At 65.5% G+C, this 447,246-nt stretch carries 434 protein-coding genes, 10 tRNA genes, 2 other RNA genes, 2 pseudogenes and 1 riboswitch (2 of these 449 only partly in view); of the genes and pseudogenes, 247 read left to right on the top strand and 201 right to left on the bottom strand.

The features are described 5' to 3' along the window. The 5 genes from NNY25_RS09115 to NNY25_RS09095 all read left to right on the top strand — a co-directional run. A protein-coding gene (locus NNY25_RS09115) for a spermidine synthase family protein (protein ID WP_265571043.1) crosses the window boundary here: on the top strand, window positions 1-644 show its 3' portion. Its footprint begins 37 nt before the window's first position; the window shows 644 of its 681 coding nt (coding positions 38-681); the start codon falls outside the window, past its left edge; it ends in the stop codon at window positions 642-644. 212 nt (window positions 645-856) lie between these two features. After that, the gene (locus tag NNY25_RS09110) at window positions 857-2,284 is read left to right on the top strand and encodes a TolC family protein (protein WP_265571042.1); all 1,428 of its coding nucleotides are present in this window, start codon (window positions 857-859) and stop codon (window positions 2,282-2,284) included. Then, window positions 2,281-3,282 (top strand): HlyD family secretion protein, encoded by a 1,002-nt coding sequence (locus NNY25_RS09105; RefSeq protein ID WP_265571041.1) that lies wholly within the window; start codon window positions 2,281-2,283, stop codon window positions 3,280-3,282. The genes NNY25_RS09110 and NNY25_RS09105 overlap by 4 nt, the downstream gene beginning before the upstream one ends. Continuing rightward, on the top strand, window positions 3,279-4,382 hold the full coding sequence (locus NNY25_RS09100; RefSeq protein WP_265571040.1) for an ABC transporter permease: 1,104 nt from the start codon (window positions 3,279-3,281) through the stop codon (window positions 4,380-4,382). Before NNY25_RS09105 ends, NNY25_RS09100 begins: the two co-directional genes overlap by 4 nt. Next, a complete protein-coding gene (locus NNY25_RS09095) occupies window positions 4,379-5,455 on the top strand; it encodes an ABC transporter permease (protein ID WP_265571039.1) in 1,077 nt (358 codons plus the stop codon). Before NNY25_RS09100 ends, NNY25_RS09095 begins: the two co-directional genes overlap by 4 nt. Window positions 5,456-5,513: 58 nt before the next feature. Here NNY25_RS09095 and NNY25_RS09090 read toward each other — a convergent pair whose 3' ends face one another. After that, the gene (locus tag NNY25_RS09090) at window positions 5,514-7,964 is read right to left on the bottom strand and encodes a TonB-dependent receptor (protein WP_338112487.1); all 2,451 of its coding nucleotides are present in this window, start codon (window positions 7,962-7,964) and stop codon (window positions 5,514-5,516) included. 302 nt (window positions 7,965-8,266) lie between these two features. Beyond that, window positions 8,267-8,554, bottom strand: coding sequence for a GNAT family N-acetyltransferase (locus NNY25_RS09085; RefSeq protein WP_265571038.1), 288 nt, complete (start codon window positions 8,552-8,554; stop codon window positions 8,267-8,269). A gap of 88 nt (window positions 8,555-8,642) precedes the next feature. On the opposite strand from NNY25_RS09085, the gene NNY25_RS09080 reads away from it, so the two are divergent. Beyond that, on the top strand, window positions 8,643-9,392 hold the full coding sequence (locus NNY25_RS09080) for an SIMPL domain-containing protein (protein WP_265571037.1): 750 nt from the start codon (window positions 8,643-8,645) through the stop codon (window positions 9,390-9,392). Here the strand turns inward: NNY25_RS09080 and NNY25_RS09075 are convergent. Next, window positions 9,389-10,033 carry a queuosine precursor transporter gene (locus NNY25_RS09075; RefSeq protein ID WP_265571036.1) on the bottom strand — a complete coding sequence of 215 codons (645 nt, stop codon included), beginning with the start codon at window positions 10,031-10,033 and terminating at the stop codon, window positions 9,389-9,391. The two genes, NNY25_RS09080 and NNY25_RS09075, sit on opposite strands and share 4 nt — an antisense overlap. 119 nt (window positions 10,034-10,152) lie before the next feature. Here NNY25_RS09075 and NNY25_RS09070 point away from each other — a divergent pair, with 119 nt between their 5' ends. The 9 genes from NNY25_RS09070 to NNY25_RS09030 all read left to right on the top strand — a co-directional run bounded on the left by NNY25_RS09070 (window position 10,153) and on the right by NNY25_RS09030 (window position 18,399). Further along, the gene (locus tag NNY25_RS09070; protein WP_265571035.1) at window positions 10,153-11,139 is read left to right on the top strand and encodes an adenosine kinase; all 987 of its coding nucleotides are present in this window, start codon (window positions 10,153-10,155) and stop codon (window positions 11,137-11,139) included. Window positions 11,140-11,141: 2 nt separating this feature from the next. Further along, window positions 11,142-11,711: an LOG family protein gene (locus tag NNY25_RS09065; RefSeq protein ID WP_420854356.1), complete on the top strand. Its 570-nt coding sequence runs from the start codon at window positions 11,142-11,144 to the stop codon at window positions 11,709-11,711. Window positions 11,712-11,742: 31 nt separating this feature from the next. Continuing rightward, entirely contained in the window at window positions 11,743-13,068 is a 1,326-nt protein-coding gene (locus NNY25_RS09060) for a NupC/NupG family nucleoside CNT transporter (RefSeq protein ID WP_265571033.1), read from the top strand. Between the two features lie 60 nt (window positions 13,069-13,128). Continuing rightward, window positions 13,129-15,018: a M48 family metallopeptidase gene (locus tag NNY25_RS09055; RefSeq protein WP_265571032.1), complete on the top strand. Its 1,890-nt coding sequence runs from the start codon at window positions 13,129-13,131 to the stop codon at window positions 15,016-15,018. Window positions 15,019-15,075: 57 nt separating this feature from the next. Beyond that, window positions 15,076-16,029: an isopenicillin N synthase family dioxygenase gene (locus NNY25_RS09050; protein ID WP_265571031.1), complete on the top strand. Its 954-nt coding sequence runs from the start codon at window positions 15,076-15,078 to the stop codon at window positions 16,027-16,029. A gap of 41 nt (window positions 16,030-16,070) precedes the next feature. After that, a complete protein-coding gene (locus tag NNY25_RS09045) occupies window positions 16,071-16,337 on the top strand; it encodes an alkylphosphonate utilization protein (RefSeq protein WP_265571522.1) in 267 nt (88 codons plus the stop codon). A 539-nt stretch (window positions 16,338-16,876) separates the two neighbouring features. After that, window positions 16,877-17,113 carry a cold-shock protein gene (locus tag NNY25_RS09040; RefSeq protein ID WP_265571030.1) on the top strand — a complete coding sequence of 79 codons (237 nt, stop codon included), beginning with the start codon at window positions 16,877-16,879 and terminating at the stop codon, window positions 17,111-17,113. Between the two features lie 252 nt (window positions 17,114-17,365). Continuing rightward, window positions 17,366-17,602, top strand: coding sequence for a hypothetical protein (locus NNY25_RS09035; RefSeq protein WP_265571029.1), 237 nt, complete (start codon window positions 17,366-17,368; stop codon window positions 17,600-17,602). A 629-nt stretch (window positions 17,603-18,231) separates the two neighbouring features. Continuing rightward, complete coding sequence (locus NNY25_RS09030) at window positions 18,232-18,399, top strand: hypothetical protein (protein ID WP_265571028.1); 168 nt, start codon at window positions 18,232-18,234, stop codon at window positions 18,397-18,399. A 163-nt stretch (window positions 18,400-18,562) separates the two neighbouring features. On the opposite strand, the gene NNY25_RS09025 is transcribed toward NNY25_RS09030, so the two are convergent. From NNY25_RS09025 to NNY25_RS09005, 5 genes and pseudogenes are all read right to left on the bottom strand, one after another. Then, complete coding sequence (locus NNY25_RS09025; protein WP_265571027.1) at window positions 18,563-18,802, bottom strand: hypothetical protein; 240 nt, start codon at window positions 18,800-18,802, stop codon at window positions 18,563-18,565. A 184-nt stretch (window positions 18,803-18,986) separates the two neighbouring features. Beyond that, window positions 18,987-19,193 carry a cold-shock protein gene (locus tag NNY25_RS09020; RefSeq protein WP_265571026.1) on the bottom strand — a complete coding sequence of 69 codons (207 nt, stop codon included), beginning with the start codon at window positions 19,191-19,193 and terminating at the stop codon, window positions 18,987-18,989. Between the two features lie 204 nt (window positions 19,194-19,397). Beyond that, window positions 19,398-19,757, bottom strand: a pseudogene (locus tag NNY25_RS09015) (cytidine deaminase family protein); the annotation flags it as partial. Between the two features lie 49 nt (window positions 19,758-19,806). Next, a complete protein-coding gene (locus tag NNY25_RS09010) occupies window positions 19,807-20,538 on the bottom strand; it encodes a CPBP family intramembrane glutamic endopeptidase (RefSeq protein WP_265571025.1) in 732 nt (243 codons plus the stop codon). 140 nt (window positions 20,539-20,678) lie between these two features. Next, window positions 20,679-21,125 (bottom strand): cytidine deaminase, encoded by a 447-nt coding sequence (locus tag NNY25_RS09005; protein WP_265571024.1) that lies wholly within the window; start codon window positions 21,123-21,125, stop codon window positions 20,679-20,681. A gap of 46 nt (window positions 21,126-21,171) precedes the next feature. Between NNY25_RS09005 and NNY25_RS09000 the strand changes: the two genes are divergently transcribed. Further along, window positions 21,172-22,902 (top strand): bifunctional metallophosphatase/5'-nucleotidase, encoded by a 1,731-nt coding sequence (locus NNY25_RS09000; protein WP_265571023.1) that lies wholly within the window; start codon window positions 21,172-21,174, stop codon window positions 22,900-22,902. Here the strand turns inward: NNY25_RS09000 and NNY25_RS08995 are convergent. Further along, window positions 22,899-24,350 carry an AMP nucleosidase gene (locus NNY25_RS08995; protein ID WP_265571022.1) on the bottom strand — a complete coding sequence of 484 codons (1,452 nt, stop codon included), beginning with the start codon at window positions 24,348-24,350 and terminating at the stop codon, window positions 22,899-22,901. The genes NNY25_RS09000 and NNY25_RS08995 overlap by 4 nt on opposite strands. Before the next feature lie 48 nt (window positions 24,351-24,398). Here NNY25_RS08995 and NNY25_RS08990 point away from each other — a divergent pair, with 48 nt between their 5' ends. Continuing rightward, window positions 24,399-24,677: a DUF167 domain-containing protein gene (locus tag NNY25_RS08990; RefSeq protein ID WP_265571021.1), complete on the top strand. Its 279-nt coding sequence runs from the start codon at window positions 24,399-24,401 to the stop codon at window positions 24,675-24,677. On the opposite strand, the gene NNY25_RS08985 is transcribed toward NNY25_RS08990, so the two are convergent. From NNY25_RS08985 to NNY25_RS08960, 6 genes are all read right to left on the bottom strand, one after another. Beyond that, complete coding sequence (locus NNY25_RS08985; protein WP_265571020.1) at window positions 24,674-25,735, bottom strand: winged helix-turn-helix domain-containing protein; 1,062 nt, start codon at window positions 25,733-25,735, stop codon at window positions 24,674-24,676. The genes NNY25_RS08990 and NNY25_RS08985 overlap by 4 nt on opposite strands. Then, window positions 25,711-26,919, bottom strand: a complete 1,209-nt coding sequence (locus NNY25_RS08980) for an NAD(P)/FAD-dependent oxidoreductase (protein WP_265571019.1) — start codon at window positions 26,917-26,919, stop codon at window positions 25,711-25,713. Before NNY25_RS08980 ends, NNY25_RS08985 begins: the two co-directional genes overlap by 25 nt. A 105-nt stretch (window positions 26,920-27,024) precedes the next feature. Next, window positions 27,025-27,618, bottom strand: coding sequence for a 30S ribosomal protein S9 (gene rpsI, locus NNY25_RS08975; RefSeq protein ID WP_265571018.1), 594 nt, complete (start codon window positions 27,616-27,618; stop codon window positions 27,025-27,027). Between the two features lies 1 nt (window position 27,619). Beyond that, complete coding sequence (gene rplM / locus NNY25_RS08970) at window positions 27,620-28,099, bottom strand: 50S ribosomal protein L13 (RefSeq protein ID WP_265571017.1); 480 nt, start codon at window positions 28,097-28,099, stop codon at window positions 27,620-27,622. Between the two features lie 144 nt (window positions 28,100-28,243). Beyond that, the gene (cutA, locus tag NNY25_RS08965; RefSeq protein WP_265571016.1) at window positions 28,244-28,579 is read right to left on the bottom strand and encodes a divalent-cation tolerance protein CutA; all 336 of its coding nucleotides are present in this window, start codon (window positions 28,577-28,579) and stop codon (window positions 28,244-28,246) included. Between the two features lie 4 nt (window positions 28,580-28,583). Further along, window positions 28,584-29,621, bottom strand: coding sequence for a COX15/CtaA family protein (locus NNY25_RS08960; protein ID WP_265571015.1), 1,038 nt, complete (start codon window positions 29,619-29,621; stop codon window positions 28,584-28,586). A 131-nt stretch (window positions 29,622-29,752) separates the two neighbouring features. Here NNY25_RS08960 and NNY25_RS08955 point away from each other — a divergent pair, with 131 nt between their 5' ends. The 15 genes from NNY25_RS08955 (at window position 29,753) to NNY25_RS08885 (ending at window position 43,118) form a co-directional block, all read left to right on the top strand. Continuing rightward, the gene (locus NNY25_RS08955) at window positions 29,753-30,121 is read left to right on the top strand and encodes a MerC domain-containing protein (RefSeq protein WP_265571014.1); all 369 of its coding nucleotides are present in this window, start codon (window positions 29,753-29,755) and stop codon (window positions 30,119-30,121) included. 38 nt (window positions 30,122-30,159) lie between these two features. Beyond that, window positions 30,160-30,621 (top strand): Fur family transcriptional regulator, encoded by a 462-nt coding sequence (locus NNY25_RS08950; protein WP_265571013.1) that lies wholly within the window; start codon window positions 30,160-30,162, stop codon window positions 30,619-30,621. 71 nt (window positions 30,622-30,692) lie between these two features. Then, on the top strand, window positions 30,693-32,615 hold the full coding sequence (gene dxs, locus NNY25_RS08945; RefSeq protein WP_265571012.1) for a 1-deoxy-D-xylulose-5-phosphate synthase: 1,923 nt from the start codon (window positions 30,693-30,695) through the stop codon (window positions 32,613-32,615). After that, window positions 32,612-32,995, top strand: coding sequence for a diacylglycerol kinase (locus NNY25_RS08940; protein WP_265571011.1), 384 nt, complete (start codon window positions 32,612-32,614; stop codon window positions 32,993-32,995). Before dxs ends, NNY25_RS08940 begins: the two co-directional genes overlap by 4 nt. 3 nt (window positions 32,996-32,998) lie before the next feature. Beyond that, the gene (locus tag NNY25_RS08935) at window positions 32,999-34,099 is read left to right on the top strand and encodes an endonuclease/exonuclease/phosphatase family protein (protein WP_265571010.1); all 1,101 of its coding nucleotides are present in this window, start codon (window positions 32,999-33,001) and stop codon (window positions 34,097-34,099) included. Continuing rightward, complete coding sequence (locus NNY25_RS08930) at window positions 34,099-34,839, top strand: TlyA family RNA methyltransferase (protein WP_265571009.1); 741 nt, start codon at window positions 34,099-34,101, stop codon at window positions 34,837-34,839. The genes NNY25_RS08935 and NNY25_RS08930 overlap by 1 nt, the downstream gene beginning before the upstream one ends. Further along, window positions 34,836-35,366 (top strand): TspO/MBR family protein, encoded by a 531-nt coding sequence (locus NNY25_RS08925; RefSeq protein ID WP_265571008.1) that lies wholly within the window; start codon window positions 34,836-34,838, stop codon window positions 35,364-35,366. Before NNY25_RS08930 ends, NNY25_RS08925 begins: the two co-directional genes overlap by 4 nt. Before the next feature lie 17 nt (window positions 35,367-35,383). Next, window positions 35,384-35,659, top strand: coding sequence for an accessory factor UbiK family protein (locus NNY25_RS08920; RefSeq protein WP_265571007.1), 276 nt, complete (start codon window positions 35,384-35,386; stop codon window positions 35,657-35,659). A gap of 60 nt (window positions 35,660-35,719) precedes the next feature. Continuing rightward, window positions 35,720-36,169, top strand: coding sequence for a type III secretion system chaperone family protein (locus NNY25_RS08915; RefSeq protein ID WP_265571006.1), 450 nt, complete (start codon window positions 35,720-35,722; stop codon window positions 36,167-36,169). A gap of 1 nt (window position 36,170) precedes the next feature. Further along, complete coding sequence (locus tag NNY25_RS08910; RefSeq protein ID WP_265571005.1) at window positions 36,171-36,974, top strand: pyrroline-5-carboxylate reductase family protein; 804 nt, start codon at window positions 36,171-36,173, stop codon at window positions 36,972-36,974. Window positions 36,975-37,054: 80 nt separating this feature from the next. Continuing rightward, window positions 37,055-37,939, top strand: coding sequence for a branched-chain amino acid aminotransferase (locus NNY25_RS08905; protein ID WP_265571004.1), 885 nt, complete (start codon window positions 37,055-37,057; stop codon window positions 37,937-37,939). A 127-nt stretch (window positions 37,940-38,066) separates the two neighbouring features. Continuing rightward, entirely contained in the window at window positions 38,067-40,433 is a 2,367-nt protein-coding gene (locus NNY25_RS08900; RefSeq protein WP_265571003.1) for a putative bifunctional diguanylate cyclase/phosphodiesterase, read from the top strand. 46 nt (window positions 40,434-40,479) lie between these two features. Continuing rightward, window positions 40,480-40,554, top strand: a tRNA-Gln gene (locus NNY25_RS08895). A gap of 279 nt (window positions 40,555-40,833) precedes the next feature. Next, window positions 40,834-42,585, top strand: coding sequence for a site-specific integrase (locus tag NNY25_RS08890; protein WP_265571002.1), 1,752 nt, complete (start codon window positions 40,834-40,836; stop codon window positions 42,583-42,585). 197 nt (window positions 42,586-42,782) lie between these two features. Then, on the top strand, window positions 42,783-43,118 hold the full coding sequence (locus NNY25_RS08885) for a site-specific integrase (protein ID WP_420854338.1): 336 nt from the start codon (window positions 42,783-42,785) through the stop codon (window positions 43,116-43,118). Here NNY25_RS08885 and NNY25_RS08880 read toward each other — a convergent pair. Beyond that, a complete protein-coding gene (locus NNY25_RS08880; protein WP_265571001.1) occupies window positions 43,115-44,599 on the bottom strand; it encodes an amidohydrolase family protein in 1,485 nt (494 codons plus the stop codon). The two genes, NNY25_RS08885 and NNY25_RS08880, sit on opposite strands and share 4 nt — an antisense overlap. 145 nt (window positions 44,600-44,744) lie before the next feature. Here NNY25_RS08880 and NNY25_RS08875 point away from each other — a divergent pair, with 145 nt between their 5' ends. Both NNY25_RS08875 and NNY25_RS08870 read left to right on the top strand, forming a co-directional pair. After that, window positions 44,745-44,915 carry a hypothetical protein gene (locus tag NNY25_RS08875; RefSeq protein ID WP_265571000.1) on the top strand — a complete coding sequence of 57 codons (171 nt, stop codon included), beginning with the start codon at window positions 44,745-44,747 and terminating at the stop codon, window positions 44,913-44,915. A 284-nt stretch (window positions 44,916-45,199) separates the two neighbouring features. Then, window positions 45,200-45,880 carry a Crp/Fnr family transcriptional regulator gene (locus NNY25_RS08870; RefSeq protein WP_265570999.1) on the top strand — a complete coding sequence of 227 codons (681 nt, stop codon included), beginning with the start codon at window positions 45,200-45,202 and terminating at the stop codon, window positions 45,878-45,880. Here NNY25_RS08870 and NNY25_RS08865 read toward each other — a convergent pair. Continuing rightward, the gene (locus NNY25_RS08865) at window positions 45,862-46,296 is read right to left on the bottom strand and encodes a hypothetical protein (protein WP_265570998.1); all 435 of its coding nucleotides are present in this window, start codon (window positions 46,294-46,296) and stop codon (window positions 45,862-45,864) included. The two genes, NNY25_RS08870 and NNY25_RS08865, sit on opposite strands and share 19 nt — an antisense overlap. Before the next feature lie 423 nt (window positions 46,297-46,719). Between NNY25_RS08865 and NNY25_RS08860 the strand changes: the two genes are divergently transcribed. The 11 genes from NNY25_RS08860 to NNY25_RS08805 all read left to right on the top strand — a co-directional run bounded on the left by NNY25_RS08860 (window position 46,720) and on the right by NNY25_RS08805 (window position 62,254). Beyond that, window positions 46,720-47,943 (top strand): NnrS family protein, encoded by a 1,224-nt coding sequence (locus NNY25_RS08860; protein WP_265570997.1) that lies wholly within the window; start codon window positions 46,720-46,722, stop codon window positions 47,941-47,943. A gap of 66 nt (window positions 47,944-48,009) precedes the next feature. Beyond that, window positions 48,010-50,217, top strand: a complete 2,208-nt coding sequence (locus NNY25_RS08855) for an adenosylcobalamin-dependent ribonucleoside-diphosphate reductase (protein ID WP_265570996.1) — start codon at window positions 48,010-48,012, stop codon at window positions 50,215-50,217. Window positions 50,218-50,296: 79 nt separating this feature from the next. Continuing rightward, entirely contained in the window at window positions 50,297-51,310 is a 1,014-nt protein-coding gene (moaA, locus tag NNY25_RS08850) for a GTP 3',8-cyclase MoaA (RefSeq protein WP_265570995.1), read from the top strand. A gap of 103 nt (window positions 51,311-51,413) precedes the next feature. Beyond that, window positions 51,414-54,164, top strand: a complete 2,751-nt coding sequence (locus NNY25_RS08840; protein ID WP_276591667.1) for a nitrate/nitrite transporter — start codon at window positions 51,414-51,416, stop codon at window positions 54,162-54,164. A gap of 17 nt (window positions 54,165-54,181) precedes the next feature. Then, on the top strand, window positions 54,182-57,934 hold the full coding sequence (locus NNY25_RS08835; protein ID WP_265570994.1) for a nitrate reductase subunit alpha: 3,753 nt from the start codon (window positions 54,182-54,184) through the stop codon (window positions 57,932-57,934). Further along, window positions 57,931-59,454 (top strand): nitrate reductase subunit beta, encoded by a 1,524-nt coding sequence (gene narH / locus NNY25_RS08830; RefSeq protein ID WP_265570993.1) that lies wholly within the window; start codon window positions 57,931-57,933, stop codon window positions 59,452-59,454. Before NNY25_RS08835 ends, narH begins: the two co-directional genes overlap by 4 nt. After that, window positions 59,451-60,161, top strand: a complete 711-nt coding sequence (gene narJ / locus NNY25_RS08825; RefSeq protein WP_265570992.1) for a nitrate reductase molybdenum cofactor assembly chaperone — start codon at window positions 59,451-59,453, stop codon at window positions 60,159-60,161. The genes narH and narJ overlap by 4 nt, the downstream gene beginning before the upstream one ends. After that, entirely contained in the window at window positions 60,158-60,892 is a 735-nt protein-coding gene (narI, locus tag NNY25_RS08820) for a respiratory nitrate reductase subunit gamma (protein WP_265570991.1), read from the top strand. Before narJ ends, narI begins: the two co-directional genes overlap by 4 nt. Beyond that, complete coding sequence (locus NNY25_RS08815) at window positions 60,889-61,752, top strand: peptidylprolyl isomerase (protein WP_265570990.1); 864 nt, start codon at window positions 60,889-60,891, stop codon at window positions 61,750-61,752. Before narI ends, NNY25_RS08815 begins: the two co-directional genes overlap by 4 nt. Further along, window positions 61,752-62,051: a hypothetical protein gene (locus tag NNY25_RS08810; RefSeq protein ID WP_265570989.1), complete on the top strand. Its 300-nt coding sequence runs from the start codon at window positions 61,752-61,754 to the stop codon at window positions 62,049-62,051. Before NNY25_RS08815 ends, NNY25_RS08810 begins: the two co-directional genes overlap by 1 nt. Beyond that, window positions 62,048-62,254, top strand: coding sequence for a hypothetical protein (locus NNY25_RS08805; RefSeq protein WP_265570988.1), 207 nt, complete (start codon window positions 62,048-62,050; stop codon window positions 62,252-62,254). The genes NNY25_RS08810 and NNY25_RS08805 overlap by 4 nt, the downstream gene beginning before the upstream one ends. On the opposite strand, the gene NNY25_RS08800 is transcribed toward NNY25_RS08805, so the two are convergent. Next, a complete protein-coding gene (locus NNY25_RS08800) occupies window positions 62,239-62,718 on the bottom strand; it encodes a hypothetical protein (protein ID WP_265570987.1) in 480 nt (159 codons plus the stop codon). The genes NNY25_RS08805 and NNY25_RS08800 overlap by 16 nt on opposite strands. A 167-nt stretch (window positions 62,719-62,885) precedes the next feature. On the opposite strand from NNY25_RS08800, the gene NNY25_RS08795 reads away from it, so the two are divergent. Then, entirely contained in the window at window positions 62,886-63,560 is a 675-nt protein-coding gene (locus tag NNY25_RS08795; RefSeq protein ID WP_265570986.1) for a helix-turn-helix domain-containing protein, read from the top strand. Between the two features lie 40 nt (window positions 63,561-63,600). On the opposite strand, the gene NNY25_RS08790 is transcribed toward NNY25_RS08795, so the two are convergent. Further along, the gene (locus tag NNY25_RS08790) at window positions 63,601-64,812 is read right to left on the bottom strand and encodes an alginate export family protein (protein WP_265570985.1); all 1,212 of its coding nucleotides are present in this window, start codon (window positions 64,810-64,812) and stop codon (window positions 63,601-63,603) included. A gap of 138 nt (window positions 64,813-64,950) precedes the next feature. Here NNY25_RS08790 and NNY25_RS08785 point away from each other — a divergent pair, with 138 nt between their 5' ends. Both NNY25_RS08785 and mobA read left to right on the top strand, forming a co-directional pair. After that, entirely contained in the window at window positions 64,951-65,691 is a 741-nt protein-coding gene (locus NNY25_RS08785; protein WP_265570984.1) for a sulfite exporter TauE/SafE family protein, read from the top strand. 8 nt (window positions 65,692-65,699) lie between these two features. Then, entirely contained in the window at window positions 65,700-66,278 is a 579-nt protein-coding gene (mobA, locus tag NNY25_RS08780) for a molybdenum cofactor guanylyltransferase (protein ID WP_265570983.1), read from the top strand. On the opposite strand, the gene NNY25_RS08775 is transcribed toward mobA, so the two are convergent. From NNY25_RS08775 to ubiM, 7 genes are all read right to left on the bottom strand, one after another. Further along, the gene (locus tag NNY25_RS08775) at window positions 66,275-67,465 is read right to left on the bottom strand and encodes a molybdopterin molybdotransferase MoeA (RefSeq protein WP_265570982.1); all 1,191 of its coding nucleotides are present in this window, start codon (window positions 67,463-67,465) and stop codon (window positions 66,275-66,277) included. The genes mobA and NNY25_RS08775 overlap by 4 nt on opposite strands. Then, complete coding sequence (gene moaC, locus NNY25_RS08770; protein WP_265570981.1) at window positions 67,462-67,938, bottom strand: cyclic pyranopterin monophosphate synthase MoaC; 477 nt, start codon at window positions 67,936-67,938, stop codon at window positions 67,462-67,464. The genes NNY25_RS08775 and moaC overlap by 4 nt, the downstream gene beginning before the upstream one ends. Beyond that, window positions 67,935-68,471: a molybdenum cofactor biosynthesis protein B gene (gene moaB / locus NNY25_RS08765; protein ID WP_265570980.1), complete on the bottom strand. Its 537-nt coding sequence runs from the start codon at window positions 68,469-68,471 to the stop codon at window positions 67,935-67,937. The genes moaC and moaB overlap by 4 nt, the downstream gene beginning before the upstream one ends. Next, window positions 68,471-68,932, bottom strand: coding sequence for a molybdenum cofactor biosynthesis protein MoaE (locus tag NNY25_RS08760; RefSeq protein WP_265570979.1), 462 nt, complete (start codon window positions 68,930-68,932; stop codon window positions 68,471-68,473). The genes moaB and NNY25_RS08760 overlap by 1 nt, the downstream gene beginning before the upstream one ends. 4 nt (window positions 68,933-68,936) lie before the next feature. Continuing rightward, the gene (locus tag NNY25_RS08755; protein ID WP_265570978.1) at window positions 68,937-69,149 is read right to left on the bottom strand and encodes a MoaD/ThiS family protein; all 213 of its coding nucleotides are present in this window, start codon (window positions 69,147-69,149) and stop codon (window positions 68,937-68,939) included. Between the two features lie 88 nt (window positions 69,150-69,237). Beyond that, entirely contained in the window at window positions 69,238-69,915 is a 678-nt protein-coding gene (locus tag NNY25_RS08750) for a carbonic anhydrase (protein ID WP_265570977.1), read from the bottom strand. 4 nt (window positions 69,916-69,919) lie between these two features. Continuing rightward, window positions 69,920-71,152 carry a 5-demethoxyubiquinol-8 5-hydroxylase UbiM gene (gene ubiM, locus NNY25_RS08745; RefSeq protein ID WP_265570976.1) on the bottom strand — a complete coding sequence of 411 codons (1,233 nt, stop codon included), beginning with the start codon at window positions 71,150-71,152 and terminating at the stop codon, window positions 69,920-69,922. 323 nt (window positions 71,153-71,475) lie between these two features. Between ubiM and NNY25_RS08740 the strand changes: the two genes are divergently transcribed. The 3 genes from NNY25_RS08740 to NNY25_RS08730 all read left to right on the top strand — a co-directional run bounded on the left by NNY25_RS08740 (window position 71,476) and on the right by NNY25_RS08730 (window position 75,571). Then, complete coding sequence (locus tag NNY25_RS08740) at window positions 71,476-74,304, top strand: MobA/MobL family protein (RefSeq protein ID WP_265570975.1); 2,829 nt, start codon at window positions 71,476-71,478, stop codon at window positions 74,302-74,304. A gap of 131 nt (window positions 74,305-74,435) precedes the next feature. Further along, complete coding sequence (locus NNY25_RS08735; RefSeq protein WP_265570974.1) at window positions 74,436-74,972, top strand: hypothetical protein; 537 nt, start codon at window positions 74,436-74,438, stop codon at window positions 74,970-74,972. After that, the gene (locus NNY25_RS08730) at window positions 74,972-75,571 is read left to right on the top strand and encodes a hypothetical protein (RefSeq protein ID WP_265570973.1); all 600 of its coding nucleotides are present in this window, start codon (window positions 74,972-74,974) and stop codon (window positions 75,569-75,571) included. The genes NNY25_RS08735 and NNY25_RS08730 overlap by 1 nt, the downstream gene beginning before the upstream one ends. Before the next feature lie 160 nt (window positions 75,572-75,731). Here NNY25_RS08730 and NNY25_RS08725 read toward each other — a convergent pair whose 3' ends face one another. Then, window positions 75,732-76,640, bottom strand: coding sequence for a HupA family protein (locus tag NNY25_RS08725; RefSeq protein ID WP_265570972.1), 909 nt, complete (start codon window positions 76,638-76,640; stop codon window positions 75,732-75,734). A gap of 109 nt (window positions 76,641-76,749) precedes the next feature. On the opposite strand from NNY25_RS08725, the gene NNY25_RS08720 reads away from it, so the two are divergent. Further along, window positions 76,750-78,249 carry a winged helix-turn-helix domain-containing protein gene (locus NNY25_RS08720; RefSeq protein ID WP_265570971.1) on the top strand — a complete coding sequence of 500 codons (1,500 nt, stop codon included), beginning with the start codon at window positions 76,750-76,752 and terminating at the stop codon, window positions 78,247-78,249. Next, complete coding sequence (ctlX, locus tag NNY25_RS08715; RefSeq protein ID WP_265570970.1) at window positions 78,242-79,144, top strand: citrulline utilization hydrolase CtlX; 903 nt, start codon at window positions 78,242-78,244, stop codon at window positions 79,142-79,144. Before NNY25_RS08720 ends, ctlX begins: the two co-directional genes overlap by 8 nt. A 270-nt stretch (window positions 79,145-79,414) precedes the next feature. Here ctlX and NNY25_RS08710 read toward each other — a convergent pair whose 3' ends face one another. Then, the gene (locus NNY25_RS08710; protein WP_265570969.1) at window positions 79,415-80,098 is read right to left on the bottom strand and encodes a LuxR C-terminal-related transcriptional regulator; all 684 of its coding nucleotides are present in this window, start codon (window positions 80,096-80,098) and stop codon (window positions 79,415-79,417) included. Between the two features lie 99 nt (window positions 80,099-80,197). On the opposite strand from NNY25_RS08710, the gene NNY25_RS08705 reads away from it, so the two are divergent. Both NNY25_RS08705 and NNY25_RS08700 read left to right on the top strand, forming a co-directional pair. Continuing rightward, complete coding sequence (locus tag NNY25_RS08705; RefSeq protein WP_265570968.1) at window positions 80,198-81,334, top strand: CaiB/BaiF CoA transferase family protein; 1,137 nt, start codon at window positions 80,198-80,200, stop codon at window positions 81,332-81,334. Next, window positions 81,331-82,482, top strand: coding sequence for an aminotransferase (locus tag NNY25_RS08700; RefSeq protein WP_265570967.1), 1,152 nt, complete (start codon window positions 81,331-81,333; stop codon window positions 82,480-82,482). Before NNY25_RS08705 ends, NNY25_RS08700 begins: the two co-directional genes overlap by 4 nt. Here NNY25_RS08700 and NNY25_RS08695 read toward each other — a convergent pair. After that, window positions 82,479-83,279, bottom strand: coding sequence for an EAL domain-containing protein (locus NNY25_RS08695; protein WP_265570966.1), 801 nt, complete (start codon window positions 83,277-83,279; stop codon window positions 82,479-82,481). The two genes, NNY25_RS08700 and NNY25_RS08695, sit on opposite strands and share 4 nt — an antisense overlap. Beyond that, window positions 83,276-83,668 (bottom strand): response regulator, encoded by a 393-nt coding sequence (locus NNY25_RS08690; RefSeq protein ID WP_265570965.1) that lies wholly within the window; start codon window positions 83,666-83,668, stop codon window positions 83,276-83,278. The genes NNY25_RS08695 and NNY25_RS08690 overlap by 4 nt, the downstream gene beginning before the upstream one ends. A 149-nt stretch (window positions 83,669-83,817) precedes the next feature. Between NNY25_RS08690 and NNY25_RS08685 the strand changes: the two genes are divergently transcribed. Further along, window positions 83,818-84,531 (top strand): PilZ domain-containing protein, encoded by a 714-nt coding sequence (locus tag NNY25_RS08685; RefSeq protein WP_265570964.1) that lies wholly within the window; start codon window positions 83,818-83,820, stop codon window positions 84,529-84,531. Window positions 84,532-84,595: 64 nt separating this feature from the next. Next, complete coding sequence (gene msrA / locus NNY25_RS08680; RefSeq protein ID WP_265570963.1) at window positions 84,596-85,147, top strand: peptide-methionine (S)-S-oxide reductase MsrA; 552 nt, start codon at window positions 84,596-84,598, stop codon at window positions 85,145-85,147. On the opposite strand, the gene NNY25_RS08675 is transcribed toward msrA (NNY25_RS08680), so the two are convergent. Beyond that, complete coding sequence (locus NNY25_RS08675) at window positions 85,119-86,042, bottom strand: L-threonylcarbamoyladenylate synthase (protein WP_420854355.1); 924 nt, start codon at window positions 86,040-86,042, stop codon at window positions 85,119-85,121. The genes msrA (NNY25_RS08680) and NNY25_RS08675 overlap by 29 nt on opposite strands. A gap of 48 nt (window positions 86,043-86,090) precedes the next feature. Here NNY25_RS08675 and NNY25_RS08670 point away from each other — a divergent pair, with 48 nt between their 5' ends. Continuing rightward, entirely contained in the window at window positions 86,091-87,764 is a 1,674-nt protein-coding gene (locus NNY25_RS08670; RefSeq protein ID WP_265570961.1) for an acyl-CoA dehydrogenase family protein, read from the top strand. Here the strand turns inward: NNY25_RS08670 and NNY25_RS08665 are convergent. Both NNY25_RS08665 and NNY25_RS08660 read right to left on the bottom strand, forming a co-directional pair. Next, the gene (locus NNY25_RS08665) at window positions 87,761-88,117 is read right to left on the bottom strand and encodes a GntR family transcriptional regulator (RefSeq protein ID WP_265570960.1); all 357 of its coding nucleotides are present in this window, start codon (window positions 88,115-88,117) and stop codon (window positions 87,761-87,763) included. The genes NNY25_RS08670 and NNY25_RS08665 overlap by 4 nt on opposite strands. A 45-nt stretch (window positions 88,118-88,162) precedes the next feature. Beyond that, window positions 88,163-88,729 carry a nitroreductase family protein gene (locus NNY25_RS08660; RefSeq protein ID WP_265570959.1) on the bottom strand — a complete coding sequence of 189 codons (567 nt, stop codon included), beginning with the start codon at window positions 88,727-88,729 and terminating at the stop codon, window positions 88,163-88,165. A gap of 131 nt (window positions 88,730-88,860) precedes the next feature. Between NNY25_RS08660 and NNY25_RS08655 the strand changes: the two genes are divergently transcribed. The 4 genes from NNY25_RS08655 to NNY25_RS08640 all read left to right on the top strand — a co-directional run bounded on the left by NNY25_RS08655 (window position 88,861) and on the right by NNY25_RS08640 (window position 93,990). Then, window positions 88,861-90,483, top strand: coding sequence for a peptide MFS transporter (locus NNY25_RS08655; RefSeq protein WP_265570958.1), 1,623 nt, complete (start codon window positions 88,861-88,863; stop codon window positions 90,481-90,483). A gap of 128 nt (window positions 90,484-90,611) precedes the next feature. Next, window positions 90,612-92,012, top strand: coding sequence for an amidohydrolase (locus NNY25_RS08650; protein ID WP_265570957.1), 1,401 nt, complete (start codon window positions 90,612-90,614; stop codon window positions 92,010-92,012). Then, complete coding sequence (locus NNY25_RS08645) at window positions 92,009-93,310, top strand: amidohydrolase family protein (RefSeq protein WP_265570956.1); 1,302 nt, start codon at window positions 92,009-92,011, stop codon at window positions 93,308-93,310. Before NNY25_RS08650 ends, NNY25_RS08645 begins: the two co-directional genes overlap by 4 nt. Beyond that, the gene (locus tag NNY25_RS08640) at window positions 93,307-93,990 is read left to right on the top strand and encodes an NnrU family protein (RefSeq protein ID WP_265570955.1); all 684 of its coding nucleotides are present in this window, start codon (window positions 93,307-93,309) and stop codon (window positions 93,988-93,990) included. Before NNY25_RS08645 ends, NNY25_RS08640 begins: the two co-directional genes overlap by 4 nt. Here the strand turns inward: NNY25_RS08640 and NNY25_RS08635 are convergent. Then, window positions 93,916-95,370, bottom strand: a complete 1,455-nt coding sequence (locus NNY25_RS08635) for an alanine/glycine:cation symporter family protein (protein ID WP_420854354.1) — start codon at window positions 95,368-95,370, stop codon at window positions 93,916-93,918. The two genes, NNY25_RS08640 and NNY25_RS08635, sit on opposite strands and share 75 nt — an antisense overlap. Window positions 95,371-95,488: 118 nt before the next feature. Between NNY25_RS08635 and glmM the strand changes: the two genes are divergently transcribed. From glmM to folP, 6 genes are all read left to right on the top strand, one after another. After that, window positions 95,489-96,829 carry a phosphoglucosamine mutase gene (gene glmM, locus NNY25_RS08630; RefSeq protein WP_265570953.1) on the top strand — a complete coding sequence of 447 codons (1,341 nt, stop codon included), beginning with the start codon at window positions 95,489-95,491 and terminating at the stop codon, window positions 96,827-96,829. Beyond that, window positions 96,826-98,022, top strand: a complete 1,197-nt coding sequence (thiD, locus tag NNY25_RS08625) for a bifunctional hydroxymethylpyrimidine kinase/phosphomethylpyrimidine kinase (protein ID WP_265570952.1) — start codon at window positions 96,826-96,828, stop codon at window positions 98,020-98,022. The genes glmM and thiD overlap by 4 nt, the downstream gene beginning before the upstream one ends. Then, window positions 98,019-98,315 carry an antibiotic biosynthesis monooxygenase gene (locus NNY25_RS08620; protein WP_265570951.1) on the top strand — a complete coding sequence of 99 codons (297 nt, stop codon included), beginning with the start codon at window positions 98,019-98,021 and terminating at the stop codon, window positions 98,313-98,315. The genes thiD and NNY25_RS08620 overlap by 4 nt, the downstream gene beginning before the upstream one ends. A gap of 4 nt (window positions 98,316-98,319) precedes the next feature. Then, window positions 98,320-98,901 carry a ribonuclease HII gene (locus NNY25_RS08615; RefSeq protein ID WP_265570950.1) on the top strand — a complete coding sequence of 194 codons (582 nt, stop codon included), beginning with the start codon at window positions 98,320-98,322 and terminating at the stop codon, window positions 98,899-98,901. 195 nt (window positions 98,902-99,096) lie between these two features. Next, window positions 99,097-100,248: a site-specific DNA-methyltransferase gene (locus NNY25_RS08610; RefSeq protein WP_276591666.1), complete on the top strand. Its 1,152-nt coding sequence runs from the start codon at window positions 99,097-99,099 to the stop codon at window positions 100,246-100,248. A 6-nt stretch (window positions 100,249-100,254) separates the two neighbouring features. Beyond that, window positions 100,255-101,331, top strand: a complete 1,077-nt coding sequence (folP, locus tag NNY25_RS08605) for a dihydropteroate synthase (RefSeq protein WP_265570949.1) — start codon at window positions 100,255-100,257, stop codon at window positions 101,329-101,331. On the opposite strand, the gene NNY25_RS08600 is transcribed toward folP, so the two are convergent. Both NNY25_RS08600 and NNY25_RS08595 read right to left on the bottom strand, forming a co-directional pair. Continuing rightward, the gene (locus NNY25_RS08600; RefSeq protein WP_265570948.1) at window positions 101,328-102,044 is read right to left on the bottom strand and encodes an SDR family NAD(P)-dependent oxidoreductase; all 717 of its coding nucleotides are present in this window, start codon (window positions 102,042-102,044) and stop codon (window positions 101,328-101,330) included. The genes folP and NNY25_RS08600 overlap by 4 nt on opposite strands. Window positions 102,045-102,084: 40 nt before the next feature. Further along, complete coding sequence (locus tag NNY25_RS08595; RefSeq protein WP_265570947.1) at window positions 102,085-103,545, bottom strand: sigma-54-dependent transcriptional regulator; 1,461 nt, start codon at window positions 103,543-103,545, stop codon at window positions 102,085-102,087. A 155-nt stretch (window positions 103,546-103,700) separates the two neighbouring features. Here NNY25_RS08595 and NNY25_RS08590 point away from each other — a divergent pair, with 155 nt between their 5' ends. Continuing rightward, window positions 103,701-103,850: an aa3-type cytochrome c oxidase subunit IV gene (locus tag NNY25_RS08590; protein WP_265570946.1), complete on the top strand. Its 150-nt coding sequence runs from the start codon at window positions 103,701-103,703 to the stop codon at window positions 103,848-103,850. A 2-nt stretch (window positions 103,851-103,852) separates the two neighbouring features. Then, window positions 103,853-104,986 (top strand): NAD(P) transhydrogenase subunit alpha, encoded by a 1,134-nt coding sequence (locus NNY25_RS08585; RefSeq protein WP_265570945.1) that lies wholly within the window; start codon window positions 103,853-103,855, stop codon window positions 104,984-104,986. A 396-nt stretch (window positions 104,987-105,382) separates the two neighbouring features. On the opposite strand, the gene NNY25_RS08580 is transcribed toward NNY25_RS08585, so the two are convergent. Next, window positions 105,383-107,686: an EAL domain-containing protein gene (locus tag NNY25_RS08580; RefSeq protein WP_265570944.1), complete on the bottom strand. Its 2,304-nt coding sequence runs from the start codon at window positions 107,684-107,686 to the stop codon at window positions 105,383-105,385. A 151-nt stretch (window positions 107,687-107,837) separates the two neighbouring features. Between NNY25_RS08580 and NNY25_RS08575 the strand changes: the two genes are divergently transcribed. From NNY25_RS08575 to apaG, 9 genes are all read left to right on the top strand, one after another. Next, the gene (locus NNY25_RS08575; protein WP_265570943.1) at window positions 107,838-108,122 is read left to right on the top strand and encodes an NAD(P) transhydrogenase subunit alpha part 2; all 285 of its coding nucleotides are present in this window, start codon (window positions 107,838-107,840) and stop codon (window positions 108,120-108,122) included. Next, window positions 108,122-109,570, top strand: a complete 1,449-nt coding sequence (locus tag NNY25_RS08570) for an NAD(P)(+) transhydrogenase (Re/Si-specific) subunit beta (RefSeq protein WP_265570942.1) — start codon at window positions 108,122-108,124, stop codon at window positions 109,568-109,570. The genes NNY25_RS08575 and NNY25_RS08570 overlap by 1 nt, the downstream gene beginning before the upstream one ends. 73 nt (window positions 109,571-109,643) lie before the next feature. Further along, window positions 109,644-110,360, top strand: coding sequence for an aspartate/glutamate racemase family protein (locus tag NNY25_RS08565; RefSeq protein WP_265570941.1), 717 nt, complete (start codon window positions 109,644-109,646; stop codon window positions 110,358-110,360). A gap of 56 nt (window positions 110,361-110,416) precedes the next feature. Next, window positions 110,417-111,871 carry a tetratricopeptide repeat protein gene (locus NNY25_RS08560; RefSeq protein WP_265570940.1) on the top strand — a complete coding sequence of 485 codons (1,455 nt, stop codon included), beginning with the start codon at window positions 110,417-110,419 and terminating at the stop codon, window positions 111,869-111,871. Window positions 111,872-111,880: 9 nt separating this feature from the next. Further along, window positions 111,881-112,888 carry an alpha/beta fold hydrolase gene (locus tag NNY25_RS08555; RefSeq protein ID WP_265570939.1) on the top strand — a complete coding sequence of 336 codons (1,008 nt, stop codon included), beginning with the start codon at window positions 111,881-111,883 and terminating at the stop codon, window positions 112,886-112,888. A 40-nt stretch (window positions 112,889-112,928) separates the two neighbouring features. Beyond that, window positions 112,929-114,863: an excinuclease ABC subunit UvrC gene (gene uvrC, locus NNY25_RS08550; RefSeq protein WP_265570938.1), complete on the top strand. Its 1,935-nt coding sequence runs from the start codon at window positions 112,929-112,931 to the stop codon at window positions 114,861-114,863. Beyond that, complete coding sequence (gene recO / locus NNY25_RS08545) at window positions 114,863-115,600, top strand: DNA repair protein RecO (protein ID WP_265570937.1); 738 nt, start codon at window positions 114,863-114,865, stop codon at window positions 115,598-115,600. Before uvrC ends, recO begins: the two co-directional genes overlap by 1 nt. Window positions 115,601-115,744: 144 nt before the next feature. Further along, window positions 115,745-115,969 carry a hypothetical protein gene (locus tag NNY25_RS08540; RefSeq protein WP_265570936.1) on the top strand — a complete coding sequence of 75 codons (225 nt, stop codon included), beginning with the start codon at window positions 115,745-115,747 and terminating at the stop codon, window positions 115,967-115,969. A gap of 55 nt (window positions 115,970-116,024) precedes the next feature. After that, window positions 116,025-116,444: a Co2+/Mg2+ efflux protein ApaG gene (gene apaG / locus NNY25_RS08535; RefSeq protein ID WP_265570935.1), complete on the top strand. Its 420-nt coding sequence runs from the start codon at window positions 116,025-116,027 to the stop codon at window positions 116,442-116,444. Here the strand turns inward: apaG and NNY25_RS08530 are convergent. Together NNY25_RS08530 and surE are read right to left on the bottom strand one after the other, a co-directional pair. After that, window positions 116,441-117,742 carry a UDP-glucose dehydrogenase family protein gene (locus tag NNY25_RS08530; RefSeq protein WP_265570934.1) on the bottom strand — a complete coding sequence of 434 codons (1,302 nt, stop codon included), beginning with the start codon at window positions 117,740-117,742 and terminating at the stop codon, window positions 116,441-116,443. The genes apaG and NNY25_RS08530 overlap by 4 nt on opposite strands. Window positions 117,743-117,814: 72 nt before the next feature. Continuing rightward, window positions 117,815-118,582, bottom strand: coding sequence for a 5'/3'-nucleotidase SurE (surE, locus tag NNY25_RS08525; RefSeq protein ID WP_265570933.1), 768 nt, complete (start codon window positions 118,580-118,582; stop codon window positions 117,815-117,817). 278 nt (window positions 118,583-118,860) lie between these two features. On the opposite strand from surE, the gene dksA reads away from it, so the two are divergent. Continuing rightward, the gene (gene dksA, locus NNY25_RS08520) at window positions 118,861-119,328 is read left to right on the top strand and encodes an RNA polymerase-binding protein DksA (RefSeq protein WP_420854337.1); all 468 of its coding nucleotides are present in this window, start codon (window positions 118,861-118,863) and stop codon (window positions 119,326-119,328) included. Between the two features lie 78 nt (window positions 119,329-119,406). On the opposite strand, the gene NNY25_RS08515 is transcribed toward dksA, so the two are convergent. After that, a complete protein-coding gene (locus tag NNY25_RS08515) occupies window positions 119,407-119,562 on the bottom strand; it encodes a YdcH family protein (RefSeq protein WP_265570932.1) in 156 nt (51 codons plus the stop codon). Between the two features lie 167 nt (window positions 119,563-119,729). Between NNY25_RS08515 and NNY25_RS08510 the strand changes: the two genes are divergently transcribed. After that, on the top strand, window positions 119,730-119,927 hold the full coding sequence (locus tag NNY25_RS08510; RefSeq protein ID WP_265570931.1) for a YdcH family protein: 198 nt from the start codon (window positions 119,730-119,732) through the stop codon (window positions 119,925-119,927). 97 nt (window positions 119,928-120,024) lie between these two features. After that, window positions 120,025-120,510, top strand: coding sequence for a DUF1465 family protein (locus tag NNY25_RS08505; protein ID WP_265570930.1), 486 nt, complete (start codon window positions 120,025-120,027; stop codon window positions 120,508-120,510). Window positions 120,511-120,513: 3 nt separating this feature from the next. Here the strand turns inward: NNY25_RS08505 and NNY25_RS08500 are convergent, their stop codons facing one another. Next, a complete protein-coding gene (locus NNY25_RS08500; RefSeq protein WP_265570929.1) occupies window positions 120,514-121,458 on the bottom strand; it encodes an NAD(P)H-dependent flavin oxidoreductase in 945 nt (314 codons plus the stop codon). 173 nt (window positions 121,459-121,631) lie between these two features. Between NNY25_RS08500 and NNY25_RS08495 the strand changes: the two genes are divergently transcribed. Genes NNY25_RS08495 through NNY25_RS08485 form a run of 3 tightly spaced genes read left to right on the top strand, consistent with a single transcriptional unit; the run spans window position 121,632 to window position 127,167 of the window. Then, entirely contained in the window at window positions 121,632-122,507 is an 876-nt protein-coding gene (locus NNY25_RS08495) for an ABC transporter ATP-binding protein (protein ID WP_265570928.1), read from the top strand. 14 nt (window positions 122,508-122,521) lie between these two features. Then, complete coding sequence (locus tag NNY25_RS08490; RefSeq protein ID WP_265570927.1) at window positions 122,522-126,118, top strand: ABC transporter permease/M1 family aminopeptidase; 3,597 nt, start codon at window positions 122,522-122,524, stop codon at window positions 126,116-126,118. A 59-nt stretch (window positions 126,119-126,177) separates the two neighbouring features. After that, window positions 126,178-127,167: a mechanosensitive ion channel family protein gene (locus NNY25_RS08485; protein WP_265570926.1), complete on the top strand. Its 990-nt coding sequence runs from the start codon at window positions 126,178-126,180 to the stop codon at window positions 127,165-127,167. Here NNY25_RS08485 and NNY25_RS08480 read toward each other — a convergent pair. The 4 genes from NNY25_RS08480 to NNY25_RS08465 are packed head-to-tail and all read right to left on the bottom strand — an operon-like array spanning window position 127,164 to window position 129,729. Next, window positions 127,164-127,943 carry a sulfite exporter TauE/SafE family protein gene (locus tag NNY25_RS08480; protein WP_265570925.1) on the bottom strand — a complete coding sequence of 260 codons (780 nt, stop codon included), beginning with the start codon at window positions 127,941-127,943 and terminating at the stop codon, window positions 127,164-127,166. The genes NNY25_RS08485 and NNY25_RS08480 overlap by 4 nt on opposite strands. Before the next feature lie 9 nt (window positions 127,944-127,952). Further along, a complete protein-coding gene (locus NNY25_RS08475; protein ID WP_265570924.1) occupies window positions 127,953-128,369 on the bottom strand; it encodes a DUF6691 family protein in 417 nt (138 codons plus the stop codon). Beyond that, entirely contained in the window at window positions 128,366-128,806 is a 441-nt protein-coding gene (locus NNY25_RS08470) for a YeeE/YedE family protein (RefSeq protein WP_265570923.1), read from the bottom strand. Before NNY25_RS08470 ends, NNY25_RS08475 begins: the two co-directional genes overlap by 4 nt. After that, window positions 128,803-129,729, bottom strand: coding sequence for an MBL fold metallo-hydrolase (locus NNY25_RS08465; protein ID WP_265570922.1), 927 nt, complete (start codon window positions 129,727-129,729; stop codon window positions 128,803-128,805). Before NNY25_RS08465 ends, NNY25_RS08470 begins: the two co-directional genes overlap by 4 nt. Window positions 129,730-130,006: 277 nt before the next feature. Between NNY25_RS08465 and galE the strand changes: the two genes are divergently transcribed. Then, window positions 130,007-130,999 (top strand): UDP-glucose 4-epimerase GalE, encoded by a 993-nt coding sequence (gene galE / locus NNY25_RS08460; protein ID WP_265570921.1) that lies wholly within the window; start codon window positions 130,007-130,009, stop codon window positions 130,997-130,999. Window positions 131,000-131,475: 476 nt separating this feature from the next. Here galE and NNY25_RS08455 read toward each other — a convergent pair whose 3' ends face one another. From NNY25_RS08455 to NNY25_RS08440, 4 genes are all read right to left on the bottom strand, one after another. After that, the gene (locus NNY25_RS08455; protein WP_265570920.1) at window positions 131,476-132,177 is read right to left on the bottom strand and encodes a fimbria/pilus periplasmic chaperone; all 702 of its coding nucleotides are present in this window, start codon (window positions 132,175-132,177) and stop codon (window positions 131,476-131,478) included. Further along, window positions 132,174-134,582 carry a TcfC E-set like domain-containing protein gene (locus tag NNY25_RS08450; RefSeq protein ID WP_265570919.1) on the bottom strand — a complete coding sequence of 803 codons (2,409 nt, stop codon included), beginning with the start codon at window positions 134,580-134,582 and terminating at the stop codon, window positions 132,174-132,176. Before NNY25_RS08450 ends, NNY25_RS08455 begins: the two co-directional genes overlap by 4 nt. Before the next feature lie 543 nt (window positions 134,583-135,125). Further along, window positions 135,126-135,671 (bottom strand): hypothetical protein, encoded by a 546-nt coding sequence (locus tag NNY25_RS08445; protein WP_265570918.1) that lies wholly within the window; start codon window positions 135,669-135,671, stop codon window positions 135,126-135,128. 143 nt (window positions 135,672-135,814) lie between these two features. Further along, on the bottom strand, window positions 135,815-135,943 hold the full coding sequence (locus NNY25_RS08440) for a hypothetical protein (RefSeq protein WP_265570917.1): 129 nt from the start codon (window positions 135,941-135,943) through the stop codon (window positions 135,815-135,817). A 274-nt stretch (window positions 135,944-136,217) separates the two neighbouring features. Between NNY25_RS08440 and NNY25_RS08435 the strand changes: the two genes are divergently transcribed. Then, the gene (locus tag NNY25_RS08435) at window positions 136,218-136,853 is read left to right on the top strand and encodes a response regulator transcription factor (protein ID WP_265570916.1); all 636 of its coding nucleotides are present in this window, start codon (window positions 136,218-136,220) and stop codon (window positions 136,851-136,853) included. A 3-nt stretch (window positions 136,854-136,856) separates the two neighbouring features. On the opposite strand, the gene NNY25_RS08430 is transcribed toward NNY25_RS08435, so the two are convergent. Beyond that, window positions 136,857-137,201: a MarR family winged helix-turn-helix transcriptional regulator gene (locus NNY25_RS08430; protein ID WP_265570915.1), complete on the bottom strand. Its 345-nt coding sequence runs from the start codon at window positions 137,199-137,201 to the stop codon at window positions 136,857-136,859. A gap of 638 nt (window positions 137,202-137,839) precedes the next feature. Between NNY25_RS08430 and NNY25_RS11650 the strand changes: the two genes are divergently transcribed. The 3 genes from NNY25_RS11650 (at window position 137,840) to NNY25_RS08420 (ending at window position 141,595) form a co-directional block, all read left to right on the top strand. Further along, the gene (locus NNY25_RS11650; protein WP_420854336.1) at window positions 137,840-138,322 is read left to right on the top strand and encodes a PilZ domain-containing protein; all 483 of its coding nucleotides are present in this window, start codon (window positions 137,840-137,842) and stop codon (window positions 138,320-138,322) included. A gap of 544 nt (window positions 138,323-138,866) precedes the next feature. Further along, window positions 138,867-139,385, top strand: a complete 519-nt coding sequence (locus NNY25_RS08425; RefSeq protein ID WP_265570914.1) for a hypothetical protein — start codon at window positions 138,867-138,869, stop codon at window positions 139,383-139,385. Window positions 139,386-139,570: 185 nt separating this feature from the next. Then, window positions 139,571-141,595 (top strand): ATP-binding protein, encoded by a 2,025-nt coding sequence (locus NNY25_RS08420; RefSeq protein WP_265570913.1) that lies wholly within the window; start codon window positions 139,571-139,573, stop codon window positions 141,593-141,595. 184 nt (window positions 141,596-141,779) lie between these two features. Here NNY25_RS08420 and NNY25_RS08415 read toward each other — a convergent pair whose 3' ends face one another. Beyond that, on the bottom strand, window positions 141,780-142,133 hold the full coding sequence (locus NNY25_RS08415; RefSeq protein ID WP_265570912.1) for a response regulator: 354 nt from the start codon (window positions 142,131-142,133) through the stop codon (window positions 141,780-141,782). Window positions 142,134-142,349: 216 nt separating this feature from the next. On the opposite strand from NNY25_RS08415, the gene NNY25_RS08410 reads away from it, so the two are divergent. Further along, window positions 142,350-143,129 carry a metallophosphoesterase family protein gene (locus tag NNY25_RS08410; RefSeq protein WP_265570911.1) on the top strand — a complete coding sequence of 260 codons (780 nt, stop codon included), beginning with the start codon at window positions 142,350-142,352 and terminating at the stop codon, window positions 143,127-143,129. Between the two features lie 46 nt (window positions 143,130-143,175). On the opposite strand, the gene NNY25_RS08405 is transcribed toward NNY25_RS08410, so the two are convergent. The 6 genes from NNY25_RS08405 to NNY25_RS08380 form a co-directional block, all read right to left on the bottom strand. Then, a tRNA-Lys gene (locus NNY25_RS08405) sits at window positions 143,176-143,251 on the bottom strand. Window positions 143,252-143,341: 90 nt separating this feature from the next. Then, window positions 143,342-144,466 carry a rod shape-determining protein RodA gene (rodA, locus tag NNY25_RS08400; RefSeq protein ID WP_265570910.1) on the bottom strand — a complete coding sequence of 375 codons (1,125 nt, stop codon included), beginning with the start codon at window positions 144,464-144,466 and terminating at the stop codon, window positions 143,342-143,344. Next, window positions 144,466-146,367 (bottom strand): penicillin-binding protein 2, encoded by a 1,902-nt coding sequence (mrdA, locus tag NNY25_RS08395; RefSeq protein WP_265570909.1) that lies wholly within the window; start codon window positions 146,365-146,367, stop codon window positions 144,466-144,468. Before mrdA ends, rodA begins: the two co-directional genes overlap by 1 nt. Next, entirely contained in the window at window positions 146,364-146,885 is a 522-nt protein-coding gene (mreD, locus tag NNY25_RS08390; RefSeq protein WP_265570908.1) for a rod shape-determining protein MreD, read from the bottom strand. Before mreD ends, mrdA begins: the two co-directional genes overlap by 4 nt. Continuing rightward, a complete protein-coding gene (mreC, locus tag NNY25_RS08385; RefSeq protein ID WP_265570907.1) occupies window positions 146,885-147,766 on the bottom strand; it encodes a rod shape-determining protein MreC in 882 nt (293 codons plus the stop codon). The genes mreD and mreC overlap by 1 nt, the downstream gene beginning before the upstream one ends. 10 nt (window positions 147,767-147,776) lie before the next feature. Further along, a complete protein-coding gene (locus tag NNY25_RS08380) occupies window positions 147,777-148,820 on the bottom strand; it encodes a rod shape-determining protein (RefSeq protein WP_265570906.1) in 1,044 nt (347 codons plus the stop codon). Window positions 148,821-148,971: 151 nt separating this feature from the next. Here NNY25_RS08380 and mutL point away from each other — a divergent pair, with 151 nt between their 5' ends. The 3 genes from mutL (at window position 148,972) to NNY25_RS08365 (ending at window position 151,526) form a co-directional block, all read left to right on the top strand. Then, window positions 148,972-150,765, top strand: a complete 1,794-nt coding sequence (mutL, locus tag NNY25_RS08375) for a DNA mismatch repair endonuclease MutL (RefSeq protein WP_265570905.1) — start codon at window positions 148,972-148,974, stop codon at window positions 150,763-150,765. Window positions 150,766-150,855: 90 nt separating this feature from the next. Further along, a complete protein-coding gene (locus NNY25_RS08370; protein ID WP_265570904.1) occupies window positions 150,856-151,275 on the top strand; it encodes a BLUF domain-containing protein in 420 nt (139 codons plus the stop codon). Between the two features lie 77 nt (window positions 151,276-151,352). After that, entirely contained in the window at window positions 151,353-151,526 is a 174-nt protein-coding gene (locus tag NNY25_RS08365; RefSeq protein WP_265570903.1) for a hypothetical protein, read from the top strand. Between the two features lie 4 nt (window positions 151,527-151,530). Here NNY25_RS08365 and ilvC read toward each other — a convergent pair whose 3' ends face one another. Together ilvC and miaA are read right to left on the bottom strand one after the other, a co-directional pair. After that, window positions 151,531-152,511, bottom strand: coding sequence for a ketol-acid reductoisomerase (gene ilvC / locus NNY25_RS08360; RefSeq protein WP_265570902.1), 981 nt, complete (start codon window positions 152,509-152,511; stop codon window positions 151,531-151,533). A gap of 11 nt (window positions 152,512-152,522) precedes the next feature. After that, window positions 152,523-153,455, bottom strand: a complete 933-nt coding sequence (gene miaA, locus NNY25_RS08355; protein ID WP_265570901.1) for a tRNA (adenosine(37)-N6)-dimethylallyltransferase MiaA — start codon at window positions 153,453-153,455, stop codon at window positions 152,523-152,525. Here miaA and serB point away from each other — a divergent pair. Then, a complete protein-coding gene (serB, locus tag NNY25_RS08350; RefSeq protein ID WP_265570900.1) occupies window positions 153,448-154,296 on the top strand; it encodes a phosphoserine phosphatase SerB in 849 nt (282 codons plus the stop codon). The two genes, miaA and serB, sit on opposite strands and share 8 nt — an antisense overlap. On the opposite strand, the gene NNY25_RS08345 is transcribed toward serB, so the two are convergent. Further along, window positions 154,293-155,264 carry an SPOR domain-containing protein gene (locus NNY25_RS08345; RefSeq protein WP_265570899.1) on the bottom strand — a complete coding sequence of 324 codons (972 nt, stop codon included), beginning with the start codon at window positions 155,262-155,264 and terminating at the stop codon, window positions 154,293-154,295. The two genes, serB and NNY25_RS08345, sit on opposite strands and share 4 nt — an antisense overlap. A 157-nt stretch (window positions 155,265-155,421) precedes the next feature. Here NNY25_RS08345 and NNY25_RS08340 point away from each other — a divergent pair, with 157 nt between their 5' ends. The 3 genes from NNY25_RS08340 to NNY25_RS08330 are packed head-to-tail and all read left to right on the top strand — an operon-like array spanning window position 155,422 to window position 158,486. Beyond that, the gene (locus tag NNY25_RS08340) at window positions 155,422-156,135 is read left to right on the top strand and encodes a ParA family protein (protein WP_265570898.1); all 714 of its coding nucleotides are present in this window, start codon (window positions 155,422-155,424) and stop codon (window positions 156,133-156,135) included. A gap of 15 nt (window positions 156,136-156,150) precedes the next feature. Then, window positions 156,151-156,981 (top strand): hypothetical protein, encoded by an 831-nt coding sequence (locus NNY25_RS08335; RefSeq protein WP_265571542.1) that lies wholly within the window; start codon window positions 156,151-156,153, stop codon window positions 156,979-156,981. A gap of 44 nt (window positions 156,982-157,025) precedes the next feature. Then, window positions 157,026-158,486 carry an SPOR domain-containing protein gene (locus tag NNY25_RS08330; protein WP_265570897.1) on the top strand — a complete coding sequence of 487 codons (1,461 nt, stop codon included), beginning with the start codon at window positions 157,026-157,028 and terminating at the stop codon, window positions 158,484-158,486. A gap of 53 nt (window positions 158,487-158,539) precedes the next feature. Here NNY25_RS08330 and NNY25_RS08325 read toward each other — a convergent pair whose 3' ends face one another. From NNY25_RS08325 to NNY25_RS08315, 3 genes are read right to left on the bottom strand one after another with little or no spacing between them, the layout of a single operon-like run. Next, the gene (locus NNY25_RS08325; RefSeq protein WP_265570896.1) at window positions 158,540-159,433 is read right to left on the bottom strand and encodes an aspartate carbamoyltransferase catalytic subunit; all 894 of its coding nucleotides are present in this window, start codon (window positions 159,431-159,433) and stop codon (window positions 158,540-158,542) included. Then, on the bottom strand, window positions 159,433-159,924 hold the full coding sequence (ruvX, locus tag NNY25_RS08320) for a Holliday junction resolvase RuvX (RefSeq protein WP_420854333.1): 492 nt from the start codon (window positions 159,922-159,924) through the stop codon (window positions 159,433-159,435). The genes NNY25_RS08325 and ruvX overlap by 1 nt, the downstream gene beginning before the upstream one ends. Next, the gene (locus tag NNY25_RS08315; protein ID WP_265570895.1) at window positions 159,909-161,033 is read right to left on the bottom strand and encodes a DUF3089 domain-containing protein; all 1,125 of its coding nucleotides are present in this window, start codon (window positions 161,031-161,033) and stop codon (window positions 159,909-159,911) included. The genes ruvX and NNY25_RS08315 overlap by 16 nt, the downstream gene beginning before the upstream one ends. 78 nt (window positions 161,034-161,111) lie before the next feature. Here NNY25_RS08315 and gatC point away from each other — a divergent pair, with 78 nt between their 5' ends. From gatC to NNY25_RS08235, 16 genes are all read left to right on the top strand, one after another. Beyond that, window positions 161,112-161,399 carry an Asp-tRNA(Asn)/Glu-tRNA(Gln) amidotransferase subunit GatC gene (gatC, locus tag NNY25_RS08310; RefSeq protein WP_265570894.1) on the top strand — a complete coding sequence of 96 codons (288 nt, stop codon included), beginning with the start codon at window positions 161,112-161,114 and terminating at the stop codon, window positions 161,397-161,399. Beyond that, window positions 161,399-162,877: an Asp-tRNA(Asn)/Glu-tRNA(Gln) amidotransferase subunit GatA gene (gene gatA, locus NNY25_RS08305; RefSeq protein WP_265570893.1), complete on the top strand. Its 1,479-nt coding sequence runs from the start codon at window positions 161,399-161,401 to the stop codon at window positions 162,875-162,877. Before gatC ends, gatA begins: the two co-directional genes overlap by 1 nt. Then, entirely contained in the window at window positions 162,874-164,340 is a 1,467-nt protein-coding gene (gene gatB / locus NNY25_RS08300) for an Asp-tRNA(Asn)/Glu-tRNA(Gln) amidotransferase subunit GatB (protein ID WP_420854332.1), read from the top strand. Before gatA ends, gatB begins: the two co-directional genes overlap by 4 nt. 31 nt (window positions 164,341-164,371) lie before the next feature. After that, on the top strand, window positions 164,372-165,970 hold the full coding sequence (locus NNY25_RS08295; RefSeq protein WP_265570891.1) for an alkaline phosphatase family protein: 1,599 nt from the start codon (window positions 164,372-164,374) through the stop codon (window positions 165,968-165,970). Window positions 165,971-166,036: 66 nt separating this feature from the next. Beyond that, entirely contained in the window at window positions 166,037-166,777 is a 741-nt protein-coding gene (locus NNY25_RS08290) for a hypothetical protein (RefSeq protein WP_265570890.1), read from the top strand. Beyond that, the gene (locus NNY25_RS08285) at window positions 166,774-168,033 is read left to right on the top strand and encodes a M48 family metallopeptidase (RefSeq protein ID WP_265570889.1); all 1,260 of its coding nucleotides are present in this window, start codon (window positions 166,774-166,776) and stop codon (window positions 168,031-168,033) included. Before NNY25_RS08290 ends, NNY25_RS08285 begins: the two co-directional genes overlap by 4 nt. Beyond that, the gene (locus NNY25_RS08280) at window positions 168,030-168,647 is read left to right on the top strand and encodes a hypothetical protein (RefSeq protein WP_265570888.1); all 618 of its coding nucleotides are present in this window, start codon (window positions 168,030-168,032) and stop codon (window positions 168,645-168,647) included. Before NNY25_RS08285 ends, NNY25_RS08280 begins: the two co-directional genes overlap by 4 nt. Window positions 168,648-168,900: 253 nt before the next feature. Continuing rightward, a tRNA-Leu gene (locus NNY25_RS08275) sits at window positions 168,901-168,985 on the top strand. A gap of 60 nt (window positions 168,986-169,045) precedes the next feature. Continuing rightward, entirely contained in the window at window positions 169,046-170,617 is a 1,572-nt protein-coding gene (gene tig / locus NNY25_RS08270; protein WP_265570887.1) for a trigger factor, read from the top strand. 2 nt (window positions 170,618-170,619) lie between these two features. Further along, window positions 170,620-171,567 (top strand): glycosyltransferase, encoded by a 948-nt coding sequence (locus NNY25_RS08265; RefSeq protein WP_265570886.1) that lies wholly within the window; start codon window positions 170,620-170,622, stop codon window positions 171,565-171,567. A gap of 75 nt (window positions 171,568-171,642) precedes the next feature. Then, window positions 171,643-172,296 (top strand): ATP-dependent Clp endopeptidase proteolytic subunit ClpP, encoded by a 654-nt coding sequence (clpP, locus tag NNY25_RS08260; protein WP_265570885.1) that lies wholly within the window; start codon window positions 171,643-171,645, stop codon window positions 172,294-172,296. A gap of 215 nt (window positions 172,297-172,511) precedes the next feature. Continuing rightward, window positions 172,512-173,795 (top strand): ATP-dependent Clp protease ATP-binding subunit ClpX, encoded by a 1,284-nt coding sequence (clpX, locus tag NNY25_RS08255; protein WP_265570884.1) that lies wholly within the window; start codon window positions 172,512-172,514, stop codon window positions 173,793-173,795. A gap of 10 nt (window positions 173,796-173,805) precedes the next feature. Next, the gene (locus NNY25_RS11600) at window positions 173,806-174,324 is read left to right on the top strand and encodes a CPBP family glutamic-type intramembrane protease (RefSeq protein ID WP_265570883.1); all 519 of its coding nucleotides are present in this window, start codon (window positions 173,806-173,808) and stop codon (window positions 174,322-174,324) included. Window positions 174,325-174,372: 48 nt separating this feature from the next. Next, window positions 174,373-176,772, top strand: a complete 2,400-nt coding sequence (lon, locus tag NNY25_RS08245) for an endopeptidase La (RefSeq protein ID WP_265570882.1) — start codon at window positions 174,373-174,375, stop codon at window positions 176,770-176,772. Window positions 176,773-176,926: 154 nt separating this feature from the next. Then, window positions 176,927-177,202, top strand: coding sequence for an HU family DNA-binding protein (locus NNY25_RS08240; RefSeq protein WP_265570881.1), 276 nt, complete (start codon window positions 176,927-176,929; stop codon window positions 177,200-177,202). 97 nt (window positions 177,203-177,299) lie between these two features. Further along, a tRNA-Val gene (locus NNY25_RS08235) sits at window positions 177,300-177,374 on the top strand. A gap of 142 nt (window positions 177,375-177,516) precedes the next feature. Here the strand turns inward: NNY25_RS08235 and NNY25_RS08230 are convergent. Then, window positions 177,517-178,197 (bottom strand): Crp/Fnr family transcriptional regulator, encoded by a 681-nt coding sequence (locus NNY25_RS08230; protein WP_265570880.1) that lies wholly within the window; start codon window positions 178,195-178,197, stop codon window positions 177,517-177,519. 339 nt (window positions 178,198-178,536) lie between these two features. Here NNY25_RS08230 and NNY25_RS08225 point away from each other — a divergent pair. The 9 genes from NNY25_RS08225 to NNY25_RS08185 all read left to right on the top strand — a co-directional run bounded on the left by NNY25_RS08225 (window position 178,537) and on the right by NNY25_RS08185 (window position 184,553). Then, window positions 178,537-178,613, top strand: a tRNA-His gene (locus NNY25_RS08225). A 29-nt stretch (window positions 178,614-178,642) separates the two neighbouring features. Continuing rightward, entirely contained in the window at window positions 178,643-179,695 is a 1,053-nt protein-coding gene (locus NNY25_RS08220; protein ID WP_265570879.1) for a Glu/Leu/Phe/Val family dehydrogenase, read from the top strand. A 67-nt stretch (window positions 179,696-179,762) separates the two neighbouring features. Further along, a complete protein-coding gene (ccmC, locus tag NNY25_RS08215; RefSeq protein WP_265570878.1) occupies window positions 179,763-180,497 on the top strand; it encodes a heme ABC transporter permease CcmC in 735 nt (244 codons plus the stop codon). Continuing rightward, window positions 180,494-180,622, top strand: a complete 129-nt coding sequence (gene ccmD / locus NNY25_RS08210) for a heme exporter protein CcmD (protein WP_265570877.1) — start codon at window positions 180,494-180,496, stop codon at window positions 180,620-180,622. The genes ccmC and ccmD overlap by 4 nt, the downstream gene beginning before the upstream one ends. Continuing rightward, entirely contained in the window at window positions 180,619-181,059 is a 441-nt protein-coding gene (gene ccmE, locus NNY25_RS08205) for a cytochrome c maturation protein CcmE (protein WP_265570876.1), read from the top strand. Before ccmD ends, ccmE begins: the two co-directional genes overlap by 4 nt. Next, the gene (locus NNY25_RS08200; RefSeq protein WP_265570875.1) at window positions 181,056-182,987 is read left to right on the top strand and encodes a heme lyase CcmF/NrfE family subunit; all 1,932 of its coding nucleotides are present in this window, start codon (window positions 181,056-181,058) and stop codon (window positions 182,985-182,987) included. The genes ccmE and NNY25_RS08200 overlap by 4 nt, the downstream gene beginning before the upstream one ends. Beyond that, on the top strand, window positions 182,981-183,502 hold the full coding sequence (locus NNY25_RS08195; RefSeq protein WP_265570874.1) for a DsbE family thiol:disulfide interchange protein: 522 nt from the start codon (window positions 182,981-182,983) through the stop codon (window positions 183,500-183,502). The genes NNY25_RS08200 and NNY25_RS08195 overlap by 7 nt, the downstream gene beginning before the upstream one ends. Then, window positions 183,499-183,915: a cytochrome c-type biogenesis protein gene (locus tag NNY25_RS08190; RefSeq protein WP_265570873.1), complete on the top strand. Its 417-nt coding sequence runs from the start codon at window positions 183,499-183,501 to the stop codon at window positions 183,913-183,915. Before NNY25_RS08195 ends, NNY25_RS08190 begins: the two co-directional genes overlap by 4 nt. Next, the gene (locus NNY25_RS08185; protein WP_265570872.1) at window positions 183,912-184,553 is read left to right on the top strand and encodes a tetratricopeptide repeat protein; all 642 of its coding nucleotides are present in this window, start codon (window positions 183,912-183,914) and stop codon (window positions 184,551-184,553) included. Before NNY25_RS08190 ends, NNY25_RS08185 begins: the two co-directional genes overlap by 4 nt. A gap of 4 nt (window positions 184,554-184,557) precedes the next feature. On the opposite strand, the gene ald is transcribed toward NNY25_RS08185, so the two are convergent. Beyond that, the gene (gene ald, locus NNY25_RS08180) at window positions 184,558-185,661 is read right to left on the bottom strand and encodes an alanine dehydrogenase (RefSeq protein WP_265570871.1); all 1,104 of its coding nucleotides are present in this window, start codon (window positions 185,659-185,661) and stop codon (window positions 184,558-184,560) included. Window positions 185,662-185,810: 149 nt separating this feature from the next. On the opposite strand from ald, the gene NNY25_RS08175 reads away from it, so the two are divergent. Both NNY25_RS08175 and NNY25_RS08170 read left to right on the top strand, forming a co-directional pair. Further along, window positions 185,811-187,721 (top strand): potassium transporter Kup, encoded by a 1,911-nt coding sequence (locus NNY25_RS08175; protein WP_265570870.1) that lies wholly within the window; start codon window positions 185,811-185,813, stop codon window positions 187,719-187,721. A gap of 72 nt (window positions 187,722-187,793) precedes the next feature. Next, window positions 187,794-188,312, top strand: a complete 519-nt coding sequence (locus NNY25_RS08170) for a 2'-5' RNA ligase family protein (RefSeq protein WP_265570869.1) — start codon at window positions 187,794-187,796, stop codon at window positions 188,310-188,312. Here NNY25_RS08170 and NNY25_RS08165 read toward each other — a convergent pair. Then, window positions 188,305-188,718: a DUF3775 domain-containing protein gene (locus NNY25_RS08165; protein WP_265570868.1), complete on the bottom strand. Its 414-nt coding sequence runs from the start codon at window positions 188,716-188,718 to the stop codon at window positions 188,305-188,307. The genes NNY25_RS08170 and NNY25_RS08165 overlap by 8 nt on opposite strands. A 141-nt stretch (window positions 188,719-188,859) precedes the next feature. On the opposite strand from NNY25_RS08165, the gene NNY25_RS08160 reads away from it, so the two are divergent. Both NNY25_RS08160 and NNY25_RS08155 read left to right on the top strand, forming a co-directional pair. Further along, window positions 188,860-188,936 (top strand) — tRNA-Met (locus NNY25_RS08160). A 289-nt stretch (window positions 188,937-189,225) separates the two neighbouring features. Continuing rightward, window positions 189,226-189,996: a hypothetical protein gene (locus NNY25_RS08155; RefSeq protein ID WP_265570867.1), complete on the top strand. Its 771-nt coding sequence runs from the start codon at window positions 189,226-189,228 to the stop codon at window positions 189,994-189,996. A gap of 169 nt (window positions 189,997-190,165) precedes the next feature. Here the strand turns inward: NNY25_RS08155 and NNY25_RS08150 are convergent, their stop codons facing one another. Next, entirely contained in the window at window positions 190,166-190,432 is a 267-nt protein-coding gene (locus NNY25_RS08150; protein ID WP_265570866.1) for a metal-sensitive transcriptional regulator, read from the bottom strand. Window positions 190,433-190,501: 69 nt separating this feature from the next. Here NNY25_RS08150 and NNY25_RS08145 point away from each other — a divergent pair, with 69 nt between their 5' ends. The 5 genes from NNY25_RS08145 to NNY25_RS08125 all read left to right on the top strand — a co-directional run bounded on the left by NNY25_RS08145 (window position 190,502) and on the right by NNY25_RS08125 (window position 197,935). After that, window positions 190,502-192,247 carry a copper resistance system multicopper oxidase gene (locus tag NNY25_RS08145; protein ID WP_265570865.1) on the top strand — a complete coding sequence of 582 codons (1,746 nt, stop codon included), beginning with the start codon at window positions 190,502-190,504 and terminating at the stop codon, window positions 192,245-192,247. Next, window positions 192,244-193,365, top strand: coding sequence for a copper resistance protein B (locus tag NNY25_RS08140; protein WP_265570864.1), 1,122 nt, complete (start codon window positions 192,244-192,246; stop codon window positions 193,363-193,365). The genes NNY25_RS08145 and NNY25_RS08140 overlap by 4 nt, the downstream gene beginning before the upstream one ends. 30 nt (window positions 193,366-193,395) lie before the next feature. Beyond that, the gene (locus tag NNY25_RS08135) at window positions 193,396-195,741 is read left to right on the top strand and encodes a heavy metal translocating P-type ATPase (RefSeq protein WP_265570863.1); all 2,346 of its coding nucleotides are present in this window, start codon (window positions 193,396-193,398) and stop codon (window positions 195,739-195,741) included. A gap of 43 nt (window positions 195,742-195,784) precedes the next feature. Next, on the top strand, window positions 195,785-196,396 hold the full coding sequence (locus NNY25_RS08130; RefSeq protein ID WP_265570862.1) for a DUF305 domain-containing protein: 612 nt from the start codon (window positions 195,785-195,787) through the stop codon (window positions 196,394-196,396). A gap of 234 nt (window positions 196,397-196,630) precedes the next feature. Further along, window positions 196,631-197,935: a dicarboxylate/amino acid:cation symporter gene (locus tag NNY25_RS08125; protein ID WP_265570861.1), complete on the top strand. Its 1,305-nt coding sequence runs from the start codon at window positions 196,631-196,633 to the stop codon at window positions 197,933-197,935. Window positions 197,936-198,024: 89 nt separating this feature from the next. Here NNY25_RS08125 and NNY25_RS11645 read toward each other — a convergent pair whose 3' ends face one another. The 4 genes from NNY25_RS11645 to NNY25_RS08110 form a co-directional block, all read right to left on the bottom strand. After that, window positions 198,025-198,231, bottom strand: coding sequence for an HGGxSTG domain-containing protein (locus tag NNY25_RS11645; protein ID WP_420854353.1), 207 nt, complete (start codon window positions 198,229-198,231; stop codon window positions 198,025-198,027). Between the two features lie 23 nt (window positions 198,232-198,254). Then, window positions 198,255-199,088 (bottom strand): hypothetical protein, encoded by an 834-nt coding sequence (locus tag NNY25_RS08120; RefSeq protein ID WP_265570860.1) that lies wholly within the window; start codon window positions 199,086-199,088, stop codon window positions 198,255-198,257. Window positions 199,089-199,221: 133 nt separating this feature from the next. After that, window positions 199,222-199,530 (bottom strand): HNH endonuclease, encoded by a 309-nt coding sequence (locus tag NNY25_RS08115; protein ID WP_265570859.1) that lies wholly within the window; start codon window positions 199,528-199,530, stop codon window positions 199,222-199,224. 109 nt (window positions 199,531-199,639) lie between these two features. Then, window positions 199,640-199,840: a hypothetical protein gene (locus NNY25_RS08110; protein WP_265570858.1), complete on the bottom strand. Its 201-nt coding sequence runs from the start codon at window positions 199,838-199,840 to the stop codon at window positions 199,640-199,642. Window positions 199,841-199,865: 25 nt separating this feature from the next. On the opposite strand from NNY25_RS08110, the gene NNY25_RS08105 reads away from it, so the two are divergent. Beyond that, window positions 199,866-200,150, top strand: a complete 285-nt coding sequence (locus NNY25_RS08105; RefSeq protein WP_265570857.1) for a hypothetical protein — start codon at window positions 199,866-199,868, stop codon at window positions 200,148-200,150. A 95-nt stretch (window positions 200,151-200,245) separates the two neighbouring features. On the opposite strand, the gene NNY25_RS08100 is transcribed toward NNY25_RS08105, so the two are convergent. From NNY25_RS08100 to NNY25_RS08085, 4 genes are all read right to left on the bottom strand, one after another. Then, the gene (locus NNY25_RS08100; RefSeq protein WP_265570856.1) at window positions 200,246-201,238 is read right to left on the bottom strand and encodes a bifunctional DNA primase/polymerase; all 993 of its coding nucleotides are present in this window, start codon (window positions 201,236-201,238) and stop codon (window positions 200,246-200,248) included. Between the two features lie 4 nt (window positions 201,239-201,242). Beyond that, on the bottom strand, window positions 201,243-201,455 hold the full coding sequence (locus NNY25_RS08095; protein WP_265570855.1) for a hypothetical protein: 213 nt from the start codon (window positions 201,453-201,455) through the stop codon (window positions 201,243-201,245). Next, complete coding sequence (locus NNY25_RS08090; protein WP_265570854.1) at window positions 201,456-201,827, bottom strand: hypothetical protein; 372 nt, start codon at window positions 201,825-201,827, stop codon at window positions 201,456-201,458. Between the two features lie 102 nt (window positions 201,828-201,929). Then, complete coding sequence (locus NNY25_RS08085; RefSeq protein WP_265570853.1) at window positions 201,930-202,115, bottom strand: helix-turn-helix domain-containing protein; 186 nt, start codon at window positions 202,113-202,115, stop codon at window positions 201,930-201,932. Window positions 202,116-202,165: 50 nt separating this feature from the next. Here NNY25_RS08085 and NNY25_RS08080 point away from each other — a divergent pair, with 50 nt between their 5' ends. The 3 genes from NNY25_RS08080 to NNY25_RS08070 are packed head-to-tail and all read left to right on the top strand — an operon-like array spanning window position 202,166 to window position 204,451. Beyond that, a complete protein-coding gene (locus NNY25_RS08080; RefSeq protein WP_265570852.1) occupies window positions 202,166-202,807 on the top strand; it encodes a hypothetical protein in 642 nt (213 codons plus the stop codon). A gap of 14 nt (window positions 202,808-202,821) precedes the next feature. Then, complete coding sequence (locus NNY25_RS08075) at window positions 202,822-203,886, top strand: tyrosine-type recombinase/integrase (RefSeq protein WP_265570851.1); 1,065 nt, start codon at window positions 202,822-202,824, stop codon at window positions 203,884-203,886. Window positions 203,887-203,920: 34 nt separating this feature from the next. Continuing rightward, a complete protein-coding gene (locus NNY25_RS08070) occupies window positions 203,921-204,451 on the top strand; it encodes a hypothetical protein (RefSeq protein ID WP_265570850.1) in 531 nt (176 codons plus the stop codon). A 74-nt stretch (window positions 204,452-204,525) separates the two neighbouring features. Here NNY25_RS08070 and NNY25_RS08065 read toward each other — a convergent pair whose 3' ends face one another. Both NNY25_RS08065 and NNY25_RS08060 read right to left on the bottom strand, forming a co-directional pair. Then, the gene (locus tag NNY25_RS08065) at window positions 204,526-204,894 is read right to left on the bottom strand and encodes a DUF1622 domain-containing protein (protein ID WP_265570849.1); all 369 of its coding nucleotides are present in this window, start codon (window positions 204,892-204,894) and stop codon (window positions 204,526-204,528) included. Further along, window positions 204,891-205,397, bottom strand: a complete 507-nt coding sequence (locus NNY25_RS08060) for a DUF421 domain-containing protein (protein ID WP_265570848.1) — start codon at window positions 205,395-205,397, stop codon at window positions 204,891-204,893. Before NNY25_RS08060 ends, NNY25_RS08065 begins: the two co-directional genes overlap by 4 nt. A gap of 109 nt (window positions 205,398-205,506) precedes the next feature. Here NNY25_RS08060 and NNY25_RS08055 point away from each other — a divergent pair, with 109 nt between their 5' ends. From NNY25_RS08055 to dnaE, 6 genes are all read left to right on the top strand, one after another. Further along, on the top strand, window positions 205,507-207,168 hold the full coding sequence (locus NNY25_RS08055; RefSeq protein ID WP_265570847.1) for a serine hydrolase domain-containing protein: 1,662 nt from the start codon (window positions 205,507-205,509) through the stop codon (window positions 207,166-207,168). Between the two features lie 298 nt (window positions 207,169-207,466). Then, window positions 207,467-208,786 carry a proline--tRNA ligase gene (gene proS / locus NNY25_RS08050; protein ID WP_265570846.1) on the top strand — a complete coding sequence of 440 codons (1,320 nt, stop codon included), beginning with the start codon at window positions 207,467-207,469 and terminating at the stop codon, window positions 208,784-208,786. Beyond that, entirely contained in the window at window positions 208,783-210,033 is a 1,251-nt protein-coding gene (locus NNY25_RS08045) for a lipoprotein-releasing ABC transporter permease subunit (protein WP_265570845.1), read from the top strand. The genes proS and NNY25_RS08045 overlap by 4 nt, the downstream gene beginning before the upstream one ends. After that, window positions 210,026-210,706: an ABC transporter ATP-binding protein gene (locus tag NNY25_RS08040; protein ID WP_265570844.1), complete on the top strand. Its 681-nt coding sequence runs from the start codon at window positions 210,026-210,028 to the stop codon at window positions 210,704-210,706. Before NNY25_RS08045 ends, NNY25_RS08040 begins: the two co-directional genes overlap by 8 nt. A gap of 20 nt (window positions 210,707-210,726) precedes the next feature. Then, window positions 210,727-211,242: a hypothetical protein gene (locus NNY25_RS08035; protein ID WP_265570842.1), complete on the top strand. Its 516-nt coding sequence runs from the start codon at window positions 210,727-210,729 to the stop codon at window positions 211,240-211,242. 71 nt (window positions 211,243-211,313) lie between these two features. Further along, complete coding sequence (dnaE, locus tag NNY25_RS08030) at window positions 211,314-214,754, top strand: DNA polymerase III subunit alpha (RefSeq protein WP_265570841.1); 3,441 nt, start codon at window positions 211,314-211,316, stop codon at window positions 214,752-214,754. 208 nt (window positions 214,755-214,962) lie between these two features. Here dnaE and mtgA read toward each other — a convergent pair. Then, window positions 214,963-215,610 (bottom strand): annotated as a pseudogene (mtgA, locus tag NNY25_RS08025) (monofunctional biosynthetic peptidoglycan transglycosylase); the annotation flags it as partial. 122 nt (window positions 215,611-215,732) lie between these two features. Here mtgA and alaS point away from each other — a divergent pair. Then, the gene (gene alaS, locus NNY25_RS08020) at window positions 215,733-218,390 is read left to right on the top strand and encodes an alanine--tRNA ligase (protein WP_265570840.1); all 2,658 of its coding nucleotides are present in this window, start codon (window positions 215,733-215,735) and stop codon (window positions 218,388-218,390) included. After that, the gene (locus NNY25_RS08015) at window positions 218,387-218,824 is read left to right on the top strand and encodes a GFA family protein (RefSeq protein WP_265570838.1); all 438 of its coding nucleotides are present in this window, start codon (window positions 218,387-218,389) and stop codon (window positions 218,822-218,824) included. Before alaS ends, NNY25_RS08015 begins: the two co-directional genes overlap by 4 nt. Here the strand turns inward: NNY25_RS08015 and NNY25_RS08010 are convergent. Next, window positions 218,821-220,581: a cation:proton antiporter domain-containing protein gene (locus NNY25_RS08010; protein WP_265570836.1), complete on the bottom strand. Its 1,761-nt coding sequence runs from the start codon at window positions 220,579-220,581 to the stop codon at window positions 218,821-218,823. The two genes, NNY25_RS08015 and NNY25_RS08010, sit on opposite strands and share 4 nt — an antisense overlap. A gap of 83 nt (window positions 220,582-220,664) precedes the next feature. Between NNY25_RS08010 and NNY25_RS08005 the strand changes: the two genes are divergently transcribed. Both NNY25_RS08005 and NNY25_RS08000 read left to right on the top strand, forming a co-directional pair. Beyond that, window positions 220,665-220,892 carry a hypervirulence associated TUDOR domain-containing protein gene (locus tag NNY25_RS08005; protein ID WP_265570834.1) on the top strand — a complete coding sequence of 76 codons (228 nt, stop codon included), beginning with the start codon at window positions 220,665-220,667 and terminating at the stop codon, window positions 220,890-220,892. A 27-nt stretch (window positions 220,893-220,919) separates the two neighbouring features. Then, window positions 220,920-222,122, top strand: coding sequence for an FAD-dependent oxidoreductase (locus NNY25_RS08000; protein ID WP_265570832.1), 1,203 nt, complete (start codon window positions 220,920-220,922; stop codon window positions 222,120-222,122). On the opposite strand, the gene NNY25_RS07995 is transcribed toward NNY25_RS08000, so the two are convergent. Both NNY25_RS07995 and NNY25_RS07990 read right to left on the bottom strand, forming a co-directional pair. Next, the gene (locus tag NNY25_RS07995; protein ID WP_265570830.1) at window positions 222,119-223,729 is read right to left on the bottom strand and encodes a bifunctional GNAT family N-acetyltransferase/carbon-nitrogen hydrolase family protein; all 1,611 of its coding nucleotides are present in this window, start codon (window positions 223,727-223,729) and stop codon (window positions 222,119-222,121) included. The genes NNY25_RS08000 and NNY25_RS07995 overlap by 4 nt on opposite strands. Window positions 223,730-223,747: 18 nt before the next feature. Then, complete coding sequence (locus NNY25_RS07990; RefSeq protein WP_265570828.1) at window positions 223,748-224,968, bottom strand: NADP-dependent isocitrate dehydrogenase; 1,221 nt, start codon at window positions 224,966-224,968, stop codon at window positions 223,748-223,750. 134 nt (window positions 224,969-225,102) lie between these two features. Here NNY25_RS07990 and NNY25_RS07985 point away from each other — a divergent pair, with 134 nt between their 5' ends. Beyond that, the gene (locus NNY25_RS07985) at window positions 225,103-225,837 is read left to right on the top strand and encodes a phosphatidylserine decarboxylase (RefSeq protein ID WP_265570827.1); all 735 of its coding nucleotides are present in this window, start codon (window positions 225,103-225,105) and stop codon (window positions 225,835-225,837) included. Continuing rightward, window positions 225,834-226,631, top strand: coding sequence for a CDP-alcohol phosphatidyltransferase family protein (locus NNY25_RS07980; RefSeq protein WP_265570826.1), 798 nt, complete (start codon window positions 225,834-225,836; stop codon window positions 226,629-226,631). Before NNY25_RS07985 ends, NNY25_RS07980 begins: the two co-directional genes overlap by 4 nt. Here NNY25_RS07980 and NNY25_RS07975 read toward each other — a convergent pair. Then, window positions 226,603-226,839 carry a hypothetical protein gene (locus NNY25_RS07975; protein WP_265570825.1) on the bottom strand — a complete coding sequence of 79 codons (237 nt, stop codon included), beginning with the start codon at window positions 226,837-226,839 and terminating at the stop codon, window positions 226,603-226,605. The genes NNY25_RS07980 and NNY25_RS07975 overlap by 29 nt on opposite strands. Before the next feature lie 253 nt (window positions 226,840-227,092). Here NNY25_RS07975 and rpsB point away from each other — a divergent pair, with 253 nt between their 5' ends. Beyond that, window positions 227,093-227,845, top strand: coding sequence for a 30S ribosomal protein S2 (gene rpsB / locus NNY25_RS07970; RefSeq protein ID WP_265570824.1), 753 nt, complete (start codon window positions 227,093-227,095; stop codon window positions 227,843-227,845). Window positions 227,846-227,969: 124 nt separating this feature from the next. Next, window positions 227,970-228,896 carry a translation elongation factor Ts gene (tsf, locus tag NNY25_RS07965; protein ID WP_265570823.1) on the top strand — a complete coding sequence of 309 codons (927 nt, stop codon included), beginning with the start codon at window positions 227,970-227,972 and terminating at the stop codon, window positions 228,894-228,896. Between the two features lie 78 nt (window positions 228,897-228,974). Here tsf and NNY25_RS07960 read toward each other — a convergent pair whose 3' ends face one another. Further along, on the bottom strand, window positions 228,975-230,288 hold the full coding sequence (locus NNY25_RS07960; protein WP_265570821.1) for an MBL fold metallo-hydrolase: 1,314 nt from the start codon (window positions 230,286-230,288) through the stop codon (window positions 228,975-228,977). A gap of 249 nt (window positions 230,289-230,537) precedes the next feature. Between NNY25_RS07960 and pyrH the strand changes: the two genes are divergently transcribed. From pyrH to fabZ, 9 genes are all read left to right on the top strand, one after another. Continuing rightward, window positions 230,538-231,260, top strand: coding sequence for a UMP kinase (pyrH, locus tag NNY25_RS07955; protein WP_265570820.1), 723 nt, complete (start codon window positions 230,538-230,540; stop codon window positions 231,258-231,260). 4 nt (window positions 231,261-231,264) lie between these two features. Continuing rightward, window positions 231,265-231,822: a ribosome recycling factor gene (frr, locus tag NNY25_RS07950; RefSeq protein ID WP_265570819.1), complete on the top strand. Its 558-nt coding sequence runs from the start codon at window positions 231,265-231,267 to the stop codon at window positions 231,820-231,822. 14 nt (window positions 231,823-231,836) lie between these two features. After that, window positions 231,837-232,589, top strand: a complete 753-nt coding sequence (gene uppS / locus NNY25_RS07945) for a polyprenyl diphosphate synthase (RefSeq protein ID WP_420854329.1) — start codon at window positions 231,837-231,839, stop codon at window positions 232,587-232,589. Beyond that, complete coding sequence (locus NNY25_RS07940; RefSeq protein WP_265570817.1) at window positions 232,586-233,215, top strand: phosphatidate cytidylyltransferase; 630 nt, start codon at window positions 232,586-232,588, stop codon at window positions 233,213-233,215. The genes uppS and NNY25_RS07940 overlap by 4 nt, the downstream gene beginning before the upstream one ends. After that, window positions 233,212-234,387, top strand: coding sequence for a 1-deoxy-D-xylulose-5-phosphate reductoisomerase (locus tag NNY25_RS07935; RefSeq protein ID WP_265570816.1), 1,176 nt, complete (start codon window positions 233,212-233,214; stop codon window positions 234,385-234,387). The genes NNY25_RS07940 and NNY25_RS07935 overlap by 4 nt, the downstream gene beginning before the upstream one ends. Further along, on the top strand, window positions 234,384-235,502 hold the full coding sequence (locus NNY25_RS07930) for a M50 family metallopeptidase (RefSeq protein ID WP_420854327.1): 1,119 nt from the start codon (window positions 234,384-234,386) through the stop codon (window positions 235,500-235,502). The genes NNY25_RS07935 and NNY25_RS07930 overlap by 4 nt, the downstream gene beginning before the upstream one ends. Window positions 235,503-235,587: 85 nt before the next feature. After that, window positions 235,588-238,251 carry an outer membrane protein assembly factor BamA gene (gene bamA, locus NNY25_RS07925; RefSeq protein WP_265570815.1) on the top strand — a complete coding sequence of 888 codons (2,664 nt, stop codon included), beginning with the start codon at window positions 235,588-235,590 and terminating at the stop codon, window positions 238,249-238,251. Further along, window positions 238,251-238,853 (top strand): OmpH/Skp family outer membrane protein, encoded by a 603-nt coding sequence (locus NNY25_RS07920; protein WP_265570813.1) that lies wholly within the window; start codon window positions 238,251-238,253, stop codon window positions 238,851-238,853. Before bamA ends, NNY25_RS07920 begins: the two co-directional genes overlap by 1 nt. A gap of 7 nt (window positions 238,854-238,860) precedes the next feature. After that, window positions 238,861-239,334 carry a 3-hydroxyacyl-ACP dehydratase FabZ gene (fabZ, locus tag NNY25_RS07915; protein ID WP_265570812.1) on the top strand — a complete coding sequence of 158 codons (474 nt, stop codon included), beginning with the start codon at window positions 238,861-238,863 and terminating at the stop codon, window positions 239,332-239,334. Here the strand turns inward: fabZ and NNY25_RS07910 are convergent. From NNY25_RS07910 to NNY25_RS07895, 4 genes are read right to left on the bottom strand one after another with little or no spacing between them, the layout of a single operon-like run. After that, complete coding sequence (locus NNY25_RS07910) at window positions 239,331-240,026, bottom strand: ATP-binding cassette domain-containing protein (protein ID WP_265570810.1); 696 nt, start codon at window positions 240,024-240,026, stop codon at window positions 239,331-239,333. The genes fabZ and NNY25_RS07910 overlap by 4 nt on opposite strands. Then, the gene (locus NNY25_RS07905; protein ID WP_265570808.1) at window positions 240,023-240,979 is read right to left on the bottom strand and encodes a FecCD family ABC transporter permease; all 957 of its coding nucleotides are present in this window, start codon (window positions 240,977-240,979) and stop codon (window positions 240,023-240,025) included. Before NNY25_RS07905 ends, NNY25_RS07910 begins: the two co-directional genes overlap by 4 nt. Continuing rightward, complete coding sequence (locus NNY25_RS07900) at window positions 240,976-241,716, bottom strand: ABC transporter substrate-binding protein (RefSeq protein ID WP_265570807.1); 741 nt, start codon at window positions 241,714-241,716, stop codon at window positions 240,976-240,978. Before NNY25_RS07900 ends, NNY25_RS07905 begins: the two co-directional genes overlap by 4 nt. After that, entirely contained in the window at window positions 241,691-243,499 is a 1,809-nt protein-coding gene (locus tag NNY25_RS07895) for a TonB-dependent receptor plug domain-containing protein (RefSeq protein WP_265570806.1), read from the bottom strand. Before NNY25_RS07895 ends, NNY25_RS07900 begins: the two co-directional genes overlap by 26 nt. A gap of 92 nt (window positions 243,500-243,591) precedes the next feature. Continuing rightward, window positions 243,592-243,736, bottom strand: a riboswitch (cobalamin riboswitch). 103 nt (window positions 243,737-243,839) lie between these two features. On the opposite strand from NNY25_RS07895, the gene rpmE reads away from it, so the two are divergent. Continuing rightward, window positions 243,840-244,067, top strand: a complete 228-nt coding sequence (rpmE, locus tag NNY25_RS07890) for a 50S ribosomal protein L31 (protein WP_265570804.1) — start codon at window positions 243,840-243,842, stop codon at window positions 244,065-244,067. 4 nt (window positions 244,068-244,071) lie between these two features. Next, window positions 244,072-244,611 carry a GNAT family N-acetyltransferase gene (locus NNY25_RS07885; RefSeq protein ID WP_265570803.1) on the top strand — a complete coding sequence of 180 codons (540 nt, stop codon included), beginning with the start codon at window positions 244,072-244,074 and terminating at the stop codon, window positions 244,609-244,611. A 3-nt stretch (window positions 244,612-244,614) separates the two neighbouring features. Here NNY25_RS07885 and NNY25_RS07880 read toward each other — a convergent pair whose 3' ends face one another. From NNY25_RS07880 to NNY25_RS07870, 3 genes are read right to left on the bottom strand one after another with little or no spacing between them, the layout of a single operon-like run. After that, window positions 244,615-246,537: a DUF2207 domain-containing protein gene (locus tag NNY25_RS07880; RefSeq protein WP_265570801.1), complete on the bottom strand. Its 1,923-nt coding sequence runs from the start codon at window positions 246,535-246,537 to the stop codon at window positions 244,615-244,617. 4 nt (window positions 246,538-246,541) lie between these two features. After that, entirely contained in the window at window positions 246,542-247,099 is a 558-nt protein-coding gene (locus NNY25_RS07875; RefSeq protein WP_265570800.1) for a LemA family protein, read from the bottom strand. A gap of 52 nt (window positions 247,100-247,151) precedes the next feature. Then, window positions 247,152-248,348 carry an acyl-CoA dehydrogenase gene (locus NNY25_RS07870; protein ID WP_265570799.1) on the bottom strand — a complete coding sequence of 399 codons (1,197 nt, stop codon included), beginning with the start codon at window positions 248,346-248,348 and terminating at the stop codon, window positions 247,152-247,154. A gap of 73 nt (window positions 248,349-248,421) precedes the next feature. Between NNY25_RS07870 and msrA (NNY25_RS07865) the strand changes: the two genes are divergently transcribed. From msrA (NNY25_RS07865) to NNY25_RS07855, 3 genes are all read left to right on the top strand, one after another. Then, complete coding sequence (gene msrA, locus NNY25_RS07865; RefSeq protein ID WP_265570798.1) at window positions 248,422-249,084, top strand: peptide-methionine (S)-S-oxide reductase MsrA; 663 nt, start codon at window positions 248,422-248,424, stop codon at window positions 249,082-249,084. Window positions 249,085-249,157: 73 nt separating this feature from the next. Then, a complete protein-coding gene (locus NNY25_RS07860; protein ID WP_265570796.1) occupies window positions 249,158-250,972 on the top strand; it encodes a M61 family metallopeptidase in 1,815 nt (604 codons plus the stop codon). After that, complete coding sequence (locus NNY25_RS07855) at window positions 250,972-252,456, top strand: FMN-binding glutamate synthase family protein (protein WP_265570795.1); 1,485 nt, start codon at window positions 250,972-250,974, stop codon at window positions 252,454-252,456. Before NNY25_RS07860 ends, NNY25_RS07855 begins: the two co-directional genes overlap by 1 nt. Before the next feature lie 2 nt (window positions 252,457-252,458). On the opposite strand, the gene rimK is transcribed toward NNY25_RS07855, so the two are convergent. The 9 genes from rimK to NNY25_RS07810 all read right to left on the bottom strand — a co-directional run bounded on the left by rimK (window position 252,459) and on the right by NNY25_RS07810 (window position 263,619). Then, window positions 252,459-253,364, bottom strand: a complete 906-nt coding sequence (rimK, locus tag NNY25_RS07850; protein ID WP_265570794.1) for a 30S ribosomal protein S6--L-glutamate ligase — start codon at window positions 253,362-253,364, stop codon at window positions 252,459-252,461. Then, window positions 253,361-253,828, bottom strand: a complete 468-nt coding sequence (locus tag NNY25_RS07845; RefSeq protein ID WP_265570793.1) for an ATP-dependent zinc protease family protein — start codon at window positions 253,826-253,828, stop codon at window positions 253,361-253,363. Before NNY25_RS07845 ends, rimK begins: the two co-directional genes overlap by 4 nt. 62 nt (window positions 253,829-253,890) lie before the next feature. Next, on the bottom strand, window positions 253,891-254,865 hold the full coding sequence (glk, locus tag NNY25_RS07840; protein ID WP_265570792.1) for a glucokinase: 975 nt from the start codon (window positions 254,863-254,865) through the stop codon (window positions 253,891-253,893). Between the two features lie 28 nt (window positions 254,866-254,893). After that, window positions 254,894-256,111 carry an MFS transporter gene (locus NNY25_RS07835; RefSeq protein WP_265570790.1) on the bottom strand — a complete coding sequence of 406 codons (1,218 nt, stop codon included), beginning with the start codon at window positions 256,109-256,111 and terminating at the stop codon, window positions 254,894-254,896. A 2-nt stretch (window positions 256,112-256,113) separates the two neighbouring features. Continuing rightward, window positions 256,114-257,598: a tryptophan halogenase family protein gene (locus NNY25_RS07830; RefSeq protein WP_265570788.1), complete on the bottom strand. Its 1,485-nt coding sequence runs from the start codon at window positions 257,596-257,598 to the stop codon at window positions 256,114-256,116. Continuing rightward, entirely contained in the window at window positions 257,595-258,629 is a 1,035-nt protein-coding gene (locus NNY25_RS07825) for a cupin-like domain-containing protein (protein WP_265570787.1), read from the bottom strand. The genes NNY25_RS07830 and NNY25_RS07825 overlap by 4 nt, the downstream gene beginning before the upstream one ends. Further along, window positions 258,613-259,323, bottom strand: coding sequence for a SapC family protein (locus NNY25_RS07820; protein WP_265570786.1), 711 nt, complete (start codon window positions 259,321-259,323; stop codon window positions 258,613-258,615). Before NNY25_RS07820 ends, NNY25_RS07825 begins: the two co-directional genes overlap by 17 nt. 130 nt (window positions 259,324-259,453) lie before the next feature. Continuing rightward, complete coding sequence (locus NNY25_RS07815; RefSeq protein WP_265570785.1) at window positions 259,454-262,453, bottom strand: TonB-dependent receptor; 3,000 nt, start codon at window positions 262,451-262,453, stop codon at window positions 259,454-259,456. Between the two features lie 164 nt (window positions 262,454-262,617). Next, window positions 262,618-263,619 (bottom strand): LacI family DNA-binding transcriptional regulator, encoded by a 1,002-nt coding sequence (locus NNY25_RS07810; RefSeq protein ID WP_265570783.1) that lies wholly within the window; start codon window positions 263,617-263,619, stop codon window positions 262,618-262,620. Between the two features lie 254 nt (window positions 263,620-263,873). Here NNY25_RS07810 and NNY25_RS07805 point away from each other — a divergent pair, with 254 nt between their 5' ends. The 4 genes from NNY25_RS07805 (at window position 263,874) to NNY25_RS07790 (ending at window position 270,565) form a co-directional block, all read left to right on the top strand. Further along, complete coding sequence (locus NNY25_RS07805) at window positions 263,874-265,154, top strand: sugar MFS transporter (protein ID WP_265570782.1); 1,281 nt, start codon at window positions 263,874-263,876, stop codon at window positions 265,152-265,154. Continuing rightward, window positions 265,151-267,601 carry a glycoside hydrolase family 3 protein gene (locus NNY25_RS07800; protein ID WP_265570781.1) on the top strand — a complete coding sequence of 817 codons (2,451 nt, stop codon included), beginning with the start codon at window positions 265,151-265,153 and terminating at the stop codon, window positions 267,599-267,601. The genes NNY25_RS07805 and NNY25_RS07800 overlap by 4 nt, the downstream gene beginning before the upstream one ends. 142 nt (window positions 267,602-267,743) lie before the next feature. Beyond that, window positions 267,744-268,781: a TIR domain-containing protein gene (locus NNY25_RS07795; protein WP_265570780.1), complete on the top strand. Its 1,038-nt coding sequence runs from the start codon at window positions 267,744-267,746 to the stop codon at window positions 268,779-268,781. A gap of 68 nt (window positions 268,782-268,849) precedes the next feature. Further along, on the top strand, window positions 268,850-270,565 hold the full coding sequence (locus tag NNY25_RS07790; protein WP_265570779.1) for a hypothetical protein: 1,716 nt from the start codon (window positions 268,850-268,852) through the stop codon (window positions 270,563-270,565). On the opposite strand, the gene NNY25_RS07785 is transcribed toward NNY25_RS07790, so the two are convergent. Both NNY25_RS07785 and NNY25_RS07780 read right to left on the bottom strand, forming a co-directional pair. Next, complete coding sequence (locus tag NNY25_RS07785) at window positions 270,566-271,012, bottom strand: ion channel (RefSeq protein ID WP_265570778.1); 447 nt, start codon at window positions 271,010-271,012, stop codon at window positions 270,566-270,568. It abuts the gene before it with no gap. A 10-nt stretch (window positions 271,013-271,022) separates the two neighbouring features. Then, entirely contained in the window at window positions 271,023-273,308 is a 2,286-nt protein-coding gene (locus NNY25_RS07780) for a serine/threonine protein kinase (RefSeq protein ID WP_265570777.1), read from the bottom strand. Between the two features lie 133 nt (window positions 273,309-273,441). Between NNY25_RS07780 and NNY25_RS07775 the strand changes: the two genes are divergently transcribed. Next, window positions 273,442-274,125, top strand: a complete 684-nt coding sequence (locus NNY25_RS07775) for a PP2C family protein-serine/threonine phosphatase (RefSeq protein WP_265570776.1) — start codon at window positions 273,442-273,444, stop codon at window positions 274,123-274,125. Here the strand turns inward: NNY25_RS07775 and NNY25_RS07770 are convergent. From NNY25_RS07770 to NNY25_RS07755, 4 genes are all read right to left on the bottom strand, one after another. Continuing rightward, window positions 274,122-275,582: a M61 family metallopeptidase gene (locus tag NNY25_RS07770; protein ID WP_265570774.1), complete on the bottom strand. Its 1,461-nt coding sequence runs from the start codon at window positions 275,580-275,582 to the stop codon at window positions 274,122-274,124. The genes NNY25_RS07775 and NNY25_RS07770 overlap by 4 nt on opposite strands. Window positions 275,583-275,626: 44 nt before the next feature. Further along, window positions 275,627-276,154, bottom strand: coding sequence for a nuclear transport factor 2 family protein (locus tag NNY25_RS07765; protein ID WP_265570773.1), 528 nt, complete (start codon window positions 276,152-276,154; stop codon window positions 275,627-275,629). 262 nt (window positions 276,155-276,416) lie between these two features. Next, window positions 276,417-276,506: transfer RNA gene (locus NNY25_RS07760), tRNA-Ser, on the bottom strand. A 62-nt stretch (window positions 276,507-276,568) separates the two neighbouring features. After that, window positions 276,569-277,276 (bottom strand): hypothetical protein, encoded by a 708-nt coding sequence (locus NNY25_RS07755; RefSeq protein ID WP_265570772.1) that lies wholly within the window; start codon window positions 277,274-277,276, stop codon window positions 276,569-276,571. 215 nt (window positions 277,277-277,491) lie between these two features. Between NNY25_RS07755 and NNY25_RS07750 the strand changes: the two genes are divergently transcribed. From NNY25_RS07750 to mazG, 10 genes are all read left to right on the top strand, one after another. Further along, window positions 277,492-278,571, top strand: coding sequence for a lytic murein transglycosylase (locus NNY25_RS07750; RefSeq protein ID WP_265570771.1), 1,080 nt, complete (start codon window positions 277,492-277,494; stop codon window positions 278,569-278,571). An 84-nt stretch (window positions 278,572-278,655) separates the two neighbouring features. After that, complete coding sequence (locus tag NNY25_RS07745) at window positions 278,656-279,813, top strand: D-alanyl-D-alanine carboxypeptidase family protein (RefSeq protein WP_265570770.1); 1,158 nt, start codon at window positions 278,656-278,658, stop codon at window positions 279,811-279,813. A 4-nt stretch (window positions 279,814-279,817) separates the two neighbouring features. Continuing rightward, window positions 279,818-280,447, top strand: a complete 630-nt coding sequence (gene tmk, locus NNY25_RS07740; protein WP_265570769.1) for a dTMP kinase — start codon at window positions 279,818-279,820, stop codon at window positions 280,445-280,447. Then, window positions 280,444-281,424, top strand: coding sequence for a DNA polymerase III subunit delta' (locus tag NNY25_RS07735; protein ID WP_265570768.1), 981 nt, complete (start codon window positions 280,444-280,446; stop codon window positions 281,422-281,424). Before tmk ends, NNY25_RS07735 begins: the two co-directional genes overlap by 4 nt. Before the next feature lie 32 nt (window positions 281,425-281,456). Next, entirely contained in the window at window positions 281,457-282,968 is a 1,512-nt protein-coding gene (metG, locus tag NNY25_RS07730; protein WP_265570767.1) for a methionine--tRNA ligase, read from the top strand. Continuing rightward, the gene (locus NNY25_RS07725; protein ID WP_265570766.1) at window positions 282,965-283,750 is read left to right on the top strand and encodes a TatD family hydrolase; all 786 of its coding nucleotides are present in this window, start codon (window positions 282,965-282,967) and stop codon (window positions 283,748-283,750) included. Before metG ends, NNY25_RS07725 begins: the two co-directional genes overlap by 4 nt. Further along, window positions 283,747-284,511, top strand: a complete 765-nt coding sequence (locus NNY25_RS07720; protein ID WP_265570765.1) for an MBL fold metallo-hydrolase — start codon at window positions 283,747-283,749, stop codon at window positions 284,509-284,511. The genes NNY25_RS07725 and NNY25_RS07720 overlap by 4 nt, the downstream gene beginning before the upstream one ends. Beyond that, the gene (locus tag NNY25_RS07715) at window positions 284,508-285,095 is read left to right on the top strand and encodes a retropepsin-like aspartic protease family protein (RefSeq protein WP_265570764.1); all 588 of its coding nucleotides are present in this window, start codon (window positions 284,508-284,510) and stop codon (window positions 285,093-285,095) included. Before NNY25_RS07720 ends, NNY25_RS07715 begins: the two co-directional genes overlap by 4 nt. A 234-nt stretch (window positions 285,096-285,329) precedes the next feature. Then, window positions 285,330-285,587: a hypothetical protein gene (locus NNY25_RS07710; RefSeq protein ID WP_265570763.1), complete on the top strand. Its 258-nt coding sequence runs from the start codon at window positions 285,330-285,332 to the stop codon at window positions 285,585-285,587. A gap of 47 nt (window positions 285,588-285,634) precedes the next feature. Then, window positions 285,635-286,390, top strand: coding sequence for a nucleoside triphosphate pyrophosphohydrolase (mazG, locus tag NNY25_RS07705; protein WP_420854325.1), 756 nt, complete (start codon window positions 285,635-285,637; stop codon window positions 286,388-286,390). Here mazG and hflX read toward each other — a convergent pair. The 5 genes from hflX to dusB form a co-directional block, all read right to left on the bottom strand. Further along, window positions 286,378-287,670, bottom strand: a complete 1,293-nt coding sequence (hflX, locus tag NNY25_RS07700) for a GTPase HflX (protein ID WP_265570761.1) — start codon at window positions 287,668-287,670, stop codon at window positions 286,378-286,380. The two genes, mazG and hflX, sit on opposite strands and share 13 nt — an antisense overlap. A gap of 4 nt (window positions 287,671-287,674) precedes the next feature. Next, on the bottom strand, window positions 287,675-288,100 hold the full coding sequence (hfq, locus tag NNY25_RS07695) for an RNA chaperone Hfq (RefSeq protein WP_265570760.1): 426 nt from the start codon (window positions 288,098-288,100) through the stop codon (window positions 287,675-287,677). Between the two features lie 12 nt (window positions 288,101-288,112). Further along, a complete protein-coding gene (gene ntrX, locus NNY25_RS07690) occupies window positions 288,113-289,492 on the bottom strand; it encodes a nitrogen assimilation response regulator NtrX (RefSeq protein ID WP_265570759.1) in 1,380 nt (459 codons plus the stop codon). Beyond that, complete coding sequence (locus NNY25_RS07685; RefSeq protein WP_265570758.1) at window positions 289,492-291,681, bottom strand: sensor histidine kinase NtrY-like; 2,190 nt, start codon at window positions 291,679-291,681, stop codon at window positions 289,492-289,494. The genes ntrX and NNY25_RS07685 overlap by 1 nt, the downstream gene beginning before the upstream one ends. A 146-nt stretch (window positions 291,682-291,827) precedes the next feature. Continuing rightward, a complete protein-coding gene (gene dusB / locus NNY25_RS07680; protein WP_265570757.1) occupies window positions 291,828-292,826 on the bottom strand; it encodes a tRNA dihydrouridine synthase DusB in 999 nt (332 codons plus the stop codon). A 64-nt stretch (window positions 292,827-292,890) separates the two neighbouring features. On the opposite strand from dusB, the gene NNY25_RS07675 reads away from it, so the two are divergent. After that, entirely contained in the window at window positions 292,891-294,036 is a 1,146-nt protein-coding gene (locus NNY25_RS07675; protein WP_265570756.1) for a bifunctional 2-C-methyl-D-erythritol 4-phosphate cytidylyltransferase/2-C-methyl-D-erythritol 2,4-cyclodiphosphate synthase, read from the top strand. Then, window positions 294,033-294,524, top strand: a complete 492-nt coding sequence (locus NNY25_RS07670; protein WP_265570755.1) for a CinA family protein — start codon at window positions 294,033-294,035, stop codon at window positions 294,522-294,524. The genes NNY25_RS07675 and NNY25_RS07670 overlap by 4 nt, the downstream gene beginning before the upstream one ends. Here NNY25_RS07670 and NNY25_RS07665 read toward each other — a convergent pair. Genes NNY25_RS07665 through NNY25_RS07655 form a run of 3 tightly spaced genes read right to left on the bottom strand, consistent with a single transcriptional unit; the run spans window position 294,485 to window position 296,371 of the window. Then, window positions 294,485-294,943 carry a type II toxin-antitoxin system RatA family toxin gene (locus NNY25_RS07665; RefSeq protein ID WP_265570754.1) on the bottom strand — a complete coding sequence of 153 codons (459 nt, stop codon included), beginning with the start codon at window positions 294,941-294,943 and terminating at the stop codon, window positions 294,485-294,487. The genes NNY25_RS07670 and NNY25_RS07665 overlap by 40 nt on opposite strands. Further along, window positions 294,943-295,878 carry a lipoyl synthase gene (lipA, locus tag NNY25_RS07660; RefSeq protein WP_265570753.1) on the bottom strand — a complete coding sequence of 312 codons (936 nt, stop codon included), beginning with the start codon at window positions 295,876-295,878 and terminating at the stop codon, window positions 294,943-294,945. Before lipA ends, NNY25_RS07665 begins: the two co-directional genes overlap by 1 nt. A 52-nt stretch (window positions 295,879-295,930) precedes the next feature. After that, on the bottom strand, window positions 295,931-296,371 hold the full coding sequence (locus NNY25_RS07655; RefSeq protein ID WP_265570752.1) for a hypothetical protein: 441 nt from the start codon (window positions 296,369-296,371) through the stop codon (window positions 295,931-295,933). A gap of 138 nt (window positions 296,372-296,509) precedes the next feature. On the opposite strand from NNY25_RS07655, the gene NNY25_RS07650 reads away from it, so the two are divergent. Continuing rightward, complete coding sequence (locus tag NNY25_RS07650; RefSeq protein WP_265570751.1) at window positions 296,510-297,142, top strand: carbonic anhydrase; 633 nt, start codon at window positions 296,510-296,512, stop codon at window positions 297,140-297,142. 15 nt (window positions 297,143-297,157) lie between these two features. On the opposite strand, the gene NNY25_RS07645 is transcribed toward NNY25_RS07650, so the two are convergent. Further along, on the bottom strand, window positions 297,158-297,487 hold the full coding sequence (locus NNY25_RS07645; protein WP_265570750.1) for a YMGG-like glycine zipper-containing protein: 330 nt from the start codon (window positions 297,485-297,487) through the stop codon (window positions 297,158-297,160). Between the two features lie 108 nt (window positions 297,488-297,595). Between NNY25_RS07645 and NNY25_RS07640 the strand changes: the two genes are divergently transcribed. From NNY25_RS07640 to NNY25_RS07625, 4 genes are all read left to right on the top strand, one after another. After that, window positions 297,596-298,312 (top strand): NYN domain-containing protein, encoded by a 717-nt coding sequence (locus NNY25_RS07640; RefSeq protein WP_265570749.1) that lies wholly within the window; start codon window positions 297,596-297,598, stop codon window positions 298,310-298,312. Between the two features lie 80 nt (window positions 298,313-298,392). Then, a complete protein-coding gene (locus tag NNY25_RS07635) occupies window positions 298,393-298,920 on the top strand; it encodes a pyridoxamine 5'-phosphate oxidase family protein (RefSeq protein ID WP_265570748.1) in 528 nt (175 codons plus the stop codon). A gap of 162 nt (window positions 298,921-299,082) precedes the next feature. Then, window positions 299,083-299,235, top strand: a complete 153-nt coding sequence (locus NNY25_RS07630; protein ID WP_265570747.1) for a hypothetical protein — start codon at window positions 299,083-299,085, stop codon at window positions 299,233-299,235. A 76-nt stretch (window positions 299,236-299,311) separates the two neighbouring features. Next, entirely contained in the window at window positions 299,312-299,791 is a 480-nt protein-coding gene (locus tag NNY25_RS07625) for a hypothetical protein (RefSeq protein WP_265570746.1), read from the top strand. Here NNY25_RS07625 and NNY25_RS07620 read toward each other — a convergent pair. After that, window positions 299,788-300,075 (bottom strand): DUF1905 domain-containing protein, encoded by a 288-nt coding sequence (locus NNY25_RS07620; RefSeq protein WP_265570745.1) that lies wholly within the window; start codon window positions 300,073-300,075, stop codon window positions 299,788-299,790. The two genes, NNY25_RS07625 and NNY25_RS07620, sit on opposite strands and share 4 nt — an antisense overlap. A gap of 106 nt (window positions 300,076-300,181) precedes the next feature. Here NNY25_RS07620 and NNY25_RS07615 point away from each other — a divergent pair, with 106 nt between their 5' ends. Together NNY25_RS07615 and NNY25_RS07610 are read left to right on the top strand one after the other, a co-directional pair. Then, complete coding sequence (locus NNY25_RS07615) at window positions 300,182-300,556, top strand: hypothetical protein (RefSeq protein WP_265570744.1); 375 nt, start codon at window positions 300,182-300,184, stop codon at window positions 300,554-300,556. Beyond that, the gene (locus NNY25_RS07610) at window positions 300,556-301,092 is read left to right on the top strand and encodes a hypothetical protein (RefSeq protein ID WP_265570743.1); all 537 of its coding nucleotides are present in this window, start codon (window positions 300,556-300,558) and stop codon (window positions 301,090-301,092) included. The genes NNY25_RS07615 and NNY25_RS07610 overlap by 1 nt, the downstream gene beginning before the upstream one ends. A 37-nt stretch (window positions 301,093-301,129) precedes the next feature. Here the strand turns inward: NNY25_RS07610 and ettA are convergent, their stop codons facing one another. The 8 genes from ettA to NNY25_RS07570 form a co-directional block, all read right to left on the bottom strand. Then, window positions 301,130-302,809 (bottom strand): energy-dependent translational throttle protein EttA, encoded by a 1,680-nt coding sequence (ettA, locus tag NNY25_RS07605; protein ID WP_265570742.1) that lies wholly within the window; start codon window positions 302,807-302,809, stop codon window positions 301,130-301,132. Window positions 302,810-302,891: 82 nt separating this feature from the next. Next, a complete protein-coding gene (locus tag NNY25_RS07600; protein ID WP_265570741.1) occupies window positions 302,892-304,523 on the bottom strand; it encodes a long-chain fatty acid--CoA ligase in 1,632 nt (543 codons plus the stop codon). Between the two features lie 29 nt (window positions 304,524-304,552). Further along, window positions 304,553-304,882 (bottom strand): YbaB/EbfC family nucleoid-associated protein, encoded by a 330-nt coding sequence (locus tag NNY25_RS07595; protein WP_265570740.1) that lies wholly within the window; start codon window positions 304,880-304,882, stop codon window positions 304,553-304,555. Next, a complete protein-coding gene (locus tag NNY25_RS07590) occupies window positions 304,882-306,690 on the bottom strand; it encodes a DNA polymerase III subunit gamma/tau (protein WP_265570739.1) in 1,809 nt (602 codons plus the stop codon). The genes NNY25_RS07595 and NNY25_RS07590 overlap by 1 nt, the downstream gene beginning before the upstream one ends. Before the next feature lie 176 nt (window positions 306,691-306,866). After that, window positions 306,867-306,960, bottom strand: an RNA gene (gene ffs / locus NNY25_RS07585) — signal recognition particle sRNA small type. A 42-nt stretch (window positions 306,961-307,002) separates the two neighbouring features. Continuing rightward, on the bottom strand, window positions 307,003-307,335 hold the full coding sequence (locus tag NNY25_RS07580; RefSeq protein ID WP_265570738.1) for a 2Fe-2S iron-sulfur cluster-binding protein: 333 nt from the start codon (window positions 307,333-307,335) through the stop codon (window positions 307,003-307,005). Continuing rightward, window positions 307,332-308,435, bottom strand: a complete 1,104-nt coding sequence (locus tag NNY25_RS07575; protein ID WP_265570737.1) for a cysteine desulfurase family protein — start codon at window positions 308,433-308,435, stop codon at window positions 307,332-307,334. The genes NNY25_RS07580 and NNY25_RS07575 overlap by 4 nt, the downstream gene beginning before the upstream one ends. After that, window positions 308,432-309,511, bottom strand: coding sequence for a cysteine desulfurase family protein (locus tag NNY25_RS07570; protein WP_265570736.1), 1,080 nt, complete (start codon window positions 309,509-309,511; stop codon window positions 308,432-308,434). Before NNY25_RS07570 ends, NNY25_RS07575 begins: the two co-directional genes overlap by 4 nt. Window positions 309,512-309,628: 117 nt before the next feature. On the opposite strand from NNY25_RS07570, the gene NNY25_RS07565 reads away from it, so the two are divergent. Next, window positions 309,629-310,285 carry an alpha/beta hydrolase gene (locus tag NNY25_RS07565; protein WP_265570735.1) on the top strand — a complete coding sequence of 219 codons (657 nt, stop codon included), beginning with the start codon at window positions 309,629-309,631 and terminating at the stop codon, window positions 310,283-310,285. Between the two features lie 4 nt (window positions 310,286-310,289). Here the strand turns inward: NNY25_RS07565 and NNY25_RS07560 are convergent, their stop codons facing one another. Continuing rightward, complete coding sequence (locus NNY25_RS07560) at window positions 310,290-310,466, bottom strand: hypothetical protein (protein WP_265570734.1); 177 nt, start codon at window positions 310,464-310,466, stop codon at window positions 310,290-310,292. Window positions 310,467-310,518: 52 nt separating this feature from the next. On the opposite strand from NNY25_RS07560, the gene NNY25_RS07555 reads away from it, so the two are divergent. Continuing rightward, window positions 310,519-310,776, top strand: a complete 258-nt coding sequence (locus NNY25_RS07555) for a hypothetical protein (protein WP_265570733.1) — start codon at window positions 310,519-310,521, stop codon at window positions 310,774-310,776. On the opposite strand, the gene NNY25_RS07550 is transcribed toward NNY25_RS07555, so the two are convergent. Beyond that, a complete protein-coding gene (locus NNY25_RS07550; RefSeq protein ID WP_265570732.1) occupies window positions 310,773-311,720 on the bottom strand; it encodes a threonine ammonia-lyase in 948 nt (315 codons plus the stop codon). The two genes, NNY25_RS07555 and NNY25_RS07550, sit on opposite strands and share 4 nt — an antisense overlap. Window positions 311,721-311,908: 188 nt before the next feature. Here NNY25_RS07550 and NNY25_RS07545 point away from each other — a divergent pair, with 188 nt between their 5' ends. The 4 genes from NNY25_RS07545 (at window position 311,909) to NNY25_RS07530 (ending at window position 315,190) form a co-directional block, all read left to right on the top strand. Continuing rightward, window positions 311,909-313,096, top strand: a complete 1,188-nt coding sequence (locus NNY25_RS07545; protein ID WP_265570731.1) for a type III PLP-dependent enzyme — start codon at window positions 311,909-311,911, stop codon at window positions 313,094-313,096. Window positions 313,097-313,174: 78 nt separating this feature from the next. Beyond that, window positions 313,175-314,251: a 1,9-bis(guanidino)-5-aza-nonane synthase gene (locus NNY25_RS07540; protein WP_265570730.1), complete on the top strand. Its 1,077-nt coding sequence runs from the start codon at window positions 313,175-313,177 to the stop codon at window positions 314,249-314,251. 63 nt (window positions 314,252-314,314) lie between these two features. Continuing rightward, the gene (locus NNY25_RS07535) at window positions 314,315-314,743 is read left to right on the top strand and encodes an MAPEG family protein (protein ID WP_265570729.1); all 429 of its coding nucleotides are present in this window, start codon (window positions 314,315-314,317) and stop codon (window positions 314,741-314,743) included. 15 nt (window positions 314,744-314,758) lie between these two features. Next, the gene (locus tag NNY25_RS07530; RefSeq protein WP_265570728.1) at window positions 314,759-315,190 is read left to right on the top strand and encodes an MAPEG family protein; all 432 of its coding nucleotides are present in this window, start codon (window positions 314,759-314,761) and stop codon (window positions 315,188-315,190) included. Here the strand turns inward: NNY25_RS07530 and NNY25_RS07525 are convergent. The 5 genes from NNY25_RS07525 to NNY25_RS07505 are packed head-to-tail and all read right to left on the bottom strand — an operon-like array spanning window position 315,187 to window position 321,831. Then, the gene (locus NNY25_RS07525) at window positions 315,187-316,380 is read right to left on the bottom strand and encodes a class I SAM-dependent RNA methyltransferase (RefSeq protein ID WP_265570727.1); all 1,194 of its coding nucleotides are present in this window, start codon (window positions 316,378-316,380) and stop codon (window positions 315,187-315,189) included. The two genes, NNY25_RS07530 and NNY25_RS07525, sit on opposite strands and share 4 nt — an antisense overlap. Then, window positions 316,377-317,726, bottom strand: a complete 1,350-nt coding sequence (locus NNY25_RS07520) for an NAD(P)H-hydrate dehydratase (protein WP_265570726.1) — start codon at window positions 317,724-317,726, stop codon at window positions 316,377-316,379. The genes NNY25_RS07525 and NNY25_RS07520 overlap by 4 nt, the downstream gene beginning before the upstream one ends. A gap of 11 nt (window positions 317,727-317,737) precedes the next feature. Further along, window positions 317,738-318,559 (bottom strand): 4-(cytidine 5'-diphospho)-2-C-methyl-D-erythritol kinase, encoded by an 822-nt coding sequence (locus NNY25_RS07515; protein WP_265570725.1) that lies wholly within the window; start codon window positions 318,557-318,559, stop codon window positions 317,738-317,740. Next, entirely contained in the window at window positions 318,546-320,144 is a 1,599-nt protein-coding gene (locus tag NNY25_RS11595) for a tetratricopeptide repeat protein (RefSeq protein ID WP_265570724.1), read from the bottom strand. Before NNY25_RS11595 ends, NNY25_RS07515 begins: the two co-directional genes overlap by 14 nt. 37 nt (window positions 320,145-320,181) lie before the next feature. Then, window positions 320,182-321,831, bottom strand: a complete 1,650-nt coding sequence (locus tag NNY25_RS07505; RefSeq protein WP_265570723.1) for an electron transfer flavoprotein-ubiquinone oxidoreductase — start codon at window positions 321,829-321,831, stop codon at window positions 320,182-320,184. Window positions 321,832-321,953: 122 nt separating this feature from the next. Here NNY25_RS07505 and NNY25_RS07500 point away from each other — a divergent pair, with 122 nt between their 5' ends. From NNY25_RS07500 to NNY25_RS07480, 5 genes are all read left to right on the top strand, one after another. Further along, window positions 321,954-322,685: a uracil-DNA glycosylase family protein gene (locus NNY25_RS07500; RefSeq protein WP_265570722.1), complete on the top strand. Its 732-nt coding sequence runs from the start codon at window positions 321,954-321,956 to the stop codon at window positions 322,683-322,685. After that, window positions 322,682-324,400, top strand: a complete 1,719-nt coding sequence (locus NNY25_RS07495; protein ID WP_265570721.1) for a lytic transglycosylase domain-containing protein — start codon at window positions 322,682-322,684, stop codon at window positions 324,398-324,400. The genes NNY25_RS07500 and NNY25_RS07495 overlap by 4 nt, the downstream gene beginning before the upstream one ends. A gap of 40 nt (window positions 324,401-324,440) precedes the next feature. Then, window positions 324,441-325,514 carry a PA0069 family radical SAM protein gene (locus tag NNY25_RS07490; RefSeq protein WP_265570720.1) on the top strand — a complete coding sequence of 358 codons (1,074 nt, stop codon included), beginning with the start codon at window positions 324,441-324,443 and terminating at the stop codon, window positions 325,512-325,514. A 68-nt stretch (window positions 325,515-325,582) separates the two neighbouring features. Continuing rightward, the gene (locus NNY25_RS07485) at window positions 325,583-326,944 is read left to right on the top strand and encodes a M20/M25/M40 family metallo-hydrolase (protein ID WP_265570719.1); all 1,362 of its coding nucleotides are present in this window, start codon (window positions 325,583-325,585) and stop codon (window positions 326,942-326,944) included. A 42-nt stretch (window positions 326,945-326,986) separates the two neighbouring features. Continuing rightward, window positions 326,987-327,063, top strand: a tRNA-Pro gene (locus NNY25_RS07480). A 39-nt stretch (window positions 327,064-327,102) separates the two neighbouring features. Here NNY25_RS07480 and NNY25_RS07475 read toward each other — a convergent pair. The 3 genes from NNY25_RS07475 to NNY25_RS07465 form a co-directional block, all read right to left on the bottom strand. Beyond that, window positions 327,103-327,179: transfer RNA gene (locus tag NNY25_RS07475), tRNA-Ile, on the bottom strand. A gap of 46 nt (window positions 327,180-327,225) precedes the next feature. Then, window positions 327,226-328,821, bottom strand: coding sequence for a sensor histidine kinase (locus NNY25_RS07470; protein WP_265570718.1), 1,596 nt, complete (start codon window positions 328,819-328,821; stop codon window positions 327,226-327,228). 157 nt (window positions 328,822-328,978) lie between these two features. Beyond that, window positions 328,979-330,217, bottom strand: a complete 1,239-nt coding sequence (locus NNY25_RS07465; RefSeq protein WP_265570717.1) for a tetratricopeptide repeat protein — start codon at window positions 330,215-330,217, stop codon at window positions 328,979-328,981. A gap of 164 nt (window positions 330,218-330,381) precedes the next feature. Between NNY25_RS07465 and NNY25_RS07460 the strand changes: the two genes are divergently transcribed. From NNY25_RS07460 to trmFO, 4 genes are all read left to right on the top strand, one after another. Further along, window positions 330,382-331,146 carry a YaaA family protein gene (locus tag NNY25_RS07460; RefSeq protein ID WP_265570716.1) on the top strand — a complete coding sequence of 255 codons (765 nt, stop codon included), beginning with the start codon at window positions 330,382-330,384 and terminating at the stop codon, window positions 331,144-331,146. A gap of 144 nt (window positions 331,147-331,290) precedes the next feature. Then, the gene (gyrA, locus tag NNY25_RS07455; protein ID WP_265570715.1) at window positions 331,291-334,083 is read left to right on the top strand and encodes a DNA gyrase subunit A; all 2,793 of its coding nucleotides are present in this window, start codon (window positions 331,291-331,293) and stop codon (window positions 334,081-334,083) included. A gap of 160 nt (window positions 334,084-334,243) precedes the next feature. Then, the gene (locus NNY25_RS07450; protein ID WP_265570714.1) at window positions 334,244-334,717 is read left to right on the top strand and encodes a host attachment family protein; all 474 of its coding nucleotides are present in this window, start codon (window positions 334,244-334,246) and stop codon (window positions 334,715-334,717) included. Window positions 334,718-334,810: 93 nt separating this feature from the next. After that, window positions 334,811-336,154 (top strand): methylenetetrahydrofolate--tRNA-(uracil(54)-C(5))-methyltransferase (FADH(2)-oxidizing) TrmFO, encoded by a 1,344-nt coding sequence (gene trmFO / locus NNY25_RS07445; protein WP_265570713.1) that lies wholly within the window; start codon window positions 334,811-334,813, stop codon window positions 336,152-336,154. Here the strand turns inward: trmFO and NNY25_RS07440 are convergent. The 6 genes from NNY25_RS07440 to eno form a co-directional block, all read right to left on the bottom strand. Beyond that, a complete protein-coding gene (locus NNY25_RS07440; RefSeq protein WP_265570712.1) occupies window positions 336,151-336,606 on the bottom strand; it encodes an EF-hand domain-containing protein in 456 nt (151 codons plus the stop codon). The two genes, trmFO and NNY25_RS07440, sit on opposite strands and share 4 nt — an antisense overlap. A 56-nt stretch (window positions 336,607-336,662) precedes the next feature. Then, the gene (locus tag NNY25_RS07435; protein WP_420854352.1) at window positions 336,663-337,280 is read right to left on the bottom strand and encodes a squalene/phytoene synthase family protein; all 618 of its coding nucleotides are present in this window, start codon (window positions 337,278-337,280) and stop codon (window positions 336,663-336,665) included. Window positions 337,281-337,305: 25 nt separating this feature from the next. Further along, window positions 337,306-338,697 (bottom strand): pyruvate dehydrogenase complex E1 component subunit beta, encoded by a 1,392-nt coding sequence (locus NNY25_RS07430; protein WP_265570711.1) that lies wholly within the window; start codon window positions 338,695-338,697, stop codon window positions 337,306-337,308. Then, a complete protein-coding gene (pdhA, locus tag NNY25_RS07425) occupies window positions 338,697-339,752 on the bottom strand; it encodes a pyruvate dehydrogenase (acetyl-transferring) E1 component subunit alpha (RefSeq protein ID WP_265570710.1) in 1,056 nt (351 codons plus the stop codon). The genes NNY25_RS07430 and pdhA overlap by 1 nt, the downstream gene beginning before the upstream one ends. 95 nt (window positions 339,753-339,847) lie before the next feature. Continuing rightward, complete coding sequence (locus NNY25_RS07420; protein ID WP_420854323.1) at window positions 339,848-340,159, bottom strand: FtsB family cell division protein; 312 nt, start codon at window positions 340,157-340,159, stop codon at window positions 339,848-339,850. 49 nt (window positions 340,160-340,208) lie between these two features. Further along, window positions 340,209-341,498, bottom strand: a complete 1,290-nt coding sequence (gene eno, locus NNY25_RS07415) for a phosphopyruvate hydratase (protein WP_265570708.1) — start codon at window positions 341,496-341,498, stop codon at window positions 340,209-340,211. A gap of 142 nt (window positions 341,499-341,640) precedes the next feature. Between eno and NNY25_RS07410 the strand changes: the two genes are divergently transcribed. The 5 genes from NNY25_RS07410 to NNY25_RS07390 all read left to right on the top strand — a co-directional run bounded on the left by NNY25_RS07410 (window position 341,641) and on the right by NNY25_RS07390 (window position 343,731). Then, on the top strand, window positions 341,641-342,192 hold the full coding sequence (locus NNY25_RS07410) for a hypothetical protein (protein WP_265570707.1): 552 nt from the start codon (window positions 341,641-341,643) through the stop codon (window positions 342,190-342,192). A 16-nt stretch (window positions 342,193-342,208) separates the two neighbouring features. Next, entirely contained in the window at window positions 342,209-342,553 is a 345-nt protein-coding gene (locus NNY25_RS07405) for a phage holin family protein (RefSeq protein WP_265570706.1), read from the top strand. Between the two features lie 14 nt (window positions 342,554-342,567). Further along, complete coding sequence (locus NNY25_RS07400) at window positions 342,568-342,975, top strand: hypothetical protein (protein ID WP_265570705.1); 408 nt, start codon at window positions 342,568-342,570, stop codon at window positions 342,973-342,975. After that, the gene (locus tag NNY25_RS07395; RefSeq protein WP_265570704.1) at window positions 342,972-343,439 is read left to right on the top strand and encodes a hypothetical protein; all 468 of its coding nucleotides are present in this window, start codon (window positions 342,972-342,974) and stop codon (window positions 343,437-343,439) included. Before NNY25_RS07400 ends, NNY25_RS07395 begins: the two co-directional genes overlap by 4 nt. A 61-nt stretch (window positions 343,440-343,500) precedes the next feature. Beyond that, entirely contained in the window at window positions 343,501-343,731 is a 231-nt protein-coding gene (locus NNY25_RS07390; RefSeq protein WP_265570703.1) for a DUF4170 domain-containing protein, read from the top strand. Here the strand turns inward: NNY25_RS07390 and NNY25_RS07385 are convergent. The 5 genes from NNY25_RS07385 to carA all read right to left on the bottom strand — a co-directional run bounded on the left by NNY25_RS07385 (window position 343,728) and on the right by carA (window position 350,255). Next, window positions 343,728-344,534, bottom strand: coding sequence for an alpha/beta fold hydrolase (locus NNY25_RS07385; protein ID WP_265570702.1), 807 nt, complete (start codon window positions 344,532-344,534; stop codon window positions 343,728-343,730). The two genes, NNY25_RS07390 and NNY25_RS07385, sit on opposite strands and share 4 nt — an antisense overlap. Further along, on the bottom strand, window positions 344,531-345,172 hold the full coding sequence (locus NNY25_RS07380; RefSeq protein ID WP_265570701.1) for a rhomboid family intramembrane serine protease: 642 nt from the start codon (window positions 345,170-345,172) through the stop codon (window positions 344,531-344,533). The genes NNY25_RS07385 and NNY25_RS07380 overlap by 4 nt, the downstream gene beginning before the upstream one ends. 4 nt (window positions 345,173-345,176) lie before the next feature. Then, complete coding sequence (gene greA / locus NNY25_RS07375) at window positions 345,177-345,653, bottom strand: transcription elongation factor GreA (protein WP_265570700.1); 477 nt, start codon at window positions 345,651-345,653, stop codon at window positions 345,177-345,179. A 78-nt stretch (window positions 345,654-345,731) separates the two neighbouring features. Further along, a complete protein-coding gene (gene carB / locus NNY25_RS07370; RefSeq protein WP_265570699.1) occupies window positions 345,732-349,088 on the bottom strand; it encodes a carbamoyl-phosphate synthase large subunit in 3,357 nt (1,118 codons plus the stop codon). Further along, the gene (gene carA / locus NNY25_RS07365) at window positions 349,089-350,255 is read right to left on the bottom strand and encodes a glutamine-hydrolyzing carbamoyl-phosphate synthase small subunit (RefSeq protein WP_265570698.1); all 1,167 of its coding nucleotides are present in this window, start codon (window positions 350,253-350,255) and stop codon (window positions 349,089-349,091) included. Between the two features lie 139 nt (window positions 350,256-350,394). Here carA and NNY25_RS07360 point away from each other — a divergent pair, with 139 nt between their 5' ends. The 6 genes from NNY25_RS07360 to NNY25_RS07335 all read left to right on the top strand — a co-directional run bounded on the left by NNY25_RS07360 (window position 350,395) and on the right by NNY25_RS07335 (window position 357,084). Beyond that, the gene (locus NNY25_RS07360; RefSeq protein ID WP_265570697.1) at window positions 350,395-350,853 is read left to right on the top strand and encodes a GatB/YqeY domain-containing protein; all 459 of its coding nucleotides are present in this window, start codon (window positions 350,395-350,397) and stop codon (window positions 350,851-350,853) included. 6 nt (window positions 350,854-350,859) lie between these two features. Next, window positions 350,860-352,674, top strand: coding sequence for a DNA primase (gene dnaG / locus NNY25_RS07355; protein ID WP_265570696.1), 1,815 nt, complete (start codon window positions 350,860-350,862; stop codon window positions 352,672-352,674). A 15-nt stretch (window positions 352,675-352,689) separates the two neighbouring features. After that, on the top strand, window positions 352,690-354,714 hold the full coding sequence (rpoD, locus tag NNY25_RS07350) for an RNA polymerase sigma factor RpoD (RefSeq protein ID WP_265570695.1): 2,025 nt from the start codon (window positions 352,690-352,692) through the stop codon (window positions 354,712-354,714). A 252-nt stretch (window positions 354,715-354,966) separates the two neighbouring features. Then, window positions 354,967-355,260 carry a PspC domain-containing protein gene (locus tag NNY25_RS07345; protein WP_265570694.1) on the top strand — a complete coding sequence of 98 codons (294 nt, stop codon included), beginning with the start codon at window positions 354,967-354,969 and terminating at the stop codon, window positions 355,258-355,260. Window positions 355,261-355,516: 256 nt separating this feature from the next. Beyond that, the gene (locus NNY25_RS07340; protein ID WP_265570693.1) at window positions 355,517-356,191 is read left to right on the top strand and encodes a DUF6975 family protein; all 675 of its coding nucleotides are present in this window, start codon (window positions 355,517-355,519) and stop codon (window positions 356,189-356,191) included. 47 nt (window positions 356,192-356,238) lie between these two features. Beyond that, window positions 356,239-357,084, top strand: coding sequence for an AAA family ATPase (locus NNY25_RS07335; protein WP_265570692.1), 846 nt, complete (start codon window positions 356,239-356,241; stop codon window positions 357,082-357,084). On the opposite strand, the gene NNY25_RS07330 is transcribed toward NNY25_RS07335, so the two are convergent. Continuing rightward, on the bottom strand, window positions 357,081-357,302 hold the full coding sequence (locus NNY25_RS07330; RefSeq protein ID WP_265570691.1) for a helix-turn-helix domain-containing protein: 222 nt from the start codon (window positions 357,300-357,302) through the stop codon (window positions 357,081-357,083). The genes NNY25_RS07335 and NNY25_RS07330 overlap by 4 nt on opposite strands. Further along, window positions 357,302-357,745 (bottom strand): hypothetical protein, encoded by a 444-nt coding sequence (locus NNY25_RS07325; protein ID WP_265570690.1) that lies wholly within the window; start codon window positions 357,743-357,745, stop codon window positions 357,302-357,304. The genes NNY25_RS07330 and NNY25_RS07325 overlap by 1 nt, the downstream gene beginning before the upstream one ends. Window positions 357,746-357,831: 86 nt before the next feature. Here NNY25_RS07325 and NNY25_RS07320 point away from each other — a divergent pair, with 86 nt between their 5' ends. Further along, window positions 357,832-358,716: an ABC transporter ATP-binding protein gene (locus NNY25_RS07320; protein ID WP_265570689.1), complete on the top strand. Its 885-nt coding sequence runs from the start codon at window positions 357,832-357,834 to the stop codon at window positions 358,714-358,716. Further along, window positions 358,694-359,446 carry an ABC transporter permease gene (locus tag NNY25_RS07315; RefSeq protein ID WP_265570688.1) on the top strand — a complete coding sequence of 251 codons (753 nt, stop codon included), beginning with the start codon at window positions 358,694-358,696 and terminating at the stop codon, window positions 359,444-359,446. The genes NNY25_RS07320 and NNY25_RS07315 overlap by 23 nt, the downstream gene beginning before the upstream one ends. A 67-nt stretch (window positions 359,447-359,513) precedes the next feature. Here the strand turns inward: NNY25_RS07315 and NNY25_RS07310 are convergent, their stop codons facing one another. Beyond that, complete coding sequence (locus NNY25_RS07310; RefSeq protein ID WP_265570687.1) at window positions 359,514-360,911, bottom strand: methyl-accepting chemotaxis protein; 1,398 nt, start codon at window positions 360,909-360,911, stop codon at window positions 359,514-359,516. Window positions 360,912-361,037: 126 nt separating this feature from the next. Between NNY25_RS07310 and NNY25_RS07305 the strand changes: the two genes are divergently transcribed. Continuing rightward, window positions 361,038-362,219, top strand: a complete 1,182-nt coding sequence (locus NNY25_RS07305; RefSeq protein ID WP_265570686.1) for a vWA domain-containing protein — start codon at window positions 361,038-361,040, stop codon at window positions 362,217-362,219. On the opposite strand, the gene NNY25_RS07300 is transcribed toward NNY25_RS07305, so the two are convergent. Continuing rightward, entirely contained in the window at window positions 362,216-362,569 is a 354-nt protein-coding gene (locus NNY25_RS07300; protein WP_265570685.1) for a nuclear transport factor 2 family protein, read from the bottom strand. The two genes, NNY25_RS07305 and NNY25_RS07300, sit on opposite strands and share 4 nt — an antisense overlap. Before the next feature lie 128 nt (window positions 362,570-362,697). Between NNY25_RS07300 and NNY25_RS07295 the strand changes: the two genes are divergently transcribed. After that, window positions 362,698-363,690: a phosphatase PAP2 family protein gene (locus NNY25_RS07295; protein ID WP_265570684.1), complete on the top strand. Its 993-nt coding sequence runs from the start codon at window positions 362,698-362,700 to the stop codon at window positions 363,688-363,690. On the opposite strand, the gene NNY25_RS07290 is transcribed toward NNY25_RS07295, so the two are convergent. Both NNY25_RS07290 and NNY25_RS07285 read right to left on the bottom strand, forming a co-directional pair. Continuing rightward, on the bottom strand, window positions 363,684-364,889 hold the full coding sequence (locus NNY25_RS07290; RefSeq protein WP_265571511.1) for an exo-beta-N-acetylmuramidase NamZ family protein: 1,206 nt from the start codon (window positions 364,887-364,889) through the stop codon (window positions 363,684-363,686). The two genes, NNY25_RS07295 and NNY25_RS07290, sit on opposite strands and share 7 nt — an antisense overlap. Beyond that, on the bottom strand, window positions 364,889-365,404 hold the full coding sequence (locus tag NNY25_RS07285) for a DOMON-like domain-containing protein (protein ID WP_265570683.1): 516 nt from the start codon (window positions 365,402-365,404) through the stop codon (window positions 364,889-364,891). Before NNY25_RS07285 ends, NNY25_RS07290 begins: the two co-directional genes overlap by 1 nt. Before the next feature lie 69 nt (window positions 365,405-365,473). On the opposite strand from NNY25_RS07285, the gene tyrS reads away from it, so the two are divergent. Further along, entirely contained in the window at window positions 365,474-366,694 is a 1,221-nt protein-coding gene (gene tyrS / locus NNY25_RS07280; protein ID WP_265570682.1) for a tyrosine--tRNA ligase, read from the top strand. Here tyrS and recG read toward each other — a convergent pair. Then, window positions 366,691-368,748: an ATP-dependent DNA helicase RecG gene (gene recG / locus NNY25_RS07275; protein WP_265570681.1), complete on the bottom strand. Its 2,058-nt coding sequence runs from the start codon at window positions 368,746-368,748 to the stop codon at window positions 366,691-366,693. The genes tyrS and recG overlap by 4 nt on opposite strands. 107 nt (window positions 368,749-368,855) lie before the next feature. Between recG and NNY25_RS07270 the strand changes: the two genes are divergently transcribed. After that, complete coding sequence (locus NNY25_RS07270; RefSeq protein ID WP_265570680.1) at window positions 368,856-369,116, top strand: succinate dehydrogenase assembly factor 2; 261 nt, start codon at window positions 368,856-368,858, stop codon at window positions 369,114-369,116. Beyond that, on the top strand, window positions 369,113-372,601 hold the full coding sequence (mfd, locus tag NNY25_RS07265) for a transcription-repair coupling factor (RefSeq protein ID WP_265570679.1): 3,489 nt from the start codon (window positions 369,113-369,115) through the stop codon (window positions 372,599-372,601). Before NNY25_RS07270 ends, mfd begins: the two co-directional genes overlap by 4 nt. On the opposite strand, the gene NNY25_RS07260 is transcribed toward mfd, so the two are convergent. Then, complete coding sequence (locus NNY25_RS07260; RefSeq protein WP_265570678.1) at window positions 372,598-373,392, bottom strand: EAL domain-containing protein; 795 nt, start codon at window positions 373,390-373,392, stop codon at window positions 372,598-372,600. The two genes, mfd and NNY25_RS07260, sit on opposite strands and share 4 nt — an antisense overlap. A 169-nt stretch (window positions 373,393-373,561) precedes the next feature. On the opposite strand from NNY25_RS07260, the gene NNY25_RS07255 reads away from it, so the two are divergent. Next, a complete protein-coding gene (locus NNY25_RS07255) occupies window positions 373,562-374,338 on the top strand; it encodes an NAD kinase (RefSeq protein WP_265570677.1) in 777 nt (258 codons plus the stop codon). A gap of 58 nt (window positions 374,339-374,396) precedes the next feature. Further along, window positions 374,397-374,471 (top strand) — tRNA-Asn (locus NNY25_RS07250). 49 nt (window positions 374,472-374,520) lie between these two features. On the opposite strand, the gene NNY25_RS07245 is transcribed toward NNY25_RS07250, so the two are convergent. The 7 genes from NNY25_RS07245 to addA all read right to left on the bottom strand — a co-directional run bounded on the left by NNY25_RS07245 (window position 374,521) and on the right by addA (window position 387,178). Further along, window positions 374,521-375,645 (bottom strand): hypothetical protein, encoded by a 1,125-nt coding sequence (locus tag NNY25_RS07245; RefSeq protein ID WP_265570676.1) that lies wholly within the window; start codon window positions 375,643-375,645, stop codon window positions 374,521-374,523. Between the two features lie 8 nt (window positions 375,646-375,653). Beyond that, a complete protein-coding gene (locus NNY25_RS07240) occupies window positions 375,654-376,277 on the bottom strand; it encodes an MDR/zinc-dependent alcohol dehydrogenase-like family protein (RefSeq protein WP_265570675.1) in 624 nt (207 codons plus the stop codon). Continuing rightward, window positions 376,274-377,386 carry a hypothetical protein gene (locus tag NNY25_RS07235; protein ID WP_265570674.1) on the bottom strand — a complete coding sequence of 371 codons (1,113 nt, stop codon included), beginning with the start codon at window positions 377,384-377,386 and terminating at the stop codon, window positions 376,274-376,276. Before NNY25_RS07235 ends, NNY25_RS07240 begins: the two co-directional genes overlap by 4 nt. Window position 377,387: 1 nt before the next feature. Further along, a complete protein-coding gene (gene putA, locus NNY25_RS07230) occupies window positions 377,388-380,528 on the bottom strand; it encodes a bifunctional proline dehydrogenase/L-glutamate gamma-semialdehyde dehydrogenase PutA (protein WP_265570673.1) in 3,141 nt (1,046 codons plus the stop codon). 11 nt (window positions 380,529-380,539) lie between these two features. Beyond that, window positions 380,540-383,284: a preprotein translocase subunit SecA gene (gene secA, locus NNY25_RS07225; RefSeq protein ID WP_265570672.1), complete on the bottom strand. Its 2,745-nt coding sequence runs from the start codon at window positions 383,282-383,284 to the stop codon at window positions 380,540-380,542. A 133-nt stretch (window positions 383,285-383,417) separates the two neighbouring features. After that, window positions 383,418-383,738, bottom strand: coding sequence for a thioredoxin TrxA (trxA, locus tag NNY25_RS07220; RefSeq protein WP_265570671.1), 321 nt, complete (start codon window positions 383,736-383,738; stop codon window positions 383,418-383,420). Window positions 383,739-383,797: 59 nt separating this feature from the next. Beyond that, window positions 383,798-387,178, bottom strand: a complete 3,381-nt coding sequence (gene addA / locus NNY25_RS07215) for a double-strand break repair helicase AddA (RefSeq protein WP_265570670.1) — start codon at window positions 387,176-387,178, stop codon at window positions 383,798-383,800. 83 nt (window positions 387,179-387,261) lie between these two features. On the opposite strand from addA, the gene NNY25_RS07210 reads away from it, so the two are divergent. Then, window positions 387,262-387,402, top strand: coding sequence for a hypothetical protein (locus NNY25_RS07210; RefSeq protein WP_265570669.1), 141 nt, complete (start codon window positions 387,262-387,264; stop codon window positions 387,400-387,402). 5 nt (window positions 387,403-387,407) lie between these two features. On the opposite strand, the gene addB is transcribed toward NNY25_RS07210, so the two are convergent. From addB to NNY25_RS07175, 7 genes are all read right to left on the bottom strand, one after another. Continuing rightward, the gene (addB, locus tag NNY25_RS07205; protein WP_265570668.1) at window positions 387,408-390,281 is read right to left on the bottom strand and encodes a double-strand break repair protein AddB; all 2,874 of its coding nucleotides are present in this window, start codon (window positions 390,279-390,281) and stop codon (window positions 387,408-387,410) included. Then, window positions 390,274-391,038 carry a nucleotidyltransferase family protein gene (locus tag NNY25_RS07200; RefSeq protein WP_265570667.1) on the bottom strand — a complete coding sequence of 255 codons (765 nt, stop codon included), beginning with the start codon at window positions 391,036-391,038 and terminating at the stop codon, window positions 390,274-390,276. The genes addB and NNY25_RS07200 overlap by 8 nt, the downstream gene beginning before the upstream one ends. Continuing rightward, window positions 391,035-392,024, bottom strand: coding sequence for an aminoglycoside phosphotransferase family protein (locus tag NNY25_RS07195; protein ID WP_265571509.1), 990 nt, complete (start codon window positions 392,022-392,024; stop codon window positions 391,035-391,037). The genes NNY25_RS07200 and NNY25_RS07195 overlap by 4 nt, the downstream gene beginning before the upstream one ends. Further along, on the bottom strand, window positions 392,021-392,452 hold the full coding sequence (gene tsaE, locus NNY25_RS07190) for a tRNA (adenosine(37)-N6)-threonylcarbamoyltransferase complex ATPase subunit type 1 TsaE (RefSeq protein WP_265570666.1): 432 nt from the start codon (window positions 392,450-392,452) through the stop codon (window positions 392,021-392,023). The genes NNY25_RS07195 and tsaE overlap by 4 nt, the downstream gene beginning before the upstream one ends. Then, complete coding sequence (locus NNY25_RS07185; RefSeq protein ID WP_265571508.1) at window positions 392,449-394,800, bottom strand: sensor histidine kinase; 2,352 nt, start codon at window positions 394,798-394,800, stop codon at window positions 392,449-392,451. The genes tsaE and NNY25_RS07185 overlap by 4 nt, the downstream gene beginning before the upstream one ends. Before the next feature lie 111 nt (window positions 394,801-394,911). Next, complete coding sequence (ahcY, locus tag NNY25_RS07180) at window positions 394,912-396,297, bottom strand: adenosylhomocysteinase (RefSeq protein WP_265570665.1); 1,386 nt, start codon at window positions 396,295-396,297, stop codon at window positions 394,912-394,914. Window positions 396,298-396,389: 92 nt separating this feature from the next. Further along, window positions 396,390-396,950, bottom strand: a complete 561-nt coding sequence (locus tag NNY25_RS07175; protein ID WP_265570664.1) for a YqgE/AlgH family protein — start codon at window positions 396,948-396,950, stop codon at window positions 396,390-396,392. Window positions 396,951-397,048: 98 nt separating this feature from the next. Here NNY25_RS07175 and NNY25_RS07170 point away from each other — a divergent pair, with 98 nt between their 5' ends. From NNY25_RS07170 to NNY25_RS07160, 3 genes are all read left to right on the top strand, one after another. Beyond that, window positions 397,049-397,528: a peroxiredoxin gene (locus tag NNY25_RS07170; protein ID WP_265570663.1), complete on the top strand. Its 480-nt coding sequence runs from the start codon at window positions 397,049-397,051 to the stop codon at window positions 397,526-397,528. 102 nt (window positions 397,529-397,630) lie between these two features. Beyond that, a complete protein-coding gene (locus NNY25_RS07165) occupies window positions 397,631-397,891 on the top strand; it encodes a hypothetical protein (RefSeq protein WP_265570662.1) in 261 nt (86 codons plus the stop codon). Between the two features lie 113 nt (window positions 397,892-398,004). Next, window positions 398,005-398,241, top strand: coding sequence for a hypothetical protein (locus NNY25_RS07160; RefSeq protein ID WP_265570661.1), 237 nt, complete (start codon window positions 398,005-398,007; stop codon window positions 398,239-398,241). 70 nt (window positions 398,242-398,311) lie between these two features. Here the strand turns inward: NNY25_RS07160 and NNY25_RS07155 are convergent, their stop codons facing one another. From NNY25_RS07155 to trmD, 9 genes are all read right to left on the bottom strand, one after another. Continuing rightward, on the bottom strand, window positions 398,312-400,099 hold the full coding sequence (locus tag NNY25_RS07155) for a M2 family metallopeptidase (protein ID WP_276591775.1): 1,788 nt from the start codon (window positions 400,097-400,099) through the stop codon (window positions 398,312-398,314). Window positions 400,100-400,251: 152 nt separating this feature from the next. Further along, window positions 400,252-401,016, bottom strand: a complete 765-nt coding sequence (locus NNY25_RS07150) for an alpha/beta fold hydrolase (protein WP_265570659.1) — start codon at window positions 401,014-401,016, stop codon at window positions 400,252-400,254. Beyond that, the gene (locus NNY25_RS07145; RefSeq protein ID WP_338112483.1) at window positions 401,013-401,459 is read right to left on the bottom strand and encodes a GFA family protein; all 447 of its coding nucleotides are present in this window, start codon (window positions 401,457-401,459) and stop codon (window positions 401,013-401,015) included. Before NNY25_RS07145 ends, NNY25_RS07150 begins: the two co-directional genes overlap by 4 nt. A 6-nt stretch (window positions 401,460-401,465) precedes the next feature. After that, window positions 401,466-401,651, bottom strand: a complete 186-nt coding sequence (locus NNY25_RS07140; protein ID WP_265570658.1) for a hypothetical protein — start codon at window positions 401,649-401,651, stop codon at window positions 401,466-401,468. A gap of 10 nt (window positions 401,652-401,661) precedes the next feature. Continuing rightward, on the bottom strand, window positions 401,662-402,687 hold the full coding sequence (locus NNY25_RS07135) for an aspartate-semialdehyde dehydrogenase (protein WP_265570657.1): 1,026 nt from the start codon (window positions 402,685-402,687) through the stop codon (window positions 401,662-401,664). A gap of 59 nt (window positions 402,688-402,746) precedes the next feature. Next, window positions 402,747-403,469, bottom strand: coding sequence for a polysaccharide deacetylase family protein (locus tag NNY25_RS07130; RefSeq protein WP_265570656.1), 723 nt, complete (start codon window positions 403,467-403,469; stop codon window positions 402,747-402,749). Continuing rightward, window positions 403,456-405,681: a S9 family peptidase gene (locus NNY25_RS07125; RefSeq protein WP_265570655.1), complete on the bottom strand. Its 2,226-nt coding sequence runs from the start codon at window positions 405,679-405,681 to the stop codon at window positions 403,456-403,458. Before NNY25_RS07125 ends, NNY25_RS07130 begins: the two co-directional genes overlap by 14 nt. Before the next feature lie 92 nt (window positions 405,682-405,773). Next, window positions 405,774-406,163: a 50S ribosomal protein L19 gene (rplS, locus tag NNY25_RS07120; RefSeq protein WP_265570654.1), complete on the bottom strand. Its 390-nt coding sequence runs from the start codon at window positions 406,161-406,163 to the stop codon at window positions 405,774-405,776. A gap of 6 nt (window positions 406,164-406,169) precedes the next feature. Continuing rightward, a complete protein-coding gene (gene trmD, locus NNY25_RS07115; RefSeq protein WP_265570653.1) occupies window positions 406,170-406,898 on the bottom strand; it encodes a tRNA (guanosine(37)-N1)-methyltransferase TrmD in 729 nt (242 codons plus the stop codon). 55 nt (window positions 406,899-406,953) lie between these two features. On the opposite strand from trmD, the gene NNY25_RS07110 reads away from it, so the two are divergent. Then, entirely contained in the window at window positions 406,954-407,883 is a 930-nt protein-coding gene (locus NNY25_RS07110; protein WP_265570652.1) for an NAD(P)/FAD-dependent oxidoreductase, read from the top strand. On the opposite strand, the gene rimM is transcribed toward NNY25_RS07110, so the two are convergent. The 4 genes from rimM to NNY25_RS07090 all read right to left on the bottom strand — a co-directional run bounded on the left by rimM (window position 407,880) and on the right by NNY25_RS07090 (window position 411,122). After that, window positions 407,880-408,389 (bottom strand): ribosome maturation factor RimM, encoded by a 510-nt coding sequence (gene rimM / locus NNY25_RS07105; protein WP_265570651.1) that lies wholly within the window; start codon window positions 408,387-408,389, stop codon window positions 407,880-407,882. The genes NNY25_RS07110 and rimM overlap by 4 nt on opposite strands. Before the next feature lie 6 nt (window positions 408,390-408,395). Further along, window positions 408,396-408,953: a 30S ribosomal protein S16 gene (rpsP, locus tag NNY25_RS07100; protein ID WP_265570650.1), complete on the bottom strand. Its 558-nt coding sequence runs from the start codon at window positions 408,951-408,953 to the stop codon at window positions 408,396-408,398. Between the two features lie 27 nt (window positions 408,954-408,980). Continuing rightward, complete coding sequence (ffh, locus tag NNY25_RS07095; RefSeq protein WP_265570649.1) at window positions 408,981-410,405, bottom strand: signal recognition particle protein; 1,425 nt, start codon at window positions 410,403-410,405, stop codon at window positions 408,981-408,983. A 168-nt stretch (window positions 410,406-410,573) separates the two neighbouring features. Continuing rightward, window positions 410,574-411,122 carry a DUF924 family protein gene (locus tag NNY25_RS07090; protein ID WP_265570648.1) on the bottom strand — a complete coding sequence of 183 codons (549 nt, stop codon included), beginning with the start codon at window positions 411,120-411,122 and terminating at the stop codon, window positions 410,574-410,576. A 62-nt stretch (window positions 411,123-411,184) separates the two neighbouring features. Here NNY25_RS07090 and dapF point away from each other — a divergent pair, with 62 nt between their 5' ends. The 6 genes from dapF to NNY25_RS07060 are packed head-to-tail and all read left to right on the top strand — an operon-like array spanning window position 411,185 to window position 416,402. Further along, complete coding sequence (gene dapF / locus NNY25_RS07085) at window positions 411,185-411,982, top strand: diaminopimelate epimerase (RefSeq protein WP_265570647.1); 798 nt, start codon at window positions 411,185-411,187, stop codon at window positions 411,980-411,982. Continuing rightward, a complete protein-coding gene (gene mtaB / locus NNY25_RS07080; RefSeq protein WP_265570646.1) occupies window positions 411,979-413,199 on the top strand; it encodes a tRNA (N(6)-L-threonylcarbamoyladenosine(37)-C(2))-methylthiotransferase MtaB in 1,221 nt (406 codons plus the stop codon). The genes dapF and mtaB overlap by 4 nt, the downstream gene beginning before the upstream one ends. Then, the gene (gene ftsY, locus NNY25_RS07075) at window positions 413,196-414,113 is read left to right on the top strand and encodes a signal recognition particle-docking protein FtsY (RefSeq protein WP_265570645.1); all 918 of its coding nucleotides are present in this window, start codon (window positions 413,196-413,198) and stop codon (window positions 414,111-414,113) included. Before mtaB ends, ftsY begins: the two co-directional genes overlap by 4 nt. Beyond that, complete coding sequence (locus NNY25_RS07070) at window positions 414,110-414,712, top strand: septation protein A (protein WP_265570644.1); 603 nt, start codon at window positions 414,110-414,112, stop codon at window positions 414,710-414,712. The genes ftsY and NNY25_RS07070 overlap by 4 nt, the downstream gene beginning before the upstream one ends. After that, entirely contained in the window at window positions 414,709-415,644 is a 936-nt protein-coding gene (locus NNY25_RS07065) for an ABC transporter ATP-binding protein (protein WP_265570643.1), read from the top strand. Before NNY25_RS07070 ends, NNY25_RS07065 begins: the two co-directional genes overlap by 4 nt. After that, window positions 415,641-416,402, top strand: coding sequence for an ABC transporter permease (locus NNY25_RS07060; protein ID WP_265570642.1), 762 nt, complete (start codon window positions 415,641-415,643; stop codon window positions 416,400-416,402). Before NNY25_RS07065 ends, NNY25_RS07060 begins: the two co-directional genes overlap by 4 nt. 51 nt (window positions 416,403-416,453) lie before the next feature. Here NNY25_RS07060 and NNY25_RS07055 read toward each other — a convergent pair whose 3' ends face one another. Together NNY25_RS07055 and pspF are read right to left on the bottom strand one after the other, a co-directional pair. After that, window positions 416,454-417,083, bottom strand: a complete 630-nt coding sequence (locus NNY25_RS07055; protein ID WP_265570641.1) for a superoxide dismutase — start codon at window positions 417,081-417,083, stop codon at window positions 416,454-416,456. 97 nt (window positions 417,084-417,180) lie between these two features. Next, a complete protein-coding gene (pspF, locus tag NNY25_RS07050; RefSeq protein ID WP_265570640.1) occupies window positions 417,181-418,221 on the bottom strand; it encodes a phage shock protein operon transcriptional activator in 1,041 nt (346 codons plus the stop codon). 154 nt (window positions 418,222-418,375) lie between these two features. Here pspF and pspA point away from each other — a divergent pair, with 154 nt between their 5' ends. Genes pspA through NNY25_RS07010 form a run of 8 tightly spaced genes read left to right on the top strand, consistent with a single transcriptional unit; the run spans window position 418,376 to window position 421,624 of the window. Further along, entirely contained in the window at window positions 418,376-419,047 is a 672-nt protein-coding gene (pspA, locus tag NNY25_RS07045; RefSeq protein WP_265570639.1) for a phage shock protein PspA, read from the top strand. A gap of 32 nt (window positions 419,048-419,079) precedes the next feature. After that, window positions 419,080-419,406, top strand: a complete 327-nt coding sequence (pspB, locus tag NNY25_RS07040) for an envelope stress response membrane protein PspB (RefSeq protein WP_265570638.1) — start codon at window positions 419,080-419,082, stop codon at window positions 419,404-419,406. A gap of 4 nt (window positions 419,407-419,410) precedes the next feature. After that, window positions 419,411-419,794 (top strand): envelope stress response membrane protein PspC, encoded by a 384-nt coding sequence (gene pspC / locus NNY25_RS07035; protein ID WP_265570637.1) that lies wholly within the window; start codon window positions 419,411-419,413, stop codon window positions 419,792-419,794. Between the two features lie 29 nt (window positions 419,795-419,823). Further along, window positions 419,824-420,144, top strand: coding sequence for a hypothetical protein (locus NNY25_RS07030; protein ID WP_265570636.1), 321 nt, complete (start codon window positions 419,824-419,826; stop codon window positions 420,142-420,144). Window positions 420,145-420,152: 8 nt separating this feature from the next. After that, window positions 420,153-420,458, top strand: a complete 306-nt coding sequence (locus NNY25_RS07025; protein ID WP_265570635.1) for a hypothetical protein — start codon at window positions 420,153-420,155, stop codon at window positions 420,456-420,458. Further along, window positions 420,458-420,799 carry a hypothetical protein gene (locus NNY25_RS07020; RefSeq protein WP_265570634.1) on the top strand — a complete coding sequence of 114 codons (342 nt, stop codon included), beginning with the start codon at window positions 420,458-420,460 and terminating at the stop codon, window positions 420,797-420,799. Before NNY25_RS07025 ends, NNY25_RS07020 begins: the two co-directional genes overlap by 1 nt. Then, the gene (locus NNY25_RS07015) at window positions 420,756-421,172 is read left to right on the top strand and encodes a SufE family protein (RefSeq protein ID WP_265570633.1); all 417 of its coding nucleotides are present in this window, start codon (window positions 420,756-420,758) and stop codon (window positions 421,170-421,172) included. Before NNY25_RS07020 ends, NNY25_RS07015 begins: the two co-directional genes overlap by 44 nt. After that, window positions 421,169-421,624, top strand: a complete 456-nt coding sequence (locus NNY25_RS07010) for a PaaI family thioesterase (protein ID WP_265570632.1) — start codon at window positions 421,169-421,171, stop codon at window positions 421,622-421,624. The genes NNY25_RS07015 and NNY25_RS07010 overlap by 4 nt, the downstream gene beginning before the upstream one ends. Here NNY25_RS07010 and NNY25_RS07005 read toward each other — a convergent pair. The 9 genes from NNY25_RS07005 to NNY25_RS06965 form a co-directional block, all read right to left on the bottom strand. Then, on the bottom strand, window positions 421,621-422,178 hold the full coding sequence (locus tag NNY25_RS07005) for a J domain-containing protein (protein WP_265570631.1): 558 nt from the start codon (window positions 422,176-422,178) through the stop codon (window positions 421,621-421,623). The genes NNY25_RS07010 and NNY25_RS07005 overlap by 4 nt on opposite strands. A gap of 52 nt (window positions 422,179-422,230) precedes the next feature. Further along, window positions 422,231-422,604: RNase P RNA component class A (gene rnpB / locus NNY25_RS07000), an RNA gene on the bottom strand. 15 nt (window positions 422,605-422,619) lie between these two features. Then, window positions 422,620-423,300 carry an N-acetylmuramoyl-L-alanine amidase gene (locus NNY25_RS06995; RefSeq protein ID WP_265570630.1) on the bottom strand — a complete coding sequence of 227 codons (681 nt, stop codon included), beginning with the start codon at window positions 423,298-423,300 and terminating at the stop codon, window positions 422,620-422,622. 34 nt (window positions 423,301-423,334) lie between these two features. Further along, window positions 423,335-424,183 carry a CheR family methyltransferase gene (locus NNY25_RS06990; protein ID WP_265570629.1) on the bottom strand — a complete coding sequence of 283 codons (849 nt, stop codon included), beginning with the start codon at window positions 424,181-424,183 and terminating at the stop codon, window positions 423,335-423,337. Continuing rightward, complete coding sequence (gene cheB / locus NNY25_RS06985; protein WP_265570628.1) at window positions 424,183-425,274, bottom strand: chemotaxis-specific protein-glutamate methyltransferase CheB; 1,092 nt, start codon at window positions 425,272-425,274, stop codon at window positions 424,183-424,185. Before cheB ends, NNY25_RS06990 begins: the two co-directional genes overlap by 1 nt. 11 nt (window positions 425,275-425,285) lie before the next feature. After that, entirely contained in the window at window positions 425,286-425,651 is a 366-nt protein-coding gene (locus tag NNY25_RS06980) for a response regulator (protein ID WP_265570627.1), read from the bottom strand. Window positions 425,652-425,710: 59 nt separating this feature from the next. After that, window positions 425,711-426,154: a chemotaxis protein CheW gene (locus tag NNY25_RS06975; RefSeq protein ID WP_265570626.1), complete on the bottom strand. Its 444-nt coding sequence runs from the start codon at window positions 426,152-426,154 to the stop codon at window positions 425,711-425,713. Further along, window positions 426,151-428,523: a chemotaxis protein CheA gene (locus NNY25_RS06970; protein ID WP_265570625.1), complete on the bottom strand. Its 2,373-nt coding sequence runs from the start codon at window positions 428,521-428,523 to the stop codon at window positions 426,151-426,153. Before NNY25_RS06970 ends, NNY25_RS06975 begins: the two co-directional genes overlap by 4 nt. A gap of 88 nt (window positions 428,524-428,611) precedes the next feature. Then, entirely contained in the window at window positions 428,612-429,265 is a 654-nt protein-coding gene (locus NNY25_RS06965; RefSeq protein ID WP_265570624.1) for a histidine phosphotransferase family protein, read from the bottom strand. Between the two features lie 81 nt (window positions 429,266-429,346). On the opposite strand from NNY25_RS06965, the gene NNY25_RS06960 reads away from it, so the two are divergent. The 3 genes from NNY25_RS06960 (at window position 429,347) to NNY25_RS06950 (ending at window position 433,451) form a co-directional block, all read left to right on the top strand. Beyond that, a complete protein-coding gene (locus NNY25_RS06960; protein WP_265570623.1) occupies window positions 429,347-430,303 on the top strand; it encodes an RluA family pseudouridine synthase in 957 nt (318 codons plus the stop codon). 60 nt (window positions 430,304-430,363) lie between these two features. Then, the gene (rpoH, locus tag NNY25_RS06955) at window positions 430,364-431,278 is read left to right on the top strand and encodes an RNA polymerase sigma factor RpoH (RefSeq protein WP_265570622.1); all 915 of its coding nucleotides are present in this window, start codon (window positions 430,364-430,366) and stop codon (window positions 431,276-431,278) included. Between the two features lie 133 nt (window positions 431,279-431,411). Continuing rightward, window positions 431,412-433,451 carry an elongation factor G gene (locus tag NNY25_RS06950; RefSeq protein ID WP_265570621.1) on the top strand — a complete coding sequence of 680 codons (2,040 nt, stop codon included), beginning with the start codon at window positions 431,412-431,414 and terminating at the stop codon, window positions 433,449-433,451. On the opposite strand, the gene NNY25_RS06945 is transcribed toward NNY25_RS06950, so the two are convergent. Genes NNY25_RS06945 through NNY25_RS06930 form a run of 4 tightly spaced genes read right to left on the bottom strand, consistent with a single transcriptional unit; the run spans window position 433,448 to window position 437,493 of the window. Continuing rightward, complete coding sequence (locus NNY25_RS06945) at window positions 433,448-434,239, bottom strand: TIGR01459 family HAD-type hydrolase (RefSeq protein ID WP_265570620.1); 792 nt, start codon at window positions 434,237-434,239, stop codon at window positions 433,448-433,450. The genes NNY25_RS06950 and NNY25_RS06945 overlap by 4 nt on opposite strands. After that, on the bottom strand, window positions 434,236-435,558 hold the full coding sequence (locus tag NNY25_RS06940; protein ID WP_265570619.1) for a dicarboxylate/amino acid:cation symporter: 1,323 nt from the start codon (window positions 435,556-435,558) through the stop codon (window positions 434,236-434,238). Before NNY25_RS06940 ends, NNY25_RS06945 begins: the two co-directional genes overlap by 4 nt. A gap of 58 nt (window positions 435,559-435,616) precedes the next feature. Next, window positions 435,617-436,237 (bottom strand): glutathione S-transferase family protein, encoded by a 621-nt coding sequence (locus tag NNY25_RS06935; RefSeq protein WP_265570618.1) that lies wholly within the window; start codon window positions 436,235-436,237, stop codon window positions 435,617-435,619. Next, a complete protein-coding gene (locus tag NNY25_RS06930; RefSeq protein WP_265570617.1) occupies window positions 436,234-437,493 on the bottom strand; it encodes a M24 family metallopeptidase in 1,260 nt (419 codons plus the stop codon). The genes NNY25_RS06935 and NNY25_RS06930 overlap by 4 nt, the downstream gene beginning before the upstream one ends. A gap of 117 nt (window positions 437,494-437,610) precedes the next feature. On the opposite strand from NNY25_RS06930, the gene NNY25_RS06925 reads away from it, so the two are divergent. Then, window positions 437,611-438,834: a multidrug effflux MFS transporter gene (locus NNY25_RS06925; protein ID WP_265570616.1), complete on the top strand. Its 1,224-nt coding sequence runs from the start codon at window positions 437,611-437,613 to the stop codon at window positions 438,832-438,834. Window positions 438,835-438,850: 16 nt separating this feature from the next. Here the strand turns inward: NNY25_RS06925 and recA are convergent, their stop codons facing one another. The 7 genes from recA to dapA all read right to left on the bottom strand — a co-directional run bounded on the left by recA (window position 438,851) and on the right by dapA (window position 446,823). Beyond that, window positions 438,851-439,924 (bottom strand): recombinase RecA, encoded by a 1,074-nt coding sequence (gene recA, locus NNY25_RS06920; RefSeq protein ID WP_265570615.1) that lies wholly within the window; start codon window positions 439,922-439,924, stop codon window positions 438,851-438,853. A 102-nt stretch (window positions 439,925-440,026) separates the two neighbouring features. Continuing rightward, window positions 440,027-440,380, bottom strand: a complete 354-nt coding sequence (locus tag NNY25_RS06915) for a response regulator (RefSeq protein WP_265570614.1) — start codon at window positions 440,378-440,380, stop codon at window positions 440,027-440,029. 38 nt (window positions 440,381-440,418) lie between these two features. Next, window positions 440,419-442,824: a hybrid sensor histidine kinase/response regulator gene (locus tag NNY25_RS06910; protein WP_420854322.1), complete on the bottom strand. Its 2,406-nt coding sequence runs from the start codon at window positions 442,822-442,824 to the stop codon at window positions 440,419-440,421. A 7-nt stretch (window positions 442,825-442,831) separates the two neighbouring features. Further along, the gene (locus NNY25_RS06905; protein WP_265570613.1) at window positions 442,832-444,901 is read right to left on the bottom strand and encodes a M13 family metallopeptidase; all 2,070 of its coding nucleotides are present in this window, start codon (window positions 444,899-444,901) and stop codon (window positions 442,832-442,834) included. A 29-nt stretch (window positions 444,902-444,930) separates the two neighbouring features. Then, entirely contained in the window at window positions 444,931-445,488 is a 558-nt protein-coding gene (locus tag NNY25_RS06900) for a DUF2062 domain-containing protein (protein WP_265570612.1), read from the bottom strand. Next, window positions 445,481-445,951, bottom strand: coding sequence for an SsrA-binding protein SmpB (gene smpB, locus NNY25_RS06895; protein ID WP_265570611.1), 471 nt, complete (start codon window positions 445,949-445,951; stop codon window positions 445,481-445,483). Before smpB ends, NNY25_RS06900 begins: the two co-directional genes overlap by 8 nt. Next, window positions 445,948-446,823 carry a 4-hydroxy-tetrahydrodipicolinate synthase gene (gene dapA / locus NNY25_RS06890; RefSeq protein ID WP_265570610.1) on the bottom strand — a complete coding sequence of 292 codons (876 nt, stop codon included), beginning with the start codon at window positions 446,821-446,823 and terminating at the stop codon, window positions 445,948-445,950. Before dapA ends, smpB begins: the two co-directional genes overlap by 4 nt. Before the next feature lie 89 nt (window positions 446,824-446,912). Between dapA and NNY25_RS06885 the strand changes: the two genes are divergently transcribed. Then, window positions 446,913-447,246, top strand: partial view of a lytic transglycosylase domain-containing protein gene (locus NNY25_RS06885; protein ID WP_265570609.1) — the 5' end (the start) only. It continues 1,685 nt past the right edge of the window; 334 of the gene's 2,019 nt are visible here — the first part of the coding sequence; its start codon is at window positions 446,913-446,915; its stop codon lies off the right edge, out of view.

Raw genomic sequence — 447,246 nt, 5'->3', positions numbered from 1 at the left:
CCGGCGGAGACGAGCTGACGCTTGTTCGTCACGGGCAGGATTTCAGCGTCATGCTCGGGGCCGACGAGTTGATGGGCACCCGCAAGCAGTTCTCCGAAGAGCAGCTCGCCGTCCTGACGATCGAGCGTCTCGACGCCCCGCGCCCGCGTCTCCTCATCGGCGGCTACGGCCTCGGGTTCACCTATCGCGCCGCCCTGGACCGGCTGCCCGAGGGCGGGCACGTGACGGTGGCCGAGCTCGTGCCGGAAATCCTCGACTGGGCACGCGGCCCGATGGCGCATCTCACCGGCGACAGCCTTGAGGATCCGCGCGGCGAGGTGGTCATCGCCGATGTCGCGGCGCCGATCGACGAGGCGGCGTGCGGCGCCGGCCCGCGCTGGGACGCGATCCTCCTCGACGTCGACAACGGCCCCGACGGCATCGTGCGCGACGAGAATGACCGCCTCTATTCGCGCGACGGCCTCGACAGGGCGAAGCGGGCGCTCAATCCCGGCGGCATCCTCGCCGTCTGGTCCGCTGCCCCCGACCCCGCCTTCACGCGCCGACTGCGCGATGCCGGCATGGCGGTCGACACCCGGACCGTCCGGGCCCGCCCCAACAACAAGGGCGCGCAGCACACGATCTGGTTCGCGGCGAAGCGGTAGCGCCCGCGCACGATCGATCCGGAAAGCCCTCGAAAAACTCGTCATTCGCGCCATTTTTCGGCGGAACGCTTCACGCGCATGCGTGTTGAAGGCGCGGGGAGCCCCGTGATCGTATCGCCAGGCTGACGGTTCCTGCCGCCACTGAGAAGGACCCGACGGGCTCGATGACGACGTCATTGCCATTGAAATGCATCGCCTTTTGCACCGCGGTCATGCTCGCGGCCCCCGCAGGTGCGCAGGAGGCAATCAGCTGGGCGCAGGCCGAGCGGCTCCAGGCGGCATCGGCGCCGCTCGCCGCCGCCGCCGACCACGAGGCCAATGCCGCCGAGCTGACCGCGCGCTCGCTCGACACGCTGCGCCGTCCCAGCGTGACGCTTTCGGCGCAGGCGGTCGCGTACGAGAAGACGTTGTCGGTCGACCTTTCCGGCGTTCGCGAGCGGACGGCCGACCGCTTCGGCCCCTATCTCGACGGACTGCCGGGCCAGTTTCCGAGCGACCTCCAGGGAATCGCAGCGCAGGTCGCAAGCCGCATCGACGCGGCGCTGCCCGGCCTCCTGGGGGCCATCCCCGACACGCTCGACTACGAGGCGAATGGCACGCTCTTTCGTCCCTCGGTAAGCGCGTTCATGCCGCTCTACATGGGCGGCGCAATCCCGGCGCTGCAGGACGGGGCAGGGGCCGCCGCGCGTGCCGCGCGGGCCCGCGCCGATGCCGCGCGCAACCTCGGGAGGGTTGATCTCGCACGTATCTATTTCGGGCAGAGCCTCGCCGAAGGGCTCGAAGCGGCGGCGCGCGACCAGCTCGAGGCGATGGAAAAACACCTCTCCGACACCGAGGCTTTCTATCGCGCGGGCGTGCTGCCGCGCCGCCGGGTGCTCGAGGTGACGGTCGTGCGCGATGCCGCCGCGCGCAATCTAGAGCGCGCCAGCCTCGACCGCACGCGGGCCGAGGCAGCGCTCGCGCGGGTGCTCGGCACCGAGGGCGGGATCGAGGCGAGCACGCCCCTGTTCGTCCACAGCAGTCCGCTGGCGAGCGCCGAGACCTATGCGAGTGCCGCGACTGCACACCATCCGCGCGTGCGCGAAGCCGAGGCGCTGCGCGGCGTGGCGGAGGCGGGCGTCCGGCTGGCGCGCGCGCGATCTCTCCCGCAGGCCTATGCGTTCGGCAATTACGGGATCGACGGGACCGACAGCGGTCCGACCGAGCCGGATTGGATCGCGGGCGTGGGCGTGCGCTGGTCGCTGCTCTCCCCCGTGTCGCGCTCCAAGACCGAGGCGGCAGCGCGCGAGCGCGAGGCGGCGGCGATCGCGGGCGAAGAGGCCGCAAGGCGCGCGATCGAGACCGAAATCGCGGATGCCTGGGCACTGGCCGAGGCGGCGCGGCGCAGCTTCCTGTCGCTCGAGAGCTCGCTCGCCGCTGCCGAGGAGAATGCGCGCGTCGCCGCGATCGCCTACCGCGAGGGCGAGGGGACCGCGAGCGACCTGCTCGATGCGCGCGCCGCGCTGACCACCGCGCGCACGCAGCGGCTCGCGGCGGCCTACGAATATGACGTCGCGCTCGCCGTGCTGATGGCCGCGAGTGGAACGATGGACCAATATGGCGACGCGATCGCGCGCGCCGACAAGAGGATCGCACCGTGAGCGAAGAGATTTCCCTATCGCCCGAGAAACGGCGCCTCGCGCTGATCGCGTTCGGGCTGGTCGCGCTTGTGCTGGCGGTCGGTCTGTGGCTCGCCGGGCGACCGTCCGACCCGCCGCTCCAGGGCGAAGTCGAGGTGCGCGAGGTCAATGTCGCCGCCAAGATCGCGGGCACTGCGGGCGCGCCGCAAGTCGAGGAAGGCGACGCGGTGAAGAAGGGCCAGCTGCTGCTGGTGATCGAGGCCCCGCTGGTGGGCGCGGCGCAACAGCAGAGCGCGGCGCTGCTCGAGACGGCCGAAGCGCTCCAGGCGATGGCGCGCGAGGGGCTGCGGCCCGAGGACATCGCCTCGTTGCGCGCGGTGGCCGAGGCGGCGGACGCGCAGGCGGAACTGGCGCGCGTGTCGGCGCGGCGTGCCGAAACGCTTTATGCGCAAGGGGTGATCGCCGCGCAGCGCCGCGACGAGGCGCGCGCCTTCGCCACCAGCACGAGCGCCAACGCGCGCGCCGCCAATCTCCAGTATCGCAAGGCCCTCCAGGGCGCACGCGAGGAGACTCGCCGCGCCGCCGATGCGCAGGTCGCGCTGGCGGGCGGGGGCGAGCAGGCGACCGACGCCCTCGCGCGGGACCGCGAGATCGCCTCGCCGATCGACGGGCAGGTCGCGCGGCGACTGGTCGAGGACGGCGAGGTCGTAGCGCCCGCCATCCCGCTGTTCCAGATCGTCGACCTCGACCATCCGTGGGTGCGCCTGTCGGTACGCGAGAGCCGCTTGCCGGCGCTGGAGGCGGGGTCGGTGCTTCGCGGAGACATTCCCGCGCTCGGGCTCGAGGGCGTGCCGTTCAGGATCAAGAGCGTGTCGGCGCTGGGCGAGTTCGCGACGAGCCGCGCAACGCGCCAGTCATCGGGCTTCGACGAGCGCAGCTTCGAGGTGCATCTCGAACCGGGCAAGCCGATCAAGGGGCTGCGGCCCGGGATGAGCGTGTTGTTCGACCCCGAGGGATGAGCGCCTTCTCCACCGCGTTTGATCGTGAGGTCGCGCATATTGCGCGCGACCGGTGGGACCGCGCGTTGCTGCTCGTGATGCCGCTCGTGCTCTTGGGGCTGATGGCGGCGATGCTGCTGGCAGGGTCGCCGCGCGAATTGCCGGTGGCAGTGGTTGCCCCCGACGAACCGGCAGCGCGCGCGATGGTGCGGGCGATCGACGAGACCGACGCGGTGCGCGTCGTCGCGCGTCCCGCCAGCGAGGCGGAGGCACTGGCGCTGGTGCGCGAGGGACGGATCGTCGCCTTCCTCGAATGGCCGGCGCGTGCGGGCTCGCCGCCGCGGATCAGCTACAACGCGTCCTATCTCTCTGCCGGGGGCATCGCCGAGCGTGGGATCGCGTCGGCGGTGTCGCAGGTCGCGCTGGAACGCGCGCTCGAGGGCGGCGGGGTCGAGGGGCTGGGCGCGCTGCGCGCCAACCCGCCGCGCGTGTCGGTCGCGCTGCTCGGTAATCCGGGCGCGAGCTTCGAATGGTATCTCCAGGCGCTGGTCGACCCGGCGATCCTCCACCTGCTCGTCGCCTGCGCCACCGCGATGGCGATGGGGCGCGAGCTGAAAAACGGGCGGCTGGGCGAGTGGGCGCGCGGCTCGGGGCATCCGGCGGCCACCCTGACCGGCAAGCTGCTGCCCTACGTGCTGATCGTCAGCGCGTGGGGAGCGGCGTGGATGATCTGGATTTCGGGCGTGCGCGGCTGGGCACCGGCGGGAAGCCTCATGCTCGTGTTCGCGGGTCAGGTGCTGCTCTACGCGGCGACCGCGGCGATCTCGGCGCTGCTGGTCGCCGCGACGCGCGAGACCAGCACCGCGCTGGCCGCGAGCGCGGTCTATGCAGGGTCCGCGCTCGCTTATTCGGGCGGCAGCCTGCCGGTCGGCGGCGCGTCTCTGCTCGCGCGCGGGTGGAGCGCGGCCCTGCCCTTCACCCATTATCTCGACCTCCAGATGGATCAGTGGCTCGGGGCGCCGGCCTCGTTGGCGATGGGGCAACTCGGACTGCTGGGCCTTTACGTGCTGGTGCCGGGCGCGCTCGCGGTGGTGCTCCTCAAGCGAAAGCGCGCAGCATGAAGCGGGCGATCGCGGCGATGGCGGATACGCTGCGCGAGATCGCGGGAACACGCGCCTTGTGGTCGACCATGCTGGTCGCGGTCTTGTTCTACGCATTCTACTACCCGGCGCCCTACCGCCACCAGGCGGTGACCGACCTTCCGGTCGCGGTGGTCGACGAGGAAGGCAGCGAGGCGACCCGGCGGATCGTTGCGCGGCTCGACGACACGCGCGAGCTGGCGGTGGTGGCGCGGGTCGCCAACGAGGCGGAAGGGCTGCGGCTGGTGCGCGAGCGCGAGGTCGACGGGGTGCTGCGCCTGTCGAGCGGGCTGACCGACCGGATCGTCACCGGCAGCGGGCAGGGGGGCATCTCGCTCCAGGTCAACGGGGCCTATCTCCTGCGCGCGCAGGCGGTGGCGGGCGCGCTGGAGGCCGTGATCCGCGCCGAAGCGCGCGAGGCGGCCGGGCGGCTGGGCGGTGATTTCGACCTCGAGATCGCGGTGCGTCCGCTGTTCAACACGACGCGCGGCTATGCCGATTATATCTTTCCTGCAGTGTCGGTCGTCATCCTCCAGCAGACGCTGCTGTTCGGGGCGGCGATGCTGGCGGCGCGGCGGCGCGCGGGCGGGCGCGAGGACCGCGATCCCGCCGCGTTCGCGGGGACGCTGGCGGCGCTGACGCTGATCGGGATCGTCGGCGCCCTGTTCTACTTCGGACCGGTCTTCTGGCTGCTCGACATGCCGCGCGGGGGCAATATTCCCGCGCTCCTCGTCGCGGTGCCGCTCTTCTCGTTGTGCGTGGCGGCGCTGGGGCTGGCAATCGGCGGCTGGCTCGACGAGGGCGACCGGGCGATGGAATTGCTGGTGCCGACCTCGCTCCTCGTCTTCTTCCTGAGCGGAGCGGCGTGGCCGGTCGAGATGATGCCGGCCTGGGTGCGCGCGGTCGCCTTCGTCTCGCCTGCGAGCCATGGCGTGCCGCTATTCCTGGGATTGAACCAGATGGGGGCGAGCCTCGTGGAGATGTCGCGGCCGCTCGGCGCGCTGGCGCTGCTCGCGGGCGGAGCGGTGCTGCTGGCGGCACCCAGGCGCAGCTAAAAGGAAAGGGCGCCGCGCTCTCGCGCGACGCCCTTCCTGTTGGTCTGTGACCTGTGGGTTAGATACCCATGCTCAGCGTCAGCGAGACGGTACGCGGGGTACCGATCTGTGCGAACGGCGAACTGTCGGCCGGCGACAGACGCGCGCCGAAGCTGCCGACGTACAGCTTGTCGAACATGTTGACGACGTTCAGCTGAAGGAAGCTGTCCTTCATGCCGTCGACGACGTTGTCGAGGTTGTAACGCACGTGGGCGTCGACCGTGGTGTAGGCCTGGGTCTTCGCCGGGTGACGGCCGGGGTACGGCTCGTTGGTGTCGTAGAGGTAACGACCACCCGTGCGCTTGCCGGTGATGCCGGCCTGCCAGTCACCGAACTTGGTGACGACCGAACCACCGACCATGTGGGTCGGCGCGCCACCCTCGGTCTTGCCCGCGGTCGGGGCGAAGATCGGGTTGCCGAGCTTGTCCTCACCGGTCTGCACGTCGTCCTTGATCTCCGATTCGTACAGCGAACCGAAGGCGTAGAAGGTCAGCTCCTTGATCGGCGCGTAGGCGACCGAGGCATCGACGCCCCACTTGTCGACGCGGCCGAGGTTACGGAAGATACGCTCGTCCAGCTCCGGATCGTACGACACGGCGAAGCGGTTCGAGAACTTGGTGTACCAGCCCGCGAGCTGCGCCTGCACCTTCGACGAGCGGTAACGCATGCCGAGGTCGAACGTGTCGGTGATTTCCGGATCCGGCTTGGCTTCCGCGGTGTCGGCCGGGAAGTAGAAGGCCGAGTAGAGGCTGTCCGTGCTCGGAACCGAGATCGAACGCGCGTAGCTGACGAAGCCCGACAGATTGTTGGTGAAGTCGTAGACCGCACCGACGTTCGGCAGGATGTCGTCATACTTCAGGACGCGACGCTGCGGGCCCTGCGTGTCCGGGTTGAGGGCGGCATATTCCGCCTCGAGAGCCGTGTCGCCCGAGAAGCAGTCAACGTCACCGCTGGCCGATTCCGCGAAGCAGTAGTTCTCGAGATCGCGCTTGAAGAAGGGAGCGCGGGCGCCGACGTTGACCGTCAGGTCGCCGAACTCGCCGCGCCATTCCGCCGCGATCTGGGTGAGGACCGAGTAGCTCTGGCGGTCGCGCTTGCGCAGCGCGTTGCCATAGACGTCGGTCAGGCCGCCGCCGAGGTCGACCGGGAAGACGTTGGTCGGCTCGCCGTTCGCCTCGAGCGTGCCGAATTCGCCGGTCTGGCGGTGGTCGGCATGGTCGTAGGTGAAGCTGACGCGCACGGTGTGGAAGTCGTTGACGTCGTAGCGCAGGCCCGAGATGACCGCGTAGCGGTTGGTGCGGGTCTGCGACGGGGTCAGCAGGTTGACTTCGTCGAGCGTGTCGCCGTCACCGTTGAGGTCGACGCCGAAGTAGGCGGTTTCGTCGAAGCTGCCGGTGAGACCGTCCGAGTTGAGATACTCGTAGGCGCGACGCGTGCCGCCGCCATTGGCCTTCACGAACTGGTAGGACGGGTCGACCGTGAGGACGAGGCCTTCCGCCAGGGTGAAGCGCATGGCGCCACGGATGTTGCCGGTGTCGGCCGGGTTGTAACGACGATCGAACTCGGTGCCGCAGCTGTTCGACTTGTCGGCAACGCCGGCTTCGGCGAAGTCGGTGAGGCACGGATAGTTAATGTCGTACTCGCGCTCGTCGCGGGTCTTCGGGAAACCGCCCGTGACGTCACGATCGTAACGCAGGCCGACCGAACCGAAGAAGTTGTTGCGGATCGAGTTGTAGTTACCCGACACCGAAACGAAATCGCCGTTCATGCCGATCGGCTGGAAGATCTTGGCGTTGTACTGCTCGCGATCGACCTTGCCGTAATTGTTGTACGGGTTGTCGTAGTTGGTCATCGAAGCCGCCGCGTAGGCGCGGGTGCCGAACGAGGTGAACTCGCCCGAATCGACGACCACGAAACCGCGGTAGAAGTTGTCCTCGCCGACCGACTGGACGGTGCGCAGCGAGAATTCCTTGAACGGATCGCGCGAACGGTAGTTGACGGTGCCGCCGACGGCCGAGGCGGTCGGGCTGTCGACGTCGGTGGTGCCGAGGTTGACGTTGACCTGCTCGATCAGTTCGCCGTCGAGCTGCTGCGAGGTGTACACCTCGTAGTTGCCGCTGTCGTTGGTCGGGATACCGTCGAAGGTCACCGAGACGCGGCTGTCCGAGAAGCCGCGGATGATGACTTCACCACCCGAACCGCCATAGGCGTCGTTCGAGGTGAAGCTGACGCCCGGGACGAGGTTCGCGGCGTCGAGCGGGGTCTGGCCCGGCTGCTGACGGGCGAGGACTTCCTGCTCGAGGACCTGCTTCGGCTTGGTGGTGTCGGGAATCTTGAAACCGTCGACGTCCTGCGAACGCGCGCCGGTGACGACGATGGTTTCTTCGAAGTCGACCGAACCGGTCGACTGGGCGAAGGCGGCGGACGGCATGATGACGGCCGTCGAAGCCAGAAGGATGATTTTCTTCACTGTAAACCCCAATTGGTGAAAGGTAACCCGCTCTCATTCAGGCACCGGGCCAGCTATCGGGGGTTTGAGACAAGGCCATGACAGGGCCGTGGCGGCCTGCCATCACGCTGCTCGACTGTGAGAAAATTCCCACCCACCCGATCGCTAACTGGCGACCACGCGGGGCCCTTTAAAGGGAAATGTGGCAAAGACAAGGCCGCGCGGGACCAAAGTGGCTGACGGGCCTAGGAAATCCGCTGACACCGATGTCAATTTTTCGCGCACGTTGCGGATGCGCATCACGCTTGCGGGGGCGCAACAACCTAGTCGGCGATCACGTCGCTCCACGCCTCGTGACTGTCCGCGAGCGCCTTGACGAACGGGCAGACCGGAATGACCTTCCATCCTTCCCGGCGCGCATGGGCGATGGCATTTTCGGCGAGTTCGGCACCGACGCCGTGACCGCGCGCCTCGTCGGGGACGAAGGTATGATCGATCATGATCGTGTTCTCGCCCGAGCGCGAATAGGTCATCTCGGCTTCGCGCTCGCTGCCCTCGACATTGGCGTACCAGCGGCCGCGATCGCCGCGCTCTTCGAACCGTATATCCATGGCCTCGACAATGCATGGGCGGCGCGTTGGTGCCGGAACCGGCGCATTTTCGGCGGGTTCATGCAGTTCACGTGAGTAGGAGTTCGCCATGATTTCCCGCAGCCTTGCCGTCCTTGCCGCGCTTGCGGTGTCTTCACCCGCCTTCGCGCAGGTAGAAGCCAGTCTAGCCGAGGCGCGCGAGACGCCTGTCCTGACGCTCCAGGTGTCCGAGGAAGTGACGCGCGAACCCGATATCGTGCGCTTCCAGGTCGGGATCAGCGAGGAGAAGTCGACCGCGCGCGAGGCGCTCAACGCGGCGACGCAGCGCCTGTCGGAACTGGTCGCGACGCTCGAGGCGGCGGGGATCGAGAAGGACGACCTCACCACCAGCAACATCTCGCTGGGCCAGCGTTACGACTATGGCGGGCGTCGTCCGGTCTTCGTCGGCTACACGGGCTCGGCCAGCATGAGCTTCGAGACGACCCTCGACGCGGACATTCCCGCGCTGCTCGACCGGCTGGGCGAGGCCAACGTGTCGTCGGTCAACGGGCCGAGTTTCGACCTCGAGGACCGTCTGTCGCTGCGCGCGGTGGCGAGGAAGCGCGCGCTCGAGCGGGCCGATGCCGAGGCGGCCGAATATGCGCAGCTTCGCGGATTTGCGCGCGCGCGGCTGGTCAGCATTGAGGAAGGCCAGTCGTTCCACAGCGGCGAGGCGATCATCGTCACCGGCTCGCGCGTGATGAACGGTGCACCGCCGCCCCCGCCGCCGCCGGTGCCCGAACGGGGTGGCGGCGCGCTGCTGGGCGCGGAAATCGGCGAACAGGTGACCGTGCGCGTGCTCTACACGCTCGAACGTTAGGCGGCGGGTGCGTCGAGTTTCTTCGCCAGCGCGACCATCAGCGTGATGAGCGGAGGGAAGGCGATCGCGGACAGCACCACCTTGGCGAGCATCTGGCCGAGCATGAGCTCCATGATCGGGAACACGCCGTAGAAGGCGATCGAGATGAAGATGAGGGTGTCGAGCGCCTGACTGATCATGCCGGCGACCGCGGCGCGCAGCCACACGAGCTTGCCTTCCCCGCGCTTCATCTTGTCGAAAATCCACACGTTGAGCATCGTCGAAATGCCGTAGGCGATGATGCCGCCGATCCAGATGCGCGGGGTCGAGGAGAGGATCAGCTCGTAGGCCGACAGGCGCGCGGGATCCATCTCGGCCGCGGCGGGCAGCTGGAGGATGAAGAGCGTCAGCAGCGAGGAGATGACGAGCGGCACGAAGCCGTAGAGGACGAGGCGACGACCGGTGGCGGCACCGAACAGTTCGGTCACCGCCGACGAGGTGACGACCAGCATCAGGAAGGCGAAGATGCCGGCTTCGACCGCGAGCGGGCCGAGCGCGACCTGCTTGTTGGCGAGCACGCCCGCGATGCAGACCATGCCGCCATAGAAAACCGAAAAAGCGAAAAGCGAGCGCGGGATGGCGCGCGAAGTGTCCTCTGCCATGCGCATGGCCTAGCGATTGGGAACGAAAAGCCAAGGCTTTTGATTGACCGCATGGCGAGCAGTGGATAGGGCACCGCGACTTTATCCAGCCAATCCAGTGAGTTTGACCGACAGGGGCCATGGCCGAGACCCGTTTTGATATCGTCGCGATGGGCGACGCCATCGTCGATGTGATCGCGTCGTGCGACGATGCATTCCTCGACACGCACGGCCTGCCGCGCGGCTCGATGCAGCTGATGACGCCCGAGGCGGCGGACCGGCTGTACGACGCGATGGGCATGGCGCGCGAGATGTCGGGCGGGTCGGCCGCCAACTCTATGGCGGGCATAGCCGCGATGGGCGGCAGGAGCGCCTTCATCGGGCAAGTGGCCGAGGACCAGCTGGGCATGATCTTCGAGCATGACATGCACGCGCTCGGCGTCCATTTCGACACGCCGCCGCTGGTGGATGGGCCGCCGACCGGGCGCTGCCTGATCCTCGTCACCCCCGACGGCCAGCGCACGATGAATACCGCGCCCGGCGCGAGCCACGAGCTGACCGCCGACGCGATCTCGCCCGCGCTCATCCGCGACAGCGCGATCCTCTATCTCGAAGGCTATCTGTTCGGCCCCGAGAAGCCGCGCGCGGCGATGATGAAGGCGATCGACTACGCGCACGAGGCGAGCCGCGAGGTCGCGTTCACCCTGTCTGAAAGCGTGTGCATCGCCGGGCGCCGCGGCGCGTTCCAGGACATGATCGACAACAAGGGCGTCGACCTGCTGTTCGCCAACGAGGACGAGCTTCGCCAGCTGACCGGCCACGACGATCTCGACGTCGCGCTGGCGCTGATGGCGGGCAAGGTGCCGACGCTGGTCATCACTAAGGGCGCACAAGGCGCGATGGCGCTCCAGGACGGACATCGCACCGAGATTTCCGCCGCGCCGGTCGAGAAGGTCGTCGACACGACGGGCGCGGGCGACATGTTCGCCGCCGGCTTCCTCGCCGCGCGCGCCAAGGGCAAGCCGGTGCGCCAGTGCCTAGAGACGGGCGCGAAGGCGGCGGCCGAGGTCATCTCGCATTTCGGCGCGCGTCCCGAAGCGAACATGAAGGAGCTGGTCGCGCTATGAGCATTGCCAAGCTGGCCGTCTATTGCGGCTCCAAGCCCGGGGTCGATCCCGCCTACGCCGACGCCGCGGTGCGGCTCGCCGACCTGATGGTCGAACGCGGCATCGACCTCGTCTACGGGGGCGGCAAGCTCGGGCTCATGGGGATCGTTGCCGATCGCATGCTCGAGAAGGGCGGCAAGGTGTTCGGGGTGATCCCGCAGGCGCTGGTCGATGTCGAGGTCGCGCATACCGGCTGCACCGAGCTCTATCCGGTCGCCGACATGCACGAGCGCAAGGCCAAGATGACCGAACTGGCCGACGCCTTCGTCTGCCTGCCGGGCGGGATCGGGACGCTCGACGAGCTGTTCGAGGCGTGGACCTGGAACGCGCTCGGCTATCATTCCAAGCCGTTCTGCCTGTTGAACGTCGGTGCGTTCTGGGACGGGCTCGACGGGTTCATGGACACGGTCATGCGGCAGGGTTTCCTCTCCGAAGACCGGCGCAAGCAGCTGATGCTGGCGGCCAGTCCGGAGGAAGCGTTGAAAAAGCTGGACGAAGCCGCGGCCAACGCGTCAGAAGGCATGGTCTGGTAAGAAGCGCCACCGGGGAGGGGACGCAAATCGCATGAATATCCTGATGAGCCTTGCGGGCATCGCCCTCATCCTTCTTCTCGCATTCCTGCTTTCCACCGACCGCCGGGCGATCCGCCTGCGCGTGGTCGGCGCGGCGTTCGCGCTGCAGGCGTCGATCGCGGCGCTGGTGCTCTACGTGCCGTGGGGCAAGGACGCGCTGCAATGGGCGGCAGGGGGCGTTTCGAACCTGCTCGGCTATGCCGCCGCGGGTACCGCCTTCATCTTCGGCCCGATCGCGACCCCCGAACATGGCGCCAACAGCTTCGCGATCGCCGCGCTGCCGGTAATCGTCTTCTTCGCCGCGCTCATCTCGATCCTCTATTATCTCGGCATCATGCAGCTGATCATCAAATGGATCGGCGGCGGCCTCCAGAAGATCACGGGCATCACCAAGGTCGAGAGCCTGGCCGCGGCGGCCAACATCTTCGTCGGCCAGTCGGAAAGCCCGCTAGTCATCAAGCCCTATCTCGCAAGCCTTGCGCCGAGCCAGCTGTTCACCATCATGAGCGTCGGCATGGCGGGAGTCGCGGGGACGATCCTCGCGGCCTATGCGGCGATGGGGATCGACATCGAGTTCCTGCTCGCGGCCGCCTTCATGTCGGCGCCGGGCGGCATCGTGATGGCCAAGATCATCATGCCCGATCCCAAGTCCGTGCCGATTGAGGAAGGCAGCGCCGCGGCGGTCGCCAAGGAACCAGCAGGTGCGGCCGCGGCAGCCTACAACCGCCAGGACGTCAACAGTCTGCCGGGCGTGCGCGACGTCGAGGAAGTCGACCTGTCCGACCATGGCGACGAGGAAAAACCGGCAAACATCATCATGGCTGCGGCCCAGGGCGCGCAGACCGGCGTCAAGCTGGCGGTCGCGGTGGCGGCGATGGTGCTGGCGTTCGTCGCGCTCGTCGCGCTCGCCAACGGCATCCTCGGCGGGATCGGCGGCTGGTTCGGGATGGAAGACCTCACCTTCCAGAAGATCGTCGGCCTGATCTTCCAGCCGATCATGTGGCTGATCGGCGTGCCGTGGAACGAGGCGCAGGTCGCGGGCGGCCTGTTCGGGACCAAGGTGGTGCTGAACGAATTCGTCGCCTTCATCGACCTCGGCGCGATGGACGGCCTGTCGACGCGCACGGTGGCGATCGTCACCTTCGCGCTGTGCGGCTTCGCCAACTTCTCCTCGATCGCGATTCAGATGGCGGTGACGGGCGGGCTCGCGCCAAACCAGCGCCCGGTGATTGCGAAGCTGGGGCTGCGCGCGCTGGCCGCAGGTTCGCTCGCCAACCTCATGTCGGCGGCGCTCGCGGGACTGCTGCTGAGCTTTTAGCATTTTCTTGAAAGTTTCGGGGCGACACTCGCGCGAGTTCGAACCGGAGTGAGTATCGAGATGGCGTCTATCAGGCTCGATCGCGCGGGCGCGTGGGGCGAAACGCTTGGGATTCTGCCTCGCTACCAGCCCCTCGTCGAGCGGATGGAGCGGCAGGCCGAAACCGGAAGTCGCTCGCACGCGAGGCGCGTGCTGGCCGCGGGGCTGCTCGGCTACGTCTTCATCGGGGCGATCCTCGTCCTGCTGATCGGGACGGGCATAGCGATCGTGATGACCCTGATGAGCGGCGGGTCGCGCGGTGGTGCAGCCTTGATCAAGCTGCTGATCGTCGTCGGGCTGGCCGCCTTTGGGGTGATCAGGGCACTCAACCTGCCGAAATTGCCCGTTGACGGGGTCAGGCTCGAGCGTGCCGATGCGCCGCGCCTGTTCGATTTTCTCGATACGCTGGAGCGCGAAACGGGCGGACCGAGGCTCGACGAAGTCATCCTCAACGACGAACTCAACGCGGCCGTGTCGCAGCAGCCGCGCTTCGGGCCGTTCGGAAATGTCAGCCGCCTCTACTTGGGCCTCGACCTGCTTCACGCACTTCCGCCACGCGAGGTGCAAGCCGTGATCGCGCACGAATTCGGTCATTTCGCCGGCGATCACGGGCGCAGCGCGAGCTTCGTCTACCGGGTACGGATGCGCTGGTTCCGCCTGTCGCAGGAACTGCCGGACGGGATCGTCGCGGCCGGCCTGCGCAAGTTCTTCAACTGGTATTCGCCGTGGTTCGCCGCCTACAGCTTCACGCTTGCGCGGCGTCAGGAATATGAGGCGGACGCGGTCGCGGCGCGGTTGGTCGGGCCGAGCGAAGTCGCCAATGCCCTCAAGCGGCTCGACATGCAGGGCGCGCGCGCCGGGTTCCGCTGGGCAGAAGTATGGAATGGAGCGCCGCTCGGAGAGCCCATGCCCGAAAGCGCCTCGTCGCTGTCGGCACGCCATTTCCTCGAGCCGGGCGACACGGCCTGCGAGGACGTTGCGCGCAAGGCGCTCGAGGCCTCGCTCGCCGAGCACCCGGGACTCGACGACACGCATCCGACCCTGACGCAGCGCCTTGCGGCGCTCGGCGAGCCCGCTACCCCTCCGCCGCCTTACGAGCGGAGCGGCGCACGCGACCTCATCGCTCCGGCAGCGCTGGTCCGGTTGGAGGCGGAGTTCGACGCGCGCTGGCGCGAGCGGTGCGGCGAGAACTGGCTGGCACAGAAGGACATTCGCGAGGCGCTGCTTGACGAGATGGAGGCGCTCGAGGCGAAAGGCGTGGACGCATTGTCGAAAACGCAGCATCGGCGCCTTGCCGAATTGACTGGCGAGATCCGCGGCGACGAGGCGCGGGCCCAAGCCTATTCCGGCGTGGTGACGCGGTTCCCCGACGATCCGATCGTGTGCATGGAAGCGGGGCTGGCGTTAGCCGCGACGGACGACCGCGCGGCCGTCGTCCTGTTCGAACATGCTGCCGAGCTCGACCACGAAATGGGGCCAAACGCGCTCGCGATGGCACTCGACCTGCTCGAGCGGCTCGGCGACGAGGCCGGGTCGGAGCGCGTAGGGGCGAAGGTCGATCTCGCCGCTCAGCGTGCGGCGGATGCGCAGGACGAAAGCGCTCGACTTGACGGCAAGTGCGACTTTCGCGCCATCGATCCCGAGCTGCGCGAGGAAATTCTGGAGTGGATCGGCGACGTTGCCGGGCTCGAGCGCGTGCGCGTCGCGCATCGCATGCGCTCATTTTCGGTCTCGCCGCAGCTGGTCGTACTGTTCAAGTGTCGGAAAGGCTATGACGGGATGCAGATGGCCGCATTCCTGGTGGATGCGCTCGAGCGGTTCGGTGATGTCGTGGCGATCGAGGAAGCGTTCGCGCATGGCTGGCTCGCCCGCCGCTTGAAGAAACTCGAGGGCGCTCTGCTGATCGGCTGATTATCGTTTGACGACAATCAATTGCTTGGAAGGGAATGGGGCGCTAGAGCGCGCTCCATGAGCACCGATGTGATTACCAGCGACAAGGTCGCCACCGTTTCGCTTGCCGATGCCGAGAGCAATCCGGACAAGCTCGCCCAGGACCTCGGCAACAGCTTCGTCAATTACGGCTTTGCCATCGTGAAGGACCACGGCGTCCCGCAGGAACTCATCGACCGCGCCTACGAAAAGGCCGCGGCCTTCTTCGCGCTGCCCGAGGACGTCAAGCGTCGCTATCACATCGAGGGCGGGGGCGGCGCGCGCGGCTATACGCCGTTCGGGGTCGAGACCGCCAAGGGCCACAAGGCCTACGATCTGAAGGAATTCTACCATGTCGGGCGCGACCTGCCCGAAGGCCATCGCTTTCGCGACCACATGGGCGACAATGTCTGGCCCAAGGAAGTCGCCGAATTCGAGGAGACCTTCAAGGCGCTCTACGCCGAATTCGACAAGGCCGGCGCCAAGCTGCTGCGTGCGGTCGCGCGCTTCCTCGGCATCGACGAGGAATTTTTCGACGACGCGATCCGCGACGGCAACTCGGTGATGCGCATGCTGCATTACCCGCCGATCCCCGCGCAGCCGGGCGAGCATATCCGCGCGGGCGCGCATGGCGACATCAACGCGATCACGTTGCTGCTGGGCGCGGAAGAGGCGGGCCTCCAGCTGCTGACCAAGGATGGCGGCTGGATGGACGTGAAGCCCGGGCCGGGCGAACTGGCGATCAATATCGGCGATATGCTCGACCGGCTGACCAACGGCTATCTGCCCTCGACCCAGCACCGCGTGATCAACCCGGCGCCCGAGCGCGCCTCGTCGTCGCGCTACTCGATGCCCTTCTTCCTGCACTTCCGCAGCGACTTCCTGATCGAGGCGCTGCCCGGCTGCGTGCCCGAGGGCGAAGAGCCCAAGATGCCGCCGATCACGGCGGACGAATTCCTCCAGCAGCGCCTTCGCGAGATCAAGCTCAAGTGAGCGAGGAAGAATGGGTCTATGACGAGGTCTCGGGCGACTGGATGCCAGCGTCCGAACTCGCCGAAAAGCAGGCGGAACGTGCGTCCGCGGACCAGGTCGAGGTGCGCGATGCGGTGGGAAACCTTCTTGCCGATGGCGACCAGGTTACGCTGATCAAGGATCTCGACGTCAAGGGCGCGGGGCAGACGCTCAAGCGCGGCACGCTGATCAAGTCCATCCGGCTGACCGGCGATGCGCAGGAAATCGACTGCAAGTTCGACGGCATCAAGGGCCTCGTCCTGCGCGCGGAGTTCGTCCGCAAGCGCTAGGCGCAATGTCCATTAACGACCCAATTGCGGACGAAAGCGAGCGATTTCGTTGGGTTCAAAAAAAAACTGACGGCCGGCCTTACGAGGTCTTCAGTCCTTATGCCGATGGGGGGTATTTCTGCCGCCCTTTGGCTGTCTTATTTGTTTCGCATGTTTTCGAGGCCAGGGATTATCCCGGGCTTCTGGCTGGGCTGACTGGCATTGGTCTTCGGTCCCTTGTCGGTCTTAGGTTTGCGCGCCTCGCGCCCCCTTTTGTTGCGACGCTTCACCATGATGTATTCCTAACGGAACAGGATGTCCCACATCGTCTTGCGCCTAATCACAAAATAAAGCGATAAAAATGAGACCAGTGGAGTGAAATCGTTTCGGATTCACCATTGAATAATTGCAAATAGTGACTATTTATAAGTTAAGCTACCAAGCGCGATCGAACGTCCTGAGAGCGGCTTTATTGCTCTCCTCTCTTTCTTTTTCGTTTTCTTAGCCCGCGCATAGGCGGTCGATTTCGGCCGCACGCGCCGAAAAGAAAGACGCATGTTATGACCAATTATGGCAAGATCGCCTCCTATGACGCTACCAAGGGCACCGGCACGATTACCCCCGAAAAGGGCGGCGATGCGCTGATGTTCGCCAAGGCCGACCTCAAGCAGTCCGACAAGGAACCCCGCGTCGACCAGCGTTTCGGTTATGAAACCAAGACGGTCGACGGCGGCAAACGCCAAGCGGTGAACCTGCAGATGAGCCAGCCAGGCAACGACCAGAGTCGCGGTCACTAAACTTTCGCGGCCAAGAGCCCGGCTTCAGTAGCGAACCGTTCGGCGGCATGGCCTTGCCGGACGGGTCGCTGCTTCCTCCAGAAAGGTCCACGAGATGGATGTAAATCGCCTTCTCTATAATCACCAGCTTGCGAAGTTGAATGCGCAAGTGGCTCGTTCACACAGCGACCGAGAATTGTATCTCGATCTCGTCGACCTCTATGCTGGCCGCATTGCCGCTTGGCGGCACGCGAAAGGACTAGTTGAACGCGGTTGGCCAAGCCTTGGCGCTATCGAAAAAGAAGCTGCTTCAGCGTGAAGTCTATTCAAAAATCGAGCGAGCAAAAGAAGCGAGTCAACGCGTGGGAAAATGAAGGTGGCACAATTGTGCCTGAAGCCCGCACAGCGCTCCCTAAAGGCATCGAACGCATTGTTGTCACGCGATATCGGGTGGGGCCCTACACGTATGACAATTTGAGCGACGCCATTGCAGAAAGTCGTCGAAAATGACCCTGGTTGTAGCGAAGCAATAAGCATACGGAGATGGTGTCGTGTCCGCTTTCCACCCCGAAACCGACCATGCCGCGATCGACCCAAAAGCCGACAATGACAAGAGCTCCAAAAAGGCTTATGAGTTGAATATCGTAGGTCCTGCAGTCGGCCAATCTACGACTGAGAGACGACCGTCGCGCTCCCGTCGAATAGCGAGGAAGCGTTATCCCTCACGAGCAACTTTTGAGACTTCGAAAGCGGTCCATCGAACACCGTCGATTGGCTGAGAGGGCAACAAACCCAGTAGTCGCAAACATTCATCGGGCATTGGCCGCTCGGTATAATAGAAGGCTGCTCAATCAACTGTCGACAATCCTGCCAAGCGAACGGCCTCGTGAGCTTGCGCACTTGATTGGAGTCAGGTCGACTGTGAAGGTGGGCGCCCAGCGTCCCTAGAGAATAGTCAGAGCTTAAGCTGGACGACGGTTTCGACCACATCCTTTGCTCTTAATGACCCGATGCGGCATGCCTCTTTGGTCAATGCTCGGAATATCTGCTACAAGAGCCCATCACACGAAATTTGTCACCCAAGCATCCTGTGACCGTCGAGGACTAAGCATCGACGCTTGATTGCCAGGATGAGTAACATGGCCGACATCGACATTTTCAAAGCGCGTGAGAGACGTTGTCGCGTCCTGTCGCGCACCACCCAGAACCCAGATCTCAAATGGCTCTACTTGGAGACGGCGCGCCACTATCGCAAACTGATCGAATTTGGTGCGTACGACGCCAATGTGCGCGTGAGCTCGCGATGACTAGAGAAATAGATCACGATAAACTCGAACGTGAGGCCACCGATCGCTCCCGGGCAGCGAGTTCATCATACCTCCGTGCAATTTATCGCAGAATTGCGAAACGCCATTCCCAATTTGCCAAGCCAATCGACGGCGCCGTGGACGAGACTGAGCCGAAAAAAGCTTAGTCGCGTCCGCCTGGCATGGCGTCGGCAGCTTGCCGTGCCTGCTCAACGGCAAGGTCGGCCTTGCGCTGAGCATCCTTCGCCCGAAGTTCATCGCCGCGCGCCGATCGCTCAGCCAATTGCAGCCACGCGGCCTCCGCCCGCAAATGCCCATTGCGCACGTTCGCAAGGCTTTCCGCTTTTGCTCGCGTCGCTTCATGAGCAGCGCGTTCCAGAAAGAAGTCGGTTTGAATGGACATAATCAATCTCCTCGATTGCATGATGCTAGAAGAGACCAATGGGCCGGTCGCACCCTGAGGGCGCGTGACCACGAGCGACCGATAGCACCCTCACCTTAGAGCAAACATTGGCAACTGGCCATCGCATGAAAAAAAGGGCCTTCCGTCACCGGCAGGCCCTTTTCGTTTAATCGTCAATCGACGCTTAGAGCGCGACGAGATTGCAAGCGCTCTGCTTGCCCTTGTTATCGTCCTGAAGCTCGTAGCCGATACGCTGCCCCTCGTTCAGCACACCAAGGCCGGCAGCTTCCACGGCAGTGATGTGGACGAATGCGTCGCCACCGCCATTATCGGGGGTGATGAAGCCAAAGCCCTTCTGGGCGTTGAAAAATTTAACGGTACCTTCGGTCATGGGATATCTTCCTCATGGACCGGACCAATACGATCCGGCTTCAGGCTATAAGCAGCGATGTGAGGAAGAGAGGGCCCTAAGGCCAAATAGTCCGTGGTCGGCAACTGGTAGCTCGATCTTGATAAAGGAGCATTGGGGCGCTCGTAAGGCATGAAACAATGAAACCACCAATGTCCGCTTTCCACCCCCTTCCGGACGTTGCGATTATTCCGCGTCCTTGAGGTTTGCGGGGCCGAAGCCGTTGGGGATGAATTCGGAAATTTTCAGCCGCTCTAGCGCGGTGCCGTCGCCGTTGGAGGCGAGGATCTCGATGTCGCGGTTCGACAGATGCGCGGCCTCGAGGATCGCCTGCCGACAGCCGCCGCACGGGGTGACGGGCGCGCCGCCCTTGAGCGCTCCGCCCGACCCGTCGCCGCCTGCGACCGCGATGCGCGCGACCCTGTCCAATCCGAAAGCGTGCTGGGCGGTGGTGAGCGCGCTCTGCTCGGCGCACAGGCCGAGGCGATAGCAGGCGTTTTCCATGTTGGCGCCGGTGACGACCTCGCCATCCACGCTCTCGATCGCGCAGCCGACCGAAAAGCCCGAATAGGGCGCATAGGCCTTGAGCGCCGCGTTACGCGTGCGTCTGCGGTCGAGCGTCGCGCGGGCGGGCCAGCATTGTCACGACGCCAAGCGCGAGCGCGATCCGTAGAGCGCTAAACACCAGCTCGCCTTGCACGTCGAGGCCGAGCGGGTAGGCCATGTTCGCCATCAGGTGCAGCAGGATCGCGGCCAGGATACTGCCGCCGGTGCGCCGGTGGACCAGCGTCATGACGAGCGAAAGGGACAGGATTTGGACGATCCACGACAGGGTTGCGAAGCTCATGCCCTTGGCGTGCTGCGAAGTGCCTTCGACGAGGAAGAGGGGAAAGTGCCACGCGGCCCATACGAGCCCGAGCATAACGCTGGCGCGAACAGCACTGCCTTTCGCAATTAGCCCGTCGAGTGCGTATCCACGCCAGCCGGGTTCTTCGCTCAGTGGTCCGCCAATCAGCATCAGCCCGAGCAGTCCCGCGCCGCCCGATAATGTGGCGAAACCGCCGAGATAGTCGCTCGCTTTCGCCGGATCACCGCCCAGCGCTGCGTGGACCCAAAGGCCCGTGACGAGGAGCGCGGGAAACACCAGCAGGATGAACGGAAGCCAGCGTAGTAACGCCCCGTCGACCCGCACGAAACGGAGGAGGAAGTCGGCCAGCCCGCGCCCCCCCTCGCGCGCCACGATAAGAACGAGCGCAGCGATGGCCGGACCGAACGATCCCGCGAACAGCACCGGGACGAAGAGCGCGTCGTCTAGAGGAGCGAACAACAGCAGGCTCCAGACCAGCCAAGAGAAACCGAAGGAGATCGCGAAGAATGCACCAAGCGCGCGAGGACGAGGGACGGCAGTAGACATGGAACGCAACACTCCAGGGGTCGATAGTCTATGAAGTAGGAGGCGGAAGGCCGTTAGCGGTCCGCGTCCTTGAGGTTTTCCGGCCCAAAGCCGTGCGGGATAAGCGACCGGATGCGCAACGTCTCGTGGACGCTGCCGTCGCCGCTCGCCGCGTAGATCTCGATATCGCGGCCCGACAGATGCGAGGCCTCGAGGATCGCCTGGCGGCAGCCGCCGCACGGCGTGACCGACTGTTCGCCCTGCAATTCCTCACCCGACCCGTCGCCGCCCGCGACCGCGATGCGTGCGACACGCGCGAGCCCGAAAGCATGCTGGGCGGTGGTCAGCGCGCTCTGCTCGGCGCACAGGCCGAGGCGGTAGCAGGCATTTTCCATGTTGGCGCCGGTGACGATTTCGCCATCCACGCTCTCGATCGCGCAGCCGACCGAAAAGCCCGAATAGGGCGCATAGGCCTTGAGCGCGGCGGAACGGGCGAGGGCGATCAGCTCTTTTTCGGTCATGACAGGAGCTTTAGGGGGCGCTAGCGCGTCCCGCAAAGGAGAAATCATGCGCCTCGTTCCGACCCTGCTTGCCGCCTCCCTGCTCGCCGCCTGCGCGCCGACGCCCGACGTGCGCACGGCCCAGACGCCGCCGCCGATGCTCGAGGAAGTGCAGGTGCTGGCGATCAACGACTTCCACGGCCGGCTCGAAGCGCCGGGCCGCGCGATCCCGGTGCGACTGGCCGACGGCACGCGCGCGCTGGTGCCCAGCGGAGGCGCGGCCTATCTCGCGGGCGCGCTCGATGCGCTCGACGCCAAGGTGCCGGGCGAGGCGCTGCGCGTGGCGGCGGGCGACATGATCGGGGCGAGCCCGCTGGCGAGCGCATTGTTCCTCGACGAGCCGACCATCGACGTGCTCGAGATGATGGAGCTCGATTACAGCGCGCTCGGCAATCACGAGTTCGACAAGGGCATCGCCGAACTGCTGCGGCTGACCAAGGGCGGGTGCGAGATGTTCACCAAGGTGACGCCGTGCGCGCTCGACGGAAGCTATGACGGGGCCGATTTCACCTATCTCGCGGCCAACGTGTTCCTCGAGGATGGAAATACGCTGTTCCCCGACGCGGCGGTCGAACAGGTCGGCGGGCACACGATCGGGATCATCGGGCTGCCGCTCGCCGGCGTGCCGGGGCTGGTCGCGCCCAATCTCGTCGACGGGCTTCGCTTTGCCGACGAGGTCGAGACCGCCAACGCGCTGGTGCCGCACCTGAAGGAAATGGGCGCCGAGACGATCGTCCTCCTGATCCACGAAGGCGGGCAGGTCGGCGGGGAATGGGACGATCCCGCCTGTCCCGAGTTGTCGGGCGCAGTGGTCGACATGCTGGATGGGCTCGACCCCGCGATTGGCGTGATCGCGTCGGGCCACACGCACAACGCCTATAGCTGCCAGGTGCCGATGCCTAACGGGATGCCGGGAACGCGCCTTCTGACGAGCGCGGGGGCCTATGGCGCGCTGGTGACCGACATCCGCTTGCACTTCGCCAAGGACGGCGGCCAGTTCGTCGGCGCGACCGGCCAGAATGTCGCGGTGCAGGGCGATGCCTTTCGCGATCGCGACGGGGCGCTGGTGCTGCCCAATGACGGTTATGCACGCTTTGCGCCCGATCCCGAGGTGGCCGCGCTGGTGGCGCGCGTCGTCGAGAAAGCGCGCCCGCTCGCCGAGCGGGTGGTCGGGAGCCTCGAAGGCTCGGTCTCGAAGGACGATGCGACCGCGGGCTACCTGATCGCCGATGCGCAGTGGGCTGCGACCGCCGATCCGGCCAATGGCGGGGCACAGCTGGCGCTGATGAACGCGGGCGGGGTGCGCACCGACCTCGCCGCCGGGACGGTGACCTACGGCCAGATTTTCGCGCTACAACCCTTCCAGAACTCGCTGATGACGTTGAGCCTGACGGGCGCGCAGCTGAAAGCCGTGCTCGAACAGGGCGTTGCGGGCGAGGGAATGCCGCGCTTCATCCGCCCGAGCCGCCAACTCGCCTACAGTTTCGACCGTTCTCGCCCGGAAGGCGCGCGCATCGTCGAGCTGACGTTCGAAGGTGCGCCGGTCGACCCGGCGGCGACCTACCGCGTTACCGCCAACAATTTCATCGCCTATGGCGGCGATGGCTACACGGTGCTGCGCGAAGGCACCGATGCGACCGGTGCGGGCACCGACGTCGAGGCTTTGGCGGCGTGGCTCGCGGACGGACGCGCCGCGCCCGAGGCCGGACGCGTGCGCGACGTGACGCCCGCCAACTAGCGCAGCGGAGGTTCGTCGAAGCTCCTGAGCTTGCGGCTGTGTAGCCCGTCGCCCTCGTGGCGCAGGATGTCGAGCGCCTTGATGCCGGTGCGAAGGTGCTGGCCGATCGCCTTTTCGTAGAAGGCGTTGGCCTGGCCCGGCAGCTTCAATTCGCCGTGGAGCGGCTTGTCCGAGACGCATAGCAGCGTGCCGTAGGGGACGCGGAAGCGGTAGCCCTGCGCGGCGATGGTCGCCGATTCCATGTCGATCCCGACCGCGCGGCTCTGGTTGAAGCGCAAGGCGGACAGCGTGTAGCGCAGCTCCCAGTTGCGGTCGTCGGTGGTGACCACGGTGCCGGTGCGCAGCCGCTTCTTGAGGTCGTCCTCGCTCTCCCCGGTGACTTCGCGCGCGGCGTCGAACAGGGCGGTCTGGACCTCGGCGATGGCGGGGATCGGGATTTCGACCGGCAGCACCTCGTCGAGCACATGATCGTCGCGCAAGTAAGCGTGGGCGAGGACATAGTCGCCGATCGTCTGGCTGGGGCGCAGGCCGCCGCAATGGCCGATCATCAGCCACGCCTCGGGGCGGAGCACCGCGATATGATCGCAGATCGTCTTGGCGTTGGACGGGCCGACGCCGATGTTGACGAGGGTCACGCCGGTGCCGTTCGCGGCCATCAGATGGTAGGCCGGCATCTGGTGGCGGCGCCAGACGCCCGCGGCGATCTCGGCCTCGGCATTTTCGAGCTGGCCGGGTTCGTAATAGCCGCCCGGGACCGAAAAACCGGTGAAGCGGCTGTCGTCCGAGCGCAATTCCTCGACCGCGAAGCGCACGAACTCGTCGACGTAGCGGACATAGTTGGTGAACAGCACATAATGCTGGAAATGCTCGGCCGGGGTGCCGGTATAATGCTTGAGACGCGCGAGGCTGAAGTCGGTGCGCGGGCCGTCGAACAGGGCGAGCGGGCGCGTGGGGGCGAGGGTGAAGTCCCAGTCGCCGTCGGCCACCTCGTCGCCGATGTGGAACAGGTCGGTCGAGGGCAGCCAGCGCGACAGTTCGGCGGTCGAGATGCCTTCGAGGTCGAGGTTCGAGCCGTCGAGCACGTAGGGGTAGGGGATCTCGCTTGCCGACTTCCCGACGCTGACCTTGACCGGATAGTCGCGCATCAGGTGGTCGAGCTGTTCCTTGAGATAGGCGCGGAACAGGGCGGGGCGCGCGATCGAGGCGGTATAGATGCCGGGCGTGTTGAGGCGCGCAAAGGCGCGGGCCGGGGTCGGCGGCGGCATCGCGGGGTCGTATTCGATCCGCAGCTCGGGATAGGAGAAGGCGCCGGCGTCGCGGTCCTTCAGGGAGGGGCGGGTTCCGTCTTTCGCGTAGGCCTCAAGCGCGTCGCGGAGGTTGGAAACGGACCTGGCGTAAATGGCTTCCAGTTCGTCGAGGAAGCCTTCGATCTTCTTTTCGTTCTTCATGAGGCGCCCGCTTGGGCCAAAAGCCAAAATCTGGCAAGCCCTCCAGTCATGGAAGCGTCATCGATCATCGCCGTGCGGGTGACGCCGCGCAGCGCCAGGCCCGGGGTGGGCGGCTGGCGTCCGACCGCGGACGGGCGCGAGGCGCTCGAGGTGCGCGTCGCCGCCGCGCCCGCCGACGGGGCGGCCAATGCGGAACTGGTGAAACTGCTCGCCAAGGCGCTGAGCGTGCCCAAGTCGGCGATCGACATCGTCTCGGGCGAGACGAGCCGGTTGAAGCGCGTGTCGGTGCCGCTGGCGACCGACGAGATCCACATGCGGCTGGGCTAGGCGCGCTGCCGCAAGGCAAAGAGCAGCGCGGCGGCGATGCAGCCGCCGAACAACAGGCCTTCGAGCGCCGCGGTCAGCGCGGTCGAAAGCGGGCCGAACTGCGCTTCGCCGACGAGGTGCGCGAGCCGGTCAAGGTCGAGGCGCGAACCGTCGAAATTGCGCGACAAGGCGGCGAGGCTGCCGGCCATCAACGTGCCGCCGAACAAGGCGATGGCAAGTCCTGCGAAGGCGCCGCTGGCCGCGCCGAGGCCGATCGCGCGGCGCGGAGAAGCGAGGCCGTCCGGGCGCAGCGCGGCCCACGCGCCGACCCCGACGGCAAGGCCGAGGAGCGAGCCCTCGAACCCGCCCGTCATGCGCGCGGGCGCCTGGCCGAAGAGAAGTGTGAAGGCGTCGATGCCGAGCAGGCGGGCGAAGGTGCCGACGAGCAGCCCGCCGATCGCGCCGCCCGCCATCAGGAAGGGAAGCGCGGCGCCCTTGAGGCGATGGGCCAGCGCGATGCCCGCCGAAACCCCTGCGCCGCCCGCAAGGCCGACGAGGATGTTGAGCGAGACGAGCACGACGAGCACCGAGGCGGCGCCCATGCCGGGGGCGAGCGGCTGGCTAGTCCCGCCGAGGCCGTAGAGAAGACCGCCCAGAAGGCCCGCCATGCCGCCGCCGATCGTGCCCGAGGCGGCGAGGCCGAGCCAGTCGGTCGCCGGGCGGGAAGCAGCTGGCGCGGGCGTGTCGGCGCTCTCAACGGGGGCGATGAAGCGGTAGCCGTGCTTGGGGACGGTCTCGATGTAGCGCGGGGCATTGGCGTCGTCGCCCAAGGCCTGGCGCAGCTTGCGGATGGCTTGGGTGAGCGCCTCGTCGGTGACGGGAACGCCGTTCCAGGCGGTGTCGAGAAATTCGTCCTTGGTGACGAGATCGCCCGGGCGCTGCGCCATCAGCGCGAGCGCGTCGAGATAGCGAGCGTTCAAGTCGACCGGCGCGCCCTTGTCGAGCAGGCGGCGGTTGGCGATGTCGAGGGTGAAGTCGCCGAAGCGCAAGGGGCTCACGCCCCCGGATGGACCAGCCATTCGCGCCCCTTCAGCATCGCGTTCCAATAGACCCACGGCAGCACGTCCGCCTTCAGCTTCCACGACAGGCTGCTCGGTTTCGTGCCCTCGATCAGCCAGGACGGGAAGGTCGGCAAGAGCTTACCGCCATAGCCGAACTCGGCGAGGACGATCTTGCCGTGTTCGACCGTGAGCGGGCAGCTGCCATAGCCGTCATACTTGGCCGACGGCTCCTTGCCGTCGAGCACGGCGAGCGCGTTGACGGCGGCGATCGGCGCCTGCTTGCGCGCGGCGGCAGCGGTCTTGGCGTTGGGCATCGAGCCGCAATCGCCCAGCGCGAAGATGTCGAGATAGCGCTTGTGGCGCAGCGTCGCGTCGTCGACCTCGACATAGCCGCTTTCCGCCGCGAGCGGGCTCTGCGCGATGAAGTCGGGGGCCTTCTGGAAGGGCGTGACGTGGAGCATGTCGAAGTCGCGCACGACCTCGCCCGCTTCGGTCTTGAAGGTCGCCTTTTGCGCCGGCCCGTCGACCGCCACGAGGGTCGAGCCGAACTTGAGGCCGATGCCGTAGCGCTCGACATATTCCATCAGCGCGGGGACGTAGGCCTCGACCCCGAACAGGACCGGGCCGGCATTGTGGAATTCAACCTTCATGTCCTTGAGGACGCCGCGCTGTTCGAAGCGGCTGCACGAGAGATACATCGCCTTTTGCGGCGCGCCGGCGCACTTGATCGGCATCGGCGGCTGGGTGAACAGCGCGGTGCCGCGCTCGAGCCGGTTGACCAGCTCCCACGTGTAGGGGGCAAGGTCGTAGCGATAGTTGGAGGTGACGCCGTTCTGGCCGAGCGTCGCTTCGAGCCCGTCGATGCGGCCCCAGTCGAGGGTCAGGCCCGCCGCCACGATCAAGAGCTTGTAGGAGACGGTCGAGCCATCCTCGAGCGTGACCTGGTGGGCGTCGGGCTGGAAGGAGGCGCAGCGGGCTTTGATCCAGGTGACGCCTGCGGGCATCACGTCGGCTTCGCGGCGGTGCGTGTCTTCCTTGTTGAAAATTCCCCCGCCGACCATCGTCCAGCCGGGCTGGTAGTAATGATCCTCGGACGGTTCGACGATGGCGATGTCGAGGCCCGCGCGGCGCTGGAGCAGCGAGGCCGCGGTCGCGATCCCTGCCGCGCCGCCGCCGATAATGAGAATGTCGTGTGATGCCATCGATGCGCCTCCCGTGGTTGGTCGGGAGATTGCGCCAGCTCAGGACAAAAGAAAAGGGCGCCCCCGCGAAGGGACGCCCCGATCTTGTCGCCAGTGGCGAAGCGCTTAGCGCTTCGAGAACTGGAACGAACGGCGGGCCTTGGCCTTGCCGTATTTCTTACGCTCGACCACGCGGCTGTCGCGGGTGAGGAACCCGGCGCGCTTGACGGTGGTGCGCAGCGCCGGCTCGTAGCGGCTCAGCGCCTGGGCGATGCCGTGCAGCACCGCGCCGGCCTGACCCGACAGGCCGCCGCCCTTGACGGTGGCGACGACGTCATACTGGCCAACGCGATCGGTGATACCGAACGGCTGGTTGATGACGAGACGCTGCGTCGGACGCGCGAAGTAGACCGCCTGGTCGCGGCCGTTGACGGTAATCTTGCCCGAGCCCCGCTTGAGCCAGACGCGCGCAACGGCGTCCTTGCGGCGGCCGGTCGCATAGGCGCGGCCATGCTCGTCAAGCTCCTGCTCGCGCAGGGGGGCTTCGACGACCGGGGTCTCGACGACGGTTTCTTCCGCCGCGGTCTCGGCCGGGGCGTCTGCCGCCTGCTCTTCGGTCTGGGTTTCGGCCTTGGTGTCGGCCTTCTTGGTCGCCTTCTTTTCGGCTTCCTGATCCTTGGTCAGGTCGCCCAGGTCAGCGAGAGACTTCTTGTCGGCCATGTTATGCGCCCACCTTGTTCTTGCGGTTCATCGACGCGACGTCGAGGACTTCGGGGTTCTGACCGGCATGCGGATGCTCGGTCCCGTTGTAGAGGTGCAGGTTCTTCATGACCGCACGGCCGAGGGGACCGCGGGGAACCATGTTCTTGACCGCCGCCTCAAGCACGCGCTCGGGGAACTTGCCCTCCATGATCTTGGCAGGCGTGGTTTCCTTGATGCCGCCGGCATAGCCGGTGTGCTTGTAATACTTCTTGGTCTGCGCCTTGTTCGAGGTGAAGCGGACCTTGTCGGCATTGATGACGACGACATGGTCGCCATTGTCGACGTGCGGCGTGAAGCTGGCTTTGTGCTTGCCGCGGATGAGGTTGGCGATGATCACGGCAACGCGGCCGACGACCAGCCCCTCGGCATCGATCAGATGCCACTTCTTTTCGACCTCGGCCGGTTTCGCCGGCTTGGTGGTCTTCATGAGGGCCTTCATGGCAATTCCTTCGTGGAATTTTGGTGAAACGAAACATAGCGCCTCCCACCGGGAAGCGCCGTTGGGCGCGCTATTGGCGCCGGGACGCGAATAAGTCAAGCATTTCAGCGGGGTTGCTGACGGGTATTTAAATACCAGAACGGGTCAGGCGGTCGCCTGCGGGCCGGTATTTTCCTCGATCCAGCGGGCATAGTCGTCGGGCAATTTGGCGATCGGCCAGAGCGTGATGGCCGGCACCGAATAGCCGTGCAGTTCCTTGACGCGCGCGATCAGTGCATCGGCCGCCTCGAGCGTGGTCTTGGCGATGATCGGCACTTCGCTGGCGGTCTCGATCGCGCCTTCCCAGCGGTAGATGGAGCGGGCCGGCTGGAGGATGTTGACGCAGGCGGCAAGCCGCTCCTCGACCAGCGCGCGCCCGATCGCCTGCGCCTCGGCAAGGTCGGTGCACAGGATGAAGGCGGATGCGGCGGTCTGCGTCATGAAGCTACTCCCGGGGCCTGCCGTTGACATGCGCCCCGTAGGCGGTGGCCGCAACCACCAATGCGCCGACCGCCTGGTGGAGCACGGCCAGCACGATGTTCATGCCGCTCATCACGGTGGCGATGCCGAGGAGGATCTGGACGCCGAACGCGCTGTGGATCGCGATCGAGGCACGACGCTCGGCCGGTTTGACAGCGCGCGCGAGGAGGACGAGCGCGGCGACCGCGAGCCATGCCCACCAGCGGTGCAGCCAGTGGATCAGGAAAGGGTCGTGGGTAAAGGCGTGCAGTGCGCCCATCTCCCAGTCGATCCCACGCGGGACGACGTCGCCCTGCATCAGCGGCCAGTCGGAGGCGACGTAGCCCGCATCGAGCCCCGCGACCCACGCGCCGAGCAGCAGCTGGACGAACAGGACTAGGGAGACCTTGATCGAGAGCGGGGTGAGGCGGCTGCGTGCCACGCCCTTCGCGAGCGCGCGCAGGTCGAACGCGGTCCACAGCAAGCCGGCGAGGATGAAGAGCGCGGTGAGCAGGTGCGCCGAGAGGCGGAAGTGCGACACGTCGGTGCGCTCGACGAGGCCCGACTGGACCATGAACCAGCCGAGCGCGCCCTGGCTGGCGCCCAATGCGAGGAGGGCGAGGAGGCGCGGCTTGTAGCCTTGGGGCACCTGCTTCCTGATCCAGAACCACAGGAGCGGGAGGGCGAAAGCGAGCCCGACGAGGCGGCCGAGCAGGCGGTGGAACCACTCCCAGAAGAAGATGAACTTGTATTGGGCAAGGTCCATCCCCGCCGGGCCGTTGATCTCGAGATATTCCGGGGTCTGGCGGTAGAGGTCGAACTGCTCCTGCCAGGCCGCCTCGCTCATCGGCGGCAGCGCGCCCGTGACGAGGTCCCAGCGGGTGATCGACAGGCCGCTTTCGGTCAGCCGCGTTATCCCGCCCACGACGACCATGGTGAAGACCAAAGCGGCGACTGCCAGCAGCCAGTTGGCCAGGGCGATCGGGCGGGCGGTTTCGGGCATCAGGGCAGGGCGTGTCGTCATGGAGCGCGCTATTGCCGCCTTGGCGCGCGAAAGGAAAGCCTGTCCGATGGGCCACACCTTCACCGAAATCGATAAAAAATGCGCGATGTGATGTTGTCACGTCACATGGGTGGGCCTATATGCGTGCCATCATGTTCGCAGCGTCCCTTTCGACTCACCGGCTCGACCGGATGGCGATCGGCCTTTCGGGGCTGTGCCTCGTCCATTGCCTCGCCTCGAGCGTGATCGTGGCGGTGCTGGCGAGTGGCGGCGCGCTGCTCGGCAACGAGATGATCCACGAAGGCGGCCTGCTCGTCGCGATGCTGCTCGGCGGCCTGTCGCTGGTGATGGGCGCGCGCCAGCATGGGTTCATGATGCCCGGCGCGATCGGCGGGCTCGGGATCGGCGTGATGGGCGGCGCGCTCGCTCTGCCTCACAATGGCGAGGAAGTGATCGCCACCATGTGCGGCGTCGGGATCGTCGCCCTGGCGCACAAGCTCAACCTCATCGCGGGCGACTGACGCTTGGAATCGGGGCGCGGGGAGCCTATCTTCCCGGCATGACCCGCCACACTCACGAAGCGCATCATGGTGCCGACCTCAAGGAGGCCGCGCGCGACCAGCTCGTCGCATCGGGCGAACAATGGACCGAAATGCGCGAGGCGGTGTTCGCAGCGCTCTCGACCTTCAAGCAGCCGGCCAGCGCCTACGACATCGCCGCCAAGGTCTCCGAGGCGCGCGGGCGCAAGGTCGCCGCCAACAGCGTCTATCGCATTCTCGACCTGTTCGTGACCTCGAACCTCGCGCGGCGGCTCGAGAGCGCCAACGGCTATGTCGCCAACGAGCATCCCGGCTGCCTCCACGACTGCATCTTCCTCATCTGCGACGATTGCGGGAAGGCGACCCATCTCGACGATGACGGGCTCGCGGGCGGGGTACGCAAGGCGGCCGAGGGCGCGGGCTTTTCGGCCCAGCGGCCGGTGATCGAGGTGCGCGGACGCTGCGGCGACTGCGCCGACTGAATTTCCGTCTGCGAAACGTTCGGCTAAAGGCCCTTATCGACAGAGGGGAGAGACGCGGTTAGGGAAGCTCTATGACGACGCGCCCCGACACTCCGCTTCTCGACACGGTCCACTACCCCGCCGATCTCCGCCAGCTCGACAAGAGCCAGCTGCGCCAGCTTTCCGACGAATTGCGCGCCGAGATGATCGACGCGGTGTCGGTCACCGGCGGGCACCTCGGTGCGGGGCTCGGCGTGGTCGAGCTGACGGTCGCGATCCACTACGTGTTCGACACGCCCCACGACCGGCTGATCTGGGACGTCGGCCACCAATGCTATCCGCACAAGATCATAACCGGGCGGCGCGATCGCATCCGCACCATCCGCCAGGGCGGCGGGCTCAGCGGCTTCACCAAGCGTGCGGAGAGCGAATACGACCCGTTCGGCGCAGCGCACTCGTCGACCTCGATCTCGGCGGCGCTGGGCTTTGCGATCAGCCGCAAGCTATCGGACGAGCCGGGCCGCGCGATCGCGGTGATCGGCGACGGCGCGATGAGCGCGGGCATGGCCTACGAGGCGATGAACAACGCCGAAGCCGCGGGCAACCGGCTGATCGTCATTCTCAACGACAACGACATGTCGATCGCGCCGCCCGTGGGCGGGCTGTCGAACTATCTGTCGCGGCTGGTCTCGTCGGGGGCCTACCTGAAGACGCGCGGACTCGCCAAGAAGGTCATCCAGAAGCTGCCCAAGGGCTTCGAGAACCTCGCGCGCAAGGCCGAGGAATATACGCGCGGCATGGTCACCGGCGGCACGCTCTTCGAGGAGCTTGGCTTCTATTATGTCGGCCCGGTTGACGGGCACGACGTCGAGGCGCTGGTCGAGGTGCTCGAGAATGTGCGCGACGCCGAGGACGGGCCGATCCTGATCCATGCCGTCACCCAGAAAGGCAAGGGTTACAGCTACGCCGAAAAGGCAGCGGACAAGTATCACGGTGTCGCCAAGTTCGACGTCGTGTCGGGCGAGCAGAAGAAGTCCGCGGGCGGTCCGCCGAGCTATACCGGCGTCTATGCCAAGGCGCTGATCGACGAGGCGAGGCGCGACGAGAAGATCTGCGCGATCACCGCGGCAATGCCCTCGGGCACCGGGCTCGACAAGTTCGGCGCCGAATTCCCGAACCGCAGCTTCGATGTCGGCATCGCCGAGCAGCACGCGGTGACGTTCGCGGCGGGGCTCGCGGCCCAGGGGCATCGTCCCTTCTGCACCATCTATTCGACCTTCCTCCAGCGCGCCTACGACCAGGTCGTCCACGATGTCGCGATCCAGAACCTGCCGGTACGGTTCGCGATGGACCGCGCGGGCCTGGTCGGCGCCGACGGCTGCACCCATGCGGGCAGCTTCGATCTCGCCTACCTGTGCACGCTGCCCAACATGGTGGTGATGGCCGCGGCCGACGAGGCCGAGCTGGTCAACATGGTGCACACGATGGCGCTCCACGACGCGGGACCCAGCGCGGTACGCTATCCGCGTGGCAGCGGCGTCGGTGTCCCGTTGCCCGAAACGCCCCAGAAACTCGAGATCGGCAAGGGCCGGATCGTCAAGGAAGGCAAGACGGTCGCGCTGATGAGCCTCGGCGCGCGGCTCGAGGAATGCCGCAAGGCGGCCGAGAGCCTCGAGGCCAAGGGGCTTTCGGTGACGATCGCCGACATGCGCTTCGCCAAGCCGCTCGACGAGGACCTGATCCGCAAACTGCTTTCAACCCACGAGGTCGCGGTGACGATCGAGGAAGCCGCGGTCGGAGGGTTCGGCGCGCACGTGCTGACGATGGCCTCGGACGAGGGGCTGACCGATGCGGGCGCCAAGATCCGCACCATGCGCCTGCCCGACCGTTTCCAGGACCAGGATGCGCCCGACAAGCAGTACGAGGAAGCCGGGCTGACCGCGCCGCACATCGTCGAGATGGTCCTCAAGGCATTGCGGCGCAACGATGTCGGGCTCGAGGGCGCGCGGGCTTGAGCGATGACCGCTTCACGCTCAAGGGTCGCCTGACCGCATTCGGTTTCGCCCTCAAGGGGCTCCAGTTCCTGTGGGCGGGCGAGCCGACCACGCGATTCCACGCCGCCGGCAGCGTCCTGGCGATCGTCGCCGCCTGGGCGCTCGGACTGGCATCCTGGGAATGGGCGCTCGTCATCCTCATGATCGGACTGGTGTGGTTTGCCGAGGCGGTCAACAGCGCGCTCGAACGCGCGTGCGACGCGATCACGCTCGACCGGCACCCGATGATCGGCAAGGCCAAGGACCTCGCGGCCGCGTCGGTGCTGATCATGGCGCTGACCGCGCTCGGCGTCGCGGTGGTGATCTTCGGACCGCACGTGCTGGCCCTGGTAGGAGCGTAGACGATGACCATTCCAACCAAGGTCGGCTGGCGGGGCTGGTTCTACCGCATCATGCTCGTGCTGGCAGTGCTGCTCGCCATCGCCGCCTTCCTGCCGCTCTGGTCGACCGACATCTGGTGGGTGCGGATGCTCGACTATCCGCGCCTGCAACTGGCCGGCATCGGCATCGTGCTGATCGTGTTCCTGGTGGCGGGGGCGGACGACTATCGCCGCAAGCGGTTCGGGTTCGCGGTCGGCCTGCTGATGCTCGCGACGCTGTGGCAGCTACTCCACACGGCGCGCTACCTGCGGGTCTTTCCCACCCAAATGGCGTCGGCCGCGCAATGTCCCGCAGAGCGCAGCCTGTCGATCCTCAATGCCAACGTGCTGCTCGGCAACGACGATTATGGCGGGGTTATCGATCTCGTGCGCGAGACCGACCCCGACGTGGTCGTGCTGCTCGAGGCGGGGATGAGCTGGCAGGAGGCGATGAAGACCCTGTCGATGCGCTATCCGCACCATCTCGCCGCCGCGATCCCCAACAGTTACGGCATGCTGTTCTGGTCGAAACTGCCGTTTGACGGCGAGGTCGGTTACCGCATCGCGGAAGGGCTGCCTTCGATCGACGGGACGATCACGCTGGGCGACGGCAGCAAGGTCGCGCTCCACGTCGTCCATCCCGAACCGCCGCTGCCGGGCGACGATACGGGCGAGCGCGACGCCGAACTGGTGATGGTCGGGCGCGAGGTGCGCGACGACGGGCGCGCGGCGGTCGTGTTCGGCGACCTCAACGACGTCGCCTGGTCGCAGACGAGCCGCCTGTTCCTCGATGTCTCGGGCATGAAGGATCCGCGCGTCGGGCGCGGCCTCTATCCCACCTTCAACGCCAAGTGGCCGCTGATGCGCTGGCCGCTTGACCACCTGTTCGCGAGCCCTCATTTCCAGCTCAACGAGCTGCGCCGAGAGCGCGATATCGGCTCCGATCATTTCCCGATCTATTTCTCGCTGTGCCTCGTCGAGGATGCCGACCAGCGGATGGTGTCGCGTGAGGCCGACCCCGAGGACGAGGCCGAGGCGCAGGAGCAGCTCGAGGAAGGGCGCAAGGAGCGCATCGAGGAACGCTGATGGCCAAGACGCGCGCCGACGTGCTGCTGGTCGAACGCGGTCTCGCCGAGACGCGCTCGAAAGCGCAGGCGCTGATCCTGTCGGGCAACGTCTTTTCGAACGAGCGGCGGATCGACAAGGCAGGCGAGCAGATGAAGCCCGATGCGCCGCTCGAAGTGCGCGGCAAGGAGCATCCGTGGGTCAGCCGCGGCGGCATGAAGCTCGACCATGGCCTTGCGCATTTTGGATTCGACGTGACGGGCATGACCGCGCTCGACGTGGGGTCTTCGACGGGCGGGTTTACCGACGTGCTGCTGACAAGGGGCGCGGCCAAGGTGTTCGCGGTCGATGTCGGGACCAACCAGCTGGCGTGGAAGTTGCGCAACGACGAGCGGGTGGTGGTGCACGAGCAGACCAATGCGCGCAGCCTGACCGACGAGATCGTGACCGAGCCGCCTGAGGTCGTGGTGTGCGATGCCAGCTTCATCGCGCTGCACAAGGTGCTCGATGCCGCGCTCGACCTCGCCGCGCCGGGCGCGAGGCTGGTCGCCCTGGTCAAGCCGCAGTTCGAGGCGGGACGCGAGGAGGTCGGCAAGGGCGGGGTGGTGCGCGATCCCGCGGTCCACGACCGCGTGTGCCGCGAGGCGGCCGAATGGGTCGAAACCAAGGGTTGGCGCGTATTGGGGATCGAGAAGAGCCCGATCACGGGCCCCGAAGGCAATGTCGAGTTCCTGCTCGGCGCGATCAAGGAGGACACATGACGCTTCGAACGGCGGACGTTCCGCGCAACGACAAGGGCATCTGGAAGCGCGCTTTGTGGCTGGTGCCGCTGATCGTGATCCTCGGCAGCCTGTCGGGCATTCTTTCCAACTCGGCCGAGGGCGAGTGGTATCGCGGGCTCGAAAAGCCCAGTTTCCAGCCGCCGGGCTGGGCGTTCGGGGCGGCATGGACGACGCTCTACACGATGATGGCGCTGGCGCTCGCGACGGTGCTCAACGAACCGCGCACGGCAAAGCGCGATGCGGCGGTCGCGATCTTCGTCGTGCAGCTGGTGCTCAACTATGCCTGGTCGTTCGTGTTCTTCTCGCTGGAAGCGATCGAGGCGGCCAAATGGTGGATCCTCGCCATCCTCGTGCTGGCGGCGATCGCGGCGGGCCGCTTCTGGCGCATCCGCCCCCTAGCCGGGGCCTTGATGCTGCCCTATCTTCTGTGGCTCATCTTCGCCTATACGCTCAACAGCGCGATCGTGCGCCTCAACCCGGGAGCGGGTAGCCCGCTATTCGGCTGATACATCAAGGAGTTTCGATGCAATCGCAGAACCGCTTCTTCGACGATCTCGTCAAGATGGTGAACGGCGCCGCCGGCACGATGGCCGGGATGGGCCGCGAGGCCGAGGGCCAGATGCGCGAAAAAGTGCGCGAATGGGTCGGCGGGATGGACTTTGTCAGCCGCGAGGAATTCGAGGCGGTCAAGGCGATGGCCGTTGCCGCGCGCGAGGAGAACGATGCGCTGAAGGCGCGTCTCGATGCGATGCAGGCTGGCAAGCCTGCCGCCAAGAAACCGGCCGCGAAGAAGAAATAGGAGCCGATCCTGACCGACAGGGGCCAAGACGATCCGCGCGAGGAAGATGCGCCGATCGAGATGTTCGAGCAATATTTCGAGGCACGCGGCTGGCCTGCCGAACGCGTCGCGGAAGGCGAATTGCTGGGTTCGGCCGGGGGCAGCTGGGCGCAATACGAGCTGCGCGCGGTTTGGCGTCCCGACGATCAGGTGCTGCAGTTCCTCGCCTTTCCCGACGTCAAGGTCGCCGAAGGAAAGCGCGCCGCGGTCTACGAGGCACTGGGGCTGATCAACGAGCAATTGTGGCTCGGCCATTTCGAATTGTGGTCGGGCGCGGGCCTTATCGTGTTCCGTCACGCGACCTTGGTCGAGAACGGGTCGATCGGGCTCGAACATGCCGAGACGATCGCCGAAGCCGCGCTGGAAGAATGCGAGCGCTTCTACCCTGTCTTCCAGTTCGTGCTGTGGGGCGGCAAGTCGCCGGCCGAGGCAATCTCGGCAGCGCTCATCGACACGCACGGCGAGGCCTGACATGACTGCGACCTTGCCCGCGGGCAGCTGGTTCGTCGGCTGCGGCGCGATGGGCGGCGCGATGGTCGCGGGCTGGCGCAAGGCGGGACTCGATCTGTCGGGCCTGACCGCGGTGAGCCCGTCGGGGCGCCGCATCGAGGGCGTCAAGGTCGTGACCGAGCTTCCCGCGGTCACCCCGCGCTGGTGCTGGCTCGGGTTCAAGCCGCAAATGCTGGGCGATGTCGCGCCGGGGCTCGAGCCGCATGTCGGCGAGGAGACGGTCGTGCTGTCGATCCTCGCGGGAGTCGAGGCGGCGAGCCTGCGGCGCGTGTTCCCACGTGCCAAAGCGATCGTGCGGCTGATGCCCAACCTCCCCGTCAGCGAGGGCGAGGGCGTGACTGCGCTCTACAGCGAGGACGCGGACGCGGCGTTGCGCGGCGAAGTCGAAGCGATGGCTGGCGCCTTGGGGCTGGCGGCTTGGTGCAAAGACGAGGCGGACTTCGGGCTGGTCGGCGCGATCGCGGGATCGGGTCCGGCCTATGTCGCGCGGTTCGTCGATGCGCTGGCGACGGCGGCACGCGAAGAGGGGCTCGACGGCGAACTGGCCGATGCGATCGCGCTGCAGGTGGTCGCCGGGAGCGGGCTGATGGCGCGCGCCACCGGCGAGACGATGGTCGCGCTTGCCAGGCGGGTCGCGAGCCCCGGAGGAACCACCGAGGCCGGCCTCAAGGTGATCGACGAGGGCGAACGGCTGACCGGCCTCATACGCGACGTGGTCGAGGCGTGGCGGCGCCGATCCGAGGAGATGGCGGCGGCGGCGCGCTAGGGTGCCCCCATTGACCGCCTGCCGCTCCATCGCCTAACCGCAGCGGCAACGACGGTTTTACAAATCAACAGAGGGATTTGATGGTTCAGCCTTACGACGATCGCGACGGGTTCATCTGGAAGGATGGCGCGCTCGTCCCTTGGCGCGAGGCCAACGTCCATATCCTGACCCATGCGATGCATTACGGCTCGAGCGTGTTCGAGGGACAGCGCGCCTATGGCGGCAAGATCTTCAAGCTGTCGGAGCATAGCGAGCGGCTGCGCAAGTCCGCGTCGATACTCGGCTTCGATCTGCCGTGGAGCGTCGAGGAGATCGATAATGCCTGCATGGAGGTGCTCGAGGCCAACGGGCTGACCGATGCCTATGTCCGCCCGGTCGCCTGGCGCGGGTCCGAGCAGATGGGCGTGAGCGCGCAGAAGACGTTGCCGCACCTCGCCATCGCGGCGTGGAACTGGGGCAAGTATTTCGACGAGGAAAAGGCCCGCAAGGGGATCCGCCTCGACATCGCGCCGTTCCGCCGTCCCGCGCCGCACACGGCGCCGGTCCACGCCAAGGCGTCGGGCCTGTACATGATCTGCACCATTTCCAAGCACCATGCCGAATCGCGCGGCTATGACGACGCGCTGATGTTCGACTGGGAAGGGCGCGTGGCCGAGGCTACCGGCGCGAACGCCTTCTTCGTGCGCGAGGGCAAGCTCTACACGCCGATCGCGGACATCTTCCTCAACGGGATCACCCGTCGCACGGTCATCGACCTCGCGCGGGACCGCGGCATCGAGGTGATCGAAAAGCGCATCTGGCCCGAGGAACTGGCGAGTTTCGAGGAGTTCTTCCTGACCGGGTCGGCCGCCGAGGTGACGTTCGTGTCCGAAGCCGGGCCGTGGACCTTCTCCCCGGGCGAGATCAGTCGCCAGTTGCAGGCCGATTACATGAATCTGGTCAATGGGCGACCCGTTAAAAACTGAATAAAAACCAACAACTTGCATCTTCACGCTTTTTTGGTAAATGGCGTGCCATCCACGGGGATGGAATTGAAACTGTTGAAGAGCGGGTTGTCGGGGGTTGCGTAAGTCGCACCACATCAGTGACGAAATGACCGTCCGGAAATCGCTGGCCGACGAGGCCTTCGATCCGGCGCCCGTCCCGCTGCGCGACATCTATTCGGTCGGCAAGCCGTCCGATCCCCTGCTCGCCTCTATCCGCTCCGTCCAGCTCGAAAACCTCGTCAAGCTGGTGCCGGCGACGGTGTTCACGCAGGGCGTCGGCGCGATGGTACTGGTCGCGGCGCTCTCCGACAGTGTCCCGCATCTCTGGCTCATCGCCTGGGCGGCGACGGCCATCACCATCTGCCTGTGGCGCGGAGTGCGCTCGACCCGGCTGCGCATCGACCGCGACTACCGTTCGCGCAAGCCGACGACCTTCGCCAAGGTCACCAAGGCGATCGGTTCGTTCGCGCTGTTGTGGTTGATCCCGCCGATTTTCTGGTTCGACGGGGCAAGCCCCGACGCCAAGCTTTTCATGAGCGTGCTGATGGCCGTGCTGCTGAGCGCGGGCAGCATCACCATGCTCGCGGTGCCACCGGCGGCACTGACCTATCTCTGCGTGATGCTCGTGGGCGCGTTCGCGATCACCTGGCAGCTCGGCAACTTGCCGATGATGCTGCTCGGCCTGATGTATGCCTTCGCGCTGATTTTTGCGATGACGATGAATGCGCGGCAGTTCATCGCGCACGCCAGGGCACGCCTCGAGCTCGAGGAGAAGGGCGAGATCATCGAATTGCTGCGCGAATTCGAGGCGTCGGGGTCGGGCGGGCTGTGGGAGCTCGATGCCGATCTGCGCCTCGTCAACATGTCGGCCGAGATCGCCGAGGCGATCGACGTCGATCTCGACCGCCTGCGCGGCGTCCACGTGCGCAAGCTGCTCGATCCCAACGACCGCATCGTCCACCTCTCGAGCGGCATGCGCTCGCTGTTCCATCACCTCGAGACGGGCGAAGCATTCAAGGATCTCGCCATCCCGGGTTATGACGGCCAGCGCTGGTGGTCGCTTTCGGCCAAGCCGGTGGAAGGCCCCGATGGCAAGCTGTTGGGCTGGCGCGGGGTCGGTTCGGACATCACCGGACTGCGCCTGGGCGGCGAGGACGCGGTGCGTGCCGCGCGCTCCGACCCCCTGACGGGGATCGCCAATCGCCTGCTCGTTCGCGAACTGCTCGAGGAAGCGATGCTCGGACAGGTCGAAGGCCAGAACGAATGCGCGCTGCTGTTGGTCGACCTCGACCGCTTCAAGCTCGTCAACGACACGCTGGGCCACGCGATCGGCGACCAGCTGCTGTGCGAGGTCGCGCGCCGGCTCGAGGAAGCGGTCGGCGAGGGCGGCAAGGTCGGACGCCTGGGCGGCGACGAATTCGCGGTCATCTGGACCGGCGCGTCCGATCGGTCGAGCCTTGCCCGGCTGTCGCTCGAGATCATCGCCGACCTCTCGCGCACGGTGCAGGTGGGCGCTGCCGACATCCATATCGGCGCGACCGTCGGCATCGCGGTGGCACCGTCCGACGGCAAGCGCGAGGAGGGGCTGATGCGCTCGGCCGACCTTGCGCTCTACAAGGCCAAGGAAAACGGGCGCGGAAGCTACGCCTTCTACGATCACTGGATGTTCGAAGAGGCCGAGGACAATCGCCTGCTCGAGAACGACGTGCGCCAGGCGCTGGCCGAGGACGGGCTGGCGCTCGCCTACCAGCCGATCGTCGATGCGACGTCGGGCGAGCTGGTCGGACGCGAGGCACTGCTGCGCTGGAACCACCCGCTGCGGGGCCCGATCAGCCCCGAGACCTTCATCCCGATCATCGAGGATGCGGGCCTCATCCACCGCATCGGCGACTGGGTCATTCGCGAAGCCTGTGCGGAAGCGGCCGGATGGACCGACAAGGCGCGCGTGGCAGTCAACATCTCCGCCGCGCAGTTGACCGGGGCAGGGCTCGCCAAGACGGTCGTGTCCGCGCTCGCCGCCTCGGGACTGGCGCCCGGCCGCCTCGAACTCGAGGTGACCGAGAGCATCTTCCTGGGCGACGATGCCGAAACCCTGTCGTCGCTCGAGCGCCTGCGTGCGCTCGGGGTGCGGCTGGTGATCGACGATTTCGGCAAGGGCTATTCGAGCTTCGGCTACCTGGCGCGCGCCCATTTCTCGAAGATCAAGATCGACAGCGCGTTCGCGCGCGGCGCCGCCGAGGGCGAGAAGAACTGCCGCGCGATCGTCAAGGCGATCCTCGCGCTCGCCGAAGGGCTCAAGGTCGAGACGACCGCGGAAGGCATCGAGACCGAGGAACAGGCCGCCGCGATGCGCGCGCTGGGCGTGACCCAGCTTCAGGGCTATCACTTCGGGCGTCCCGAAATCCGCACCTCGGGGTCGAACGAAATCCGTCGTTCCGCGGTCGCCGACTTCGACCAGCGCCGCAGCGCCTGACCCCCTTTTCATGCGCGCGCGCCGCGCTATAAGCGCCCGCGGATGCTGGGGTGTAGCCAAGCGGTAAGGCACCGGTTTTTGGTACCGGCATGCGCAGGTTCGAATCCTGCCGCCCCAGCCATAACTTTTCTAATCCATTGAAATCGCTGGCTAATTCCACAAGGCCAGCGGCGAGTGTGCCCCCTCAGTGTGCACCCTCGCTGTGGCCCCTGTTCGGGCCAGTTCAATGTCGAATCCTCCCAACATCTATCGCCGCGGTCAGGTTTTCTGGTGGCGGAAGAAAATTTCAATCTCCGCTTTTCGAGGTCTCAGGGCGCGTGTATCCTTGAGAACATATCAAAAACAGGAGGCGGTCTGCCGGGGGGCATTTCTGACCGCATCCACGGGGGAAGTGTTGCGTATGCTGGAGAAGAAAATCCGCGCCGCCGACGCGCGGCCGACCGAGAGTGAGATCCGGGCCATGGCCCGCCAGGCCTATGACGAGCTCGTGGGCCGTTACTGTGAGCAGCAGCGATGTTCGCCGCAGCTAAGCGATACTCACTCCGTCGCAAACAGGGCGTTCGGAGACTACTATCAACGCTGTTTCGAGCATGGAGGCGACGCTCCCTTCACAGGCGCCGAGCGCGAAGTGTTGGCCCGGAAGTGGGGACTGAAGCGCGTTCAGGAGCTTGAGCAGGTCATTGCCCTCGCTGAGAAAGGGCATGTCTTCATCAAGCCACGCTTTGTCGATGCTCGTTTGCGCGAAATGGGCTTCGAGCCACACGACGGCATCCGCCGGCAGGTGACGGCCGCTATGTATGAGCCATACCGAGACGCGTGCTGGGATGCGGACCTCATCATGCGCGGCTTGCCGGCCCAGTCTCGATTTGCCGCCGACGAGGCGACGAGAAGCGCGCCCTCAGCTCAGTCGTCGCCCGAACCCATGCCTGCCGAAGCCGTGGCTGAGCCGGCGGCTTCCCCGGTCGACACGTCACCTGACCTGTATGAGATCAGCATTCGCGCAGCTGCAGCCAAGGAAGGCGATGGGGTTTGGTCGGCGAAAACTGCACGACAGCGTATGTCCCTCGGTCGCCTCTTTACCCTACTTATGGGCGAAATTCCGGTCAGTTCAATCACGCAGCGCGATCTCGCGACGTTCATGACGAAGCGCCGGCTTATCAATCAGAAGCTCAGCCCTCTGTGCGATAAGGAAGCGCAGATGATCCTGGATCTCGTCGCGAAGAACGAAGCGATGAGCGGGAAGATCGATGGCGGACCTTCCTCTACTACAATCAATCGCGATGTCACTGGCCTCAATAGATTGCTCGATTGGGCAGAGGGGCAGGGCTACGCGATGAACAACTTTACGACCGACAAGCTTCGCGTGAGCAAAAATGGTCGCTCTCGACGCGCTCGTGACGAGCGGGCGCCCACGAGCGAGGAAGACATGCGGAAGGTTTTCGCGCTGCCGACCTTCACGGGCAGCCAGCCTCATGGTGGAGGCAAAGGGCAGGCGACCCTCAATCGCCGTTTCAAGGCTGGCAAGGCGATCATTCATGACTTCTTCTACTGGGTTCCGCTGCTGGTCTACTATCTCGGTTGCCGTCGGGAAGAAATCTGCAAGCTGTGCGCCTGTGACTTTGTCCTCAACGCCCCTGTCCCGTTCGTGAGGATCAGGAAGAACCATAACGGCGACATCAAGACCGCTGCGTCCGCCAGAAGCCTGCCGCTCCACCCCGAACTGATCCGTCTCGGGCTCATCGATTATGTCAGGGAGATTGAGAAACGACGTTACAAGGCGCTGTTTCCCGAACTCCGGCCGACCAACGACGTCGAGAGCTTCGGCGATCAGTTCTACGATCTCGCCTGGGCGCACATTCGGAAGCGCGGAGGGTTATCCGAGGGTGCCGAGATTCATGGTGTGCGTCACAGCTTTAACGTGTCGCTCAAGCGTGGCCGGGTGACGAAAGAAGAACGCGCCGACCTGATGGGTCACGTCGGAGAAAGCGAGACCGATGAACGGTATTCGGAAGCCACTCAGCTGCAGATCATGCTCGAGAATATGATGCACCTGCCGAATTTGACCGCTGACTTACAGCCTGCAGCGATCGAGGTGCCTGTCTACAGGGGCCATGTGCCGAACCTGAGATGCGAGCCAGTTGTCGGAAAATAGGCTCGGAGGCAGTCCCGGGTGCTGTTGTCAGTTGTGTCTGCACAGCGCCCCATTCCGGTCGTTCGCACGTTCGAGACATTTGGTCGTAGGCTGACTGAACGTTTCGGTCACGATGCCAAGCGAGCCACCTCGGTCCCATTCGCCTTCCCGTGCACGACCGTTTCTTTCCTGGCCATGCCGGCCAAAGGAGAAGTCAGATGGGAATGTCAGAATTCGATCCGCGCGCGCGTTCGATGCGCCCTTGGAACGCAGGCACACAGGTTGGCCCAAAGCGACCGCTGACGCAGAAGCAGATCTGGGCGATCCGTTTTCACCTCGATAGGGAGCAACGCTTTCGTGACAGGGCGCTGTTTGATCTCGCGATCGACAGCAAGCTACGAGGCTGCGATCTCGTCGAGCTGAAGATCGGCGACCTCATAGCAGGCGCGGAGATCCGACACCGAGCCACGATCATCCAACGGAAAGCGTCCAAGCCTACGGAAGGACGGGCTGAGCTATCAATATACTCGGCATCACTGGACCGCCAAAATTAGTTACCGCCTGCAGTTCGAGAAAGCCCAATGGTGTGGGGTGACGCAGGGTCTGCCGTGTCGCATTCGGAGCAGGTACAGCGCGCGGTGGAATTATCTCTGGCTTCGGCAAGAAGTGAGTCTAGGTCCAGTCGAGAAAACATACGTCCCTTAGAAATCACGGCTTCAATGGCCCGGATAGCGTTAATGTCGTCCAGCGGATTTTGACTAAGGAGCACCAAATCAGCCGCTTTGCCGGCCTCTACAGCGCCCAACTCGTTCGCCAGGCCCAGGAATTCGGCGGGCGCTGAAGTGGCTGCGCGAAGCGCATCCACGGGACTCATGCCGAACTTGACCATGGCCTCAAGTTCGTCGTGCAGTGCAAATCCCGGGTAAACGTTAGGAACGGGGCTGTCGGTTCCGGCTAGCATGCGGACATTCTCTTCCAGCATGAGTTTCATGACCGAGCGATAGATGTAAAAATGAGCAAGGCGGCGCTGCACATCCAGCTCAGTCCTCGCTCCCGTGGGGTCCGCACGCCAGAAGTCGAGGATGGTCTTAGGGAGATAACAAGATCTGCGATCGAGTGGCGGGGAATACTCGATCGCGCTCGCTGTCACCGCCTGCATGGCAAAGACGGTAGGAGTTTGCCAAACTCCCCGTTTTGCCATCTCCTTGATCACTGAGCGACACTTCTCCCGGTCGAAGCGCTTTAAGGCGAGGTCCGCTCCGGCGAGAAGAGCTTCAACGCGTCCCTCACGGGTCTCAGGAGACGCGGAAACCAGAGAGCGGACGTCTTCTTCGGCGTCGGAACACGCAATCGCCATCGTGTACATATCGCCAAGGTGCTCAATCCCCACTTGACCCGCTTCGGCCGCCTCCGACGCGCTTACGGTAATCGGTATATGTCCCACGACCGGCATGCCGACGACTCTCGCCTCGTTGACTAGCGCGAAGTATGCTTCGCGCGACAGAAAGGAATAAGCCTTTACAAAGTCGAAGCCTTGTTCTTTGAGCCGCCTCACCACCGCCCGCGCATCATCGGCCGAACTAACGGAAATCGCGAACGGCCATTCCGCCGGTGAACCATCCACCATCCCGCCGATTACCATACGTGGGCCCGGTATTGTCCCGTCGTCGATCCGCCGTCGAAGCTCCAACGTCGTCTCTGGGTAGTACCCCATCTCACGAACGCCAGTGATCCCGTTGGCGAGATAAAGGGCCGCAAGGTCGTCAATTGCGGCGCCCGGAGCGAAACCTGGACTAATGGTGTGGACGTGCATGTCCCACAGACCGGGCATGAGGAATCGACCGGTACCGTCCACAATTTTGACATCAGAAGGAAACTCTACCTGTGCCGCCGGACCGACAACTGAAATTCGTCCGTCTTCGATTAGAACTGTTCGGCCGGGTTGCAGCGCGCCTCGCTGCACATCGACGATCGTAACATCCTCAATGGCAATAGATTGGGCAAGGCATGAGGCTGGGAAAGCCGTCGCAGCCATTACCCATGCAAGGAAAATTTCAATCGCTCGCATTACACACTTTCTGTGTTGTGGTTCGCCACACAGACTGAACTGGCTTAGAACTTCTTCGAATCGGGTGGCCTGCTTTTGATTTGACCGTAGCAGTCTGTTAATACACTGGACAATGGACGTCGAGAACCTGCTGTTGGTTGGGGGCCGCGACGTCATCCTCGAGATTGATCGCCAGATCGGCCCAATACCGACCTGCGCTTCGGGCCTCCGCAATCAAAGCGGCTTTGGCGAATCTCCTCAGAGAAAAAAAGCCTTGCAAGAAGTAGGTAGGATAGGACGCTAGATGCCCCCACCAAGAAGTCTACTTCACCCTTCCCCTACTTCAAGACCTCCCCCGAGATCATCCGTCTGGAGCTGAAGATATCAAGAAGTTTCGGGATGCCCGCAATTGGGTCGTTAGCGGACGTTGAGGCCTCGTCTTGGCCGATCGGCTGATTTGATGGTCGGCAGCGCCAAGAGCGGCCAGTCTGTTTCCGGCCCAACTGTCGACCTGTGCGGCTCGAAGCTGATGCCGCTTGAATGTAGATGGGCTGACAAACCTTCGATTTGCTGGCAGTGGGCGGGGCTATGGAAGAGAGTCTCCCCCAACGCTGTCTCGACTGTCTTGTGCGCGACAAGGCGCTGTGCGGTTCGCTGGGCGACAAGCAGCTGCTCGATCTCAGTCTGCTCGGTCGCCGCAAGGTGGTGCCCAAAGGAAGCGTCGTCACCTGGGAAGGCGATGATAACCCGATTTGTGCGAACATCGTCACGGGCGCGCTCAAGCTGCAGGCCTCGACCGCCGACGGGCGTGAACAGACGGTCGGGTTGCTCTTTTCGGGCGATTTCATCGGCGAGCCATTCGAGGAAGAAAGCGCGGTGACCGCCGAGGCGCTCGCCGACACCGACCTGTGCATTTTCCCGCGCTCGGGCTTCGAACGCGTGCTCGACGATCAGCCCCAGCTCGAACGCGCATTACTAGAGCGGACGCTCAAGAGCCTTCGTGAAGCGCGCGAACGGCAGTTGGTGCTCGGACGCAAGAGCGCCCGGGCGCGGCTTGCCTGGTTCCTGCTGTCGCTTCCGCGCGGGTGCGATGGGACCATCGACCTGCCGATCGCACGCCAGGAGATCGCCGATTATCTGGGGCTGACGATCGAGACGGTCAGTCGGCAGTTCACCGATTTGCGTTCGTCCGGCGTAATCGATGCCGAGCGCGGCGGACGCCGCCTGCGCGTGGTCGACGTGACCGCGCTTCAGGACGCGGCCGAGTAGGCGCAGTTCGAGCAGCCGAGGCACAGCCTCTCGATCATCATTGCGCGAAGCCGCCCCTCGAACAGCGCGCGCAGCATGTATGAAAGCTGCCCCACCCGCGCAGGGTCGGGGGTCATCCAGTAGCGCTGCAACTCCTCGATAACGTCGTAGGCCTGCGCGCTGTCGTAGAGGCGGCGGGCCGGGTCGTGGCCGACGAGGCCTGGCAAGGCGGTCGCTCCTTCCTCCCATCGCGCCGCTGCCGCGGTGAGGCTTTCGAGCGTTTGCTGCACCCATAGCGCGTCAGGGAGCCCCGGGAGCCGGTCGGCCAGCGTCTCGAGCCGGTCGCAAAGCTCCATGTCGAGGCGATATTCCGCGATCCGCGCACAGGTGCGAGGGGCAGGCGCATCGCGCGGCGCGAGGTTCGGACACGGCTCCATGCATCGCGTCATGCAGCGCCATCCCCAAGCCCGCATTGATCGGTATCAACCCCCGTCAAAAGGATCGCTTCGTCCCGCGCGAATTTTCGCGTGACCGTTGATCTACATCATCGCGGCGACTCGAACGGGGGCCTACACCTCTCATCAAGGTCGGACGCGAGGGCGGATCCAAGCGAGGTTTTGACCAAGAGTGACCAAAGAGAACCGACGGATCGCCTCCCGCCCGACCTGCCAGTTCCCCCGATCGGGGCAAGCGATGCTGCACCTAGCAGCAAGCGTCAGCTTCCTCCCGATTGGACCGGATCGCGGGCATTCCTTCCCGCTCGCGACCGGAAGAAAGGGGCCGGGCAATGGGACGACCCCCAATTGCCCCCGTCGCCCGGCCCCTTTCCTCAACCCATCACCCAGAAGAGAGGTCGCGCGATGAGTCAGCGCCAACGCATCGCCAGCGGGCAGGAGATGCTCAACCTGAGGCGGGCACGCATGGCGGCCGCGCCGCCATTGCTGCGCGGAGGCTTCAGGCCCTTCTTCCTCGGCGGCGCTCTGTGGGCGATCGTCACGCTCGTCCTGTGGCTGGTGGCGATGGCGCAGGGGACGAGCCCCGTGCCGCACCTCGATGCCCTGGCGTGGCATCGCCACGAAATGCTGTTCGGGTTCGTCGGCGCAGTGGTCGCGGGGTTCATCCTCACCGCCGTACCCAACTGGACCGGGCGGCTGCCGATCGCGGGCTGGCCCCTCGCCATGCTCGCGTCGGCCTGGCTGGCGGCGCGGTTGCTCCCTTTATGGGGCGTCGGCGCGCCCTGGCTGTGGCTGTTGCTCGATGCGGGTTTCTACATCGCGCTGTCGATCCTCATCCTTCGCGAGATCTTGCTTGCGGGCAATCGCAACTTGCCGATCGCGTTGATGATCTTCGCCTTCGGATTGGTCGATGCCGCAGACCTTGCGGCGGGAATGGGTTGGATCGACGACCCCGTGATCGCGGTGCGCGCGGGGCTCGCGCTGGTGGTGATGATGATCTCCTTGATCGGGGGGCGTATCACTCCGTCCTTCACGCGCAACTGGCTCATGAAGCAGGGCATCCGCGAGGGGCTGCCCGTGCAGCCGGGGCGCTTTGACCAATTGGTGCTGCTTGTCACGGCAGGTGCGCTCCTGGCCTTCGTCATTAAGCCGTTCGAGGTATCGACCGGCGCTGCACTGATCGGCGCTGCGATCTTCCAGCTGGCGCGGCTTGGGCGTTGGCGCGGGTGGCGCACGATGCGCGATCCGCTCGTCCTCATTCTCCACGTGGGTTATCTCTGGCTTCCCCTGGGGCTCGGCCTTCTCGGGCTGGCAGCGCTGGGCGCGGGCGTGCCGCATAGCGCAGCCGTCCACGCGCTCACCGCCGGGGCGATGGCGACCATGATCCTTGGCGTCATGAGCCGGGCGACGCTCGGCCATACCGGGCGCGAGCTCAGGGCCGACCGTGTCACCACCGCCCTCTACGTCGCGATCACCCTGGCCGCGATCGCGCGGGTCGCGGCGCCGCTCGGCTGGGGCGAGTACATGCTTCTCATGCGCGGGTCGGCGCTGCTCTGGATCGCCGCGTTCACCCTGTTCGCCTGGCGCTACGGCCCGATGCTCCTGATGCCGCGCGCCGACGACAAATGATCTAGGTCATCGCCACATGTCGTGGGCCGGATAGCATCGGCCCACAATATGCAGAGGGGGAGACCGATGTTCGTCGATACGCTTTCGCAAGAGATCTGGACCGCAAAATATCGCTTCGATCCGCCGGGGGGCGGGGGAGAGGCCGACGGTGACTATCCCGCGACGATCGAGCGGGTCGCGCGCGCATTGGCCGAGAGGGAGGACGATCCTGCGCGGCGCGCCGAGCAGTTCGCCGACGCGATGCGCGACTTTCGCTTCATCCCGGCGGGCCGCGTGCTCGCAGGCGCGGGGACCGGGCGTGAGGTCACCCTGTTCAATTGCTTCGTGATGGGCACGATCCCCGACAGTCTCGGGGGTATCTTCGATCATTTGAAGCAGGCCGCGCTGACGATGCAGCAGGGCGGGGGCGTGGGAATGGACTTTTCCACTATCCGCCCGGCAGGCGCGCTGGTGAAGGGCGTGGGCGCGGACGCCTCGGGCCCGCTCTCCTTCATGGACTGCTGGGATGCGATGTGCCGCACGGTGCAATCGGCGGGCGCGAGGCGCGGGGCGATGATGGGGTGCCTGCGCATCGACCATCCCGACATCGAGGTGTTCATCGGCGCCAAACGCGAGGCGACGCGGCTGCGCAACTTCAATGTCTCGGTGCTGGTCACCGACGCCTTCATGGAGGCGCTCGGCAGCGACGGCGACTGGCCGCTCGTCTTCGCCGGCAAGACCTATCGCACGGTGCGCGCGCGCGACCTTTGGGACAAGCTGATGCGCGCGACCTACGATTGCGCCGAGCCCGGCGTGATCTTCATCGATCGTGTGGCGCAGGCGAACAATCTCGCCCATTGCGAGACGATCAGCGCGAGCAACCCGTGCGGCGAGCAGATGTTGCCGCCTTACGGCGCCTGCCTGCTCGGCTCGGTCAATCTCGCGCGGCTGGTCGCGCGACCCTTCGAGGAGGGAGCCGATCTCGACGAGGAGGAACTGGCCGAGGTCGTGCGAACTGCCGTTCGAATGCTCGACAACGTGATCGACATTTCGCGCTTCCCGCTGAGCGAACAGGAGGAAGAGGCCAAGGCCAAGCGGCGAATCGGGCTGGGCATCACCGGGCTTGCCGACGCGCTGCTCTTCACCGGCCATGCCTATGGAAGCGCGGGGGCGGTTGAGGCGACGCGGCGCTGGCTCGGCGTGATCAAGCGCGAGGCCTATCGCGCCTCGGCGCTGCTGGCGAAGGAGAAGGGGGCGTTCCCGCTGTGGGACCCCGTGATGCTCGAGACTCCCAACCTTGCCTCGCTCGACGAGGACACGCGCGCCTTGATCGCGAAACACGGGCTGCGCAACGGCTGCCTCACCTCGATCGCACCGACCGGGACGACCTCGTTGCTGGCGGGCAATGTCTCCTCGGGGATCGAGCCGGTCTTCGCCTATCATTACGAGCGACGCATTCTCGAAGCTGACGGGAGTGAGCGGTTCGAGCCGGTCGAGGACTATGCACTTCGCGTCTGGAAGCAGGTGAAGGGCGACGAGGCCCCGCCCGAAGAGCTGTTCGTGAGCGCGCAGACGCTCACGCCCTCGGACCATCTCGCGATGCAGGCGGCGGCGCAGGCGCTGATCGACAGCAGCATCTCCAAGACGGTCAACTGCCCAGAGGATATCGCGTTCGACGACTTCGCCGACATCTATGTCGAAGGCTATCACTTGGGCTGCAAGGGGCTCACCACCTACCGCCCCAACGCGGTGACGGGCTCGGTGCTCTCAATCACGCCCAAGGCCGACCCCGTTCCCGAGCCGGATGGCCCCGCGCTCGAGCCGCGCGAGGAGACGCTGCACGGGTCGACCTACAAACTCAAATGGCCCGAGAGCGCGCACGCGGTCTACATCACCATCAATGATATCGGCGAGGGCGCCGCGCGGCGGCCGTTCGAGATCTTCATCAATTCCAAGAACATGGAGCACTACGCCTGGACGCTCGCGCTCACGCGGATGATCTCGGCGGTGTTTCGCCGCGGGGGCGATCTCGATTTCGTCGCCGAGGAATTGAAGGCCGTGTTCGATCCGCGCGGCGGGGCGTGGATGCACGGGCGCTACGTGCCCTCGCTGCTCGCCGCGATCGGCGACATCGTCGAGCGGCATCTCGCCTCGCTCGCCGGTACCGCCGAACCTGCCAAGGTGCCTGCTACCGGCGCCGCAGCGGCAAGCTGTCCGCAATGCGGCGGACACCAGATGGTCAAGGCCGAAGGCTGCCTCAAGTGCACCGACTGCGGATATTCCAAGTGCGGATGAGCTTTTCCGCGCGGGTTTGATTCAGATCACAGACCCCTCGCCGGGCAGTCGGCAAACGACAGCCTAGCGAGGGGTTTCGATGAACCGATTCGACAAGATTGCTGCTCCCCAGGAGATGATCGACGGCTTCGGCCGCCGCATCGATTACGTGCGCATTTCGGTCACCGACCGCTGCGACTTCCGCTGCCGCTATTGCATGGCGGAGAAGATGCAGTTCCTGCCTCGCCGCGACCTCATGACGCTCGAGGAGATCGTCGAGCTCGCCGACATCTTCATCGCGCGCGGGGTCAAACGGATCCGCCTGACCGGTGGCGAGCCGCTGGTCCGCAAGGATGTCGACAAGCTCATCGGCTGGCTCGGCGAGCGTGTCGGCGAGGGGCTCGACGAACTCACGCTGACCACCAACGGGTCACAGCTCGCGCGCCATGCCGAGGGGCTGGCCGCAGCGGGGGTGAAGCGGATCAACGTCAGCCTCGATACGCGCGACCCCGACCGATTCTTCTATCTTACCCGCGGCGCGAGCCTCGCGCAGGTGCTCGACGGCATTGCGGCCGCACGGCGTGCCGGCATCGCGATCAAGATCAACATGGTCGGCCTCAAGGGCGTCAATGAGGGCGAGGTCGCCGACATGGTCCGTTGGTGCGACGCGGAAGGTCAAGATCTCACGCTGATCGAGACTATGCCGCTTGGCGAGGTCGAGCAGGATCGTACCCAATATTACCTGCCGCTCGATCGCGTCCGCGACCGTTTGGTCGACACGTTCGGCCTTACCCCTTCCCCCCACCGCACCGGAGGCCCGGCGCGTTACTGGCAATCGCCAGACCTTGATATCCGCGTCGGCTTCATCACGCCGCTGTCAGGCAATTTCTGCGACGGCTGTAATCGCATCCGCGTCGCGGCGACCGGCACCGTGTTCGGCTGTCTAGGGCACGAGCAGAAGGTCGAGCTTCGCGAGGCGCTGCGCGAAGGCGGCGCGGCGCATGTCGACGCGCTGCTCGATCGCCTCCTCGCGGGCAAGCCCAGGGGCCATGAATTCGACCTTTCGAAAAAAGCGCCAGCACTCGCGCGCCACATGAGCACTACTGGCGGATGAGGGCGAAGATCGGAAATGATTGAGATCAAAGAGCTGGCCATCCGCCTGTGCCAGTCAGCGCAATGAAGTTGAACATCTCAACCCAGATATCGGGGGAGCTTAGATGACTGAAGGACTTTTAGACCAGAAGGCGCAAGGCGCGGGGAAGATCCTCGGCATGAGCACCTTCGCGTTCACCATCTGCTTTGCGGTGTGGACGATCTTCTCGATCATCGGGGTGCAGATCAAGGCCGACCTCGGCCTTAGCGACACCCAGTTCGGCCTGCTCGTCGGCACGCCGATCCTCACCGGCTCTCTCAGTCGCATCTTCCTCGGCATCTGGACCGACCAATATGGCGGGCGGATCGTCTTCGCCCTGACCATGCTGGCAGCGGCGGCGGCGACCTTCATCCTTTCCTATGCCAGCACCTACGAGATGTTCCTGCTCGCCGCGCTCGGCGTCGGCCTTGCGGGCGGCAGTTTTGCGGTCGGCATCGCCTACGTCTCCAAATTCTACCCCAAAGAGAAGCAGGGTACCGCACTCGGCATCTTCGGGGCGGGCAACGTGGGTGCGGCGGTGACCAAGATGGTCGCGCCGCTGGTACTCGTCGCAGCCGGCTGGACCGCGGTCGCACAGCTCTGGGCGGCGGTTCTCGCGGCCACTGCGGTGATCTTCTACCTCACCACCCAGGACGACCCGGAACACGCCGCGCGCAAGCGTTCGGGCGAGAAGCCGCGCGCGGCCTGGCTGCAGCTCGAGCCGCTCAAGAACCAGCAGGTCTGGCGCTTCTCGCTCTATTACTTTTTCGTGTTCGGCGCATTCGTCGCGCTGGCGCTGTGGCTGCCAAAATATCTCATCGAAGTGTACGGGCTCGACATCAAGACCGCGGGACTGCTCGCGGCGGCCTACTCGATCCCGGCCAGCCTGTTCCGGGCCTATGGCGGGCACCTGTCCGATCGCTACGGCGCGCGCAAGGTGATGTACGCGACCTTCATCGTGTCGCTCATCTGCCTGTTCATGCTGAGCTATCCGAAAACCGACTATATCATCGACGGCATTCGCGGCCCGATCGCCTTCTCGACCGAGATGAGCCTCGTGCCCTTCGTCGTCACCGTGTTCATCCTCGGCTTCTTTATGTCGCTGGGCAAGGCCGCGGTCTACAAGCACATCCCCGTCTACTACCCCGGCAATGTCGGCTCGGTCGGCGGTCTCGTCGGCATGATCGGCGGGCTCGGCGGGTTCATCCTGCCGATCACCTTCGGCGTGATGAACGACGTCATTGGCGTGTGGACCAGTTGCTTCATGCTGCTGTTCCTGATCGTCGCCGTGTCGCTCGCATGGATGCACTTCTCGGTGCGCCAGATGGAGCAGAAGGCGATGGGCAAGGAACTGGGCGAACTGCCGCAGTTCGCCGAGATGCAGCACATCCACGAACCGGCAAAGCACAAGTCGGCCAGCGCCGTTATCGAGGACTGGCGTCCCGAGGACGAGGAGTTCTGGGCCGACAAGGGGGCCAAGATCGCGCAACGCAACCTGTGGATCTCGATCCCCTGCCTGTTGCTCGCCTTCTCGGTCTGGATGGTCTGGTCGGTGGTGGTCGCAAAGCTGCCCAATATCGGCTTCGACTACAGTACCAACCAGCTCTTCTGGCTGGCGGCACTACCGGGGCTGGCGGGCGCGACCCTGCGCATCTTCTACAGCTTCATGGTCCCGATCTTCGGCGGTCGCCTGTGGACCACCCTGTCGACCCTCTCGCTGCTGATCCCGGCCTTCGGCATCGGCTATGCGGTGCAGAACCCCGACACTCCCTACTTCATCTTCCTGGTGCTGGCGCTGCTGTGCGGCCTTGGCGGCGGCAACTTCGCCTCCTCGATGGCCAATATCAGCTTCTTCTTCCCCAAGCGGCAGAAGGGTAATGCGCTCGCGCTCAATGCGGGGCTCGGCAATGCCGGTGTGTCGGTGATGCAGTTCCTCGTCCCGATCGTGATCACCATGGGCGTGTTCGGCGCGCTGGGCGGCGAACCGCAGCAGGTCGCGGGCGGCGAGCCACTGTGGATCCAGAATGCGGGCTTCATCTGGGTGCCCTTCATCCTGATTTCGGCGGCCTTCGCCTGGTTCGGGATGAACGACATCGCCTCGGCCAAGGCGAGCTTCGCCGACCAGGCGGTGATCTTCCAGCGCAAGCATAACTGGATCATGTGCGTGCTCTACACCGGGACCTTCGGGTCGTTCATCGGCTACTCGGCGGGCTTCCCGCTCTTGTCGAAGATCGCCTTCCCGGACGTCGACAGCCTCAAATATGTTTTCCTCGGCCCGCTCGTGGGTGCGGTCTCGCGCGCCGCGACCGGGTGGATCTCGGACAAGTGGGGCGGCGGACGCGTCACCTTCTGGGTGTTCCTGATGATGATCGCGGCGGTTGCCGGCGTGCTCTACTTCCTTGGCATCAAGGAGCAGGAAGGTGCGTTCTGGGGCTTCTTCGCGATGTTCATGCTGCTGTTCTTCGCGACCGGCGTGGGCAACGCGTCGACCTTCCAGATGATCCCGATCATGATGCGCAAGGAAATGGTGCGCATCTACCCGAACGATGCCGCCGACGTGCAGCTGCGAAAGGCGGAGAAGGAATCGGCAGCGATCATCGGCTTCACCTCGGCGATCGCGGCCTACGGGGCCTTCTTCATCCCGAAATCGTACGGCACCTCGATCGAGCTGACCGGCACTCCCAACGCGGCACTATGGGGCTTCATGGCCTTCTACGCGCTGTGCGCGGTGATCACCTGGCGGGTCTACACCCGCAAGGGCGGGATGCTCCACGACATCGAGCGCGGGCGCGAAGACCCGATGCCTTCTTCCACCCTCGCCGCACAGCCGGCCTGACAGGAGCTTAGCGAGAGATGAGCCATTTTCTCGATCGCCTGACTTATTTCCGTCGCTCGCAGGAGAAATTCTCCGACGGGCACGGGATCACCACCGACGAAGCGCGCGACTGGGAAGACGCCTATCGCAAGCGTTGGGCGGCGGACAAGATCGTCCGCTCGACCCACGGGGTGAACTGTACGGGCAGCTGCTCGTGGAAGATCTACGTCAAGGGCGGGATCGTCACCTGGGAAACCCAGCAGACCGATTATCCGCGCACCCGGCCCGACCTTCCCAACCACGAGCCGCGCGGCTGCCCGCGCGGGGCGAGCTACAGCTGGTATCTCTATTCGGGAACCCGGATCAAATACCCGCTGGTACGCCAGCGGCTGCTCAGGCACTGGCGCGAGGCGCGCAAAACGATGAGCCCGGTCGCGGCGTGGGATTCGATCGTCAGCGACACTGGCAAGCGCCAGGACTGGGTGTCCAAGCGCGGGCGCGGCGGCTTCGTGCGCGTCGACTGGGAGGAAGTCTCCGAGATCATCGCGGCGGCCAACGCGCACACGATCAGGAAATATGGCCCCGACCGCATCGCGGGCTTCTCGCCAATCCCGGCGATGAGCATGGTGAGCTATGCCGGCGGCGCGCGCTATTTGTCGCTGATCGGGGGCAATTTGCTCTCCTTCTACGACTGGTATTGCGACCTTCCGCCCTCGAGCCCGCAGACCTGGGGCGAACAGACCGACGTCCCCGAGAGCGCGGACTGGTACAATGCGGGCTTCCTGCTCGTGTGGGGCTCGAACATCCCGATGACCCGCACACCCGACGCGCACTTCTATTCCGAAGCGCGCTATCGCGGGGCCAAGAGCGTGGTGATCGCGCCCGACTATAACGAAGCGGCCAAGTTCTCCGACATGTGGCTGCATCCCAAGCAGGGCACCGACGCCGCGCTCGCAATGGCGTTCGGTCATGTCGTGCTCAAGGAGTTCTACGTCGAGCGTCAGGCGGAATATTTCGCCGACTATACGCGCAAATATTCCGACTTCCCGCTGCTCGTTCGGCTGGAGGAACAGGACGGCAGGCTGGTTCCGGGCCACATGCTGCGCTGTGCCGATCTGAAAGGCGCGCTGGGCGAAGAAGCCAATCCCGACTGGAAGGCCGTCGCGATCGACGAGACGAGCGGCAAGCTCGTCGCGCCGCTGGGCTCGGTCGGCTATCGCTGGGGCGACAAGGGCAAGTGGAACCTCGAGGAGAAAGACGGCAAGGGCAAGGACGTCCGGCTACAAACCACGCTTGCCGATGACAATGACGGCATCGCTTCGGTCGCCTTCCCCTATTTCGGCGGGGTCGCACCGCACGATTTCGTCGCCACAGATCACGACGACGTGCTCGAACGCAATATCCCGGTCAAGGAAGTGAAACTGGCTGACGGATCGACTGCAAAAGTCGCCACCGTCTTCGACCTCTACTGCGCCAATTATGGCGTCGATCGCGGCTTCGGGGGGGGCAATGTCGCCAAAGATTTCGACGACGACACGCCCTTCACCCCGGCATGGGCCGAGAAGGTCACCGGCGTGCCGCGCCAGGCGATCATCCAGACCGCGCGCGAATTCGCCGACACGGCGGAAAAGACCAAGGGCCGCTCGATGGTCATCCTCGGGGCGGGCCTGAACCATTGGTACCACATGGACATGAACTATCGGGGCATCATGTCCCTCCTGATCATGTGCGGTTGCATCGGCCAGTCGGGTGGCGGCTGGTCGCATTATGTCGGCCAGGAGAAGCTCCGTCCGCAGTCGGGCTGGCTCCCACTGGCCTTCGCGCTCGATTGGCAGCGCCCGCCGCGCCAGATGAACGGCACCAGCTTCTGGTATGCCCATACCGACCAGTGGCGCTATGAATCGCTCAAGATCGACGAGATCATATCGCCGCTCGCGCCCAAGGGAGACTGGGGCGGCAGCCTGATCGATTTCAACGCCAAGGCGGAGCGGATGGGCTGGTTGCCCAGTGCGCCGCAACTGCAGGCCAACCCGCTCGACCTGGGCAAGGAAATCCACGAAGCTGGCCTCGATGCCGGCCAGACGGTGGCCGAGCGCTGGAAGGAGGGAAGCCTCAAGCCTGCCAGCCTCGATCCCGACAATCCGGTCAACTGGCCGCGCAACCTGTTCACCTGGCGCTGCAACCTGCTCGGCGCGAGTGGCAAGGGGCACGAATATTTCCTCAAGCACCTCGTCGGATCGATGCACGGCGTCGTCGGCACCGATGCCGAGGAGGCAGGGGTCGTGCGACCGCGCGACGTCAAGTTCCACGCGGAGGCGCCGGTCGGCAAGCTCGACCTGATGGTCAATATCGACTTTCGCATGTCGACCACCTCGCTCTACTCGGACATCGTCCTGCCGACGGCGACCTGGTACGAGAAGGACGACCTCAACACGTCCGACATGCACCCGTTCATCCACCCGCTGCAGGCGGCAGTGGATCCGGCCTGGGAGACGCGGAGCGACTGGCAGATCTTCCGCACCATCGCGAAGAAGTTCAGCGAGGTCGCGCCGGAGGTACTGGGGGTCGAGCATGATGTGGTTCTGAACCCGATCCAGCACGACACGCCGATGGAAATGGCGCAGCCCTACGAACCCAAGGACTGGCTCAAGGGTGAATGCGATCCGGTACCGGGCAAGACCATGCCTACGGTCACTCTGGTCGAGCGCAACTATCCCGAGACCTATGCGCGCTTCACCTCGCTAGGGCCGTTGATGGACAAGCTCGGCAATGGCGGGAAGGGCCTCGCTTGGAATACCGACCATGAGATCGAGGCGCTCGGTGACCTCAACGGTCGCGTTCTCGAAGGGCCGGCCAAGGGGCGTCCAAAGATCGAGAGCGATATCGATGCCTGCGAGACGATCCTGATGCTCGCGCCCGAGACCAATGGCGAAGTCGCCGTGAAGGCTTGGGAATCCCTGGGCAAAGCAACCGGGCGCGATCACCTTCACCTCGCCGAGGGGAAGGAGGAGGAAAAGATCCGCTTCCGCGACGTCGCCGCGCAGCCGCGCAAGATCATCTCGTCCCCGATCTGGTCGGGGCTGGAAAGCGAGAAGGTCTGCTACAATGCCGGCTACACCAACGTGCACGAGCTGATCCCGTGGCGCACGCTCACCGGGCGCCAGCAGCTTTACCAGGATCATCACTGGATGCGGGCCTTCGGCGAAGGCTTCGTGACCTATCGGCCGCCGATCGATACCAAGACGGTGATGAACGTGCTGGGCCAGCTGCCCAACGGCAACAAGGAAATCCAGCTCAACATCCTGACCCCGCACCAGAAGTGGGGCATCCATTCGACCTATACCGAGAATCTCATCATGCTCTCGCTCAATCGCGGCGGGCCGACGGTGTGGATCAGCGAAGACGATGCGCGCGAGGCGGGGATCGAGGACAATGACTGGATCGAGGTGTTCAACATCAACGGGGCGCTGACCGCACGCGCAATCGTCTCGCAGCGCATCATGCCGGGTTCGGCGCTGATGTATCACGCGCAGGAGAAGCTGGTGAACACGGTCGGGTCCGAAGTGACTGGCCAGCGCGGCGGCATCCACAACAGCGTGACGCGCATCAACATGAAGCCGACCCACATGATCGGCGGCTATGCGCAACTGGCCTACGGCTTCAACTATTACGGGACGGTCGGTGCCAATCGCGACGAATTCGTGATCGTGCGCAAGATGAGCAAGGTGAACTGGTTCGACAAGGCGGCCGACGAAGCCGGCGATGCGACCCGGAAGGAGGTCGTATCATGAAGGTCCGCGCGCAAATCGGCATGGTCCTCAATCTCGACAAGTGTATCGGCTGTCACACCTGCTCGATCACCTGCAAGAACGTTTGGACCAACCGCGAGGGCGTCGAATACGCCTGGTTCAACAATGTCGAGACCAAGCCCGGGATCGGTTATCCCAAGGACTGGGAGAACCAGGAGCGCTGGAAGGGCGGCTGGGTTCGCACCAAGGCGGGTAAATTGGTCCCCAAACAGGGTGGCAAGTGGCGGATCCTCTCGAAGATCTTCGCCAACCCGCATCTGCCCGAGATCGACGATTTCTACGAACCCTATACGTTCGATTACGACTGGCTGCAGTCTGCGCCCGAACTGCAGGCGCAGCCGACCGCGCGACCCAGGTCACTGGTAACGGGCGAGAATCTCGAGAAGATCGAGTGGTCGGGCAACTGGGAAGACATGCTCGGCGGCGAATTCTCCAAGCGGTCGCACGACAGCAATTTCGCAGGCGTCGAGAAGGAGATCTACGGCGAGTTCGAAAAGACCTTCATGATGTACCTGCCGAGGCTATGCGAACATTGCCTCAACCCGACCTGCCTTGCCTCGTGCCCGTCGGGCGCGATCTACAAGCGCGAGGAAGACGGCATCGTCCTGATCGACCAGGAAAAATGCCGCGGCTGGCGCATGTGCGTGTCGGGCTGTCCGTACAAGAAGATCTATTACAACTGGTCGAGCGGCAAGTCGGAGAAGTGCATCTTCTGCTACCCGCGTATCGAGACCGGCCAGCCGACCGTCTGTTCGGAAACCTGCGTCGGGCGCATCCGCTACCTTGGCGTGCTGCTCTACGATGCCGATCGGATCGAAGAAGCTGCCTCGGTCGAGGACGAGAAGGATCTTTACCCCGCGCAGCTGGGCGTATTTCTCGACCCGCATGACCCCGAGGTGCAAGCTGCGGCCCGGGCGGAAGGGATCTCGGAGCAGTGGCTTGAGGCCGCCCGCCGCTCACCCGTCTACAAGATGGCGATGGAGTGGAAGGTCGCCTTCCCGCTGCACCCGGAATATCGCACCCTGCCGATGGTCTGGTACGTCCCGCCTTTGTCGCCGATCCAGTCGGCGGCCGAAGCAGGCAAGATGGCCGTGCAGGATAACATGCCCGACGTGCGCTCGCTGCGCATCCCGATGCGCTATCTCGCCAACCTCTTGACTGCAGGCGACGAGGAGCCGGTCGCCAAGGCGCTCGAACGGATGCTCGCCATGCGTGCCTACATGCGTGCCAAGAGCGTCGAAGGTCGCACCGACGAGGGCATTGCCGAGCGCGTCGGGCTGACCGGTGCGACGATCGACGAGATGTACCGCATCATGGCGCTCGCCGCCTATGAGGACCGATACGTCATCCCGACCGCACGGCGCGAGTGGGACGAGGATGCCTATGTCCTGCGCGGCCAGTCGGGCTTCGGTTTCCACGAGGCGACCCAGGGCAGCAGCAAGACCAACCTGTTCGGGGCCAAGCGTGCCCAGACCAAGCGTCCGGAAGGAGCGGGGCGATGAGCATGATGATGACCCTGCGCGGGTTGGCCGCGCTCTTGACCTATCCGAGCGAGGAACTGCGCGCCCATGTCGGCGAGATCCGCGGTGTCCTGGTCGGGGAAGGAGCGCTTTCGCGTGCCGACCGGCGGCGGCTCGAACCGCTGCTCAAGCGTAGCGCCGAGGAGGACGTCCTCGATCTCCAGGCGCGCTACAGCGAATTGTTCGACCGTGGGCGCGCGCTCTCGCTCCATCTGTTCGAGCATGTCCATGGCGACGGCAAGGAGCGCGGCCAGGCGATGATCGACCTTGCCGAGCAATATGCCGCGATCGGCATCTTCCTCGACGCGAGGGAATTGCCCGACTTCATTCCCGTGTTCCTGGAATATGCCTCGTGCCTACCCGAGGCGGAAGCGCGCGAGACCCTCGCGCAGCCGGCGCATGTCTTTGCCGCGCTGGCCGAGCGGCTCGACGAGAAAGGCAGCGATTTTGCCGCCATTTTCCATGCGCTCGTAGCGCTCGGGAAGGGCGAGGTGAGCAGCGAGGAGATCGCCGAACTGAGCACCAAGGGCGACGAGGACGCGCAGAGCTTCGAGGAGCTCGATGCCGAATGGGAGGAGGCGCCGATCTCGTTCGAGATGAGCGGCGCGCACGCGATGGGTGGGCCGACCGGAGTCGTCGCCAAGATTCGCGCTTCGAACCGCAAGAATGACAAGGAGACCGACCGATGACGGATTTCATCAACCAGCTTGCGTTCGGCTGGTATCCCTATCTCGCGGTCACCGTGCTGGTGGTCGGCTCGATCCTGCGCTTCGACGCCAATCCCTATAGCTGGCGTTCGCAGTCTAGCCAGTTCCTGCGCCGAAAGCAGATGGCGTGGGGTTCGAATCTCTTCCACCTCGGCATCCTCGTGCTGCTCGGGGGCCATTTCGTCGGCATGCTGACGCCGATCGGCGTGTTCGATGCGGCCGGAATCAGTCACGGCTTCAAGCAGACCGCAGCGATGGTCGTCGGCGGGATCGCTGGGGTCGCGGCGTGGATCGGGTGCAGCTTGCTGCTCCACCGTCGCCTGTTCGACAAGCGCATCCGGATGAGTTCGTCGTTCGGCGACATCATGGTGCTGGTGCTGCTGTGGGTGCAGATCACGCTGGGCGTGCTCACCACCTACTGGACGCTCGATCACCTCGACGGCAGCGAAATGGTCAAGTTCATGAGCTGGGCCAACGGTATCCTGAGGCTCGATCCGGGGGCGCCCGACAATATCAAGGACGTGGCGATGATCTACAAATTGCACATCGTCCTGGGGCTGACCTTGTTCCTGGTCACCCCGTTCACCCGTCTCGTTCATGTCTGGAGTGCCCCCATCTGGTTCCTGATGCGGCCAGGCTATCAGATCGTGCGCTCGCGCAAGCGGCGTGGCGTACCCGCCGGCGCACCTGTCGCGAAGGATTTCCGCGGATGAGAAAGCTGGACGTCCTGACCCTCGGCGGCGAGGCCGAGCGACCTCAACCGGTCATGCCGAGCGCCTGCGAAACCAGTGGGTGCGGCGGTCCCGAACCCGAGCCGTCCGAGCCGATCGAAATTGGCGGCCCGGTCAGTGTCGATGGTCAGCCGATCGACGAAGCGGCCATCGCCCGCGAGATGCAGAATCATCCCGCCGCGAGCGCCGAGGACGCCTGGCTCGCAGCGGCCCGTGCGCTGACCGTGCGCGAACTTCTCCGCCGTGAAGCCGGGGCGGATGAGGACGAGGCCGAAGCGGCCATCGGCAGTTTGCTCGAAGAAGCGGTCGATGCCGAGCGGCCCGGCGAAACCGAATGTCGCCGGGCCTATGACGCCGACCCGTCGCGTTTCGCCGCACCGGCGCTGACGGAAGCTGCCCATATCCTGATCGAACCCGAAGAGGACACGCGTGGCGGCTGGCATCGCGCCAAACAACTCGCAGAGAAGCTGATTGCCGAGATTGACGGCGAAATGCAGGCGTTCGCGGCTGCGGCTCGCGATTATTCCGGTTGCCCATCAGGCAAGCAGGACGGTTCGCTCGGCCAGCTTCGTAAAGGCGAGCTCACCCCGCCGATCGAGGCCGCGATCGAGGCGCTGGGTGTAGGCGAAATGGGCCGGGAACCCGTCCGCTCGCGCCATGGCTGGCATATTCTCTATGTCCACCGCCGTATCGCCGGGAAGCAACTTCCCTATGACGTCGTCAAGGACCGCATAGCGGAAATGCTGGAAGCACGGAGTTGGACGATGGCGGCGGCACGTTACGTGGCCGCGCTGGCGCAAAAATATCCGGTTCGCGGCATCGACCTGGCGGGAGTGGGCTGATGATGGTGGGAGACATTCTCGCCGCTGCGGCCCGGGATGCGGCTGGCTTTGCCAACTGGTTGGAAGAAGAAGACGTGGAAATGGCGGCGAAATGCCGCGCCGCCGCCAACGGAGGGCCGCTCGATAAGTGGGTGCGTGGAGCGGTGACCTGGTTCGAGCTTCATGCCAGTGCGGATGATTGGGCGACCCTCACGACGCGAATGCGCGAAAGCGATGCGCCCGGGAAGGCTCTGCTCGCGACGATGGTCGAGCGACGATTGCATTCGTGCGAATGCGCAGTTCAAGGAGATGCAGGGTGACCGAACATTCCGATAGGCCCGCCAATGCGGCACTGAATCCCGACATCAAGAGGCGCCACGACGAAATCTACAATACCGAGCATAGCGCTGCTCCGCTCGAGACCACGCACGCCCATGAAGGTAGTCAGGGTGAGGGGTGGCCATGGGTTTGGCTGATTGTGATGGTGGTGTCGGTATTGCTGGCAATCTATCTTTTGATCTGATCTTGACTTGTGCCGACCTCGCGCGGTGCTCTCAACTCATAGACTACAGTCATACTTTCCGGCGTGAAGCCGAGGCCGCGCCATTGATCCGAACCCTGCTCCGCTGTCGTCTTCGAAACTGCAGTCTGGACAAGGATTGCGGTGCATCCCCGTGCGATCGCTTCGCTTTGCAAGGCTTTGCACAACTCACCCTTGATGGTCGCTAGCTCACCGACCTCGAATGCTGCGATTGCATCGACGATCAGGCAACGTGGATGGCGCAATGTGCTGCCGCTTCGGAAGGCGGCAGTGCCATAAATCCGATCATCTCTATCGGTGACGACTACGACATCGCCGCCACGATGACGGATCAACCTGACATAGGCCGCCCAACGTCGCGCCGTGACGCGCGTCGCTGCCCGGATCAGAGGATATGCCTCATCGATCCGTCCCGGTTCTAGGGAAGATACGGTGAGACGTGGCATCGCGCTCCTCATAGAGATCGAGCTTCAAAGCCTAGTCGCAATCGCCTATGGAGCATTGAGCCAAGTCATTTCGGCACCACGCTCAAATTATGAGGATTCAGGACGACTAGATGCCAGAACCGGCCATCATTCCCTTGCCTGCCGATCATCCATGCAAAGATTGCAAGGTGCGGCCTGCCAGTTTCTGCCGCCGCCTGAACCCCGAAACGCTGATCGACATGCGCAGCATCGGCAAAATGACGGTACTCGATGCCGGCCAGCCGCTCTTTTTCGAAGGCGATAGCGTCGAGCGCGTGTTCATGGTCTCGGCGGGTGCGCTGAAACTCTATTCGCTGCTCGGTGACGGCCGTCGCCAGGTTACCGGCTTCATGTTTCCGGGCGATTTTCTGGGCATTTCGATCGAGGACGAACATGCCTTTTCGGCCGAGGCGCTCGAACGCGTCGAACTATGGGCTTTTTCGCGCAAGCAGTTCGGCGAATTTTGCGAGCGCAATCCGCGTGTCGAACGCGAACTGTTCCACCTCGCCGCGCACGAACTGGCTGCAGCACAGCAGCAGATGGTCCTGTTGGGGCGTAAGAATGCGGCCGAGCGGCTCGCGAGCTTCCTGTTGAACCTCCTTTGCCGCCGCGAGCGGTTGACGGGCAAGGACGAGCGCCAGGTCGACCTACCGATGAACCGGCTCGATATTGCCGATTATCTCGGCCTGACCAAGGAAACGGTCAGCCGCATGATTGCGCAGCTGCGTGATCGCAAACTGATCCGCCTGGTCAGCCAGAATAGTGTCGAAATTCTCGATCGCGACATGTTGTCCGATCTCGCGGCAGGGTTCGGCGAAGAGTAGGGACGCCCCGCCTCGCGAGACGGGACGTCCCTTTACAGACCTAGAACTTATACTCGGCCTGCAACCAGATTTTGTCGGTATCGACCGCGAACGCGTCCGCGCGATAGCGCGCAAATTTGGCAAGCAGTCCGATGTCCCCGGCCTTGACGCCGATGGAGGCATCCCATTCGTAGCCAAAATCGATGCTACCGACATCGCTGTCGAATTGGTGATAGACGATCTGCGCATTCATCGTCTTGGCGACCTTGCCAAGGTCGAACCCGACGCCCGCATAGCGATCCTGAAGGCCGTCGGCAGGGGTGTTGAGGAACATGTCGGCCCAGCCGTTGAATTTGTGCAGCGTGGCCATCGGGGTACGTACGGCGGTGCCGTTATCGCTCCCCAGTTGCTCATAGCCGAGTGTCATGTTGACGATCGAAAAACCGGTCCCGGCCTCGAACGCCCAATAGTCGGCGGCATAATCGAGCGGGCTGTCGCCATAATCCGACTGACGGGCATAACTGGCCTTGAGCTTAAGCGTCGACTTCCCGCCTAGCGGGACGCTGCCGTTGACGAGCAGGCCGTAGGTCTGGCTCGAATTGGCGAGGAAGAAATCTTCGTCATAGTCGAGCAGATAGGTGAAGGCCTTGGCTTGGACCTTGCCTAAATCGCTGCTGACCCCGCCGAACAGGAAGTCGCCGTCATAGGCCGTGCGCGGCCCCGCTTCGGATCCGAAAATCGTCCGCTGGCTGTTCGAATAGGTGAGGTCCGCCTTGACCTTGCCGACGCCGAACTGACCGCGCACGGCGTCGAACGTCTGTTCGCTCTGGCGCCAGCCGACCGAGCCGACCCAGCGCTGGTCATCGAGATTGATACGCTGACGGCCGATCGTCACTTCATTGCCGTCCTTGGCCCAGGAAAGCTGGAGACGGTTGAGTTCGATGCCCTCCGGGTCAGCGACGACAGAATATCCCGTCCGGCGCTGTTCATCGTCGATCGGGAAGGGGAAGGCGTTGTAATCCTGTGTCAGGCCGATCGTGCCTTCGCCTTCGGCCAACAGGGTGAAGGTGCCGTTGGACACGGTTGCTCCGGCGCGCAGGCGCAGCGTCAGTGCATCGGCTTCGCTCGTTGGCTGATCGACATTTTCATAGCGCAGACGCACTTCGGTCATGGGATCGATGGTGAATTCGCCGCTCGTATCCTGCGCAACGGCGCTGGCGGCCCCCATGATGCTGATCGCGACCATCGCGACACCGGTCATCAACTTCGTCACTTTCTTGCCCTCCCGGCATATTGGATTGATGTTGAATCAGGGCTAGCCAAGCCGAGCGGAGCAGTTGATGATTTGGGTCAATTTGCGCCGTCCTGCGCGGGGCTAATGGCCGGAAAAGCTGCAGAAAATAGGGGGCAAGTGGAACAAGAGACCGTCATTGTCATCACGCTCCTGATGGGGGTGGCCGCGATCCTCTATTCGATGGTCGGCCACGGGGGCGCATCGGCCTACATCGCGATCATGGCGCTGTTCGCGTTGGCGCCCGAAACCATGCGTCCGACGGCCTTGTCGCTCAATCTAGTCGCGGCAGGAATCGCGACCTGGCGCTATGCGTCTGCCGGACAGATCAACTGGCGTCTGCTCGCCATGTTTGTCGTCACCGCCGCGCCGGCGGCATATTTCACCGGAAGTCTGCCGATCTCGGATGGATTCTACCGACCTCTTGTCGGTGTCCTGCTGTGGCTGGCCGCGATCAAGCTGTTCTGGAATCCGTCCGCGACGGCTGGCCAGACGCCGCGCCCGCCAAGGCTCGCCATCGCGCTGCCCGTCGGGGCCGGGCTGGGTGCGCTGGCCGGGTTGACCGGCACGGGCGGTGGCATCTTCCTCAGCCCGCTGATCCTGCTGCTTGGCTGGGAAGGTGCGCGGCGCACCTCGGGTGTGGCGGCGGCCTTCATCCTGATCAATTCGATTGCCGGACTGGCGGGTAATTATGGCTCGCTGGGTTATCTTCCGTCCGAACTGCCCTGGTTCGCGCTGGCGGTCGGGGGGGGCGCGATCATCGGCAGCTGGCTCGGCTCGCGCAGGCTCGACAAGAAACGCGTGTTGCAGGGGTTGGGCGTGGTGCTGCTCATCGCCGGGGCCAAGTTGGTGCTGACATGAGCAGCTCCTTGTTCACCCTGATCCTCGCGGGTGGCGAGGGGCGACGGATGGGCGGTGGCAAGCCCGCGCGCCTGTTGGGCGGTGAACGGCTCATCGACCGTGCGGTCGCGATTGCGCGGCAGTGGGATGACGCGCCAGCAGTTGCGCTGCGCTCCTGCCGCGACAACGGAACACCGAACGCGCGAGTGCTGCAGGACCGTCTCGATCTCGACGGCCCGCTGGCTGGGCTCGCTGTCGGTGTCGAATTCGCCGTTCGCGAAGGCGCGGAGCGCCTGTTGCTGATCCCGGCGGACATGCCATTCCTTCCCGAGGACCTCCTCGAGAGGCTGGGCGAGGGGTTGGGAGCGGAAAACGGCTGCGCCATCGCGTCGAGCGGGGGGCATCGCCATCCAGTCTGCTCGCTCTGGCGTCTTGACCGGCTCGCGTCCGAGTTACCGCATTATTGCGCCAGCGGACGGCGATCTCTGATGGGGCTGGCAGAGGCGGTCGCGGCGGTCGAGATCGAATGGTCCACGGACGAACGCGACCCGTTCTTCAACATCAATGACGAGTGCGACCTCGCGGCAGCAGAGGCAATGCTTGACTAGAAATCGAGCGCCGAAATGGCCTCACCCGCATCGAGCGCAGGGTCGTTCGGCAGACGGCGCAGAAGTAGATCGGCCTGCGCAAGGGCATGCTGCGCGCTGCTATCTTGATTGCCGACAGGCATGACCGTTCCATCGTCGAGCAGGCGCGCCCGTACGAAGCTTTCGCGCTCGCCATTGGCAGGCAGTGGCGCGGCAAGAACATGCGCCCGCCAGTGCCACGTCGTATCGCAGTCACGACCCGATAGTCCGGCGATCAGCGGCGCCAGCAGCAAGCGCGCGGTGACCATGGCCGAGGTGGGATTGCCAGGAAGGCCCATCACCAGAACATCGCCGACCCGGCCCAGCCAGACAGGTTTGCCCGGTTTCATGGCAACCTTGGAGAAGAACAGCTTGAGACCGAGCGGTTCGAACATCGTCTTGGCGAAATCGCGTTCACCAACCGACGCCCCACCGGTCACGACGACCAGGTCGACCCCCTCGACGGCTTGCGCCGCAGCCCGCTCCATCCCGTCACGCTGGTCGGCGAGACGGGTCGTGCCCACAGCTTCCCCGCCCCATTGTTCGACCAATGCGGCGATGCCGTAAGAGACGCTTTCGGGAATCGTACCCGGACGTTTGCGTGCGGTGCCGGGTTCGGCCAGCTCGTCGCCGGTCGCCAGGATCCGCACGCGCGGACGTCGCCAGCAGTCGACCATCAGCTGATCGGCGGCGGCCGCAGCCACCACCTGCCGGGGGCCCATCACCGTCCCGGCATCAAGCAGTGTATCGCCGCAGCTGAAATCGTTGCCCTTGAGCCGGACGTGGCGTGAGGAGGACAGGGGCTGGGCGAACAAGGCGTCATCGCCTTCCCGTACGACCACTTCCTGAACGATCACGCGATCCGCTCCGGCGGGCATGGGTGCGCCGGTAAAAATCCGTGCGCACTGACCTGGTACGATTGTTCCAGGATCACCTGCACCGGCGAAAATCTTGTGCGAGATTGGGAGACGTACGGGGAGGGCGGTGAGGTCAGCCTCGACCACCGCATAACCGTCCATCGCCGAAACATCCGAGGGCGGGGAATAAACCGCAGCCACGACTGGAGCGGCCAGTACATGACCATGAGCCTTGTGAGGTGCCAACGGAGCACGAACACGGGGGTGTGCGACTTTTTTCACCGCGTCAAAAGCGGCGTCGAGAATGATCATGAACGGGTCCAGTCCCCAGATTTTCCACCAGATTTGGCTTCAATCCTGATGCAGCCGATCTCCATCTCGCGGTCGATTGCCTTGAGCATGTCGAACAAAGTAAGACAGGCAACGGACACGGCTGTCAGCGCTTCCATTTCGACCCCGGTGACACCCTGCGTGCGCACTTCTGCGGTAACGCGGAAACCCGGTAACGCATCGTCCATTTCGATCGTCACCACCGCCTTGGTCAGCGGCAGCGGGTGGCACAGCGGGATGAGGTCGGCGGTCCGTTTCCCAGCCATGATCCCCGCCAATTCCGCCGTTAAAACAACCGCACCCTTGGGCGCCCGTCCCTCGCGCACGGCGGCGAGCGTTTCGGCTTTGCAGATCAGCAAGCCGCTGGCGCGGGCGATGCGGGCGGTCGTTTCCTTGCCGGAAACATCGACCATGCGCGCACGTCCGTGCTCATCGAGATGGGTCAACTTGCTCATGCGCACAAATTCCTGAGGCGCGGTACCTGCCCGGCCAGGGAGCAGGGGCGGTAGCGGCTATCGAGTTCGTGGACGAGAATGTGCGTCCAGCCATCACGGCACGCTCCGGGCGAACCGGGCAGGCAGAAGATGAATTTCTCCTCGATCTGACCCGCTAAAGCGCGCGACTGGAGCGTCGACAGGCCGACGGTCGAACGGCTCGCAAGATGGAACAGCACGGAGAAGCCGTCCATTTCCCGGCGCATAAGTGGGCGGACCGCTTCCGGGGTGACGTCGCGCGGCGTGAAACCGGTACCACCTGTCGAAAGGATGACATCGACGGCGGGATCGGCGACGAACTTGCGAATCTGATTCCGGATCGCTTCGACCTCATCCTGGACGATCGCGCGCCCCGCCAGTTCATGGCCTGCCTCGACAAGCGAGGTTGCGAGATAGTCGCCCGACTTGTCGGTTTCGGGTGTGCGTGTGTCGGACACGGTGATTACCGCGATCCGCAGCGGATAGAATCTCAGTCTTTCGTCGATTCCGGCCATTATGATGTCCAGCGCTCCCTGTCCTGATAATCGGTATCGGTCGGCTCGATCCAGTGTGCCCCGCTGTCGCGTTGTTCGCGTTTCCAGAAGAAGGCTTCGGTCTTGAGCCGGTCCATCATGTAATCGACTGCTTGCAGCGCCGCACGGCGATGCCTGGACGAAGCGGCGACGAACACGATCGGTTCGTTCGGTTCGATCGTCCCGCAGCGATGGATAATCCGCGTGCCGACAATGTCGAACCGCCCGGCGGCATCGCCTGCAATCTCCTCTATGGACCGCTGGGTCATGCGGGGGTGGTGATCGAGAAACATGGAATGGACCGCGCTACCATCAGCAGCGTCGGGCCGTGCGACCCCGGTGAAGGATGCAATCGCACCCACTCCGGTCGCGTCCGCCGAAAACAGGCGCAATTCCTCCGCCGGATCGAACGGATCATTGGCCAGAGTGCAAGATGCGGCCATCGTTTCAGCCGCCCGACACGAGCGGGAAGAATTCGACCGTTTTGGCTCCGCTCACCGACGCGGTGGGAAGCACGATTTCATCGTCGACGACGATTTTGAGGCGCGGGGAGGCAAGGGCGGCGGCCGCGCCAGGATATTGGGTGCCCAGCCATTCGCGAAACTGGCCAGCGGTCCGCACGTCTTTCGGTCGTTCGACTTCGATCCGGCGTGCGATCATGTCGCCCAGTTTTCCCAGAAAATAGACTTCCATTGCTTCCTCCGGACTTCGGATTAGCCAGCGCTTCGCGGCCGCGCCCTGATACAGATCAAACCTTTTCGACCTCGTCGACGGCGATGGTTTGAAACTCCTCGTCGCCATCGACCAGCATGCGCAGCGTCCCGCTACGAATATCGAAATGCGCGCCGTGAAGATGGAGCACACCACGCGCTTCACGGTCTCCAACGCCGGGAAATTCGCGCAAGCGGGCGAGCGACAATTTGATCGACCCTAGTTCCAGCGCCAGCTGTCGTTCTTCTTCGCTTGCGTCAGGCATGGTTTCCTCCAGCCGGTCGCGTTCCGGGCGGATGGTCTCGACCCAGTGATGGACGAAGCCGCCTTCGCCCTCTTCACGATGGTCGAAACAGCCGGACAGGCTGGCTGCTATCCCTCCGCAGCCGCCATGGCCGAACACGAGGACATGTTCGACTTCCAGTTGCGTGATCGCGAATTCGATCGCGGCGGCGGCGCTATGATGACGTCCGTCTTTTTCGCACGGCGGGACCAGCGCGGCGATATGGCGCAGCACGAACATTTCGCCTGGCGCAGCATGGAAGACGGTGGCCGGATCGACGCGGCTGTCGCTGCAGGCGATCACCATCATCGGTGGGCGCTGTCCCTCCGAAGCGAGACGAGCATAGCGTTCGCGTTGCCGCTCATATTCGACGGCACGGAACATTTCGTACCCGTCCATCAGACGCTGGAAGTGATCGCCGGGTTTGTTCATCGGATCAGGCCTCCTGCATCAACAGATGCGAGACGAGGTGGCGGGCCATCGGCATGCGCGCTGCACGCAATCCGGCCTTGCGCAACGAGCGCGAAATGGGCCGGTCATCGGTGTAGAGCGAGACGATCATGTTGGTCGCGCGGTAGAGCGGCCAGCTTTCCGCCCGATGGCCCATTTCATAGCGCCGCAGCATCATCGCGCTTCCCGGATCGCCCGAGCGCCGGAGAGCGCTGGTGACCAGTTTCGAGAGGCGCTGCGTGCTGGCGAGACCCAGGTTGAAGCCGTGCGCGGTGACCGGATGCATGCCGACGGCGGCATCCCCGACCAGTGCCGCACGCGTACCGGCGAAATGCTGTGCATAGGCGGTGGTGAGCGGGTAGCGGTGGAGCGGACCGGCCATGGTCATCGCGCCGAAGCGCCCGTGATAGCGCCGCGTCAGCTCTGCGCCCTGAGCTTCGGGTGACAGTGTTGCCAGCCGTTCCGCCTCCCCGTCGGCCAGCGTCACGACCGCGGACGCCTGTCCCGGCCCGAGCGGGAGCAGGGCCAGCGTCTGCCCATGATCGAACCATTCCGTCGCGACATGACCATGATCGATTTCAATGGCGACGCGCCCGACCAGCATCGACTTGCCCAGTCGGTGCATTCGGGCCGGGATGCCGAGCATCCCGCGCACTGCGGAAAAGCGGGAGTCGGCGGCAACGACGAGGTCGCTATCGAGGACCTGTTCGTCGTCCAGCGTGACTCGTGCGGACCGGTTGTCGGTTACGACGCCGGTGACGGAACGCCCCGTCATCAGGTGGATATCGCTCCGCTCGCTGACACTTTCGAACAGCGAGCGGCGAATGTGATGGTTGGAGACGAGCGAACCGAGCCGCGCTGCTTTCCCGCCCTGCGGATCGAAGGCCAGCGCCAGCGGGGATTGACCGTCAAAGACCTGGGCTTCGGCGAGCGAATAGGCTTCGTCACTGGGAATGCGATTCCAGGCGCCGAGTTCCTTTAGTGCTGCCATTGAGCGATAGGTGAGCGCAATTTCGCGTCCGTCCGGTGGGGGCGAGCTGAGGCTTTCGTGATTCTGGCGCTCTATGACGCAAATATCTAATCCCTTGCCACTCAGGCTTCGAGCTAAGGCAAGCCCAGCGGGTCCCCCACCACATATCGAAATCGTCTTCACCATGCTCCTGATCCTCCAACGCTGAGCTTGGTGCAGATCGACAGGAACGACATTGAGATAGCTCAATGTCGTTCCTACAGGGGCGACACTCCTTGTGAGAATTCCGAATGTGGAGTGGGAGGGCGGTTCTCCGAACCGTCCGGTTATGAAAGAAGCGCAATTCCGTAAAGCTGAACGCATCAGTTTTACGGTGGTTTTTGCACCGCACGCCCTCATGGCCAGCCGTTCACTTTTACGGCCGAAAAGGCGGGCGTGGGCGACCGCGGCGGTGCGCTGGTCGGGACTGATCGAGCGATCAGGGTTAACAGCTAAGTAACTAATTTTATTTTGTGAATCCCTTCCCGACCCCCTTGGACGACTGATACAATTCGTCCCGAGGGGGAAGTCGAGTGACCGAAGAGGAAATTGATCGCGACCGGCTGATACGGCGTATGGCGAGGAAGGCCCAGCTTGAGGACGAAGACCTCGTTCGGAGCGTGGTGCGCATTCGCCCACTCGTCGATGATCCAGAAAAGAAGCGCGGTGGCGCCTACTCGCTGCCCGCCGATTTCCGCTACCCGGTCGCTTATGACGGTCGTCCGATCAGCGCGTCGGGCAGGACAACCTTCCACCTCAACCTCATCAGCGTGTCCAAGGCAGCAACCTACGGAGACAACAAGCCTTCCTTCGTGACCGTGATCAGCTCTGGCAGTGGTAGCGGCCAGGTCTCAGCCCCGGGCGACCATGAGGACTATATCGGTCGCGACGGGGCAGTCATGGAGAGCAAGCCCGAAGGCTACGGCGATTATATTGAAGCCGGAGCCTCGGGGACCCGCGCCATCATCAGCAACATCTCCAGCGATCCCGCGGCGCGTAAGCGCTTTTGGGATGCGGTCGTGCGGATGGAGCGTACTCCCCGGCGCGATCGCATGATCATCGACCTTTCGAAGATCCCTGACCAGCGGCGGGAGCGCGCGATCAGCTTTCTCGTCAAGTTCAAGGATTTGTCAAAGGAAGATCGTGCAAAGCTTCAAGAGGTTCTCGAATGGAGATGGTCTGAGCCGACCGTCGAAATCGAAATCCCGCGCAAATATTTCTACAAATTTCGAGAAAAACTGCGACGCCAGGCCATCTGGACTGACAAAGCAGCCGAGCTGCGTGCGGGGCGAGGCGGTCGTGTTCAGTATCGCATCGTGGCTGAACTACCCGATGGCCTTTCGGACGAAGCTCGCCTTGAAATTCTCCGGGCCTTTGCGGCACGGCTTGATGCTCTCGGTGTCATGTACACAGCGGTTATCCACGAGCCCGACGAGCATAACGACCGCCGGAATTATCATCTCCACATCGCGTTTTATGACCGTCCATGTGAATATCTGGTCGAGGAGGGGTGCTGGGATTTCGAACTTCGCACGCCGATCCCAGGACAGCGTGGTCGGTCGAAGGCGGAAAAGCGCCAAAACAAGAGCGAACGCGTGTCACAGCCCGCCGATGGCCAATCCCTGAAGGACCATGGCAGCGAATTCGTGAAGGGTCTCCGCGCGGACTACGCCTCGATCTGCAACGGTCTGCTCCGCGAGAACGGAAGTAATCGGCTTTTCGACCCGCGCTCCTTTGAGGCTCTGGGAATTGACCAGGAGCCGAGCATACATCTTGGTCGAGCCGAGAAAATCGACGGCGCGGGCGTACCGACCAAGGGCGGCGTCCTCAATGCAGAGCGCACCTGGCAGGGTGCCTTCAATCGCACCGAGGAGACGCTCAAGGCGTCGATGGCTGAGCGTACGAGAGCTCTTCAGAGCGGGGAAAAGGTCATCGGCGCGCTGAAGGCTCAGAATACTTCGCACGCGAAGGCGGCCGACCTGATCAGCTCGATGACGAGCCTTCGAGAGATGGCCGGCGAGCTCTCGCGATGGGAGCGTCAGGCCATGCAGATCCAGCTGACGAAAGGAATATTGTATTCGCGGGCTCACAAAACCGAACAGAGATGCCGCCGACTGCTCGGCGGCGACGCGGGTACGAAAAGCGAGAGGCAGCAACGCCAGATTGCTCAACGGCTGAAGGAGGCAGTGGAATACCGGGAAATGCTCGATCGCGAGTTTCTGCGGGATCTCCAGCGTTGGGAACTCGACCACGCTCGGCTCGAAGCCCAACAAGCGAAAGCGGCGCGCCTCGTGAAGGAGATTGACGCACTGGCTCAGGCGATGGGCGAGGCGCCATCGACCAGAGAACTTTCTGTCGACCCCTCCGAAACCCAGAAAGTCGAGCAGAGGTCGCGCCTCACGAAACGCGAACGTCACCAGGTAAGCGAGATGTACGAGGATTTTCCTGCATACGAAAGGCACTGGCTTTCGATCATCCAGAGGATCGACGACGGCCTTCCGGTCCAGCCTCCGTCGGAAGCCGGAGCTCCATTTACGGTGCCGGGGATCGCAAAAGCCGATCTCGATGTTCTGCTCAACCCGATCCTCTATCAGCGGACGCAGGGACATTTGCGTCGGATTTTCGAGAGCCGTCAGGTGCGGGGCGAGATCGAGGACCTTGGTGCTGAGGCCGAAGCCGTCACGGGAATCAGGCCACCTGTACCTGTCGCGCCCTCCTTGAAGCAGCTCCCTTCGGAACTGGATGGCAGATGGGATCAACTCAAGGCCGAAGCGCTGGCGAACCATGCTGAGGATCGCGACGCCGCAATCACCCGGGTCGCGATGCGCGTCAGGGTCGCGCAGAACGACAATTTCCCAGTGATCTTCGTCGATGGTGTCCCGCACCTCGCTCCCAGCGCTTTAGAACGGCTCACACCCGAGGACCGCTTTTTCGTGAACCACATGAAAGATCCGATCGATGAGCTTTTCACGACCTATCTCATGAAATGCCTCAGGCGTTTTCGTGACATCCTTAAGAAAAACCCAAACGCCTGCCAGGTCAGCGGCCAGCAGATATCGGCGCTGAGGAAGCACTTCCCGGAAGACCTCCATCCCCACCTGAATTGGTTGGTGAAGGACCCCGCGCTGAAATCGGAGTTCGACCGCATGCGGGAAGAAGCGAGAGCGGCACGCAAGCTGGAAGCCGCCGCGGAACAGGCGCGAACTTCATTACGCGAACCTGTACGTCAGCCATCGGTCGAGAAGGTCGAGCCTGAAAGGGCTCGGGATGTCCAGGCGGATGGAAGCTGGCCTCCGGCTCCAGGCCTGGATCAGGACTACGAACGCTGGTTGGAGCGTCAACGCGGCAGCGGTCGCGGCTAGCGCCGCAAGAAGGAGGAAGATTCAATGGAAAAGAGGAGGGTCATTGACTGAGCCAATGAGATGAAAGCTGCTCGCGACCTGATGGCTTGGTCGTCGCGAATAGGCAGCCAGAGAAAAAGGAAGCATCGCAGATGCAACAAGTCCCAAGCCCGCTCGACCGTCTCCCGCTCGACCCAATCTCCGAACCGCGGGACCAGGTGAAGCGCCTCATGCTCGCCATCGGCATGCTAATCGACGGGGTGGTCGACCAGAAGCCCGAGACGTTCCATCCATACCTCAAGCACAGCGTGATGATGGCCGAGGCGAACGTCGTCGTGCTCGGCACGAGCTGTCAGCGGCCACTCGTCATCCGCGAGGGCTTGGCTGTGGCCAATGCGGTTACGTGCGACCTGATCATTGTGCGAGCGTCTGACAAGCCGTGCCACGCAACGTTCGACGCCAAGTTGTTGGGCGATGATCGCCTCCTCTTGGCTTACCGGGTCTGGATCCCTCGTCCGACGGGCACCGCGTGGCTGATCCCGTCGGTCGGCGACGGCCCGTGCGTCAGGCTCGAGCAGGACGGGCTCAGCATCGAGGAAGACCCACCCTACCTGGACTGGGCCGACAAGCACCGCGGCCTCGAATTTGGCGCCGAGATGCTTCAGATCGCTGTCGCGGGATGGTTCTGATGCCGAAGTCGAAGATCAAGACGCCGAAGTCCATCATGCTCAAGTCCTTCTGGGACGGGGAGCCTGATGATGCTTTCACATTCGCTCGTCTCAACTGGGAGACCGGCAAGGGGGTGCGCGAGCCAATCTCGCCCAAGATCCTCGCCAAGCGCCGTCCTGCGGCGAAGGAGGGCAAGATCGATACCGCAGAGCGGGTGGAGGTTCTCCTGCCGGCCGATGCGCCTCAGCTCTTCGCTCATGTCGATTTCCTCGTGCAGAACTTCGAGGATGAGTATCCGGCCCACGAGAGCCTCGCGCTCGCGCAGGTCACCCTGCGCTTCGAGGAAGCGGCCAACCTGCATGGACCTTACGAACAGGCTCGTGCGTGGGCTCGCCGCGAACTTGTCGAGGGCAGGGGGCTCCCGCTCATCCTGGTGCTGCATGCGCCGTTCCGGATGGGCAGCGACAACCCACCGCATGCTCACGTCATGATCCTGCCCCGCAAGCTGACCCGTTTCGGTTGGGGCAAGGTCGATCGCCAGCTCGGGACTGACCGGGACCGTGAGAGCGCTCGAGCGTCATGGCTTGCCGATATGCGAGGGAGTCTTGCGCCCCGCTAATCGCCGGCTAACAATGCAGGAAATCAGGGGACATAGCCTGTGTCCCCCGATTGTGCCCCCTAGGGCTGCAGCGCGGTGCTACAATCCAGTGGTTTCAAGGGGTTAGATCGACCTTGGCTGCGGCTTAGACTCCTGCCACCCCAGCCAGTCCTTTCCGCCCCTATTTCCGGATGCCCACCCAGACGCCCGCCGCGGTGCTGGTGATGGTCGGGTCGGCGGCCTGCGAATAGGTCAGCGACCAGTTCGAGATCAGCTCGCTCGCCACCGGGCCGGTGAAAAGGCCCGAGAACGAGCCGGAATGGCCATTGGCGCCATTGAGAAGTCCGCCCGAGAATTGCGTGGCACCGGCGCTGTAGACGGTCGCGACGAAGTCGTAGCGGCCGAGGTCGGACGTCTCGCTTCCCATGCTCGCATAGTCGTAACTGACCGCCTCGACGTCGAAATAGCCCGACAGCGAGCCGATGCCGAAATCGAAGGTCATCGCCCCGGTCCCGCCGACATAGTCGAGCGTGCTGCCGCCGATGGCCTGGAATTCGTAGGTCGCCTGACCCGACGTCGGCATGGCGAGGGGCTGGGTCGGGGTTCCCATCGCGAAAAAGACGGCATCGGGATTGTAGATCGGGGTCGAGGCCAACCCCTGCGCGGAATATTGGCTTTTGTCGGGGCGGTACACGCTCATGTAGATATCGAGGCGACGGTCGGGATTGGCCGGATCGGCGAGCGTGCTCTCGAACACGCCGGGACTGGTCTCGAACGTCGCGTACAGGCCGCCTTCCTCGAGGCCCGGGAAGTCCATCAGGTAGATCTGCTGGTCCGCATCGTAGCGGACCTTGAGGTCGTAAGAGGGGCCCCGGTTGGTGACGACGGCGAGCGCCTGCGACGACGAGAGATCGAGGATCTGGAGGAATTCCCCGTCCCTCGCAGTCGACGACGGGGGTGGGGGCGCAGGGTTCGGCGCGGGGGCAGGCGCGGGCGGCGGCGCCGAGGCCACCGTCCCACCCGATCCCCCGCAGGCAGCCAGCGCGCAAGCGGTGACTGCTGCCGGAAAGAAGCGTGTCATCTTCGTCATCGCCATCACTCCCACAAATGTCCGTGAACTCGATGCGGATGCTTGAGCGGGACCGGGCGATCATCCATGATGATTTTCCGATTGCTTCCTGATGGGCGGGAATTGCCGAATGCTGACGCCTTCCGACCTGCTTGCCCTTCCCGATTTCGCGCTCGGCACGCTGACCGTCAGTCCCGCACGCAGGACCGTCGTCGGCGAGGCGGGCGAGCGCAGCCTCGAACCGCGCTTCATGCAGGTGCTGGTGCTTCTCGCCCGGCATCGGGGCGAGGTCGTCTCGCGCGACATGCTGCTCGAACAGGTCTGGGGCGTGCCCGTGGGCGACGACAGCCTCAACCGCGCGATCGCCGGAGTGCGCAAGGCGCTCGCGCCCGATCCGGCGGTCCGGCTCGAGACGATCACGCGCACCGGCTACCGGCTGAGCGTCGAGGGGGACGAGGCGGCGGAGACACCGCCCGGGACGGACCGGCGGACCGCGATCGCGGGGATCGGGACCGCGGCCGTGCTCGCCCTGGGCGGGGGCGCCTGGTGGACGCTCGAGCGGCGTCGGGCGAACCGCGCCGCCGACCTTGTCGGACGCGCCGACAGGATTCTTCGCGACGGGAGGATCGAGCAGGTGGCCGAGGCGCGTTCGCTGCTCGAGCGAGCCGTGGCGGACGAGACGCGCGATCCCAAGGCCTGGGGCCTTCTCGCCTACGCATGCCGCGATCTGGCCGAGATGGCGCCGCCGGGCGAGGTGACCGCGATGGTCGAGCGGGCGTCGATGGCGGCACGGCGCGCGCTCGCGCTGGATGCAGCCGAGCCCCATGCCCGCGTCGCGCTGGCGACGCTGCATCCCGACTTCAGCCATTGGGTCGAGGTCGAGGACCAGCTGCGCGCGGTGCTGGCCGACGATGCCGACCAGTTCTACGCGCTCAATGCGCTCTCGCTGCTGCTCCAGGCGGTCGGACGCTCCTCCGACAGCCATGCCATGAGGATGCGCACCTTCGCGATGGAGCCCGGTTCCCCGGCGGTGAATTTCAAGGCTGCGCTCGCCTCCTGGGTGACGGGAGACACGCGGGAGGCGGATCGCATCCTCGACCGGGCGCTCGTCACGTGGCCGCTACATACCGGCGTGTGGCATGCGCGGCTGCTCGTCTTCGCCTTCACGGGACGGACGGGCGCGGTGCTTTCGATGCTCGACGACACGTCGTCCAGACCCGCCTCGGCTGGCCCTCCGGTCGACCAATTCTGGCGGCCGTTCATGAAAGCGCTCGACAGCCGTGCAGCCGCAGACCGGATCGAGGCGCGCGACACGATGCTCGCCTTCGCCGGAGGGTCTCCGAGCGCCGCGACGCACGCCATCATGGGGCTCGCGATGCTGGACGAGATCGATGCCGCCTATGCGGTGTGCGACGGACTCTTGTTGCGGCGCGGCCCCACCGTAAGCTCGCTGTGGGAGCAGCCCGAGGGTCCGCAAATCAATGCGCAATTCTGGCGGCGCACGATGAACCTGTTCACGCCGCCCTCGCGCGTGCTGCACCGCGACCCGCGCTGGGGAGAGCTGTGCGAGGGGATCGGGCTGGCGGACTATTGGCGCACGCGCGGGATCGGCCCAGATGCGCGTGCCTGACACAACGTACGCGCGCGCCGCCTTGATGGTGCGGCCGCATCGCTTTCGCGTGAACGCGGAGACGGCGAGCGACAATCATTTCCAGCGCGCGGGCGCGATCGAGGACACGGCGCGGGCTTTCGACGAGGTGACGCGCGTGGCGGCGGCGCTCGAGAAGGCGGGGGTCGAGGTCGTGCTGGCCGAGGACGAGGGCGACGCGACGCCCGACAGCGTGTTTCCCAACAACTGGCTGACGACGCACCGCGACGGACGTGTCGCGCTCTATCCGATGCGGGCGGAGAGCCGGCGCGGGGAACGGCGCGAGGATATCCTTGCGCTGCTCGCCGAGCGGTTCGCGCTGGGCGATGTGGTCGATTACAGCGTGGCGGAGGCCGAAGGACGCTTTCTCGAAGGCACCGGGGCGATGGTACTCGACCGGTCGGCGAGGGTGGCCTACGTGGCGCGCTCTCCGCGATCCGATGAAGAGCTTCTCGGGCGCTTCTGCAGCGATTTCGGGTACGAGGCCTGCCAATTCGATGCGAGCGATGCGCAAGGGCGCGCCATCTATCACACCAATGTCGTGATGGCGCTGCTGCCGGGGCTCGCCCTGGTCGGGCTCGACATGGTCGGCGAAGGGCGCGCGGCGCTCGAAGCGCGGCTCGCGGAGGGCGGCTACGAGATCATGGCACTTTCGGGGGGCGAGATCGGGGCGTTCGCGGGCAACATGCTGGCGCTGGAGGGGCGTGAGGGGGCGGTGATCGCCTGTTCGACGACCGCCTTGGCGGCGCTGTCGCAGGCGCAGCGGGCGCGGATCGGGCGCGCAGGAAAGATCGTGCCGTTCGATATCCCCACGGTCGAAAAGGCCGGCGGGTCGGCGCGCTGCATGCTGGCGGAGATCTTCCTGCCCCGGAAATGAAGATGCCGCCCGCCGGTGATCTGGTCGGCGGACGGCACCATCGATGGCGTGGCCGAGAGAGGGCGCTTGTCCCGGCCACGCCGCCCGACCGGTAGAGGGCTGCCTCCCGCCCTTGCGGACGAGCGGCCCAAGCCGGGCTTTTGGCTGGATGCCGGACGCACGGGTGCACGACGAACAAGGGAGAAAAATCGCGCGCCCATGGGCCTGACACCCATTGGGAGCACGATAAACCCCTGCGTTAATTGACAAATACGGACAAAGTGATGTGGTCTAAAGACCCGCTTCGACGGCCACGCGCACCAGCTCCGCGCTGGTCTTCAGGCCGAGCCGGTCCATGAGGATGCCGCGGTGCATCTTGACCGTCTTTTCGGCCAGGCCGAGCTCGTAGGCGATCTGCTTGTTCCGGAGCCCCTTGGCGACGCCTTCGAGGACCTGGCGCTGGCGCGGGGAGAGCGCGTTGACCTTGGCGACCGCGCGTTCGTGGGCGGCGAGGCTGGGGCCTCGCTCGTCCTCCTCGACCGCCATCTGGGTGCCGATGAAGTGGATGAGGTCGCCCGAGGCGTCGTACATCGGCGCGATCATCACCGCGTTGCGGAACGGGCTGCCGTCCTTCTTGTAGTTGAGGATCTCGACCAGCACCGGCCGCTTTGCAGCGACCGCGTCGGTAATCTCCTTGGTCAGCCAAGGCTCGGTTTCGTCACCCGCGAGAAAACGGCAGTTTCGCCCGAGAATTTCCGACCGGTCGAAGCCGGTCAGGGCGCAGAACGCGTCGTTGACGGCCACGATCGGGTTGTCGGGCAACTTGGGATCGGTGAGGCAGCCGGCGAGCGGGCTGTGGTCGATCGACTGGGTAAGGTCGTCGGGGACCGAGATCGACGCGGGATCGACGCTGGGCGCCCCGGTGGAGCGGGTGCCCGTTACGGGCTGGTCCTCGTGTTCCTGGCGCGCCATCATTCCCTCTGTACAACCCAATATAGATCAGGATTGCGGTTCCGCAACAATTGGCGGGGCCAAACGCCCCTTCGGGGCTTGCGAGGGGGAAGGCGGGCCCGCATGGTGCGCGCCATGGCGGGGCCGCTTTCAGGCACGAGGATCATCGAACTGGCAGGGCTGGGGCCCGGACCGTTCGCGGGCATGATGCTCGCCGATCATGGCGCCGAGGTGATCCGTATCGAGCGGGCGGGGCTGTTGTCGGTGCCGGGCGATCCGCTGCTGCGCGGACGCCGCTCGATCATGCTCGACCTCAAACGCGAGGAGGCGCGCGCGGTCGTGGTGAAGCTCGTCGCGGGCGCGGACGCGCTGATCGACCCGTTTCGGCCCGGGAAACTCGAGGCGCTGGGGCTGGGGCCCGAGGCGCTGCACGCGGTCAATCCCAAGCTCGTCATCGGACGGATTACCGGCTGGGGGCAGTCGGGACCGCTTGCCGACCGCGCCGGGCACGACATCAACTATCTCGCTTTATCCGGGCTGCTGTCGACGCTGGGGCCCGGCGATCGTCCGCTGCCGCCCGCCAACCTCGTCGCCGACTATGCAGGCGGGGGGATGATGCTGGCCTTCGCGATCGCTGCGGCGCTCCGCGAAGTGGCGGCGGGGGCTAGCGAGGGCCGGGTGATCGACTGCGCGATGGCCGAAGGGGCGGCATTGATCGGCTCGCTCATGTTCGGGATGCGCAACGCCGGGCAGTGGCGCGAGGGGCGCGAGGCGAACCTGCTCGATGGCGGGGCGCCCTTCTACACGACCTATCCATGCGCCGATGGTCTCTTCGTCGCGGTAGGCGCGATCGAGCCCGCGTTTCGCGCTGCGTTGCTGGGCGGGTTGGGCCTCAGCGAGGATGCGCGCTTCGTCTCGCTGTTCGATCCGGACGATTGGCCGGCGCAGCGCGCGGGAATCGCCGAACGCTTCGCCGCGCAGCCGCGCGCGCATTGGCTGGCGCTGTTCGAGGGGACGGACGCGTGCGTGTCGCCCGTGCTCGGGATGGACGAGGCGGCGGAGGACGCGCACATGGAGGCGCGGGGTGCTTTTGCCCGACTGGAGAGCGGGGTGGTGCCCGCGCCCGCGCCCCGCTACGGCGCCGAGGCCGAGCCGATCAGCGCGCTCGGCGTGCCGGGCGGCGAGGGCAGGGCGATTCTTGCCGAGTTGGGACTGGGCGACGACGAAATCGACGACCTACTGGGAGGAAACGGGGCGTGAATCCGCTGTACGAGACGATGCAGGTGAGCGTGTTCGAGCGGATGAGCCTCGCCGCCGCCAAGCATGGCGCGACCAACCTGGGGCAGGGTTTTCCCGACTTCGGCTGGCCCGATGCCATCCTCGAGGAAGCGGCGCGGGCGGTGACGCAGGGGTCGAACCAGTATCCGCCCTCGCGCGGGCTGCCGGCGCTGCGCGAGGCGGTCGCGGCGCATTACAATGCCAAGCACGATCTCGCCCTGACGGCCGAGCATGTCGTGGTGACCAGCGGGGCGACCGAGGCGCTCGCGGCGATGATCTTCTCGCTGGTCGAACCGGGCGACGAGGTGATCGTCTTCACCCCCGCCTTCGATGCCTACGAGCCGATGATCCGCCGCGCGGGCGGAGTGCCGGTCGAGGTCAGGCTCGAGGGGCCGGACTTCCGCATCGCGCGCGAGGCGATCGAGGCGAAGGTGACGGCGCGGACCCGCGCAGTCCTGTTCAACAATCCGCACAACCCGACCGGGCGCCTGTTCGACCGCGACGAGCTGGACGCGATCGCGGCGGTGGCCGAAGCGCGCGACCTTTGCGTGATCAGCGACGAGGTTTGGGAGGAGATCCTCCTCGACGGGCAGGATTTCGTGCCCTTCTCGAGCCTGCCGGGGATGGCCGCGCGGACCTTCAAGTGCGGGTCGGCGGGCAAGATCTTCTCGCTGACCGGCTGGAAGGTCGGCTGGATGATCGCACCGCCGGGCGAGGCGGCGGTCGCGGCCAAGGCGCACCAGTTCCTGACCTTCGCAACCCCGCCCAACCTGCAGGCGGCGGTCGCAAAGGGGCTTTCGCACCCCGAATGGCTGCAGCCAATGCGCGACGGGTTCGCACGGGCGCGGGACCGCATCCTGGCGGGGCTGGAAGCGGCTGGCTATGCCGCGATCGCGCCGGCGGCGACCTATTTCATGGTGGTCGACCTTGCCGCCTCGGGCATCGCGATGGACGACGAGGCGTTCGCCAGGCTGGCAGTCGAGGAGGCCGGGGTGGCGGTGGTGCCGATGAGCCCCTTCTATTTCGACGATGCGCCGCGGAACCTGGTGCGGCTGTGTTTCGCCAAGCGCGATGCGACCATCGATGCGGGGCTGGATGGGCTGGTGCGCGCCAAGGGCCTGGCGCGCTAGGCGGTCAGCGCCGCCCAGTCGACTTCCCACTCCGTCATCCATGGCGCGAGCCGGTCGGCGGCGAGCGGGCGCGCGACGCGGTAGCCTTGGGCGATATCGACCTCGAGGTCGCGCATCAGCTGCAATTGCGCGTCGGTCTCGACTCCCTCGGCGGTGGTGACGAGGCCGAGGCCCTTGGCGAGGCCGACGATCGCCTCGACGATCACGCGGCTGTCCTTCGAATGGGCGGCGTCGGCAACGAAGAACTGGTCGATTTTGAGTTCGGAGAAGGGCAGCTGGCGCAGCTGCATCAGGCTCGAATAGCCGGTGCCGAAATCGTCGATCGCAAGTCCGATCCCCTTGATGCGGAAGCGGGTCAGAGTGTCCATCAGGCGCACCAGCGGCTGCGTCGCGCTCTCGGTCAGTTCGAGGACGAGTTTTTCGGCTGGGACGCCATGGTCTTTGCACTTGGCCTCGACGAGGTCGGGAAAATCGAGCGCCTCGAGGCTGAGCGCGGAGATGTTGAAGGCGAGGCCGCAGTCGATGCCGGCATCGCGCCACGCACGCCACTGGGAAAAGGCGGTGTCGATGCCCCAGCGGGTGAGGTGGTCGATGAGGCCGTGGCGTTCGGCCAGCGGGACGAAGCGCGAGGGCGGGACGGTGCCGAGTTCGGGATCGTCCCAGCGCACCAGCGCCTCGAGCCGGCACAGGCGACCGTCGGACAGCGAGACCTTGGGTTGGTAGACGAGATGCAGCCGGTCGTTGATCAGTGCCCGCTCGAACCCGTCGAGGAGCCCGAGCTCGGCATGTTCGATCATGCCACCAGCCGCTCGCGGACCTCGCCGAGCAGGTGTTCGACCTCGTCGAGCCGGGCGGGCTTGGACAAAGTGCCGGCCATGTTGAGCCCGAGTTCGGTGCCGAGGCGCTGGGCGCTCTCGAGGATACGATTGTCGAAGCCCGAGACGATCAGCACCGGCTGGTCGGCCTTTTCCTCGGCGAGGAAGCGCAACAACTCGACCCCGTCCATGCCGGGCATGCCGAGGTCGATCGCGACCATGTCGGGCGGCAGGTCGCGATAGAGCGCGCGGAAGCGGTGATGGTCTTCGGCAATGACGGGGTCGTAACCCGCCAGCCGCGCGGCATCCGCCAGGAAGCGCGCGAGTGCGGGTTCGTCGTCGATCAAGAGCAGGCGCGGTCGCCTGTTCATGCCAAATTCCCCTCCTTGCGGTGCCAATTCCGGCCCCGGTCATCCCTCCGTCACAATGCTTAACGGACGGGCGCCAGTGTGGAAACGGCTTTTTAACCTTGTGGGGTCTAATTTCTTGGCTTCGCGACGAAAATTGCGAGGAGTTGCTCATGCTGAACGCGCTCATCAGACGGAAGCGCAACCGGCCTTTCGGCCAGGATAATATCGCATTTGAATCGACGGTGTTCACGCTGTCGACCGAAGTGCCGCGCCCGATGGAACGTCGAATCGACGAGCGCGTCGTGCCGACCCTGCGAGTCGCCAAGGTCGTCGACGAATCAGGCTCGGAACAGCTGGTGCGCGTGCGCAACCTGTCGGCAGGCGGGCTCGGGGCCGAGATCGGCCGCCAGCTCGAGGTCGGGCAGGAAGTCCAGGTCGAGCTCAACTCGCAGATGCTGCCCTCGACGGTCGTATGGATCCGCGAAGGCACCGCGGGCTTCAAGTTCGCGCATAATATCGACCTCGGCGAGATGCTCGCGGGGCGCAAGCCGCGCCATGGCTTTCGTCCGCGCCCGCCGCGCCTGCAGGTCGCGTGCAAGGCCAACCTCAAGATCGGCAAGACCTATTACACGGTCGAAGTGCACGACATCTCGCTGGGCGGCCTCAAGGTCGAACCGATCGACGAATATTGCCTCGGCCAGCCGGTGACGGTGGTCGTCGAAAGCCTGCGCCCGATCAAGGGCGAGGTGCGCTGGTTCGCCGATCGCAAGGCGGGGATCGTGTTCGACAAGCCGCTCAAGTTCGAGGAACTCTCCGAGTGGATCGGCAAGCGCCTTGAGGTCGCGACGCTGAAGGCGGCGGTCAAGGACCCTCGCAAGCGCTAAGCCCCTTTTCGACAGGGCCGGGCCTTCCTATCTCGCTTTCCTGATCAACGGGAAGGCGAGAGACATGGCGCTTCAGGAAATCGTGCTGGCGGGTGGCTGCTTCTGGTGCACCGAAGCGGTCTATCTCGACGTGATCGGCGTCGAGAAGGTCGAGAGCGGCTATACGGGCGGCGACACGGTCGGGCCGACCTACAAGCAGGTGTGCGGCGGCGATACCGGCCATGCCGAAGCGGTCAAGCTGACCTATGACGACGCGGCGATCGGGCTCGACGACCTTCTCGACATCTTCTTCGCGACGCACGACCCGACCCAGCTCAACCGGCAGGGCAACGATATCGGCACCCAGTACAGGAGCGCCATCTTCCCCGCCGACGACGCGCAGCGCGCGGCCGCCGAGGCGGCGATCGAGCGCGCCAATGCAGACTGGGACGGCAAGGTGGTGACGACGATCGAGCCGCTGGGCGACTGGTATCCGGCCGAGGACTATCATCAGGACTATTTCGCGCGCGAGGGCGACAGCAATCCCTACTGCATGGCGGTCATCGCGCCGAAACTTCGCAAGTTCCGGAAGAGCTTCCAGGCGAAGCTCAAGAACGCGGCGCCGCAGCCCTCCTGAGACGGTCGCGAATGGCGGCGGCGAGGGCGTTGCCCGGGACCGGCGCGACCGCAATTCGTGATTGCGGCGCGGCGTCGGCTTCGTGGAGCGCGGCGAACAGGCGGGCGGCGGCAGTGACCGGGTCCTTGCCCAGGGACAGTTCGCCCTCGACCTCGCCGTAGCCGATCAGGATTTCGTCTTCCCGGGCCTCGGTCGCGTCGAGGCGGAGCGGCTTGGAGGGCGCGTAGTGGCTGGCGAGCTGGCCCGGGGCCTCGATCTTGCCGTCGTCGCCCTCGATGGCGCCCGGCACGTCGATCGGGCCGCGGCGCAGGAGGCGCAGGCCGTTGCCGGTCGCAGCGACGATGGTCGATTCGATGCCGCGCTCGCTGTGCCCGCCGTCGAGGATCAACGCGATGCGCCCGTCGAGGCTCTTGAGGACATGGGCGGCGCTGGTCGGGCTGATGCGGCCGCTGGCATTGGCGCTGGGCGCGGCGAGCGGGCGCGCGGCAGTCTCGAGCAGCTGGCGCATCACCGGATGGGCGGGGACGCGGATGGCGATGCTTGGCAGGCCCGCAGTGACGAGGTCGGCGATGCCGCTGTCGGCGCGGCGCGGCAGGACGAGGGTGAGGGGGCCCGGCCAGTGCCGTTCGGCCAGCGCGCGCGCCTCGTCGTCGAACTCGGCGAGCCGTTCCGCGGCGGCGAGATCGGGGACGTGGACGATGAGCGGGTTGAAGCTCGGGCGGCCCTTGGCCTCGTAGATGCGCGCGACGCCTTGCGCATTGGTCGCGTCGGCGGCGAGGCCGTAGACGGTCTCGGTCGGCACCGCGACCGGCTGGCCATCGAGAATCAGGCGCGCAGCCTCGAGGATCGACGCATCGTCGGCGCGGCTGACCTTGGTCTCTAGTGACGAACCCATCATCGGCCCGCTATGGGCACATCGCCCCCGAGCTTTCAAGGAGTGAGCATGAACCTGTCGATTCCCGTATCCGACCAGCAGGCGGTGATGACCCACGTCGTGAAGATGGACGAACTGGCGGCGAGCAACCGCTTCGCGGCCGCCGACGAGGCCACCGTGCAGGCGGTGCTCGAAGGGGCGGCTCAGTTCGCCGAAGGGGAATTCTGGCCGCTCAACCGCGTCGGCGACGAGACGGGATCGAGGTTGAAGAACGGCGAGGTGACGACGCCGCCCGGCTTCCAGCAGGCCTACAAGGCCTTCGTCGAGGGCGGGTGGATGACGCTGTCGGCGCCCGAGGAGTGGGGCGGGCAGTCGATGCCGCTCGCGCTCTCGGCGGCGCTGATGGAGAATTTGAACGCGTCCAACATCGCCTTCGCGTTGTGCCCGATGCTCAGCCTCGGCGCGGTCGAGGCGCTCGAGGCTTACGGCTCGGACGAGCTGAAGGAGCGCTATCTGCCAAAGATCGTTTCGGGCGAATGGCCCGCGACGATGAACCTCACCGAGCCGCAGGCCGGCAGCGACGTCGGCGCGCTGTCGACCAAGGCGACCCCCAACGAGGACGGCAGCTGGTCGATTTCGGGGCAGAAGATCTACATCACCTGGGGCGAGCACGACCTGGCCGAGAATATCGTTCATCTCGTGCTGGCTAGGACGCCCGGCGCGCCCGAGGGGACGCGCGGCATCTCGCTGTTCCTGGTGCCCAAGTTTCTGCCCGACGGGACGCGCAACGATCTCGTCTGCGCGGGGCTCGAAGAGAAGATGGGCATCCACGCCTCGCCGACCTGCGTAATGCGCTACGGCGAGAAGGACGGTGCCAAGGGCTGGATGATCGGCCCCGAGAATAACGGCATGCGCGCCATGTTCGTGATGATGAACAATGCGCGGCTCAACGTCGCGCTGCAGGGCGTGGGGATCGCCGAGGTCGCGACCCAGCGCGCGGTCGCCTATGCGCTGGACCGCAAGCAGGGTGTGCGCGGCGGCGAGGAGGTGACCATCTCGGAGCATCCCGACGTGCGGCGCATGCTGTTGCGGATGCGCAGCCTGACGATGGCGGCGCGCGCGCTCACTTATTACGCCTTCTCGCTGCTCGACCGGCGCGCGACGGGCGACGAGGAAGCGGGCTACCGCGCCGAAGTGCTGACCCCGCTCGCCAAGGCGTGGGGCACCGATATCGGATGCGAGGTGGCGAGCCTCGGCGTCCAGGTCCATGGCGGCATGGGCTATGTCGAGGAGACGGGCGCGGCGCAGCACCTGCGCGACGCGCGCATTGCGCCGATCTACGAAGGCACCAACGGCATCCAGGCCGCCGATCTCGTGATGCGCAAGTTGGGGCTCGACGGCGGGCTCGCGTTCGACGGGCTCATCGCCGATATTCGTGCCGAGGTGCGCCACGAGGGGCTGGTCGCGCTGACCGATACGGTCGAGATAACCGCCGCCAGCCTGCGCGAGGCAGGGCCCGACGACCGGCTGGCGGGGAGCTATCCCTTCCTGACGATGTGCGCGGTGCTGGTGGGTGGCTGGCTGCTCGAGCGGCTCGCGCATGCCGAGGGCGCGAGCGCGCGCACGAAGGCGGCGGCCGACTTCTTCGCGACCGTCATCGCGCCCGAGGCGCTGGGGCTGGGGGCCGCGGCAACCGAGGGCGCGGCGATGCTCTACAAGGTGGAGGCGGAGGCGCTCGCCTAGGCGCGTTCGCTATCGAGCAATTCGACGGGGTCGATACCGAGACGCTTCATGCGTGCGCGGATCTCGGGCCATTCGTTGCGGATGAAACCGTCGCGCTCGCTCGTCTTGAGGCGAGCACGCGCACCGTCGGCGACGAACATGCCGACCCCGCGCTTGACCACGACCAGCCCGTCATCCTGAAACCCCTGATAGGCCTTGGCGACCGTCAGCGGGTTGGCGCCCTGTTCGGCGGCGAGCGCGCGAACTGAGGGCAGGGGATCGCCGTCGCCGTAGCGTCCGGCAAGGATGGCGTCGGCAATCGTCTCGCGGATGCGGACGTAGACCGGCTTTTCATGTGTCGTGCGAAGCGTCATGCTGCTTTAATACACTGGCTCGCAAAGGGTTGCAAGCGTGGACGCTCAGAATGTCCGGACGATCGCGGACAGGTCGGGGCGCTCGCGCTCCTCGAGCGGGGCGGCGGGGGTGCCGATGTAGATAAAACCGGCGATGTCCTCGCCCTCTTCGCACAGCGTGTCCACGACTGCGGGCATGCGCGCCTGCTCGCCGGTCACCCAGCCGCCGACATATCCGTGGGCATGGGCGGCGTGGAGGAGGTTCATCCCGACCGCGCCGACGGTCAGGCGCTGTTCCCATTCGGGGATCTTGTGTCCCCTGACCGGACTGGCGAGGAGCGCGACCAGGGTCGGGGCCCAGAAGGCCTTTTCGCGAAACTTGGCGATCTTGGCCTCGTGGCATTCGGCCGAGGCGCGGCATCCCGCCTCAAGTGCATCGGCGAGCCGGTCGCGGTCCTCGATCACTACGAAGCGCCACGGCACCAGCTTGCCGTGATCAGGCGTGCGGCTGGCGAGCGCGAGGATCGCGGCGAGCTCTTCGGCGGTCGGGCCGGGGGCGACGAGGTTGCGCGGGGAGGCGGATCGACGCGTCGCGAGGTGGGAAATCGGGGTGGCGGTGTCGTTGAGGTTCATGCCCACCGTGTCACTGTCGCCACACAAAAATGCAACCGGCCTCTTCACACACGGCGATTCGCCGCTAGGGTTCGCGGCTCGTGCAGCCGTACCCATGGGGGAGCGTACGGCAAAGCAAGAGAGGATTTTTGATGAAAGACATGTCCTTGTGGCAGGAGTCCGACTGGATCGCGGCGATCGCCGTGGTCGTTCTCGGCGCCTTCCTCGCCGTCGGCGCCAAGATCGTCATCCAGAAGGAACCCGAATTCGCCGGGCATCCGAAGGGCCTTTACATGCTCTTCTTCGCCGAGATGTGGGAGCGTTTCTCCTACTACGGCATGCGGGCGCTGCTCATTTTCTACCTGACGCAGCACTGGCTCTTCAACGACGGCAAGTCGACGCTGATCTACGGCGCCTACACGAGCCTCGTGTACATCACCCCGGTGCTCGGCGGCTATCTCGCCGACCGTTATCTCGGCCAGCGCAAGGCGGTGCTGTTCGGCGGCCTGCTGCTTGCCGTCGGTCACAGCCTGATGGCGGTCGAGGGTACGGGCGGCCAGAGCGATCCGACGATCAACGTCTTCTGGGCCGCGCTCGCCTTCATCATCGTGGGCTCGGGCTTCCTCAAGGCGAACATCTCGGTGATGGTCGGCCAGCTCTACAAGCTAACCGACATTCGCCGCGACGGTGCCTACACCATCTTCTACATGGGCATTAACGTGGGCGCCGCGATCGGCACCATCCTCGTCGGCTATCTCGGCCAGACGATCGGCTGGGGCTACGGCTTCGGTCTTGCCGGTATCGGCATGCTCGCGGGTCTCGTCGTCTTCGTGCTCGGCAAGAAGGCGCTGCGCGGCGCGGGCGAGGCGCCCGGTCCGCTCTCGAAGAGCCGCGAGATGACGCTCTACGGCATCGGCATCCTTGCTGTTGCGGTGATCTGGGCGCTGGTCCAGTACCAGGACGTCATCCAGATGCTGCTGCTCGTCTCGGGCATCGCGCTGCTCGGCTACGTGCTCTACGAGAGCTTCAAGCTTCCCAAGGAACCGCGCGAGCGCATGTTCGCGATCCTGTTCCTGATCAGCTTGAACCCGCTCTTCTGGGGCCTGTTCGAGCAGGCGGGCGGGTCGATGAACCTGTTCACCGACCGCTTCGTGGATCGCGGCGGCGTGCCCGCGGCGATCTTCCAGTCGATCAACCCGATCTACATCATCCTGATCGCGCCCTTGTTCGCGATGCTGTGGCAGTGGCTCGGAAAGCGCGGCAAGGAGCCTTCGGCCCCGGCCAAGTTCGGCCTCGCGCTGGCGCAGATGGGTCTGGCGAACCTCGTCCTCGTGTGGGGCGCGCAGATCTACGGGATCGAGGCGATGACACCGGTCATCTTCGTGTTCCTCTATTACCTGCTCGCCACCACCGGCGAACTGTGCCTGTCGCCCGTCGGCCTTTCGGCGATGAACCGGCTCGCGCCGAGCTTCCTCGCCAGCCTCATCATGGGCGCGTGGTTCTACATGACCGCGGTCGGCAACTTCGTCGCGGGCAAGATCGGTGAAGCCACCGGCGGCCATGACGGCGAGATGTCGAAGGAAGGCCTGCTGGAGATCTACCAGCTGTTCGGCTGGATCTCGATCGGCGCGGCGGTCGCGGTGCTGCTCGTCAGCCCGGTGATCAAGCGCTGGATGCACCTCGACACGCTGGGCGACCCCGGCGAGCTCGAGGGCCATGCCGAAGCCGGCATCGAGGCCCAGGAAGCCGGGGTTCACCCGACCTCCAAGGCCTGACGCGAACCTGCTGCCGACCAAGTGGCGGCAGGGATCGACGAATTGGGGCGGCGCCGATGTGCGTCGCCCCTTTTCTTTTGCGCGCGCGTCGGCACAGTAAGCGCAACGACAATCCAAGGGGGACATTCATGCCGCGCCTGAGTACCGTCCTGACGGTGGCCGCGGGAGCGCTCGCGCTCTCAGGCTGCAACCTGGGGGAGGCGAAGTCCGCTTCCGCCCCGCCCAAGAAGTTCGACCGCGATCCCTACGGCTCGACCTACCAGCCCTATCCGGGCGTCCCGACGCTGATCACCGGCGCGACCGTCTATGACGGCGAGGGCGGGATGATCGAGAACGGGGCCATCTATCTCGAGGGCGGCAAGATCCAGATGGTCGGCCCGCTCGCCGCGATGAGCGTCCCCGAGGGTGTCCAGACGATCGACGCGACCGGCAAGTTCGTCACGCCGGGCATCATCGACGTGCACAGCCACATGGGCGATTATGCCTCGCCCGGCGTCGACGCGCATTCGGACGGCAACGAGATGGTCAATCCCGTCCGGCCGGGCGTGTGGGCCGAACACAGCGTGTGGCCGCAGGATCCCGCCTTCACCCGCGCGCTCGCCAATGGCGGCGTCACCACCTTCCAGGTGCTGCCGGGCTCGGGCAACCTGTTCGGCGGGCGCTCGGTCACGCTCAAGAACGTGCCGGGGCGCACCGTCATGGACATGAAGTTCCCGGGCGCGCCCTACGGGCTCAAGATGGCGTGCGGCGAAAATCCCAAGCGCGTCTACGGCAACAAGGGCGGGCCGCAGACCCGCATGGGCAATATCGCGGTGACGCGCGAGGCGTGGATCAAGGCGCAGTCCTACGACAAGGACTGGGACGAGTATGAAAGAGGCGAGGGCAAGAAGCCCGGCCGCGACCTCGACATGGACACGCTGCGCGGCGTGCTCGACGGCGAAATCCTCGTCCACAATCACTGCTATCGCGCCGACGAGATGGCGCTGATGATGCAGATGGCCAAGGAATTCGGCTACAAGGTGACCAGCTTCCAGCACGCGGTCGAGGCCTACAAGATCGCCGACTTGCTGCGCGAAAACGGCGTGTGCGCGGCGATGTGGGCCGATTGGTACGGTTTCAAAATGGAAAGCTACGACGGCATCAACGAGAACATCTCCTTCGTCGATGCCGCAGGGGCCTGCGCGATCGTTCATTCGGACAGTTCGCAGGGCATCCAGCGTCTCAACCAGGAAGCGGCCAAGGCGCTCGCGGCAGGGCGCCGCGCGGGGCTCGAGATCAGCGACGCGCATGCGTGGACCTGGCTCTCGCTCAATCCCGCCCGCTCGCTCGGAATCGACGACAAGACCGGCAGCCTTGTGCCCGGCAAGATGGCCGACGTGGTGTTGTGGAACGGCGACCCGCTGTCGGTCTATTCGCGCCCAGACAAGGTGTGGATCGACGGCGCCCTGCTGTTCGACGCGGCCAACCCGGCGCTGCGCCCGGTGACCGACTTTGAGCTCGGCCAGCCCGGTGAAGGAGACGTCAAATGAAGCGCTTCACGCTGATCGCCGCCGCGCTCCTTGCCGGCACCGCGCCCGCCGTTGCCGCCCCGGTGGCGGTCATCGGCGGCAAGCTCGTCATTGGCGACGGCCGCGCGCCGATCGACAACGGCGTCGTCGTCATCGACAACGGCCGCGTGATCGCCGCCGGCTCCGCCGAGACGGTGAGCGTGCCCGCGGGCGCGAGCATCGTCGTCGCGCGCGGCAAGTGGGTCACGCCGGGGATCGTCGCGGGATTCTCGCGCGTCGGCCTCGTCGAAGTCGACAGCGGGGTCGAGGGTGCCGACGATACGGGCGCCTCCGACAGTCCGCACTCGGCCGCCATCGACGCCTCGCTCGGGATCAATCCTGCCGCCACACCGATCGCGGTCGGCCGGATGGGCGGGGTCACCCGCGCGATCATCGCGCCTTCGCGCAGCAACTCGATCTTCGCGGGACGCGGCGCAGTCATCGACCTCGGCGCGGACTACGATCCCGTCACCCGTGCCCGCGCCTTCCAGCTGATCGACCTCGGCGAAGGCGGGGCCGGCGGCGCGGGCGGATCGCGTCCTGCCGCCTACCTGATGCTCGAGGAGGCATTCGCGCAGGCCGCGGGCAAGAAGGTCGAGGGCGATCGTCCCGACGAATCGCTGTTCACCGCGTCGGACATCGAGGCGTTGAAGCCGGTACTGGCGGGCAAGGAAAAGCTGATGGTGTCGGTGTCGCGCGCCAGCGACATCCTGGCCGTCCTCAAGCTCAAGCAGCGCTACCAAGACCTCGACATGGTGCTGCTCGGCGCGACCGAGGGGTGGATGGTTGCCGAGCGCATCGCGGCGGCGGGCGTGTCGGTACTGGCCGACCCGATCGCCAATCTCCCGGGCAGCTTCGAGGACCTGGGTTCGACCCAGTCCAACATCGGGCGGATGCGCCGCGCGGGCGTCAAGGTCGGGGTCGCGGCCCTTGACGATTTCGTCAACCGCAACCCGCAGAACCATCGCCAGCATGCCGGCAACCTCGTCGCACTGGGGAAATTGCCGGGCGGCACGGGCGTGAGCTGGGACGACGCGTTCGCCATGATCAGTTCCGCACCGGCCGAGATCATCGGCCTGGGCGGCACCATCGGCAGCCTCGAACCGGGCGCGAGGGCCGACGTGGTGGTCTGGTCGGGCGACCCGCTCGAGCTGTCGAGCTGGGCCGAGCAAGTGTGGGTCGACGGGGTCGAGCAGCCGCTCGTCAACCACCAGACCAAGCTGCGCGACCGGTATCGCACGCTCGAGCGCGGCGCGCTGCCCAAGGCGTATCGCAAGTGAGCCCGTTCGGGTGGCTGATGGTGGCGGCGACCGCCTTCGTCGCCACCCATCTCGGTCTCGCCGGCGCGATGCGCCATTCGCTGGTGCGGATGCTGGGCGAGAAGGGCCATTTGCTGGTCTATTCGCTCGTCGCCTTCGCGACGCTGGGTGCGGCCGGGCATTTCTACGGCGAGGTGCAGGGCGATGCCGTACCGCTCTGGACGCCCGGGATCGGGATCTGGCTGCCGGCGAGCATCCTGATGTGGATCGGATCGATCCTGTTCGTCGGCTCGCTGCGGCGCAACCCGGCCTTTCCGCAACCCGGGGTCGCTGCACCGAGAATGCCCGACAAGGCGAAGGGGGTCTACGCGATCACCCGCCATCCGATGATGTGGGCGTTCGCGATCTGGGCGGGCGTTCACGTGGCGGTCAATCCGACGCTGCCCAGCTTCATGATGTCGGCGGCGATCGGGATCGTGGCGCTGGCGGGCGCCGCGGCGCAGGACGAGCGCAAGGCGCTGACCATCGGGCCGGAATTTCGCGACTGGATGGCGCGCACCGCGTTCGTGCCGTTCGCCAAGGGTGTCGACTATCCCGACCGCTTCGCCACCTATGGCGGAACGATCCTATTCCTCGGCGTGACCTTCGCGCACCGCTGGTTCGACGCGATGCCCGCCGGCTTCTGGCGCTGGATCGGCTAGGACGCGCCGCGCCCAGTAATCGTCGAGCATCGCCTTCAATTCGGGGGCGAAGAGGTAAAGCGCGAGAATGTTGGGAAGCGCCATCAGGAAGAAGCTCGCGTCGACGAAATTGATGACGATGTCGAGCGGGAAGATCGCGCCCGCGGGCAGCAACAGCACGAACACCAGCTTGTAGCTGAGCACCGCGCGCGGGCCATTGCCGAACAGGAAGCCCCAAGCCTGGCTGCCGTAGAAGCCCCACGCGCAGATCGTCGAGAAGGCGAACAGCACGACCGCGGTCGCCAGCACGATCGGCATGAAGGGGGCGACGTTGGCGAAGGCCTGGCTGGTGATCGCGATGTCCTCGAGCCCGGGGTCGGTCCAGGTGCCCGCGACGACGAGCGCAAGTCCCCCCAGCGAGCAGATCACGACCGTGTCGATGAACGGTTCGAGCAGCGCGACGAGGCCTTCGCTGACCGGTTCGCGGGTGCGCGCGTGGACATGCGCCATGACCGAGGAGCCGGTGCCCGCCTCGGTCGAGAAGACGGCGCGGCGCATGCCGATCACGAAGGCGCCGAGCGCGCCGCCCGCGGCTGCTTCGCCGGTAAAGGCGCTGCCGACGATCGCGGCGAGCGCGCCCGGAATACGGTCGAACCCCATAGCGAGGATGATCGCAATCCCGCCGAGGTAGATCAGCCCCATGGTGGGCACGATCGCTGAGGTGACGCGGCCCAGCCAGCGCGCGCCGCCGAAGATGACGAGCGCGGTGAGGAAGGCGAGGACGCAACCGTAGATCAGCGCCTCGCTATGCCCGTCGCCGAAGCCGAACGCGTTGCCGGCCTGCGCGAAGCTCTGGTTGACCTGGAACATGGGCAGGGCGGCGAACATGGCGAGGAAGGCGTAGAGCTTGCCGAGCCACTTGCCCGCGACCGGATGTCCGCGCGCGGCAAGGCCGTTCCTGAGCGTGTACATCGGCCCGCCCAGCACGGTGCCGTCGGGCAACTCTTCGCGATATTTCATGCCCAGCGTGACTTCGGCGAACTTGAGCGTCATCGCGAACCAGCCGATCACGAACATCCAGAAGATCGCGCCCGGGCCGCCCATCGCCAGCGCCACCGCAACGCCCGCGATATTGCCGAGCCCGACCGTGCCCGACAGCGCGGTCGAGAGCGCCTGGAATTGGGTCATCTCGCCGCCCGCTTCGGGTTCGGCGAAGCGGCCGCGCACGGTGCGCACGCCCTGCGCGAAGCCGCGCAGGTTGATGAAGCCCAGGTAGAGCGTGAAGAAGACCATCGGCACGGCGAGCCAGATGACGATCCACGCGATCGGTGTCGAAAACAGGGTGATTTCGTAGAAAACCGCGCTCCCGAGCGCATCGATGGCGCGCTCGACGCCCCCCAGCAAATCCATTCCGACGTCCTTCGATACTCGCGGTGAGGGAAGATTAACCGGTCTGCCTCAACGTGCAATGGCGCCGTTCGCCCTCGCGCAGGCGCGGGCGAGCCGCTAGAGGAGCCGCATGGCACGGAAATTCTTCGGGACCGACGGGATTCGCGGTCGCACCAACACGGACCCCATCACCGCCGCAATGGCGCTCAAGGTGGGGCAGGCCGCAGGCACGCTGTTCCAGCGCGGCGACCACCGACACCGCGTGGTGATCGGCAAGGACACGCGCCTGTCGGGCTACATGATGGAAAGCGCGCTGACCGCGGGCTTCACCAGCGTGGGGATGGACGTGGTGCTGCTCGGCCCGATGCCGACCCCGGCGGTGGCGATGCTGACCACCTCGATGCGCGCCGACATCGGCGTGATGATCTCGGCCAGCCACAACCCTTACGAGGATAATGGCATCAAGCTGTTCGGCCCTGACGGCTACAAGCTTTCGGACGAGGACGAGAAAGCGCTGGAGGCGCTGATCGAGGGTGAGCCGAAGCTGGTGCCGTCCGACCGGATCGGGCGCGCCAAGCGGATCGACGATGCGAGCGGGCGCTACGTCCACTTCGCCAAGTCGACCTTTCCCGACCGCCTGCGCCTCGACGGGCTCAAGATCGTCGTCGATTGCGCCAACGGCGCTGCCTACAAGGTCGCCCCGCAGGCGCTGTGGGAACTGGGCGCCGACGTCGTGCCGATCGGGGTCGAACCCGACGGGACCAACATCAACAAGGGCTGCGGTTCGACCCATTGCGACGCGATGATGGAAACGGTCGTCGCATGCGGCGCAAACATCGGTCTGGCGCTCGACGGCGACGCGGACCGGCTGCTGGTGTGCGACGAGAAAGGCGAGCTGGTCGACGGGGACCAGCTGATGGCACTGATCGCGGGGCGATTGCAAAAGGAAGGCACGCTCAAGGGCGACAAGGTGGTCGCCACGCTGATGAGCAACCTCGGGCTCGAGCGGAAGCTGGGCGCCATGGGGCTGGGCCTGACCCGCACCAAGGTCGGCGATCGCTACGTGCTCGAGGAAATGCGCGCGTCGGGATCGAATGTCGGCGGCGAGCAGTCGGGGCACCTCATCCTGTCGGATTACGCGACCACCGGTGACGGACTGGTCGCGGGGCTGCAGGTGCTGGCGGCGCTGGTCGAGGAGGAGAAGCCGGCGAGCGCGTTGCTGCGCCAGTTCGATCCGGTGCCGCAGCTCCTCAAGAACGTGCGCTTCAATGGCGGCGATCCGCTGGCGAGCGAGGCGGTGCAGTCGGTCATCGCCGAAGCGGAAAAGGATTTCGGCAGCGCGGGGCGCCTCGTCATCCGCAAGTCGGGGACCGAGCCGCTGATCCGCGTGATGGCCGAGGGTGACGATGCGGGCCAGGTCGAGCGCTGGGTCGATGCGATCTGCGGCGCGGTATCGGAGGCTGCGCAGTGAAATTGGCCAGGGTTCTCGTCATTGCCGGGTCGGATTCGGGCGGCGGCGCCGGGATCCAGGCCGACATCAAGACGATCACCATGCTGGGCGGTCACGCGATGACCGCGGTGACCGCGGTGACCGCGCAGAACAGCACGGGCGTCAGCGCGGTCCATGCGATCCCCACCGAGATCGTGCTCGAGCAGATCGAGGCGGTGGTCGAGGATTTCGGGGTCGATGCGGTCAAGGTCGGCATGATCGGCAGCGCGCTGACCGCGCGGCTGGTCGCCGAAAAACTGGGCGAGCTCGACGTCCCGATCGTGGTCGATCCCGTCATGGTCGCGACGTCGGGCGCGGTACTCGCCGACGACAAGACGGTCGAGGCGCTGGGCCGATTGCTCGACGTGGCGACGCTGGCGACGCCCAACCTTCCCGAACTCAAGCGGCTGACCGGCAAGGAAGATCCGGTCGAAGCGGCGCTGGCGCTGGTCTCGAAACATGGCTGCCCGGTGCTCCTCAAAGGCGGGCACGACGAGGGCGAGGCGGTCGCCGACGCCTTGATCGAGACCGACAACATGACCAGCTGGCAGGGCAGCCGGATCGAGACCGAGCACAACCACGGGACGGGCTGCACGCTGGCGAGCGCGATCGCCTGCTTCCTCGGCTCGGGCGCGGGCCTCAACGAGGCGATCGACCGGGCGCGCGAATTCGTGCGGATGGCGTTGCTCGAGGCGCCGGGAATCGGCAGCGGGCACGGCCCGATGGGGCACCAGCGCGTCCGGCTCGACGTCGCCATGGGGCACGAGGCGGGGCCGCGGCTCAACCAGTTGACCATCACGGGCCGTGACTATGACAAGATGGTCGCCTTCTACACACGGCTCGGGCTCCGGCAGATCGTCGACAGTCCCGACAACCAATATGCGCGCTTCGAGACGTCGGGAGGCGCGACCTTTTCGATCCAGTGCGACGAGGATGCGCTCTCGGAAGAGAATTTCGCGGTCTATTTCGAGTGCGACGATCTCGACCGGCGCTGCGAGAAGCTGGCGCGCGGGGGGCTGCCGTTCGAACATGCGCCGCGCAACCAGCCGTGGGGCTGGCGCGAGGCCCGGCTGCGCGATCCGCACGGCAATACGGTGTTCCTCTACAAGGCGGGCGAGATGCGCCGCTTCCCGCCGTGGCGAATGACAGAAGGCGAGGGGGACGACGCGGCATGATGGCAACATTTTTCGAATGGAAGGTCGATCCCGACAAGGAAGACCAGTTCCGCGAGAACTGGGCTGCCGTGACGAAGCGGCTGCACGCGCGCGGGTCGAAGGGATCGACGCTGTTTCGCAAGGAGGACGGGCATTTCTGCGCGGTGGCGCTGTGGCCCGACAAGGCGACGCGCGATGCCGCCTTCGCGATGGACGAAACGCCGCAGGCCGACACGCTCGCGATGCGCGAGGCGGTGATCGACACCATCCATCGCATCGACATGGACGAGATCGACAATCTCTGGTTAGTCTGACCCCATGATCGCGGGGGTGGACGAAGCGGGGCGGGGGCCCCTGGCTGGACCGGTAGTGGCCGCGGCCGTCATCCTGTGCGGCAAGGAGATCCGCGGTCTCGGCGACAGCAAGGTGCTGTGCGCGTCCAAGCGGGCGAGCCTCGCGGCGCGCATCCGCGAGCGCTGCCATGTCGGCATCGGCATCGCGAGCGTCGAGGAGATCGACGCGATCAACATCTTTCAGGCGACCATGCTGGCGATGACGCGCGCGGTCGCCGCGATGTGCACCGAGCACGGATGCGAGCCGCTCGAAGTCCTGGTCGACGGCAATCGCTGCCCCGGCAACTATCGCGACGAATGGCGCTGGCCGGCGCGCGCGATCGTCGGGGGCGATGCGTCCGAGCGATGCATCTCGGCCGCCTCGATCATCGCCAAGGAACATCGCGACGCGTTGATGCGCGCGGCCGAGGAGGAGCATCCGGGCTACGGCTTTGCCGCGCACAAGGGCTATGGCACGCCGGCGCATCTGGCCGCGCTGAGAACGCAGGGGCCGAGCCCGATCCACCGCCGTTCCTTCGCGCCGGTGGCCCAGATTTCGCTGTTCTGAGCCAATCTGAGTCTTTCGAGTCACACCACAAGGTCTTGAGTCCCGCCTGCCAGCGAGGACTCAACATGTTGTGGTTCTCCATGATTTGAGCACAAATCGTCGATTCACCATCCAAGCGATTGACTCCACGCGGAATCTTGACGCGGAATCGCGGACGATTCAGGGAGGGAGGCTCCAGTTCCAAAGGGGCATCCCATGACCGCACTCACGCCGATCGAAGCCTATTGCGCGCCGCACCTCGCGCGTGCCGAGGAGCGTGCCCGTCGCAGCCCGAAGAAGGTGCTGCCGCTCGACACGATCATCGAGGGCGATTGCGTCGCCGCGATGGCGAAGATGCCCGACAAGTCGGTCGACATGATCTTCGCCGATCCGCCCTACAACCTCCAGCTGGGCGGCGACCTGATCCGCCCTGAAGGCGGTAAGGTCGACGCGTGCGACGACGAGTGGGACCGGTTCGAGAGTTTCGCCCAATATGACGATTTCACCCGCGACTGGCTGGCCGAGGCGCGGCGCATCCTCAAGGATGACGGCACGATCTGGGTGATCGGCAGCTACCACAACATCTTCCGCGTCGGCGCGCTGCTGCAGGACGCGGGCTATTGGATCCTCAACGACATCGTGTGGCGCAAGTCCAACCCGATGCCCAATTTCCGTGGCACCCGCTTCACCAACGCGCACGAGACGCTGATCTGGTGCTCGAAGTCGGAAAAGTCGAAATATACGTTCAACTATCGCGCGATGAAGGCGCTCAATGACGATCTCCAGATGCGCTCGGACTGGACCATCCCGATCTGTTCGGGCGGCGAGCGGCTGAAGAATGACGAGGGCGAGAAGGTTCACCCGACCCAGAAGCCCGAGGGCCTGCTCTACCGCATCATGCTGGCCTGCACGAAGCCCGGCGACGTGGTGCTCGATCCCTTCTTCGGGACCGGGACGACGGGCGCGGTGGCGAAGAGGCTGCAGCGGCGCTGGATCGGGATCGAGCGCGAGGACGATTATATCGCGGCTGCCAGGGCGCGTATCGACAGCGAGATGCCGCTCGACGAGAGCGCGATGACGACGATGGCCGAGAAACGCTCGGCCCCGCGTGTCGCGTTCGGGCTGCTGGTCGAAAGCGGGCTGGTCCCGGCGGGCAGCACGCTGACCGACAGCAAGCGGCGCTGGACGGCCAGGGTCGGGCTCGACGGGTCGGTCAGCTGCGACGGGCATCAGGGGTCGATCCACAAGGTCGGCAAGGAATTGCAGGGCGCGCCCAGCTGCAACGGCTGGACCTTCTGGCAGATCGAGGAAGAGGGCGAATTGAAGCCGCTCGACACGATGCGCCAGCGTCACCTTTGCGCGCTATAAGGCGCCATGCGCACCCTCCTACGCCCCACGGGCTTCGTCGATTCCCCCTTTGGCCATGACGGCAAGGTCGCCCGGCTGGCGGGCGGCCTCTTGTGGTTCTCTTGTGTCGAGCTGATCGCGCTCGACGACACCAATCGCCGCGCGGGCAGCGAACTGGTTCCGGTCGAGGGGGTCGAGGAGCGGCTCGACGACCAGATGGCGGCGGATTGGGCGAGGCTTACCGGGACGCGAGCGCCGCTCAGCCTTGGCACGCGCACCGTGAGGCTCGACCAGCCGCAGGTCATGGGCATCCTCAACGTGACGCCCGACAGTTTTTCCGATGGCGGCGCGCACGAGGATGTCGATGCGGCGTGCAATGCGGGCGCGGACATGGCGAGCGCGGGGGCGGCGATCCTCGACATCGGCGGGGAGTCGACCCGGCCGGGCGCGCAGACCGTGTGGGAAGGCGACGAGATCGAACGCGTGAAGCCGGTCGTCGAGCGGCTGGTGCGCGGGGGCAATGCGGTCAGCATCGACACGCGCAAGGCGGCGGTGATGGAAGCGGCGCTGGCCGCGGGCGCGCACCTCGTCAACGACGTGTCGGCGCTGGGCTGGGACGATCGCTCGGCCGACGTCGTGGCACGAGCGGGCGTGCCGGTGGTGCTGATGCACGCGCAGGGCGACCCGCAGACGATGCAGGACAACCCGACCTATGACGACGTGCTGGTCGACGTCTTCCTGTGGCTCGAAGATCGCATCGCCAAGGCCGAGGAAGCCGGCATCGCGCGCAGCAACATCATCGTCGACCCGGGCATCGGGTTCGGCAAGACGGTGGCGCACAACCTCGAACTGGTGAACGGGCTTGCGATGCTCCACGGGCTTGGCTGCCCGATCCTGTTCGGGGCGAGCCGCAAGCGCATGATCGGCGCGCTGTCGAACGAGGCGCCCGCCGATGCGCGGTTGCCCGGAAGTCTGGCGCTGGCGCTGGCCGCGGCAGGGCAGGGAGCGCAGATCGTGCGCGTCCACGACGTCCCCGAGACGGTGCAGGCGCTCAAGGTCTGGCGCGGGCTGCGGGACCAGGCGCTGACGCCAAAGTCGCTCTAGAGCGTAAAGCCGCCATCGCTGGTCAACACGCTGCCGGTGATGGTGCCCGCATCGCGGCTCATCAGGAAGGCGATCTGCGCGGCGATTTCCTCGGGCTGGGCGAAGCGGCCCAGCGGGACGGCCAGACCCATCGCGGTGATCGCGGCTTCGCGGCTGCCATGCTGCTCGATCAGCGGGTCGAGCGCGCCGTCGTCCCAGATCGCGGTGTCGACGCCGCCGGGCGCGATCGCGTTGACGCGGATGCGGCGGCCCGCGACCTCGCTTGCAGCAATGCGCGCCAGGTGGATGAGCGCGGCCTTCGAGCAGCCATAGGCGGCGGTGTTGGGGACGGGCTTGAGGCCCGTGGCAGAGGCGGTGACGGTGATCGCGCCGCCGTCCTTCATCGCGCGGATGGCGCGCTGCAAGGTAAGGAAGGCGCCGTCGAGGTTGACCGACATGACCTGGCGCCATTCGGCAAAATCGAGATCCTCGATCGGGGCGGCGGTGCCGATGCCGGCATTGACGATCGCGCCGGTCAGCCCGTCGAGCGGGATCGCGTCCCAGAAAGCGGGATCGGACACGTCGGCGACGTGCGTGTCGTGTTCGCGCTCCAGATCGCTGAATCCCTCGCCGTCGCGGTCGACCAGAACGAGGCGCGCACCGCGCGCGGCGAAATGGTCGGCGCAGGCGCGCCCGATGCCCGAGGCAGCCCCGGTGATGAGGATCTTTTCCATGGGAACGGAGCCTGCCCGAGGGCGCGGCCCGTGTCGAGCGCTACGCCGCCGACGACGTGTCGATGCCGAGGTCGCCCAGCTTGCGGTAGAGGGTCGAGCGGCCGATGCCGAGGCGGCGTGCGACTTCGGTCATACGCCCGCGATAATGGCCGATGGCGAGGCGGATTAGATCGGCCTCGATGTCGGCGAGGGTGCGGACATGGCCTTCGGCGTCGAAGATGGTGACAGGGCCTGCGCCCGCGAGCGCCTGGTCGCTCGACGCCTTGGAAAGCTCGGGCGCATGATCGCTGCGGCGGCCGGTGAAGCGCGACTGGATCGCGATGTGCGGGAAGTCGTCGGCGGTGAGGCTGTTGCCTTCCGCATGGACGACGGCGCGGAACAGCGCGCCGGCGAGCTGGCGCAGGTTGCCGGGCCAGCCGTAGCGCATCAGTACCGCGAGCGCGTCGTTGCCGATCGAGAGCGTGCGCATGCCCGGTTCGTCGGCGATGCGCGCGAGGAAATGGCGGGCGAGCGCGGGAATGTCGCTCGAGCGCTCGCGCAGCGGCGGCAGGTGCACCTTGGTACCGTTGAGGCGCTGGGCGAGACCTTCGTGGAAATGCTCGTCCAGCTGGCGGCTGTGCGTGGCGATGAGGCGCACGTCGACGCTACTCGAACCGTTGCAGCCGACCGGGCGCACCTCGCCGGTCGCCAGCGCGCGGTCGAGCGCGGCCTGCGTGTCGGCAGGAAGGGCGCCGATTTCCTTGAGGACGAGGGTGCCCTCATTGGCTTCGACGAGGCGGCCGACGCGTTCCGAAAAGGCGCCCGGAAAGGCGCCGGGCACGTGGCCGAACAGTTCGCTGTCGATCGCCTTGGCGCTGATCGCATGGCAGTTGACCACGACCAGCGGGCCCTTGGCGCGCAGGCTGGCATTGTGGATGGCGCGCGCGAAGGTTTCCTTGCCCGTCCCGCTCTCGCCGGTGACGAGGAGGGGGAGGCGGTTGCGCGCGGCCTTGGCGGCGACCGCCAGCGCGGCGCGGAATTCGGGGGCGGCGCCGACCAGCTGCTCGAGGCTGACGACACGCGCGATCTTTTCGGAGACCGGCGCGAGTTCGCCAGTGGCGCGGCGGCGGTCGGCATGGGTGTGGAGCGCGTCGAGCAGGCGTTCGGGCGCGACCGGCTTGCCGAGAAAATCGGAGGCGCCGGCGCGCATCACCTCGACCGCGAGCGGGATCGAACCCTCGTCGGCGAGCGCGATGACGGGAAGTGCCTCGCGCGCCTCGCGCAGGGCCTCGATGAGGGCGGGGCTCTTGGCCTCGTCCCAGCTCGACAGGATTGCGCAGCGCACCTCGCGCCCATGCGGGCCCTGGAGGAGGCCCAGGGCCGTTTCGAGGTCGGGCGCACCCACGACGGTCCAGCCGGCGCGCTGGGCGACGGAGGAGACGGTTCGACGTTCGTCGGCGTCGCTCTCGACGAGCAGCAGCGACTTCACGGCCTTGTCGGCAAAGGGCTTCGCCTCGGTCATGTGTCCCACAATAGGGCAAGGTGGTGAAAAGCCGGTTAAGACCGCGCCGATATCGCGCGAACCTCAAAACCCCTTTTGGGGCGGCGTCTGACTTGTTACAGGAAAGGCCGATCCGCACGCCGCCAAGGCGCGCGAGCCTGACAAAAGAGGGACGAATGGCTGACAGCAAGGCGCACCCGACCGCCACCGAAATGGACTATCCGGCGCACGAGAAGAATTATTCGGGCTTCCTCAAGCTCCTGAAGTTCGGGATCGTCGCGACCGCGATCATCACCGCCATCGTCATCTACGTGATCGCCAACTGATCTTGAAGATCGCGGTCCTCAGTGCCGGACCCGACGAACCCCGGGTCGCGGCCATCCCCGAGACGGTGAAGAAATTCATCGGGCTGGGTGCAGAGGTCGCGGTCGAGAAAGGCGCGGGAACCCGCGCCTCGATTTCCGATCAGGACTATGCCGACGCCGGGGCCAGCCTCGGGGCGCGCGCCGACGTGCTGTCGGGGGCGGACGCGATCCTCGTCGTCGAAGGGCCAGAGCCCAGCGAGCTGGCGGGTGCCAAGACCGGCGCGCTGCTGGTCGGCGCGCTCGACCCGGTGCGGCGCGAGGCGGCGATCGAGGGCTATGCGCGCGCCGGGCTCGACGCGATCGCGATGGAGTGGATGCCGCGCATCACCCGCGCCCAGTCGATGGACATCCTGTCCTCGCAGTCGAACCTTGCGGGATACAAGGCGGTGGTCGACGCGGCGAGCGCCTACGGGCGTGCCTTCCCGATGATGATGACCGCGGCGGGTACGGTGAGCCCCGCCAAGGTGTTCGTGATGGGCGTCGGGGTCGCGGGGCTGCAGGCGATCGCGACCGCCAAGCGGCTCGGTGCGCAGGTCAGCGCGACCGACGTGCGCTCGGCGACCAGGGAACAGATCATGTCGCTCGGTGCCAAGCCGATCTTCGTCGAGAGCGTGGAGGGGATCGAGGGCGAGGGCTCGGGCGGCTATGCCGGCGAGATGAGCGACGAGTATAAAAAGGCGCAGGCCGAACTCGTCTCGAGCCATATCGCCAAGCAGGACATCGTGATTACCACCGCGCTCATTCCCGGGCGTCCTGCGCCGCGGCTGATCAGCGATGCGCAGCTAGCCACGATGCGCGGCGGCAGCGTGATCGTCGACCTGGCTGCCGAAGCCGGGGGCAATGTCGAAGGCACGGTCGCAGGCGAGACGGTGGTGCGCCATGGCGTCCACGTCATCGGGGCGGTGCAATTGTCGCGCAGCCTGGCAGGCGATGCCTCGGCGCTGTTCGCGCGCAACCTCTACAATTTCCTCGCCGCGTTCTGGGACGCGGAAGAAAAACGCCCCCTATTTCCCGATGACGACGAGATCGTGAGGGGCGTTCGTCTGACGCATGGCGGCAAAATCGTAAACGAACGACTCCAACCGGCTGGCGAATAGGGCGCCCGAGTCGCCTGGCCGACTCGCTTCGAGTCGCTTTTCACAAGTACAGCGTTGGAAATTGGTTCGCGAGCCTCGCGAGTTGGGCGCTCGTTAACGCCCCGTCACGGTCCAATTAGGGGGCAGCTTCGACCGTTTCGGCAAGGTAAAGATCCCGTCCCAAGCCTTTGACAGACAAAGAAAAACCCGGCCGAAACCGGGTTAATCTCTTTTATTCCGGGCTGTCTTAGCCAGCGCCGCCGGTGGAACCCCAGCCGCCGCCGAAGATGATCTCCCAGAAACCCTTGGTGGGCTTTTTGACCTTCTTCATTTTCGTCCCCTGTGCATTGGGCGCACGAAGCGCTTCTGGGGACGTTATTAACCTTAATGGGAATGGTTAGCAAGCTGTTAACTATATCATGCGACCCGCCGCTGCTTGTCGCGCAACAGTCGACGCTTGAGTTCTTGCAGGCCCATCGGGCGACCGACCGCGAAACCTTGGGCGATGTCGCACTTCATCATGGTCAACTGCTCGAGGATTTGCGTGTCCTCGACGCCTTCGGCGACGACCTTGCGACCGAGCGAGTGGGCGAGCGCGATGGTCGACTGGACCATGATGAGATCGGAGCGATTGTCGCGCATCGAGCGCACGAAGCTCTGGTCGATCTTGAGTTCGCTCGCCGGTACCTTCTTGAGATAATCGAGGGTCGAGAGACCCGTGCCGTAATCGTCGATCGAGATCGAGAAGCCGAGTTCGCGCAGCTCTGCGAGAAGGTCGATGTCGGCACCGGTGCCGTCGAGCGCGGCAGTCTCGGTCAATTCGAGCGTGATAGCGCCGGTGGGGACGCCGTGCTTTTCGAGTGCGTTCATGATGCGCGCGGCGAGCTTGCGATCCGACAACATGCGCGCCGACAGGTTCACCGCGACGGTGAAGTCGGGCTCGCTCTTGCGCAGTTCGGCAACACCCGCAGCAGCGGCGTCGACGACGAAGTCGGTGAGGGCGGAAATGCGTCCCTGCTGCTCGGCAGCGGCGATGAATTCGGTCGGGCTGATCGGGCCCTTCTCGGGGTGGGTCCAGCGGGCAAGCGCCTCGGCGGCCACGACGCGGCGCGACTTGAGGTCGACCTGTGGCTGGAAGGCGAGCCAGACCTCGCCATTGTCGATGGCCTTGTCGAGCTGCGAGAGGAGCGAAAGCTTCCACGGCACGTCCTGGAGGCGCGCGGGGTCGTGATACTTCCACTTGATCGCTTCGGCATCGGCCTCGTCGGCGGCAACCAGCGCGCTGCCGAGACGGCTGGCGAGGTTGCGGCTCGAGCCCACCTCGACGCCGAAGCTGACGGCGATGTCGTAGGGCTGGTCGTCGATCGTGACCGGGCTGCGGAACAGGGCGTGGAGAGCTTCGAGATGGTTGCCGATCGCGGTGCGCGGCTCAGCGAACCAGGCGAAAATGCCCTCATCGCCCTGATAGAGGGTCATGCCACTCTGGCGTCCCAAGGCGAGACGCGCGGCGATCTGTTCGACGAGCCGGCGTTCGCCCGCTGCATTCAGCGTCGAGACGATCTCGGCGAAATTGTGCACGCGCGCGGCGATCAGCGGCAGGTCCTTGCCCTTGCGGTCGGCGCGCAGCGCGGTGAGGTTCGGAAGACCGGTAAGTTCGTTGACGAGGCCGCGCGATTTGAAGAAGCGATAGCCGAACAGCGCGAAGCCGTAGAGCAGGATCGCCATGCCGGCCATGATGTCGACGAAGATGCCGTTCGCCTCGAGGATGACGGGGAGGCCCGCAAGCACGACGAAGGCGATCGCCATGGCGGTGAAGCGCGTGCGCGGATCGGGGCGCCAGCAGGCCAGCGCGAAGGCGGCCAGCGCGACGAGGAAGGCGGGTACCCAGCCCAGCGAGACGGGCTTGCCGTTCTTGAGCGTCTCGGCGCCGAGAATCTGGACGAACACGCCGCCCATGCGGCCGCGGCCCGGGATGAACACCTGGTCGCCAAGCTGGACGACCGAGATGCCGACGATCAGCGTCTTGCCCTCGACAAGGCTCTTGTCGACGCGGCCATGGACGAGGTCGGTCGCGCTGATCTTGGGCACGGTGGTGACGTCGATCGAATAGTCGACCGGGAAGGTCTCGCCGACCTCGCCCGTCACACCCGCCATCTTGGCTGCGAAGCTGGGCATCACCTTGCCGCCGACCTTATCGGTAACCGCAAGGTCCCATGCGGCGGTCTGGAAATTGAAGTAGGCGTTGATCGAGCCCATGTCGGCGTCGTCCTGGAACTCCTCCATCGGGAGTTGCAGCGACGAGCCGAGATAGCGCGTGTTGCGCTCCTCGACCGCAGCGAGGGTGACATTGCCCGCGCGCTCCATCGCCTGGCGGAAGACCTCGTCGTCCTGCGGCGTGGTACGGCCGGCGAAGACGACGTCGAAATAGAGATGGTCGGCGCCAAGTTTGGTCGCCTCGTCGACGATGTCGGCATGGACCGTGCGGCGCCACGGATAGGTGCCGATTTCCTCGATGCTCTTGCGGTCGATCTCGACCAGCACGATGTCGCCACTGGCCTTGTTGGTATGGAGATAGTTGCGTGCGGTGCGGGCGAGATCCTCTAGCGGTTCGCCGATCGCGCCGAGCCCGAACAGGAACGAGACGACGGCCGTCCACAAGAACAGCTTGAGCGGGAATCCGCTTGGCATCTTGGCCTTGGTGTTGACTGCGTCGCGCATCATTGTCCTACCGGTTCGTTCCGGCAGTGCCACCAAAAGGTTAGGAAATCGGAAACTTCAATCGGGTTAACCGTCCGATCCGGACCATTGTGCAGCCCCTCGACAGCGCCCCAAAGCCTTGCCACAACGTGGTCCAACAACTCGGGGGAGGCTCATGGACTTCATCTCCATCCTGTCGATTTTCGTGCTCGCCTGTTTCGTGGGCTATTATGTCGTCTGGTCGGTGACGCCCGCGCTGCACACGCCGCTGATGGCAGTCACCAACGCCATTTCCTCCGTGATCATCGTGGGCGGCCTGATCGCGGCGGCCGCGGCCGGGGTGCCCGGCGCCAAGTGGCTGGGGCTGGCGGCGGTGGTGCTGGCCAGTATCAACATCTTCGGCGGGTTCGCGGTCACCCAGCGCATGCTGGCCATGTACAAGAAGAAGGAGCGCAAGTGATGGAATTCGCGCTTCTCCTCGCCTCGGGGGCGGCGGCGGTGCCGTCCTGGGTGCTGCTCGCCTATCTCGTCGCGGGCGTCTGCTTCATCCTCGCGCTGCGCGGCCTGTCGAGCCCCGAAAGCAGCCGGCGGGGCAACATCTACGGCATGGTCGGCATGGCCATCGCGGTGGCGACCACGCTGGCGACCCACGAAATCGCCGGCATCGGCGAGATCCTCGCCGCGATCGGCATCGGCGCCATCATCGGCCTCACCATCGCGAGGCGCATCGCGATGACCGCGATGCCGCAGCTGGTGGCCGCTTTCCACAGCCTAGTCGGCATGGCGGCGGTGCTGGTCGCCGCGGCCGCGTTCCTCAACCCGGGCGCGTTCGGCATCCTCGATGCGGGCGGCGACATCCTCGCCGTCAGCCGGATCGAGATGGCGCTGGGCGCGGCGATCGGCGCGATCACCTTTTCGGGCTCGGTCATCGCCTTTGCCAAGTTGAACGGCAACATGTCGGGCGCGCCGATCCTGCTGCCGATGCGTCACGTCATCAATCTCGGCACGGTTGCCGCCATCGTAGTGATGACCGGCCTCTACGCGATGAGCCCCGCTGCGGGGCCGGGCGAGGGAGCGCTGTTCTGGATCATCTGCGCGGCGGCCTTCGCGGTCGGCTTCCTGCTGATCATCCCGATCGGCGGCGCGGACATGCCGGTCGTGGTCTCGATGCTCAACAGCTACTCGGGCTGGGCCGCGGCCGCGATGGGCTTCACGCTCGGCAATACGGCGATGATCATCACCGGCGCGCTGGTGGGCAGCTCGGGCGCGATCCTCAGTTACATCATGTGCCGCGCCATGAACCGCAGCTTCATCTCGGTCATCGCGGGCGGTTTCGGGCAGGACGCATCGAGCGGCGACAAGGGCCCTGCCATCGACCGGCCCTACAAGGCGGGCAGCGCCGAAGACGCGGCTTTCCTGCTGGGCCAGGCCGACAAGGTCATCATCGTGCCGGGCTACGGCATGGCGGTGGCGCAGGCGCAGCACGTGCTCAAGGAAATGACCGACCACCTCAAGGCCAAGGGCGTCGAGGTGAAGTTCGCGATCCACCCGGTCGCGGGGCGCATGCCGGGTCACATGAACGTGCTGCTTGCCGAAGCCAACGTGCCCTATGACGAGGTGTTCGAGCTGGAGGACATCAATTCCGAATTCGCGCAGGCCGATGTCGCCTTCGTGATCGGCGCGAACGATGTCACCAATCCGGCGGCCAAGACGGACAAGTCCTCGCCCATCTACGGCATGCCGGTGCTTGACGTGGAAAAGGCACGCACCACCCTGTTCATCAAGCGCTCGATGGGCGGGGCGGGTTACGCCGGCGTGGAAAATGAGCTCTTCTTCCGCGACAACACGATGATGCTCCTTGCGGACGCCAAGAAAATGGTCGAGGAGATCGTCAAGGCCCTGGATTAAAGTCCATGAGTCGCAATCGCTTACTGGGTTAAAGCCCCCAGCCGGTGCTCCGGTAGGGGCGTCGGGAGACGAGATGAAGAAGCTGGGGATCATCGGGGGCACGAGCTGGAACTCGACCCACCTTTACTATGAGCATATCAACCGCCTGGTCGCGCGTGCGCTGGGCGGGCTGCATAGTGCCCGGCTGGTCATCGAAAGCCTCGATCTTGCGCCCTATGCCGCGCTCCAGATGGCGGGCAAGACCGACGAGGCCGAGCAGCTGATCGTCGGGGCGGCGCAGTCGCTCAAGGGGGCGGGCGCCGAGGCGATCCTGATCGCGTCCAACACCACCAACCGTTACGCGCCCGCGGTCGAGGCGGCGACGGGCCTGCCGCTGCTCCCGATCGCGGAGCCGACGATCGAGGCGATGAAGCGCGACGGCCGCAAGCGGATTGCCTTGCTCGGCACGCGCTTCACGATGACCGAGAGCTTCGCGCGCGAGCAGTACGAAGAGGCAGGCATGGACGTGATGCCGATCGCGCCCGACTGGATCGCGACCATCGACCGCATCATCTTCGACGAGCTCGCCAAGGGTATCGTCAAGCGCGACAGCCAGCGCGCCTTCAAGACGCTGCTGACCGAACTGGTGCGCCAGAAGGCCGATGCGGTGGTGCTCGGCTGCACCGAACTGGTGCTCGCGGTCGACAGCCGCGCCAACGTGCTGCCGGTCTACGATACGACCGAACTCCACGCCCGCGCCGCGGTCGCGTGGATGCTCGAGGAAGAGGAAGGCGCCAAGCAGGCGGCTTGACCGCCGCTCGCCAAATGCTGACAAGCTGGGTTTTCCGCCACGAAAGGGGGATTGCCATGCGTGTCCTGTCGAGCCTTCTTGCCGCCGGCCTGGTGCTGGCCGCACCGTCCCAAGCCGCCGAGCCCGACGGGGTGGGAACCGAGCAGATGGTGTTCGCGCACCAGGGCAACGAGCAGGCGGGCGGGCATTTCCTGCGCGGCCTCGCGTTGCTCCACAACTTCGAATATGAGCGCGCCGCCGAGGAGTTCGTGGCCGCGCAAGAGGCCGATCCCGACTGGGTGATGCCCTATTGGGGCGAGGCCATGACCCACAACCATTCGATCTGGTGGCAGCAGGATCGCGAAGCGGCGCTCGCGGCGATGGCGAAGCTCGGGAAGACCCCGCAGGCGCGTGCAGCCAAGGCGCGCGACGACAAGGAGCGCGCGTGGCTGGGCGCGGTCGAGACGCTCTACGGCGAGGGCGAGAAGCGGAAACGCGATTTCGCCTATCGCGGGAAAATGAAGGCGCTGTTCGAGGCCGATCCGGACGATGTCGATGCGCGCGCTTTCTATGCGCTCTCCATCCTCGGGACGACGCATGACGGGCGCGACGTGCCGACCTACATGCAATCCGCCGCGATCCTCGAAGACGGGTTCATGGCGCACGAGATGCACCCCGGCCTGCTGCATTACCTGATCCACAGCTATGACGATCCGGTGCACGCACCGCTGGGGCTGCGCGCGGCGCAGCGTTATTCGGTGGTCGCACCCGACGCAGGCCACGCGCAGCACATGGTCAGCCATATCTTCAACGCGCTCGGCATGTGGGAGGCGTCCGAGAAAGCCAACGTCAACGCCGACGCGGTGGTCGATCGCCAGCGCGAGCGCGACGGGCATTGCGGCCATTACAACGAGTGGCTGGCCTACGCGCTGCTACAGCAGGGCAAGGATGCCAGCGCGCTGATCGACGGGTGTCGCGACGAGGTGGTCGCAGCGATGGAGGAGGGGGCGAACCCCCGCTCGTATAGCTGGGCGCGCATGGCGTTGTGGAAGGGCGTCGAGACGGGCGATTATGCGACGCCGCTGGCATGGGGCGAGGGCAAGGATGCGGCCGCGCGCATGATGGTCGCCTACGGGCTTGCGCTGGCGGCGCGCGACGATGCCGCCGCCGCCGCCGCACAGGTCGCCGAATTGAAGGCGCTCCACGCAGCGCTGATCGAGGACGGCTATGACGGGTCGGAAGACACGGCGTGGGGCGAACGGATGGTGGCGCAGGCCGAGGCGGTCGCGTTGCTGGCGGCAGGGCGCGAAGCCGAAGGACTGGCCGCGCTCGGCAAGGCCGGGGAGGCGGAAGCCGCGCTCCCCGCCTTCTACGGGCCGCCGCTGATCGGCAAGCCGAGCTACGAATTGCTGGGCGACGAACTGCTCGCGCTGGGGCTGCGGCAGGAAGCGGCCGACGCGTACGATAAGGCGCTCGCCTTCGCGCCGGGGCGGCGGCAGTCGGTCGCGGGCCTCGCGGCGGCGCGGCAGTAGGAGAAGGGCATGCTGATCGGCCTGGCAGCGCTCGCTGCCGCAGCGACGGGCGACGTTCCATCCCGGGACGCGGCGTTCTTCGAGGCGCAACTCGCACCGCAATCGACCGTTGCGCTGGCCGACGGGCGCGAGATCCATTTCGCCTGTATGGGCGAGGGCGAGACGACGGCGGTCTTTCTCGGCGGGTTCGGGGACTGGGGTGCCACCTGGCACGCGCTCGTCCCGACGGTTGCGAAGAGCGCGCGCGCCTGCACGTTCGATCGGCCCGGCTTCGGGTTGAGCGGGCCCGATGCCGAGCCGCAAGGCACGATGCATCTCGTCGAAACGCTCGCCGCCACGCTCGATGCGGCGGGAATCGAAGGTCCGGTCGTGCTGGTCGGCCATTCGCTCGGCGGCGGCGAGGCGCTACGCTTTGCCGAACGCTATCCGCAGCGAGTTTCCGGCCTGGTGCTGGTCGATCCCAGCCCTCCGGGCTTGATGGACCTCGTCGCCGACAACGCGCCCGAAGCGGCCGCGTTCATGGAGAGCGTCTATCGAGAGGGCATGGCGGGGATGGCGCGCAGCTGCCTCGCCGGATTGCGCGACGGCAAGCTGGTGCTCGAGACGGGCAGCGCAAGCCCGTGCGCGATGGGCGCGGGATCGTTCCCCCCGGCGGTCGAGGAAGCGCGGCTTGTGCGGCTGCGCGATCCGGCGGCGTGGGAGACCAAGATCGCGCTGATCGACTCCCTGTTCGACGGATCGGTCCCCGCCGAGATGCCGAAGAGCTTGGGCGATCTGCCGCTGGTCGTGCTTGCCGCGGGTAGGGAAGACCCGCTGCCGCCCGATACGCCCGATGGCATCGAGGAACAGTTCGCAGCCGTCACGCCGCTCGTGCGCCAGCGCCTCGAGGAGATCGCGGCGCTGTCGAGCCAAGGCGAATACCGGCTGGTCGAGGATGCGACCCATTATATCCACCGCGACCGGCCCGACGTCGTGCTGGCGGCGATCCGCGAGGTGCTGGCGGCAGCCGGCGAGTGACCCCTCGCAACCGCGCGCAATCCTTCCTAGTTAGGGGGCTGTGAGCAAGGCCGACCGTCCCGATACCCCCAATCGTGCCGAGCGCTTCAACGAGGAGCGCGCGACCAAGAGCGTGAAGGGCGCGGACCAGCCCGATCTCGAGGCGGGCGTGAAGGCGATCCGCAACGTGGTGAAGACGCTGCCCGCGCGCCCCGGCGTCTACCGCATGCTCGATGCGCGCGGGGACGTGCTCTACGTCGGCAAGGCGAAGGCGCTCAAAAGCCGCGTCGTCAATTACACGCAGGTCGCCAACCTCTCGAACCGGCTGCAGCGGATGGTCTCGCAGACGCGCAGCATGACCATCGTCACGACACGCACCGAGGCCGAGGCGTTGCTCCTCGAGGCGCAACTGATCAAGCGATTCCGCCCGCCCTACAACGTGCTGCTGCGCGACGACAAAAGCTTCCCCTTCATCCTGCTGCGCGACGATCACGACTTCCCGCAGGTCAGGAAGCATCGCGGGCGCAGGCGGCCGATCGGCCAATATTACGGGCCGTTCGCGTCGGCAGGTTCGGTCACGCGCACACTCAACGCGCTGCAGAAACTGTTCCTCCTGAGAAGCTGCTCGGACAGCTATTTCGCCAATCGCGACCGGCCCTGCCTGCTCTACCAGATCCGTCGCTGCTCGGCGCCGTGCGTCGATCGCATTTCGAAGGAGGACTATGCCGAGCTGGTCGCCGACGCGAAGCTGTTCCTCGCGGGCAAGTCGACGGGCGTGCAGAAGAAGCTCGGCGAGCAAATGGCGGCGGCTGCCGAGAAACAGGATTACGAGCTGGCGGCGGTCTATCGCGATCGGCTGCGCGCGCTGACCTATGTGCAGGGTTCGCAGACGATCCACGCCGAGGGGCTGGGCGACGGCGACGTGTTCGCGATGGCGCAGAAGGCGGGCCAGACCTGCGTCCAGGCCTTTTTCATTCGAGGCGGGCAGAATTGGGGGCACCGCGCTTTCTTCCCCAAGGCCGCCAAGGACATGGGCGCCGAGGAAGTGCTGAGCGACTTCCTGATGCAGTTCTACGAGGAAGTGCCGCCGCCCGGGCGTATCCTCGTCGACCGCGACCTGCCCGAGGCCGCCTTGATCGCCGAGGCGCTGTCCGAGCGCGCCGAGCGCAAGGTGGAGCTATCGAGAGGCCAGCGCGGGGCACGGCGCAAGCTGGTCGAACAGGCGCAGCGCAATGCCGAGGAAGCGCTCGACCGGCAGATGGCCGAGAGCACGACGCAAGCCAAATTGCTGCGCGAGCTGGCGGAGAAGTTCGAGCTGGACGGCCCGCCCGAGCGGATCGAGGTCTACGACAACAGCCACATCATGGGCACCTCTGCCACCGGCGCGATGATCGTCGCGGGGCCCGAAGGCTTCCGGAAGAACAATTACAGGAAGTTCAACATCAAGTCGGCAGCGACCGACGACGATTTCGGAATGATGAAGGAAGTGCTCTCGCGGCGCTTCGCGCGGCTGGCAAAGGAAGACCCCGACCGCGAGAAAGGCGACTGGCCCGATCTCGTGCTGATCGACGGGGGCAAGGGACAGTTGTCGGCGGTGATGGAGATCATGGCCGAAGCGGGAATCGAGGACCTTGCCGTGGTCGGCGTCGCCAAGGGGCCGCATCACGGGCGCGAGGGGCGCGAGGTGTTCCACTTCGCCGACGGGCGCGAGCTGACCCTGCCGACCAATTCGCCGCTGCTTTTCTATCTCCAGCGGCTGCGCGACGAGGCGCATCGCTTCGCCATCGGCACGCACCGCGCCAAGCGCGCCAAGAGCTTCACCGGCTCCTCGCTCGACGACGTGCCGGGGATCGGGCCGGCAAGGAAGCGCGCGCTCTTGATGCATTTCGGGACGGCCAAGGCGGTCAAGGGCGCGGCGCTCGAGGACCTCGAACGCGCGCCCGGCATCTCCAAGGCGACCGCGCGCCAGATCCACGACTATTTCCACGCCCGCTGATGCGCGCCGACTATCTCGCCCTCGTCGTCTCGACCCGCGCGCATGGCGAGCATGGCGCGGTGGTGCGGCTGATGACCGAGGAAGACGGGCTGCTCGCCGCCTACGTTCGCGGGGCGCGCGGGCGGCGGCTGGGGCCGGTGCTGGTGCCGGGCAACCTGGTCGGGGCGGCGCTGGCGGCGCGAACCGAAACGCAGTTGCCGCACGCCTCGGTCGAGCTGGTGCACAGCCGCGGGCCGCTTCTTTCCGAACCGCTTCCCGCTGCCGCGATTGCCTGGGCGACCAGCCTCGTTGCGGCGGCGCTGCCCGAGGGGCAGGCCTATCCGGCGGTCCACGGCGCGCTGGTCGCCCTGCTCGAGGCGGTCGAGGCGGCGCCGAGCGTGTCGGGTTGGGGCGCGGCGCTGGTTCGGTTCGAACTGCTGATGCTGCGCGAACTGGGCTTCGGGCTCGACCTCGAGGCGTGCGCGGTGACGGGAGAGGCGGACGACCTCGTCGCGGTCAGCCCGAAGAGCGGGCGCGCGGTGAGCGCGGGGGCGGCGAAGCCGTATCGCGGGCAGCTGCTGCCGCTTCCTTCCTTCCTCGCGCAAGGCGGAAGCGCGGGACTTCACGACGTACTCGACGGGCTTCGCCTATCGGGGCATTTCCTCGAGCGCGACCTCCTGATCGACCGTGCGGCCAAGGCGCTCGATGCGCGCGCGCGGCTGGTCGGATTGCTCGAACGCGCGGCGGGCGAGCGTTAGGCGGCGAACAATCGCATCCGATCTGAGCGGGCCGCCTGCACAGGGCAAATGGCGTGTTCGACCCGATATCGCGCGGTTTTCGACGCGTTCGCAACCGGATGGGTGCAATAGTTGCGAGCGCGCTTACCGTGATTGCCGATACTGGTGGTCATGGTCCTGCACCTCCTCCTCGCCCTTGCGGGCGCCGAGACCTCGCCGGCAGCACTCTCGCCCGACCGGGCGAGCGGGCGTGCCAGTGTCCGTGTGGAGCGGGGCGTCCGTGTTGAAGCCGATCGACTGGCGGACGCCCCCGTCGCGAGGGTCGAACATCGCAAGGCGAAGACCGAGGACGGGACGCCCTACGAACTCGTCATCCTGATCGTCGAATAGTTTTTTGCGTCGATCATCGCTTGTGGCCGCGCACGCGGCCCCCTAGCGTCGGGACATGACCGAAAAAAGCGCCCTCGGCTCGATGGGAAAATTCTTCCCCAATGTCGCCACCACCGGCGACATCACCGTGCGCGTGTCGGCCAGCTATCTCGAGGAGCAGAGCGCGCCCGAGGAGGGGCGCTGGTTCTGGTCCTACCACGTGCGCATCGAGAATGACGGCGAGGTCGCGGTGCAGCTCCTCTCGCGCGAATGGCGGATCGAGGATTCGCGCGGCGTCGTGCTCGAAGTGAGCGGCGAGGGGGTGGTGGGCGAAACGCCCGTGATCGCGCCGGGCGGATCGTACGACTACGTGTCGGGCTGCCCGCTCGAAAGCGATTCCGGCAGGATGTCGGGAAGTTACCGGCTGATCGTCGCCGACGGATCGATGATGGACGTCGCGATCCCCGAATTCAGGCTCGATCCGCCCGAGGACTAGCGCCCGACCGGGCGATAGTCGAAGCCCGCGCGTTCGGCCTCGTCGCGCTCGTAGATGTTTCGCAGGTCGATCAGAAGCTTGCCCTTCATGACCGCGCGGATCGCCTTGAGGTCGAGCGCCCGAAACTCATCCCATTCGGTGACGATGACGAGCGCGTCGGCGCCTTTGGCGATGGCGAGCGCGCTGTCGCCATAGTCGACCGTATCGGGCAGGAGCGGGCGCGCCTGTTCGTTGCCGACGGGGTCGAACGCCGCCACGCTCGCGCCGCCTTCGACCAGGCCGGCGACGAGCGGGATGGACGGGGCGTCGCGCATGTCGTCCGTGTTGGGCTTGAAGGTCAGGCCGAGCACCGCGATGCGCTTGTCCGACAGGCCGCCGATCGCCTTGGAGACGCGTGTCGCGAGGCTTGCCTTGCGCTCCTCGTTGACGCGCACGACGGTCGCGACGATCTGCTGCGCCACGCCCGCATCCTCGGCGGTCTTGAGCAAGGCGAGCGTGTCCTTGGGAAAACAGCTGCCGCCATATCCGGGACCGGCATGGAGGAACTTGGCGCCGATGCGGTTGTCGAACCCGATCCCGCGCGCGACGTCCTGCACGTCGGCGCCCACCGCCTCGCACAGGTTCGCGATCTCGTTGATGAAGCTGATCTTGGTCGCCAGGAACGCGTTGGCGGCATATTTGGTCAGTTCGGCCGTGCGGCGCGTGGTGAACAGCATGGGTGCGCGATTGAGAAAGAGCGGGCGGTAGATCTCGCGCATCAGGTCGCGCGCACGCTCGTCCTCGGCACCGATCAGGATGCGGTCGGGATGCTTGAAGTCGGCGATCGCGGCGCCTTCGCGCAGGAATTCGGGGTTGGACGCGACGCTGGTGCCCGGCGGCGCGCCTTCCTCGGCGAGGATGCGCGCGATCTCGTCTCCCGTCCCGACAGGGACGGTGGACTTGGTCACGACGATAACCGGGGCGACGAGCTTGCCCGCCAGTTCTCGCACCGCGTCGTAGACGTAGGTCAGGTCGGCATGCCCGTCACCGCGGCGCGACGGCGTGCCGACCGCGATGAAGACCGCGTCGCTACCGGGCAACGCGCCGGCAAGGTCGGTCGTGAAATGCAGCCGGCCCTTTGCGACGTTCGCAGCGACCAACTGTTCGAGACCCGGCTCCCAAATCGGCATCCTGCCGGCCAGCAGCATGTCGATCTTGTCCTGGTCCTTGTCGACGCAGGTTACGTCGTGCCCGAAGTCGGCGAAACAGGTGCCCGAGACGAGGCCCACATAGCCGGTGCCGATGACGACGATCTTCACGCGAGCCTCACTCCGTTTCCGGTTCGATTGCGGGAATAACAGGAGGATTGTGGCACGCCAATGACGGCGGCGTCACGATCCGAGTGCGTCCTCGAGCGGACCGAGCGAGGCGTGATGGGTGAGATCGAGATGGAGCGGGGTGACCGCGATGTAGTGGTCGGCAACAACTTCGAGGTCGGTGCGGTGGCCCGGCGTCTCCTGCGCTTCGCCGAGGCCGAACCAGTAGTAGCGGTAACCTCGCGGGTCCTGGCGCTCGACCACGTCGAGGCGCTGGTAGTCGCGAAACCCCTGCTCGCAGACCTTGATGCCCCGCACGTCCTCGGGCGAACAGGCGGGAAAGTTGACGTTGTGAAGCGTGCGGCCCTCGGGAAGCACGGCCAGCAGCTTCTCGAGAATGGCCCCGCCATGCGCTTCGGCCACGGCAAACCGCACGCCGTCGCCGTCGCCGGGGCGCGCGCTGGCCTGGCTGAGCGCGATCGAGGGTACACCCGCCAGCGCGCCCTCCATTGCTGCCGACACGGTCCCCGAATAGGTGATGTCCTCGCCCAGGTTCGCGCCGCGATTGACGCCCGACAGGATGAGGTCGGGCCATTGCCCCTTCATCAGGTGGCCGAGCGCGAGCATGACCGAATCGGTCGGGGTGCCCGTCACCGCGAAGCGCTGCTCGCCCAACTTGCGGATGCGAAGAGGGCGGGAGAGGGTGAGGCTGTGCCCGGCGCCAGATTGCTCTTCCGAGGGGGCGACGACCCACAGGTCGCTCGCAAGCGGGGCGGCGAGTCGTTCGAGAACGGCCATGCCCGGGGCGTGGATTCCGTCGTCGTTGGTGAGCAAAATCCGCATGACGGGAGTCACCATGCGATTAATTCACCCACGAGGGCAAGGAGCGTATTTCCCGCAGTTTCGCGCCTCTTCCTGCGCTATCCCCGCAACAGTCCCCAAAGTTTTGCCGATCGTTTCGCGGTCAGTCCTTGTTAATCACGTGCTTGCTACGTATAGGGCAGCCCTCGGGGCAACGGCATCCCATCTAAGTATCGGGATTGCCGAACGAAATCGCCTTCGCCGGCCGCCTGGCTCTGGCTTGTCGCGGCAGCGGTGAGGCCTGTGACGGGGAGGGATAGTTGGCTACTGCGCTCAAGGACCTTCAAGGGACCGCAAAATTCGACGAGATCGTTCTCGACGACAAGTATCGTCCGAGTGACGATGAAGAATTCATGGGCGTCAAGCAGCGCGCCTACTTCCTTGCCAAGCTCAAGGACTGGAAGGAATCGATCGTCGAGGAAAGCCGCGCGACCATGGCGCAGCTCCAGGTCGACAGCCTTCGCGAACCCGACCTCGCCGACCGCGCCTCCTCGGAGACCGACTGGTCGATCGAGCTTCGCACCCGCGACCGCCAGCGCAAGCTGATCGCCAAGATCGATGCCGCCATCCGTCGTCTCTACGAAGGCGAATATGGCTATTGCGAAGTGACCGGCGACCCGATCGCGCTGCAGCGGCTCGAGGCGCGTCCGATCGCGACGATGACGCTCGAGGCGCAGGAAAAGCACGAGCGGACCGAACGCGTCAGCCGCGACGACCGCACCGACTGACGCGCGGAGTCGTTCCTGGAATCGAAAAGGCCGGCCTCCTCATGGGAGTGCCGGCCTTTTTCGTGATCGGCTGGGCGCCTAATGCCCGACCATCGCGTCCTTGATTCTCAACTTTTCCTTCTTGAGCCGGTGGATCAGTACCTCGTCGGGGTGAACTCGATGCTCTTCGGTATCGATGCGAGCATGCAGTGCCTGGTGTTTCTTCTCGAGTGCCTCGACCTGGGCTTTGTCCATCGGACTTCCTTTCAATCCAGTGATTGACGAGGCGATCAGTAAAGCATGTTTTTGGCGCCTTGTCGCCTTGGCGACATTCGTGCTGCCGACGGGGAGGCGGCGTTCGTCGTTACCGGTCGCGGGAATGGCGGATGACTGCGAAGGATGCTTGGAGTAGATTGCCACCCATGAACGACGACGAACCCGCCGTCCTGATCGCGGCGCTCAGGCAACAGCATCGGCGACTCGACGAAGAGATCGAGCGGCTGCGCGAGGCGGGAAATGTCGACCAGCTCGAACTGGCGCGTCTCAAGAAACAGAAGCTGGTGCTCAAGGACGAGATCCAGCTGCTGCTCGACGACAGCACGCCCGATATCATCGCGTGACGCCTGTCCCGCCTCGGGACAAGGGGTTGCGACATGCCACAAAGGCACTGCTGGGGCGTTCCCATGACAGGCCGAAACTGGCATTTTCGTAATCGTTATGGACGAATCGCTCCACTCCGCCGGACCCGAGACGCGCATCACGCCGCGACTGATCGAGGCTCTATACACCGAGGCGATGCTCCTCGCCGACGAGGCGCGCGCCTATTTCGACGCCGAGGGGCGGGCCGACCGACAGGAACTCGAGCCGTTCGCGCGGGTCGGGTTCGCCTGCGAATCGCTCAAGGTCACGACGCGCATCATGCACATCGTCGCCTGGCTGCTGACCCAGCGCGCGGTCGAAAGCGGGGAGATTTCGGGGCATGACGGGCGTCGCCCGGAGCGCCGGCTCGGCCATGCCAACGAGAGCGATGCCGAAGTGGTGTCGACGCTGCCCGTCGCGGCACGCAAGCTGATCGAGCAGAGCGCCGACCTTTACGAGCGCGTCAAACGGCTCGACGAGGGCCAGGTCGCGGAGGTGCCCGGCGAAAGCCCGGCACGCGCGCTGATGGGGCGGCTCGAGCGCGGCCTCTACGACCGCGGCTGAGCGCTAGCCGCAGATCGCGGTCTTCGCTTGCGCATATTCCGACGCGAGGCGGGCGACGAGGTCGCCGGCGCCGACCACTTCCTTGACCGCGCCGATGCCTTGGCCGGACCCCCAGATGTCCTTCCACGCCTTGGCGCCGCCGAAATTCATCTTGCTGGGGTCGCTTTCGGGCAGCGTGTCGGGGTCCATTCCCGCGCGCACGATCGAGCCCTTGAGGTAGTTGCCGTGGATGCCGGTGAAGAGCGAGGAGGCGACGATGTCGTCGGCGCCCGACTTGACGATCTCTTCCTTGTATTCGGGAATGGCGCGCGCTTCGTGCGTGGCGATGAAGGGCGAGCCGATATAGGCGAGATCGGCACCCATCGCCTGAGCCGCGAGCACCGACTGGCCGCGCGCGATCGCGCCCGAGAGGATGAGCGGGCCATCGAAGAATTCGCGGATTTCCTGGATCAGCGCGAAGGGCGAGATCTTGCCGGCATGGCCGCCCGCACCGGCCGCGACCGCGATGAGGCCGTCGGCGCCCTTTTCGAGCGCCTTTCGCGCAAAGCGGTTGTTGATGATGTCGTGCAGCGTGATGCCGCCCCAGCCGTGGACCGCGGTGTTCAATTCCTCGCGCGCGCCGAGCGAGGTGATCACGATCGGCACCTTGTGCTTCTCGCAGATCACCATGTCCTCCTCGAAGCGCGTGTTCGTGGGGTGGACGATCTGGTTGACCGCGAAGGGCGCCGACGGGCTGTCGGGATTTTCGGCGTCGTGTTTGGCGAGCGCTTCCTTGATCTCGTGCAGCCACTCGTCGAGCTGGCTCGCGGGGCGCGCGTTGAGCGCGGGGAAGCTGCCGACGATGCCGGCCTTGCACTGCGCGATGACGAGCGCGGGATGCGAGATGATGAACAGCGGCGCGCCGATGACGGGAATGCGAAGATTCTGGAGGATGGGGGGCAGGCTCAAGGTTCATCTCCTGATGGGAAGCGCGGCGCACCCTGTCGGAAGCCGCGAGCGGAGACAAGGGGGGCTTTTGCCGGTTCCGCTCGCCCATTCGTCGAAGGGCGATTGGCGACTTGCACGCGATCCGCCATACTGTATTAGATTCATAATACGCCTATTTCATTTCCGGGGGCCCCATGCTCGAGATCAAATCGCTTTCGCACACCTATCCCAACGGCACGCAGGCGCTGGACGACGTCAACCTGTCGATCCCGCGTGGCATGTACGGGCTGCTCGGTCCCAACGGCGCGGGCAAGTCGACGCTGATGCGCACCATTGCGACGCTGCAGACGCCGAGCGAGGGCAGCATCGTATTCGACGGGCTGGACGTGCTTGCCGAGCCCGACAAGCTGCGCCGCCGGCTGGGCTATCTGCCGCAGGATTTCGGCGTCTATCCGCGCGTCTCGGCCTACCAGATGCTCGACCACATGGCGGTGCTCAAGGGCATCACCGCGAAGGGCGATCGCAAGGCGGTCGTCGAGACGCTGCTCGAACAGACCAACCTGTGGGCGGTGCGCAACAAGTCGATCGCTGGCTTTTCGGGCGGCATGCGCCAGCGCTTCGGCATCGCGCAGGCGCTGATTGGCGATCCCGACCTGATCATCGTCGACGAGCCGACGGCGGGCCTCGACCCGGAAGAGCGCAACCGATTCCTCAACCTGCTCGCCGGGATCGGGGACGAGAAGGTCGTCATCCTCTCGACCCATATCGTCGACGACGTCGCCGACCTGTGCCCGCTGATGGCGGTGCTCGCGGGCGGGCGCGTCCAGCTCGAGGGCAAGCCTTCGGACCTCATCGCGCAGACGCGCGGCAAGGTATGGAAGACCACGGTCGAGCATGACGCGGTCGAAGCGGTCCGCGAGAGCCACGACGTCATCTCGACGCGCCTGTTCGCGGGCAAGACCATCGTCCACGTCCTCTCCGATACGCAGCCTGCGGGCTACGAGCCGGTCGAGGGCGGACTCGAGGATGTCTATTTCGCGACCCTGTCGCAGCTGCGCCGCGCAGCCTGACGGGAGACGGGATCATGATCGGCAAGATCGCCGCCTTCGAGCTGCGCTATCATCTCAAGAGCCCGACCTTCTGGGTCTCGCTCTTCCTCTTCTTCCTGCTCGGCTACGGCCTGACCGCCTCGGACAGCGTCCAGATCGGCGGGCTTGGTGCGGTCAAGGAGAATTCGCCTTATTCGCTCGCCATCCTGACGGGGGCGGCGAGCATCTTCTACCTGCTCGTCGTGACGGCCTTCGTCGCCAACGGCATCATCCGCGACGACGCCTCGGGCTTCGCGCCCATGGTGCGCGCGACGCCGGTCACGAAGACGCAGATGGTGCTGGGGCGCTTTACCGGTGGCTTCCTCGTCGCGGCGCTCGGCTTTCTCGCGGTGCCGCTGGGCGCGTTCGTGGGCTCGCTCATGCCCTGGGTCGATCCCGAAATGGTCGGCCCGCAAGTCGCGTCCTATTACCTGTGGCCCTATCTGACCCACGGCGTGGTCAACATCTTCTTCGCCAGCGCCCTCCTGTTCGCGCTCGCCACCATCACGCGTTCGATGATGTGGAGCTATGTCGCGGTCGTCGCGCTGGTGGTCGGTTATCTCGTCGTCACCACGGTGATCAGCGGCAATCCCGAATTGCAGCCGACCTATGCCCGTTTCGAGCCGCTCGGCATGGGCTCGCTCAGCGAGACGGTGCGCTACTGGACGCCGTTCGAGATGAACACGCGGCTGGTCCCGCTCGAAGGCAAGATGCTGTTCAACCGCCTTTTCTCGCTCGGCCTCGGCGTGCTGTTCGTCGCAATCGCCTGGTGGCGCTTCTCGATGTCGGAGAAGCCCGCATCGAAGCGCCGTGTGCGCAAGCTCGCCAAGAAGAAGGCGCGCGAGGAAAAGATTGCCGCCATCCCGCCGACGCTCGGCGGGTCGGGCATCGCGGCGCCCGAGACGATCTCGCACGCCGCGCAGTTCATGGCGCGCACCCGCCTCGAGATCCGCCAGATCCTCAAAAGTCCGGGGCTGAGCGTTCTCGTCCTGCTCGCACTCGGTTTCACCGCGACCTCGCTGTGGGGCAACCAGAGCCTCTATGGCACGGCGGCCTATCCCACGGTCGCCAACACGATTGACCAGGTGCGCGGCAACTTCCAGATCTTCATCCTGATCATCGCGGCCTTCTACGGCGGCGAGCTCGTCTGGCGCGAGCGCGACAACAAGTTGAACGAGATCGTTGACAGCGCGCCGGTTCCGGCGTGGGCGATGACGATCCCGAAGATCATCGCGGTGTTCCTCGTCATCATGCTGGTCAACGTGGCGGGGATGCTGATGGGCCTGTTCTACCAGGCGACCTCGGGTGCGAACGAGTTCGGGATCGCCCAGTATGTCGGCTGGTTCATCCTGCCCAGCGCGATCGACGGCGCGCTGATCGCGGTGCTCGCGGTCGTGATCCAGGCGTTGAGCCCGAACAAGTATGCCGGCTGGGGGATCATCCTCGCCTGGTTCCTCGCGACAATCGTCGTGGCCAACATGGGCTATAGCAACCCGCTCTACATCTACGCCGACAGCCCGTCGGTGCCGTTGAGCGACATGGTCGGGGTCGGCCCCTACATCCTGGGTGCCTTCACGCTCCAGGCCTACTGGACGGCGTTTGCGGTGTTCCTTGCGGTGGTCGCGCACGTGCTGTGGCCGCGCGGGGGCGATCTCGCCCTGCGCCAGCGCCTGCGCCGCGTGCGCAACAACGGCATCGGCAAGGGCCCGATGGCGACCGCGGCGGTCGCGCTGGTCGCGATGGCCGGGCTGGGCGCCTTCACCCACTATAACATCAAGGTCCTCAACGAGTATCGAACCAGCGACGAGACCGAGAAGCTGATGGCGGACTTCGAGAAGAAGTACCTCAAATACGAGGATCTCGTGCAGCCGATCGTCACCGACGTGAAACTCGACGCCGAGCTGTTCCCGGACGAGCGCAAGCTGGTCGTGAACGGGCGCTTCGATCTGGAGAATGACAGCGACCAGCCGATCCGCGACCTCCACGTGCGCGAAGGCGGGCTCGACGTCGAATATGACAGGATCGACATCGACGGGGCCAAGCTCGTCTCGAACGACGAGGAATATGGCTATCGCATCTACCGGTTCGAGCAGCCGCTCGCGCCGGGCGCGAAGACGGTCATGAACTTCACCTCGCGGATCGATTACGAGGGCTTCCGCGCGTCCGGGCCGGCGACCAGCATCACGCCCGACACGACCTTCGTGAACAACCGCGCCTTCTCGCCGGCCATCGGGATGGACCGTTCGGGGCTTCTCGACGACCGGCAGGCACGGCGGCGCCAGGGACTTCCTCCCGAATTGCGGCCGGCCAAGCTCGAGGACATGTCGGCCACGCGCAAGAACGCGCTGGCGATCGACTGGGTCAACAGCGACATCACGCTGACGACCGACGCGGATCAGGTGCCGATCGCGCCGGGCAACAAGGTGTCGGACATGGTCAAGGACGGGCGCCGCACCGCGCGCTTCGTCAGCCCCGCGCCGATCCTGCACTTCTTCTCGATCCAGTCGGGCGACTACGAGATTGCCGAGCGCCAGCATGGCGACATCAAGCTCCAGGTCTATTACCACGAGGGTCACGACTGGAACGTCGAGCGGATGCTCGACGCGATGGAAGACAGTCTCGACTATTACGAGGCCAATTTCGGCGACTACCAGTTCGACTATGCGCGGATCATCGAGTTCCCGCGCTATGCGACCTTCGCACAGGCCTTCGCAGGGACGATGCCCTATTCCGAAGGGATCGGCTTCACCTCGCGCGTCGACGGGCCCGAGGACACCGACTTTATCACCTATGTCGTGGCGCACGAACTGGGGCACCAATACTGGGCGCACCAGGTGATCGGTGCGGGCATGCAGGGCGATGCGCTGACCACCGAGACGATGGCCAGCTACTCGGCGCTGATGGTGATGAAGAACCGGCTGGGTGACGACCAGATGCGGCGCTTCCTCAAGTACGAGCTCGACCGCTACCTGCGCGGCCGCAAGGGCGAGGCGATCGAGGAACTGCCGCTCGTGCGCATGGAGAACCAGGCCTACATCCACTACCGCAAGGGCGGCCACGTCTGGGCCCTGCTCGCGCACCGGATGGGCGAGGACCGGGTCAACCGCGCGCTATCCCGCTTCATCGACAAGTGGAAGTTCAAGGGCGCGCCCTACCACCGCTCGGTCGATTTCGTGAACGAGCTCAAGGCGGAGGCGACGAGCGAGGCGGAGCGCAAGCTGATCGAGGACCTGCTCGAGAAGATCGTGCTCTACGACTTCAAGGTGACCGGCAGCAAGACCGAGCGCGACGGCGACAAATGGCGCACCAGCGTCACGGTCGAGGCGGCCAAGTTCGAGGCCGACGGCAAGGGCAAGGAGACCAAGGTTGCGCTCGCCGAACCGGTCGAGATCGGTCTGTTCACTGCACGCCCCGGGTTCGGCACGTTCGGCAAGGACGACGTGATCCTGCTCGATGAGCGCGCCGTGAAGGACGGCAAGGCGACGTTCGAATTCGTCAGCGAGAAGAAGCCGACCTATGTCGGGATCGACCCCTACAATCGCTACATCGACCGCAATTCGGACGACAATGCGAAGATGATCGGCGAGGAATAGTCCCGGACGGCGGGCGGGCGCAGGGGAACCCCGTCCGCCCGCCTCCCGTTCACGGGGGCATGAGCACCAATTCCACCCTCGACCGCGTCGACGCCGACATTTCCGCCAGCTGGGAGACCATCGACGCCATGGTCGAGGGTTTCTTCCAGCTGTTGCCCAAGATGGTCATCGCGGCGGTCGTCTTCATCGTCTTCATGCTCGTCGCGCGCACGATCCGGACGGTGATCGCGCGGACCCAGTTCGGCGACGGGAACGCGCAATTGTCGCTCGTCCTCTCGCGCATCGTCTACTGGGTGCTGCTGGTCATCGGCACCTTCGTGGCGCTGACGGTCGTTCTGCCATCGCTGACGCCTGCACAGCTGATCTCGACGCTGGGCATCGGCGGTCTCGCCATCGGGTTCGCGTTCAAGGACATTTTCCAGAACCTGTTCGCGGGCATTCTCATCCTCATCCGCCAGCCCTTCAAGATCGGCGACGAGATCGAGAGCGGCGACTATGAGGGCCGCGTCGAGATGATCGAGACGCGCGCGACCTTCATCCGCACCTTCGATGGCGAGCGGGTGATCATTCCCAACAGCCAGATCTATTCGGACCCGATCCGCGTCACGACCGCCTATCCCGAGCGGCGCAGCGAGTATCAGGTCGGGATCGGCTATGGCGATGACATCGCGACCGCCAAAACGGTGATGATCGAGGCTGTGAAGGGCGTCGAGGGCGTGCTCGCCGAACCGCCGCCCGCGATCCTCGTCTGGTCGCTGGATGCGAGCTGGATCACCCTCAAGGCTCGCTGGTGGACCGAGGCCAACCAGAGCCGGTCGACCAAGACGCGCAGCGACGTGATCGAAGCGATCGCGGGGGCACTGACCAAGGCCGGGATCGACATGCCGTTCGACACGCAGGTCGTGCTGTTCCACGACCAGACCGAGGAAACCGACGGCGACCGCTCCAAGCAGCGCGAAGGCTGGCCTTCGCGCCCCGATGCCGATCCCAGGCCCGACCGGATGGTCGATGCGATGCGCGAGCGCGCCGCCAACCGCAACAAGGGCTAGGCGAACGCCTCCTGGCCGCTGCGGTAGAGCATGTAGGCGGCCACCACGAAGATGATCAGGCTGAAGATCTTCGTCAGCTGCCCCTTGCTCGAGAAATGGGCGGCGGCCCGGGTGCCTGCGAGGCTGCCGAGGAGGCCGCCGACCACGAACAGGCCGGCCAGCGCCCAGTCGACGAGCCCGCTTGCGGCGTAATTGAGCGCGGTGGTCAGCCCGAAGGCGGTGACGCCGACGAGGCTGGTGCCGACTGCATTGAGCATCGGCATGCGGGTCGAGGCGATCAGGCCCGGCACGATGAGGAAACCACCGCCGATCCCGAAGAAACCCGACGCGAGGCCGGCGCCGAGACCGGTGGCGCCGACCTTGGGGGCGTTGTCGCGGGTCAGCTCGCCGGTCGAGCCGCCGCCGTCGCCCTTGCGGCGCAGCATCAGCGCGCCGACCACGATCATCAGGATGGCGAACAAGAAGAGCAGTTTCTGCCCGTCGAACGCCTTGCCTGCGGTCGAGCCGAAGAAGGCGCCCACGACGCCCGCGGCGGCGAACAGCAAGCCGGTCTTCCACACGACATTGCCCTTGCGCGCATGATTGACGAGCCCGGTGGCCGCGTTGACCGCGACCGCGAGCGCGCTGGTGCCGATCGCGACGTGCGGTTGCGAGACGCCGACGAGATAGACCATCAGCGGGACCGCGAGGATCGAACCGCCGCCGCCGATAAGCGCGAGGCTGAAGCCGATGAGCGCGCCCGAGAAGCCGCCCGAGAGCCAGTAGAAAAGGTCCATGTTGCCGTCCTAGTCGGGCGTGGCGATGCGGTGGAGGAACATGCCGCCGAACATGGCAGCGACGAAGATCGCCGCCGAGGCGGGTTCGATGACGAGTGCGGCAAGTCCCGGTCCCGGGCACAGCCCCGCGACGCCCCAGCCGATGCCGAAGATCGCGGCCCCGCCGACGAGGCGCGGATCGAGGTCGGTCTTGGTCGGGATCCACCATTTGTCGCCGAAAACCGGTTTTTCCATGCGTTCGCGAAAACGCCAGGCGATCGCCATCACGACCAGCGCGCCGCCCATCACGAAGGCGAGGGTGGGGTCCCAGTCGCCGAACAGGTCGAGGAAGCCGCGCACGCGCGCCGGGTCGGTCATCCCGCCCAGGTGCAGGCCGGCGCCGAACAGAATGCCCGAAAGAAGCGGAGGGAGGACGCGGCGGATCATTGGCCCACTCCCATCATGTTCATCAGGGCGACCGTGGCGATTCCGGCGGCCATGAAGGTGAGGGTGGCGACGATCGAGCGGCCCGACAGGCGGCTGACCCCGCACACGCCGTGCCCGCTGGTGCAGCCATTGCCGAGGCGCGTGCCGAAGCCGACCAGCAGCCCGGCGACGACGAGATAGGGCCAGTCGAAGAAGCTGGGCGGCTCCTTGGCGACGGCGAGGCCGAGCAGCAGCGCGCCCAGTGGCAGGCCGAGCACGAAGGCCCAGGCCGCGGTGCGGTCCATGCTGCCCGTGCCGATGCCCGTGGCGCGGGCGAAGATGCCCGACACGCCCGCGATGCGCCCGGCGCCCAAGAGCATGAGTGCGCCGGCAAGCCCGATCAGCAGGCCGCCGAGCAGCCCGCCGACCGGGTCGGCGCCCGGGAATGCCGCCATCACAGCGCGTTCACCGGAATCTTGATGTAGCTGACCCCGTTATCCTCGGGCTCGGGCAGGTGGCCGGCGCGGATGTTGACCTGGACCGAGGGCATGATCAGCGTCGGCATGTCGAGCTTGCGGTCGCGGTTCGTGCGCATTTCGACGAATTCCTCCTCCTCGACCCCGTCGCGGACATGGACGTTGCCGTCGCGCTGCTGGCCGACGGTGGTTTCCCACGCATAGTCGTCGCGGCCCGGCGCCTTGTAGTCGTGGCACATGAACAGGCGCGTGTCGCGCGGCAAGTCGAGCAGGCGCCGGATCGAGCGGAACAGCTGGCGCGCATCGCCGCCCGGGAAGTCGGCGCGCGCAGTGCCGTAGTCGGGCATGAACATCGTGTCGCCGACGAACGCCGCATCGCCAACGAGGAAGGCCATGTCGGCAGGCGTGTGGCCTGGCACGTGGAGCGCGATGCCTTCCAAGTTGCCGATCGCGAACGTGTCGCCATCGTCGAACAAATGGTCGAACTGCGATCCGTCGCGCTCGAAATCGGTGCCGGCGTTGAAGATCTTTCCGAACACTTCCTGCACGCGGATGATCTCGCGCCCGATGGCAAGCTTGCCGCCGAGCTTTTCCTGGAGGTAGGGCGCGGCCGAGAGGTGGTCGGCATGCGCGTGCGTCTCGATCAGCCAGTCGACCGAAAGCGCGTTGGTCGTCACATAGTCGACGACGCGATCGGCGGACGCGAAGCCCGTGCGGCCCGAGGCCGGGTCGTAGTCGAGCACGCTGTCGATGATCGCGGCCCTGCTGGTCGCGGGATCGCTGACGACATAGGTAATCGTGTAGGTCGCCTCGTCGAAGAATCCTGCGATGGTCGGCTTTCTCGCCTCGTCGGCAAGCGCGGCCTCGACGATGGCGCTGGCCTTGGTCAGGACTGAATCGGTCATGGGCACCTCATGTAACAATATCACATCATCATGTGGTCGATGTTGCTCGTCTTTTCAAGGGGTTAAGTCGCTTCTCGCTTGCTTGTTCCCTATTTCGTAGCGTCGGTCTTCATCGACTTCTTAGCCGCCGGAGCGCGACGCGCAATCCGTAGGACGGGCGCCTCTGGCCGGCGTTCGACCGATAAAATAGGATTCTCCTGGATCGCGACACGGACTGCGGCGGCTTGCGGCCCGGGACGCCTTACCTCATGAAAGATGCTGGAGATCGGGGAGGGGCATGGCACGGATCCTGTTGACGGGCGGCACCGGCTTCATCGGTTCGCACACTGCGGTGGCGTTGGCCGAGGCAGGGCACGTGCCCGTGCTTCTCGACAATTTCGCCAATAGCGAGCCTTCGGTGGTCGAGGCGGTCGGCGCGATCACCGGGGCCAGCCCCACGCTGGTCGAGGCCGATATCCGGGACCGCGACACGCTGGCTGCCGTTCTGCGCGACCACAAGATCGACGCGGTCGTCCATTTCGCCGGGCTCAAGGCGGTGGCCCAATCGGTGGCCGATCCCGTCGCCTATTGGGACGTCAATGTCGGCGGGATGATCGCGCTGCTGGGCGCGATGCGCGAGACAGGATGCAGGCGCCTCATCTTTTCGAGCAGCGCGACCGTCTACGGAGAACCGGCCGCGCTGCCGGTCGACGAGACCGCGCCGACGGGCGCGATCAATCCCTATGGCGCGACCAAGCTTGCCTGCGAGCAGCTGATGGAAAACCTGGCGGCGAGCGAGGCGGGCTGGGACCTAGTGGCGCTGCGCTACTTCAACCCGGTCGGCGCGCATCCGTCGGGATCGATCGGCGAGGCTCCGCGCGGCAGCCCTAACAATCTGATGCCGATCCTGCTCGAGACGGTGACCGGCAGGCGTGGCCCCCTGTCGATCTTCGGCGACGATTACGACACGCCCGACGGGACGGCGGTACGCGACTATATCCACGTGATGGACCTTGCCGAAGGTCATGTCGCCGCGCTCGAGGCGCCGGGCGAGGGGTTTCGCGCCTTCAACCTCGGCACCGGGCGCGGCACGAGCGTGCTCGAGCTGGTGCGCGCGTTCGAGCAGGCGACGGGCGTCCCGGTCCCGCGCGAGAAGGCCCCGCGGCGACCGGGCGACGTGCCGGTGCTCGAGGCGGCGGTCGGCAAGGCCGAGCGCGAGCTGGGCTGGCGCGCGACGCGTTCGATCGCCGAGATGTGCCGCGACGCGTGGCGTTTTGCCTCGCGCAATTAATCGATTTATTGAAATCTATGGCGCGTTCAGTTTCAGAGAATTGCGCCCTCTGAAACTGATCAGTCAGATCGTAGTGTGAGGCTCAAGTAGGACATAAACCTGAGATGTGTGTCGCCAAACTTGGAGGCGAAAATTTACCGACAGATCTTGATCATACTTGTCATGCTCGGATTCGCAGGTCTTGTCTCTTCATTTGCAATCTCATATCTTTTCATGCGCTCATTTAGACGACAAAGTAAATCTATCCCGCCAATTCCTCTAGTTGTCGGGTGGATAATTTCTGTGACGTTAATATTCACTGCTGCGATTGCGATTGCTGAATTGAGAGAGCACAGCTCTAGTTCGAATTCATTCGACAGCGGACAAAACAAAGATTAGCGTTGCGAGGTCGAATCGCTCGGACAGTCTCTGTCTTTGCCGAAGGACGAGATTAGGGTGGTGAAGCTCGGCACCACCCGCATTCTCGATTAAGAACTTCAGACCGCGGGATCGAATGTGAGCCGTTTGACGGCGCCTGGATACTTCACAAAATAGTGGACCTGGTCGTTCCCCTCGAGTGGAAGACTCCATGTCTGCCCGACATAAAGCCGCTTTCCGGGAAGCTCTCGACAATCCTTCTCGCCAGCCTTTGCGCATTGCTCGCCTGCAAGTAGCTCAACGCTTGAGTTGCCTTGGTTAGTAACCGTGAAGTTTCCGCCTCTGATCTCGCCCGACAGATTGAAATTTATGGTCTGTGGACGCACGAGCACGAGAAGATCGTATCCGACCATGACATTCAGCCCTGTCACCTCAGGCTCGTCCGGAGCGGGAACCGGCTTTACGAGAACCCGATACACTTGTTCTTGCTCATGACGCTGGGCGAAGGATGCAATCCGAATGAGGCGGCGCTGCCCTGGATCTAGAATCACCTTGCCTGGCGACACTAATAGCCCAAGGGCTTCCGGGTCGATTTCCGTAATTCGTCGTGGGTCGACTCCAGGATTTTCTATACGGACAGGCTCGATCGAAATGAACGCGCGCTCATTTCCGTTATTGAAGATTTCAACGTCTTCAACGCCATCATCGTTGTCGTTGAGTTCGACGACGAGTTTCTCGATCAAAAGTTCCGATTTCAACGGCGCACAAACCGCTGCAGCTGCTACAATTGCGACGCTGCAGCGCAGGAGTGTCCTATTCATTCGCATTGCAGATTCCCGACCTTTCGAAAAGACTCATAGCCATCGTCCATCAATGGCAGTTTGCAGGTCAACTCTGTTTCGCTACCGACTAAGAGCTCGTCACCTTCCACAACGTCAATTTGGAAATAGCCGAGCTCGTCTGAGATGGAGACGCTGTGTGTCGTACGAATGAGAGAACTCGAAATTGGTTCGCCCGTTTGCCGCGTGATTCGGCCGAAGATTGTTACTTGCGGACGAGCCGAGAATGTTAGGCGCATTACGCCGCCAGGAAAAAGAGTCACGTTGCGAACAGGTTCTTCGACAAAGAACTGAGCTCGGCCCTTCGGTCGAATACGGACTTCGAGCTGGCGATAGGGCTCCACGAATAGTGCCAGGCCATTACGACCTTTGGCGGCGCCGACCAGAGCGCCATTTACTTCGACATCAAAATTCGCAGTCGGGGGCGCATCGAACTCCATGCGCAATCCTGCCCGCGAGGTATTTCTTGCCGCGACGAAGACGGTGTCCTTCGATGCGCCTAGTGCGGTCGAAACGGTTGCTGAATATTGGGTCTGCCCTCCGACTCCATCCAGATTCTGGATGGCAGAACCTCTCGCAACCAATTTGCGCGTTTCGACCGACGCGTCGCCACGCAGGTCATGCCCATAGTATTCTCGCGCAAGTCCTACCGCACCATAGAGAGTGCTACTCCCCAGATACCGTCGGGATGAGACTGCGACATCTCCAACAAACTCAGTACGATCAGAGCCAACGTCTCGAGAGTGAAATGTCTCATGGGATAAACCGCCGCGGCCCGAGACGACGGAATTGCCGAGCGACTTTGTGAAACGAATGCCCACAAACGAAAACAATGACGATTCCGTTTTAAGCAGGTTGGCAGTAAAATTGAGGGAGCCGCGCGCCCCAGATAGCAATGGATAATCCAACGCAGGTCCGATTGAATAGGAGGCCTTACCGGTGGATGTGTCCGAGTAGTTACCATAAAGCCGAAGGCTTGCATTGCCCACCCTGCCATTCAGCGAGCCGACAATCTGCGTGTATCCTCCCGTGGGTTGTAGATAGCTCGAAGAGGGGCGAGGAAGCGCTTCTCCGTAATACTCAGTCGGTAAGATCGGGAGGTTATTATCGGCCCACAGCTTTTTTGCTCCAAGATCGAACGAGATTTGTTCGGTCAGTCGGATCGAAACATTGCCCGAAACGCCGACCTGCCCACTTTCCCCAACCATTGCGGAGGCCCTCAGGCGAGAAATTTCATTGGCGTAGTAGGCCGTGATCTCTCCAAGCGCAGTCTTGTCGGTGGCGACTATTCCGCCACCCAGAGCTAAAGCATTTCCAACTCGCTTTGTGTAGCCGGCGGACATGATAGGACGCTTGAAAGTCGTTTGGTCCATGCGTGTCTCGCCCAACATACCGGCGAAAAAATGAAGCTTGCTTTCGCCTCTCGACGGCAGGCTGCGGTCTTTCACAAAAAAGCGAATCTCGTCACGAGTTCGACCAGAGGCGCCGGAGATTCTGATCGAAACTGGATAAGCGCCTTCTGGAAAACTTCTTGTGTCTATGCGTGCATTGCCGGCCGCAAAGAAACCCGTCCATAGGAGGCGTCCGCTCTCAAAAACATCGACCCTAGAGCGCTCGCCCAGACCCAACGAAAGTTCTGTGCCCAGGTCGATCTCGCGATTGGCAGTCGTGTCCCATTGGGTCTCTGTACCCAAGCCAATTGCTCTTCTTCGCCCAACAAATTCATTGGTTGGAATCCAAAAAAGGCCCGCCTTGCTTCGAAGGGAGGAATGATCGACTTCCAAAAGCGCTTCACGAGCGAGCAGGTTTTCGCGCGAAGACATTGACGTGACTGCGATCGCACGAATGTTGCCGATTGCGGCCACCAGGTCCGACTGCAGCAAGTAATTCGCTCGGTCATCTACTCCCGCGATGGCGCCACTCAAGAAGGCCGTGACCGAGGGAGAGGAATGCGAGGGACGTAGCTTCGACGATTGTCCTCGGTTAGCCAGGAACTGTTCCGCGATGAAAGCTGTAAGGCGGAAATTTTCCTCATCCAGAATGAATCCAATTCGTTCGGGATGGAGAATTCCGCAAAGGGCATTTGACAGGCGTGCGCATACCATGTGCGCATTCGATTTGAAGGTATCGTTGATGTTGAAGTCGGGACTTTCAATCGGAAGGGTCTGCAACGCTGCGGCAGGATCTCGAAACCGAAACTCTTGACCTTCTATCTCGACTGCTACGTTGCCGACGCTCCGACCCTCGAACATTAGGTCGAGAATGACGACCCTAGAAGCGTCGAGGTCCTCGAATCCTGGCGGCACTCTATCAGCGTCCGCAGCGAAGGCGGGTGCATGTTGAGAGACGGTGCTAATTGCGAAAAGATATAAGAACAGCCGCAGCATCTCATTCCGCCGCGATCACGACAGTCAATTTACCCGAATAGTTTCCAGCTCGAGCGGCGCTGAGGGCACTTGCCTTAAGGAGAACGATCAGTGAGGCTGAATATTGAGGGGCCTGATTGCAGGTTTTGTGGACTGCCGAGCTCGTTAATGACGCCAAGGGCGTATTAGGGCTTAGGGCCTGCCCGCTGGCGCTGTTCGCGCTAGTCGACCACTGCACCTCATAGGGAAGGGATGCACCAGCGCCGCTCAATTCGAACTTTCCACCAGCGGCAGATCCCGAAGCGGTGACAGCGTAGCGCGACGAGCTACTGTACACGCAAAGATTTATAGAGCGCGAGTTGTCCACTTGCAGATTGGCGACTTGCCCGAAGTCGATGTTCCGCATCTCAGTGATCTGTGCTTTTTGCTGCGCCTCCGCTGTATGCGGCATGCTCAGACAAGAAAGGGGAACGGAGCAAAGGAAGACCAGGCGTCTCATCTTTATTCCGTCCCCCCCGATCCGGATGTCGGGATTCAACCGTTTTTTTCAGCTCACTTCAAGAGCTATTCTGGCGCCACTACCAGCGTCAGCGTTCCCGAATAGGCGAGGCCTGCCTGCATCTTCTGTAGTTCCGAAGAGGCCACTCCAATAATGAGACTTGCGGTTTCACCGCCGGTGCAATTCTGATTGCTGGCCGTGCTGTTCTGCCCGGTCAATGCTACGTTGGTCGTCAAAGGCGAGCCCGTCGATTGACCTGGGCTATCGTCGAACGCAACCGTATAGGCGACTGGAGTAAGCGCACCATTTGCGAGCGTGAACGCGTTGGCCGCGCCATCTCCCGTGGCCTTAATCTCGTAGCCACCCGATGCCGTGTTGCTGTAAATGCAAATATTTTGATTACTGGAAGCGTCGGAAGCTGGATCAACGTCCGTGAATGTCACGTCTTCCAGTCCACTTATGCGAACCTTGGCAGGAACAGATGCCGATACAGTAAGGTCCCCAGTGCTTGTGGAGCCGAACGAACCTTGCGTCTGTGCGCTGGCCTGCGCTGCAAGAGCAAACGACGATAGGCTTGCAACGCCAATTACGGTCAAAAATTTCCTGGTCACGAAAACCTCCCCGAATCCATCCATATTGGATCTAAACGCCTCAACTGACACGTGCCCGTTAAATTCGGGTAAAGGCGGGCCGTCGTGGAAACGGCCTTAATTGTCGGTTAGTGACCCTCGGATGGGAGGACGGCTGTGACGCCTCACTCGAATTCGATCAAGCGATATTCAATCTGCACGCCTTCCTCCCAACGTACCGTGATGGTTTTTCGAGAGGGTTGGGCATCAGCAAAACTTGCGCCTGTTGCCACAGCAGCGCGCTCGATGCGCACCGCCGCGCGCCCGTTCGTAGCGATGCCGGTTGCTGAGCTGACGTTCGGGGCGCAAGCTGTCGTTAGGAGGATCGCTAGGGTTATCATTCGCTCTACGCTGAGCGCACGATCTTCCTTCTATATAACTCGATCATCCAATCTGGATCTAACGAAAGACTGGGTGGGTCTTGGCGTGATTGCGTTCGTCGATTTTCTCAGGATAATGACGCTGCTCGGGTGTGAAATCAAATGGTCCACAATGGACTACTTTGAGAGAAATCAGGAGCAATCATAAATGACTGATGAGTCTTCCGGCCCTTTGACTGGGGCGGTTTATGTCATCGAAGATAACGCTGACCTGCGATTGGGGGTCGCTGCCTTATTGAGCAGCGAGGGCCATGACTTTCGATGCTACGGCTCAGCGGAAGAATTTTTGCACGAAATAGCAAATCTTGGAGAAGGAATTGCGCTTATCGATCTCCACTTACCCGGCGACGATGGTCACGTGATCGTTAAACGACTTTCGATCGCGCGCCCGGATATCCGTTGCGTGATGATGACCGGCGACGGCGACATTAATGCGGCAATTCAAGCCCTGCGTTGCGGCGCGGCTGACTTCTTGGAGAAGCCATTCGACGAGAGGGAGCTGCTGTCGATCGTGGAACGAGAATTGAGCTCAGTTCGGGCGACTGATAGCGGTGACAGAAGGCGCGCCATCGCAAAAGAGGCAATCGCTAAGCTTTCGCGGCGAGAGTTTGAGGTGCTCGAGCTTGTCGCTAGAGGCAAAGCCAACAAACAAGTGGCACACGACCTCGATTTGAGCGTGCGTACAGTACATATGCATAGGGCCAGGGGTATGAGACGGCTCGGACTTCGGACAGTGGCTGAACTCGTGCGCACATTCATGAACGCCGACTATGTTCTGGAGTAACAATCAGGCATTTGCGCATCCGATCGCTAGGGAAATACGATTGAGAGTGTCCGAACACAGCGCGATATATTTTCTACGTTTGTCGAGCGGATCTCCTTTGATCTGGATCATTCCCGCGTCGCTCAGGCTCTGGAGATGCCGAAGCCCGGTACTGTATGGGGCACCCGATGCTGCGACGAGTTCGGTTGTGGTTACCCGGCGTTGTTGAAGGTGTCGGAGTGCCAGGTACAAGAGCATATCCCAGCCAGGTTCCGAGAAAAGCTGAGACGGCAAGAATTTGCTACGGCGTCGCCGTGCTTCGATTTCCTGGATCAGGTCGATCTCGTTCGGAAGGTCGATTGTGTCCATACCGGGGTAAAGTACCGGAGTCTTTGGAAAACATTGCGAATGTACGGTCATGAGATGCCTCCATCAGATGACCATCATGTTCATTCAAATCGGATCGATCGAACATATCGGAATATTTCTACAGTAGATTTGCTGTAACATGTTCGAATTTGGCGGTGCTATTATCAAATGAGTTAAACGGACGGTAATATTGTCGCGCCTTAATGATAACGCCGAAGGGTCTGTTGCAATCTAGGGCCGGATTGTCTTTCAACAGCGACATTCTTTGCCGAAGTACCCATTTCTGCGGTATTCTTCAGCTTTCAGTTAGCTCGAACTGGTGTGCTCTTGGTATGTCCATAGCACTCATAGCTTCTTCGGCGTTACTCGCCATTTCGAAAGCGGGCGGCGACAGCCCTCAGGCGCTCAATCGCTTTGGTCCTTCCTCGACAGGTCGAGTCAAGATCTCTGTATCCGTGGGCCTTCCCGGCCACCAATCGAACACCACCACTGGGGGGGGGGCGCGCGACCAAGAAGTAGCAGTAAATTCTCGGACCGAGTCAGTCGGATCAAGAACATTAACGATACTTTTCGTGGAGTGACCAAAAGAGCAGCCGCGCTTCACGTCGTCCCGCACATTTCCATCGGTAGAGTATTTTATGGAATCAAGGCGATCTCCCCGAAGCCCGACAAACATTTCGGCCCGTATTCGTCATGACGGCGGCTGGGATGATGTCGCCATTCTCAACATCTCGCAGCATGGGATGATGCTTGCCACCAAGCCGAAGCTCAATCGCGGCGCCTATGTAGAGGTTCGTCGCGGACCCTACGTGATCATCGCGCAAATCATATGGTCGAATGAGGCGTTCGCTGGTGCGCGCTCTCAAGACAGAATATCAGTGGGCCATCTTCTGGAGAAGCGTGCGATCAATCCGATTGAGAACGGCACTGAGCGTAGGGCGATACAGCGTCCAACTGAGCAATCCTGGGCGACGTGCCGCGCGCTAGGTCAGCTTTTCGAGAGGAGTGCCGTTTGGCTCATTGCCGGTCTAGCAGCGGCTCTAATGGCAGAAACCGTCTACAATGCATTGGCCGAACCTACGAGCCAAATAAGCGCGGCAATGCTTACACCCAATCGTTAATCATGTTTTCAGGCCGCCTCGGTCAATGTCATCAATCAGTTTCTTGAGCCAACCGACAGTATCATCGCCAAATTTGCTGGCGACGATCGGGCTTCCAACTTCATTAGATTGACGGAGTAGAACGACCTTGTGAGCTTCAAAATCCTCGCCAGATTTCGTTTGTTCACAATCGGCGCGAACGTCGTCGCCAGTCTCGAACTCGGATATGAACGAGGATCGAACCGGCAAATCTCCTCGCGACTATTCGAGATTATTTCAGAAAGGGCGTCTATACTCTTCCGCGGAATATCCGGACCATTGGGCCGCTCTGTGACGATATGCACCTCCGTGCAGAACTGTAGAGTGGCGCATTCTCAACGCTATATTCAGAATGGGTACAACGAGAGCGCTCCCTTAATTCGCTTCATATATAACGGAACTTGCCTACCTGAAACAAACTAGGACCAGACCGATGTCATTCAACGAAATGCGAACTTCAGCGAGAAAGAATTCGTTTTTCGCCGGCAGGCTGGTCGAGAAGGGCGGTCGAATGCATGATGTTTGAGTGCGGAATATTTCCGCCGGTGGTGCACTCCTTGAAGGCGGAGGCCTTCCAGCGAAGAATTCAGCTGCGCGCCTCACGTACGCATCCGAGGAAAAAGATGGTGTCCTTGTTTGGAGTTGTGGTGGCAGAGCTGGCATCAAGTTTAATTCCGATGAGGACATCGAGAGACTCGATGCAGCTGCCGGTTTGAGGCAAAGTCGTGTGGACAATTACGTTCAGCTCGTGCGCCTTGGTGGATCCACTCAGACGGAAGTGGCGGAGGCGACAGAAACTTCCATCGACTGGCCTTCAAGGCTGTCAGAAGAGCTAATCTACATTCAGCGTCGTCTCGAAAATTTGGGCAACGTCCTATCGTGCGACCCCATCCTGGTCGTACGGCATGCGAGGCAACTCCAAGACATCGATATAGTGATGCAGAATCTCGAGCACCTGGCCCATGTAGCTAAGGCCGAGAACAAGATCGGAGCAATTAGAGAAATTGGCCGTGAAGACCTGAAGCATCGCCTGCTGAGACGTTAAATCGACGTAACTGCAACGAATTTGAATTGGCACTGGACCGAGAGGCTGTTCGCCTCCATGTTGTTATTGCTCGGAATGAACGACTATCGGAAGGTGAGGGCGCCTGGCATAGGAAACGGGTCTAGGTAATTTCCTTCAGAAGCGCACTTTGCCCTGCCGAAATTCGTGCGGGACGGAGCATCTAGTTGACGACCGAAATGGTAGAACAGCGGGCTGTCGACGCTGACAAGATTTGGAGCGACTGGTCGCAGTGGCTGGCGATCTTGGGAGCCTTAATCGCGATAGGGTTAATTGTCTTCGCGGTGTCCGGACAGGTCAATTCAATCAGGTCGGCGATACTTAGCGATGCCATTGAACGGAATCAATTCCGCGTCGCCATGTTTGAAAAATTCGTCCAGCTCGGCTTTGATAATCTAGAAGCTGAAATTGCCTATCTTGAGAGGTCCAATTCCTCCAGCCTTCTCAAGGAGGCGGACGACGATATAATTGGGGTCATAAGAGAGCGTTCTGGACAGATTTCTTTTGGGCAAGAAGTCTCATTCAGCCGATCCCAAACTGATAAAATTGAAAGATACGTTCTATCGCATAGTGGGTTTTTGTCGCCGCCGTTCGAGACGATCGATGGCAAGAAGGTCCTCTTTTTCTCAGCAAATAAAGGCACTGCAGGGCGCAGCCAACCGCGCGTTATTTTAGTGGTGCGTCCAGACTATTTCTTGCGTTTTGCGGATGAAACCGAGTTCGCTCGGGGCGACTTAATTTCGCTCATTGGGTTAGACGGCATAACTCGGGCTCGTCGAACTTTCGATCAGATTAGCACGGGAGAAGATCTGAGCGGCGCTCTTGTCATGGAGCAGCAGCAAAAAGAGCCTGACGGAACCTATGAGGGCGCAAACGGCCTAACAGGCGAACAGTCCGTATTTTCCCACCGTAGAATAGAAGATTACGCTGTCTTCGCAACCAGTGGGTTGGAAATTGACCGTGTTAATGAGGAAGCTCGTGCACAATCAAGATTCCATTGGATCATGTTGGCTATTGCGCTCCTAATTATCGTCGTTGCGTTATGGGTGGTAGTTCGAGTGTTACGGCAGCAACGTCTTCATCTAAGGCTGCTATCAAAAAGCCTGAAGAGGCTACAAGACTCTCAGAGACTTGGAGGAATTGGCGATTGGGAATTCGACGTGGAAAGTCAGACTTTCACAATCTCCGAGTCGTTGAAGGATGCTTATGGTCTTAGGGATGATGTCGAAGTCAGCATTGATAAATTCTCATCTTCGCTTGACGATGAATCAAAGCACCTTCTTCGCAAAGAGCTGTACGAAGTGATGACGTTTGGTCATCCGAGAAGTTTTGAATTGACTTTGAGCCGGCCGGGTCATGAACAGTCTGTCCGTGAGATTGTTGTGGGTCCACAATACTCATCCTCGGGTCAAGTTGTCATGCTGGGCGCGATCGACCGAGACATTACGAGAGAGCGCAAAATTGGCGCTTTGCGAGCGAGGCTTTCTGTACTGTCGCGTCTTGATGCCATGAGTGCACTTGCAGCCACGATAGCTCATGAACTCAGTCAGCCATTGAGTGCGGCGCGAGCGCTCCTGACTGCAGCGAATAAGGTATTAAGAGATGGAGAGACCGAGAGAGCCCTGACGCTTTGTGAGCAATCCCATTCTCAGCTGCGCTTCATGTCTGAAATTGTGTCAAACGCTAGATCCGAGTTGCAAAGCTGGGGCGATGCCGATGAGACGTTCGAAATTGGAGAAGCCGTTGTCCGAACGAAAGAATTGTTGGGCAATTTCTATGGCGCCAAGCAGTTTAAGATTCATTTTGAAAATGATCGGCATTCCCAGTTTGCGCGAGGGTCCCTGTCGCAGGCAAAGCAAGTTTTCTTCAATCTGTTCAAGAACAGCATTGAAGCGAGCGGTTCGGACGTACGATGCGAAATCTTCGTCAGGGCGGAACCGGTTATTGGGGGGATGATACAGGTGACCGTCAAAGATAATGGTCCAGGTGTCGATATTGGTGGTGACCCTTTTGCCCTTTTTGCGTCGAATAAACGTGACGGCTTGGGATTGGGGATGGCTATTACGAAGACGGTAGTTGAGGCGCTTGGCGGAGAAATTTGGATTGGGCGGCCCGAGGAGGGGGCTACAATTTGCTTCACACTACAGGCAGCTCCAGCTCATTATGGTCGTCTCGAGGTATCAAACCGATAAGGAATTTTGGGCGTTTGAACTGAATATGGCCTCCGCTTTTCGGCGGGGGCCACTGTTTTCGGACCAGTGAAAACACGCAACGGGGGATGTCCTCGCGTTGCACCCATATGTCTAGACGGGCACTTTATCCAAACAGCTAATGAAGAATCCAGAACGGAGATAAAGTTCTGGCAAATCAGCTCTGTTAGTTGAAGACCATATCTAAGAACTCTAGCACTTCAGCTTCGTCAAAAGGTTTCGGGAAGAACTTGGCACCAAGCCTCGATACGCGGCGTCTCGTATCGGCGCCGCCGATTGCCGACATCGCAAGCGTCACATGCTTTGTCGAACACAGACTCATTTGCGAGAGCACCTCAAAGCCACTCATCTTTGGCATCCGAAGATCCACCATGGCGACCCCTCGCTCTAACGTGTCCATTTCATCAAGGAACGAGCGGCCATCCTCATATTGCCGAACTGAATGTCCGTAAGCTGACAGAAGCATTGCGATTGAATTGCGAAAGTTCTTATTGTCGTCGACTACGTAGACTTTTCCCATTGTCCCCCTGCGCAATTCAAAGCTGTTCAGAAATGCGGTGCACAGCGTTAGGTATTCCTCTGAGTTAGGTCAATCTTGGCAGAAAAGCATTATACTCGAGGGAAGATGCCTTATATCAGCAGCTTGAAAGTTTTTTTTCATAACATGTTCCGCGAGTGGGGAGTTTGGAACGCGACTTTGGCTTGAAACCTGCGCGCGATCAGCGATGCTGCGGACATGGCGCTCGCATGGATCAAGCAGAAGACGGGGAAGAAGAAGGGCGAAGCGCCCGCCGACCCCGCACGCGTCGCCAAAGGCCGCGTGGTCTATGCGATCGGCGACATTCACGGCCATCACGAGGAACTCGGCCGTCTTCTCGGCAAGATCGGCAAGGATGCCGAACGGCGCGATGCAGAGACGCATCTCGTCTTTCTGGGCGACTATATCGACCGCGGCCCCGACAGCGCGGGCGTGCTCGACAGGCTCGTCGCGCGCGACCTTCCCTGCGACCGGCATCATTTCCTGATGGGCAACCACGAAAGCTCGCTCCTCGCGATCACCGATTATGGCGCGGCAACCGGCGCGAACTGGCTCGGATTCGGTGGGTTCGAGACACTCGAGAGCTACGGCCTCAAGCGCAAGAAGCTGCTCAAGAAGGGCGGCAATCTCGCCGAGATCATTCGCGACACCCTGCCAGAGGCCCATCTCGACTTCCTGCGCGGGCTGCGCCTGAAGCTCGAGATCGACGACTATCTGTTCGTGCATGCAGGCGTGCGGCCCGGCGTGGACCTCGACGCGCAGGATCCGCGCGACCTCCTGTGGATCCGCGACGATTTCATCTCGAGCCGCCGCTACCACGGCAAGGTCATCGTCCACGGCCACACGATCCACGATTCCCATGCCGACGAGCCGCACCGGATCGGGATCGACACGGGGTGCTATGCGGGCGGCGCGCTGACCGCGGTACGCCTCAAGGGCAAGAAGCGCGCCTTCCTGTCGGTGGACAGCAGGGCATAATGTTGAGGGCTGACCTCAACAACGTGGCGTAACTATCTGGGAAAAATGGTGGACGCACTAGGGCTCGAACCTAGGACCCGCTGATTAAGAGTCAGCTGCTCTACCAACTGAGCTATGCGTCCACACTGTAGGCAATGCACGGAAACGCGTTTCGTTTCCTGCGGTGCGGGCGGGCCTCTAACAGCGCTCCGTCACCCTTGCAACAGGAAATTTCAATCGGTTTGCGCCGGACGTCGCGGGGCAAGGCGGATCTGGCGGTCGAACGACATCAGGACGCCGATCGACAGCATCACCGTCATCACCGCCGAACCGCCGAAGCTGACCAGTGGCAGCGGGATGCCGACCACCGGCGCCATGCCCATCACCATCATCAGGTTGACGCCCACGTAGAAGAAGATGTTCGACGTCAGTCCCACCGCGGCCAGCTTGCCGAAACGGGAATGAGCCTTGCGCGCGACGTTTAATCCCCAGGCGATCAGTCCGGCAAAGGCCAGGATCAGCACGGTGCCGCCGACGAGACCCCATTCCTCGACCATCGCGGAGAAGATGAAGTCGGTATGGCCCTCGGGGAGATACTGGAGGTGGCTCTGCGATCCGTTGAGATAGCCCTTGCCCCACGTGCCGCCCGACCCGATCGCGATCTTCGACTGGCTGACGTGATAGCCGGCGCCCAGCGGATCGGCCTCGGGGTCGAGGAAGATGAGGACGCGGCGGCGCTGGTAGTCGTGCATGAAGGCGTAGGCGAGCGGCAGGGCGGCGAGGACCGCAAGACCGCCACCCACGAAATACCAGAGCGGCAAGCCGGCCATGAACATCACGACTACCGCGGCGAACAGGACGGCAAGCGCGGTGCCGAGATCGGGCTGGAGGAGGATGAGCCCGACGGGCGCGCCGACGAGCAAGGCGGCCGGCCACAACGCCCGCAATTTCCTGAGGTCTCCCAAGGGCAGGAGTTCGTAGAATCGGGCGAGCACGAGCACGATCACCGGTTTCATGAACTCGGACGGCTGGAGCTTCATGAAGCCGAGGTCGATCCAGCGCTGCGCGCCCTTGCCGATATGTCCCATCGCTTCGACGAGGATGAGAAGCAGGAACACGCCGGCATAGGCGAGCGGGGTCAGGGTCTTGATCCAGCGCTCGGGCATGTAGCTCATGCCGATCGCGGCGAGCAGCACGGTGATGAAGATGAGGCCCTGGCGCAGCGCCCACGGCTCGACCGAGCCGCCCGCTGTCGAATAGAGCGTCGCGATGCCCATGCCGCCGATGGCGAGCACCAGCAGGATGACTTTCCAGGGGAGGAGGGCGAGCGGCCGCGGGACGACCGAGGACAGCAGCATTACGCGTTCGCCTCCGACACCGCCAGCACCTGGCGCTGGAACTGTTCCGTCCGCTCGGCGAGGGAGCCGCCCCAGTTCGCTTCCATCGCCTCCAGATTGCGCATCGCGAGTTCGCGGTCGAACAGATAGGTGAGCACGTCGCGCGCGACCGGCGCCGCGGCGCGGCTGCCGCCCATGCCGTGCTCGATCACGACCGAGACGGAGAAGCGGGGCGAGGAGACGGGCGCGAAGCCGACGAACAGGCCGTGGTCGCGATATTTCCATTCGCCGCCCTGTCCGCGCTGCCCGCCGGAGATGCGGCGCACCTGCGCGGTCCCGGTCTTGCCGCCCATTTGGATGTCGGGGAAGGGCAGGCGCGAGGCGCCGGCCGTCCCGTCGCCGTTGACGACCTGCCACATCCCGCCGCGCACGACGTCGAGATGCTCCTTGGGAATGTCGAGCAAGGGAGCGGGCTTGGGATGGACGCCGATGAGCTTGGGCTGGATCAGCCGGCCCGAGGCGATCCGCCCCGCCATCACGGCAAGCTGGATGGGATTGAGGATCATGTAGCCCTGTCCGATCGACGCGTTGAGCGTGTCGGCCGAGGTCCATTTCTGGTCGAATTTGCGCAATTTCCAGTCGGGATCGGGCACCGTTCCGTAGGATTGGCTGACCACCGGCAGGTCGAACGTTTCGCCCAGCCCCAGATAGTGCGCCATCGGGGCGATATTCTCGTACCCGACGCGGTGACCCATCGAATAGAAATAGGTGTTGCAGCTCTTGGCGATGGCGCGGTTCATATCGACCGGCCCGTGCCGCCCGAGACAGCGGAAGAAGCGGTTGCCGAGCTGGTAGCCGCCCGGACAATTCACCCGTTCGGTCGGATCGACGCCATGCTTCTGGAGCGCAAGTGCGACCATCGGCTTGACCGTCGAACCCGGCGGGTAGAGCGCGTTCAGCGTCTTGTTGACCAGCGGGCGACGCTCGTTCTCGGTCAAGAGGCGCCACTCGGTCCGGCCGATCCCGTCGGAGAAGCTGTTGGGGTCGTAGGCCGGCATCGAGGCGATGCACAGGATCTCGCCCGTCAGGCAGTCGAGCACCACGCACGCGCCCGATTCGAGCCCCATGCGGCGCGCGGCATATTCGTGCAGCCCCGCGTCGAGCGCGAGCTGGACGGTCTCGCCCGAACGGTCGGGCTTGGGTTCGAGTTCTCGCACCAGCTTGCCGCGCGCGGTGACCTCGACCCGCTGTCCTCCGGGCTGGCCGCGCAGGTCCTGCTCGAGCACTTCCTCGAGCCCTTCCTTGCCAATCTTGAACCCCGGCGTGACAAGCAGCGGGTTCTTCTCCTCGGCGACATATTCCTCGCGGCTGGCCGCGCCGACATAGCCGACGAGGTGGCCGACCGCTGGGCCGGCCGGGTAGTAGCGCGAGAAGCCGCGCATCGGCTGGACGCCGGGCAGCTCGGGCAGGCGTACGGTGACGGCGGCATAGCGGTCGAAGGGTACGTTCTCGGCGAGCTGGACGGGCTGGTAGCCGGTCTTGGAAGCGACCTCGGCGCGGATCCGCTCCATCGTGTCGGGATCGAGCTCGAGCAGCGCGCCTACCTTGTCGAGGATGGTGTCGATCTGGTCCTCGGGGGCCTGGTCGGGGATGAAATCGACGCGGAAGTCGGAGCGGTTGATCGCGATCGGCTTGCCGTGGCGATCGACGATCCAGCCGCGCCGCGGCGGCACGATGATCATCTGTACGCGATTGTCCTCGGCGAGCGTGCGATAATACTGGTTCTGGCTGACCGACAGGTAGCCGAGCCGGGCGACGAGCAGGCCCCCGAACGTGGCCTGGATCCCGCCCACGAGCATCATGCGGCGCGAGAAGGTCTGGCGCTGCATCGTCTTGGTGATGCGCAGGGGCCGGCGTTTCATGAGCGCAGCCTAAACCGGTCGAGCAGCATCACGAAACTGGCGACCAGCGGATAGGCGAGAATCGCGATGAGAACCGGTGCACCGGTCGCCGAGATCGGCATGCCCGCCCCAGCGAGGCGCGCGACTTCCCACTGGAAGAGTTCGGCGATCGCGATCATCACCCCGGCGGCGGCCCAGTCGGTCCAGTAGTCGCGCCAGCGCACGCGGTAGTCGACGATGTCCGCGATCAGCATGGCGAGGCAGTAGGTCACCACCGACAGGCCGATCGGGTGACGCAGGACGAGATCGGCGGCAAGTCCGAAGAGCATCGCCCACCAGCCCGGAAACGCGTCGGATCGCTGCAGCCGCCAGGCGACGAGGAACAGGAAGCCGATATCGGGCCACCAGCCCGACAGGCTCATCGCCGGGAGCGCGCCTGCGAGGATGGCGAGGCCGATCGAGACCGGCGGATAGAGATTGGCATGCTTGCGCGGGCCCCGACGGAGCCTGGGTGACGGGCGAAGCGCGTCACGAACCATCAGTCGGCCCCGGCTTCTTCGCCGGCCTGATCCAGCGCAGCCGGCTCGTAGGGGGGCTGGACGATCGCGAAGCCCGACAGTTCGGGACTGGCGAGCGGCAACGCGATCGCGCCATCGTCGTCGAGCCGCACGACGCGGGCGATCGGGACCAGCGGCGGATAGAGTCCGCCAGTGCCCGACGTGACGATGATGTCGCCTTTCTCGAACGGGTTGCGGCCGACTTCGAGCGGACGCAGGTCGACGCCCTCGTCGCCGCGCCCGGTGGCGATCACCGGAACGCCGGTGCGCAGGATCTGTGCGGGCACGATGTTCGAGCGGTCGGAGATGAGGAGGATGCGGCTGGCGGTGCGGCCGGTTTCCACGACGCGCCCGATGAGGCCATCGGCGGCGCGCACCGGCATGCCGCGAGCGACCCCGTCGCTCGAGCCGGCGGACAGGATCGCGTAGCGACGCGGGCTATCCTTGGACGAACCGATCAGGCGGCCCGAAGCGACCGCGTCAGACAATTCCTCCGACAGGTCGAGGGCCGCCTTGAGCTTGCGGTTTTCCTGCTCGATCGCCGCCGCGCGGATGAGGTGACGGCGCAGCCGGTCGCGCTCGGCGCGAAGGGCGGCATTCTGGTTGGCCGCGTCCCAATAGTCGCCGGCCCCGGTGGCGACGCCGCGCACGGTGGCGACGACCGCGGTGCCGCCTTCTGCGATGGGCGCGGTGGCGTCGAGCGCCGCGCCGCGCAGCCCGTCATAGGTGCGCGGCGCGACGAGCGAGATTGTCAGGAGGACGAGGCCGAGCACCAGCCCCGCCACGACCGCGACGAACCCGAAGAACAGGCTGTACTGCGCCCGCCGCGACCAGCCCGGGCGCCGGAGAATCGGCGGCGCCATCAGGCTCTCCTCAGACGGTCAGGAGGACGCCGCGGAACTGCTCTTCCTCGAGCGCGCGGCCGGTGCCGATCGCGACGCAGGTGAGCGGATCCTCGGCGACGGTGACCGGCAGGCCGGTCTCGTCGCGCAGCACCTCGTCGAGCCCTTCGAGCAGCGCGCCGCCGCCCGTGAGCACGATGCCCTGGTCGCAGATGTCGGCGGCCAGTTCGGGAGCGGTGTTCTCGAGCGCGATGCGCACGCCCTCGACGATCGTCCCCACCGGTTCGGACAGTGCTTCGGCGATCTGGCCCTGGTTGATCGAGATTTCCTTGGGCACGCCGTTGACGAGGTCGCGGCCCTTGATGTGGACCGTCTCGCCGATGCCGTCCAAGGGCGGCTTGGCGATGCCGACTTCCTTCTTGATCCGCTCCGCAGTGGCTTCGCCGATCAGGAGGTTGTGGTTGCGGCGCACGTAGGAGGAAATCGCTTCGTCCATCTTGTCGCCGCCGACGCGCACCGAGGTGGTATAGGCGAGGCCGCGCAGCGAGAGGACGGCGACTTCGGTCGTGCCGCCGCCGATGTCGACGACCATCGAGCCGACCGGTTCGGTGACCGGCATGTCGGCACCGATCGCGGCCGCCATCGGCTCCTCGATCAGGTACACCGACGAGGCGCCCGCGTTCGAGGCGGCGTCGCGGATCGCGCGCTTCTCGACACTGGTCGAGCCAGAAGGCACGCAGATTACGATTTCCGGGAAGCGCCAGCTCGACATGCGACCGCCATGCACCTTGGTGATGAAGTGCTTGATCATCTCCTCGGCCACGTCGATGTCGGCGATGACGCCGTCGCGCAGCGGGCGGATCGCCTCGATCTGGTCGGGGGTCTTGCCCATCATCAGCTTGGCGTCGTCGCCGACCGCCTTGACCTTCTTGATGCCGTTGACGGTCTCGATCGCCACCACGGACGGTTCGTTGAGGACGATCCCGCGACCGCGGACATAGACGAGGGTATTGGCGGTACCGAGGTCGATGGCCATGTCATGGCTCATCCATTTAAACCAACGCGTCCAGAACATGGTGGCGTGTCTCGCTTTGCTGCTATGGTGAAGTTTCCAGGCCCATCCGGCCTGTAAACGCCGATTAATCCAATTTCGATGAAAGAAGCATGAATTCCTTGGAAAATCTTGCTCTTATCGAGGGTTCTTCCAGTGGAAGAAACGCCTGCCGATGTCAATAAGAAGACTGCCCGACACGCTGATCAATCGAATCGCTGCGGGCGAGGTGGTCGAGCGTCCCGCGAGCGCGCTCAAGGAGCTCGTCGAAAACGCGCTCGATGCCGGTGCGACAAGTGTTTCCGTGCGCCTGTCGGCGGGCGGGCTCGACCGGGTCGAGGTCATCGACGACGGGTGCGGGATGGCGCCCGAGGAAATGAAGCTCGCGCTCGAACGCCATGCGACCAGCAAGCTGCCCGACGATGCCATCGAACTGGTCGAGAGTTTCGGCTTTCGCGGCGAGGCGCTTCCTTCGATCGCAAGCGTGTCGCGCCTGACGCTCGACAGTCGCCCGCGCGGGGCGGACGGATGGCGGATCGAGATCGACCATGGCGCGATGGTCGCCGAGGGGCCGGCCGCGCTGCCGCCGGGCACGCGCGTGCTGGTCGAGGGCCTGTTCGACAAGGTGCCCGCGCGCCGCAAGTTCCTTCGCACCCCGCGGAGCGAATATGCCGCCTGCCTCGACTGCGTGCGAAGGCTGGCGATGGCGCGGCCCGACGTCGCCTTCACGCTCGAGAACGACGGCCGCCGCACGATCGAAGTCCAGCCGCAGGAGGCGCCCGCGCGCGTCGCGGCCTTGCTCAGCCCGGAACTGCGCACCCACGGGCTCGGGATCGATACCGGACGCGCCGACCTGGCGCTGACCGGCGTGGTCAGCGTGCCGACCTTCAATCGGGGCATGGCCGACCAGCAATATCTGTTCGTCAACGGACGGCCGGTGAAGGACCGGCTGCTGACCGGGGCGCTGCGCGGAGCGTATCGCGACATGCTGCCGCGCGACCGGCACCCGGTCGTGGCCCTGTTCCTCGACCTGCCGGGCGAGGCGGTCGACATCAACGTCCACCCGGCCAAGACCGAGGTGCGCTTTCGCGACGCGCAGGCGGTGCGCGGCCTGATCGTCGGCGGCATCCGCCACGCGCTCGAGGAAGCGGGGCACAAGAGCGCGGCGCGCGAACAGCATGCGCAGCCTGCCAACTGGACGGTCGAGCCGGTGGGCGAAGGGGCCGCAATGCCCCCACCGCTGATGCCGCAGGACGACAGCGCGCGCCCGGTCCAGGCGAGCGTGTGGGAACAGGCAGCGACCTATGCGCCGCCACCGCTGGCGCGCGCCGAACCGGCGACTTCCTATCGACCAGGCACGGCGGAGGGCGGGACGGGCTCGACCCAATATCCGCTCGGCGCGGCGCGCGGGCAGGTCGCGGCGACCTATATCGTCGCCGAGGCCGAGGACGGGCTGGTCATCGTCGACCAGCATGCCGCGCACGAGCGGCTGGTGCTCGAACGGATGCGCCGCGCGGCGGGCGACGGCGCGGTGGCGCGCCAGGCGCTGCTGATGCCCGAGGTGATCGAGATGGACGAGCCGCAGTGCGACCGCCTCGAAGCGGCAGTGGACGACCTCCTCAAGTTCGGGCTCGAATTGGAACGTTTCGGCGAGGGGGCGATGCTGGTGCGTGCATTGCCCGCGCCGCTCGGCCAGAAGGTCGATGCCAAGGGACTGCTCGAGGATCTTGCCGCCGAACTGGCCGAATGGGGCGAGGCGGTGAGCCTGCGCGACCGGCTCGATCATGTCGCCGGCACCATGGCCTGCCACGGATCGGTGCGCGCGGGCCGCATCCTGTCGGTGGCGGAGATGAATGCGCTGCTCCGCGAGATGGAGGCGACGCCCCACTCGGGCAGCTGCAATCACGGCCGCCCGACCTGGGTGAAGCTTGCCCATGGCGACATCGAGAAACTGTTCGGGCGGCATTGATCGGGCCAATCGCTCCATATCGGAGGCTTGGTTGAAAATTTGGCGAGGTGGCTTGCGGCATGGCTGTGTCTCCAACGACGGGGAGGGCGCATGCTCCAGCTTCTGTATATCTCGACCGCTCGCGTACCGATGGACGATGCGGCGCTGACCGTGCTGCTCGGCGAGGCGAGGATCAACAATCGACGTGACGAAGTGACCGGCCTGCTGATCGCCGCGGGAAGACGGTTCCTGCAGATGCTCGAGGGCGAGGCGGTGGATGTCGAGCGCGTCTTCGCGCGGATCCAGCGCGATCCGCGTCACCATGCCCTCGTGCTCCTGTCGCGGCGCGAGGTCGAGGAGCGCTCATTCGGCGACTGGGACATGGCGTTCGCGCGCGCGCCGGGCGGTATCGATCTGGGCGGCGCCAACGCCCAGTTGCTCCCCGAGGCAGTGGCGGCCGCGCTCGAAGGTGTCGACGACCGGATGCTGCGTGCCGAGATGGAGGGCTTCGCGCGGCTCCACGCTGCCTGACCGATCAGGTCGTAGCGCCTGCGAGACATTTGCCGCCGACTGTGATAGAAGAGCGCCTTCCGTTGGGGAGGTATGTCATGGCCGACAAGGACCGCACCTATTTCGCCCGCCGCGCCGCCGAGGAGATGGAGGCCGCGCAGCATGCCGGCGACCCGCACGCACGCCACGCGCACCGGATGCTCCATCGCGCCTATCTCGAACGCGCCTCGGTCGGGGACCGCCCGCGTGTCGAAATGAGCGAGGTCGGCTGAGGCTTCAGCCCTTTTTCGAGAGCTTTTCGATGATCTTGCGCGCCCGTTCGCTCGGGTGCGCACGCGCCTTATCGCGGGCAGCCTTGAGGAGCGGATAGGCCTCCGCCTCCTCCTGCTTGAGCTGGCTGGCGAACTCGCCCTCGCGCACCGAGGCGAGGATGGCGCGCATGGTGGCACGCACCTCGTCGGTGACGATTTTCGGCCCGCCGACGACCGCGCCCAGTTCGGCGGTGTTGCTGATCGCCTCGCGCATCCCTGCGATGCCGCGTTCATCGACGAGGTCGGCCAGCAATTTCAGTTCCTTGACGCACTCGTAATAGGCGACTTCCTCGCTGAAACCCGCCTCGACCAGCGTCTCGTAGCCTGCCAGCAGGAGCGCCGGAACGCCGCCCCACACGACCGCCTGCTCGTTGAACAGGTCGGCTTCGCATTCTTCGGCGAAAGTGGAGTGGATGAGGCCCGCGCGCGCGCAGCCGATCGCCTTGCCGTAGGCGTGGGCGATGGCGGCGGCGTTGCCGGTGCGGTCGGCGGCGACGGCCCACAATGCGGGCATGCCGCGGCCCTCGAGGTAGAGCGAGCGCAGCGCGGTGCCCGGGCCCTTGGGCGCGACCATCAATAGGTCGAGATCCTCGCGTGGGTCGATAAAGCCGAAATGGATGGCGAGGCCGTGGGAGAAGCCCAGCGCCGCCCCTTGCGGCAGGGCGTGTTCGATCGCGCCATATGCCGACGTCATGACTTCATCGGGGACGAGCAACATGGCGAGCGCGGCGCCGTCGGCGGCCTCGGCAAGCGGGGCGGCGGGGATGCCGTCGTGGGCGCATCGGGCGAAGCTGGCGCTGTCCTCGCGCAGCCCGACGACCACGTCGATGCCGCTGTCGCGCAAGTTGAGCGCCTGCGCGCGGCCCTGGTTGCCGTAGCCGAGGACCGCGACCTTGCGGCCGTCGAGCGGGGCAGGATCGATATCGGCGTCGCGCAGGATGTCCATGAAGACAGGCCCTACAATGCCTGCTCGATCAGCGCCACGGCCTCGTCGAGCGCGCCGTGCGCATCGAGCGGGGTCTCGAAGCGCGGCCAGTCGTCGGGCGGCTGGCGGCGGAACCAAGTGTATTGGCGCTTGGCATATTGGCGCGTGGCGGCGACGCCGCGCGCGATCGCGTCCTCGCGCGTCGTGAGTCCCGCGGCATGATCGGTAAGCTCGCGCACCCCGATAGCGCGCATCACGGGAAGGTCTGGATTGAGGTCGCGGGCGACCAGTCGCTCGACTTCCTCGACCGCGCCTTCATCGATCATTTGGCGAAAACGCGCTTCGCAGCGGTCGGCGAGCCAGTCGCGCGGGGGCAGGAGGATCAGCGGGGCCAATACGACCTTCTCGCCGATGCCGCCGACCTTGTGTTCCTGCCAGTAGGAGAGGGGCTTTCCGGTCGAGCGGACGACTTCGAGCGCGCGCGCGACGCGAGTGGTGTCGGCGGCATTGAAGCGCCCGGCAGCTTCGGGGTCCTCACTCGTGAGCGCGCGATAATTCTCGTCGACCGGTGCGGCGCGGATCGTTTCGCGAATCCCGGGATCGATGGCGGGTACGGGGGCGATGCCGTCGAGCAGCGTGCGGATGTAGAGGCCGGTGCCGCCGACGAGGATCGGGAGCTTTTCTTCCGCGTGGACGGCGGCGATTTCCGCCTTCGCCATCTCGGCCCATTCGGCCGCCGAACAGGGCAAGGCGCCATCACGTACGCCGTAGAGCCGGTGAGGCGCGGCGGCGAGCTCGTCGGGGCTGGGGCGCGCGGCGACGATGTCGATGTCGGCGTAGAGCTGCGCACTGTCGGCATTGACGACCACCCCGTCCTTGCGCTTGGCAAGGGCGAGTGCCAGCGCCGACTTGCCGCTGGCGGTCGGGCCCGCAATGAGGGCGAGGGAAGGACGAGCGGTGACCATTGCCACGCTGATAGCAGCCGAAAGGCTCGAGGAAAGCCTTGCCGAAGCCGAACGGCGCCTGGCCCGCGCGGGGATCGGGCTCAGGGGCATTCGCGCGCTCTCGGGCGAGGCGGCGGACCTGTCGACGCTGGCCGAGGCCCCGCACGAGCTGCGCGACGCGCTCGGCGCAATCGAGGGTGCGGACCTCATCGTCCAGCGCGAAGGGCGCCGCCCGCCCGCCCTGTTCGTCGCCGACATGGATTCGACCATGATCGGGCAGGAGTGCATCGACGAGCTGGCCGACATGGCAGGCGTCGGCGAAAAGGTCGCCGACATCACCGAGCGCGCGATGCAGGGCGAACTCGATTTCGAAGGCGCGCTGCGCGCCCGGCTGGCGCTGCTCGAGGGGCTCCGCGAAGACGCGATCGCGACTTGCCTGGCCGAGCGGATCCGGCCCAATCCGGGGGCGGCGGAACTGGTCGCGGGGCTCAAGGCGGCAGGCGCGCGCTGCGTGCTGGTCTCGGGCGGGTTTACCGCCTTTGCGCAGCCGATCGCCGATCTATTGGGCTTCGACCGGGTCGTCGCCAACGTGCTGGCGGTCGAGGGCGGGCGCCTGACCGGCGACGTGGTCGGCGACATCGTCGGGCGCGCGAGGAAGGAAGCGGTGCTGCGCGAGGAGGCGGGCGAGGCGCTCGCGCACAGTGTCGCGATCGGCGACGGGGCCAACGACCTGGCGATGCTCGAAGCGGCGGGACTGGGGATCGCCTATCGCGCCAAGCCCGTGGTGGCCGCAGCGGCCGACGCGCGGCTTGACCATCATCCGCTGGGCAGCCTGCTCTACGCGTTCGGCCTCAAGGGCTAGGGCGCGACCGGGAAACAGGCCTGTCCGGCCTTTTCCATCGCCGCGCAGGCGCGCGCGGCGGCGGCTCGGTCCGCGAACGGGCCGACCTGGAGGCGCGTGACCTTGCCCGCCGGCTCGAGGATCATGCGGGTTCCCGATAGCGCCGCATTGCCCTTGACCTTGGCATAGAGCCCTTCCGCGGACGTGCGCTGCGAGAAGGCGCCGAGCTGGATCTTCCAGCCGGTGACCGCGGCGGGGGCAGGACTGGGGGCAGGGGCCGGCTTCGGGGCCGGCTTGGAAGCGGGAGCGGGTTTCGGTGCCGGGGCGGGCGTCGCCCTGGGCGCGGGAGACGGCGGCGCGGGCTTCGGTTTCGCCGCCTCGGCCACCTTGGTCGGCGCCTCGTCGACCTCGTCCTTGCCGAGCGCGTCGGCGACGAGATCGCGCGCGAGATCGACCCCCGCCTTGCGCGTCTCGAGCGGCAGCAGCTTGTCCATCTCGGCAAGCGTGGTCTTGGCGGGGGCGAGGCCCTGCGCGGCGGCGCGGCTGACATAGGCGTAGGCGCGCACGACGTCGCGCGGCACGTCCTCGCCATTGTAGAGCGCGGTGCCGTAGACGAGGAGCGCGCGCGGCTCGCCGCGCCGGGCGGCGCGCCCCAGCCAGCGCAGCGCGGCCTGGCGGTCGCCATTGTTGAACAGCATCAGCCCCAGCACGGCCTGCGCGTCGAGGTGCCCGTCGCGGGCCGCCGCCTCGAACAGGCGCTGCGCTTCGCCGAGGTCGGTCTCGACCCCGCGTCCGAGGCGGTAGGCCTGGCCGAGATTGAAGCGGGCGTCGGCGTCGCCCTTCTCGGCGAGCGGGCGCCAGATCGACACGGCCTGCGCGAAATTGCCCGATGTCCAGGCATCGATGCCCTGCTTGACGCCGGTCGCGGCTGCGGGGGCGGCCATGACCAGCGCAAGCGCGGCCGTGCCCATGGTAAAGATGTGACGCATACGAGCGTTCCTAGTCGAAACTACCTTTCTCCAACCTTAGCGCGCACCGCGCCCCGCTCAAAGCCGGATCAAAGTCGTGTCGGCGTTAACCAGATTTTAGGCGCTTGGGTGTCAGGTGGCATGCGAACTCAAACGTCCATTCGGCGAGGGGAAGATAATGCGCGTTCTGGCAATGGCATCGCAGAAAGGCGGGTCCGGCAAGACGACCCTGTCCGGTCATCTGGCGGTGCAGGCGCAGCGGGCCGGGGCCGGTCCGGTCTGCCTGATCGATATCGACCCGCAGGGAAGCCTCGCGGACTGGTGGAACGAGCGTGAAGACGAAATGCCCGCCTTCGCGCAGACTACGGTGGCGAGGCTCGCCTCCGACCTCGAAGTGCTGCGCCAGCAGGGCTTCAAGCTCGCGGTCATCGATACGCCGCCCGCCATCACCATGGCGATCCAATCGGTCATCGCGGTGGCCGAACTGATCGTCATTCCGACGCGTCCGTCGCCGCACGACCTTCGCGCCGTTGGCGCCACGGTCGACCTGTGCGACCGCGCCGGCAAGCCGCTCATCTTCGTCGTCAACGCGGCGACGCCCAAGGCGAAGATCACCTACGAAGCGGCGGTCGCGCTCTCGCAGCACGGCACCGTCGCCCCGGTCACCATCCACCACCGCACCGATTTCGCGGCCTCGATGATCGACGGCCGCACGGTCATGGAAGTGGACCCCGAAGGCCGTTCGGCCGCGGAAATCACCGAGCTGTGGGGCTACATCTCCGACCGTCTCGAGAAGAATTTCCGTCGCACCGTGTTCGCCGCGCCCAACGCGGCGCCCGCGATCACTCCGCGTCCCGTCGGTGGCTTCGGCCGCCGCGTGGTCGGCCAGTAAGGAGGCTCACCCACCATGAGCGAACCCAAGGCATTCGCATCGCTTTCTTCCGGGCTGCTCGCCCGCAAGGGTGCCGCGCGTCCCGCCATGCGTCCCCAGGGCTTCGGCCAGATGGGCGCAGGGCTCGACGACCTCGGCTGGAACGACATGGGCTTCGATCCGCCCAAGCCCCACGAGGGCGAGCCGGTCGACGAGGGCCACGACGCGTTCGGCGAGGAAATCGAAAGCGCGCCCAAGCGCAACCCGCTGTCGGGCCTGACGCCCGCATCGCCGGTCCACGACCAGCATGCCGAGATCGAGGAACGCTTCGGGATCGCCGAAGGCGACGAGCATGACGACAGCGCCGACATCTACGACGATACGGCCGAGCTCTACGACGACAGCGACGAGGTCAAGATCGATCTCGGCATGGGCCGTCACGACTCCGAGGCCGGAGACGACGTGCCGCTCAAGCGCACCGTCGCCGATATCGCTCCCAAGAAGATGATGGCACTGCCCGAGCCGACGGCCGAGGACGAGGAGGAGGTTCAGCTGCCCGAACCGACGCTCGTCGAGCCGAGCGAACCGGTCGCCACCGTCACGCCGATCGCGGCTGCCGCGCCGAAACCGGCCGCGCCCGCGTCGCGGCGCGCCGCGACGCCGCGTTCGGCGCCTGGTGCCAAGGGCAAGGCGGCGTTCACACTGCGCCTCGACAAGCAGCGCCATCTGAAACTGCGCCTGGCCTGTGCCGTGAGCGGCCAGTCGGCCCAGAAATTTGTCACCGAAGCGCTCGATGCGCTGCTCGAGTCCATGCCCGAACTCGACCAGCTCGCCGAGAAGGCACCGGAGGCGAAAAAACGCGCCTGAGGGAAGCAGGCGCCAATGAGGGGACTGAGGAAGGGGAACGGGATATGTTCAAACGCCATCTGGGAAGCGCCATCAGCGCGATCGCCCTGGCCGGGGCCCTGACGGCCTGTGCCGGCGGCGGCGACACCCGCAGCGCGTCGATTTTCGGCGGCAAGGTCGACGAGAAGAATATCGGCGTCGCGACGCGCGCACAGGCCGCGCTGATCAACGGCGATACCGCCACGGCGATCGAGTTCGCCGAGCGTGCCGTCGGCAACAGCCCCAACGATGCGGGTTTCCGCGCGCTGCTCGGCAATGCCTATTTCGCGGCCGGTCGCTTCGCTTCGGCGGATGCGGCCTATCGCGATTCGCTGCGCCTCGTACCGGTGCAGCCGCAGGTCGCGCTCAAGCGCGCGCTGGTGCTGATCGCCCAGGGCCGCAGCGAAGGTGCCGCGATGATGCTCAACGGGGCACGCGACATGCTCGATCCGGCAGATCGCGGTCTCGCGCTTGCACTGGCGGGTCATACGCAACAGGCGATCGCCCTGCTCGACGAGGCGGCGCGCCGCCCGGGGGCGGACGGCCGCGTTCGCCAGAATCTCGCGCTCGCCCATGCTCTGGGCGGCGACTGGCAGGCCGCCCGCCTGATCGCTTCGCAGGACGTTCCGGCCTTCCAGCTCGATGCGCGCCTTCAGGGCTGGATGCAGCTCGCGAAGGCGGAGCATCCCTCGCACAAGATCGCCTCGATCACCGGCATCCAGCCGGCCGCGGTCGATCCGGGCCAGCCGGTGCGTCTCGCGCTCGCCGAAGATGCGGGCAACCAGTTCGCCCAGATCGAGCAGCCCGATGCGCCCGCTGCCGGTCCGGTCAGTTTCCAGCCCGCGCCGGTCGCAACCAAGGTCGCCGAGGCTGCACCGCTGCCGATGCCGGCGCCGGCGCCCGAGCCGATCCGCGTGTCGAACACGACGCTCGCGGGTGGCCACGCCAGCTACGAGATCGCGGTGACCGACGTCGACCTGACCGAGGCCGAGGAAGTCGCCGAGATCGTGGAGACCGCGCCTGCGCCCGCACCCGCTGCGGTCGCGGAAGCGCCCAAGCCGAGCATTTCGCCGGTCGCGATGGCCGCCAAGGCGGCGAGCGAAGTTGCCAGGACGGTCGAAGCGCCCAAGCCGGCGCTGTCGTCGGACGCGACGCGCCTGACGCAGTCGGCCAAGGCGATCCGCAAGGAAGCCAAGCGTGCCGGTGGTAACAGTCGTTCGGTCGTGCAGATCGGCGCCTATTCGCAGCGCGGCAGCCTGTCGCTCGGCTGGCAGCGCGCGGTCGCAAACCATTCCGGCCTCAAGGGCTATGCGCCGATGGCGGCGCGCGCCACGGTCGACGGCAAGACCGTCTACCGCCTTGCCGCGCACGGCTTCACCAGCGATGCCGAGGCCCGCGACTTCTGCATGGACCTGAAGCGTTCGGGCGGCACCTGCTTCGTTCGCAAGATGAACGGCGACGCGCCGATCAGCATGGCGTCGCGCTAAGGCGTCATTGCCGGAGGAACAGGGGCGCGGGGGGAAACTCCCGCGCCCTTTTCCTATCGCGCGCGCGCCTCACCGGTGACCATCTCGAGGATTGCCATGCGCGTGGCAACGCCCATCGCGACCTGGGCGCGGATGAGCGACCGTTCGCCGTCGGCAACGGCGTCCTCGATCTCCACCCCGCGATTCATCGGACCGGGATGCATCACCTTGGCGTCAGGCTTGGCGAGGCTAAGGCGCTCGCCAGTCAGACCGTAGCGGGCGAGATATTCGCCCGGCGCGTCGCCCAGGTCTTCGGACAGGCGCTCGCGCTGGACGCGCAGCATCATCACGACATCGGCGCCGCCGATCGCCTCGTCGATGCCGTCGGGGCCGTCATGTCCCTCGGGCATCAGCCTGGCGGGGCCCGCAAGGCGGACTTCGGCGCCCAGGCGGGTGAGCAGTTTCGCGGTCGAATTGGCAACGCGGCTGTGGCGGATGTCGCCGCAAATGGCGACCACGAGACCCTCGATATGGCCGACATGGCGGCGGATGGTGGCGACGTCGAGCAGCCCCTGGCTGGGATGCTCGCCAGCGCCGTCGCCAGCATTGATGACGGGGGTCGCCATCCACCCGGCGACCTCGCGCGCGGCGCCCGGCTCGGGATGGCGGATGACGAAGGCGTCGGGAGCCATCGCGTCGAGGGTGAGCGCGGTGTCGCGCAGGGTCTCGCCCTTGGCCACCGAGCTCATCTCGACCGGCAGGCGCGTGACCGACCCGCCGAGGCGGCGCGCGGCGATCTCGAAACTCATCAGCGTCCGGGTCGAATGTTCGAAGAAGGCGGTGACGACCTGGCGGCCGGTCAGGTGGCGCGTGGCGGCGTCGGGCTCGTGCGTCGCCCAGTGGCCCGCGCGGCGGAGCAGCTCCTCGAGCAGCGGGTCGGATAGATCGTCGACCGAAATCAGGTCCATCAGTCGTCCTCCTGTTGATCGTCGCACTGGACGAGCGCGTCGATAGCGCCCTGCAGGATATGTTGCGCGGCGAGCGCGTCCACCTTTTCCGCGCGGCGAGCGCGGCTGACGTCGGCTTCGACCATCGCGCGCTCGACCGCCATGGTCGACCAGCGCTCGTCCCACATCAGGATGGGCAGGCCGAGCGGGCGCAAGTTGCGCGCGAAGGCGCGGACCGACTGGGTGCGCGGGGAATCGGTGCCGTCGAGGTTGAGCGGCAGGCCGATGACGAGGCCCGCGACACCCTGTTTCTCGACGAAGGCGCGCAGCCCTTCGAGGTCGCGGGTGAACTTGGCGCGCCTGAGCGTCTCGACGGGACCCGCGAAGGTCCATTCGCTGTCGCAGATGGCGAGCCCGATTGTCTTCGTGCCGACGTCGAGCCCGGCCAGCTTGCCGCCGGGCAGCGCGGCGGCGAATTCGGGCGCGCTCGAAGTGATCAGCGGCTGGTCCATGCCGCCATCCTTCCTTGCACGTCCGCGCGCACAGCCTGCCAGAAGAGCGCGTAGTCGTAGACGTGGTAATTGTTGCCCGGCAGCACGTAGCGGCCGAGGTCGGGGATCTCGCCCGACAGGAGCAGGAAGCCGTCGTGGCAGCGCGCGCCGACCATGCCGGGGGCGAGCCGCGCATCGCCGAGCCCGTCCTCGGGGAGCAGGAGTCCCGGATTGGCGGACGGCGGGGCGCTACCTTCCGCGCCGCCGGTCAGCGGGTTGGTGCAGACCATGTTGGCGCGCTGGCGCGTCCCGCCTGCCAGCCCCTTCTCGCCCGCCCACGCGTTGACGACGAGGTTGGGGTTGGCGGGTTCGGCAAAGCTCTGCCAGCTCATCAGGCAGCCGACCTGGTTTCTCGAACGGCAGACAGAGAGGCCAGTGGCGGGAAGGTCGGCGACCGCGTCGACCGGCCAGCCGACGATGTAGGCGACAACGATGCGGTCCTTGAGCGCGTCGCCGCGCTCGTCGAGCAGGCGCAGCAGGTGAAGCGAGCCCTGGCTGTGTCCGGCGAGGATGATCGGACGCTCGGGCTCGGCGGCGAGGAAGGCGTCGAACGCTTCGGCGACATCGCGATAGGCCACATCGGTGGCGCGTGCGGCATCCTCGCCGTCGACGAGGAAGGCGCCGAACGCGGCCTGGCGATAGCGCGGCGCGTAGATGTCGGCGACGGCGTTGAAGGCGCTCGCCTGGCTTTTCACGAACAAGGTCGCGCGGGCCTCGGCCTCGCCGCCCGGACGCATCGCCGCGTTCCAGCGGTCGCGCTCGAGATAGGTGGTCGGGTGCACGTAGAAGAGCGCCGCGCCGCGCGGGGCGAGGGTCGCGGGCGGGGGCATTTCGCCATCGGGTGAGCGGGGGCGCCATTCGGCGGGCGAGGGGCGCACGTCGGGTCGCGCCAGCCACGCATCGGCCTTCTCGTAGCGGCCTTCCGGCTCGGGGGCGGGTTCCTCAAAAGGCACCGTGGGCTTGGTCATGTCCGCCAACACGCGGTCGCCGAACTGGAAGATGGCGAAGGCGCCGGCGACGACCATGAAGGTGAGGATCGCGACGAGGATCAGGAAACGGCGTGCGCACATGGGATGGCGCGTTAGCCGAGGCCTCTGCCCCAAGCAACGCGCTTGAAGGCGAGGGCGCGCCCTGCTAGCCGCGCTGCCATGTCCGTTACCCTAGATGATGTGCGCCACATCGCGAATCTCGCACGGATCGCGATGAGCGACGAGGAAGCTGCGAAACTGCTTCCAGAACTCAACAATATTTTGGGCTGGGTCGAACAGCTCGGCGAAGTCGATACCGACGGGGTCGAGCCGCTGGCGACCGTGGTCGACATGGCGATGCGCCTGCGCGAAGACGAGGTCACCGACGGCAATTGCCGCGACGCGGTCCTGTCCAACGCGCCCGACGCCGAGCACGGCTTCTTCGCCGTCCCGAAGGTGATCGAATAGTGAGCGGGCTGACTGACAAGACGATCGCCGAACTGCGCGACGGTTTCCGCAGCGGCGAATTCACCGCGGTCGAGATCGCGGAAGGCTTCAACGAGGCCGTGGCCGCGTCCGACAGGCTCAATGCGTATGTCGAAAAGACGCCCGAACTGGCGCTCGAGGCTGCCAGGGCGGCCGATGCGGCCAAGGCGTCGGGCGACCTGAAGCCGTTGTCGGGCATCCCGATCGGGATGAAGGACCTGTTCGCGACCGAAGGCGTGCTGACCAGCGCGGGCTCGAAGATGCTCGCCAACTTCAAGCCGCCTTACGAGAGCACCGTGTCGGGCAACTTGAAGGCCGCGGGCGCGGGCATGCTGGGCAAACTCAACATGGACGAGTTCGCGATGGGCTCGTCGAACGAGACCTGCGCGCACGGCAACGTCATTTCGCCCTGGCGTCGCGAGGGCAGCAACGCCGCGCTGACCCCGGGCGGAAGTTCGGGCGGGTCGGCCGCCGCGGTCGCCGCCGGGATCGCGCCGGGCGCGACGGGCACCGACACGGGCGGCTCGATCCGCCAGCCCGCCGCCTTTACCGGCATTTGCGGGATCAAGCCGACCTACGGGCGCTGCTCGCGCTGGGGCATCGTCTCCTTCGCCTCCTCGCTCGACCAGGCGGGGCCGATGGCGAAAACGGTGCGCGACTGCGCGATCATGCTCGGCGCGATGGCCGGCTTCGATCCCAAGGATTCGACCTCGATCGACGCGCCCATTCCCGACTGGGAAGCGGGATTATCGAGCGATCTCAAGGGCAAGCGGGTCGGTGTTCCCAAGGAATATCGGATCGACGGCGTGCCGGGCGAAATCCAGAAATTGTGGGACCAGGGGCTCGAGTGGCTGCGCGATGCGGGCGCCGAGCCGGTCGAGATCAGCCTGCCGCACACCAAGTATGCGCTGCCGACCTACTACATCATCGCGCCGGCCGAAGCCTCGTCCAACCTCGCGCGCTATGACGGCGTGCGGTACGGGCTGCGCGAAATGGTCGAGGGCGGTGGGCTCCACGACATGTACAAGGCGACCCGCGCCGACGGGTTCGGCGCCGAGGTCAAGCGCCGCATCATGATCGGCACCTACGTGCTCTCGGCGGGCTTCTATGACGCCTATTTCACCAAGGCGCAGAAGGTGCGCGCGCTGATCAAGGAGGATTTCCGCAAGGCGTTCGAGACGTGCGACCTGATCCTCACCCCGACCGCGCCGAGCGCGGCGTTCGGGCTGGGCGAGAAGATGAGCGATCCGCTGGCCATGTATCTGAACGACGTGTTCGCGGTGCCCGCGTCGCTGGCGGGCCTTCCCGCGATGAGCGTGCCTGGCGGGCTCGACGATGCGGGGCTCCCACTGGGGCTGCACCTCATCGGCAAGGAAATGGACGAGCAGACGGTGCTCAACGCGGGGCTCGCGATCGAAGAGCGCGCGCCGAAGATCGATATGCCGGAGAAGTGGTGGTGAGCGACTATCGTATCCAAGGCGAACAGGGCGAATATGAGGTCGTGATCGGCCTCGAAGTCCATGCGCAGGTCGTCTCGAAGGCCAAGCTCTTCTCGGGCGCGGCGACCGCGTTCGGGGCCGAGCCCAACACGCAGGTCAGCCTCGTCGATGCCGCCATGCCCGGCATGCTGCCCGTGCCCAACCGCGAATGCATCCGCCAGGCGGTGCGCACCGGCATGGCGATCGAGGCCAAGATCAACAAATGGTCGCGCTTCGACCGCAAGAATTATTTCTACGCCGACCTGCCGCAGGGTTACCAGATCTCGCAGCTCTACCACCCGCTGGTGGGCGAGGGCGAAATCACCGTCAGCCCGGACGAGAAGAACCCGGACAAGACCAAGACGATCGGGGTCGAGCGCATCCACGTCGAGCAGGATGCGGGCAAGCTGATGCACGACCAGCACCCGACCAAGTCCTATGTCGACCTCAACCGCTCGGGCGTCGCGCTGATGGAAATCGTGTCGAAGCCCGACATGCGCTCACCCGCCGAAGCCGGGGCCTATATCCGCAAGCTGCGCTCGATCCTGCGCTACGTCGGCTCGTGCGACGGCAACATGGAAGAAGGCTCGATGCGCGCCGACGTCAACGTCAGCGTGCGCAAACCCGGCGAGGAATTCGGCACGCGCACCGAGACCAAGAACGTCAATTCGGTCCGTTTCGTGATGCAGGTCATCGAGTACGAGGCGCAGCGCCAGGTCGAAGCGATCGAGAATGGCGAGGCGATCGTCCAGGAAACGCGCCTGTTCGACCCGAATACGGGCACGACGCGCACGCTGCGCTCGAAGGAAGACGCTCACGATTATCGCTACTTCCCCGATCCGGACCTGCTCCCGCTCGAGCTCGACGACGCGTTCCTCGAGGAATGCCGCGCCTCGCTGCCCGAGCTGCCCGATGCCAAGCTCAAGCGCTACGAGGATCTCGGCATCTCGGCCTACAACGCCGCGGTGCTGACCGCGGAAGTCGAGACGGCGGCCTGGTTCGACCGGCTGCTCGCGACGGGCGCGGAGGCCAAGGACGCATCCAACTGGGTCAACTCGGTGCTGCCGGGCATTCTTAACGCCAAGGACGTCGACTTTGCCGACCCGCGCAACACGCCCGAGGCGTCGGCCGAAATCCTCGCCATGGTCGCCAAGGGCGAGATCTCGAAGGGCCAGGCCAAGGAAGTGTTCGACCTCTATCTCGACGAAGGCGGCTCGCCCGCCGACATCGTCGAGAAGAAGGGGATGAAGCAGACTTCCGACACCGGCGCGATCGAGGCGAAGGTGGACGAGGTGCTCGCAGCCAATGCGGACAAGGTCGCCGAGTTCAAGGCCGGCAAGGAAGCGCTGTTCGGCTTCTTCGTCGGACAGACGATGAAGGCGATGCAGGGCAAGGCCAATCCGCAGGTCGTCAACGAGATTCTCAAGGCCAAGCTGTCCAGCTAGGCGAAAGCAGAAAACCGAAGGAGTGGCGTCGATGAAGAAACTTGTGTTCCTCCTGGCGCCGCTCCTCGCGGTGTCGCCCGCGCAGGGCGCCGAGCGTCCCGATCTCCTCGTCGCCATTTCGGTCGACCAGTTGTCCTCCGACCTGTTCGAGGAATACGCGCCCTATTTCACCGGCGGCCTCAAGCGGTTGTCGGGTGGCGTCGCCTATCTCGACGGGTTCCAGGCGCATGCCGCGACCGAGACCTGCCCGGGCCATTCGACGATCCTCACCGGCGCGCACCCCTCGCGCAACGGCGTCGTGGCGAACGGCTGGGGCGACCTTTCGCTCGAGCGGGCGAACAAGGTCGTCTACTGCGCCGAGGACGAGGCGAAGACCCCCGACGATGGCCAGCCCTACGTCGTTTCCCCGGTGCACCTTCTCGTGCCGACGCTGGGCGAACGCATGAAGGCCGCCAACCCCGCGAGCCGTAACGTCGCCGTTGCGGGCAAGGACCGTTCGGCAGTGATGATGGGCGGACACGCCCCCGACCAGCGCTGGTTCTGGGGTAGCGGTGGCTTCACGACCGACCTTGCCGGCGGCGTGGTCCCGGCCAGCGTGCCGGCCGTGTCGAAGGCGACGCTCGACCTCGTCGCGAAAGGCGCGCCCGCGCTCGTCGCACCCCCGCTCTGCGCGGCGCGGATGACGTCGGTCGCGGTGCCCGGAGGGAGCCCTGCGGTCGGGGACGGAACGCTCGCGATTCCCGCCGGCGACATGTCGGCCTTCACGCGCTCGCCTGCCTATGACGGTGCGGTGTTGGCCTTGGCTGCCGCCTTGGTGCGCGAGATGAGGCTGGGCAAAGGCGAGGCGCCCGACATCCTGTCGGTGGGGCTCTCGGCGACCGATTATGTCGGCCACAAATACGGGCCGGGCGGGGGCGAGATGTGCCTCCAGATGCTGGCGCTCGACCGCCAGATCGGCGATTTCCTGGCCTTCCTCGACAATAGCGGCATCGACTACGAGGTCGTGCTGACCGCCGACCATGGCGGGCTCGACATTCCCGAACGCGACGACGAGGGCGGGGCACGCCGCGTCGATCCGGCCGCGTTGATCCAGGAGGCCAACCGGACGGTGGCCGCCGATCTCGGCCTGCCCTTCATGCCGTTCGTCGACCTCGGCGAGATCTATGCCGATCCGCGTCTTACCGACGAGCAGCGCGGAAAGGCCATTGCCGCGATGGTGGCGGCGCTCAAGCAAAGCGACGACGTTTTCGACGCCTACGACGCGCAGGCCATCCTCGCGGCGCCTGCGCCGACCGGCCACCCGTCCGGATGGAGCCCCCTCCAGCGCGTGCGGGCGAGCTATTATCCCGGGCGGTCGGGCGACATCGTCGTCGTGCTCGATCCCAAGGTCACGCCCATCGCGGACACGACCTACTACATCTCCACCCATGGCAGTGCGTGGGACTATGACCGCCGCGTGCCGATCCTGTTCTGGCGCAAGGGGATGGAGGAATATCCGTCCGCCGAGCCCGCGATGACCGTCGACATCATGCCCACGCTCGCCGCGACAATCGGGCTCGAGGTCGATCCCGCACAGATCGACGGCACCTGTCTCGTGGCGGTGGCCGGCCCAGCCTGTCCGGGGAACTAAGCGCTACGTTCTTGCGTCCCTTGTCCTGACGGGTCACCATTCCGTCGGGTTACAGGGAGACGTCCCATGCGCCGGTTGGGTATCGCGCTAGTCCTTGCGGTCAGCCTGTCCGCTTGCGTCCAGACCAAGCAATATGCCGATCTCCAGTTCACGCCGCCCTCGGGCGACTACGACCTGATCGTCATGCGCCCCGACGTCAGCGTCGGCAGCCTGCGCACCGGCGGGCTGGTCGAACCGCGTGCCGACTGGACGGAACAGGCGCGCGGCCACCTCATCGAGGCGCTCAAGGCCCAGCAGGGCTCGCGCGGCGGGAACGTCAGGATCCTCGAGACGCGCGACGGGCTGGACGGCGTCGATCCCGACACGATCGCCCAGCTCGAGCGGCTCCACAACGCGGTCGGCAACTCGATCGCGATCCACAAGTATCTGGGCGCCACGCTCCCCAACAAGCGCAAGAAGGGGCTCGACTATACGCTGGGACAGCAGGCCGTCTCGTTTGGCGAGGCGACCGGCTACGACTATGCGCTCTTCATGTATGCCGAGGATTCGATCGCCTCGACGGGCCGGGTGCTGCTCAACGTCGCAGGGGTCGCCGGCTGCTTCATCGGCTTTTGCGCGCCGGGCGTCGGGTTCGGGCGCCAGACGGCCTATGCGAGCCTTGTCGACCTCAAGACGGGCGAGGTCGTGTGGTTCAACCTCCTCGTCTCGCAGCAGGGCGACATCCGGACGCAAGACGGCGCGGCCAAGATGGTCGAGCGGCTGCTGGGCCGGATGAAGCCCGGCAAGGCGATCAAGGACGCCCAATGAGCGGCGCGCTTTCCCGCCGCGCCTTTCTCGGCACTGCGGCCGCCGGGACCGCCGCGCTCGCCACCGGGGTCGCCGAGGCGCGGGTGCGCCCGCAGGACATGACGCCGCTGATTGGCCCCGGCTACCGCCCGACCGATACCGACGAGATCGGCCTGTGGGCGCAGCTCGAACGGGTCGAGGAAGAGATTTCGGGGTCGAACCTCCTCGTCGACGATCCCGCGCTGCAGGCCTATCTCGGCGACCTTATCGGGCGCGTCGGCGGACCCGCCGCCAAGGACATGCGCATCTACCTCGCGCGCATTCCCGAATTTAACGCGATGATGTTCCCGACCGGCTTCTCGGTGGTCTTTTCGGGGCTCCTGCTACGCATGAAGAACGAGGCGCAGCTGGCGGGCGTGATCGCTCACGAAAGCGCCCACTTCCTCAGGAAACACCAGATCCGCGCGTGGCGCGACATGAAGCGCAAGAGCGACATTTTCGCAGTGCTCGCGATGGGCGCGGGCATGGCGGGCGGCGCGGCGGGCATCTACACCGGCGACCTCGTCAACTTCGCCCAGCTCGGCACCATCCTCTCGCTGCTACGCTACAGCCGCGGGCTCGAGGCGGAAGCCGACGCGATGGGCGTCAAGTTGCTTGCCGATGCAGGCTACGACCCGATGGCGATGAGCGAGACCTGGGCGCAGCTGATCGAGGAACTCGAGCTTTCGGCCAGCTACCGCGGCAAGAAGCGCGACCGGCCGTTCTCGATCTTCGCGACCCACCCCAATCCCAAGGCGCGCATGGCCGACCTTGCCATCTCGGCCAAGGAGGTGCGCGTGGAGGGCGCCGACTACCGGACCTACGAGGAACGCTACACCGAGGCGCTGGGCGGCTGGCGCGGCGTGTTTCTCGACGACCAGGTCAAATTGAACGACCCGGGCGCAAGCCAGTACGTGGTCGACACGCTCGCCCAGGACGGATGGAGCGGCCTGCTGCGCTACGCGGAGGCCGAAGTGTGGCGCCTGCGCGGGCGCGACGGTGATCGCCAGCGCGCGGCGCAGGGCTATGCGACCGCCGTCCTCTATCCCGACGCGCCGCCCGACGCGTGGCGCTGGCACGGGCTGATGCTCCACCGCGACGGGCGCGATGCCGAAGCACGCGAGGCGCTCGCCCATTACCTGCTGATGGCGCCCGACGCGCCCGATGCCGCTTTCATCCGTTCGATGATCGCGACCCCCGCGGTGCCCGCCGCCGCCACGCTGGGAGGCCTGTTGTGACCCGATTCCTTGTCGCGATTCTTGCCGCCTTGTCGCTCACCGCCTGCGCGGGAACGGGCGGCGGCCTGGGCACGGGCGGGTACGGGCTGGTCCGGGTCAAGGAGCAGGATGTCGGTTCGGGGCGGATGCACGTCACCCCGCCGCGCGAGTGGAGCCGCATGTCGAGCCGGATCCTCACCGACGTGCGCGCGGTCGAGGACTGGACGCTGAACGGGCCCTATCTCGACACGCTCTCCTTCGTCACCGGGCTCAAGGACGGCAAGAACCTTGTCTGGCAACAGAAGCGCGACACGCGCCAGGTCCCTCCGTTCGAGGCGGGGATGACCGCGCCCGAAGTCGCCGCGATGCTCGAGACCTTCTACCGCACCCGCACCGGGACGATCGACTTCAGGACGCTCGAGCTCAAGCCGCGCACGTGGATGGGCACTCCCGGCTTCCAGTTCGACTTCGAGCATCTCGACGGCGACGAGTTGTGGCGGCAGGGCCGCGCGGTCGGCGCGGAGATCGACGGACGCCTCTATCTCGTGCTGCTCGATGCCGAACGCTCGCATTATTTCGGCGAGGCATTGCCCGATTTCGAAGCGATCGTCGAAAGCGCGCGGCTCACCCCCTAGACGGGATCGGGCGGTGGCGGCGGCTCGGGCTGGCCCGGCTGGCGCGGGACCTCGCCGGGACGCGGCGGATCGGACGGATCGGGTGCAGGGGGCTTGGTTGGGGGTCGGCTGGCCATGCATTCGAAAACGCCCGATCCTGCCGTGCGGCTCCCTTGCGCAACACATCGCCCCGAAAAGCATGCGCTTTTTCGTATCTTGGCTTGCTCTGGCCCGTCGACTTGCTATAGGCGCGGCACCTTCATGGAGCGTCCGCGCGGGCGTGGCGGAATTGGTAGACGCGCTGGATTTAGGTTCCAGTATCGAAAGATGTGGGGGTTCGAGTCCCTTCGCCCGCACCATCGCCTCGCCCGAAACGACGCTCCCGGCACAATTTTTTCGAACGGGATAGACCTCAGATTATGAAGACCGTCGAGACGGAAACCAAGGGCCTCCAGCGGACCTACGAGCTCACCATCCCCGCGATGGACATCGAAGAGCGCGTCAAGAACGAGATCAAGCGCGTCGCGCCGCAGGTGCGCATGCCGGGCTTCCGTCCGGGCAAGGTGCCGCCCAACCTCATCCGCAAGATGCACGGCGAAGCGCTCCAGGCCGATGCGCTCAACAACATCGTCCAGAAGAGCGTGGACGAGATGATCAAGGAGCAGGGCGTGCGCCCCGCCATCCAGCCCGAAGTCTCGCTCGCCGACGGCTACGAGCACGGCAAGGACGCGGTCATCACGGTCAAGCTCGAGGCGCTGCCCCAGATCGAGGCTCCTTCGGTGGACGGCATCAAGCTCGAACGCCTCCAGGTCGAGGTCGACGAGAAGGATGTCGACGAGCGCGTGAAGCAGATCGCCGCCGGCCAGAAGAGCTGGAAGGACGCTCCCAAGACGAAGAAGGCCGCCAAGGGGGACCTCGTGGTCATGGACTTCGTCGGCAAGGTCGACGGTGAAGCCTTCGAGGGCGGTACCGGCAGCGACATGGAAGTCGAACTGGGTACGGGCCGCCTGATCCCGGGCTTCGAGGACCAGCTCGAAGGCGCCAAGGCCGGCGACGAGAAGGTCGTCAAGGTCGACTTCCCGAACGACTATCCGGTCGACGCGCTCAAGGGCAAGCCGGCCACGTTCGACGTCAAGGTCACCAAGGTGAAGACCGCGACCGAGACCAAGATCGACGACGATTTCGCCAAGTCGATGGGCCTTGCGGACCTCAATCACCTCAAGGAACTGATCCGCGACCAGGCGCAGCAGGAACTTAACGGCCTCACGCGCACGCACATGAAGCGCCGCCTGCTCGACCACCTCGCCGCCGACCACGCGTTCGAGGTCCCGCCGACCATGGTCGAGGCCGAGTACCAGAACATCATGCACCAGCTGCGCCACGAGGCGAGCCACGAGGAAGACTCCGAAGCCGCGCTCAAGGAGATCGAGGCCGACGCGGACGACTACAAGTCGATCGCCGAGCGCCGCGTGCGTCTGGGCCTGCTCCTCTCGGAGATCGGCCAGTCGAACGGCGTCGAGGTCAGCCAGCAGGAAATGAACCGCCTGATCGCGCAGGCCGCACAGCAGTACGGACCCGAGGACCAGGAACGCTTCCTTGCCTACCTTCGCGAGAACCCGATGGCCGCGGCCCAGCTGCGCGCTCCGCTCTACGAGGACAAGGTCGTCGACTTCCTGTTCGACAAGGCCGAAGTCACCGACCGCACCGTAACCCGCGAGGAACTCGAGGAAGATCTCGAGCGCGAGGACAGCGTCGAGGCGGAGAAGGCCAAGGCCAAGGCTCCGGCCAAGAAGAAGGCCCCGGCCAAGAAGGCGGCGGCGAAGCCCGCGGCCAAGAAGGCCGACGAGAAGAAGGCGCCGGTCAAGAAGCCTGCGGCCAAGAAGGCGGCTGACAAGGCCCCGGCCAAGAAGGCGGCTCCCGCCAAGAAGCCGGCCGCCAAGAATGCGCCTGCCAAGAAGCCGGCCAAGAAGGCCGCTGCCAAGGCCGACTGAAGGTGACGGGCGGGGGGAGCCCAAGGGTAGCAGTCCTGCTGCCCTGCTATAACGAGGAAGCCGCGATCGGCGAGACGATCGCGGGCTTTCGCGAGGCACTCCCCGCCGCCACCATCTACGTCTTCGACAATAACAGTTCGGACCGCACCATCGAGGTCGCCAAGCAGGCGGGCGCGGAGGTGCGTTCGGTCATGCTGCAGGGCAAGGGCCACGTCGTGCGGCGCATGTTCGCCGACGTCGATGCCGACATCTACCTGATGGCCGACGGCGACATGACCTACGATCCCAAGGCCGCGCCCGCGATGGTTGCCAAGCTGTGGGACGAGAATCTCGACATGGTCGTCGGCACCCGGCACCACGAGGAGGCGGAGGCCTATCGCGGCGGCCACGTTCTGGGCAACCGCGCGTTCACCGGCCTGCTTGCCTGGCTGTTCGGGCGCAGCTTCACCGACATCTTCTCGGGCTATCGCGCCTTCTCGCGCCGCTACGCCAAGAGCTTTCCGGCGCTCTCGGCCGGTTTCGAGACCGAGACCGAGATGAGCGTCCACGCGCTCGAACTCAACATGCCGGTCGGCGAGGTCGACACGCGCTACGGCGCGCGTCCCGAGGGGTCGGAGAGCAAGCTGTCGACCTTCCGCGACGGTTGGCGGATCCTCAAGACGATCGGCACGCTGTTCCGCGTCGAAGAACCGCGCGCCTTCTACGGGACGCTGGCCTTGGCCATCCAGCTGGCGGCGCTGATCCTTGCGGTGCCGATCTTCGTGACCTTCATCAAGACCGGTCTCGTCCCGCGCTTTCCGACCGCCGTGCTGGTCACCGGCATGACGATCGTCGCGATCCTGACCTTCTTCGCGGGGCTCACTCTGTCGGCGATCAAGCGCGCCCGCACCGAGGTGCGCCGGCTCGCCTATCTCGCCCAGCCCGCGCCCGGCGAAACCGTCTCGAACTGAATTTTTGCCGCGCGCCGGGTTGAACGGCGCGAAAATTTCCCGATGTTGGCCGGGACACTTTCACAAGGACCCCTCATGGATCACGAAGACATCGCTTCCGCCCTCGTTCCCATCGTCATCGAACAGTCGAATCGCGGCGAGCGCAGCTTCGACATCTATTCGCGCCTGCTGCGCGAGCGGATCATCTTCGTGACCGGCCCGATCGAGGACCACATGGCCTCGCTCATCACCGCCCAGCTGCTCTTCCTCGAGTCCGAGAACCCGAAGAAGGACATCTTCATGTACATCAACTCGCCGGGCGGCGTGGTGACCGCGGGCCTCGCGATCCACGACACCATGCAGTACATCCGCCCGCGCGTCGGCACGGTCTGCATCGGGCAGGCCGCCTCGATGGGCAGTTTCCTGCTGTCGGCTGGCGAGAAGGGCATGCGCGTGGCGCTGTCGAACAGCCGCATCATGATCCACCAGCCCTCGGGCGGTGCGCAGGGCATGGCGGCGGACATCGAGATCCAGGCGCGCGAGATCCTGCGCATGCGCTCGCGCCTCAACGCGCTCTATTCCAAATATACCGGCCAGCCGATCGAGGAGATCGAGAAGGCGATGGACCGCGACAAGTTCATGGAAGCCGACGAGGCCAAGGACTGGGGCCTCATCGACCAGGTGTTCGATAAGCGCCCCGATGCGGGCGAAGACAAGGGCACGCATGCGGGCGACGTCACGCCGAGCTGAGCCCGGTAGGCCACGCAACGTACGATATCGGGACGCCCGGCGCGGTTGCCACTTGGCAGAACGCGTCGGGCGATCCATATGAAAAGCAATGATTTAGGGGCGGGGAGGGGTGTTAACCCTTCTCACAGCTTGCCTCGGTTACAATAGTCCCTAGCATGGGGCTCGAAGGACCCTGCGCCTCGCGCCGGCGTTCGGATGAAGGACGAAGGATTTTTATGACCAAGCTTTCCGGCGGAAACGGTGACGGCAAGAGCACGCTCTACTGCTCCTTCTGCGGCAAGTCGCAGCACGAGGTGCGCAAGCTCATTGCCGGTCCGACCGTCTTCATCTGCGACGAATGCGTCGAGCTGTGCAACGACATCATCCGCGAGGAAACCAAGTCGTCGCTGATCAAGACGCGTGACGGCGTTCCGACCCCACTCGAGATCAACAAGGTCCTCGACGACTACGTGATCGGGCAGGAGCAGGCCAAGCGCGTGCTCTCGGTCGCGGTCCACAACCACTACAAGCGCCTCAACCATGGCGGCAAGTCGACGGGCGACGTCGAACTCGCCAAGTCGAACATCCTGCTCGTCGGGCCGACCGGCTGCGGCAAGACGCTGCTGGCCCAGACGCTGGCGCGCATCCTCGACGTGCCCTTCACCATGGCCGACGCGACCACGCTGACCGAGGCGGGTTATGTGGGCGAGGACGTCGAGAACATCATTCTGAAGCTGCTCCAGGCTTCCGACTACAATGTCGAGAAGGCGCAGCGCGGCATCGTCTACATCGACGAGATCGACAAGATCAGCCGCAAGTCGGACAATCCTTCCATCACCCGCGACGTGTCGGGCGAGGGCGTCCAGCAGGCGCTCCTCAAGCTGATGGAAGGCACCACCGCCTCCGTTCCCCCGCAGGGCGGGCGCAAGCATCCGCAGCAGGAATTCCTCCAGGTCGACACGACCAACATCCTGTTCATCTGCGGCGGCGCCTTCGCGGGCCTCGAGAAGATCATCGGCGACCGCATGGAAGGCAAGTCGATCGGGTTCGGCGCGCATGTCGCCGCGCCCGAGGAAAAGCGCACCGGCGAGACGCTCAAGCATACCGAGCCGGAAGACCTGATGAAGTTCGGCCTGATCCCCGAATTCATCGGCCGCATGCCGGTGATCGCGACGCTCACCGACCTCGACGAGGCGGCGCTGGTCGAGATCCTCAAGGAGCCGAAGAACGCGCTGGTCAAGCAGTACCAGAAGCTGTTCGAGATGGAGGACGTCCACCTCGTCTTCACCGACGACGCGCTCTCTGCGGTCGCCAAGAAGGCGATCGAACGCAAGACGGGCGCGCGCGGCCTGCGTTCGATCCTCGAGGGGATCCTGCTCGACACCATGTTCGACCTGCCCTCGATGGAAGGGGTCGATGAAGTGCATATCGATGCCGACGTCATAGAGGGTCGCAAGGAGCCGGTGCGCGTCTACGCCAAGAAGGGCGAGGATGCGGCAGCCGGCGGCGACGCGGCCTAAGCTCTTCTAGGTGGCGACCCAGCTTCCTGCCGCGCCGCGGGCGGATCTTCCCGCCTTCGTTCCCGACTGGCTGGCCCGGCCCGAGCGGCCGTTGCGCACGCTGCTGTTCAGCTGGATCGTGACCCTGGTAGGCAGCCTTGCGCTGGCCTGGCTGGCGCAGCAGGCGATGCCGTCCGCGCCCCCGCCCAAGTTCGAGGCGATGGGCGCGCTCGGCCTGTTCCTGCTGGTCGTCTTCGCCCCGGTCACCGAAACGCTGATCATGGCGTTGTTCCTGTGGATCCTGACGCGCTTCCTGCCCGCGACGCTTGCGATCGTGCTGAGCGCACTGGGATGGGGGGTCGCCCACTCGATGATGGCGCCGGCCTGGGGGCTCGCCATCTGGTTTCCGTTCCTCATCTTCTCGACGCTCTATGTGGTGTGGCGGCAGCGCAGCCTCGGCTGGGCGCTCGCGATGCCGATGATGGCGCACGCGCTGCAGAACCTGCTTCCCGCGATCCCTGTCAGCTATCCACATCTTTTCGCCGTCTAGGCGGCCCCTGCGCTTGCTTGGGCGCGCACCCCCTCCCATATGGGGTGGATGACCACTCTGACCCTTCCGATCCTGCCGCTGCGCGACATCGTCGTTTTCCCGCAGCGCATCGTTCCCCTCTTCGTCGGGCGCGACAAGTCCGTGGCCGCGCTCGAGGCCGCGATGGCCGAGGACAAGCAGCTTTTTCTCGTCGCCCAGCTCGATCCCGCCGACGACGATCCCGACCGCGACGCGATGTACGACCTCGGCGTGGTCGCCACCGCGATGCAGATGCTCAAGCTGCCCGACGGCACCGTGCGCGTGCTGGTCGAAGGCACGCAGCGCGCGCGTCTCGTCAATCTGAGCGAGACCGACGGCTACACCTCCGCCGAAGTCGAGCTGGTCGGCGCCAAGGACGCCGAGGGGCCGGAGACCGCCGCGCTGATGCGCTCGGTACTCGACCAGTTCGAGAATTATGCCAAGCTCAACAAGAAGCTGCCTGCCGAGACCAGTGTCCAGCTGAGCGAGATCGAGGATGCCTCGGTGCTTGCCGACGCGGTCGCCTCGTCGCTGTCGGTCAAGGTGGCCGACAAGCAGGCGCTGCTGGGCGAACTCGACCCGGTCAAGCGGCTCGAGATGGTGTTCGCCTTCATGGAGGGCGAACTGGGCGTGCTCCAGGTCGAAAAGAAGATCCGCAGCCGCGTGAAGCGGCAGATGGAAAAGACCCAGCGCGAATATTATCTCAACGAGCAATTGAAGGCGATCCAGCGCGAACTCGGCAACGAAGACGGCGAGGGCGGCGACGAGCTGCACGAACTCCAGCAGAAGATTCGCAAGACCAAGCTGTCCAAGGAAGCCAAGGCACGCGCACAGGCCGAGCTCAAGAAATTGAAGGCGATGGCGCCTATGAGCGCCGAGGCAACGGTCGCCCGCAACTATCTCGACGTGCTGCTGGCACTGCCGTGGGGCAAGAAGAGCCGCGTGAAGCGCGACATCGACGAGGCGCAGGCGGTGCTCGACGAGGACCATTACGGCCTCGAGAAGGTCAAGGAGCGGATCGTCGAATATCTCGCGGTCCAGGCGCGCACCAACAAGTTGAAGGGCCCGATCCTGTGCCTGGTCGGTCCGCCGGGCGTCGGCAAGACCTCGCTTGGCCGCTCGATCGCGCGCGCGACGGGACGCGAATTCGTTCGCCAGTCGCTGGGCGGGGTGCGTGACGAAGCCGAGATTCGCGGTCACCGCCGCACCTATATCGGCAGCCTGCCGGGCAAGATCATCTCGAACTTGAAGAAGGCCGGCGCCAACAACCCGCTGTTCCTGCTCGACGAAATCGACAAGCTCGGCCAGGACTTCCGCGGCGATCCCGCCAGCGCGCTGCTCGAAGTGCTCGATCCCGAGCAGAATGCCAAGTTCAACGACCATTATCTCGAGATCGACTACGATCTGTCGGACGTGATGTTCGTGACCACCGCGAACAGCCTCGACATGCCGCAGCCCTTGAAGGACCGCATGGAGATCATCCGCCTCGAGGGCTACACCGAAGACGAGAAGGTCGAGATCGCCAAGCGCCACCTCATTCCCAAGCAATTGGAGGCGCACGGGCTCAAGGAAGGCGAGGTCGGCTTCACCGACGAGGGTCTTCGCGCGATGATCCGCCTCTACACGCGCGAGGCGGGCGTGCGCACGCTCGAGCGCGAGCTCGCCAAGGTCGCGCGCAAGGCGCTGAGGCAGATCCTCGAGAAGAAAGTCGAGACGGTCGTCCTGACCGAAGAGAATGTCGGCGACTTCCTCGGCGTCCAGAAATATCGCTACGGCGTGGGCGAGGAAGAGGACCAGATCGGCGCGGTCACCGGGCTCGCCTGGACCGAGGTCGGCGGCGAACTCCTCACGATCGAGGCGGTCACCGTGCCCGGCAAGGGCCAGATCAGGACCACCGGCAAACTGGGCGAGGTGATGCAGGAATCGATCCAGGCCGCGATGAGCTTCGTCAAGGCGCGCTCGCCCTCCTACGGGGTCAAGCCGTCGATCTTCGCGCACAAGGACATCCACGTCCACCTGCCCGAGGGCGCGGTGCCCAAGGACGGGCCGTCGGCGGGCGTCGGCATGGTCACCGCAATGATCTCGACGCTGACCGGCATCCCGGTGCGGCGCGATATCGCGATGACCGGCGAAGTGACGTTGCGCGGCCGCGTGCTGCCGATCGGCGGCCTCAAGGAGAAGCTCCTCGCGGCGCTGCGCGGCGGCATCAAGACGGTTCTGATCCCGGCGGAAAACGAGAAGGACCTCGTCGAGATTCCGGCCAACGTGAAGGACGAACTCGAGATCATTCCGGTTGCCCATGTCGACGAGGTGTTGGCCCACGCGCTGACCCAGACGATGCAGGCGATCGAATGGACCGATGCGGACGAACAGGCGACCCAGCCGATCGTCCCGACGGCACCCGGCGAGGAGCCGTCGATCCGCCATTGATCCAGATTGGCAACTGACTTTTAGGGGCGGGGTCGATTTATTTCGGTCCCGCCTTTGACTCTGCGCCCCGGATTTGGCTTAAAGGCGTCCTTTCCTGCGCGCGCCGCCGAGTCTTTCCTGTTGGCGACCCGCGCCAAACGGGAGACAGGGCACTATGAACAAGCAGGAGCTCATCGGCGAAATCGCGGATCGCGCCGGCCTCAGCCGCAACGACGCCTCGAGGGCGGTCGAAACCATGCTCGAGATCATCACCTCGACGCTCAAGCGCGGCGACGAAGTGCGCCTCGTCGGGTTCGGCAACTTCTCGGTCACGCAGCGAAAGGCCTCGACGGGCCGCAATCCGCGCACCGGTGAACCGATGCACATCAAGGCCAGCCTCCAACCGAAATTCCGTCCGGGCAAGGTGCTCAAGGACGCGGTCCAGAAGTAGCCGACAGGCGAGAGAGCGGACGAGGGCGAAAGAGGCTGGACAGGGCTGTCCGCCTCGCTTAATGGCCCCTGCGAACCGGCGGGGCCGATCCCCTTACGGGCGCGTAGCTCAGCGGTAGAGCACACCCTTCACACGGGTGGGGTCACAGGTTCAATCCCTGTCGCGCCCACCATCGCCCCGCCGATTTCCCATCCCCCATGCCGAGTGCCGCCGCGTATTGCGCCGTACGGGCGCCTGCGTCATCGCGGGCAAAAGAGAAGGGCGCCCGCTTTCGCGGACGCCCTTGCACAGGAACCGTAAAGGCTCCGCGAACCCTAGCTCAGATAATCCGGCTGGAAGCTCGCGATGCGGCGCAGTTCGTCGAATTCCTCGAAATGCACGAGGCGACCGTCACGGCGGATGACGCCCTGGCGCTCGAGATCGGCGAACACGCGGTTGACGTTGACCGAGGTCTGGCCGGTGATGTCGGCGATCTGCTGCTGCGTGAAGGGATTGCGCATCGCTTCCTTGGCAGGATCGACCTTCATGCGCTCGGCCGTCTCGCACAGGAGATGCGCCACGCGCGCCATCGAATCGCGGCGACCGCAATTGACCAGCCACTCGTACCCGATCGCCTGCTGGCGCTCGGCGAGCTTGTAGAAGAAGTTCGCGATCTCCGGGTACTCCTCGAGGATCGGCTCGAGGTCCGAGGCCTGTCCGACCATCAGGTCGGCCTTGGTGATCGCCTGGATGCCATAGGGCGCCTTGCCCTTGGCGGGCAGGATCCCTTCGCCAGGGAAGCGCAAGGCCACGATCTGGCGGCGTCCGCTGCCGTCGGGCTTGTACTTCGCCAGCAGGCCGGTCTGGATGAAGATCACTTCATCGCGGTCGTGACCCGGCTCCCGGAAGGGGCGGCGGGGGTCGACCTGGACCTGCTTGTGCGGAATTTTGGAAAGGGCTTTTGCGGCTTTTTCGCTCAGGCCGCTGCGGGTGAGAGTATCAAATAAGTCCATCATAAAAGAATCAGCCTTGGGGGAACGGGCGGCCTTACAGCCGAACCGGTCGCATTTGTCCATCGTCGAGACTATTACGCACACGCAACGCTACAATTCATAAAAGCGTCACGCAACGGCTCTGACAAGACGCATATTAACATACTATATTGAAAATTCCCAAGCTATTTGCCCCGAATTGATACAGTGTTTCACGGTTGGCGGTTTTCCGTGACTTGTCGCAACTTCATCCGACGCGAAGGCGCGGGGGCAGGGGCGAATCGCCCTCGTATACGCGCCGCTTGCCAAGTGCGCGGCTTGCTCCTAATGAGCGCCCGCGCCCCGCATCGCGGCGGCGTCATGGCGACCGTAGCTCAGCTGGTTAGAGCACCGGTTTGTGGTACCGGGGGTCGCGGGTTCAAGTCCCGTCGGTCGCCCCATCTTTTTGAAAAGAAACAGGGCGAGGCGCATGACCACTGTCTGGGGCTATGACGATTTCGACGCGCACGAGGCGGTCCATTTCGTCACCGACGAGGCGAGCGGCCTTCGCGCCGTGATTGCGCTTCACTCGACCCACCTCGGCCCGGCCGCGGGCGGAACGCGCTTCTGGCACTACGCCAAGGACGAAGCGGCGGTTACCGACGCGCTGCGCCTGTCGCGCGGCATGAGCTACAAGAACGCGATGGCCGGCCTGCCGCTGGGCGGTGGCAAGACCGTCATCCTCGCCGACGAAGCCAAGACCAAGACTCCCGAGATGCTGGCCGCCTTCGGGCGCGCGGTGAACCGCCTCGGCGGTGCCTACGTGACCGCCGAAGATGTCGGCATGAGCGTCGAGGACATGATCGCCATCTCGCACCACACCGACTTCGTCGCGGGCCTTCCGGTCGAGGAAGGCGCACAGGTCGGGGGCGATCCGGGTCCGCACACTGCGCTCGGCGTGTTCCTCGGCCTCAAGGCGGCGGTCAAGCGCAAGCTCGGCAAGGACACACTCGACGGGCTGCACATCGCCATCCAGGGCGCGGGCAGCGTCGCCAGCCACCTCGCGCGTCACGCGGTCGAGGAAGGCGCGCGCCTGTCGATCGCCGACGTCAACACCGCCCGCGTCGAGGCACTGTCGAGCGAGACCGGCGCGACCATCGTCGCGCCTGCCGACATCCTGTTCCTCGAAGCCGACGTGGTCAGCCCGTGCGCGCTCGGCGCGATCCTCAACGAGGATACGATCGCCAAGCTCAACACGCCGATCATCGCGGGCGCGGCCAACAACCAGCTCGCGCACAAGGAAGACGGCCAGCGCCTCGATGCGCGCGGCATCCTCTATGCCCCCGACTATGTCATCAACGCGGGCGGCATCATCAACGTCTCGACCGAATATCTGAAGGATGGCGGGCCCGAGCTGGTGCGCCAGCGCATCGAGGGCATTCCCGGCCGTCTCGACCAGATCTGGGAAGAGAGCGAAGCGAGCGGGCGCGATCCCGCTGCGGTCGCCGACGCGATGGCCAAGCGCCTGATCGGTCGCGCCTAGAACCCGGTCTCTTTTTGACCATCCTCAATTGAAGGCTGCCGAGGGGTCGGCTAGGAGCGCTGGCACGATGCATCGCTTCGCCAATCCCGCCCGGTTCCTGAAGCTCGCGCGTCCGCTCACCGGTTGGACGCTGTGGCCCGGCCTGCTGCTGCTCGGCGCGGGCGTGATCGGCGGGCTGTTCGTCACCCCGCCCGACTATCTGCAGGGCGACAGCGCGCGCATCCTCTACATCCACGTGCCCACCGCCTGGCTCGGCATGGCGGGCTGGTCGGGGCTCGCCATCGCGGGGATCAGCCAGCTCGTGTGGCGCCATCCCCTGGCGACGCTCGCAGGTCGCGCGATCGCACCGGTCGGCGCGCTCTATACGGCCTTGTGCCTCGCCACCGGCTCGATCTGGGGGCGTCCGACCTGGGGCACCTGGTGGGAATGGGACGGGCGCCTGACCAGCATGCTGATCTTGTTCTTCCTCTACCTCGCCTACGTCGCGCTGGCGTCGGCCGAGCGCGAGCGCGGGGCCGGGGGAGAGGGGAAGATGGCGGCGATCTTTGCCATCGCGGGCGCGATCAACCTGCCGATCATCCATTACTCGGTCGTGTGGTGGAACACGCTCCACCAAGGCCAGTCGATCGACCTCGTACGGGGCGAATCGACTATCGATCCCGCCTTGTTGTGGCCGCTCCTGCTGACCGTTCTCGGCTTCACCCTGCTGTTTTGCGCGATCGTCCTGATGCGGATGCGCGCCGACCTGGCGCGCACGCGCCTCGAGATGCGGCTCAAGCGCCAGGCGACGGAGGCGGCATGAACCACTGGGCCTTCGTGATCGCGGCCTACGGGCTGACGCTGGGCGCGACCGCGCTGCTGCTCGGCCTGTCGGCGGTGGCGATGCGGCGCGCCGAGGCGGACGCAGAGGCGGTCACGCGGCGATGATGATGCGCCCGAAGAACCAGCGGCTCGTGCTCGTCTCGGCGGCGCTCGTCGCGCTCGGCCTTGCCGCGCTGCTCGCCCTTTGGGGCCTCCAGGATCGCGCCGCCTATTTCGTCACGCCGTCGGAGATCGTCGCGGGCAAGCTCGAGCCGGGCCAGTCCGCCCGGCTCGGCGGCATGGTCGAGGAAGGTTCGCTCCAGCAGCTCGACGACGGCGTAAGCGTCCGTTTTTCGGTCCATGACGGCGACAAGGCCGTCGCGGTCACCCACGCCGGGATCCTCCCGGACCTGTTCCGCGAGGGCAGCGGTGTGGTCGCCGAGGGACGTCTGGGCCCGGACGGCGTGTTCATCGCCGACCGAATCCTTGCCAAGCATGACGAGCGCTACATGCCGCCTGAACTCGATCATCTCGAGACCGCGGCGGAGACCGTCGAGCGGTGATCGCCGAGATCGGCCATGCCGCGCTGTGGCTCGCCGCCGCGCTCGCGCTGCTGCAGCTGGGACTCGGGATCACGGTCCTGCGCGGGCGTGATGACGACGGGGCGATGGCGCTGGCGATGCGCGCGCTGGCGGTCGCGCAGGGGGCGCTCACCCTGTTCGCCTTCCTGTCGCTGATCCTGCTTTTCTGGCGCACCGACCTCAGCGTCGAACTGGTCGCCGCGCATAGCGCCAGCGCCAAGCCGTGGCTCTACAAGGTCGCCGGCACGTGGGGTAATCACGAAGGCTCGATGCTCCTGTGGGTGATGGTGATGAGCCTTTCGGGAGCGGGGCTCGGCCTGTTCGCGCGGCGGCTCGACAGCGCGGTCCTGAGCGCCGCATTGGGCACGCAGGCGGCCATCGGGCTCGGCTTCTTCGCCTTCCTCCTGTTCGCCTCGAACCCGTTCGCAAGGCTCAATCCGCCTGCGGTCGAGGGAAGGGGGCTCAATCCCGTCCTCCAGGATCCGGGCCTCGCCTTCCATCCCCCGACCCTCTATTTCGGTTATGTCGGCCTGTCGGTCGCCTTTTCGATCGCGATCGCGGGGATGCTGACCGACCGCGTCGGCCCGGCATTGGCCCGCGCCATGCGGCCGTGGGTGCTCGCCAGCTGGGTCTTGCTGACTGCAGGCATCGTGGCGGGCAGCTACTGGGCCTATTACGAGCTCGGCTGGGGCGGTTACTGGTTCTGGGACCCGGTCGAGAACGCCTCGCTGATGCCGTGGCTCGCCGCGACAGCGCTGCTCCACTCCGTCAGCGTCCTTGCCGCGCGCAGTGCGCTCAAGGCGTGGACGATGATGCTCGCGCTGGTCGCCTTCTCGATGTCGATGGTCGGCACGTTTCTCGTGCGCTCGGGCATCATCACCTCGGTCCACGCGTTCGCCGTCGACCCGCTGCGCGGCAGCTTCATCCTCGCCTTGCTTGCGCTCTACGTGGGCGGCGCGATGGCGCTGTTCGGGTGGAAGATCGGCGGCGTGCGCGAGGGCGAACGGTTCGACCTCGTCAGCCGCGAGGGCGCGCTGGTGGCCAACAACCTCCTCCTCTCGGTGATCCTCGCGCTGGTCTTCATCGGGACGCTTTACCCGCTTGCCGCCGAGGCGCTGGACGAACGCATCTCGGTCGGCCCGCCCTACTTCAACACGGTCGTCGGGCCGCTCGCGCTGCTGCTCGGGTTGCTGCTCTACGTCGGCCCGTTGCTCGGCTGGCGGCGACATCGGCGCGGCGTGCCCCGGTCGGTGGCTCTCTCCGGCGTGATCGCGGCGGCGAGCCTGGTGACGATGCTCATCGTCACGCGCGGGGAGCACTTGTTCGCCTGCTTCGGGATGGCAGTCGCGGCGGGTCTTGCCGTGGCCAGCCTGTCGCCCCTGTTCGGGCGGCGCCTCGGCCGCGTGCCGATGGCGACCTGGGGCATGGCGGTCGCCCACTTCGGCGTCGCCGTGTCGCTTGCCGGTATGGCGAGCGAGGCCGCCTTCACCAAGGAAACGCTGGTGCGCGCGCAGCCGGGCGAGATCGTCGCGGTCGGCTCGTGGCAGGTCGAGCTGCACGACGTGATGCCGGTGGCGGGGCCCAACTGGTCGGCGATCGAGGCCGAGCTGCGCGTTTCACGCGGCGATGGTGTCGAAGTGCTGCGGCCGCAGTCGCGGGCGTTCGCCTCGCCGCCGACCGTGACTAGCGAGGCCGCGCTGTCGACCCATGCCGACGGGCAGCTCTACGCGGTACTCGGCGACGGTCGCGAGGGCGAGGGCTGGCAGCTGCGCCTGTGGTGGAAGCCATTCGTGACGCTGATCTGGTGGGGCGGATTGCTGATCGCCCTGGGCGGCCTGCTCGCCTTGGTCGGGCGGACGTGGCGCGAAGGACGCCGTGCCCGCGCGATCCGGGAGCCCGCGCGATGGTGAAGCGCTTCGTCCCCCTGGCGCTCCTGCTGGCCTTCGTCGGGCTGGTCGCCTGGAAGCTGATGGCGCCCGAGACCGACAAGGTGACGAGCCAGCTGGTCGGGCGCACGGTTCCCACCTTCGCGCTCGAACCGGCAGTCGCGGGCAAGCCCGGCCTGGCGAGTGCCGATCTCGGCAAGGGCGCGCCGCGAATGGTCAACATCTTCGCCAGCTGGTGCGTGCCGTGCATCGCCGAAGCGCCGCTGCTCGACGCGCTGGCGCGCGAGGGGCTCGCGATCGACGGGATCGCGGTGCGCGACCGCCCCGACGATGTCGTCGATTTCCTCGCCGAGCATGGCGACCCGTTCGGCGCGATCGGCGCCGATCCCGAAAGCGCCGCAATGATCGCGCTCGGCGCGGCGGGCGTTCCCGAAAGCTTCATCGTCGATGGCTCGGGCCGCATCGCCTATCACCACCAGGGGCCGCTGACCCCCGCCGACCTGCCCGAGATCCGGCGCCAGTGGGAGGCAGTGCAATGAGGCGCTTCCTTCTCGCGCTGCTTCTCCTCGCCGCGCCCGCATGGGCCGACAGCGAGATGCCCGATGCCGAATATGCCAATCGCCAGCTCGAGGATCCGCGCGCAGAGGCCGAGGCGCACGCGCTGATGCAGGAATTGCGCTGCCTCGTGTGCGAGGGGCAGTCGATCGCGGACAGCAATGCCGAGATGGCGGGCGACATGCGCCATCTCGTGCGCACGCGCATCGCGGCGGGCGAGGACAAGGCCGAGGTCCGCGAGTGGCTGGTCGAGCGCTATGGCGAATGGGTGACCTATCGCCCGCGCACGTCCAACCCGCTCAGCTGGCCGTTGTGGATCGCCCCGCTCGCGCTTGTCGCCGTCGGGCTGTGGATGGTGCGCGGACGATTTCGCATGACGAGGGGGGAAGGCGAATGACCGGCTTCCTGCTTCTCGGACTTGTCGCGCTCGCCCTGCTAGGCGGATTGCGGATTGCGGGCGTGCGCGGCAGCCTGTGGACGCTCGCCGCGGCGGCGATGGCGTTCGGCGCGGCCGGCTACGCGCTTACCGGCAGGCCGGGACTTCCGGGCGATCCGCGTGCCGCAACTTCCGAGCAGCAGGCGGCGCTCCCGTTGACTGGCGCGCGGCAGGCTTTTTTCGGGCGCTTCAATACCGCCGACCGCTGGATGACGATCGCCGAAGGCTACGCCGGACGCGGCAAGACCGGCGATGCGGTCGGCGTGCTGCGGTCCGCGGTACGCGAACATCCGCGCGACTTCGCGTTATGGACCGGGCTCGGCAATGCGCTGGTCGACCACGGACGCACGCTGACGCCTGCCGCCCAGCTCGCCTACGAGCGCGCGGTGACGATGGCGCCGGGCCAGCCGGGGCCGGTCTTCTTCTACGCGCTCGCCAAGGCGCGCACGGGCGACCGCGAAGGGGCGATCGCCGACTGGCAGTCGATCCTCGACAGCGCGCCCTCGGACGCCTCATGGCGGCCGCTCGTCGAGCAGGGGATCGTGACGATGGGCGGGGCCGTGGGAGGCGAGGCGGCGCCCGCAGACGCCGCCTCCTGACCCCTCAGGCTTCTTCGTAGGCGAGGTCGGGGAATGCTTCCGCGACCGCCGCATGCCGGATCTTGCCGTCCGAGACGTTGAGCCCGTTCTTGAGGTGCGGATCGTCCGCCATCGCCTTTGCGGCGCCCTTGTTGGCGATCGCGATGGCGTGCGGCAGCGTCGCATTGTTGAGCGCGAAGGTGCTGGTTCGCGCGACCGCGCCCGGCATGTTGGCGACGCAATAGTGGATCACCCCGTCGATTTCGTAGACCGGGTCGTCATGCGTGGTCGCCTTCGAGGTCTCGAAGCAGCCGCCCTGGTCGATCGCGATATCGACCAGCACGCTGCCGCGCTTCATGGTCTTGAGCTGATCGCGGGTGACGAGCTTGGGCGCCGCGGCGCCCGGAACGAGCACCGCGCCGATCACCAGCTCGGCGTCCTGGATCGCGTTGGCGATCGCGGTCTTCGAGGCGTAGGCGGTCTTGATCTGGCTGCCGAAGTGGAGGTCGAGCTCGGCAAGACGGTCGGGGTTGATGTCGTAGATGGTGACGTCGGCGCGCTGGCCGGTGGCCATCATCGCCGCATTGATGCCCGCGACGCCGCCGCCCAGGATCGCGACCTTGGCCGGGTTGACGCCCGGAACGCCGCCCAGCAGCACGCCGCGACCGCCCTGTTCCTTCTCGAGATAGTGCGCGCCGACCTGGACCGACATGCGGCCCGCGACTTCGCTCATCGGCTTCAGCAGCGGGAGCGTGCCCGCCGGGCTGGTCACTGTCTCGTAAGCGATGCAGGTCGCGCCCGAGGCCATCAGCCCCTCGGTCTGCGGCTTGTCGGCCGCGAGGTGGAGATAGGTGTAGAGCGTGTGGCGCGGCTCGAGCATCGCGATCTCGGAGGGCTGCGGTTCCTTGACCTTGACGATCATGTCGGCCGCTTCGAACACCGACTTGGCATCGGGCAGGATCGTGGCGCCGACCTTCTCGTAATGCTTGTCGTCGAAATCGATGCCGCAACCCGCCTTGGTCTCGACGAACACTTCGTGACCGTGGGCGACCAGCTCCGCGACCGAGGCCGGGGTCAGGCCGACGCGATATTCGTGATTCTTGATTTCCTTGGGCACGCCGACGCGCATGGGAAAACCTCTCCGATTCTTGTTTACTCGGCGGCCCTATAGCTCCCCGTGTCCCGATTGTCCCGTCGATTGCGAAGCGGCGTGAGCGGTGCTAGGGCGCGCGCTCCAGACCGCCCGACACGCGGCCGCAAGGGAGCCTTCGCGCCCGGATGAGCAGTGCAGAGACCCCGCACGAAGCGGGCGGACATCAAGGATCGCTGGCCAAGCTGGCGGCCGGCGCGGTCGGGATCGTGTTCGGCGATATCGGCACCTCGCCGATCTACGCCTTCCGCGAGACTTTCGCGGGCCATCACACGCTGGTGCCCGACTCGCTCCACGTCTACGGCGTGCTCAGCCTCATCTTCTGGTCGATGATGATCATCGTGACGCTCAAATACGTCACGCTCATCATGCGCGCCGACAATCATGGCGAAGGCGGCAGCCTCGCGCTGCTCGCGCTCTACACGCGCGAGGGCGGGTCGTTCCGATGGTCGAAGGGCGTCATCCTGCTCGGCGTGTTCGCGACCGCCCTGTTCTACGGCGACAGCATGATCACCCCGGCGATCTCGGTGCTGTCGGCGGTGGAGGGCCTGACCACGGTCAACGCCGGCCTGTCGTCCTTCGTCATCCCGATCGCGGTCGCCATCCTCGTCGGCCTCTTCTCGATCCAGAAATTCGGGACGACGGGCATCGCGCGCTTCTTCGCCCCCTTCATGCTGGTCTATTTTGTCACGCTCGCAGTGCTGGGCGCCAGCCACATACCGGACCACTGGCCGGTGCTCTACGAGATGCTCAATCCGTACAATGCGGTGCGCTTCTTCCTGCTCGAGCCGACCCGTGCCTTCTTCGCGCTGGGGTCGGTCGTGCTGGCGGTGACGGGCGCCGAGGCGCTCTATGCCGACATGGGCCATTTCGGGCGCAACCCGATCCGCGTGAGCTGGCTGTTCTTCGTGATGCCCGCGCTGCTTCTAAATTATCTCGGGCAGGGCGCGCTGATCCTCAGCTACGACCGGTTCGAGGCCACCCAGCTCGTCCAGAACCCGTTCTTCTATCTTGCCCCCGACATGTTGCGCCTGCCGCTGGTGCTCCTGGCGACCTGCGCGACGATTATCGCCAGCCAGGCGGTCATCACCGGCGCCTTCTCGGTCACGCAACAGGCGATCCAGCTGGGCTTCGTGCCGCGCCTGCGCATCGAACATACCAGCGAGGAAGCCGCCGGGCAGATCTATATCCCGCTCGTCAACTGGGTGCTGCTGGTGGCGGTCATCGTGCTCGTCCTGAGCTTCCGCTCGTCGTCGAACCTCGCCTCGGCCTACGGGATCGCGGTGACCGGCGCGATGCTGATCGACACGGTGCTGATTGCCGTCGTGCTCCTGTTCCTGTGGAAGTGGAAACGCCGCTACGTGCTGCCGCTCCTTGCGCTCTTCTTCGCGGTCGACCTGCTCTACTTCGGCGCCAACCTCCTCAAGGTGCCCGACGGGGGCTGGTTCCCGCTGCTGATCGGCGCGATCGCCTTCACGTTGCTGACCACCTGGAGTCGCGGCCGCAAGCTGCTCATCCAGCGGATGAAGAAGGATGTGCTGCCGGTCGACCTGTTCCTGAAGTCGGCGACGAAGAGCGCGGCGCGCGTGCCCGGTACGGCAGTGTTCCTGACGACCGCGACCGACGGCGTCCCGCCCTCGCTGCTGCACAACATCAAGCACAACAAGGTGCTGCACGAACGCACCTTCCTGCTCACCGTGAAGATCGCCGACCAGCCCTACTGGCCGAACGACGACCGCGCCGAGGTCACCGCCTACTCGGACGGCTTCTACCGCGTCATCCTGCGCTACGGCTTCATGGAGGATGTCCACATCCCGCGCGCGCTCGGCAACCTCAAGGGCTGCGGACCGGTCTGCAAGATGATGGACACCAGCTTCTTCCTCGGCCGGCAGACGCTGCTACCGTCCAAGAGCAACGCGATGGCCGGGCCTCGCGAAAAACTCTTCGCCTGGATGCTGCGCAATTCGGAAAGCGCGATGACCTTCTTCAAGCTGCCGCCCAACCGTGTCGTCGAGCTGGGCAGCCAGGTCCAGATCTGACACGCCGGTGGGCGCCGCGACCGGGTCGTGTTACCCCGCCGCGATGACCGTGCGGACAGGAGCCCCGGGACGATGAGCGGCGCGCTGATCGTGACCGCCATGATCGAGGCGCGCGACCTTGCCTGGCTCGACGCGCTGCGGCGCAAGCATTTCCCGCCCGAGCGCAACCATCTCAAGGCGCACCTGACGATGTTCCACGCGCTCGCGCCTTCGCTCGAGAGCGAAGTGCGCTGGCTGCTGGCGAGGCTCGCCAGCGACAATGCCGCGCCCGAGGCGCGCCTCGTTGGCCTGATGTCGCTGGGAAGGGGGGTCGCCTACCGCGTCGAATCGCAAGGCCTGGAGGAAGTGAGGCAGTTGCTGGCCGAGCATTTCCACGGCGCGCTGACGGCGCAGGATGCGCTGGGCTGGCGTCCCCACATCACCGTGCAGAACAAGGTGCAGCCCGCGGTGGCGAAAGCGCTGCGGGCCGAGCTGGAGGCCGACTTCCATCCCCGACCGCTCGGCATCGCCGGGCTTGCGCTGCATCGCTACATGGGCGGCCCGTGGGAGCCGCTCGGGCGCTGGCCGTTCCGCGGGCGCGGCCTCAGGTGAGTTCGCCGACCCCGTCGCAGTCGAGTTCGAAGGCGGCCATGCCCGATTCGAGCACCGAAGCGAGCATCGGCATTTCCATCAGCTGGTCGACGATGTGGCGTTCCTCGCCCGCAGCCTGAAGCGCTTCGTCCCAGTCGCTGGCGTCATAATCGCCCGTCCCGACCCAGCACAGGGCCAGCACTTCGGCGATCTGGTCTTCGGCAAGGTCGTCGAGCGCGCCCTGCAATTCCTCCTCGACCGACGTGTTGAGGTCGTCGTCGAGCACCGAATAGGCTTCGTCGTCGTCGTCGCCGTCGACATTGTCGGGCGATTCGTCGCCGTCATAGTTGGTGGGGACCTGCGCTTCGTATTCGCGGGCACGGATGATGATCCGGCACAGCATGTCGATGGGGGTTGCGGTTTCCATCACTCACGCCCTTTTCACAAGAGGTTCGTCCCCTCGTGAACGTGGCGCCTCGCCACCGGTTCCTTCCCGATTGACCGGGGCGATGGAGCGCCCTATAGGCACGCCCCGCAGCGGGTCGATTGACCCCGCACTGCCTGGAATGGCGGAGTAGCTCAGCTGGTTAGAGCAGCGGAATCATAATCCGCGTGTCGGGGGTTCGAGTCCCTCCTCCGCTACCAAACTTTCCGCAACGATATCAGATAGTCGGCTTGCTTGCGCGCCGGCTTTTGCGGGCCAAAAGTGTTGCGCTGTGCTGCAATGGATTTCGTTTGTTTTCCGCCGTTTCCGATAGCGTCTCGGCAACTCCATGCAACATAGATGCAACATAGGCACGCGATCGAAAATGTTGAACGCTGTGGGCCGTGCGAAGGCACGCCGTTAACACGCCAATACGAGCCTGCCGTTTACTTTCTGTTAGTCCGGCGTAACGATACGCTAGTTTATCGTAGATTAGGGACGGGAATTACCATGGCGAATCGCGCATTATATCTCGCCGCACTGTCGCTCGCGTTGGCAAGTCCGGCCATCGCCCAAAAGTTTGAACTGAGCCTTCAAGCGCAGGGCGGGCAGCGTGTGAAGATGATTGATGGCCTCGCAGCGATCGAAAGCTTTGGCGAAACTGCCGTAGTTCGAATGATGCCGATTGAGGAGAAAACCAAGAAGCGCGGTCGCTTCCAGATCCTCGTAATGAACGCAGGCAGCAAGCCGTTCAATGTCGGACCGGAGAACGTTACGATCTCATTGGACGGAGCCGAGTTTGTCCCGGCAGTCACATATGAACAACTCGCCAAAGAAGAGAAGAAGCGCCAGACGTGGGCAGCGGTGGGGGCCGCGCTGGGAGCGATTGGAAATAGCATGAACGCGGCTAACGCGGGCTATTCAAGCGGCACCGCTACCACTTTCGGAAACGTAGGCGGCACGTCGTTCAACTCGTTCACGACATACTCGGGGTATAACGCTGGCCAAGCCCAGGCAGCTCAGCAATTGGCTTCCCTCCAAAACCAGCAGCTGTTCGATAGCCTCGCGGCTCAGAACGCAGCCGGGATCGCGCAATTGAAGGACAACATGCGGACCACGACAATCGACCCTGGCGAAATGTCCGGGGGGATGATCGTTTACGATGTGCCTAAAGAAACACGCAAGGGTGCGAAGAAGGCAGGAGAGCCGATCGAGGTGATCTTCCGCATCACCACAGGAAGTGAAATTCACGACGTGCATGCGCTCCTCGAAGGCGCTTAGAATATGTCGCCCCGCGCCTTACCCGCCCCGCGCGCCCCACTAGGAGGGACTAGGAAGCCCTCACTGGAAACGGTGGGGCTTTTTCCGTATTTTCGGACCTTCCGCTAACGACCCAATTGCGGACTCTCAGTTCCGTAGAAGCCCATCTTCATAGTTGCCTAAATGCGGGCTAGCGTTTCACTTTCTCGAAAAGTTCGATCAGCTCAGCGAATTTCGTCGCCTGATCGTCCTCATCGCCGCTCGCGATTGCATCACGCACACAATGGCGGGCGTGATTGCGCAAGACCTCGCTCTCGACCTTTCCGATCGCTGCCTTGATCGCTTGGATCTGCGTTAGGATGTCGATGCAGTATCGATCGTCCTCCACCATCTTCTGGATTCCGCGCACCTGTCCCTCAATGCGTTTGAGGCGGTTGACGACTTTCGCGCTTTTCATGGTCAAAAGGCCCTCTTGCAAATACCCTATGGGGGTATATATGCGAGGCACAGAGGAGACACAAGCGCGATGATCGATTCTCGCATTTCTAGACGCTCTTTGCTCGCACTGGGTGGCTTCGGCGCCACAGGACTGGCGCTTCCCGTCTGGGCACGAGGCGGCTCAATCATGGCGCAGGATGTGCGCAAAGGCTTCGATGAGGCTCGAGGGCCAGCCATCGACCTGCATGTCGAGCACACCAGCTTTTCCGTCGGCGGCCAGGCAGGTCATGCCGTGGCGGTCAACGGATCTATCCCCGGCCCCCTGTTGCGACTGCAGGAGGGCACCGACGTTCGCCTGGCCGTCCACAACATGCTTGGCGAGGACACCTCGATCCACTGGCATGGACTGCTCTTGCCGTTCCAGCTCGACGGCGTGCCCGGTGTCAGCTTCCCAGGCATCAAGCCCGGCAAGACCTTCGTCGCCGAATTTCCCGTTCGGCAGAGTGGCACCTACTGGTGGCACAGTCATTCGGGCTTGCAGGAGCAGGTGGGCCATTACGGACCGATCGTGGTCGATCCTGCGGGTGGCGACTCGATCGAAGTGACGCGCGATTATGTCGTCGTGCTCAGTGAATTCAGTCCGATGCATCCGCATGTCATTTTTGATAAACTCAAGAAGGCCGAGGGCTACTTCAACTACCAGAAGCGGACCTGGTCCGACGATTATCCCCTCACCGACGAGGAACGGCGCGAGTGGGCGCGCATGCGGATGATGCCGACCGACATCCTCGATGTCACTGCCTCGACCTACACTTACTTGTTGAATGGTCATGGACCGAAGGACGGTCTTGAATATGCCTTCCGACCCGGCGAGCGAGTCCGCCTACGCTTCATCAATGCGGGGGCGATGACCTTCTTCAACGTGCGGATACCAGGCTTACCGATGTCGGTGGTGCATGTTGACGGGCAACCGGTCTCGCCGTTGGAAGTTGACGAGTTCCAGATCGGCCCTGCCGAGACCTATGACGTGGTCGTCGAGCCCGGCGCGATTGATGCCTATACACTGGTCGCCGAGGCGATGGACCGTTCGGGCATGGGCGTTGCGACGCTAGCGAGCCGACCGGGTGCGCGCGCCGCGGTGCCTGCGCTTCGCTCGCCTCCCATTTTGACCATGACGGACATGGGCCACGGAACGATGGCTCATGGCGGCGGCGCACATGCCGGTCATGATATGGGCGGCGGCAACGACACGGACACGAGTGGCGGCATGAAGATGCGCGACACCTCGCTGCTACCCCCGACCGTGGATGCGGGCGTCGGCATGGATATGGTGGCGATGAACCCGGTAAGTGGCTTCGACGATCCCGGTCTGGGCTTGCGCGAAGTCGATCATCGCGTGCTGACTTACGCCGACCTAAAGGCTGCCAAGCGCAACAAAGACCCGCGGCGTCCCTCGCGCCGGATGGAAATCCACCTGACCGGCAACATGGAACGCTACATGTGGTCGTTCGACGGCAAGAAGTTCTCCGCCGTCGCCGACCAGCCGATCCGCTTCGCCTACAACGAGCGTGTGCGCGTGAAGCTGGTCAACGACACGATGATGGTGCACCCGATCCACTTGCACGGCCACTTCTTCGAACTGGTCAATGGCGCGCCCGAGGGGCATCAGCCCCTCAAGCACACGGTCGCGGTCCAGCCGGGCAAGAGTGTCGAATTCGACCTCACTGCCGACGAGCCCGGCGACTGGGCGTTCCACTGTCATCTACTCTACCACATGCATGCGGGGATGTTTCAGATCGTGACCGTCTCCACACCGTCGGGAGATGATGCATGATCCTGTTTCCGATCGTGATGGCCGGCGCGCTCGCGATCCAGGAACATCAAGACCATGACGCTCATGCGGGTCATGCTCCGGTGGCGGAACAGCCTACTCCGCCGACTAGCCACGACCATCGCCCCGGCACGCAGATGCCGGTCGAGGATCCGCCGGCTGCTCAGGCCATGGACCATGGCGATATGAGCCATGATGTGATGGACCATGCGACGATGGGCCACGAGATGAGCGCCGAGCCTCCTACCGAGAAGCCGGAAAGAGATCATGGCGGCCATCAGCAGATGAACCATGACATGCACGCCGCGTTGCAAGGCGATGCGCAGGAGGTCGATCATGCGGCGATGGGGCATGCGATGCCCAACGATGACAACATTCCCCTGGCCGGACCACCGGCCGCCGCAGGGAGCGGCCCGGCACGCGCAGCTATTGCGATCTGGGGTGAGAAAGCCATGCGCGAAGCGCGTGAGGAGCTCATCGAAGACACCGATGGCGGCACGCACCTGCTGGTCATGGCCGACCGGGTCGAGCTACGCACCGACGGTCGTCATGAATCCCACCTTTGGGATGTGCAGGGTTGGTATGGCGGCGACATCGACAAGCTGTGGGTCAAAAGCGAGGGCGAAGGCGAGTTCGGTGGTTCGCTCGAAAGCGCTGACGTCGAGGCGCGGTGGAGCCATGCGATCGCGGCCTTCTTCGATGCGCAGGTTGGCATCCGACAGGACCTGACGGGACCCGAGCGCACCTATCTCGCAGTTGGTATCCTTGGTTTGGCACCCTACGAGTTCGAGGTAGATGCGACAGCGTATCTCTCGACGAAGGGAGAAATCACCGCCAGACTCGAAGCCGAAGTAGATCAGCGGGTCACCCAGCGTCTAATCCTCCAGCCGCGCGCCGAAGTTCGATTATCGGCGCAGGATGTGCCCGAACTCGGGATCGGCAGTGGTCTGAGCGTGGTCGAGGCAGGTTTGCGTCTTCGCTACGAACTTTCGCGCGAGTTCGCACCCTACATCGGCGTTGCCCACGAATGGCGGGTCGGACGCACCGGTGATCTCGCCCGCGCGGGAGGCGAAGATTCCAGCGTCACCCGTCTTGTTGCGGGCGTGCGCGCCTGGTTCTGACCGGGGCAAGAGAAAGAGGGAGAATGGGCGATGAGCCATTGCGAGCATCACGACCACGCAACGGGAGGTGGCACCGCTACCGATCCGGTCTGCGGAATGACCGTGACTGTCGACGGGACATCGTATGTCTCGTCGCATGATGGCCATCCCTATTACTTCTGTTCGGCGCGATGTCTCGAAAAGTTCAATGCCGATCCGGAGACCTATTTGAAGCCTGATCGGGTCGAGAAAGCGATGCCCGAGGGTACGGTCTACACCTGCCCCATGCATCCCGAAATCCGGCAGGTCGGCCCCGGTAGTTGCCCGATCTGCGGCATGGCTTTGGAACCTGAATTGGTCAGCCTCGACGACGGTCCCGACCCCGAACTGATCGATATGCGGCGCCGTTTTTGGGTCAGCGCCGCGTTGTCGCTACCGCTGTTTCTCTATGCGATGGGCGACATGCTTCCCGGAAGGCCGTTTGCCGACCTGTTCGGCCCAGCGACCGCCCAATGGATTCAGTTCGCACTCGCGACCCCGGTCGTGCTGTGGGGCGCTTGGCCGTTCTTCGTTCGGGCGATTGCCTCGCTCAAGGGCATGAACCTCAACATGTTTACGCTGATCGGACTGGGTGTTGCCGTTGCCTTTGGGTTCAGCGTGGTAGCGACTGTCGCGCCGCACATCTTCCCGTCGGGTTTCCGCGATCACGGGGCACGGGTGCACGTCTATTTCGAGGCTGCGGCAGTGATTACCACGCTCGTCCTGCTCGGACAGGTGCTCGAGCTTCGCGCCCGAGGCGCGACCTCGGGCGCGCTGCGCGCCTTGCTCGCACTGGCACCGCCCACAGCGCGTCGGATCGATGATGCCGGGAATGAGGAAGACGTCTCGCTCGACCTCGTCGGCGCCGGCGACCGGCTTCGCGTGCGCCCGGGCGACAAGGTCCCGGTCGACGGCGAAGTGATCGAGGGAAAAAGCTCCGTCGATGAATCCATGCTTACAGGTGAGCCCATCCCCGTTGCCAAGGCCCCCGGTGACGCGGTGACAGGTGGGACCGTCAATGGCACCGGAAGTTTCGTGATGCGCGCGGATCGCGTGGGTCGCGACACGATGCTCGCCAAGATTGTCCAGATGGTCGCTGAAGCGCAGCGCAGCCGCGCACCCATTCAACGGCTCGCCGACCAGGTGGCAGGATGGTTCGTGCCAGCGGTCGTTGCGATTGCGCTGATCAGTTTCGCGGTCTGGGCGATCTGGGGTCCGGAGCCCGCACTCGCCTACGGGCTGGTCAATGCGGTCGCTGTGCTGATTATCGCCTGCCCCTGTGCGCTGGGCCTGGCAACGCCGATGTCGATCATGACCGGAACCGGCAAGGGTGCGCAGCACGGCATCCTGATCAAGAATGCCGAAGCGCTTGAGACCTTCGAGAAGATCGACACGCTGGTGGTCGACAAGACGGGGACGCTCACCGCCGGCAAGCCCGAACTGGTCGCCGTCAAGGCCACCGGCGAAATCGAGGAAACCACCTTGCTTCGCCTTACGGCTGCCACCGAGAAAGCGAGCGAGCATCCGCTGGCAGAAGCCATCGTGCGCGGCGCCGAGGCAAAGGGCATCGACGTCGGCCCCGCGGACGATTTCACCTCGATCACCGGCAAGGGTGTCGAAGCCGTGGTTGAAGGTCGCCGTGTCGCCATAGGCAACGAGAAGATGATGCGCGAAGCCGCGAGCTTCGATCCCGTGCTTCAGAAACAAGCCGAAAAAGGCCGCGCCGAAGGTCAGACCGTCATGTTTGTCGCGGTCGATGGCAAGCCCGCCGGGCTGATCGCCGTTGCGGACCCCATCAAGCCGACAAGTGCGTCCGCTATCGCCGCGCTTCATAGGGCAGGCATCCGCGTTGTGATGTTGACCGGCGACAGCGAAGGCACGGCGCAAGCTGTCGGCATGAAGCTTGGCATCGACGATATCCGCGCCAACGTGTCGCCTGAAGACAAGCAGCGCATCGTCGGCGAGCTGAAGGCCGACGGTCGACGCGTGGCAATGGCCGGCGACGGGATCAACGATGCTCCGGCCCTCGCCGCAGCGGATGTCGGCGTCGCCATGGGCACCGGAACCGACGTCGCGATCGAGAGCGCGGGCATGACGCTTGTCAAAGGGGACCTAGCGGGGCTCGCCCAAGCTCATCGCCTCAGCCGAGCGACGATGCGCAATATCCGCCAAAACTTGTTCTTCGCGTTCGTCTATAATGCGGCGGGCGTGCCCATTGCAGCCGGTGTACTCTATCCGGCGTTAGGGCTCCTGCTCAGCCCCATGATCGCGGCAGCCGCGATGAGTTTGTCTTCCGTGTCAGTGATCGCCAATGCGCTCCGCTTGCGTTCTCTCGACCTGAAACCATCGGTGCTCTGACCCATTAAGACGGAGAGTATCGAGGAAACAGAGGGGAAGATCGTTGGACAAGGAACACGAGGGACACAAAGATCAGAAGCAGATGTGGATGAAATTCGCGGGAATGATCGCGACATCCACGCTCGTCATGTTCATCCTGATGCACCAGATGGTTTATGAAACAGACCACCTGACCTTTAGCCTTAATCGCTTCATCGCCTCCTTAGTCTCTGGCTCGACCATGGTGATCATCATGCTCGGCTTCATGTGGAGCATGTACCGCGATCCCGCCCTCAAGAAGATGGTCATGGCGGGCGCTGTGATCGCCTTTGTTGGGCTTCTGTTCGTCAACCGTCAGCAGGTGCTGATCGGCGATGGAGGCTATATGCGCTCGATGATTCCCCACCATTCGATCGCCATCAACAATTCGCGCAAGGCGACGATCACCGACCCGCGCGTGCGCAAGCTCGCCGACAACATCATCAAAGCGCAGGTCAAGGAAATCGCCGAGATGAAGATGCTGCTCGAGGATATCGAGGAGAACGGCAAGCAGGGCGACGGCAATACAATGCCGCCTCGGACGGCCGACCTCACGCCGGAGTTGCTCGAGGAAGCCAAAAAGCCGTTGGCGCCCGTCGGACCGGACGTGCGCGAGGAAGTGGAAGTGGGGAGGTAGACTCCTAGTCCGCTTACGCCCCAGTTGACCCGGCAACCGGACTGACCGCTTCCCACCCCGAAAGCGACCGGGCTGGCAACGACCCATTGCCGTCGTTGGAGCCATTTCTTAGCAAATCGGTGCCAGGAGATCGCTTAGGTCAGTGCATATCGGTGGCCTAGCCTGCCATCCCTAATCGGCGCTGCATTTATTTGGCTTTGCCATTGAGCGCGTCAGTACTTCCGCTTCGTATCATTGAACATTGTATTCAGCGAGTTTTGCAAGCAGACCGTCAGAATGTCGGGTGCGCAACGTATCCTCTTCGCATTGGCGGCCGGTCTTGTTGCCGGGATCGTCAGCGCGTCGCTCGATTGGAGAGGAACGAGCACGGCGGCCGGCGTTGCGCAAATCGTCGGCGGCGTATGGCTCGACATGTTGCGCATGACGATCATTCCACTGATTGTGTCGATACTAGTCGTAGGCATCGCAAACACTGCGGAAGCGGCGCGGACGAGCCGCTTGGCAGGAATGTCTCTTGCGCTTTTTGTTACCCTGCTCATGATTTCGGCTATCATCTCGGCAATCGTCACTCCCTTTCTCTTGAAGGCTTTCCCATTGGGGCGTGATGCCATCAATGCATTGAATGCTGCAGTCCCTGCAATCAGCGCCCCTTCGCATATTCCCGGGCTCGAGACATTTCTTCGATCCATCGTCCCGACCAACCCGATTGCTGCGGCGGCGAACGACTCAATCTTACCGCTGATATTCTTCACGACGATATTTGCCTTTGCACTTACCCGGATACCGCAGCGACAGCGTCGAAGGCTAACTCTGTTTTTCGAGTCTTTTTCGTCGGTCATGCTGGTCATGATCGAATGGATCTTGTGGTTGGCACCTCTTGGCGTCTTCGGCTTGGCCTTTGTTTTGGGCGCGAGCGCCGGAGCTGCGGCCTTTGGCGCACTAGTACATTATGTGTTGATTGTATCGAGCGTCGGGTTCGTCATCATCCTATCAGCATACCTCGTGGCGGTGTTTGGAGCGCGACTTGCGCTCGCCCGCTTCGCGCAGGCAATAATGCCCGCCCAAGCAGTTGCGGTGAGCACGCAATCGTCGCTTGCCTCAATGCCTGCCATGCTCCGAGGCGCGGAAAGGCTTGGAATTCCCATCGCCACCGCCGGAACCGTTCTTCCCGTTGCCGTCGCCGTGTTCAGAGTCACTGGACCTGCAATGAACTTGGCCGTCGTCTTGTACGTAGCCTCATGGACGGGGACACCAATCGCCTTTCCGGCCCTCGTTGCCGCGGTATTGGCCGCAGTAATCACGAGCATGGGGTCGGTCAGTTTGCCCGGACAGATCGGCTTTGTGACAGCGACCGCTCCCATAGCCATGGCCGCTGGCGTTCCTATCGAACCCCTGCTTTTGTTGGTCGCAATCGAGAACATTCCCGATGTGGTCAGGACGGTGGGAAACGTGACCATGGACGTTGCAGCCACCGCCACGCTTTCACGCTACAGTCATTCTTCGAGTAACTACTCTGAGAGCAGAACCCAGTTATCGTAACGGCCCCCGAGATCCTTTGATCGTCCGCTTTCCACCCCTAATCCGACATCCATGTCGCATGGGAGGGCGTACGATAACGGACGAAGGCGTCACAGCCCCCGTTGGAACGACCGCATTGCTCGGATCAGCTTACGCCCTTCGAGATACTCCCGCGATTTCAAGCCGTGCCTTAAAGCGTTTCTGTTGCCCTTGGGAGCGCCAGAACTCGGCCCGCCGTGTAGATAACAGCGACCGTTGGGCATGGGGCTCCTCTTGCATGGCGATCCTGATCGCGTCTTAGCGCCACATGCCTTCATGGGGTTGATCGGCGTTTTCGGCATTATGCCCCAGCCCCCTTCCCGGTGTTGACCGTCTGAGCGATAACCGCCTGCCCGCCCTCGTTGACATGTACGTGCTTGACGACCTGCTCACCGTTACGGCGAAGCTTCGCCAAGGTTTCCGCGTGGAGGGCAAAGGTCCGCTGTGCCTTCATTCCGAGGTCCGCGAAGACTTTGGCCTGGTCGACATACTGGGCGACCGCCGCCCGCTGCAGGAAGGTCTGCGACACATCGCTGGCCTGGACCATCTGAAGGGCCATCGTTGCCTCGACCTCGTTGGCGGGATCGACGCCCGCAAGCAGCGATAGCGCTCCGCCCAACCGGATAGAGTCATAGGAATCGTCACCAGTTGGCTTGATGATCTTCGAAAGTCGGACCATCAGATCCTCTGCGAACTGGCTGGACGAGCTGCCCGACAGCTTGAAGAGCCTTATTGAGTTGAGGGCTTCGCGCGTCTCGTCCTGACCGAAAGCGAGCTTCCTGCCCCCGTCCTCATCGCTTTCAATCCGGGCGATCGGTCGGTTGGGGCGCTCGCTAATCTCTGCCTTTAGGCGCTCGGCCTCCTCCGCCAAATCGGCTGGAAGTTTGTCGGTTGTATCCCACGCTCTTTTCGCGCCGGCCGATTTCTTTCGCCGGACCGCGAGCTGTTCTCCCTGTCCGGCATTCCCCCAGACCGCCGTGGCATCGGTTCCGCCTGCTTCAAGCGCCCGTTCGGTACAGGCTGTCATGAGGGCGGATGTTATCGCCCGCTCGCTCATTCCCGCCACCATGAGGTTGTCGATCCATTCGTGGGCTTTCAGCAGCAGTTCGGCTGCGTCCTGAAATTCTGTGTCCATCGTCGGTCCTATCCTGCCTCGCGCGCGTGCGCCCGCGCGTAAAGGGTTCTAAAAATTCCTGTGTTAGCGTTTCTTCGAAGGGTGCCGTTCGGTCCTTGAGAACGAGGCCCTAGAGAACCGATCCCCCCCCCGGTCAGTCGATTGGCCAGCCATCCTCACCTGTGCGTGGGCGATAGCGCTTGCCTTGCTCTTCGAGCGTCTTCCGCTGGTGGCAGTCATGGCAAAGCGGCTGCATGTTCGTGATGTCGTGCGCCGCGCCGCCTTTGGCCAAGCTCACAACGTGATCTGCGATCGTGGCTGCCGTCGTGCGTCCCTTGGCCTTGCAGTGGCGACACAGCGGCTCCTGGTCCAAAAGGATCTGGCGAAGGCGCACGTGTTCGCGCCCATAGCCCCGGCGATGTCGGCTCTTGCCGCCGTGGTCCCATGCCTGTCGCTTCATCATGCACTCCCCCTGAAGTGTGAAGTGTGGATGCGCGAAGTTTGGTTGACGGTCGGTCCTGTAGTCTCGGGCATGAAGGTTCTAACTGCCCCCCTGGGTGGCTGGGCTGGCCCTAGGCTTCGTCGCCCTGGTCTGTGTCCGGCTCCACCTCGATCGAGAACCCGAGGTAGTGCCATTCGCTTTCCGCCGTTCCGTTGCCAGTAAGCAGCCTCGTCACGTGATAGGTGAGGTGGTCGACCTGTTCGCGCCTGAGCCCGCGTGTCGCGTCCGCATCGAAGCGAATGATGACAAAGGTTCGACCGAATGCTTTCATGGTGCGGCAACCAATGGGGAAACAAATGAGGAACAGTCAACGGGCGATCGTCGCCGCAATCGCGATTTCGCTGTTCGGTTGCGATGCCCTCGCTCCCGATCGCTGGGACGCCTTCGTTTATCCAGACGCCAACGATTTGACGCAGTGGCAAACGCTCATCGGCTTCAAGGATTTTGAGCAGTGCCAATCCGCTGCGATCGATGCCGTTCGCGCGCTTCGCGATCCTGACGCCGGGACGTACGAGTGCGGGCGCAACTGCAAATACGATCCAGCGTATCGATTGAACGTCTGCAAGGAGACGCGGCGCTAGCGTTCGGGAAAACCCGTCCCAATCTCGCGACCCGAAAATCGCCGCTCGGGGTATTAAGGGGGGAGAGGGGGAGGGGTGTAAGTTATATAGGGTGGTCATTTCTTGCCACCTTTGAATGAGTAGATCGCTGCGCCGTGATGGGAACAAGCGGGGCGCTCCTCGATCAGCTCGCCGATGTCGACCAGTTGGTTTCTAGCTGCCGCCAAACGCTTCCGCGTCCACCCGCCTCCAGGCATCTCGCTAGCCATACCGTTGGGGGCCATGAACGTCGGGTGGGCGTAGTGTCGCCGCCTCAGAATCGTCAGGAGCATGAAGGCGTCGGGGAAGTTCGCCATAAGGTTATCGACCTCCGTGTGATCGATGACGACACGGCGACCCCGACCGAACCAATTCTGGCCAGTCGTCTCAAGGCTCCAAGCGCTAGCTGCGACGCGCATAACTTCGAGGTCTGGTAGGCGTTCGTAACAGAGGGCTGCGTTCATAGTATGGGCCTCCTTCATCAATTCATCAAAGTCGCTACATCCTGCGGCTAGTGTCATGCAGCGCCGCCAAAGTTCTTGGTTGCGTTGCCCCGTTCGTATTCGTTCGCCTGAAAAGGGAGTGGCCACTGGCAGGGCGCTAACCGCCTGCATAGGTGGCAGATCGGCCAAGTCGTCCAGCGACCCTTGTTCAAACCGATATGCGCCCTTCGCGGACCTAGAGGGCGGGGCGACCACAAACCCGCCGCCTAAGATGTCGATAGGCTTGTCGGGGCTAGGACGGATGCTTCGGCCCTCGTTGGTTCGGCGATACCAGGCTTGCCAGTTGCCCGAGCCGCTTCTGACGATGATTGGCGTGGGGCCATACTCGCTTAGGGCGTCGGCAAGGATCCTTTCATCGGGCGTGTCGACATCTAGGACGGCAATCCCGTTTCGCTCGCACGCGAAGCCGAAAGCGTCCTCGTTCGAGAACTTGGCTGCGAAGTCACGGGACGCGTTCGCACCGACCTTCAGGTAGCCTTTGACGGCAGGGCGCTTGTCGCGGACGGGGAATGTCGCAATTCCCCGTTCCGCGTACCTTGGCTGCCATTCGGAGAATAGGCCGCTCATGGGCCTACGCCGCTTTGTCAGAGGCTCTGAGGTCGAACGCTGGGGGTTTGATGGTCCAGCCGTATGTCGCCTTCAGGCCTGTCGCGTAAGCCGCCGCTTCGTCCGAGCTGGTGAAGCCCTTCATGGAAGGCAGTTCGTCGGGGCAGGGACGGACGCTAACCGCCCACAGCCCCCCAAACCGTTCGACCATGATTCCGGGCTCGCGCACCGCGGCCATCTAGCGGCCCTCCAAGAAGCGCTTGGCGTCTTCGATCGCGGGTCCGATCCATTCCTTGGCCCAGGAAGGGCAGTGTGTTTCGTCCGGGTTCTTCATTGCCATGGCGGTCGGACCGAACAGAAGGTCGAGCTTGTACCAAAGGGCCGCGCCATCGGGGGCAGGGGTCTCGAACATCGCCCGTTGTGAAGACAGGACTAGTTCGTAAGTGATGTCTGACTTGTGGTCGTCAGTTTCCGCATCATGGATCGACTGGGCGAGTTCGAAAGCCGCCTTCGCGGTCTGCCAGCGATCGACTTTGAGAACCTGGTCGATGCGTTCACGCTCGCGTTGCTGCGGTTGCTCTTGGCGAGCGTCTAGCTTAGAGAGCTCCATGCTTTTTCTCCTGTTAAGCGCAGTGGGGAAAGTCGGTCGCCCGAGGGGTCCAGTCCTCGTGGCGACCATTTTATTTGCGGCCTGCTTGCCGCTGTAGGTTCATCAGGCCGCATCCTGTGCCGACGAACGGAACGCCGCATCTAGCTCCGAGCGCCTGAAGTAGAGGCGACGGCCCATGCGGATGACGGGCAGCTGGCCATTCTCAACCATGTGATAAATCGCGCGGGGCTTGAGCCCGCATTCTTGTGCAGCCGCTTCCGCGCCAGCGATCAAATCGTTTTTTAGCATGCACCCCTCCGTGTAGCAGAACCATAACGTTCTGTTACACCAAATCGCACTTGCTGCGGGCGCTGTCAAGCGATAAACACATACTTCTGTTTTTGGAGGTGCTTTTGTCTTTCCCCCTCGCACATGGAGACTTGCTCAGTGTCTTGCTCAAGATTTACGGCCTTCCCGAGACCAACCGCGTCGCAATGAGAGGACGCCTGCAGCACGCCCAAAAAATGGGATTCCCGCCTGGGGCAAATACTGGGAAAGGGCGGCCTGCGAAGTATCACGCAGGCGAAGTCCTAGCGCTCGGTTTGATGTTTGAATTATTTCAGTTCGGCATCACTCCTGAGCGAGCGGTCAGCCTCCTGCAATATTCAGCCAAGCAGACTATCGATGCTTTCAATGTCGCCTACGACATTTTCAAGCGTAAGCTCCACGATAGGGCATTTGCGATCGTGTTCCCGCAGGAATTGGACAGGGCGCTCGGAAAAGGCGGATCTCCAGCGCTAATTGTTACCACGTCGAGCGGTTTCTTCCTGGGAGATCGAATGGAGCGTGGCCCAAGGTTTGCGGCTGTCAACGTTTCCGCGCTCTTAGATGACGTTCTGGAAGCCGCACAGTCATTGGATCTCACAACTCGCGAGGAATTTCGGGAAGATCTTCGTCTTTGGCTTCTCGAGCGAGGAGAGGACGGGTGGTGGCTGCAGTAAGGAAGCGCACCTGGATGGACAGTCGAGGCGAGGCTCGTCAAGCCTGGCTGGTCGACTATCGCGACGCGTTCGGGACGCGTCGCGCCAAGCAGTTCGCCCGCAAGAAGGATGCCGAAGCCTGGGCGACAAAGGCGAGCTGGGAAGTCAGCCAAGGCATCCATACGCCAGACAGCCAATCGATCACCGTGAAGGCCGCTGCGGACCTTTGGATTAAGGCAGCCGAGGCCAATGGGCGCGAGCGATCAACCATCAAGCAGTACAAGGAACTGAAGCGCCTCCATATCATCCCGTTGATTGGCGATGAGCGGCTTTCACAACTTACCATGCCGAAGGTTGAAGCATTCAAGGATAGGCTGCTAGAGACGCGTTCTCGGGCCATGGCGGGCAAGGCCGTGCGTGGGCTTTCGTCCATACTAAATGAGGCCCAGCGGCGCGGACTGGTCGCACAGAATGTCGCTAAGGGTGTGAAGGTTGTTCGTCCGTCACGCGAGAAGACGCGCATTCAAATCCCGACCCGCGAACAGCTGAAGGCCATGCTTGAAGCAGCGGATGACGATTTCCGCCCCATGCTGCTTACGGCCATTGTGACGGGGCTTCGATCGTCCGAGCTTCGCGGGCTCCGTTGGCAGGACATTGACCTCAAGCGGGGCGTGGTGAGCGTGTCGCAGCGGGCCGACCAGTGGGGCATGCTCGGCCTCCCCAAGTCGAGCGCTGGCATACGGGACATCCCGATCGCTCCTGGCGTCGTCAAAGAGCTGAAAGCGTGGAAGCTACGTTGTCCGAATAGTGAATTGGCCTTTCCGAACAGCGAGGGTGGCGTGCTCCACCATAGCAATCTTTTGAGGCGGAAATATCAGCCGACGCAGGAAGACGCTGGGATTGTGAAACCGTTTGGGATGCACGCGCTTCGCCACGCCGCTGCAAGCGCCTGGATAAAGCAGGGTATCGACCTAAAGCGGCTTTCAACTTGGATGGGGCATAGCTCGGTCCAAATTACATTGGACACCTATGGGCATCTCATCTCGGATCGCCGCATGGATAAGGAACTGGCCAGAGAGGCCGCAGCAAACCTTATCTAGCGGCCTAACCCGCGCTGACGACAATGACAGAGCGATGGTATTCGCCGCCTGCGGAAGCGTTTGGATAACCATTGCTATCGCCGAGGAATATCTCCGCCATCTATTGATGGATCACCTCGTCAACTCTTTGAAGACAGGTCCGAAAAGTGCCGATCACCCGGCGGTTGCAAAGGCACTTAGCTGGCAACGCCAGGCAACTTTCGGGGCACTTAAGCAGCAGGTTTGCGACAAGCTCAAGCTTTCGGCTGACACTTTAGTCATCCTAACTGACGCAAAGAACATGCGTGATAATCTAGTACACGAATTTTGGTATCCGCGATTTCCAATGCTCCAGACCAAAGAGGGGGCAGCGTTGGTTCGACAGGAACTCGAGTTGATGGATAATCACTTCGTTGGAGTGATGGAGCACCTTTTTGCCGAAACGGGACAGACAACAAAGACGCTCGCGGATTTCATCAACGAGGAGGCCGATGACCCATTGCGACATGAAGGCTTTAAGGTATTGATTGAGAAATTTCGTGCAACACAGGAGCAACATGGCATCGGAAAATACCGGAAACCCTAGGCGCTCTCACGGAATCATAATCCGCGTGTCGGGGGTTCAAGTCCCTCCTCCGCTACCATTCCCTTCCTTCCGGATCAGCGGACCTGCCCTTCGTCAGGCTCTTCCTTGCGGCGGCGCCAAGGGGGCACGCCCTCGATTTCGGTCTCGAGACTGAAGCTGAGGAACGTCCGGATCAGGACCAGGAGGCCGAGCAGCCCGACCGATTCCCAAGTCAACGGCGCGGTGATGGTGGCGATGATGTCCGCGCCGACCAGTAATTCGAGCCCCAGGAGGATGCCGCGGCCCAGATTGGCGCGGTAGGTCTCGAACGCAGCCTTGCGCGGCTTTCCGGCATTGAGGTCGCGCAGCACGTACCAAGTCGACAGAGGAATGCCGACCACGATCGCCGCGACGCCAAGGAGCTCGATGACGCGCGCAACGAGGACCAGCGCCTCCTCGATCATCGGCGCGCCTCGAGATATTCGGACGGCGCGATCTTCTTCTTGACCACCGCGATCGTGCCCGAGGGTTCGAGCACCATGCGCTCGGCGTCCTCGACATGGTCGATCCCCGCCTGGTGAAGTGCCTCGGCGATGACCGTCCGGCTGATTCCGCGCTTGAGCCTGAGCGCATGGTCGACCTTGCCGTCGACGAGCAGGTCGATCGGTTTGCCCTCGAGCATGTCGGACAGAAGGTCGGATTGGGCCGCGAGATGCGACACCGCCCAGTGGAAGGCGAGCAGCAGCGTCATCGCGGCCAGAGTCGGCAGCAGCGGCGCGTTGCCCGTCAACGCGCGGCTGCACGAGGATCCGAACATGATCGCGACCACGATGTCGGGCGCCGTCCAGTTGGCGAAGACGCGGCGCCCGGACATCCGGATCACGAAAATGCCGTAGGTCATGATGATGAGCGTTCGCGCCATCATCGAACTCATCGAATGATCGCCAGTCTCGAACCAGAATTCCATGGCGGTTCCCCTTGTTGCCCGTCGTCGGCAACCTGCCTTTAGTCGTGGGGGGTTGCAATGACCCCTCTCTGGTGTATTGGTGTTACAATACAGCAGGGAGCTCAGTCCGATGAAATCCGTCCTTCTCTGCGCCACCGCCCTGGCCGTAACGGCCCCGGGCGTAGCGCGCGCGCAGTTGCCTGCCGACTTCGAGGCGCAGGCGCGCGACCTGATCGAGCAGTCCTACGACGAGACGGGACCCGGCGCAGTCGTGATCGTGGTCGACGACGGCAAGATCGTACTGGAAGAGGGGCGCGGGTTCGCCGACGTCGAGGCCGGGACGCCGATCACGCCCGACACGGTGTTCCGCTATGCCTCGATCACCAAGCAGTTCACCGCCGCGACGATCCTCCAGCTGATCGCCGAGGGCAAGGTGTCGCTCGACGCTCCGCTGAAAGAATATCTGCCTGACTATCCGGGCGAGGGCGGCGAGGCGACCGTGCGCCAGTTGCTCAATCATACGTCGGGAATCATGAGCTACACGGCCATCCCGGGCTTCATGGTCGCGAAAACCGACCGGCCCCTGACGACCGCGGAAATGATCGACGTCATCAAGGCCGAGCCGATGCCTGCGAAGAATGGCGAGCGCTTCGAATACAACAATAGCGGCTACGTGCTCCTTGGCGCGGTCATCGAAGCGGTCACGGGTGACAGCTGGGACGAGGCGGTTCGCGAACGGATCGCGCGCCCGCTTGGTCTCGAAACGCTCGACAGCGGTCTCTACGAGGCCCGCTTCCCGACCATGGCCCGCGGGTATACGAAGATCGGCGAGGACATCGTTCCCGCCAAGACCATCAACATGTCGGTCCCCCATGCCGCGGGGGCGCTTGTCGGGACGGTCGGCGACCTCGCCAAGTGGGCGCTCGCGCTGCATTCCGGCAAGATCGTGAACGATGCGCTCTATTCCGAGATGATCGCGCCCACGACGCTGCCCGACGGACGGACCGACCCCTACGGGTTCGGCCTCTCCAACGGCGAAGTGCGGGGCAAGCCGACCATCGGTCACAGCGGCGGCATCTTCGGATTCTCGACCAACAGCCTCTACATGCCCGACGAGGACCTCTTCGTGGCGGTGCTCGCCAATTCGGACAGTCCCAAGACCAATACGGGTGTCGTGATGCGCAGGCTGGCCGCGCTGGCGATCGGCAAGCCCTACCCGGACTATGAGGTGACGAGCCTCGATCCCGACCTGCTCGACGGCCGTATCGGCCGTTACCAGTGGGATGGCGGGACCCGCGACCTCATTCTCGAGGACGGCAAGCTCTATACGCAACGCGAAGGCTCGCCGCGGCTGGAGGTCTTCCACGCGGGCGACGGCCTCTATTTCTACGGGTCCGACAGCATGAGCTTCTTCACGCTCGCCAAGGCCGAGGACGGCACGCCCGTCATGGTCTTCCATCCCGAAGGCGCCGACGAAGGCGAAACGTCCCGGCGCACCGGGGACGTGCCGTCGGGGCCCGCCGAGATCGCCCTTTCGGCTCCGCAGCGCGACGCGCTGGTCGGCACCTATGCGCTGCCGATCGGCCCGTTCACGATCGGCGAGCGCGACGGGAAGATGACCGGTCGTCTCGGCCCGCAGGAGCCCGAATTTCTGAAATCCTATGCGCCCGACCGACTGGGCGCGCCGGAATTCGGCGCCGAGTTCGTCTTCGCGATCGAGGATGGCCGCGCCGTCTCGATGACCCTCAGGCAGGGCGGGCGCGAGATCGCCGGCGAGCGCAGCGGAGACTAGGCACAAAAAACGCCCGGGCAGTGGAGGTGCCCGGGCGATTCTTGCGTGACGATTGCTCGTCAGCCCCCAATGCATCTGTCGGAAGAGCGAGTTCGCGGCAGCTGCGGGAGCCTTGCTAGTCGCTCCAACGGCCACTTGTTAAGAGCCTATTTGCCGTGCCGCGTGTCTTTGGCGTCGCGTTGTGGCAGAACTGCAACGCTTGCGCGCCGCACGCGGGTGATTGCCAGTGGCAAAGACGCGCCCTAGAGCGGTGCGCGATGCGAACGGGCGCCGCCGCGCCCCAACACCGGAGTTTCCCTTGCGCCTTTCCCGTGCCTTCCTGCCCGTCCTCAAGGAGAGTCCTTCGGGGGCCGAGGTCGCCAGCCACAAGCTGATGCTGCAGGCGGGCCTCATCCGCCAGACCGCGGCCGGCATCTATGCCTGGCTGCCCCTTGGGATCCGCGTCTTGAGGAAGATCGAGGCGATCGTGCGCGAGGAGCAGGACCGGATCGGCCAGGAAATGCTGATGCCGACCATCCAGCCGGCCGACCTGTGGCGCGAGAGCGGGCGCTACGACGCTTACGGACCCGAGATGCTGCGCATCGAGGACCGTCACGGGCGCGAGATGCTCTACGGGCCGACCAACGAGGACATGATCACCGCGCTGTTCCGCGACGACGTGAAATCGTACCGCGACCTGCCGCGCATGCTCTACCACATCCAGTGGAAGTTCCGCGACGAGGTTCGGCCGCGCTTCGGCGTGATGCGCGGGCGCGAATTCCTGATGAAGGACGCCTACAGTTTCGACCTCGACGAGGCCGGCGCGAAGCTGAGCTACTACCGCCAGCTGCTCGCCTATTTGCGCACCTTCCGCCGGATGGGGATCAAGGCGGTGCCGATGCAGGCCGACAGCGGTCCGATCGGCGGCAAGCTCAGCCACGAATTCGTCGTCCTCGCCCCGTCGGGCGAAAGCGAGGTCTTCTTCGACGGCAGGATCGAGGAGGTCGATCTCGAGCGCGAGGGACTGTCCTACGACGATGCCGCGGCACTCGAGGCGCTCTTCAAGGAAGCGACCGGCGTCTATGCGCGTACCGACGAGACCCATGTCGAGGAATATTGGAACGAAGTGCCTGCCGAGCGCCAGCGCACCGGGCGCGGGATCGAGGTGGGCCACATCTTCTATTTCGGGCCCAAATATTCCGAGGCCATGGGGCTCAAGGTGTCGGGCAAGGACGGCGACATGGTTACGCCCATGATGGGCAGCTACGGCATCGGCGTCTCGCGGCTGGTCGGCGCGATCATCGAGGCGAGCCATGACGAAAACGGCATCGTGTGGCCCGAGGCGGTCGCGCCTTATCAGGTCGGCATCGTCACCATGCGCGCCGACGACGAGGCCAGCGTGAAGGCCGCCGAGGCGCTGTATGCGGGGCTCGGGAACGCGGGCGTCGAGACACTCTACGACGACCGCGACGAGCGCGGCGGCGTCAAGCTTGGCGGCATGGACCTGATGGGGCTGCCCTGGCAGGTCGTGATCGGCCCGCGCGGGCTCGCCAACGGCGTGGTCGAGCTCAAAAATCGACGAACGGGGGAGCGCGAGGAATTGACCCCCGAGGCCGTGCTGGCAAAGTTCGCCGCATGATCCTCAACCGCCATGAGCGGATGATTGCCCGTCGTTACCTGCTTCCGCACAAGGGTGAGGGCTTCATCTTCGTCGTCGCCGGCTTCTCGGTCGGTGCGGTCGCGCTGGGCGTTGCCGCGCTCATCATCGTCATGAGCGTGATGAACGGTTTCCGCGCGGAACTGTTCGACCGCATCGTCGGGCTCAACGGCCACGCGCTGGTGCAGGGCTATAACGGCCGCCTGTCCGACTGGGAGGAGATTGCCGATACGGCGCGCGAGACTCCCGGCGTGGTTTCCGCGCTCCCGCTGATCGAACAGCCGCTGATGGCCTCGGCCAGTGGGCGGGTCGAGGGCGTGCTGGTGCGCGGCAACCGGCTCGAGGATATCCGAAACAACCCGATCATCACCCAGAATGTCATCGCCGGGAGCCTCGCCGAATTGCGGCCCGGCAGCGGCAATGTCGCGATCGGCGCGCGGCTTGCGGAAATGCTGGCCGCCTACCCGGGAAGCGAGATCTCGCTGATCAGTCCCGACGGTCGCCCGACCCCGGTCGGCACCGTCCCGCGCATCGTCACCTACCGCGTCGCCGCGATCTTCGAGGTCGGCGTGTTCGATTACGACAAGGCCTTCGTCGTGATGCCGATGGAGGACGCGCAGACGCTGCTGATGATGGGCGACGACGTCGCGATGATCGAGTTGAAGGTCGAAGACCCCGACCGTGTCGCCGATGTCTTGCGCCGGCTCCAGCCCGTCGTGCAGCCGGTCGGCGTGCTGGTCGACTGGCGACAGATGAACTCGGCCCTGTTCGAAGCGCTCGAGATCGAGCGCGTCGCGATGTTCGTGGTGCTCTCGATCATCATCCTCGTCGCCGCGTTCAACATCGCCTCCTCGCTGATCATGCTGGTCCGCTCCAAGCGGCGAGACATCGCGATCCTGCGCACGATGGGCGCAAGCCGTGCGGGGATGACGCGCATCTTCATGACCGTCGGGCTCACCATCGGCGTGATCGGCATCCTCATCGGTATCGCGTTGGGCGCCATGTTCCTCTTCTTCCGGCAGGGCGTGGTCGACCTGATCCAGGCTTTCTCGGGTCAGGACCTGTGGGACCCCTCGGTCCGCTTCCTGTCCGAACTTCCGTCCAAGACCGACCCGATCGAGGTCGGCGCGATCGTGATCGTGACGGTGATCCTCGTCTTCCTGGCGACCCTGTTCCCCTCGCGCCGTGCGGCGGCGACCGATCCCGTGGAGGTACTGCGCTATGAGTGAGCCGGTGCTCGCGGTCGCGGGCCTGACCCGCAGCTTCACGCAGGGCGACGTCACCATCGACGTGCTGCGCGGGGTCGATCTTTCGATCAAGCCCGGCGAGATCGTCGCCTTGCTCGGTCCCTCGGGCGCCGGCAAGTCGACCCTCCTCCAGGCCGTCGGCCTCCTCGAAGGCGGGTTCGGCGGCTCGATCCGCATCGCCGGCGAGGAAGCCGCGCATCTGGGCGGCGACGAGCGCACACGGCTTCGCCGCGAGGCGCTGGGCTTCGTCTACCAGTTTCACCATCTGCTCCCCGATTTCGACGCGCGCGAGAATGTCGTGCTTCCCCAGCTGATCCGCGGTGCCTCGCGTGCCGAGGCCGACGCCCGCGCCGACGAACTGCTCGGGCATCTCGGGCTCTCCGCGCGGCTCGATCATCGCCCGTCCAAGCTTTCGGGCGGCGAACAGCAGCGCGTCGCCGTCGCGCGCGCGCTCGCCAACCGCCCGCCGCTGGTGCTCGCCGACGAGCCAACCGGCAATCTCGACGAGGCAACCGCGGAGAAGGTGTTCACCGCCTTTCTCGACCTGGTGCGCGCCGAAGGCTCGTCGGCCCTCGTCGCGACCCACAACGAGCGGCTCGCGCGGCGCATGGACCGCGTCGTGCGCCTTCACGAAGGAAAGCTCGAAGCCGCCTGACCCCCTGATCGGAGACGACCATGACCCTTCTCGCATTGCTGCTCGCCGCCGCCGTCCAGACCCCGACGGCCCCGCCGCCGGCCTGCACCAGCGAGGCGCATGGCGCGTTCGATTTCTGGGTCGGCGAATGGGTTGTCACTCCCAACCAGGAGGGCGCGCAGCCGGTCGCCAACAGCCGCATCGAGAAGCTCTACAACGGCTGTGCGGTGCGCGAGAACTGGATGCCGCTGGGGCGCACCGGCGGGGGCAGCCTCAACAGCCTGCGCGACGACAATCGCTGGCACCAGCGCTGGATCGACAGCGCTGGCAACACGGTCGATTTCGTGGGTGGTCCGGCAGGCGAGGGGGTGATGGTGCTGACCGGCCTCTGGAAGAACTATAACGGCCCCGGGCAGGACCGGCTGACGCGCATGACCTATACCCGCCAGGACGACGGCTCGGTGCGCCAGCATGGCGAGATCTCGATCGATCACGGCCTCAACTGGTCGACCGGCTTCGACCTGATCTACCGCCGCGCGGAGGAAAAGGCCGACTAGCGCCTTCAAAAAGCTGGGGATAAGTCGCGCCGGCCCCTTCAATGCACGCGCCTTCCCTGCAATGGTGTGACATGGCCAGCGCTTACGTCCCGCTTCGCGTCTTCTCCTCCTTCACCATGCTCGAAGGGGCGATCGAGCCCAAGCGGATCGCCGAATTGGCGCGCGAAATGGGCTTTCCCGCCGTCGGCCTCGCCGACCGCAACGGCCTCTACGCCGCGATGGGTTTTTCCGATGCCTGCATGAAGGCCGGTGTGCAGCCGGTCGTCGGCACGATGCTCGGCGTCGCGCGTCCCGACAATCTGGGCGGCCCCGCGATCGACTGGCTGCCGCTCTTCGCGCAGGACGAGACCGGCTACGACAACCTGTGCAAGCTGGTATCCGCCGCGCATCTCGACCGCCCCGAGGGCGAGGCGCCGCACGTCCCCTTCGACCTGCTCGAGACGGCGAGCGAGGGACTGATCGCACTGACCGGTGGCGGGGAGGGGGCGATCGCGCGCCTCTATGCCGACGGGCAGGACGACAAGGCAAAGCGCTACGCCGAACGCCTCGGCCAGGCGTTCGCGGGTCGCCTTTACGTCGAACTGTCGCGGCGCGGCGATGCGACCGAGGAAACCGCCGAGGCCAAGCTGGTCGACCTCGCCTACGCCAAGGACTGGCCGCTGGTCGCGACCAATCCGACGCAATACGACACGCCCGCTTTCCACGCCGCGCATGACGCCATGCTGTGCATCGCGGGCTCGACCTATGTCGAAAATCACGAGCGCAAGACCTCCTCGCCCGAAGCCTGGATGAAGAGCGCCGCGGACATGGAAGCGCTGTTCGACGACTTGCCCGAGGCGATCGCCAACACCGCCGTCCTGGCGCAACGCTGCGCGGTGGCCGCGCCCAAGCGCCGCCCGATCCTGCCGCGCATGTCCGACGACGAGGACGCGATGCTGCGCAAGGTCGCGCGCGAAGGGCTCGAGAAGCGCCTCGAAGGCAAGTCCGACGAAGACAAGAAGCCCTATTACGAGCGGCTCGACTACGAAATCGACATCATCGAGCGGATGGGCTTTTCGGGATACTTCCTGATCGTTGCCGACTTCATCCAGTGGGCCAAGGACAATGACATACCCGTCGGGCCGGGCCGCGGCTCGGGTGCGGGCTCGGCGGTCGCCTGGGCGCTCCTCATCACCGACCTCGACCCGCTAGAACTGAAACTTCTGTTCGAACGCTTCCTCAACCCGGAACGCGTGTCGATGCCCGACTTCGACATCGACTTCTGCGAAACCCACCGCGACAAGGTCATCGCCTACGTCCAGCGCAAGTATGGCCGCGACAAGGTGGCGCAGATCATCACTTTCGGACGCCTCAAGGCGCGCGCGGTGCTCAAGGATACCGGCCGCGTGCTCCAGATGAGCTACGGCCAGGTCGACCGGCTCGCCAAGATGGTGCCCAACCTGCCCGCCGACCCGTGGGATCTCAAGCGCGCATTGAACGGCGTTCCCGAGCTCGAACGCGAGGTCGAGGGCGACGGTGACGTCAAGCGCCTGTTCGACCTCGCGACCAAGCTCGAGGGCCTGCCGCGCCACTCGTCGACCCACGCGGCGGGCGTGGTGATCGGCGACCGGCCGCTCGACCAGCTCGTCCCGCTCTACCGCGACCCGCGCTCGGACATGCCGGTCACCCAGTTCGACATGAAGCATGTCGAGCAGGCGGGGCTCGTCAAATTCGACTTCCTCGGATTGAAGACACTCTCGGTCCTCAAGGAAGGCCAGCGCCTCCTTGCCAAGCGCGGCGTGGAGATCGATTATTCCAAGCTTGCCTGGGACGATCCGGCGGTGTTCGAACTGTTGAAGCGCGGCGACACGGTCGGCGTGTTCCAGCTGGAATCGGAAGGCATGCGCCGCACGCTCGCCGCCGTCCGCCCGACCAATTTCGGCGACATCATCGCGCTCGTCTCGCTCTACCGCCCGGGCCCGATGGACAACATTCCGCTGTTCGGCGACCGCAAGAACGGGCGCGCGGAAATCCAGTATCCGCACGACCTGTTGAAGGACGTGCTCGCCGAGACCTACGGCATCTTCGTCTACCAGGAACAGGTCATGCAGGCCGCGCAGGTGCTCGCGGGCTACAGCCTGGGCGACGCCGACCTGCTGCGCCGCGCGATGGGCAAGAAGATCCAGGCCGAAATGGACAAGCAGCGCGCGCGCTTTGTCGAAGGGTGCGAGCGGATCAACCAGATCCCCGCCGGCAAGGCAAACGAACTGTTCGACTTGATCGACAAGTTCGCAGGTTACGGCTTCAACAAGAGCCACGCTGCGGCTTACGCGCTAGTCGCCTATCACACGGCCTGGCTCAAAGCGCATCACCCGGCGGAATTCTACGCCGCTTCCATGAGTTACGACATGAACTTGACGGACAAGCTCAGCCTGTTCGTCGAGGATGCGCGCCGCTCGGGGATCGAGGTCGCGCCGCCCGACATCAACCATGCGCGTGCCGATTTCGACGTCGAGGACGGTCAGGTCCGCTATGCCCTCGGCGCGCTCAAGAATGTCGGCGAGAAGGCAATGGAGCAGCTAGTTGCCGAACGCGAGGCCAACGGCGCATTCGAGAGCCTCGACGACTTCGCCGCGCGGATCGACCCGAAACTGCTCAACCGCCGCCAGCTCGAGAGCCTCGCTGCGGGCGGCGCGTTCGACGCGCTCGATGCCGATCGCGCGCGCGTCCATGCGGGCGCCGAGACGATCCTCAAGCATGCGCAGCAGGCCGCGGGCGAGCGCGAGAGCGGGCAGGGCGGCCTGTTCGGCGGCGAAGCGGTCGCCGATATCGCCGCGATGCGGCTTCCCGATGCGCAATGGACGCTGGCCGAGCGGATGACTGCGGAGCGGGACGCCTTCGGTTTCTATTTTTCTTCGCACCCGGTCGATGCGCAAAAGCACCTGCTCGCTGCCCACAAGGTCCGCCAATATGCCGATCTCGGCGCGCTCCCGGTGCCAGCCGAAGGCGGTCGCTCGCAGGCGATGATGGCGGCGCTCGTCGAGGAAGCGCGCTGGCGCACCTCGCAGCGCGGGCGGCGCTACATGATGGCAACCCTGTCCGATCCGTCGGGCCAGTTCACCGCGATGGCGTTCGACGACGACGCCTGCGCCGCGCTCGAGGAAGCGGCCAGATCGGGCGAATGCGGGCTGATCACCGCCGAACTCGATCGCAAGCCGGGCGAGGAAGAGCCGCGCGTCACGGTCAAGCTGTTCCGTCCCTTGTCGGCGCTGGCGGAGACGCAGCGCCTGATGCTCGATCTCGTGATCGCCGAATTCGCCCATGTCGAAGCGGTCGCGGCGGAGCTCCGGCAAGGCGGGCGCGGCACGGTTCGTGCGCGCGTCAGGCTCGCCGACGGGCGCGAAGCGGTGCTGCTTCTGGGCCGCGACTTCCAGCTCGATCCGGACATCGCCGATCGCCTGTCACGCGTACTGGGCGAGGACGGGGTCGAGCTGTCGAGCGCGACCGGCCCGAACCTGCGGCTCGTCAGCTAGGCGTCTCGCTCGCCGGCGGCGTCTCGACCGGCGCCTCGACCGGCGCGGTTTCCGGAGCCTCTTCGACAGGAACTTCTTCGACCGGCTCCTCGACGGGCGTTTCCTCTACCACCGGTTCCTCGGCGGACTGCGGTTCGGGTGCGTTCTGGCGCGGGGCGGGTGCGGCAGGAGCGGCCTGGCCACCACCGTCGGTCGCGCCGCCATCCTCGTAGACGCAGGCATCGAGCCCGTCGCGGCGGACCTGCCCGATGCGCGCCGAGATCGTGCCGCCATAGCGCGCGGTGAAGCCCGACGGGTTCTTGCCCGGACGCTCCTTGGGCAGCGGCAGCACCGCGGCGATCCGCGCGGCTTCCTGCGGCGAAAGACTGTCGGCCCCGTGGTTGAAGTAGCGCTGCGCCCCCTCGGCGACGCCGTAGGTCCCGATCCCCGTCTCGGCGACGTTCAAGTAGACCTCCATGATGCGGCGCTTGCCCCACATGCGCTCGATCAGGAAGGTGAAATAAGCCTCGAGCCCTTTGCGGAAATAGCCGCCGCCCTGCCACAGGAAGACGTTCTTGGCGGTTTGCTGCGAGATGGTCGATCCGCCCCGGATCCGCCCGCCCTTGGCATTCTGCGCCCGCGCCTTCTCGATCGCTTCCCAGTCGAAACCCTTGTGCTGGCAGAACTTGCCGTCCTCGGCACCGATCACCGCGCGTACCATGTCGCGGTCGATCCGCTCGAGCGGCTCCCAGTCCTTGTTGATACCATTGTCGTCCATCAGCATCGTCGCGGTGACCGGCACCGGCACGAAGCGGTAGGCAGCGACCCACACGAGGCTGAACACGAGGAGCGCGAGCCCGACGCGCAGGAGGATCATGAAGGCGCGGAAACCGAAGCTGCGCTTCTTGGTGCGCTTGTAGGTCGGGATCGTCGAACTTTTCGCCATCTGCCCCTCATGCGATGCTTGCCGCAGTGCGGCAAGACGCATACATCGCCCCCATGACCTCGACCAACGATATTCGCCGCTCTTTCCTCGACTATTTCGAGAAAGCGGGCCACGAGCGCGTGGCTAGCGCGCCGCTGGTGCCGTACAACGACCCCACGCTGATGTTCGTCAACGCGGGCATGGTGCCCTTCAAGAACGTCTTCACCGGGCTCGAGACGCGCGACTATCGAACCGCGACCAGCTCGCAGAAATGCGTCCGCGCCGGCGGCAAGCACAACGATCTCGACAATGTCGGCTACACCGCGCGCCACCACACCTTCTTCGAGATGCTCGGCAATTTCTCGTTCGGCGACTACTTCAAGGAGCAGGCGATCACGCACGCGTGGACGCTGCTGACGAAGGACTGGGGGCTCTCGCCCGACCGGCTAACCGCGACCGTCTACCACACGGACGACGAGGCGTTCGACCTGTGGAAGAAAATCTCGGGCCTTCCCGAAGAACGCATCATCCGCATCCCGACGAAGGACAATTTCTGGGCGATGGGTTCGGACGGGCCGTGCGGGCCGTGCAGCGAGATCTTCTACGACCATGGCGATCATATTCCGGGCGGGCCTCCGGGCAGCCCCGACGAGGACGGCGACCGCTTCGTCGAGATCTGGAACCTCGTCTTCATGCAGTTCACGCAGGCCAATGACGAGATCGTCGGCGACCTGCCCAAGCCCTCGATCGACACGGGCATGGGTCTGGAGCGCATCGCCGCCGTGCTGCAGGGCGTTCACGACAATTACGACATCGACCTGTTCAAGGCGCTGATCGCCGCCTCGCAGGAGCTGACCGGCACCAGGGCGGAGGGCGAACAGGCCGCGAGCCACCGCGTGATTGCCGATCACCTGCGCTCGTCGAGCTTCCTCGTCGCCGACGGGGTGCTGCCCGCCAACGAGGGACGCGGCTACGTGCTTCGCCGCATCATGCGCCGCGCCATGCGTCACGCGCATTTGCTCGGCGCCAAGGATCCGCTGATGCACCGCCTTGTGCCCGAACTCGTGTCCGAAATGGGCGGCGCCTTCCCCGAACTGGTCCGCGCCCAGCCGCTGATCGAACAGACGCTCGAACAGGAGGAGGTGCGCTTCCGCCGCACGCTCGCCAACGGATTGAAGCTGCTCGACGAGGCACGCGAAGGCATGGCCGAGGGCGACAAGCTTCCGGGCGAGACGGCATTCAAGCTCTACGACACGTATGGCTTTCCCTACGACCTCACCGAGGATGCGCTGCGCCGCGAGGGGCTCGAGGTCGACCGCGAGGGCTTCGATGCCGCCATGGCCAAGCAGAAGGCTGCCGCGCGCGCCGCTTGGAAGGGCTCGGGCGAACAGGCCTCGGACGAACTCTGGTTCGACCTCGCTGAGGAAGTCGGCGCGAGCGAGTTCACCGGCTACACAGCCGACGAAGGCGAGGGCGTGGTGCAGGCGATCGTCAAGGACGGCGTGCGGGTCGAGGTGGCAGGCGAGGGCGACGAGGTCGTCTTCGTTCTCAACCAGACGCCCTTTTACGGCGAAAGCGGCGGCCAGGTCGGCGACGCCGGGAAATTGAGTGCCCTCAGCGGCTTCGAAGCGGTCGTTACCGACACGTCGAAACCGCTGGGACGCCTCCATGCGCTCCACGCGACGGTTTCCAAGGGTACGGTGAAGGTCGGCGACACGCTCCACCAGGACGTCGATGCCGACCGCCGCGACCGCACCCGCGCCAACCATAGTGCGACCCACCTGCTCCACGCCGCGCTGCGCAACCGTCTTGGCGATCATGTCACGCAGAAGGGCAGCCTGGTCGCGCCCGACCGGCTGCGCTTCGATTTCTCGCACCCCAACGCGCTCACTGCGGACGAGATCGCTGCGATCGAGGCCGACGTGAACGAGGAAATCCGCGCCAACGAGAGCGTCGGGACGCGCCTGATGACCCCGGACGACGCCGTCGAGGCGGGCGCGCTGGCGCTGTTCGGCGAGAAATATGGCGACGAAGTGCGCGTTCTTTCGATGGGTCGGAGCGACGGCAAGCGCAATTACTCGGTCGAATTGTGCGGCGGCACCCACGTTCGCGCGACCGGCGACATCCAGGTCTTCAAGATCATCGGCGAAAGCGCCGTGTCCTCGGGCGTTCGGCGCATCGAGGCGCTGACCGGCGCGGCCGCCAAGGCCTGGCTCGACGACCGCAACGAGAAATTGAAGGCCGCGGCGGCTAGCCTCAAGGCCGCGCCCGACGAGGTGCCCGCGCGTATCGCGCAGCTGGTCGAAAATGCCCGCAAGCTCGAGCGCGAATTGGCCGAGGCCAAGAAGGCGCTGGCGATGGGAGGCGGTTCCGCGCAGGCTGCAGCGGGTCCCGAGGAGGTCGGCGGAAAGCCGTTCCTTGGCCGCGTGGTCGAGGGACTGGAGCCCAAGGAATTGCGCCCGACCATCGACCAGATGAAGCAGCAGCTGGGCAGCGGCATCGCCGCGCTGGTCGCGATCAACGAGGGCCGCGCGAGCGTCGCGGTGGGGGTCACCGACGACCTTACGGGCGACGTTAGCGCAGTCGAGCTCGTCAAGGCGGCGGTCGAGGCATTGGGCGGCAAGGGCGGCGGCGGGCGTCCCGACATGGCCCAGGGCGGCGGTCCCGACGGCGACAAGGCCGACGCGGCGCTGGCGGCGGTCAGGGACGCGCTGGCGAAAGTCTCGGCGTGATCGACGCGCACTCGTCCGAACCGGTGACGGTCGAGGGCGGGTGCCATTGCGGAAGCGTCCGGTACCGTGCGCTCCTGTCCGAGGGGTACGCGTCGGCTCGGCGTTGCGACTGCAGCTATTGCGCAATGCGCGGCGCGGTCGCGCTCAGCGTCCCGCTCGACGGGTTCGAACTATTGTCGGGCGATGAGGTGCTTGCGACCTACATCTTCAACACGGGGTCCGCGCAGCACCATTTCTGTTCGCGTTGCGGCATCTATACGCATCACCGACGGCGCTCGAACCCCGACCAGTTCGGCCTCAACGCGGCGACGATCGACGGAGTCTCGCCGTTCGATTTTCCGGATGTCGCGGTGCTCAACGGGCGCGAACATCCGCGTGACAATCCGGATAGCAAGCCGGTGGTAGGAACGCTGTCCTTCCGCCGCGCCGACTAGGCCTCGTCGCCAAGCCGGCGTCGGCCCAGGCTCGGTTCGACCGCCAGTTCGCCCTCTTCCATGATCCGCGCGCGAAGCTCGCTGCGTTTCTCGTGGATCGAGGCGATCACGGGGCCCATCGCGACACCGATATCGACCAGCACCGCTTCGGACAGCTGGAGGCTTGCCTCGAGCGCCTCGGGGACCGCGTCGGTGACGCCCGCCTTGTAGAGACGCCCGGCATGTTCGCTGTCGCGGGCCCGCGCGATGATGGGCAGGCCGGGATATTGCGTCCGCAGCTTGCGCGTAAGGCGCGCAGTCAGCACAGGATCGTCCATCGTCATGACGAGCGCGGCTGCCTTGTCGAGGTCGAGCCGTTCGGTCAGCTCGCCGCGCGCGACGTCGCCGTAGAGCACCGAATAACCCGCCTTGCGCGCGCGCGATGCGCTATCGATGTCGCTGTCGATGGCGAGATAGGGGCGGTCATGCTCGACCAGCATGTCGGCGACCATCCGCCCGACCCGCCCGAAGCCGAAGATGACGGTGCGCCCGGCCGCGCTCTCGTCGGGATTTTCGGTCATCGCCTCGCGCTCGACGCGCCGCGCGGCGTGGCGGCCGAGGCTGGCGAGGAACGGCGTGACCGAGAGGCCGATCGCGGTCACCGCCGACCAGAAGGCGACCGTGTCGCGCGCAAGCACGCCCGCCGCGCCCGCCGCGCCGAGCACGATCAGCGTGGTCTCCGAGGGGCTGGCCATCAGCACGCCGGTTTCCGCCGCCACCCCGCGGCGCGCGCCAGCGATCCGCAGGAGGAGGCCGGTGACGATCGCCTTGACCAGCAACACGCCGGCCAGCGCACCCAGCAGCAGGTGCCAGTCGCCCCACAACGCGCCGAGGTCGATCTGCATGCCGATGGTGATCAGGAACACGCCGAGGCCGAGCCCGCGGAAGGGCGCGGTCATGACCTCGACCTCGCTGTGATACTCGGTCTCCGCGATCAGCAGCCCCGCGACCAATGCGCCGAGGATCGGCGACAGGCCGACCGCGCTGGTCGCCGAGGCGGCGAGGATGACGGTCAGCAGGCTGATCGCGAGGAACACCTCGGGGCTCTTGGTGCGCGCGGCCTGCGCGAACAGCGGCGGCAGCACGATCCGGCCGAGAAGCATCATCGCGCCGATAAGAAGGACGCCGGTCACCGCGACGCGGGTCAGCCCTTCGACATCCGCGCCGCCCACCGTGCCGAAGAAGAACAGCATCGGCACCAGCGCGACGTCCTCGAACAGGAGCATGGCCAGCGCCGCGCGCCCGACCGCGCTTTTCGTCCCCGAAATGGGAAGAACGATGGCGGTCGAGCTCATCGCGAGCGCGAGGCCCAGTGCGGCGGCGCTCTTGGTCGGCCAGTCGAAGGCGATCAGCAATCCGCCGATGATCGCGGCGGTGCCGAGCATTTCTGCCGCGCCGATCCCGAACACCATGCGCCGCATCGCGACGAGGCGCCCGATCGACAGTTCGAGCCCGATCGCGAACAGCAAGAGGACGACGCCGAAATCCGCGAAGGGCGCGATGGCCTCGGGGTCCTGGATGGTGACGTGCTGGAGCCAGGCGACGTCGTGGTTCGTCGCGAAATGGCCGAGGCCGAATGGGCCCGCGATGATCCCGACGAGGATAAAGCCGATGACGGGGTTGATCTTGAAGCGCGCGAAAGTTGGGATGACGATCCCCGCCGCGCCGAGGATCACCAGCGCGTCGCCGAGGCTCGAAGTGTCGAGTTCGCTTGCCATGCCGCCCTTCAATCACGACGAGCCGCGCCTGTCACGGGCACTTGTGCGCATTCCCGTCCGTTTTGCGCGCAAAGGAGACGAAAATGAGCAACCAGTTCCACCCGGGCGACATCGTCAGCTGGAATACCAGCCAGGGCCGGACCACAGGCCGCGTGATCAAGCAACTGACCCAGGAGTGCCACATAGAAGGCCACAAGGTCGCCGCGTCGAAGGACGAGCCGCAATATCTGGTCGAGACATGCGAGAGCGAGAAGCGTGCCGCGCACAAGCCCGATGCGCTGACGATGGAGGCGTCGAAAGCCTCGTCCTGACGGAAAAGTCGCGATAGGGTGCGCTCCATGGAGGACGCGCCCGACATCCTGATTGCCGGCGGTGGCCCCGCAGGCATGATGGCAGGCCTGCTGTTCGCGCGCGCCGGTGTCTCGGTCCGCGTGTTCGAGAAACATGCCGACTTCTTCCGCGATTTTCGCGGCGACACCGTGCACCCCTCGACCATGGAGATCCTCGACCAGCTCGGGCTGCTCGAGAGCTTTCTGGAACGCCCGCACAACCGCGTCGACGGCGCGAGCCTCAGGATCGGTGGTGCAGATTACAAGCTCGGCACGTTCGAGGGGCTCGATACGCCCGCGCCCTTCATCGCGATGATGCCGCAGTGGGAATTCCTCGATTTCCTCAGGGTCGAGGCGCAGAAACTACCGACTTTCTCGCTGACCATGTGCGGCGAGGTCGCGGGCGTGATCGAGGAAGACGGCCGCGTGGTCGGGCTCCGCCTCGACGACGGCAGCGCGCATCGCGCGGGCAAGCTCGTCCTGATGGCCGACGGGCGCGGATCGATCGTGCGCGACCAGGGCCTGCTTCCCCTGCGTTCGCTCGGCGCGCCGATGGACGTCTTGTGGTTCAAGATTCCCAAGGGCGAAAACGCGGGCGACGGGCTTCGCGGCTCGGTCCAGTCGGGGCGCATGGCGATCCTGATCGATCGCGGCGATTATTGGCAGAGCGCCTTCATCATCGAGAAGGGGAGCGGCGAGGCGGTCCGCGCGCGCGGGCTCGGCTGGCTGCGCTCCAGCCTCGAAGACGCGTTTCCCGATCTCGTCATCCCAGACGAGGCGCTGCGCGACCAGGACGAGGTCAAGATGCTCAGCGTCAGCCTCGACCGGCTCGAGCGCTGGTGGCGCCCGGGCCTGCTTGCCATCGGCGATGCCGCGCACGCCATGTCGCCGGTCGGCGGGGTGGGAATCAACCTTGCCATCCAGGACGCGGTAGCCGCCTCGAACATCCTTGCGGGGCCGCTGCGGCGCGGGGAGGATCCCGATCCGCTGCTTGCGAAGGTGCAGGCGCGGCGCGAGTGGCCGACCAGGGTCATCCAGCGCGGTCAGAAGGCGGCGCACGACAATGTCATCGACAAGGTGCTGGCGGGCGGCCCGATCGAGGTGCCGTTGCCGGTGAAACTGCTCGACCGCTATGCCTTCCTGCGGCGCATGCCCGGCAGGCTGATCGGGTTGGGTGTGCGACGCGAGCGGGTCGAGACGAAGCCCGCCTAGCCGCCGCCGGCGGTCGAGGTGCCGATCGGTTCGGAACGCGGACGCGACTTGCCGTGGCTGCCGCGCGCGTCCCACTTGATATCGTAGAGATCGAAGCGGCGGTCGGCGAGGTTGCGGACCGTGCCTTCGGCGCGCGCCCAACTGAGGTCGGCGAGGTTGACGTCGCTGATCGTCAGCGTCTCGACATTCTCGGTCGCTTCGGCAGCGATGCCGTCGCGTGCGAAGGGGAAGTCGCACGGCGTCAGGATACACGACTGCGCGTACTGGATGTCCATGTTGTGGACGTTGGGCAGGTTGCCGACATTGCCCGACATGACGACGAAGCACTGGTTCTCGATCGCGCGCGCCTGGCAGCAATAGCGCACACGCAGATAACCCTGCCGGCTGTCGGTGCAGAAGGGGGTGAAGATGATCCGCGCGCCCTCGTCGACGAGGCGGCGGGCGAGTTCGGGGAATTCGCTGTCGTAGCAGATCAGGACCCCGATCGGGCCGCAGTCGGTGGGGATGGCGTCGATGTCGTCGCCGCCCTTGATGTTCCACCAGTAGCGCTCGTTGGGGGTGGGGTGGATCTTCTCCTGTTCGTGCACCGCGCCGTCGCGCAGGCACACGAAGGCGACGTTCTGGATGTCCCCGTCCTCGGTGCGCGTGGGGTGCGAGCCGCCGATGATGTTGATGTTGTACTTCATCGCCATCTCGGCGAACGCGTCGCGCAGCTTGGGCGTGTATTCCGACAGTCGCTCGATCGCCTGCTGGGGCGAGAGCTCCTCCTCTTCGAACGAGAGCAGCATCAGCGTGAACAGTTCGGGGAAGAGGATGAAGTCGCTCTCGTAATCCGATGCGACATCAACGAAGTAGCGGACATTGTCGAGAAACTCTTCGAAGTTCTCGACGCTGCGCGCCTGCAACTGGCAGGTGGCGATGCGGACGCTTTCGACCCCGCGCGGCAGGCGGAATTTCTTGGGCGCCTCGCGATCGACGTAAGGGTTGCGCCAGGCCATGTGGACCGCGTGCCCCATCGAGGCGGCGTCCTCGCGCAGATACTGCTTGAGGACGCCGACGGGCTCGAACCCGTTGGCGAGCTGGAAGCGGATGACCGGGTCGTGCAGTTCGCCCGCCATGACCCGCGCGAGATAGTCGCTCGGCCCGCTCACTTTCTTGCGCTGGCGGCGATAGCCCGGCATGCGCCCGCCGAAGGCGATGCCGGTCAGCTCGAGCTCCTCGGCCAGCTTGCGGCGCGCTTCGTAAAGGCGGCGCCCGATGCGCGTGCCCCGCACGTTGGGCGACACGCACAGTTCGTAACCGTAGAGCCAGTCGCCGGTGGGGTCGTGACGGCTGCCGAACCCGCCGCCCGTGATCTCGCGCCAGCTGTGCGGCTCGAGCGCGATGGCACCCGAAATGCGGATCGAGGCGCAGTAGCCCACGATCTCGTCGTCCAGTTCGGCGACGAAGCAGCCTTTGCGGAAATTGTTGATCTGGCCGCGGATCTCGCCCGCCGAATAGGGGACGAAATCCTTGTAGACGTCGGCGGCGAGCGCGACGATCGCGGGGATGTCGGCGCGGCTCGCCTGCCGGATCTCGAGGCGGGTCTTCGTTTTCTGCTTCGACAAGATCCCGCCCCTATTTCCTTACGACCAGCTGGCCATTTCCTTTTCGAAGTTCTGAACGATGGCCTCGAAGAATTGCTCCGTGGTCATCCACGCCTGGTCGGGACCGATCAGGATCGCGAGATCCTTGGTCATCTGGCCGCTCTCGACCGTCTCGATGATCACGCGCTCGAGCGTCTCGGCGAAGCGCACCACGTCGGGCGTATCGTCGAACTTGCCGCGATACATGAGGCCGCGGGTCCACGCGAAGATCGAGGCGATCGGGTTGGTCGAGGTCGCCTTGCCCGCCTGATGCTGGCGATAGTGGCGGGTGACGGTGCCGTGCGCGGCTTCCGCCTCGACCGTCTTGCCGTCGGGCGACATGAGGACGGACGTCATCAGGCCGAGCGAACCGAAGCCCTGCGCGACCGTGTCCGACTGGACGTCGCCGTCGTAATTCTTGCAGGCCCAGACGAACTTGCCCGACCACTTGAGCGCACTGGCGACCATGTCGTCGATCAGGCGGTGCTGGTACTCGATGCCGGCCTTGGCGAACGCATCCTTGAACTCGTTGTCGAACACTTCCTGGAACAGGTCCTTGAAGCGCCCGTCATAGGCCTTGAGGATGGTGTTCTTGGTCGACAGGTAGACCGGCCACTTGCGATCGAGGCCGTAGTTCATGCAGGCCCGCGCGAAGTCGCGAATGGACTCGTCGTGATTGTACATGCCCATCGCGACGCCCGAGGACGGGAACTGGTGCACCTCGCGCTCGATGACCTCGCCGTCCTCGCCGACGAACTTCATGGTCAGCGTGCCGGGGCCCGGGACGAGGAAGTCGGTCGCGCGATACTGGTCGCCGAACGCGTGACGGCCGACCACGATCGGGTCGGTCCAGCCCGGCACGAGGCGCGGCACATTCGAGATGACGATCGGCTCGCGGAAGACGACGCCGCCCAGGATGTTGCGGATCGTGCCGTTGGGGCTGCGCCACATCTTCTTGAGATCGAATTCCTCGACGCGCTGTTCGTCGGGGGTGATCGTGGCGCACTTCACGCCGACGCCATGCTCCTTGATTGCGTTGGCGGCGTCGATCGTGATCTGGTCGTCGGTCTCGTCGCGCTTCTGGATCGAGAGGTCGTAATATTTGAGGTCGATGTCGAGATAGGGAAGGATCAGACGTTCGCGGATCCACTTCCAGATGATCTGCGTCATTTCGTCGCCGTCGAGCTCGACGACCGGGTTTTTCACCTTGATCTTGGCCATGGGGGTCCCTGCTGGTTCGAAAGAAATGTCTGGGCGCGCTCTAGGGCGGGCAAACGGCCTTGGCAACCGCACCGGCGTCTCGATCATTCAACAGGGGAATTGTGTCGCAGCCGAGACGACCCTAAGGGAGCCCGATGACCGAGATCGAAAAGCCCGACAGCCATCTGACCGCCGTCAAATGGCGCTTCCCGTCCGTCCACGAAGAGGGGCGCAAGTTCGTCGTGATCGCGGCCTTCGCCACAGCGGTTCTTTTCTGGCTGCTCCCCGACCTGTTCGGTTGGCTGGGCGTCGGGCTGACCATCTGGGTCGCCGCCTTCTTCCGCGACCCGATCCGCACCACGCCGCTCGACCCCAAGGCCGTGATCGCGCCCGCCGACGGGCTGGTGACGATGATCGCCAAGGTTCCCCCGCCGCCCGAACTGGCGGGCGAGGGCGGTCTGACCGATCCCGAAATGGTGCGCGTCTCGATTTTCATGAGCGTGTTCGACGTCCACATCAATCGCGCCCCGCTGGCCGGGATCATCCGCCGCATCGCCTACGTGCCGGGCAAGTTCGTCAATGCCGATCTCGACAAGGCAAGCGAGGACAATGAGCGCCAGCACTTCCTGCTCGAGCGCGAGGACGGGGTGAAGATCGGCTTCACGCAGATCGCGGGGCTCGTCGCGCGCCGCATCCTCGCCACGGTAAGCGAAGGCGACCAGGTCGTGGCGGGCGAGCGCGTCGGCCTCATCCGTTTCGGCAGCCGTGTCGACGTCTACCTGCCGCTCGGCACGGGCGCGCGCGTCCTGCTCGGCCAGCGCACCATCGCGGGCGAGACCGTGATCGCGGAACTGGGCCGCGATAATGCGGTCGCGGGGCGCTCGCAATGAGCCCGATGCCCGCCCGGGACGATGTCGGGACCCACCGCGGCCTGCCGTTCCGCGCGCTCGCGCCCAACGCCATTACCGCCCTTGCCCTGTGCTTCGGGCTGACCGGCGTGCGCTTCGCGGTGTCCGCGTCGGGCGAGGGGCCGATGCTCCATTGGGAATACGCGCTCGGCTGTATCATCCTCGCCGGCGTGCTCGACGGCATGGACGGGCGCATCGCGCGCCTGCTCAAGGCGCAGAGCCGCTTCGGCGCCGAGCTCGACAGTCTTTCCGACAACATCGCCTTCGGGGTCGCGCCTGCGCTGATCCTGTTCCTGTGGTCGCTCCAATACGCGCCCAAGTTCGGGTGGATCGCCGCGCTCGCCCTCGCGGTGTGCTGCGCGTTGAGGCTCGCGCGCTTCAACGCCAACATCGACGCCGACGAACAGCCGCACAAGTCGGCGGGATTCCTGACCGGCGTTCCCGCGCCCGCCGGTGCGGGGCTTGCGTTCATTCCGGTCTATGCCTGGCTGGTGACGGGCAACGACGTGTTTCGCGACTGGGTAATCGTGCTGCCGTGGACCTTGTTCATCGCACTGCTGATGATTTCCAACCTGGCGACCTACAGCTGGTCCTCGCTGCGCCTGCGCCGCAGCTACCGTCTGTTCGCGCTGGCCGGCGTCGGGTTGCTGGGCGCTGCCCTGGTCACCAATCCGTGGCTGACCCTGTTCGTGATCTGCGCGCTCTACCTCGCGCTCATCCCGTTCAGCATCGCGAGCTATTCTCGGGTCAAGCGGCGGCGCGCAGGCGCGGCGTAGCACCCGCCAGCATCGCGCGCGGCGCCTCGCCCCGCGACTTCCACTGCACGGTGACGACGACAGGGCGCGCGGCCCCGTTGGCGACCAGGCTGTCGCCCCTGAAGGCGGCGAGCATCTTGTCGGCGCTGCTGCCGAGCATTGCGAGAATCGCGACCGTCATCGCCGCGAAAAGGCCGAAGAAGAAAAGTCCCGAAATCACTGCCGCCATGACGAATCCCCTGATAAGCCGTTTCGGACGGAAATACGTCCGTCTTGGCCCTAAGTTCCACTTTTGTTCTCGTCGTGTCAATCCCCTTTTGTTCTCATCGCGCCACGGCCTGCACGTGCGGCACGCAAGGGCTTGAACGAACGGGAGAACTCGTCTAGAGGCGCGCCATTCCACAGGCGGTGCCAACATACCGGTGCCAGCGAGAGTTGGTCATTACGGCCCGCCGAGGACAAACCGGGATAGGAGAATACCCATGGCGACCAATGTCGTCACGATGCAGCAATTGCTTGAGGCCGGCTCGCACTTCGGCCACCAGACCCATCGTTGGAACCCGCGCATGAAGCCGTACATCTTCGGCGCGCGCAACGGCGTCCACATCATCGACCTGTCGCAGACCGTGCCGCTCTTCGCGCGCGCGCTCGACTTCGTCCAGCAGACCGTCGCGCGCGGCGGCAAGGTGCTGTTCGTCGGCACCAAGCGCCAGGCGGCCGACGCGGTGGCCGAAGCGGCGCACAGCTGCGGCCAGCACTTCGTCAACCATCGCTGGCTCGGCGGCATGCTGACCAACTGGAAGACGATCTCGAACTCGATCAAGCGCTTCAAGAGCCTCGAAGAGCAGCTGTCGGGCGACACGGCCGGCCTGACCAAGAAGGAAGTCCTCCAGCTGACGCGCGAGCGCGACAAGCTCGAGAAGAGCCTTGGCGGCATTCGCGACATGGGCGGCCTTCCGGACGTCATGTTCGTGGTCGACACCAACAAGGAAGACCTCGCGATCAAGGAAGCCAACACGCTCGGCATCCCGGTCATCGCGATCCTCGATTCCAACTCGGATCCGAGCGGCATCGCCTTCCCGGTTCCGGGCAACGACGACGCCAGCCGCGCCATCCGCCTCTACTGCGATGCGATCGCCAATGCTTCGAACATCGGTCGTGGCGACAAGGTCGCGGCGTCGGGCGAGGATTTCGGCGCGATGGAAAATCCGCCGGCAGAGGCCGTGACCGCCTAAGCGTCACGCGCCTTTAACTTCGGGTGTCGCGCCCCATATGGGCTTGCGACCCCACGACAAGATGAAGGGGGAGGGGATGGCCGCTTCGGCCGTGCCCTCCTTCCAATGGAAAGGATTGCCAACCATGGCTATCACCGCTGCACAGGTGAAAGAACTGCGCGACCGCACCAATGCGGGCATGATGGACTGCAAGAAGGCGCTGGGCGAAACCGCGGGCGACATGGAAGCCGCGGTCGACTGGCTGCGCACCAAGGGTCTTGCCGCTGCCGCCAAGAAGGCCGGCCGCACCGCTGCCGAGGGTCTCGTCGGCGTTGCCGTCGACGGCACCAAGGGCGCGGTCGTCGAGATCAACTCTGAAACCGACTTCGTCGCCAAGAACGAGCGTTTCCAGGAATTCGTCGCCGACGTCGCCAAGCTGGCGCTGGGTGTCGACGGGGACATCGAGGCGCTTGCCGCCGCGACCTATCCCTCGGGCGGCACCGTCGCCGAGAAGCTGACCGACAACATCGCCACCATCGGCGAGAACCAGTCGCTCCGCCGCACCGCGACCGTCTCGGTCGATCAGGGCGCGGTTGTCAGCTACGTCCACAACGCCGCCGCGCCCGGCATGGGCAAGATCGGCGTGCTGGTCGCGCTCGAAGGTGATGCCGACACCGCGACGCTTGAGGCGCTGGGCAAGCAGCTGGCGATGCACATCGCCGCAGCCAACCCGCTGGCACTCGACGCCGACGGCCTCGACGCCGATATGATCGAGCGCGAGCGCGAGATCGCCAAGGCCAAGGCGATGGAATCGGGCAAGCCCGAGAACATCGCCGAGAAGATGGTCGAGGGCTCGATCGCGAAGTTCAAGAAGGAGAACGCTCTCCTCTCGCAGCTGTTCGTGATGGACAACAAGACCCCGATCGCCGACGTCGTCGCCTCGGCCGCCAAGGAAGCCGGCAAGTCGATCACCCTCAAGGCGTTCGAACGCTTCCAGCTCGGCGAAGGCATCGAGAAGGAAGAGAGCGACTTCGCCGCCGAAGTCGCCGCCGCGGCGGGCGTTTCGGCCTAACCGCTCTTCGGACCCGAAAGAACAAGGGGCGTCGCCATCGCTGGCGGCGCCCCTTTTCGTTGGCCGGTCACCGTTCGCTCACTCGAAGGCGCGGCGGACACGGTGCGCCAGCTGCTGGACGATGTCGCGCCGGCGTTGCCAGAACCAGCCGAGCTGCGACGGGCGCAGCGCCTTGCGGAGCGACAGGCCGACGTCGGCATTGATGGCCGCGCTCAGGGCGCGCAGCCGAAACCACGCCTTGTGCGCGGCGGGGTGATGCACCGTGTAACGACCGGACACGCCAAGCGTCTGCAGCCCGAACGGCGTCGCGAAGACGAACGAGAGCGGCTGCGAGTTGATCGTCAGGTCGGGCGCGGCGTCGGTCTCCTCGAACATCGCTCGGCGGCAGTCCATCCTCACCGTACGACCGAGGTCGGCGATGTGGATCGTCACCGGCCGGAGGGCCCGTGTCGCCCAGCCGTGATAGTGGCGCAACCGCTCCACGAACTTGCCGAAACCCGTTTGCAGCGTTGCCCAGTCGACCGGTTGGTCGGGCAGGATCTCGAGACTGTCGAGACCTGCGTAGATCGCGTCGTAGTGCGCAAGCGCGTCCCCGTCGTCCACGACGCCGCCGATCGCCAGCGTGTCGCCGGGCCGTAGCGCGGCAGCCTGCAATCCTTCGCGGGAAAAACGCTCCTTGACCATGCGCGGCGAATTGGCGTGAGCGTTGAGCCGCCGATTATCTTCGCGACAGAAATAGACGAAGCTGGCGAACGGGACGGTGATGCCTGCGCCGAGCCGTCGATGGTCGTCGACCATCTTGTCGAGGATGGTTCGCGCGTCCCGCTCGAGCCGGTCGGGAAAGCCCTCGAACCCGGCATAGGAGAACTGGTTGAGCAGGACGCCCGGGTTGCCGATGTCGCTGCGGATGGCCGCCGTGTCGCGTTCGCTCGCCTCCGTATCGTTGAGGTTGAGCACCACCTGGCCCGCGTGGCGCACTGCCAGCGCGCTGTCGAGCTGGCGCGAATGGAAGCAATAGACCTCGCACGCGTCGTCGAGCCGCGTCCATTTTCGGTGATCGAGCAGCTTCACGGTCCTGAATCCGAGCATTCCCATCAGGGCCTGCTCCATCTTCGCATGATCGCTCGAGCGCTGGAACAGCACGATCACGCGCTGCTTGAAGGCGTCGGGCAACGAGCGCAGCGTGGGAATGTGGAAGTGGTCCGGATGTTCGTGGCTGATCCACAGATAGTCGATGGTGTCGAGCACCTCGTCGAGCGGCATCGGGTCGATCAGCAGTTTCCAGCTGTCGTTGAACGCGGTCCCGAACTGCCAGGGGTCGCACAGGATCCGCGTCTCCCCGGCGGCGATGATGACCGAACTGTGCGAAACGAGAGTGACGCTCAGCGACACGGGGCGCAGTCCTGGACCCGCCTGGCCCGCAACGGTCTCTGGTCGGTAGGCGACGAGGAAGCAGGGGTGTCGGGCGACGCGGCACGGACCATGCCGCAGGGTTGATGGATCATGTTGCCAAAATCTCGCTGGAATTGTCGAACCCTAATGCAGCCGACGAAGGGATGTCGAGCGACGAGTTGGCACTTGTCGGTATCGTCGCGAGTGCCTAAAGCCGACGCCATCCCGCACCTTGGAGAATTGACGTCCATGTCCCGACCCACGTTCAGCCGCATTCTCCTCAAACTTTCGGGCGAGGTGCTGATGGGCAAGGGGCAGTTCGGGATCGACCCCGATATGGTCGCGCGGCTCGCCGCCGAGATCGGCGAGGCGAAGAATGCCGGTCACGAACTGTGCATCGTGGTCGGCGGGGGCAACATCTTTCGCGGGATCGCCGGCGCAGCCCAGGGCTTCGACCGGGCGACGGGCGATTACATGGGCATGCTCGCGACCGTGATGAACAGTCTTGCGCTCCAGAACGCACTCGAGAAGATCGGCCTCGATACGCGCGTCCAGTCGGCCATTCCCATGGCGACCGTGTGCGAGCCCTATATCCGCCGCCGCGCGATGCGGCACATGGAGAAGGGGCGGATCGTGATCTTCGCGGCCGGTACCGGCAGCCCCTATTTCACCACCGACACCACCGCTGCCCTTCGCGCTGCCGAGATGAACTGCGACGCGCTGTTCAAGGGGACCAGTGTCGACGGTGTGTACAACGCCGACCCCAAGAAGGTCCCGGACGCCACGCGATACGAAGGGCTGAGCTTCCATCGCGTCCTTGCGGACAATCTCAAGGTAATGGATGCCAGCGCCGTGGCGCTGTGCCGTGACAACGACATTCCGATCGTCGTGTTCAACATCCGCGACGAAGGGAACCTGACCCAGGTCCTTTCGGGCGGCGGAACCGCGACGGTCGTTTCGAACGAGGAGTAATCTGATGCCCGCTTTTGACAAAAAGGACCTCATGCGCCGCATGGACGGCGCGATCGAGGCGCTGCGCCATGACCTTGGCGGCCTCAGGACCGGCCGTGCCTCGACCAGCCTGGTCGATGGGATCCAGGTCGAAGTCTACGGTGCGCTGATGCCCATGAACCAGGTCGCCACCGTCTCGGTCCCCGAACCCCGCCTCATCAGCGTCCAGGTCTGGGATCGCTCGAACGTCACCAATGTCGAGAAGGCGATCCGCAATGCCGGGCTCGGCATCAATCCGGTCGTCGACGGACAGATGATCCGCCTGCCGATCCCCGACCTCACCGAGGAGCGCCGCAAGGAACTCGCCAAGCTGGTCGGCCAGTATGCCGAGAAGGCCAAGATCGCGGTCCGCAACGTGCGCCGCGACGGCATGGACGACCTCAAGAAGGACGAGAAGGATCACGAGTTCGGCGAGGACGAGCGCAAGCGCCACGAGGGCGAGGTCCAGAAGCTGACCGACGACAAGGTCGCCGAGATCGACAAGCTGGCCCAGGCCAAGGAAACGGAGATTCTCGGCAAGTGAGCCGAACAGGCGCCATGACCAGGAGTGACAAGGTCGATACGGCGCCGGGCGAGACCTCAGGGGCCTCGACCGATACGCCGCGTCACGTCGCCATCATCATGGACGGCAACGGCCGCTGGGCCGCGCGCCGGGGGCTCCCGCGCGCGGCCGGTCACAAGGCGGGCGCCGAAGCGGTGCGCAAGACGCTGCGTGCCGCGGTCGAGGCGGGCATCGACACGCTCACCCTCTACGCCTTTTCTTCCGAGAACTGGCGCCGCTCGGACGAGGAGGTTTCCGACCTCAAGGGGCTGATGCGCTATTATCTCGAGCGCGAGATCGACGAGTTGGCGCGTGAGGGCGTGAAGCTCGAATTCATCGGCGATCCCAGTGCTTTCGGGCCCGATCTTTGGAACCGGTTGCAGGCCGCCGCGGCGCGCACCGAGGAGAATGACCGGCTGCGGCTGGTGGTCGCGCTCAACTATGGCAGCCGCGCCGAAGTGGCCGCCGCCGCGCAGCGACTGGCCGAGGAGGTCAAGGCGGGGACGCGCGATCCCGCGTCCATCGACGAGGCGGCCTTGGGCGAGGCGATGCAGAGTGCGCACCTGCCCGCACTCGACCTCATCATCCGCACCAGCGGCGAACAGCGCCTGAGCAATTTCCTACTATGGCAGGCGGCCTATGCCGAACTGCTGTTTGTCGACACGCTATGGCCCGATTTCGACGGAGCCGCCCTCGACGACGCCCTCGAGGTGTTCCGCGGCCGCCAGCGCAGGTTCGGCGGGCGGTGAGCGATCTCAAGACCCGCAGCCTGACGGGCGTGGCGATGATTCTCGTCGCGCTCGGCGCGGTGTGGGTCGGCGGCATGGTGTTCGCGCTGTTCGTCGCGGCGGCCGCGACCGCGGTCTACTGGGAATGGACCCAGATCAGCAAGAAATGGGGCATCGCCTGGCGCATCGGCGGTTTCTTCTATTGCCTGTTCCCGGCGCTCGCTCTTCTGTTCCTTCGCGAAAGGATCGAGGGGCTTGATCTCGTCCTGTGGGTGTTCATCGCCACCTGGGCGACCGACATCGGCGCCTATTTTGCGGGCCGCGCGATCGGGGGCCCCAAGCTCGCGCCTCGGATCAGCCCCAACAAGACCATCGCCGGGCTAGTCGGCGGCATGGCCGCGGCGGCGCTGCTCGGCGGCGCGTGGGCCCATGCCAACGGTCTTGCGCCCGTCCTTTACGTACTCGGCGCGCCGATGGCGGTCGCCGCCCAGGCCGGCGACCTGTTCGAAAGCTGGATGAAGCGGCGCGCGGGTGTGAAGGATTCGGGGGCGCTCCTGCCCGGGCACGGCGGCGTGTTCGACCGGCTCGACGGCCTGCTCGTGGTCGCCTTCTTCACCGGCGCCCTGTCCTACGCGGGACTGGTGTGAAGCGCCGGCTGGCCATTCTCGGCGCGACCGGCTCGGTCGGCGGATCGACCCTCGACCTCGTCGCGCGCGATCCCGACCGGTTCGAGGTCGTCGCCCTGACGGCGGCCTCCAACGTCGACAAACTCGCCGCGGCGGCGCGAGCGACCGGCGCCAGGCGTGCGGTGATCGCCGACGAGGCACTGCTCGGCGCGCTCGAAGACGCGTTGTCGGGCACCGACTGCAAGCCCGAGGCGGGAGACGCGGCGCTCGAGGCGGCTGCCGCCGACGCCGACCTCGTCATGGCGGCGATCGTCGGGACGGCCGGCCTCGCGCCCGTCATGGCCGCGATCGAGGCGGGACGCACGGTCGCGCTCGCCAACAAGGAATCGCTCGTCACCGCGGGCGCACTGATGACCGGGGCGGCGCGCAGGCACGGCGCGACCATCTTGCCCGTCGACAGCGAACATAATGCGATTTTCCAATGTCTTGCGGGGCAGGACTGCGACCGGGTCTCGCGACTTGTCCTGACCGCGAGCGGCGGCCCGTTCCGCACCAGGAGCCGCGAGGAGATGGCGCGCATGAGCCCGGCCGAGGCGGTCGCGCATCCCAACTGGTCGATGGGCGCCAAGATCTCGGTCGACAGCGCGACGATGATGAACAAGGGGCTCGAACTGATCGAGGCGCATCACCTGTTCGGCCTGCCGAGCGAACGCATCGACATCCTCGTCCACCCGCAGTCGGTCATCCACAGTCTCGTCGAATATGTCGACGGCTCGATGCTCGCCCAGCTGGGGCCGCCCGACATGCGCGTGCCGATCGCGCATGCGCTCGCCTGGCCCGAGCGGATGGAGAGTGGATGCGAGCGTCTCGACCTCGCCGCCGTGTCCCGGCTCGATTTCGAGCAGCCCGATCCCGAGCGCTTTCCCGCGCTGCGCCTCGCCCGCGAGGCACTCGAGGCGGGCGGTGCAGCGCCGGCCCGGCTCAACGCCGCCAACGAGGTCGCGGTCGCCGCCTTCCTCGACGGCGCAATCGGCTTCGGCGACATCTGCGCCGTGGTCGAAAAAGTGCTCGGTCAGGCGCCCGGACCCGACGACATCGCCTCGATCGAGGCCGTCCTCGAGGTCGACGAGGCATCGCGCGAGGCAGCGCGGGTTGAAGTCGTCACGCGGGCGCGCGAAAAGGTCGGCGCATGATGCTCGACCAGCCGTCCATTCCTTTCATCGTCATCGCCTTCATCGCGGCGCTCGGCCCGCTCGTCTTCTTCCACGAACTCGGTCATTACGGCGTCGCGCGCCTGTTCGGCGTGAAGTCCGACACCTTCTCGATCGGCTTCGGGCGCGAGATCACCGGGTGGACCGACCGCCGCGGGACGCGCTGGAAGGTGGGCTGGCTTCCGCTCGGCGGCTACGTCCGCTTTGCCGGTGACGCCGACGAGGCGAGCCGTCCCGACTTTGCCGACCACGATCCCGACCATTTCCACAACCGGCCGGTCTGGCAGCGCTTCCTGATCGTGCTGGCAGGGCCGATGGCCAACTTCCTGCTCGCCATCCTCATCTTCGCGGCCTTCTTCATGATCGTGGGGGCGCCGCGCACGCCGACCGAGGTCGTGTCGCTGCAGGAGGACAGCGCCGCGGTCGCGATCGGGATCCGCGAGGGCGACCGGCTGGTGAGCATCGCGGGGCGGCCGACCGACAGCTTCGAGGACGTGCGCCGTACCGTCTCGCTGCGTCCCGACATGGTCGTCGACATCGAATTGGTGCGCGACGGCGAGCCGATGACGCTCTCCGGGCGGCTCGGAGCGCTCGAGCAGGAGGACGAATTCGGCCAACCCTACCGGATCGGCCTGCTCGGCGTCGGATCCGGCCCGCCGCGACTGACGCGCCTATCGCCGATCGCCGCCGTACCCGCGGCGACCGGCTACACCTGGGCCATGACGCGCGCGATCCTCGACGGGGTGTGGCAGATCGTCACCGGCAAGCGCTCGACCAAAGACCTCGGCGGGCCGATGAAGATGGCGCAGATCGCGGGTCAGCAGGCCAGTCTCGGGATTTTCCCGTTCATCCAGTTGCTTGCGCTCTTTTCGATTAATCTGGGCTTCATCAACCTTCTGCCAGTCCCCATGCTCGATGGCGGACATCTTCTCTTTTACTCGGTCGAGGCCGTCCGACGCCGCCCGCTGGGCGAGCGGGCCCAGGAATGGGCCTTTCGCGGCGGTCTTGCGCTTCTCCTCGCCCTCATTCTGTTCACCACGATCAACGACTTGGCGTCTTTTGGGCTCGTCGAGCGGCTCTCGCGCTTGATTGGCTAGGCACATTGAGGCAGGTGAGGCACTACGCAATTCAAGGGGCGCGCCGCGCGCGGCCCGGATCAATTCAGCAAAAGGGCGGGAACGCGTGAATCTGAACAATTTCAACCGAGTGCGCCGTGCAGGCGCGGGGCTGCTCGTGGGAACCATCCTGGGCGGGATCGCAGTAACGCCGGCGCTGGCGCAGGAAGTCGACGCGACCGCGCCGACCGCGACCGCGCAGCCCGTGGTCGCCCGGGAAGGGCAGATCCGTTCGCTCCTCGTCACCGGTGCCGAGCGTATCGAACGCGAGACCGTGCTGAGCTATTCGGGCCTCCAGCCCGGCCAGACCTACACCGCGCGCGACCTCGATGCGGCGCTCAAGAAACTGTACGACACCGAGCTTTTCGCCGACGTCGTCATCACCGGCGCCGACACCGGGAACATCGTCGTGGCGGTGCAGGAAAACCCGGTCATCAACCGCATCGTCATCGAGGGCAACAAGAAGCTCAAGGACGACAAGATCGAGCCGGAAATCCGCCTCGCGCCGCGCCAGATCTTCACCCGCACCAAGGTCCGCGCCGACGTCGACCGGATCATCGAGCTCTACAAGCGCGAGGGCCGCTTCGCCGCGGTCGTCGAACCCAAGATCGTCGAACTCGACCAGAACCGCGTCGACCTGATCTTCGAGATCAGCGAAGGCGCCAAGTCGAAAATCCGCCAGATCAACTTCATCGGCAACGACGCCTTCTCGGGCGGCAAGCTCCAGAAGGAAATCTTCAGCCGCGAATCCGGTGGTTTCCTGGGCTTCATGAAGTCCAACGACGCCTACGACGCCGACCGTCTCGCCGCCGACCAGCAGAAGCTGCGCGCCTTCTACCTGACCCAGGGCTATGCCGATTTCCGCGTCGTCAACGCGCTGGCGGAACTGACGCCCGACCGCGAGGACTTCGTCATCACCTTCGTGATCGAGGAAGGGCCGCGCTACAAGTTCGGAACGCTCGACGTGGAAAGCGACATTCGCGATCTCGCCGAAGAGCGTCTCGAGGCCGCTGTCGGCCTTACCGAAGGCGACTGGTTCGACGCGGAAGCGGTCGAGAACACCGTCAACCGCTTCACCGAGATCGCCGGCCTGCGCGGCTATGCGTTCGCCCAGGTCAATCCGAAATATTACCGTGACGCCGAGGAAAAGACGGTCTCGATCACCTTTGAGATCGAGGGGACTCCGCGCGTCTACATCGACCGCGTCGACATCCAGGGCAACACGGTCACGCGCGATGCGGTGATTCGTCGCGAACTGCGCCTCGCCGAAGGCGACCCGTTCAACGCCCAGCAGATCAAGCGCTCCGAGGACCGCATCAAGGGTCTCGGCTACTTCCAGGAAGAGCTCGAGATCAAGCAGACCCCGGTCGGCGAGGACCGTGTCGCGCTGACCGTCGACGTCGACGAGAAGGCGACCGGCGAACTCCAGCTTTCTGCCGGCTACTCGAGCATCGAGCGGTTCGTGGTCGCAGCCTCGATCGCGCAGCGCAACTTCATGGGCAAGGGCCAGCAATTGTCGGCCGGCGTCAACTGGTCGCGCTACACCAAGTCGGTGCAGCTTGGTTTCGTCGAGCCCTATCTGGGCGGACGCAACATCCTGCTCGGGGGCGACCTCTATCGCCGCGATTACAACAGCTTCCGCTTCGTCGGGAACGATCGTCGCACGACCTACAAGCAGGTGTCGACCGGCGGCGGCCTGCGCGTCGGCTTCCCGGTCACCGAATATCTGTCGGCGGGCATGCGCTATCGCCTCGTGCTCGACGATATCACGCTCGACCGCGACGTCTTCTTCACCGACGGTCTTGCGCTCGATGCCAACGATCCCAACTTCCCGAACGTCGCCAACGGCGTGTTCGACGATTTCGAGTGCGATCCGCTCAAGGCCGGCGCGTTCCTGTGTAACGAACTCGGTTCGCGGCTGACCTCGTCGATCGGCTACTCGCTCGGGTTCAACAACACCGACGGCATCCGTGCGACCCGCGGCTTGCGCGCCCAGATTAGCCAGGATTTCGCCGGGCTCGGCGGCGACGTGAAATATCTTCGCACCGTGGCCGATGCGACGAAATATTTCCGACTGCCCGCCAACTTCATCCTCTCGATCAACGCGCAGGGCGGCTACATCCACCCGCTCGAGGACAACGGCGTCGCGGGTCTCGACGATATCCGCCTGACCGACCGTTTCTTCGGTCCCAACGTACGCGGCTTCGACATTCGCGGCATCGGTCCGCGGGTCCAGCGCGTGCCGTACGACATCGAGGGCAATCTCAACTTCGAATCCGCGCGCACCAACAACGCGCTGGGCGGCAAGGCCTATTACATGGGCCGTCTCGAAGTCGAATTCCCGGTCAGCGCGGCGGTCCGCAGCTTCGGCCTGCGTCCGTCGGCCTATGTCGACGTCGCGTCCGTCTGGAATCTCGAAAGCCCGCAGCTGATTAATATCGGCATCATCTGCACGCCGCGCCGCGACGCGTTCCCTGATGCGCAGCCCGAGACGAAGGGGCCGGGCGAGACCTGCGGGAACGCCACCTACGGTCCCGAAGCCTATATCGGCAGCTCGGGCTTCCGCGAATTCTTCCTCGGCAATTCGCCCAGCCCGCGCGTCGCGGTCGGCGTCGGCGTCAACTGGGTCAGCCCGTTCGGCCCGCTGCGCATCGATCTCGCCAAGGCGATCGTCAGCCAGGAAGGCGACGACACCAAACTCTTTTCGTTCAATGTAGGAACTCAATTCTGATGAAGACCAAGATGATTGCGGCGCTTGTCGCCGCCACTGCCATGACCCTCCCGGCGGCCGCCGCCGCGCAGGCGCTTCCCGCCGCCGCGATCGGCGTCGTCGACACGTCGCGCGTGTCGACCGACTGCACCGCCTGCAAGACCGCAGGTGCGCAGCTCGAGGCGCAGGCCAAGGCGATCCGCGACCGCGAGCAGCAGCTCGCGACGCCGCTGGAAACCGAAGGCAAGGCGATCCAGGCCGCCGTCGACGCGCTCAAGGGCGCGCAGGCCGACCAGGCGCTGCAGACGCGTGCGCAGACCTTCGAGCAGCGCCGCCAGGCTGCCGCCCAGGAGATCCAGCAGCGCCAGCAGACTTTCCAGCGTAACCGCTCCTATGTCGCGCAGCAGTTTGCCGCGGCGCTCGAGCCGGCCGTCAACGCCGTCATGACCCGCCGCGGTGCGACGATCGTGATGGATGCGGGCACCGTGATGCTGCACGCCCCTGCGGTCGACATCACCAACGACGTGCTGGCCGAGGTCAACCGGACGCTGACCACGCTCAACACGACTGCCCCGGCGCCCGCGCAGCCGGCGCAGCAGCAGACCCCGCCCGCCGGCCGCTAAGCGACCCGTGAGCGAACCTCAGGACAACGCCGTCATCGGCCCGCTCGACGTGACGCGGGTGATGGCGGCGCTGCCGCATCGCTACCCGATGCTGCTCGTCGACCGTGTCGAGCGGATCGCGAAGAACGAATCGATCACCGCGATCAAGGCGGTGAGCATGAACGAGGAATTCTTCCAGGGTCATTTCCCGGGCCGCCCGATCATGCCCGGCGTCCTCCAGGTGGAGGCGCTGGCGCAGGCCGCAGGCGTGCTCGCGGTCGAGAGCATGGATCTCGCCGGCTCGGGCAAGCTCGTCTATTTCATGGCGATCGAGAATGCGAAATTCAGGAAGCCGGTCGAACCGGGCTGCCTGCTCCAGCTCGATGTCGAGATCGTCCAGATGCGCCGTTCGATCTGCAAGTTTGCAGGCAAGGCGTCGGTCGACGGCGAGACGACCTGCGAGGTTCAGTTCACCGCGATGATCGCGGACCCGCCGGCTTAGGCGGGTTGCCAGCCTCCCTCGTGGGGCTGGAGGCGAAACGCGGTGCGAAACGCCTCGCATCCCAATATTCTGGAGGGCGGCCCGTCGGCGACGAGCCGCCCTTCGTGCATCAGGACGACGCGCTGGAAGCGGTCGACGAGCGCCAGGTCGTGCATCGCCGCCAGCACCATCCGCCCGCCGCGCGCTTCCTCGGCGAGCAGGTCTAGGATGGTGAGCGCCCAATAGGGATCGAGATTGGCGAGCGGCTCGTCGAGCAGCAGCAGGTCGGGCTCGTTCGCCAGCACGCGCGCAAGCAGGACTCGCGCCCGCTCGCCGGTAGACAGGTGGCTCGCCGGACGGTCGAGCAGCGACGCGAGTTCCAGCCGTTCGACCAGCTGGCCGATTTGATCATTTTCCGGCGCGACCGGCGCAAGCGCGAGCAGGTCGCGGACCGGGATCGGCCACGCCAGCATCCGGCTCGCGGGCAACAATCCGATCGTGTTCGCGCGGGCGGCCGTGCCCATTGCTTCGAGCGCATTGCCGGCGATCGTCCGTGCGCTGGCAGTACCATCCACGCCGGCCATCGCGCGCAGCAGGCTCGTCTTGCCGCTACCATTGGGCCCGATCAGCGCGACGAACGCGCCGGGGTCGAGTGACAGGCTGGTCGTCGTGAGGCGGCCGGACACCGCGAGGTCGGCGAAGGTCGCGCTCATCGCAGGCCTCCTGCCATGCCGCGCGCGCGCAGCAGTACGAGGATGAAGAGCGGCGTCCCGATCAGGCTGGTGACCACCCCGACCGGGATTTCCCGGCCCGCGGGCGCGAAGCGGACAAGGAGGTCGGCGCCCATCAGCAGCAGCGCGCCGAGGACGCCTGCCGGCAATATCGCGCGCCCCGGATGCCCCCGCACGAGCGCGCGCGCCGCGATCGGCGCGACGAGCCCGACGAATCCGATCGCGCCGCACAGGGCGACGCAGGCGCCGGTCGCGATGGCGGCGAGCACCATGGCGCGGGTGGCGAGACGGCGCGGATCGATGCCGAGCGAAGCACTGACGTCATCCCCGAGCGCGATGAGGTCGTACGCCTTTCGGCCGCGCCACAGGAGCGCGCAGGCACTAAGCGCCGGAACGAGCGCGGCGGCGGCCTGCGGCAGCGAGCGGTCGGCGAGGCTCCCCATCAGCCAGCGCCACATTTCGTAGAAGGCGAAGGGTGACGGGGCGAGTGCGAGGAGCAAGGCGGTCGCCGACCCCGCCGCCAGCGCGATGGCGAGCCCGCCCAGGAGCAGCCGCGCAGGCGGGGCGTTGCGCCCGGCAACGACGAACAGCAGAGCGAGCGCAAGGCCCGCGCCAACGGCGCCGCCCGCCGCCATCGCCACCGCGCCCGAGAGGCCGAAGACATAAGCGACCGTGACCGCGCCGAGCGCGCCGCCCGAGGCCGCGCCGGTAATGTCGGGCGAGGCGAGGGGGTTGGCGAAGATCGCCTGCAAGGCCGCGCCCGCCATGCCGAGCGACAGGCCGTAACCGATCGCGAGCAGCGTGCGCGGCAGGCGCAACTCGACGAGGATCAGCCGCGCCGTTTCGGGATCGAGCGCGTCGAGCGGCGCGAGCGGCACCGCGAGGTGGACCGCGAACAGCAGTGCGAAGCCGGGAAGGAGCCACCAGCGGTTCATCGCAGCGCCTCGACGAGATCGAGCATCAGCGGGCCGCCGCAGGTGGTCGCACGTCCATCGATGCGGGTGACGGGAAGCGCGCGCTTCCTCAACAGCGGATGACGCATCCAGTCGCTCGAGCGCGAATATTGTCCGCGGCGGTAGTCGCTCACCAGCAGCCGATCGGCCTTAGTCGTCAGCACCGCCTCGATCCGCCCGCGCCCTTGGGGCACTGGGACGGGAGTGAATCCGGCAAGCGACAGCCACGGCGCGGCGAGCGTCGAGCCGACGCCTGCCGCATCGACCCACAGGACAGTTCCGCCCTCAGCAGGTGGTCTGCGCCGATAGCTGCCCAGCCGCTTGATCCAGGCCGATGCCGCGCCGGGCGCGCCCACCGCCCGAGCCACTGTCCTCACATTAGCTTCTACCGCGTCGGGATAAGCGGCGTAGGGCAATTGCAGAATGCGGATGCCCTTATGCTGCGCGATGCGGCGCATGGTCTCACCCGGCGCGCGCGTGGTGATGACGAGATCGGGTTCATGGGACAGGAGCGTCTCGATCCGCCCGTCATTGGCGGGAATGGCCCGGGCGCCTTTCGACAGCCTCGTCTCGTGCGGATCGTGCGACAGATGCGACACGCTCACCAGCTGCGCGCGCGGGACGAACAGCAGCGCATATTCGTCAGCGCACAGGTCCGCGGAAGCGACGCGCAGCCCGCTGGCGGCCACAAGGCTAAGGGCGAAGGACAAGCCCGACATGGGCGCTCCTTCCACGCGTGTGATAGCCGACCACGTCCTGGTAATCGGCGTCAAACGCGTTGCTGACGCGCAGCGACAGGTCGATGCGCTTTCCGAGACGGTAGGCCAGCCGCGCGGACGCCAGCGCATAGGAGTCGAGCGTCACTTGCTGCGCCGGGAACAGGTCGAAATCGGTATCGATCCGCTTGCCCGTGAGCGCGAGGCTCGCGCCATAGCGCAGCCGTCCGGCCGTCCCGTGCAACGTCACCGCGCCGCGATGACGCGGTCGGCGCGTTTCCTTGACCAGGCCATCGGCCGCGGGCTGCTCGGCATCGAGATAGGAATAGTTGGCGGACAGTTCGGCCATGCCGCCCAGGGGAATGACCGCTTCGACCTCGACACCCTTGCGGCGGCTCTTGCCGGTCCCGTTGGCCGTCGAGGACAGGAAGGTCGAGGGATCGAACACATCGACGATCTCGTCCTCGAGCCACTGCGCGAACACGGTCGCTTCCATGCGGATCGTGCCCGCGTAACGCACGCCGAGGTCGAACCCACGCGCGTGCTCTGGAGCCAGATCGGGATTACCCACGAAACTGCCCGGGAAGAAGCCGTGCAGGTCGTAGAAGGTGGGTTGCGCGATGCCCTCGCCGGCATTGGCGAACAGCGCCACCCGTTCGCTCGCTTTCCAGAGGAGCCCGGCCGACAGGCTGGTCGCATCGGCGAAGTCCTCGAACAGGTCGTGGCGGATCGCCGCATCGCCTGACAACTTGCCCGCAGAGAATCGCCATTCTGCGACCAGCCCGAGCCGGTCGCGCTGCTGCTTCTGATCGGTGAACCCGCCATAGGCGACATCGCGCGCCTTGAACGTCTCGGCTTCGTAGTCGGCGGCCAGCGTCAAGCTGTGGGCGCCAAGATCGATACCCGCCTGCAGGTCGGCGAAGCTGCGCGAAGCCCTGGTGCGATTGATTTCGGCGTCGGCGAGGCGGTTGACGTTGCGCGAGGCGAGATGCCCGGCGCCGGTGCTGAACGTCACGCGCTCGCCCTTCCACATGACGCCGAGCCTGCCCGCCGCGAGCTTGTTGTCGGTCTCGTCGAGCGTGTCGGCGCGCAAAAAGGTGACAGGGTCGAAGCCGTCATATTCGCTCGTGCCCGAGACGGCGAAGCCCGCGGCATCGAGCGTCCAGCCCGGTGCCAAGCTCCAGCGCCCCGCCAGCCGCGCGCTGGCGAGGTCGTAGCCGTCGCGCTCGCCATCCGCGCCGAAACTGTCGATGCCGTTCGACCCCTGCACGCCGACCTCGGCCACGAGGCCGTGCACGGCCAGGCGTGCGCCCAGGCGGCGATCGTCGTCACTGCCCCACTCGGCGATCGCCGACAGGCCGGTGCGGCCCGGATCGCTCCTCAGCGCGACGACGCCGCCGATTGCTTCGGAACCCCACAAGGCCGACTGCGGTCCGCGCACCAGCTCAACCGTGTCGCCGAGTGCAGCGGACAGGAGTTCGAACCGAGCTTCGTTGCCAGCGGCGGGATCATTGGCCTTGATGCCATCGATGAAAAGGAGGCTGTGATTGGCCTCCGCGCCGCGAATGCGCATCTGCGCCTGCGAGCCGGCGGGACCGGCCTCGGCCAGTGCGACCGAGGGCAACAAGGCGAGCAGGGGCGCGATGCGCGGTTCGCCAAGCGCTTCGACAAGGTCTGCCTCGAGCAGCGAGACGGCATCGCTCGTCTCGTCGGCAGTGACGGGCGCGCGGCTCGCGGTAACGAGGATCGGCTGTTCGATCGCAGGCGGTGGAGGAGGCAGTTCCATCGGTTTCCTTCTGTCGTGACACGTCGTCACGGCGGAAGGCCGCCCGGTGTGGGCGAACCGATCCACGCCCCGCCGCTGGTCCCGGCAACGAAGACGGACGACGGACCCTGGCCGGTATCTGGCTCCCCGAAGGCGCGTTGCTTCGGGTCACAGTTGCGGGCACAGCGCCGGTTTTCCACCGGCTTCCCTCTTCGCCGGCCGCATTACACGGCCGGAACCTGGGTCCTTTGGGCTCGGTGGCGGGGCAGCTTTTGCTTGTCAAGCAGTCGAGGCTTCGCTAGGGCGCGCTTCGACCATTTCCAGGGCTGGTCGGAAACCAGTCCAAGCACAGGAAAAGACAATGAAAAAAGACACGCATCCCGAGTACCACCTGATCACCGTCGAAATGACCGACGGGACCAAGTTCCAGACCAAGTCGACCTGGGGCAAGGAAGGTGACACGATGCACCTCGACATCGATCCCAAGTCGCACCCGGCCTGGACTGGCGGCACCCGCCAGGCGGCGCAGGGTGGCCAGGTCGAGCGCTTCAACAAGCGTTTCGGCGGCCTGACGCTCAAGACCAAGTAATCGGGTGGGCGCGGCGAACCATCCCGCGCCCGTTCTACACACCGAACGGTTGATCCTTCGCGGCTTTGTCGCGGAGGATTTTGCCGCGCACAAGGCGATCCTCGACAAGCCCGACGTCTATCGCCACCTCGGCAACCAGCCCGAGACCCACGAAAACCTGTGGCGCCGCACCGTCTCGTCGGTCGGCCAGTGGATCGTGATGGGCTTTGGCGGCTGGATGGTCACCTTGAAGGCCGATGGCCGCGTGATCGGCAATGTCGGCCTGTTCGACGGGCAGCGCCAGCTTGCGGCCGGCTTCGACGGGCAGCCAGAAATGGGGTGGATCTTCGATCCCGACATGCACGGGCAGGGCCTAGCGCGCGAGGCCTGCGACGCGGTGCTCGAATGGGCCGACGCCAATCTCGCCCGCGAAATCTGGGCGATTATCGCGCCCGGTAATGCGCCCTCGCTCAAGCTTGCCGACCGGCTCGGCTTCGAACAGGTCGAGACCAACCAGTATCACGACGAGCCGATCGTGGTGCTGAAGCGGACGTTCCCGCGCTAGCGGCTACCAGCCGCCGCCACCTCCGCCGCCACCGCCGCCGCCGGAAAACCCGCCGCCCCCCGATCCGCTAGACGAGCCGGGCGCGGTCGCGGCCGATGCGATGCTGGCCGACAGGCCGCCGCCGATCGCCTTGGCGAAGCCGCCCGGATTGTCCCACACGCTGCGATGGCCCGAATACCAGACGAAGCCGTTGTCTCGCTGGCCCGGGTCGAGCGAAGCCGCGGCAATCTGGCCCTCGAAATGCTCGGCCCATTCATGCTCGACACCGAGCGCGATCGCATAGGGCAGGAAGCGTTCGAACAGCTTCAGATCCTCGCCCGCGGGCTGCATCCGGTTGAAGCGTTCGCGCTCGGTCGTGGAGAGGTAGCGCTTGAAGCCCGCGATGCGGTCGAGCAGCGCGCGGCCTTCCATCGTCGGTGCCGACATCCAGAAGAAGCCGCTGATCGCGATCAGGCTGGCCGGAACCAGCATCAGCATGATGAGCGGCGCGCCGCCGCCGGTGAAGGCGAGGGGTAGGAGTGCGACCGACATCGCCCCCGCGACCAGCGCGACGACCCCCCCCAGTACCAGTACGAGCGTGCGTCCCGGCTGCCCCTTGTCGGGCGCGCCGAGCAGCAGCAGCATCGCTATCAGCAGCGTGGCGACGGTCAGCATCGGAACGAGCGGGCTCGACAGGTCCTCGGACCAGACGATCGCCGCGGCGACCAGTCCGAGCGCCGCGAACAAGGCAAGCAGCCCCGCGAATGCCCAGCCGAGATTGCGGTGGAAGGCCTTGCCCTCGAACTGCTTCGCATAGGCGCGGTCGAGCGCCTTGCGCGCGCTGGAGAATTTCGCGTGATGTTCCTGTTTCACCTCGAGCGACGTGCCGGGGGACAGCAATTCGATGAGCATCCTCTCTTCGCCGTCCGCCAATTCCTGTCCGACGCCCCGCTCGGACCGATGGATGGTCATTGACTTCGACTTGAAGAAGCCGCCGCCCTCATCCTCGAGCCTGACGTGGCCTTTCACGCCCGCCTCGACCATCGCCGCGGCGAAGCCGCGATTGTCCATCGACTGCTTGACGACGTAGCGGATGGCGGCCGGGCTGAGCCCGTCGGGAGGGGCGAACAGCGGCACGATGGTGCCGGGGCGCGGATCGCGACCGACATTGAAATAGGCCCACAGATAATAAGCGACGACCAGCACCAGCCCGAGGACGGCCGCGATGGGCGGCGCGAAGTCGGCGAGCCGCCGCATCGCCCGTTCCTCGCTGCTCGGCGGGGCAATTACGCCCTTGGGGAAGGCTGCGGCGACCGTCAGTCCTTCGCGCGGGCCAAGCGGACGGGTCGTCTCGACCTTCAGCTCGCCCGGGTCGTTGCGGACAATGCGGGCATCGTTAGCGGTCGAGCCCTGCACGCCCGTATACATCGCGACCTGCCCGAATTTGACCGGCTCGGGCAGCACCAGGGTCGCCGAGGCTTGGTCGATGGCAAATCCCCAGCCAGTGCCGGTCACGTTCCAGTAGAGTTCGTCGAATTCGTCGAAGAAGCCGACCGCGCGCCGTACCGAGTAGCGGATGCGATAGACATGGCTGCCACGGCTGACATAGCGGTCGGCATCGCCGATGCGGATGCGCACGCCGTTCGCCATGCGCTCGATCTTCGAGGGCTCGACCTGCCCGTCGCGCTCGGTGCCGAGCAGCGTGAAGCCGACCTTGACGTTCTCGCCGGCCTTGCCGCGATAGCGGGTCGGCAGGTCGCGGTAGATGCCGCGCCGGATCTGGATCCCTTCGGCCTGGACGCGGATCGTCTCGGTAACGGTCAGCTGGCCGTCGGGCGCAAGTTCGAGCCGCGAATGGAAGCTCTCGATCCGCTCGTCCGCCAGCGCGGGCGCCGCGCCGAGGAGCAGCGCCGCGAAGGCGGCGAGGGCGACGACGAAGGCGCGCACGGGTCTACGAGAAATCGATCTGCGGCGCGGTCTGGATGGTCTCGTCCGCATCCTCGTAATAGGGCTCGGTCGAAAAGCCGGTCGGGCCCGCCACGACCATGTCGGGGAAGGACTGGACCTTGGTGTTGAGATCGCGCGCGGTGGCATTGTAATAGCGCCGCGCCGCCTGCAGATCGTGCTCGATCGAGGACAATTCGTCCTGCAGCTTGCGGAAATTCTGGTCCGCCTTGAGGTCCGGATAGGCTTCCGAAATCGCGAGCAATTTGCCGAGCAGGCCGGTCATCGCGGCGTCGGCGGCGGCGGTCGCCTCGACGCCCTTGGCGGCGACGGCGGCGCCGCGCTGCGCGATCACCTTTTCGAGCGTCTCTTTCTCGTGGCTCGCATAGCCCTTCACCGTCTCGACGAGGTTGGGGATGAGGTCGGCGCGGCGGCGCAGCTGCACCGTGATGCCCGAGAAGGCCTCGCGTACCAGTGCGCGCAGGCGAACGAGCCCGTTATAGATGCCGATCGCCCACAGGACGATGAGGGCGATGACGCCCAGGATGACGATGGTTGTGATCACGCGCTGGCTCCCCCTGTGACTTCGAGGGGGAGCCTAACGCGGTTTGGGTCGCTTAAAAAGCCGGAATGCCGGTAATCGCGCGGCCGAGGATCAGCGCGTGCACGTCGTGCGTGCCCTCGTACGTGTTGACCGTCTCGAGGTTCATCGCGTGACGCATCGGCGCATATTCGGCCGAGATGCCGTTGCCGCCATGCATGTCGCGCGCGATGCGGGCGATCTCGAGCGCCTTGCCGCAATTGTTGCGCTTGATGAGGCTGATCGTCTCGGGGATCAGCACGCCCTCGTCGAGGCGGCGACCCACGCGCAGCGCGGCCTGGAGACCGAGCGCGATCTCGGTGACCATGTTGGCGAGTTTGAGTTGTGGGATCTGCTTGGAGGCGAGGGGAACGCCGAACTGCTTGCGCTCAAGCATGTAGTCGCGCGCTGCCTCGTAGCAGGCTTCCGCCGCGCCCATCGCGCCCCAGCCGATGCCGTAGCGCGCGCGGTTCAAGCAGCCGAACGGGCCCTTGAGGCCCTCGATCTCGGGGAACAGGGCGCTTTCGGGCACCTCGACCTCGTCCATCACGATCTCGCCGGTGATCGAGGCGCGCAGGGAAAGCTTCTCCTTCACCTTGGGCGCGGAGAGGCCCTTCATGCCCTTCTCGAGCAGGAAGCCGCGGATCGCGCCGCCATGGGCGTCCGACTTCGCCCACACCACGAACACGTCGGCGATCGGCGAATTGGTGATCCACATCTTGGCGCCCGACAGCAGGTAGCCGCCATCGATCTTCTTGGCGCGGGTGCGCATTCCGCCCGGGTCCGAGCCCGCGTCGGGTTCGGTGAGGCCGAAGCAGCCGATCGCCTCGCCGCGCGCCAGCTTGGGCAGCCACTTCTGCTTCTGCTCCTCGGTGCCGTAGGCATGGATCGGGAACATCACGAGGCTGGACTGGACCGAGCAGGCGCTGCGATAACCGCTGTCGACGCGCTCGACCTCGCGCGCGATCAGCCCGTAGCTGACATAGCCGAGGCCCGCGCCGCCATATTCTTCCGGAACGGTCGCGCCGAGCAGGCCGAGTTCGCCCATTTCCGACATGATATCGCGGTCGAACTGGTCTTCGAGGAAGGCGTCCTTCACGCGCGGCAGGAGCTTCTCCTGCGCATAGGCGCGCGCGGTGTCGCGGACCATGCGTTCCTCGTCGGTCAGCTGGCCGTCGAGATCGAACGGATCATTGGCGTCGAAGGGCGAAATCTTGGGATGGTGTGCGCTCATGGCGCGGGCTTTAGCGAAGGGCGTTTGCCGATGCCAGCGTAACCTTCGCGGGCGGCTGCGCGTATAACAAGGCATGACACGCATTCTCGCCCCGCTTCTGGGTCTCGCGGCCGTCCTCGGCCTCGTCTCCTTGCAAGGCGCGCCAGCCATTGCCTCGAGCTATGAGCGCGTGCCCGCCGCGCGCTTCGATCCCGACGTGAGCGCTTCGAACGCCGTCGCCGTCATCGCGGGCGGCTGTTTCTGGGGCGTCGAGGCGGTGTTCGAGCGGGTCGACGGCGTCAAGTCCGCCGTCTCGGGCTATGCCGGCGGCAAGGAAGCGCGCCCGACCTATGGCAGCGTCTCCTCGGGCCGCAGCGGCCATGCCGAAGTGGTGCGCGTCACCTACGATCCGCGCGTCGTCAGCTACGGCGATCTTCTGCGCGTCTATTTCTCCGTGATCGCCGATCCCACGCTCAAGAACCGGCAGGGTCCCGACGTCGGCCCCCAGTACCGCACCGCGCTGTTTCCGCTCGACGCGACGCAGCGCAAGGTCGCGCGCGCCTATATCGCCCAGCTCGACAAGGCCGGAACCTATTCCCGTCCGATCGTCACCACGCTGGAAAGCGGGCGCTTCTATCCGGCCGAGCCCTACCACCAGGATTTCATGAAGAAGAACCCGCGCCACCCCTATATCGTCGCGCACGACCTGCCCAAGGTACGCGCCTTCGCCAAGTTGTTCCCGGACCTCGCCCGCTAGGGCCTTCGCTTTCGCCTTGCCAGCACGGCCTTGCTCGCTAGCGTTGCACTACGCTGCGCAAGGAGAAGACCCCATGTCGATCGTGATGCTGGCCGCTATCGCCCAGGCCGCGCCTCTTCCGCCTCCCGTCGACTACCGGTTCCGCTTCGACAATGCCGCCCACCGCGAGGCGACGATCGAAGTCGACTTTGCCGCCCTTGACGGGTCGCCGCTGGTGCTGCGCATGGCGCGTTCCTCTCCCGGGCGCTACGCGCTTCACGAGTTCGGCAAGAATGTCGACGACCTCGTCGCGTTCGACGAACAGGGCAGGGCGCTGCGGGTCGAGCGTCCGGACCCCTATCACTGGGTCGTCCCCGCGCATGGCGGCACCGTGAAGGTCCGCTACACGCTTTTCGCCGACCATGCCGACGGCACCTATTCGCAGGTCGATACCTCGCACGCTCATCTCAACATGCCGTCCACCGTGCTGTGGGCGGAGGGGCTCGAGGATCGCCCCGTCACGCTGCATTTCACGCCGCTGGATCCGTCGTGGACCATCGCGACCCAGCTGCAGCCGGGCGCAGCGCCCAACAGCTTCGTCGCCGCCAATCTCGATGCCCTGATGGACAGTCCGGTCGAAATCGCGCCCTTGTCGATCCGCGAATGGACGGTCGAGCACAAGGGCGAACGCGCCACCATTCGCCTCGCGGTGCACCATTTGGGCGAGGAGGACGACGTCGACCGGCTGGCCGCAGGCGTCAAGGCGCTGGTCGACCAGGAAATCGCGATTTTCGACGACATTCCGGACTATGAGGGCAACCGCTACACCTTCATCTTCGACAACGTGCCATGGGCGTCCGCGGACGCGATGGAACACCGCGCCTCGACCTTCATCAGCTACGACGAGCCGATCCACGAGGTCGGGCCGGAGGAGATGCTGGGCGCCTTCTCGCACGAATATTTCCACGGCTGGAACGTCGAGCGGCTTCGCCCTGCCATGCTGCAACCGTTCGACTTCACCAAGGTCGACCCGTCCGACGCGCTGTGGTTCGCCGAAGGGTTCACCAACTATTACGACGATCTCGTCCTGCATCGCGCCGGGCTGATGAGCACGAAGACGCTCCTGAAGAACTGGGGCAGTGCCTGGGATACGACCGTGCGCACGCCCGCGCGTCCCGGCAGCAGTGCGGCGGAAATGAGCCTCAACGCCGCCTTTCTCGATGCGGCCGTGCAAATCGACCGCACCAACGGCACCAACAGCAAGCTGACCTACTACGTCTACGGCAACGCGGTCGCGCTGGCGCTCGATCTGCAATTGCGGACCCGATTCAGGACGGACCTCGACCGCTACATGAAATTGGCGTGGGAACGGTTCGGGCGCACCGAGACGCCCTACACGCTGGACGATCTGCAAGTCCTGCTTGCCGAACTGACCGGCGACGACGCCTTCGCGAAGCAGTTCTTCGCCGAAACCGTGCGCGGCGACGTGCTTCCCGACATCGCGCCGATGCTCGCGCGGTTCGGGGTCGACCTCGAACCCAAGGCGGACGCGAAAGGATGGCTGGGCCCGGTCTCGTTCGCGTTCGAAGGCAAGCAGGCGATCCTGTCCCAGGCGACCCGGCGCGGCAGTCCGCTCTACGACGCGGGGATCGACCGCGACGACGAGATCGTGAGGCTGGGGCGCACGGCGATCGATGACCAGGCGGACTGGGACCGCGCCCTCGGGCGGATCGATCCGGGCGAGCGCGTGCGCATCGACTGGATCTCGCGCGGGGTCGAGCGTTCGACCACGCTGACGGCAGCAGTGGACCCGACGACGAGCTTGTCCGTTCGAAAGGACTCCACTGCGGCCCAGGTCAAGGCGCGAGCTGCCTGGCTCGGACCCGACGTCGAGAAGAAGGACGATTGATGCTCAAGGTCGCAATCTGGCTGGTCTACGCTTTCATCTGGGCGATCGGGCTGCTTGTCGTGGCGGTCGCGGCGATGTTCGTCATCGACCGGGTGCAGACGTCGGACGCGGTCCGGCGAAACTATCCGGTAATCGGGCGCTTTCGCGACTGGTTCTCCCGGCTGGGCGAGTTTTTCCGCCAGTATTTCTTCGCGATGGACCGCGAGGAAATGCCCTTCAACCGTGCCCAGCGCGACTGGATCTACCGATCCGCGAAGGGGAAGGGGAACGTGCTGCCGTTCGGGTCGACCAAGAACCTCCAGCCGGTCGGCACGCCGATCTTCATCAACGCGCCGTGGCCTCCGCTCGACGAACAGGCGCTCGAAGCCTCGCCCGTGACGATCGGGGAGGGCGCGCGGACGCCCTATGTCGCGACCAGCTTCTTCAATGTGTCCGCAATGAGCTACGGCTCGCTTTCCAGGCCCGCGATCCGCGCGCTCTCGATGGGCGCGAAGAAAGCGGGCTGCTGGCTCAATACGGGGGAAGGGGGGCTGTCGCCCTATCACCTCGAAGGCGGTTGCGACGTCGTTTTCCAGATCGGCACCGCCAATTACGGTGTGCGCGACGAGCATGGCAATCTCGACGACGACAAGCTGCGCGAGGTCGCCGCCCACGAACAGGTCAGGATGATCGAACTGAAGCTCGCGCAGGGTGCCAAGCCCGGCAAGGGCGGCATCCTGCCCGCGGACAAGGTGACCGAGGAAATCGCCGACATCCGCGGCATCCCCGCGCACACCGCCTCGATCTCGCCCAACCGCCATCCCGAGGTCGGCAATCAGGAGGAGCTGATCCGCATGATCCGGCGCCTGCGCGACGTCTCGGGCAAGCCGGTCGGTATCAAGATCGTGATCGGCGACGCCCGCTGGATCGAGGAATTGTTCGCGCGGCTCGAGGGCGCCGATCCTGCCGATGCGCCCGACTTCATTACTGTAGACGGCGGGGACGGGGGAACCGGCGCGGCGCCGATGCCGCTGATGGACAATGTCGGGCTGACCGTGCGCGAGGGACTTCCGATCCTCGTCGACCTGCGCGAACGCTACGGGCTCAAGGACCGGATCCGCATCGTCGCGTCGGGCAAGCTGGTCAATCCCAGCGACGTCGCCTGGGCACTGGCGACGGGCGCGGACTTCATCAATTCGGCGCGCGCCTTCATGTTCTCGATCGGCTGCATCCAGGCGATGAAGTGCCACACCAATCGCTGCCCGACGGGGGTGACGACCCACGATCCGCGCCTCCAGCGCGGCCTCGTGCCCGAGGACAAGGCGGACAAGGTCGCCAACTTCGTGTCCAATATGCGCCAGGAAGTCGGAATCATCGCCCACAGCTGCGGCGTCGCCTGTCCGCGCGCGCTCAAGCGGCACCACGTGCGCATTGTGTGCCCGGATGGCCGCTCGCGCCCGATGGACGAACTCTACCCCGCCCCAACCCGCCAATCCAACGGTTAGGGTCAGCCTTTCCCGGTCGTGCGGGTGTTGCCTTCCTTGGCGGATTTTTCGAGAAATTCGATGATCATCCCGGCGACGTCCTTGCCGGTCGCGCCCTCGAGACCCTCGAGGCCGGGCGAGGAGTTGACCTCCATCACCACCGGGCCGTGATTGGCGCGAAGGAGGTCGACGCCGCACACGCGGAGGCCCATCGCGCGCGCCGCCATGGTCGCGGTCTTGCGCTCGAGCGCGGTGATCTTGACCACTTCCGCGGTGCCGCCGCGGTGGAGGTTGGAGCGGAAGTCCCCATCCTTGCCGGTGCGCTTCATCGCCGCGACGACCTTGTCGCCGATGACGAAGCAGCGAATATCCGAGCCGCCGGCTTCCTTGATGAATTGCTGGGTGAGGATGTTCGAGCCGACCCCGCCGAACGCCTGAATGATCGATTCGGCGGCCTTCTGGGTCTCGCCGAGCACCACGCCGATACCCTGCGTTCCCTCGAGCAGCTTGATCACGACCGGCGCACCGCCGGCCATCTCGATGATTTCCTCGGCGCGGCTGGTCTTGTGCGCGAACACGGTGACCGGAAGGCCGACGCCCTTGCGCGCGAGCAACTGCATCGAGCGCAGCTTGTCGCGGCTGCGGCTGATCGCGACGCTTTCGTTCAGGGGATAGACGCCCATCATCTCGAACTGCCTGAGGACTGCGGTCCCGTAGAACGTCACGCTCGCCCCGATGCGCGGGATGACCGCGTCGTACTTGGGCAAGTCGTGGCCCTGGTAGCGGATGCTCGGCCGGTTCGAGGTGATGTTGATGTAGCAGCGCAGGTGATCGATGATGTCGATGTCGTGTCCGCGCGTCTTCGCCGCCTCGACAAGCCGCCGGTGCGAATAAAGGTCGGGGTTACGGCACATCAAAGCGAGTTTCACGAATTGTCTCCTGCACTGGCCGGTTTCTTGCCGGCGAGATAGCTCCTGCCGGGATCGACCAGGAAGCGGCGTTTCAAGGCCTCGCGTCCGAGCAACATCCGGAACCCCATTTCGTCACGGTTCGTGAGCGTCAACTCGATCGGGAATTCTTCGTTGCCGATCCGCGCCGTCGTCTCGATCACATAGCGCATCTCGCTCTTCCCGTTCGAGCTCCTCACCGCGCGCTTGTCGCGCAGGCGGGCCTGGCATTTCACTTCGGGCAGGCGCCGCCGCTGGACCGGGTGGAGCGCGAACCGGACCAGCGCGCCGTCTTCGTCCTCGTGCTCGGTCACCCCGAAGGCATGGATCGCGGACGTGCGCGCGCCGGTATCGATCTTGGCCTTGACCGCCTCGACCCCGAGATCGGGGAGGGCGACCCATTCGCGCCACCCCACGCGGGGCTTACGGCGCAGCCGCTTGAGCATATGTCGCCTCTTTCGACGATGGAGTGCCCCCGCGTAACGAGCCTGACAGCGATGGCAAGGGGTCAGGCGCTCGCGTGACAGGCGAATGCGGCGGCTGCCCCGTAGAGGCCGGGCTCGTCTGCCACGACCAGGCGGACCGGGATGCCGGCCATCATATGTTCGAACCGGCCCTTGGCGCGGAAGCGGTTGGCAAAGCCGGTCTTGGGCAGGTGATCGCGGATCCGCGCGCCAAGGCCGCCCGCGATGACGACGGCGTCGGCGCCTTGGGCAAGCGCCATGTCGCCCGCCACGCTGCCGAGCGACTGGCAGAAGCGATCCATCGCCGCAACGGCAAGCGCGTCCTTGCCCTCGAGCGCCGCAGTCCAGATGGCGCGATCGTCGTGGAGCGCGACCGGCTTGCCTTCGACCACGGCGAGCGTTTCGTAGATATCGACGATGGCGGGACCCGAGACGACGCGCTCGGCCGAGACACGAAGGTGGCGGGCGCGCACGCGCTGGACGAGCCGGTCCTCGAAACTGTCGCGCGGGGCGAAATCGACATGGCCGCCCTCGGTCGGCTGGACATGGTAGCGGCCGTCCTCGAGGCGCATGACGAAGGCGACCCCGAGCCCCGTTCCCGGACCGACGATGCTGATCGAACGGGCTTCGGCCATCGGCCTCTTGGGACCCGTCAGGTGCTCGAACGCGTCCTCGGGAAGCCGAGCGATGGCATGGCCGACCGCCTCGAAATCATTGACCACCACGAGCTGGTCGAGTTCGCACGCGGCCTCGATCCGGCTCGGGCGCAAGGTCCAGGGATTGTTGGTCAGCTTGATCTCGTCGTCGAACACCGGCCCGGCGGCCGCAATCGCGGCGCGCGGCGGCAGCTCGCGCCCGAGATGCGCGCCATAGGCCTTCCACGCGCTCAGGAAATCGGCATGGTCGGCGGTCTTGAGCGTCAGTGCTTCTTCGATGCTCGGCGCGCCGCCCTCATCCAACGTGGCGATGGCGAAGCGGGCGTGGGTGCCTCCCAGATCGACGGCGACCATCTGTGTCATCTTGTCGGGCTCCTTCTCTTCGATGGCTTTAGCGGACCGTGCGGATCCGCGCGATGGTGAGGGCCGCGACGACCGCTGCCAGGGCGCAGCCGACCAGCAACTGCGTCAGAAGGGTAGAGCCTGGCTCACCCGTCAGCAGTACGAGGCTCGTCGCAGGGACGAGGATCGCCGGGAGCGTGTTCGTGAGGTTCATCCAGCCCAGCCGCTTGCCGCGATCCTCCATGCCGGTGACCAGCTCGGCGACCAGCGCCTGGTCGAGCGCAAGGAACAGCGTCAGCGAGGTCAGGAATAGCGTGTAGCCCGCGACCGCGAGGCCCGGGCCGGGGCCGCTGGCGATCATCCCGAGCGCGACGGCGGCGACCAACGCCGCGAAAACGAGCGGTGGACGGCGGCCCCATCGACGGTCGGAGAGGCGGCCCAGGACGAGCGTCGCGACTGCCGCTGGCGGCGCGGCGAGGAAGGTAAGACGGGTCGCGTCGCTGGCAGTCGTCGCCTCGCTTCCTAAGAGGTCGCGCACGACGAAGAAGAAATAGCCGAACATGACCGCGCCCCCCAACTGCATCGCAAAGCGCGCGATCCACGCGAGGACGAAATCGGTGCGGCGGCCCTTGGGTGCGGGAGCATAGCGCAATTTCTCGTGCGTACCGCTGCTGGGCATGGCGGGCCAGCGGGCAAGCAGGGGCGCGCACATGAACACGACGATGATCGGCAAGGTCAGGAAGGCCGCGAAGTCGAGACTGCCGAGCAGGAGGCCCGCGACCCCCATCGCGAAACTGCCGAAGGGCAAGGCGAGATTGAGCCATCCCGCCGTCCAACCCTTGCGTGCGTGGGGAATGGCGTCGGCGAGCAAGGCGACGATGGGCGCGAACATCGCGTTGAGCGCGAACTGGAAGAGGATCATGGCGAACAACAGGCCGCCAAAGCTGGTCGCCATCAGGAAGCCGGCCCCGCTCGCGAAGAGGCCCATCAGACCGGCAACGACGAGCGGTCGCCTCGTGCCTCCACGCGCAACCAGCCGATCCGAGAGCGCGCCTGCCAGGATATTGGCGACGCTTGCCGTGAGCGCCCCCACGAGCAGCAGCCAGCTGAAGTCGACCAGCGCGCTGTCCGGCGACAGCCGCTCGACCTTCGCGGGGAGCAACACCCCGAACAGCGGGATGAAGGCGAGATGCGCGCCGAAAATGGCGCTGACGAAATAAGGGAGCGGGAGCCGGGGAGGACGCGCGAGGCGATCGACGGCCCCCACGCTCAGCCCTTCGTCCCGCAATAATTCTGCACGTAGGCCGCATGTTCGGGCAGGCTGTCGGCCACCTGTTTCGCGTGATCGTGGACCTTGGTGAGGAATCCGGCCAGCTGCTTGTCGTTCATCTTGCCCACGATCGGATGCCAGCTCTCGGGCATCAGGCCCTGTCCGATCATCACCTGTATCCAGCTGTTCTCGGCGAACAATTCATCCGAGCGGCGGAACACGCGACCCGACTGTGTGAACAGGTCGATCTTGTGGCGCAGGCTGTCCGGAATCGCCATGTCGCGGCACATTTGCCAGAAATCCGATTTGCGCTCGGTGACATGGTAATGGAGGATCAGGAAGTCGCGGATCTGGTGCATGTCGAGCGACGATTCCTTGTTGAATTCGTCGATATTCGCCGGGTTGATTCCATGCTGAGGCATCAGCCGGACGAGGCGCAGCACGTTGCGCTGGATCATGTGGATACTGGTCGATTCCAGCGGCTCCATGAACCCGCTCGACAGCCCGACCGCGATGCAATTCTTCTCCCACTGCTTTTCGCGTGCGCCGGTCTTGAAGCGAATGAAGTTGGGCTCGACCAGCCGCTCGCCCTCGACCGTGTCGAACAGCAGCTTGAGCGCGTCGTCCTGCTCCATGAAGCGGCTGCAATAGACGATGCCGTTGCCCATGCGATGCTGGAGCGGAATGCGCCACTGCCAGCCTGCGTCGTGCGCGATCGAGCGGGTGTAGGGGACGGATTTGCGCACAGACTTGGTCTGCACCGCGATGGCGCGGTCGCACGGCAGGTAATGCGTCCAATCGTCGAACCCGATGCCAAGCGCTTCGCCGATCAGCAGCGCGCGAAAGCCGGTGCAATCGACGAACAGGTCGCCTTCGATCGTCTCGCCGCCTTCGAGGTCGAGCGAGGCAATATGGCCGTTTTCGGCATCGAGATTGACCTTGGCGATCTTGCCTTCGCGGCGCACCGCACCGTTTTTCTCGGCGAGTGCACGCAGGAACTTGGCGTAGAGTCCCGCATCGAGGTGGAACGCGTAGTTGACCGCCTTCTTGGGGGTGTGGGCGAACTTGCCCGCGAGCGCGGCCACGGTTTCGGGGCAATATTCGGCGTAAGGCGGAATATCGCCCTGCTCGGCCGCACGGCGCCAGAAATGCTGGAAACCGCATGACCAATGGTCCTTGCCGGTCGTCCCGAAGCTGTGGAAATAGGCGTCGTCCTCGCCCTTCCAGCCTTCGAAGTTGATGCCGAGTTTGAAGGTTGCCTGGGTCGCGGCCATGAATTCGGCCTCGTCGATCTCGAGCAGGCGATTGTAGGTCACGATCGGCGGGATGGTCGCTTCGCCCACCCCGATCGTGCCGATCGCATCGCTTTCGACCAAGGTGACGTCGATTGTCGGCCCGAACGTCTTGGCGAGGGCTGCTGCGGTCATCCAACCGGCCGTCCCGCCGCCCGCGATCACGACGCGCTGTTTCTTCATTTCGTTCATCGGTTGAGGACCCTTATCAGGTAAGTGCGCAGGCGTTGGCCGAGGTTGGTGTCCATCGGCCCGAGGATGCCGCGCGCTTCATCGGGGAGGTGTCCGGCGGCCCGCCCGGGATCGCCGAAGACATAATGGTCGAACTGGTCGCGCCACCGCTTGCGCTGCTCTTCAGGCAGCGAGCGGATGGTCCAGATCGCATGGTAGAGCGCGTCCTGCGGGTCGCCCCACGACAAGGGCACATCGCGCCACCAGAAATTGACGAGGACATTGAATGGATCGAGCGCCTCGACCTGGTGCCACCACAGGCTCGGGATGTAGATCGCATCGCCGGGCTCGAGCAGCGCGGTACGTCCTTGCGCGAGTGCTTTGTCGGCTTCGGGGAAGCGGTCGGAATCGATCGCAGTAAAGTCGACCATGGAAACGGGACGTCCGGCCGGGCTGTTGTCGATCGGGCCCGGATAGAGGTGCGTCATCGCCTCGGGCGGGAACAGGGTAAAGCGGCGGCGACCCACCGCGACACCTGCCAGATTGCGCGGCACGTCATTGTGCGCGGGAACTTCCGAACGAAGGCCGATCCAGATGCTGCGCAACATCTGGTGACGCTCGCCGAGCCCGCTCGGCAGCGTCTCGGCCAACCCTTCGAAGAAGCCGTCGATATCGGTCGAGGTGAGATAGAGGAGGGGAGGGGTATCATCCCCTTCATGGTCTCTCATCCGCGCGATGGCATCGGAAAGCGGCAGCCGTTCTGTCTCGGCATCGACGTGCATCGCGTCGTCGTAGAAGATGCGGCCGCGCGGGCGTGGGGCACCGCTCGTCAGGACGAAGGGGCGGTCGCCCCGAGCGTGATCGAGAACGAAAGTCCGCGCCGCCTCGCTGGATGCCCTGCCGGCCGCAACCAGCGGCCATTCATCGAACAACCCGCGAATGACGAGCGGCGTCTCGCCCGCCACGATCTCGTCCAGCGGTCGCTCCCCCGCCGCGACCTCGTCGAGCGGTGGCAAATCGTCGAAGGGAGGCTGGTTAGCCGAGCCGGGCATTCTTGCGCCGGACGAGGTCCGAGAAGCGGCCGGTCGACGCGACGACCATGAAGGCGGGCATCAGAAAGCCGGCTTCCTGCAAGCGTCCAAGCTGCTCGGTTGAGAGCTTGGCGAGCTTGTCCTCGTTGATCGTGTGAAAGCCAGCGAGGCGCGCGGCCGTGCCGTCGGCCAACTCGACGTCGAACACGAAGCTTTCAATCAGCCCCATCTCGTCCAGCATCTTCGTGAAAGCCTCCGAGGTCGCGACCCCGCCATGAAGCGCGCCGAGCTTGGCCGCCATCTGTCCGAGTAGGGGCGTGGGCTTTTCATGCTCGTCGAAGAGGGGCTCGCCCTCCTTCTCGCCGAGGCGCGGATGGTCCATGTCGAGATGGACATGGGCGGGCTTGTCCTTGTCGCGCGACAGGCCGACGAGAAACGGCGGAATATCCATCGTCAGCGGGACATAGGGCGCGTCCCATCCGTCGTCGGTGAGGAACAGGTTTTCGTCCTTTTCGAAACCCAACAGCGCGATGCAGCGGATGGCGTCGCGTTCCGCGCTCTTCTGGAAGACGATCGGATAATGCGCCTGGAGCTTGCGAAACTCCTCCGGGATGACGAGCGCGGCCATTTGCGCATCGCCGAATTCAGCACTGCGGGTCCGGTTCACGCGCAGCTTGCCGTGCTGTTGCGGATTGACGGGCTGGTGGTTGGCCATGGGTGGAGAATGATTCCTCGATGATCGTGGGTTCGCGCGCTGGCCTAGCATCTTGGAAGCCGGGCAAAAAGATGGGCAGTTCCGCGCGATTGCGGAACTGCCCGATCTTTTGTCTGGCGCTACATCGTTCCTAGAACTTGTAGCGGGCTCCGAGCGCGAAGCGCGGCTTGCCTTCCTGATAGAAGTTGAGCGTGCGATCGTTGCGGCGGTGGCCGCGACGGTCGTCGCCGAGCAGGTTGATGGCTTCGCCGAACACGGTGATGTGGCTGGTCACCTCGTAGCTCATGCTCGCGTCGAGCTGGCCATAGTCCTCGATGTAATAGGGGAAGTTGCCGGCATAGGTGCTGCCGATACCCCCGAAGAACTTGTCGCGCCAGTTGTAGGCGAGACGGGCCTGGAAGCCGTTCTTGTCGTAGAAAGCGACCACGTTGGCGCTGTCCGACAGGCCGGTGAGCGCGAACTGGCTCTCCGAATCCGGCACGAGGTCGTCATACTCGGCATCGCCCTTGACAATGGTGTAGTTGAGGATGACGCCGAAGCCCGTGTCCCAGAAGTTGTGCTGAAGCGCGAATTCCCAACCGTGGATCTTGGCGGTCTGGTCGGAGTTGACCGGCACGCCCAATGCGAAGCTGATCGGCTGGTCTTCACCCGGAATGCCGAAAATCCGACCCGTCGTGAAGCCTTCGATATTCGTGCCGGTGATCTCGCACGTGTCGGGCGTACAGGCGTTCTGGAAAATCCACTCGCGGACTTCCGCGACATCGGTCGGGTCGGCAACCGCTGCACGCGCCGCATCGGCACGCGGGCCGAACAGCGGGTGGGGCAGGTTGGCATAGTTTTCGAACACCGTCGTAGTGGTGATAAAGTTCGAGACGTTCTTGTGGAAGAAGCCGACTGCGAGATAGCTCGCGTCGTCATAATACCACTCTGCCGAAAGATCGATGTTCTTCGAGAGGTAGGGGAGGAGGTCGGGCGCACCGCGCGCACCGATGCCGCCAGCCTGGTTGAAGTTCGACGCGACCGAAATGCCGCCCTGCAGGTTGGCGTAGTTGGGACGCGCGAGCGTCTTCGACCAGCTGGCGCGCAACTTGACGTCATCGACCGGTTCGATGTCGAAATCGATCGCCGGAAGCCAGTAGTCATACTCGCCCGTCAGCTCGGTGAAATCGGCCTCGTCCTCGAAATAGATGGCAAATTCGTTGGTGCCGACCCAGGCTGCTTCGCCCGTGGGGATGGGCGACAAGGCGTTGCTGGTGATCTTGGTTTCTTCGTAGCGAACACCTGCGTGGACGTTGACCGGCACGGTGCCTGCGTAGAATTCGAGGTTGGCCTCGATATAGGCGGCCGTCGTGTCTTCCTTGACGCGACTGTCATACTGGTAGGGCGCAAGGCAGGAGCCACTGGGTCCGCCGCACGTGTTGTAGAGGCCTTTGATCAGGTCGACATATTCGGCGAAGTCGTACTTGAGATAGATCGGCACGACGTCGCTGGACTCGTCGAGACCGCTGAACTTGTCGGTCACGGTTCCGACCGTGAACAGGTCGTCGGGAAGGTCGCTGGGCGGACCCGCGCCGCCCCAGCTGTCCTGCTGGATAAAGCCGTAGGCCGAACGAACTTCATTTTCGACCTTGCTGAAGCCGAAATCGACCGAGTCGAGGAAGTTGCTGTCGAACTCCCAGGTGCCGCCGGCCTGATACTGCTGGATATCGGTACGCTGCAGGCCGTTGCGGAAGCTGTTGCCCGTCGCGAACACGCCCGAGGGATCGTAGGGATCGGACCCGGCATTCTCGACGACCGAGATGATCGGGACCTCGCCTTCGAAATTGATCGTCTGCTGGTCGATCCCGAGGATCGCGGTGCTGACGATGGCGTCGGTGCCGTAGGGGCTACGCGGGCCGGTCTCCGACGAAGAATCGTGGAAATCGGCGAATAGCGTCAGGCCGTTGAAGATTTCATATTCGAGGTTGAGGCCGAGCGAGTTCAGCTCGGTCTCGTTCTTGGCGTACTGCGCCTGGTACGAGAAGTCCGACGGCGAATCGAACGTTTCCGAGTAGAACAGCGGACCCGCGAGCGGACCGTCGGTCCAGCTGCTCGTCGTGTTACCGTGGTTGAACCAGATGCTGGTCCGGGCGAGAGCGGCTTCGACGCGCGTGCGGGCGAAGGTGTAGTCGGCGGTCGCGGTCAACCCGTCGATCGGGCGGAACTGCAGCACGGCCTGGCCATTCAGGCGCTCGCGGTCGATGTCGAGGAAGTCGTAATTGCCGTTTTGCGGGACCGAGTAGAGATCGCCATCGCCCGGATCGTTGGTGATGCCCACGCCCGCCTGGTTGAGCGTGCCCCAGTCGTTTTCCCAACCGTAATAGGGCCCACGCCATTCGCCGACGGTGGCACTGTTCACGCTGGCCTTGCGGTCCTGATAGGTGCCCGAGAGCATGATGCCGACCTTGTCGTCGGCGAACGTGTCGCTGAAGATCGCCGAGATTTCCGGCGTGATCGGATTTCCGTCGTTGCGCGACGTGTCGTAGACGCCCTTGACGCCGACCGAACCGCGGAAGCCCGGCGCGTCGAGCGGACGGCCGGTGTGGATGTTGATGAGCGAGCCGATGCCGCCCGACGGGACGCTGGCGCGACCCGATTTGTAGACCTCGACGCGCGCGATCGATTCGGCCGCGAGGTTGGCGAAGTCGAACGAGCGGCTCGAGGGCGGGGTGCAGCAGTCGCCGAGCGTCGAGGTCGGCATCTGGCGACCGTTGAGGGTCACCAGGTTGAATTCGGGGCCGAAGCCGCGGACCGTGACGAACTGACCTTCGCCGTTGGCGCGGTCGATCGAGACGCCGGTGATGCGCTGGAGCGACTCGGCGAGGTTGGTGTCGGGGAACTTGCCGACGTCTTCGGCGGTGATCGCGTCGACGATACCCTGCGCCTCGCGCTTGAGATCCATCGCGTCCTTGAGCGACTGGCGGATACCCGTGACGACGATCACATCGTCATTGGCTTCCTGGGCAGCATCTTCCGAAAGATAGTCGCCGCCCGGGTCCTGGGCGTAGGCGGTTGCCGGCATGGCGGCGAGCGCCGCGATCGAAGCGCCGATCAGAAATTTCGTGGAACGGCGAGAAACCAAAGTCTTCATCAGGAAAGCCCCCTCTCCAAGAGCAATTCGTCATGCATGCGCGAAACCCCCGAGCATGCGGTTGTGCGACGCTACAAATGCATCATTGTCCCGCCGTGTCAATCAGATTGACCTATAGGACAATTGCGGATGTCCGGATTCTTACGCGTCATGTGTCCGAAATGTTACACGGACTTGGGGGCAGGTCCCGTCGACGCGCGCACAACGAGCTCGTGCGGGAGGATCACCGACTGACCACTCGCCTCGCGGCCGCGGCTCGCCAGGCGCACGGCCGATTCGGCCATCCGGTTGAACGGCTGTGACACGGTGGTCAGTGCGGGCCACATCGTCTGCGAGATCGGGGCATTGTCGAACCCGGCCACGGACAGGTCGCGCGGCACCTCGAGCCCGAGCTTGTTGGCGACCATCACGACGGCGGCCGCCATATCGTCGTTGGCCGCGAAGATGGCGGTCGGGCGGTTGGGGGCCGACAGCATTTCCTCGGCGACATCGAGCGCGTCCTTGAAGTGGAACTTGCCCGTCTTCACCAGCGACTCGTCGAAGCTGGCGCCCGGGGTTCGGTCGAGCGCGGCGCGATAGCCCTGCTGGCGCAGGACGGTGGCGACATGGCCCTGGTCGCCGGCGATGTGGCCGATGCGGCGATGGCCGAGATCGATCAGGTGCTGGGTGACTTCCATCGCCGCGGCACGGTCGTCGATATAGATCGAGCTGGCTCCCTCGACCGGGCTGGAGGGGGAGATCAGCACCGTGTTGACGCCGCGCTGGCGCAGCAGGTCGTGCAATTCGGGCGAATCGCACATCGGCGGGACCAGCACGAGGTCGCGTACCTGCGTGCGATCGAGATAGGCCTCCATCTGCTCGCGCCAGCCCGAGCGACACTCGTCGAACAGTTCCACCGCGAGGTAACGCTGCGCCTGCGAGCAGGCGGCCAGCATCGCGTGGTTGAGACGCGCCTGGTAGCCGCTCGAGGGATCCGAATACAGCATGCCGATCGAACGGGCGATCGCGCCGCGCCGCGGGACTGCCGGGCCGTAGCCTACCGCGTTCATCGCGCGCTCGACCTTTTCCCGCGTCGCCGGGCTGATGTGCGGAAAATCGTTGATGACGCGCGATACCGTCTTGGCCGAAACCCCCGCCTGCTTGGCCACGTCATTGATGGTCGGCACGCCCCGTCTCCCTCTTGCGCCTGAGCTCCGGATGTCTCGCTATGGCCCGGCCTTGTCCCGGGCAAGACCGAATTGGCGCTTGACTTTGTCCTTTACGAGACAATTATGACGACAATATTGTCCTGTCAAAGATTTCTATCGGACAGGTCGGGGGAGCCCTAGGGACGAAAAGGCGCCGCGCGAGTGATTCGCGCAGCGCCGTTCGGCCCGCCGGGCACGCATTTCCTGAAGGGATGCGAGACATTGAGGAGAGAATGATGGTCGGTAATGCGACGCTCGGTGACGCCGCGGTCGGAGAGGGGGCAGGCACGAGCCATCGCGCGCTGTTTCTCCTGTCCCTGTTCCTGTTTTTCGCGTGGGGCTTCGCCACGGTCCTGATCGATATCCTCATTCCCAAGTTCAAGGGGCTGTTCGCCCTTTCCTACGCCGAGGCGATGCTTACCCAGTTCGCTTTCTTCCTGGGCTACTTCGTCTTCTCGCTGCCCGCCGGCTACATCGTCGCCAAGCTCGGTTACATGCGCGGCATCGTGACGGGTCTGCTGGTGATGGCGGGGGGCGCGCTTCTCTTCATCCCGGCAGGCTCCGCGGCCCTCTATCCGGGCTTCCTCGCGGCCTTGTTCGTGATGGCGGCGGGCATCACTATCCTGCAGGTCGCCGCCAACGCGGTCATCTCGATCGCGGGCGCGGCCGACACCAGTTCGGCGCGCCTGACGCTTGCGCAGGCATTCAACAGCCTCGGCACCTTCATCGGCCCGTACGTCGGCGCGCGCCTGATCCTCGAAGGCGCCCATGAAGCGCCCGGCACGCTCGACGCGGCGGGACGCGCGGCCGAACTGGCCCCGCTCCAGGGGACCTATCTCGCGATCGGCTCGGTGCTGCTGGTGCTGGCCGCGATCTTCTTCATCAAGCGCAACATGCTCGACGAGAGCCTGCGTCCGACACCGCCCGAGGGGCTTGGTCTCGACCTCTTGGCCGACCGCCGCCTCCTATTCGGCGTCATCGCCATCTTCACCTATGTCGGCGCAGAAGTATCGATCGGATCGATCCTGGTCAGCTATTTGTCGCAGGACGCCGTGCTCGGCACCACCGAGGCGACGGCGGGCAAGCTCGTCATGCTCTACTGGGGCGGCGCGATGGTCGGTCGTTTCATCGGCGCGGGACTGTTGTCGCGCATCCATGCCGGCACCTTGCTGTCGCTGTTCGCGCTGACCGCGATCGGGCTTGCCATCCTGTCGGGCATGAGCACCGGCATGCTGGCGGCCGGCTTCATCCTCGCCATCGGACTATTCAATTCGATCATGTTCCCGACCATCTTCAGCCAGGCGGTGATCGGGCTCGGCAAACGCGCCAGCCAGGGCGGCGCGCTCTTGTGCATGGCGATTGTCGGCGGCGCGTTGCTGCCGGTTGCGACCGGGCTCGTCGCCGACGCGGCGGGCCTGGCCACTGCACTCATCGTGCCGATCATCGGCTACAGCTGGATCGTTTTCTACGGTCGCTGGCTGGCGGGACACCGCGTGGCCGGAGAGAGCGAATGATGCGCAAGCTGCTCGCAGCCGCTTCCCTCCTCGCGCTGACCGCGTGCGCCGCGACCAGCGAGCCGGTGCTCGAACCGCTCGCTCCGCCCGCCGCAGACGACAACACGGGGTCTCCTACGCTGACGGCCGAGCAGGCGGCGCGGGTCGAGGACCTGCTGTCGCGCATGACGCTCGAGCGCAAGGTCGCCCAGCTGGTCATGCCCGATATCAGCAGCGTCACGCCCGCCGATGTCGAGCGTTACCGGTTCGGGACGATCCTCAACGGCGGCAATAGCGGCCCCTACAAGGACGACCTTGCACCCGCGCCCAAGTGGTTGCAGCTGGCCGACGAATTCTGGGAAGCGACCACTAAGCCGCTTCCCGATGGCGAACCGTCCATCCCGATCCTGTGGGCGGCCGACGCCATGCACGGCCATTCGAACATCGTCGGCGCGACCATCTTCCCGCACAATGTTGGGCTCGGCGCGACGCGCGATCCCGACCTGTTGCGCCGCATCGGCGAGACGACCGCCGAGGCGATCCGCGTGACCGGGCAGGACTGGACCTTCGCGCCCACCGTCGCGGTCGCACGCGACGACCGCTGGGGCCGCGCCTACGAGAGCTATTCGGAAAATCCCACGCTCGTTACCGAGTTGGGGACCGCGATGGTGGTCGGCCTGCAAGGCCCGCGCGGAAGCGATGCGTGGCTCGGGCCCAACCACGTCATCTCGACCGCCAAGCATTTCTTCGGCGACGGCGGCACCGGTGGCATCGACCAGGGCGATACGGTCGGCGATCTGGATGAACTCAAGGCGATCCACGCAGCGCCTTATCCCTCGGCGATCGATGCCGGCGTTCTGTCGATCATGTCGAGCTTCTCGAGCATCAATGGCGAGAAGCTGCATCACTCCAAGGAACTGCTGACCGACTATCTGCGCGGCGACCTCGGTTTTGGCGGATTGGTCGTCGGCGACTGGAACGGTCACGGCCAACGCCTCGGTTGTACCAATGCCGACTGCCCGGCGTCGCTGATGGCTGGACTCGACGTCTACATGACGCCCGAAGACGCTCCGGCGATGGTCGACAATCTCGTTGCGGATGTGCACGACGGCACGTTGCCGATGGCGCGCGTCGACGAGGCGGTGCGCCGCGTGCTGACCGTCAAGATGCTGGCCGGCCATTTCGATCAGGTCGCTCCGTCGAAGCGCCCGTTGGCTGGCGAATGGGGGCGGCTCGGTTCGCCCGAAAGCCGCGCCCTCGCGCGCGAGGCCGTGGCCAAGTCGATGGTGCTCCTCAAGAATGACGGCGTATTGCCGTTCAAGGCGGGCGCGAACCTGCTGGTCGCGGGTGAAGCCGCCGACGACGTCGCGCGCGTTTCGGGGGGTTGGACGCTGAGCTGGCAGGGCGGGGGCGACCTCACCAATGCCAACTTCCCGGGGTCGACGAGCCTCTACGCCGGCATCGCCGCGGCCGCGGCCCAGTCGGGTGGCAGCGCGACCCTGTCGGTCGACGGCAGCTACGACACTCGTCCCGACGCCGCGATCGTGGTGTTCGGGGAAAAGCCCTATGCCGAATTTGTCGGAGACCGGAAGGATCTCGTCTTCCGCGACGAAGAAGGCCTCGCCCTGCTGCGCACTTACCGCGAAGCCGGCATCCCCACGGTGGCCGTGTTCATCACGGGGCGCCCGCTGTGGGTCAATCGGGAGCTCAACCTCGCCGATGCATTCGTCTCGGCCTGGCTGCCGGGGAGCGAGGGTGCAGGGGTGGCAGACACGCTGTTCGGCGCCAAACCATTCAGCGGGCGACTCTCTTTCTCTTGGCCCGGCGACTGCCGCGCCACCGCAATCAATGCGGGCGACGAGGGCATCCTCTTCCCTTATGGCTATGGCCTCTCGGGCACAGGCGGACCCGGCACGCTCGATGAAACCTGTTCGCTCCTGGCCGAAAGCGGTGCGGGCGATCTTGCGATCCTGACCAACGGCAAGCTTGGGGAAAGCGTCTCGGTGATCGGCTATTCGCCGGCCGGCTCGTCGCCGTTTCGCGAGTTGAAGGGCGATGCAGGCGCAGTGCGTTCGATCGCCGTCGACGCCAACGCCCAGGAAGATGCTCGTCGCATCACGTTCGAAGGCGAAGGTGCCGTGTTATTCACCATGGACCCGGTGCCCAGCGCCAGCGAAGGAAACGAGCTCGTGCTTAGCATCAACTATCTGGTCGACGAGCGGCCCGAGGGACGCGTGCTGATCGGGGTGAATTGCGATGGGGCCGCATGCGAGCGGGAGTATGACATCACCTCCTCTGTCGCCAACGCAGCGCAGAAGGGTTCGCGCGGCCTGTTCCTCTCGGAAGCCTGTCTGGCCGGGCTCAACGGCAGCGACACGCTCGCCCTGCGCGCGACCGGCAAGGCCGACATCACTATCTCGGGCATGCGCCTGTCGTCATCCGAGAAGGGGGTCGCCTGCGTCTTCTGATCCGCGAGATTCCCTGTATTGCGCCGAAACTTGATGGACGTTAAGGTTTCCATCGAACGGCAGCGGGGCGGGCCTGCCGACGGCTCCGCACCCTGTCTTTCTTCGAAGGGCTGGATCGTCGTCGGCTAGGCTTGGGGACCAATTGTCGGGACCGGATATCTTCATTTCCTACGCGCGTGCCGATCGCAAGTTCGCGAGCCGGTTCGCGGGCGCCCTCGCGCAGGAAGGGTTCAGCGTCTGGTGGGACGCCGCGCTCCATAGCGGCGAGACCTTCGACGAGGTGATCGAAGCCAAGCTGCGCGCAGCCAAGGCGATCGTCGTCCTCTGGTCGCCACGTTCGGTCATCTCGCGCTGGGTGCGCGCGGAAGCGACTCTCGCCGACCGTTCGAACAAGCTGGCCCCGGTCATCATCGAGGCGTGCGACCGGCCGATCATCTTCGAGCTGACCCACACGTCCGACCTGTCGCACTGGGACGGGGACACGACCGACGGTGCGTGGAACATGTTCGTCAAGGATCTCCACCGCCAGATCCGAAGCCGCGAGGCGTCGGGCGGTGGCGGTGGGCCGAGAGAGCCCGACATGCGCGTACCACCCGCGCCGTCGCGCCCCGCGCCCGACGAGGACTATCCGCGCCCGCCTGCGCCCGAAGGCGAATATGCGCGTCGCCATGCCGCACCGCCGCCCGAAGACATTCCGTACCGGGGTTTTACGCCCCCGCAGCGCGATCCCGAGCCGGCACCCGCACCGACCGCCGCGCCGCCTCCGCCCATGCCGGAACCCGAGCCGGAAGAGGAATATGAGGCGACGCAATTCTATACGCGCGGCGACGGCGAGGACCCCTTCGCCAACGAGGACCGGCACGTCCTCGCGCTGATGGAAGGTGACGAGATGCTGATGGAATTCACCGTCGGCCCGCTCGGCGCCAAGATCGGGCGCTCGCCACCGGCGGAGATCGTCCTCAAGGACCGGCGCGTGTCGCGCACCCATTGCACCTTGTCGTTCGAAGACGGGAAGATGGTACTCACCGATCTCCAGTCGACCAATGGCACGTTCGTCGACGGCGAACGCGTCGAGGCGCCGGTCGCGCTCGAAGACGGTGCGAGGGTGCTTATCGGCAATTGCCTGCTCGTCTATTCCGTCCGGTCGAGCGCGGACCAATCGGGCCAAGCCGCCTCTTGATCGGCAAGCATCCCCCCCGACCGTTGCTCACGCTCAATGTCGGGATCACCGGACATCGGGCCCACCTGTTGAGCCCGAAGCTCATTTCCGAGCTCGAACATCATGCGCGCGACGTGTTCGCGCGACTGAAGACCGCGACTCTCAACGTCCACCGCGACGAGGCGGAAATCTTCGCGCCCGAGGATCCCGTGCTCCGGCTGCACACCCCGTTGGCGACCGGCGCGGACCAGATCGCGGCGATGGCGGCGCGCGTCAACGGCTACCGCGTGCGCGCGATGCTGCCCTTCGCCATTGCCGAATACGAGAAGGATTTCGCCGACCCCGCGGAGCTGGCCGAATTTCGCAGCCAGCTCGAGGCGACCGACGAACGCTTCGCGCTGCCCGGCACGCGCGAGATGGGCGACGAGGCCTATGTTCGGGTCGGCAAGGCGGTGATCGCGGCGGCTGATATCCTCGTCGCCATCTGGGACGGCGGAGAAGGGAACGGGCCGGGCGGCACGGCGCACGTCGTCGACCTCGCATTGAGGGCAGGAGCCCCCGTGCTCCAGCTGATCGTCGATCACGAAGGCGACACGGTGACGGGACGGCGGCTGATGGTCGGCGGCGACGCGATCGAACCGATCGAGGTGCCGCTCGACGGACAGGCCGACTACGACAAGCTGGTCCGGACCACGCTGGCGCCGCATTCCGAGATCGGTCGGCAGGAGATCGCGACCTTCTATTCGGAGACGGAAAAGCGCACCAACTGGCGGATCGAATATCCGCTCATGCTCGCGCTTCTTCGCGTCAAGAAACTCGGCAAGCCGTGGCGGCAGAGCTCGATCCAGGACGACATCGACTATGAATGGTCGGCGGTTCGCGAGAGCTTTCCCGCCTCGGCCCGGATGCCGCTCGAACGCGCCTATGGCTGGTCGAACTTCCTCGCCATCCGCTACGCCCAATTCTTCCGCTCGGGGCACGTCACCAACTACGCGCTGTCGGCGCTGGCGGTGTTCATCGCGCTGACGGGGCTGATCTTTCCCGCCGCCAAGCTCTATCTCGTCGTGGCGGAACTGAGCACGATCGGACTGATCTATCTCAACACGGGTTCGGGCAAGGACGGGGACTGGCACCGGCGCTGGCTGCAGTATCGCCACCTTGCCGAGACACTGCGCCCGCTCGTCTATCTCAAGCGCACGGGTGTTGCGGGGCCGCCGTTCCGGTCCGACTACATCAAGGGCCCGCTGCACCGCGAGGCGGGGGCCGACTGGACCCGCTGGTACGCCTCCGCGATCTGGCGCGAGATGACGAGCCCGACCGGCGAGACCGGGCCGGAGACGATCCGCAAGCTCGCCGACCACGTCATCGAGGAACAGGTCAAGCCGCAGGCCGCCTATCACCGCGTCAATGCGGAGCGGATGCATCACCTCGACCACAAGCTGCACGAAGTCGGCAACTTCCTGATGGGCGCAGTGATCGCGGCCTGTTTCCTGTTCATCGTCGGCTATTTCATCGACGCGCACGCGGTGAAGAAGGTCACCAACTATTTCGTGCTGATCACCGCGGGCCTGCCGGCGGCGGGCGCCGCGGTATTTGGCCTTCGCGGGCACGGCGAACACCTTCTCGCGTCGAGCCGATCGGCCAACAGCGCCAACGCGCTCGACCGCAACGCGCGGCGGCTCGCCGAACTGGACGAGATCGACAAGCTGGCGCGCGAACTCGAGCGCACCGCCGCGATCATGCTGTCGGATCTCAACGAATGGACGACGAGCTACCGCGAGAAATCGCTAGAGGTCCCGGCCTGATCAGTCGTCGCTGAGCTCGGTCCAGAAACGTTCCATCATCAGGTAGGTGAACGAGGCGCTCCACGCGATGAGGACGAGGCCGTTCAGCGCCTCGACGCCCGCCACGATGCGGATCGGCCCGTGCGGCAGGATGTCGCCGATGCCGAGCGTCGTATAGGCCGACATCGAGAAATAGAACCAGTCGCTCAGGAGGTTCATCTCGGTGCCTTCGATCCCGGTGAGGTGGCCGAAACCGCTATAATGCATGTAGACGAAGCCGGCGACGTACAGCATCGCCTCGACCAGATGCAGCGCGAACAGCGCGAACAACACGATCAGCAACGGGTGGTGGATCTTCGCGAACGGCTTGCTCGTGATGTGCGCGAGCCGGCGCAGGGCGACGAAATGGACGAAGAAACAGACCGTGACGAGCAGCGTCGACATGGCCAGCGCAACGAACGTCTCCACGTGAATCCTCCTACTGCGCCTGGGCGGAACGCCGCTGCAGGAACTGCAGGTAGGTCTTGGTCTGGTTGGCCTGCGCGATCAGCCGGTCGGCGTCTGCCGCCGTGCTGATGCCGCGGAAGCTGTTCTCGAGCGTGTTGAGATAGGTCTCGTATTCCTTCGCGGTGACCACGTTGGACTGGCGCAGGTCGTAGGCGGCCTGCTCCTGCGGCGTGGCGCTGCCGCCAGGCTTCTTGCCCTTGGCCATGCGCTTGACGTCGTTGGCGATCGCACGGGCCTGCGAGATGACGCCTGCGAACTGCTGGCGCTTGGCCGCCGAGATGCCCACTTCGACCGGGGCGGCCACAGGGGCAGCCGTCGTGGTCGTTGTCGTCGGCGCGGCAGTGGTGTTGGCGGCCGGCGTCGCGTCGCGGGTCGTCTCTTCCTTCTTGGTATCGCGTAGGCGGCCCGCGGCGGCGCCCGCTGCGGCAAGGTTGCGCGTCTGGGCAAGGGCCTGGCGCGCCGCGTTGATCGCGTCGGCGGCGTTGTCGGCTTCGGTGGCGGTCGTGGCTGCGGCCTTCACGGCTTCGACGGCCGCGTCGATGCGTCCTGCGATGGTCCGTTGTTCGGCCGTCAGGCCGCGGCGATTGCGCAGCCAGGCGGCGCTTCGTGCGTAGCGGGCCGCACTTCCGTCGGCGCTTTCGCCCAGCGCGGAGGCGAAGTCGGCGCTCGTCTTGCGCGCGAGTTCCATCATGTCGTCGGCCATCTTGTTGGCGGCTTCCGCTTCGAGACCTTCGAGCCGTTCGGCTTGCGCCTGGAGCCGTTCGGCCGCCTCGGCAACCGGCGTCACCACGTCCTCGGCGACGTTGGCCGCCTCGGCGTCCTCGACCAGCGCGGCAAGGGCAGGGGCGAGCGCGTCGGCGCCCTCGATCTCGAGCGGGACCTCAAGGTCGTTCGCCGCGTCCGCAATCTCGATCGGAGCCGCATCCTTGTCGCCGCCACCGCCGAGGACCGCATAGCCGATCCCCGCGATCGCCAGCGCGCCGATGGCGCCGCCCGCGATCAACGGCACTTTCGACTTCTCGCCGGTCTTGGCTTTCTTCTTCTTGGGCTTCTTCTCAGGCTTGGGCGCCGGTTCGGCAGGCTTGGGAGGCTCTTGCGCCTTGGCCGTCGTTGCCGCCGCCGCCGCGCTCGCGGCCGCCGCAGCGCTGGCCTTGGCAGCCGCCTCGGCAACCTTCTTTTGCGTTTCTTCCTTCTTCTCGCCCTTGGTCTGCTGGCCCGCGCCCTTGAACTCCACTTCCTCGGGCTTGTCGGGCACCTTGGAGGAAGGAGTGGGGGTCGGCGCTGGGGTTGCGACATGGACGATCTCGTCCGCATCGGAAGCCATCGGCGCGATGCGGGTTGCCTCGTCGTCCTCGGGCTCGGGCGCGGTCGCCGCGCCATCGAACATCGGCAGCCACTGCTTGATCGACTGCGGGCGATCGGACGGCTTGATCGCCATCGCAGCATCGATCGCGGCGAGGAAGGCCGGCGAATATCCCTTGATCTTGCGCTTGGCGAGCGGCTCGCCCGCATCGCCGTGCATGCGCTCGAGCACCTCGGGCGGCTTCTCGCCCATCACGCATTCGTACAGCACCACGCCGAGCGCGTAGACGTCGGTCCATGGGCCCTGCTCGTAGGTCTTCACATATTGCTCGATCGCCGCGTAGGGCGGGGTGTGGAAGGTGACCTTGGTGCTCGTCGCCTGGCCGCTTTCGAAGCGCGCCGAGCCGAAATCGATCAGCACCGGGCGCCCGTCGTCGTTGACGAGGATGTTGGGCGGCTTGATGTCGCGGTGGAGGACGCCCACGCGGTGCGCACGTTCGAGCCCCTCGGCGATCGGCAGAACGAGCGCGCGCAAGGTCGCCTCGTCGAACTTCTTGCCGTCCTTGATCATCTTCGAGAGCGACATGCCGTCCTCGAAGTCCATCACCATGTAGGCGGTGCCGTGGATCTCGAACAGCGAGCGGACCGACACGATATTGGGGTGACGTGTCGGGGTGGAGAGGTTCCAGAGGAGCTTGGCTTCCTCGACGAATTTCTTGAGGCCCAGCGCGTGCACTTCTTCGGCATCGCTGTCGATCGGGACGACCGTATCGTCCTCGTCGCGCTCGCTGATCGAGCTGGGGAAATATTCTTTGATGGCGACGAGTTCGTCGAAATAAATGCCGCGACCCTTGTACACGATTCCGAAACCGCCGACGCCCAGCACCTGCTCCAGGCGCCATTCGCGCAGGACCGTCCCGGACGGTAACGCCTTGTTACTATAGGCCTTGTTCACTGCCGATGCCCCCAATGCAATCCTGCAATAATATAAGAAATTGCACGATCTCCGCGAAATTTCTAGTCTTCACGCAACGAGGGGCAATTTCAGGAGTCGCGCTATCCGCTTCCTATGCGCCAGCCGCACCGACGTGGGCCTGCGTCGCAAGCTCAACGAGGACTCGTATCTGGAACGGTCCGAGGCGGGCCTGTTCGTCGTCGCCGACGGCATGGGCGGGCACGAGGCGGGCGAGGTTGCCAGCCGGATGATCGTCGAGCGCCTGGGCTCCATCGAGGCCGACAGCGGGCTCTCGGCGCGGGTCGACCGCGCGGTCGCCGCGCTGGGTGACGTCAACGCCGACCTCATCGATCTCGCCCACCAGAAGGAGGGCAAGCACACCATCGGAAGCACCGTCGTCGGGCTCGCCTTCGGGCAGGGCGCGTTCGAGTGTTTCTGGGCCGGCGACAGTCGCGCCTACCGGCTTCACGACCGCAAGCTCACCCAGATCAGCCGCGACCACAGCCTCGTCAACGATCTCGTCTCAGCCGGCATGCTCAAGCCCGAGGAGGCCGAGCATCATCCCGACGCCAACGTCATCACTCGCGCGGTGGGCGCGGCCGAGACGCTCAAGGTCGAGCGCGTGATGGGCGAGGCACACCAGGGCGACCTGTTCCTCTTGGCCAGCGACGGGCTGACCCGCGTCGTGCCCGATGCCGAGCTCGAAGAGGATCTCATTCGCAAGAACCCGATGCAGGCCGCCGACGGCTTCATCGAGAAAGTCCTCGACCGCGGCGCGCCCGACAACGTCACGCTGATCATCGTGCGGGTGGGTTAAGGCTCCCTACGCAGAAAGGGGGGAGGGCATCGTCCTGAGGGACATTGCGCGAAGCGGACATAGGCTTCGTCCACTCCGAAAATGGAGACGTCGAGCCCGAGCGCGGCGAATCTTTGCACGATTTCCCCTCCCGAGGGGCGCCGATCGATCCATGTGATGATGTTGCGGGCCTTCCCGCCGGATTCGCGGTCTAGAACGTCGACGAAGCGGTCGTAATCGTAACCTTCGCCCTGCTGAGACGAAAGCGCACGCAGCATCCGCGCGAACGCCTCGTCGTCCTCGCGCGACAGTTCGGCATCGAGCAATAGCGCGACCATTGCGCCGCCTCCGTAGACGGCGTGCCAGTTGGCTCCCTTGTCGGCACCCGAACTCTTCAACGTCACGCCTGGTGTCAGCCGCCCGGCCAGCATGTAACGCCGGACGATGTTGGCGAGCCGTTGCTCGGTCATGTCGGGGTCGATCAGGCCGGCCCGACTCATTTCGCGCAGCGTCAGATAGTCCGTGAAGCCCTCGTTGACCCATTCGAGTTCGGGGACGTTCTCGCCCTTCGCTTTCCCGAGTCCGTTCCATAGGTGCATGACCTCGTGGCCCAGCGTGTGACGCCAGCTGATCCTGTCTGCCTCGCTCAGCGGCACCGCGAACCGGAGCGCGAAGCTGTTCCAGAACGCGCCTCCGTCGGACATGGTGTCGCTCATCAGGAAGACCGAGAATTTTGACCCCGGCGAAGCGCCCCACAACGCAGTGTAGCGTTCGGGCAGGATGGAAAGCAGGTCGCGAACCTCGCCGGTCACGGGGGCAAGCGCGCTGTCCATCAGCCAGTTGAGGCGCAGCCCACCGACATCAACCTGCTCGGCGCGATCTCGGCCCATCGCGAACATGTTCTGGCCGAGCGCCCAGCTGTCCTCGACGAGGTAATGCCCGTCGACCTCCCGCCAGGGCGTCGTGACGTGCCAATCGGGGGGCAGGTCGAAATGGATCTCGACTGCGCAACGCTTCATGTCCCAGTCGAGCAGGAAAAAGGCATGACCCGCAAACAGGTAACTGGTGTCGAAGTGCGCGGCGACCTCGTCCTTGCCCGGAGCGCCTATGTTCCAGTCGGCGAGATCGTGATCGGCAATCACCTCGTACCGGATCGCGCTTGCGCCCGCCTTGTCATTGGTTTCGAAGGTCCCTTCGCCCACGTAAGCGAGCGGGATCGGCGTACCGGCCTTATCGAACGCCCTTAGTGAACGGATCGAGGCCGATTGAGCTTCAGGACGGTCGGGTGTCGGGAAGTGGGCGAGATCCCAGCGTGATGACGGGCTTGAGAAACGGGCGGCGACCTCGAAACGATCGTCACCGGCGTAGCGTACGTCGTATCGCGCTACGGGTTCCCTGCATTCCTCGACCGCCAGTGCCGGCGACGAAGCCCCCGCAACGATCGCGCTCGCGACAATCGCCATTTTTGCTCGGTTCATCCCAGGCCCCTCCCGCATTCCGTATTGCCTGCCTGACGCCGTTACTAATCGGCCGCCTTTGTCGAGCCGACCTTGGCAAGGCTGGCCGCATTGGCGTCGAGAAATGGACGATAGTCCGCAAAATCGCGGTGGGAGACGATTTTCCCATCGCGCAAGGCTAGGATCACGACGAACGGCATCGACGTTGATACGATCCGTCCTCCACCCATGTCGACGTCCCAGTCGAGCATGCCTTCGAACACCGCCGTGTCGCTCGAGGCAAAGGAACGCGAAGGGGTGAACTCCATCCGCGAGATCCCCGCATAGGCGGTGCGGAAGAAGGCCGCGAGCGTCGCCTTGCCCTCCTGTGGTTGGCCGCCAAAAAGATACTTCGCGGTCGTGTCCTGAAACACGACATCGTCCGCCAGCATGGGTTCGAGGCGGTCCCAGTCGCGTTCGATATATGCCTCGAAATATGATTGTCCGATGCGCATCGAGGTCTCGGTCGCGACGTCGAAATCGCTCTGCTGCGCGAGGGCACCCGTAGGCGCAAGAGCAAAGAGAATGGCGATGGCGAACAGTATGGCACGCATGGCGGAGGCCCCCGAATGCTTGAAGATGCCCGAGCCTTTCGCAGCGTTGTCGGCTATCCGACATTTCCAATCGACCAATGAGGGGAAGGGATCGACGGGCGCGTGCGCGGACGCCCTCGTGCCGTAAGGGAAATGGCGGGATTGTTCTAGCTGCGCTCGAACGTCGTCGCTTGGCTACGCCTTCCGAACCGGTGGGGTCGTCCGCTCCACGCATCTCCATCATCGCAGAAGGGGCGCCCCTTTCGGGACGCCCCTTCTGCGATGGCGGAGAGGGTGGGATTCGAACCCACGGACCGGTTGCCCGGTCACCGGTTTTCAAGACCGGAGCATTCGACCACTCTGCCACCTCTCCGCGTGCGTCCCCGCCTAGAGACAGATGGGGGCACGGCGCAAGAGGCGGCATGAGACTCTCGCCTAGTGAAGCGACTTGTCCTTTCGCCGCGGGCACTGGCTGATGATCTTGGGATCGAGGTTCGTGCCGTAGGGCTTGATCGAGACCGACGGCTCGCCGGTTTTGAGGGCCTTGGCCGACTGCACCGCGACCTCCATCGCGATCTCGCGGGCATCGCCGGTCCAGTCGCCGTCGATCCAACCCCCGATCGTCCCGCCGATCTTCTGCGCAGCGGTCTTGCCCGTCATCGCGTGGATGTCCAGCAAGACGGGGGCGGCTTTGGATGCAGCCTTACCCGTCAGTTCGCCGCCCGGCATGGTGCGCCCGATCGCCCCGGCGATGCCCGAAGCCATCCCGCGCGTGACCTTGTTGTTCGCGACGCTCTGCGCCTTGGTGACCACCTTGGTGAACCCGCCGCGATTGATGCTTTCGGCCATGTCCACCAGGTCGCCGTCGCGCGTCATGGTCATGCAGTAATGATACTTGTCGTCGGGCCTCGCCGTCAGATGATGGGTGATGCGACCGTCGACATAGACGAGGTTGGGGTCGCTGGCGTGCTTTTCGAACTTCACGTTCTTGATCATGAATTCGTGACCCTGGTCGCTCTTGTACGACTGGTGATGATCCGCCTCGATGACCTTCTTGACCTTCGCGAGCGGCGAGGCCGTTGCCTGCGTTGCGACCAGCGCGGCCGCGGCTGCCCCGAATAGGATTGATTTCGACATACGCATTGTCGTGCTCCCCTGATGTTCGTCGGTGCTGCGAGCATGACCCCGCCGGGCAGGCGCCGCATGACGTAAAGGTGATTTTGCAGTGATGCAGGGGTGATTTTCGGGAACGACGGCCCGTTCATCGGCGCGAAGGGTCGTCTTGTGCATCGTCTGCGACGAAGGCAGGTGCATGGACTCGCGGTCTCGCCTAGCCTCGGGGCCGAAGGAGTGAGCGTATGGTGGGCAAAGTCGGACTGACGATCGCGGTGGCGGCCATTCTGGGCGCCAGCCCCGCCTGCGCGCAGGAAGCCGACCCGCTGGCCCCGCTCGACAACAGCGACAGCACGCGTGCCGCCATCGCGCCCGGCGCGATGACGTTCGAAGGCTACAAGCGGGAACTCGTCGCCAAGGCGCGGGCTGCCGGGATCAGCGAGGCGACGGTCGCGGTCATCCCGGGCCTCAGGCTCAACCAGCGCTCGATCGATCTCGACCGCAGCCAGCCCGGCGGCGGTCCCGGGACCGGAACGCCCGCCTACGCGCCGTACCGGGCGCGCCATGTCACCACCGACATCGTCAATCGCGGCATCCGCGAGAAGGCGGATCACGCCTACACTCTATCCGCGCTCGAGCGCTCGACTGGCGTCGACCCGCACGTCATCCTCGCCATCTACGGCAAGGAAACCAGCTATGGCGCGGTGACCGGCAATTTCGACCTGCTCGAAGCGCTCTCGACGCTGGCCTGGGAAGGCCGCCGCCGCGAGCTGTTCGAAGGCGAGTTCATGGCCGCGCTCAAGCTGATGGACCGCGGCTATACCCGCCGCCACCTGAAGGGCAGCTACGCGGGCGCGGCGGGCAAGGTGCAGTTCATGCCTTCCAACATCCTGCGTCTCGCCAGGGACGGCGACGGGGACGGGTTCGCCGACATCTGGAACAGCGAGCCCGACGCCTTCGCATCGATCGCCAACTATCTCGTCGATGCCGGATGGCAGCCCGACGTGCCGTGGGGGATCGCGGTGAATGTGCCCGCCCGCCTCGACCGCGCCTCGATCGCCAGCCCGCTGGTGCCGCCGCGCTGCGAGGCCGTGTTCAAGCGCCACAGCCGCTGGTTGCCGATGAGCGAATGGCGCCGGCTCGGCGTGACGCCGCAGGGCCGCTCGCTGTCCGACGACACGCTCGCTACGCTGATCGAGCCCGACGGGCCGGGGCGCACCGCTTACCTGACGACGCAAAACTACCGCGCCATCCTCGATTACAACTGCTCCAACTTCTACGCGCTCACCATCGGCCTCGTCGCGGACGGTATCGCGCGCCGCTAGGCCTTCACGCACGTCTTTGCCGTGGCGAAGCGCGTCGGTGCGCGTTAAGACTCCACCCATCCTGTCCCACCCGGAAGCGTTTCGATGAAAAAAACCCTCCTGATTCCCGCCGCCTTCGCTCTTGCCGTCGCCCCGGCCAGCGCCAGTCCCGAGTTCGAGACCGAGGCGGTCAGCGCCTATCTCGTCGACCTGTCGTCGGGCGCGGTGCTGCTCGCCAAGAATGCCGACCAGCAGATCCCGCCCGCCTCGATGGCCAAGATGATGACGACCCATGTCGCCTTCGAATTGATCGATGCGGGTAAGCTCGACCTCAAGAAGACGTGCGCGGTGCGACCCGAGACGTGGCAGAAATGGTCCAACCAGGGCTCGACCATGTTCCTCAAGGTGGGCGAGATGGTCAGCGTGGAGAATCTCCTCCACGGCATCGTCACCGTGTCGGGCAATGACGCCTCGGTCGTCCTCGCCGAGTGCATCGCGGGCACCGAGCAGGCCTTCGCGGAGCAGATGAACCGGTCCGCCAAGAAGATCGGGCTCAAGAACAGTCATTTCGGCAATGCCAATGGCTGGCCCGACGAGGGCGTGACCAAAGTGACCGCGCGCGACCTCGCGACCCTCGCCAAGGCCACCATCGAAAACCACCCGACTCTCTACAAGCAATTCTACGGGCAGCCGAGCTTCACCTGGGGCGAGACGATGGGCGGTAATCCCATCACCCAGCCCAACCGCAATCCGCTGTTCGGCCGCGTCAACGGCGCCGACGGCCTCAAGACCGGCCATACCGAGGAAGCAGGCTACGGCTTCACCGGCTCGGCCGAGCGCGACGGGCGTCGCCTCGTGATGGTCGTCACCGGGCTGCCGAGCCAGTCGGCTCGCACGTCGGAGAGCGTGCGCCTGGTCGAATGGGGTTTCAACGCATGGCAGGCGCGCCAGCTGTTCGCCAAGGGCACGACGATCGGTGCGGCGAAGGTCCAGCTCGGTTCCGCCGATAGCGTGCCGCTTGTGGCCCCGCGTGACCTCGCCGTCACCCACCCGGCCGGCATCCTCAACGAACCGACCGTCAAAATCCGCTACATGGGCCCGCTCGAGGCACCGATCGCCAAAGGGCAGGAAGTCGCCCAGCTGATCGTCACCTCCGACGGCACCGAGGCCGCACTTCCGTTGGTCGCGGGAGAGGCGGTCGAGGAAGCCGGATTCTTCCGCCGCGCCTGGATCGGGCTCCAGCAGCTGCTCGGCATGGCCTGACGCGATGGCGCGGGGGCGGTTCATTTCGCTGGAAGGCGGCGAGGGTGTTGGAAAATCGACCCAGCTCGCCGCCCTCGAGGAAGCGCTGAGGCGGCGCGGCTTCGACGTCCTCGTCACCCGCGAGCCGGGTGGCAGCGAGGGCGCCGAGGCGATCCGTCGCCTCCTGCTGGAAGGCGAGGAGGGCCGCTGGAACGCGCGCGCCGAGGCCCTGCTGTTCGCCGCCGCCCGCTCCGACCATGTCGCCAAGACGATCAAGCCCGCATTGGCCGCCGGTCGCTGGGTGTTGTCCGACCGCTTCCTCGACAGTTCGCTCGCCTACCAGGGCGAAGCCGGCGGGCTCGGCATCGAGGCGGTCCGCGACCTTCACCGCTTCGGCAGCGAGGACTTTCTCCCCGACCGCACGCTCGTCCTGTCGCTCGACGCAGGCGAGGGGAGGGCGCGCGCCCGGCACCGCGACGGTGACGAGGGTGACCGCATCGGCGGGCGTCCACCCAGCTACCACGCTGCCGTCGAGCGCGGCTTTCGCCTGATGGCGGACGCCGAGCCCGAGCGGGTCAAGCTGGTCGACGCGTCGGGCAATGCCGAGACGGTGACCGCGCGGCTGATCGCGGCGCTCGGGGACCTGCTCCAGTGAACGCGGCGCCGATCGGCCAGGACAAGGCGGTCGATGCCTTTCTCGCCGCGTGGCGCAAGGGAACGCCGCATCACGCCTGGCTGCTCGCAGGCCCGCGCGGCGTCGGGAAGGGCCTGTTCGCGCGCGCCGCCGCTGCAAGGGTGCTCGCCGAAGCGTCGGGCCATCGCGTTTCCGACGACGGAATTGCGCTTGGCGAGGATCATCCGACCGCCAAACTGATTGCGGCCGGAAGCCATCCCGACCTGCGCCTGCTCGAACGGCTTCCCAACAAGACCGGGACCGCGCTCGCGCGCAGCATCTCGGTCGACCAGGTCCGCTCGCTCGGTCACCTGTTCGAGGTAACGCCCTCGCTCGGCGACTGGCGGGTGGTGATCATCGACGCCGCCGACGATCTCGAAGGTCCCGCGGCCAACGCGCTACTCAAGATGCTCGAGGAGCCCCCGGCGAAGACGCTGTTCTTCCTCGTCGCCCATGCCCCGGGCCGACTGCTGCCGACGATCCGGTCGCGGTGCAGGAAGCTCGATTTTTCGCCACTTTCGGATGACGTCATGGCGTCGATCCTCGCGCAGGCGCTTCCGAAGAGTTCGCCCGCGGAGCGCTCGGCGCTGGTCCGGCTCGGGCAGGGGTCGGCAGGCCGCTCGGTGGCGATCGCCGAACAGGATCTCGCGCCGCTCGCCGAGGAAGCGCGGCGCATGATGCGCGAGGGCGATCCCACCGGTGCCGCCCGTGCCAAGCTGGCGAAGACGCTCGCGCTCAAGGCGGCGAGCGAGCGGTATGCCGCGTTCCTCGCGACCGTTCCCGGGCTGATCGCCGCCGAGGCTCGCGCCAGCGAAGGCGAGCGCCAGGTCCGCGCGCTTGCCGCCTACGAGGAAGCGCGCGGCATTGCCCAGCGCGCCCCGCGCCTCAGCCTCGATCCGGGCGCGACTGTCTACCGTCTCGGCGGGGTCCTCGCGAAAGTCGCCGACACGCTCGCTTGAAGCGCCGCCAAGAGGGGGCTAGGGCCATCGGCATGGCCGACCCTTATTACATCACCACCGCGATCAGCTATCCCAACGGCGCGCCGCACATAGGCCACGCCTACGAGGCGGTCGCTGCCGACGCGATGGCGCGTTTCCGCCGCGCGCAGGGCCGCGACGTCTTCTTCATGACCGGCACCGACGAACATGGGCTCAAGATGGCGCAGGCCGCGCGCGACAAGGGCATGGAGCCCGCCGAACTGGCGGCAGAAATGTCGAGCATGTTCAAAGTCATGTGCGACAATCTTCAGGTGTCGTACGATCGCTTTATCCGCACCACCGACCCCGATCACAAGGCGGCGGTCCAGCACATGTGGAAGAAGATGGAGGAACGGGGCGACCTCTATCTCGGTCGCTACGAAGGTTGGTATTCGGTCCGCGATGAAGCCTATTATGACGAGGACGAGCTCACCGAGGGGGAAGGGGGACAGAAACTCTCGCCCCAGGGCACGCCGGTCGAGTGGACAGTCGAGGAGAGCTGGTTCTTCAAGCTGTCGGCCTATGGCGACAGGCTTCTCGCCCATATCGAGGCCAATCCCGACTTCATCCAGCCCGAAAGCCGCCGCAACGAGGTGGTGCGCTTCCTCGAAGGCGGACTCAAGGACCTCTCCGTCAGCCGTACCAGCTTTGACTGGGGCGTGCCGGTCCCGGGCAGCAACAATCACGTCATGTATGTCTGGCTCGACGCGCTCACCAATTACGTCACCGGCGTCGGCTATCCCGATGGCGGCGAGAACTGGGACAGATACTGGCCGTGTGACGTCCATCTCGTCGGCAAGGACATCGTGCGCTTCCACGCCGTCTATTGGCCCGCTTTCCTGATGTCCGCGGGCGTCGAACTGCCTAGGCAAATCTATGGCCACGGCCACCTGCTCGCGCCGGGCGGGGTGAAGATGTCGAAGAGCCTCGGCAACGTGGTCGACCCGCAGTTGATGCTCGACCGCTACGGCGTCGAGGCGTTCCGCTATTACCTGCTGCGCGAAGTGAAAATGAGCAGTGACGGCAGCGTCAGCGAGGAAGGGCTCGTCACCCGCGTCAACGCCGAGCTCGCCAACAGTTTCGGCAATCTCGTCCAGCGCAGCCTGTCGATGGTGCACAAGAATCTCGATGGCATCCTGCCCGCTGCCGGGAGTGCGGACCAGGACAAGGCGCTGCTCGAGGCGGTTCGCAAGGCATGCGAGGAAGAGCTTCCCAACGCGTTCGAAACATTCGGATTTACTGCCGGGATCGAAGCGTGGCTGGGCGCGGTCTACGCGTGCAATGCCTATATCGATGCCGAGGCGCCCTGGACGCTCAAGAAAACTGATCCCGACCGCATGGCCGACGTGCTCGGCACGCTGGTCGCGACCATCGCGCCGCTGACGAAGGCGGTTGCGCCGATTGTGCCGGGCGCGTCCGAGCGGATCCTCGCCCTGCTGGCGACGGGAGAGGGGGGCAATCCCATCGACAAGCCGACGCCGGCCTTTCCGCGGCTCGAGCTGGCGAGCGAGGAGAGCGCCGCGTGACCCTCGTCGACAGTCATTGCCACCTCAATTACGAAGGCCTTGTCGAACGCCAGGACGAGGTGCTGGCCGCCGCGCGAGGGCGCGGGGTCGGCGCGTTCCTCAATATTTCCACCCGGCAGCGCGAATGGGACGCGATTATCGCGACGGCCGAGCGCAATGACGACGTCTGGGCGACGGTCGGCGTGCACCCGCACGAAGCCGACCAGCATCCCGACCTCGGCGCAGCCGCGCTGATCGAGGCCTCGGCACATCCCAAGGTGATCGGGATCGGCGAGTGCGGGCTCGACTATTATTACGACAAGTCCGACCGCGGCGCGCAGAAGGCGCGCTTCGAGGCGCATATCGAGGCAAGCCGCGAGACCGGCCTGCCGCTCATCATCCACACGCGTGATGCCGAGGAGGATACGGCTCAGATCCTCGAGGCGGCCGCCAAGCGCAATGGCGGGCAGGTGCGCGCGGTGCTCCATTGCTTCACGGGCAGTCGTGCGCTTGCCGAAAAGGGCATGGAACTGGGCTGCTACGTCTCGATGAGCGGCATCGTGACCTTCAAGAACGCTAGGGACCTGCAGGAAACCGCCAAGGCCCTGCCGATCGATCGGCTGCTGGTCGAGACCGACAGCCCGTTCCTCGCGCCCGTGCCCAATCGCGGCAAGACGTGCGAACCGGCCTTTGTCGCCGATACCGCCGCCTTCCTGTCCGAGCTGCGCGGCGAGGATCCGGCCGAGCTGGCGCGCGCGACAACCGACAATTTCTACGCCCTGTTCGGCAAAGCCAGGCGGTGAAACTCAGGATCTTGGGCTGCGGGACGTCCTCGGGCGTCCCCAACTTACGCTCCGGATGGGGGCGCTGCGATCCTGACGAGCCGAAAAACCGCCGCATGCGCTCCTCGGTGCTGTTCGAGAGCGCGGGCGAGCGCCTGCTGGTCGATTGCGGTCCCGACTTGCGCCAACAATTGCTCGATGCGGGCTCGCCGATGGTCGATGCGCTGCTCCTGACCCACGATCACGCCGATCACAGCCACGGGATCGACGAACTGCGCCCCATCGTGCAGACGAGGGGCGAACCTCTGCCGTTCCTCGCCCGGCCGGATGTCATCGAGCAGATGAAGCGCCGTTTCGCCTACGCCTTTGTCGACCTTCGCTATTATGCGGCGCTCTACGATCCGAAGGCCATCGAGAATGAGTTCATGGTCGGCGACGCGCGCGTGCGGGTGGTCGATCAGCCGCATGGCGGGATCACCAGCCTGGGATTGCGCTTCGACAAGGGTGGCAAGAGTATCGCCTATGCCATTGATTTTAATGAAATCACGGACACGATGGCAACGCTTTACAACGGCGTCGACGTGTGGGTCGCCGACTGCCTGATGCTCGACCCGCATCCCACGCATGCGCATCTCGACATGGTGCTGGATGCCGCGCGCGAGTTCAGCGTGGGTCAATTGCTGTTGACCCATATGGGCAATGGCATGGACTATGCGACGCTCAAAGCACGTCTGCCGGATTGGGCAGCGCCGGCGCATGACGGGTTGGAGGTGGAGTTTTGAGCAACGACTGGATGCTCGGCAGCGTCTACATCCTGATGGCGATGATGCTCGTCGTCGGCTCGCTCATGGCGCGGCGCGAACCGCTTGCGAAGATGGCGAAAATGGCGCTGGCATGGATCGCGATCTTCGGTGCCGGCTTCATCCTGTTCAGCTTCCGCGACGATCTCGGCTACCTCGCACAGCGTCTCAAGTCCGAAGCGACCGGCGCGCCGGTCGTCGAGGAAGCCGAAATCCGCATCCCGATGGCCATTGACGGACATTTCTGGGTCGAAGGCCGCGTCAACGGCGTTCCCGTCGAGTTCCTCGTCGACAGCGGTGCGACGATCACGACGATCGACAGCGCGACTGCCGCCGTGGCGGGCGTGGCCGTGTCAGAGCATGGCCGCCAGGCCGTGCGCACCGGCAACGGTCTTGTCGAGGTCGCGCGCGGGCGCGCGGACAATCTGAGCGTCGGCCCGATCAGCCGCGACAACGTGCTCGTGCACGTGACGCAGCAGAAGGACATCAACGTGCTGGGCATGAATTATCTGTCGTCGCTGGAGCGCTGGGGCGTTGAAGGTCGATGGCTGGTCTTGCAGCCTTAGACTTTCTCTGACTTTCATTGGCTAAGCCGCTGTCAATATGAGTAAAAATTAAGATGCACGTTCAATTTTCTACGTGACATCACTTTACATAATACATATTATCAGACTTATGGAATGGGCAATTCCGCCGGTTATTTCTAGCGAAAATGACGGGCTCCCCTCCCGGTGAATCGGTCCTCTCGTTAGGATAGGCACGCGTTGCGTTTTCTCCGGCTCACGACACGGGAGAAGTCCATGGCGCCCTTGCTCGAATATCTCACCTTCAGGCGGATGATCGCACCCGCGGTCACGCAAATCCTTCTCTGGGCTGGCATTGCAGGCTGTCTTTATGGCGCCTGGGTGCTGTACAAGCTCGGCAACTGGACGTGGCCCTTCCCGCTTTTGCTGGGGCCATTGATCGTGCGCCTGTTTTTCGAGCGCCTGATCATCGCCTTTCGCTCCTATGACGCTTTGCGCGCGATCGAACGAAATCTGGAGCGCGGCACGGACTGAAGGCTTGGCAGGCTCGCGCAGATCATGGCATCGCGTTGCTGCCAGCCATGGAGACGTCAGTGAGCCTCAATCGCCTTGTCGAGATCATGCGCCGCCTGCGCGACCCCGAAACCGGGTGCGAATGGGACAGCGTCCAGTCGTTCGAGACCATCGCGCCTTACACGATCGAGGAAGCCTACGAGGTTGCCGACGCCATCCATCGCAAGGACATGGCGGGCCTCGCCGACGAGCTGGGCGATCTCCAGCTCCAGGTCGTGTTTCACGCGACGATGGCCGAGGAAGCGGGCCATTTCACGCTCGACGACGTGTTCGCGCGTATCTGCGACAAGATGGAGCGCCGTCACCCGCATATCTTCGGCGACGCGGAGCATGGCGGGCATTACCTGTGGGAAGAGATCAAGGCAGCCGAGCGGGCCGCGGACCCCGATCCCAGCGCCCTTTCAGGTGTCGCGCTTGCCCTGCCCGCACTCGAACGCGCGCAGAAACTGCAGAAACGCGCCGCGCGCACCGGGTTCGACTGGCCGACCATCGATGGCCCCAAGGACAAGATCGCCGAGGAACTGGACGAGATCGACCGCGCCGCCACCCACGACGAGCGCGAGGAAGAGGTCGGCGACCTGCTGTTCGCAGTCGTCAACTTCGCACGCTTTCTCAAGGTCGATGCGGAAGAGGCGCTACGCAAGGCCAATCGCAAGTTCGAGGCGCGCTTTCGCGCCATCGAGCAGGCGCCGGGCTTCACCGACATGAGCCTCGAGCAACAGGAAGAACTCTGGCAGCGCGAGAAAGCCACTCATAGCGCTTGATAGCGCGCCCAATTGTCGGGGCTGAGCTCGACCTTCAGGCGCAGCCTGTCGCCGTCGACCACCTGCTCCATCACCTTGCCGCGCTGGTGAAGCCAGCTCAACCGCGCGCCGTCGCCCGCATCGAGGTCGATCTCGTGGACGTTGGTTTCGGGCGCGAGCCAGTCGCCGATGGCCGCCTTCAACTCGTCGACCCCCTCCCCGCTGATCGCGCTGACCACGGCGACGTCGTCGCGCCGCGCCGCCTCGCCCAGTACGGCGCGGCGCTCGTCGCCGTGGAGGAGGTCGATCTTGTTCCACACTTCGAGCTGTGGCGGCCCGTTCTCGGCGTCGAGTCCCAACTCGGCAAGCACGTCCCCGACGTCCTCGCGCTGCGCCTCGGAGTCCTCGTGCGCGATGTCGCGGACGTGAAGGATGAGATCGGCGCTCTCGACTTCTTCCAGCGTCGCACGGAAGGCGGCCACCAGCTGGGTCGGAAGGTCGGAGACGAAGCCGACCGTGTCGGACAGGATCACCTTGTCGTGCCCCGGAATGCGGATCTGGCGCATGGTCGGGTCGAGCGTCGCGAACAAAAGGTCCTCGGCCATCACGCCCGCACCCGCGAGCCGGTTGAACAGGGTCGACTTTCCCGCATTGGTATACCCTACCAGTGCCACCACCGGCCACGGCGCGCGCTGGCGACGGTCGCGGTGGAGCGCGCGGGTCTTCTTCACCTGCTCGAGCTCGCGGCGGATCTTGGCCATGCGGTCTCGGATCATGCGGCGATCGGCCTCGATCTGCGTTTCGCCCGGACCGCCGAGAAAGCCGAACCCGCCGCGCTGGCGCTCGAGGTGGGTCCAGCTGCGCACCAGTCGCCCGGCCTGGTAGTCCAGATGCGCGAGCTCGACCTGCAGGCGCCCTTCCGCCGTCGCGGCACGCTCGCCGAAAATCTCGAGGATCAGCCCCGTCCGGTCGATCACCTTGCGACCGGTGCGTTCCTCGAGCGTCTTCTGCTGGACCGGCGTCAGTCCCGCATCGACGATGACCAGCTCGACGTCTTCGGCGTCGGCGGTCTGCGCCACTTCGTCGACCTGGCCGCCGCCCAGCAGGGTCGCCGGACGCACCTGGCGAACGCGAAACGTCATCGTTGCTGACACCTCGATCCCGATCGCCGCCGCCAGCCCGACGGCTTCCTCGATCCGAGCCTCGTTCGACCGCGATTGCGCGCTCCCCGCGATGTCCGGCACCACGATCAGCGCGCGCGATCCACCTGCGCCCTCGTCGTCGCGGTTGAACACTGCCATCGTCTCAGGCGCCTTCGAGCGTCGACATGGCGTGCTTGTAGACCAGCTGGATGCGACCCGGCGCTTCCTCGATCAGCAGGCAGTATCGGTCATGGGCCATCATCCTGCCGTGGAGCCGCACCCCGTTGGTGAGAAACAGCGAGACGGCACCGCCGTCGAGCCGCGAAAGGAAACTGTCCTGCAGTCCCTCCCCCTCCCCGGATGGCTCGGGGATGGGGCCGTCCAGTCGCCCTTGGATCGTCGAGATGGCGTGTTTGTAGACGAGTTGCTCCTCGCCCTGCCGCTTGACGAGCACGGCGAACGGGTCGAACCCCGCAATGCGCCCCTGCAGCCTGATGCCCTTGAGCAGGAAAAGCGTGACGGAAGTTCCTTCTTTCCGACACTCATTCAGGAAAATATTCTGGATATCTAGAGGCTTGTCGCTCGGCATTGCAAGGAAGTCTTAATTCTCGTCGGCGCGTTTGTCGGTGATCCCGAGCGCCTTCAGCTTGCGGTGTAGTGCAGAGCGCTCCATCCCGATGAAGGCGGCGGTACGGCTGATATTGCCGGAGAAGCGCCGGATCTGGATTTTGAGATACTCGCGTTCGAAATTCTCGCGGGCCTCGCGCAGCGGACTGCCCATCATCGCGACCTGACTGGTGGCGCTGCTCGACCCACCCGATTCCGTGATTTCGGGCGGCAGGAGGTCGATTTCGATGCAGCTGGCGCGGTCGCCTGGCGTCAGGATCATGGTCCGCTCGATGATGTTCCTCAGCTGGCGCACGTTGCCCGGCCATTCGTGCGCCTGCAGCGCGGCAAGCGCCTCGTCGCTGATCGAAGGAACCCCGATGCGGCGATCGGCGGCGTAGCGGGCGAGGAAATGGTCGACCAGCACGGGGATGTCCTCGCGCCGTTCGGCCAGCGGCGGGATGTTCACCGGCACGACGTTGAGGCGGTAGAACAGGTCTTCGCGAAAGCGGCCTGCCTCGATCTCTTCGGCTAGGTCGCGAGAGGTGGCCGAAAGGACGCGCACGTCGACCTTGACCGGGCGCTGCCCGCCGACGCGCGTATAGCTCTGGTCGGTCAGCACGCGCAGGATCTTGGCCTGCGTGGTCTGCGGCATGTCCGCGATCTCGTCGAGGAACAGTGTCCCGCCATGCGCCTGCTCGAGCAGGCCCGGCCGTGCCACGCCGTCCGCCTCGATTCCGAACAGTTCCTCCTCGACCCGTTCGGGTTCCATCATCGCCGAGGAGACGGTGACGAACGGGGCCTGTGCGCGCGGGCTCCACTGGTGGATCATGCGGGCCGCGATTTCCTTGCCGACACCGGCGGGACCGGTGATCATCACTCGGCTTCCGGTCGGCGCGACCCGCTTGAGCGTGGCGCGCACCTGGTTGATTGCCGCGGACGTGCCCTCGAGCTGTTCCTCGTGGCCCGCCTGGGCCTTCAATTTCTCGTTCTCTCGCCGCAACCGGTCGGTTTCGGTCGCGCGCGCCACGAGGTGGAGCAATTTCTCGGCCTCGAACGGCTTTTCGATGAAATCGACCGCACCGGCGCGCACGGCCGCTACCGCGGTATCGAGATTGCCGTGACCCGAGATCATGATGCACGGCAGCGTCGCGTCGCGCCGCTTGATCTCCTCGAGCAGCTGGAGCCCGTCGAGCTTCGAGCCCTGCAACCATACGTCGAGCAGGGCGAGTTGCGGGCGACGCTGTTCGATCGCGTCGAGGGCCCCGCTGCTGTCGCCGGCCGTGCGCACGCTATAGCCTTCGTCCTCGAGCACGCCCGAGACCAGTTCGCGAATATCGGCTTCGTCGTCGACGACCAGCACTTCAAGGGGCATCAGGCAGGATCCTCGTCTATCTCGTCATATTCATCGTCCTCGCCGCGGCGTGCGGCGGGGGCCTGCGGGGATTCGGTGGCGAGTTCTGCCAGCCGGTCTGCGGGCAGGTGGATGCGGACGTGCGTGCCGCCCCCTGCCCTGTCCAAAAAGGCGATGTCGCCCAGATGTTCCTCGACGATCTTCTTGACGATCGCCAATCCGAGCCCCGTACCGCGCACACGCGTGGTCATGTAGGGCTCGGTCAGCCGCTGGCGATCCTCGGGTAGGCCGACGCCGGTATCCATCACGTTGATGACCACATCGCCTTCCGGCCGCTCGATCGCGATGTCGACACGATCCCCGTCGGGATGCGCCTCGCCTTTCTTGCGACGCCCCTCGATCGCCTCGACCGCGTTCTTGACGATGTTGGTCAGCGCCTGCGCCATCTGGCGGCGATCGCATACGAGGCGGATGTCGCCGTGCGCGGGATCGATCGTGAAGGTGACGCCGGGATGCGCGACCTCGTGGAGGAAAAGCGCGGCGCGCGCGATGTCCTGGATATTCTCCTCGCGGAACACCGGCTTGGGCATGCGCGCGAAGTTGGAGAATTCGTCGACCATGCGCCGCAGGTCGCCGACCTGGCGCACGATCGTGTCGGTCAGTCTCCCGAACGTTTCGTCCCCCACCTGGTCGCCATAGCGGCGTTGAAGCCGCTCGGCGGCGAGCTGGATCGGGGTCAGCGGATTCTTGATCTCGTGCGCGATGCGGCGCGCGATGTCGGACCAGGCCGCGCGGCGCTGGTCGGACAGCTGGTCGGTGATGTCGTCGAAGGTCAGCACGGCGCCGTCGGCATAGCGCACTCGCTTGACCGCCAGCGTGCGCGGCCCGGTCTCCGACGGCAGCGTCACGTTGGCCTCCTGCGCATCGCCTTCCATGAACTCGTCGAGCTCGGGGCTGGTCGCGGTCAGGTCGCGCCCTTCTAGCTCTTCCGCGCTGCCGCCGAGGAGGGTGGCCGCAGAGCGGTTGGTGAGGAGGATGCGATCTTCCGCGTCGAGCGCGATGACTCCTGCGGTGACCGAGGACAGAACCGCCTCGATGAAGGCGCGGCGGGTATCGAGCTGGCTGTTCGCGGCCAGCAGCGCCCCCGTCTGTTCCTCGATCCGTCCTGTCATCCGGTTGAAGGCGGTGGCGAGCGTGGCGATTTCGTCCGTCCCGCCCAATTCGGCCACGCGCGCGGAGAAGTCGCCTTCCTCCACGCGGCCCGCCGCCTCGACCAGTTCGCCGACGGGCCGGGCGAGACGATCGGCGAGCTTGAGCGCAGCGGCGATGGCGAGCGCGACGATCAGGATCGCCCCGAAGAACAGGGCGGCATTGAACTGGAGCTGGTTGGTGCGCGACTTGGCGAGCAGCGAGCGGTAGGTCGCGAGCACGTCGTCGGCGCGGTCGATCTGCGCCTGGATTTCGCTGTCGATGATCCGCGCGCCATAGACATAGCCGTTCTCGACCCCGGGCAGCTGGGTGAGCACCGCAATGCGCCCTTCCGCCTCGACGCCGACTGCATCGCCGCCTTCGAGGTCCTTGGCCGCGGGAAGAATCGCTTCGGGCGATAGCATGCCGTCATAGATGTTGGCGGCCGCGAAAGTACGGATTTCCCCCTCTTCGTCGATGGTGAGGACCGCCGTCTCGTTGAGCGCGCGCTGGTAGGTCTGGAACGACAGGCCTTCGCCGAATTGCGGGCTGTCGACAGGGATTTCCTGGAGGTAACCCGACAGGTCGCCCGCCATCGTCGTGACTTCGTCCGACACGAGGAACAGCTCGTTGCGATAGGTGCTCTCGGCCAGCTCGACCGAATTTTCGAGCATCGAGCGCGCGCGTTCGGAGAACCAGAATTCGAGCCCCGACTGGATCAGCAGCGAGGCGAAGATCGCGACTACCACGGTCGGGACCGCCGCGATCACCGAGAACAAGGCGACGAGGCGCGTGTGGAGCTTGCCCGTCCCCACCCCTTCGCGGCGTGCCCTCGCGTGGGCGATCTTGCGCGACAACAGCACCATCAACGCGATCGCCGGCAGCAGGTTGGCAACCATCAGCAACGCGATCATCGGCGGCGTCACGAGCTGGCCGGGTTCGTGTTCGTGAAGGAGAAGGTCGGCCGAATAGGCCAGGGTCACCGCGAGCAGCAGCCCGGCAACCCAGGTTGCGATTCTCAACCGTTTGTCGAGGCGCGCATCGTCTTCGTTCGCGACAGCGACGAGAGCGTCAGAATCGGTCGAGGAAGCGTCCATGCGGCAAATGCCCTAGCACGGAAGCGTTGCACAAAAAACACACCTGTTGCGGTGCGCGCCGACGCCGCGGCTCAGGCTGCGTCCCGGGCCAGCCATGGGCGATAGAAGTCGCGCAGCATCGCCCTGACCGTCTCGGGGTCGTCTTCCTGATTTACGCGGTTGCGGAAGTCGGCAGAGCCATCGAGCCCCTTGGTGTACCAGCCGATATGCTTGCGCGCGAGATTGACCCCCGTCATCCGCCCGTAGAGCGCCTGCATGGCGTCATATTGTTCGAGGATGACGTCGAGCTGCTCGTCCATCGACGGGTCGGGCCTGTCGCCCTCGCCTTTGAGATTGGCGATGACCTGGCCGAGCAGCCACGGCTTGCCATAGGCGCCGCGTCCGACCATCACCCCGTCCGCGCCCGACTGGTCGAGCGCTGCATGCGCGTCCTCGACGCTGTTGATGTCGCCATTGGCGATGACCGGCAGCGAGGTCGCTTCCTTGACCTTCGCGATGAACGCCCAGTCGGCGCTGCCCTTGTACATCTGGTTGCGGGTGCGACCGTGGACGGTGATCATCTGCGCGCCCAGGTCCTCGGCGATGCGCGCAAGTTCGGGAGCGTTCAGGCTGTCGTGGCACCAGCCCATGCGCATCTTGACCGTGACCGGCACGCTGACCGCCTTGACCGTCGCCTCGATCAGGCTGGCCGCGAGCGGCAGGTCGCGCATCAGCGAGCTACCGGCATAGCCGTTGACGACCTTCTTTACGGGGCAGCCCATGTTGATGTCGATGATCGCGGCGCCCTTGTCCTCGTTGAGCTTGGCGGCCTCGGCCATGCGCTCGGGCTCGCACCCGGCCAGCTGGAGCGACACCGGCTCCTCGCTCGGGTCCCAAGTCGCCTTCTGGATCGACTGCTTGGTCTCGCGGATCATCGCCTCGCTCGCGATCATTTCGCTGACCGTGAGACCGCAGCCGTAGCGCTTGACGATCTTGCGGAACGGCACGTCGGTCACGCCCGTCATCGGGGCAAGGATGACGGGGTCCTCGATCGTGATCGGACCGATCTTGATGGGCTTGATGCGGCTCATGGGCCGCGCCCTTAGGGAAAAAGCGCTTTCAGTGCAATGAATAGGCAGGCTAGAGGCAAGGGCGATGACACGCCCCGTGACCGCCCTGATCGTCGCTGCCGGCCAAGGCTCGCGCATGGGCGGCGAGACCCCCAAACAGTATCGCTCGCTCGCCGGAAAGGCGGTGCTCGCGCACGCGGTCGACGTATTGGCGTCACATCCGCTGGTGGAGGCCGTGCGCGTGGTGATCGGTGCGGGGCAAGAGGTCATGGCGCGCGACGCGCTGGGCGACCGCGATGTCGGCGATTTCATTGTCGGCGGCGCGACCCGATCGCAGAGCGTTCGCAACGGGTTGGCTGCGGTCTCGGCCGAGCACGTGATGATCCACGACGCGGCGCGCCCCTTTTGCCCGTCGCACGTCGTGGATGCACTGGTCGCGGCGCTCGACGAAGCGGCGGGCGCGACCCCTGCCCTTGTCTCGGTCGACACGCTCGCCCGACGTCATGGCGAAACGTTGGGCGGCACGGTCGATCGAAGCGAGATCGTGCGCATCCAGACGCCGCAGGCCTTTCGCGCGGACGTGCTGCGCCGCGCCTACGACGCCTGGACGGGCGAAGAGCCGACCGACGAGGCGCAGGTGGTACGCGCGTTCGGCGGCGAGGTGACACTGGTCGAGGGAGACAGGATGCTCGACAAATTGACGAGCGCGGAGGATTTCGCGGCGGCGCAGCAGCGGCTGGCCGCGACGATGATCCCTCGCACCGGCATGGGCTTCGACGTCCACGGCTTCGCGGGCGACGGGCCCGTGATGCTCGGCGGGGTGGCGGTGCCGCACGAAAAAGGCCTTTCGGGTCATAGCGATGCGGACGTTCTCTTGCACGCCATCACCGATGCCTTGCTGGGCGCGGCGGCGCTCGGCGACATCGGCCAGCATTTTCCGCCGTCCGATCCCAAATGGAAGGGCGCGGATAGCGAGACCTTCCTCGCCCATGCCGCGAGCCTCGTACGCAACAAGGGTGGCATGGTCGATCATGTCGATGCGACGCTGATCTGCGAGGCGCCCAAGGTCGGACCGCATCGCGAGGCCATGCAGGCCAATATCGCACGCATCCTCGGGCTGTCGGCGGGAGAGGTCAGCGTCAAGGCGACCACGACCGAGAAACTCGGCTTTACCGGACGGCGCGAGGGCATCGCCTGCCAGGCGGTCGCCAACGTACGGATGCCCGCATGAGCCAGCTCCTTCCCCCGATCCTCGCCGACAAGGCGGCGGCAGTCGTGGCGACCAACCGCGAGGCGGAGCGAACCGTCGCCACCGCGGAAAGCTGTACGGGTGGGCTGGTCGCCGCTGCGCTCACCGAGATCCCGGGCTCGTCCGACGTACTGCTGTCGGGCGCGGTGACCTATTCCAACGACGCCAAGGTGGCGATGCTGGGTGTCCCCCCTGCCCTCCTCGAGAGCCATGGCGCGGTCAGCAGCGAGGTCGCCGAAGCGATGGCGTCAGGAGCGCGCGAGCGCTCGGGCGCCGATGTGGCGGTGTCCATCACGGGAATTGCGGGTCCCAGCGGCGGAAGCGCGGAAAAGCCGGTCGGGACGGTGTGGTTCGCATGTGCCGATGCTCGCGGCGTGACGTCGCGGCGCGAACTGTTCGATGCGTCGGCGGGCCGCGCCTCGGTGCGGCTTCAGGCCGCGCTGGCGGCGCTCGACTTGCTGCTGCCGTAAAGCTCGGCAGCGCGCTGTTCGAAGGCGTTGGTCATTCGGCGGAGCGCACGATCGAACATCGAGCCTGCAAGACTTTCGAAAATCCGGCTCTTGAACGCGAAGTCGACGCAGAAATGGACGTCGGTCCCGCCCTCGGCAGGCTCGAACTTCCAGTCGTTTTTCAAATACTTCAAGGGCCCTTCGACATATTCGACCGTGATCTCGTGCGGCCGCTTCTTGGTTACGCGGCTGGTGAAGCGCTCCTTGAAGGCGTTGAAGCCGACGACGAGGTCGGCAAGCATCTCGGTCTCGCTGTTCGAACGCACGCGCACCGCGCTCACCCAGGGCAGGAACTCGTCGTAGCGGGCGACGTCCGCGACGAGGTCGAACAATTGTTCAGGCGTGTAGGGAAGATGCTTCGTCTCGCTGTGACGCGGCATCAGCGAGCGCCCCCGGCCCGCGCCACCTTCTTGGCGCGCGCGTCCTGCATCTTCTTGAAGTCGTCGCCGGCGTGATAGCTCGAGCGCGTCAATGGCGAGGCGGCGACCAGCAGGAAGCCCTTGGCCCGCGCGATCGAGGCGTAGGCGTCGAACGCCTTGGGAGTGACGAAATCCTTGACCACGTGATGCTTGGGCGTGGGCTGGAGATACTGGCCCATGGTCAGGAAATCGATGTCGGCCGAGCGCATGTCGTCCATCACCTGGTGGACTTCGAGCCGCTCCTCGCCCAGCCCGACCATGATTCCCGACTTTGTGAAGATGGTGGGATCGAGCTTCTTGACCGTCTCGAGCAGGCGCAGCGAGGCGTAATAGCGCGCGCCCGGGCGCACCGTCGGGTAGAGGCGCGGGACGGTTTCGAGGTTGTGATTGAACACGTCGGGTCGCGCGGCGACGATCTTCTCGATCGCCGCCTCGTGCTTGTTGCGGAAATCGGGGGTGAGAATCTCGATCGTCGTGTCGGGCGTCTTGTCGCGCAGCTGCTCGATCACCTTGACGAACTGGTCCGCGCCGCCATCGGGCAGGTCGTCGCGATCGACGCTGGTGATGACGATGTGTTCAAGCCCCATCTCGGCCGCCGCGGTCGCGACATGCTCGGGCTCCTTGGGGTCGACCGCGCGCGGCATGCCCGTCTTGACGTTGCAGAAGGCGCAGGCACGCGTGCACGTATCGCCCAGGATCATCACCGTCGCGTGCTTCTTGGTCCAGCACTCGCCGATATTGGGACAGGCCGCTTCCTCGCACACCGTCGCGAGGCCCAGGTCGCGCATCAGCTTGCGCGTTTCGGAATAGCCCTTCGAGACGGGCGCCTTGACGCGGATCCAGTCCGGCTTGCGCTGCTTGGGCGTGCCGGTCGGCGGGGTAACGGGTGCGTTCATGCGCGCGCCATAGCGGGGCGCATGCGTCTTCTCAAGGCTTGTGACCCCCGCGTCAGGCGGGTGTCATCTCGACCAGCACGCGATGCACGTCGAGCGAGCTGAACGGTCCTTCGGGCTGGCCCAGCCAGTAGCGATACTGGATCATCGCATCGCCGGGATCGGGTTGCGGTTCGACGACCAGCGGTCCGTAGCTTCCGAACATGCGCGGCGGGCGCGAATAATGGCCGAGCCCGCTCGTCACGAAGCGCTGTTCGACCGCATAGCCCTGTTTCTCGAGCGTGATCACCCCGCCCTTCGACGAGGACAGCCTGAGATTGCAGGGCGTGACGCACCGATCGCCCCAGTAGCTCGTCGCGGTGACGCCCGCGGGCACTGTCTCGACGAACACGGTCTCGAGGTTTGGGCCCGTCGAGGCGGTCTGGGTCTCGGTAGTCGCGCAGGCGGCAGTCAGCGCGAACGGCGCGGTGACCAGCAGGAAACGAAAGTTGGACATGGCAATTCCTCCTTCGTGGCGCAGATTGTCTGCCTCCCCATGAGGGGCGTCAAGGTACGCTCGACGAACGGCGGAGACGGTTGCGCTTGCCATTTGCAGTGCGCCTGCCTAGCGCGGCGACAAACAGGGAGACGTCGAATGAAGGGTTTCGGCAATCTGCTCGAGGGGTATCGCCGCTTTCGCGACAAGAAGGTCGCAGGCGCCGAACAGAGCTGGAAGCGGCTCGCGGAAGGCCAGGCGCCGCGCGCGATCATTATCGCCTGCTCGGACAGCCGGGTCGACCCTGCGACCATCTTCGATACCGATCCGGGCGAGATGTTCGTCGTGCGCAACGTCGCCAACCTCGTGCCGCCGTTCGAGGCCAATGGCGGACGTCATGGCGTCTCGGCCGCGCTGGAATTCGCCGTGACCCAGCTCAAGGTGCCCGAGATCATCGTCATGGGGCACGAGAAGTGCGGCGGGATCATGGCCGCGTTGACGGGCTGCTTCCACGATGCGGCGCCTGGCGAAGGCGGGTTCGTGCATCGCTGGATGGAACAGGTCGACGCGCTCGCCGGCGATATTGCCGAGCAGCACGGACGCGACGAGGAGGCTGCGCGCCTGCTCGAGGAAGCGGCGATCCGCAAGTCGGTCGAGAATCTGAGGAGTTTCCCGTTCGTGCGCGAACGCGAGGAAGCGGGAACGTTGAAGGTGCTGGGCTGTCACTTCTCGATCAGCGAGGGACAGCTTTATCTGCTCGACGAGGCGGAAGACACCTTCCGCCCCGTCTGAGCATGGCGCCTGCGCTTAGCAGGTCACTTCGTAGTCGTAGACCGGATTGCCGTTGCTATCGACATAGTAGCAGTAGCCGCGCGTATCGCGATAATATTGCTTGCCCTTGATGACCGCGCCCGCGACGCCGCCGAGCACGGCGCCAGCGACAGCGCCTTCGACGGTCGACACGCCCGGGATCACCGCACCGGCCACCGCGCCGGCAGCCGCGCCGATCGCCGCGCCCTTGGCTGCGCGCTCGGTCTGCGTGCTGCGATAGGGGTCGCCATAGCCATAACGGTCGCTCGCGCAGGCCGTCAGCGAAAGTCCGGTCGCCAGGACCGCGGTCAGTGCCAGTTTCTTCATGCTTACTTCTCCCATAGGGGTTGGGTGGTGCGAATGGAGGGACGTGCGAGAAAGCGGTTTCGTTCCCGCGCCCATTCGCTATGTGAGACGAATGGGAATGAATGAACGATGAGCAGCCGTAACGACCCTGACCCGCAAGCGCGCAACATCGCGCTCCTGATCGATGCGGACAATGCCAGCCCCGACCATCTCGACGAGGTGCTGCTGGTGCTCGGCGAGCTCGGCACGATCAACATTCGCCGCGCCTACGCCAACTGGCGCAAGCCCGCGCTCAAGGGCTGGGTCGACCGGCGCGGCGACTACTCGATCTTTCCCGTCCAGCAATTCGATATCGTGAAGGGCAAGTCGGTGACCGACATGCTGATGGTGATCGAGGCGATGGACCTGCTGCACGCCGGCAATGTCGACGGGTTCGGCATCATGTCGAGCGACAGCGACTTCCAGCCGCTCGTCCTTCGCATCCGTCAGCAGGGCCTGCCCGTCTACGGGTTCGGCACGGCCAAGGCGCCGATCAGCTTCAAGACTGCCTGCAATCGCTTCTTCGACGTCTCGAAACTTTCCGAGCGGTCGAGCGACGACAAGACCGGCGGCAAGAAGGTCGACGAGGAATTGCTCAAGGTGCTCGGCGATGCCTTCCGCGCCTCGACCCGCGACGAGGACAATTTCACGACATTGTCCGAACTTGGCCAGCGCGCGACGCAGATCTCGAGTTTCTCGGTGCGCAACTACGGGTTTCGCAGCCTCAAGGACATGATCAAGGCGCTCGACCAGTACGAGGTAAAGGCGAACGGCGACAATGTCGTGAAAGTGCGCCGTTTGCGCTGAATTGCCGCTCCCGCGTCGACGGAGCGAGCAACGTTGCTCCTTCCCCGCCCGTTGATGGGCCAAAGGAAGGAGACGCGTTCATGTTCTTCAAGAATGAGAAAAGCGACGCCGAAGTCGCTCGGGAACTTGAGAAAAAATTCTGGAAGGAGCTCGGTTCGAGCCCTTTCATCATGCTCGGCCTGCAAGGCGTCGAGGATAGCCGCACCCGTCCGATGACCGCACAGGTCGACGGAGAGGAAGGCAATCGCACAATCTATTTCTTCGCCGACGATCGCGAGCATCTCGTCCAGGGCATGGGCCAGCGGCATCGCGCGGTCGCCGCCTTCGCGTCGAAGGGACACGACATCTTCGCCAATATCCATGGGAATCTCGTGCGCGACAACGATCGGGCCGTGATCGATCGGTTGTGGAATCCCATCATCGGTGCCTGGTTCGAAGGCGGCAAGGACGATCCGAACCTCGTCCTGCTGCGCTTCGATACAGAGAAGGCGGATATCTGGGAGGCCGATACCGGCGCGACGCTAAAGGCGGCCGCCCTTTCGATGCTCGGCAAGGAGCCGGGTGACGAATTCAAGGAAGATAATCGCACCACGACGACGCTCGACTGATTTGTTATCCGAGCATCTCGACGGGCTGCCCTCTAGCCGGGGCGGCCCGTCTTCGTATGCACTCGGCTGGACGATAATCGTTCACCCGTGCTTATCCGTCCCCTTTCCAGCCGGAACCGTCCTGGCCATCGCTTCCGGATCGAGTGTTGCGGGGAGCGGGTAATGAGCATGAACGATCGGGCTTGGGTCGGCGGCATGGCGCTGTTGGCCGGGTTCAGTGCGGCAATGGCCCTGATGATGGGCGTGCCCAAGGCCGATGAACGCCTGGCCGCCCGCACGACCGCCGCGATGACCGGAGACACGCTTCCCCGTTGAGCCTCCGTTCGTAGGACGATGCTTGACCCTTCCCGCCGGGCAGCGCGATAGTCGTGCGCACGAATGGAGGCGCGCGATGTTGAAGGGATTGCTGTGGGCCGGGGCGACCGGAGTGGCCGCGATCGCGGGTTTCGTCCTCTACAACCATGAGGAAATCGCGCGCGTATCGCATGAGATCGCGCAGCACGGTCCGGCCATATCGGCGGCGTTCGAGGAGGAATTCGACCGCGCCGAGGATCGCACGCGCCGCGGCGAGATCCGCGCCGAGGATGCCTACGAGCAGGCGATCGAACGTGCAGTCAGCCGGCTCGAGAGGATCGATGTCCAAGGCGAGAACGAGCGCATCCGCATCATGGTCGGCGGCGACGCCGGCATTGCCTTGCGCGAAGTCGGCCCGGCGGTGAGCGGCGCAAGGCGCAAGCTCGAACAGGCGCAGGAGGACCTGCGTCGGGAGCACGAGTCGGGCGACTTGAGCGACGAGGATTACGAAGAGGCGCTGGAGGCCATTGCCGCGGCCGAGACCGCGCTTGCCGACATGCGAGTCGTCGCCGACTAGCCTGCGACGTCCAGGCGGACGTCGACCGCCTCCCCTTCGGTCAGGCTTTCGGCATGGCGGACCGCGGCCTTCATCGGGAGCAGGAAACTCCCGCTTTCCTTTTCGGGGAAGATCGAGGTGCGCCATTCGGTCAGGCCGACGCGCGCGGCGACTTTGATCGAGCCGAACCCGCCACGCAACCCGCCCGACTCGAAACGCGCTTCGATCGCCGCCTCCTCGGGCAGGCGCACGAAGTACCAGTTCCCGCCAGGCCATTTGAAGAGGGGTGCGACGAATGCGATCATGGTCGTCCCTTGTCTTCCCTCGCGCGCGTCGAGGCAAGAGCCGCACTTCCGACTTGCGGGTGTATTGCCATACTGATACAGTAAGGCGGTAACCGGAGGTTTGAAGATGGACAAGCAAGAAGCCCGGAACCGGGCAAGGTCGCATTTCGAAAAGGCCCGTGCCGCCGCTGCGGAAGCGCGCGACGAGGCGCTCGCGGCGATGGCCGAAGCGCGCGCGGTCGCGCTCGAGGAAGCGCTGGAGGCGGTCGATCAGGCGAGAAGCGAAGCGGCGCGCCTGCGGCAGGACGCCTCGAGCATTGCCGAGCGTGTCCGGATCGCGATCCTGGAAGCGGCCGAACAGGCGGCGGCGGCGGCCGAGCGCGCCGCCCAGCGTGCGCGCGAAGCGGCGAAGGAAGGCGACGAGATCGTTGAAATCGAACTCAAGGTCGTCGAGGATGCCGAGCCGAAGAAGAAAAAGAAGAAGGGCAAGGGCAGGACATAGTGCTGAAAAGTCTGGGATGGATGGGTGCCGCGGGGATCGCGGCCATCATGGGGCTCGCCATGTATTCGGGCGGCATCGAACTTGCGCTCTCCGATGACGAGCGGCCACAGCCTGTCCCGAGCACGGCCGAGAGCAAGCAATATGTGCAGGAGGCCGAGGACGCGGTCGACGATGCGACGGCGCGCGTGAACCTCATCCTCGACAATGCACTCTCCTCGCCCGACCCGGTCTTCGCCGCGCAGATGGAAGCCTTCGAGCCCGAGATCGAGGCGGGGACGCTGACGCGCCAGGAAGCGATCACGCGCGCGCTCGAGGCGGCGATGGAGCGCGCACCCGACATGAAGACGACGCTCGACGATACGCTGCGCACGCATTTTCTCGACGAAGCGGATGCGCAGCTCGAACAGGCGCACGAGGACGTCGATGCCCTGCTCGAGGCGGGGCGGATCGAACGGTCGGTCCATGACCGGCTTTTTTACCGGATTGACGAGGCGTCCGACCGGATATCCGAAGAACGCGATCGCGGCGACGGGTAGCGCCGGGCGCCGAAGAAGCGCCCGGCCCCCGGTCGGATCAGCGCGTTAGCTTCTTGTAGGCCAGACGCGTCGGACGGTCGGCCGCATCGCCGAGGCGGCGGCGCTTGTCTTCCTCGTAGGCCTCGAAATTGCCTTCGAACCATTCGACGTGGCTGTCGCCCTCGAAGGCGAGGATGTGCGTGGCGAGACGGTCGAGGAAGAAGCGGTCGTGGCTGATGACCACGGCGCAGCCAGCGAAATTCTCGATCGCGTCCTCGAGCGCGCCTAGCGTTTCGACGTCGAGATCGTTGGTCGGCTCGTCGAGCAGCAGCACGTTGCCGCCCTGCTTGAGCATCTTGGCCATGTGAACGCGGTTGCGCTCACCGCCCGACAGCTTGCCGACATTCTTCTGCTGGTCCTGCCCCTTGAAGTTGAAGGCGCCGACATAGGCGCGCGTCGACGTGTCGTGGCCGTTGACCTGCATGTAGTCGAGCCCGTCGGAGATCTCCTCCCACACATTCTTGGTCGGGTCGAGATCATCGCGCGACTGGTCGACATAGCCGAGGCGCACCGTCTCGCCGACCGAGATCGACCCGCTGTCGGGTTGTTCCTTGCCGGTCAGCAGCTTGAACAGGGTCGACTTGCCCGCGCCGTTGGGGCCGATCACCCCGACGATGCCGCCCGGGGGCAGCGTGAACGACAGGTCCTCGAACAGCAGCTTGTCGCCATAAGCCTTCGAGATGCCTTCGACCTCGATCACCTTGCCGCCGAGGCGTTCGGGGACCTGGATGACGATCTGTGCCTTGCCGGGCTTGCGATCGGCCTGCGCGTCCTGGAGCTCCTCGAACTTGCGGATACGCGCCTTCGACTTGGTCTGGCGCGCCTTGGGCGACTGGCGGATCCACTCAAGCTCGCGGCTGAGCGACTTCTGGCGCCCGCTTTCCTCGCGCGCTTCCTGCTCGAGGCGCTTGGCCTTCTTCTCGAGATAAGTCGAATAGTTGCCCTCGTAGGGGAAATAGCGACCGCGATCGAGTTCGAGAATCCAGCCGACGACATTGTCGAGGAAGTAGCGATCGTGGGTGATCATCAGCACCGCGCCCGCATATTCCTTGAGATGGTTCTCGAGCCATTCGACGCTCTCGGCATCGAGGTGGTTGGTCGGCTCGTCGAGCAACAGGATGTCGGGCTTCTGGATGAGCAGGCGGGTCAGCGCCACGCGGCGCTTTTCACCGCCCGACAGGTTGGTCACCGGGCTGTCCGAGGGCGGGCAGCGGAGCGCTTCCATCGCGATCTCGAGCTGGTTGTCGAGCGTCCACCCGTCGACTGCGTCGATCTTTTCCTGCAGTTCGCCCATCTCGGCCATCAGCGCGTCGAAGTCGGTGTCGTCCTTGGGATCGCCCATCTCAGCCGAGATCGCGTTGAAGCGGTCGACCATGTCGGCCACCTCGCGCGCGCCGTCCTTGACGTTCTCGAGCACGGTCTTGCTCTCGTCGAGTTGCGGCTCCTGCGCAAGGTAACCGACGGTGATGTTCTCGCCCGGCCAGGCCTCGCCCTGAAACTCGGTGTCGATCCCCGCCATGATCTTCATCAGGGTCGACTTGCCCGCGCCGTTCGGACCCACGATGCCGATCTTGGCACCCTGGTAGAACTGCAGGTTGATATTGGCGAGAACCGGCTTCTGCGCGCCGGGGAAGGACTTGGTCATGTCCTTCATGACGAAAGCGTATTGGGCGGCCATGGGTCGCGAATGTCCTTGGGCTGGAATGGAAATTTCGAGTGGCGGTTAGCCTATCGGGGACGGGAATTCCAGCACTGAGAATCTAGTCGCGCCCTGCAAGCTCCTCGACGCCCTCGAAGCGATAGTCCGCGAACTGCTCTCGCAGCGTCTTCTTGGACAGCTTTCCGACCGCCGTGTGGGGAAGTTCGTCGACGAATTCGACCGCGTCCGGCAGCCACCACTTGGCGACTTTGCCCTTCAGTCCCTCGATGACGTCATCGGCGGAAATCTCGCAGCCCTCGCGGCGCACGCACACCAGTAGCGGGCGCTCGTCCCATTTGGGATGGAAGATGCCGATGCATGCCGCCTCGGCGATGCCGTCGATTCCGACCGCGGCATTCTCCAGCTCGATCGAGCTGATCCACTCGCCGCCTGACTTGATCACGTCCTTGGAGCGGTCGGTGATCTGCATGGTGCCGTCGGGATGAAGCGCGGCGACGTCTCCGGTGGCAAACCAGCCATCGGGGGTAAGCGCGGACGCATCGTCCTTGAAGTAGCGTTTGATGGTCCACGGGCCGCGCACCTGCAATTCGCCGGTGGCCTTGCCGTCGCGCGCCAGTTCGTGACCGTCATCATCGACGATCCGCATCTCGATCCCGAACGGCGGACAGCCCTGTCGCGTGGTCCAGTCGACTTTCTGCTCCTCGCTCATCGCGTCCCACTCGGGCGGCTTGGCGCCGATCGTGCCGATCGGGGCGAGTTCGGTCATGCCCCATGCATGGGTGACATCGATGCCGCGTTGGCGCAGCCATTGGATCATCGCGCGCGGCGCCGCCGAACCCCCGATCACCACCCTGCGCAGCGGGCCGAGATCTTCTCCCGTCGCCTCGATATGCTGGATCATGCCGATCCAGATCGTGGGGACGCCCGCGCTATGGGTGACGCTTTCGGTGCGGAAGAGTTCGACCATCCGTGCCGGCGAGTAGTCCGCCGACAGCACCATCTTGCACCCGATCATCGGCCCTCCCCACGGAAGCCCCCAGGCGTTGGCGTGGAACATCGGGACGATCGGCAACATGCACGAGCGCCGCGTCATGTCGAAGCAGTCGGGCTGCGCGCCCGTCATGGCATGAAGCATCATGCCACGATGTTCGTAGAGGACGCCCTTGGGATTGCCCGTCGTGCCCGACGTGTAACACAGCCCGATGGGATCGCGTTCGTCCGCCTCGACCCACGCGAAATCGTCACTCTCGCCACCGATCCACTGCTCGAAACCCGGATCCCCTCCCCATCCTGTGGGAGGATCGAAGCAGACAAAATGCTCGATTGTCGGCCACTGGCTCTTCATCGCGTCGATCAGCGGCGCGAAGACGGCGTCGTAAAACAGGACGCGGTCCTCGGCATGGTTGACGATATAGGCGAGCTGCTCGGGAAACAGGCGCGGATTGATCGTGTGGAGGATCGCCCCCACCCCGATCGCGCCGTACCAGGAGATGAGGTGTCGCTCGTGGTTCATCGCGAGCGTCGCGACGCGGTCGCCCTTGCCGATCCCCAACTTGCGAAGCGCGCGGCTCATCTGACGGGCTTTGCGCGCAACGCCCGCCCAGTCGGTGCGGGTGGTGGAGCCGTCGGCCCAGGCGGAAACGATCTCGCGGTCCCCATGTTCGCGTTCGGCATGGTCGACCAGCCGCATCACGTTCATGGGCCAGTCCTGCATGCCGCCGACGATACTCATGGGGCGCGTCTCCTCGATAGATCGGATCCTTAGAAGGGCAATTTCATCCCGGGTGGCATCGGCATGCCGGCGGTCGCCTTCTTCATTTCCTCGGCGGCGGCGTGGTCGGCCTTCATCCGCGCGTCGTTGATCGCCGCGGCGATGAGATCCTCGAGCATGCCCTTCTCGTCGGGGTTCATCAGGCTGTCGTCGATCTCGATGCCGTTGATCTGGCCTTTGGCAGTGGCGCGGACCTTGACGAGACCGCCGCCCGCGACGCCTTCGACCTCGATCTTGCCGAGTTCGTCCTGTGCCTTGGCGAGGTCTTCCTGCGCCTTCTGCGCCATCGCCATGATGTCTTCGATGCTGGGGCCTGCCATCAGCGTTGCTCCTGGATCTTCTCGAGTGTCGTTTCGGGGAAAGCGTCGGTGACGGCCTTCACCATCGGGTCGGCCATCACGGCCGCCTCATCCTTCTCTTGCGCCATTTTCTCCTGCGTGCGCAAGGAGGGCGCCCCCCCTTCGTCGACCAGTTCGACCTGCCAGGCGATGCCGGTGGCGTTCTTGGCGCGGGTCGCGAGGTCGCGCGCGAAGTCCGAGCCGAGCGGCCCATGCGGCTGGAGCTTGAGCAGCGGAGGCGCGTAATCGACGACGCCGACATGGTCGTGGAGCTGCACCGCAACGAGCGCATGGCCGGAATCTTCGAGCGCCTTGATGAAGGCAGCGAAGTCGGACGGGGGCGCAGAGGTTGCAGGGCTTTCTGGTTCGGCCGGGGCGGCAGGCGGCGTTTCCACAGGCGCGGAGGCCTCCGGTGCCTTGCTCGGCGCAGGCGCGGGCGCGGGCGAAGGGGCAGCGCCACCCATCGGCTGCGGCGCCGCCTTGCCGCTGGCGAGCGCGTCGATCACCGCACCGGGATCGGGCATGCCCGCGGCGTGGATACAGCGCAGCAGCGCCATATCGGCGGCCTCGCGCGGATCGGGCGCGGTTCGCACGTCCTCGAGCGCCTTCAACAGAAGTTGCCACAGCGCGTGAAGCTGCGGCCAGCCGAGCTTTCCGGCCAGTTCGGACGCCGCTTCGCGCTCTTCGGCCGAACGCATGACGTCGCCCTCGCCCCCGGCCTTGGCGCGGCTGAGGCCGTGGAGCTGGTCGAGCAGCCCGCGCACGATCGCGGCGGGTTCGAGCCCGAGCACGTGCGCTTCGTCGAGCTTGTCGAGCATCGCGCCGGCATCGCCCGCCAGCAGCGTGTCGAGGATCGCCGCGACCCGGCGCCGGTCGGCGAGCCCGAGCATCCCGCGCACCGCATCGGCGCTGACCTTGTCCTCGCCGTGCGCGATCGCCTGGTCGAGCAGCGACAGGCCGTCGCGCGCTGAGCCTTCGGAGACGCGCGCGATGATGGCGAGCGCTTCGGGTTCGACTTCGACCCCTTCCTTGGCCGCGACCTTTCCGAAATGGTCGGCGAGCATCTCGGCCGGGATGCGCTTCAGATCGAAGCGTTGGGTGCGCGAGAGGACGGTGACCGGGACCTTGTCGACCTCGGTCGTCGCGAAGATGAATTTGACGTGTGCGGGCGGCTCCTCGAGCGTTTTCAACAGCGCGTTAAACGCGCTTTTCGAGAGCATGTGCACTTCGTCGATGATGTAGATCTTGTAGCGCGCCGAGACCGAGGCGTAGCGCACCGCCTCGATGATCTCGCGTACGTCGTCGACACCGGTGTGGCTGGCGGCGTCCATCTCGACCACGTCGATGTGGCGCCCTTCGGCGATCGCGCGGCAGGGCTCGCACACGCCGCACGGATCGATGGTCGGGCCGCCGTTTCCGTCGGGGCCGATGCAATTCAGCGCCTTGGCGATGAGCCGCGCGGTCGAGGTCTTGCCGACCCCCCTCACCCCGGTCATCAGGAAGGCGTGCGCCAGCCGGTCGCGCTCGATCGCATTGGCCAGCGTCTGGACCATCGCGTCCTGCCCGATCAGCTGGGCAAAGGTCTGCGGACGATATTTGCGTGCGAGTACCTGGTAGGCGGCGTCGTCGGAGGACGCTGGCACAGTGGCGGTCGCCGCCTCGGGCGTCGGTGCGGGCGGCTCGGGGGCCGGTTCGGGCTTGGGCTGCGGCGGCTCGTCGAAACCGAGCCCCATCGTCAGCGTGTCGCGTTCCTGTTCTTCGTCGGGAAGAGGCGATTCGTCGTCCTGCATCAGACGGGTCTAGCACAACCTCCAGCCCAGCGAAGGCCGCGATCCATGCTTTTTTCGGGTGAGCGACGGGGGTGCGGGGCCAGGGCGGCCTGACCCCGTCAGACGGGATCGCCGAGGGCGACCCGCTGGCCGCTCCTTCGCATCTCTCGCGCAGCTGCGCTGCTCTCGGTGCTTTGGAGGGTGGAAGCCGACGACCCGACCGAAACCGCTGTGGCTGCTCCCTTCCGGGCCTGACCAGGTTCACGGACAAGTCGTCCGCCGACTTCCGAGGGCCATATGGCGATCCGCGGCGCGCGATGCAAGCCCTCGGGTCTAGCGGTCCCAATTATGCGCGCCGCCCGGCATGCGCACCGTGATCGGGGTGTCGCTGTCGGGGACGGTCACCTGGCAGGCGAGCCGCGAGGTGCGCGTGACGTGCATGGCAAGGTCGAGGAGGTCGTCCTCCTCCTCGCTCCCGACCGGCAGGCGCTCGAAATCCTCCGACGAGAGGATGACGTGGCAAGTCGAACAGGCCATCGCGCCTTCGCACGCGCCTTCGAGCGGCTGACCGTGCTTTTGCGCGAGATCGAGCAGGTTGGACCCGGGCTCGGCCTCGACGACGCGGTCGAGGCTGCCGTCGGGATGGAGGAAGCGGACGAGCGTCACGCGCGTTGCGCCTCGGCGGCAGCGTTGATGCGCGCGAGTGCTTGCCCGAGTTCGTCGGCGCTGGTGTAGCGGCCGAAACCGATACGAACCGAGGACCGCGCCTCGGCGGTGGTCAGGCCGATTGCCTTGAGCACGTGGCTGGGCCGTCCTGATCCGCTTGCGCAAGCCGAACCGAGCGAGATGGCGAGGTCGCGGCAGTCGGCAAGAAGACGCGCTGCATCAAGGCCTTCGCGGCGGATGTTGAGATTGCCTCTGTAGCGTCGATCGGTCGATCCGTTGATCGTCCAGTCCTTACCCAGCGTTTCGAGGGCGAGCGACCACAGGTCCTCGACATGGGCATGGTCCTCATCGAACCGCTCGCGCGCGAGCTTCGCCGCGGCGCCGAAGCCGACCGCGAGCGCGGGACTGAGCGTTCCCGAGCGCAGCCCCTCTTCCTGCCCGCCGCCGTGGATCAGCGTCTCGGGCTCACAGCCACCGCGCATCCACAGCGCGCCGATGCCCTTGGGCCCGTGGATCTTGTGGGCGCTCGCCGCGACCAAGTCGGGCCCATCGGGGATCGCCACCCTGCCCAGCCCCTGCACCGCGTCGCACAGCATGCGCGCGCCGGCGTCGTGCGCGATGGCGGCGATTTCGGCGACGGGCTGGATGACCCCGATCTCGTTATTGACCAGCATCGCCGCGACGAGGTCGCAGCCGTCCGTCACCGCCGCGCGCACGGCGTCCAGGCTGACGAGCCCGTCGGCGCCGACCGGTAGCACGGTGACGCGGTGACCCACCCCTTGCGCCCATTCGGCGCAGTCGAGCACGGCGGCGTGCTCGGTCGCGAGCGTGACGAAATGCTTGCCGCCCTTCCAGCCGAGCGTCCCCTTGATCGCCCAGTTGAGCGCCTCGGTCGCGCTTCCGGTGAAAACGCTGCGCCCGCCCGCAAGGCCGATCGCCTTGGTGACCTCGCTGCGCGCCACCTCGATCGCGGCGGCGGCTTCACGACCGCTGGTGTAGGGGGCGTGCGGATTGGCGAACTTGTCGCCGATCCACGGCGCCATCGCCTCGACCACCTCGGGCGCGAGCGGGGTCGTGGCCTGGTAGTCGAGATAGATCATGCGGCGGTGGCGCGCGCCTTGATGGCGATGCCCTGGAGCGCCTCGACCAGCCGGTCGACATCCGTCTCGCTCGTGTCGGGGCCGAAGCTGATGCGCAGGAAGGACTGTTTGACCGCGTCTGGCAGGCCCATCGCCTCGAGCACCGCGCTCGGCTTCATCGCCCCCGACGAGCAGGCGCTGCCGGCCGACACCGCGATACCGGCAAGGTCGAGCTGGACCAGCATGGCGGCCGAGCTGGCGCCCGGAAGCGCGATCGCGCCGATCGCGGGCGTCCGCGGTGCGCCTTCGGCGATCACCACGCCGCCCATCGCTTTGACTGCATTTTCAAAGCGTTCGCGCAGGAACTTGAAACGCTCCATCGCATCGAGAAATCCGCGCCCATCGAGCGCACCCGCCATCCCGACGATGGCCGGCATGTTCTGCGTGCCGCGCCGATAGCCCTTTTCCTGGCCTCCGCCGCATGGTTCGAGCTGTCCGATGTCCTTGACCAGCAGCGCGCCGACGCCCGGCGGGCCGCCCATCTTGTGGCCTGACAGGGCGATGAAATCCGCGTCGGGAAGCGGCAGCTTGCCCCCGCCCTGCGCGCAGTCGGCGAGCAACAGCGATCCGGCCGCCTTCACCTTGGCGTAAATCTCCTCGAGCGGTTGCAGCACGCCGGTTTCGTTGTTGACCTGCTGGATGGCGACGAGCGCGGGACCCTCGGCGAGGATCGCGTCGAGCGCGTCCATGTCGACGAGGCCTTTCTCGTTGACGGGAATGATGCGGCTGTCGGCGCCCATGCTGGCAGGGACGATGGCGTGTTCGGTCGCCCCGTGCGCCCTGCCCTCGACCCGGGCGCAGCGTGCGCACAGCGACACAGCTTCGCTCGCCCCGGAGGTGAAGATGACGTCATGACGCCATCCCAGCCCATCCTTGAGAGAGCGGCGTGCCTCCTCCATCGCGGCGCGGGCCGCGCGTGCCTCGGCATAGGGGCTGTTGGGATTGGCCCAGATATCCATCGCGCGGGCCATCGCCTCGCGCGTCGAGGCGTGGATCGGGGTTGCGGCGGCGTGGTCGAAATAAAGCCGATCGGTCATTGCGGGTCGCGTCAATCCTGCCAATTGCCAGACATTCTCTACCCCCTATATAGGAGCGGCGCGCGCGCGAAAGCCTTTCGTGCGATACTATATCATCCGACTGACGAAGAGCGATCCATGCCCGAAGTGATTTTCCCCGGACCCGAAGGCCGTCTCGAAGGCCGTTTCACCCCGGGGCCCCGCCCCCGCGCGCCCGTAGCGCTGATCCTGCACTCGCACCCGCAGGCGGGCGGCACGATGAACAACCGCATCGTCCAGATGCTCCACAAGGACTTCGTGCGGCGCGGCTTTGCGACCCTGCGTTTCAACTTCCGCGGCGTCGGCAAGAGCCAAGGCACGTTCGACAACGGCATCGGCGAGTTGTCGGATGCGGCGAGCGCCCTCGACTGGGTCCAGCAGATCCATCCCGAGGCCGAGGTGACCTGGGTCGCGGGCGTTAGCTTCGGCGCGTGGATCGGCATGCAGCTTTTGATGCGTCGCCCAGAAATCCGCGGATTCATCTCGATCGCGCCGCCCGCCAACATGTACGATTTCAGCTTCCTCGCCCCCTGCCCGGCAAGCGGGATCATCGTCCAGGGCACCAATGACGAGGTGGTTACGCCGAGCGCGGTGCAGAAGCTGGTCGACAAGCTGCGCACTCAGAAGCACATCACCATCGAGCACAAGGAAATCGCGGGCGCCAACCACTTCTTCGAGAACGAGATCGACGACCTGTTCAAGGTCATCGACACCTATCTCGACTACCGCCTCGATCCGGACTGCCCGATCCGCTGACGTCCTACAGCGTCCAGATCAGGACGTTGGCGACGAGAATGATCGCCATCGCGATCATCAGGAGACCGCGTTGCCGTGCGACGCGGTCTTCTTTCTTGCGGGCTTGCTGAATGCCTGCCGCGCCGAGCAGGAAGGCGGCGAGCATCGCGATCGACAACAGGGCGGCGGCGGTTCCGGACATTTTTGCGATCCTTATACGCGTTCTTAACCGCTTCAAGCCTATCGATGGCGCCATGGACCGGGAACTGACGCCTGAAACGCGGCTCGAAGAAGCTTTCGAACGGATCGAGGAAACGATCCTGCCTTGCATTTCGATGATGCTCGAATCGCTGATGGATGCGAGCGCGGGCCTCGGCGATGCCGACCCCAAGGCGCTTGCCGCCGAATTGCAGATCCTGGCCGCCGAGCTCGAGGAACTGATCCAGGCGGTTGAGCGGTCGAGCCCGGCGCGCCTGACCCCCGGCCCCTATCGCAGCGTCAACGCCGCCTAGGCCACCAGCCGCGCGTGCAGCGCGGGATCCACATTACCGCCCGAAACGATCGCGACATCGCCTGCGCGCGGTTCGACGACGCCCGACAGCAAGGCTGCGAGCGCTACCGCGCCGCCCGGTTCGACCGTTTCGCCGTGGGCTTCGTGGGCGTAGCGGACGGCAGCGCGCACCCACTCCTCGCTAACGGCGACGCCCTTCGCGCCGCGCTCCTGGAGGATGCCGAACGTAATCGGCGACACCCGCGGTGTCTGGAGCGCGTCGCACAACGTGTCGGGCGCGTCATCGGCCACGGGAACGATATCGCCCGCTTCGTAGGAGCGCGCCATGTCGTCCCAGCCCTCGGGCTCGACGGTGACGATCTCGGCGTCGGGACAGGCGAGCGCGATCCCGGCCGAAAGCCCGCCGCCGCCACAGCAGACGAGGATGCGCCGCACTTCGTGCCCGATCTCGGCGGCCTGGACGGCGAGCTCGAGCCCCACCGTGCCCTGCCCCGCGACAACATAAGGATCGTCGAAACTCGGGACGAGCGTGGCGCCCTGTTCGACGGCGAGGCGCGCGGCGATCTCCTCGCGGCTCTCGCTGCGGCGGTCGTAAAGAACGATCTCGGCGCCCTCGGCGCGGGTCGCATCGATCTTCACCTGTGGCGCGTCGGACGGCATCACGATGGTCGCAGTCATCCCCAGGCGGCGGGCAGCGATCGCGACGCCGCGGGCGTGGTTGCCGCTCGAGAAGGCGACGACGCCGCCGGCGCGCTCGGCCTCGCTCATCGCGAGCAGGCGGTTGGAGGCACCGCGCAGCTTGAACGCCCCGCCTTCCTGCCGATTCTCCCATTTGACGGCGACGGGGGCCCCGCCGATGGCGGTCACGGTCAGCGGCGTGCGGCGAACCGCGCCGTCGATCCGGCGGGCCGCATCCAGAACCTCTTGTCGACCTACCTTCGCCACCCCAGCTAACCCTTTATGAAATCGCGGGAAAAAATCGCTTCGTTCAGCGTTTGGAAAGCGCACTTATCCTAGACGTTTCGTAGTCTTTACAACGGCGATTCCGCAAAATATATCGCGCTCCGCTGCCCCATGGGACTTCCTCCGCAAGGCAGCCGGTTGATCACAAGACTTTCAGGAGGTCCCTTGAGTTGCACAACCATCATTCTGCGCTGGGGCTAGCAACCACCCAGAGGCCGGTTCAGCCGGTCACGCTTCTCCGTCCGCACGCGGCCCATCGCGCCGCGCGTTTCTTCGCGGAGAAGTTTCCCGGCAAGTCGCTCTATGCGGTGAAGGCCAATCCTTCGCCCGACTTGCTGCGCGTCCTGTGGGATGCCGGGATCACGCATTATGACGTCGCCTCGATGGGCGAAGTGCGGCTCGTCTCCGAGACGCTGCCGGACGCGACCTTGTGCTTCATGCACCCGGTCAAGGCCGAGGAAGCGATCGCAGAAGCCTATTTCGTGCACGGCGTGAAGACCTTCAGCCTCGACAGCTATGACGAGTTGTTGAAGATCCGCCGCGCGACCAAGAACGCCAGCGACCTCAACCTGCTGGTGCGCATTCGCGTGTCGTCGGACCATTCAAAGCTCAGCCTCGCCACCAAGTTCGGTGCCGATCCCGACGAACTGACGCATCTCCTGTTCGAGACGCGCCAGGCCGCCGACGCGCTGGGCATCTGCTTCCACGTCGGCAGCCAGGCGATGAGCCCGGCCGCTTATTCCGATGCGCTCGAGCGCGTGCGCGATGCCATCGTGTCGAGCGCGGTGACGGTCGACATCGTCGATGTCGGTGGCGGTTTCCCGTCGGCCTATCCCGGAATGGAACCCCCTGCCCTCGAAGCCTATTTCGACGTGATCCACGAAAAGTTCGAAGACCTGCCGATCAGCTATTCGGCCGAACTGTGGTGCGAGCCGGGCCGCGCCTTGTGCGCGGAATATTCGAGCGTATTGGTCCGGGTCGAGCGTCGCCGCGGCGATGCGCTCTACATCAACGACGGCGCCTATGGCGCGCTGTTCGACGCCGCCCACATCGGTTGGCGCTACCCGGTCAAGCTGATCCGTGCCGAGGAATCCGCACAGGAGCTGGCACCGTTCAGCTTCTACGGGCCGACCTGCGACGATCTCGACCATATGGCGGGGCCTTTCATGCTGCCTGCCGACGTCCAGCCGGGTGATTTCATCGAGATCGGCATGCTGGGTGCCTATGGCTGCGCGATGCGCACCGGGTTCAACGGCTTCGGGGTCGAGGACCGCGTGGTCGTCTACGACGAGCCGATGGCCTCGCTCTACACGGGCGCGGCGGAACAGGCTGGCGCGTCGAACGTCGTGCAGCTGTAACCTTTTCGAGTGATTGAGATGCGTGCAACCGGGCCGCTGCGGCGGTCCGGCGGGCACGCGCCATAAGTGGAGAAGCGAATGACCACCGATCTTGCCACCCATCCCGACGAAGACCAGATCGACCGCCAGAAGAAGGCCGAGCTCCTGTCGAACGTCGTCGAACATATCGACATCAAGTCGTTCGACGCGCGTCCGATCGTCGAGGCGATGGGCAAGATGAGCTTTACCTCGCGCGATCTCGCGCGTGCGACCCGCATCTACAACCAGATGCTCGAGGACAAGGACTGCTCGGTCATTCTCGTCGTCGCCGGCTCGACCAGCGCGGGCGGCTGCATGGACCTTTATGCCGACCTCGTGAAGCACAACATGGTCGACGCGATCGTCGCCACCGGCGCCTCGATCGTCGACATGGATTTCTTCGAAGGGCTCGGTCACAAGCACTACCAGGCGCTCGAGATCCCCGACGACAAGGTGCTGCGCTCGCTCTACATCGACCGCATCTACGACACCTACATCGACGAAGAAGCGCTCCAGGACACCGATCACACGATCGCCGAGATCGCCAACAGCCTCGAACCCAAGGCCTATTCGAGCCGCGCCTTCATCCGCGAGATGGGCAAGTATCTTTCGGAAAAGGGCAAGAAGGACAACAGCCTCGTCAAGCTGGCCTACGAGCATGACGTGCCGATCTTCTGCCCGGCGTTCGTAGACAGCTCGGCAGGCTTCGGCCTCGTCAAGCACCAAGTCGACCGCATGAAGGCGGGCGAGGATTACATGGTTCTCGACGCGATCGCCGACTTCCGTGAACTCACCGACATCAAGATCAAGGCCGGCACCACCGGCCTTCTGATGATCGGCGGCGGCGTGCCCAAGAACTTCGCGCAGGACACGGTCGTGTGCGCCGAAATCCTCGGCCACGACGATGTCGAAATGCACAAGTACGCGATCCAGATCACCGTCGCCGACGTGCGCGACGGCGCCTGCTCCTCCTCGACGCTCCAGGAAGCGTGCAGCTGGGGCAAGGTCGACACCGCATTGGAGCAGATGGTCTATGCCGAGGCGACCTCGGTGCTGCCGCTGCTCGCCAGCGACGCCTATCATCGCGGCGCATGGAAGAACCGTCCCGAGCATCGCTACGCCAAGATGTTCGACTAGGTTCGCATCCGCAACGAGATTGCGCTACAAGGCCTCCCACACACGTTGTGGGGGGCCTTTTTCATGACGCAACTGCTCCAGCCGCTGACCGTGCTGATCCTCTGGTCGATGATCATGTGGATCTGGCTCTACGCGACCCGCATTCCCGCGATGAGAGCGGCGAAGATCGACCTCGAGAAGCGCTCAGGCGGGACCGGCAAGGATCTCGACGGGATCCTCCCGGCGAACGTTCAGTGGAAGGCGCACAACTACAACCACCTGATGGAGCAGCCGACGCTGTTCTACGCGGTGATCTTCGCGCTGCTCCTGCTCGGCGACGTCTCGCACACGACGCTGATGCTGGCGTGGGCCTACGTCGCCCTGCGCATCGTCCACAGCCTCGTGCAGGCGATCTGGAACAAGATCATCGTGCGCTTCTCGATTTTCGCGATCGCCTCGCTCGCGCTGCTGATGCTCGCGATCCGCGCGGTCGCGCTCGCGTTCAATTCGTAACAGGGGAGAAGAACCATGGAATTCAATCCGTTGGTGGGGCCTGTCGTGGCCCTCGTCGTGTGGACGATCATCGTGCTGTTGTGGTTCGCGACCTTGCTGTTCGCAGGGATCGCCAAGAACGGGATGAACGCGCCCGACGGAACGCGCGTGCGCGACATCACGCAGTTGCCCCACGCGATCCAGTGGAAGAACCACAACTACATGCACCTGATGGAGCAGCCGACCATCTTCTACGCGGTCGTGTTCGCGCTGATCGTGATGGGCGATACCAACGCGCTCAACCTGACGCTGGCGTGGGGCTATGTGGGACTTCGTGTGCTCCACAGTCTGGTACAGGCGACGGTCAACAAGGTGCCGATCCGCCTCGTCCTGTTCCTCGCCTCGACAGTGTGCCTCGTGGGCCTTGCCCTCCATGCCGCGCTGACGGCGTGGGCGCATCTGGCCTAGCGCGAAAAGGCGGCTGCCAGCTCGACATGGGTCGACCAGCGGAACTGGCCGACCGGTCGGACCCAGTCGAGCGAATAGCCGCCATCGACGAGCGTGAGTGCATCCTTGGCGAAGGTCGCGGGATTGCAGCTGACATAAGAGATGCGCGCAACCTTTGAGCGCGCGATCTCGCCGACCTGTGCCTCGGCACCGGCGCGCGGCGGATCGAGAACGATTGCGGCAAACCGCGCCAGCTCGTCCGATTGCACCGGATTGCGATAGAGATCGCGGTGCGACGCCTCGACGGGGAGACCCGCGCGGGACGCGGCGCCCTTCAGCGAGAGAATGGCGTCACGCCCCGCTTCCGCCGCCACGACGTCGCGTCCGCGTGACGCCATCGCGAAGGCAAAGGTGCCAAGCCCTGCGAACAGGTCCAGGACTGGCCCCTCGCCTGCCGTCGCTTCGAGCGCGGCGGCGACCAGCGCGTCCTCGCCGTCGCGCGTTGCCTGCAGGAAGGCACCCGAGGGAAGCGCGACGGGGATACCTGAAAGAGTGACCGTGACCGGCTGCGGCGCCCAGCGATCCTCCGCACCATAACCCTCGTCGATCGACAGCCGCGCGAGCTTGTGGCGCTCGGCGAACTCGCTCACTGCCTCGACTGCTTCGAGCCCTTCGGTGGCGACGCCCGAAAGCATGACGTCGACGCCCTGGTCGGCGAGCGTCATCTGCACCTGTGCGGTGCGGCCTTTGGGGAGCAGCACCCCGAGCAGGCGGCGCAGCGGCACGACCAGCGCGAACAAGTCGGGCGCGAGGATGTGGCATTCGGCCATGTCGACGATCCGGTGCGAGCGTTCCTCGTTGAATCCGATCATCACGCGCCCGCCCGCCTTCATCGCCTTGAGGCTGGCGCGGCGACGGCTGTTCGGCGGCGACAGGTGGCCGGGACGAAGGTCTGTCTCGAGCCCGTGATGCGCGAGCGCGCCTGCCACGCGGTCGGTGCAATAGGCGGTAAGCGCGTCTTCGGAGAGGTGCTGCAGCTGGCAGCCGCCGCATTGCGGGTAGTGACGGCACGGCGCCGCCGCGTGGTGCGGGCCCTCCCTGACGACGCGCCCGTCCTCGACGAGATCTCCGGGCGCGGCGAGCGGGACGTGGGCGCCCGATGGCGTCACGCCGTCGCCTCGCGCGGCGATGCGGACGATCTCCTCGCTCACAGGACGTCCGGGATCGCGGCGACGAGGTCGTCGGCGATCATGTGCGGACCTGCGGCCTCGGCGGCGCGGCCATGCACCCACACGCCCGCGCAGGCCGCCTCGAACGGCTCCATGCCGCGCGCACGGAAGGCGGCGATGATGCCCGAGAGGACATCGCCGGTTCCGGCGCTGGCGAGCCAGGCGGGCGCAGGCGGCGCGAAGCCGAGGCGACCGTCGGGCGAGGCGACCAGCGTGTCGGGGCCCTTGAGGACGACGATGCACTGGCTTTGCTGCGCGGCCTGCAGCGCGCGGTCGGCCTTGCTGCCGTCGAGCGTGCCGAACAATTTCAAGAACTCGCCCTCGTGCGGCGTAAGAATGGCGTCATGACCGACGAGCCGGTCGGGATCGCCGACATGGCCGAGCGCGTCGGCATCGAGCACGAGCGGGTGCGTCTTGGTCAACGCGACGGTGAGCAGTGGCGGGATGTCGCCCATGCCCGGGCCGACCAGCAGGCAGCCGATCCGTTCGTCGTCGAGCGCGGCCGGGTCCTCGGTCTGGACGATGGCGCTCGGCAGATTGTCGATCATCCGGCTCGTCGAGACGCGGACATAGCCCGCGCCCGCCCGCGCGGCGGCATGGGCGGACAGGGCGATGGCGCCGGGCATCGCACCTGACAGGCAATGCACGAGGCCGCGATCGTACTTGTGACCCGCCGGATCGAGCGCGGGCAGGTCGGGCCGGGCCATCTCGAACCAGTCGCTTTGCGCCTCGACCCCGATGTCGGCGGTCACCACGCGGCCGCAGTGATGGATGGCGGGCGCAAGACGGTGGGCCGGCTTGAGCGCGCCGAAGGTGACGGTGAGGTCGAACATTGGCACGGGCGAGAGCGCGGCGCCGGTGTCGCTCTCGATCCCGCTCGGCAGGTCGCAGGCGATCTTGAGCGTCGCCGCGTCGGCGAGACGCGACAGGGTGGCCGTGAGCGGCTCGTCGAGTCCGCGGCTGAGGCCAGTGCCGAACAGGCAGTCGACGAGGAGCGGTGCGTGGCTCGTCTTCTCGCCGAGCGGCTCGACGTCGCCGTCCCACCGCTTGCGCGCCGCCTTGGCCGCCTCGGTCGTCGGTTCGGCCAGCGCGGCCACGCGCACGTCGAAGCCGCGCTGGGCAAGGTGCCGCGCCGCGACATAGCCGTCGCCGCCATTGTTGCCCGGACCCGTCAGAACCAGCGCGGCGCGCGGGCCGGTATAGAGCGCGATCGCCTCGGCCAGCGCGGTGCCGGCGCGCTCCATCAGCTCGATCTCGGGCGTGCCGGCGGCGATGGAGGCCTGTTCGGCGCGCACCATTTCGGCGGTGGTGAGGATCGCTCGGGTCATCGAGCGGCCCCCTAGCGCAAGTGGCTGGCCAGATGCCACCATTTCTCGGGCACGGCGGCCGCGGCGCTACCGCGCGCCTCCTCGTTGTCGAACAGCGCGAAACAGGTCGCGCCCGATCCCGACAAGCGCGCGACATCGACGCCCTCGCGCGCGGCGAGCCAGTCGAGCACGTCACCGATGCCGGGCACCAGCGCACGCGCGGGGGCTTCAAGATCGTTGCGTCCCTCGCGCCAGTCGCCCAGCGGGCCGCGATCCTCGCCGTCCCAGCGCGCGAATACGTCTGCAGTCGACAGGGCGGTACGCGGATTGACGAGGAGGACCGGCGTTCCGGAAATGTCAGGCAGGTCCACGGGCGAGAGCGCGTCCCCTACCCCGTCCCCGCGTGACGTCATCGACAGGAGGCAGGCGGGTACGTCCGCTCCGAGCCTCGGCGCGACCGTGGCGGCGTGCGCCGGATCGATGCTCCACAGCCGGGTCAGCAGGCGCAGCGCAGCGGCCGCGTCGGCCGAGCCTCCGCCGATCCCGCTGGCGACAGGCAGGCGTTTGTCGAGCGTCAGGCGGGCGCCGCCGTCATGCCCTGCAGCTACGGCCAGCTGGCGCGCTGCTTCGAGGACGAGATTGTCGTGGCGCGAAAGCTCCGTTGCGAACGGCCCGATGATGGCGAGTTCGAGTCCGTCCGCATCTTCCGCTTCGAGCCAGTCGCCGTCGGTGCAGAAGGCGAACAGCGTCTCGAGCTGGTGATATCCATCGTCACGCCGGGCGCGGACGTGGAGCGCGAGATTGAGTTTTGCCGGGGCGGGTTCGCGGTACGCCGGGCGATCAGGGGGCGCCATTGGCCTCGGTCAGTCCCAGCGCGAGCTTGTCGTCGAGCCGTGCGATGCGGTCCTCTTCTTCGGCGGAAACGCGCGCCGCGCGCCAGGCAAAGCGCGCCTCGATCGTGCGCCCGCTCGCCCACAGCGCGTCGCCATAATGCTCGTGGATCTCGGCCTGATCGGGATCGAGCCGCGCCGCGCGCCCGAGCACTTCGACTGCCTCGTCGAGCCGTCCGCGTTTGAAATGCGCCCAGCCCAGCGAATCGGTGATCGACGGATCCTCGGGGCTGAGCGCGCTTGCCGCACGGATCAGCGCCTCGGCCTCGTCCATCGCCTCGCCGCGCTCGAGCTGTGCATAGCCGAGGAAATTGAGAAGGATCGGCTCCTCCGGGGCCAGTGCCATCGCGCTGTGAAGCAGGCTGCGCGCCGCCTCCCAGTCGCCCGCTTCGTCGCGTGCCACCGCCTCGAGGAAATAGATCGTCCAGTCGTCGGGCTGCAGCGCGCGCTCTCGTGCGTAGGCGTCGGCGGCGTCGCTCCAACGTTCCAGCTTGGCGTAGACGTCTCCGATACGCGCTTCGACACCCGACGATCGCGGACGACGCTTGCGCTCGTCGCGCGCGAGCTTCATCGCCTCGTCGATCCTGCCGGCCTCGAGCAGCAGCTGGATTCGGCTGTCGAGGGCCTGCGGGTAGAGCAGCGACTCCTGCGGAACCGTGGCCACCAGCGCGATCGCGTCCTCGGGCCGTTCCTCCATGTCCATCAGCAGGCTGCCGACGATGGCGGCCTCGGTGTAGCCGGGCGAGCTGGCGCGCGCGATTTGCGCCATCGCCACCGGGAGGGTGCGATCGCGGATGCGGTTGAGCTGGACCGAGAGCGCGGTCAGCAATGCCGCGTAGCCGTCGGCCGGCCTCGTCGGCTGCAGTCCGAGCGGCCTTCCGGCGAGCAGGCGTTCGCGTGCGGCGGTCAGCACCGGATCGGGCCCTTCGAGCAGCGCCAGCGCACCGCTGCGATCGCCCGCTTTTGCGAAGCCTTCGGCATAGCCGATGCGCAGGCCCGCCTCCCGTCCGCCGGCATTGGCGAGCGCGTTGACCAAGAGCGGCCGGGCCGCCTCGAGGTCGCCTGCAAGAAGGTAGAGGTGCGCCAGATGCTCGTCGATGAAGGCGTTGAGCGGGCTTTGCCGCGAGAGCCCCGACAGCGCGAGGATTGCGCGTTCGCGCTCGTGCGGCTTGTCGCTCGCCATGCCGATCCAAGCGCGCACGAACGGAGCAATGAAGTCGAGGCTGACCCGTGCCTCGTCCTGCGAAAGTAGCGCGAGCGCCTCGTCGTAGCGCGCGCGGCGAAGCGTCTCGCCGAGGAGGAACAGGCGCCCGTCGAGATTGAGGTCGCGGGCGAGGACCGGGTCCGCCGCGATGGTGCGCGCAAGGTCGAAACGGCCGGCCGCGATCGCGCTGGTCATCGCCTCGGCGCCGAGTTCTGGATTGGAAGCGCCCGATGCCACCAATTGCGCGAACAAGGTGGCGGCGCGGTCGCTGTCGCCGATCGCCTCGGCGGTGCGCGCGCCGACATAAAGGTCGAGCCGTTCGGGGCTGGCCGCGGCGGCGGGCACCGCGACGGTGGCTGCGAGGGCGATGGCGGCGAGGCGGCTACATGTTGGGATAGTTCGGGCCTCCTCCGCCTTCCGGGACGACCCAGTTGATGTTCTGGGTCATGTCCTTGATGTCGCAAGTCTTGCAGTGGACGCAATTCTGCGCGTTGATCTGGAGCCTGGGCTCGCCGACATCCTCGCCCACGATCTCGTAGACGCCGGCCGGACAATAGCGCGTTTCCGGAGAGGCATAGAGTCGATAGTTCACGTCGATCGGGATGCTCGCATCCTTCAGCGTGAGGTGGACGGGCTGGTCTTCTTCGTGATTGGTGTTCGACAGATAGACCGAAGAGAGGCGATCGAAGGTCAGCACGCCGTCGGGCTTGGGATAGACGATCGGGTGACAATGCTCCTTGCGGCGCATCTGCGTGTGATCGGCGTGGTGCTTCATCGTCCACGGCGTGCCGATGCCCAGATGGTTCATCCACATGTCGAAACCGGCAATGACCGTGCCGATGGTCGAGCCGAATTTGGCGACCGCAGGCTGCGCGTTGCGGACCTTCTTGAGTTCGGTGCCGATCCAGCTCGAGCGAACTGCGGGCTCGTAGGCATCGAGCACGTCGTTCGACCGCTGCGCACCGAGCGCTGCGAAGGCGGCCTCGGCGGCGAGCATGCCCGACTTCATCGCGGTGTGGGTGCCCTTGATGCGCGGCACGTTGACGAAGCCCGCCGAGCAGCCGATCAGCGCGCCGCCCGGGAAGGCGAGCTGCGGGATGGACTGCCAGCCGCCTTCGTTGATCGCGCGCGCGCCATAGGAAATGCGCTTGCCGCCTTCGATCTCGGCGCGGATCGCGGGATGCGTCTTCCAACGCTGCATTTCCTCGAACGGTGAGAGGTAGGGATTGTCGTAGTCGAGCGCGACGACGAAGCCGAGCGCCACCTGGCCGTTGTCCTGATGGTAGAGGAAGCCCCCGCCCCACGCGTCATCGAGCGGCCAACCCTGCGTATGGATCACCCTGCCCGGCTGATGTTTCTCGGCAGGAATGTCCCACAATTCCTTGATCCCGATGCCATAAACCTGCGGACCCGAATCCTCGCGCAGGTTGAAGATGCGGGTTGCTTCCTTGGTCAGGTGGCCGCGCGCACCTTCGGCGAAGAAGGTATACTTGGCGTGGAGTTCCATGCCGGGCTGGTAGTCCGGGCGCTTCTCCCCGTCGCGCGCGACGCCCATGTCGCCGGTGGCGACGCCCTTCACCTTGCCTTGGTCGTCGAACAATATCTCGGCGGCGGCGAAGCCCGGGAAGATTTCGACGCCGAGCGCTTCGGCCTGCCCCGCGAGCCAGCGGCACAGATTGCCCAGGCTTCCCGTGTAGGTGCCCTTGTTGTGCATGAAGGACGGGGTCAGGAGATGCGGGATCGAATATTTCCCAGTTCCGGTCAGCACCCAGTGGTGGTTCTCGGTGACCGGCACCTTGAGCGGGCAGTCCCTGTCGCGCCAGTCCGGGATCAGCTCGTCGAGCGCCTTGGGATCGATCACCGCGCCCGAAAGGATATGCGCGCCGACTTCGGAGCCTTTCTCGAGGATGCACACCGACAGGTCGCGCCCCGCTTCCTCGGCCAGCTGCTTGAGGCGGATCGCGGCGCTCAGGCCGGCAGGCCCGGCCCCGACGATGACGACATCATATTCCATGGATTCGCGGGTGGTCATTCTGTCCCTCTTTCAAGGCCCGGCGCGGGCAAGCGTCTTCCGGTCGCGGCGCGCGGCCCGTCCGACGCACCTGCCCTGCCCAATGCTTGCATTGCTCGTCAACCTTGTCGAAGGACTGGGACATGAGCGGAGCGGGAATCGATCAGGCGGGGGCAGCCGCCCTGTTGGCCTGGTGGCGCGATGCCGGCGTCGACGTCGCCGTGCGCGAGAATGCCCCGGCCTGGACCGATCTCATTCCCGCGACTGCGTCTCCCGTTCCACAACCCGCTCCGTCTGCGGCGCCCGTCGCCGAAAAGGCGGACGATGCCCCCCGCCCGGCCGTCCGGTTGCCCGAAACACTCGCGGAATGGCCTCACTGGATCGAGGCGGAGTGCACGGCGCGCGGCGCACGAGCGGTCCTGCCGCAAGGTATCGAGGGAGCGCCGGTGATGATGCTGGGCGACCGGCCCGACCGCGCCGATCTTGCCGACGGACGTCCGATGGGCGGCGCTGCCGGGGCGATGGCGGAGCGGATGCTCGGTGCGCTGGGGCTCGACCCACAAGCCGCCTACTGGGCGCTGCTCGATCACGGGCACGTTCCGGGCGAACGGCTCAAGAACGGTGAAATCGAAAAACTCGCGCCGCTCGCGAGGCTCCATATCGGCCATGCCGCGCCCCGCCGACTGATCCTGTTCGGCGACGCCGCAGCGCGCGCGCTGACCGACAAGCCGCTCGCCAAGGCGCGCGGAGTGCTCCACCACGTCGAGGGCATTCCCGCCGTCGCCACCTTCCACCCGCGCTGGTTGCTCGAACGTCCACAGGACAAACGGCTCGCCTGGGACGACCTCCTCCTGCTCAAGAGCGAAACCGAATGATCTTACGACTGTCGCTGGCTGCCACCTTGCTCGCGTCCTCGGCCCCTGCGTTCGCCCAGGCAAACGATCCGCTCGCACCGCTTCCGCCGGGGCAGCAGCAACGCCTGCCGGAAGGGGCGCAACTCCCCGACGTCGAGGCGAGCTGGTCGGGCGTGTTCGCCGCGATCGATCGCGAGCAATGGGACGTGGTGCGCGCGATGCTGTTCAAGCTCGACACGCGCCACCCCTTGCACCCGGTCGCCGAAGCCGAATTCTACCTCGCCGCCAATTCGCCGCGCGTCTCCAAGGAGCCACTCGAGGCGTTGCTCGTGCGGGCCCCCGAATTGCCGCAGGCCTCGCAGCTCGCGCGTCTCGCCCAGCGTCGCGGGGCCGACGCGATGCCGGTGGTTGCCACGCGAGGCCTGCGCACGCTGGGTTCCGCCCCGCGCCGCCAGCGCGGGCGCTCGAGCGACGATCCCGTCGCGGTGCGGCTGCGCGAGGAGATGACGTCGTTCGTCGACGCCGACGACGGGATTTCCGCCGAAGCGCTCTACCGGGCTGCGGTCGACGAGGGATCGCTTGTCGGCGAGGGACGCGCGGAAATCGCGCAGCGTGTCGCCTGGATCCATTACGTCCGCGGCGCCTACGCCGATGCGCGCCGCGTTGCCGCGGAGGGCGCGGCGTACGGCCAATCCGAATGGAAGGCCCGGTCGGCCTGGATCGAGGCGCTGGCCAGCTGGCGGCTCAACGATTGCCGCACGGCGGGCGACGCCTTCCGGCTTGCCGCGCTGGGGACCTCGGACCGCGAACTGGCCGCTGCCGGGCATTACTGGTCGGCGCGGGCGGCGCAGGCTTGCGGTAACCCCCACGAGGTCCAGTCCCGCCTGCGCGCTGCCGCGGCCAACGAGGAAAGTTTTTATGGGATCGTCGCGCGCGAGACGCTCGGCATGGCCCTCAAGCCCGCGCAGCGGGTCGAGACGCCGTCGGCGCGCGATCTCGAACGGGTTGCCCAGCTGCCCAACATCGCGCGCGCCATTGCGCTGGTCGAGATCGGGCGCAGGTCCCTCGCGGAGGAATATCTCAAGCACCAGGCGGCGATCGGCGATCCGAGACAGCACAAGGCGCTCGTCGAGATTGCCAAGAGGCTCGATTTGGGCGGCGCGCAATACTGGCTTGCCACCAACGGCCAGCCGGGTGCGAGCGTCGATCTGGCGGACCGCTATCCCGCGCCTGGCTGGACGCCCGACAACGGATGGCGTCTCGATCCCTACATCGCCTACGCCCACGTCATCCAGGAAAGCGATTTCAGGCCCCGGGTGGTCAGTCCGGCGGATGCGGTCGGCCTGATGCAGGTGCGTCCCGGGACCGCGCGCGACACGGCGCGCAGCCGTGGGCAGACGGTCACCGCCGACGATCTCAAGCGTCCCGAGACCAACCTCGACCACGGCCAGGCGTTCATCGAGCTCATGCGCCGCGAGCCGGCGACGCGCGACGAGCTTTTCCGCGTCACCGCTTCCTACAATGCCGGGCTGGTGCCGGTGACGCGCTGGCAGTCGATCGCGGATGGGGGCGACCCGCTGCTGTGGATGGAAAGCCTGCCCTACTGGGAAACGCGCTTCTACATCCCCTCGGTGTTGCGCAATTACTTCGTCTACCACGCGCTCGCGGGAAACCGCCCGCCCGCGCTCAAGGACGTCGTCGAACACCGCGCGCCGAAATATCCGACACGGCGCTGATGTTCTTGTTCTGTTCCGCATGATGGACTAGGCTGGCGCCATGCCAGTCGAGTCGATCAAGGGCCGCGGCGCCACCCGCAACGCCACCCCCACCCGCTTCAATCTGAAGGAGCGCGTGGTCGAGGGCGACTGGCTCGATGCGGTCGAGGATATCGACGGCGCGCCGCCGCCGCGGCGCACCAGCGTGACGATCGAGCGCGCGAGGACCATCCTGACGCGCAACAGCTCGCCGGACATCGGGTTCGACCGCTCGGTCAACCCCTATCGCGGGTGCGAGCACGGCTGCATCTACTGCTTCGCGCGCCCGACCCATGCCTATCACGACCTCTCGCCGGGCGTGGACTTCGAAAGCCGCCTGTTCGTGAAACCGGACGCCGCGGCGCTGCTTCACCAGGCGCTGGGCAAGAAGGGCTACACGCCGGCCCCGATCGCGCTCGGCACCAATACCGACCCGTTTCAGCCGATCGAGGCGGAATGGAAGGTGACGCGCTCGGTGCTCGAACTGCTGCTCGACCTCAAGCACCCCTTCACCATCACCACCAAGTCCGACCGGGTGCTGCGCGATCTCGACCTGATCGCGCCCGCCGCACGGCTCGGCATCGCGGCGGTGGCGATCAGCGTGACTTCGCTCGACCCCAAGGTGCATCGCACGCTCGAACCGCGCGCCCCTGCCCCGCGCAAGCGCCTGGCGGCGATCGAGGCGCTGGCCGAAGCGGGCGTACCAACCCACCTTTCCATCTCGCCGGTCGTTCCGCACATTACCGATCCGGAAATGGAAGCGATCCTCGCCGCCGGGGCCAACGCGGGTGCGCGCGGCGCGTTCTTCCTGCCGGTGCGGCTTCCCCACGAGGTCGCGCCGCTGTTCCGCGCCTGGCTCGACGAGCATTATCCCGAGCGCGCCGGCAAGGTGATGGCGACCATCAATGCGATGCGCGGCGGGCGCGACAACGACCCGCGCTTCTTCTCGCGCCTGCGCGGACAAGGCGTGTGGGCCGACCTGTTTCGCGCCCGCTTCGAGCGCGCGGCGCGTGCGGCAGGGCTCGGACGCTCGAAGTTCCAGCTTCGCACCGACCTGTTCGAGCCGCCCCAGGGCGACCAGCTCCGCCTGCTCTGATGTTTTCGACGAAGGGCGGTGACAGGGGGCGAGCGGGCGGTTACGCCTTCGCCATGACTCGCGCTCTGATGACCGCGGCGCTTCTCGCCGCTGCCGCCATTCCCTCCCTCGCCGCCGCCCAGCAGACAATGCCACCGCCGGTGATCGTCGATCGCGAGGTCGCCGCGCTGCGCGATGCCGCGCTCGAGGACGATTATGCGTGGGATATCGTCGAGGCGTTGACCACCGAGGTCGGCCCCCGGCTTGCAGCGACCGAGGCCGAAGCGCGCGCCCGCGCCTGGTCGGTCGCCAAGCTCAAGGCGATGGGGTTTGCCAACGTGCGGGTCGAGGAATTCACCATGCCGCGCTGGACCCGCGGCTCGGAAAGCGCGCACGTCCTCTCGCCCTTCCCGCAGCCTCTCGCTGTCACAGCGCTCGGCAATAGCGGGTCGACGGGCGCCGCCGGCGTGACGGGCGACATCGTCGCCTTCTCGTCCATCGACGAATTGCGCGTCGCGCCCGACGAGGCCGTGAAGGGCAAGATCGTGTTCGTCGATCATGCCATGGCCCCGACTCAGGACGGATCGAGCTACGGCCCGGGCGGCGCGCCGCGGAGGCAGGCGCCTACCCTCGCGAGCCAGAAGGGCGCGCTTGCCGTCATCGTGCGCTCGGCCGGAACCGATCATCATCGCCATCCCCATACCGGCACGATGGCTTTCGCCGACGGCGCCAAGCCGATCCCCGCGGGCGCGCTGAGCGTGGTCGATGCCGAACAGCTCGTGCGCATCCTCGAGCGTGGCCGTCCGGTCCGCCTCCACCTCGTCCTCGAGAACGAGCGGGTCGAGGGGCAGACGTCGGGCAATGTCATCGCCGAGGTGCCGGGCCGCGATCCTTCGCTTGCGCCGATCCTGGTGGCGGGCCACCTCGACAGCTGGGACCTGGGGACGGGTGCGATCGACGACGGCGCCGGTGTCGCCATCGCCGCCGCGGCCGCCAAACGCATCATGGATGCAGGCCGCCCGCTGCGCACCATCCGCATCGTCTGGTTCGGCGCCGAGGAGCCCGGCCTGTTCGGCGGCCGCGACTATCTCGCCCGTCATGGCAGCGAAGACCATTATGCCGCGCTCGAAAGCGATTTCGGCGCGGATCGCATCTTCCGGATCGACAGCAAACTCGGCGAAGCCCGTGTCGAGGAGGCGCGCATGCTCGCTGCCGCCGTCGCGCCGCTTGGCGTGGTCACGGGCGCGTTCGACCGCGCGGAAGGATCGGATATCTCGCCGCTGCTCAATGCCGGAACGCCCGGTGTCGGGCTCAGCCAGGACGGCATGCGCTATTTCGATTACCACCACACTGCCGACGACACGCTCGACAAGATCGATCCCGAGGCGCTGCGGCAGAATGTCGCGGCGTGGACCGCGGTTCTGGCGATCCTCTCGGGCGGTGTCGAATAGACTTTGCCGCCCGAGGCGCCTCTGATAGGGCGCGGGGCCAGTCGGGGAGTAGCGCAGCCTGGTAGCGCATCTGCTTTGGGAGCAGAGGGTCGCAGGTTCGAATCCTGTCTCCCCGACCACTCCCCTGCCCACTCGACTTGCAGCGCAAATGGCGGCGGTGGTGGGCCCGGCAGGACTCGAACCCGCAACCTAGCCGTTATGAGCGGCCAGCTCTAACCAGTTGAGCTACAGGCCCCCCGCCTTCTCTCGCCCTAGCCGCGTGAAGGCGGCGGGCGCAAGCGTCACGATATCGCGGTCGGCAGATGGAGCGCGATCGCGTCGGGTTCGATCGCCAGTTCGCCGCCCGCGATGCGGATGAGGCCGCGCACGAGACGCAGCGAGAAACCGAGACCCAGGAGCGGCTTGCCCTCCCCCTCGAGGCTGAGGGCGGGGTCGAGTAGGCGCGCTTCGGAAAGTCCCTCGATGCTGGCGGGACGGTTGACCGAGAGCTTGCAGTGCGAGCCCGGCCGCGCCAGCGCGACGCGGAGTGTTTCGCCCTCGCCTGCCGCCTCGACCAGGGCACCGACGAGGCGCGTGACGAGCCGCATGGCGACTTCCTCGTCGAGCGCGCAGTGGAAGTCCTCACCGCGAATGTCGGCCCTGACGGTCACGCCGGCGCGCTCCGCGCGGGGCTGGAGTGCGGTGATGGCACGCCCGACCAGCTCGCTCGCATTGCTCGGCGCGCCTGCCGCCTCGACCTGCCCGGACTGGACGCGCGCGGCGAGGTCGAGATCCTCGATCGCCCCCAGCAGGATACGGGCCTGCGTGACGATCTCGGCGGCGCGTTCGCGGTAGCGGCGATGCGCCGGGCCGAGATACTGGCCGTCGATGATCTCGGCGAAGCCGATGATCGCGTTGAGCGGCGTCTTGATCTCGTGGACCAGCTCGCGCAGCGAATCCACGTTGCGCGTGGTCGCCGCCGGTCGGCTTGCCCGCTTGGGAGCGGCGGCGCTCCTGCGCGGCCTGGTCGCAATGGGCCTGGCCTCGGCTTTGGGGCGAGCATGGCCGTGATAGCCGAGGAAACGCCCGTCCTCGGGATCGAATGCGGGTTCGCCGCTGATCACATAGTCGCCAAGCGGCGCGATCGAGAGCGCGACCTCGTCGAACGGCGCGCGCGCGGCGAACGCATCGGCGACGCTTGCGCTGAAGTCCTCGCTGGCGATCGAGCGCCCGACCATCGCGCCGCGCGGCACGCCTTCGACCCAGCGGACGTCGCCGCCCGGGCCGCTTTCCCAGCGGAACAGGCCGCCTTTCGCGGGGGCGCGTTCGGGCGCAGGCGGCGGCGGTGCGGGCGGCCACTCGATGCCCGGTTCGACGCTCGGCTCGGCGCGCGGCACCACCGGGGCGGGCGCCGGCGGCTCGGGCGCTGTCTTGGCGCTGCGGCGCTCCTCCACCTTGGCGGCGAGCCCCGCGAAGTCGGGTTGCTCCATTTCCTCCAGGCCGGGGTGAAGCGCGGCGAGAAAGCGCCGCGTCTCCTCGTCGGCGATCGCCGCCAGGTGGCGTACGCGCGGCTTGCCGAGGCGCGCGGCGGCCAGCACCGGCGCATTCACGACCAGCGCGTCCTCGGCGAACAGTTCGAGCAATTTGAGCGGGAGCGGCCTGCCGGCGATCGCGCGTCCGGCGGCGGCGCGCACCTCGCGGGCGACCTTCGACCGGTCGGCGCGGGCGACGGCCAGCGCGGCGATGAACGCGGCGCTTTCCTCGTCCTCGGCCCCCGCCTGCGCGGCGAGCTCGACCAGCTGGCGCCAGCGGACGGCACGATCGTGCGCATCCGCCACCGGCAGGGTCAGCAAGGTCGCAAGGCGGTCGTCGAAGCGCACCGGTGGTCGATCTCCCATGCGGGGACATTCCCGCGTGCGCATGCTTGCGGGCGCAAGGCCGTGGATCACAGGGAGGTGCGGTTAACCTTCCCGAATTGGGACAGTTCCCGCGCGGCCAACGAAAACGGGCGCCGACCGCATGGCCGACGCCCGTTTCTCGTGGTTCCGGAACGGCTTAGCCGCGGGTGTCGAGATACACCATCCAGTAGGCCGCCGTGTCGGCGTGCGGGCCCTGCACTTCGCGAAGAGCGGTGCGGGCGCCCTCGACGTCGCCCATGCGAGCGAGCGCCATGCCGAGACGCAGGTTGGCCAGGTTGGCATCGACCCCGGTCTTGCCGAGCGCGGCGCGGTAGAGGTCGGCCGCCTTCTGGTACTCGCCATAGCCGTAGAAGGCGTCGCCGGTGACCATCGCCTGACGTGCTTCGGCGGCGCTCATCGCCTTCTTGGCGGCGGGCTCGAGGCCCGCACGGTCGCCATCGGCCTGGCTGGTCGCACGCGACAGGATGTCCTTGAAGATCACCTTGTTGCGATCGATGTTGCCGGCACCGAAGCCGTTGTTGAGCACGACCAGCGCCTCGCCCGGATAGCCCTTCTTGAGGAGCTCGTCGGCGAACATGTAATAGTCGTTCTCGCCATTGAGCGCGTCGACCGCCGCCTGGAGGCGCATGACGTCGATGAGATCGCCGATGTTGCGGTTCGACAGCGCCAGGTAGATGCGCAGCGCGTCACGCCAGTTCTGCGCGCTTGGATAGGCACCGACCCACTTCTGGCCGATCTTGATCGCCTGGGCGTCCTCGGCCTCGTAGGCCAGCGCAACGGCGCGCTTGTACCAATTCTCGTCGACCGCCGTCTGGGCGGCCTCGCGCTTGGCGATCGCCTCCGCGATCAGCTTCACCGCTTCGCTGGGGCGCTGCTGCTTGTTACGGGTCTCGGCAAGCGTGATGAGCGCGTCCGAATTGTTCGGATCCATCTCCAGCGACTTCAGGAGGATCTTCTCGGCGTTCGTCAGGTCGTCGGCATTGTAGAAGATCTTGCCGAGATTGACGTAGATCGGAAGCAGTTCGGCCATGTCGGCCGCGCCGCTTGCCGCCATCTCGTCGAGTGCGGCAAGCGCAGCCAGATTGTCCTTCTGGTCGCTGGCCGCCTTGAGCATCATCTGACCGTAGACGTACTTGTCGTCGTTGGTCTTGAGCGTGGCCTTGGCCGCGGCCGACAAGGCGGGAAGCTTGTCCCATTCCTTCGCGGTGATCGCCGCCTGCATCTCGAACAGGGCAGCGCGGGCCTTCTTCGATAGATCATATTCCTTCTGCGGCTTGGCCTCGGCGGCCTCGTCCTGCGCGAAGGCGGCGCTCGGGGCGGCCGTCATGGTCATGCCGGCAAGCGCGAGCGCCACGGCGGTCATCGGGAATTTCATGGATACAGGCTCCTCTATTGCCTTGATCGGGGGAAAACGTGTGGGGGCATACCCCCTCGAAACGCATATCGGAAGCCCAAGTGCCAGATTCGCGCTGAACGTCCATTGAATAGGGCCGAAAGCTCCGGTTTACCTCGCAAGGACGCTGGGCTAGCCAAGGCGCCATGCTGATCCTGCTTTCGCCTGCCAAGTCGCTCGACCTCGAAACCCCCTACCCCGAAACAGCCACCGTCCCGCGGTTCGAACGCGACGCGGCCGCGATCGCGCGCGCGGCCGACGACCTTACCGCTGCCGATCTCAAGAAGATCATGGGCATTTCGGACAAGCTCGCCGCGCTCAACGAGGAACGGTACGACAAGTTCTTCTCGGCCGAGACGCGCCCCGCGATCCGCACCTTTGCGGGCGACGTCTATCGCGGCTTCGACGTGGCCAGCGCCGACGAGCACGTGATCGCCTTCGCGCAGGATCACGTGCGCATCCTCTCGGGGCTCTACGGCATGCTGCGCCCGCTCGACCGGATGCGTCCCTATCGTCTCGAGATGGGCACTGCCTGGTCGCCCGAGAAAGGCGACAAGGGCAAGCTGACCGACCATTGGGGCGGCAAGGTTGCCAAGGAATTGCGCAAGCAGTTGCGCGAGGAGGGCTCGGGCGTGCTGCTCAACCTCGCCTCGAACGAATATTACGACGTCGTGCGCGGACAGCTTCCCAAGTCCTTGAAGATCATCGCGCCCGACTTCCGCGTCGAGACTGCCAAGGGACTGCAGTTCCAGAGTTTCGCGGCCAAGGTCGCGCGCGGCGCGATGGCGCGCTGGGTGTGCGACGAGCGTGTCGAGGATGTCGGGGAATTGAAGCGCTTCGACCGCGACGGCTGGCGCTACCGAACGGACGGATCGACCCCGGATGCGCCGTTGTTCGTCCGCGAAGGTTGACGTAAACGTAAACCGGAATCCGGATTTCATGCGTTGAGGGCTGCTTAATGCTGGCCTCGCGCGTGCGCGCGCGCTAGTCTCTCCGAAGACAGATTCGGCGCGCGTCCCTGTGCCGGAGCCTCACCAACGACGACAGGATTTTTCGTGGCCGACGACACCCCGACCGACACGCTTCCCGAACCCGCAGGCGACATCGCCCCCATCTCCATCGTCGAGGAGATGAAGACCTCCTATCTCGACTATGCGATGAGCGTCATCGTCAGCCGCGCGTTACCCGACGTGCGCGACGGGTTGAAGCCGGTCCACCGCCGCATCCTCTACGCCTGCCAGGAAGCGGGCTATGTCGCGGGCCGCCCCTACCGCAAGTCGAGCCGCATCGTCGGTGACGTCATGGGTAAGTATCACCCGCACGGCGACAGCGCGATCTACGACGCCCTCGCGCGCATGACGCAGGACTGGTCGATGCGCGTGCCGCTGATCGACGGCCAGGGCAATTTCGGCTCGATGGACCCCGATCCGCCGGCCGCGATGCGGTACACCGAAGCGCGCCTCGCCAAGGTCGCCAACTTCCTGCTGGGCGACATCGACAAGGACACGGTCGCCTTCCAGCCCAACTACGACGCCAGCGAGAGCGAGCCGCAAGTCCTGCCCGCGCGCTTCCCCAATCTGCTCGTCAATGGCGCCGGCGGTATCGCGGTCGGCATGGCGACTAACATCCCGCCGCATAACCTCGGCGAAGTGATCAATGCCTGCCGCGCCTACATCGCAGATCCGGCGGTGACGTCGGAAGACCTGATGGAGCACGTCAAGGGCCCCGATTTCCCGACCGGCGCGCAGATCCTGGGCGCGAGCGGCATCCGTGCCGCCTACACCACCGGGCGCGGCTCGATGATGATGCGCGCCAAGGCGCACGTCGAGGAGACGCGCGGCGACAAGAAGCAGATCATCCTGACCGAGATCCCCTACCAGGTCGGCAAGTCCGGGTTGGTCGAGAAGATCGCCGAAGCCGCCAAGGACAAGCGCATCGAAGGCGTCAGCGACATTCGCGACGAGTCCAACCGCGAGGGCGTGCGCATCGCGATCGACCTCAAGCGCGACGCGACTCCCGAGGTGGTGCTCAACCAGTTGTGGCGGCACACGCCGGCGCAAACGAGCTTTGCCGCCAACATGCTCGCCATCCGCGGCGGGCGTCCCGAGACGCTGACCCTGCGCGACATCATCGAGAGCTTCGTCAAGTTCCGCGAAGAGGTCATCACCAACCGCTCGAAATACGAGCTCGCCAAGGCGCGCGAACGTGCTCACGTCTTGCTCGGCCTGGTCGTCGCGGTCACCAATCTCGACGAGGTCGTGGCGATGATCCGCGGCTCGAAGAGCCCGGCCGAAGCGCGCGAAAAGTTGCTCGGCAAGGAGTGGCCGATCGGCGAAATCGTCCAATATATCGAACTGGTCGAGGGCCAGGCGTCCGACCATGTCGGCGGCGTCTATCGCTTGTCCGAATTGCAAGTGAAGGCGATTCTCGAACTGCGCCTCCACCGTCTCACCCAGCTCGGCCGCGACGAGATCGGCGGCGAGCTCGAGGAGCTGGCCAAGACCATCGGCGAACTGCTCGAGATCCTGTCGAACCGGGCGCGCCTCTACGAGGTGATGGTCGAGGAATTCGACGAGGTCGAGGCCGAGTTCGCGACCCCGCGCAGGACGTTGCTCGCCCCCGCCGTCGACGGGATCGAGGACGAGGACCTGATCGAGGTCGAGGACATGGTCGTGACCGTGACCCACACCGGCTACATCAAGCGCACCCCCCTCGCCCTGTTCCGCGCCCAGCGTCGCGGCGGCAAGGGCCGCGCGGGGATGAGCACCAAGGAAGAAGATGTCGTCACCAACCTGTTCGTGACGACCACGCACAACCCGGTGATGTTCTTCTCCTCCACGGGCCGCGTCTATCGCATGAAGGTTTGGAAGCTTCCCGAGGGCGGCCCGACTGCCAAGGGTCGCCCGATGGTCAACATCCTGCCGCTCGCCGACGGCGAGACGATCACCACCGTTCTCCCCCTCCCGCAGGACGAGGCGGAATGGGCCGGTCTCCACATCATGTTCGCGACCGAAGGCGGCACCGTGCGCCGCAACTCGATGGACGCGTTCACCAACGTGCCCTCGAACGGCAAGATCGCGATGAAGTTCGACGAGGACGAGGGCGGCAATCCGACCGACAAGCTGGTCGGGGTCGCGCTGCTGACCGAAGACGACGACGTGCTGCTGGCCACGCGCAACGGCAAGGCGATCCGCTTCGAGGCGACTGCGGTGCGCGAGTTCACGGGTCGCGCGTCGAAGGGCGTGCGCGGGATCAGGCTGCTGGGAGACGATCGCGTCATCTCGATGTCGATCCTCGGCTCGACGGGGTCGACTGCCGAAGAGCGCGAGCTCTACCTCAAGTCGCCGATCTGGCGCGACAACGAGAGCGCCGAAGGACTCAGTGCGGAGCGCTATGCCGAGCTGGTCGAGAAGGAGCAGTTCCTGCTGACCATCACCGAAAACGGCTACGGCAAGCGCACCTCGACGTTCGAATATCGCGTCACCAACCGCGGCGGTCAGGGCGTGGCGAACATCGTCACTTCCGAGCGCAACGGCAATGTCGTCGCCAGCTTCCCGGTCCATCAGGGCGAGCAGCTGATGCTGGTCACCGACCAGGGCAAGATCATCCGCACGACGGTCGGCGACATTCGCATCGCCGGCCGCAACACGCAGGGCGTCACCATCTTCAACGTCGCCGACAAGGAGCATGTCGTCTCGGTCGCGCGGATCGACGAGGAGGAGGATGCCGAGAACGAGGCCGAGGAGATGGTCGAAGGCGATCTCCAGGGCGACGACAAGACGGTCGCGCCGACCGACGATGGCGAGATCGGCGAGGACCAGGCCGAGGGCCCCGAAAACGGCGCCTGATCGCGGCGACTGTCCGAACGAACGAGGCCGCTCCCGCGACAAATCGGGGGCGGCCTTTTTCGTGGTGCGAAAAGCCCTTTCGCCGCGACGAACGGACGGAACGCGGCGGGCTTCTGTCACGTTGGTGGAATGACTTCCAACGTCGATAGAAGGAGACCCCATGGGACTGGCCAACGACGCCCTCGTTCTCGTGACCGATGGTCGCAAAATGCTCTTCCTGCGTAACGAGGGAGACCGTAACCAGATCGACCTTCGGGTGGAAAAGCACCGGGAACGCGACGACGCGCCCGACCGCGAGCTTTCGACCGACGGGCCGGGTTCGGTGTTCCAGTCGGGAACGACCGGCCGCTCGAGCTACGAAGAGACCGATTTCCACCAGCTCGAAGAGGATCGCTGGGCGCACGAGGCAGCAGAGCGCGTGAACGCACGCGCCTTGTCCAACGACTTCGATGCCCTCGCCATCATCGCCCCGCCCAAGACGCTCGGCGAACTCAGGAAGAAGCTCCACAAGGAAGCCGAAAAGCGCGTCGTTCTCGAGATCGACAAGGAAATGACCAATCAGCCGGTCTCCGATATCGAGAAATTGATTGTCGAGAATACCAAGAACCATGCACCTGCCGAGGTGCTCACCTGACCCCCGCGAAAACGGGGTGCAACCGGAAGGGCGGTGCGACTTCGTGTCGCGCCGCCCTTTTTTCATGGAGACGCAGCGGCTAAGGGCGGCGCCATGACCCATGACGTGACCATCATCGGCGGCGGACTCGCCGGTTCCGAAGCCGCCTGGCAACTGGCCGAAGCCGGCCTCAAGGTGCGCCTGTTCGAGATGCGCGGCGGCGGCGATACGACGCCCGCGCACGAGACCGAGCGCCTCGCCGAGATGGTCTGTTCGAACAGCTTCCGCTCCGACGATGCGACGAGCAATGCGGTCGGCCTGCTCCACCAGGAAATGCGCCGTCTGGGGTCACTGATCATGGCCTGCGCCGACGAACATCGCGTGCCCGCCGGCTCGGCGCTTGCGGTCGACCGCGACGGCTTCGCGCAAAGCGTGACCGACAAGGTCGCGGGCCATCCCGACGTGACCGTCGTGCGCGAGCGGGTCGATGCGCTGCCGGGCGACGGCCTCACCATCGTCGCGACCGGCCCCCTCACCGGTTCCGCCCTTGCCGAAAGCATCGCCGAGGCCACGGGCAAGGATGCGCTCGCCTTCTTCGACGCGATCGCGCCGATCGTCCATCGCGACAGCGTCGACACCGACATTGCCTGGTTCCAGTCGCGCTGGGACAAGGGTGACGGGAAGGATTATCTCAACTGCCCGATGGACAAGGCGCAGTACGAGGCGTTCGTCCAGGCGCTGATCGACGGCGAGAAGACCGAGTTCAAGGAGTGGGAGAAGGACACGCCCTACTTCGAGGGCTGCATGCCGATCGAGGTGATGGCGGAACGCGGCATCGACACGCTGCGCCACGGGCCGATGAAACCGGTCGGGCTCGACGATCCGCGCACCGGGCGCTGGCCCTATGCCGTGGTCCAGCTGCGGCAGGACAATGCGCTCGGCACGCTTTGGAATATGGTCGGCTTCCAGACCAAGCTCAAATATGGCGCGCAGGCCGAAATCTTCCGCATGATCCCGGGGCTCGAGAAGGCAGAGTTCGCTAGGCTCGGCGGCATCCATCGCAACAGCTTCATCCGCTCCCCCGAATTGCTCGACGAGCAACTGCGCCTGAAATCGATGCCGCATATCCGCTTCGCGGGGCAGATCACCGGCTGCGAGGGCTATCTGGAAAGCGCTGCGGTCGGGCTGATGGCGGCGCGCTTCGCCGCAGCCGAAGCCAAAGGCGAAACGTTCGAGGCCCCGCCGGTCGAAACCGCGTTCGGGGCGCTGCTGTCGCACATCACCGGCGGCGCCGAGGCCGAGACCTATCAGCCCATGAACGTCAATTTCGGCCTGTTCCCGCCGATCGAGGGCAAGATGAAAAAGGCCAATCGCCGCCTCAAATATACCGAGCGCGCGCGCGATGCCTTCGCCGACTGGGCGGCGCGGACAGGGACGAAAGCGTTAGAACCCGCCTAGCAGCTGCAGGCGGGCTTGGGCTTTCTCGGCTTGGGCGCGGTGGTGGCATATTCGGCGCGGGTCAGCAGGCCGTTGCCGTCCGCATCGGCGCCGTCGAACTTTTCGATCGTCCTGATCGCCCATTCCTCGAAGCGCAGGCTGCCGTCGCCGTCGAGGTCGAGTTTCGCGAAGGCCTTGCGGCGCGGGTGGACCAGTTCGGACAAGGTGATCGCCTCGTCGCGATCCTTGTCGACGCGGTTGAAGCGCTTCTCTTCCTTGCTGAGCGGGTCGGCCTCCGGCGGCTCGGCGATCTCCGGAATGACCGGCAGCTCGCGTGTTTCGCTTTCTTCTTCCGCAGTGGGCATCGCGGGCAAGTCGATCGCTTCGCTGGCGGAGGCGCGCGACTGGACGAACAGGACTACGCTGGTGGTGAGCAGCAGGGCGGCGAGGATACCGGCAACGACACGCTTCATGGATGTTCTCCACGGCGATCCGGCGCTGACCTTCTACGCCGGGCGGGCCTGTGCGGTCAATTCGCCCCCGTCACGATCCCCGACAATCGGTGGCTGAGCATCGCGAAGGCGCGGCCGGGCGTGCCCTCGGCCTCGGGACGGCTACGCAGGAAATCGCGCGCGGCGAGCCGGGCGAGCAGGGTCAAGGGGCGCAGCGGCTTGGCGAAGCGGTGTCCCTTGAGCGCAGCGAAACGCGGGAGCACTGCGGGCTTGAGGTCGCTCGTGACGAGCCCCCTCACCCGCGCCAGCATCACGACGCCACCAGCCGGTGCGAGCATCGGGTCGTCCTCGCCGAGTAGCCGCGCGATCGCCTCGAACAAGGCCGCGCCGCCTCTGGCGATGCGGTCTGGATCGGGCGTTTCCTCGAGGAGTGTCGCATAGCCATCTTCGATCGCGGCAAGCGCTGCGCCGCTCACGCCGCGTGGAAGCAATTCGTGCGCGACGGCTTCGAGGCGCGGCTCGGGCGGCGGCGGCGACTGATCCAGGCGTTCGAGCGCTTCGCGCCACCAGGCGAGCCGGATCGCGCCGACCTGCGGCTCGCTCGTGCCTGCCACGATCTCGGCGAAGGTGGCGTCGATGGCGAATACCGCCTCGACCGCATCCTGCAGCGCTGCGGGAAAATGATGCAGCGCCAGGCGGCGGTCGGGGCCGATCTCGGCCTCAGCGATAGGAGACGGCCTTGGCTGCCTCGACCACCTGCGCCGGTTTGATCAGCGCGAGCTTCTCGAGGTTGGCGGCATAAGGCAGCGGCACGTCGGCATTGGTCACGCGCATGACCGGCGCATCGAGGTCGTCGAAGCCCTGCTCCATCGCCACCGCCATGATCTCCGAAGAGATCGAGCAAACCGGCCAGCCTTCCTCGACCACGACCATGCGGTTGGTCTTGGCAAGGCTCGCGAGCACGGTCGCGGTGTCGAGCGGGCGCAGCGTGCGCAGGTCGATAACCTCGGCGTCGATCCCCTCGCCCGCGAGTGTCTCGGCGGCCTCGAGCGCGACCCCGACCCCGATCGAATAGGAAACGATAGTGACGTCGCTGCCCTCGCGCGCGATGCGGGCCTTGCCGATGGGAACGACATAGTCGTCGACATCGGGCACGTCGAAGCTCTGCCCGTAGAGCAGTTCGTTTTCGAGGAAGACGACCGGATCCTCCGAGCGGATCGCGGCCTTGAGCAGGCCCTTTGCATCGGCCGCAGTGTAGGGCGAGATGACGACGAGGCCCGGCACGCTGGCATACCACGGCCCGTAATTCTGGCTGTGCTGCGCTGCGACGCGCGAGGCGGCGCCGTTGGGGCCGCGGAACACGATCGGGCAACGCATCTGGCCGCCCGACATGTAGTTGGTCTTGGCCGCCGAGTTGATGATGTGATCGATCGCCTGCATCGCGAAGTTGAAGGTCATGAACTCGATGACCGGGCGCAGCCCGCCCATCGCCGCGCCCGAACCGACGCCGGCGAAGCCGTATTCGGTGATCGGCGTGTCGATCACGCGCTTGTCGCCGAATTCGTCGAGCAGGCCCTGCGTCACCTTGTAGGCGCCCTGGTACTGCGCGACTTCTTCGCCCATCACGAATACGCGTTCGTCGGCCCGCATTTCCTCGGCCATGGCGTCACGCAGCGCCTCGCGCACGCTGGTCGACTTCATCGTCGTGCCTTCGGGGAGGTTCGCATCGACATGCGCGACCTTGGGCATGTCGATCTTCGTGATCGCGGCCTCACTCTCCTCTCGACCGACATCCTTGCCTTCGCCCGGAACGTCCTCGACTTCAGAGGGTGCAGCGGAAGCCGCGGCGGACAAGCCACCGGTATCTTCGCCTTCCTCGCCGATTACCGCGATGGCGCTGCCGACCGCGACATTGTCGGTGCCTTCGGGAACGAGGATCTTGAGCAGCACGCCCTCGTCGACCGCCTCGAATTCCATCGTCGCCTTGTCGGTTTCGATCTCGGCGAGGATGTCGCCGGCGGCGATCGCGTCGCCTTCCTTGACCAGCCACTTGGCCAGCGTGCCCTCTTCCATCGTCGGCGAGAGGGCCGGCATCTTCAGTTCGCTCGCCATCAGTAGGTCTCCACCAGCACGTCGGTGTAGAGCTCGGCCGCCTCGGGCTCGGGCGTTTCCTCCGCAAACTTGGCAGCTTCGACCATGATGTCCTTGATTTCCTTGTCGATCGCCTTGAGGTCTTCCTCGGACACGCCGGCCTTCTCGAGGTCGGCCTTGATGCGGTCGATGGGGTCGCGTTCCTTCTTGTAGCTGTCGACCTCCTCGCGCGTGCGATACTTGGCCGGATCGCTCATCGAGTGGCCGCGATAGCGGTAGGTCTTGAGTTCGAGGATGATCGGCCCCTCTCCCGAGCGGGTCCATTCGAGCGCGACCTCGGCCGCCCCGCGCACCGCGAGAACGTCCATGCCGTCGACCTGGATGCCGGGGATCTGGAAGCTCTCGCCGCGCTTGTAGAAATCGGGCTCGGACGCCGAGCGCTCGACGCTGGTGCCCATGGCATAATGGTTGTTCTCGATCGCGTAGATGATCGGCAGGTTCCACAGCTCCGCCATGTTGAAGCTTTCGTAGACCTGGCCCTGATTGGCCGCGCCGTCGCCGAAGTAAGCGAGGTTCACGCCTCCATCGCCCGAATATTGGTGCTTGAAGGCAAGGCCCGTGCCCAGGCTCACCTGCGCGCCGACAATGCCGTGCCCGCCATAGAAGCCGTGCTCGACGCTGAACATGTGCATCGAGCCGCCCTTGCCGCGCGAGATGCCCGCCTCGCGGCCGGTCAGTTCGGCCATGATTACCTTGGGGTCGATCCCGTAGGCGAGCATGTGGCCATGGTCGCGATAGCCGGTGATGACGCTGTCCTTGCCGACTTCCATGGCCGACTGGAGGCCGACCGCGACCGCTTCCTGGCCGATATAGAGATGGCAGAAGCCGCCGATCAGGCCGAGCCCGTAGAGCTGGCCCGCGCGCTCCTCGAAGCGACGAATGAGCAGCATCTGCTTGTAGAAGTCGAGCAGCTCTTCCTTCTTCGCCTTGTAGCGCTTTGGCTCGGGCGGACGCTCCTTGTTTCCGAGCGGGGGAGTCTTGCCGGTTGCGGCTTTTTTCTTCGCGGGACGCGCCACGTGTTGGCCCTCTGTCTGACGATGCAAGGTTCGCAGCGCCCTATAGGGTTGCCGCTACGGCAAAGGCAATGCGCGAGTTGTCGCGAAGGCTCCGCTCAGTCGAGCGGGATGATGACTTCGTCGGGATGGACGAGCCCGAGATCGCGGCGCACCAGCTCGTCGGCCATGTCGGGATCGGCCTTCTTGGGGTTGAGCAGCGCCGAGCGATGCTTGAGGCGATCGCGCTCGTCTTCCAGCTTGGCGAGCTCGACCTTGCGCTCCTCGAGCTGGCGCGAATAGCCTTCCCAGGCCAGCAGGCCGTTGTCGCCGGCGATGGCGTAACCCGCGAAATTGCCGACGATCACGATGGTCAGCGCCGGGAATACCGCCCGCTTCAGAAGCCCCACGCTTTTCGATGCCACCGTCATGACTTCAATAAGGCCATAAGATGCCCGAAAAGCCAAGAAAATTCAGGCGTCAGGACGAAATCTTCACGCGGAAGGCATCACGGCCGGGATAGTCGGCATTGTCGCCCAGCTCCTCCTCGATGCGCAGCAGCTGGTTGTACTTGGCTGTGCGGTCCGAGCGGGCAAGACTCCCTGTCTTGATCTGCCCGCAGCCGAGCGCGACCGCGAGGTCGGCAATGGTCGAATCCTCGGTCTCGCCCGAGCGGTGGCTCATTACTGCGGTCATGCCGTGGGTCTGCGCCATGCGCACTGCCTCGATCGTCTCGGTGAGCGTGCCGATCTGGTTGACCTTGACGAGGATCGAATTGGCGAGGCCATTGTCGATGCCCATTTTCAGGCGCTGCGAATTGGTGACGAACAAGTCGTCGCCGACCAGCTGGACCTTCGAGCCGATGCGATCGGTCAGGAGCTTCCAGCCTTCGAGGTCGTCCTCGGCCATGCCGTCCTCGATCGAGACGATCGGATATTCTGCGCACAGCTTGGCGAGGTCCTCGACCATGTCGGCGGGGGAAAGGGTGCGCCCCTCTCCTTCGAGGTGGTACTTGCCGTCGCGGAAGAATTCGGTCGAAGCGACGTCGAGCGCGATCAACACGTCTTCGCCGAGGTTGTAGCCGGTCGCGTCGATCGCCTCGCCGATGAGGTCGAGCGCCTCGCGGGCGGACTTGATCGCGGGCGCGAAGCCGCCTTCGTCGCCGACTGCGGTCGACAGGCCGCGTTCGGACAGTTCGGATTTCAGGGAATGGAAGATCTCGGTGCCGCAGCGCAGTGCCTCCGAAAAGCTTTCCGCTCCGACCGGCATGACCATGAATTCCTGGTAGTCGATCAGGTTGTCGGCGTGCGCGCCGCCGTTGAGAATGTTCATCATCGGAACCGGCAGGGTATTGGCCCCCGCGCCGCCGACATAGCGGAACAGCGACAGGCCGCGCGCGTCGGCGGCCGCCTTGGCGGTGGCGAGGCTGACGCCGAGGATCGCGTTGGCACCGAGCTTGGACTTGTTGTCGGTCCCGTCGAGGTCGAGCATCACCGCATCGATCTCGGCCTGCTCTTCCGCCTCGTATCCGAGGATGGCGTCGCTGATCGGACCGTTGACCGCAGCAACCGCCTTGTCGACGCCCTTGCCGTTCCAGCGCGCCTTGTTACCGTCGCGCAGCTCGACCGCCTCGTGCGCGCCGGTCGAGGCGCCCGAAGGTACTGCCGCGCGCCCCATCGAACCGTCTTCCAGGGTGACGTCGACCTCGACCGTGGGGTTACCCCGGCTGTCGAGGATGGTGCGGGCGAAGATGTCGACGATCGCGGTCATGATGGAGCCTTTTCTGCCGAGGGCGGAAGATTGTGTCGAACGCCCCTATACGGGCCGCGCCGAGCTGTGCAACTTTCCGTATCAGTTCCGGAACGAGCTTCGGGCTCGCGGGTTGGTTTCCCAAAGGAGGGAAGTAGCGAAAATGGTGACAGAAAAAACGAATCTCCCCGAAGGGACGGACAAGATCATTCCGGGCGCCGCGAAGACGTCGCCCGCCGCTGGCACGCCCGTGCCGCCGGAAGCCGAGGTGCTGACCGAAGCTGACACGATGATGAGCGACACCGCCGTCATCACGGCGGAACCGACCGCCAAGGAACGCGCGGTCGCCAAGATCAAGGAAGGCGGCGACACGGTCGCACGCGAGGCGGCGGGCAAGGCCCGCGGTCTCGTCGGCCAAGGCCTCGAGCGATCGAGCGAGGCGATCGGTAATATCGGACGTCTTGTAGGCGATACCGCGGAGGGGCTCGATGACCGGCTCGGCGCCGAATATGGCGACTATGCGCGCAAGGCCGCGGCCTATCTCGACGATACCGCCAAGAGTCTCGCCGCCAAGGATCCCGACGAGCTGATCGACGACACGCGCAGCTTCGTGCGCAAGAGCCCGGGCATCGCCCTCGCGGGCGCCGCGATCGTGGGCTTCGCGCTTGCGCGCCTCGTCCAGTCGGGCCTCGACGCCGAACGCGACCGCGACTGAGGGTTGCTGGGGCGCGATGCTGAAGGAACGCGATCCGCAGAACTTCGACCCTGACGAGTCGATCGGCGACCTTCTGGGAAAGGTCGTTGGCGACGCGCGCGAGCTGGCGGAAGCGGAAATCCAGCTGGCGAAAGTGAAGCTCCTGAGCGAGGTCGGGCGCTATCGAATGCCCGCCATGCTGCTCGGGCTCGCCTTCCTGCTCGGCGTTGCGGGCACGGTAACCCTGTTCGTGACGATCGGGGCCGCGCTCGCGACGCTGATCGGACCGCTCGCCGGCGGCCTCGTATCGACCGTGCTCGCGTTCGCGATCGCGGGACTGCTCGCAATGGTCGCCAAGGGCAAGCTGGAGGGCGGCGAATGACGATCGATCCTAAGGTGCTCGACGCCCAGAATCTCGTCGAATTGAAGCGGGCCAAGTTGATGACCTCGGTCAAGCACGCCATCGGCGAGGGCAAACGACGGCTCGCCCCCGACCTCGTTGCCGATCAGGTGTGGGAGATGACCAAGGACAAGGCCAATCGGGCCGCGCACGACATGGTCGTCACCGCCAGGAACAAGCCCTGGCTTGTCGGCGGAATTGCCGCGGCCGTGGGGCTGTTTCTTGCCCGTGGCAAGGTCGGTGAATGGGCGGCCGACGCCTACGACGCGATGACCGGCGACGACACTGAAGAGGAAGACCAAGAAGACGGCGCGCCGACGTCGCGGCACGAACCGCCCGCGACCATCGAGGAGCCGACCCGCAAGGGGGCCCGCGCCAGCAAATCAACGGAGGAAGCACGATGAGTGTCAAGGACAAGACCGAACAGGCAAAAGCCAGCGTGACCCAGGCCTATGCCGACGCCAAGGACAATGCGAAGGCCGCCTACGGCAATGCGCGCGAGAAGGCCGTCGAAGCCTATGACAGCGCCCGCCAGGGCGCCCGCGACGCCCGCCGCAAGACCGGCGAAGGCATTCAGGACAATCCGCTGCTCGCGTTGGGTGGCGGACTTGCCCTCGGCCTGATCATCGGCGCGCTGCTGCCGCGCTCCGATCGCGAGAGGAAAGCGCTGTCCAATGTCGGCGGCGATATCAACCGCCGCGCCCATTCGGCCTATGATGCCGCCAAGGGCGCGGGCAAGGCGACGCTCGCCGACCGCGGCCTGACGACCGATCGCGGCGAGAACGTGCTGCGCGATATCGTCAAGGGCGCCGCCGACGCGGTGCGCCAGTCGACCGACGCAGCGATCGACGCCGCCAAGCGCAAATAATGTTTGGCTGGAGCCATTTGGGCGGTTCGCAAAGGCAGGATTTGCTGCTAGCGGGCCGCCCATGAGCAAGCTTCACCTCGTCTTCGGCGGGCGGGTCAAGGATCCGCGCGGCCTCGAATTCACCGATCTCGATTCGATCGATCTCGTCGGCATCTATGACAGTTACGCCAGTGCGGAAGACGCCTGGCGCGGCGCCGCGCAGCGCACCGTCGACGATGCCGAGATGAAGTATGTGGTCGTCCACCTGCATCGGCTGCTCGAGCCGGAAGTGGAGCCCGAGACCGCCGGCTAGTCGGCGTTTCGTTCGATATAATCCAGCAGCTGCAACGCCGAGGCCTCGACCCAGTCGGGGCGCTCGGCCGCGACCTTGTGCCCCATGCCGGGCGCGACGACCATGTAACGCCGTGGTCCCCCCGCCGCGAAGGCGGCCATGCCGGACTGCCATTCCTCGAGGTCGTCATCAGGACTGCCGGCGATGCCGCGCACGAGCAGGTAGATCGGGATCTCGTCGGGAATTGCGGCCGCGCGCGCCTTGGCGGCAGTGTCGCCCCACGCTTCCATCAGCGGGATGATGTGGGCGGCCAAATCCCGGTCGTAATCGCGCAGTTCCTGGTAGCGCGCCCGCGACAGCGTCAGCAATTTCTCGATCCGCGCCGGGTTTTCGGTTCCGGCATTGGTCGCGTCGAGCATCAGGAGCGCCTTCACTCGCGGGTCGCGCGCCGCCATCAGCGTGGCGATCATCCCGCCATAGCTGTGCGCGACGATGAGCACCGGCCCTTCGACCCCGCACCGGTCCATCAGGCCGCGTAGCGCCGCCACTTCATTGTCGACATCGTAGGCATCACCCGGGCGCGGCGCCGACTGGCCGAGCCCGGCGCGATCATATCGCAGCGAGGTATAACCGCGTCCGGCAAGGCGCGCCGCCATGTCGGCCCACACAGTGCCGTCATTCCCGTTGCCGCTCTCGAACACGACCGCAACCGGCCCCTCGCCTTCGATCGTCGTATGCAGCCCATAATCGCCGACATCGACCATCCCGCCACGGCAAGCGGGGTCGGCGGCAGCGAGCGTGGCGGCAAGGGCGAAGGCGATCATGCGAGGTCCTTCTTCGGACGCGACTTGAGGAGCGGCCATAGCGCCAGCCCGGTGACGAACCCGCCGACATGCGCGGGGGTCGCGATCGCATAGCCCGCCCCCTCGCCAAGCACGCCGACCATCCATTGGATGACGACCCAGGCGGCGAGCAGCCAGGCGGCATGGATCGCCCTGTCCGCAGCGGGCTGCCCTGTCACGCGCTTGGGCCGACCGTAAGCCAGCGAGAAGACGCCGATGATCGCACTGACCGCGCCCGACGCGCCGATCATCGGCGCGGTCGAAAGCGTGTCCCACTGCCACTGGACGATCGCGGCACCGAGCGCGCCCAGCAGATAGAGTGCGGTCAGGCGGAGCGGCCCGATGATGCGCTCGACTTGAAGCCCGCACCACACGAGCAGCAGCATGTTGGTGAGAAGGTGAAGCCAGTCGGCGTGGAGAAAGGCACTGGTCAGCGGGGTGAGCCACGCCGGCACCGCGCCCGGCAGGTCGAAACCCGACAGGCGCACCGGAATGACGCCCGCGGCCACGAACAGATTGCCGCGGCTCTCGCCGTCCATGAAGCTGGTCAGCACCAGCATCGCGACCGAGACGATCGCGAGCCAGAAGCTCGCCGTTCGCCGGAGGGCGGCGAACGTCATCGGACTAGATGAACTCGACCTTGGCGATTTCGTAGTAACGCTCGCCCTTGGGGGTGGTCACTTCGACCTCCTCGCCGACACTGCGCCCGATGAGCGCGCGTGCGAGCGGCGAATTGAAGTTGATGCGGCCCGAAGCGGCATCGGCCTCGCCTTCGCCGACCAGCTGGTACGTCACCTTCTTGTTGTCCTCGTCAAGGAGGTGGACGGTCGCACCGAACACAACCTTGTCGCCCGACAGGGTCGTGGGATCGATCACCATCGCGCGGGCCAGCTGGTCCTCGATATGGGCAATGGTCGCCTCGATCTGGCCCTGGCGTTCCTTGGCCGCGTGATATTCGGCATTCTCGGAAAGGTCGCCGTGCGCGCGGGCTTCCTCGATCGCATCGATCACGGCGGGCCGCTCGATCGACTTCAAACGCTTCACTTCTTCGGAAAGCTTGCGGTGGCCCTCTGCCAGCATCGGGACTTTTTCGCTCGCCATTTCAATCGCATCCTTCGTCAAAACCGCCCTGCTGCCGCTTGGGTCAGCGGCCCGTCTGTAGGGGATGCAGGGGAATGTTCAGTTGCCGGAATAATAGGACTGGAGCGACCGGACTTCAAGCGCTTCCGGATTGGCCTTGCCGATGATGCGCGCGACCACGGCGCTGGCGCCGACGGTCGTGTAATAAGGCGTGTGGCTCTTGAGGGCGGCCTCTCGGATCGCCTGGCTGTCCTTTAGCGATTGCCAGCCTTCGGTCGTGTTGAAGACCAGATTGACTTCGCCGTCCTTGATCTTGTCGACGATGTGCGGGCGGCCTTGCGCGACCTTGTTGACGCGCGTGACGCGCACGCCGTTGTCGGACAGGAAGGCGGCGGTGCCGTCTGTCGCGATGATCGAGAAACCGTGCGCGTCGAGCGCCTGCGCGGCGGGCAGGATCTGCCGCTTGTCGTTCTCCTTGACCGAGATGAACACGCAGCCTCCGTCGGGGAGGCGCGTCCCTTCCCCAAGCTGCGCCTTGGCGAAGGCGGCGTCGAAATTGCCTGCAATCCCCATCACTTCGCCGGTGGACTTCATTTCCGGTCCCAGCACCGGGTCGGTGCCGGGGAAGCGCGCGAAGGGAAAGACCGGCTCTTTGATCGCGACATGATCGATGTCGCGGTCGATCGTGGCGAACTCGGCCAGCGAGGCGCCGGCCATCACCTTGGCGGCGATCTTGGCAATCGGGCGGCCGATCGCCTTGGCGACGAAGGGCACGGTCCGCGAGGCGCGCGGATTGACCTCGATGAGGTAGAGCGTGCCGTCCTTGACCGCATATTGGACGTTCATCAGCCCCCGCACCTCGAGCGCGAGCGCAAGTTCGCGGGTCTGGCGCTCGATCTCGGCGATGATCCTGGGCGGCAGGCTGAAGGGCGGGATCGAGCAGGCACTGTCGCCCGAATGGACGCCGGCTTCCTCGATATGCTGGAGGATGCCCGTCACGGCGACGTTGCTGCCGTCGCAGATCGCGTCGACATCGACCTCGATCGCATCGCGAAGATAGCGATCGATGAGGACCGGCGAGGAACCCGACACCTGCACTGCGGTGGCGATATAGTGATCGAGCTGCTCGGGTCCGTCGACGACTTCCATCGCGCGACCGCCCAGCACGTAGCTGGGGCGCAGGAGCACCGGGTACCCTATCCGTTCGGCGACCGCGACCGCTTCGTCGCGGCTGCGCGCGATGCCGTTCTCGGGCTGCTTGAGCTTGAGCTTGTTGACGAGCGTCGCGAACCGTTCGCGGTCTTCGGCGAGATCGATGCTGTCGGGGCTCGTCCCGAGGATCGGGATGCCGTCCCGCTCGAGGTCCGCGGCGAGTTTCAACGGGGTCTGGCCGCCCAGCTGGACGATGACGCCGCGAAGGCTGCCCGCCTGGCGCTCCGTCTCGATGATCTCGAGGACGTCCTCGGTCGTCAGCGGCTCGAAATAGAGGCGGTCCGACGTGTCGGGATCGGTCGAGACGGTCTCGGGATTGCAATTCACCATCACGACCTCGAGCCCGGCACCGCGGTCTTCCGGCGCCTCTTCGCCGCGATCGCGGCCGAGAGCGAAGGCGGCGTGGACGCAGCAATAGTCGAATTCGATGCCCTGCCCGATGCGGTTGGGCCCGCCGCCCAGGATCACGACCTTCTCGCGGTCCGACACGCCGGCTTCGTCGACCGGCACGTCGAACAGCGGCGCTTCGTAGGTCGAGTAGAGATAGGGCGTCACCGCATCGAATTCGGCGGCGCAGCTGTCGATGCGCTTGAAGACGGGGCGCACGCCGAGCTTGCGGCGGTGCGAGCGCACTTCCTCCTCGGTCACGCCGCCGGTCATCGCCTTCATGGCGTCGTGGACGACGCCCGAGCCTTCGGCTTTCTGCGACAGTTCGAAATGGGCGGAGCGTTTCGAGAGCTGCGCGAGGCGCGCGTCCGAAAAGCCCATCGACTTGAGCCGGCGCATGGCCGCAGGATCGCGCGGCAGGCCATGTTCGCGGACCTGCTCCTCGGCCGCGATGATTTCCTCGATCCGCTCGAGAAACCAGGGATCGAAGTGGCTGATGCGGTTGACCTTCTCGACCGAGAAGCCCTGGCGCAGCGCTTCGGCCGCGGCGAGGATGCGGAACGGGGTGGCGCGGCCCAGCGCGTTGGCAATCGCTTCCTCGTCGGCCCCGTCAAGTTCGGGCGCGCGATCGAGGCCTGTAAGGCCGGTTTCGGTGCCGCGCAGCGCCTTCTGGAAACTCTCGGCGAAGTTGCGGCCGATCGCCATCACCTCGCCCACCGATTTCATCGCGGTCGACAAGAGCGGCTGCGCGCCCGCGAACTTCTCGAAGGCGAAGCGCGGGATTTTGGTGACGACATAGTCGATGGTGGGTTCGAAGCTGGCAGGGGTCGCGCCGCCGGTGATGTCGTTCCTGAGCTCGTCGAGTGTGTAGCCGACCGCAAGCTTGGCCGCGACGCGCGCGATGGGAAAGCCAGTCGCCTTCGACGCCAGTGCCGAGGAGCGTGAGACGCGCGGGTTCATCTCGATGACGATCATCCGGCCATCCTTGGGATTGACCGCGAACTGCACGTTCGAACCGCCTGTTTCGACGCCGATTTCCCGAAGCACCGCGATCGAGGCGGTGCGCATGCGCTGATATTCCTTGTCGGTCAGGGTCAGCGCGGGGGCAACGGTGATCGAATCCCCGGTATGCACGCCCATCGGATCGACATTCTCGATCGAGCAGATGATGATGGCGTTGTCGGCGCGGTCGCGCACGACTTCCATCTCATATTCCTTCCAACCGAGGAGCGATTCTTCGATCAGCACCTCGTTGGTCGGCGATGCGTCGAGCCCGCCTTTGACGATCTGCTCGAACTCTTCCTTGTTGTAGGCGACCCCGCCGCCAGTGCCGCCCAGGGTGAAGCTGGGACGGATAATGGACGGAAGCCCCGTCGTTTCGAGCACTTCGAGCGCCTGCTCGTAGCTGTGCGCGATACCGCTGCGCGCGCTTTCAAGCCCGATGCTGTCCATCGCCGCGCGGAATTTCTCGCGGTCCTCGGCCTTGTCGATAGCCTCGGCGGTCGCGCCGATCAGCTTGACGTCGTGCTTTTCGAGGATGCCCAATTTGTTGAGCGTCAGCGCGCAATTGAGGCCAGTCTGCCCGCCCATGGTCGGCAGAATCGCGTCGGGCTTCTCCTTCTCGATGATCTTCTCGACCACGCGCGCGGTGATCGGCTCGATATAGGTCGCATCCGCCATGCCCGGGTCGGTCATGATGGTCGCCGGGTTGGAGTTGACGACGATGACCCGGTAGCCCTCTTCCTTGAGCGCCTTGATCGCCTGGGAGCCCGAATAATCGAACTCGGCTGCCTGCCCGATGACGATAGGCCCCGCGCCGATGACGAGGATAGAAGAGATGTCTTTGCGTGCAGGCATTTACTTCATCATCCCGATAAATTTTTCGAAGAGATAGAAACTGTCCATCGGGCCGGGGCTGGCCTCGGGGTGGTACTGGACGCTGAACGCCGGCCGGTCGGTGAGTTCGATGCCGCAATTGCTGTCGTCGAACAGCGAGACGTGGGTTTCCCTGACGTGGTTCGGAAGACCCGTGCGCTTGACCGCGAAGCCGTGGTTCATGCTGGTGATCTCGACCATCCCATCCTCGCAGCGCTTGACCGGGTGGTTGGCGCCGCGGTGGCCTTGGAACATCTTTTCGGTCTCGCCGCCAACGGCAAGCGCGAGCAGCTGGTGGCCAAGGCAGATGCCGAACAGTGGCTTTCTCGTCTCGAGCAGCTTCTGGATGACGGGGATGGCGTATTGACCGGTCGCGGCCGGATCGCCCGGGCCGTTGGACAGGAAGAAGCCGTCGGGATCATGGCGCATGATCTCGTCGTAGCTCGCGGTCGCGGGCACCACGGTGACCCGCGCGCCGGCCTCGACGAGGTTCCTGAAGATGTTGCGCTTGGCGCCATAGTCGATGGCGACGACGTGCGGCGCGTTCGGGTCGGCATGGTCGAGGCGGTACCCCTCGCCCAAGTTCCAGCCGCCGTCGGTCCATTCGAACAGCTGCTTGGACGAGACTTCCTTGGCGAGGTCCATGCCCTCGAGCCCGGGCCAGTCGGCGGCCATTTTCCGGAGTGCGTCCAGGTCGAACTCGCCCGTTTCGCTGTGCGCGATGGCGATGGTCGGCGGGCCTTCCTCGCGCACGATCTGGGTCAACGCGCGCGTGTCGACGCCGGCGATGCCGATGCGGCCATGGTCGCGCATCCAGCAGGGGAAGTCGCAGTCGGAGCGGAAGTTGGACGGCTGTGTCACCGCTTCGCGCACGATGCACCCGAGCGCATGCGCCTCGCCCGCCTCTACGTCTTCGGCATTTGCGCCGACATTGCCGATGTGGGGGAAGGTGAAGGCGATCACCTGCTTGGCGTAGGAGGGATCGGTCATCACCTCCTGGTAGCCGGTCATCGCGGTGTTGAAGCAAAGCTCGCCGACCGCCTCGCCGGTGGCGCCGAAGCCCTGTCCCCAGATCGTCCTGCCGTCGGCGAAAACGATGACTCCCGTGGCCCCTGTGGGTTGCGCACGGGTGGGGATCGGGTCGGCCATCAATGGCGCTCCTCGGCAAGAATGTCGGCGATGTCGCTAAGCCACAGCGGCTACGCGTGCCCGCCAGCAACGTCAACGCTGTGTTTTGAGATATTTCCGGCTATCGTGGTCTTTTCCGACAAACAGAGGGAACGGCGAGATGATTCGCGAGCGACTGAAGGCTGCCATGATCGCGGGCATGAAGGCGGGCGAGAAGGACAAGGTCGCGACGATCCGCCTGATCCAGTCGGAAGTGAAGAACAAGGACATCGAGGCGCGTACTGGCGGTCCGGTCGAGGACGACGACGCGCACGTCACTTCCGTGCTCCAGAAGATGGTCAAGCAGCGCCGCGAATCGGTCGAGATGTACAGGAAGGGCGGCGCCGAGGATCGCGCGCTCGCCGAGGAAGCCGAGATCGCGGTGATCGAGGAATTCCTCCCCGCGCAGATGAGCGACGAGGACGCCGAGGCCGCGGTTCGCGCCATCGTCGCCGAGACCGGCGCCTCCTCGATGAAGGACATGGGCACGGTTATGGGCCAGGTTCGCGCGCGCCACGGTGCGACCATCGAACCGGCCAAGGCCAGCGCGCTGGCGAAGAAGGCGTTGTTGGGCCAGTAAGGCTCGATGAGCCTTCCCCAATCCTTTCTCGACGAGCTTCGCGCGCGCACGCGCGTCTCCAGTGTCGTCGGTCAGGACGTGAAGCTCATCAAGGCGGGCAATGAATTCAAGGCCTGCTGCCCGTTTCACAACGAGAAGACGCCCAGCTTTTACGTCAATGACGAGAAGGGCTTCTATCACTGCTTCGGTTGCTCCGCGCACGGCGACGCGATCGGCTTCCTGACCGACTATCGCGGGCTCGCCTTCATGGACGCAGTCAAGGAACTGGCCGCCAAGGTCGGGATGGAAGTCCCTGCCCCCGATCCGCAGGCGCGCGAACGGGCCGAGAAACGCGCCGGGCTGATCGACGTCACCGAGGGCGCGGCCGACTGGTTCGAGAAGCAGCTTGCCGGGATCGAAGGCGGCGAAGCGCGGCGCTATATCGAGAAGCGCGGCCTCACCCCCGCGACGGTGAAGAAATTCCGGCTCGGTTTCGCCCCCGACAGTCGCGGCAAGCTCAAGCGCGCGCTCGACAAGTTCGAGACCCCGATGCTGGTCGACAGCGGCATGCTGATCTCGGTCGAGGACAAGGAGCCCTACGATCGTTTCCGCGGGCGGCTGATGATCCCGATCCGCGATGCGCGCGGGCGCGTGATCGCGTTCGGCGGGCGCATCATCGGCCAGGGCGAGCCCAAATATCTCAATTCTCCCGAGACCCCGCTCTTCGACAAGGGTCGCCAGCTCTACAATCTCGACCTTGCTTCCGCGGCTTCGCGCGCTTCGGGCCGCGTGATCGTGGTCGAGGGCTATATGGATGTGATCGCGCTGGACCAGGCGGGCATTTCCGACGCGGTCGCGCCCAACGGCACGGCCCTGACCGAGGGCCAGCTCCATCTGCTCTGGCGCCTCACGGGCGAACCGGTCCTGTGTTTCGACGGTGATGCGGCGGGGCAAAAAGCCGCGGTCCGCGCGGCGATGCGCGCCTTGCCCCTGCTCGGCCCTGAGCGCTCGTTGCGCTTCGTCGAGCTTCCCTCGGGTAAGGACCCGGACGATATCGTGTCGCAAGGCGGCAAGGGCGCGTTCGAGGCACTACTCGAAGAGGCCGAGCCGCTGGTCGACCGCCTGTGGCGGCACGAGCGCGACGCGGCCCCGCTCGGTACGCCCGAAGCGCGCGCCGGCCTCAAGCAGCGGCTGATGGATCACGCCAAGACGATCGGCGATCCGAGCCTCGCCCAGCTCTACCGCGAGGAATGGCTGGCGCGTTTCGACAAGCTGGTTGGGCGCGGCGAACGGGAGGCGGGCGGCGGGCGCTGGCAGCAGAAGCGCGGGCGATGGGTCCCCCCTGCCCCGCCGGTCGGCTCTGAAGCGCGTGACATTGCCCGCGCCGGGATCGGCGGGCCGGTGGTGGGCGCGATGCTCTACGGCTATGCGCTGTTCCCCGAGGCGATCGGCGAAGATGTCGAGGCGCTGGCAGCCCTTCCGATCTCGGATCCGAGCCAGGCGCGGATGCGAAACCATCTGGTCGATGCCGCGCTTTCAGGCGAGTCGCTTGATCGCGCGCGGATCGCCACCATATTGGCCTCGGACGGACTGGGCGCCCCGCCCCGCACGGCCATGGGTTTCAGTTTCACCCGTCCCGATGCCGACCAGGGCACGGCGATGCGGGACCTGAAGCTGGCGCTCGACACGATCGCCGCGACCGCGGAGATCGAAACGGCACTGGATGAGGCGACGCGGCGCCTGCAGGACGGCGACGAACAGGCATTTGCGGAGCAGCAGCGTTTGCACCGCGCACGGGACGAAATGAACGAAAGGCTGGCATCGCTGGCCATCGGCGACTAAGCGGCACAACTATCTATGGCGAAAAACACCGACAACGCGAAGCAGGATGACGGCGACCAGCCGCTGATCGACCTCAACGACGCGAAGATCAAGAAGCTCATCGCGCGCGGCAAGAAGCGCGGGATCCTCACCTATGACGAGGTCAACGAGGCGCTGCCTTCGGACCAGATGAGCCCCGACCAGATCGAGGACATCATGTCGGCCATCTCCGAGATGGGCGTCAACATCGTCGAATCGGACGAGGACGACGAGGACGACGGCGACAACGACACCGATGACGACAAGCTCGACGCGGATGCTGCCGCCAAGGCCGCCAAGCCGACCGGCAATACGAAGGAAAAGGTCGACCGGACCGACGACCCGGTGCGTATGTACCTGCGCGAGATGGGCGCGGTCGAACTCTTGAGCCGCGAGGGCGAAATCGCCATCGCCAAGCGCATCGAGGCAGGGCGCGACTTCATGATCTGGGGGCTTTGCGAAAGCCCGATCACCTTCAACGCGATCATCGAATGGTCCGATGCCCTCAACGAGGAGCGCATGCAGCTGCGCGAGATCCTCGACTTGGAGGCGATGATCTCCAAGGGCCCGACCCAGGAGCAGCTCGACAAATCCGAGGATGGCGAGGACGACGAGGACGAGATCTCCGAGGAGACCGCCGGCCCCACCATCACCGACGATGACGAGGTCGAGGACGAGGAAGAGGACGGCGAGGAAGGCGACGAGGACGCGGCCGAGCGTGCGCGCAAGCGCCGCGAGGAGGAAGAGGAGGACAACACCCTCTCCCTCGCGCAGATGGAAGAGGCGTTGAAGCCCACCGCGCTGGAGAAGTTCGCCGAGATCACGTCGCTCTACAAGAAATTCTCCAAGCTGCAGGGCGAACGGCTTGCCGCGCTCGAGGCGGGCGAGGATTTCCCCAAGGCGAAGGAAACGCGCTACCAGACGCTGTCGGCCGAACTGACCGCGCTGGTCGAGAGCGTCCAGTTCCACAACGCCAAGATCGAATATCTCGTCGACCAGCTCTATAGCTACAACCGTCGCCTGACCGCCTTGGGCGGCCAGATGCTGCGCCTTGCCGAACGCCACCGCGTCAGCCGTAAGGGCTTCCTCGACGAATATATGGGCAACGAGCTGGACGACGGCTGGCTCGACCGCGTCGCCAAGATCGACAAGAAATGGGCCGCGTTCGCGACCGGCGAGGCGGACAGCGTCGAGCGCATCCGCGGCGAGATCGCCGAGATTGCGCAGTCGACCGGCATGGCGCTCTCCGAATTCCGCCGCATCGTCAACCAGGTCCAGAAGGGCGAGCGCGAGGCGCGTATCGCCAAGAAGGAGATGGTCGAGGCGAACCTGCGCCTCGTCATCTCGATCGCCAAGAAATACACCAACCGCGGCCTGCAATTCCTGGACCTTATCCAGGAGGGCAATATCGGCCTGATGAAGGCGGTCGATAAGTTCGAGTATCGCCGCGGTTACAAGTTCTCGACCTATGCGACGTGGTGGATCCGCCAGGCGATTACCCGCTCGATCGCGGACCAAGCGCGCACGATCCGCATCCCGGTGCACATGATCGAGACGATCAACAAGCTCGTGCGCACCAGCCGCCAGTTCCTCCACGAAACCGGCCGCGAGCCGACCCCGGAAGAGCTGGCCGAGCGTCTGTCGATGCCGCTCGAGAAGGTCCGCAAGGTGATGAAGATCGCCAAGGAGCCGATCAGCCTCGAGACGCCGATCGGCGACGAGGAAGATTCGCACCTCGGCGATTTCATCGAGGACAAGAATGCGGTCATCCCGGTCGATGCCGCGATCCAGTCCAACCTCAAGGAAACGGTCACCCGCGTCCTCGCCAGCCTGACCCCGCGCGAAGAACGCGTGCTTCGCATGCGCTTCGGCATCGGCATGAATACCGATCACACGCTCGAGGAAGTCGGCCAGCAGTTCAGCGTGACCCGCGAACGCATCCGTCAGATCGAGGCGAAGGCGCTGAGGAAGCTCAAGCACCCGTCGCGCTCGCGCAAGATGCGCAGCTTCCTCGACCAGTAAGTCGTCCGTCCCTCCATTCGTCGAACGGGCGAGCCATCGGGCTCGTCCGTCGATGCTCGCTGGCGCCGGAACCGCTCGCCCGCGATATGGGAAATCACACCAGATTTGGTGGGGAACCCCACCGTTCGGGATGCGTTAAGTTTTGGAGTGCTACGGAGTTTTTCACGGAAACGCGGGATTATCGGCGCTTGGCATGGCGCTTGCTGATGGTGGGGCATCAGCGGCCAGGCCCGCGCCACGAAGGATATGACGATGGAAGAGAAGAAGCCCAACATGTTCACCCGCAACGACACCATCTTCGGGGTCTGCGAGGCGCTGGGCGAGGATCTGGGGTTCAACCCGTTGTGGCTGCGCCTGGCGTTCATCGCGCCGCTCTTCTGGGTGCCGGTCCAGATGGTCGTGCTCTATCTGGCGCTGGGCGCGCTCGTCTTCGTGTCGCGCCGCATCGCGCCCGCGAAGGAAATGGTCGTGCCGCACGTGACGGTTGCCGAGCAGACGATGCCGGTGCCCGCCAGCGATGCCGAGGCATTGGCCGAAGCGGCCTGACGCTTTTATCTCGAAGGAACGAGATCGAGACCCCGCGCCGCCTGCCCGGCGCGGGGTTTTTCATGCCCGGAAAAGTTTTTCCGCCATCGCGATCGAAAGTGCCTCCAACCGGGCAAGAATGTCCCGTTTCGAGCCACAAATTAACCTGCCTCTCCAAAAGGTGAAGGCCAAGGTAACCGCGTCTTTACGCGCGGCGGTTAAGGACGTGGTCTACCCACCAACGAACACTGCCAACGAGACGAAGGAGACAGGGGCGATGGTGAGCACCGCGGTGAACGGCAAGGCAGCGAGCATTGCCGAAGCGCAACTAGCGCGGGTGGCGGCCGATGGGCTTGCCGCGCACGACTATTGCGCCCAGCTGCGTCGCGCCTCGGGTCCGCATGCCGCGCGCGACCTGTCCGACGCCGTCCACCTCCTCTGCCAGCTCTATGGCCGTCACCCCGGCATGATCGAGATGGCGCTTGCGACCACGCCCGCGGGCGCTGTGCGCGACTGGATGATGCAGGCCGCCGACGGGTTCGACCGCGAGCGCCTTTACCTTGTGCGCCTTACCGCGCTCGCCGGGCCCCTGCCCTCCACGCCGGGTGCCGCGCAGACCGAAGCCGCGCTCGTCGCGCAGCGCCGCGCGATCGACACGCTGGCAGCCTCCGAACGTAACGGTTGCGCGCTGGGCGCCGCGACCGCGCTCGTCGCCGACTGGCCGTTCGTGCGCGCCGTGCTCGACACCGCCGCCGAGCGTTTCGGCCTGGAAGCGCCTGCCTCGGTCCTGCCCGGCGATGCCGACAGCGCCGCTGTCGTCGACGGAGCCATTACGGGCGCCGCTGCCGAGCGAGCCATGGGCTTTGGCGCCGAGCAGCTCCTGCTGCAGCATCGCGGCCTGTTCGATCTTCTCGAAGCCCGCGCCGAAGCGCGCAATAAGGCCGACGGCTGATCCTTCGCCGCCTTGCGCGCATCGCGGTGCGCGCCTAGGGCGGCTGCATGAAATTCGAAGGCACTTCTTCCTACGTCGCCACCGACGACCTCAAGGTCGCGGTCAATGCCGCCGTGGCGCTGCGCCGCCCGCTGCTCGTCAAGGGCGAGCCCGGGACCGGCAAGACCGTCCTTGCGCACGAAATCGCCGAAGCGATCGACGCCCCGCTAATCGAGTGGCACGTCAAGTCGACCACCCGCGCGGTCCAGGGCCTCTATGAATATGACGCGGTCGCGCGACTGCGCGACGGGCAACTCGGCGAAGAGCGCGTCCACGACATTTCCAACTATATCCGCAAGGGCAAGCTGTGGGAGGCGTTCACCTCCCCCAAGCTTCCGGTGCTGCTGATCGACGAGATCGACAAGGCCGACATCGAATTCCCCAACGACTTGTTGCAGGAACTCGATCGGATGGAATTCCATGTCTACGAGACCGGTGAGACGGTGAAGGCGGCCGACCGCCCGGTCGTGGTAATCACCTCGAACAACGAGAAGGATCTGCCCGACGCCTTCCTGCGCCGCTGCTTCTTCCACTACATCTCCTTCCCCGACCGCGAGACGATGGAAGCGATCATCGACGTGCACTTCCCCGGCATCCAGAAGATGCTGGTGAGGAAGGCGATGGATATCTTCTACCAGGTGCGCGAGACGCCGGGGATCAAGAAGAAGCCGTCGACGAGCGAGCTGATCGACTGGCTCAAGCTCATCCTCCACGAGGACATGCCGATGGAAGTGCTCGCCGACGCCGATCCGCGCAAGGCGATCCCGCCGCTCCACGGCGCGCTCTTGAAGAACGAACAGGACGTGATGCTGTTCGAGAAGCTGGCCTTTATCGCGCGGCGCGATGGACGCTAGTAGCCGCCCTCGATCTTGCGGACATGGTCGAGCAGGTCGCCCGGCTTGCAGCCCAGCTCCGCGCACATCCTATCGAGCGTGGAAAAGCGAACCCCCTTGACCTTGCCCGAGCGGAACAGGCTGAGCTGCGTTTCGGAAATGCCGATCCGCTCGGCCAGTTCCTTGCCGGTCATGCCGCGCGCAGCGAGCATCGCGTCGAGCGTTACCGTGATCGGCATCAGACGAACTCCTCGAGCTCGGTCTTCACCTGGCGAGCCTCGTCGATAAGGCCGGCGAGGCCGTAGAGCCCGACGCCGACCACGCCGATGACGATCGCGGTCTCGTTGATCGGATAGAGCGCGCGGCCGACGGTCAAGCTGGTGACGACGTTGGTGCCGAACACCTCGATCAACCCGCCGAGGAACAGGGCCAGCCCTGCGCGGCGCATCAGACGCGCCAGCGAGACGCCGAAGCGCTCGCCCTCGCCGATACGACGCAGCCACCACCAGGTCGCGCCCATCGCATAGAGATAGAAGGGTTTTGGCAGCAGCAACGCGGCCCACGCCGCATGGGGCGCCGAGCCCTTCAGGAAGGCCCAGCTCTGCGCCGCGAACAGCGTCGTCATGATCACGAAGACCCCGAGCGCCGCGCGCGCCATCCATCGACTGCGTTTCTCGATCACGGTCATCCTTTCGAATTTAACCTTGACTTAAACATGTATCAGTCCGATTTAAGTTTTGCTTAAATTCAAAACGAGGAGCGGTCAAGATGGAATGGGCAGTGGAGAGCCTCGGGCTCACCAAGAGCTTCAAGCACCACGTCGCAGTCGACGGGATCGATCTCAGCGTGCCGACCGGATCGATCTACGGGTTTCTTGGGTCGAACGGTGCGGGCAAGTCCACGACGATCCGCATGATCCTCGGGCTTCGTCGGCCCAGCAGCGGATCGATCAGCCTGTTCGGCGAGGAGCTGCGTCACGACCGCCGCCCGCTGATCGGCGCGATGGCAGACAGCCCGGGCGGCGCCTTCTATGACCATCTTTCGGCAGCCGACAATCTGCGCGTGACTGCAGGCGCGCTGGGCCTCGAGTGCGACGTCCCTGCCCTGCTCGACCGGGTCGGCCTCGCCGGCAAGGAGCGGCAGAAGGTGGGCGGCTTTTCCACCGGCATGCGCCAGCGGCTCGGCATCGCCCGCGCGCTGATCGGCGATCCCGCGCTGATCATCCTCGACGAGCCGCTGAACGGTCTCGATCCAGAAGGCATTCGCGCGATGCGCACGCTCCTCGTCGAGCTCGCCGAGGGGCGCACGATGATCATCTGTTCTCATCTCCTGAGCGAAATCGAGAAGGTCGCGACCCATATCGGGCTGCTGTCGCGAGGCCGGCTGATCCACCAGGGCCCGCTCGAGGATCTTCGTAGCGGCCCGCCGACCGTCGCCGTCTCCAGTGCCGACGAGAGGCTCGCATCCCAACTGCACCGGCTCGGCCTCGATGCCCGCTGCGATGGCGGCGCGCACCAGGTCACGCTTGGTGACGGGTGGAGACCTGCCCGCCTCAACCGCCTGCTCGTCGAAAGCGGTGTCGAAATCGACGCGCTGATCCCTCGCAAATTCTGCCTCGAGGAATTCTATCATGACCGCGTCAGCGCTTACTGACCCCATCGCCGTCCGGACTTCCGGACTGATCGCAAGCGAACTGACCAAGCTCAAGGGCTCGCTCGTCTACGTGTTGAGTGCTGCGGTCCCGGGCCTCGTCCTGCTGCTCGGCTTCCTGATCGGATTGATGGAGGGAACGACCGCCATGCGCTTGAGCGGCGGCACGGTCGCTTTATGGGCACAGGCGCTGATGCCCCTGGGCGTGCTGGCGCTCACCGTCGTCCTTGCCCAGCTCGAGCACCAGCCGCGTGCATGGGACCCGCTCCTTGCCCTGCCCGGCGCGCGCCGCCGTATCTATCTGCTCAAGCTTGCCGCCGCCGCGATCGTGCTTGGCCTTTGGCACCTCATCCTGTGGCTTGGCATCGGCGCAACGGACCTTTTCTTCGCGCACTTCTTGCCCGGCCAGGTCGAAGGGCGCGTCGACATGATCTGGACCGGCGAGACGCTGCTGCGCGTGTTCGGGGCAGCGCAGCTGATGCTCGTCGTCCAGTACGCGCTCGCCCTCTATTTCCGCTCGTTCGTGCCCCCCCTTGTCATCGGGTTCGGCGGAATCCTCCTCTCGCTGGGCGCCTACGCGTCCGAGAAGGGCGTCGTCATCCCCTGGATGATGCCGATCAACCAGATGGCAAGCGACCCGTGGCGCGCCGATGTCGCGCTGGCGCTGGGCCTGGGCGGCGGGATCGTGGCGGCGATCATCCTCCAGCTCGTCATGCAGCGGCGCGAGTGGTGAGACGCAAAAAGGGGCGCGGCAGCCTTGCGGCCATCGCGCCCCTTTCCTCGCGTGAGGTTCGTGAAAATCAGTCGTCGCGGTAGGCGAGTTCGAAATTGCCCCAGCGTTGCCCCTTGAAGAAGAGCGGCACGAAGACGTTCTTCACCGGGATCGTCTTGTCGCCCAGCTCCATGCGATACGTGGCGAGCATCGCCGCCTTGTCGCTGTTGACCGCGCGGCGCGTCGTCTCGTCCATGAAGATGCGACGGTTGCGGCAATGTTCATCGTTCCAGATGGGGTCGGGACCCGGCACCTGGCAACGCTCGGAAAGGTGGGTCGGTAGATAGCCGTTCACGTCGGTCACCGCGCAGGCGATGATCCGCTCGTCCGACGCCTTGAAGCGGTCGATCATCGGACGGATCAGCCGGTCGGCATGATCGCAGAAGCGGTTGTTGTACTGCGGCGGGTTGGACCCTTCGATTAGCTGGTAGTCGCGATCGAGCGCGTCCTCGACCGTCAGCTCGCCCGCATCGATCGCGGCCTCGACCGCAGCAACGACCCCGCGCATGGCGTCCTGTGCCTTGAGGATGAACGGCGTGTCGTCGATCTCGGCGCCCGAGTTGGCGAGCGTATCGAGCATCGTGTTGGTCAGCGTCTCGAGATGCGAGAGGCGCTTTTGCGACTTGATAAGCTGGCCGCCATTGTCTCGCGCGTCGGCGGCGAATTCGGACAGGCCCGCCTTCACGCGGTCGACGCTGGTCTGGATCAGGCTGGTCGACTGGGCGATGCCTTCGGTCTGGCGGTCGACCATGCCGACGATCTCGCTGACTTCGCGGACCGTGTCGCCGATCGCCGAGAAACCGGCCTGCGCAGCGCGGCTGCGCTCGACGCCCGTCTTGATGTCGGTGGTGACCGCACTCGCTTCGCGGGTCAGCTCGCCGATCGTCTCGGCAATCTGGCTGGTGGCGTTGCGCGTGTCGTGCGCGAGCTTCTTCACTTCGGCGGCAACCACCGCGAAGCTGCGGCCCGCATCGCCCGCGCGCGCCGCCTCGATGGTGGCGTTCAACGCGAGCATGTTGGTCTTGCGCGCGATTACCTCGATGGTCGAGCTGACCGACTGGACCTGGCTCATCGCGCCGGCAAAGCCCGCCATGCGCTCGCCAAGGTCGACGACCAGTTCGGTGAGGCCCTTGAAGCCCGCGATCGTGTCCTCGATCGCCGCGCGCCCGTCCTCGAGCTTGGTCTTGGCCTGCTCCGACAGGAGCCGCGCCTCGTCGGTCGAATCGGACACGCGCGCCTGGTCGGCGAGCAGCCGCGTCGTCACTTCCTCGAGCGTGTCGAGAGTCTTGAGGTTTTCCGCGATCCTAGTCGCGACATCCTCGACGTACCCAGCAACGTCGCTGCACTCCATCGACAGCGAACCGCAGTCGCGTGCAACCGTGCGAATGGCGTCTTCGGTAACTTCCTCGATACCCATCGTGGCCATGGGAATCCCCCGCAAAATCCTTGTTCCGATCCTTGTCACTAATCCCAAAACCCCTACTTCTTCGTTAACCACGCCATTGCCCGACCCATTTGCCCGACATCGCGGGGCGCGCTAGGGGCTGGGCCGATGTTCATTTCCTTCGTCGATGCGTTGCGCGCCGCGGGCTTGCCCGCCAGCCTCAAGGAACACCTGACGCTCCTCGAGGCGCTCGATCGCGAGGTGATCGCCGCCGACCCGACGCAATTCTATTACCTCGCGCGTGCGACCTTCGTGCACGACGAGGCGCATCTCGACCGGTTCGACCGCGTGTTCGCGGAGGTCTTCAAGGGGCTCGAGCGGGTCGAGGGCGAGGATCTGGTGCGCGGGCTTCCCGAGGATTGGCTACGGAGCGTCGCCGAGCGCTATTTCAGTCCCGAGGAGATGGAAGCGATCAAGAGCCTGGGCGACTGGGACGAAATTATGGAGACGCTGAAGAAGAGGCTCGAGGAGCAGGAAGGGCGCCATCAGGGCGGCAACAAGTGGATCGGAACCGGGGGCACCTCCCCCTTCGGACACGGCGGCTACAATCCCGAAGGCGTGCGCATCGGCGGTCCCGGGCGCCACGGCCGTGCGATGAAAATCTGGGAAAAGCGCCTGTTCAAGGATCTCGACGGCGACAAGGAACTGGGCTCGCGCAACATCAAGGTTGCCCTGAAGCGCCTGCGCCGGTTCGCGCGCGAGGGCGCTGCCGACGAACTCGACCTCGAAGGCACGATCGACGGCACCGCACGCCAGGGCTGGCTCGACGTGCGCATGCGCCCCGAGCGGCACAATGCGGTCAAGCTGCTGCTCTTCCTCGACATCGGCGGCTCGATGGACGCGCACGTGAAGATGGTCGACGAGCTCTTCTCCGCCGCGCGCAGCGAGTTCAAGCATTTCGAGCACTATTATTTCCACAACTGCATCTACGAGGGTGTGTGGAAGGAGAACCGGCGGCGCTGGGACGGGCAGACGCCGACCTACGACATCATTCACAAGTTCGGCCCCGACCATAAGGTCGTGATCGTCGGCGATGCTTCGATGAGTCCCTACGAGATCACCCATCCGGGCGGCGCGATCGAGCATTATAACGAAGAGGCCGGCGCAACCTGGATGCAGCGGCTGACCGATGCCTACAAGTCGGCGGTGTGGCTCAACCCGGTGCCCGAGCGCTACTGGGGCCACTCGATGTCGACGCGTGTCCTCAAGGAGTTGATGGGGGATCGCATGTATCCCCTCACCCTCGACGGCCTCGACGAGGCGATGCGCGAATTGAGCAAGAAGGCCTAGGCCTCGAAATAGCCTTTCATCGCGACGAGCTTTCCATCGCGGTCATGCTCGTACGTGTCGATGCCCTCGAGATGGATCGGCTGTCCTTCCTGCGAGGTTCCGCGAACGGTCCACTTGGCCGCAGTGAGCCGGTCGCCGCATGGCGTCACGAAGTCGATGGTCGTTTCGATCTCGTCGAACCCGGCAAGCAGGTTCTCCATGAACTCCCGCCGCGCCTCGCGGCTGTCGAGCGCGGGACCGTTGGCCGGATCGTGCGCAACCGCGTCGGCGGCGAACGTGTCGAGATAAGCGTCCACATCCCTCGCGGCGATCGCACGCCAGAAGGCCTGCACAGTCTGCACGTTCGTCATTGGCCACGCCCCGTTGCTAACTCTCGTTATTACGTAGCATTGCAAAACGACAGGCGCCACTAGTAAACCATCCGCTGTTCCCGTGGCATTTTCTAGGGGATGCAGGCGTTGTATTTGGGGATTCGGCCATGCAGGATCAGGGAATGCCGCGCTGGTTGATCATGTCGGCGTTTATCGTCACCTGCGAATATATCGTCGCCCTCTTGATTGGATCTCGGGCCGGCTATCCCTATCGCCTGCCGTTCGATGCCTATTTCATAACCTTCTCCACGGCAGCGCTGCTGATCGTTGTCGCGGGAATGCTCTACACCTTGGCGCGTTTCGCCTTTGAAGGCGAACAGCATCCCGCCCGCCGTCTGCTGGCGATGCCGAAGACGCCCGTCATGGTGTTCCTGGGACTGGTCGGACTGATTGCCCTCCAGCTTGCAGTTCTGATGTGGCTCAAGGTGATGCTACCCAAGGCGACGGGGTTCTGGGCCGATGACGTGTTAGCCGACGTCGACAATCTGCTGTTCTTCGGCAACGATCCCTGGATCATCAGCCATCGGCTCTTCGGATGGGCCTCCCCCCTGATCGACGACGCCTATGCGACTTGGGGGCCGCTCAAGACGATCTGTCTCCTTTCACTGATCTTTCTTCCGGAGAGCGATACTAAGGGAAGATTGATCCTCAGCTATTTTCTGGTCGTGTCGCTCACGGCCGTCGGACAATACGCTCTACCCTCGGCAGGGCCGATCTTCTACGAGCATCTCTGCCTCGGCGATCGCTTCGCCGCGCTGCCGTACCAGCCCTGGGCAGTGGAGGCGCGCGACTATCTATGGCGGGATTACTTGATCGGCGGCGGACTTCCAGGCGGGGGAATCTCCGCCATGCCCTCGTTACACGTCGGCCTCGCGTTCTGGATTGCCATGTGCGTAACGGCTGTTCTGCCGCGGCTGGCATTTCTAGCCTACGCCTACGCCGCCATCATCGTGATCGGCTCCGTCCATCTCGGTTGGCATTACGCCGTCGACGCGATCGGTGCCGGCCTGATCGTGCTTGTGTCCTCCACACTCGCTCGCCGTCTCGCCGTCCAGCGAAAGGATGAGGTCGTGGCTCCGGGCAACCCCGTCACTCAGTAGAGCAGCGAACTGGAGCGCTCCTCGCGCCACGCCCGCTCGTCCGGTGTAGCGAGGGCATCGAGGTCGGCAGCGGTCGCTTGTCGGTCATCGACCCATTCGCGCAAGGCCGGTCCGCCATTGATGACGTCGATGGCGAGGTGGCCCTCGGTATATTCGTATTTGAACTCCTCGCCGCGCCACAGGTGGTAGCCGGGGAAGATCGTGCGGATCGCCTTGAAACCCAGCGCCTGCAAGCGCCACGGCTTGAAGACCTCGTGATCGTAGAACTTGCCTTCGGCATGGATGTGGACGCCATGGCAAAGCTGCCCGACATGTTTGTGGAAGGTCGGTTCGAACCAGGTTTCGCGCAGCACGCAGCCTTCGAGCCAGTGCGGCGCGAGCTCGTGCATCGTGCGGATGACCGCGCGCGCCTCGATGTCGGGCGCGCCGAACAGTTCGAGCGGGCGGGTCGTCCCCCTGCCCTCGCTCAGTGTCGCGCCTTCAAGCATCACGGTGCCCGCATAAGCGCGCGCCATGTTGACGTTGGGCGCGTTGGGCGACGGATTGATCCACAGCCGCTCGGTCGGCCAGCCGAAGCCCGGCGCGCCTTCGATGGCGTATCCCTCCATCGCGATCACCGAATAGTCGACGTCGAGATCGAAGTGCTTGACGAACCAGTGCCCCATCTCGCCCAGCGTCAAGCCGTGGCGCATCGGCATCGGTCCTGCACCGACGAAGCTCTCGTAACCGGGAACAAGCGTGGTCCCCTCGACCGGCCGTCCAGCGGGATTGGGGCGGTCTAGCACGATCACCTGCTTGCCATGCTTGGCCGCGGCCTCGAGCAGATAGAGCAGGGTCGTGATGAAGGTGTAGATACGGCAACCGAGGTCCTGCAGGTCGACCAGCAGCACGTCCCACGGCTCCATCATCGCCGCGGTCGGGCGGCGCACTTCGCCGTAGAGCGAGAAGACCGGAATGTTGTGGACGGGATCGATGAAGTCGTCGCTCTCGACCATATTGTCCTGCTTGTCGCCCTTGATCCCGTGCTGGGGCCCGAAGGCGGCAGCCAGCGTGATGTCGTCGAGCGCGGCTAGCGCATCGAGGCTGTGGACGAGATCGGCAGTGACCGAGGCGGGATGCGCGCACAAGGCGACACGCTTGCCTTCGAGCGGCTTGCGCAGCGAGGGATCGGCGAGAAAGCGGTCGATACCGAACTGGATCATGGGGTCCCCAGGCGATGGACGAAGCCCGCCGGATCGTGGAAATCGGGCCGGTCGGACGGGTGGCATAGCGCCCAATAGCTGATCCGCCCATCCCTCTCTTCGATCACTGCCGACAGGCCGAGACGTGCGTCGGGCGAAAAGTCGGCCTGGAGATGCGCGGTCAGCTCGAACAGGCCGGGATGACGTCCGATATGGATCTCGACCCGTGCGGGCGTGTCGTGCATGCCCTCGCGGCGATCTTTGAACGCATAGGCTGCCCAAGCACGGTCCGGCGCAAAGTTGAACTCGCAATAGGCAGGCCCGCTATCGCCTTTCACGAACGCTTCAAGGCAGGTCGACTTCCACAATTCGTGGCGGCGTTGCGAGGGCTTGGGCGCGGGTATGACGATGCGGTCGAGATCGCCGCGCAGATAGTAATGGAGCCGCAGCCCGCTGCGCGACGACTGGAGGTCGACCTCGATCGCGTCGAGTGCATCGCAGGGCGTTTCGGGATGGGGAACGAGCGTCAACATCGGAGCCTGCATCATCCGCATCGCATTGTCGGTGGCAAGCGGCTTTTGGCGCTGCTAGGGGGCAAGGCCATGACGTATCAGAGCAGCCTGCTGAAGCTCCTGTCGGAGCGCGATTACATCCACCAGACGACCGACGCCGACGGGCTCGACGCGCTCGCCGCCAAGGACACGGTCACCGGCTATGTCGGTTTCGATGCGACGGCGCCCAGCTTGCATGTCGGCAGCCTGGTGCAGATCATGCTGCTGCGCCGCCTCCAGCAGGCCGGCCACAAGCCGATCGTCCTGATGGGCGGCGGGACGACCAAGGTCGGCGATCCGTCAGGCAAGGACGAAAGCCGCCAGCTGCTCACCCACGAGGCGATCCAGGGCAATATCGCCTCGATCCGCAAGGTGTTCGAGCGCTTCCTCGACTTCGACGGGCCCAATGCCGCGATCATGGTCGACAATGACGCGTGGCTTTCGGGCCTCGCCTATCTCGACCTGCTGCGCGAGGTCGGGCCGCACTTCACGGTCAACCGCATGTTGACCTTCGACAGCGTCAAGCTGCGCCTCGACCGCGAGCAGCCGCTGACCTTCCTCGAATTCAACTACATGATCCTCCAGGCTTACGATTTCCGCGAGCTGTACCAGCGTCACGGCTGCCGCCTGCAGATGGGCGGCTCGGACCAGTGGGGCAATATCGTCAACGGGATCGAGCTGACGCGGCGCATGGGTGCGGACGAGGAACTGTTCGGGGTCACCACGCCGCTGATCACCACCGCCGACGGCAAGAAGATGGGCAAGACCGCCGCGGGCGCGGTGTGGCTCAACGCCGACCAGCTGAGCCCCTACGATTACTGGCAGTTCTGGCGCAACACGGCCGATGCGGACGTCGTGAAGTTCCTAAAACTCTTTACCGATATCTCGCTCGAAGAGATTGAAAAGCTTTCGAAACTTCAAGGCGCCGAGATTAACCAGGCGAAGATCGCGCTGGCCAATGCCACGACCGCGATGCTGCATGGCGAAGAAGCGGCGAAAACCGCCGAAGAGACCGCGCGCAAGACGTTCGAGGAAGGCGCTTCCGACGACAACTTGCCCAGCATCGCCTCGAACGGCTCGATCTCGGTCCTCGACGCGCTCACCGGCCTCGGCTTCTGCGCCTCCAACGGCGAAGCTAAGCGAAAGATCAAGGAAGGTGCGGTCAAGCTTGACGACAAACCCGTGAGCGATCCGCAACTGCTGATCGCCGTAGCGGGGGCGCCGGCGAAGCTGAGCCTTGGCAAAAAGAAACACGGGCTGCTGCTGCCTTAGCCTCCCTTGAGCAGCCCCACCGCAGCATCCCGTTCGAACAGATAGAGGCAGGTGCGCGCCGCTTGGCCGCGCTCGCTGTCGAGGCCGCCGTCGCGGTCGAGGAGCAATCGCGCATCGCCTTGCGCAGCCGGAGCGAGCGCTGCGACCTGTTCGGGGCTGGCGATGCGAAAGCCCTGCTCGCCGGACTGGCGGGTGCCGAGGATTTCGCCGGGGCCGCGGAGTTTCAGATCCTCTTCGGCGATGCGGAAGCCATCATTGGTCTCGCGCATCAAGGCGAGCCGCGCGCGTCCTGTTTCGCTGAGTTCGGGGCCGCGCAACAGCAGGCAGCGACTCTTGCCTTCCCCGCGCCCGACGCGGCCACGTAGCTGGTGGAGCTGGGCGAGGCCGAACCGCTCGGCGCCCTCGATGATCATCAGCGTGGCGTTGGGCACGTCGACCCCGACCTCGATCACCGTGGTCGCAACGAGCACGCCGAGATCGCCGGCCGCGAATGACGCCATGACGTCATCCTTCTCGGGGCCCTTCATGCGGCCGTGGACCAGACCTACCCGCTCTGCGCCGAAGCGTTCGCGCAAGGTGCGTGCGCGCTCTTCGGCCGCCGCCGCGTCGAGCGCCTCGCTCTCCTCGACCAGCGGGCACACCCAATAGGCCTGCCCGCCCGCGGCGAGATGCCGCCCCAGCCCCGCGACGACTTCCTCCATCTTGGCCTCGGCCACGACCAGTGTGTCGATCGGCTGCCGCCCGGGCGGCAGCTCGTCGATCCGGCTAACCTCCATCTCGCCATATTGGGTCAGCGTCAGGGTGCGCGGGATCGGGGTTGCAGTCATCGCGAGGAGATGCGGCGGGTGTTTGCCTTTCTCGGTCAGCAACAGGCGCTGCGAGACGCCGAAGCGATGCTGCTCGTCAACGATGACGAGACCCAAGTCCTTGTAGGCGACCTTCTGCTGGAAGATGGCGTGCGTGCCGACGAGGATGTGGATCGAACCGTCGGCGAGCCCCATCAGGATCGCTTCGCGCGCGCGGCCCTTCTCGCGGCCGGTGAGGATGGCGACTTCGACGCCGAGCGGCGCGCACTGGCGGCGGAGCGTCTCGTGATGCTGGCGCGCGAGGATTTCGGTCGGGGCGAGCATTGCCGCCTGCGCGCCCGCTTCGACCGCGTGCAGCATGGCGAGCAGCGCGACCAGCGTCTTGCCCGAACCGACATCGCCCTGGAGCAGCCGCAGCATCGGCCGGTCCTGCGCCATGTCGCCGCGAATTTCGTCGATGACCCGCGCTTGCGCACCCGTCAACTCGTAGGGAAGCCGCAGCTTGTCGAGCAAATGCCCGTCGCCCTGGAGCCCGCGCGTTCGCCGCCGCTGGCTTGCCTGTCGGATCAGGAGAAGCGCCAGCTGGTTGGCAAAAATCTCGTCATAGGCCAGACGGTTGCGCGCCTTGTCTCGCATGGGGTCGGAATGGATTGCAGTCAGGCTCGCGCGCCAGTCCGCCCAGCCATGTCGCTCCTTGAGCGAGGGCTCGACCCATTCGCCCAGCACAGGCGCGCGTTCGAGCGCGAGACTCACCAGTTCGCGCATCCGCTTGTTCGTAATCCCCTCGGTGAGCGGGTAGACCGGCTCGCGCACGGGCAGCGCCTGCGCTTCTTCGGGCTTCATCACCTCGGGGTGGACGATCTGCAATTCCTGCCCGAACGCGTCGAGCTTGCCGACCACGGTGCGCGCCTCGCCCATCGGCAGCTGCTTCTTGGCCCAGCCCGGATTGTTGAAAAAGGTCAGCGTGACCGTGTTTCCGTCCGCGTCCGAGGCGAAGATGCGGCTCGGGGCGCGGCCCCTGCCCTCGCGCACTTGGAACGGGGTCACCTCGAGGATCACGATCCGCCCGACCAGCGCGTGGGTCGCATTGGGCGTGCGCACGCGTTCGAGCATGCCGGCGGGAAGGTGCAAGGCGAGATCGAGCGCGCGGGTGATCTTGAGCCGCGCCAGCGCCTTGGCGATGCCCGGCCCGACGCCCTTCAGCGCTTCGACCTCGGCGAACAAGGGCTGGAGAATCTCGGGCCGCATCGCCTCTCCCTAGCAAGCTGCCTTCGCATCGCCTACAGGGTCGGCGCACACGACGCCTGCCCGGATTTTCCGGGCGGGCCCGAGCCCCATGGGAGCGAGACGGGAATATGGACGATCTGCGGCGCGCGCTGCGTTACCGGGCCTGGCACCGGGGCACCAAGGAGGCCGACATGCTCGTCGGCGGCTTTTTCGACAAATATCACGAGACCTGGGGCGAGCATGAACTGGCCCTGTTTGCGGGCCTGCTGACCGAGACCGATGTCGACATCATGGCCTGGGCGATCGGCACCCAGGAGGTTCCCGAGCGTTATCGGGGTCCGATGATGGAAGCCATGCAGCGTCTCGACTATATCGCCCACGCCAGATGAGCGAGGCCCTCCCCCGAATTCTCGGCGCCGACAAGCCGCTGACGCTCTCGAGCGTGCCTGCTGGCTATCTGCCGTGGCTGGCGACCGATCTTGCGCGGGGCTGCGCGCACAAGGGCGGCCGCGCGGTCGTCATTGCCGCCGACGAGGCCGCGATGCGCGCGCTGGCCGATACCGCGCCGGTGTTCGCGCCCGAGATCGAGGTGATCTCGCTGCCTGCCTGGGACTGCCTGCCCTACGATCGTTCGAGCCCCGCGCTGCGCGTGATGGCCGAACGCTTGGGCGCGCTCGCCCGCCTCACGGAAAAACCGTCCAAGCCCCAGCTCGTCCTCACCACTGCGGCGGCGGCCGGGCAGCGCCTGCTGACCCCCGCGCGCATCGAGAGCCTGACGCGCCGTCTGGCGGAAGGCATCGAGCTCGACCGCGACGAATTGATCCGCATCCTCGACGCCAACGGCTACCAGCGCACCGATACGGTCCACGACGCAGGCGAATATGCAGTGCGCGGCGCGATCGTCGATCTTGTCCCCGCAGGCCGCAAGACCGGGATCCGCCTGGACTTCTTCGGCGACGAGGTCGAGACGATGCGCGAATTCGATCCCGCTGACCAGCGCTCGACCGGCCGCGCCAAGGCGTTCACGCTGATGCCGGCCTCCGAGGTCATGCTCGACGAGGGCAATATCCGCCGCTTTCGCGAACGCTATCGCGAATTGTTCGGCGCGACCGCGACCTCGGACCCGCTCTACCAGGCGGTCAGCGAAGGCCGCCGCCTCGCCGGCATGGAGCATTGGCTCCCGCTGTTCGAAGAAGAACTGGCGGATTTACAGGATTATCTAGGACGTCATGACGTCATCGTACGCGATGCCAATGCCGACGCGGCGATGGATGCGCGAGTGGAATCGATCGACGACTATTACGCCAACCGGAAGCGCGTCGAGGCGGCCGAGGCGGGCAGCTATCGCCCGCTGGCACCCGCGAAACTCTATCTGACCAAGGACGAATGGGGCGAGCGGATCGCGGAATTGCCGATCCACCTCGCCAGCCCCTTCCCGGCGCCCGAGGGCGACACCAGCATCGACTTCGACGTGGCGGGACCGCGCGACTTCGCCCCCGAGCGCGCACAGGGAGCGAATGTCTACGAAGCGGTCGCAGCCCACATCGCCAAGCTGGTGAAGGACAAGCACAAGATCGTCCTTGCAAGCTATTCGAAGGGCGCCCGCGAGCGCCTTGCCGGGCTCCTCAAGGATCACGGGGTGAAGGGGCTTTCCGCAGCCTCGGGATGGCAGGAAGCGCTGGGCGCCAAGGGGCCCGCCCTCGTCGTCCTCCCGCTCGACCATGGTTTCACGACGCGTGAGGTCGCAGTGCTGTCCGAACAGGACATGCTCGGCGATCGCCTCGTGCGCCGCCAGAAACGCCGCAAGAGTGCCGACGCCTTCCTTGCCGAACTCTCGGCGATGACGCCGGGCGACCTCGTTGTCCACGAGGAACATGGCATCGGCCGCTACGAGGGGCTCACCACCATCGATGTCGGGAAGGCGCCGCACGACTGCGTGGCGCTCGAGTATCACGGCGGCGACAAGCTCTACGTCCCGGTCGAGAATATCGACGTCCTCACCCGCTATGGTGGCGGCGACGAGGCGCACGCGCTCGACCGCCTCGGCGGCGAGGCGTGGCAGCGGCGCAAGGCGCGCATGAAGGAGCGGATCCGCGAGATCGCGGGCAAGCTCATCTCGGTCGCCGCGATGCGCGCGACGCGCAAGGGCGAGAGCGTCGAACCCGACAGCGCCTACCCGCAATTCGTCGACCGCTTCCCCTACGAGGAAACCGACGACCAGGAGCGCGCCATCGCCGACGTGCTCGAGGACCTTTCCTCGGGCAAGCCGATGGACCGGCTCGTGTGCGGCGATGTCGGTTTTGGCAAGACAGAGATCGCATTGCGCGCCGCCTTCGTCGCGGCGATGAACGGGATGCAGGTCGCGATCGTCGCGCCCACGACCCTTCTCGCACGACAGCACCACGCGAACTTCACCGAACGCTTCCAGGGCTTCCCGATCCATATCGGCCGCCTCTCGCGCCTGGTGCCCGCGGGCGAGGCCAAGCAGGTCAAGGAAGGGCTCGAGAAGGGCACCATCGACATCGTCATCGGCACGCACGCCGTCCTCTCGAAGACGGTCAAGTTCAAGCGCCTCGGCCTCGTCATCGTCGACGAGGAACAGCATTTCGGCGTGACCCACAAGGAGCGATTGAAGGAGCTGAAGTCGGGCGTGCACGTCCTCACGCTCACCGCCACCCCCATCCCGCGCACGCTGCAGATGGCGATGAGCGGGCTGCGCGAATTGTCGGTCATCCAGACTCCGCCAGTCGACCGGCTCGCGGTGCGCACCTACGTGATGCCCTTCGATCCGGTCGTCGTGCGCGAGGCGCTGTTGCGCGAACATTATCGCGGCGGACAGAGTTTCTACGTCGTGCCGCGCATCGCCGACCTGCCCGACATCGAGGAATTCCTCCGCGAGGAAGTGCCCGAGATCAAATATGTCGTCGCGCACGGCCAGATGGCGCCCAAGGAGGTCGAGGACCGCATGAGCGCCTTCTACGACCGCAAATATGACGTGCTCTTGTCGACCACCATCGTCGAGAGCGGGCTCGACATCCCGAGCGCCAATACGCTCATCGTCCACCGCGCCGACCGCTTCGGGCTCGCCCAACTCTACCAGTTGCGTGGCCGCGTCGGGCGTTCGAAGACGCGCGCCTACGCCTATCTCACCACGCCTGAACCGCGTCTCGTTTCCGACAGTGCGGCCAAGCGGCTCCAGGTTCTCTCCGATCTCGACAGCCTTGGCGCGGGCTTCCAGCTGGCCAGCCACGACCTCGACCTGCGCGGCGCGGGCAACCTCCTCGGCGACGAACAGTCGGGCCACATCAAGGAAGTCGGCTTCGAGCTCTACCAGTCGATGCTCGAAGAAGCGATCGCGACCATGAAGGCCGGCGGGGACGACGAGCCGCGCGAAGGCGCGGTCAATCCGCAGATCAACGTCGCGGCGCCCGTCCTCATCCCTGACGACTATGTCGCCGATCTCGACCTGCGCATGGGGCTCTACCGCCGCCTGGGCGACCTAAAGACCCGCGCCGAGATCGACGAATTCGCGGCGGAGCTGATCGATCGGTTCGGAAAGCTGCCGCACGAGGTTCAGAACCTGCTCACCATCGTCGAAACCAAGATCAACTGCCGCCAGGCGCGCATCGCCAAGCTCGACGTCGGCACCAAGGGTGCCGTCGTGACCTTCGCGGAAGGCGGCTTCCCCGACATTCCGGCGCTGTTCGGCTATATCGAGCGGCTCAAGGGCGCGGCCAAGCTGCGGCCCGACGAGAAACTGGTCGTCAGCCGCAGCTGGTCGAGCGAGCATGATCGCCTCAACGGCGCGCTCCAGCTTTCGCGCGGCCTCGCAAGAACCGCCGCCAAGGCCCTCAAAGAAAAGGAAGCCGCCTAGGCGACGTCGAGATTGGCGGTGCGCACGAAGCGCACAAGCTCGGCCTCGTCGAGCGGCTCGGCCCCCAGGAAACCCTGGTAGAGGTCGCAGCCCCACTCGGCGAGCAGGGCGAGCTGGGCGGAACATTCGACGCCCTCGACCACCGTCGAGAGGCCAAGGTCGGCCGCCAGACCGAGCATCGCGCGCACCACGATCCGGTCGCGGTCGCGCCCGACGATGTCGGTGACGAGCCCGCGGTCGATCTTGAGCGTGTCGATCGGCAAGCTGGTGAGATAGGCAAGGCTCGCATAGCCCGTCCCGAAATCGTCGATCGCGACCTTGATCCCGGCCTCGCGCAGCTTGCCGAGGCGGCGCGCGGCGGCCGGGTGGTCCGAGACCAGCCCGGTTTCGACGATTTCGACGGTCAGCCTGGTGGGGGGAAGGCCTTCGCGCCGCACGACTTCGAGGAGCCACTCGGGGAAGCCCTCGGCGACGATGTCGGACGGCAGCAGATTGACGGAAAGACCGATGTCGCCGAGCGGGCCGGTCCATTGCGCGGCGCGGCGGATCGCCTTTTCGATGACGAGACGCGACAATTCGCCCGACAGGTTGGCCTGCTCGGCGCGTTCGAACAGTTTCTCGCCATTTTCGGTGCCAATCCAGCGCGCCAGCGCCTCGACAGCGGCAACCCGTCCGCTCGCAGGGTCGATCTGGGGCTGATAGCGAATGGCAATGGCGCCCGAGGCAATGGCAGCCTCGAGCGCCCTGTCCCGAAGGCGCCACGTGAACAGCGGGTCGATACGCTCGCCCATTCCCGGCTCCTTCTGTCCCCAACTCACACGCAACAACATGCTGCGCACCCTGCGCGCCGCGCGGCGAATAGGACAGCACCGAAAATTTCCTGCCCCGCAACGGGACAGTGGCGGAAATCCGCAAAATCCCTATGGTCGCACCCAGTCACGAGCGAGGAGAGGCGCTGCCATGACCGTCAAACTGGCCCTTGCCGCCTCGCGCAAGGCGCCCGCCCAGGAAACCAGGGCCGAGATCGAAGCCGCCTACGACATCGTTCCGCCCGAGGAAGCGGACGTGGTCGTCGCGATCGGGGGCGACGGCTTTCTGCTGCGCACGCTGCACCTGATGCTCGAGGGAGAGATGGCGACGCGCCCGGTATTCGGGCTCAACCGCGGGACCGTCGGCTTCCTGATGAACGAATGGCGCGACGGGGATCTGGAGACCCGAATCGCTGCCGCCAAGCCGATCGAGATCGCCCCGCTCGCGATGAAGGCGCACACGATGGAAGGCGAGACGGTCGAGCGTGCCGCGATCAACGAAGTCTCGCTGCTGCGCGAAACCGGTCGCACCGCCAAGATCGGGATCGAAGTGGCCGGCCGCCCGGCGATCGACGAGCTGGTTTGCGACGGGGTGATGGTGGCGACGCCTGCGGGCTCGACCGCCTACAACCTCTCGGCGGGCGGGCCGATCCTGCCATTGTCGGCCAACATGCTGGCGCTGACCCCTATCTCTCCGTTCCGCCCGCGGCGCTGGCCCGGGGCAATCCTTCCCGAGGACACCGAGGTCCGCTTCACTGTTCACGCCCCCGACGACCGCCGTGTCTCGGCGGTGGCCGACCATTACGAGGTGCGAGACGTGACGCGCGTCGACGTAACGCTCGACCGCAAACGCCAGCTGACGCTATTGTTCGACCCCGACCATGCGCTCGACGAGCGGATCGCGCTCGAACAGTTCGCGACAAGCTAAAAGGGTCTTGCATGGCGCGAGCGACGCGTTATACGCCCCTCCATCGCCTTCGGGCTGCTCCCCGATAGCTCAGCGGTAGAGCATTCGACTGTTAATCGAATGGCCGTAGGTTCGAATCCTACTCGGGGAGCCATCTTCTTGAAAAGGCGGGTTTTGCGACCCGCCTTTTCGCGTTTCGGCCCCTACTGCCGCCGCGTGTCGGCGAGCCGGTTTTCTTCCCTGGCCAGCGTGCGCGCCTCGGGCTTCACGCAGGTCTCGTCGCCCTCGAACGCCTCCCGCCAGACATAGCCCGACTTGCACCCCGTCGGGCCGTAGGCGGAGTTGGGATCGACGAACGCCTTGGCGGTGATGTTCTCGACCTTGACGCGTGACTGCGCTTCCTTCGATACGCAGACCTTGTCGTCGGGCGAGGCGGCGCGCCACACGAACCCGTCCTTGCAGGCAAGCGAGGCGATCTTCATCGATCCGGGCGCGAGCATGGAGGAAGGCGAGCCCGTGGCTCCCGCCCGCCCCAGGCCATGGGTCGGTGCCGATGGCTTCGAAGGTGTTCCCTTGCCCAGTCGCATGTAGGTCACGTCATTCTTACCGTCGTCCGCCGCTGGCGGTCGTAGGGACATCACGTGGATGGTGTTCGAAGCCGGGCGATCCTCACAAATGATTCCGAGAGAATCGACGTAGTTGCCAGCACGACCGACGAGGCCCGCCATCTGTTCGCCCTCGGCGCAGGAAAATTCCATCGAACGAGGCGTGAACCTTGTCGATAATAGACCATGCTGGATATCGACTATGCCCGCGCAAAGCTCTCCCGTGTCGATGCAGAAGGTGCTGTCTTCGCAGATCACGTTGATCTCATTGACGTATTGCATCGGCAAGTCGCCGCCTCGTGTATAAGTGAGCCGGAGGCTGCGGACGGCGCTGTTACCCTTGCAATAAGCTTCCTGCGGCACCCCGCCCTGCCCGCCTGCCGTCCCTGGCTTTTTGCGCACCGTCCCACCGACAGGTCCGCAAACCGGTGCCACTTGGTCGATCCAGGCTCCCGACTGCGCAAACAGTCCGATCATTGCTTCGCCGGGCGGGCAGCGCAGTTCGTAGAGCGCCCCGCCTGGGCCGCCGACCGCCTTGAGGATGCGCGCGTTGGCAGTGGAAGGAACGGTTGTCGTCGCAAGACCCGTTGCCAGCCCCACGGCCAATTTCACGATATGTGTCTTCATGGTTACCTCCCAAAATGATGACGGGAGAAGGCAGCGGCGCGCGCCTACAGGCCATGACGATGTGCTGACGAACTGCTGACGGCTTCCTTTCGGCAAGCGAAGGATCAGCGCGCCGTCAGCTCGACGTAGAAATTGTTGTTGCAGTTGAGGTCCAGGGGGCGAAGCTCGTGTCCCATCGCCTCCAGACGCCGGGCCAGTTCGTCGCGTTCTTCCGGTTCGTTGCGCGTGTGGCCGAACAAACGTAGGTCGAGGATCGTGCGCGAAAAGCGCTTCATCGCCGCGAACGCGCCCGCATAGGTCTCGTCCGACCAGTTGCCGGCCACGTTGGTGAACAGCAGCGTCGCCGCGCCTGCCGGTTCGTCCGCGCGCAGGCCGCCGGGAAAATTGGCTTCACGCAACTCGTAGTCGGTGCCCTGTGCCACGGCATCTCGTAGCGCCCGGGCCGCCTCGGCGCGTTCGGGCATTTCCTCGAACCCGATCACGCGGCACCCCTTCAGCGCCAGCGCCGCGGACAGCACGCCGATGCCGATCCCGGCGTGGTAGATTGTTGTTCCGGTTTCCAGGTGCGCGAGCAGGCCGCGCTCGTACCGCGTAAAGGCCCGCTTCTTCTCCGCCCGCTGGACATAATAAGGAAGAAGGCCGCTTTCCTCGACGCCGAGCGCGCGATGCCGCTCATCGATAAACGTCACGACCTGCTCTTCGAATTGACGCAACTGCGCGCGTTTCATCGGTCCGTATTCATCCTGCAAAGTTCGTTCACGATCTCGCGCGCTGTCACGAAATCGGTAGTCAGGCCGGCCTTGTCGGCCGCCTCGAAGACGCTCTCGAGCATCGCGCGTACGCCCGGATGCTCGTGCGGGAAGACGATGTCGTCGACCCCCTCGCCATGCGCGCCGTGCATCGAATGACCATAGGTCATCACGTACAGCGTATCGCCGATCGTCACCGAGGCGTCCACCACGTCTCGCGCCCAGCCTTCCGGATCGGCAAGGTTGGGTGCGACGTCAGGATAGCGATAATCGAGCGCGCACACCATCCGATCGGGCCGCGAGGACCACAGGAAGAAGCGGTCGGCGCCCGGGTCTTCGCCCTGCGCTTGGGCGGCGCGCGCATCGGCGCCTTCGCGCGAATAGCAGCGCTGCCGTTCGCCCGGCACGATCCAGGCGGGATGGTGGAAGTCCGGATTGCAATGGGCAACGAACGGTTCGCCCGAAAAGGTGAAATCGCCCTGGCAGCCGAGCGCCTGCAGCCGCAGGATCTCGTCGTCGATCTCGCACACGTTGCGGTCCGACCCGTTGAGACCCCAGTTACCGTGGACGAACAACCACCTGTCCAGCGGCTCGCCGGTCTCCGCGCGCAACTGTTCGAGCGAGAGCCGCGTGAGAAGCGAGAAGCGCTCGCCCTGTCGTGCGCGTCCTTCCGGGGACAGCAGATAGGATGCGAATGGCGACGACTGCGCATATTTCTCGTTCGCGGTGACCCGTTCGTGATGGACGTGAATCTGGATTTCGTGCCCGCCGGCAGTCAGCGCCCGCATGGCAGGCGAGGTGACTTCCAGCTGTTTCGCGTTGAGCGGCAGGAAGCCGAGCGGCTCGCCTTCGAGCGAGACCGCGCCAGTTCGCTCCGATGCGACCGGCTTGACGTGCGTGCGCGTGAACAGGGTCAGGCGCCGCGCGTAAGGCAGCGCTGCCGTGACCTCGGCGAAGCGCTCGACCAGCGCGGCATTCTCGGGCCCGATGCTGCGGGGCTTCGAGCGCCAGGGCTCGAAATGGTCACAGTGGCAGTAAACCAGTCGCCGGACGTCGCGGTCCTTGAGGATCGTCTCGAGTCCCGGCACCCTATCCCTCGATGGCCGCCATCAGGCTCGCATTGCCGCCCGCCGCGGTGGTGTCGATGCAGGTCACGCGCTCGGTCGCGAAGCGCTCGACATAATGCGGGCCGCCCGCCTTGGGACCGGTGCCCGACAGGCCTTCGCCACCGAATGGCTGGCTTTCGACCACCGCGCCGATCTGGTTGCGGTTAACGTACAGGTTGCCGACCCGCGCATTGGCCTCGACGTAGCGGCGCGTGCTCTCGATCCGGCTCTGCAGGCCGAGGGTGAGGCCGTAACCGGTCGCGTTGATCTGGCCGATCACCTTGTCGAGCTCGCCCGCCTTCCAGCGGATGACGTGGAGGATCGGCCCGAAATTCTCGCTCGTCAGCTGGTCGAGCGCTTCGATCTCGTACATCGCAGGCGGCACGAAATAGCCGAACGCGTCCATTTCCTCCGGAATGTCACGGCGCATGATGCGCTTGGCGTGGTGGTCGAGCCAGTCGAGGTGACGGCGCAGCGCCTGGCGCGCGGCGGCATCGATGACCGGGCCGACATCGGTGTCGAGTTCTCGCGGATCGCCGATATGGAGCGCCTCCATCGCGCCGCCGATCATGCGGATCATGTCGTCGGCGACGTCGTCCTGGATGTAGAGGACGCGCAACGCCGAGCAGCGCTGGCCCGCCGACTGGAACGACGACGCCACGACATCGCGCGTCACCTGTTCGGGGAGCGCGGAGCTGTCGACGATCATTGCGTTCTGTCCGCCGGTCTCGGCAATCAGCGGGACGATCGGACCCGAAGAGCGTTCCGCGAGCGAGCGGGCGATCAGGCGCGCCGTGTCGGTCGAGCCGGTGAAGGCCACGCCGGCGGTCAGTGGGTGGCCGGTCAGCAAGCCGCCGACGCGCCCGTCGCCGGGCATCAGCTGGCACACGGCCTTGGGAATACCCGCCTCGTGCATCAACTCGATCGCCTTGGCCGCGATCAGCGGGGTCTGTTCGGCGGGCTTGGCCATCACCGCGTTGCCCGCCGCGAGCGCCGCAGCCACGGGACCGGTGAAGATCGCCAGCGGAAAATTCCACGGCGAGATGCACACCCACACGCCGCGTCCATGTAGGCGCAGCTCGTTATGCTCGCCGGTCGGCCCCGGCAGCGGGGTCGCATGGGTGAACTTGGCGCGCGCCTCGGAGGCGTAATAACGCAGGAAGTCGATCGCCTCGCGAACCTCGAGGATCGCATCGGGAAGCGTCTTGCCCGCCTCGCGAATGCACAGCGAGAAGAGCGTGTCGCGATGCGCCTCGAACAGGTCGGCAGCGCGATCGAGGCGCCGTGCACGCTCCTCGCCGCCCAACGCGTCCCAGTCGCGCTGCGCTTCGGCCGCGGCGGCCATGGCGCGGTCGATCGCGCCTTCGGTCGCCTCGTGCGCGATGCCGACCTCGATCCGGTCGTCGTGCGGGCTGGTGATGCGGCGGATGGGATGCTCGCCTACCGCCGGTTCGGTCGGAATCGCTTCGTAGGTCGCGCTCGAAAGCGACTTCAGACGCGCCATGATCTCGTCGCGCTTGAGGGGATCGGACAGGTCGAGACCCGCACTGTTCTTGCGGCCGGGGCCGAAGATCTCGTCGGGCAGCGGGATCATCGGATTGCGCTTGGGTTCGAGCATCTCGAGCTCGCTGACCGGATCGCGCACCAGCTCCTCGACGTCCAGGTTCTCGTCGGCCACGCGATTGACGAAGGAGGAATTGGCACCGTTCTCGAGCAGGCGGCGCACGAGGTAGGCGAGCAGCTCCTTGTGGCTGCCGACGGGCGCGTAGATGCGCACCGGGGTCGCCGCCTCGCCGATTCCTTCCTCGAGCTTGGCGAGTTCGTCGTAAAGCTCGGCGCCCATGCCGTGGAGCCGCTGGAACTCGAACCCGGGTGCACCCTTGCGTGGGCCCGCGAGCGCCTTGATTGCGGCGATCGTGTTGGCGTTGTGGGTCGCGAACGCCGGGTAGATGGCGTCGCTTGCGGCGAGCAGTTCCCTGGCGCAGGCGAGATAGGAGACGTCGGTCGCGATCTTGCGGGTGAAGACCGGATAGTCGCCCAGCCCCGCGACTTGCGCCGCCTTGATCTCGGTGTCCCAATAGGCGCCCTTGACGAGGCGAACGAACACTTTGCGGCCATGCTTGCGTGCGAGTTCGGCTGCCCAGCGGACCGTCTCGATCCCGCGTTTCTGGTAGGCCTGGATGGCAAGACCGAAGCCTTCCCAACCGCCTTCGAACAACGCGTCGTCGCTCGCGATCGCCTCGATGATGTCGAGCGAGAGCTCGAGCCGGTCGGCCTCTTCAGCGTCGACCGTCAGGTGGACGTCCGCTGCGGCCGCCTTGACGCATAGCGCGCGCAGCACCGGCACGATCACGGCCTTGGCTTCCTCGGCATGGCTCCATTCGTAGCGCGGGTGGAGCGCCGACAACTTGACCGAGATGCCGGGCGAGGCCTTGAAGCCGGGCTCGTCGCGCGCTTCGGTGCCGAGCCGGTCGATCGCGGCCTCGTACGCGGCGGCATAGCGCTTGGCGTCCGAAAACGTCTTGGCCGCCTCGCCGAGCATGTCGAAACTGTGTTGGATGCCGCGCTTTCGCTCGGGTTTTGCGCGCTTCAAGGCTTCGTCGATCGTGCGGCCGAACACGAACTGCTTGCCAAGGATCTTCATCGCTTGATTGACCGCGGTGCGGATGACCGGTTCGCCGAGGCGCCCGACCGCTCGGCCGATGGCGGCCTGCCAGTTCGAACTGCGGTCGTTGGCGGCTTCGAGCACTTCGCCCGTCAGCAGCAGCGAGAAGGTCGCCGCGTTGACGAAGGTCGACTTGGATCGCCCCATCTTCTCGGCCCAGTCGGGGCCGGCCAGCTTGTCGGCAATAAGGTCGTCGGCGGTTTCGGCATCGGGAACGCGCAGCAGTGCTTCGGCGAGGCACATCAGTGCGATCCCCTCGTCGGATCCGAGGTCGTAGGCCTGCATGAAGGCATCGATCCCGGCCGCCTTGTGTTCGCGGACCGCCGAGACGAGGCTGCGCGCCATTGCCGCAGCTTCGCGCCGCTGGCCTTCGGAGAGGCGCGCTTCCTCGATCCGCTTGTGGACGAGCGCGTTCTCCTCCGCCCGATAGACCCGACGAAGCGCAGTGCGATCGATCATGACTTCAATCCTCAGACGAGAGCGCCGTGGCAATGCTTGTACTTGCGTCCCGAGCCACAAGGACACGGAGCGTTGCGGCTTTCGGGCGCGGGCATCGCGCCTTCGCGAAGCTTGTCTTCCGGCAATTCCGGTCGCGGAGTCTGGCGCGGCGGCAGGCTCGACAGGATCGCGCCGGTCTCGGCGTCGATGTCAGCGCTGTCGTCATCACCCGAGAAGGGGTCGATGTGCGAGGTGATGAAATCGGGCAGCGGCGGCGGAGGCGGCGGCGCGACGGGCGGCTCGACCTCGATGCGCGCACGCATCAGCGTGCGGGTCACTTCCTCGCGGATCGTCACCAGCAGTCGCTCGAACAGCATGAACGCTTCCTGCTTGTACTCGTCGATCGGCTTCTTCTGGGCATAGGACCTCAGGCCGATGGACTGGCGCAGGGCGTCGAGCGTCGCCAGATGTTCCTTCCAGTTATGGTCGATCGCCTGGAGCAGCACCGACTTTTCGGCATCCTGCCAGCGCGAATGTTCCAGCCCGTCGAGCTTCGCCTTCATTTGCTGGTCGCACAGGTCGGCGAGGCGCTGGACGAAGATCTCCTGGTCGACCTCCTCTTCCTCGGTCCACTGTTCGATCGGGACGTCCATGCCAAGCACGTCGGCGACACCTTCCTTGAGGCCGGCAATGTCCCACTGCTCGGGGAAACTCCCCGGCGGGCAGCTGTGGGTGACGAGGCCCGCAATCGTGTCGGCGCGCATGTCCTCGACCACGTCGGAGACATGGTCGGCGTCCATCACTTCCTCGCGCTGGGCGTAGATCACCTTGCGCTGGTCGTTCATGACGTCATCATATTCGACGACCTGCTTGCGGATGTCGTAGTTGCGCGCCTCGACCTTCTTCTGCGCGGTCTCGATCGCCTTGGAAATCCACGGGTGGGTGATCGCCTCCCCATCTTCCAGATTCTTGTTCATCAGGCGCGCGAAGGCGGTCTGCGGCCCGAAGATGCGGAGCAAATCGTCGTCAAGCGAGAGGTAGAAGCGCGACAGACCCGGATCGCCCTGGCGACCCGAACGGCCGCGCAGCTGGTTGTCGATGCGGCGGCTCTCGTGGCGCTCGGTGCCGAGCACGAACAGGCCGCCCAGTTCGCGGACCTTCTGGCGCTCGGCCTCGACCTCGGCCTTGATGCGCTCGATTGCGGCATCGCGCTGGGGGCCTTCTTCCATGTCGGCAAGCTCGTCGTCGACGCGGAACTCGACGTTGCCACCGAGCTGGATGTCGGTGCCGCGGCCGGCCATGTTGGTCGACACGGTGACCGCACCGATCCGGCCCGCCTGCGCGACGATATGCGCCTCGGTCTCGTGAAAACGCGCGTTCAGGACCTTGTGCTCGATCCCCTCCTGCTGGAGGAATTCGGACAGCATCTCGGACTTCTCGATCGAAACCGTGCCCACCAGCACGGGCTGACCGAGCTGCTGGCGATGCTTGATCTCTTTCGCAATAGCGGCGAACTTGTCCTTGATATTCTTGTAGAATTCATCGTCCTCGTCGACCCGCTGCACCTCGACATGGGTCGGGATCGAGGTGACGTGCATCTTGTAGATGTCGAAGAATTCGGGCGCCTCGGTGAGCGCGGTCCCCGTCATACCGGACAGCTTGGGGTACATGCGGAAATAGTTCTGGAAGGTGATCGAGGCGAGTGTCTGGTTCTCGGGCTGGATCTGGACGCCTTCCTTGGCTTCGACCGCCTGGTGGAGACCGTCGGACCAGCGGCGTCCGTCCATCATGCGGCCGGTGAACTCGTCGATGATGACGACCTTGTCGTCCTTGACGATGTAATCCGTGTCCTTCTTGAACTGGACGTTGGCCTTGAGCGCCTGATTGACGTGATGGACGACTTGCGTGTTGGCGACGTCGTAGAGGTTGCCGCCCTCGATCAACCCCTCGGCTTCGAGCAGGCGCTCGACCTTTTCGGTGCCTTCCTCGGTCAGGACGACGCTGCGCTGCTTCTCGTCCTGCTCGTAGTCGGCCGGCTCGAGCCGCTTCACGAGCAGATCGACCGCCGTGTAGAGGTCGGCCTTGTCGTCGGTCGGGCCGGAGATGATGAGCGGGGTGCGCGCCTCGTCGATCAGGATCGAATCGACCTCGTCGACGATCGCGAAATTGAAGGGCGGCTGCACCATCTGCTTGCGGCTCATCTTCATATTGTCGCGAAGATAGTCGAAGCCGAGTTCGTTGTTGGTCGCGTAGGTAATATCGGCGGCGTAGGCGTCGCGGCGCTGCTGATCCGACAGGTTGGGCACGATCGTGCCGACCGTCAGGCCCAAGAAGCGGTAGATCTGCCCCATCCACTCCGCGTCGCGGGTGGCGAGGTAATCGTTGACGGTGACGACGTGAACGCCCTTGCCGGGCAGCGCGTTGAGATAGGCTGCGAGCGTGGCGACCAGCGTCTTGCCCTCGCCCGTGCGCATCTCGGCGATCTCGCCGCGATGGAGCGCGATGCCGCCGATCATCTGGACGTCGTAGTGGCGCTGGCCGAGCGTGCGCTTGGCCGCCTCGCGGACGGTCGCGAAGGCTTCGGGAAGCAGGTCGTCGAGCGTCTCGCCGCCCTCGAGGCGTTCGCGGAACTTGCGGGTCTGGTCGGTCAGTTCTTCATCGGTCAGCGCCTCGATGGTCGGCTCGAAGGCGTTGATCCGGTCGACGATCCGCTGAAGCTTGGCGACATGGCGGTCGTTGGCCGAACCGAAAATGGACTTGGCAAGGTTGGCGAACATGAAATTTCCCTATGCGGCGCGGGCAAGGACAAGCGCTTCCATGCGCCCGCGCGCGTGAAAGACGGGGCGCGATGTAGGATCGCGCCCCCTCTTCGTCAATCGATTGCAGGCCCTTAGCGGCCCTCGAATCGGCTCAGAGCTGGCCTTCGAGCCACTCCTGGATCGCGCCGCGCGGGGCTGCACCGACCTTCTGCGCGACGGCCTCCCCGTTCTTGAAGAGAAGCATCGTGGGGATGCCGCGCACGCCATACTTGCCCGGAGTCTCCGGATTCTCATCGATGTTGATCTTGGCGATAGTCACCTTCTCGCCCAGAGCCTCGCTGATTTCCTCGAGCGCCGGCGCGATCATGCGACACGGACCACACCATTCGGCCCAGAAATCCACGAGGACGGGCTTGTCGGACGAGAGGACGTCGCTTTCGAAATTCTGGTCGGTGACGGCTTTGGTCGCCATGATGATCCTTTCAGCAAATATCGGTTCGCCAACGCATATGGGGGCGTTGCCGCTCCGGCTCAAGTCGGGACGGAAAGACTCTTGGGACCCGCGGTGTAGAGCAGGCGCGCTTCGACCGTCCGGCCCGGAAAGATGCGCCGGAGTGCTGCCGCATAGGCCTCCATCTGTGCAACGTGGGCGCGCGGCGCGTCCGTGATCGTTTGCGGAACGAACCGCCCGGTCTTGAAGTCGACGACGACGATCCGCTCCCCTGCGACCAGCAGCCGATCGGCAGTGCCGGCGATCACGCGCCCGTCCTCGAGCGTCGCCGCGATCGGTGCCTCGGCGAGCGAGTGCGGGCCGAACAGGTCGGCGAGCGCAGGATCCTCGATGACGGCCAGCGCGGCGTCGGCCATGTCCTCGCGCCGACCCGTCTCTTCGACTCCGGCGGAATGTTCGAGCCATGCCAGTGCCGCTTTTCGCCTGCTGTCCGGTGCAACGGGTGGGAGCCGCTCCAGCAGCGCATGGACGAGAATGCCGCGCCTGGCAGCGACGAGATCGTCAGGGCTCGGCGGCGGGAAAGTCTCGGTGTTCTCCCCGTCGATCGCCGAGGGTGCGAGCGGGCGCGGCGGGCGCGCTTCGGGCGGGGCGGCGCGGTCGAGCCAGTCGGGACGGCTCGGCGCATCGAGGTCGCGGCGAGCCTTGGCCTCCTTGCCCGCCTTGTGCCCGCCCTCGAGCATCAGCCCGCCCGCGCCCCACGGCGCGATGAGCGGATGGGCCCCGGCCGCCATCATCGCGCGGGTGACTACGGAAAGCCAGCTGTCGGCGGGCAGGTCCTTGCCACCCTTGGGCGCGGTTCCGGTCACGATCAGTCGCCGCGCCGCGCGGGTCAGGGCAACGTAAAGAAGACGCCAATGCTCTTGGCGCTCGGCCTCCTTGAGCCCGTCCATCGCCACGTCGAACGGCGGACAGCGCTCTTCCTTGCGCGGACGCACGAACGGGATTTCGCCGATCTCGGGCAAGGGCAATGTTACCTGCGTGCCCGTCATCCCCATCTTGGCGGGGTCGTAGGCTGCATCGGCAAGGATCACGACCGGGGCCTCGAGCCCCTTGGCGCCGTGGACGGTCATCACCCGGACCGCGTTGCCCGCCTCGCCCGCCTCGCGCTTGACCTCGACGTCGCTGCCCGAAAGCCAGTGGAGAAAGCGGTCGAGCGATCCCGTCTCGCTCGCCTCGAAATCGAGCGCCGAGGCGAGCAATTCGTCGATCGGGTCGCGCGCTTCCTCGCCGAGCCGCGCGAGCAATTTGCGCCGCCCCTGTAGCGGCCCCGACAATATACGTTCGAGATAGGCCGAGGGCGGGAGGTAGTCTGCCGCCGCAAGCAGTCCGGACAGGGCTGCATGGGCTTCCGAGAACTCCGCCTTGCGGTCGCGCAGCACGCGCCACAACGGGACTTTCCCTCTATTTTTCGCGAGATCGTAGAGCTGATCCTGGTCCCACCCGATCAGCGGCGAGGTCAGCAGGCAGGCGAGCGTCAAATCGTCATTGGGCTGCGAGGCGAAGGCCATCGCCGCGACGAGGTCGCGTACCGCGAGCGGACGCGACAGGAACAGGCGGTCGACGCCCGCCACCGGAACCTGCGCGCTGTAAAGACGCGCGACGATCAGCGAAGCGAGTTCGCTGCGCTTGCGCAGTAGGACGAGGATGTCGCCCGGCGGGACGGGCGCGGCCCCGCTTTGTCCATCGACCATCGCCTTGATCGCCCCGGCGAGCGCGTCGGCGAACTTGCGATCGCGCAGGTCCATCCAGCGCTCCTCGCCCTCGCTGTCGCCCTCTTCCTCGTCCTCGATCGCGAAGGCGGGCCACAGCTCTACACGGCCCTTGAGGTCGGTATCGGCGGCGACGTGGGGTGGTGGCGGCTCGGGCAGCCCCAGCGCGTCGTGCCCCAGTTCGGCGACGACCTGGTCGGTAAGCGCAAGGATCGGTGCGGCGGAACGATAGCTCTTGGCGATCGAGAGATCTGCGAAGGTGCGCGGCTCGTCCTCCTCGCCCGCAGCCTGCATGAGCGCTTCGGCCTTGCGTTTGAACTCCTCGCGCACGGCGAGAAACTGGTGCGGATCGGTGCCCTGGAACCCGTAGATCGCCTGCTTGAAGTCGCCGACCATGAACAGGGTGCGCCAGCGACCTTCGGCTTCGTCGAGCCCCGAGAAAAATTCGTCGACCATCGCGCGGATGATCGACCACTGGTCGGCATTGGTGTCCTGCGCCTCGTCCACGAGGACATGGTCGATGCGCGCGTCAAGCTTGTAGCGCACCCAGTCGCCGATCCCGTCCTGCGCGAGCAGCGCCTTGGTCCAGCGGATGAGGTCGTCGAAATCCGCGACCCCTGCCCCGCGCTTGGCCGCCGCATAAGCGCGCGCGAACCGCCTCCCGGCGCGCAGCCCCGCCGCCTGCGCCGCGACAAGCCCTGCACGCGCCATCATGCCTTGAAGCTCCGCACAGCGGTCGGCCAGCGCCTGCGCCGCCTCCTGGTCCTTCTGTGACTTGGCGGGGAGGCCTTCCTGCGTGACGACGCCCTTGGCCATTTCGGCAAGGCCCGCCATCCGCTCGCCGTGCGGCAGGTCGAGCCAGGCGGTCATCCGTTCGACGACCGCATCGCCCGTCTTGGTCCCCCAGTCGCGATTGACCGCGATCAGCCGTTCGCACAGCGCACGGTCGAAGCGGTCATCGTGACAGCATTCGGCGAGCCACGCGTCCAGATCGCCTTCGGGCAATCCGACTAGGTCGCGCAAGCTCCCTTCGATCTCTTCGTCGGCGGGCAAGCGGTCGAGCGCGTCGCCATGCCGTGCGGCGGCGCGCAGATAGTCCTGTGCGCCCTGTTCGCCGAGCCTCAGGCTCAGCGCCTTGAGGTCTTCGAGGAACTGCCGGTCGGCGGGAAGCGGGGAAGAGGCCGCGTCCGACGCCACGTCGGCCAGTGTGCGGCGCACCAGATCCTCCTCGCCGCGTTCGTCGAGCGGTTCCAGCCCCGAGGCAATCCCCGCTTCCGCCGGGAAGGCCGAAAGGAGCATTTGCGAGAAGGCATGCACCGTCTGGATGCGAAGGCCGCCCGGCGCCTCAAGCACGGCCGCAAACAGGCGCCGCGCCCGCTCGCGCGTCGGCGCATCGTGGGGTTCGCCGAGTGCCGTCAGTTCTATGTCCAGCTTGGCATCGCTCAGCCGCGCCCAGCTCGCGAGACGCATGCCGATGCGGTTGGCCATTTCGGCGGCCGCCGCCTTGGTGAAGGTCACGCACAGGATCGATTCCGGCGCCACCCCGCCCAGCAGCAGCCGCAGCACGCGCGAGGTGAGCACGTGGGTCTTGCCCGTTCCCGCCGACGCCGACAGCGCGGCGTGGATCTCAGGATCGGTCGCGAGCGCCTGGTTCCCTTCGAGGGTCGGCAACTGCTTCCAGCGGCGGCTCATCGCATCGTCTCCGGCTGGGGGGTTGCGCGGGCGGCAAAGCGGGCTACATCGCCCTTCACCCCACCGATTTCACGAGGACGACGATGAGCGACGACGCCAAGAAGGACCGCAACGCAAAGCTGAAGAAGGCTGGCGTGGCCGTCGGGATCGGCTCGGCAGCGATCGCGGCGGCCCTGCTCTACGCCAATCGTCGCAAGAAGCCCGGCGCCAAGAAGGACGACTGACCCGTTCACGAGCGCCCGTACCATTCTTCGAGGCGCATCAGCTGGTCATAGTCGCCATAAGGCGCATAGGCCGGGTTGAGTTTCGCCGTGAACGGTGCGCCGCCGGTCAGGTATTTCTCCGCAAGCTCGATGAAATGGTGCGCGGCTTCGTCGAGGAAGCCCTGCGGATCCTTGTCGTCGGCAAGCGCGCGAAATCCGATCCTTCCGTAGCGCTTGGCGAGCGACCAATATTCATGCGCCTGCGGGCTGCCCTTCACGAACCCGCCGGCCTCTGCAATCAGTCCCAATAGTCCCAACTGGAGCGCAAACCCGCCGCGGATCGCCTCCATCTTGGGTGGCTGGCCGGTCTTGTAATCGATGATCGCTAGCCCGCCGCCCGGCAGCGTATCGATGCGGTCGACTTTGCCCTTCAAAGTCACCCCGCCGATCGAGCGCTCGCCGATCATCTCGGCCGCCATAGGCTCGCGGCCCTTCGCGCGGTCCTCCTCCACCTGTTCCTTGATCCAGCCGATCGCTTCGACGAGCCGCGGCTCCCATAAGGCGCGCAACATCGGGTGCAGCGCCTGGTCGGCGAGCAGTTCCTCGACCCGCGCATCCAGCCGCGCCGGGTCGCACCCGTCTTCCTTGAGCCAGCGCTCGAGCACGTCGTGCACCGCGGTGCCCTTCCACGCGGCATGGTGGTCGCTATCGACCGGATCGAGGCTGCGCAGCCCGAGCATCGCCTTGGCGTAGAAGGCGAAGGGATCGCCTTTCAGGCGGTCGACCTCGGTTACCCAGATCGTGCGCGGACGCTCGCTCGCGGGGGGCGCGGGCTCGGGGCGCCCGACGGGCTTGAACTTGGCAGGCGTGTCGATCGCGGCGGCGAGCCGTTCGATGCGATGCTCGCGCGCAAGCCCTCCGGTCATCGCCTGCAGGCGGAGCCAGAAGCGCGAGGCGACCGTCGGCGCGCGCCCGTCGCGCAGCGCCCGGGTCAGGAGGACGCGCGGGGCGCCGAGCGCGCTGATGAAGTCGTGCGCCGACAGTCCGGTCCGATAATCGAGTCCCGGGAGCCCGAGATCGTGGCGTAGGCGCGGTGCGAGCCACGGATCCGGACTGGCCGACGGCGGCCAATTGCCCTCGTTGAGCCCGCCCAAGATCATCAGGTCGGCCTGCTGTAGGCGCGCTTCGAGCAAGCCCCAGATCGAGATGCGCGGATGGCCGCCATAAGGAGGGCGCACAGACAGGCCCGCCATGCGATCGCGCCAGAGCGCGGCGAGGTCGCGCCGCTCGACCGTGATGCGCGCGGCGTCCTGCGCCTGTTCGATTTCGGCGACGAGTTGCCCGAGATCGCGGCCGGCCGGTCCGCGCCAAGCATTCTCGCCCGCCAGCAATTCGAGCGCCTCGCGCAGTGCCTTGGCACTTGCCGAGAGACTCGCTTCCTCGGGAAACAGGGCCGCAACCTGCTCCAGCAGCGGGCGTACGCGCTGCCACGCGTCGAGATCGCCGAAATGGCGGTCGAGCCCCTCGAGCCCCTCGCCCGGCCTCGGCCCGCGCAGCTTCAGGTCGAGCGCGCGGGCATCGCGCAGCCAGTTCCCGCGCGCCTCGCCCTCGCCGCCGACCAGCGGATGCTTGAGCAGCGCCAGCACCGGGACCGGCGCGAAATTCTCGGCCACGGTTTCGAGAAGGCCCAGCGCCAATGTCCCGACCGGCGTCGCGACCAGCGGCGTACCGGCGCTGTCGTCGGCGTCGATGTCCCAGCGTTCGAGCAGCGCCGACACGCGCTTGGCGAGCCCGCGATCGGGCGTCACCAGCGCCGCCGTGCGTTCGGGCGTCTCGACCGCCTCGCGCAGCGCGATCGCGATGGCCATGGCTTCGGCCGCGGGATCGGCCAGTTCCATCGCCTTGACGCCCGTCAGGCGCCGCTCGGGAGGCGCGAGCTCGACCCATTTGTGGGTGAAATCCGCTCCCGCCATCGCGTGCGCGACTGCCCGCGCGCGCACGGCAGGTGCGGCCGCGAGCCCGCCAGCCTTCCACGCCGTGACTTCCTCGCGCGCGACGCCCATCCGGTCGAGCAGCAGGCGCAGGTGGTATTGCGGGTGGGTCAGCGCGGGCCGCCCCTTTTCGGGGATCAGCGCGTCCCATTCCTCGGCAGGCATCTCGCGCGCCATGGCGAGCGCCGGGAGGATGACTTCGCCTTGTGGAAGCCGGGCGACCGTCGCCAGCAGACCCGCCACTGCGGGCGCGGTCGTGGTGATGCCCGCCGCGATCGTGAAGCCGTCGGGCGGCGCGGTCGTCCAGCGCTCCGACAGGCGGCCCAGCAGGCGATTGCGTCGTTCCGCGAGGCTGATGCGCCCCATCGCTTCCAGCTCGGCGGGCCAGCGATCGAAGACGAGGGCGAGCTGGTCGAGCAATTTCTGCCAGTACGCGTCGAGTTCGGGCGCGTCTGCGGCGAGCTGGCGCACCTGGCGCGGCGTTACCCCTTCGATTTCGAGCTGGTCGAGCGTGCGCCCGAGTTCGCCAGCCTGACGGATCGCCTCGACCGGTGCCCTCCCTCCCTCGATCAGCATCGCGGCGAGCTTGAGGTCGCGTTCGACCGGCGCGACCGCGGGGGCAAGCGGGTCGGTCGCATCGGCCGGGTCGAGCGCCGCCCCGATCCGCTCGTCGAGATCGGGATCGCCGATCGGGACCAGCCTCGGCAGCAGCAGCCCGTCGCCCGAGGCGCGCACGAAGGCGTCGCGCACCGTGCGCACCGCGCGGTTGGTGGGCAGGAGAATGCGCCCGCGCGCCAGCCCCATCGGGTCCCTGGAAAAGCGCCGCAGCAGTCCTGCGGCGAGCGCGTCGGCAAAGCTGCGATGCGCAGCGATCGAGGAGACGGTGGGTCGGCCCTCGGGCCTACTCATCGCGCAGCACGGCCTCGGTATCGAGGATCGATTGCGGGCGTCCGACGTCGAACCAGAGGCCCTGGTGAACGGTTCCGTAAAGCCGCCCTTCCTCGATCGCGCGGTCCCACAGGACGTTGGTCGAGAAGGGCCCGTCGGGCGCGTCGCGCAACAGCCGCTTGGAGACGATCTGGATGCCGGTGAAGACGTAGGGCGCGATCTTGTTGCGCCCGCGGCGGCTCACCCGACCCTTGGTGTCGAGATGGAAGTCGCCGCGCCCGGCATGGTTGAACGCGCGCGCGTGCGGAACGAGGAGCAGGAGCGCGTCCATCGCTTTTTCGTCCCAATGCGCGGCGAGCAGCTTCAGGCTGTCGCTCGGCCCGTCGAGCCAGAAATTGTCGCTGTTGACCGAAATGAACGGATCGCTCTCGATCAGTGGAAGCGCCTTCTTGAGGCCCCCGCCTGTCTCCAGCAGCAGGTCGCGCTCGTCAGACACCGAAATGTCGAGCCCCTCGACCGTCTCAAGGTGTCCCTCGAGCGCATCGGGAAGATAATGGACGTTGACTACGGCCTGCCCGACACCGGCCGCGCGCAGCCGGTCGAAGACATGGTCGATCATTGGCTTGCCCGCGAGGTCGACCAGCGGCTTGGGCCGCGTGACCGTGAGCGGGCGCATGCGCTTGCCGAGCCCGGCCGCCATGACCATCGCGCTCCTGGGCACTTCGGCCTTGACGCCGGGACGCAGCGAAAGCGCCCGCTTGCGATTGGCGGCGCTCATGCCTCGTCTTTCCATGCGGCGGCACGCTGCGCCTCGGGGACATGGGCTTCGAACCAGTCTGCGACCGGAGCGACCGCGGGATGCGCGAGATTGCGTTCGAGCAGCCCCCACACACGCGGCTGCAGCGAAAGGTAATGCGGCTTACCGTCGCGCTTCCACAGACGGGTGAAGATGCCGAGGATCTTGGTGTTCCGCTGCGCGCCGAGCAGCTGGTAGTCGGCCTCGAACGTCTCGCGGTCCGCAATCGCGGCCTTGTCCATGTAGCGGTCGAGCATCGCGCGTTCGAGCGCGGGCGAGACGTCGCGCCGCGCATCCTGGAGCAGAGACACAAGATCGTAGGCCGGGTGGCCGGCAAGCGCGTCCTGGAAGTCGAGCAGCCCCAGCCCACCCTCGTCGAGCAACATCAAATTGTCGGCGTGATAGTCGCGCAGTACCAGCACCGGATGCGCCGCGGAGCGCGCTAGGACGCCCGGCCAAGCCGCTCTCCACGCTTCCAGATAGGCCTCGGCCGCGACCGGCGGCATCTCGACCGCGTCGGCATACCAGTCGGGAAACAGCATCACCTCGCGCACCAGCGCTTCCTCGTCATAGGGCGCGAGGCCCTGCGGAAGCGGCTTCTTGCCGAGCGCGACGAGCGTATCGACCGCGGCCTCGTAGATGGCGCGCTCCTCGCCCGCATCCTCGGCCAGCACCGGTCCGACGCGGCGGTCGCCGAAATCCTCGAGCAGCAACAGCCCCTTCTCGAGATCGCGCGCGAGGATGCGCGGCGCGCGCAACCCCTGCGCATCGAGATGTTCGGCGATGGCGATGAAGGGACGCGAATCTTCATGTTCGGGCGGTGCGTCCATCAGCACCGCGCGACCGTGGGCCGGGTGGTCGACACGGAAATACCGGCGAAAGCTCGCATCGCCAGCCAGCGGCGAGACGGCGGCATCGCCCCAGCCTGCCGCAGCGAGGAAAACAGGGGTGGATTCGGGTGGGATCATCGGGGAGGCCATCGGGTCTTCCAACCGGGCGGCACATGGGCTGTCAAGCGCCGCGCGCCGAGTGCCTCGTCGATTGCGATTTCCAGTTGCAGCGCATGGTCCCACCGGCCCGCCATTTCCGGCCATTCGACGAGCAGGACACTGTCCTCGGTCGCATCGAGGCCGAGTTCCTCAAGCTCGGACGGATCCTCGAGCCGGTAAAGGTCGACGTGCCAGACCGGCAGATCGAGATGATCGTAGGGCTGGACGATCGCGAAACTCGGGCTCGGCACCTCGCCCTCATGCCCGAGCGCTTCGATCAGCCCGCGCGCGAAACTCGTCTTTCCAGCGCCCAGCGGCCCCTGCAGGGTGATGACGTCGCCGGGCTGGAGCAGCCGCGCCACCTTCGCGCCCAGCGCACGGGTTTCGGCTTCATCGGCCAGTTTCACGCGGCGGTTCCGCGCGGAATGTGCAACGTCACCATCGTACCCTCGCCCGGCGTGGAAACGAGGTCGACCGTGCCGCCATGCGCCTCGACGAACTGGCGGGTCAGCGGCAAGCCGAGCCCCAGCGCTGTCTCGCCGCGCGTGGGATGATCGGCGGCCTTGTGGAAGCGGTCGAACACGCGCGCCTGCTCCCCGGCATCGATCCCGGGACCGTCATCGGCGACGCTGACCTCCACTTCGTTTTCGCTCCCGCGCGTGCGCAGCGCGATGGTCGCGCCCTCTCCCGCATAGGCGATGGAATTGCGCAGCAAGTGGTCGACCGCCTCGCGCAGGCGCTTGTCGTCGCCGATCACGACGCCCGTGTCCTCGGCGATATCGACTTCGATCGACTGGCCCTTCTCGCGCGCGCCCTTCTCGGCCGACGACAAGGCGGCGCGGCACAGGCCCGCCATGTCGACCCTCTCGCGGTCGATCGACAGCCCGCCTTCCTCGGTGCGTGTGAGGTCGAGCACGTTGTCGATCAGCCGCGACAGGCGCTCGACCGATTCCAGGATCGCGCCGACATAGTCCTTGGCGGACGGCGCAAGATCGCCCGCATAGCCTTGTTCGAGCATCTCGGCGAACCCGCCGATCGAGGTCAGCGGCGTGCGCAATTCGTAGCTCATGTTTGCGACGAAGTCGGTCTTGACCTTGTCGGCTTCCTCGAGCGCGTGCGCACGTTCGCGCAGCGCCGCCTGGATGCGCGTGCTGTCGGTGACGTCGATCAGCGTGAACAGCGCATTGCCGTCGGGTAGCGGGACCGCGGCGAAGGCGAAGGTGCGCCCGTCGGCGAAATCGATCCTCCCCTCGCTTTCCTTGCGCCCGCTGGTGGTCGAACGGACGAGTTCGCGAATCTGCCCGGCATCCTCGGGATTCTTGAGCGTCTTGGCCATCAGCGGCACCAGCTCGTCGACGCGCGGATGCTCGCTCAGCCACGCCTCGTCCAGCTCCCACAGGTCGACGAACAGCCGGTTCCACAGATAGAGCCGCCCGTCCGAGGCGAACACGCTGATGACTTCGAACAGATTGTCGAACGTCGCCGTGCGCACGCGCAGCAGCGTGTCGCGGGCCGAGGCGAGCCGAACCTGTTCGGTGCGGTCCTCGAGAATCACGCGCAGTCCGCCGTCGGGCAGCGGCTGGCCGACCACGCGCAGGTGATCGCCATTGGCGAGGATCCAGTCCTCCTCGATCATCTCCTCGGTGGCGGTGAACCAGGCGCGCCGCTCGGTCTTCCACGCGGGGAAGTCGCGCACTTCCGGGGTGCGGCCCTCCTCACGCATCTGTTCAATCACGCGATCGAACTCGGGCCGCTGGTCGAGCTCTTCCATGTCGATCCCGGCCATCGCCGCGAAGGGACGGTTGTAGAAAGACAGGCGCCGGTCGGCATCGAACTGAGCCGCACCGGCGGCCATGCGATCCGACAAGTCGCGTTGGGACTGGATGTATTGCGACAGTTCGAACCGCGCGTCCTCGAGGTCCTGGACGTCGAGCGCGAACCCCGCGACCGCGCCCGAGGCCAGCGGGACATCGACGATCTTGAGCATGCGCCGCTCGCCGCCCAGCGTCGCGGGCTGCGTGCGCACGTAGGGCTTGCCGTTTTCGAGCGCGGTGACCGCCCCGGCGCGGGCGCTCTCGTCGCCTGCCCCGTCGATCAGCTCCGCCCCGCGCGCGATGACGTCGGCAGCCGTATCGGCCTCGACCGCCGCCACGAACGCCGCGTTGACGAGACCCAGCGCAAGGTCGGGCCCGCGATACCACATCGGAAAAGGCGCGCTCTCGATCAGCTGGGTCAGACTGTCGAGAGCGTTTTCGGTCTGCTCGAGCCGCGAGGCGAGCCGGCGGCGCTGCTCCTCCGCCTGACTCGCGTCGGCGAACCAGAGGAGCATCGTGCCCTCGCGGGCGGGACGCGGCGCCAGCATGCCGGTCACTTCGAACACGCGCTTGGGTCGCTCGGCGATCACGTGGGTCGTCATCGGTTCGCCCGACAGGCGCGCTTCCTCGATCAGCGTCTCGAGTTCGTCCGTGTCCTCGCGTGACACGCCCGCGCCCGCAGCGATTTCGCGAATGGTCTTAGGGCGGCCTTCGACGCCGAGCATGCGCACCAGCGTGTCGTCGACCTCGATCGCGCCCGACGGGTCAACGATGAGAGGACGGACCGGGGCCGCAGCGAGGAGACCCGCGAGCGAGCGAGCGGCTTCGACCAGCTTGTTGGCCCTCGAGATGCGGCGTCCCGAGACGACCAGCAAGGCCGCCGCCACTGCCACCCAGACCGCCGCGATGAGCAGCGTGATCGAGGTCGTGTCCGCCTGCATCACCGCTTGCCCGCTCTACCCATCACGCCAACGGTCATAATGAGGGCAAAAGAAAAGCGGAAGCGGAGATATCCCGCTCCCGCTCGCCTTTTTCGACCCCTCGATGAGAGATCAATAGCGGTAATGCTCGGGCTTGTACGGCCCCTCGGTCGAAACGCCGATATAATCGGCCTGCTCCTGCGACAGCTTCGACAGTTCGACGTTGAGCTTCTCAAGGTGCAGCTTGGCGACCTTCTCGTCGAGATGCTTGGGCAGCACGTGGACCGTGTTGTCATACTTGTCGGCTTGGCGGAACAGTTCGATCTGGGCGAGCACCTGGTTGGTGAAGCTCGCGCTCATCACGAAGCTGGGGTGGCCGGTCGCATTGCCGAGGTTGAGCAGGCGTCCCTTCGAGAGAAGGATAATGCGCTTGCCGTCGGGTTTCTCGATCAGGTCGACCTGCGGCTTGACCTCGGTCCACTTGAAATTCTCGAGCGCCTCGACCTGGATCTCGTTGTCGAAGTGGCCGATATTGCCGACGATCGCCATGTCCTTCATCGCGCGCACGTGATCGACGGTGATGACGTCCTTGTTGCCCGTGGTGGTGACGAAGATGTCGGCGCGCGGCGCGGCCTGTTCCATCGTCACGACCTCGAACCCGTCCATCGCCGCCTGCAGCGCGCAGATCGGATCGATCTCGGTCACGATGACGCGCGCGCCGGCACCGCGCAGCGAGGCAGCCGAACCCTTGCCGACATCGCCGTAGCCCGCGACACAGGCGACCTTGCCGGCCATCATCACGTCGGTACCGCGGCGGATGCCGTCGACGAGGCTTTCCTTGCAGCCATACTTGTTGTCGAACTTCGACTTGGTGACGCTGTCGTTGACGTTGATCGCCGGGAAGGGAAGCTTGCCCTGCTTGGCGAGCTGGTAGAGACGGTTGACGCCCGTCGTGGTCTCTTCGGAAACGCCCTTGATGCTCTTCACCGTCTCGGTGAGGTAGCCCGGCTTGGCGGCGATGAATTCCTTGAGTGCGCGCTGGAACTCGCGCTCTTCCTCGTTGGTCGGCGCGGGCAGGCTTTCGCCCGCCTCGATACGCGCGCCCCACAGCGCGAACATGGTGGCATCGCCGCCATCATCGAGGATCATGTTGCAGGGCGTGTCGCCCCAGTCGAAGATCTTGCCGACATAGTCCCAATATTCACCCAAGGTCTCGCCCTTGACCGCGAACACCGGGATGCCCTGGTCGGCGATCGCGGCGGCGGCATGATCCTGCGTCGAGAAGATATTGCAGCTCGCCCAGCGCACTTCAGCGCCGAGCGCGACCAGCGTCTCGATGAGGACCGCGGTCTGGATGGTCATGTGGAGCGACCCGGTGATGCGCGCACCCTTCAAGGGCTGCGAGGCCGCATATTCCTCGCGCGTGGCCATCAGGCCCGGCATCTCGGTCTCGGCAATCGTAATTTCGGTGCGGCCATATTCCGCCAGCCCGATGTCCTTGATGATATAGTCGCTCACCGCTCGTCCACTCCGTTGGGAAAGTTGGTCGGGCCGGTCGGCCCTTGTTCGTCCCGCGCGCCCTAGCCGACTGCGCGGTGCGGCGCAAACCTTCAGGCCGCGCCCGTCTCCCCCACCAGCAGCGCGGGATCGATTCCCTGGGCCTTGAAGGCGGCGGTCCAGCGCGCGTCCGCGTCGAGGTCGAACAGGAGCGCCTCGCTCGACGGGGCCGCGAACCAGCCATGGTGGGTCAGTTCTTCCTCGAGCTGTCCGCCGTCCCACCCGGCATAGCCGAGGCTGACGATGTAGCGGCTCGGCCCGCGCCCTTCGGCGATCGCGCGAAGCACATCCTGCGTCCCCGTCAGCGCGCACCGTCCGGCGACATCCACCGTGTCCTGTCCCGACCAGTCGTTCGAATGGAGCACGAAGCCGCGCCCCGGCTCGACCGGACCGCCATGATGGATCGGTGCAGGCGGCGCTTCGCCCGGGTCGATCTCGAGCTGCTTGAGCAGATCGCGCAAGGTCAACCCCGCGCGCACCTGCCCGATGCCGACCCCGATCGCACCGTCCTCGTCATGCGCGGCCATCAGGATCACCGCATGCTCGAAGCGGGGATCGCCCATGCCAGGCATGGCGAGCAGCAGCTGGCCGGTGAGGTAGCGCGGTTGATCCATCCTTGTCCTTCTCGCAATCGGAACCCATGTGACGCAAGCCTGTTGGCTCAACGAAGGGGGCGCGCCACCGCTCCCCCACCCCTAGGAGATATTCGATCATGCCCATTTCAGTCGGCGACAAGATCCCGGACGTGACCGTGATGATGGCGACCCCCGAAGGCCCCGTGCCGGTCAACACCGGCAGCTTCTTTGCGGGCAAGACCGTCGCGCTGTTCGCGGTCCCCGGCGCCTACACGCCGACCTGTTCGGTCAAGCATTTGCCCGGCTATGTCGAGAAAGCGGACGAGCTCAAGGCCAAGGGCGTCGACGAGATCGCCGTGACCGCGGTCAACGACGCGTTCGTGATGGGCAGCTGGAACCGCGACCAGGGGTCGTCGGACATCACCGCGCTGGCCGACGGCAACGGCGCCTTCGCCGAAGCGCTCGGCCTCACCATGGACGCCTCCAAATTTGGCATGGGCCAGCGTTCGCAGCGTTATTCGATGATCGTCGAGGACGGGGTGGTGAAGTCGCTCAACGTCGAGGAACCGGGCGACTTCTCGGTCTCGGGCGCCGATACGCTACTGTCCCAGCTCTGACTCCAAGCCGAAGCGACCCTCGTATTGCGACGAAGCGAGGGTCGCTCCGGCGGCTCGTGCGTTGGTATTCCGAACTCAAATGTAACGAGGGAGTATCACCGCATGGAAAAGAAGAACCAGACCTACAAGACCAGCGCGACGACCCGCCTGAAACAGAGCCTCGCCCAGCGTGAGGACATTGCAGGCCAGACCTACCGCGCCATCCGCGACAATCCGAAGACCAGCGCCGCCATCGCCACGGGCGTTGCCGCCGCTGCCGGTGCTGGCGCGTTCCTGTTTGCCAAGTCGCGCAAGACGCCGGAAGACGTCGTCGAGGCGGTCAAGGAAAACAATGCCGAGGAGCTTTCGAAGATCGAAAGCTAGTCGCGAGGCCGGATCGCCGGCTGTCCATCGGTCGGCAGACATAAGAGGGCGTGCGCCGGAAACGGCGAACGCCCTCTTTCACGTTGGGAAAGGGCGACAACAGGGAGAGAGAAATGACCAGAACCAAGGCGACGCTCGCGAAAATGGCGCGCAACGTGGGGGAAACTGCGAAGGATCCCCTGCGCGCCGCGGCGGCGGTCATCGGCGGAGCGGCGGCGGCCACAGCGGTCGGCGGCGCATTCTATCGAGCCCGTCGCGTGGGGGAAGACGAGGAGACGGCGCTTACGCAGCCCGGCACCTGGGACGACGAGATAGAGGACGAGATCCGGGCAGGCGCGATCGCCTACTGATCGCGCCTGCCGTGGCTGAAAAAAGGCTCCCCGTCACCGGGGAGCCTTTCTCGTTCGAACCGGCGGGGTCCTACCAGCCGCAGTCCTTGCCCTTGTTCTTGTCCTTCAGCCACGCATGGAGCGGTGCGAAATATTCGAGCATCGGCTTGGCCGACATCTCTCGCGTGCCGGTGAAGGCCTCGAGCGCGTCGGGCCAGGGCTTGGATGCGCCCATCTTGAGCATCGCGTCGAGCCGTGCACCGACTTCCTTGTTGCCGTAGAAGCTGCAGCGGTGAAGCGGGCCATCCCAGCCCGACATGTCGCAGGCGGCCTTGTAGAACTGGAACTGGAGGATGCGGGCGAGGAAGTAGCGCGCATAGGGCGTGTTGCCAGGAATGTGGTACTTCGCACCCGGATCGAAATCGACCAGCGGGTCACGTGCGACCGGCGGGGTGATCCCCTGGTACTGCTGTTTCAAGTCGACCCAGCTTGTCTCGTACTCGGCCGGGGTGGTCGAACCGTCGAACACGCCCCAACGCCACTTGTCGACCAAGAGACCGAACGGCAGGAACGCGACCTTATCCATCGCCTGGCGCAGAAGCAGTCCGATATCCTTGTCCGCGCTGGGGACCTTGTCCTTGTCGAGGAGGCCGATCTGGACGAGATATTCGGGCGTCACCGACAGTGCGACGAAATCGCCGATCGCCTCGTGGAACCCGTCATTGGCACCATTGAGGTAGTAATAGGGCTGCCCGTTATAGGCGCGCTGGTAATAGTTGTGGCCGAGCTCGTGATGGATGGTCACGAAGTCGTCGGCGTTGCGCTTGATGCACATCTTGATGCGCAAGTCGTCGACATTGTCGACGTCCCAGGCGCTCGCGTGGCACACGACCTCGCGGTCCTGCGGCTTGGTGAACTGGCTCTTCTCCCAGAAGCTCGCGGGCAGCGGATCGAGCCCGATCGAGGTGTAGAAACGCTCGCCCACGCGGACCATCTCGCGCTCGTCCATCCCGCTCTTTACGATGAGGTCGGTGAGGTCGTAGCCGATGTCGCCCGCACCTTCGGGGGCGACGATGTCGTAGATGTTGCCCCACTCCTGCGCCCACATGTTGCCGAGCAGGTCGGCGCGGATCGCGCCGGTCGCGGCCTGTACGTCGTTGCCGTAATAATCGCTCAACTCGCTCCGCACATAGCAATGCAGATCATCGTAGAGCGGCTTGGTCTCGGCCCACAGCCGGTCGTACATCGCCGAGAATTCCTCGGGGCTCATGTCGTACTGCGAGCGCCACATCGCGCCGGTGTCGGCGTAACCGAGTTCGCGCGCGCCCTCGTTGGCGATCTCGACCATGCGGACATAGTCGCTCTTCATCGGGCGGCCGACATTCTCGTGCCAGCTTTTCCACAGCTGCTTGAGATCCTCGGGATCGCGCAGCGTCCCCATCATCTCCTCGGCATCGACGCCGGCAATCTCCTTGCCGTCGAGTTCGGCCTTGCCCTTGCCGTAGAGCGAGCCGAGCTTGGTCGAAATGTCGTTGAGCTCGGCGGCCGCGCCGTCACGGCTCGGAGCGGCGAGAACGAGGCTGCCGCGCATGATGTTGAGCTTGCGAGCGGTGTCGTAGTCGAGCCCGTCGACTTCGGCATATTTCGCCGCCATCGAGGCGTAGTCGACCCCCTTTTCGGTAAGGATGGTGCCGAAGTAGGAAGCGAGGCGGTCGCTGTCGTCGGTGATGTAGGTCGAATTGACCCACTGCGCGCGCGCCGCGATGTCGAGCAGTTCGAACAGGTCCTTCTCGGCGGCGGCGACGAACGCCCGCGCACCGTCGGTGGTCAGCGGATAGGGAAGCGCGTCCTCGCTCGCGACAACCGGAGCGGCAGCCATTTCGGGTGCCGGCTGGTCGTAAGTGGCGCAACCGGCAAGGCTCAGGGCCAAGGCGGGCAGTGAAACGGCGGTCAGAATCTTTTTCACGGGGTCTCTCTCCTGAACAGGGGCACAGGGTGCGGGCGCGTTGGTGAAACGGTTCGCCCGCGAAATCAAGCCGATGTCAGAAAAGCGACGATGGCGTCCCCGAGTTCCGGCTTGGCGACCGAGGACATGTGCGTGCCCGGAACCGCGATGTAGCGCCCGTCCGGCAGCGCGTCGGCCAGCGCCTCCGCCGAACCATTGTCCTGATCCTCGGTGCCGCAGATAACCCCGGTCGGCATGGTGAAGGCGTCGAGCCACTGCGCCCTTGCGTCGGTGAAGCTGGGCAGGAGCAGCCGCGCGGCCTTCCGGTCGATCTTCATCGTCTTCATGAAGCTCACGGCCATGAAGTGCGGATCGCCGCGCTTGACCGTATCGAACCCGTCGATCGCCTCGATGAAGAAGGCCTGCCGCCTGTCCCAGCCCGTCAGGCCCTCGAGCCCCATCCCCATCAGCATGGCGCGTTTGGGGAGCAGCCCCTGTCCCACTGCCTGCACGCTGGTTCGCGCGCCGAGCGAAAAGCCGCCGAGATCGTATTCCTCAAGACCCAGAGTTTCGACGAGCTCGGCCAGGTCGCGGCCCAGGACACCATCTGGATAGGCCGCCGGATCGTGGCTGCTTTCGCTCAGGCCATGCGCACGCAGGTCGGGCATGATGACGCGATACCCGGCATCGGCGACCTTTCCGGCATGGCCATACTTGATCCAGTTGACGAGGCTGTCCGAAAACAGGCCGTGAACGAGAATGAGCGCGGGCGCCCCCTCCTCGCCCATTGCGCGATAATGAAGCTCCACCCCGTCCGAGGCGGACCAGTAATGGCTCTCGATCTCGCTCACTCGGGAAGACTGCCCGTCGCGTCCATCCAGCGGTCGACCAGCGGCTGGTAGTCGGTGGTCTTCTTGCGCGGCAGGGCGCTCGTATCGAGCCAGGCCTCGTGGAGATGCTCCGTGCCGAAATGATGCGTCGGAGTGAAACCCTCGGGCGCGTCGAGCGTGGCGATCGTGATGTCCATATAGTCGCCCTCGTTGAAGGCGAAGCCGAGGCTGGTTCCGCATTTCGCGCAATAGGGCCGCCTGGCGATGGGGGAGCTCTCGTACCAGTCAGGCCCCGACCTCCAGTCGAGCTTGTTCTTGAGCACGTTTTTCATCGCCAGCGAGATGTTGCCGCTCGCGCGCTGGCACATCCGGCAGTGGCACAGATAGGCGTCGCGATCCTCGATCTCGACCTCGTAGCGCGCAGCACCGCATGCGCAGCCGCCCGTCACCGTCTCGCCCATCATCGCCTCCTATGAATTGCGCTTCCTGACATAATGCGCCGCGACCAGGCCCGCCAGCGCGCCGAACCCGACCCCCGCCGCGATCCACAGCACAGGCGCAAGGCTCGGCTCGATCCACACCACGACGAGCAGCACGGCCATGCCGGCGATAACGCGCTTCGACCAGGTCGCGATGGCGGGGCCGAGTTCGTCCACGCCTTCGTCCTCAGCCCTTCTGGAGGTGGCGGCGGCCGAGCAGTTCGGCGATCTGCACCGCGTTCAACGCCGCACCCTTCCTGAGATTGTCCGACACGCACCAAAGCGACAGGCCGTTGTCGACCGTGCTGTCCTCGCGCACGCGGGACACGAAAGTCGCATAGTCGCCGACGCATTCGACCGGGGTCACGTATCCGCCGTCCTCGCGCTTGTCGACGAGCATCACGCCCGGCGCCTCGCGCAGCAGGCCCTGAGCTTCCGCCGCCGATATCTCGTTCTCGAACTCGATGTTGACCGCTTCCGAATGCCCCACGAACACCGGCACGCGCACGCAGGTCGCGGTCACCTTCACCTTGGGGTCGAGTATCTTCTTGGTCTCGGCGACCATCTTCCATTCTTCCTTGGTCGATCCGTCGTCGAGGAAGCTGTCGATGTGCGGGATCACATTGAAAGCGATCTGCTTGGTGAAGATTTCGGGCGCGGCCGGATCGCCGACGAAGATGTCGCGCGACTGCTGGAACAACTCGTCCATCCCGCCCTTCCCGGCGCCCGAGACAGACTGGTAGGTCGCCACCACGATGCGCTTGATCTTCGCGTGGTCGTGGAGCGGCTTGAGCGCCACCACCATCTGCGCGGTCGAGCAATTGGGATTGGCGATGATGTTCTTGGCCTTGTAGCCGTCGATCGCTTCCGGGTTTACCTCGGGCACGACCAGCGGCACGTCCGGGTCCATGCGGTAGAGCGACGAATTGTCAATCACCGTGCAGCCTGCCTTGGCGGCGATCGGCACGTACTTCTTCGACACTTCGGAGCCCGCTGCGAACAGCGCGATGTCCCAACCCGCAAAATCGAAATGCTCGATGTTGCGGACTTTCAGCTCCTTGTCGCTCTCGCCGACCGTGATCCGCTCGCCCGCCGAGCGCGACGAGGCGACCGCGGCGATCTCGTCCGCCGGAAACTGGCGTTCGTCGAGGATGGCGAGCAGTTCGCGCCCGACATTGCCCGTCGCGCCGACGACGACGACCTTGTAACCCATTCGTTCACTCCCGCTTATCGTTGCGCTCCACATAGGGCCACACGCCCTGCGCGCAAGGGTCAGCGCCCGTCGATCAATTCGCCGACGCTCACAATCTCGTAGCCGTCGGCGTCGAGCCCCTCGAGAACCAGCGGCAGGGCCTCGCGTTCGAGCTCGCGCAGGCTGCTCATCGGATGGATGAGGATGATCGAGCCCGGGCGGACCTGCGCCAGGAGGTCGCGTGCGTAGGACTCGGGAGTGTCGGCGCGGCTCGGCTCCTCGACGTCCCACATGACCATCGTCTGTCCGTTCGCGTCGACCGCGTCGCCCAGCCCGATGAACTTCGCCCCGTAGGGCGGGCGCATCCAGCGCGGCTTCGCGATCCCCAGCTGGGCCAGTGCAAGGTCGGTGCGCTCGAGTTCCTCGAGGTAAGGCTGCGACTCCAGCCCGACCATGCGCGAATGCCAAAAGCTGTGATTGCCGATCTCGTGGCCGGCCTCGGCGATCGCCCTCGTCGCCTCCGGATGCTCCTCGACGCTTTGACCGATGACGAAGAAGGTCGCCCGCGCCCGGTGGCGCGCCAGGAGCGGCAACACCGCCTCGACCCCGCGGGGCGACGGTCCGTCGTCGAAGCTCAGCGCCACCCGCCGCTGCGGTGTCTCCACGCGGCAGACCAGCGGCCCCGTCACCGCAAGGCAGCGCGCCTTGACGAGCGCCCGGAAGCCTACCGCGATCGACGCGGTGACGAGGAGCGCGGCCAGGGCGAGGAAGAGCGGGCGCGGAAGGCGCCTAGCGCGGGCCACCCTCGACCCCGTTGCGCGCGAGGAAGTTCATGATCGTCCGCCACAAGTGCACCGATATGTTGGGGCCCGCAATGCGGTGCGTATAGCCGGGGTAGAACATCATCTCGAACGGCACCTTGGCTTCCTGCAGCGCCGCCGCCATCGCGGTCGAGTTGTCGAACACGACATTGTCGTCGCTCATCCCGTGGATCAGGATCAGCGGATCGGCGATCTTCTCTGCGCCGGCGAACGTGCTCGACGCGTCATAGGCCGCCTGCACCTCGCGCGGGTCCCCCATGTACCGCTCGGTGTAGAAGGTGTCGTAGAGTTCCCACTTCGAGACGGGCGCTATCGCCACCCCCGCGGCGTAGAATCCCGGGTTGGCCGCGAGCATCTTCAAGGTCATGTATCCACCGTATGAACCGCCATGGATCGCGATGCGGTCCGGGTCGACATAGTCGAGCGTCTTGAGAAAGTCGTGGCCGCGTTTCTGATCCTCGACCTCGACCTTGCCCATCGCGCGCCAGATCGGCTGCTCGAACGCGACGCCGCGATAGGCCATGCCGCGATTGTCGAGTTCGAACACGATGTAACCCTGGTCGGCGAGCCACTGGTCGATGGCCCCGCTCCACATGTGCTTGACGGTCTGCGCATGCGGCCCGCCATAGTGGGTCGAGAAAACCGGATAGCGCTTCCCGGGTTCCATGTTCGCGGGGAGGATCATGCGATAGTGGAGCGGCGTCCCGTCTTCGGCCTCGATCGTCCCGAAACGCGTCGGCTGGTGACTGTCGAGATAGGGCGCGTAAGGATGGTCGGCATCGAGCCGGTTCTCGTCGATCCAGGCGATCCGCTTGCCATTCGCATCGGCAAGATAGGTCTGCCACGGCTGATCGGGCGACGAACGGCTCACGGTCATCGCCTTGGCGTCATCGTCCATCTTCACCATGTGGGTGAACCCCTGCTCGGTCAGTCGGACAGGCTCCGCGCCGGAATCGCGATAGTCGAGCGCATAGGCGTGCGTCTCGAGCACGGTCTCGCGGTTGCCGGCGAAATAGAGCCGTCCGGCCTCCTCGTCGACGCCCAGGAGCGAGGAGACGACCCACTCGCCGCGGGTCAGCTGTCGCCAGCTCCCGTCGGCCCCGCGCAGGTAGAGATGCCCGAAACCGTCGCGCTCGGAGCGCCAGACGAGCGACCCGTCGTCGAGGAATTCGTAGGCGTCGGACAAGTTGATCCAGTGCCGCTCGGCAGCGGTCTCGCTGAACAGCAGGCTCGACGCGCCAGTCGCCGGATCGACCGCCAGCATGTCGAGCCGGGTCTGCGCGCGGTTCTCGCGCTGGACGAAGAGCGTCTTGCCGTCGGGCGCCCAGTCGACGCGCGCGAGGTAGATGTCGGCGTCTTCGCCGAGGTCGACCTTCGTGCGCGCGCCGGTCGCGGGTTCGATCACCCACAGTTCGATGAGAACGTTGTCGGTGCCTGCCGCCGGGTAGCGCTGTTCGTAGGTGGTCGTCGAGGTGCCACCGATGCGAGTGCGGGTGACGATGTCGACCGGCGCCTCGTCGTAGCGCGCCACCGCGACACGGCGGTCGCCCGGCGCCCACCAGTAGCCGTCCGAACGGTCCATTTCCTCCTGCGCGACGAATTCGGCCTCGCCCCAGTGGATCGTCTCGCTGTCCTCGACCGGCGTCACCGGAACGGGATCCTCGCTACCGTCGGCAGGCCCGACGAACAGGCGCCGGTCGCGTACGAACGAGACGTACCCGCCCTCCTCGCTGATCGCGGGATTGAGTTCGCTTGCCTCGGTTTCGGTCAATCGCACGACCTTGCCGTCGAGCGTCGCGAGATAGAGATCGCCGTCGAGCGGGACGAGAATCGATTTGCCGTCGGGGGCCCACTGGTAGGAGACGATCCCGCGCAGCGAACCGATGCGCTTGCGCTCGCGCTGCATCTTCTCGTCCTCGCTGAGTTCGGCGCCGCTGCCGACCTTCTCGCTGTCGATCAGCATGCGCCACTCGCCCGAACCGGTGTCGAGCGCCCACAGGTCGTAGCGCTGGCGGTCGTTCGGCCTGGGCTTGAGCATCGTCATCAGCGTGCCGTCGGGCGACAGAGCCAGTCCCCGCTGGCCGCCCCCGTCGAGCGTCGGCGAGGCGAAGATGCGCTCGAGCGTCAGGTCCTCGGCGAGTGCGGGGGTGGCAACCGTCATCGCGGTCGCGGCAAGAAGAAGAGAGAGGCGCATCCGGTCATGGCTCCTTCGGGGACGTGAAAAGAAAAGGGGCGCCCGGCGGTGATGCCGGACGCCCCTTGAACTGGCAAGCGATACGCCAAGACTTACGCGTCGGCCTTTTCCTTGGCCGGACGGTTGTCCTTGCGCTCGGCGATGCGCGCCGACTTACCCGTGCGACCGCGCAGGTAATAGAGCTTGGCGCGACGGACCGCGCCTTTGCGCACCACGGTGATGCTGTCGATGTTCGGCGAATAGAGCGGGAAGACGCGCTCGACGCCCTCGCCGAACGAAATCTTGCGAACGGTGAAGTTCGAGTTCACGCCGCGGTTTGAACGGGCGATGCAGACGCCCTCGTAGTTCTGGACGCGGGTGCGCTGGCCTTCGACGACGCGCACGCCGACGCGCAGCGTGTCGCCCGGGCGAAATTCCGGGATCTGCTTGTCCTTGGTAAGCTCGGCAATCTGTTCCTGCTCGAGCGTCTGGATGAGGTTCATGGCCTTCTAATCCTGTGTTTTCCGCCGCGCACCAGAGGGCGACCCGTCCGCAGCGTCCCCATGACGCTCCCAAAGGTCAGGCCGCCTTAGCCTTGTATCTTCAATCGCCCTTGCCTTGCGCCAAGCGGCAATCTTCGCATGATCCCCAGATCGCAGCACTTCGGGGATCGTGCGCCCTTCCCATTCGACAGGTCGGGTATAGTGCGGATATTCGAGAAGCCCCTCTTCGAAACTCTCTTCCTCACCGCTGGAGGCCGCGCCCATTACCCCGCCCTGCAGGCGAATGCAAGCGTCGAGCAGCACCATCGCGGCAAGCTCTCCGCCCGAGAGGATGAAGTCCCCGATCGACACCTCTTCGATCTCGCGTGCCTCGAACAATCGCTCGTCGAACCCTTCGAAGCGGCCGCACAGGACGATCGCCCCCTCGCCCGCCGCCAGTGTGCGCACCCGCGCCTGTGTCAGTGGCTTGCCGCGCGGCGTCATGGCGAGCACCGGCCGCCCGTCCGCCACGCTGTCGAGCGCCGCCGCCACGACGTCACAGCGCAGCACCATGCCCGCGCCCCCACCGGCCGGCGTGTCGTCGACCGTGCGGTGCCTGTCGGCGGCAAAGTCGCGGATATTGGTGACGTCGAGCCGCCACTTGTCCTCCTCGAGCGCGCGCCCTGCAAGGCTGACGCCAAGCGGTCCCGGGAACATGTCGGGATAAAGGGTCAGGACGGACGCGCGAAAAGTCATGGCGCGCGCCCTAGCTTAGCGGGAACGAATGGCCAAGCGCGCGATTGAGCCTGTCATGCGCGACAAACCCCTCGATTGCCTTGTGGTTGGCGGCGGTCCGGCCGGGCTCACCGCCGCTATCTACCTCTCCCGCTATTATCTCGACATCATGGTCGTCGACGGCGGCGACAGCCGTGCCAGCTGGATCCCGACCAGCCACAACCATGCGGGCTTTCCCGACGGGATCAACGGCAAGGAACTCCTGCAGCGCATGAAGAGCCAGGCGCAGAAATACGGCGCCGAGATCATCTCGGGTCGCGTCACCAAGCTGACGAGGGACGAGGAAAGCGGCCTGTTCTGCGCGGAATGGGGCTCGGGCGCCTTCCAGGCGAGGACCGTATTGCTTGCCACCGGCGTCACCAATCGCCGCCCGCCGATGATCACCCGAGAAGACCATGACGAGGCGATGGCGAAGGGGCTGATCCGCTATTGCCCGATCTGCGATGGCTACGAAGTAACCGACAAGAAGGTCGCGATCGTGGGAACCGGACACCATGGGGCGGCGGAGACGCTGTTCATCCGCGGCTACACCGCCGACCTCACGCTGATTGCCCCCGACGGGCCGCACGAAATGGAGGCGGAGGATTGCCGTAGGCTGGCCGAGGCGGGCGTGACACTGGTCGACGGCCCGATCACCGAGATGATCGCAGGCGACAAGGAAATTTGCGTTTGCGTCGAAGGCGGTAGGCTCCAGAGCTTTGACAGCCTCTACCCCGCGCTGGGGTCGGATACGCATACCTCGCTGGCCGAGATGGTCGATGCCGAATTGAAGGGCGACGGGTGCATCGCGGTCGACAGCCACCAGCGCACAAACGTGCCCGGCCTCTATGCCGCAGGCGACGTCGTGCTCGGGCTCGACCAGATCAGCCACGCAATGGGCGAAGGCGGCGTGGCGAGCACCACGATCCGCAACGATCTTTCGAAAACTCGGAAAATCTGGCGTTAGTCGACGAAGTCGGCGTTGACCACGAGCCGCTCGGCGTCCCACTCGGGCACTGCATTGTCGGTCAGCGGCACCATGAACCGCTTTCCGGTCGCCTTCTCGATCTCGACCACGTCGCTCGCGCCGTAATTGTCGACCGCGACGACATGACCGACCGCCTCCCCGTGCGTATCGACAACAGGGAGCCCGATCAGGTCGGCATGGTAATATTCGCCCTCCTCGAGCGGAGGGAGCGCACCGCGGTCGATCTCGACCAGCGATCCGCGCAGGGCTTCGGCAGCGCTGCGATCGCCAACCCCTTCAAGGCGGGCGATGGCGACCTTTCCGCCGGGGCGTACCGAGACGAGCTTGCGCTCGGTTTCGCCGACGAACACGTGCTGTTGCGCAGCGAGCGTGTCGAGCCCCTCGGCGAACAGCTTCAGGCGCAGTTCGCCCTTCACCCCATGGGCACCGGCGACGGCAGCAAGCGCGACGCGTTTGGCGCGCTTCTCCGTCGCCGGTGACCTCATGGCGTCTTACTCGGCCTTTTCTTCGGCCGCGTCTTCGGCCGGAGCTTCCTCGGCCTTGGCTTCCTCGGCCGGGGCTTCCTCGGCCTTGGCTTCCTCAGCCGGCGCTTCCTCGGTCTTGGCCTCTTCGGCCGGCGCTTCGGCAGCAGCTTCGGCCGGAGCCTCGGTCACTTCTTCCTCGGCCGGGGCGTTGGCCTCGGCTTCGGCGGCAGCAGCGGCTTCGGCCGCTTCGGCTTCCTTGGCGGCCTTGGCTTCGAGGCGCTCCTTCGCATTTGCGCCAGGTTCGGCCTTCTTGGGGTTGTTGCGGGCCGGACGCTCCATGATGCCGGCGGCATCGAGGAAGCGCAGCACGCGGTCCGACGGCTGGGCGCCGACCGACAGCCAGTGACGGATACGGTCCTGGTCGAGCTTCACGCGCTCGGGATCGTCCTTCTGGAGCAGCGGGTTGTACGAACCCACGCGCTCGATGAAGCGACCGTCGCGCGAATTGCGGCTGTCGGCCACGACGATGCGGTAATAAGGCCGCTTCTTGGCGCCACCACGGGCGAGACGAATTGCAACTGCCATGATTATCTTCCTTCTAAAGTAATGTCGTTATTTCTTCGAAAAACCATCAAAACCGGGCGGAAGCTGTGCTCCGCCGAGCCCCGGGAGGCCCGCTCCTCCTGCGCCGGGCATCCCGCCCGGCATTCCGCCCCCGAACATCGATGCAAGTTTCGAGAAGCCGCCCATCTTCTTGAGCTTCTTCATCGCCCCTTCCATCTGCTGGTGCATCTTCAACAGCTTGTTGACCTCCTGAACGGTGGTCCCCGAGCCCTTGGCGATGCGAATCTTGCGCTTGGCGTTGATGAGCTTGGGCTTTTGTCGCTCCTCGGAGGTCATCGAGCTCATCATTGCCTCGAGGCGCGAGAGCGCCTTCTCGTCGACATCGCCGGCCTGCTTCATGCCCTTCATGCCGGGCATCATCTTGGCGAGCGCGCCGAGGCCGCCCATCGCCTGCATCTGCTTGATCTGGAGCCGCAAATCGTCGAGGTCGAACTTGCCCTTCTCCATCTTGCGAGCAAGCTTCTCGGCGTCCTCCATCTTGACCGTCTCGGCGGCCTTCTCGACCAGCGACACGACGTCGCCCATGCCGAGGATGCGGCCCGCGACGCGGTCGGGATGGAACGGCTCGAGGGCATCGAGGCCCTCGCCGGTGCCTGCGAACTTGATCGGCTTGCCGGTGACCTTGCGCATCGAGAGCGCCGCGCCGCCGCGTGCATCGCCGTCCATGCGGGTCAGCACGACACCGGTCAGCGGGACTTCCTCGCCGAACCCCTTGGCGACGTTGACCGCGTCCTGGCCGGTCAGGCTGTCGACCACGAGCAGCGTTTCCACCGGCGAGGAGACCGACGCCACCGCCTTCATCTCGTCCATCAGCTGCGTGTCGACGTGTAGGCGGCCCGCCGTGTCGAGCATCAGCACGTCGTAGCCCTGGAGCTTGGCCGACTGGAGCGCGCGCTTGGCAATGTCGGTCGGCTGCTGGCCCGCCACGATCGGCAGCGTGTCGACCCCGGCCTTCTCGCCCAGCACGGCCAGCTGCTCCTGCGCCGCGGGACGCGCGACGTCGAGGCTGGCCATCATGACCTTCTTGCGGTCCTTTTCGACGAGCCGCTTGGCGATCTTGGCGGTCGTCGTCGTCTTACCCGAGCCCTGGAGACCGACCATCATGATGACGGCGGGCGGGTTCGCCGCGAGGTTCAGCTCGCTGCTGTCCGCGCCCAGCAGGTCGACCAGCGCGTCATGGACGATCTTGACGACCATCTGACCGGGCGTGACCGAGCGGATGACTTCCTCGCCCACCGCCCGTTCGGTGACGTCCTCGACGAATTGGCGCGCGACAGGAAGGGCGACGTCGGCCTCGAGCAGGGCAACGCGCACTTCGCGCATCGCCGCACGCACGTCGGCCTCCGACAGCGCCCCGCGACCGCGGAGCTTGTCGAAGACGCCGGACAGGCGATCGCTCAGGCTGTCAAACACGCACTTCTCCTCAAAAACAATCGTGTCCTACATGGGTATGACACCGTCAAAACGCAAACGACGCCGGCGGACGAAACCTCGTCGGCCAGCGTGCGCCGCAGCGCTTGCAGATATGTCATCCCTTGGGACGTGCGCGCCTCTACGCGCGAGAGCGCCCCGCGTCAAGGATCAGAAGTTCGCTCCGTCATCGAGCGCGAGTTGTTCTTCGGGCGTGCTTTCGCGCCCCAGCGCGGCATTGCGCCCCGGGAAGCGCCCGAAATTCCTGATCTGGTCGCGATGGAGATAGGCAAATCGCGTCAGTTGGGGATCGCCGAGCTGTTCGAACAGTTCGACCGAGCGCTCCTGGTCCTCCAGATCCTCCGAATGCATCAGCGGCATGTAGAGGAATTGCAGGTAGGGGCGTTCGTAATGCTCCTCCCAGCCTTTCTCGAGCGCACGGCGGGTCAGGCGGCGCGCGAGCGGGTCGGCGGCATAGGCCTCGGGCGTGCCGCGATGAATGTTGCGCGAGAACTGGTCGAGCATCAGGATCGCGGCCAGTAGCCTGCGCGGCCCGTCGCGCCACCCCTCCCCGTTCGAGGCAATAACGTCGTCGCGCAGCGCGCCGTAACGCTTGGCGATGTCGGCATCGAGCACGGGATCCTTGGCGAACCAGCGCGACTTTCCGACCTCGTCGAACCAGAAATCGATGATCTTCTGCGCCTCTCGGCGGCGATCCATGTCCAACTCTCGTCCCCCTCGCTTATTGCCCTTGGAGGCCCGCGCCCCTAAGTCGCCATGCGATGGCCACCACCTTCCACAAGATGCACGGATTGGGCAACGACTTCGTGATCCTCGACGCGCGCGAGGAAGCTATCGAGGTCGACGGCACCTTGGCGCGCCGCCTGTGCGATCGTCGTCACGGCATCGGTTGCGACCAGCTCATCCGCCTTTCGAACGGCGGGGAGCGCATGCGCATGGACATCTGGAACGCCGACGGATCGAGCGCGAGCGCCTGCGGCAACGCGGCGCGCTGCGTGATCGCATTGACCGGCGAGACGGCGATCGACACGGCCGGCGGGCCGATCGAGGGCGAAGCGCTCGAGGGCACGGTGCGCGTCGAAATGGGCGAGCCGCGCTTCGAATGGAACGAGATTCCCCTCGCCGACCCCTTTCCGACCAATCCCCTGCCGCTCGCCTGGGACGAACTCGAGGCGCCCGACGCGGTCAATGTCGGCAATCCCCACCTCGTCTTCTTCGTCGACAAGCCGGGCAAGGTTCCGCTTGGCGAAATCGGGCCGCAGATCGAAGTCGACCCCGCCTTCCCCGAGCGGATCAACGTGAACGTCGCCAAGGTCACCGCCAAGGGGCTCAAGATCCGTACTTTCGAGCGCGGTGCGGGCCTGACGCTGGCGTGCGGGACCGGCGCCTGCGCGAGCGCGGTTGCCGCCATCCGGCGCGGGCTCGTCTCCTCGCCGGTCCGCGTGAAGATGCCGGGCGGCGTGCTCCATATCAGCTGGAGCCCGGGCGAACCGATCGTGATGGAGGGCCCCGCGACCCACGTCTTCACCGGCAAGATCGACCTCGAGACGCTTCGGTGAGAGTCGAGACGGTCACGCTCGGTTGCCGCCTCAACTTCGCCGAGAGCGCCACGATGAAGCGCGCGATCGAGGCTGACGGGGCGCAAGGCGAGACGATCATCGTCAACAGCTGTGCGGTCACCGCGGAAGCCGTGCGCCAGACGCGCCAGAAGATCCGCCGCGCCCGGCGTAGCGCGCCCGATGCGCGCATCCTCGTCACCGGATGCGCCGCCCAGATCGAACCGGAAACCTTCCGCGCCATGCCCGAGGTGGACGCGATCCTCGGCAATGCAGACAAGCTGCGACTTCAGGAAATCCTTAAGGCCGCCAAGGACTTGCCGAGTGACGTCATGACGGCAACCGCCGATCCGGTGGCCGCTGGTTTCGGCAACAAGGTGCGCAGTTTCGTCGCCGTCCAGAACGGCTGCGACCATCGCTGCACCTTCTGCACCATTCCCTACGGGCGCGGGAACAGCCGCTCGCTGCCCTATGACGTAGTGCGCCGCGCGGTCGCCGCCGAACTCGATCGCGAGGTGCGCGAAATCGTGATCACCGGCGTCGACATCACCAGCTACGACGATGACGGCCGCAAGCTCGGCGACCTGCTCCAGCGCCTCCTCGCTGACGAACCACGCCTGGAGCGCCTGCGCCTCTCCAGCCTCGACAGTATCGAGATGGACGGCGCGCTTCACGAGCTGGTCGCGGGCGAACCGCGCCTCCTCCCCCATTTCCATCTCTCGCTCCAGGCGGGCGACGACATGATCCTGAAGCGCATGAAGCGCCGCCATAGCCGCGCCCAGGCTGTCGCCATCGTCGAGAAGATCAAGGCCGCCCGTCCCGGCGCGAGCATCGGCGCCGACCTCATCGCGGGATTTCCCACCGAAACTGAGGAAATGGCCCGTAACACGCTGGAACTGATCGAGGATTGCGACATCGTCGCGGCGCATATCTTCCCCTTCAGCCCTCGCGAAATGACGCCCGCCGCGCGGATGCCCCAGCTCGAGCGCGAGACGATCAAGGCCCGCGCCGCCGCCCTGCGGGCACGCGCCGCCGACCACCGCGCCAAATGGCTGCAAAGCCAGGTCGGCACGCTCCGCCCCGCGCTCATCGAAAATGGCGGCAAGGGCCATACCGACCAATTCGCGCCGATCCTTGTTGAAGGTGCGCCGCGCGGTGCCTACGTCAGGGCACGCATCACGCACGCGAACGAACAGGGACTGGTGGGGATCATCGAATGAGTTGGCTCGAACGCCTGACCGGCGGCTTCAAGAAGACTGCCGACCGGGTCGGGGAGAATCTGACCGGGCTGACCAGCAAGGCCGCGCTCGATACAGCGACCCTCGACGATATCGAGGAAGCGCTGATCGCCTCCGACCTCGGCCCCGAAGCCTCGAAGCGCATCCGCGACGCGATTGCCGCGCGCAAGTTCGAACAGCTCGACGAACGCGGCCTGCGCACGATCCTCGCCGAAGAAATCGAGAAGATCCTCGCTCCCGTCGCCAAGCCCCTCGATATTTATGGATTTCCCCGGCCGCACGTAATCCTCGTGATCGGGGTCAACGGGTCGGGAAAGACCACAACCATCGGTAAGGTCGGACACCTCCTCCAGGAGCAGGATTACGGCGTGCTGCTGGCAGCAGGCGACACGTTCCGCGCCGCCGCGATCGAGCAACTGCAGATCTGGGGCGAGCGGATCGGCGCGCCCGTCATCGCCGGCAAGGAAGGTTCGGACGCCGCGGGCCTCGTTTGGGACGGGGTCAAGCAAGCGACCGCGCAGGGCATCGACGTCCTCATCGTCGACACCGCCGGGCGCCTCCAGAACAAGAGCCACCTGATGGAGGAGCTCTCCAAGGTTCGGCGCGTGCTCGGCAAATTGAACGAGGAGGCGCCCCACGACGTCATCCTCGTCCTCGACGCGACCACAGGCCAGAACGCGCTCAACCAGATCGAGGTATTCAAGGAGAGCGCCGGGGTCACTGGCCTCGTCATGACCAAGCTCGACGGCACCGCGCGCGGCGGCGTGCTGGTCGCGGCCGCCGAGAGGTTCGGCCTTCCCATTCACGCGATCGGCGTCGGCGAAGGCGTCGACGACCTGCGTCCCTTCGACCCGCGCGCGGTCGCCCGCGCCATTGCAGGACTTCCGCCCGCATGAGCGACGTCAATCCCGGCCCCGCGATCGAGGCGGAGAAGAAGAAGCTGTCGCCCGGCAAGCAGTTGCTGCTCGACCTCGGACCGCTGGTCCTCTTCTTCGTCGCCAACAGCCAGTTCGGCATCTTCATCGCCACCGGCGTGTTCATGGTCGCGATCCTCGCCGCGATGGCGATCAGCTATGTCGCGGTGCGCCATGTCTCGACGCTCCAGCTGATCTCGGCCGTGCTCGTACTGGTGATGGGCGGGCTCACCATCTGGCTCCACTCGGAAACCTTCATCAAATTGAAGCCGACCCTCTTCTACAGCTTCGCCGGGATCGCGCTCGGGATCGGAGTCCTCAACGGCAAGCCCCTGCTGCGCGCCATGCTCGGCACCGCCTATCCCGGCCTGTCCGAAGAAGGCTGGCTCAAGCTCACGCGCAACTGGTCGATCTTCTTCCTCGCCATGGCCGCGCTCAACGAGATCGTCTGGCGCAACAGCTCGACCGACTTCTGGATCAGCTTCAAGATGTGGGGGATGATCCCCCTCACCTTCCTGTTCGCCGCGGCCAACATGCCGATGCTGCTGCGCCACGGCCTCAACGCGGAAGAGAAACAATGAGCGAGACGGTGATCGCCATCGAAGGCCTCGAAAAGGCCTATGCGGGCGGCACGCGGGCGCTCAAGGGCGTCGACCTCACCATCGACAAGGGCGAGATCTTCGCGCTGCTCGGCCCCAACGGCGCGGGCAAGACGACACTCATCTCGATCGTCTGCGGCATCGTCACCAAGACGGGCGGCAGCGTCGCCGTATTCGGCCACGACATCGAGGGCGACTATCGCGCCGCGCGCACCCGCATCGGCCTCGTTCCGCAGGAACTGACGACCGACGCGTTCGAGACGGTGTGGGACACGGTCGCCTTCTCGCGCGGCCTGTTCGGCAAGCCGCGCGACGACGCCTATCTCGAGCAGCTCCTGAAACGCCTGACGCTGTGGGACAAGCGCAAGGCGCGCATGATGGAGCTGTCGGGCGGGATGAAACGCCGCGTGATGATTGCCAAGGCGCTCTCGCACCAGCCCGACATCCTGTTCCTCGACGAGCCGACCGCGGGCGTCGACGTCGAACTGCGCCGCGACATGTGGGAACTGGTGCGCAAGCTCCAGGCCGACGGCACCACCATCATCCTCACCACCCACTATATCGAGGAGGCCGAGGAAATGGCCGACCGCGTCGGCGTCATCGCCAATGGCGAACTGGTCGCGCTGGGCCGCAAGGACGAGCTGATGGCACAGCTGGGCCGGCGCACCTTCAAGCTGTTCCTCGACCAACCCATGACGTCGCTTCCCGACGGCCTGTCGGACTGGTCGCTGCGCCTGGACGATGACGGCGCGACGCTGTGTTACGACTTCGACAGCCATGCCGCCGAGACCGGCATCCCGCAGCTGATGCGCAAGCTCGACGAGCTCGGCATCGCCTGGCGCGATCTAACCACGCGCCAGTCGAGCCTCGAGGACATCTTCGTCAGCCTCGTCCATCAGGGAGACCGGTCATGAACCCGCGCGGCGTCGGCGCCATCTACCGTTTCGAAATGGCCCGCTGGCGGCGCACGCTGTGGCAATCGCTGGTCGCGCCCGTCATTACCACCGCGCTCTATTTCCTCGTCTTCGGCAGCGCCATCGGCAGCCGGATGAGCGACATGGCGGGGATCGATTTTGGTAGCTTCATCGTGCCCGGTCTCATACTCCTCTCGGTCCTCACCCAGTCCATCGCCAATGCCAGTTTCGGCATCTACTTTCCGAAGTTTACGGGCACGATCTACGAAATTCTCTCAGCACCGCTCTCGCCCATCGAGACGGTCACTGCCTATGTCGGCGCGGCAGTCACCAAGTCGGTCATCCTCGCGCTGGTGACACTCGTCACCGCGACGCTGTTCGTCGACGTCACGGTCGACCACCCGCTGTTGATGGTGCTGTTCCTGGTGCTGATCTCGGTCGGCTTCTGCCTGTTGGGCTTTTTCATCGGCCTGCTCGCCAACAGCTTCGAGCAGTTGCAGTTCATCCCGCTGCTCGTGGTGACCCCGCTCACCTTCCTTGGCGGCATCTTCTACTCGGTCGCAGCGCTCGCCGAGCCGTGGCGCACGGTCACGCTCGCCAACCCGATCGTCTACCTCGTCTCGGGCTATCGCTGGACCTTCTACTCGGTCGAGGACGTGCCGTTGTGGACCAGCCTCCTCGCCATGGGCCTTGCCATCGCCGTCCCATTGGCGGCGATCGCGTGGATCTTCCGCACGGGCAAGCGCCTCAAACAGTAAGGGCGGGCTCCGAAGAACCCGCCCCAAACCGTTGGCAGACTTGAAGAACGCCTAAGCGTTCTGGTCGGCACGCGAGATGCCGTTGCCGTCGAGATTCTGCGCGACGAAGTCCCAGTTGATAATGTTGTTGAGCACGCTCTTAAGATAGTCCGGGCGCGCGTTGCGATAGTCGATGTAATAGGCGTGCTCCCACACATCGAGCGTCAGCAGCGGCGTCATTCCGTGGACGACCGGCGTATCGGCGTCATGGAGCGACGTCACTTCGAGCTTGCCATTGTTGAGGATCAGCCAGCCCCAACCGCTCGCAAAGTGGTTGGCGCTTTCGGTCTGCAGCGCCTCGAGCATCGCCTCGTGACCGCCGAAATCGGCATCGATCCGCTCCTTGAGCGCGCCCGACGGGCTGGTCGAGCCGGCGGGTGCGAGGCACTGCCAGAAGAAACTGTGGTTCCAGATCTGCGCCGAATTGTTGAACAGGCCCTTCTCGCCCTTGTTGTGCGCGTGGCGGATCACCTCGACCAGGCTCGCGCCCGACAGGTCGTGATCATGCCCCGACACCATCCCGTTGGTCTTGTCGACATAGGCCTTGTGATGCTTGCCGTGATGGTAATCGAGCGTCTCGGCCGACATGTGCTCGCCCAGCGCGTCCTTGGCGTAGGGAAGTTCGGGAAGTTCAAAGGCCATGGGAAGGCGTCTCCTGTTGGATGGGGTTTCGTCTCATGAACGCGCCTAGCGTGCACGCGTTGCAAGTCAACGCCGTTGCGGCGTCGTAACGGGCGCCTCAGGCCGCGTCAGCGTTGAGCTTGAGCCGCTTGATGGCGTGGCGCAGCTGGTCGTAGCTCAGCCCCAGCGCTTCGGCGGTCGCGCGCTGGTTGTAGCGGTTCTTCTCGAGCGCCGCGGTGATCAGCTGCGCTTCGTAGTCGGCGACCGAGGTCTTGAAATCGTCGGTCTCGAGGCTGACGGCGGGCGCTGCGGCCTCCGCTTCGGCCATCGGCAATTCGTCATCCTCGTCCGGCTCGGCGCCAATCGGCTGCACCCGCGTGGGCGACCAGGGCGAGCGGAACGGGTCGAAATTGATCTTCTCGACCTCGCGTTCGGGATCCTCCCAGCGATAGACGGCGCGCTCGACCACGTTGCGCAATTCGCGAACGTTGCCCGGCCAGCCATAGGTCTCGAGCCGGTGCAGCGCGGGCTTGGAGAAGCCTGGCCAGTTGGGCCAGTCGAGCTCGACCGCCATGCGGCGCCCGAAATGGTCGGCGAGCAAGGCGATATCGCCCTCGCGCGCCCTGAGCGGCGGCAGCGTCACCACCTCGAAACTCAGCCGGTCGAGCAGGTCGGCGCGGAAGTGCCCCCTCTCCACCAGCGTCGGCAGATGTTCGTTGGTCGCCGCCACGATACGCACGTCGACGCTGACCGGCTTGGAGGCGCCGATGCGGGTGATCTCGCCATATTCGACCGCGCGCAGCAGCCGGTCCTGCGCCGGGCTCGACAGGGTCGCCAGTTCGTCGAGGAAGAGCGTGCCCCCGTCGGCTTCCTCGAAACGGCCCGCGCGGGTCTTGGCGGCGCCGGTGAAACTGCCCGCCTCGTGCCCGAACAGTTCGGCTTCGATCAGCGTCTCGGGGAGCGCGGCGCAGTTCATCGTTACCAGCGGGCCCGACCAGCGCGAGGACAAGTGGTGGAGGCGCTCGGCGATCAGCTCCTTGCCGGTCCCGCGCTCGCCGATGACGAGCACCGGCCGGTTGAGCGGCGCGGCACGGCTCGCCCGCTCGACGGCGTCGAGAAAGGCAAGGCTCTGGCCTACGAATTGATTGGCGCGCTCCATGCCCAACCTTTGGTGGCAAATCCCACCATTTGGCAAGATTTTTCACACCGCATTTGGTCGAAAAAACGAGGTTTTTCGTCGTTCGCGTGATTTTCTATGCCTTGGCATGGTTTTCGCATAGTGTCCGTCGACAGGGATCGTATTGGAGTCGTCCATGGGTATTTTCTCCCGCACCAGGGACATTTTCGCAGCCAACATGACCGAGCTTCTCGATCGCGCCGAGGATCCGGCGCGAATGATCCGCATGATCATCCTCGAGATGGAAGAGACGCTGGTCGAAGTCCGCGCGTCCGCCGCCCGCGCCATCGCCGACGGCAAGGAAATGCGCCGCGCCCTCTCCCGCCTCGACCAGCTGCAGGACAGCTGGACCGAGAAGGCCGAGCTGGCGCTGTCGAAGGATCGCGAGGATCTTGCCAAGCAGGCGCTGATCGAGCGGCAGAAGGCTGCCGACATGGCGGCCGGCCTCAAGGAAGAGATCGACCAGATCGACGAGACCTTGAAGCAGTACGAGGCGGACATTGCCAAGCTGCAGGCCAAGCTGCGCGAGGCACGCGCCCGCCAGAACGCGATCGCCTCGCGGCTGGAAAGCGCGGTGACCCGCGCCAAGGCGCGCGAATTGCTTCACGGCAACCGCACCCAGGACGCCTTCTCGCGTTTCGAGATGCTCGAGAAGCGCGCCGATTTCGCCGAAGGGCGCGCCGATGCGCTCGCCTTGTCAGGGCCCAAGAGCCTCGAAGAAGAACTCGCGGACCTCAAGGCCTCCGACAAGGTCGACGAGGAGCTGGCCGCCTTGAAGGCCAGGATGGCCGAAAAGAAGAACGACTGACGGCCCGACGGGCCAAAGGGGATTGTTGAAACATGGACGATTTTGCCGGCATTCTTGCCATCATCTGCATCTTCATCGGCCTGCCCTGGCTGGTGTTCCACTACATCACGAAGTGGAAGGGCCAGGCGACGCTGACCGAGCCCGACGAGAAGCTGCTCGACGACCTCAACGAGGCCGCGCGCCGGCTCGACGACCGCTTGTGCACGATCGAGCGCATCATGACCGCGGAGAACCCGGACTGGCGCGACAAGTGCATGCCGGCCCGCCCGCAGCTCGATTTCCGCGAAGAGCGCAACCTCCTCGGCAAGACCGACGAGCTGCTTGCCCGCCACGACCGCCTGCTCTCGCGCGAGGACTGACGCCATGAACAACACCAGCCGCACCAAGTTCTACCGCGACCCCTACGAAGGCAAGATCCTTGGCGTGAACGCCGGCATCGCCGATTATACCGGGCTCGACGTCACGCTCGTGCGCATGATGTTCCTCGCCTCTGTGCTCCTGTCGGGCGGCATGATGATTCCGCTCTACATCATGGCCGGCATGATCGCGCCCAAGCGTCCGCCCGAGCTGACCGTCGAGACCGATGACGAGAAGAAGTTCTGGCAGGGCGTGCGCGCCAACCCGTCGCGTTCGGCCAAGCAGATCAAGAGCCGCTTTCGCGACATCGACCGGCGCCTGGCGGACATCGAACATTACGTGACGACCGAAAACCGCGTCCTCGCGCAGCAGATCGACGACCTGCGCTAGGGTCAGAAGACACCAAGGGGGTAAGTTCAGTGGATCCGTTCACCATGGTCGTCGGCATCGTGCTCATCGGCACGACCGCCTCCATCGTCAACAAGTGGATCGCCGCCAAGCACGGCTACGAGATCGATGAGGGCGATGGGGAGCGGATGGTCAAGGCAGCCGCGCCCGACGACCAGGCACTGCGCCGCATCGAACAGCTCGAGAAGCGCGTTCGCGTGCTCGAACGCATCGCCACCGACGAGGGCGCGCGCCTCGCCAGCGAGATCGAGGCGCTCAAGGATGCGCGCGAGGACGACCTTGCCGACGCCCTGTCGCGTCCCGACTTCAGCACCCGCGAGACGACGTCGTGACGGGCACCATGTTCTTCGTTTTCCTGGTCGTCCTGCTCGCGGTCGGCGGCTGGTACGCACTCGAGGCGTTCAAGATCAAGCACGGCTATCCCACCAGCGACGCGCTGGGCAATGGCATCGAGCCGGGCGACGATGCCCGCGCCGCGGCACTAGAAGCCGAGAACGCCGCGCTCCGCGGCCAGCTCGAGGCGGTCCACGACCGGCTCGAGACGCTCGAGCGGATCGTCACCGATAAGCCCTCGCAGCTCGAAAAGGAAATCGACGCGCTGAAGACCTTGAGCGACCATCGCGAAAACGCACCGGAGGTAGATTGATGGACCCGAGCGAAATGGTCGTCATCATTGTATCCATCGTATTCGGTTGGATGATGCTCAAATTGCTCCTGACCGCGATCTTCGGTGCAGAGCGGATGGGGCTGCGTTCGCGTCATCCCAAGCACATGCCCGCACCCATGCAGGACGACGCGGCGATCCGCCGCCTCGAGCATCAGGTCGAGGCGCTCACGGACCGGCTCAAGGTGCTCGAACGGATCACCGTGGAGGACGGCCACAGCCTCGCCGCCGAGATCGAGCGATTGCGCGAGCCTTCCAAGCTTGGCTATGGCGGCCCCGATGAGCAGCTTGCCCGACCTGACCGATCTTCAAACCGAGTATGAATTCCTCGACAGCGAGGACCGCTACCGCCTGCTGATCGACCTCGGGCGCAAGCTCGATCCCATGCCCGATGCGCTGAAGACCGACGCCACCAGGGTGCGCGGTTGTTCGGCGAGCGTGTGGGTCTACCCCACCACCACCGATGACAGCCGCCTCCACTGGCTCGCTGACAGCAATGCCGCGATCACCAAGGGCGTGGTCGCGCTGGTGCTAGCCGCGGTGCAGGACAAGGAGGCGGCCGAGGTCGCCGCGACCGACATCGCCGCCGCGCTCGAGCCGTTCGACCTGACCCGCGAACTGTCTTCCAACCGCACCCAGGGAGTCCCCAACATGATCGCGCTGGTCCGCGAGACCGCGGCACGGATGGCCGCATGACTTTGATCCCGCCCGAAGTGCTCAAGCTGCTCAAGGACGGTTTCGAGATCCGCAAGTTCTTCGAACTCGTCCACAGTTTCGGTCACGGCAAGGCCATTGGACTCGAATTCTCGGACTGCGGCGAGGGCTGGGTCGAACTGGAAATGGAAGGCAGGCCCGAGCTCGTCGGCGTGCCCGAAGAAAATATCATCTCGTCGGGCGCGATGATCAGTCTGGTCGACACCTGCGCGGGCTCCGCGCTCTGGCACAAGCTCGGCAAGTTCGAACCGATCGTGACCGTCGATCTCAGACTCGACTATCTGCGCCCTGCCTTTGCGGGCGAGACGCTCTACGCACGGTGCGAATGTTACAAGATGACCCGCTCGATCGCCTTCGTCCGGGGGATCGTGCACACCGGCGAGCGCGACCGGCCGGTCGCCCACGTCGCGGGCACCTTCATGCGCCATCCTTAGGCGGCGTCGGGGTCCACCTCTCCCAGCTCGCGCCGCATCTCCTCGGATTTCTTGAGCACGTCGTAAGCCGCCTGGACCTTGCGGAACTCCTCCGCCGCCTCTTCGTCGCCGGGATTGACGTCGGGATGCAGCTTCTTGGCGAGCGCGCGGTAGGCCTTGCGCACCTCGGCAAACGGCATGTCGGTCTCGACCCCGAGAATGGCGAAGGCGCGCATTTCGTCGCGCGTCCAACTGCCGTCGCCCGGCCCGGCCCACTGGTAATGCGCCTGCTGGCGATAACCGGCATTTCCCGCCTTTTCCTCAGCGCGGCGCTTGGCGGCTTCTTCCTCGGTCAATCCCGCGAAATAGTTCCAGTTGCGGTTGTATTCGGCCGCGTGCCGCTCGCAGAACATCCAGCGCTCGGGGCTATTGGGCGCCTTGGGCGCAGGCTTGTCGCCCGGTTCGGTGCACCCGATCCGGTCGCACAGGCGCTGCTTTGCCGCCTCCCGCCCCTTCTCTCCGTAGGGTCGCCAGCGGGGAAAGCCCCAGTCGTCGGATCGCTTCGCGCGCGCCATGTCTTCCTCAATAGGGCGCTAGGCGCGCCGGTTCCAGCCAAGTCGACGAACAGGTGTCAGGAGGCCTGTAAGCCGGGTTCTGTCCGCCCCGAAGGGCTGTGCGACCATTCATCTCGGACGAGGGTCGCCCCTCGCCTCCAGCGACCAACCCGGGCGACGAGCCGCAACCGGCCCATGTGCCGCCCCTATTCGGTCTTGCACCCGGTGGGGTTTACCGTGCCGCGTCCGTTGCCGGAACGCGCGGTGCGCTCTTACCGCACCCTTTCGCCCTGACCCACCCGAAGATGGGCGGAATGCTTTCTGTGGCACTGTCCCTGACCGCGCCCGAAGGCGAAGCCGCCGGGCGTTACCCGGCACCGTCGTTGCGTGGTGCCCGGACTTTCCTCGTTCCCGGCGAACCGGGGCCGCGGTCGCCCGGCCTCCTGACGCCTGCGATATGGTCTATTGGGGCCGCGGCAGCAAGAGGGAGAGAAGTTTCGCCCGGCATTCGCCATCGATGATCCCGTCGATGAGGTCGGGCCGGAAGCGGCGCTGGAACGCGATCACGGCCGCCTTCGCATCCTTGACGTCGTACCCGAAACGCTCGAGCGCGAGGAGGAATCCGGCGTCGGTCCAGAACGGGTCCATCAGGTCGCGCGTCGGACTGGGCAGCGCGAGGCGCCGCTTGGCCAGCTCCCACCAGGGGAACAGCTCGCCCGGATCCTCCTTGCGCGAGGGCGCGATGTCCGAGTGGCCGACCACGTTGCCGCGACTGATGCCGTGGCGGTCCTTGATGTCGGCGAGCAGCGGGATCAGCGCGGCGATCTGCTCGTCCGGGAAGGCGCGGTAGCCGAATTCGTGCCCCGGATTGACCAGTTCGATCCCGACGCTTGCCGAGTTGATATCGCTCATGCCGCGCCAGTAGCTCTTGCCCGCGTGCCAGGCGCGATGCTCCTCGTCGACCAGCCTGTAGACGGTGCCGGCTTCATCGATGCAGTAATGCGCCGAGACCTCGGAGGAGGCTGCCGTCATGCGTTCGAGCGCCGCCTCGGCGGTCGGCATGCCGGTGTAATGCAGCACGATCATCGACACCGGCATCTGGCGTTCGTTGAAATTCGGCGAAGGGCGATCGACCATGTCCATGGCGGCTCCTTGCCACATCATGGCGAGGAAAAGGTCAAGTGCCGAGAAGCTTGGCCTCGGGGCTGGTTAGATCGACTGGCCGGTAAAGTCCGCGATGCCCGCGGTCGGCGGCGAAGCGCTCAGTCTGGCCGATCACCGTCTCGCCCGCGCCCAGCAGCAGCCCCCCATCGGGCGCGATCACCGTCGAGATCCGCTCGAAGGCAGCACGGCGCCGCTCGTTGTTGAGGTAGAGCAGCACGTTGCGGCACAAGACGAGGTCGAACGGCCCGCCCATCGGCGGCGCATCGAGAATGTTGCGCACCTCGAACTTGACCATCTTGCGAAGCTTCTCGTTCGCCTGCCACCCGTCCTCGTCTTCCTCGAACCAACGGATGGTTTCCTGGATGCCGAGCCCGCGCTGCACTTCGAACTGGGTGTAGTGGGCACGCCGGGCCTTGGAGATCACGGCGTCGGACACGTCGGTGCCGATAATGTCGAACGTCCAGCCCTGCCAGCGCAGCGGGTCGGCTGAGAGCATCATCGCGATCGAATAGGCTTCCTGGCCGCTCGAACAGCCCGCCGACCAGATGCGCAGGCGCTTGTCCGGACGGCGCTGGGCGATCTCGGGCAGGAAACGCTGGCCGATCATGTCGAACGGCGCGCGGTCGCGGAAGAAATAGGTCTCGTTGTTGAGCAAAGCCTCGACCACCGCATCGGCGAGCTTGGGATCCTTGTTCATGACGAGGATCGTGATGAGTTCGTCGAGCGTGGCGATCGAGCGCTCGCGCAGGAGCGCCGACAGGGCCGTCTCGATCCGCCAGCGGCGGCTCATCGTCAATTGCTGTCCGGTACGCGCCTCGAGCAACCCTGCAAGAATACGGCTCGAGCTATCGGAAACTTCCATCAACGGCCTCCGGCCCGTTTGGCGACGAGGGTCGCGAGTTCTTCGGGCGGCAGGGCGGCCGCGGCCAGTCCTGCTTCGGCAATCGCGCGCGGCATGCCCCACACCGCGCAGCTTTTCTCGTCCTGCGCGAGCACGGCGCCCCCGCAGGCGACCAGCTTGGTCGCACCTTCGAGGCCGTCGCGGCCCATGCCGGTCAGCACGACACCGACCGCACGCTCGCCGAGCGCGGCACCGCCCGAGGCGAACATCGGGTCGACCGAGGGAAGGCAGGCGCTCGAGACGCGCTGGTTGGTCAGGCGCGCGAACAAGGTGCCGCTACGCTCGACCACCTCGAGATGGTGGTCGCCGGGGGCGACATAGATCTCGTCCTCGCGAAGCCGGTCGCCGTCGCGCGCGACATGGGCGGGTCGCCCTGCGGCCTGCGACAATTGACGCGCGAACACGGCCATGAACGCTTCGGGCAGATGCTGCGTGACGAGGATCGGCGCACCGATCCTGCCCAGCATCGAGCCGAAAAAGGTGCCGAGCGCATGGATACCGCCGGTCGAGGCGCCGATCATCAGCAGTCCGAGTTCGGTGTCGGGCATCTTGCGGCGCATCGGCACCGGCGGTCCCGGCTCGATCCGCGCGACCGGGCTTTCGACCCGCCTGGCACCGCTGGCCAGCGCGCGAAGTCGTCCCAGCAGAATTTCGGAGAAGCGTCCGTTGAAGCGGCCAGTGCCCGGCTTGGGCAGCGTGTCGGACGCTCCCATCGCCAGCGCGGCCACCGTCTCTTCGGCGCCGTCTTCGGCCAGCGAGGAGACGATCAGGACCTGCGCCCCGCGGGCGGCCTCGAGAATCTTGGGAAGCAGCTTGAGCCCGCCGGCACCTGGCATCTCGAGGTCGAGCAGGACGATGTCGACACGCACTTCGCCAAGCGCGATCAGCGCGTCCTCGGCAGTGCCCGCGACGCCGACGATCTCGAACTCGGGGGCGGCGGCGATCATGCGCGAGAGCACCGCGCGTGCGACCATCGAATCGTCGACCAGCATCAGGCGGGTCGGACGCGCGGCCGTGGGCCTATCGGGCAATTTGGCGGCGAGCCCGGCCATCGCGGGGCTCCTTACGCGACGCCGACGAGCTGCAGCTTGACGTGGAGCGTCTCGCGATCGAACGGCTTCATCACATATTCGTCGGCACCCGCCTCGAGCGCAGCACGAATGTGGGCCATGTCGTTCTCGGTGGTGCAGAACACGACCTTGGGCTGGTCGGAATGGCCCGACTGGCGGAGCAGCTTGAGGAATTCCATCCCGCTCATCACCGGCATGTTCCAGTCGAGCAGGACGACGTCCGGCATCTTGCTTTCGCAATGCGTCAGCGCTTCGCGGCCGTCGCCGGCTTCCTCGACCTGGAATTCCAGCGTCTCGAGGATGTGGCGGGCGACCTTGCGGATCACCTTGGAGTCGTCGACGATCAAACAGGTTTTCATAACCGGCCCTTGGTTTGGTGTGTTGCAGTCACTGTTAGCGCAAAAAGGGTAACAAGCTCTTAAGCGGCAGCCACTTGCGGCTGCCCGGAAATCACGGCGTCGATGGACACCAGGAGAAGCGGCCCCTCCTCGGTCTCGACCATGCCCTTGGAAACGCGTTCCCAGCCCTCGCCCATCGCGGCGCGGACTTCCTTGGGCTCGCTCAGCGCCTCGACGACGTCCTCCACGGCATCGACGCTCAGCGCATAATGGTGTCCTTCGATCTCGACGACCGCGGCCTCGTGGATGCGGCCATCCTCGAAGGTCGTCTCGCCGAGCCCGAGCGAACGCTGGCAGTCGATCACCGTCAGCACGCGGCTGCGCAGCGCCGACAGGCCCGCGACATGGTGCGGTGCGCGCGGCACCGGGATCAGCGCATCGAGTTCGATGACGCTCTCGACCTGGGCGGCGGGCAGCGCGACGCGGCTCCCCGCGATCGAGACGATCAGCAGCAGTTCGTTCATTTCGCCCCTCCGGCGGCAGTGACCGTCTTTAGGGCCATCAGCAGGCCTGCGCGGTCGTAGCGATAGATGCTTTCCTCGTCCCCGTCGGCCGAGTTGCGCAGGCGCAGGACGGTCGCCCCGCCCGGCTCCTTGGGCAGCGGCCATTCGGCATCGACGGTGCTGACCACCAGTTCGGCGATCGATTCCTCGTCGCTGCCGACGTTGACGACGCGGTAGCCCGCGGCCTCGACGATCGGGCGCAGCATGTTCTGCATCCACATGTCGTCGGACGGCAGGCAGCAGACCGGCTGGCGCTTGGGCTTGCCGGCGACCGCGCGCAGGCGGTCGGCGAACAACCAGTGGACGTCGATCAGCTCGGCAGGCTTGCCCGCGACCAAGGTCACGCCTTCCACCTCGCCCTGATGCTCGGCCGGGGTGATTTCGTGATCGAGCGAGTCGAGCTCCAGAACCTCGTCGAACGCGTAGCCAAGTTCCTGGTCGCCGTCGCCGAGGCGGAAGACGCGCACGCGTCCCGAAGCCGGCAGCTGATCGAGCGAGGCCATCCCCGCGAGCGGCAGGATCTGGTCGCCCAGCTGGACACGAAGCTGGCCCGCCGCGCTGGAGAAGCAGTCGACGTCGACTTCCTCGATCCGGTCGACGAGGCCGAGACGGATGGCGCGGCGTTCCCCGCCGAGCGAGCGGAACAGCAGCACCTCGACGGCATCATCGTTGGCGGCTTCCTGCGTTTCGGCGATCCGGCCCGCCCGTTCGGCTGCCTCGAACTTGACCCCGCCGACTTCGGCAAGGCCTGCCGGATCGAACAGGAGGATCGGGCTGCCGTCGTCGGCGAGCGTCGTGCCGGCATAGAGGCCGGTGCCCATCACCGCAGGCGCGGCAGGCTTCACCACCAGTTCCTCGTGGTCGTGGATACGGTCGACGGCGAGCGCATAAGTGTCGCCGCCCGCCGGACGGATGACGACCAGCGTGCGCTCCTCGTCCTTCATCACGCTCTGGAGCTGGAGGACATCGGCCAGCGCGATCTCGGGAACGCGGCGGCCGCGGATGGTGGCTACCCCTGCCCCGCCGATCCGTTCAAGCGTCACGCTCGACCCGTTGGCGCGGACGATCTCCTCGATCGCCGAGCGGGGAATTGCGAAATGCTGGTCGCCGATCGACACGGTCAGTGCCGGAATGATGGTCAGGGTCAGCGGGACGCGCAGCGTCATGCGGGTGCCCGCACCGAGCGTGGAATCGACTTCGACGATCCCGCCGATGCGCTCGACGTTGGACCGGACCACGTCCATCCCGACCCCACGACCGGAAATGGCGGTGACTTCCTGGGCGGTCGACAGGCCAGCCTCGAAGATCAGACCAAGCTTGTCGCGCGCGCTCATCTCGCTCGCAGCAGCAGCCTCCAGAACATTGTTTGCAATAGCTTTTTCGACAAGACGATCGCCATCGATGCCCTTGCCGTCGTCGACGATGTCGATGAGGATCTGGTTGCCCGACTGGCGCGCCGATACCTTGAGAAGCCCGATCTCGCGCTTGCCCGCGGCCAGGCGGTCGGCGGGTTTCTCGATCCCGTGGTCGACGGCGTTCCTGATGATGTGCGTCAGTGGATCGCGGATCATCTCGATCATCTCGCGGTCGAGTTCGACGTCGCCCCCGTCAATGTCGATCATGACCTGCTTGTCGAGTTCGTTCGACAGGTCGCGCACCATGCGCGGCAGCGCGACGAACAGGTTCTCGATGCGCTGCATGCGGGTGCGCGTGATGCTGTCGCGCATTTCGGCGATGATGCCAGACAGGCGCTCGAACGCGCCGGCAACGGCAACGTCCTCGGGCGCCTCGCGGAGGCGGCGGGCGAGTTCGTTCCTGGCGAGGACCATGTCGGACACGCCGCTCATTACGCGGTCGAGCAGTTCGACGGACAGGCGGATGGTGCGCGGCGCGGCCTGGCCGTGCCCCCCGCTCGTCGTTTCGGTCTCGAGCGTGGGCGCGGTTTCGACGACGGGCGCTTCGGCCCCTTCCTCGAGCGCCGCGATGAGGTCGCCGTCGGAGCCTTCGGGCAGCGCCTCTCCGCGCTCGATGATCTCGATCATCTCGCCGATGCGGTCGATGACCGCGAGCACCGCGCTGACCAGCGCCGCGTCGGCGCTGCGACGACCGGCGCGCACGTCGGCGAGCGCATCCTCGGCAGCGTGGCTCAGCGTCTCGAGACGCGGAAAATCGAAAAAGCCGCAATTGCCCTTCACGGTGTGGACGAAGCGGAAAATGCAGTCGAGCCGCGCACGGTCGTGCGGTTCGGCTTCCCAGGCGACGATCTCCCCGCCCAGCGATTCGAGCATTTCCCGGCATTCCGCCACGAAATCGGCAATGAGGTCTTCCATACCCTTCGGCCCCGCAAATGACTTGGCTAGCAGGACCTTCTTGACGCCAAAGGGTTAAAGCGGCGTTAGCGATGCCACCCGGCGCGGATCAGCCGATCATGCCGTCGGGCTGCGGCATGGTGACCCCGATCACGAGCATCGTGTCGCTGGGTTCTGACAGGCGGATTGCCGATCCGGCTTGGTGCGCGAGCGAGAAAGCGAGTTGCGCCGCGGCGGTGCGGGCCTCGCCCTGCCCCGCGACCGGCCCGCTCTCGAGCATGGCGCGCAGGCTGGGGTCGAGGATCAGGCGCGGGCCTTCCGCGCGCACCGCCAGTTCGATCCCGTTCTCGCCGCGCTCGGCGCCCACGTCGAGCTGTCCGCCACGTACGAGTGCGTCGCCCGCGATGAGCGCGAGGTTGAGCAGCAGCTTGACCGCATCCTTGGGCAGCTTGGCGTCCGCCACCATCCAACCCAGCTCGATCCGTTTTTCCTTGCCGAACAGCCCGGCCAGCGCCTCGCGGGCCTCGCCCGTCTCGATCATCGCTCCGAAGCCGCCGGCCGCGCCAAATGCGAGGCGGAAGAATTTGAGCTTGTCCGCCGTCGCCCGGGCGCTGTCGGCGAGCAGCTCGAGCACCTGGTCGCGCATCGCCGGGTCGGTCTCGTCGGCAAGCAGTTCAAGCCCGTTGTTGAGCGCCCCTACCGGGGATAGGAGGTCGTGGCACAGGCGGCTGCAGAGCAGGCTCGCGAAATCGCTGTCGGTCATGGCCCCGTGTGATGGGGGATCGGCGCAGGACAGGCAAGCCCCGCCATTGAAGCACGCGGCGCGCGCGCCCATATCGTGCGCATGACGGGGGGAAGCGACACGATCAGCGTCACCATGACGCCGGCCCAGGCGGGCTGGCGGCTCGACCGCGCGCTCGCCGAAGCGCTCCCCACCCTTTCGCGCGAACGCCTCAAGAAGCTGGTCAAGGAAGGCCGTCTCGCCCGCCCCGACGGCAGCGCGCTGCGCGATCCGGCGACCAAGGTGAAGGGCGACGAAACCTTCGCCCTGTCGGTTCCCGCGCCCGAGCCGCACCACGCGGCGCCTCAGGACATCCCGCTGGTCATCGCCTACGAGGACGAGCATCTCCTCGTCGTCGACAAGCCCGCCGGCCTCGTCGTCCACCCTGCGGCAGGCAATCGCGATGGCACGCTCGTCAACGCGCTATTGCATCACTGCGTCGGCCAATTGTCGGGGATCGGCGGGGTCGCGCGGCCCGGGATCGTCCACCGCATCGACAAGGACACGTCGGGTCTCCTCGTGGTGGCCAAGACCGACGTCGCGCACGAGGGGCTCGCCAGGCAGTTCGCCGCGCACAGCATCGATCGACGCTATCTCGCCGTCGCGTCGGGCGACATCCTCAAGAGCGAGGGCACGGTCGATGCGCCGCTCGCGCGTAGTACGCAGAACCGCAAGAAGATGGCGGTCGTCGAGGACGGTCGGGGAAAGCGCGCGGTCACACATTGGACCAGGCTTGCGCCTCTCAAGGATGCGACCCTCGTCGAATGCCGGCTCGAGACGGGCCGTACGCACCAGGTCCGCGTACACATGGCCTCGATCGGGCATCCGCTCGTCGGCGACCCGGTTTACGGACGGACCCGCAAGGCGCATCGCACGTTGTTGAAAGAGCTGGGCTTCGGACGACAGGCCCTGCACGCAGCGCGTCTGGGTTTCACGCACCCGGTCACCAAGGACCGTTTGTCGTTCGACAGCGCCCTTCCGTCGGACATGGCGGCGCTGGTGGAAAATCTTGGAGTATAGGCAGGGCGAGGCTATGAGGGCCGACCCAGGCGCTCGTCGGGCGCTGGCAAAGGAGTGAGAATGGCACGGAGCACCGGGGCAGTTTCGATACCGGCAACCGGCGGTGAGAATGGACTCAACCGCTATCTGGCCGAGATCAAGAAATTCCCGATCCTCGAACCCGAGGAAGAATATATGCTGGCTAAGGCGTGGAAGGAGCACGGCGACACCGACGCCGCCGCGCGCCTCGTCAACTCGCACCTGCGCCTCGTCGCCAAGATCGCGATGGGCTATCGCGGCTATGGCCTGCCCGTCTCCGAACTCATCTCCGAGGGCAATATCGGCCTGATGCAGGGCGTGAAGAAGTTCGAGCCCGATCGCGGCTTCCGTCTCGCCACCTACGCCATGTGGTGGATTCGCGCCTCGATCCAGGAATTCATCCTGCGCTCGTGGAGCCTGGTGAAGATGGGCACGACCGCCGCGCAGAAGAAGCTGTTCTTCAACCTGCGCCGCATGAAGAACCAGATCGAAGCGTTCGAGGAAGGCGACATGACGCCCGAGAACGTCGCCAAGATCGCGACCGAGCTGGGCGTGACCGAAGAGGAAGTCGTCAGCATGAACCGTCGCATGGCGATGGGCGGCGACAGCTCGCTCAACTCGCCGCTGCGCTCGGCCGACGGCGAAGGCGAGAGCCAGTGGATGGACCTCCTACAGTCGGACGCGCCGCTCCACGACGAGGTCATTGCCGACGACGAGGAAGCACAGGTCCGTCACGAGCTGCTGATGCAGGCGATGGCCGCGCTCAACGAGCGCGAAAAGCACATCCTGACCGAACGCCGCCTGTCGGAAGACCCCAAGACGCTCGAGGACTTGAGCCAGGTCTACGGCGTCAGCCGCGAACGCATCCGCCAGATCGAGGTGCGCGCCTTCGAGAAATTGCAGGCCGCGTTGATCAAACTCGCCGAGGACCAGCGCCTGCTGCCGCCCGCCGACTGACGCGCGTACCCAAAAAAATCGTTTCGCCCCCTTGCCAAGTGCTGGCGGGAGTCCGACTCTACTCGTTTGGAAGCGCTAGCCGCTCCACTCGCGACTCGCGCTTCGTATCTTCGAGGCAAGGGGAGACGCGACCATGGGCACCACCAACGGCAATCAATCGGGTCACAGGCTGATCGCACTCGTCGGAGCGGCGGGTGCGGGGAAGACCAGTCTGGCGGAAGCTCTGTTGCATGCGGCCGGTGCCACCAACCGATTAGGGAAGGTCGACGAGGGAAACAGCATCGGTGACGCCAATGCCGAAGCGCGTGCGCGCGGCGGCTCGACCGAACTCAACCTCATGCATTTCTCCTATCTGGGCGAGGAATTCGGGATCGTCGATGCGCCGGGCGCGGTCGGCTTCTCGGCCGATGCGACGCGCGGCGTGGCGATCGCGGATCTCGCCATCGTCGTAGTCGATCCCGATCCCGCGCGAGCCCCGCTGGCCGCGCCGGCGTTGCGCACGCTGGACGAACTGGGCGTTCCCCACCTCGTCTTCGTCAATCGCATCGACCAGGCGCGCGGCAGCATCCGCGACCTCCTCGAAGCGCTGCAGCCGATGAGCGTCTCGCCGCTGATCGCGCGGCAACTGCCGATCCGCGACGGCGACAGGGTCACCGGCTTCGTCGACCTCGCGCTCGAACGCGCCTTCTCCTACCAGCCCGGCAAGGCGTCCGAACGGGTCGATATCCCCGACAATCTGAAATCCGAGGAGCAGGACGCGCGCACCCACATGCTCGAACAGCTCGCCGACCATGACGACACGCTGCTCGAGCAGTTGCTGATGGACGAGACGCCCGAGGACAAGCGCATCTTCGCCGACCTCCACCATGAGACCGAGGACAATCTGGGCGTGTCGGTGCTGTTCGGTTCGGCGACCGGCGAATGGGGCGTGCGACGCCTGCTCAAGGCGCTGCGCCACGACGGTCCGACCCACGAGATCACCGAGCAGCGCCTCTCGGTCGAGGCCCCTGCTCTCTACGGCATGAAGCTGTCCAACGGCAGCGCGGTCGGGCGGATGATGCTCGCGCGCAATTTCGGCGGCACCGTCAGCGAAGGCACCGAATACGGGACGCGCGGCGGCAAGACCGTCAAGATCGGCGCGATCCTGGCCGTCCAGGGCGACAAGACCGAAAAGCTCGGCGAGGCCGCGCCCGGCCAGGTCGTCGCCATCGCCAAGATCGAGAATTGGCGCGCGGGAGACTGGGTTGCCGAGGGCGGCAAACTGCCCCCGCCGGTCGAGATCGACCTGCCCGCGAAGAATGTCGCGCTCGCGATCGAACCGGAGGAGCGCAAGGACGACGTCCGCCTGACCAGCGCCCTCGCCAAGATCGTCGAGGAGGATGCCGGGCTCGGCGTCGAGCAGGACGGCCACGAGATCCGCCTGACCGGCGTTACCGAGGACCATGTCCGCACCGCGTTGCAGCGGCTCGAAAACCGTTACGGGGTCAAGGTCAAGTCGAAGCGCCCGCAGGTCGCCTACCGCGAATCGATCCGCAAGCCGGTCGAAGTGCGCGGGCGCCACAAGAAACAGTCGGGCGGCCACGGCCAGTATGGCGACGTGGTCATTTCCATTCGCCCGCTCGCGCGCGGCGAAGGCTTCCGCTTCACCGAACAGGTTAAGGGCGGCAACGTGCCGCGCCAGTATTTCCCCGCGGTCGAAGCCGGGGTGAAGGACGCGATGGAGAAGGGCCCGCTCGGCTTTCCGGTGGTGGACGTCGAGGTGACCCTGCTGGATGGCAGCTATCACAGCGTCGACAGTTCCGAACTCGCCTTCCGCACCGCGGGCCGCATCGCGATGAGCGACGCGCTCAAGGAGGCCAAGCCGCATCTTCTCGAACCGATGCACAAGCTCTCGATCGTCTGCCCGACCAATGCTTCGGGCAAGGTGTCGAGTTCGCTCGCGTCCCGGCGCGGCCAGATGCTCGGCATGGTTCCGCGCGACGGATGGGACGGATGGGACCGGATCGACATGATGCTGCCCACGGCAGAACTGGACGGGCTCGAGGCCGAGCTCCGCTCGCTCAGCCAGGGGCTGGCAAGCTACGAGGCCGAGTACGACCATCTGGCCGAGCTCAACGGCAGCCTCGCCGACCAGATCGTCGCGCGCGAGGCGGACGACACGCAGCCGGCCTAGAGTTCGCTGACCGTCATGATGGGGCGCCAGTCACCGAACTCGGCGCCCCATTCGTAATCCTCGCCCTCCTGTATCCCGCCGCGCACGAACACCGCGTCGAGTCCCATCCGGCACGCGCCCAGCATGTCGGTCATCGGCCCGTCGCCCACCATGACGGCTTCCTCGCGCGGGGGATTTCCGGCCAGCGCCAGCGCGTGCTCGAAGATCGGCGCCTCGGGCTTGCCGTAGAAGCGGACCCGCCCGCCATTTGCCGCGTGGGCATCCGCAAGCGCTCCCGCGCACACGAGCCGCTGGCCGCGATGGACGACGATCCGGTCGGGATTGAGGCAATGGAGCAGCATGTCGCGCATGCGCCACTCCTCGAGCTCGCCGGCATAGTCGGCGACCTCGTACCGATATTCGTCGAGGCCCGTCAGCGCGATCTCGTCATGCGGCTGCTGCGCAGTCGCGAACCGGACGCCATGCGCCTCGAGATCCTCGAAGTCGGCGCGCGTGCCAGCAAAGCCGACCGGACGCGGCGGGTGGGTCAGCGCCTCGATCCCTGCCTGCCCCGAGCTGGTCAGCGCATCCCAATGATCGGGCGACAGGCCCATCGCCTCCAGTTCGCGCTCGACCCGGTCGGCCGGACGCGGGGCGTTGGTGAGGATGATGACTTTGCGGCCTTCCCTGTGCCAGCGCTCGAAGCGCCCGGCGACCCCGTCGAACAGCCTCGCCCCGTCGTGGATCACCCCCCAGACATCGCACAGCACCGTGCGATATCTCGGGTCGAGATCGTCGAGCGGGTTCACGCCGCGGGCTGCGGCTCCGGCACCGCGTCGACCGGCTCGTCCTCGTGCGGCTCGCCGCGGCTGACCACGGTCGCGCAGGCAAGGTCGCCGGTGACGTTGAGCGTGGTGCGACACATGTCGAGGAAGCGGTCGACGCCCAGCACGATGCCGATGCCCTCGGGCGGCACGCCGACCATCGCGAGGATCAGCGCGACGACCGGAAGGCTGCCCGCCGGCACGCCCGCGGTTCCGATGCCGCCCAGGATGCACATCAGGAGCACGATCACCTGCTGCCCGATCGACAGTTCGACCCCGAAGAATTGCGCGAGGAACAGGACGGTGACGCCCTCGAAGATGGCGGTGCCGTTCTGGTTGGCGGTCGCGCCGATGGTCAACACGAAGCGCGCGACGCGGCGCGGAAGGTTCAGATTCTCGTCGGCGACCTTGAGCGCGTAAGGCAGCGTCGCGTTCGAGCTGGCGGTCGAAAACGCCATCACCATGGCCTCCTGCACGCCCTTGAAGAACCACACCGGCGAAACGCCGCCCGCGACGCGCAGCACGATAGGATAGACCACGAACATGTGCACGCCGAGCGCGAGCAGGACGACGCCGACATAGGCCGACAGGCGGATGAGCAGGTCCCATCCGAACACGGAGGCGAGGTTGAACATGAAGCAGGCGATGGCGATCGGCGCGAGGCGGATGATCCACATAATGAGCTTCATCGCGACGTGGAACACGCCCTCGATCGCGTCCTGCAGCCTGTTCGCCTGCGGCGTGTCGGTGACGAGAAGGCCGATGCCGAAGATCAGCGCGAACACCATCACGGCGAGAATGTCGTTGGCGCTCATCGCGGTGATGATGTTGGTCGGGATGAGCGCAAGGAAGGCGTCGGGCCCGGTCGGCATCTCGGCATTGCGCTGGATGATCGCGCCGGCCCCTTCGCGGGCGTCCTCGAGCAAGGAATTGGCAAGCGCAGGATCGACCCCTGCGCCCGGCGTGAAGACGTTGGCGACGGTCAGTGCGAGCACCACCGCGATGCCCGAAACGACGACGGTGAAGCCCAGCGTCTTCCAGCCCACGCGCTTGAGCTGTCGGACATCGCCCATCTCGGCGATCCCCACGACCAGCGCAGAGAAGAGTAGCGGGATGACCAGCATGAAGAGGAGCCGCAGGAAGATCTGCCCGATCGGTCCGGTCACGTAGGTGGTGAGGAAATCGACCCACCCCGCCCCTTGCGCGAAGGCGTTGGCGAACAGGCCGAACACCAGGCCGACCATGAAGCCGATCAGCATCTGCCACTGGAGCGGGATGCCGCCCTTCTTCGCTGCCACGTCCATGCTTGCTCCCCCTTCAGAAATTCGTCGCGCCTAGCTGTTGCGGGCCGCGCCCCTCGCGTCAACCGGCATAGGCATAGTCGCCGCCGCGTTCGAGCGCGCGCTGGTAGGCGGGGCGCTCGTGACAGCGCTTGAGCCAGGCCTCGATATTGGGACGGGCCTCGCCCAGCAGCCCGCGCGCCTGCGCCGCCTCGAGCGGGAAGCTCATCATCATGTCGGCGATCGTCAGCCGCTCGTCGGCGAACCAGGTCCGCCCTTCAAGCTCGTGCTCGACATAGTCGAGATGCTCCTCGATCCGCCGCTTCATGGGCTTGCGCGCGGGTAGCCCGAGAATCCCGAGCTTCATGACGACCAGCAGAACGAACATCGGCGGCAGCAGCGAGCCTTCGGCATAATGGAGGAACTGGGTGAAGCGCCGCGCCTCGTCGACGCTTTCGGGGCGCCCGAAACGCGCATGGGCCTCGGCGAGATGTTCGAGGATCGCCCCGCTTTCCACCCAGGTCACCTCGCCCTCTTCGAGGATCGGCGACTTGCCGAGCGGGTGGACCTTCCGCAGGCTGTCGGGCGCGCTCATGTCCTTGGCGCGCTCGTAGCGCTTGATCTCGTAGTCGAGCTTCAATTCCTCGAGCAGCCACAACAAGCGCTGCGAACGGCTATTCTCGAGGTGATGGACGATGATCATGCGGGACCTCCCGAGCGCCCGAGCGGCTCGTCGATGCTGGTGGGCGGAACCGAGAACCAGGTCGGGCCGGCTTCGGTCATGTGGAAACAGTCCTCGAGCCGGACGCCGAATTCGCCCGGAAGGTAGATGCCCGGCTCGTTGGAAAAGCACATGCCGGGGCGCAATGTTCCGGTTTCGCCGCGCACCAGGTTGATCGGTTCGTGGCCCTCCATGCCGATGCCATGACCGGTGCGGTGCGACGTGCCGGGTAGTGCGTAGTCGGGCCCGTAGCCGAGCGTAGCGTAATAGGCGCGCACCGCATCGTCGACACTGCCCGCGCTCGCTCCGAGCTGCGCCGCGCGGTTGGCGACCTGCTGCCCCTCCGCGACATGGTTCCAGACGTCGCGCTGCTTGGCACTCGGCGTCCCCATCACCCAGGTGCGGCTGATGTCCGACTGGTAGCCATGGACCTCGCAGCCCGTGTCGACCAGCACCACCTGCCCGGCCTCGAGTTTCTGCGGCTTGCCGGTGCCGTGGGGAAGCGCCGCCGCCGCGCCGAACAGGACCAGCGCCCAAGGGCTGCTCCCGCCGCGCGCCATCTGTTCGCTCGCCAACATCGCCTTGACGTCGCCCTCGGTCATGCCGGGCTTCACCTTGGGCATCACCGCGCCGATCGAGGCCAGCGTGATGTCGCTCGCCGCCTGCATCAGCGCGATCTCGGCGGGCGACTTGAACATCCGGCAGCCGCGCACGACCGGGTTCGCCGACACGATCCGCGCGCCCGGCAGTTCGGACTGGAGCCGGTCGAACAGGAAAAATCGGTTGGTTTCCTCCATCCCGACCTTGCGGTCGGCGAGCTTCTTCTCGTGAAGAAAGTCGGCGACCAGCCCCAGCGGCTCGACATGCTCGTGCCAGGTGCGGATCTCGGCGGGGACCGACAATGTCTCCTCGACCGAAGGCTTCTCGAAAAAGGGCGTGACGATGATCGGATCGCCCTCGACCGGGATCACCGCTCCTGTCAGGCGCTCCGAGCGCCACCACTGCACGCCGGTGAAATAGTCGAGGCTTGGCCCCGCTTCCACGAGGACCGCGCCAATCTCGTTCTTCGCCATTAGCGCCTGCGCCTTGGCGATGCGCGCAAGCCGTTCTGCGGACGAGATGGGCGCAGGAAGCGGGGCGCCATCCGCCTGCCATGCGGCCCGGGCCGGAAAGGACAAACCTGTCGCCGCAAAGAGCGCGCCCGACCCCAGCAACCACGAACGTCGATCGATCCTCATCGGCAGGCCTCCTCACTTCGCGCGTCGCTTGTTGCATGTTGCGCCCGCTTGGGCCAGCACGCGTCGATGGAAGCACCCGCCAGTCCCCCGCCCCGCGTCCGCTGCGGAAGCCGTGAGATGGTCGCCCTGCTCGCGGCCTTCATGGCGCTCAACGCCTTTGCGCTCGACACGATGCTGCCCGCGCTACCCGATATCGGCGACAGCCTCGGCGTCACCGAGGACAATCGCCGCCAGTGGGTGATCGTCGCCTACACGTTCGGCTTCGGGACCAGCCAGCTCCTGTGGGGGCCGCTCGCCGACCGCTTCGGGCGCAAGCCCGTCCTGACCGCGGGCATCTTGCTCTACGCCGCGTTCGCCGTGGTGTGTGCGACCGCGCGCGACTTCACGCTGCTGGTCGCCGCGCGCTTCGGCATGGGCGCGGCAGGCGCGGTCAGCCGCGTCCTCGTCACCGCGATCGTGCGCGACCTCTACGAGGGCGAGGCGATGGCGCGGATCATGAGCCTGACCTTCATGGTGTTCATGGTCGTACCCGTCATCGCCCCGTCGGTGGGCCAGGGCATCCTCTTGGTCGGCAGCTGGCGCATCATCTTCTGGGCGCTGGGCGCCTACGGGCTGCTCGTCCTCCTTTGGGGGACGTTGCGCCTGCCCGAGACGCTCCACCCCGAATATCGTCGCTCGCTCGATCCGCGCGACATCGGCCGCGCGATCGCCATCGCGGCCACCGACCGCCTGTCGGTCGGCTACACGCTGGGGCTCGCCGCCATCTTCACCACGCTGATCGCCTATCTCGCCTCGATCCAGCAGATCGTCGACCAGGTGTTCGGCGCGGCCTCGTCGATCGGGATCGTGTTCGCCGCGATCGCCGGCCCGATGGGCCTGGCCAGCTGGGCCAACAGCCGCATCGTCACGCGCTACGGTCTCCACCATGTCGGCCATTGGGGCATGGTCGGGTTCGCGGCAATCGCGCTGGCCCACCTCGCCTGGCATTTTGCGGTCGGGTCGAGCCTCGTCTCCTTCACCCTGTTCATGTCGGCGATGCTGGTCTGCTTCGCCTTCACCACCGCCAATTTCGGCACGCTGGCAATGACCAACATGGCCTCGGTCGCAGGGACCGCCAGCTCGGTCCAGGGCATGGTGGGGACGATCGTCGCCGCCGCGATCGGGCTTTATATCGGCCAACATTTCGACGGCACGGTGACGCCTTACCTGTCGGGCGTCGCGCTGTGCGGCATCGCCGCGGTTGCTATCGTCCTTGCGACCGAACGCGGAAAGCTGTTCGCCGAGCTCCCGAAACAACGAAGCCCGGAGCAGGAACGCTGCCCCGGGCCCGAAGGAAGTTAGCGGCAGGACCCGCCGATCAGGCGTCGTCTTCGGGTTCCGGCCCCGTCATCATCGCTTCCTCGACCACCGCGGTCTTGCCGCGGATCGCGTCCTCGATGCGCTTGGCGACATCGGGATTTTCCTTGAGGAAGGTCTTGGCGTTTTCGCGCCCCTGACCGATGCGGGTGCTGTCGTAGCTGAACCAGCTGCCCGACTTCTCGACCAGGCCGGCCTTGACGCCGAGGTCGAGGATTTCGCCCATCTTGGACACGCCTTCGCCATACATGATGTCGAACTCGACCTGCTTGAACGGCGGCGCGACCTTGTTCTTGACGACCTTCACGCGGGTCGCGTTGCCGACGATGTCGTCGCGATCCTTGATCTGGCCGGTACGGCGGATATCGAGACGGACAGAGGCGTAGAATTTCAGCGCGTTGCCACCCGTCGTCGTCTCGGGATTGCCGTACATCACGCCGATCTTCATGCGCACCTGGTTGATGAAGATGACGGTGGTCTTCGAACGATTGATCGAGCCGGTCAGCTTGCGCAGCGCCTGGCTCATCAGGCGGGCCTGGAGGCCGACATGGCTGTCGCCCATCTCGCCCTCGATCTCGGCCCTGGGCACCAGCGCGGCGACCGAATCGACCACCAGCACGTCGATCGCGTTCGAACGCACCAGCGTGTCGACGATCTCAAGCGCCTGCTCGCCCGTATCGGGCTGCGAGACGATCAGCTCGTCGATGTCGACGCCCAGTTTCTTGGCATAGACCGGATCGAGCGCATGTTCGGCGTCGACGAAGGCCGCAGTGCCGCCTTCCTTCTGCGCCTCGGCGATGGCGTGCAGCGCCAGCGTCGTCTTGCCCGAGCTTTCCGGCCCGTAAATCTCGATGATGCGACCGCGCGGCAGGCCGCCGACGCCCAGCGCGATGTCGAGGCCGAGGCTGCCGGTCGAGATGGTCTCGATCTCGATCTTCTCGCGGCTGCCCAGCTTCATGGCCGAGCCCTTGCCGAACGCGCGGTCGATCTGCGCGAGGGCGGCGTCGAGCGCCTTCTGACGTTCGCTGTTCACTTTGTCTCCGTCCGAATTCACGACTTTGAGCTGGGCTGCCATGATGTGTCCCCTTTCGTCAACGGGCGCGACCTTCTCGCCCGGTCATGACGAACCCGTACCGTATTTGTTCTCATGGAACAAGAGGGGAACAAAAGAAAGTTTTCAGGCGAGCGACAGGGTTTCGGCGAGCAGCGGCTTCACGCGATCGATCGTATAGGGCTTGGCGAGTACCGGGATGCTCTCGAACCCTGCCGGCGGTTCCTCGACATGGCCGCCGCTCGCCAGAATGAAGGGCACCCCCGCCTCCTGCAGCTTGCGCGCCACCGGCCAGACGCTCTCGCCGCGCAGGTTGACGTCGAGGATCGCCGCGTCGATCCCGCCACGCTCGACCGCCGCGAGGCCTTCCTCGACGCTCTCGCAGGTCGCGACCACCTCGTGACCGAGCGTGTCGAGGAAATCCTCGAGCATCATCGCGATCAATGGTTCGTCCTCGACAATCAGGATGCGGCTACTCATGGCGTCTCGATAGCGCGAGCATCCGCCGCACGCCAAGTCTATTTCTCGGCGAGCACCGCGCGCACCGCCTCGGCCAGCTCCTGGACCGAGAAGGGCTTGGGCAGGAAGGCGACATTGTCGATGTCGATCGATTTCCTGAGCTGTTCCTCGGCATAGCCTGACATGAACAGGATCGGCAGGTCGGGCCGGTCCTTGCGCGCCTCGCGCCCCATCGTCGGCCCGTCCATCAAGGGCATCACCACGTCGGAGACGAGCAGCGAGACATCGTTGCCTCCCTCGAGCAGTTCGAGCGCCTCTTCGCCGTTGGTCGCGGTCAGCACTGTGTAGCCATGGCGAGTGAGCGCGCGTTCGGCGACGGTTCGCACCATCGGTTCGTCCTCGACCAGCAGAATCGTACCCGTGCCCCACAATTCGCTGTCCTCGTCGGGCGCCTTTGGCGCGCGCGCCTTGGATTCGGCCGCACTGACCTCGTGGACGGGCAAGTAGATGACGAATTTGGTCCCCTCGCCCACCTTGCTGTCGGCGAAGATGAAGCCGCCCGACTGCTTGACGATGCCGTAGACGGTCGACAGGCCGAGCCCGGTGCCCTTGCCGACTTCCTTGGTGGTGAAGAAGGGCTCGAAGATCTTGCCCAGCACCGAGGGCGGAATCCCGGATCCGGTGTCGGCGATCGAGATGGCGGAATAGTCGGCGACCGGCAGGATCTCGCTGCCAATGTCTGCGACCTGTTCCGCCCTCACCGAATAGGTCTGGATGGTAAGCGTGCCGCCGCCCTTGTCGAGCATCGCGTCGCGCGCGTTGACAGCGAGGTTGACGATCACCTGTTCGAGCTGGCCCGGATCGGCACGCACCGCCCCGAGGGCGCGGCCGTGCTTGACCTTCAATTCGACCGTCTCGCCGAGCAGGCGCTTCAGGAGGTGGCTGACCTCGCTGACGACGTCGGGAAGCTGGAGCACCTGGGGGCGCAACGTCTGCTGGCGCGAGAAAGCGAGCAGCTGGCGCGTCAGGCCGGCCGCGCGGTTGGCGTTCGACTTGATCTGCTGGATGTCGTCGTAGTCGCTGTCGCCCGGCGTGTGGCGCATCAGCATCAGGTCGCAATGGCCCAGGATCGCGGTGAGGATGTTGTTGAAGTCGTGCGCGACGCCGCCCGCCAGTTGCCCGACTGCCTGCATCTTGGTCGCCTGCGCGATCTGGCGTTTGAGCTTGGCTTCCTCGCTATTGTCCTTGAGCAGCAGGAGCACCGCCGCGTCCCCGATCCCGCGCAGCCCCGCGACGGTCAGCGCGACCGGCTCCTTGGGCTGGCTTGACAGACGTACGGCTAGGTCGACCGACATGGACGGACCGCGCACGTGGCGGCGTACCGTGTCCGCGACCGCCGCCTTGTCTTCCTTGACGACGAGGTCGCCGGGATAGGAAGGCGCCTCGGTCGGCACGATGCCCGCCGCCACGCGAAACGCCTTGTTCATCGTCAGGAAGCGCCCGTCGCGGTCGACCAGTGCAAGGCCCAGCGGGAGCATCTCGAGGAGGACCTGGACGTTGTCGCTGGTCGCCAGCCCGGCCTGTTCGTGCGATTCGAACATCAGGAGCGTACCCGCCCCGCCCTCGCGGGTGGGGTCGAGCGGGACGTGGACGGCGCGCATCACCGGCGCCTGTTCGCCTTCCGCGAGCAGCTGGATATGCCCGTCCTCGGTAGTGGCGACGAGATCGGAAAAGCGCGGGCGCCCGCGCGGCCGCTCGCGCACCGCGCGGACGGAGAACGGCTTGTTGGCCGCCAGCAGCAGCCCGCGATCGTCGACCAAAGCGGCCAGCACGCCTGCCGAGGCGAGCCGCTCGCCGGTCACGCCGGCGATGCGCTTGGCGGCGACCTGAAGGATGTCGGGCTTGGACGCGCGCGGGAAATGCCACAGAAGCATCGGCGTGCCGCCGCCGATGCGGCGGATGTCGACGTGGAGCGGCGGTCCACCTGCTCCGATGCCGGACGCGCTCCCCTCGCCCTCGCGCATCGCCAGTTCGCGCGCCGCAGCAAGCGCCTCGCGCCCGTCTTCGTCGGTGGCGAGGTCAAGCGGCGAGGCCACCTCGCGGAAACGGTGGCGGTAGGCGGCGTTGGCCGACACGGGGCGTCCCGAACTGTCGGTGACGACCGCGGCTTCCTCGGTCAGCGACAGGGCCGCCGACACGAGCATCAGGTCGGGTGGCGCGCCGAGCGCCAGCGGCAGCGCAGCGATCGCTTCGCCCGTCGCGGCGCGGCGACGGTCGATCAATGCGGCGACCCCGATGATCGTCGCCAGCACCGCAAAGAAGATGCCGGCCGCCACGGGGCGACCGGCCAGAAGGAGGAGCAGCACACCGCTGGCCGCTGCGGCGGCGACCAGCACCGGCACGAGCCAGCGCGGGCCGCCATCGTCGGGCAGGCCGTCGATCAGCGCGGTGTGCCGCTCCAGCACCCTTCGCTTACCAGACCGTCACGCGCTTTTCGGGCGGCAGGTACATCTTGTCCTCCGGGGTCACTCCGAAGGCGTCATACCATGCGTCGAAGTTGCGCACGACCCAGGTCCGCTGCACCGACGGCGAGTGGCTGTCGGTCTTGAGGCGGTTCTTGAGTTCTTCGTCGCGATAGTTGCGACGCCACACCTGCGCCCAGCCCATGAAGAAGCGCTGGTCGCCGGTGAAGCCGTCGATGACCGGAGCTTCCTTGCCGCCGAGCGAGGCCTTGTAGGCATCGTAGGCGACCGCAAGACCGGCCAGATCGCCGATATTCTCGCCAAGTGTGAACTCGCCGTCGACGAATTCGCCCGGGAAGACCTCGTAGAGATTATACTGGTCCACCAGTGCCTTGCCGCGGTTCGTGAAGTTCTCGTAGTCGGACTCGCTCCACCAGTTGATGAGGTTGCCGCTCGAGTTGTACTTCGCGCCCTGGTCGTCGAAGTGATGGCTGATCTCGTGCCCGATCACCGCGCCGATACCGCCATAGTTGATCGCCGGGTCGGCATTCGGATCGAAGAAGGGCGGCTGCAGGATCGCGGCCGGGAAGACGATCTCCATCTGGCCGAAATTGGCGTAGGCGTTGACCGTCATCGGCGCCATGCCCCACTCCCAGCGGCGCAGCGGCTCGCCGAGCTTGGCCAGCGCGTCCTCGTGACCCCAGACGCGGGCGCGCAACGCGTTTCCGAACGCGTCGCCCTCAACCATTGTCAGTCCTTCATAGGGCTGCCACTTGTCGGGATAGCCGATCTTGACGGTGAACTTGTCGAGCTTGTCCTCGGCCTGCGCCTTGGTCGCGTCGGCCATCCACTCGGCGTTACGGATGCGCATGCGCATCGCGTCGACCACGTTGTCGACCAGCTTCTTCATCTCGGCCTTGGTCTCGGCGGTGAAATGCTTCTCCGCATAGGCCTTGCCGACATCGTCGCGCAGCGAGCCCGAGACGAAGTTGACCGCGCGCTTCCAGCGTTCCTGCTGGGCGGGCGTGCCCGACAGGACCGTTCCGTTGAACGCGAAGTCGCGCTTGTCGATCTCGGTCGGCAAGTAGGCCGACAGGCTCGAGAGCGAGCGGACGGTGAGGATGTCCTTGAGCACCTGCAGATCGGTCTGCGAGGCGATCTTGACGCCGGCGGCGACCGATTCGGGGGTCATGATGTTGAGTTCGGTGAACTCGGGGCCCGAGGCGGCGGCGAAGGCGTCCCAGTCGAACTCGGGCGCCAGCGCCTCGAGGTCGGCATAGCTGCGAAGATTATAGGTCTTCTCGCTGTCCGACAGCGCGTTGCGGTCCCAGTGGACCTCGGCCAGCTTGGTCTCGTAGGCGAGGATCGCCTCGGCGCGCGCGCGGGCGTTCTCGGCCCCGGTGAAGCCCAGCATGTCGGCGAGATAGTCGACATAGGCCGCACGCGTTTTGGCGAAGCGCTCATTGTCCTCGAGATAATAGTCGCGGTCCGGAAGCCCGGTCCCCGACTGGTAGAGGTTGAGCACGTAACGCTCCGAATTGCCGCTGTCCTGGCCGACGAACCAGCCCACCGGCGCGCCGCCGATGCTCAGGCGATCGGCCTTTCCGACCATCGTCGCATAGTCCGAGAAGCTCTCGATCGCAGCGATCTCGTCGAGCCAGGGCTGGATCGGGGCAAGACCGAGCGCGTCGATGCGCGCCGTATCGAGATAGGAGCGGTAGGCAACACCGACGCGGCTGGCGGGATCGTTGGCCGCCTGCTCGATGATCGCGCGGGTGTGCAGCTTCGAGAGGTCGTCGAGGCGGCCGAACATGCCGTAGTTCGACTTGTCCTCGGGGATGGGCGTGTTGGCCGCCCAGGTGCCGTTGGCCCACTTGTAGAAGTCGTCGCCCGCATCGACCGTCCGGTCCATGCCGGCCACATCGAAGCCGAAGGTGCCAAGTTCGGGCTCGCCCGCGGGCTCGGCGGCAACCTGCTCGATCGGTGCGGCAGTCTCGCTGGCGCTGGCGGTTTCGCCATACTGGCCCGAACAGGCAGCAAGCGCGCTCGAAGCGAGCAGAAGGGTCGTCAAACGGATCATTCAAAGCTCCTGAAATATAAGGGAGAGTTCTATTCCTCGCGCGCAGGACGCTGTCGCCACTTGCGCGATACCCACAAGCGCCATCCGACCAACGACACGCCCCACGCGACGAATGCGGACACGACGGCGATCACGAACAAGCCGACCATCATCGACGGAGCGGCGGCGGAAAAGGTCCACTCGATCCATTCGCTGATCGGCGCATGACTTCTCAGGAGGTCGAAGAACGCCGAATTGTCGGTCGGGAAACCGAACAGGCTGCCCGTCTCGAGCGCCGCGATCAGGAAGAAGGGCGTCGTCACCGGGTTCGAGATCCAGGTCACCGCGGCCGCCACAGGGATATTGGCGCGCATCGGGATCGACATCATCGTCGCGCCGATCATCTGGAGGCCCGGGATCATCAGGAAGATGCCGATGAAGGTGCCCGCGAAGATCGCGCGCGGGACGCTGCGCCGCGTGAACCGCCAATATTCCGACGCTAGGATGTAGTGGCGCACCGGCTTGAGCCAGCGGCTCTGCGCCAACTCGTGACGCGAGGGCGCGTGGCGCTTGAGCCAGTCGGCGAGGAACGTCTTCGACCTAGCCATGGCTGCGCATCACCCGCGCCTGCTCGCGCTTCCAGTCGCGTTCCTTGATCGCGGCACGCTTGTCGTGCGCCTTCTTGCCCCGGGCGAGCGCGACCTCGACCTTCGCGCGGCCGTCCGAATTGAAATAGATCGACAACGGGATGAGCGTCATTCCCTGCCGCGTGATCGCGCCATGCAGCTTGCTGATCTCGCGGCCGTGGAGGAGCAATTTGCGGCGGCGACGCGGTTCGTGGTTGAGGCGGTTGCCGTGGCTGTATTCGGGGATGTTGGCGTTGACGAGCCACGCCTCGCCATCCTCGATCGTGGCGTAGCTTTCCTTGATCGACCCCTCGCCCACGCGCAGTGCCTTGACCTCGGTGCCCTTCAGTTCGATCCCGGCCTCGAAGCGTTCCTCGACACTGTAATCGTAGTGCGCCTTGCGGTTGTCGGCGACCACCTTCACCTTGTTGAAGGCCTTGCTCATCCGGTGAGCCCCGCAATCTCCAGCGCCTCGTCGATCGCGCGCTTGGACGCGTCCGAGGCCTCGGTCATCGGCAGGCGCAGTTCGCCCGGAAATTCGGGACGGATGCGCGACAGCGCATACTTGGCAGGGGCCGGCGAGGCATCGCTGAACAGCGCCGCGTGGAGCGGATAGAGCCGGTCCTGGAGCGCCAGCGCATCGTCCCAGCGCCCCTCGCGTGTCGCCGCCTGGAAGTCGCTGCAAAGCTTGGGCGCGACATCGGCAGTGACCGACACGCAGCCCACGCCGCCCATGACGTTGAAGCCCAGCGCCATGTCGTCATTGCCCGACAGCTGGACGAAGTCGGTGCCGCAGGCGAGCCGCTGCGCCGTGACGCGCGCGAGGTTGCCGGTGGCGTCCTTGACCCCGATCACCGCCTCGAGCGCCGCAAGCCTGCCCATCGTCTCGACCGCGATGTCAGTAATGGTGCGCGAGGGCACGTTGTAGAGGACGATCGGGAAACCGAGGTCGGCGACCGCCGCAAGATGCGCGTAGATGCCGTCCTGGTTCGGGCGGTTGTAATAAGGCGGGACATGGAGCGCCGCATCGGCACCCGCCTCCATCGCCGCCTTGGTCAGCTTGATCGCCTTGGCGGTGTCGTTCGCCCCGCAGCCCGCCAGGACGGGCACGCGCCCGTTCGCCGTCTCGACCGCGATGGTGATCAGCCGCTTGTGCTCCTCGTCCGTGAGCGTCGCGTTCTCGCCGGTCGTGCCGCACGGCACGAGCCCGTTCGACCCCTGTTCGATCTGCCAGTCGACGAAGGAAGCATAGGCGTCCTCGTCGATTCGCCCCCCCTTGAACGGGGTGACGAGCGCCGGGATCGATCCGAAAAACATGGGATTGGTCCTTTCCGTGGAACATCCTGCCGAGTAATCCGTCGGCAGCATGTATGCGTTCATCGACTGATAAGGACGGCAAGGGCACCATGTCCAGCATGAGGCGCTCGACCATTTTTACCGCCGTCGCACTTTTGAGCTCGGCAGCCACCGCGTCCCAGATGGGCGGCGCGACCCCTGCCATGCAGGCCAGCGCGACGGCCGATCCGCTCGCGCCGCTCGTGCGAGTCCCTTCCACCGCCGAAATCCACGCGGCAATCGCCAGCTGGCAACGCCTCTCGCGCGACCGGGCACCCGCCTTTGCCGACGCCGCGCGCTTCGCGATCAATTATCCCGACTGGCCGGGCGTCTGGTCCGAAAATGGCGGCGATTCGATCCGCAAGCGCGCCGAGCTTCGCCTCGATGCGAGTGCACCCGCTCCGC

Origin of the sequence: Sphingomicrobium nitratireducens (assembly GCF_026157035.1) — a bacterium.
In the GTDB taxonomy this organism is placed as follows: Bacteria; Pseudomonadota; Alphaproteobacteria; order Sphingomonadales; family Sphingomonadaceae; genus Sphingomicrobium; species Sphingomicrobium nitratireducens.
The sequence above is the reverse complement of the archived record's forward strand: the minus strand, read 5'-3'. Positions and strand labels throughout refer to the sequence as shown.

What these genes read in the sequence shown, in the direction of transcription:
- putA (WP_265570673.1), bottom strand. Translation starts at nt 380,528, where the DNA reads ATGATCGATCGCACTGCGCTTCGTCGGGTCTATCGGGCGGAGGAGAAC.
- folP (WP_265570949.1), top strand. Translation starts at nt 100,255, where the DNA reads ATGCGCACCCTCCTACGCCCCACGGGCTTCGTCGATTCCCCCTTTGGC.
- NNY25_RS07830 (WP_265570788.1), bottom strand. Translation starts at nt 257,598, where the DNA reads ATGAACGAAATGAAGAAACAGCGCGTCGTGATCGCGGGCGGCGGGACG.
- mazG (WP_420854325.1), top strand. Translation starts at nt 285,635, where the DNA reads ATGGAGACGTCAGTGAGCCTCAATCGCCTTGTCGAGATCATGCGCCGC.
- lon (WP_265570882.1), top strand. Translation starts at nt 174,373, where the DNA reads ATGACCACTCTGACCCTTCCGATCCTGCCGCTGCGCGACATCGTCGTT.
- NNY25_RS06950 (WP_265570621.1), top strand. Translation starts at nt 431,412, where the DNA reads ATGGGCACCACCAACGGCAATCAATCGGGTCACAGGCTGATCGCACTC.
- NNY25_RS08120 (WP_265570860.1), bottom strand. Translation starts at nt 199,088, where the DNA reads ATGGACACAGAATTTCAGGACGCAGCCGAACTGCTGCTGAAAGCCCAC.
- NNY25_RS08065 (WP_265570849.1), bottom strand. Translation starts at nt 204,894, where the DNA reads ATGATCGAGGAGGCGCTGGTCCTCGTTGCGCGCGTCATCGAGCTCCTT.
- narJ (WP_265570992.1), top strand. Translation starts at nt 59,451, where the DNA reads ATGAGCATGATGATGACCCTGCGCGGGTTGGCCGCGCTCTTGACCTAT.
- NNY25_RS07210 (WP_265570669.1), top strand. Translation starts at nt 387,262, where the DNA reads ATGAGCGACGACGCCAAGAAGGACCGCAACGCAAAGCTGAAGAAGGCT.
- NNY25_RS08055 (WP_265570847.1), top strand. Translation starts at nt 205,507, where the DNA reads ATGAAATCCGTCCTTCTCTGCGCCACCGCCCTGGCCGTAACGGCCCCG.
- NNY25_RS06975 (WP_265570626.1), bottom strand. Translation starts at nt 426,154, where the DNA reads ATGAACGAACTGCTGCTGATCGTCTCGATCGCGGGGAGCCGCGTCGCG.
- NNY25_RS07420 (WP_420854323.1), bottom strand. Translation starts at nt 340,159, where the DNA reads ATGACGGTGGCATCGAAAAGCGTGGGGCTTCTGAAGCGGGCGGTATTC.
- NNY25_RS07620 (WP_265570745.1), bottom strand. Translation starts at nt 300,075, where the DNA reads ATGATCGCATTCGTCGCACCCCTCTTCAAATGGCCTGGCGGGAACTGG.
- carB (WP_265570699.1), bottom strand. Translation starts at nt 349,088, where the DNA reads ATGCCTGCACGCAAAGACATCTCTTCTATCCTCGTCATCGGCGCGGGG.
- NNY25_RS07155 (WP_276591775.1), bottom strand. Translation starts at nt 400,099, where the DNA reads ATGGCTGCCGCTCCGGTTGTCGCGAGCGAGGACGCGCTTCCCTATCCG.
- trxA (WP_265570671.1), bottom strand. Translation starts at nt 383,738, where the DNA reads ATGGCGACCAAAGCCGTCACCGACCAGAATTTCGAAAGCGACGTCCTC.
- NNY25_RS07595 (WP_265570740.1), bottom strand. Translation starts at nt 304,882, where the DNA reads ATGGCAGGCCCCAGCATCGAAGACATCATGGCGATGGCGCAGAAGGCG.
- carA (WP_265570698.1), bottom strand. Translation starts at nt 350,255, where the DNA reads ATGGCCGACCCGATCCCCACCCGTGCGCAACCCACAGGGGCCACGGGA.
- clpP (WP_265570885.1), top strand. Translation starts at nt 171,643, where the DNA reads ATGGATCACGAAGACATCGCTTCCGCCCTCGTTCCCATCGTCATCGAA.
- rpoD (WP_265570695.1), top strand. Translation starts at nt 352,690, where the DNA reads ATGGCGAAAAACACCGACAACGCGAAGCAGGATGACGGCGACCAGCCG.
- NNY25_RS07870 (WP_265570799.1), bottom strand. Translation starts at nt 248,348, where the DNA reads ATGAGCGCACACCATCCCAAGATTTCGCCCTTCGACGCCAATGATCCG.
- NNY25_RS07530 (WP_265570728.1), top strand. Translation starts at nt 314,759, where the DNA reads ATGGAATTCAATCCGTTGGTGGGGCCTGTCGTGGCCCTCGTCGTGTGG.
- NNY25_RS08570 (WP_265570942.1), top strand. Translation starts at nt 108,122, where the DNA reads ATGGAATTCGCGCTTCTCCTCGCCTCGGGGGCGGCGGCGGTGCCGTCC.
- NNY25_RS08980 (WP_265571019.1), bottom strand. Translation starts at nt 26,919, where the DNA reads ATGGCATCACACGACATTCTCATTATCGGCGGCGGCGCGGCAGGGATC.
- NNY25_RS08735 (WP_265570974.1), top strand. Translation starts at nt 74,436, where the DNA reads ATGCAACAAGTCCCAAGCCCGCTCGACCGTCTCCCGCTCGACCCAATC.
- pspB (WP_265570638.1), top strand. Translation starts at nt 419,080, where the DNA reads ATGGACGATTTTGCCGGCATTCTTGCCATCATCTGCATCTTCATCGGC.
- NNY25_RS08295 (WP_265570891.1), top strand. Translation starts at nt 164,372, where the DNA reads ATGAAGAAACTTGTGTTCCTCCTGGCGCCGCTCCTCGCGGTGTCGCCC.
- NNY25_RS08330 (WP_265570897.1), top strand. Translation starts at nt 157,026, where the DNA reads ATGTTCAAACGCCATCTGGGAAGCGCCATCAGCGCGATCGCCCTGGCC.
- NNY25_RS08315 (WP_265570895.1), bottom strand. Translation starts at nt 161,033, where the DNA reads ATGTGCGCACGCCGTTTCCTGATCCTCGTCGCGATCCTCACCTTCATG.
- NNY25_RS07380 (WP_265570701.1), bottom strand. Translation starts at nt 345,172, where the DNA reads ATGACGTTCGCCGCCCTCCGGCGAACGGCGAGCTTCTGGCTCGCGATC.
- NNY25_RS08730 (WP_265570973.1), top strand. Translation starts at nt 74,972, where the DNA reads ATGCCGAAGTCGAAGATCAAGACGCCGAAGTCCATCATGCTCAAGTCC.
- NNY25_RS07395 (WP_265570704.1), top strand. Translation starts at nt 342,972, where the DNA reads ATGAGTGTCAAGGACAAGACCGAACAGGCAAAAGCCAGCGTGACCCAG.
- tig (WP_265570887.1), top strand. Translation starts at nt 169,046, where the DNA reads ATGAAGACCGTCGAGACGGAAACCAAGGGCCTCCAGCGGACCTACGAG.
- NNY25_RS07630 (WP_265570747.1), top strand. Translation starts at nt 299,083, where the DNA reads ATGAGCATGAACGATCGGGCTTGGGTCGGCGGCATGGCGCTGTTGGCC.
- NNY25_RS07465 (WP_265570717.1), bottom strand. Translation starts at nt 330,217, where the DNA reads ATGAAATTCCCGATGACCGCCGTGGCGCTCGCGCTTGCCGGCATGACC.
- ftsY (WP_265570645.1), top strand. Translation starts at nt 413,196, where the DNA reads ATGAGTTGGCTCGAACGCCTGACCGGCGGCTTCAAGAAGACTGCCGAC.
- tyrS (WP_265570682.1), top strand. Translation starts at nt 365,474, where the DNA reads ATGACGTATCAGAGCAGCCTGCTGAAGCTCCTGTCGGAGCGCGATTAC.
- NNY25_RS07360 (WP_265570697.1), top strand. Translation starts at nt 350,395, where the DNA reads ATGATTCGCGAGCGACTGAAGGCTGCCATGATCGCGGGCATGAAGGCG.
- NNY25_RS08685 (WP_265570964.1), top strand. Translation starts at nt 83,818, where the DNA reads ATGCTGAACGCGCTCATCAGACGGAAGCGCAACCGGCCTTTCGGCCAG.
- msrA (WP_265570963.1), top strand. Translation starts at nt 84,596, where the DNA reads ATGGCGCTTCAGGAAATCGTGCTGGCGGGTGGCTGCTTCTGGTGCACC.
- moaB (WP_265570980.1), bottom strand. Translation starts at nt 68,471, where the DNA reads ATGGCCGGAATCGACGAAAGACTGAGATTCTATCCGCTGCGGATCGCG.
- NNY25_RS07200 (WP_265570667.1), bottom strand. Translation starts at nt 391,038, where the DNA reads ATGAGCGCCGCCAATCGCAAGCGGGCGCTTTCGCTGCGTCCCGGCGTC.
- NNY25_RS07300 (WP_265570685.1), bottom strand. Translation starts at nt 362,569, where the DNA reads ATGACGAACGTGCAGACTGTGCAGGCCTTCTGGCGTGCGATCGCCGCG.
- NNY25_RS07800 (WP_265570781.1), top strand. Translation starts at nt 265,151, where the DNA reads ATGATGCGCAAGCTGCTCGCAGCCGCTTCCCTCCTCGCGCTGACCGCG.
- NNY25_RS08750 (WP_265570977.1), bottom strand. Translation starts at nt 69,915, where the DNA reads ATGAACAAACCCGGCGATCACTTCCAGCGTCTGATGGACGGGTACGAA.
- NNY25_RS07670 (WP_265570755.1), top strand. Translation starts at nt 294,033, where the DNA reads ATGAGCCAGCTCCTTCCCCCGATCCTCGCCGACAAGGCGGCGGCAGTC.
- rimM (WP_265570651.1), bottom strand. Translation starts at nt 408,389, where the DNA reads ATGAGGTCACCGGCGACGGAGAAGCGCGCCAAACGCGTCGCGCTTGCT.
- NNY25_RS08240 (WP_265570881.1), top strand. Translation starts at nt 176,927, where the DNA reads ATGAACAAGCAGGAGCTCATCGGCGAAATCGCGGATCGCGCCGGCCTC.
- NNY25_RS08110 (WP_265570858.1), bottom strand. Translation starts at nt 199,840, where the DNA reads ATGAAAGCATTCGGTCGAACCTTTGTCATCATTCGCTTCGATGCGGAC.
- NNY25_RS07765 (WP_265570773.1), bottom strand. Translation starts at nt 276,154, where the DNA reads ATGCGTGCCATACTGTTCGCCATCGCCATTCTCTTTGCTCTTGCGCCT.
- NNY25_RS08115 (WP_265570859.1), bottom strand. Translation starts at nt 199,530, where the DNA reads ATGATGAAGCGACAGGCATGGGACCACGGCGGCAAGAGCCGACATCGC.
- NNY25_RS07065 (WP_265570643.1), top strand. Translation starts at nt 414,709, where the DNA reads ATGAGCGAGACGGTGATCGCCATCGAAGGCCTCGAAAAGGCCTATGCG.
- NNY25_RS09025 (WP_265571027.1), bottom strand. Translation starts at nt 18,802, where the DNA reads ATGTCCATTCAAACCGACTTCTTTCTGGAACGCGCTGCTCATGAAGCG.
- recA (WP_265570615.1), bottom strand. Translation starts at nt 439,924, where the DNA reads ATGGCAGCCCAGCTCAAAGTCGTGAATTCGGACGGAGACAAAGTGAAC.
- NNY25_RS08145 (WP_265570865.1), top strand. Translation starts at nt 190,502, where the DNA reads ATGATCGATTCTCGCATTTCTAGACGCTCTTTGCTCGCACTGGGTGGC.
- NNY25_RS08495 (WP_265570928.1), top strand. Translation starts at nt 121,632, where the DNA reads ATGCTCGAGATCAAATCGCTTTCGCACACCTATCCCAACGGCACGCAG.
- NNY25_RS08660 (WP_265570959.1), bottom strand. Translation starts at nt 88,729, where the DNA reads ATGAACCTCAACGACACCGCCACCCCGATTTCCCACCTCGCGACGCGT.
- NNY25_RS09070 (WP_265571035.1), top strand. Translation starts at nt 10,153, where the DNA reads ATGGCCGAGACCCGTTTTGATATCGTCGCGATGGGCGACGCCATCGTC.
- alaS (WP_265570840.1), top strand. Translation starts at nt 215,733, where the DNA reads ATGACCTCGACCAACGATATTCGCCGCTCTTTCCTCGACTATTTCGAG.
- NNY25_RS09000 (WP_265571023.1), top strand. Translation starts at nt 21,172, where the DNA reads ATGCGCCTCGTTCCGACCCTGCTTGCCGCCTCCCTGCTCGCCGCCTGC.
- NNY25_RS06960 (WP_265570623.1), top strand. Translation starts at nt 429,347, where the DNA reads ATGACGGGGGGAAGCGACACGATCAGCGTCACCATGACGCCGGCCCAG.
- NNY25_RS08150 (WP_265570866.1), bottom strand. Translation starts at nt 190,432, where the DNA reads ATGAAAAGCGCGAAAGTCGTCAACCGCCTCAAACGCATTGAGGGACAG.
- rplM (WP_265571017.1), bottom strand. Translation starts at nt 28,099, where the DNA reads ATGAAGGCCCTCATGAAGACCACCAAGCCGGCGAAACCGGCCGAGGTC.
- NNY25_RS07315 (WP_265570688.1), top strand. Translation starts at nt 358,694, where the DNA reads ATGACCGCGTCAGCGCTTACTGACCCCATCGCCGTCCGGACTTCCGGA.
- NNY25_RS06930 (WP_265570617.1), bottom strand. Translation starts at nt 437,493, where the DNA reads ATGAGGATCGATCGACGTTCGTGGTTGCTGGGGTCGGGCGCGCTCTTT.
- galE (WP_265570921.1), top strand. Translation starts at nt 130,007, where the DNA reads ATGGCACGGATCCTGTTGACGGGCGGCACCGGCTTCATCGGTTCGCAC.
- NNY25_RS08760 (WP_265570979.1), bottom strand. Translation starts at nt 68,932, where the DNA reads ATGGCCGCATCTTGCACTCTGGCCAATGATCCGTTCGATCCGGCGGAG.
- NNY25_RS08085 (WP_265570853.1), bottom strand. Translation starts at nt 202,115, where the DNA reads ATGCTAAAAAACGATTTGATCGCTGGCGCGGAAGCGGCTGCACAAGAA.
- NNY25_RS07710 (WP_265570763.1), top strand. Translation starts at nt 285,330, where the DNA reads ATGGCGCCCTTGCTCGAATATCTCACCTTCAGGCGGATGATCGCACCC.
- NNY25_RS07055 (WP_265570641.1), bottom strand. Translation starts at nt 417,083, where the DNA reads ATGGCCTTTGAACTTCCCGAACTTCCCTACGCCAAGGACGCGCTGGGC.
- NNY25_RS07905 (WP_265570808.1), bottom strand. Translation starts at nt 240,979, where the DNA reads ATGAACCGCTGGTGGCTCCTTCCCGGCTTCGCACTGCTGTTCGCGGTC.
- NNY25_RS07590 (WP_265570739.1), bottom strand. Translation starts at nt 306,690, where the DNA reads ATGCAGGACGACGAATCGCCTCTTCCCGACGAAGAACAGGAACGCGAC.
- NNY25_RS08505 (WP_265570930.1), top strand. Translation starts at nt 120,025, where the DNA reads ATGGACGAATCGCTCCACTCCGCCGGACCCGAGACGCGCATCACGCCG.
- NNY25_RS06970 (WP_265570625.1), bottom strand. Translation starts at nt 428,523, where the DNA reads ATGGAAGACCTCATTGCCGATTTCGTGGCGGAATGCCGGGAAATGCTC.
- cheB (WP_265570628.1), bottom strand. Translation starts at nt 425,274, where the DNA reads ATGGCCGGGCTCGCCGCCAAATTGCCCGATAGGCCCACGGCCGCGCGT.
- NNY25_RS07985 (WP_265570827.1), top strand. Translation starts at nt 225,103, where the DNA reads ATGACCGAGATCGAAAAGCCCGACAGCCATCTGACCGCCGTCAAATGG.
- mrdA (WP_265570909.1), bottom strand. Translation starts at nt 146,367, where the DNA reads ATGAAACGCCGGCCCCTGCGCATCACCAAGACGATGCAGCGCCAGACC.
- NNY25_RS08695 (WP_265570966.1), bottom strand. Translation starts at nt 83,279, where the DNA reads ATGATCGAACATGCCGAGCTCGGGCTCCTCGACGGGTTCGAGCGGGCA.
- NNY25_RS07305 (WP_265570686.1), top strand. Translation starts at nt 361,038, where the DNA reads ATGTTCATTTCCTTCGTCGATGCGTTGCGCGCCGCGGGCTTGCCCGCC.
- NNY25_RS08175 (WP_265570870.1), top strand. Translation starts at nt 185,811, where the DNA reads ATGAGCAGTGCAGAGACCCCGCACGAAGCGGGCGGACATCAAGGATCG.
- NNY25_RS08035 (WP_265570842.1), top strand. Translation starts at nt 210,727, where the DNA reads ATGACCCTTCTCGCATTGCTGCTCGCCGCCGCCGTCCAGACCCCGACG.
- NNY25_RS07615 (WP_265570744.1), top strand. Translation starts at nt 300,182, where the DNA reads ATGGACAAGCAAGAAGCCCGGAACCGGGCAAGGTCGCATTTCGAAAAG.
- NNY25_RS08485 (WP_265570926.1), top strand. Translation starts at nt 126,178, where the DNA reads ATGAGCACCAATTCCACCCTCGACCGCGTCGACGCCGACATTTCCGCC.
- NNY25_RS07135 (WP_265570657.1), bottom strand. Translation starts at nt 402,687, where the DNA reads ATGGGTTACAAGGTCGTCGTCGTCGGCGCGACGGGCAATGTCGGGCGC.
- NNY25_RS08620 (WP_265570951.1), top strand. Translation starts at nt 98,019, where the DNA reads ATGATGGCAACATTTTTCGAATGGAAGGTCGATCCCGACAAGGAAGAC.
- NNY25_RS08490 (WP_265570927.1), top strand. Translation starts at nt 122,522, where the DNA reads ATGATCGGCAAGATCGCCGCCTTCGAGCTGCGCTATCATCTCAAGAGC.
- NNY25_RS09005 (WP_265571024.1), bottom strand. Translation starts at nt 21,125, where the DNA reads ATGACCGAAAAAGAGCTGATCGCCCTCGCCCGTTCCGCCGCGCTCAAG.
- NNY25_RS08870 (WP_265570999.1), top strand. Translation starts at nt 45,200, where the DNA reads ATGGAAGAGAGTCTCCCCCAACGCTGTCTCGACTGTCTTGTGCGCGAC.
- NNY25_RS08170 (WP_265570869.1), top strand. Translation starts at nt 187,794, where the DNA reads ATGAGCGGCGCGCTGATCGTGACCGCCATGATCGAGGCGCGCGACCTT.
- glmM (WP_265570953.1), top strand. Translation starts at nt 95,489, where the DNA reads ATGGCACGGAAATTCTTCGGGACCGACGGGATTCGCGGTCGCACCAAC.
- NNY25_RS08135 (WP_265570863.1), top strand. Translation starts at nt 193,396, where the DNA reads ATGAGCCATTGCGAGCATCACGACCACGCAACGGGAGGTGGCACCGCT.
- NNY25_RS08105 (WP_265570857.1), top strand. Translation starts at nt 199,866, where the DNA reads ATGAGGAACAGTCAACGGGCGATCGTCGCCGCAATCGCGATTTCGCTG.
- NNY25_RS08000 (WP_265570832.1), top strand. Translation starts at nt 220,920, where the DNA reads ATGGAGGACGCGCCCGACATCCTGATTGCCGGCGGTGGCCCCGCAGGC.
- NNY25_RS08800 (WP_265570987.1), bottom strand. Translation starts at nt 62,718, where the DNA reads ATGCCACGTCTCACCGTATCTTCCCTAGAACCGGGACGGATCGATGAG.
- NNY25_RS08755 (WP_265570978.1), bottom strand. Translation starts at nt 69,149, where the DNA reads ATGATCGCACGCCGGATCGAAGTCGAACGACCGAAAGACGTGCGGACC.
- pspF (WP_265570640.1), bottom strand. Translation starts at nt 418,221, where the DNA reads ATGGAGCGCGCCAATCAATTCGTAGGCCAGAGCCTTGCCTTTCTCGAC.
- NNY25_RS07285 (WP_265570683.1), bottom strand. Translation starts at nt 365,404, where the DNA reads ATGTTGACGCTCGTTCCCCATCCCGAAACGCCCTGCGATGCACTCGAC.
- recO (WP_265570937.1), top strand. Translation starts at nt 114,863, where the DNA reads ATGCGCGCCGACTATCTCGCCCTCGTCGTCTCGACCCGCGCGCATGGC.
- NNY25_RS08340 (WP_265570898.1), top strand. Translation starts at nt 155,422, where the DNA reads ATGCGCGTTCTGGCAATGGCATCGCAGAAAGGCGGGTCCGGCAAGACG.
- NNY25_RS07845 (WP_265570793.1), bottom strand. Translation starts at nt 253,828, where the DNA reads ATGCTCAAGCGGCTGCGCCGTAAGCCCCGCGTGGGGTGGCGCGAATGG.
- NNY25_RS07405 (WP_265570706.1), top strand. Translation starts at nt 342,209, where the DNA reads ATGCTGAAGGAACGCGATCCGCAGAACTTCGACCCTGACGAGTCGATC.
- NNY25_RS08430 (WP_265570915.1), bottom strand. Translation starts at nt 137,201, where the DNA reads ATGGACACAATCGACCTTCCGAACGAGATCGACCTGATCCAGGAAATC.
- glk (WP_265570792.1), bottom strand. Translation starts at nt 254,865, where the DNA reads ATGACACAGATGGTCGCCGTCGATCTGGGAGGCACCCACGCCCGCTTC.
- NNY25_RS08010 (WP_265570836.1), bottom strand. Translation starts at nt 220,581, where the DNA reads ATGGCAAGCGAACTCGACACTTCGAGCCTCGGCGACGCGCTGGTGATC.
- NNY25_RS07345 (WP_265570694.1), top strand. Translation starts at nt 354,967, where the DNA reads ATGGAAGAGAAGAAGCCCAACATGTTCACCCGCAACGACACCATCTTC.
- NNY25_RS07570 (WP_265570736.1), bottom strand. Translation starts at nt 309,511, where the DNA reads ATGACCGATCGGCTTTATTTCGACCACGCCGCCGCAACCCCGATCCAC.
- NNY25_RS07260 (WP_265570678.1), bottom strand. Translation starts at nt 373,392, where the DNA reads ATGGGCGAGCGTATCGACCCGCTGTTCACGTGGCGCCTTCGGGACAGG.
- NNY25_RS08220 (WP_265570879.1), top strand. Translation starts at nt 178,643, where the DNA reads ATGACCACTGTCTGGGGCTATGACGATTTCGACGCGCACGAGGCGGTC.
- NNY25_RS08595 (WP_265570947.1), bottom strand. Translation starts at nt 103,545, where the DNA reads ATGACCGAGGCGAAGCCCTTTGCCGACAAGGCCGTGAAGTCGCTGCTG.
- NNY25_RS07990 (WP_265570828.1), bottom strand. Translation starts at nt 224,968, where the DNA reads ATGGCCAAGATCAAGGTGAAAAACCCGGTCGTCGAGCTCGACGGCGAC.
- NNY25_RS07505 (WP_265570723.1), bottom strand. Translation starts at nt 321,831, where the DNA reads ATGACCACCCGCGAATCCATGGAATATGATGTCGTCATCGTCGGGGCC.
- NNY25_RS08890 (WP_265571002.1), top strand. Translation starts at nt 40,834, where the DNA reads ATGCTGGAGAAGAAAATCCGCGCCGCCGACGCGCGGCCGACCGAGAGT.
- NNY25_RS06980 (WP_265570627.1), bottom strand. Translation starts at nt 425,651, where the DNA reads ATGAAAACCTGTTTGATCGTCGACGACTCCAAGGTGATCCGCAAGGTC.
- NNY25_RS07255 (WP_265570677.1), top strand. Translation starts at nt 373,562, where the DNA reads ATGACCGTCAAACTGGCCCTTGCCGCCTCGCGCAAGGCGCCCGCCCAG.
- NNY25_RS07495 (WP_265570721.1), top strand. Translation starts at nt 322,682, where the DNA reads ATGATCTTACGACTGTCGCTGGCTGCCACCTTGCTCGCGTCCTCGGCC.
- NNY25_RS08935 (WP_265571010.1), top strand. Translation starts at nt 32,999, where the DNA reads ATGACCATTCCAACCAAGGTCGGCTGGCGGGGCTGGTTCTACCGCATC.
- NNY25_RS07675 (WP_265570756.1), top strand. Translation starts at nt 292,891, where the DNA reads ATGACACGCCCCGTGACCGCCCTGATCGTCGCTGCCGGCCAAGGCTCG.
- NNY25_RS07295 (WP_265570684.1), top strand. Translation starts at nt 362,698, where the DNA reads ATGCAGGATCAGGGAATGCCGCGCTGGTTGATCATGTCGGCGTTTATC.
- NNY25_RS07160 (WP_265570661.1), top strand. Translation starts at nt 398,005, where the DNA reads ATGACCAGAACCAAGGCGACGCTCGCGAAAATGGCGCGCAACGTGGGG.
- NNY25_RS07450 (WP_265570714.1), top strand. Translation starts at nt 334,244, where the DNA reads ATGGGACTGGCCAACGACGCCCTCGTTCTCGTGACCGATGGTCGCAAA.
- dnaE (WP_265570841.1), top strand. Translation starts at nt 211,314, where the DNA reads ATGGCCAGCGCTTACGTCCCGCTTCGCGTCTTCTCCTCCTTCACCATG.
- NNY25_RS08290 (WP_265570890.1), top strand. Translation starts at nt 166,037, where the DNA reads ATGCGCCGGTTGGGTATCGCGCTAGTCCTTGCGGTCAGCCTGTCCGCT.
- NNY25_RS07860 (WP_265570796.1), top strand. Translation starts at nt 249,158, where the DNA reads ATGTCGATCGTGATGCTGGCCGCTATCGCCCAGGCCGCGCCTCTTCCG.
- NNY25_RS07920 (WP_265570813.1), top strand. Translation starts at nt 238,251, where the DNA reads ATGAAGACCAAGATGATTGCGGCGCTTGTCGCCGCCACTGCCATGACC.
- NNY25_RS08810 (WP_265570989.1), top strand. Translation starts at nt 61,752, where the DNA reads ATGATGGTGGGAGACATTCTCGCCGCTGCGGCCCGGGATGCGGCTGGC.
- NNY25_RS09075 (WP_265571036.1), bottom strand. Translation starts at nt 10,033, where the DNA reads ATGGCAGAGGACACTTCGCGCGCCATCCCGCGCTCGCTTTTCGCTTTT.
- rpsB (WP_265570824.1), top strand. Translation starts at nt 227,093, where the DNA reads ATGGCGACCAATGTCGTCACGATGCAGCAATTGCTTGAGGCCGGCTCG.
- pspC (WP_265570637.1), top strand. Translation starts at nt 419,411, where the DNA reads ATGAACAACACCAGCCGCACCAAGTTCTACCGCGACCCCTACGAAGGC.
- NNY25_RS08410 (WP_265570911.1), top strand. Translation starts at nt 142,350, where the DNA reads ATGGCGCTCGCATGGATCAAGCAGAAGACGGGGAAGAAGAAGGGCGAA.
- pyrH (WP_265570820.1), top strand. Translation starts at nt 230,538, where the DNA reads ATGTCCCGACCCACGTTCAGCCGCATTCTCCTCAAACTTTCGGGCGAG.
- NNY25_RS08480 (WP_265570925.1), bottom strand. Translation starts at nt 127,943, where the DNA reads ATGGACCTTTTCTACTGGCTCTCGGGCGGCTTCTCGGGCGCGCTCATC.
- NNY25_RS07090 (WP_265570648.1), bottom strand. Translation starts at nt 411,122, where the DNA reads ATGGATCGCCGCCGAGAGGCGCAGAAGATCATCGATTTCTGGTTCGAC.
- NNY25_RS06900 (WP_265570612.1), bottom strand. Translation starts at nt 445,488, where the DNA reads ATGGCTAGGTCGAAGACGTTCCTCGCCGACTGGCTCAAGCGCCACGCG.
- NNY25_RS07460 (WP_265570716.1), top strand. Translation starts at nt 330,382, where the DNA reads ATGCTGATCCTGCTTTCGCCTGCCAAGTCGCTCGACCTCGAAACCCCC.
- rpmE (WP_265570804.1), top strand. Translation starts at nt 243,840, where the DNA reads ATGAAAAAAGACACGCATCCCGAGTACCACCTGATCACCGTCGAAATG.
- NNY25_RS07185 (WP_265571508.1), bottom strand. Translation starts at nt 394,800, where the DNA reads ATGCAGGCGGACACGACCTCGATCACGCTGCTCATCGCGGCGGTCTGG.
- NNY25_RS08325 (WP_265570896.1), bottom strand. Translation starts at nt 159,433, where the DNA reads ATGGACCTGATTTCGGTCGACGATCTATCCGACCCGCTGCTCGAGGAG.
- NNY25_RS08915 (WP_265571006.1), top strand. Translation starts at nt 35,720, where the DNA reads ATGTTCGAGCAATATTTCGAGGCACGCGGCTGGCCTGCCGAACGCGTC.
- moaC (WP_265570981.1), bottom strand. Translation starts at nt 67,938, where the DNA reads ATGAGCAAGTTGACCCATCTCGATGAGCACGGACGTGCGCGCATGGTC.
- NNY25_RS06990 (WP_265570629.1), bottom strand. Translation starts at nt 424,183, where the DNA reads ATGGAAGTTTCCGATAGCTCGAGCCGTATTCTTGCAGGGTTGCTCGAG.
- NNY25_RS07640 (WP_265570749.1), top strand. Translation starts at nt 297,596, where the DNA reads ATGAGCAGCCGTAACGACCCTGACCCGCAAGCGCGCAACATCGCGCTC.
- smpB (WP_265570611.1), bottom strand. Translation starts at nt 445,951, where the DNA reads ATGAGCAAGGCCTTCAACAAGGTGAAGGTGGTCGCCGACAACCGCAAG.
- NNY25_RS07025 (WP_265570635.1), top strand. Translation starts at nt 420,153, where the DNA reads ATGTTCTTCGTTTTCCTGGTCGTCCTGCTCGCGGTCGGCGGCTGGTAC.
- NNY25_RS08950 (WP_265571013.1), top strand. Translation starts at nt 30,160, where the DNA reads ATGACCCGCCACACTCACGAAGCGCATCATGGTGCCGACCTCAAGGAG.
- lipA (WP_265570753.1), bottom strand. Translation starts at nt 295,878, where the DNA reads ATGAACGCACCCGTTACCCCGCCGACCGGCACGCCCAAGCAGCGCAAG.
- NNY25_RS09080 (WP_265571037.1), top strand. Translation starts at nt 8,643, where the DNA reads ATGATTTCCCGCAGCCTTGCCGTCCTTGCCGCGCTTGCGGTGTCTTCA.
- NNY25_RS07565 (WP_265570735.1), top strand. Translation starts at nt 309,629, where the DNA reads ATGCCCGAAGTGATTTTCCCCGGACCCGAAGGCCGTCTCGAAGGCCGT.
- NNY25_RS07490 (WP_265570720.1), top strand. Translation starts at nt 324,441, where the DNA reads ATGCCAGTCGAGTCGATCAAGGGCCGCGGCGCCACCCGCAACGCCACC.
- NNY25_RS07125 (WP_265570655.1), bottom strand. Translation starts at nt 405,681, where the DNA reads ATGCGCCTCTCTCTTCTTCTTGCCGCGACCGCGATGACGGTTGCCACC.
- NNY25_RS07015 (WP_265570633.1), top strand. Translation starts at nt 420,756, where the DNA reads ATGAGCAGCTTGCCCGACCTGACCGATCTTCAAACCGAGTATGAATTC.
- NNY25_RS07390 (WP_265570703.1), top strand. Translation starts at nt 343,501, where the DNA reads ATGAGCAAGCTTCACCTCGTCTTCGGCGGGCGGGTCAAGGATCCGCGC.
- NNY25_RS08885 (WP_420854338.1), top strand. Translation starts at nt 42,783, where the DNA reads ATGGGAATGTCAGAATTCGATCCGCGCGCGCGTTCGATGCGCCCTTGG.
- NNY25_RS07625 (WP_265570746.1), top strand. Translation starts at nt 299,312, where the DNA reads ATGTTGAAGGGATTGCTGTGGGCCGGGGCGACCGGAGTGGCCGCGATC.
- NNY25_RS07330 (WP_265570691.1), bottom strand. Translation starts at nt 357,302, where the DNA reads ATGCCGATCACGGTAACGCTCGACGCGATGCTCGCTGCGCGCGGCATG.
- NNY25_RS09050 (WP_265571031.1), top strand. Translation starts at nt 15,076, where the DNA reads ATGAGCACCGATGTGATTACCAGCGACAAGGTCGCCACCGTTTCGCTT.
- mfd (WP_265570679.1), top strand. Translation starts at nt 369,113, where the DNA reads ATGAGCGAGGCCCTCCCCCGAATTCTCGGCGCCGACAAGCCGCTGACG.
- NNY25_RS08165 (WP_265570868.1), bottom strand. Translation starts at nt 188,718, where the DNA reads ATGGAAACCGCAACCCCCATCGACATGCTGTGCCGGATCATCATCCGT.
- NNY25_RS08900 (WP_265571003.1), top strand. Translation starts at nt 38,067, where the DNA reads ATGACCGTCCGGAAATCGCTGGCCGACGAGGCCTTCGATCCGGCGCCC.
- recG (WP_265570681.1), bottom strand. Translation starts at nt 368,748, where the DNA reads ATGCGGCCCGAGATTCTCCAGCCCTTGTTCGCCGAGGTCGAAGCGCTG.
- NNY25_RS08655 (WP_265570958.1), top strand. Translation starts at nt 88,861, where the DNA reads ATGAAAGACATGTCCTTGTGGCAGGAGTCCGACTGGATCGCGGCGATC.
- NNY25_RS06905 (WP_265570613.1), bottom strand. Translation starts at nt 444,901, where the DNA reads ATGATCCGTTTGACGACCCTTCTGCTCGCTTCGAGCGCGCTTGCTGCC.
- NNY25_RS07930 (WP_420854327.1), top strand. Translation starts at nt 234,384, where the DNA reads ATGATGCTCGACCAGCCGTCCATTCCTTTCATCGTCATCGCCTTCATC.
- NNY25_RS08610 (WP_276591666.1), top strand. Translation starts at nt 99,097, where the DNA reads ATGACCGCACTCACGCCGATCGAAGCCTATTGCGCGCCGCACCTCGCG.
- NNY25_RS07855 (WP_265570795.1), top strand. Translation starts at nt 250,972, where the DNA reads ATGCTCAAGGTCGCAATCTGGCTGGTCTACGCTTTCATCTGGGCGATC.
- NNY25_RS07900 (WP_265570807.1), bottom strand. Translation starts at nt 241,716, where the DNA reads ATGTCGGGCTTGTCCTTCGCCCTTAGCCTTGTGGCCGCCAGCGGGCTG.
- NNY25_RS08335 (WP_265571542.1), top strand. Translation starts at nt 156,151, where the DNA reads ATGAGCGAACCCAAGGCATTCGCATCGCTTTCTTCCGGGCTGCTCGCC.
- NNY25_RS08370 (WP_265570904.1), top strand. Translation starts at nt 150,856, where the DNA reads ATGCTCCAGCTTCTGTATATCTCGACCGCTCGCGTACCGATGGACGAT.
- NNY25_RS08705 (WP_265570968.1), top strand. Translation starts at nt 80,198, where the DNA reads ATGGTGCGCGCCATGGCGGGGCCGCTTTCAGGCACGAGGATCATCGAA.
- NNY25_RS07745 (WP_265570770.1), top strand. Translation starts at nt 278,656, where the DNA reads ATGAAAAAAACCCTCCTGATTCCCGCCGCCTTCGCTCTTGCCGTCGCC.
- NNY25_RS07070 (WP_265570644.1), top strand. Translation starts at nt 414,110, where the DNA reads ATGAGCGACGTCAATCCCGGCCCCGCGATCGAGGCGGAGAAGAAGAAG.
- NNY25_RS09060 (WP_265571033.1), top strand. Translation starts at nt 11,743, where the DNA reads ATGAATATCCTGATGAGCCTTGCGGGCATCGCCCTCATCCTTCTTCTC.
- NNY25_RS09110 (WP_265571042.1), top strand. Translation starts at nt 857, where the DNA reads ATGCTCGCGGCCCCCGCAGGTGCGCAGGAGGCAATCAGCTGGGCGCAG.
- ccmD (WP_265570877.1), top strand. Translation starts at nt 180,494, where the DNA reads ATGAACCACTGGGCCTTCGTGATCGCGGCCTACGGGCTGACGCTGGGC.
- NNY25_RS08865 (WP_265570998.1), bottom strand. Translation starts at nt 46,296, where the DNA reads ATGGAGCCGTGTCCGAACCTCGCGCCGCGCGATGCGCCTGCCCCTCGC.
- msrA (WP_265570798.1), top strand. Translation starts at nt 248,422, where the DNA reads ATGACACGCATTCTCGCCCCGCTTCTGGGTCTCGCGGCCGTCCTCGGC.
- ntrX (WP_265570759.1), bottom strand. Translation starts at nt 289,492, where the DNA reads ATGCCCCTTGAAGTGCTGGTCGTCGACGACGAAGCCGATATTCGCGAA.
- NNY25_RS06965 (WP_265570624.1), bottom strand. Translation starts at nt 429,265, where the DNA reads ATGACCGACAGCGATTTCGCGAGCCTGCTCTGCAGCCGCCTGTGCCAC.
- NNY25_RS07010 (WP_265570632.1), top strand. Translation starts at nt 421,169, where the DNA reads ATGACTTTGATCCCGCCCGAAGTGCTCAAGCTGCTCAAGGACGGTTTC.
- NNY25_RS07385 (WP_265570702.1), bottom strand. Translation starts at nt 344,534, where the DNA reads ATGATCGCCTTCGCCCTTGCCGCCACGCTCGCTGCCGCCGACCCCGCT.
- NNY25_RS08600 (WP_265570948.1), bottom strand. Translation starts at nt 102,044, where the DNA reads ATGGAAAAGATCCTCATCACCGGGGCTGCCTCGGGCATCGGGCGCGCC.
- NNY25_RS08920 (WP_265571007.1), top strand. Translation starts at nt 35,384, where the DNA reads ATGCAATCGCAGAACCGCTTCTTCGACGATCTCGTCAAGATGGTGAAC.
- NNY25_RS07650 (WP_265570751.1), top strand. Translation starts at nt 296,510, where the DNA reads ATGAAGGGTTTCGGCAATCTGCTCGAGGGGTATCGCCGCTTTCGCGAC.
- NNY25_RS07540 (WP_265570730.1), top strand. Translation starts at nt 313,175, where the DNA reads ATGACCACCGATCTTGCCACCCATCCCGACGAAGACCAGATCGACCGC.
- NNY25_RS08040 (WP_265570844.1), top strand. Translation starts at nt 210,026, where the DNA reads ATGAGTGAGCCGGTGCTCGCGGTCGCGGGCCTGACCCGCAGCTTCACG.
- NNY25_RS07175 (WP_265570664.1), bottom strand. Translation starts at nt 396,950, where the DNA reads ATGGATCAACCGCGCTACCTCACCGGCCAGCTGCTGCTCGCCATGCCT.
- trmFO (WP_265570713.1), top strand. Translation starts at nt 334,811, where the DNA reads ATGACCCATGACGTGACCATCATCGGCGGCGGACTCGCCGGTTCCGAA.
- NNY25_RS08060 (WP_265570848.1), bottom strand. Translation starts at nt 205,397, where the DNA reads ATGGAATTCTGGTTCGAGACTGGCGATCATTCGATGAGTTCGATGATG.
- NNY25_RS08690 (WP_265570965.1), bottom strand. Translation starts at nt 83,668, where the DNA reads ATGAACAGGCGACCGCGCCTGCTCTTGATCGACGACGAACCCGCACTC.
- NNY25_RS07815 (WP_265570785.1), bottom strand. Translation starts at nt 262,453, where the DNA reads ATGAAGACTTTGGTTTCTCGCCGTTCCACGAAATTTCTGATCGGCGCT.
- NNY25_RS08190 (WP_265570873.1), top strand. Translation starts at nt 183,499, where the DNA reads ATGAGGCGCTTCCTTCTCGCGCTGCTTCTCCTCGCCGCGCCCGCATGG.
- NNY25_RS08465 (WP_265570922.1), bottom strand. Translation starts at nt 129,729, where the DNA reads ATGACCGATTCAGTCCTGACCAAGGCCAGCGCCATCGTCGAGGCCGCG.
- NNY25_RS07665 (WP_265570754.1), bottom strand. Translation starts at nt 294,943, where the DNA reads ATGCCGCGTCACAGCGAGACGAAGCATCTTCCCTACACGCCTGAACAA.
- mutL (WP_265570905.1), top strand. Translation starts at nt 148,972, where the DNA reads ATGTCAATAAGAAGACTGCCCGACACGCTGATCAATCGAATCGCTGCG.
- NNY25_RS07270 (WP_265570680.1), top strand. Translation starts at nt 368,856, where the DNA reads ATGGACGATCTGCGGCGCGCGCTGCGTTACCGGGCCTGGCACCGGGGC.
- NNY25_RS08725 (WP_265570972.1), bottom strand. Translation starts at nt 76,640, where the DNA reads ATGACGAAGATGACACGCTTCTTTCCGGCAGCAGTCACCGCTTGCGCG.
- tmk (WP_265570769.1), top strand. Translation starts at nt 279,818, where the DNA reads ATGGCGCGGGGGCGGTTCATTTCGCTGGAAGGCGGCGAGGGTGTTGGA.
- NNY25_RS08450 (WP_265570919.1), bottom strand. Translation starts at nt 134,582, where the DNA reads ATGCTGCGGCTGTTCTTATATCTTTTCGCAATTAGCACCGTCTCTCAA.
- NNY25_RS08590 (WP_265570946.1), top strand. Translation starts at nt 103,701, where the DNA reads ATGGCTGACAGCAAGGCGCACCCGACCGCCACCGAAATGGACTATCCG.
- NNY25_RS07645 (WP_265570750.1), bottom strand. Translation starts at nt 297,487, where the DNA reads ATGAAGAAACTGGCACTGACCGCGGTCCTGGCGACCGGACTTTCGCTG.
- surE (WP_265570933.1), bottom strand. Translation starts at nt 118,582, where the DNA reads ATGCGGATTTTGCTCACCAACGACGACGGAATCCACGCCCCGGGCATG.
- NNY25_RS07500 (WP_265570722.1), top strand. Translation starts at nt 321,954, where the DNA reads ATGAGCGGAGCGGGAATCGATCAGGCGGGGGCAGCCGCCCTGTTGGCC.
- NNY25_RS08070 (WP_265570850.1), top strand. Translation starts at nt 203,921, where the DNA reads ATGGTATTCGCCGCCTGCGGAAGCGTTTGGATAACCATTGCTATCGCC.
- NNY25_RS07825 (WP_265570787.1), bottom strand. Translation starts at nt 258,629, where the DNA reads ATGCCCGGCTCGGCTAACCAGCCTCCCTTCGACGATTTGCCACCGCTC.
- frr (WP_265570819.1), top strand. Translation starts at nt 231,265, where the DNA reads ATGCCCGCTTTTGACAAAAAGGACCTCATGCGCCGCATGGACGGCGCG.
- NNY25_RS09045 (WP_265571522.1), top strand. Translation starts at nt 16,071, where the DNA reads ATGCCAGCGTCCGAACTCGCCGAAAAGCAGGCGGAACGTGCGTCCGCG.
- NNY25_RS07910 (WP_265570810.1), bottom strand. Translation starts at nt 240,026, where the DNA reads ATGAGCGCGACCTTCGCCGACCTCGCGGTGTCCGGCCGCCTCACGACG.
- clpX (WP_265570884.1), top strand. Translation starts at nt 172,512, where the DNA reads ATGACCAAGCTTTCCGGCGGAAACGGTGACGGCAAGAGCACGCTCTAC.
- moaA (WP_265570995.1), top strand. Translation starts at nt 50,297, where the DNA reads ATGAACCGATTCGACAAGATTGCTGCTCCCCAGGAGATGATCGACGGC.
- NNY25_RS07820 (WP_265570786.1), bottom strand. Translation starts at nt 259,323, where the DNA reads ATGGCCAACCACCAGCCCGTCAATCCGCAACAGCACGGCAAGCTGCGC.
- NNY25_RS08840 (WP_276591667.1), top strand. Translation starts at nt 51,414, where the DNA reads ATGACTGAAGGACTTTTAGACCAGAAGGCGCAAGGCGCGGGGAAGATC.
- NNY25_RS07805 (WP_265570782.1), top strand. Translation starts at nt 263,874, where the DNA reads ATGATGGTCGGTAATGCGACGCTCGGTGACGCCGCGGTCGGAGAGGGG.
- NNY25_RS07975 (WP_265570825.1), bottom strand. Translation starts at nt 226,839, where the DNA reads ATGGCGGCAGTGATTTCGGGACTTTTCTTCTTCGGCCTTTTCGCGGCG.
- NNY25_RS08475 (WP_265570924.1), bottom strand. Translation starts at nt 128,369, where the DNA reads ATGATCCGCCGCGTCCTCCCTCCGCTTCTTTCGGGCATTCTGTTCGGC.
- NNY25_RS08775 (WP_265570982.1), bottom strand. Translation starts at nt 67,465, where the DNA reads ATGATCATTCTCGACGCCGCTTTTGACGCGGTGAAAAAAGTCGCACAC.
- rodA (WP_265570910.1), bottom strand. Translation starts at nt 144,466, where the DNA reads ATGCTGCTGTCCTCGGTCGTCCCGCGGCCGCTCGCCCTCCTCCCCTGG.
- NNY25_RS08880 (WP_265571001.1), bottom strand. Translation starts at nt 44,599, where the DNA reads ATGGCTGCGACGGCTTTCCCAGCCTCATGCCTTGCCCAATCTATTGCC.
- NNY25_RS07470 (WP_265570718.1), bottom strand. Translation starts at nt 328,821, where the DNA reads ATGGGAGATCGACCACCGGTGCGCTTCGACGACCGCCTTGCGACCTTG.
- NNY25_RS07430 (WP_265570711.1), bottom strand. Translation starts at nt 338,697, where the DNA reads ATGGCGAGCGAACTGAAGATGCCGGCCCTCTCGCCGACGATGGAAGAG.
- rpsI (WP_265571018.1), bottom strand. Translation starts at nt 27,618, where the DNA reads ATGGCCGACAAGAAGTCTCTCGCTGACCTGGGCGACCTGACCAAGGAT.
- NNY25_RS11645 (WP_420854353.1), bottom strand. Translation starts at nt 198,231, where the DNA reads ATGAAGGCATGTGGCGCTAAGACGCGATCAGGATCGCCATGCAAGAGG.
- NNY25_RS07655 (WP_265570752.1), bottom strand. Translation starts at nt 296,371, where the DNA reads ATGTCCAACTTTCGTTTCCTGCTGGTCACCGCGCCGTTCGCGCTGACT.
- NNY25_RS07440 (WP_265570712.1), bottom strand. Translation starts at nt 336,606, where the DNA reads ATGAAGCGTGTCGTTGCCGGTATCCTCGCCGCCCTGCTGCTCACCACC.
- NNY25_RS08555 (WP_265570939.1), top strand. Translation starts at nt 111,881, where the DNA reads ATGCTGATCGGCCTGGCAGCGCTCGCTGCCGCAGCGACGGGCGACGTT.
- NNY25_RS09100 (WP_265571040.1), top strand. Translation starts at nt 3,279, where the DNA reads ATGAGCGCCTTCTCCACCGCGTTTGATCGTGAGGTCGCGCATATTGCG.
- greA (WP_265570700.1), bottom strand. Translation starts at nt 345,653, where the DNA reads ATGGCGAGCGAAAAAGTCCCGATGCTGGCAGAGGGCCACCGCAAGCTT.
- ccmE (WP_265570876.1), top strand. Translation starts at nt 180,619, where the DNA reads ATGATGATGCGCCCGAAGAACCAGCGGCTCGTGCTCGTCTCGGCGGCG.
- NNY25_RS08875 (WP_265571000.1), top strand. Translation starts at nt 44,745, where the DNA reads ATGGACGTCGAGAACCTGCTGTTGGTTGGGGGCCGCGACGTCATCCTC.
- NNY25_RS07600 (WP_265570741.1), bottom strand. Translation starts at nt 304,523, where the DNA reads ATGAGTATCGTCGGCGGCATGCAGGACTGGCCCATGAACGTGATGCGG.
- NNY25_RS07195 (WP_265571509.1), bottom strand. Translation starts at nt 392,024, where the DNA reads ATGATCCCACCCGAATCCACCCCTGTTTTCCTCGCTGCGGCAGGCTGG.
- NNY25_RS06995 (WP_265570630.1), bottom strand. Translation starts at nt 423,300, where the DNA reads ATGGACATGGTCGATCGCCCTTCGCCGAATTTCAACGAACGCCAGATG.
- dapF (WP_265570647.1), top strand. Translation starts at nt 411,185, where the DNA reads ATGGCCACCACCTTCCACAAGATGCACGGATTGGGCAACGACTTCGTG.
- NNY25_RS07310 (WP_265570687.1), bottom strand. Translation starts at nt 360,911, where the DNA reads ATGGCCACGATGGGTATCGAGGAAGTTACCGAAGACGCCATTCGCACG.
- NNY25_RS07535 (WP_265570729.1), top strand. Translation starts at nt 314,315, where the DNA reads ATGACGCAACTGCTCCAGCCGCTGACCGTGCTGATCCTCTGGTCGATG.
- NNY25_RS07410 (WP_265570707.1), top strand. Translation starts at nt 341,641, where the DNA reads ATGGTGACAGAAAAAACGAATCTCCCCGAAGGGACGGACAAGATCATT.
- narH (WP_265570993.1), top strand. Translation starts at nt 57,931, where the DNA reads ATGAAGGTCCGCGCGCAAATCGGCATGGTCCTCAATCTCGACAAGTGT.
- rpoH (WP_265570622.1), top strand. Translation starts at nt 430,364, where the DNA reads ATGGCACGGAGCACCGGGGCAGTTTCGATACCGGCAACCGGCGGTGAG.
- NNY25_RS08380 (WP_265570906.1), bottom strand. Translation starts at nt 148,820, where the DNA reads ATGTTCTGGACGCGTTGGTTTAAATGGATGAGCCATGACATGGCCATC.
- NNY25_RS08435 (WP_265570916.1), top strand. Translation starts at nt 136,218, where the DNA reads ATGACTGATGAGTCTTCCGGCCCTTTGACTGGGGCGGTTTATGTCATC.
- NNY25_RS08905 (WP_265571004.1), top strand. Translation starts at nt 37,055, where the DNA reads ATGGTTCAGCCTTACGACGATCGCGACGGGTTCATCTGGAAGGATGGC.
- NNY25_RS07515 (WP_265570725.1), bottom strand. Translation starts at nt 318,559, where the DNA reads ATGGCGCCCCCTGATCGCCCGGCGTACCGCGAACCCGCCCCGGCAAAA.
- NNY25_RS08990 (WP_265571021.1), top strand. Translation starts at nt 24,399, where the DNA reads ATGGAAGCGTCATCGATCATCGCCGTGCGGGTGACGCCGCGCAGCGCC.
- NNY25_RS08955 (WP_265571014.1), top strand. Translation starts at nt 29,753, where the DNA reads ATGTTCGCAGCGTCCCTTTCGACTCACCGGCTCGACCGGATGGCGATC.
- NNY25_RS08815 (WP_265570990.1), top strand. Translation starts at nt 60,889, where the DNA reads ATGAGAAAGCTGGACGTCCTGACCCTCGGCGGCGAGGCCGAGCGACCT.
- NNY25_RS08155 (WP_265570867.1), top strand. Translation starts at nt 189,226, where the DNA reads ATGGCGAATCGCGCATTATATCTCGCCGCACTGTCGCTCGCGTTGGCA.
- NNY25_RS08565 (WP_265570941.1), top strand. Translation starts at nt 109,644, where the DNA reads ATGAAGAAGCTGGGGATCATCGGGGGCACGAGCTGGAACTCGACCCAC.
- NNY25_RS09095 (WP_265571039.1), top strand. Translation starts at nt 4,379, where the DNA reads ATGAAGCGGGCGATCGCGGCGATGGCGGATACGCTGCGCGAGATCGCG.
- NNY25_RS08860 (WP_265570997.1), top strand. Translation starts at nt 46,720, where the DNA reads ATGAGTCAGCGCCAACGCATCGCCAGCGGGCAGGAGATGCTCAACCTG.
- hfq (WP_265570760.1), bottom strand. Translation starts at nt 288,100, where the DNA reads ATGCCGAGCGACAAGCCTCTAGATATCCAGAATATTTTCCTGAATGAG.
- gatC (WP_265570894.1), top strand. Translation starts at nt 161,112, where the DNA reads ATGTCCGTTACCCTAGATGATGTGCGCCACATCGCGAATCTCGCACGG.
- NNY25_RS09085 (WP_265571038.1), bottom strand. Translation starts at nt 8,554, where the DNA reads ATGGATATACGGTTCGAAGAGCGCGGCGATCGCGGCCGCTGGTACGCC.
- NNY25_RS08665 (WP_265570960.1), bottom strand. Translation starts at nt 88,117, where the DNA reads ATGACGCTTCGCACGACACATGAAAAGCCGGTCTACGTCCGCATCCGC.
- tsf (WP_265570823.1), top strand. Translation starts at nt 227,970, where the DNA reads ATGGCTATCACCGCTGCACAGGTGAAAGAACTGCGCGACCGCACCAAT.
- apaG (WP_265570935.1), top strand. Translation starts at nt 116,025, where the DNA reads ATGACCGAAAAAAGCGCCCTCGGCTCGATGGGAAAATTCTTCCCCAAT.
- NNY25_RS09040 (WP_265571030.1), top strand. Translation starts at nt 16,877, where the DNA reads ATGACCAATTATGGCAAGATCGCCTCCTATGACGCTACCAAGGGCACC.
- NNY25_RS07520 (WP_265570726.1), bottom strand. Translation starts at nt 317,726, where the DNA reads ATGACCCGAGCGATCCTCACCACCGCCGAAATGGTGCGCGCCGAACAG.
- NNY25_RS07060 (WP_265570642.1), top strand. Translation starts at nt 415,641, where the DNA reads ATGAACCCGCGCGGCGTCGGCGCCATCTACCGTTTCGAAATGGCCCGC.
- hflX (WP_265570761.1), bottom strand. Translation starts at nt 287,670, where the DNA reads ATGGCAGTGTTCAACCGCGACGACGAGGGCGCAGGTGGATCGCGCGCG.
- addB (WP_265570668.1), bottom strand. Translation starts at nt 390,281, where the DNA reads ATGAGTAGGCCCGAGGGCCGACCCACCGTCTCCTCGATCGCTGCGCAT.
- ettA (WP_265570742.1), bottom strand. Translation starts at nt 302,809, where the DNA reads ATGGCCGCCCAATACGCTTTCGTCATGAAGGACATGACCAAGTCCTTC.
- eno (WP_265570708.1), bottom strand. Translation starts at nt 341,498, where the DNA reads ATGACCGCGATCGTCGACATCTTCGCCCGCACCATCCTCGACAGCCGG.
- NNY25_RS08670 (WP_265570961.1), top strand. Translation starts at nt 86,091, where the DNA reads ATGAACCTGTCGATTCCCGTATCCGACCAGCAGGCGGTGATGACCCAC.
- NNY25_RS08185 (WP_265570872.1), top strand. Translation starts at nt 183,912, where the DNA reads ATGACCGGCTTCCTGCTTCTCGGACTTGTCGCGCTCGCCCTGCTAGGC.
- NNY25_RS08710 (WP_265570969.1), bottom strand. Translation starts at nt 80,098, where the DNA reads ATGATGGCGCGCCAGGAACACGAGGACCAGCCCGTAACGGGCACCCGC.
- dxs (WP_265571012.1), top strand. Translation starts at nt 30,693, where the DNA reads ATGACGACGCGCCCCGACACTCCGCTTCTCGACACGGTCCACTACCCC.
- NNY25_RS07320 (WP_265570689.1), top strand. Translation starts at nt 357,832, where the DNA reads ATGGAATGGGCAGTGGAGAGCCTCGGGCTCACCAAGAGCTTCAAGCAC.
- NNY25_RS08455 (WP_265570920.1), bottom strand. Translation starts at nt 132,177, where the DNA reads ATGAATAGGACACTCCTGCGCTGCAGCGTCGCAATTGTAGCAGCTGCA.
- NNY25_RS08650 (WP_265570957.1), top strand. Translation starts at nt 90,612, where the DNA reads ATGCCGCGCCTGAGTACCGTCCTGACGGTGGCCGCGGGAGCGCTCGCG.
- mreC (WP_265570907.1), bottom strand. Translation starts at nt 147,766, where the DNA reads ATGGCGCCGCCGATTCTCCGGCGCCCGGGCTGGTCGCGGCGGGCGCAG.
- uppS (WP_420854329.1), top strand. Translation starts at nt 231,837, where the DNA reads ATGACCAGGAGTGACAAGGTCGATACGGCGCCGGGCGAGACCTCAGGG.
- dusB (WP_265570757.1), bottom strand. Translation starts at nt 292,826, where the DNA reads ATGAGCCGCATCAAGCCCATCAAGATCGGTCCGATCACGATCGAGGAC.
- NNY25_RS07750 (WP_265570771.1), top strand. Translation starts at nt 277,492, where the DNA reads ATGGTGGGCAAAGTCGGACTGACGATCGCGGTGGCGGCCATTCTGGGC.
- NNY25_RS08985 (WP_265571020.1), bottom strand. Translation starts at nt 25,735, where the DNA reads ATGGCTGGTCCATCCGGGGGCGTGAGCCCCTTGCGCTTCGGCGACTTC.
- NNY25_RS09055 (WP_265571032.1), top strand. Translation starts at nt 13,129, where the DNA reads ATGGCGTCTATCAGGCTCGATCGCGCGGGCGCGTGGGGCGAAACGCTT.
- NNY25_RS08075 (WP_265570851.1), top strand. Translation starts at nt 202,822, where the DNA reads ATGGACAGTCGAGGCGAGGCTCGTCAAGCCTGGCTGGTCGACTATCGC.
- NNY25_RS07560 (WP_265570734.1), bottom strand. Translation starts at nt 310,466, where the DNA reads ATGTCCGGAACCGCCGCCGCCCTGTTGTCGATCGCGATGCTCGCCGCC.
- NNY25_RS07770 (WP_265570774.1), bottom strand. Translation starts at nt 275,582, where the DNA reads ATGAACCGAGCAAAAATGGCGATTGTCGCGAGCGCGATCGTTGCGGGG.
- NNY25_RS08675 (WP_420854355.1), bottom strand. Translation starts at nt 86,042, where the DNA reads ATGGGTTCGTCACTAGAGACCAAGGTCAGCCGCGCCGACGATGCGTCG.
- pspA (WP_265570639.1), top strand. Translation starts at nt 418,376, where the DNA reads ATGGGTATTTTCTCCCGCACCAGGGACATTTTCGCAGCCAACATGACC.
- NNY25_RS08005 (WP_265570834.1), top strand. Translation starts at nt 220,665, where the DNA reads ATGAGCAACCAGTTCCACCCGGGCGACATCGTCAGCTGGAATACCAGC.
- dapA (WP_265570610.1), bottom strand. Translation starts at nt 446,823, where the DNA reads ATGTTTTTCGGATCGATCCCGGCGCTCGTCACCCCGTTCAAGGGGGGG.
- NNY25_RS07005 (WP_265570631.1), bottom strand. Translation starts at nt 422,178, where the DNA reads ATGGCGCGCGCGAAGCGATCCGACGACTGGGGCTTTCCCCGCTGGCGA.
- ald (WP_265570871.1), bottom strand. Translation starts at nt 185,661, where the DNA reads ATGCGCGTCGGCGTGCCCAAGGAAATCAAGAATCACGAATATCGCGTC.
- dnaG (WP_265570696.1), top strand. Translation starts at nt 350,860, where the DNA reads ATGAGCCTTCCCCAATCCTTTCTCGACGAGCTTCGCGCGCGCACGCGC.
- NNY25_RS08090 (WP_265570854.1), bottom strand. Translation starts at nt 201,827, where the DNA reads ATGGAGCTCTCTAAGCTAGACGCTCGCCAAGAGCAACCGCAGCAACGC.
- NNY25_RS07755 (WP_265570772.1), bottom strand. Translation starts at nt 277,276, where the DNA reads ATGCGTATGTCGAAATCAATCCTATTCGGGGCAGCCGCGGCCGCGCTG.
- NNY25_RS06915 (WP_265570614.1), bottom strand. Translation starts at nt 440,380, where the DNA reads ATGAGTAGCCGCATCCTGATTGTCGAGGACGAACCATTGATCGCGATG.
- ccmC (WP_265570878.1), top strand. Translation starts at nt 179,763, where the DNA reads ATGCATCGCTTCGCCAATCCCGCCCGGTTCCTGAAGCTCGCGCGTCCG.
- metG (WP_265570767.1), top strand. Translation starts at nt 281,457, where the DNA reads ATGGCCGACCCTTATTACATCACCACCGCGATCAGCTATCCCAACGGC.
- NNY25_RS07555 (WP_265570733.1), top strand. Translation starts at nt 310,519, where the DNA reads ATGGACCGGGAACTGACGCCTGAAACGCGGCTCGAAGAAGCTTTCGAA.
- NNY25_RS08615 (WP_265570950.1), top strand. Translation starts at nt 98,320, where the DNA reads ATGATCGCGGGGGTGGACGAAGCGGGGCGGGGGCCCCTGGCTGGACCG.
- ilvC (WP_265570902.1), bottom strand. Translation starts at nt 152,511, where the DNA reads ATGGACATCCTGCGCGACGCCGATATCGATCCTGCCCCGCTCGACGGC.
- NNY25_RS08995 (WP_265571022.1), bottom strand. Translation starts at nt 24,350, where the DNA reads ATGAAGAACGAAAAGAAGATCGAAGGCTTCCTCGACGAACTGGAAGCC.
- NNY25_RS07145 (WP_338112483.1), bottom strand. Translation starts at nt 401,459, where the DNA reads ATGATGGGCGAGACGGTGACGGGCGGCTGCGCATGCGGTGCTGCGCGC.
- narI (WP_265570991.1), top strand. Translation starts at nt 60,158, where the DNA reads ATGACGGATTTCATCAACCAGCTTGCGTTCGGCTGGTATCCCTATCTC.
- NNY25_RS08835 (WP_265570994.1), top strand. Translation starts at nt 54,182, where the DNA reads ATGAGCCATTTTCTCGATCGCCTGACTTATTTCCGTCGCTCGCAGGAG.
- NNY25_RS07110 (WP_265570652.1), top strand. Translation starts at nt 406,954, where the DNA reads ATGCGCGACAAACCCCTCGATTGCCTTGTGGTTGGCGGCGGTCCGGCC.
- NNY25_RS08285 (WP_265570889.1), top strand. Translation starts at nt 166,774, where the DNA reads ATGAGCGGCGCGCTTTCCCGCCGCGCCTTTCTCGGCACTGCGGCCGCC.
- NNY25_RS08925 (WP_265571008.1), top strand. Translation starts at nt 34,836, where the DNA reads ATGACGCTTCGAACGGCGGACGTTCCGCGCAACGACAAGGGCATCTGG.
- rpsP (WP_265570650.1), bottom strand. Translation starts at nt 408,953, where the DNA reads ATGGCAGTTGCAATTCGTCTCGCCCGTGGTGGCGCCAAGAAGCGGCCT.
- NNY25_RS09020 (WP_265571026.1), bottom strand. Translation starts at nt 19,193, where the DNA reads ATGACCGAAGGTACCGTTAAATTTTTCAACGCCCAGAAGGGCTTTGGC.
- NNY25_RS08195 (WP_265570874.1), top strand. Translation starts at nt 182,981, where the DNA reads ATGGTGAAGCGCTTCGTCCCCCTGGCGCTCCTGCTGGCCTTCGTCGGG.
- NNY25_RS08230 (WP_265570880.1), bottom strand. Translation starts at nt 178,197, where the DNA reads ATGATGGACTTATTTGATACTCTCACCCGCAGCGGCCTGAGCGAAAAA.
- NNY25_RS08510 (WP_265570931.1), top strand. Translation starts at nt 119,730, where the DNA reads ATGAACGACGACGAACCCGCCGTCCTGATCGCGGCGCTCAGGCAACAG.
- NNY25_RS06940 (WP_265570619.1), bottom strand. Translation starts at nt 435,558, where the DNA reads ATGGACGTGGCAGCGAAGAAGGGCGGCATCCCGCTCCAGTGGCAGATG.
- secA (WP_265570672.1), bottom strand. Translation starts at nt 383,284, where the DNA reads ATGTTCGCCAACCTTGCCAAGTCCATTTTCGGTTCGGCCAACGACCGC.
- NNY25_RS07575 (WP_265570737.1), bottom strand. Translation starts at nt 308,435, where the DNA reads ATGATCTATCTCGACTACCAGGCCACGACCCCGCTCGCGCCCGAGGTG.
- NNY25_RS07170 (WP_265570663.1), top strand. Translation starts at nt 397,049, where the DNA reads ATGCCCATTTCAGTCGGCGACAAGATCCCGGACGTGACCGTGATGATG.
- NNY25_RS06925 (WP_265570616.1), top strand. Translation starts at nt 437,611, where the DNA reads ATGGTCGCCCTGCTCGCGGCCTTCATGGCGCTCAACGCCTTTGCGCTC.
- NNY25_RS08100 (WP_265570856.1), bottom strand. Translation starts at nt 201,238, where the DNA reads ATGAGCGGCCTATTCTCCGAATGGCAGCCAAGGTACGCGGAACGGGGA.
- NNY25_RS08515 (WP_265570932.1), bottom strand. Translation starts at nt 119,562, where the DNA reads ATGGACAAAGCCCAGGTCGAGGCACTCGAGAAGAAACACCAGGCACTG.
- NNY25_RS07165 (WP_265570662.1), top strand. Translation starts at nt 397,631, where the DNA reads ATGGAAAAGAAGAACCAGACCTACAAGACCAGCGCGACGACCCGCCTG.
- NNY25_RS08345 (WP_265570899.1), bottom strand. Translation starts at nt 155,264, where the DNA reads ATGCGTCACATCTTTACCATGGGCACGGCCGCGCTTGCGCTGGTCATG.
- NNY25_RS08580 (WP_265570944.1), bottom strand. Translation starts at nt 107,686, where the DNA reads ATGATGCGCGACGCAGTCAACACCAAGGCCAAGATGCCAAGCGGATTC.
- addA (WP_265570670.1), bottom strand. Translation starts at nt 387,178, where the DNA reads ATGAGCCGCCGCTGGAAGCAGTTGCCGACCCTCGAAGGGAACCAGGCG.
- NNY25_RS08910 (WP_265571005.1), top strand. Translation starts at nt 36,171, where the DNA reads ATGACTGCGACCTTGCCCGCGGGCAGCTGGTTCGTCGGCTGCGGCGCG.
- NNY25_RS08560 (WP_265570940.1), top strand. Translation starts at nt 110,417, where the DNA reads ATGCGTGTCCTGTCGAGCCTTCTTGCCGCCGGCCTGGTGCTGGCCGCA.
- NNY25_RS07980 (WP_265570826.1), top strand. Translation starts at nt 225,834, where the DNA reads ATGAGCCCGATGCCCGCCCGGGACGATGTCGGGACCCACCGCGGCCTG.
- NNY25_RS08415 (WP_265570912.1), bottom strand. Translation starts at nt 142,133, where the DNA reads ATGGGAAAAGTCTACGTAGTCGACGACAATAAGAACTTTCGCAATTCA.
- NNY25_RS08045 (WP_265570845.1), top strand. Translation starts at nt 208,783, where the DNA reads ATGATCCTCAACCGCCATGAGCGGATGATTGCCCGTCGTTACCTGCTT.
- NNY25_RS07635 (WP_265570748.1), top strand. Translation starts at nt 298,393, where the DNA reads ATGTTCTTCAAGAATGAGAAAAGCGACGCCGAAGTCGCTCGGGAACTT.
- NNY25_RS07895 (WP_265570806.1), bottom strand. Translation starts at nt 243,499, where the DNA reads ATGGAACTGCCTCCTCCACCGCCTGCGATCGAACAGCCGATCCTCGTT.
- NNY25_RS07340 (WP_265570693.1), top strand. Translation starts at nt 355,517, where the DNA reads ATGGTGAGCACCGCGGTGAACGGCAAGGCAGCGAGCATTGCCGAAGCG.
- NNY25_RS07335 (WP_265570692.1), top strand. Translation starts at nt 356,239, where the DNA reads ATGAAATTCGAAGGCACTTCTTCCTACGTCGCCACCGACGACCTCAAG.
- trmD (WP_265570653.1), bottom strand. Translation starts at nt 406,898, where the DNA reads ATGACTTTTCGCGCGTCCGTCCTGACCCTTTATCCCGACATGTTCCCG.
- rplS (WP_265570654.1), bottom strand. Translation starts at nt 406,163, where the DNA reads ATGAACCTCATCCAGACGCTCGAGCAGGAACAGATTGCCGAGCTTACC.
- NNY25_RS08575 (WP_265570943.1), top strand. Translation starts at nt 107,838, where the DNA reads ATGGACTTCATCTCCATCCTGTCGATTTTCGTGCTCGCCTGTTTCGTG.
- NNY25_RS09030 (WP_265571028.1), top strand. Translation starts at nt 18,232, where the DNA reads ATGGCCGACATCGACATTTTCAAAGCGCGTGAGAGACGTTGTCGCGTC.
- NNY25_RS08095 (WP_265570855.1), bottom strand. Translation starts at nt 201,455, where the DNA reads ATGGCCGCGGTGCGCGAGCCCGGAATCATGGTCGAACGGTTTGGGGGG.
- ruvX (WP_420854333.1), bottom strand. Translation starts at nt 159,924, where the DNA reads ATGGACCAGCCGCTGATCACTTCGAGCGCGCCCGAATTCGCCGCCGCG.
- NNY25_RS07240 (WP_265570675.1), bottom strand. Translation starts at nt 376,277, where the DNA reads ATGAAACGCGCGCAGTTGCGTCAATTCGAAGAGCAGGTCGTGACGTTT.
- NNY25_RS08365 (WP_265570903.1), top strand. Translation starts at nt 151,353, where the DNA reads ATGGCCGACAAGGACCGCACCTATTTCGCCCGCCGCGCCGCCGAGGAG.
- NNY25_RS08720 (WP_265570971.1), top strand. Translation starts at nt 76,750, where the DNA reads ATGCTGACGCCTTCCGACCTGCTTGCCCTTCCCGATTTCGCGCTCGGC.
- NNY25_RS08645 (WP_265570956.1), top strand. Translation starts at nt 92,009, where the DNA reads ATGAAGCGCTTCACGCTGATCGCCGCCGCGCTCCTTGCCGGCACCGCG.
- NNY25_RS08855 (WP_265570996.1), top strand. Translation starts at nt 48,010, where the DNA reads ATGTTCGTCGATACGCTTTCGCAAGAGATCTGGACCGCAAAATATCGC.
- NNY25_RS07020 (WP_265570634.1), top strand. Translation starts at nt 420,458, where the DNA reads ATGGACCCGAGCGAAATGGTCGTCATCATTGTATCCATCGTATTCGGT.
- NNY25_RS08960 (WP_265571015.1), bottom strand. Translation starts at nt 29,621, where the DNA reads ATGACGACACGCCCTGCCCTGATGCCCGAAACCGCCCGCCCGATCGCC.
- NNY25_RS07485 (WP_265570719.1), top strand. Translation starts at nt 325,583, where the DNA reads ATGACCGCGGCGCTTCTCGCCGCTGCCGCCATTCCCTCCCTCGCCGCC.
- mreD (WP_265570908.1), bottom strand. Translation starts at nt 146,885, where the DNA reads ATGGTTCGTGACGCGCTTCGCCCGTCACCCAGGCTCCGTCGGGGCCCG.
- miaA (WP_265570901.1), bottom strand. Translation starts at nt 153,455, where the DNA reads ATGGTCACCGCTCGTCCTTCCCTCGCCCTCATTGCGGGCCCGACCGCC.
- NNY25_RS08140 (WP_265570864.1), top strand. Translation starts at nt 192,244, where the DNA reads ATGATCCTGTTTCCGATCGTGATGGCCGGCGCGCTCGCGATCCAGGAA.
- NNY25_RS08930 (WP_265571009.1), top strand. Translation starts at nt 34,099, where the DNA reads ATGGCCAAGACGCGCGCCGACGTGCTGCTGGTCGAACGCGGTCTCGCC.
- NNY25_RS06935 (WP_265570618.1), bottom strand. Translation starts at nt 436,237, where the DNA reads ATGATCATCGTCCATCACCTCGAGAATAGCCGTTCGCAGCGCTTGTTG.
- NNY25_RS11650 (WP_420854336.1), top strand. Translation starts at nt 137,840, where the DNA reads ATGGAATCAAGGCGATCTCCCCGAAGCCCGACAAACATTTCGGCCCGT.
- cutA (WP_265571016.1), bottom strand. Translation starts at nt 28,579, where the DNA reads ATGACGCAGACCGCCGCATCCGCCTTCATCCTGTGCACCGACCTTGCC.